Origin of the sequence: Paenibacillus sp. FSL M7-0656 (assembly GCF_038003225.1) — a bacterium.
Classification (GTDB): Bacteria; Bacillota; Bacilli; order Paenibacillales; family Paenibacillaceae; genus Paenibacillus; species Paenibacillus amylolyticus.
The window spans coordinates 3056584-3517956 of record NZ_JBBOOT010000001.1; the positions used below are offsets into that span (position 1 = coordinate 3056584).

The following is a 461373-nucleotide window of genomic DNA, read 5'->3' on the forward strand; positions in this document are numbered from 1 at the left end:
AAAGATATTCTAAGAGAGCACCGCAGCACACTCGTTCAACGCAAACAAAAGCTCGAAACCATCATCCATCAATTGGATGAGTATGTAGATGGGACGGATATCTCTCATCTTCATCTGTTTGACGACTCTTCCATTCTGTCCATTCAAGAACAATATGAATCCGAGGCGAGGTTTGTATATGGAGACACCGAGAAATATCAGGAATTCGAAGCCAATGTGAACCAACTGTCTGCGGAAGAGCAAGAACAAGCTTACCAGCAGTTCTCGGTCAACATGGAGCAGGTATTTCGGGAGTTGGCGAAACATCAGGATCGGTCCCCTGCTTCTCGTGAGGTGCAATCGTTAGTGCGTGAATGGAAGAGTTGCTTGGAACAATTTATGAGCTGTGATGCTGAGATTCTGAGATGTATCGCGGAGACCTATACGACGGATCGTCGCTATGCGGGTTATTTTGATCAGTTTGGTGATGAGGACTTTTTGAGGTTTTTGTATCAAGCGATTATGGTTTATGTGGAGAGTAAAGAAGTATAGTCTCTTCGAATCGCCTCATGCTACCCTTCGCCCCGCTCCACATAGACATCGGCATGTCGATAATCAGTTTCTCAATTCGTGGATCAACCTCACAAAGTGCCCGCAAACCTTCGGGCTGTGTGATATACAGATAGTCTCCCGCGAGCATTCTTACTTCTGCCCCACGTTCTGTTGCCAACTTCAAATGCGGGGCAAGCAGCTTCACCCCAGACTGCATAATAAAGGACGTCATAATATAAATCCCGGATGCATGCTGCATCCGGGCAATCAGTTCGTCTGCCAAGTTATCTGTAATGAGTTTAACGTTAAGCTTCGTCGACATCGATCAAATACACTCTCTCCTGAAATCCACCGCGCGCCTCGGCTTTGTCCGCCCGTAGCTTATCCAACTGCGCCGCATTCGCTCCATGCACCTCCGCCAGCGCTCGGATCACTTCGAGCATGTCGGCCAGTTCTTCCTGATCGCTTCCTGCACTCATGTACTCATCCGATTCTTCTTGCAACTTCGTTCTTACTTCTTGCTTCATGGCTGGAAAATTGATGAGTACCTTGAAAGATACTTTCATACAATGAACCTACACGCATTCTGGACCTGAAGGAGTAATGAGCAGCTTATAAATTTACAAAGTCTAAAGATCATCTCTGAATTGACACTTATAGAGGAATCTACACATTAAAATGATGGAATGAATACAGCGGCCTTAATTGGCCGCTGTATTCATTCCATCCATCTTTACTGCTCTATAGTAAGTCTCATTATCTTTTACTGCAATATAATCGTCTGTCTCTACATTTTTTACTTTAAATAATTTTGTCCCTTTTTTATACTTGTTGGAGAACAGATTCGGTAATTTATTACTTTCATTTGTAGAGTATTTTTTAATTGTTCCAATTTCGATTTCCACATCAGTTGTAGTAACAGTTTCAGTTGTCACCTTGTAAATCCCATTCTCCCAAGTTACGACATCAAATGCCCAACTTTGAAGTTCATTATGACCTGAGTTTGAGCATGCCACAAGTAACAACATTGAAGTCAGAATGAATACAAAAGTCCTTCTCATAAAAAAACCTCCCACTACAAAATGTTGTTATCTCATAATCCGGAAAATTCGAACAGCAAGAATTTAAAGCGCAAACATGTACATAATATTACCAATAATGTTTTTTTATTGTACACACTAAGCTGTGTAATTCATCATGAAATTCTGTAAATTATCATCTATGTCAGAAGTATGGTCGTAGGAAAGTTAAAAAAACTTGGAAGAAGCGCCTGCGAAGCGGCAGTAGCCCGTAACCAGATGTCAAATACTTTACCTAAATCCATCTAAAAAACGTTCTGTCTTTGATTACGGTAAGCTCTACATGTAAAAAGTATTTGCTGAATTCATCAGAATACTTTGATTATGCTGAAATGCGATAGAATAAATAAAGATCTGCAACTTCAGGAACAAAATTATAGATTTCATCCTTAGAAACTTTAAATTAGAAATTCGTTAATCAGGTTATATTTTTGCCTTTCCGGCAATCCGTACAAGTTTAATCGCTCTTCATTTGTATTAAAGTAAGCTAACCTGTTCGTTGGTTTACTGGAACAGATTAAATATCACGCTCTAAAGTCCACTTTCTTAAACAGTGAACCGGAGATTTTATCTTCAGAGAGCGATTTGTGCTTTTATCTCATCACTTTAGCTCTGACATTATATTAACTAGGTAACAATCTAATCTGCAATGACACAATGTTCTTGTCCCTTGATATAAGTCGGGAGGCGTCCAAGTTCTCGTTTGACGCCCAGAAAATCCTGATGCAATTTCTCGCGGCGTGGCACCCGCTTGCGGCTTAACTCCTGAAGCAGATTCACCACTCGGGTATCCAAATGAATGCCATCCAGCAGGCTAAGCTTCACATCTGCATTGCGGTAATTATCTATCAGGTCGATGATAACACAGTGTGACTTTCCTTCGGCTGCATAGATCGTTTCCACATGTTCCTCTTGAAGTTGAACGTTCATGAGCTGTTCTTCATCATACTTCGTGCCGATCCAGCGAATCTACGAATAATCCGTGTCGTCGAATACCCCATAATATTGAAATGGCGCCAGCCGGGGTCGCCGTAACGCCCAGCAAGAACTTAGGCTGAAAATGCTCAATCACCGGCATATACGTCTTCGCCGCCGCATGATGGAACTCATCCACCACGCCGGCAAGGTTGTCTCGTGGTAGAAGCTCTGCATGAATTCTGTCCAAAGCCATCTGGAACGTATACGGCTCCGCTTCCGCATTCATCGCCAGATTCCATTCATACCCCGTCTTGAGCGCCGTGAACGAAAAGTTAGACGAGCCGACAATCAGCAGTCCTTCCCCGTTGTCATGATCGAACAGATACGCTTTCGGGTGAAAAGAAGTGCCCATACTTCGCCACAGCCGTGTCTCGATTCGTGGATCAACCTTACACAGCGCCCGCAATCCTTCTGGCTGTGTTATGTACAGATAATCTCCTGCGAGCATTCGCACCTCGGCTCCACGTTCTGGCCCGTTTCAAATGCGGAGCAAGCAACTTTACACCAGACTGCATTATAAAGGACGTCATAATATAAATCCCGGATGCATGCTGCATCCGGGAAATGTGTTCGTCTGCCAAGTTATCTGTAATGAGTTTAACGTTAAGCTTCGTCGACATCGATCAGATACACTCTCTCCTGGAATCCACCGTGTGCCTCAGCCTTGTCCGCCCGTAGCTTATCCAATTGCGCCGCATTCGCTCCATGCACCTCCGCCAGCGCCCGGATGACCTCCAGCATATCAGCTAGTTCTTCCAAAGCTTCCTGATCACTCGCTGCACTCATGTATTCTTCAGACTCTTCACTCAGCTTCGTTCTTAATTCTTGCTTATATTCCTCCCGGTCAAGAATACGCGTCCGTAATTCCTTACCGCTGGATGTGATAATATGCGGGATCTTGTCCCGCACCAATTTGTTGTATGTAGGCATGTGGTATAACATCCTTTCTGCTGTGGAGGTTTTCCAGCTTTGCGCCAGAATCTCCCTTTTTGCCATTATACCATTTGCCATGAAGAGCGATGGGTTGATTTTGTAAAGTAGTTGGGATGGAATGATGAGATAAAAACAACCCATGACTACTCATATTCGAGTTAAAGCGGGCTCTCGATTATACGTATGTCCGATTGTTCGACTCCCGCTCTGGAGTCAGAAGGATTCTACCCCAAAAGTTTCGCAACAATAGCATTCGTATCCATCATTTCTTTATCAATCTCGACCAAGCAAGTGTCATCATCCATAGCTGGTTCATAACCGATTCTAACTTTTTCAATTGCATACTTCTTCTTAATATCAAGAATATACTCTATTAACTTCTGAGCATTTAACGTTGTCTCTGAATTTTCTCCGCTGAACAACTCCTCTTCAGGAAAATTCATAACGATATCTCCAGATTCCTCATCGAATGAAAACACAATCATCACGTCGTTATAGGTATGACCTAGGTTAAGCTGAGATAATAATATATTCCCCGTTCCCTTAGGAGAAAGAATCTCTTCAAGGCTCTCTATTTGCTGAAATTCAATATCGTTTTTACTACGGTTATCATAAAAGTGAGAACTTTTGATCCGATCCACCTGAATGTTCAAATCATTCTTAATGAATCGATCCAGATTATTTTTGTTAAAATCAATTAAAATGATTTCTAAACTTTGCACAATACAGACCCTCTTACATCAGGTAATTCTTCATATCACATTAATTCGGTATTGTAGGCGGATGTAGTTGCTTATGTTCCAAACCAAACCATTGCTCAATATGATTACATAACAATGGAATGTCTTGAATGGCTTGCTCACAGATTTCTTTATATGAATCTTGAAGCACTTCCTCAAGTTCCAAATTCACTTGATATGCCTCAGTTTGTTTAGCATGGTGCACATCCGCTGGCTCAATGACATAATTTTGATTTTTGGTTAAAGGACTTACATAGATCATCCACTCAAGGTTTCCCTTAAAGTGCTGAATACAATGCTTTAATTCCTCGTAAAGCTGATCAGCGTTATGGAATCTAAAATAAAAACCCGCAGGTTTCTCATATATCCGATTCGGATTATACATCTCTGTTCTATTCCATTCATACGAACCTAATTTGGCCAAGGTATACGCCATAAGTTCCGGCATAAGCACCTCTTTCTTGCTTTTTAGATAAATACTTTTTGACACGATACCCACCTCACTTGAGAGTACGAATCATGGGCTGTTGATTTTATGTCTCATAATACTCAAATCGAATCGGGATTCACATAACACCATTCGGATTGAATTGTAGTTTTCAAAATTTTCTCCAGATCAGATAAGGTATATATCCAGTCATCCTCGATCCATATAACCATCTGTGGCTGTCTCATAAGAAAATGATATAGAAAGATTAGAGTAACCTCTTCATTTTGATAAACTTCATCTAAAATCAGCGTGTTAAAATATACTCTCCCATCATCTCTCCATTCCAATTCTCTATATTGATATTGAACAGGTTCATCATATACATCGACTCTGATGTTATTCTTTTGCTCACTATGGCCCAACTCTTCTTGGTCTGAAAAGGTTATTCCCAAGGAGCAATGTTTCATGTTCTGTTCTGAATCTGTATCTTCAATTCCAAAAACTAAAGTTAACTTTGCATCCAGACAAGCTTCTTGTATATCCTGGATCAAACGCTCAATGGGAATATTACTATTTTCTTCTACTAAAACAAAAGCAGATGCCATTACTTCAGTACCTCCCTTAATTCTTCTAACGAGTTAACCACTTTGACACCCTTGCTCTCAATATAATCGATTTTCTCAGATGCAATTCGACCCGTATTTTCTAGTGGCGCGTCTATATATAAAATAACTTCCTTCTTCTTGTAATTGAAAAATTCTTTATTATTCATATCCACTAATCTATCTATTTGGTCTGTTTTCACTGCTCCCGCTGACTTTTTCACTTCAATAATTTGTGAGTTCGTTACAACATCCAAATCCGTAACTCTTAATTTATTTTCTGCATTTTTAATTTCCACCCCAAATCCAGTTACCCCGACATGCCGATCTACAAATTCACCAACTTTTCCTTCAACAGCTTTCCCTGTGTCTCGGCTATGTTTTGCAGCTTCTATAGCATTGGTAATATTTTTGGGATTGTGCTCTACCCAAACGATTTTGTTTCCAGCTTGGTTAGTATACTCCACTTCTAATCCTTTGTTCGTTTTGCTGACCATTGGGTTATCGTGCAATATTTTGGTTTGAAGGTGACTAGGCGTTACTTTTCTGTCTTTCGGTAATCTTAATCCCTCTTTCGGAACCTTATAACCCTTATTATACGTTCCTGTAAAAGCCAACACGAGCTTAGCAGTCTGTAAACCTCCAATAGAAACTGCTGCTTGCCATGCAGGTATGGATTCTCCAGTTACGGGATGATGACCTTCCTTAAATGCGCTGATCTGTTCATCATATATATCTCCCCCACTAGACACCGGTTGCTTAGGCCCAGCCCTCATTTCCTCATAGGTACCACCCTGTTCCCAATACTTAACAAACTCCTTTTGCCCTGGCATCCCATCCTCTGCTTCACTGGCAGGCATGTTAACTCCAAACAAAGGGTTATATACCATTCGTCGTTGTTCTTCTGTGTTACTTATATTATGGTTCATCATTGTATGGACAGCAATCTGTCCAGCAACGGCTCCCAAGCTCACCTGTTCCTGATCTGCTTGTTCGAATCTCTCAGCAATCGCGAACAGATCTTGGGATGACTTAACCATACTTTCCAGTGCTCGATCAAGTACTGAACGTGACTGCTGAAAATCATAGAAAAATCGTTCTTGTGTTGCTCCCGCCCACTGAGACTGGATGAATCCGATCCGTGCGGTCAGGTCATTACGTATACCCTCCAACTGCTGCCTACCCTGCTCGATCTGTCTGGATACATACAACAGTTGCTCTGGTGTCACTTTAATTGTACTCATATCATTCTCCGCGTTTGAAATAGGATTTTACCATGTTAGCAGAAGCTTGATGTATATACACCCTTCTAACATCCTGATTTTTCCTTTCTCACCAACAATATTTCCAACAACGTACTTCATAGGTCCTAATTTAAAGGAAATCTTCTTATTCTCTTGATTTAATAGAAAATAATTAACAAACACACCAACGGGCACGCCGTCAACAATGCCGCTGTAAAACTGATCTGTGCCGCGACTCGTCCTCCGGTAAACTCTTGCCGTGAAAAGAACATCCAGATCGAGAGGTACGTAGCGCCTAGTGGGAATGAAATTATCCCGCTAAACGTACTCGGTTCCATATACCCAATCATCATGCTTTTACCAATTAGGATTAATGTAGCCAATTCCATTATAGATAATATGAAAAACGCGATAGCAATTACTCTTTTCAAAATGTACACCTACTTTCCAGATGCAAAGCAAAGAGCATCCTTTTTAATCTCTGCATCATATATCCTTTATTTGGATGATGACATCTTGTAAGCGTAACACAGATAAATCAAACATTTAACCCAAATGATCAATTAAAAAAACATCTTACTCTGATGAATCCTTCATCAAACGTGCAGATAGATCATCCAATATCTCTTCCGTTCGTTGAATAAGACTTTCGATGTTGTTTAGTTTTAGTGGTTGATCGTGTGGACAATCCTCCAAAGATGACATATGTTGCATCGTGCCGATGAACAATGCAATATCCAATCCGAGTTCAGTGTCCGTATGCACTAAAGGCAAGATTTCATTCATGGTGAGTTCTTTGGGGGGATGAACTGAATGATACTTATGGATATAAAGCGCCTTAATCATGGAAGCTAGAGCCCAATCACATAGAATTAGGCAGGCTTTAAACTGATTGTGATTACACATGATGGCGGCAAGTTTGAGATGATACTTAGCATGTTGGTGGTAGGCCATTATTGTGGTACGTAGCATGTGGTAAGCAGGAGTATGTTTGGAACTAGGTTGTGTGGAGATATCATGGTCTTGCAAACGTGGGGTAAAATCTACTTGGTGATTACAATGTGCTACGGTTATGGACCAATTTCTTGCCATTGTCATCCCTCCAAAGAGTTAATACCAGTATTATACAATAAAATGATACATATAGTAATCAATTAGATTATTTGTATTCTTCGTTTGGTGTTTACCTTGAGGAAACTTGTCTACACTTTTGAACATAGAGAGGTGAATACCATGAACGAGGACAGAGAAGTTCTGAAGCTGGTCGGAGCCAGAATTCGCGCACTACGCAAAGAAAGAGGGTATTCACAGGAATCCCTCGGAGAAAAAGGTGGATTTCATTTTTCATACATAGGACAGATCGAACGTGGAGAAAAGAATGTTTCTTTGGTGAACTTGGCAAAGATCGCTGAGTCACTTGAAGTAAACTTAATACAGCTTTTCGCTTATGTAGACGAGGATTTTCATTTCACAGAGTCAGAAGTAGTTATACAGGAGATTTTAGAAATGTTAAGAGATGCCTCCCCTGACAGTATTCAACTAACCAAAAATGTGATACGTGAAATATTAAAGTAATCTTGAACATAAAAATAACAAAGGCAAGGCAGCTTAAAACTGCTTTGCCTTTGTTTCTACGTCATTTTATTGAGGTCACTCAGATAGCTTTCGTTTTTCTACAAGTAGGGTAGCTGCTACATCCCCAAAATTCCGCCCCAGCTTTATTCTTACGTTTAACCATTACAGCACCACAACTACATTTGATTTTAGATAATACTTTAGAGGAAGCTTGCTCCTTCTTGATCGGTTCAACTTTTACCTTTTTACTGGAAGGCACCCATTTTCCCCAACTGCGCAGCTTGCTGTCTACTAAACCACCGTGCCAGTAATCCACTTTGAATTGATCGGCTTCTTTTCTTGCTGGACCCGTAAGATCAGATGTGGTCACGATTAGAGACAAAATACAGTCATGATTCCTTTTCGCACCTACCAGCTCACGAACAGTCATTACTTGCACCTTATTATGATCGGCATAACATTTGGCTTGGACTGCTGTTTTTTCACCGCGCTTATCCGTAATAACCAAATCTACTCCTCCATCTTTACCCCCAACGCCAACTTCTTTTACGGTATAACCATTGTCTCTAAAATAGAGTGTAAGTAAACGTTCGAACTCTGCTCCGGTCATTTTATCTAATGGTAAAGTTAGAATCACTTCGTCTGATCTACACGTAGAGGAGGCACGATTAAATCCGCTACTCACAGTTTTTTTAGTAGTCTGTTTCTTCCGTGGGTTGGACTTTTTTCTTTTTTTCTTTTTAGAAGGCTGTAATAGTCCAGCAACAACTGATAATGTAACAACACCAATAACGAGCCATATTATTTCATTCATTCACTTATTCTCCTTAGAACTTATAAAAATATAACCGATTCACCTTTTAAATGGCTTTCATACTTTTAGCAATACGAAGTATAGTTTTTTCGTTTTCATCAAAAAAATCTTTTGATACTTTAACGTAGTAGTTGTATTCAATTTCATCATCAGACATCCAGGATAACTCCAGTAAAACCATCCCCTGCTCATAACCAACCCACATATCTGCCTTTACCCCGCTATCGAGTTTTAAACTTTGATATTTCATCGATTCTGATACTGAATCATCTATACCTTCGAAAACATGACTACCATATACTCGAATATCAATATCCGGGTTGCCCACATATAGCTGCTTCCCATCCCCATTATCTGATTCCTCTCCTGCTATCCAATCACCAGGATAACTAATACTGAAGCCGAATCTGCTGTTATGATATGTGATCCACTCTACGATAGTAAATGGCACGGATATATTGCTGGTTATGATAAGGGTAGTTGGAACCTAGGTACCTATAACAATGTTCAAGCTAACGCAGAAAGTCATGCAACAAATACACAGATGGGGCCGTTTAGATTTACAAGTGTATCTTATAAAAATTCAAGTGGAGTTTGGACTGTAAATGATACAGCCCCAACCGCTGGTAGCCCTTATTCGGTCAGTAAGACCAATAATGCAAATTTCCGAGTCTATGGACCTTAAACTTAATCTTTTATAAGGAGGATAATGATAATGAGAAATAAAAAGTGGTTTCTTGTCGCAGCAGCAGTTATCGTCCTAAGCGGAGCATTTTACATGAGCTCTATTTCTGCCGAAAGTCCTACCCAACTAATCCAAGATCAGCTTATTAAGGAAGGAGTGGTTATTTCTAAAATCACCACCCAAGAGAAAAATTTAAAATTGGAAACAAAATCAACTTCTACTTCTGGAGAAGCAACCATAGAGGATATTAAAGCCATCCGAAAAATCCGAAATGAAGTAAGAAGTGGTGTTAATGGAACCTCACAAATCCAAAATGTTGATCTCACGATCACAGGCAAAAATGGTCAAAATATATACAATGGTGTTTCTAATGATATTACCCGAATACCAGACTTCTCATCTAAGATTGTGGGTAAGCTCGATTCTGAATCAGTCCAGAACGCTATATATAGTGAACTGAAGGCAAACGGTGTAACTGTGAAATCGGCGAAAGTTACGGATAACGAGCTAGGTGGAAAGTTCGCCTCGATTGTGCTTACAACGGAAATCTCAGAGGTAAACAGTCTTGATCCTAAAATTGAGCAATGGATCACAGCGCTTAATGATTCTGATGGCATTGGAGTTTCTCAATATGAACTGACCATTAATGATAAAAGTAATCATTCAACGTTATTATATTTGACAACAGATCTAGTGTACCGTGATTTTTATTGGTGGCAGTCTCCTGCTCTAGGCGATGAAGTTTGGACAAAAAACAAACCAGAAAGTCAAGAATCAGCTACTAGTAAAGACAAGGTTCCAGCGACAATTGAAGAAGGCATACATGCTGGGCCCTCTGGATCAGATAACAATGGGTATGAAGGGCCTCAATTCAAATAATAATAACGGCTTTTATCTAACTCTCTTTTGAAAGACACAACACACTCTCTCTGGATTTGAGGAGTTTCTGTTGTGTCTTTTGTTATTACATATAACTCACACAATACACTTATTCGCCACCGCCACCATCTTCGCAGGCATCTCTTCCCTTAACCGCCACACGAAGCTCATCGGATCGTTACCTTCATGACTCACATAATCTGCTTCACCCAGGAAGACAAATGGAGATGTATAGCCATGCTCCTCCTTATACTCCCGCACGAACAGCACGATCCGATTACCTGTCTCACGATGCTGAATATAACGCCGCGCGGTAGCCGTATGCTCCGACACCCGGCTCTGAGTCTGCCAATGGAAGAGACGCTCATTAATTGCATAGTCCTCATACAGCGTGGAGGGTGAGAAGTCTTTGTCCGATTTGTTCAACGTAATGAAGAAAATATCAGTCTGCTCATTGGCAAAATACTTCACGCCTTCACGGAAGGCGGGTGATTGCTCAGCGTTCCAGTAGCCAAAGGCGGCAAGCACTTGGTCGATCGAGTACATACAGTGGATATCCAGTGGACAAGTGTACGGGAACGAATTACTTTTATCCACAAATCGCAGATGAGCCAGATTATATTTAAAAATATCCACAAGTTCTACTCGGAATGCTTCACAAGACAGCACACGCTGCACACCCTCTTCGATGCTGCTCAGTCCTAGCTTCTCGGGCGCAGCTCGATGGAAGGTGTAATAGAACATAATCAACATGCGCCGTTCATCGGCGGTCGCGGTTTCTTTACCTTTTTCAATATAGTCAATCAGGAACGTCAGCCAGCTTCGGGAGTTGATCGTCAACACAGATGGCAATCTGCGAATATACTCCTCGTGTTCATCTTCAATAGGTGCTGTTAATCCGGCTTCGGCCAACATGCCACGGAAATACCTTTTGCCCGTACGTCCACCATACAATTCAACCAGTGTCATCCCGTAATGCTCTACAAAATGAGCCAAGGTCAGCGGCAGTCCGGTGTCTTGCTGAAACGTTTGCAGCTTCTGGATCAGCGCTCTGCGATTGCGACTCATTTGCTTGAGATTGCGCATAATGTATTCTTTCGCTTGCTTTTCCAATTGAATGAACGTGCCGCGAGGCAGGTTCGAGAAGCCGTTCTCGACGTAGTACGAGATGGAATGTTTGGTGGCGCCGATCAGAGCACGGAATTTATCCTGGAACCTGTACTCCTGATGTGCTTGTCCGATGAAGTCGAGCACGGTCAGGCACTCTTTGCCATCTGCCATCCGTAGTCCACGTCCCAACTGTTGCAGGAATACGGTCAGACTCTCGGTAGGACGCAGGAACAGGATGGTGTTCACCTCAGGGATATCCACGCCCTCATTATACAGATCCATGACAAAGATCATGCGCAGTTCCCCGTTCACCAGTTGTCCCTTCGCAGAATGACGCTCCTGTTCGTTCGACCCGCCATGAAGGGCCATGGATAGAATGCCGGCTTCGTTAAATATTTTGGCCATATACAGCGCATGATCCACCCCTACGCAGAAACCAAGCCCCTTCACATCATCCAGATCGGTTACGTATTTGTTCAGACTTTGGATGATCTGGTTGGCACGGATTTTGTTATGAGTGTAGAGCTTCTCCAGTTCGTTCAGATCGTAGCCTTTACGCGACCACTTCACCTGAGATAGATCGACCGAATCGGTGACGCCAAAATATTGAAAAGGGCTCAGGAGCTTGCGGTCAATTGCATCGGTTAGACGGATCTCGGCGGCAATCGTATGATCGAAGTAGGCGGTAATGTCTTTGCCATCCATCCGTTCAGGCGTCGCGGTGAGTCCCAGCAAAATCTTCGGTTCGTAATGGGACAACAGCTTCTGGTATGAAGGTGCAGCCGCATGATGGAATTCATCCACAATGATGTAATCGTAATAGTCTGGGCTAGTGATCTCCGTCAGCTTCATGGAGTTAAGACTCTGAATACTAACAAACAAGTGATCCAGCGCCTCTGCTCGGTAATTCCCGACATGCAGCTCACCAAAGTTCATATCCTTCAGGATATACCGGAACGTGTCCCGACTTTGCTTCAAGATTTCTTCCCGATGGGCAACAAAAAGCAGCTTTGCTCCCGTATGGCTTGCCCGGAATCGCTTGTAGTCGAAGGCAGAGATGACCGTTTTGCCAACGCCTGTGGCGGCGACGATCAGGTTGCGGGTTCGTCCATACAACGTACGCTCGGCGTTCAGCTGTTCCAGCACTTCTTTTTGGTAATCGTAAGGCTGGATGTCGAGGTGAAAGTGGTTGGACTGATCTTTTTTACGATTCAGAGCCGCCTTCAACTGTGCCTCATGCCCTTCATCCTCAGCTACATATCGCGTGAATTCACGGTCATTCCAGTAACTCTCGAAGGTCGCTTCAATCTTGCGCAGCACATCGAGTGAATCTTTCTCCGTCACCTTGAGGTTCCACTCCATACCACTGGTCAGCGCTGGGTTGGATAGGTTAGAGGAGCCGACATAGGCTGTTGTGAACCCGGTATCGCGGTGGAAAATATACGTTTTGGCGTGCAGCCGAGTCACTTTGGTATCATAGGAAATCTGGATTTCCGTGTTAGGCAATTTGCTAAGTTCAGTAATGGCCTTGAGGTCGGTTGCTTCCATATAAGTCGTCGTGATGATCCGCATCTTGCCTCCGCCAGTCGTGAACTGTTGAAGCTGTTCCAGAAGCAGGCGAAGCCCGCTGAATTTGATAAATGACACCAGCCAATCGATCCGATCGGCGGTCACGATCTCCTTTTGCAACTCCAATAACATACTCGGCTCGGACTTGGCACCTGTGAACAAAGAGCTTTGGGAGATCGGCGTATCTGGACGAACGATTTTGGTATCCCGGACCGCACGAATGCTGTTCAGCTTGGAATACACAAGGGTCAACACTTCCCCCTGCTCATCCAGTTGCAATTCGTTGTACTCTTCTTCCCCCAGTGTGCCTTTCAGGGTAGCAATAATCTCATTACACGTTCGGATCTGTGCCAACACTGCTGTCTTATCTTCTGTCTGTTCCCGTACAATCTTGAGCGCTCGCCGGGTCACCGCCGCCAAAAGTGGACAGTAGCTTGCGAGCTTCCTCTGCATCTAGCTTCTCGGTCCCGATGTTGTACACATCCGGGTCCAGCGCCGAAATCTCATGCTTGGTGATTGTGTTGATAAGCTGTTCATATATGCCTTGTTTCATGAATGTACCTCGCGAGAGTTAGGAAGGTTGTGGATAGTTCTCTATGTATATGTAGCTGAAAGTTGCTTCTTCTATATTATCGACCAATCTGTGGAAGATTTCATTAATTGTTTGATTTCATAGAAAAAGCACCTCTACTTGTGGTCTGGTAGAAGTGCTTAATGATGTGACTTTAAATCGTGTATAGATGTGCGCAACTCATATCATCTTTTCACTGTATCACTTAGAATTATAAGTTAGTATGACAGTCTTCTCTCTTAGTTTGAAAATACGGTTACCATCTTATCTTTAATAAAGATTGATAAATAATCGCTTGTTTTTTGAGTTTGAATATCAGCACAAAGGCTAGTTATCTCCTTTTGAAGTACCAAAAGCGCGGCTGGAATAACAAAAATGTTCATTTTCTTTATATTCAGACCCTTATCATCAATTTCAATCTCGATTCTCTTTATATCGTCGTCAGCACGCAAAATATCACCTAGACAATAAACAATCTTGTCTTCTCTATCCTCCTTAACCACTTTTTCTCCTAATAACCCTAAGAGAACTTGATAATTCGGATCTCCGTCTTTAAATATATTAATTAACTCAATGATTAGGTCATTCAGAGAAATATTTCTTAATTTCTCTTCCATCCTCTCTCTTGAATCATCTAGAAACCACGATTCGAGATCCACTGGTGTATCGTCTATTATCCCGGGAACATAGGGCTTAGTGTAAAGAAATTCTTTATTCATTGTTTAACCTACCTTTTAATGTTTTGTATATTCCCCACCTATTTTTTTGGCAACTCTGTCAAATAGCATATCCCACACTGCATCTTTATTACCAGTTTTGAAATATTCTTGTGCTTTTAGATCACTTCTTAGCTCTTTTTGAATATTAGCGAATATAATTCCTATGTCTTCTGCATTTTCTTTCCAACCTTCTGCCCCTCGTTTCATACTCAAATTAGTACCATTTGGAGAAACAGCTCTTATCTCAGCCATATTAAAATCTATTGCAGTGGCTATATCCTCAAGACTGAAAGGCCCGTTAGTTGGATGGTTATGAGTAAATACCGTATCTTTAGCTACATCTTTATGGTTACTTATATTTATAGACTTTTCAGTACCAACAACCGTTTCTCCTATTAAATTACCATTCTTATCAAAAAATTGCCCGTGTTCCAAGGGTTTATTTCGAATTTGATCCTCAAACTTATTAACAGATTCTAAATAATGAGTTCTACCCGTCCTTTTATTTCCTTCCCCATGCCCCGGCTTTCCTCCACCCGACCCACCCAGATCGGTATGCTTATCATCCATCGAACGAAATGCTTTGCCAAACAATACATATGCTAGAGCCTGACCTGTCATCGCTCCACCGTAATATCCTGCTCCACTCTCATCAATCTGTTTCTTCTGCTCATCCACAAATTGCTCTATATCAGACCTCGCCGTTCCCGTACCCCAAGCGGTATCCCATGCAAACTGAATACCTCGCCCAACGTCTACAACTTTGCCCACTGTCATGGCATATGCCACACTGCTTAATGTACTGAACGGCTTATCGAAGAAAGCTTCTGCCGTCTGGCCCATTCCCGTTATTGTTTCCCCTACTGATTTATCAAGCAGCCCTACAGCGAAATTGCGCTTCAGCTCCTCTGGGATGTACAATGCCACCTCGCCTGAGCCATCCGTTGTTCTGAAGTTCTTTGCGATAAACGTAAACTCTTTCTGGATTTCGTCCAACAGCCCGAGTGTAGTCGGGAACACTTCTTTTGCCTGCATAAAATCCCAGAAGAAACGCTCTCCGGTCACACCCGACCAATCGGATTGCAACATATAGATGGATTTCTCTAGTTCCCAGACCATTCGCTCCAGTTCCTGTTTCTTCTGCTGGACCAATCGAGCTTTCTCGTCCAACACATCGGGATGTACCTGAATACGTTGCATCCTATCTTCACCGCCAACCTGACCATAGTTTATGTACCTAAATTTTAACAAGTGAGAGTGAGGATTGGAATCAAACGGAAGGATCATTTCCTCGTTAAAGATGCAGTAGGCAGGAAACATTCACTAGCCAGATATTTTGCGTGTTAGTGCACTTTGTATTTAGGCAAAATGACTGTTTTGCCGGCGTATAAAGCCGATGAAACAATTAACTGACTTCCACCCATTTGATCCGGTCAGCTATGCGGATATTTCATCATTCGTACCTTGGATTCAAAGCCTCTCTCCAAACGTCATCACCAACAAAATCCACATTAATCTCTTGAAAATAATTTCGGGTCTCTAGCTCCAAATCATTCAAGATTTGGGGCCAATCCTTCTCGTTAGTTTCCTTGGATTCAAAATCCCCAACAATGTTGAGCCATCGATGATTTAACTGCCGATACTCCTCGATCCTGGCTTTAAGTTCAGCTGTTACAGGATAACTGGTTAAGTCCAGTCTCTCGAACGTCTTTCGCATGCGGTAAAGTGTAGGTGGCATTACATCATCTTGACCTAGATTGTTTGTGAAAAAAGATGCGGGTTTTACCAGCCAGTTAGCTTCTTCACTGAAATTTAGATTCATCAAGTTATACTTATCTATAATCTGCGTCATATTTGTAAAGTTGTAATAGAGCTGGCTGGCTTGTTCTCCATCCTCCACCATCTCGTTTGTTATTTTCTCATTCTTAAGTATTTGGTCGAATAAAATATCATTATCTATAATCGCACTTTTCGTATCAACCATATCTTGTCGTACATTCATCGTTAGATACTGTTCATACATTCTTTTTTCTTTATAAAAGCTATAGGTTAGAACAAGCAATAATGCTAGGCCAATGCAGCATCCAATCATTACAAATCGTTTCATTGATATCATAGCAATTTGTTCTCCTAAGTTTTTAATAGTAAGAAGCACCTCTACGTTTGCCTGGTAGAAGTGCCTTTGAGTAGTATCATTATTTCATTACCTGCTGCTTTTTTTAACTTGATAACTCCTTTTCAATATAAGGACGGTCAAGTAAAAGAAGAAGGCTTGGAGTTAGGTATTTAGTTTGATATTCATCCAACCGATTATTAACCGCCAACAGACCATTCTCCATTCTAAGTAGTTGAGTAGAACCATCTTCTAGGAATAAAAGATTACCACTAGTATTTCCTATAAGGTTTCCTATGATTTTAAATAAATGCTCAAGTCCTTCATAAAATGTATTATCAAATAACTGAACCCTAATGCACACATTAACATCTAAGTTGTAATGATTTCTAACAAAAGCTATGTCAGAAATATCTTCAATTTCAAGAGTCAAAGAGAAAAAATTAGATCCAATTACTATTTCTTCATCGTTACTATTAAATGAAACTGATCCGTTAACAAATTCAATGGTATATCTTTCTAACAGCTTCCCTAAAGAATTAAGATCTAAATTAGATCGTAGAAATAATTCGTAATCCATGTACTGATCCTCCTCTATTCGATGAGTAGAATCCTGTTGAATTGATCTCACTAAAAATCTTCTACATATCTTTATATTCTCTGGTTTCAATAAACCTTCTGTACTCTACTCGATCCCAAAAACCGTCTTCGTTATTAATTCTTAGAATCCCATCAATTCTATAAACACATTCATTATCATTAAGAAGAAACAAAAGGTTACTTTCCGTCGAATCGATTATTTCAAAGACAAGTACAAGAATGCGGATAATTGCCTCTATACTATCCCAGTCATTATCTATTCGGAAATTTAAACTCTGATTATATTTAAAATCATTGGCAAGAAACTCTGAATCGTAACCAAATGGACTAGCTGAAGTATCAATTAAAGCAATTGAAAATCCAACTTTATTTACTGTTTCCTCAATTTTTAATCCTTTGTCTAATTGTATTACTTCATCACAAATAATATTGATCTTAGTTAATTTCTCAATCAGAGTTTCTTTTGTCAACACAACTTCTTCACATTTCAAGGAGCAGTCAGTTGCCATTTAATCTCCTCCTACTATTACATACAAACCTCTACTATAATTTGGTAGGAGTGCTGTTTGTATGAATACAATTACATTAAATATGATCTACAGATTATTAATATCAATCGGATCTTTCTCCACAAATTTTTCATACCAATTGTTTAGTGGGAAATGTGAGACTTGTATAATTTCTAGAGAGAGTGGTTTGATGGTAAAAGAGCCGCCCCTTTCAAAAAGTTTAATTAACGGTTCATAAATGTCTAGATATTGACTAATGCCCGTGTTATTCTCTGCGTACTTCGCCAACTGTAAATAGTATTCAAATATTCTTTTCACATATGAGTTTTGATTCAAATAAGCAACAGCCTCTGAACTACAATAAGCTGAAATATCTAATTCCTCTTCTTGATCTCCTAGCAGTTTCGCCACATTTGTAAATGCAGGTGGCATAGGCTTCAGCTGCTCCGCTTTATAAAACTGAGCCATTCTTCTGAGAAATTCATAGCCGAGGTTAGTATCCTTCTCAGAGACACCAGTACCTACTGAACCCCAATTTATACTATTTAATTTGGATACTGCATTTTCCAATAACATTCTGTTTCACCCCAACATTCAGCAATTAATCTCATATTCGTAGTACTTGCTAGTATCCTCATTCCATAAAAATGAACCTCTACGTTTGTCTGGTAGAATTGCTTTTATGCATTATTTATCTGTAATTCAGTTGAGAGATTTCATAAAAACTGAATACTCAATATTTTCGAGAAGTTCTCCATAATGCGTTTGGAGGAATTCAAGATATGTTACGTTGAACGTATACTTTCCGTTTTTAAAGAAAAATATCTCTTCTCCAGATGTGTGATAGAATACTCCATCTACTTTGAGTGATCCGATAACAGAAAAAGAAATTTCGTACATTGTTTTATACCATAATTCATATTGTTGATTATTCTCCAATTCAAAAGATATTGTTTGTTGATAAATAAAATCCGCTTCTTGAAACATAGTTTCATAAGAAGCTGCTGGATGATCAGCCGGGAAATTATTATCATAAACAGTTATTTTCAAACCACCGCTTAGATCAAACTCATGAATGAACAATGCATTGTGTTGTCGGTTCATATAATTCACTTCAAAATTCTTACTTTCAATTAATCTTTTCAACCATAACGGATCTTGTTTTCCATTCAATTTAAGTGAATATTCCATAAACTTCTCTCCTCTACTTTAAGGGAATACCGATATGATCTTACCGTCCTTTTTGATTGCGATAACTTCTTCTAAACCTTGGATTTCCCATTCTTTAAATTGCTTAAGCAACACAGAATCATCTCCAGACCACTTTGTTAAATTAATCACCACATTCTTGGTTTGTTGTTTAATAACAACCTTTTCTTGAACCTCACTCCAAATACCTCTAATACCTTTATTTTCAGTGGGTGCATAACAGTCAAATATACGCCCTTCAATTCTAAAATCGGGATCTCTTTTGGAATCAATTCCATCACTATCTAAAACTTTAGGGTTCTGTTCAATCCGATATCCACTTCTCGCCAATTGATCAGCAGCATCATTTTCTAGTTCTAAAGATTGTTTAGTCGCCTTATCCGCATTATTCGGAATTTTTGTTCTCGCTCCACTTGGTAAGGCTTCTGGATTAGGTGATCCACTTGGCTTTATTAGATCTCTGGGACTGTCAATTCCCTTTTGGGGCTCCTTCTTATTTCCACCCGACCCAATGTCGTCCTTCGAACGAAAAGCTTTGCCAAACAATACATACGCCAGAGCCTGCCCCGTCATCGCTCCACCGTAATATCCTGCTCCATTCTCATCAATCTGTTTCTTCTGCTCTTCTACAAATTGCTCTATATCAGACCTCGCCGTTCCCGTACCCCAAGCGGTATCCCATGCAAACTGAATACCTCGCCCAACGTCTACAACTTTGCCCACTGTCATGGCATATGCCACACTGCTTAATGTACTGAACGGGTTATCGAAGAGAGCTTCTGCCGTCTGGCCCATTCCCGTTACTGTTTCTCCTACTGATTTATCAAGCAGCCCTACAGCGAAATTTCGCTTTAGTTCTTCTGGAATGTACAGTGCAACCTCACCTGAGCCGTCTGTTGTTCTGAAGTTCATTGCTATAAACGTAAACTCTTTCTGGATTTCGTCCAACAGCCCGAGTGTAGTCGGGAACACTTCTTTCACCTGCATAAAATCCCAAAAGAATCGCTCTCCTGTCACACCAGACCAATCGGACTGCAACATATAGATCGATTTCTCCAATAGATCGGGATGTACCTCGATTCGTTGCATTTCCTTATCACCCGCCAACCTGACCGTAGTTTATGTACCTAAATTTTAACAAGTGAGAAGGAGGATTGGAATCAAACGGAAGAATCATTTCCTCAGAGGTTATCCGGTAGTTGGGCAACATCCTTGGGTAACTATTTTTGCACATTAATGCATGGATGAATGCCGTTGAGTCGACTGGGTATCTTGTACAAAAAGAACGACTTCTATCACAGATAGAAGTCGCAAAAGATAACGATACAGTAGGATTAAATCTTCTTTAAGACACTACAAATTGTACGACAATTGGAGTCCCATCATTTAATGCATCTCCACCGGGAATTGTAATTGTAGTCGTCGTAGCCGAGGATGTATCTGCTGTTTGCATAAGGCCATTAATATAAAGATTGTAGTAGTTGTAGGTGCCTGGAAATGCGGTTGCAGCTACACCAGCGTCGTTTGTAAAAGCAGTCGCAGCAATGGCAAACGTTGCCCCAGTGCCGGTCCCATCACCAATGGTTGCAACAAATCTTAAACTGTTCTGAAATGGTGTCACAAGTGGCATGTTTCTCACCTCCTACCTAACATAGTATATGTGGTAGGTTTGGGAGTAGTGAAGGCAAAGGAACCAGCAACTTCAACCAATTTTAACCATTTATGATATTGGCTGTTATTATAATTATCTCTATAGTGATAGGTGTCCCTGCAAAGATCACACCGTTTTGTGACGAAAAAAACAACCTCTCCGCACTTACACTGTATGAGTTTCCTGGTTGGACGATCCCGTTTATATAAAGATTGTTGAAACTAGTAAGTCCAACCCCGGCAAATTCGGTTATGCTGCCGCCATCGTCATTCGTGAATTCTGTGGCAGGAATTATAACCGATGCCGACAAATCCAGATCGGTATCCGGAAAATAGAAGTAACGGTTTGCCGTAGGAATGATTTCAATTCCGGGTACAACGCCAGGTGGACCTTGCTCACCTGGGGGACCCGTTGGTCCTTGGACTCCGGGAGCTCCCGCCTGACCCGGCTCACCCTGAGGACCTGCGAGACCCTGCGCTCCGGGAATTCCCGGTTGTCCCGGCTCACCCTGAGGACCTGCGGGGCCCTGCGCTCCGGGAATTCCCGGTTGTCCCGGCTCACCCTGAGGACCTGCGGGACCCTGCGCTCCAGGAAACCCTTGTTGACCTGGCCCGCCGTGAGGGCCTGCGGGGCCTTGCGCTCCGGGAACCCCTTGTTGACCCGGCCCGCCGTGAGGGCCTGCGGTACCCTGCGCTCCGGGAACCCCTTGTTGACCCGGCCCGCCGTGAGGGCCTGCGGGGCCTTGGGCACCTGCCACACCTTGCGTTCCAGGGGGATTCACAGTCTCCAATTCATGTTGTCTCAACGGAGCAAGCAGGGTAGTAAGCTCACAACATACCGGGTTGCTACCCATCTCTCTCGGTAATGAAATGACTTTTTTGTCACGGGCCATTTTCTGTGATCTTACTGGACGCTTCAGTGAGCAGCGCTTTCTCCGATAAGACCTACGGATAATATGGCATTTCTTTCGTTTTCCCAAGTGTTTTTTTCTGCATTTCGACGTAGAACGACTGGGCCTTAATTTGTTGAGGGTGGCTGTCCTCTTGTTCAGATACTTCAAAATGGTCATCTCCTTAGGCCAAGGCACACAGTATATATGCCCTATACTATGTCCTTAACACATTCGGAGAGTGTGCGAATAACTATGAGGGAAGCCCAATAAAAAAGACAAGAGTCTTGCTATAGTTGTCCTTTGTCTTGCCAGCATGGCTTCATTGTCTCCCCAGTAGGACCTCACAGATCATATTTTATGTTTAACTCAGACGATCATGGGAGCAAACTTCATCTATAGAGTTCAGCGGGTTTCGATCGAGTTCCAATTTCTTTTGCTGGACCAATCGAGCTTTCTCAATCCAGGCAACATTCATTAGCCAGATATTTTACGTGTTCGTGCACGTTTTTCAGTAGACTCTTACCTCTTCTTAAAATGCTGAACGATCTCTTCCGGTTCCTGCGTCTCCAATGTAATCTGGCCTTTCTCGAATAGGATCATGTACGGATATGATTTCAGACCAAAAATCTTCTCATAATTAAACTTATTCTCATCACGGACATTATAAAAGGTTACGTTAGTTATTGGGCCTTTTGCCCTCAAATTCTCGTTATTCACTTCATTTAATTGCGTCTGTAACTCAACAGTAAATGGTCGCTCCGAAGGTCGGTCGGTAAATACAATGAGTGATGCATCATTTCTTTGATTTTGCGTTAGATAATCAATGGCTTTTTCTCTATTGTTCTGACCACACCCTGTCACTAAAAGTATCAAAATACATAACACCCAAAGCCTCTTCATTTATATAACCACCCAAAATATGATATAATTGGTTATTAACTATTAAATTCACTTCATTAAAAATCTATTCGCTGAAAGGAAGATGCACATTGAACAAAAGGAATATCATCATCGCTATCATTATTGCTCTTATCATATTGATACTTCAACTTGTGCTTTATTTTTCTGTAACTAATAAAGAAGAATCCGCACTTCCCGATTCAAACATCCCATTTCAAACCAAAACAGTAGATGAGCTTACCATCACAATGCATAATGCAACCTATACAGATCATGAAGTGCAGTTGGGTTATGAGATTCAGGGTGGTGGACAGTCAATGCTTTGTACAGATAAAATTTCGATTTTTCACCTTTCAAATAGCAACAAAAACCTGCATAGCCAGCCTCGGCTTCACAGTTTTTATTAAGAATTTGCATGTGGATACATCTCATTTACAACTTAGGCATCCAAAAGGGGTTCTCTTCCTTCTCACACCCGGTTAACACGTAAAAAATATGTCCCTGCTCACTCTTCATTGTCACGATCCCTTTGCAGGTGTCAGTCTTCATTCCCTGTTTGGAGCCGTAGGCATCCCTTGAGTTATCGTAAGTCGATTGAATAGCTGTACCATCATAGATCAATTCCTGGATAATGGGCCCACCTTCAATGGTATACATCGTTACACGAACCTGATCCTGATGTTTTTTCTCCACATTCTTCATAAATGTGTTCCACTTATCTTCGTTCCGTATGCCTCCATGAAGCACAACCACATCCCCGCTTTGCTCCGCTTGCTCTGGATTATGGGGCTCGATAATTTCTGGAAAAGCTTGCGTAATTCCGGAAGGATTCGTTGTTGGTTCATTTGCCTGACAGGCAGTTAACAGCATTAAAGCCAACGATAGGATAAGCATACTTTTTCTCATTCCATCACCTCATCTATGAAACGGTTCAATACTATCCTTTGTTGCATGATTATGCTTAATTTGTCATTTATCTGTAACTCCCTCGTTGTCCCAAACGTTTAGAATCATAGAAATGTATAAACAGGAACGAATATTTTAGTGATTTATCATTCAGTAGGGGGTTAATTTAATGACCTTAAAAACAATGCTCGGTGTAGCACTGGCTCTATCTGTACTACTATCCACCCATTCAGCAAGTACAGCGGCTCTAACTTCAACAAATGAGTGGCAATCAACCGGACTAGCCCATGAAATGGAGCGCTCCGTCCCAATATCCACACCTGTTCTGCTCATTGCTCAAACTAAACATGAAGGTCGTTCCGCATACAACGGCAGCTTCACAATGGTTGCTTCGAATGGAACACATGCCAACATATCGATTGAAAACAACAGCAACCACACGGTATATGTGAAGATGTATGTAGATGAGGGAAGTGAACCTATGGAAACATCTATCAGCAGAAATAGTGATAAAACGATCAACCTGCTTGCATTACAAGACACGGATATTAAGTTGTACATTTATAGCAGAATAGGTCATCACTTAGATCTCTCAGTTGAAGCAGAGCAGTTTCATTGATGTTTTCTCTCACAAATACATACAAGAAAAACCCTTCACGCAAGCGATTCAGATCCACGTTCCCATGGACCGATGCATGCTTGAAGGGGTTTTATATTTCCATCACATTTATTTCTCGAATCGGAACCAGCCAAAGTCAAACTGACTGCCTGGCAGGAAGATAAAGCTTACTTTCTGCACACCTGTCACTTGCTCAAGCTCAAACACCCGTTCCTCATATCCACCCGACTGGGTGAACTCAACCAGCTGGTTGCTCTGGCCGTCCGCACCTGCAAAGCGAATATGAATCGTATTTTTATCAATTGGTGAATGACCGTAAATCACGAGCTTGGATGTGCCTTCTGCCGTAAAGTCCATGTTTTCAAACTCCAGCGACACGTTGTTCCCGATACCTTCTACTCGATCAGCTTCAATTTTGAACGTATCTCCGTAGAGATGATCACAGGATGCAGCCGCATTCTGTTCAAAGGCCCGACTCTGACGTTCGAAGGAGAAGCCTTTAATATGAATCTTCTGCTTCAGTACAAAACAGATCGACGTGATCCCGCTAAGGCGTTTGGATAAGTGGTATGTCTCTTCCTGGTATACATTCCAGATGGACTCTTTGTCATACACCACATCCGCGATCATCGTGCTTCCCTCTTCATCCGGCATACCTTCCCAGATCTGAATGAAGTAGTCCTCCGTGGACAACGTAAAGATAGGAATCGTTATGGTATCGGAGCCGTACGGTCCAAAGTCAATATTACGGAAGCCTACATGCGTCTCTCCATCCCGACTTGTCGCTACCCCGCGCTCATTGCCGTTACCAACCTCACCTTTGGTGTAATCGTACAGTCCACCCGTGATGAAGCCGTATGGATCTTTGTAGGCTGTACCGAGACCGTCCGCCTTGAACTCCAGCTGGGAGATCAGTTTCGTTTTATCCGTACCGTTGGTACTGGTTGCGCGAAGCCGGAACTCCCCGTCACCTATAGCCGATACCTTCACCGCATGTTGATGCTCACCGTTGTCGCCTGTTTCTGTTTGGACAGCTTCCACTTTGGCAATGTTGGACTCGATCCCCGCATCATTCACAACAGCCCACTCGATATCTGGGTAGGAAGTGTTCTCCGGATACAGCTTGGCGGTTACGACCAGCTCCGGGTTGGATGGATCAAGCAACTGTCCTGCAGCACTGATGATCTCGATTTTGCGCAAAGGAATCTCCTGAGCATTTCCCGTCAGCACCGGACGTTCTTCATTGTTCATGAAGACAGGTTGCACTTGTTTTTCACCATCAAGTTCTGTATCCACAACCCGCGATTCAAACTCAGCTACAGCCCCTTCCAAACCTTCGGAAGAAACTTCAATCCGCACCGTTCCAGGTTCATTTGTCGCTCCGATGATCGCCATCAGCTTGCCGCTGAATAGTCTTCTGCTCAACCCTTTGTAGGGATCATAGTCGGTGCTGTCCCCATTATCCAGACCCAGCAGTCGTCCTGCACCAGTCACCTGAACTTGCACGCGGTTGTTTGCATTGTGAACCGGATTACCCGCTTCATCTTCCACATCAATTTCTACAAAAATAAGGTCTGTGCCATTCGCTTGTAGCTGCTCCCGATCCGCTTGCAGACGAATCTTCTTCGCATCCGTATAGGATCTTTGCACATCGGTTGCAATGATCTGGCCGTTCTCATCGTAAGCGATCGCTTTCAGCTCGCCCTCTTCGTACGGCACTTTCCACCAGCCAGACAGCTGTGTTCCGTTGGCATGATCGATATCGTACGTACCAATGGTTTTACCGTTGAGTTGCAGCTCAATCTTCGGCGCGTTGCTGCACACGCGTACATCAATAATCTGACCCGGGCTGAAATCCCAATAAGGGAACAGGTGAACCATCGGACTTTTCTTATAATCCGTCCAAGCCGCTTGGTAGATATAATAAGAGTCTTTCGGGAACGTTGCCGTATCCAACTGTCCAAAATACGAATTCTTCGTATGATACGGTGTCGGTTCTCCGATATAATCGAATCCGGTCCACAGGAACTGACCCAGCGAATATGGTGTATCCCGTTCTGCCAAGATGCAGTATTCTGCCGACTTCGCGCCCCAGCTGGTCGTACTGTTACCCAAAGCCGAGCACTGCTCGTCATCATCTGCCAGAATCGGCTGTTCGAACGGGAAGTGATAAATGCCACGACTTTGCACCACCGAAGACGTTTCACTACCATAGATGATCCAGTCCGGATGTTCTTCATGATGTTTGTCGTAGTATTTTTCCGCGTAGTTGTAGCCTGCCAGCTTCACGATATCCGCGCATTTTTGTGCATTTTCCCAAGGCATGTAGTTCGAACCAATCGTCACGCCAGCATTACCTTTTGGATCAAATTCCAGCACATAATCCATCAGCATCCGAGTTACTTCCTGTCCACGCTCATCCGCATGGGTATCATAAATTTCGTTCCCGATACTCCACATGATCAGACTGGCATGGTTACGGTCGCGCTTCACCCAACTCTTCACATCCGTATGCACCCACTCCGGGAAAAATCTCGCATAATCGTATGGCGTTTTGGCACGTTCCCACATATCAAAGGCTTCAGACACAACCAGCATACCCATCTCATCCGCGAGTTCCATGAACTCTTTGGCAGGCATATTATGCGCGGTACGGATGGCGTTAACGCCCATTTCTTTGAGCAAAACAAATCTTCTACGCAATGCCGTCAGGTTAAACGCAGCTCCCAGCGCCCCAAGATCGTGATGTTCACACACGCCGTTCAGCTTCATCTTGACCCCGTTCAGGTGGAACCCTTCATTGGCATCAAGTTTGATATCCCGGAATCCAATGCGCTGTGATACCGATTCAACTGTCCGATCTTCCGAGATCAATCGCAACTCAGTCACCAGTTCATACAGATGCGGTGCATCCGGGCTCCACAGGTTTGGACTCTCCACAATGATCTGTTGGCTATCTGCCAATACGACCGCATTCTCACCCAGCGAAGCCGTAACATTCGTCTTCGTCGATGCCACCACCTGACCTTCATTCCGGATCGTATGCACCAACTCTGCGTTCTGATTCTGTTCCAGGTTCAGTTCCGTATCTACTTCCACCTGCCAGCCATTCGGATGCTGATTAATAGATACATAGATCCCATCCGTAACAATATGGTTGCGGTCTCTCGTCTTCAGCCACACATGGCGATAGATTCCGGCCCCGGAATACCATCTGCTGTTCGGGCTCTGATGGACCACTTTGACAACAATCTCATTGTCGCCTTCCATCAGTGCATTCGTGATCTCATGTTCAAAAGCAGAATAGCCATACTTCCACTCCCCAACCAGCTGCCCGTTCACATACACCGAAGAGTCCATGTATACGCCATCAAAACAAAGCAGAAGCTGCTGCTCATCCTTCGTGTAATGGAACGTCTTTCGGTACCATCCGATGCTGTCTTCATATAGTTCAAGCGTATTATATATCAGCCAATCATGGGGAAGTTCCACAGGTTCGAACACCAGACCCGCAGGTTCCGTAACGTCCAGCTTGCTTTTCGCAAATTGCCATCCATCATTAAAAAGTCTCTTCTGATTCATGTTAGTTTCTCACTTTCTTGAAGTAAATTATGATTGCGGTTACAACAGTAAATGTCGCTTTCTCCGAAAACCTTTTCGGTAATACACAAGTATGACTATAACACATAACCCGATTATACCATCAGTCTCTTTCCTGTAACTCCTTTTCATAAGATTTTTTAGCCATAATGATGAACGTTATATTCCCTCCAAGCATTGTAACTTTCGATGACAACAAACCAAAAAGGCAACCCGTCAACCGGGTCACCTTCTCTGTTCTCTCCTTTAGCACGCCACTTCTTCTCAATACACTCCTGCACTAACAACACTTAACCTCTATCCCTTGTAAAAAGGGTTCCACCCTATGCCTTTGCCCGATGGCATCGCGCCAGGCACCCCATCCGCTTCAAGCAGCGGACGGACAACTAACTTCACGGGCCACTCCTTGCTCTCGAATATCGCATGAGCGAGTGCGGCCCGGTCGGATTCGGGAAGATGCACATGTTGTAGCGCTTCCTTCCAAGCCTGCTCCGTGATCTCCCATAACTTCGTTTCGGGAATGTGATACACTTCGCTCAGTGCCTCCATGATCGCAGCCAGATTCACCTGCGTCCCCAAAGACTGCACATAGAAAATCAGCTTCTGGATCGTCTCGTTATACAAGCTGTTCGAGTAGCCTGGACGAATATGATAGGCAGGGTCTGCAATTCCATGTTTGTCCAGATAAGGCTGATGCAAACGCACGGAATCATGATCGCGGAACAAGAGACCTTTTACCTCATTATCCTTCAACACCAGACAGCAGTTCTGACCATGAATCTCAGGTACAACACCCATCTTGAACAGACGCATCACGATATCATAGAACGTCGTAGCTATACTGGTATAAAAGTCGAGAACATTCGTGCTACTCAGATCATCCCCCAGAATGTCCTTTAATAGATGGTTACCTTCCAGATTCACACCCAGTGCAGCCATTGGAATGACTTTGTAGGCTTCATTAAGCAATTCAGCGGAATACACACGAATCTGTGCTGCCAGATGGCGTGGATGATCATCGAACAGTCCCATGGATTCTGGCATAAAGCCCCACCAGTTCTGCTCTTCACACATATACACCTTGTCCTTCAACGTCTCGTCACAAGCAACGGCCTGCCTTAACATGCGTTCTCCAGCAAGACCATTCAGAAGTTTGACTACCGGAAGATAACGAGCAGCCCCCAGAGACAGCACACTAACCGGTAGCTTGAGCATTAGGGTGGATTCAGATGACGGAGCCATCGAGCGCAGAGAGGATGTGGCCTGTACGTCGCCCACTTCTATGTCCAATACGACAATGCTACCCTCTTCGATCTCTCCAGTAAAGCGGGGCAGAATCACATGTTCCAATTGCCACGGGTGAACAGGCATCGGTAGATATTCGTCCAACGTGATTCCTTTACGGGCAAACTCTGCTTCCACCACTCCGCGCTGAACATCGTCTAACATATCCAAAATGGACAATCCATCTTCACACCCTTGTTGCACGGCATCCAAACGTATAGCCACCCAGCGCAGCGAAATCGCCTTCCCGAATTCTGCTGCATACCGTGTTACATTTTCTACATTGAATCCCACCTTGGCTTTGGACGATGGGTGAAATGGACGATCCCGCAATGCCGCAACGCGCTCCCCCTTGATAAACCATTCATACGCAGAAGCCGGGACGTTAGCGGACAGATACTGGACTTGTTCCCAGCCCAAAGCATACTGCTCCACAGCAATGTCCAGACTAACCAGGAATTCCGCCACCCCAGGCTGCGCATAGGCCTTATCCGACAAAGCCCTCTGTAACACCGCACGTCCAACTTCTGCCGGAGTATCAAGGAGAACCCAGCTTCCATCTGTTTTCTCCTTGTAGATCGGTGAACCCTGAACCCACTGAGTCCCCTGTCTTACTCCAGTTTCAACCAGACACAGTACACCTTGCGTATGCAATCTATAGCGAGACGCTACATTATGATTATGCTCTTCGCTGTCATATCCCTTGTACAATCGACGGAACGGTGCAGGTGCTTCGGCAAAATCAATGAATGGGTGATCCTCCAGTGGGAGTAATTGCTCCGACAAAAATGAATTCATCAGATCCGCCATAATCCGGCGTTCAGCGGCTTGCAGACTGGAACGTTTCATCAGTGTTGACATGATTATTGTCCTCCGTTAGATAATGGAATGCCGGGTGCGGATGCCCCAGAAAATCATGATGCGAGATGGTCCAGCAATAAGCCCCAGACTTTTCAAACAAAACAATATCTCCCACGCGCAGCAGTGCTACCTCCGCATCAGAATGCATGCGATCCTTGGGCGTGCATAGCTCACCTACGATATGGACTCGACGATCTTTTACCTCTGGACGGGCAAATGAATGCTTCCAACGGTCCGTCTCCATAATCTGGAACGGGTGGTTATGCCCCCATGAAGCAGGCAGACGATTGTGGTGCGTACCTCCTCTTAACACGGCAAAATACTGATCATGAGAGGTTTTGATATCCGTAACTTCTGCTGCGTAGTACCCATGGTCTGCCACCAGTAGTCGACCCGTTTCAAAATACAGCTGACCTCCGCGTGAAGCAAGGCGCTCTCTGGCTTCACTTTGCTCCAGCAGGGAAGTGAACAAGGGCCAGTCGAATCCGGGGCTGCCATCATACGTAACACCGAACCCACCTCCTGCATTCACCACTTTCACAGGAAGATCATACTGTTGCTGCCACTGTTCCACCTTTTGCAAATACAACTCGATCATCTCGGCGTGCAGCCTTGCATCCATATTGTTGGACAAGGAGTGAAAATGGAACCCGCTTAGCCGAACCACACCCGCGCCTTCCACACGAATGAGTTCAATGGCTTCTTCCACCGCCTCTTCATCAATTCCAAAAGGACTCGGCCCACCGCCCATGACAATCTTCGTCCGAGGTAACGTACTGCTTCGCAGATTGATTCGGAGCAGAATGCGCACCTCCTGCGCTTGCTTCTGTTTTTGCTTCTGTTTTTGCTTCTGTTTTTGCTTCTGCTCTTGCATCAGTTTCTCGCCGTATGCTTGCGTATATCTCTGCTCCGGGTTCTGCTCCCATTCTTGCTTCTGCCTGCTCTCCTGCACCTGCTCCTGCTCCATCGCCCTCTCTTTCGCAATCGCAATGATGCGCCGAAGTTCCAACAGACTCTCCACATGGATGTAGCTCACGCGCTGCTCGATCGCCAGCCTCAGTTCGCTCTCCTTTTTACCCGGACCTCCAAACAGAATTTGAACCTCGCGACTTACCGCTCTAACCTTCAGCAGCTCTCCAATTGAAGCCACTTCAAAGCCCTTCACAAATGGAAGCAGCGCCTCAATGATCCGCGGATCAGGATTCGCCTTGATAGCGTAGAACAACTGTGTGTTTCCGGGCATACTGCCCAACATCTGACGTACCTGTTCCTGAATGCCCGCCAGATCATAGATATACGCACATACCGGGTCTTCCATCCCTCGTTGAAGTTCATCGATCGCCTGCCATACACTAGGTTTCATATCTGCCCACCCGCATTCCTGTAGTCATTCCGTTTTTGGGCATATGCCCGAAACGCCGTATTCCGATCATCACCAAGCACATATATATGTACTCCCCGCTCAGCCCAGAGCGACATATCCTCCACACCTCTGGTGACCGTTGCATAAGGTACTTCGCACTGCTGGGCAGTAGCATGCAATTCATCCAGTGCACGTCTCACATCCGGGTGCTCTGTCTGCCATGGCACGCCGAGGGATTGCGACAGATCCGCCGCCCCTTCCAATACAAAACTCACCTGAGGGTGAGACAGAATCTGTGTACTCTGCCGAACACCCTCCACACTTTCGATCATGGGTACAACCATCACTTGTTCGTTCGCTTTCCCAATATATCCCGTGAGCGGATATTTTCCGAATACACCGGGACGACCACTATTCAAGCTCCGCATGCCAACCGGATGATAGTAGGCGTGACGAACCGCTTCCTCCACCTGCTCCAGTTGCTCGACATGTGGAATGACGATACCTTGTGCGCCACAGTCCAGCACTTTCAGAATCTCCACTCGCTCCACCTTCGAAATTCGAACCAACGGGGTTAGGCCCACCAGTTCCGCCGCACGAACCAAATCTTCTACCGATTCCATCGATGTTGCGGCATGTTCCAGATCAATAATGACAAAATCATATTCCGCATGTCCGATCATCTCAATGATCACCGGGTGTGGTATGGATACAAAAAGGCCGTATACGGGCTGTTTGCGTGCAATTTTTTCCTTCAGCGTGTTAATCCTCATTCGACGATTCCCTTTAATTCGGGTGTTCCATTTGATTCAAGTACATCCTTTGATATCTTGAGCGGATTGCTCGCTTTGCGGAAATATAACTCTCCATCCCCATACAGACGGCGCTTGGTCATCTCTTCAATCAGTGCATCTTCGGCAAAAAGGTCAAATGCAATGAACCGCTCTGCGTATTCCGGGTGCTGCTTCTGATAATCCACAATCACACCTGCGCACAGCTGCCAGAACGCTTCCTCGGACAACCCAAACTTCTCCAAAGCCAACGCAATATCCGTCATGCAGATAAAAAAGAATGCGTCATAGGTATAGTCACGGACTTCCGACACATCTCCAGCATAAATGAAGGAGTATCGATTGAACTTGCGGTGGGTTTCTGGCTCCGGGTTCAGCTTCGGTGCCCGTTCCGGGTGCAACAATTGATCCGGTACATAGCGAACACCATCATGCAGATCCTTGATAAGGATTCGTGTCGGCAGATCATCTTCCAGTACCAAAATGATATTCTGAGCATGCGATTCCAGCGCAATCCCATGTGCATAGAGCAAATGAATAATCGGCAGGGTAACTGTGCGAACAAGGGCCTCACTCCACTTTTCCACACCATGTCGTTCTACAGCATCCTGAATAAATGGAACACCATCCGGCTGCACCAACATCAGCGCATTCAGCGGCCATGCGGTCTCGCCTTCCTTCAGATGAACCGATACATTCTCCCGCCAGATGGCACCGAGTGTGCCGTAGGCCCGTCCATACTGGGTTGCAGGCAACTGCTCATAATGGAACGACAGTCCCATGATTTCTTTCAAAATGCCAAACTGTGCCCGCTGCAACAGCTCATCTTCACGTACAAGTGTATCCAGCCAGTCGCTGATCAGCGGCGCGTTCTGGGTCGTATGCTGTGCCAGAATACGTGTGCTCGACGTGTTGGTGATGCTGAGAGCCAGCTTGATGTATGGGGCTTCCGGGTTCACCCGGTTTGACAGTGAACGGATCGACTGCTGTGCACGATAGGGCGAAGACGATGGACCGAGATATACGATGTCCCCATCCATCCGTTGACGGGTATATACCGACTCCAACTGATGCTCCCACTGCCACGGATGAACCGGAATGAATACATATCGATCACCAATGTCAGAACCTATTCCTATGCCAACCTTGCCGTCTTCCCTACCCGAGCTACGGACTGTTTCGCCTTTTTCACGAACTCCCCCATGAAGCTTCGCTTGGATTGTCTCTCCAACGCTCTCACCAACTTCGGCACTGCTCCCAAGCTGATCTACACTCGCCACATATGCGTTGGCGTTCTCGCCCATGTCCGTTCGAACTTGTTGTTGCAGGATCTGTTGAAATCGCTGCATATCCTCTGCGGTCAGATGTTGCCCTACCAATTCTTCAGAGCTATACCCTACGGATACAGCGGTCTGAGCCAAATCTTTTTTCACAGCAACCCAGACTAATGAAACCTCCGAGTTAAATTCAGGGCCATAGGCCAGATTGTCTTTCAAAGAAAATCCCAACCTCGACTTATAACTCGGGTGGTACAGATGACCGTCGGTCATGTGACTTTCGAGCGCATCATAATGCCGATCTTCATTCGGAATGTTCAAGGGCAATATAGCTTGGCACTGACTGTCCTTTGCCATCGTTTCGAGTAGTTCCTGGATAAAAGCCGTGACATTTGCCCCCTTCAACGCGTTCAGTACGATTTCCTCCAAAAACAGATCCAGATCGGTGCAGGATACGCCTTCTCTTTGGATCGAACCCTTCTTCACCTTCACCCGGCCAAATGAAAACTTCCGTTCAGCTTCACACGTGTACGCCACAGAATCGCCGGAAGATGTGAGGCCGCTGGTTCGCCATTCGCTCCCACTTACATGACTGTCCAGGATGCCTTCGAACCACATCGCCTCCAGCGTCTGCCGCATGATCCGTTCCTGTACAGCCACGTAGACTGCTTCTGTCTTGCCGCCTGCTTCAGCCCTGTATCTCACGACTCCCACGCACTTCACTCCCCATTCGTTTCATTACATTGCTCACCGGCACGTAGGCCGGGGTCTGGCTGATCCCTCTTACACAACTCACCAAGTTTTGTTTGGCCAGAAATGCATCCGTTGTCAGCAGATGTCGTACATATGCATTGCCCGTTCGTTCCAGCTCCTCCACAAGTACCTCACGTACCTGTTTCCAGAAATGCTCCTCCGGGACGTTCACATCTCGCGCCATCGCATGAATCAGAGACCCCAGATGATTGACGATAAAATAGTACGATGTCCGCGCCCAGGCTTTCTCTCGCGAATAAAATAATAAATCGGACGTAGCACGATCCTGCTCACTTATAAGTTCCTCATCCACACTGACCCCTTCCAGATCGCGGACGATAAACTCAACAGGCAACCCATCCTTTAAGGTCACAAGGGTATTCTGTAAATGAGCTTCAAAATGAATACCTTTCTCTCCCGCCGTCTGTACAATCGGTAGCAGAGAACATTTCAGATAACGTTCCAGCCAACGCTCGGCAATGTCACGTCCACCACCCAGCATCGTCATCAACCTAGAACGCATCCCGGGAAGTGGTGCTTCAACCAGACTGGATAAGACATACGTATTCTCAACATCAAACTCAATGGGCCGATAAGCTATCGTAAACAGACTGGTTAACTCTTCATCTTCAAAAGCACAAGTGGCTACACCCGTCTCATACGCAATATGTGTGTTCGGTTCAGCACCGAAGCAGTCATGCTGCCTGACGTATCTGGAGGCATCCAGTGTTCTGTGCATCTGCTCAGCACTGTTGGTGCGAATCATGTTCGTGATCTGCATATTCAGTGACAGCTTGATATTACAGTTCCATTCGGGAACATAGACCGTACGGACCGAAGAAGTTGGATAGACGATAGGCCCCGCACTACCGAGTAGGATTAATTTTTCATCTCGAAAATAGGACTGTATCTCGGTCAACCGTGATATGTATGCGTATTGCCATGGATGGACAGGCAGCAGCCCATACATTTCACTCTTTTCTTTTAAAATAGGCTCCACATGGCTCCACAGGAGGTCTTGCAAATCCATTGCCGCCTCGTCATCGACCCATTCCTGCACGTAGACATCCTGTCTCACGGCGATATAACAGAGTTGAAATGATGTCCGTAACTCCGGACTGTACTTCTGCACATCATCCTCGCTGAAGCCTTTGGAGTTCTTCGGAAACGGATGGAACGGATGACCATACAACAGTGACTGTTCAGATGTGCGATAGTCATGGATGTCGAGACCGGCTGCTTGTTCGATATACAACGTAAGGTTACCGACACTGTTATCTACCTTTTGTGCAAAATCTTTGGCATACGTCGCATCTACACGATTCGTATTCTCGCCCTTTGGATGTGCAATATCCACCTCAAGTGAACGCTTCATTTCCATCACACTTTTCTTCATTCCATGTTGATCCGAACTCGCTCCCTGTTCCCCATTTCCGCTTAGCTCAGATGTGATCCAACGAACCAGGTCGCCATAATGCACCGCTTCCCCGCCAGATTCCATGCTGAGGTATTCATGCTCCCCTATGACAGAGTAATAAGACAAGCGTCCTGTCACCTTCACCCTACTGGCTTGAAAAGCAACAGTGTACGACAGCGTATTTGGATTGATCCGAATATCGCTTTCCTTCTCTAGCGCAAGCTCACGGATGTAACAGTTCAACAGCAGCTTGCACGAATGTTCGTGGGCCTGCTGCTCAGCCTCAGACCGGAGCTTGTTTTCCATCTCGAACAATGATGCCAACCTTCTTTCGGGTTATAAGTAAGACCAGGGGAAGTGTAAGCAGTATGGCGCAGCCAAGTCCGATACAGATCTCTTTGAGCGCTCCCCATTTTGCCATCTCCATGGACGTTCCTGCCCCGGCAAGCCATTGCCAACGCATATCGTAATACAAGGTCAAGCCCATCACCGCAAACGAAGAAGCAAGACGCTCAATCGTGGTTGATAACACCGACCCTTCGTGCATATCTTCGTCCGGTAATGCTTGCAGACCAATTGCAGAGATACTCATGCCTGACAAACCAACGCCAATTCCCCGACACGCCATGAGCATCCCGATGATCCATATTGACGCTCCCATGGGCAGAACCGCAAACGATAAGATCGATATCGAAACCAGCAACGTCCCCCATGCGATAAAATGCATGGACCGACCGCGATCCAGCAAGCTGCCGCCAATCCACATGAACAGACTTGTACAGATCGACAAGGGAATGAATAACGCACCAGATAAGGCAGGCGACAGGTGGAAGACATCCTGGAACAATAGTGGCAATGCAAAGATTACGCCAAACATGACACAATCTTGAATCGTCGAGATCAATACGGTCAGCGGAAAGACGGCATTACGTCGCAGTAACTGGTACCGGATAAGTGGTTCCTTCCGACCGTTCTCGGTCTGGACAAAACGAATGAGCAACACCACACCGAGCGCAATCAGTAGCCAAGGTACCCATACTGCCACGACAGGACTTGCGTACAACTGTACTCCCAGACTAAGAGCACCTACCGCACAGATCAGCAGCATGACACTGGATGGATGCCATTTTTTCCTACGGGCAGGGATATAGGTCTGAATGACTCGACCGCACCCGATCAACGAGAATATAGCCAGTGGCACATTGAGCCAGAACAACATTTCAAGCCGTCCATACTGAATGATGAAGCCCCCCAGTGTTGGACCGGCAGCCGGAGCGAGCATAAGAAGCAAGCCCCACGCTCCTGTAATTCGTCCCCTTACCTCCGGTCCGTAGACATCAAAAAGCAGCACAAGTGATAACGGAATCATCAGCCCCGCGGCAACGCCATGCATGAAACGAACCAGCAACAGTACCTCAATAGAGTGATAAAACAACGCACCTGCCACCGAGAACAGTCCATAGATGCTGATGCCCAACATATACGTCTGCTTACGCCCCAGTCGGTCCACAATCAGGGAAGCCAGCGGCATTGTTAACGTCATAGCCAGCATGTACAAGGCAATGATCCATCCGCCTGCTGTCGTAGAGATCTGATAATATTGCACAAAATAAGGCAGCAGCAGGTTAAATGCACTGTTGGTCAGTACCAGCGAAAAAGCACCGATCAGAATCGCGAGTAATACTGCATGCCTCTTCATCAGGGAAAGCTTCAGCATGCGGCTGTTGCTAAGGCTATCGCTTCAGCTACCGATTTCTCAAAGATCGCAAGGATTGCACCCGATTCTTGCTCCGTAATATTCAGCGGCGGCAGAAAACGAACAACAGCTGAATGACGCCCGCCCAGTTCTACAATTAATCCATTCTTGAAACATTCGCGCTGAATAGACTCAGCCAGCGCACCATTAGGCAGATAATGTCCCAGACGATCCTTCCGTCCTGTTGGATCCACCACTTCAACGCCGATCATCAGTCCTCTGCCTCGCACGTCACCAATCTCTGCATACCGCTCTTTCATTGCATTCAGTTGATTCATGAACTGCTCACTGCGCAGATGTACGTTGTGTAAAACATCCTGTTCCCGAATATAACGAAGTGTCGCAAGTCCCGCTGCCATGGCGAGCTGATTGCCACGGAACGTGCCTGTATGTGCACCTGGCTGCCATTTGTCCAGCTCTTCTTTGTAGATGACAACAGACATGGGCAGACTTCCGCCAACTGCTTTGGAGCAGATGATTACATCAGGTACAATCCCGGCATGTTCAAACGAAAACATTCGACCTGTACGTCCAATGCCTGTCTGCACTTCGTCGATAATAAGCGGAATGCTTCGCTCTGCTGTGATTCGGCGCAGCTCCCTCAGCCATTCGATATCTGCAGGGATGGCTCCACCTTCACCCTGCACCGTCTCCACAATGACCCCACACGGTGCCGCAATACCGCTCTCGCAATCATCGAGCAAGTTCTCGATATACTGTGCGCTTAACCGGGCCGTCATGCCTTCACCAACACCAAATGGGCAGCGGTATTCATAAGGAAAAGGCAGGAAATGAACATCGGGCAGCAGGCTTTGCAGATGTTGTTTCTTGCTCAGGTTGCCACTCATCGACATTGTCGCTTGGGTCGAACCGTGATAACCTCCCTGAAAGGCAAGAATAGACTTGCCACCTGTTGCATGTTTGACCAGCTTAATGGCTGCTTCAACTGCATCGGCCCCCGTTGGACCACAGAACTGGATTTTGGCTTTGTCTCGCATCTCTGCCGGAAGAATGGAGAATAGTTCTTGCATATATGAAAGCTTCAGCGGTGTTGCCAGATCCAGTGTATGAAGCGGAATCTGCTGATCCAGGACATCGCGAATGGCGTTGACCACCGTGTCATGGTTATGCCCCAGCGCCAATGTTCCTGCCCCAGCCAGGCAGTCGTAGAATATGCGGCCTTCCGTATCGGTAATCTTCACCCCATGGGCCTTGTTAATGACAAGTGGGAAATGTCTCGGGTACGATCTTGCATTGGATTCCTTCTCATTTTGCATCTTCAGATATTCCGTCTGCATCTCTACTGACATAGCCCTCTAACGCTCCTTATAATCGATTCAGGCTGAACCTGCTGCCTGTGATTCTTGTTCTACATTTTGCATATGACCTGGTATTGGTTCAAAATCATGGTGAGGTCCGAATTAAATGATGGTATCCGTTATCTGTTTTCCGTTATCCGTCATATATTGTCATCTATACGTTGTTATAAGCTATATTTATTTATATTCAAGTTGCTCCTGACACAGGTATTCCAGGTATAACCGAACCACATCACGAGTTGTTCCACCATGGGGAAAGACATGGTGTGTCAGATCTGGCAAGGCGTTCACTTCCAGGATGCCTCCCAGATCTCTGGAGATCGGGGTGCGGATATCACGACAACGAACATCAACTCCTGCTACATCGATCTGAAGAGTCTTTGCCGCCTGAATAATCATCCGGGCATTTTCGGGATGAATGATTTCGGTACAATCCTTGTAGAATTCACTGATTTTTCCGGCGGCAGAATTGCGGAGATTGTATAACTCGATTTCTTTTCCCGCGGCAGGAACTTCACCCAGTGTTGTCCCTTGTGCATGTAATACCTCCAGCAGTCGTTCCGTTTCTGCATTAACCTCGGGAAACGCTTCATACTCGCCAATGTGCGTCATCTCGATTCGTTCCTGATTCAACTGCTCAATTAACGCCCGAACGGTTGAAGTTCCGTCTCCCTCGACATAGACAGGCCGATACTGGTTCACAGCCGCCACTTCTCCGTTGATGATCAGCACTCTGTAATCAATCCCGGTCACATATTGCTGTAACATAATGCTGCTGCCGTGGACACTCGCAAGCTGAATGGCTGTCTCCAGTTCTTCTTCAGTACGCACATCCAACGTCACGCCCATACTGCTGCTCGCATCCAGCGGTTTCACTACAATGGAGCCATGCCTTTCCAGAAAATCTGCTGCTTCGCTTCCCATCTCCGGGATCACGATAAATGACGGTACAGGCATGCCCTGTTCATGCAATAACATATTACATGCCTGCTTGTTCTTCGCGAGCAGTCCAGCGATTAACGGCAGACGATGAGATCTGGTTTTGTTAATGATGATCTCTTGGTCCCCTACAGACAGCTTCAGGAAATCTTCGCATCCCTCAAGAAGTGGCTCACAGGTGATGCCCATTTCTCTCGCTTTGCTTATAATGAGTCGGTTTTGCAGATTATGAATCCCTTTCGGAAACACTGAAAATCCTCCTCGATCGAATGAAGGTACTCGCTCCTATATAAGTTGAATTAAAGATTATTTATGCTGACACTACGATGACAGAACAACCTTCCAATCGCTATTATCCCCAGATTTTTTGATTCCCTTTTCTCAAAGGAAAAATCCGGGGATAAAGGCGAACGCTTCGCTTTTTCAGGTTTTTTCTGTCCTCTCCGTTGCATGTAAATGATTAATTCAACTTATATAGCTCATACTTCATCAATTTTTTTGTAATCACATATTGATAATGATTATCAATATCATATAAAATCTATTTTATGGCAATTCGAGCTATATTGTCAATAATAAACTTTTAAGGAAAAATAAGATTGAATTTAGTGTGAGTTTGAGTCGATGCAGGTATGCTTTTATCGAATAATAGGCACAACAAACCGGGCAAGCCTGGGACATGGTTTTACCAACGGCTTGCCTATTTGTCATCTGCATGATCATACAATGGAGTTGATGTGGAGTTTTGATTAACTATTGAACGAATCAAAAACGGACTTTTTGATCCTCAAGCCAGTTGTGTATAACGCTGTTCTCCATTCAGCTTCCTTCCCCTTCCATGCGGGATACAGGTTGGTGTACCGAACAGTGGATCGACCGCAATCTCACACTCCATCTGGAAGACTTTACGGACCATCTCCTGTGTAACAATATCTTCCGGTTTACCTTCTGCGTAGATCGACTTGTTGTGAACAGCCACAATGTGATGCGCATAACGACATGCCAGATTCAGATCATGAAGTACCATAACAATCGTGCGTCCTTCCCGTTCGTTCAACTCAAACAACAGATCGAGGATATCAATCTGATGTGTCATATCCAGATAGGTTGTAGGTTCATCCAATAGTAGCGTTTCGGTACCCTGCGCAAGTGTCATCGCAATCCAGGCACGCTGACGCTGTCCACCGGACAATGCATCCACAGGTCGATCCGCGAGTTCTGTCAGATGTGTGGATTCCAGTGCCAGCTTGACCATACGCTCATCCTCACGAGACCATTGCTTCAGCCATGTTTGATATGGATAACGTCCTTGCTTGACCAGTTGGTTCACTGTCAATCCTTCTGGAGCGGTCGGACCCTGCGGCAAGATGGACATGCGCCTTGAAATCTCCTTGGTCGGCAGCTTTGCAATCTCTTCGCCATCCATCAGCACCGAACCGGAGCTGGATTTCAGCAACCGGGCCATCGTACGCAGCAGCGTAGATTTGCCACAGCCGTTGCTGCCAATGAGAACGGTAATCTGTCCCTTGGGAATGGTCAGGTTCAAATTTTCAATAATGGGATCTGCTCCATAGGAGATCGTAAGCTCCTTGGCTTCCAGAATACTCACAGCTCTCTCCTCCTCAAAACTGATTTCGATTCTTGAACAACAAATACAGGAAAAATGGTGCGCCTACGCCTGCGGTGAATACCCCTGCGGGAACATCCAGCGGTAGAAAGGCAGTGCGGGCAATCAGATCTGCCGCAAATACAAGCAGAGCACCAACCAGTCCAGACACAATCAGCATACTGCCAAACATCCGTCCAACCAGCTTTCGGGCAATATGTGGAGCGATCAGGCCTACAAAACCAATGGTTCCGGCAACCGCAACGGCGATTCCCGCCAGCAGTACACTGCATAACAACAACGCTGTACGATGCCGCTGTACAGTTACACCCAGCCCTGTGGCCAGATCATCCCCGAACTCCTGTGCATTCAGGCTGCGAGCGAACCAGATCGCCAGCGGTATAACAATTACGATAACCGGTAAAATCGTTCGGACATCGGTCCACGATGCTCCGTATACACTTCCTGTCAGCCAGATATAGGCTTGACCTGCCGTGTAGAATGGACTCAGGATCAGCATAAAGGTCGTTCCAGCTCCGGTAATGGCTGACACTCCAATCCCGATCAGCACCAGACGGATCGGACTGACTCCCTTTTTCCAGGCAAGCACATAGATGATCAAAGCCGTCACAATTGCGCCAGCGATGGCGAACAATGGCAACAACTTGATACTTACCGCTCCACCTAACAGCGTAACAAAACCTACAGCTGCAACGGCCGCGCCGCCGGTGATGCCGATGACATCCGGTGAGGCCAGCGGATTACGGATAATGCCTTGCAGAAGTGCGCCTGACATACCGAGGGCTGCTCCTACGAGCAGAGATAATAACACCCGTGGCAGTCTTAAGGTCAGCACGACGAAGTCATGCTCTCCTGCATTCAGACCAAATATCGTTCTGAGCACATCCAGCGGAGAAATAAAGTCACTGCCTACACTGGTACCGACCACTCCTGCCATCAGGAACAAGAGGATACATACACCGATGACAACCAGTGATTTTCGTTCCATTTGCACTGAGACAGTGTCTTTTTTGTTGCGAAAAGTCAACACCTTCCTCATATTTTCGTCACCCCCTTGCGGGCAATATACACGAAGAAGGGTCCGCCAATCAGTGCAGTCATGACACCGAGTGGAACTTCCTGCGGCATGATCACCAACCTTGCCACCACATCCGCGGACAGCAGCAGAATCGCTCCCCCTACAATAGAGTAAGGAACGAGCCAGCGGTAATCATTGCCCACCAGTGCACGCATGATATGCGGGACAACCAGTCCGACAAGACCGATCGAACCGGCTACGGCAACCGAACCACCCGCCAGCAATACCGTAACAATTCCCATGAGCACCTTGACTAGAAGTACATTCTGTCCCATGCCTTTGGCGATATCGTCACCCGTCAACAGCAGATTGATGGCTCTGCCCATGAACAAAGAGACAATAGCTGCGGCTGTCATGTACGGCAGAACAGGATATAACATATCCAATGTCCGACCACTTACTGAACCGGCAAGCCAGAACAGTACATCCTGCAATCCGGTTCCATCCAGCACCAGAATGGCCTGTGTGAACGAGGCAAATAACGCGGAGATTGCCGTCCCCGCCAGTACAATCTTGATCGGTGTCAGGCCATCACGACCGAGGGAACCTAGCCCATATACAATTGCCGCGGCTACAGCAGCCCCTGCAAAACCAAACCACATCATGGTGGTGAGCGAAGATACGGACAATACAACAATGGCAATAACAATAAAAAAGATCGCACCAGAATTAATTCCGAACACACTCGGTGATGCCAGTGGGTTACGTGTCAATGCCTGCATCAGCCCACCCGCCACGGCCAAACTTGCTCCTACAACAGCAGCAATAACTGTACGTGGCAACCGTTCCGTCAGCAGAACCACATGTTCCACAGAACTCTCGTCATAGAATTGCAGTGCTTCCCATGCCATCTGAAACGTGATATGCGTACGTCCCAGAATCATACTGGCTAGGCAAGCAAGTAGAAGTAATATGAATAAACCAACCAGTCCATAGATCTTGGCGCTTACCTTTGTAAAAAGGGGAAACATACTCTCACTCTTTCATCTGTAAAATGATAAAAGACCTGCCAGCCCATACACTTCGTTAACGAATGTTCTGGTGCATGGCAGGTCCTGCTCCTGTTAGTTAGTTCAGGTTGAACTGCTTATATAGATCGTCCAGCATCATGTTGGCCGATGTGTATCCACCTGCCATGTTCCAGGCCACTTCATCGACCTGAACCAGTTGGTTGTTCTTGACTGCATCAAGGTTTTTCCACAGTGGACTGCTGGTCCAATCATCATAATTTTTCTGAATGGCATCTGTTTCTGTGCCTGAATTGAAGTTGAAGATCATGTCTGCATTCATATCTGGAATGTTTTCTTTGGAAGTCAATTCAACTCCCCATGTGTCTGCGTCATGTCCGGCAGGTCTGGTGAACCCAAGTTCATTCAGAATCTTACCTGCATATCCCATGTAGAAAATACGAACTTGATCGGCTCTAAAGTTCGTGATGGTTGCTTCAATTGGCAGACGATCCCCCATTTTCTCTTTGAAATCAGCTACACGGCCATCCCAATCAGACAACAATTTATCCGATTGCTCAACCCTATTCATCGCTTCCCCAACAGTTTTCACCGTTTCTTTCCAGTCAAAAAGCGTCTCCGTCACTACCGTAGGTGCGATCTGCGACAGTTGCTCATAGATCTCTTCATGTCTGATCTTCGTAGCAATAATCAAGTCGGGTTTCAACTTGTTGATCTCTTCCAGATTGGGTTGCGATTCCTGTCCTACTTGTGGAACTCCGTCCAGATCTGCTCTCAGATACTCATAGACTGGCTGCTGAACCCAGGATTCCACCACGCCTGTCGGTTTCACGCCAAGTGCAACAACGGCATCATTCGCACCCTGGAACAGTGTCACGATCTTTTGCGGGGTTCCCTTGATTGTGGTTTCGCCCATGGCATGTTTGATCACTCGGGTCTGATCTTCAGTCGCACTGGCAGTTGTATCACTTTCATTATTGCTCTCATTGCTGCTTGCAGCTTGGCTGGACGTATTCGTTGTCTCGGCACTTCCACCCGAAGCACAACCAGCAAGTAATGAAATCATCAGAATAAGTGCTGCATAAATGTATAGCTTTTTCTTTACTTTATACATGAAATCCGTCTCCCCTTTTTTATCTAATTGATATTGAATCTCATTATCAATTGTATTGTAATGGAGATGAAATCATTATACAAGCATTTTATTTGGAAAAACTTCTCACTCCCTGTCGAACTCTGTAACTTCATAAAACAACATTAAATAAAGATAAATTAACTAAACCAATACAATATATATCGATACAATACGCCTCCACACAAACCATATATGTAATTTTTTTCTTACCTACGAAATATACAAATCTCTCTTTTTACTTTTAGTTTCATCTAATACATGTCCTTTTTGCTAGTGACTCATTATTCATTCATATGCGTTTGACTGATGAATTTACTGTAAAACAATTCCTGTAATTTCTTGTTGTACTATGTTAGATTATCCATTGGAATAAAATCACATCTATAGTTAGGGGATATTAACACGTGAAGAAATCATGGGTACTATCAATCATTATGAGTTTTGTCTTGCTCGGCGGGGTGTTCGCACCTGTAGGGTCCTATGCCGCTGCTGCGGATGACTCAACCACTACATATTCGGAAGACGAATACTATGAAGAAATTGACACGTCAGAACAAGAACCGATCCCTACAGTCGAAGAAGAAGATTTCCTGGGCTACCTTGATCAGTTGGATATGGCATCGGTATATGAGGAGAGAGCCTTCAATGCTTTGGGAGGTGGATTTTACATCACATCATCCAATCGCAAGTCCGTTTTCCTGAAACTGACCAATACAGCGATTCCTAACTACACCAAATATGTATCCAAGCTGAAGATGATCAAACCGCAAAATGCGGAATTGCAAAAAATCCATGCCAACTTGATCAAAGGTAGCTATACACAGCTGGAAGGATTCCAACTCGCTAAAAAATCTGTCTCCAAAACAACGGTAAACAGCGCTGTCCTGAAACAAGCCAATGCCAAAATTGCTACCGGCAAGAAAAATATCGAGAAATTTCACAAAGAATTCTCTGCATACGCCAATAAACTTGGATTTGATTTATAAAAAACAGTAATTGCAGATATGCGTCCTACATTTCGAATAAAACAATTTGAAATTTAAGGAAAAAAAGTGTTTTCTTTTGCTGCGTTAGTTCGTATAATAGCACTATAATCAAAAGGCTATGCTGCCGAAAGGTACAACCTCGTGAACAATTGAGGTTGTGCCTTTTTTTGCGTTTAATGGCCACTTTTATCTGAATTTCATCATCTGACGAGGAGTGATTTACATGATTCTTGAAGCCGTTTACCATCGCCCCAAACTCAATTGGTCCTATGCGTATGACCGCTCGACCATGCACCTCCGACTTCGGTCCAAACGTGGGAACCTGGATGCGGTGATTGCGATTACGGGAGACAAATATGCCTGGGATCGGACGATCACACACATCCCTATGCAAATCTTTGCCCGGGATGAAATGTTCGATTATTGGGAAGCTGAGACTTCACCTCCCTATCGCCGATTACGGTATGGTTTCCAACTGATTCAAGGAGAGGAATCGGTCTGGATGACGGAGCGCGGATTCGAGCAGGCGCTGCCTGATCATCCGCTCGAATTCTTTGATTTTCCATTTATGAATCCAGTCGACATTTTTGAACCGCCTGCCTGGGTTAAGGACGCTGTGTTTTATCAGATTTTCCCTGAACGTTATGCCAATGGTGATCCATCCCTCAGTCCCAAAAATGCTGAACCCTGGGGAGGAGAACCTACACCGGTGAACTTCTTCGGCGGCGATCTCCAAGGTGTGCTGGATCATCTAGATCATATAAGTCAGCTCGGCATCAATGCCATTTATTTCTGTCCGTTGTTTGAGGCCACTACGAATCACAAATACAATACAGGCGATTACATGAAGGTTGATCCTCACTTTGGTACCAATGAACAGTTCAAAGCGTTCGTGGACGCCTGTCATCAGCGCGGCATACGCGTTGTTCTGGATGCGGTATTCAATCATTCCGGCAGAGAGTTCCCTCCTTTTGTAGATGTCATGAAGAACGGTCCCTCTTCCCCCTACGCAGATTGGTTCTATATCAAGGACTGGCCGCCGCGTGTGGAGGATGGCATACCGACTTATGACACCTTTGCCTTTGAACCGCTCATGCCGAAACTGAACACGGAACACCCTGAAGTGAAGGCATACCTATTAGAGGTAGGACGTTTCTGGATTGAGGAGATGGACATTGACGGATGGCGGCTCGATGTGGCGAATGAGGTGGATCATCAGTTCTGGCGCGAATTCCGTCAGACGGTAAAAGCCATTAAACCTGACGCCTATCTGCTCGGTGAGATCTGGCATGATTCGCTCATGTGGCTTCAGGGAGACCAGTTCGATGCCGTGATGAATTATCCGTTTACCAATTCGGTATTGGACTATACGGTGCATGGCAAGCTCGATGGACTTGGATTCGCAAATGAGATCGGCAAACTGCTTGCAGCCTATTCACAGCCTGTAACGGAAGCCGCCTTCAATCTGCTCGGAAGTCATGATACCGCCAGACTGCTGACCTTATGTGATGGAGACGAGCGCAAGATGAAACTTGCCGTTACGTTACTGCTTACGTATCCAGGTGTGCCATGTATCTATTATGGAGACGAAGTGGGACTTGATGGAGGATATGATCCGGGTTGCCGCAAGTGTATGGAGTGGGATGAGACCAAGCAGAATCGCGAGCTTCTGGAATTCTTCACCCGTACCATTGCCCTTCGTAAAGAGCACCCTGCCCTGCGCAGCACGGAACTGAAGATTGTATATGCAAAAGCCGGAGACCCTTGTCTTGCCATCGAACGATTGGATTCGCATACGGGAGAGCGCATGCTTCTTGTTCTTAATGCGGGTGATGAACCATGCACCCTTGAACTCCCCTTGGGAGATCATAGCATCTGGCGAAATCTGTTCACATCAAACACCGTGGAAGCTCGTCAAAATAAACTGACCCTCGATCTGGAAGCATACGGATTCTCCCTGATGCAACTTGAGGTTAAACAACCAGCTGAGGCCTGAGATAAATACAGCTAACAAGGGAAAATAACTTCAAAGGGCTGTCCTCCAGGTCATATTTACGACCAAGGACAGCCTCTTCTGTATCTTATACGTCATATCCTAACAAACCCAGCACACCTTATTCGCTTCATTATACGCGGGTTAAATGCCTAACGAATCAGAGAGACCTTATTTCGCCCAATACGTCGATTTTCGAGACCCGAAGCCGTATTTTTGAAGCAATAACGTTACTGAGATTCGTTAGGTTTTACTTTTCTTGATTATCCCCTCAATACGATGTTTGAGGTTCGTTAGCGATACCGATTCAAGCAAGGTGAAACTCTTCGAGGCTGCGACCTATTTCCCAGCCGAGGCGAAGGGTGTCGAAGTCATTGGTTTTCGTATTTTCTTCATTCTTGAACTTACGAGCGCTCCCTGTGTAATTACAATTTTCTGCGGAATCTTGTATGAAGGCAGCTTGTCCTGACAATATTCCCAGATGGATCGCCGCAGATCGGTGAGAGTACATTCTGTAGCCAGCCGGATAGTCACCTTCACCCTCTGACCCGTGATACCACTCTGTTCTCCCGAAACTACGGCCGCTTCAATACATTCCATCTCTTCCAGAACACCCTCGACCTCGGCAGGATACACTTTCCGTCCCCCTACGTTAATGATCTCGGAACGACGTCCCAGAATACGAATGTAACCCTGCTCCAGCACAGCTTCATCCCCAGTACGTAGCCACCCGTCCTCTGTAAAAGGTGAAGGTGCATTCAAATATCCGATCATCGCAGTTTCGGTATGGATCTGCAATTCTCCTTCCACCACCCGGTACTTGACCCCTTCATCTTGAATGGAAAACAGTAGCGAGCCTGGCTCTTTGGAGCGGGTTGGCAGAATGCCAAGTTCAGACATGCCATAGGCTTGTATCGTCCTTAGTTGTGGAAATCTCCGGTTCCAGGCTGCCAGTACGGATTCAGGCATCACTTCCGATCCGTATGACACAACTTCGAGACTCGACAGATCATACCCCTCATCATTTCTACCCAGCAGCAACAGATTCATAAATGTTGGAGAGACCGGAAGAGCCTGCACACGAAACTTCTCAATCGTTCGGCACACTTCTTCGGGAGATCGATCTGCAATGATACAGAGACAGCCCCCACTGGACAGGGATTGCAGCATTGTATTCACACCGCCGATATGATCAAACATCATAAAAGGAATCGTTCGCAAAGGCCGAACCTGCCGCCGAAAACCATGTAACAGCCGATCTGCACGATGCACAGTCGCTTTACTCACTCCGGTTGATCCGGATGAAAAGAGTACAAGTCCGCCTACGCCTTCTTGTGCCAGCGAGGATAACAACATAGGAAACTCTCCAGATAATTCACACGTTTGCCGAATGCACAACTTGCCTTCTTCAACGCCCAAACGCCACTTCACCTGTGCCAGCTGGATATATTCCTCTCGTTTGGCTTCAACCAGGTTCCGATCCATGGGGAGCACGATACACCCTTGTCCGAGCAAAGCAACCAATGCTGCCGCTGCATAGGGAGAATAATCTTCCTCCAGCGTTACAAGTTGCCCAGTCAGCTTTTCTGCTGTAATCCACTTACTCATGATGCCAACCTGTTCCAGCAGCCACCGATAGCTGTACTCCTGATCTTTCCAGATCAGCGCAGGTTGCTGTCCCTGTTCCGCGAATCGTTCAAGCAAGAATTGGTTCAACATCTTGCATCCTCCTTACCGTCAGGCGCCCATTGCTGTGCGAGATAATCAACAAGTGAATCTACGGTCTGATATGGGCTTTCAGGCATGGAAGCAGTAGCCATCTCCGCCAGTGCGGCTCCCATCCCCGTTCCCCATCGATCTTCGATTCCCTGCTCTACCACTGCAAGCAATGACACGAGTTCCAGCGAATCCAGTTGCCCACTTCGTCCGTACAGTGGAGCGTTACCACCCTCACCAAGTGGAATCGTTGTATTATGGTACGCGTTTAACTCCCGGCAACTATCCAATACGATACGGAGCAAATCCTCCCTGTGTTCTTGTCCAATCATTAACACGGCCTGACGTGGGAAGCAATCTGCCTGAGGTATGGACTGTCGAAGTGACTCATACCATTGCCATTCATCGGTGACCAACATTTTAATTACACTTGTTAGCTGTACTTTCCACTGCTCACGCTGCTTTATCCGACTGACCTGAAGCATATTATAGGCCTTCTCCCAACGTACAATGATCTCGCTGAATTCTCTCGCATATTGATCAAATGGAGAACCGAGCCATAAGGCAGACTCCTGAAGAAGATCTCGAAGAAAATATCGACTCCATCGCATATCAAACAGCAGACCCGATATTAACATTTCATTGGCCTGATCCCCTTCATTCGCCCCATGCAGTGCATCTAAGAGTCGCAGAGACACCGCATGTCCAAAATGAAAATTACGCTCTCCTTGCGTAATCGTCCGGCCTGTCAGAAATTCTTCAATCTGCGTTGTTAACGCCTGGATCAACATGTCTCGGTAACCGTCAGAGTCCAGCTTCACAGTCGCCCGAATGTCCATGGTTCCATACGTTCGGAGTTCTTCTTTGCGTTTGGCCTGCGCAAGCTCAGGTATGCTTTGGTTACCTTTCCAGAAGTCATGAAAGGCCTTTTGAGTAACCTTTCCCTTATACTTGGAGGGCACGGGATCGTAGACGTGAACATGCTCATCTTCCAGACCATATACAGCAATCCAATGGTCTACCAGATGTAGTCGGGAGCCCTGCTTCACATGTTTGCGAATGTACTCGGGATTCTGATAATCCTCACAGTAAGGCAAGTGATAACTGGTTCCTGTAGCCAAAAAAAGCCCACCTTCGCCAATATACTGCCGGATCTGCGTCTTGCCTTCCTCGAAGCTTTCCAGCTGTCGCTGACCATACATCTCCCAGATTGGCTCTACATAATCCAGTTTGTGAAAATAAGGCTTCACCAGTCCGTTATCCCCGCACGAAGGAAGGCTGTACAACCGACTTGCCGCCAGCAGTGCAAGACTTGTGATGGATCCTTGTCGATGGAGCACTTCATGAATCAGAGGAAAATTGCAGGGATAATAATAAGGAATGTCCAGCACTGGAGCGAATGAAGGAATGATCATTTTGGGCCTCCTGTTCCCGTTTTGGCTGACGTACTGCCCCAGGATTGGATTAGGTAATGCACAGACATATCATCTGTCGCTCGAAATACCCGATTGGCAATAGGTTTGCCATCCACATCGGTCTCGAAACGGCGGAAACCACGTGTAAACCGGAAGGAGAACCCACTATCACGCGGGACTCGGTAACTACCTTCATATCGACCTTTACCAGAACGGACAAGCTTCATACCCATCCCACCATATATCGTTTCCTCCGAGTCTTCGTCGGGAGCTACCTCTGCACGAATGCAGACCTCTACGTGAGTTGACAATTCAGAAACGACGGTATAGATGCGTGTAGCAGACAGTTCCCCCACAGTCAGCGTGATGGATGCACTTCCAATACCGACAGGAACCAACTCTCCACTCGCATGAACCTGAAGCACATTCGGGTCACTCGAAGTATAATTCCCATGCAGCAGACTCTGAACCAACCCACTCTCGTAGTGCATTTGTGCATTGATACACACGGTCATTCCACCCTCTAGTCCGATGACATCCCTTCCAAGCAGTTCGAGCGAGGAGGGCTTACCCACGTGGCCGAACATGTACAGTAACGGGAGGTGAACGCGTGCTCCCCAGTCACCTTCCTGATGGCAGGCACCCTGCTGTTCCAGAAATGCCAATTCCTCACACGATCCTACTCCGCGTTCAAGTAATTGATGAGCTACCCTTCTGACCTGAGAAGGCAGAAACAATCCTTCCATATCTCCAATATCCATCCACATTCGAACGTCGGGTACCTCTTCTGGCAAGCGATACATGTTTTCTTCCAACAGTCCGCTCTCCGATGTTTCGTCCAGCTGCACATCTACATAGAATGGCGACATCATGATCAGTTTTCCAAAAACATCCGGATTTCGCATCCCCATGTGCAATGTACAAAGCGCCGCGGCAGATGAACCTAACAGCCCGGTATTCTGATTGTCCGGGAACGTCCGGTAACGATGATCAATGATCGGCTTGAGCTCATGAATGATGAAATGCTCATAGGCGATGCCTGAACACCCCACACTCACGGCCTCTCTCTCCGGAGCGACGAAGTGATAGAATTCGTTGTGCGTGACTGGACGGACATGCGTAATGCCCACAATAATCAGTGATTCAATCTGCCCGGAGGAAATAAGACCGTCTGCTGTCTGGTCCATATTCCATGTTTCATTGCCTGGCCCGGATGGACCAAAAGCCCGCTGCCCCGCATGAACGTACAGAACCGGATAATGCCGAGCTGCCTGCTCATGGTAACCGGGCGGGAGGTACACATAAATGTTGCGGATATTGCCCAGCCGCGACGCCTGAATGCCTTCCAAACATTCGATGACAGAATGGGTACTCAACGATCATCAACCGCCTCTCTTCTCCCAATTCGACTGCATAATACAAATAACCCCGCCTCAGAAGAGACGGGGTTGTCCTAGAAAACACGTAAGTGTCCCGGGATACATAGCCCTTATATTGTGAATCTGCGAATAGTTTAAATCCCCGGACGTGCTTTTGTAAACATAAAAATAGAAAATAAATGCTCCCAAAAAAGTTATTGACATAAGATCCAATATTTCTTACGATAACGTTGTGATCATAACTCGAGGGCCATGCTTTTAAACCTGAGCGGTTTAGGACAACCCCGGTAACTCCCGAAGGAGATGCCGGGGTTGTTGGCGTGTCAAAAGGAGGGAAGTCTTCAATCCACTGCGTAACACTTTGCTGTATTGAAAGCGCTATTATTCAAGAGCCAGGTTGGTTGTTTATCTAAACTACTACATTCACGTGAAGGGTGGATTACTATGTTTCAAATGGCCAAACGTGTACTCCTCAGCACAACACTGACACTCAGTTTACTTGCAGGGGGCGCACTTCCCTATCTGCCTGCTTCAGCGATCTATGCCGATGCGGATACCGCGGTTACCAACAAGCAGAACTTTAGTACAGACGTCATCTATCAGATCTTTACGGACCGCTTCCTGGACGGAAATCCTTCCAACAATCCTACCGGAGCTGCCTACGATGCCACTTGTAGTAACCTGAAGTTGTATTGCGGAGGCGACTGGCAGGGTTTGATCAACAAAATCAACGATAACTATTTTAGCGATCTGGGCGTTACGGCACTGTGGATCTCCCAACCGGTCGAAAATATCTTCGCTACCATCAACTACGGCGGCGTGATCAACACAGCGTATCATGGTTACTGGGCACGTGATTTCAAGAAGACCAATCCTTATTTCGGAACGATGGCTGACTTTCAAAATCTGATTACAACCGCTCATGCCAAAGGCATCAAGATCGTCATTGACTTTGCACCGAACCATACGTCTCCTGCCATGGAAACCGATACATCCTTTGCTGAGAATGGCAAGTTGTACGATAACGGTAATCTTGTTGGCGGATACACAAATGATACAAATGGATATTTCCATCACAACGGCGGCTCCGATTTTTCCTCCCTGGAGAATGGTATCTACAAAAACCTCTATGACCTCGCTGACCAGAATCACAATAACAGTACCATTGATCAATATTTCAAAGATGCAATCAAGCTATGGCTCGATATGGGCGTGGATGGCATTCGTGTTGATGCGGTGAAACATATGCCTCTCGGCTGGCAAAAGAGCTGGATGTCTTCCATCTATGCACATAAACCTGTATTCACCTTTGGTGAATGGTTCCTGGGATCCGCTGCATCGGATGCGGATAACACGGAATTTGCCAATGAATCCGGGATGAGCCTGCTCGATTTCCGCTTTAACTCTGCCGTGCGTGACGTCTTCCGGGATAACACATCCAACATGTATGCTCTGGATTCGATGATTACAGGCACAGCGGCAGATTACAATCAGGTGAATGACCAAGTCACGTTCATCGACAACCATGATATGGATCGGTTCAAAACAAGTGCCGTCAACAACCGTCGTCTGGAACAAGCGCTGGCCTTCACCCTGACTTCACGCGGCGTACCTGCCATCTATTATGGTACCGAGCAGTATCTGACTGGAAACGGGGACCCTGATAATCGGGCCAAAATGCCTTCCTTCTCCAAAACAACCACTGCTTTCAACGTGATCAGCAAACTGGCCCCTCTGCGCAAATCCAATCCAGCAATCGCCTATGGCTCTACTCAGCAACGCTGGATCAATAATGATGTGTACGTTTATGAACGCAAATTTGGCAAAAGTGTAGCTGTTGTTGCGGTGAACCGTAATCTCTCCACACCAGCAAGCATTGCGAATCTAAGCACTTCACTGCCAACAGGCAACTACACCGATGTACTGGGCGGTGCACTGAACGGTAATAACATCACTTCCACCAATGGCAACGTCTCTTCCTTCACATTGGCAGCCGGAGCAACCGCGGTCTGGCAGTATACAACGAGCGAAACAACACCAACCATCGGGCATGTGGGTCCGGTGATGGGCAAACCGGGTAATGTCGTTACCATTAGCGGACGTGGATTCGGCTCCACCAAAGGTACCGTATACTTCGGTACAACATCTGTTACCGGTGCTGCGATCACATCCTGGGAAGATACGCAGATCAAAGTAACGATCCCAGCTGTTGCCGCAGGCAATTATGCTGTGAAAGTAGCTGCGAACGGCGTTAACAGCAATGCGTATAACAACTTTACCATTCTTACGGGTGATCAGGTCACTGTACGATTTGTCATTAACAATGCGTCCACCACACTGGGTCAGAACATCTATCTGACAGGTAACGTGGCAGAACTGGGCAACTGGAGTACGGGCACGACAGCTATTGGCCCTGCTTTCAATCAAGTTATCCATGCCTACCCAACTTGGTACTATGATGTGAGCGTGCCAGCCGGGAAACAACTGGAGTTCAAATTCTTCAAGAAAAATGGAGCGACCATCACGTGGGAAGGTGGTTCCAACCACACGTTCACCACGCCAACCAGCGGTACAGCGACTGTAAATGTAAACTGGCAATAGAATATTCAGTCCACAAGCTAAACCCGGAGTTACGCTAACGCAGCGTATGCTCCGGGTTTTGCTGTACCTAGCGAGGTTGCTTAGATTGCTTCTATCCTCTCTCTGTTGAATGTGTACATGTGGGTTCAATTCATATCAATTTGATGTATCATACATGTCATTGATAGGTTCGAATCGACTTCAATGTTGTAGCGGCCAGAATACCTGTCGCCAGCAGTAATATGCCCACGCCTTGCAGCACAGAAGTTGCCCCCCACTGATCAGCCAATACGGAGACAACCGTCAATCCCAGAATAGGCGCTGTACTGGTGATTGTTCCAACTACACCATAGACCCTTCCTTGCAGCTCGTCCGGAACGGCTGTCCTCAGCATAATCTGGGTGAGCATCGTACAGCACGCGAACATCGCACCTCCGCCCACGATTAACGGCAACGCCATGATTGGAGAGGATACATTCGCCAAAAAAATATAAATCGGCCCTAATACAATCAGACCGATAAATACCCATCTCCCTCTTCGCTTCAATCGTTTTCCCGAAGCAATCAGCAGCGCAGAGCCAATCATGTATCCGAGTGGAATACAGGTCTCAATTAATCCAAACTGCACCGGATTTGCCTCCCATACCTTGCCCGCCAACACTTGAACCAGCATCATAGCTGACATGAAAAATAAGATCAGCACCGGATTGAGCAATACGATGGATCGGATCAAAGGATTCCGATAGATGTAGCCAAACGAACTACGCCATTCCTGAGCAAACGTGGTCTGCTGACTAACGGATCGCTGTACCTCTGGAAAGCGACCTGCCATCAGCACACAGACTGCGGACAACAGAAAGGTTGCCCCTGTAATTAATATGGCAACGAATCCGCCAAATGCAGCAACAGCCACTCCCGCCGCCGCTAGTCCGCTGATTCGGGCAAGATTATCCACCATATGAATGGTTCCAGTTGCTTGTTGAATATGCTCCCTGCCCACCATACTTGCTACAGAGGCGTGGAATGCAGGGGCCTGAAACAGGCTTGAAAACATGGAGAGTGAGAGCAACAGCAGCACCACCGGAAACGGAGCATGCCAGCCGAACAAGCTAACCGCAATCAGTACCGCCATTACGCCCCGAAATACATCCGAGTACCCGCCACCGATCCAAACAGAAAACTGACAGCCATATTGCAGATCTGTACGGCCGCCATGCTCTTTGCACTGCCTGTGGTCTGTAACACCCACAGGCTAATCGCAATCCCATTGAAGCAATCCCCAAAAACCGAGATGCCGTAGCCGTACAATATCCTGCGAAAGGTAACATTACGCCAAAGTGTTGGCGGAGCTTTAGTATTATGCAATGCAGCTTGTCCATCTTGGTATCCAATGTTATCGGGCTCACTGGATGGTATCATGCCCATACATCACGTTCCTCCCTAATCATGATTTGAGCCCATACAGAACCAGGCACTTCCGCAGCAGTGCCAGTCGACAAAGACATGACATCACGGAAGTGCCTGGTTGGCGTGCCGCAGATATCGCGGCTGACTATGCTGTTATGGCACGGTATTACCCTTTCGAAGCTCCTGTCGTCAGACCCTGAACAAGGAATCGCTGTAGGAAAACGAACAGCAGTGTAATTGGAATGGCAATCAGTACCGCCCCCGCAGCAAACATCGTAAAGTTACTGTCCTGATAACGGTTGACCAGATCCCACATGCCCACCGCAAGCGTCCAGTTCTCCTTTGTCCGCAGCACCAGCCGGGCGAAGATAAAGTCCATCCACGCACCGGTGAAACTGGTCAGCGCCACATAAGTAAGCATCGGCTTGGATAAGGGCAGGATGATGCTGGTGAATACTCGCAGGTGACTCGCACCATCCATGCGCGCCGCTTCGTCTAGGCTGCGCGGGATGGTGTCAAAGAAACCTTTGACGATAAATCCGCCCAGTACCGCTCCTGATGAATAGACCAGGATGAGCGCAGCATGGGTGTCGAGCAATTTAATTTGTAGCAAAATGATATAGATTGCAATCATGCTCATGAAACTCGGGAACATCCCGAGGATCAGCATGGTGGAGAGAATCGTTTTACGTCCACGGAAGCGGAAGCGGGACAATGCATACATCCCAAGTGTCACCATCAACGTGGAAAAGATCATCGTGAAAAAGGCAATTTTCAGCGTATTCATATACCATCTGCCGTACATAAAGGACGGGTTATTGAACAGCTCACCGTAATGAGTAAGCGTGAATGCTTCCGGCCACAACCGTTCACTGAACAATGCCGCACCAGGTCTCAGAGAAGAGAGAAATATCCAGAGCACCGGGTAGATGGAGACAACGGCGATGATCAGCAACAGCACATAACTCAGGGCCAAACGGAGCGGATTATTACGTGTCTTCATTGAATCATGTCCTCCTCCTTGAATGATTTGGAGCGGCGGAAGTTCCAGATGGAGAATGAAGCGATAATGAGGAAGATGATAATGCCTACTGCTGATGCCATGTTGAATTTGTTATTGTCGAGCGTGAGTTTATAGAGCCAGGTCACCAGCAGGTCCGTTGCCCCTGCGTACTGGTAGTCTCCCCGCAATGGATTTCCGTTGGTCAGCAGAAAGATGACATTGAAGTTGTTGAAATTTCCGGCGAACTGCATGATGAGTACCGGAGTTGTGGCAAAAAGAATGAACGGCATCGTAATGATCCGGAATTTCTGAAACGCGGATGCTCCGTCCACTTCGGCAGCCTCGTAGAGATCACGAGGAATGGCTGTTAATACACCCAGAATCAGCACCATACTGACCGGAATACCGATCCACATGTTGACGACAATAACGGTAACCTTGGCCCAGAACGGATCTGTCAGCCAGGGTAATCCCTCCAGCCCAAATGCTCTCATGTACGTATTAATTGGACCAAACTGACCATTGAACAGATTACGCATGAGCAGCAAGGAGATGATCTGCGGGATGGCATAAGGCAGAATAAACATGGTCCGCCACAGCTTTTTCAAGCGTATGCCCCGCTGTTCAATCAACAGTGCCACAAGTACGCCGCCAAAATAGGTGGTGACTGTAGCCAAAATGGCCCAGATGACCGTCCAAGTGAGTACACCGTAGAATGTCTGGCTCCAGGATTTCAATTGAATCAGATCACTGAACGTCTTGAAGCCCACCCAGTCCACGAGTTTGGCTGGCGGAATATGATCCGGGGCCGAATAGTTGGTAAACGCGATCGTGATCGTAAACAGGATGGGCATAACGGTGAAGAAAAGAATACCTAGTGCCGGGATGGACAGGAACAGATACGGAAAGTTTTTGTCCATCATGTTCCGAAGCGATGCCGCTGCACCCAGGGTCTGCTTGCCTTCTTCCCTCGCGAGTCCCGTGACGTACGCATCCCGGATATTCAGGATGTAGATCAGAATAAACACAAAAAACACCAGCAGTACGATAATGCCATCAAGCAGCAAAAAGATGGAATGGTCTCCCCTTTGAAGTACGGTGGACCCATTCACTTTGACAAAACGCTGTGTATTTTCCCCCAGTGTCCATATGCCCCATACAGCCTGTGACAGGCGAGGAAGCAGGTACGCAAGCCCCGCTCCCTCCAGTAACAGTAGACAAATTCCCTTAATCCATTGTCGATTGTACAGCTGTCCAAGACCTTGCAGTATTATGGAACATATGGCCGCTGTCATCCGGTGCTGTCTTTCCCTGTTCGGTCCAACAGGCACCGGGACATGCTGCTGTTGCATTCGCTCTCTCCTCCCTGCCTATTGCTAACCTGTATACATTGAACAAAAGTGTACTTACACTGACCACTCCGATGACAGAACAAGCTTCCGATCGGTGATAAAGGCGAGCCTATGCTTCCGAAGTAGCTTTCTTTCAGAAAGCTTTTAGTTTCACTTCTTCAGCTTTCTTCTGTCCTCTACGTTTTGGTGTAAATATGAAGTTCAATTATGCAGCTCTTATGCATATCTTCGCACTTGTCGTTCGTCCTTATTGGACGGTGGCAAGGCTTTCCTGGATCTGTTTCACGGCATTGTCCAGCGATGCCTTCACGTCCTTATCGGTATCCCAGATATCCGTAATGGCCGACGTGATCGGTCCCCATACGCTGTCCATGGCAGGAAGCGAAGGCATCGGTGTTGAGTTGTTGAACTGTTCCAAAAACGCCTTATTGATTGGATCCTCCTGCAACTTCGGATCAGCAGCTACGTTTTTGTTCGCAGGAAGTGTACCGTTCAGGTCAAAGTTCTCCATCTGAGCTTCTTCATTGGAAAGGAACGCTGCCAAGAGCTTCGACGCATTCGGGTATTGTGTAAATGCATTCACATAATAGGCTTTAACACCTGAGAAGGAGGTCATCGGTTTACCATCGATTGCAGGAAGCGGAGCAACGCCAAAATCAATACCTGCATTGCGATAATCGGCAATGGTCCACGGACCGTTAATGTCCATAGCCAGCTTGCCGCTGGAGAATAATCCTTTTTTGATATCATAGTTCACGTCACCCATCTTGAGCGGCAGCACTTCCGACTTCAGCGTCTGCAAAAACTGTCCACCCTTCTGGGCTCCTTCGTTATTCAGACCGAGATCTGCGCTATCCATCCCGTTGTCTCCAAAAATATAACCGCCCTGTGAAGCCAGGAACGCATAGTTATAGTAAAATTGCTGCAATTCCCACATCAGCGCATACTGATTGGACTTCACATTATTGAACGTCTTGGCGAAACTGATAATCTCATCAAAGTTTTTCGGAGCTTCTGGATAGAGTGCCTTGTTATAGAAAAGGGCGTAGGTCTCCACGCTGTACGGATAGCCGTACAGGATATCCTTGAACGTCACTGCCTTCAGCGCGTTGTCGCTGGTGTTCCCTACGGTCTCCGCTTCGAATATGTCATTGGGCAGAATAAGTCCCGCCTCTGAAGCGCTACCAATCTTATCATGCGGGAAAACAACCACATCTGCCGCCAGACCCGCCGGGCCATCCGTCGTCAGCTTGGTTACCTGATCGGTTGGAGGTAATTCCTCCATTTTGACCGTTACCCCATATTTTTCTTCGAATTTTTTGGCTCTTTGTTCAATAAAGCTACTTTGATTTTTGTCCTCCCAGATGACCAGGGTTGCACCTTCTTCAGGCTGAAGGTTCTCGGATGTCAGCTCTACAACTTCCTCCGGATTCTCACCTGCCGTAGTTGGAGATGTGCTTCCGCCTCCCGTAGAGCACGCAGCCAATGTAAAAGCCATCATGACGGACAATGTTGCCCCTTGCCATTTTCTCATGTAAAATGTCCCCTTCCCTCTGCTTGGTCCAATAAAGTTCGCGCTTTTCACCCTTTTGTCTGCGTATGTTGTCAGGTTTTGCATCCCATATTCCATTTTGTACAAACGTTTGCTCAAATGGGAGACAAGATGACCTATCCGTTCAATGTGTAGGGGTAAACAAGTCAAGAAGTATGTAAATCCACTGATGTAAGCGCTACAATAACAATCACATCATACAATAACGTTCTTTATTTGCACAAACGTTTGCACAAGCCATATTTGCTCAATTTTAACCAATTCCCTTCTTCTACCTACAGTAATTTCCTGTTTCCTTGTTCTGACTCTTTCTTCCTTAATTTCACTTCGCGTGCATCCCTTACTCGGCAGTTAGCAATTGATTTCTCGTATCCTTTGGATTACCATAGGAGAATATTTATACGATTGTTCAGAAGGGATTTTTTCACATGATTACGATCAAGGATATTGCCAAATTGGCGGGTGTTTCCCCTTCTACAGTGTCACGGGTGATTTCCAACCATCCCAGAATCAGCACCAAGACGTCTCTCAAAGTGAAGCAAATCATGAAAGAACTGAACTACCATCCCAACATCATCGCGAAGAGCCTGGTTTCCAAAACAACACATACCCTTGGGATTATGCTTCCGCGTCCTGCAGAAGAGTTGTTTCAGAATTACTTTTTCGGGGAACTGCTGCGAGGTATTATTACACATGCCACCCGTATGAATTATGAATTGCTGCTAACAACCGAAACATCATCAGACAATGAACTGCATGCGATATCCCGCCTTGTGCATGGCCGTAGAGTTGATGGTATTCTGTTGCTTGGGTCCAAACGAGATGATCCCATCATTTCATTTTTGGAAGCGGAAAAGTTTCCTTTTGTGTTAATCGGTCGCAGTGAAGCTCATCCAAATGCCCCCATGGTGGATAACGATAATGTGCAGACTGCTTATGATGCGACGCATCATCTGATCGCCCAGGGACATACTCGAATCGGATTTGTCAGCGGTCCTCCGGACATTACGTTATCGCATGATCGCATGTTAGGATACCAAAAAGCGCTTGCCCAAGCCGGGCTGGATGCGGATAGTGATTGGATTGTGGAAGGTGAATTTCTGCAGGAAAGTGGATTCAGAGCGATGTCGCTGTTCATGTCCTTGCCGGACAGACCCACCGCAATTGTTGTCATCGATGACAACGTGGCCTTTGGGGTATTGAGAGCTCTTGCCGAGCTTCATTATCTGGTGCCTGAAGATATCAGTGTGGTCAGTTTTAACAATATTGCATTATCGGAAATGGCTTCTCCACCCTTAAGCTCTATCGACATCGGGACTTATCAGCTTGGTTATACAGCCGTTCAGGTATTGTTAAAAATTCTTAGTGGGGAACCACAGCTTCATAATCCGGTCATTATCCCCCATCGTCTGATCGTGCGTGAATCCTCACTCTTTTCCAAACCAAGGCCACCCTCAGATTGATTCATTTCGGGTTTCCGTGTAGCAATGCAAACGTTTGTCCTACACGGAATATGATGCTGTTATCCACCGTACGTAGGTGCATAGGTGCAAAAAAAGAAGCCGCATATACTCATGCGGCTTCCTTAATTCACACACTATTTCCGTACTCCATGCTTGGCTGTGCTTGAATGGATTAATACGAACTCCAGCCAGCATCTGCTGTAACGACAGTTCCGTTCACGAAGCTGGACTCGTCAGATCCAAGGAACAAAGCCACTTTGGCAATCTCTTCGCTTGTCCCGATGCGTGGGTTGATTGCCATCCCAAGCTGTTGCCGCCCTGCACCGAAATGACTAATACCTGTCATGGATGTGCTGATATTGGTTGCCACAGCGCCTGGAGCGATCGCATTACAGCGAATGCCTTGCTCAGCATACATATACCCTGTATTTTTGGTGAAGCCCACGACCGCATGTTTGGACGCCGTATAAGCTGCTCCCGCACGTCCACCGTGCAATCCACCTGCCGAAGCAATGTTCACGATGACACCTTTTTGTTTTTCCAGGAAAATCGGCAATACTTTACGTGTTGTCCGCATCACACTGGTTGTGTTCACAGCAAACAATCTCTCCCACTTCTCATCCGTTATATCAGCTGCAGGCTCCATGCCATCCATAATGCCCGCATTGTTAATTAGAATATCTACTGTACCGTATGTGCTCACCGTCGTATCGATCAGATTTTGCACATCTTCTTCTTTGGCTACATTGGCCAGAACGACAATCGCTTCTCCGCCCTGGGCTTTAATATCATTCACTACCGCTTGTGCGGATTCTTCGTTAATATCCGATACAACGACTTTCGCGCCTTCTTGAGCATACAACGTGGCAATTGCTTTCCCCATACCTGAACCAGCACCTGTAACAACTGCAACTTTATCTTGAAGTTTCATTCCATGTATCCTCCTTTGTGTATTCGTTTACAATAAGTTAACAAACAAATGTTCATTAACTCCTATCCTTAGTATAATAAGTCATAGCGTTTCACTTCAATCAGTAAAAGCTTGTCCAGTTGTACGTTAAACAACACTTATAAGCCCGAATGTACTTTAAAGTGAACGATATAAATTGAACTAAACATTTACACGAAACGGAGAGGACAGAAATAACCTGAAGAAGCGTAAGCGTTCGCCTAAAAGCTTTCTGGAAGAAAGCTTCATCGGAAGCATATGCTATCACCGGATTTACCATTTATAATAGGAATCAAAAAATCTGGGGATAACAGCGATCGGAAGGTTTTTCTGTCATCGGAGTGGCCAGTGTAAATATGCTTTAGTTCAACTTATATAGCGAGGAGGAAAATAGATGTCTGAAACTCTGAATTCGATGGACCGAAGAATTAAGAAATCAAAAGTTGCACTGAAGGATGCACTCATCCATTTGATGCAAAAACATCCCTTTAAAGAAATATCGATTACGGATATTGTGCAGCGAGCCGACCTGAATCGGGGAACTTTCTACAGGCATTATCAGTACAAAGAAGACCTGTTCAACGAAATTATCGATGATGTGATTCAGGATCTGGTAACTTCTTTCCGTAAACCCTATCAGGATGAGGAAAAGTTCGAAGTCAATCTGATGCCCTCTTCGGCGATCACTATATTTGAGCATGTACACCAACACGCACAATTCTACACACTGGTTGTGAAATCTGAGGCTTCCTCCAACTTCCAGCGCATGATCTGTGATGTCCTTCGGGATCTGGCCTTACAGGATCTGAACCACATTTTCCCTCCGCACATCAACCATGAAATATTGGCAAGCTACCAATCTCATGCGATATTTGGCATGATCATGGAGTGGATCAGACAGGATTTCAAGCATAGCCCCACCTACATGGCCGAGGAGTTGTTCAAGATCATCCATTACAAGCCGGATAACACTTTAAGGCGTCCCCTTGTATAGAAGTCTCCTTCTTAGCCGTTGATCCATATTGCCAAAATAAAAAGAACGGTTGAATCGGCAGGTTACCCTGCGTTCAACCGTAATTTGCGGATGTATCTTCCATATATGTATTTCTCATATCCTAGTGAGTAAATTCAGCAAAGAAGCTGGTGCTCCTCAGGCTCTGGTCCGTCTAGACTGTGTGAATGTAGCAAAATGCTAATATGAATCTCTTGTAAAGTTGGTATATAAAGATTCTAGTCTCCCGTCTACCAAGTGATTACTTTGCCGCTAATCCATCCGTACTTCCCACTACTTGTCCATACTTCGTACCACGTACGACCATCCGATGGATCATAAACGGAACCGCCCCAGTGTTCCAATTGATCTCCTTTGTCCACAACGGCAACAGCAGATCCGTTGATCGAAGGTATATCTCGCATATTTGCATGGGCCACCGATACGGTCACGAACTGCGCTTTAGATGTGGAATACGCATTTCCTTCGTAATAACGACCATCCGATTGCTTCACCACTTTACTGCTCACCCATCCGATGCTTCCATCCGAAATACTTACCTGATACCAGGTACGACCGTCCGAGGGGTCAAAATTTTTGCGGTGCAAATATACAGCTTCATCGTCTTGGTATAGGATACCTACTGATCTTGCATGGATACTAGGTGCAACGCGCAGATTTATTTCTGAAGACGTTGGCTTCAGATAATCAATACTTTGTTCTGCTGACGTCTCAGACACAGCGTAGCTTGCTTCTTCCTTAAGCTTCTCTACTGCTATTTCCTGAGCCGTGTCTTCTTGAACCTTGTTAACTTCCGTTTGAGCTTCACTCTTCGAGTCAACCGCTAGCTCTACCTGCTCTCCGCCTTGAACTACATCTGACTGTATAACTGGTTTGGTTGTCTCCTGTAATTCTTGGCTCTTCCCTTCTTCCTTAATGGTAATCTCAATCCCGCCACAACCGCTCAATACAATAGACGCTCCCAGCAGTATGGCAAACACCTTCTGACCCTTCATCGTATCCCTCTATTTCTGTATATAGTTAGTCCAACTCCCCGGCTACAAGCCTCTTTAATTTTAATTCAATTGGCTATAATTGTATATGGAGATTCCATCAATTGTTGGATTAAAAGACTAAGCAACTCCCCATCAGCAATAAGCAGATCAGAATGATTCTGTTCGTCGAAATTCGGTACCCGCGAGCAATGCCATGAATTATACAAAGCTGACATCAAAAAAAGACTCCCGAGGGAGTCTTTTCCGGCAGATTATGTCCTTGGCCTTAATCTGCTCACTACAGCCCCAGCTTTTGCCCTTTCTCCAACCGCTGAATCTGTTGCTCGCCGGTATCCGCAAGTTCACGGAACTGGTTAATCGTCTCACGCATTCTTGGCAGAGCTTCCTGCTTATAAAGACTAATCGAATCGAGCGCCGACAGCACATCGGTAAACGCCTGTTTCATCGTATCCACGGAGATGCTGGCTTCATACGCCTGCTTTTGGATGGCAATTCCCTGATCCTTGAGCATCTTGGATGTTCCGGCGATCAGATCATTGGTTGTCTGGTTCAGCAACTCAATTTTCTGCAATACAATCTTCTGATTATACAAAGCACTTGCTACAGTAACGGCAATTTTCAATGCCGAGATCGTTACATTCTTCGCACGGTCTACGCCTCGGATCAGTTCCTTGTTGTTGCGAATCACCACTTCAATCGCCATGATACCCTGCTGGTTCACGACTAACATCTGCTGTAGATCCATCACCCGCTGACGGAGTGGGAACAACACTTCTTCAGTAATAAACCGGACTTTTTCAGGGTCTTCATTCCGAACCTTGGCAGCTTCGATCTGCGCATCGATGGACTCATCCATAAGCACGCCAAGCTGAATCTCCTTTTGCAGTCGTTTGGTGAGTTCCCGCAGGTTCTGCTGTTCAATCTCCAGCGTTGTATTATCGTTACGCAGGGTAGATCTGCCTTTATCCAAAGAGGTTACGATGTCAGCGATGACTGCGTCAGCCTTCTGGTATTTCAGGAAATAGGCGCGAAGCGGATTGAACAATTTCCCAAGGAAACCGGTCTTGGCAAAGTCGACCACGCTTGGGTCGAGATCCTTCAGTTGCATATGCAGCTCGGTCAAACCTTTGGCGACCTGACCGCCCTCGTCTCCCGTCTTGGACAGATGTCCAACAGAGACTTGAAGCAAGGCGTTTTTCTCAGAAGAGGATCTCATTGTGTTCATGCCAAAGCCGTCAATGGATTGCAGAATTTCTTTACGCTTCTCCAGGGATTCGAGATCCAGTGTCATGATCATCTCTACGTTGGCATTTGCCACTTGTTGAAGCTCCGCGACCTCGGCGGGCACGGGTTTCACCTCTTCCTCAATCACCTTCTGAATTTCCTTCTGGCTCGGTATTTCCATTGAAAATGACATCTACAGTTCCCCCTTTAAATACGTGCTGTAAAATGATTGATATTCCACGCGAGTGACTCCGATTGCAGTACCATCCTCCGATCGCTGTTATCCCCAGATTTCTTCATTTTCCTCATTAATCGGTTGAAATCTGGTGATAAAGGCGACCGCTACGCTTCTTCAGATCGGTTCTGCACTCTACGTCTTCGTGTTATAAATTTACATCTGTACGTTAAACAGGTTTCCAATCTTGTACACGACATCGTCAGTATCGGCATTGATGCTTGCGGCTTCGTTAATGCTGGAGATGCTCTCCAAAGCCTTGATGTCCGCGTTGTACCCAATCGTATAGATTGGTACTTTGTACGTCTCGACCAGATCACGAATATCCTTCAGGGTATGACCTTCGTTGGTCTCGCCATCACTCAGGACAAAGATCAACGGCTTCACGTTTGGATTAGCGGCCATATAATCTTCCAGCATCTTCATCGCCACCACGATCCCGTCAAAGGTCGCCGTACCGCCGCCAGCTTGCAGACTATCAACTGTTCCGACAAACATGGACTGCTGGTTCGTATCATACTTGGCAATCGGCAGATTCACGGTTACCCCGCTAGAATAAGAAACCAGGCCAATACTATTCTCAGTGCCCAGGTACTTCTGACCTTTGCGTAGGGACTCCTTCAGTCGATTAAGCGGTTCGCCGTCCATGCTTCCGGACACGTCTGTCACGAACACGGCGGCAATTGGTTTACTACCGTTTTTCTTCTCTTTCCATACTTTCTGTGCAGACAACAACGTGCCGCCATCCACGGTAGCCAGCTCGGATTTGTAATCCTGCAAACCGTTGAAGCCAAACTCTTCTGCCGATTGTTGGTACTTCGCTTGAGTTACGAATTCTGCAAACTTTTGGATGATTTCCTGTTTGTTCTGTGGCAATTGTCCCAATGCATACAGCGGGCTATCATGTCTCACACCAAATGGTGTAAAGACGTATCCACTCTTCAGATCAGCGGTATTCACATACGTCTGGTATTCGAGTACAAAGGCATCCAGTCTGCCTGACTTGGCAGCTTCCCGCATCTGAATCGTTGTTGACGCTGTAAACGGTACATTCGTCTGGAATTTTTCGAACCCTTCAATGGCCTTCTCGCCAAGCGGGTTGGCGCTGTCATACGTATTCAGTGCAGTCACCAGGAAATTCAGTCCTGTGGAGCTGGCAAATGGATCGGTATATCCCATCGCGAGTTCATTGTTGGCAATCGCTTCGGTTACGGTTTTTACATTAACGGAGCCGTACGTATCAACCAGTGCATCATATTTGGCTTTGGAGATGACAATACCCGGAACATTCCCGACCAGTCGCTCGGACACCATCTCGGTCTTCACCCCACTGGCCTCAACCATCTCGCCCCACAGTTCATTGGAAGGTGTGAATGCATCCGGCATATACTTACCGGACTTGATATAATCGGTGGCTGTTCCGGAGGCAATGTTGCGGATTTTGACCGATACCTGTTTGCCACCTACGGTAATATTAGCTTTGTTGAATTCCTCCCCTACCTCAGTTAACCAGCCATCTATCCCACTGCCAGACTTCTCTGGGGAAGAGAAAATTTCGACGTAATCATTCGTTGTATTCTCTACAGCAATCGGAAATTTCGAGATATCCGGTAGTGATTCTGCTACGTCGACCGGATCAAGATCAATCTGTCCTTTGACCGGTTCCGCCGTCGCTGGCGCAATGTCCGCGTACAGTTTTCCCAGTTCCTTACCTGCATTCTCTGTGCTCACCTGTGTGGTTGACTTGCCAAAGTTCGACGTCAGTGTAATCCCTGCATAGACCAGACCAAATACGAGTACCAGCATTACAATCGATATGAAAAAAAACTTTCCCTTCTTGGCCATACGAGCAACCCCTCACTATCTGTATAATTTGGTGTGCTTGATTAACTGATCAATCTCCTGCATACAAGGCATCTGTTCAATATCTCCGGCTTCAAAGCTGTCGAGGCGTGAAATCTCGAGTAACAACTGATCGAGCTTGAGCAAAATTTCCTCATTGGTGTGTAATGCATTTTTTACATAAGACAGATAATCGTTGTATACCTTGGTTTTTTCTTGAAAAAGTTTCTGGGGAAGTGTGGAGGATTTGGATTTCATCATGTTGGCATAGTCAGCTTCATCAAATACATTCAACCGGTTTAGCACACTGCGAATGTTCAGGTATAACAACTTCTCCACTTCCAATGTGACCGAAGCAAATTTCTTGTAGCTCAGTTCCCCGGGATCAAACCGTTGATGAAGCACATTCAGGAGGGTTTCTTTTTTCTTTTTCATCCGGCTAAGTTGGGACAGCCCCAGTGTAATATCTTCTTCGAGCACTTTGATGCGTCTATAAAAAGATAGTGCTTCCACATAATCTTCATGCGTTTCGATATGCTTCACGGGCAGGACTACCGGTTGTCTGAACAGCAAGGTGTAACTTCCATATAAGAGTGCCATTGCACTGCCAAACAGAAGGGTAACGGATAGCGCAGTTGTGAATGCACCCTCCTCGAAATTCAGCCCGATAAAGCCAGGTGAGAATGCGAGAACATTCACAGCCACAATACCGAGGATTAATCCCAACAATTTTATGTACTTGATCATGTTCAATCATCCGACCTCCTTTCATGTTATATATTGGTGCTTCATGTCGTAATTTTCCTGTTCAACTTATTCTTATTGTACATGATGTTAACGCTCTCAGGTGGATATGATTGGATATTTGAATACTCATAATATACGTGGTTTGGGCTTATCCCATTTCATATTTTCAGGGACAACGTGGAACCGATTTTGTAACCTCTGGAAATTGATCCGTTTATGTGGAACCATCGGTGGGAGAAAAAGAAAAGTTATCCGGTAATACGTGAAAATTTGGCGGGCGTGTCATTTTTTATACAGCTGTATCTATCTATTTATACTCAACTGTCACATTCGCTGATAGGTGATACGTAGTAAGGAGTGTAAGGGGGTGAAACTAAACCAATGGATTATTCATACATACATCAGATCGTTGTTGAGGTGCTAAAAGGGCGGACAGAGAAATTCGAAATCATTGTGCAACGATATGAAAAACCGATCTTTCGCTACTGTTATCACATGCTGGGACACCGCACAGAGGCTGAGGACAGTGGGCAAGAGGTATTTCTCAAAGCCTATCGCTCACTTGACAAGTTTAAACCCGACCTGTCCCTGGAAGCCTGGCTATACAAAATCGCCTATAACCAGTGCATTGATGTCATACGCAAACGAAAGCTAACAAGATACCTTCCCCTCTTCTACCGCAAAGATCAGGAGAATGCACATGTGGATCTGGCAATTGAAGCGAACTATTTCGATGAATATGTGCTGAAGGCGATGTCGAGATTATCCGCTGAGGAACGCAATCTGTTGATTCTAAGATGTGTGGAGGATAAAAGCTATGAGGAGATTAGTCAGATTCTTCATCGGAACAGTCCAAGTCTGCGGAAAAAATATGAGCGTACCGCAGCCAAATTCCGTACCTATTACGCACTGGCGAAAGGAGATGATCCCCGTGAAAACGGAGTACAACAACGATCAGGATCTGAGAGAACTTTTTCATAACACACCGAATTTCAAGACGGATCTGACGAGTAGCGTGATGCACAGGCTACAATCTGAATCCAAACCAAAGGAGAGGTTCTACGTGAAATATAAAGTGAGTTTATTGGTGCTGGCTGGCATGCTGCTGACGGTATCGTCTGGTTTTGCAGCAGTGAAGTATCATTCATTAAAGAACAGTCATGGAGAGGTCGTCTATCAGGAAAAATCAATATCAGAGGCTCCTGCTATAGCCAATTATTCAGATAAAGAACGCAAGCGGATCAGCATAGCAAATCAGGCTTATGACAAGTTGGATAAAGGAACCGCCATGCTCATTTATGTCGCATCACACAACCCTGACCATCAATTGGATATGCGTTTTACCCCTTTTATTTTCCAAAATGCAGCAGACCTGCGTAAAAAGGTTAACAACTCAGATATTAAGCTATTGGATAAAATCGAAGGGGATTACACGTTTGAATGGGCCGAAGCCTTCATGTCACCGATCACGGATGTGAAACCCCTGACCTCGGAAGAAGAGGCCGATATTGCAGAGAAACTACGCCAGAAAGCCCTGGCGTCCAATACGGACTATGCAATGATGCCGATTGAATTCGCTGACGATTTCCGCCATATCCGCAGCTTTTACAAGCAGGGGGATAAAAAAATAGCGGTGACGACTGTAAATTACGGTGTAGGACATGGAACAGCTACCTCCTACTGGGACGATCAACTTGATCTGATCAAAGAAAAGTTTACCGTGAAGGGCACTGAAATGATCTTTACAAAGGACTCTGATGGCTCTCCTTCAGGAATAAACTGGGTGGACCAGGATGCAAAAACAGGTCAGACCTATGGATATACCGTCTCCGTGTGGGAGGGCCATGTCACGGAACAAGAGCTGCTTAACCTGGTGAAGATGTATCTTAATTAATGTTCAACTTCGTTAACGGTGATGTTTCCTCCAAAAGCATATCACAACAAAAGCTTGCCCCTCATCAATCGAGGGACAAGCTTTTGATCTGTTTATATATTAATGTCGTGCGAGCTTAGCCTGAACAAATGCTGAAGCGGAACCTCCAGTTCAGGATACAACACGGATTGGATCGTTTCTTGCTCTGTGTACAGATGACGGTTCTGGTAACTGCCTTCTTCCAATGTATATACATGGACGGTCTGATTGCCAGGGTCAACAATCCAGTATTCATTCACACCGTATTTCTGATACAGATTAAACTTTTCGTTAAAATCCTTCAGCGCAGTCGAAGGAGACAGCACTTCTATGATGAGAGACGGCGCACCCTGACATCCATTTTTGGATATTTGGTGATTGGAACAAACCACCGACAGATCCGGTTGTACCACATGGTCAGGTACGTCATATTGTTCATTTTCGCTGAAATACACATCAAAGGGGGCAACAAAAACGAAACATTTACGATTCTGAAAAAATAATACGCAAGGAGAAGTGCAGCTCACCCACAATAAACTGGTGTAATGAGGTGGGTGCTGGGGACATATTAAATGCTTTGCCGTTAATTAATTCCCATGCACCCTCCCACGTTAACCAATCCTGAAAACTATAGATGCCTTTATTATCCGGTTTGGCCACACTTCCAACCTCCTATTTCACCTAATCAGTATGTTTCCTTTATTATACCATTGTGTTTGCCCATTTTCATATCATGCCTCAGTTTGTGAAAAGACGGATTTCGGTTTGCTTCGCGTTGTGCGCACATCCACCACTTTCCCGGCACAGCCGTTGTCACCCAGCGCCTGAAATGCAACCCGCACGCTGTCTTTGCCTGACGTAACCGACTCAGGGATGTCATAGGTAACGTAGAATACTTCGCCAATCTTGTTCATATGAATCCGCTGTTCACCCACCACAGTTCCATCTACAGCGATACTAAATTTTCTCTCATACGGCGTACCCTCCCGTTCAAATGAAGACCAATCCCCGCCCCAGTATGCCACGCATAGAACATTCGGTGCAGAACCATCCACCGCCAGCTGGTAGCTGAAGTAAGCTCTGCTGACACCATAGGCCTCCCGCCACATGATCAGCTTGTTGCGGCTGTCTGTATAGGAACCATTGTGATGTTCGGCACGGCAATTGCTATCCAGATGATGTCCAATCTCATCCTGCTGGCCGTCAGGCTGTACTCTGTCGATGGTGATATCATTTAACTGCTTCTCCAGTGCATCTCCCGCATCGTTAAGCGGCCAATAGACCGTATAGAACTCATGATGCACATCATAGAACGGAATGAGCTTCACGGCTTCGCCTGTGGAAGTAACATCTTTGCTAAGTTCAAATGTTAACGTGTCTGCATCTACAACCTTGATCCACTCTCGTACATCCTCTTGCTCCGTCCAGATCACAGGTACAGGTGCAGTCTTGGGATTCAGCGCTGTTTCGTCTACGATCGTATCCTCGGGAAGGCCCTCGTTTCCTAGTGCACCAGCGAGTACTATTGGGCCGTACAGGAATGCCACTTTGTGGGAATCATCCCGGGCAGTGTACTGGCGGAGTGACATCGGCAGTGTGATGGTGATGACATCGCCCGTTGTCCATGTGCGCTCGATGGAAAGATAGCCGGGTTCCATCTGTGTATACGGATGTTCCGTATCCCCGTTAACTGTTGCCGTCATTGGCTCTTGCAGCCATGAGGGCACACGTAATCTTAGATGAGCCGAGGCGTTGCCTCCGGTGATCGTCAGGGTTACCTTTTCCGAATAAGGAAAGTCGGTTTCAAGCTTCAGGGATAATCCCTGTGACGCCCAATCCAGTTGGGAAGCGATATACAGGTTGACGTACAGGTCCTGTTCATCCTCAAAATAGATGGCCTCGGCATATTTGCCCGGATTCTCCATGCCTGATCCTGTGCAGCACCACCAAGCGGTATCGTGAGTACCATAGATTTTGTAGTGGCCTTGCAGCGTTGATGCAAAATACGTTTTGTTCCCCGTATCCGGGTCCTGCGTGCCGAGGATGTGATTATAGATGGCGTTTTCATAATAGTCCATGTAGGCGCTATCGGGATTCCAGGCAAAGAGTTGTTTCGTCAGATGCATCATGTTGTGGGTACAGCAGCTCTCTCCTGTCTTGATCCCGAGACTCTCCATGCCCTTCGCTTCGTAGTGCTCCGAAATACTCGTCGCACCAAATACATAGGAACGATGATGAATGGTCGTATCCCAGAAAAATTCTGCCGCTGTCCGGTAACTCTCGCGGGAGTGATCCTGGTTGTAGATCTCGGCTGCACCGATCACTTTAGGAATCTGAGTATTGGCGTGTTTGCCTTGAAGATCGTCCTGTTTGTGCTCCAAGGGTCTCAGGATCAATTGATGGGTGAACTTGTTAGCGATCTCAAGATATAAGGCTTTGCCTGTGATTCCATACAAGTGTGCAAATACTTCATTCATGCCCCCGTGTTCACTTTGAAGCATCGTCTGCATCTGTTCTTCTGTCATCGGAAGCAAACCTTCGACCGCCCAGTCTGCAAATCGAGTAACTACATCAAGTGCCTGTCCGTTGCCAGTGAGTTTATGGGCATCAATCAGGCCGCGATAGATTTTGTGCACACTGTACCAGGGAACCCAGTATTCACCGATATTGAATCCACCGATATTCTCTGCTCGAAAAGCCATGTGGAAAGGTTCTTCGGACAAACCACCGATATATCCGCTCCCCGTGGTCTGTTGGATTCTCGCCAGTTCGGTAACCGCATAATCCAGTCTTTCTTTTAACGTGATATTCCCGGTTGCCTGATACGTCACAGCCAGGGCAGACAGATAATGTCCGAGGGAATGTCCGCTGATGGTACGTGCCTCCCAACCCGCGTAGCGCTCTTTTCGGGCAGGTAAACCATGCGCTTCGAAGCATGGAGCCAGGAATCGATCAATATCCAGCGATAACAGGTAACGCTCCCCCACCTCTTGTGATGTTTGAAACACACCATTTAACAGATCTACATGTTCCGGTCCCAGAAATCCTTTTTTCGTATCAATCATTACACTCACTCCTTCTCGGGATGTAATAGATATCCATTCATTCTTAAGGGGTAAAATCCGTGTTCTGTTCCATATGACTAATACTCATCAATCTACTGTAGAGCTTGAATATCCCCATTCTATCAAATAAAATACAATTACATCAGACTCATAATCCAAGAAAAGGTGGATAAATCCGTCCTATGCAAAAGCCACTGGAACATTACCTGTGCGGCAAGTTCATATCCGAAGGCAACTGGAGCCACATGAGACGCAGCATGCCTGTGCATGAGATCATTTTGATGCTGGAAGGTGAGATGTACATCGCGGAGGAAGAGGAACAATATGTAGTTCGTGCCAACGATCTGTTGTTTCTGCGCGCCGGTCGCACCCATTACGGCTACCAGATTAGCGACACACCCGTCAGCTTTTACTGGGTTCACTATGATGCCATTTCGGCAGAATTCAACCAGTTTAGGACACATGCCACCATTCAGGTGCCTTCCATGGCCAATCAGTTATTCAAGCAGTTGCTGCATGTGTCATCCTTCTCACCAGAAGAAGCCGACGCTGCTTTGTTACTGTTGTTCAAGGAGCTGGAGCGCAATATAGAGGCGGATTATCGCCCGCACAATGCAATTGTGGACCATATCTGCAAGTGGGTCGATATTCATCTGCATACAAACATCACAGTGAGTCAGATTGCGGAAAATTTTAATTTTAACAAAGACTATATCTCCAAAATGGTGAAACGTGAGAAAGGTACTGGACTCAAAACCTATATCCTCACAGAACGAATTCGCCGGGCGAAACAGTTGCTGCTCAACACCAATGCTAGTGTAAAAGAAATCGCCGGACAGTGCGGCTTCTCCGACTACAAGCTATTCCTGCGCATGTTCAAGCAATACGAAGGCAATACGCCAACCGAATATCGCAATCATCTGTATTCCACACAGCTCAATCGCTGATGCGCTACGATCTATAGAAATGACTGAGTTACCTATAGAAAATTTGAATGAATCGGATTGAATCCGTTATGGTAAAATGCAAGAAAACTATATTCCATACTTAACCCATAAGAGAAGAGGAATTATAAGATGACAACGGCTGCCGTTACGATTCACCCTGCCACAGAAGCAGACCATCCAGAGATTGTAGATATCCTTGTTGCAAGTTATGCCGAGTATCGGGAGACTTTTGAGCAAAATGAACGCTGGGAGGCCTACCTCAAAGATATTCGAGAGTCTGTGGTTAATCCGTACCTGACACAATTATGGATCGCGAAGATTGATGATCAGATCGTTGGTACAGTCCAATTATTCGAAACAGCGCGCAAGGCTTATCCAAACTTTGAATTGCCAATCGATTATCCGTTTATTCGGCTGTTGGGTGTTGATCCAAAATGGAGAGGTCACGGGATTGCCAGGGTATTGCTCCAGCAATGCGTAGATTCTGCCAAAGAAATGGGCAAAAATACGGTGTATTTATATACGGGCGGTCAGATGGTCAATGCCATCCGTTTATATGAGCGTTTTGGATTTACAGAGGATGAGGAGTTCAGCTCCGAGAGTGGCGGGGGCAAGGCAATATGTTACCGTTATGATTCCTAGTGTTGGCTAACAGCAACATGGGATTAGGGAACAGAAAATGAAATGTAAAAAAGACCGATCATCTTTATGACGGTCTTTTCTACGTTTATAAATGATCAATCAACATTTGAAATGATACATCGCTATTGATTTTTTAGCCGCCAATCTCTACCAAAATCTTCGCATGGCTCTTGTCGCTCATTAACAACTCAAGCCCTTCCTGAACGATGTCGTCAAGTTTGATTTTCTTAGTGATGACCTGTTTCACATCGAGCGACCCTTCAGCAATTAATGAAATCACTTCAGGGAAAATGTGGCGATATGCCAGCGTTGCCGTTAGATTCGCTTCTTTGACCAGAAGATCGAAGAAGTTCACTTGAAGCGGATTTGGAATCGCTGCGATGACAACAACTTCTCCGCCTTTTTTGACAACCGCAATGGCACTATCCATCGTTGGTTGCACACCTGCTGCTTCATAAGCTACATCAATGCCGCCCGATTGTTGCAGGATCACCTCTGTTGCATTGACTTTGGCACTGTTCAACGGAATCGCTCCCAGCTTGGCTGCCAGGTCCAGACGTTCCTCAAATACATCGACTGCATAGATTTCAGAGGCTCCTGCTGCTTTGGCAGACAGAATGGTCAATAATCCAATTGGACCTGCTCCATATACGGCTACTTTGTTCCCCACTTTCAGCTTGCTGTGACGAACCGCGTGAAAGGCTACGGCTGTAGGCTCTACAAGCGCACCTTCTTCGAAAGATACGTTATCCGGTATGGGATGAACCATATATGCTTCAACAACAACATACTCCGCAAAACCACCATCACCATTCAGTCCAACGAATCCAAATTGAGTACACTGGTTGTAACGTCCCTGGATACAGTACTCACATTTTCCGCAATGGTACAACGGCTCTACCACAACTCGATCCCCTACACTGATACCGCTTACATTACTCCCCAATTCACTTACGGTTCCTGCAAATTCATGACCCAGTGTCAATGGTGCTTTCTGTCCTGAGAGCGGATGATTCTCGCCTTCTTGAATACCCACACCATGATGATAGGCATGCAAGTCACTGCCGCAGATCCCCGCATATTCAACTTTGATTTTGACCTGACCCGCTTGAGCAACCGGAACTTCCCGTTCTTCTACACGCACGTCTTTATGGGCATACCATACTGCTGCTTTCATGAAGTTCATCCCCTTTGTATGATTGTCTATATATTATATCGCTGTTCATGTATTATTCATATTTATAGATACTAATGTTAACATTAGTTGTATTAATGCTAAACGGAGATGAAATCATGAATCTGGAACAGCTCGAATATGTCGTTGAAATTGCGAAAACGAAATCATTCTCCGCCGCCTCGGAGCATCTACATGTCACACAATCGGCGATCAGCCAATCGGTTCATCGTCTGGAGAAAGAATTGGGTATCATCCTATTCGAACGCTCGCGGCAGGGAACTCATCCCACTCCCGAAGGCAAACAATTCATTGCCAAGGCACTGGATATTTTACAGCGGATTGATGAATTAAAATCCCTGAACGCAGAAGCCTCCTCACTTAGCGGAGAGCTTCATGTGGCTACTTTTCCAAGTGTCATGCCCTATCTTGTCCAGTCTGCTGCAGATATGAAGCGTGAGCACTCACAACTTAACATTTCCATTGAAGAGAAAGGGTCCATGGAAATTATCGAAGATATTCGCAATAACAAAACCCATCTGGGCTTTATCGCGATCTATGCGAAACAATTGCGGGAATTCGATGGACTTCACTTCAGTCCCATGTACTCGGGTAAGCTGGTAGTCGGTACTCATCACCTGTCTGAACTTGCCAAGCACAGCCGTGTTTCACCTGATCAATTAAAAGAACACAAGCTGGCACTGTATCGAGATGGTTTCATCGAAGACTTCATCAAGGAATTCACCTATGATCATGGACCTCTGTCCATTCTGTTTAAAACAAATAATTCAGAAGCCATCAACATGGTGTTAAGAAACGATATTGCCGCCACGATTGGTCACGACTTTTCCTTTCACCAAAATCCCTTATGGAAAGAAGGTCTGGTGAAGATGGTAGAGATCGCTGGAATCGATCAACCGAAAATGCAGATTGGCTTCGTGCAGACGGAGTCCAAGGAGTCCGCCGTAGCTGCAGAACGATTCGCCCAACGCTTCAGACAGGCGATAGAGCTGGATCATTTAAAAGTTTAAATCTAAAAAAGTGCTCCACCCTTTGAAGGAAGTTTGGGATGAACACCAACTTCTCCAAAAGCGGAACACTTTTCTGACTATCTCTTGCGTTACTATTACTACACCTTACTCAAACTATACTTTAACTTTTCGTACGGCTTCACTCATCTCGTTCGTCTGCTGCTCCAACATTGTGGAGGTCTGCGCCACCCTGTTGAACATGGCCGACTGTTCACGCATTAAGCGATAGATTTCATCCGAATGATCCGACACCCCGGCTGAGATCTGCGAGATCGTATTGACGGAGGCTGCGGCCTCTTCCGAACCTGCCGAGATTTCCTCTGCCGCAGCGGAGACTTCCTGAATGCGACTGGTTACCAGTTGGAACGCGTCAACGACATGAGCGAAAGCTTGCTCCGCTTCTGCAGTAATTGTAACCCCTTGTCCAATCTCGGTTGCAGTAACCCCCATCTGTGAGCCAATCTGCTGTGATTCTTGTTGAATACGAAGCAGCAAGTCGGAGATCCGTTCCATGGATGTGCTTGAGGCCTCAGCAAGCTTCCGAACTTCATCCGCCACAACCGCAAAACCTTTGCCGTGTTCTCCTGCATGTGCTGCCTCTATGGATGCATTAAGCGCAAGTAGCTTCGTCTGACTCGCAAAGTCACGAACCGTGTGCAGGGCACCACCAATTTCCTGGGAGTAGTTGTTCAGCACCTGAACCATCGCTACAACTTCACTTGAGACATTTGAGATGCTCTCCATCTGTGTTTTCATCAGTGTCATGCTCTGTTTACCGGACTCCGCCGTAGAAAGCGCACTTGATGCCGCATCCGATACAACCATCGAGGATTCGGATATATCCGTTATGCCTTTTGCGATCTCTTCCATCGCATGCGCGCTATCGCTTGCACCCTGCTTCTGCGTATGTGCACCCTGCCTAATCTGTTCGACAGATTGATCAACCGTCTTGCCCATCTCAAGCATCTCTTCGGTACTGCGATTAAATTCCTTCGTTGATTCCGATAAAATATCTGTGGTTACTGCTACGCCTTCAACCATGTTACTCACAATCTTATTCAAGTTACCGGACATATGTATCATCGCTTGATATGTGGTTCCAATCTCATCTTGGCTGCGCAAACGATACGACGTCAAAATTTGGTTTGCTTCTGCAAGCTCACCCTGTGCCATTTTTTCCACACTCGCCTTCAGCGGTTGAAGTGGCCGCAGTCCTCTTACGATAAACCACGTGACAACAGCAATGCCTATAAGTGTAATTAGTAGCAACAAAGCATAGAAGGGAATACTCGATTTCATTATATCTGACTCAATGCTTCCGATGACCGATACCGCCGTATCGATCCCAATTACACCTGTTACAGCACCGTTACTATCCAGCATGGGAGCGTAAGAGGAAATATAGTCGCCGTACTCCTCATTGTTAATAATCGAAGAACTGGCTGTTTGCCCCTGTAACAGCTTCTGCACAGCCTCCTGAGGGACATCCGTAACTTCATTAATCGGTGAGGCTTTATCTGCATCCTTCATACCATCCACCATAATAAGTGGCGTACCTTTGTCATCTATTTTGACGAAATACACATACATTGCACCAATGCTTACGCGAAAGTCATCCAGTTCATCACGAATCTTCAAGAATTCGTCATTCTCCTTGGGGTCCTTGGCAAACTCGGCATAAGATGCTGTATCCAGCTGATTCACATAACTCTGAGCAATCTGGATGTTGTAACTCGAAATGGCCTCCTGCGCAGCTAGTTTCATATTGGCCACCTGTAACAGCATGCTTCCAACGGCTATAATCGTAATGACCAGTGTGACTACTGCAACAATGCGCACAACCAAACGTTTTCTAAAAAAACCAATCATCCGCTCCTCTTCCTCTCCCGTGAACCCAAGCCTTTTTGACTAGTCGATACCCAAAAAACACATGCTTGAAGCACTATGTATGGGAAAATAGTAAACGAATATGTCGAATTAGGCAAGAAAATATTGGGTTTACATAAAAACGCTATCATGGCCGTGGGAGCTTTGTTTATTGAAAAAAAAACTCCAATGCAAGCATTAGAGTATGTTCAAAGATTGATAATTATTTTTATTCTGTAACTTGAGTTACCATTCTAACTCTTCAATCAAGTTAAATATCATTTTTTTATCAAAATCATCCATTGATTTAAAAATAGCTATTTCATCTGTTTTTTTGTCCAATTTGATGAGTGTAGCTATGGCTAAATCTCCAACTTTATAATAACCTATTAACTTATCTGATGCTCCTCTTCTGGATGTAAGTTCCTCCAGCTTTTCATTTATAGCAGTTGACGCCAATTTTTCTTTGCCTATATAAGTCATTACATGATACAAAACTATTGGATTTGCTTCATTTAATAAAAGTTGCAACTCATCAATCGAACATTGTCCTTCTTCAATTTTCTTTATTAAATTCATATTTCTACCCTCCATTAAATTTTATTTCAAATGACTCGTAAGGGTCTGCCTTTCTCTTACATAATTTTCAAACAGAGCATTCGCAATATCATTTCGACCTAATTCATCAGCTATTTTTATTTCTCTCATGTATGCATTTAATTCCATTTTAACACGATTCATAGTCTGAAAATGATAACTCATTCCCGGAAAACCTTTGTTCATATCGTCTAGATAATGTGTGTATTCGTGTAAAAGTGCCCCTATTGAAGCATCCTCATTTATAATTAACTGCCCAGGTCCACCTCTTTTTGGAGAATACGCCATATCCTCGCCTCTATGAATTACTTCCACACCGTTTGATTCCAAGTGATCAATAATTTCTTTCCATTTCTCGGGATGAGATTCCCTTCCAGGGCCAAGAACTTCTTTTAATGGATCATCTATACCTTTTCTGAACATATCTTTACTATTATCTATGCGTGTCCCCGCCTCTTTTTCCTTCTCCAGATAGTCGGAAAACTTAGAGGATTCTCTCGCCTTTTTACTCTCAGCAATGTTATCCAGAACTCGAAGGCGTTGATCTTTATGTCCATTAAAACTACCTGTTAACTGCCCTGTACCAGGCGGACGATTGAATGAATTAATCTTCGCGCCGCCTCCCGACGAAGTCAGAAGATTATGCGGCTTGATCATCTTGGAGGCATAACCCCCACCAACCATTAGACCTCCCAACCCAATCATATTTGCCCAGTGTTCACTGGACCAGGCATTGGTCGGAAAGGTGGCTTCCCGTATCGTCCCATGGATACCAAACGTGAGCCAGTTGGCAGCATCATTCGGGGAGTTAAATGCTTTATCCGCCCTGTCTACATACCCCTGAACAAGACCACTTGGAATACCAAATGTCCAATAATCCAGAAAACCACCTACACTATCATAACGCTTTTGATATCGATCATCCGCAGATTGCATAAAGGCTTGTCCCAATTCGACTAAACTATCAGCAGACTTCTGAAAAGCATTACGGGTGTCGGTTGCTGGTGCCCTGCATTCATCTGGCGGTGGTGGTACACAACTCACATCATAGGATTGTACAGCTTGCTGATCAGCAAGTCTGAATTTCTCCGCATGCCCTTCAAGCTCCTTCGCAATGGATAAGGATAGTGAGACAAAGTCATCCATCACCCGCTGCGCAACCATAAAATCAACATAAAACCTTTCCTTCGTACTACCATCCCACTGTCTTTCGATTTCAAATAAATGTTGTTTCAAGATGTTATTCATCTGAAAAACCTGATTCTGAGCTGTTGTAAATTGTCTCGAGACAGATATCAACTGTTCAGGAGTTACTTTTATCGTTGTCATGTGAGACCTCGTTCTAAATATATTTCGTTGTTATACGAACATTTGTTGTTTAGAATGCTATAAGATTCATATGTACAGATGGGCTTTTATTATAAAGTGAACACAGATCATTTCGTAGAGACTGCCGGTTTATTTATCTAGTTCGTATTACCCCTAATTTGTCCCAGTTATAACAAAAACAGAGGTTCTAGTTCCAAAATAAAATCGTTTCCTTAGTGCCTACAAAAAAACACCCCGGCACAAGCGCCGAGATGTCGTGTTGTTCTACATTTGTATACTACCCATTCCATACTAAACTGTTTGTTTATTCGTCCTTCTGAATCGAATCAGGGACCAGATAATCAGCAACGCGAGCACGGCAAGACAGATGCTAATGCTGAACCGATTACCTTCATCAAACACAAACATCACTGCAATCACACTAAGACATAGTACAACAACTCCGGTTATATAAGGGAATCCCCAAACTTTGAAGGTCGGTTGAACCGGATATTTCTTCCGCAGTTTCAACTGTGATGAGGCAATACAGATCCACACAAGGATTACGACAAACCCCGGAACTGCGAGCAATACGCGGAACAGTTGATCCTGCGCGAACAGGCCAAGCAAGGAACCTCCGAGCAAAACTACTGAGCACACCAGAAGTGTGTTAACAGGGCTACCGTTGCGATTCGTCTTTGACAATGCCTTCGGAGCTTCCCCGCCCACTGCCATGGAGTGCATCATCCGGGATGCACCATAGATACCTGAATTCGCAGCAGACAGAACTGCCGTCACCAAAATAAAGTTCATTATGTGTGCTGCTCCCGGCAGTCCCGTGGATGCAAGCACCTGTACAAATGGACTGCTCTCCGGCCCGATCTCATTCCATGGGATAAGACCACAGATGATGAGAATCGGCAAGGTGAAGAACAGAATAATTCTGAGCATGAAATTGCCCACGATTTTGGGCATAACTTTTTCTGCATTTTCCGTCTCGGTCAGGGTCAGACCAATCAGCTCCGATCCCCCATAAGAGAACATGACCACAAGCAGTGCCGAGAAGATCGATGACCATCCGTTCGGGAAGAACCCGCCTGCTTGCGTATAATTTTGCAGATAAGGGGTGTTATCACTTGGGATAATGCCAAAGATCAACCCTGCACCCAGGAAGATAAAAATAATGATCATGGCAATTTTGATCCCGGCCAGCCAAAACTCAAATTCCCCGAACACACCTACACTTAACAGATTAACCAGTATAATGAACGCTGCACAAGCCAGACTCAGCATCCACAGCGGTACTTCACTGAACCAATACTGCAAAAAGCTCCCGGCGGCAATCACCTCAATGACACACACCGATAACCATAGAAAGCAGTACATCCATCCCATAACAAAGGAAACTCTGCTACCAAATGCCTCCTGCACGAAGTCTTTCATATTTTTGTTCTTGTACACCGTAGCCATCTCCGCCATCGCGGCCATAACAACCAGCAGCAATAATCCGGCAAAAATGTATGTGACAATAACGCCCGGACCCGCGAGTCCAATCGTCTCTGCACTGCCTTTGAAAATTCCCGTTCCAATGACACCACCCATAGCCATAAAACTGATGTGTCTTGGTTTAAGCTTCTTTTGTAGTGTTCCTTCTGTCTGAGCCAATTCAAGTCCTCCTGATGTAAAAAACGTCTGTAATGCTGTCTTGTTTCATAGACATAATGTCCAGTATACCCTATTGTCCATCAATCAGCCCAGAAGTTCCTTATGGCCAATTCATCCCAAACATATATGGACATAACCTATGTTTTATACCCCACAATCGCATGAAGCAATCTATGTACAATCCAGCTGATCAAACTGTACACTGCCCCATAGATGAACCAAGCGCCTATGTTACTACCCATTGTTGAAAGACTACTCGCGATATACAACAAAGGCAGCATAAAAGATATAATCAGCGCTCCCCAAAGTCTAAACCCTTTGGCAAAATAACTGCATATTCCAAGCACCGCTGCAATGATGGGACATAACACCAAGACAGCAAAAAGCGGATTCATATCATCGAACCACCAATATATCACGCACGACTCCCTCCACATTCTTCGTCATAAGGCCACGTTACTTTAATGCTGTATTATTTAGTTTATTCTACTCTTTTTCCATCTCTTAAAATGTACAATATGTTGCAAAATTAAAAAACCAGCGTCCTGTAAAAAAACAGAATACTGGTTTCTCATGTAAATCCATTTAAATTGTTCTCGTCATAAACGTGCTGTTCGGGTCCAATACATAATCCGCGAATGGTTCGCAATATTCAAATCCGAAATCTTCATACAACTTCCGTGCCGGGATAAATGAATCCATTGAACCCGTCTCCAGACTGATTCGCTTATAACCACGGTCTGTGGCAACCTCCATAATATGCGCCAAAATTTTTCTCGCTACGCCTTTTCTCAGATGAGCCGAAGCGGTACGCATCGACTTCAACTCTGCATGCTCTGGATCAAGTTCTTTGATAGCCCCGCAGCCGAGCAAGTCGTCCCCTTCCCAAGCACACCAGAAAGTAATTTCGGGCTCCTTGAGTCCGTCCAGATTCAACGCATGAATACTTTCTGGAGGCGAATCTGCTGCCATCCCTTGCAAGTGCTCCGCAATTAAAGCCTTAACTTGGACTCCACTCAAATCATCCACTTTGATCTCCATAACGTACCACTCCCGCCGACATTTTTATTGGTTTTATCACTGAATGTATATCAATCATTTTATCTTACTACCGTGTTAGGTTTTATGACAAGAGGTTACTTATATCCACTGAAATACGCTATTGTGATTCACCTATAATTTCCAGTATGATGAGGCTATCATATGCCAAAGGGGCGAGGTCTATTGCGAAATATACATAGAGTTAAACGTGGAACTAAGGTGAAGCAAGCTTAACTTAATTTAAAGGAGACCCCTATGACACTCACTACGGATAACCTGTTTTATAGCAAACGATTAAAGATGACGCCACCACGCTCTGAAGACGTGCAGACCATGCTGCAATGGAACGAAGACCCGGAGTACCTTCGGAATGTGGATACTGACCTGGCCATTCCCTATTCGGAGAAACAGTTGGAGGATGAGGGCGAAACGAAGAACAAGGAAGTTTACTTCAGACTTCGCACGCATGAAGAGGATACGCTGATTGGTTTTGTCGTCATTCATGGCATTGAATGGAACAACCGCTGCGGACAGCTTGCCATTGGCATCGGACTTGCCAAACATCGCAACAAGGGATATGGCACGGAAGCGTTGAATCTTATTTTACGATATGCGTTCAATGAGATGAATCTGGACCGAGTTGGTCTCGATGTCATCGCCTACAATGCCAAAGCAATCCGTTCCTATGAAAAGGTTGGTTTTCAGTTGGAAGGTCGTGCACGCTCAGCTGTATATCGTGATGGTAAGCGTTATGACCGCTTGATGATGGGAATCCTAAGACCAGAATGGGAAACACACAATCAGATCCATACGGAGGGTGAACAAGTATGACCAAGAATGCAGAAGTTACTGCGTTTATTGAACAGATTCAGGTCCCCTGGCAAGTACAAGTCGCTGAACAATTGCGCCAGTTAGTGCATGATACCATCCCTGACGTACAAGAACGCGTACAATACAAGAAACCTCATTTTTTGAAAAACGGAAAGTACGCTGCGGTCATCTCGCCTTCCAAACAAGCCATGTCTTTCACCATCTTCAATGCAACTGGACTCGATCTCCCCGATGGGATATTTGAAGGCCCGGAAGAACGAAAAACGATCAAACTCAAGGAAAAAGATACGCCGGACTATGAATGGTTGGCTGATTTGTTAAAGCAGGCATCTGCGGAATTGTAGACGGGTCTAGTAAAGAGGCACATACGCCGAAGTAGTAACTTAGGTAGTAATGTGTGAGTGGTAATGTGCGGTTGGAGTATATGGGGTGGGTTTGGGTTTGGGTTTGGGTTTGGGTTTGGGTTTGGGTTTGGGTTTGGGTTTGGGTTTGGGTTTGGGTTTGGGTTTGGGTTTGGGTTTGGGTTTGGGTTTGGGTTTGGGTTTGGGTTTGGGTTTGGGTTTGGGTTTGGGTTTGGGTTTGGGTTTGGGTTTGGGTTTGGGTTTGGGTTTGGGTTTGGGTTTGGGTTTGGGTTTGGGTTTGGGTTTGGGCCAAGCGCTAACGAATCGGACACACCTTATATCGCAGTTTTAAAAACATATGAAATTCTAACGAATCTCAGCATTCTTATTACAGAAACCCCTTCGATTTTCTTCGAAAAACCATGACAATTGGAGAAATAGAGTGGCTATGATTCGTTAGAATTCTATACTGCTGCAAATTCACCCAATAAGACGTGCTAGGTTCGTTAGACTGTGTGAGTACGACAAGCGGCCTCTGCACGTAGAAAAAACAACCCATTCTCACTCTGGCGGCTAAATAAATAGCATAAACGACTGGCTGTAGCAAAAATATCTCACATCCATCCTGCGCAGGGCAAAGGGGCATCCCATGAAGTTCCAAGAACTTCGGGATGCCCCTTGGTTATAGTCTGTCTACTACTGTCATTCCAACCTTAAAAGCGGTGTAATATCATAATAAGATGACTGCTTATAATTGCTTATAATGTTATATACTAGCTTCCACCATCAAGATTGCTGGTACGATACGGCGGTCATCTGACATGGCTCACATATGAACATGTAATACATACCCTCACCATATTTCTCAACCTCGCCCCAGTCCAGTTGTGCGACAGCCTTCATTCTCGTGGAACAGCGTGGACATGTTGGGTACTCCGCATCTTGAACCCATCCCGGATGGCCGCCGACCTGAGATAACGATGGCTCCATCGCCCACTCACTGGCATGGAATGCATGACGCGATGCATTCGCAATCCGAAACTGCTGGCCAACATCCGGTGCAAGTTTACCATAGTCGTCCAGGTCAATCTCGTCCATTCCCATAGGCATGACATTATGTGAACTCCATAACGGTTCCCCTGCCGCGTCCATCTCCATGTAAACCACACCGTAACTGCTGCATATCACGCAAGTCCGTATCTGAAGTTGCTGAGCATGCCAAGAAACGTCATTCAATGCTGGATGCTTAACATCCAGACTAATTAAGGTGGTTAACGCATTGCCACACCATGGACAGCAATTGGTGCTAGGGTTCAGCATCGATAGTGAACTTCCGGTTAACTCCACGTTAGGTCCTTCATTCTCTTTTACTTTATAGAGTGAATAACTTGGGGTGATGAATAATTCCCTGCGCTGCCCGTCTTTTGTAAGCTCCCAACCAGCTTCAGTGGTGTAATGCTCAGGTGCCACGTATAATTCGTTCGCCCAAGATGGAGGAGATTGTCTCCACTGCCGGAACTGCCGCACGACAACATCATCTCCGATATGGGCCAGCATGAGCAATATGTGGTTCCGATTCTCATCATCGGTATTCACCTGCTGTAAGAGATGATCACGAACCTCACCCGAGGCACTTTTATACAAAATGGCAGGATAATAGATCTCTTGTTCCAGCACCTCAGGAATTTCGGCAGTCAACGATATATCATGGTAGCAGAACAGATATACCAGAATGTCTTTGCCCGTATCTTCATCACCTGTACAAATCCGTTGCATCGCGTAATCCTTCATCTGATCTTGTTGCTCTACAGACAAAGATAGATATACCTGTTCCTCGGATTGTTCATAGGGCGTATAACGAATTAGTGGATCGCGAACCTGAGGTTTGTGCATGATTTTCAAAATTTCGACTGGGTCTGTAATACCTGCATACAAGTTCACGTCACGTCGATTCGCTTCAATGTATCTCTGACGCTCCTCGCGTTCCATCTCCTGCTTGCAAGGCATACAATAACCACCCGTTTTCAACGCTGTTGCTGGTAAAATGGTATTTGCACACCCTTCCCGTATACACGGAATTCGTTCTGTCATCCCTCCACCCCCTCTACTATCTGCTCGCTTCATCATGCCATGACAAACACGCCACAACGTGACGTGCTTGTCCCTTACTCCATATTTAAATACCTGCGTGTACCATAAAGGAAAATACGAATCAGTGATGTCCCAACTGGTCCTTGGTAAATTCGTAAAAGGCAAGCGCATCTTCACTGCTGGCAAAGCCTGCCTGAGCCATCTTTTCACTACCTCCACCTTTGCCTTGATAGGCTCCAAGATTACCTTTGAAGAAAGGTCCACAAGCCCATTCAGGCGGCTGTCCGTTCTGTGCAAGAACCACTTTGGCCTCTGAGATGCTGGCGAACAGAACAAGGCCTTCATGGTCTGCCGTCAGCTTGGTAGCAAGACTCTGCATATCCTTGAGCGATTTGTCTTCAAAGACCTGAGCAATTACCAGCCCTTGCCGAGCGGCCAGAAGTTCCTCCGCAAAATAGGCATCATTGGTTGTTTTCACTGCATTCAGCTCAGTTTGCAACTGCTTTTGCTCCAGTTCCATTTTCTCAATACGCTCCAACAATTCGTCCTTGCTGGTCTTTAATTTAACCATGATGCTATTGAGCACGTTTTGTGTGGATGTGAATTCATTCAGGGCCCTTGTTCCACATTTGAAATAAATGCGGGTACCGCCCTTCACTTTTTCAGTTTTCAACAGTTTGATGATCCCAATCTCACCTGTCGCCGACACATGCGTTCCACCGCAGGCGTTATACTCCACACCCTCGATCTCGACGATGCGAATGTCTTCCGTTACCGTAGGTTGCTTCACCAATGGTAACTGTGCAGCCTCTTCTGCTGTAACCCAAGACGTGTTGATGCGAGCGTTACGATAGATCTGACGATTCACTTCTTGTTCAATGGCGGTTAATTGATTCGCTCCCAGTTCAGCCGTAGCCACATCAATCGTGTCATACTCCGTACCGAGATGGAAACTGAGGGTCATCGCTTCAGTCAGCTTTAGAGTGATTGCCGATAACAAATGCTGACCCGTATGCTGCTGCATATGATCGAATCTGCGCTCCCAGTCAATCTCACAATGTACCTCAGTCTCTTCAGGGGTGCGTTCCAGCTTATGCCATACTTCGCCATCTTCAATGTTCACATCCAGAACAGCGATGCCACCAATTTGTCCCAGATCACAAGGTTGTCCGCCCCCATGCGGGTAAAAAGCAGTCTCCGCCAGCGTGACATATACGCCGTCTTCCTTGTCTACTCTGCCTGTAATCGTTGTATGCCACTCTCTTGTATAAGCAGAGTCATAATAGATTTTTTGCGTCATTGAATCATCCCGATCCCTTCTCGTTCAAATGGGTTTTCATAATCTCCAGATTACACTATCTGGAACCCTCAAGCCAATTTATGGCATAGAGTATCCCCTTTCTCTATCCAAAAGATTACTCTGTGAGCGAAAATAGCTATTCATCGAGAAAGGAACGTTTGCAGGAAGATGCTTCTGGTAAAGGCTTATCATTCTATGATGTTTTTAAGATAAACTTTCAAACTGTCTTGTTCGACTTTAATAAAAAAAAGAAGAGTGAATAATCACTCTTCTTTTTGAAAACCATTTTAACAAACAACTTTTCATTAAATCTTGTAGCTAATAGATCGCTATCGGCCCGTAAGGACCATCAATAATTTCAATTTTCGTTTCAAAAATATCTGTTAAAATTTCGGGGTCCATCACTTCATCTACGGTTCCAAAAGCGGCGATTTGACCATCTTTCATGGCACATATTCGATCCGAATATTTGGCGGCAAAATTGATATCATGCATAACCGTCAGAATGGTTCTTCCAAATTCATTAGCGGCATATCTCAAATGCTCCATCATCCGAACAGAACGCGCAACATCCAGATTGTTCAAAGGCTCGTCCAAAAGTACATATTCCGTCTCCTGACACAACACCATAGCTACATAGGCTCTTTGCCTTTGGCCACCAGAAAGCTCATCTAGATATCTATTTTCCAGAGCAGTTAAGTCTAGAAAATCAATATATTTAGAAATAATAGCTTCATCCTCATCCGTTAATCTTCCCTTAGAATAAGGAAAACGTCCGAATCCGGCAAGTTGTCTAACGGTAAGCCTTGTGACAAAATGATTTTCTTGTCGTAAAACCGTTATAATCTTGGCCAGATCCCTTGATTTGGATGTGGAAACATCCATATTGGCAACCTTGATCTGACCTTCGTCCAAATCCAAAAGTCTTCCGATCATCAGAAGTGTCGTCGATTTCCCCGCACCGTTGGGTCCAATTAAAGAAGTAAGACCGGCTTTGGGTATATGAATATTCAAAGGGCCTATCTCTACCTCGGCTGCATAGGTTTTTTTGACATTATTGATCTGTATCATAAAGAACCCTTCCTTAAAATCACAATTAAAAATGTTAGTCCGCCAACCAATTCTATAATAATGGAAACAACACCTTGGGCATTGAAAACATGATTCATAACAAAGTATGCACCGGTTAAGATCACAAACCCTATCGCCAGTGCCATTGGGAAAACATATCTGTGATCATAGGTTTGCGCGGCCTGATAACTCAAAATCGCAACTAAAAATCCATAGAATGTAAGTGGTCCAACCAAAGCCGTCGAAATGGCCATCAATATGGAAACCAGGACCAGTGTATAAATCACACTACTTTGATGTTTAGTTCCCAAGGAAGTCGAGACATCCTTACCCAGCGATAACACATTTAACCTCTTTGCATTAGCAAGTAGCAGGATCGCTGCAATGATGACGATAGGAATCGCAATCGGGAAATAGGCAGAATCCGCATTATTCACGGAAGCAAACATTCTTGCCTGCAAAATATCAAACTCGGACGGTGCAAGAAGTCTTCTCATAAATGAAGATACGGATCTCAGCCCGGTCCCAATGATAATACCGACTAGAAGCAGAAGTTGTAAATTTCCGTATTTTCCGGAAAGCAGCCATCCATAAAGGATTAAACACATGATGACCATTGCAGCAACTTGATATAAAAAGGAATCAACACCGCTAAAATTCACAAATACCGTAGCACCAAGGAAAAATATAGTACTCGTATGAATGGTTGAATAAATAGCATCAAAACCTAAAAGGGACGGAGTTATAATTCTGTTATTCGTAATCGATTGAAAAGCAACCGTGGATAAACTTTGGCAAATTGCAGCGATCAGCATTGAAATCAGAGCAACTACCCTTCTTGTAACAACAGGTATGAAAGAAGGCGAAGACACCGGGACCGGATTGTTATAAATCAGTAGCCCAACTGATGCAAAAACGCCCAGAATAATTAATGTTATCAGCAAAATCCAATAACGCTTTTCTTCTTTCTTGGTACGGAAGGCTCTAGCTGATCTTTTTTTAGGACGACGGCTAGAATCGATTTCGATATTTAGTGGATTTCTACTTGCTAAGTCGCTCATCTTACCCTCCTTGTTGACCGCCTTTGTCTTAACAAAATGACAATGAATACGACGGCTCCCACTGTTCCAAGGATCATCGAGACAGGTATTTCAAAAGGCATAATAATGACACGAGACAGGATATCACACACAATGATGCTGCCCATCCCTAATAAGCACACCCATGGCAAATTGCTCCTGAGATCGTCACCCCTAAACATGGAGACAATATTGGGGACAATTAACCCTAGAAAAGGCAAGTTCCCAATGACCGCAGCAACGATTCCAACTACTAGTGAAATAAGCGCAGTACCCAAAAGAATGATCCTGTCATAATTTACGCCAAGACTAGTAGCGACATCTTCCCCTAGTCCGGCTAGTGTCAGCCGATCAGCAAAAACAAATATAAGAATAGTCACCAATACAATAAGCCATAAATATTCATACCTGCCAATTTGCACAGATGAGAAGGAGCCTGCAAACCAGCTTTCGATATTTTGAGTCATTTGGAACACAAGCCCCACGAAAGTTGAAAATGCAGAAATGACAGCTCCAAGCATCATTCCAATAATCGGGACAACTAAGGACGAACGGAGCTTAACTTTCTTTAGAAACATAAAAAAAATCATCGTTCCTATAAAAGAAAAAATGATTGCACCAGTCATTCTTAGCGTTAAGCTCGGAGCAGGAAAGACCAGATAAATAAACATGATCCCCAGTCCTGACCATTCCATTGTTCCGGTTGTGGTAGGTTCCACCAAGCGATTCTGTGTAATAAGCTGCATGACCAGTCCTGCCATTGCCATGGCGGCACCGGTAAGCATTAATGCAACAGTTCTTGGGACACGAGTAATGAAGAACATCTCCATTCCATCCGCTTGTCCTCGTATGTCATAGACTCCAATAAGCAGTGATGTAATGCCTAAAATAATAGTGGCTATAATCGCAATGATAAAAGGTATGGTCCATAGCTTTTTCGGATTATGACGCTGGGGTTGAGAATTCTCAACCCCAGCTAATTTTGGTATTAAATTTTTCTGCACTGCAGCATACTCCTTTTTACTGTTTAGCTAAAGCTTTCGTAAGGTTGTTAATCAACTCCAAGAAAGTTTCGATGGATTCATTGGTGTACGTGTCGTTTGGAGCATAAACGATTTGTTTTTGAGTAATAGCAGTGGTGTTTTGCAGAGCGGGTGAATTATCAATAACGTCTTGAGCCGGAACGGCACCTTCTTCAGCAGATACAGCTGCATCCCGATCCAGTACGAAAATCCAATCTGGATTACTTTGGGCAATCGCTTCAACAGAAATATCATCACCTTGATGATCAGAAGATGATTTGTCCACTTCTAGTGCCGGAACCCAGCCAAAAATGTCATACAATGGTCCCCACACACGTCCAGTAAGAGGAGCCGAGAAACCGATGTTTCCACCAGAAACAACAACACTCATAATTTTATCTTCACCGTTATAAGCGGCCTTAGCTTCTTCAATAGCTTTATCAAAATCAGCAATCAGTTGGGCAGCTTCTTCTTGCTTCTCGAAAACTTTTCCCAAATTGGTTGTTGCATCTTTAAGTCCATTAACAAAGTTTTCTCCAGGTGATGCTGTTTCTTCAAGCTCAATATTAAGGTCGATCACTGCTGCATTAGGTACTAATTTTTTGATGTCTTCATAGTAACTAGCAAACCGTTGACCAACAATGACAAGATCAGGCTGTATTGATGCCAATAGTTCAAGGTTTGGTTCGCGGTGATTCCCAATATTTTGTACCGATTCATCCGCCACATATGGTGAATCCGCAGGCATTACATCCTTCGGCGCTGCTGCCAATTTGACGCCCCAAGTGGACAGAGTCTCAAATGTTCTGTTATCCAGAGCAACGACCTTCGTTGGATTTACAGGCACAGTTACCGTTCCATGAGCATCCGTAATTTCAACTGTTGTGGCTGTAGCTGTAGTAGCAGCATCGGAAGTTGCAGCCTCTGTATTAGCAGTATCCGTCGAAGCAGGTTCATTACTTGAACAAGCTGCCAACACCAAAGTTAAAGCTGCAACCATGATAAACATTAATTTTGAAGAAATAGACTTTCTCATTTAATTTATATCCCCCTAGATTTAGAAAATTTGGATTCCAACGCAGCGTACTGTGTTGGATAAACTCAGTATCATATACCTCCTCAGACGTAAATTTTAGAGAAAAACTTAACCCCTTTTCACTGTAGTGCTGAGTAACAAAACAACAAATGATAGTGATTATCAATATCAATAGGTTATATTATAACAAGTTAGAAGGCATTTTCAACAACCTAATTGTTTTAATTCATGGCGAAATTATGAACCAAATATTCCATTGTATGTATTTATATGCATAAAAATCGACATTTCAATACAAAAAAAGAAGCATCACTGTGTGATACTTCTTTTGTGGTAAGAACACTTTATACTTTTATATTTCTCATCGAAATGATCTGATTTTTCACCAACATTCTTATTTCATCGACTCAGATAATTCTGTGAAAATAACACCCAGCGCATACGCACCAGCATCCGGGTAGCCCAGACTACGATCACCGACGGCACCTGCACGTCCCATACGTGCCACGATGTCTTCGGTTTTCTTCGCACCTTCAACGGCGGCTGCTGCACCTTTGGCAAATGCTGTTTTGAAGTCATCGCCAGACTCCGCACTTTGAGTCCAGGAATCGGCACACGGAACGAGTGCATCAATCAAGGTTTTATCACCTACAACAGCGCCACGTCCGAAGGAACGTTCTCCTGTGGACTGAATCCCTTGCACGGCTGCATGGATCATCTCGGCGAATTCAGCAACGTTTAATTGCTGTTTATCCCCTACTGCTTTGCCAGCTGCACGGAATGCTGAACCCCAGATCGGGCCGGATGCGCCGCCACAATATTCCATGATGACCAAGGAACATGCATCGAGGAATGATCCGATGTCTTTTTTATCTTCGTTAATGATGTGATTCCATTCGCGTTTCAACTGGCGGAAGCCTTTTGCCACACTCATACCGAAATCGCCATCACCGGCATGGGAATCCAGTTCACAGAACGGTACCTCGTTCTTGATGATGATCTCACCCATTTTATCGATCAGATAGACGACATTGTCCAGTGAAAATTGATTGCCTTTGATGACCGCAGCTGATGCATCCGTCTCCACTTCGTAAGATACAGGAGCGTCTTCACCCACAACAGCTTCCAGCGCTTCGGAATACGCCACTTGTGCTGCTGGAGGACCGGATACTTTAAATGTAGGTGTATCACTTTCCTTGAACAACAGAGTTTTTAGTTCCTCATCCAGTTTCAGGATCGTAACCGATGCCCCTGCCATATCGATACTTGTCATGTAGTTGCCTACAAACGTAGTAGCGACCTTCAGACCTGCATGTCCAGCAAGCTCACGCTGAACGGAATTGTTGAGCAGATACAGTTCTTGCAGTGGCGTTGCACCAAAACCATTCACGAGCACCGCAATCTCAGCGGATGCATCCTTATCCAGCTTCATGTCTGCGAGCAATGCTTCGACCATACGTCCTGCCAATTCATCAGCCGATACGATTTTCTCCCGGCGAATCCCTGGCTCACCATGAATCCCTACGCCGAATTCCATCTCATCTTCAGCAATTTCGAATGTAGGCGTGCCTTTGGCGGGCACCGTACAGGATGTGAATCCAAAACCAATACTGCGCACGTTCTGAGCTGCTTTCTCAGCAACGGATTTCACATCTGCCAGACTGCGGCCTTCTTCGGCCGCTGCTCCGGCAATCTTGTGAACCAGTACAGTTCCGGCAACACCGCGACGTCCAACGGTATACAAACTGTCTTGTACAGCGATGTCATCCTCAACACGCACATACTGTACGTCGATGCCATCTTCTTCAGCCAGATGCGCTGCATTTTTGAAGTTCATCATGTCGCCGCTGTAGTTCTTGATGATCAGGAGTGTACCCTTGTTGCTGGCTGTTGCCTTGATCGCTTGATATACCTGGATTTGGGAAGGAGATGCGAATACATCTCCACATACCGCTGCATCCAGCATCCCTTTACCGACATAACCAGCGTGAGCCGGTTCATGTCCGCTACCGCCGCCACTGATCAGACTGACTTTATCAGCCTGAATCTCTCTGCGTTTAATGACTTTATATTTTTTCAGAAATTCAAGCTCCGGGTGTGCAAGCGCAATCCCGTTGCACATTTCCATAACAACATGTTCGGCCTGATTAATAATTTTCTTCATTATTTTACCTCCCTGCGAGCTGCTTTGTACTCACGGCCCATGCGGTCAGCCGCTGCAATGGCAGCAGCTACTTCAGGAACGGTGATTGGGAACGGCATGGCGTGAATGGATTCTTCCGGAATACAAGCGATCTCTGCCACTTTCAACAGTTCTTCCTGACTAATCGTATCTACACCGATATCCGCCAAGCTGATCGGCAGTCCCACTTCGAGACAGAAGTCCATGACTTCATGCAGCTCTTCAGTTGGTGCATTTTCAAGGACGAGCTGTGCGATTGTACCGAAGGATACTTTTTCACCGTGGAAGAAATGATGTGTGCCTTCCAGAACAGTCAAACCGTTGTGAATTGCATGTGCTGCGGCCAGTCCGCCACTTTCGAATCCAAGACCAGATAACAGAATGTTGGTCTCAACGATATTTTCCAGCGCTTGTGTCACAACGTTGCTGTCACTCGCTACTTTCGCTTTTGCACCATCAGTCAGCAACATTTCATAACACAGTTTTGCCAGTGCAAGTGCCGCATTGGTACCTACAGCAGAAGGTGTATATCCTTCGCGGGAACCCATTGGCAGACTTGCGTTTACACGGGAATAGGATTTTGCTGTTGCTCTTGCTTCGAAGTATGTAGAGAGCGCATCTCCCATACCGGATACGAGGAAACGTGTTGGTGCATTAGCAATTACCGTTGTATCAACGAGAACCACACTTGGGCTTTGTTTGAAGTAAGCATAGTCATCAAAAGAACCGTCCGGTGTGTACAATACAGCGGAGTGACTTGTCGGTGCGTCTGTTGCCGCAATCGTTGGGCAGATGATCAGTGCTTCGCCTTCTGCTACACATTTGGCCGCATCAATGGCTTTACCGCCACCAAGACCGATGGTAGAGTCACATCCTTTTTCCTTCGCGATCGCTTGCAGACGAGCAACTTCCTCACGGGAACATTCCCCTTTAAAACCGCTTTCAACAAACGTAATATTAAATTTCTCGGCTGTTGCATCCAGCTTTGCTTTGACACGCTGTACATCATCCGGATGTGCAATTAACAAAGCAGATTCTCCGAAGGATTTAACAAAGTACCCCAGGTTCAACAACTCGTCTTCGCCTTGTACATATTTAGTTGGGCTGATAAATGCTTTTCTCATAATAATATATGCCTCCTAATGATATGAATTGGTTTAGTGATTACATCAAATTTTAATTTCTTACAATTGACCTTAATATAACGCATGAGCAACAGGTTTACAGTGGACTTTGATAACAAATTATTATAATTTACAATCGTAATTTTTTGCTTTTTGGCACAATCATGGTATCTTATTGTCATGAGATGGTTGAATTTTGACCTCCCATTATACATTACCCGTCATCATTACATCTTAATATGTACAACTTGCTAACTTTTAACGGCCTAAATTATGAATCTGGTTAGCCTATGGAGGTTGCACCAATGATCAAAGAATATCTGCATATCAATAAAATTCTGGACCTTAATAAATGGAAGCGTCTACAAGATTCTCTCGCAACAGTAACCAAACTGGCGATCCTCACCGTTGATTATAAAGGCATTCCCGTAACCAGTCACAGTAGCTGTCAGGCTTTCTGCCAGAATGTCCGTAAAGACCCGGAGCTTCTCCCCTACTGTCAAAAATGTGATTCACGCGGTGGTCTGGAAGCCGTTCGATTGAATGAACCTTATGTGTATTTATGCCATTTCAATATTATAGATATCGCGATTCCGATCACGATTGATGGCAAATATATCGGCGCCGTCATGGCAGGACAAGTGAAACTCGCCGATCCGGAAAAGGGTAGCGACTTGGAGCAAATTGTCACGTCCAAAAACGTACCCATGCATGCAGCCAAGCTGGAGGAATTAAAGGATGATTACGCCCAGCTACCTGTGATGACCTATGAAGAGATTGTGAAAATCTCTAACATGTTATCCCTGCTCTGCAACTACATTGTGGAAGAAGCGCTAAACAAAAATCTGTTAGTTGAAATGTTCGAAAAAGCTTCAGGCAATCAGGAGACTCTAAACCTCTCTACCATTCTGCCGGGTTACTCCATTCGTAATATCGAGTCGATCAAAAAAGAGATGACCAATGCGATAGCGGATGCTTACCTAAAGAACAGCCCAAGTGACACGGAAAGCTCCAGCCCGGTGCTTCAGCCTGCTTTTGAATACATTCACAGTCACAAGAGTGAACAAGTTTCACTCAAACAAATGGCCGATCTATGCCACCTGAGTCCGAGTTATTTCAGCAGACTGTTTGCCAAGGAAACGGGCGAGAACTTCACCACCTATCTGGCAAAACTCAAGATAAAGTGGGCCAAGCAATTGCTGGAGGTCACCGACATGCCTGTCTCACAGATCAGTGATGAGCTGGGATTTAATGAATCGGGATATTTTATCAAAATATTCAAAAAGTTCGAGGAAATTACGCCTGCTATCTATCGCAAATACCTCCAGGAGAAAATGTAGATTCACTGATACTTTTTTCGTATCAAAGATGAGGTTAAAAGATATTTCACCTATTAATCTGCCATTGTTACAATGGAGTCCAGATGACTTAGGGAGGCGACATGAATGGAATATCGCAAATTAGGAAACAGTGGATTAACCGTCAGTGAGATTTCACTCGGCAACTGGATTACGCATGGAGCGCAAGTCGAGGATGGAATAGCAGAAGCTTGTGTGCGAACCGCATTGGATGCAGGTATTACCACATTTGATACCGCAGATGTGTACTCCAATACCAAGGCAGAATCCGTGTTAGGACAGGCTCTTAAGGATATACGAAGAGAAAGTATCGAACTATGCACCAAAGTCTGTCACCCAACCGGCACAGGTCATAATGACCGCGGACTTTCCCGGAAACACATCATGGAAGCCTGCAATGGTTCTTTGCGGCGGCTACAGACTGATTATATCGATGTCTATTACGCTCACCGTTATGACTACAATACTCCGCTGGAAGAGACTTTTCTGGCATTCTCCGATCTGGTGCGTCAGGGCAAAGTTCATTACATTGGCGTAAGTGAATGGAACGCGGATCAGATTGCGCGAGCAGCCGCTTTGGCGAAGGAACTTCATATACCCTTCATTGCAAGTCAGCCCCAATATTCAATGTTATGGCGTGTGATTGAGCAAGAAGTGGTACCTGCAAGCGACCAAGCAGGACTTGGACAGATTACATGGTCTCCTCTGGCTCAGGGTATACTATCAGGCAAATATGCGCCTAACGAAGCATTGCCCACCGGATCACGTGCAGCTGCTGAGGCAGGAGCACCCTTTTTCAATAAACTGGCTGGACAGTGGCTACGTGAAGATGTTCTTACCGCTGTGCAACAGCTTGTTCCACTCGCTAAAGAGATTGGTCTAACTCTCCCCCAACTCGCTGTGGCGTGGGTTCTACAACATTCGTATGTCAGTTCCGTTATTATCGGTGCATCCCGGCCGGAGCAGGTACTTGAAAATGTAAAAGCTTCTGGTGTGAAACTGGACTCTGCGATCATGTCTCGTATTGATGAAATACTGAATCCGTGGATTGAGCGTGATCCAGCCAAGACGGGTTAAACACATTCATCAACAATGCCCATAAAGCGGGACACTACTTCCTGATTCATATCCGTCCGCCATGCCGTATACAACGGTACGGAGGGCGGATTTTCTTGTAATGGGAGAAAGACTACACCCTTACGCTGGAACACATCCACCGAGGACGGAACAATGGAAATGCCCATGCCCGCCGCAACGAGATTCACAATCGTATACATCTGGATCGCTTCCTGCGTAATTCGAGGGTCTACGCCATGCTCCCTGCAATAATCCAGAACGAGACGATGGAACGGAGAACCCAGATGCCTTGGGAATAAAATAAAATCTTCATCCGCCAGTTCTCGAATTGAAACTTGAGTCTGAGAAGCCAACGGGTGATGATCTGGCAATACGGCAATCAACGTTTCCATCTGACAGGGGCGGAACGAGACATGACGAGTATCTTCCTGATATCGCAAAAATCCAATATGGATCTGTCCGTCTTCCAGTGCCTGCAATTGTTGGGACGAAGTCATCTCACGCAGCGTCAATTCAATCTGCGGATATGCAGCGCGAAATTTCCTAAGAACATCCACCATAATGCTCCCCGAAGCCGAATCCACAAAGGCTATGGTGATATGCCCGATGATGCCCTGATCTGCCTTTTGCGTAAGTTGAATGGATCGTTCGAGCTGGGCCATAATTAGCCTGGCCTGTTCCAGAAATACCGCACCTGCCGGGGTGAGACGAACCATTTTTCTGGTGCGCTCCAACAACTTCACGCCAAGCTCATCCTCTAAATTCTGAATCTGCTGGCTCAGCGGTGGTTGCGTCATATTTAATTTTTCCGCTGCACGGTGAAAATGAAGTTCTTCTGCCACCGTGATAAAGTATCTTAACTTCCGAATATCCATAAGCCGATTGCGCATCCTTCCGTCTACCTTGTTAATTCATCTGTTCCTGAACCCAGATTGCCGACTCAGCCAGCATCGTCATCAATTCATTAAAGTCCACAGCAATCTCCCGCAGAGGAGTTTCCCCTGCATCGTGGATCAACATCAGCACCTTGCCTGAATTTTGATCCAGTATAGCCATACTTCCTTCACCAAATCCACCAATCGGGAAAGGCTGGAGGTCAGCTGGCAGCTCGTATTCTTTCTCATATTCACGGTATACTTCCAAAAAATCCGGATAAGCCCAGCTCAGTTCTTTCACCGAATACAAGGCAGGGTCGCCGAAGTTACATGCACCGAACTCAAGTAAAAGTGCGCGATACGCTGCGGGCAGTTTTACATTATGCTTTTGCTCAAAATCCTCAATGCTCTGTTGTTTCTCAGGAGTACACCCATCTCCCATTGTTGTATCGTAGGCCTTCACCAAAAGATCACGAATCGGTTCCAATTCTATCGACGTCACTTGAACTCCCCCTTAAGATACCTTTCTCCACTGATCAGCCGTTGTGAATTCAATAGTTCTCCTTGAAGCGCAACACCTTACCCAAACAAGAGTCGAGCATTAAAATCAACTTCTTATCTCACCTGTTTACGCAACTCTTGATCCAGCCATTCCAGTGCTGCACGCAGCTTGTCCTGAGGAACTTTCTCATAACGATCACCCGTAGACAGTTCAAAGACACAGCTGTTTCCACTTGTTTTGTTCAGATATGAAGTCATTCCTATGCCATACTGTTGAGTCATTTGCACAAGAATTGGTTCAACATCGGCAGCAGCGAGCGCAAAGTGCACATGGAACATATTCGATACCGGTACCTCGGGTAAGGTATGTATCCCGTGACACGCATTCAGTAAGGAGGCGAGTTCTTGAGCCTGCTCGTAATACAACTCCATTTTGCCAATCCGTTCATTGAAATAATACTGAGAACTCAGAATATACGGATACAGGCCGATCAGATCTCCGCCGTGCCGACGTTTCCATACTTTCGATTCTTGCATCACATCCGGATCACCCGCCAATATAGCCCCCGCAATACCTCCAATGCCTTTATAAAAGGATACATACACCGTATCAAACAAACTGCAAATCTCCGCAGGCGTTTTCTGATAATAGGGAGTAATCTCAAACAGGCGTGCCCCGTCCAGATGTAGCTTAATCCCGCGTTCACGGCAATAGGCCGAGATCGCTTCCAGTTCTTCATACGCCGGTAATTGCCCACCAATCTCGCGTTGCGGAAGTTCCAACAGCAGACAGGCAATGTCCTGATCAAGCGCTTGTACATCTTCCAAACGAATCAAACGATCCTTGTCCGCAAGTAAAATTGATTCAATCTGATGCAACTCTTTCAGTCCGTCTTCCTCATGGATTTCAAGATGACACAGAGGGTGGTAAGCTACTCGTTTTACATCTTTGCGGTCACACCAGATCCGTAATGCAATCTGCTGCGCCATCGTTCCACTTGGAAAAAATACCGCCGATTCCTTGCCAAGAACGTCAGCCATCTGTTGCTGAAATTCTTCAATGAGTGGGCCGTTCCCGTAGTGGTCACTGAACAACTCCCCATCGATCTGGTCCAGTACGTTCTGAAGTACCTTCACTTGGCGACTGCCATGACCACCTACAATAAAGTCTGCCTGATTAAATGCATCACCCAACGTTAACGCAGTTTCTTTCAAGATCACTCACTCCTTTATAGTGCATGTTCATAAACGGACTTTTGAACAACCTCTTATAGGTCTGGTTCTGTAATAATCTCAACCAAAGCGCTGAGTGCACTAGATATATGTTCACCACGGGAATACACAAATCCTACTTCCAACCGACAATAGGGATCAGGCAAAGACATCACCGCGATCTCACCTCTTAATTCTGCTTTGGTAACCGAAGAGCGTGGCAGCAATGATACGCCGAGCCCGGCAGATACACCATTCAGAATCGTGTCCAGTGTTCCATATTCCATGATGTTAAGCGTGTGGATACCCTGATCGTTCAAAAAGGATTCCGCCTGAGTGCGATGAGTGCATCCGATCTCAAAAAACAACATCGGCCTGGACAATAACGTGTACATCTCATGTACTCCAGGTTCAGCGATCAACACCAATTCCTCGTCATACATCTTCATATAATTCAGCTCAGGATGATCAATTGGGCCATATATTAAGGCTCCATGCAATTCATGTTGGATGACCTTCTGGTTCAGTTCATGGGTCCCACCCGTGACAAGCGAATGTTTTACTTCCGGGTAACATGAAGTATATTCAGCCAAGAGCGGCGTCAGAAAAGTAGAAGCTGCTGTCTCTATGGCACCTAGACGAAGCATGCCAGCTGGTGGGTTACCCACTTGCGTGGCCTGCTCTGCTTCATATAATAATTCTAATATTCTATCCGCATACCCAAGCAGGTTCTCGCCTGCTGGTGTAAGCGACATCCCCCGATTGGAACGATGAAATAGCGGTACTTGCAGTTGGGTCTCCAACTGTTTAATCCGTGCTGTTACATTGGACTGCACATAATTAAGTGAGAGCGCAGCTTTACTGATACTACCTTCGCGGGCAACCGCCTGAAATATTTTCAAATCACCTGCATCCATACTCTGATCACCTGCTCGTCGTTATATCGGCATTCTGCATCATCCGATTCATGCAAAGTGCTTATCTATTATTTTTAATGATACTGACAATCATTTTTGTTCATTTTACGTGAATCTGCTCCGTCTGTACAATGAGGCTCAGTAGTGAAATCTAGCTACACAGACAGGAGGAATATTGAACATGAAAGCTATTGTCCATTCGGCCCAGAGCGGCCTTGCAGGTCTTCAATATACAGAGTCAATCTCTCGGGCACCAGAAGCCGGGGAAGTGCAGATTCAATTAAAATCCGCTGGTATCAATCATCGGGATCTATTCATCATGGCAGGACGCGGAACCCAGGACACCCCGCTCATTCCCGGTTCCGATGGAGCAGGTATTATCGTAGCGATTGGCGAAAGCGTAAGAGGGTTCGCGATAGGAGATGAAGTCATTATCCATCCTACGCTCGGTTGGGAACATGCATCTGAAGTGCCGACCGTACCCGATATTGTTGGTGGCCCTACGGATGGAACACTGGCTCAATATATAACGTTGCCTGCTGAAAATGCCCTGCCTAAGCCAGCCCACCTATCCTGGGAGGAAGCAGGTGTGCTGTCCCTTTCAGCCCTGACGGCCTATCGCGCCTTATTCACTCGCGGTGTATTGAAGAAAGGTGAACATGTGCTCATTCCCGGTATTGGCGGTGGTGTAGCAACCTATGCCCTGCTCATGGCGGTTGCGGCAGGTGCCAAGGTGACCGTCACCTCCAGAAGTGAAGCCAAAAGAAATGAGGCACTGCGCTTGGGTGCTACCCATGCATTGGATAGTCATGCCGATTGGAGTACGCAGAACGATCTGGAACCTGTGGACATCATCTTGGATAGCATCGGACAAGCCATGTTCCCAAAATATTTTGATATAATCAGACCAGGTGGACGTATCGTGATGTATGGTGCAAGCTCGGGGGATGATCTGACTGTACCCATTCGTTCTATCTTCTTCCCGCAGATCAGTCTGATCGGCACCTCTATGGGCAGCCGTGAGGAGTTTATCCAGATGCTACAATGGGTGGAGCAACATGACATACATCCTGTAATTGATGGCGTATATCCATTGCAAGACGTAGTAAAAGCATTCGAACGTATGGAAAAAGGCGAGCAGTTTGGTAATCTGGCTATCCTTATGGAGTGATATCTATTTTGAGATGGGCCTTCATGAATTGTTGAAAATTGATTTAGATAATGGGGTGAATCCATCTGACCCGTCTCGCTAAACGTATACTAATTGTTCTTATTACTATTATCATTGTGGCCCAAATTCCTATGTTAAAAGAAACCTTAGCCCGAGGAGTTACTACGTTATATGTGAAGATAAAGTATCCCGAACATTCCTTTCAATTCCAAGACTTCATCTACGAGTCTCATTTCGGAAACTATATCATTTCTTATACTGATCAAGACGAACAACTCATTAGTCTGATGCTTGAGCCCAAATTTTTACCGGTGATCATTACGTATGATCCATTGAATCAGCCAATGAAAAAGACTAGTTTGTTCACGCTATGAATCATTCAGGAGGTATCGATATGGACAATCCATTACATTTGGTCGAATTAGTTCGCAAACTGATGGACTCTGAAGGAACGGAAGCCGAGTTGGATGACATGTTGACGGAGCTACAACAGCAGGTTCCACATGTGGGGATCAGTAATCTCATTTTCTGGGATGATCGAGACCTGAAGCCTGAACAGATTGTGGAAGAAGCCTTGGCTGCCCGTCCCATCATTCTCCCGCCCAAGCCATAATATTCTTCAGGAGGTGAACGGTCGGATATGTCTGACATGTCTGATTTAAATCATAATAACAACAATGGACACCCAGATTTTAACGAAATCAGCGGAGAAGAAAACATATTAGTCAGAGGAGCGGCCTTTTCTATTCTTGTTGCACATCAACAAGTTAATGGTGCAGCATCGGCGCTAGAATCGCTTCAATCCGATCCTGATTTTGGCTCTTCTGCAATGCGGGTACTGCATTCGAAACAACGAAGTAATAATCAATAAACCAAGTTTACCCTCCCCAATTTCCATAATTTCGTTATAATGGTAAGCAAGACACCATGCTATTGGAGGAGAATTATGGAAACGGAAGCTTTACGCAACGTGGAACAACTAGCTCTGAAGAAACACAAGATTTACAAACAAAGTTTAATCAGGTACCTTGCACGCTCCATGCTGGCCAGTATGTTTATCGGATTCGGCGTCATCGTGGCGTTTAAGACAGGTAACTTCTTTTATATGGAGCAGTCCCCGTTTACCTATCCGATGGCGGCAATTACGTTTGGCGCGGCCATCATTCTGATCGCCTATGGCGGGGGTGACCTGTTCACGGGCAATACGTTTTATTACACGTATGCGGCGCTGCGCAAGAAACTGCGCTGGTTCGAAGTGATCAAACTGTGGATTGCGAGTTATAGCGGTAACCTGATGGGCGCAGCTGTGTTTGCCCTGTTAATCTACCTGACCGGATTGTTCGATTCGTCTCAGGTGAATGGTTTTCTGTTAAGCGTGGTAGAACACAAAATGGAAGTTCCAACCATGCAACTCTTTTTCCGCGGAATTCTGTGTAACTGGCTTGTATGTATGGCGTTCTTTGTCCCGATGTTCATGAAGGAGAATGGAGCCAAAATGTTTGCCATGATGCTCTTTGTGTTCTGCTTCTTCATCTCGGGATACGAGCACAGCATCGCCAATATGTGTACGTTCGCGATTGCACTCGTGCTGAACCATCCGGGGACGATCTCCATTGAAGGTGTGATCCACAACCTGGTTCCCGTGACTTTGGGTAATCTCGTGGGTGGTGTGCTGCTGATGGGCTTTATGTATTATGCGGTGAACAAACCGTTTCTGGATGAAGAGACACATTAATCTCTGGCAAAAAAAGCCCTCCTTCCGGCCCGGTCCTTCGACCGTGGCGAATCGGTAAGAAGAATCCAAAACACCCCGGTAACCTTCCCATCTCAGGGAAAAGGTCGCCGGGGTGTTTCTCTATGGGCAGGCTCATGGATAAGTCGCCTGCCCTCCACACGCATAGCCATGTGATACACAACCACATGGCTCCATGCAGTGGGTCGGCAAGCAGGCCGCAATCAGGTTGCCCTGTGTTGCCCGCTTGCCAACCCCATCCGTGGCTTAGAAGTACTCCCGCCACGGAGTATATTCAATATCGTTGTCGCCGCGCGTGACCACGATCATATTCTCGATTTTGCCCGTGTCCTTATTGGTACGGTAAATCATCGTACGTGTCTCGCCTTCTTCCGGCACGGAGAACAGGAATTTGTCCGCGACGAAGGAAGAACCAAGTCCAGTGGCATGTTCTGTAAAGGCAGAGCCCGTCTTGCTTGTGAGCAGCAGACCAATCCCGTAGGCTGTAGCCGTTTGTGCTGCTTTGCCAAAGAGATGCTCGCCTTGACTGGTCGTGTGCGTTTGCTCCGAATACCTATACTTTTCCGTATCCTTGCTATAGTCCACCACATTGCCCTGTTTATCCAGACTGATGGTGGTCGTTTCGCCCTTGTCGCTTTTCACCTGATACGTACCTACGATGGAATCCTCGGTAATTTTCACCGTCTTGCCCGTATTGGGGTCAGTCTGATAGATTACATCTTCATACTGAAGCCGAATGATGTTCATGCTGGCCTGAATCTGTTGCGCCAGTTCTTCGTCACCCATCTCTTTGGCTTTCTTCAGCATTTCCTCATAGTTCTGGTATTTCTCGGCATCCTTCTCATCCCATTCATCCATGTTCTTTGGTGGACCTGGCGTTTTATCCAGATCATCGCCTTTATTTTTGCCCATGGTTGATAGCGCCCGCGCTGCGGTCAGCGCCGTCATGATTGCCTGGCTCACCGCCTCTTCATCTGTCGTGCGGAAACGCTCGGCAATCTTCTTAAGCTCCGACTGAATGGATAGAACCAGTTCCAGAACAGATTTCATCGTGCCTTGAGCCGTTGAATAATCGTTATAAAAACGCTCACGCTCCATGCCATCCCAGTTGCTGCGCATGACACTCATCTTACCGTCCAATGTGGACATGAATCCCGATAATTGCTGATGTGCCTGAGCGAACTGCCCACTGACCGTCTCCAGTTGTTCCGGTGTCACCTTGATCTGTGTCATCCTGCACACTCCTCTTCGTGGTCATTATATCCCGTGGTTAACCAATGTGTTGCCCGAACAGAACTCTCCCAGATCTCGACCAACTTGTCATGATCCTGTTCCCGATATGCAGCGACTAACATGTCCAACGTATGCTCCTTTTCTATTAAAAGTAAAGGTTATGTAAAAGCCCGATCCTGGGATCGGACTTGTTTAATACATCAAATTTGAAATAACTCTACGTTTATTTTACCATGTCCATCATTCAAACTGTACCCATAATTTCCAATCTTGAGTCAACGTTCTACCCCCGTTTTTGGCTTCCAAAGGAAGGTTGCTGCCGATTGGGAAGGCAGTATATATCGAAACGAATCTCCGCTCATGACTACATCAAAGGAAACTTCTGCCTCACCCGTGTTAGTTGCAACCAGCACCATCGTTCCATCCGGATTGCGGAAGGTTACGTTCTCGATCTTGCCCTGTTCTTGCGTGGAATCAACTCTCACAGCTCCCGGACGTACATAACGGCTGATGTGGCCTAACACATAATACTCGACATTTCTAGTGATTTCATCACTGTCCGGGTCAATCGTCACAACCCCACGACAGTTCTCACATCCACCGTTCGTGGGTCCACCTTGCGGATCGAGTGCGATGTTCCAGAGCAGCACATTTTTTGCCCAGTTGCGAGGTGCACCAATGATGAGATTGGACATCTGCCAGCTCAGATTCTCGCCAAAATCAGGACTCCACTCCCCACCACTACATTCGGTAAAATAAATATTCTTGTCCGGGAAGCGCTCATGCACTTCCGACATGGCAGATGGATCACCTGCATAACAGTGGAAAGCAGATCCATCGATATAAGCAGCAGCCTGCTCATCACCAAGCACCTTGTTGGTATATTCAACCGCCTGATCCCAGTTATGATCATACGCAATGATTCGCGTGTCCAGTCCCGCATCCTGTAGAGCCGGGCCGAGATAATCCTGAATGAACATCGCTTGTTCTTCAGCTCCCATACTCATACTCGGATATTTGTCCGAGGTGAACTCCGGTTCATTTTGCAACGTGATCCCGTAGATGGGAATGCCCTTTGTCTGATAAGCTTTGATATATTTCACAAAATATCTCGCGTACGCTTCATACACCTGGGGATCGTTGTAATCCAGATACCAGCCGTTAGTGGTCTTTTCTCCATATTTCATCCAAGCTGGGGCCGTCCACGGTGTGCCAAATACTTTAAGATCCGATTTAAGACTAGCTACACGCTCCAGCATATTCACAACTTTCTGATCCTTTTCGATCGAAAAGGATTCCATGTCATAGTCCTTGCCAGACTCGATATCATCATAGGTATAACTCGAAGCCACACCTGTTTCATCTACCGAATAATCGGAGGCACCAATCGTATGACGCACCATATCCATGTTCAGCCCTTCTGTTGTAAACAGTTCCTTCAGCAGTTGCTCTTGTTGTTCCTCTGGGAGCTCGTTGATCAGATGTGCCGATGAACCCGTCATCGCTGCGCCAAAACCATCCATGGTCTGATACGTCTTGTCCGGGTCAATCTGTATGGTGAACGCCGACGAAGAAATGTCTGGCTCCTGCGTTGAAGAAACTGAAGAACTTGTGTCTGCATCATGGTGATCGGTAATTGGAATGGGCTTCTGTCGTGCAAGCAGATTTTGCTGATCTCCCGTGGTTAACCAAACTTCGGCCGTTCTCTGTTTGTCCACAACCGGTGGCGGAGCGGGTTGTTCACTTCGGTTGAAGATAAGCCAGATTCCTATACCGACAAAACAAACAGCAGCGATCAACAGGATCATCCATCGTTTGGGATATTCTCGCCAACCTATGTTTATCATGCTTCACTCTCCTTCCATTGTGGAAAAAGCCGCGGCCACTAGGCCACGACTCATTTTCCTAATCTATATGAAGTAGAACAAACTGCATTTAACGAAATAACTTCACTGGGAGAACAACCTTCCAATCTCCCTTATTGAACTTTTATTTACCGGACTTGCTTCCGATATTCACACTGCCTGTCAGACGGATATCATCCGATGCACTGCCAACATACACTTGGACTTTACCCTTAGGCATTACCCATTCATGGGATGTTTCATCCCAGTAGGACAATGCGCTGCGATCCAGTTGAATGTTGACCCGTTGTTGCTTGCCTGCTTTCAGATCTACCTTCGCCCAGCCAGCAAGTTGTTTCTCCGGGGTCTCGACTTTGGTTGGCAGATTGCCAACATAGACCTGTACAACTTCTGCACCGGAAACTTTACCGGTATTACGCAGATTCAGGGATACTTCTACGGTTTCCTTATCACCTTTGCCAGTGTTTTTCACATGCAGATTACGATAATTAAAATCGGTATACGACAGTCCGTGTCCAAAGGCAAACGCCGGTGTCATGCCTTCTTTGTCATATCCTTTATACCCTACAAAGATACCCTCGGAATAGTTGCCCACCCCGTTAATACCCGGGAATTGTTCCGCAGTGGATACCGGGGTCTGGGAATCATCTGATGGGAACGTCACCGGCAACTTACCGGATGGATTCACATCACCAAACAGCACACGTGCCACTGCATTACCTTGTTCCTGACCTGCATACCAAGCCTGAACGATGGATGGCACTTCTTTTTGCCAGGAATCCATTTCAACAGCGCGACCACTCATTTGCACCACGATCGTTTTTGGATTGGCTGCTGCTACCTTGCGGATCAGCTGCTCCTGGTTATTCGGCAGTTCCAGATCGGAACGGTCTACATAACCTTCACTGTCATACGTACGAGTTACCACGACGGCAACATCGGATTTTTTCGCCAGATCAACTGCTTTTTGCATTTTGATATCCACAGCGTCTTCTGGAGCTTCCCAGCCAAAACGAACCTGTGCACCCATATCATGATTAGTCTGTACCGGGAAGTCCGTACGATACTCAATTCGAATATTGTGGGACTCACCTTCTTTGAATGTGATTTCTTTCTTCGTTGTACTCAATGTTTCACCTTGATTGTCTACGAGTAACTTATCATCCACATACAGTTTCGCAGAACCTAGACTGGTCAGGGACAGTTTATATTCACCCGTTTGAGGTGCTGTGATCGCCCCTGTCCAACGAGCAGACATTTTGGCATTGAATTTCGTAGGTGTCACTGGAAGCTTGGAAGATTGCGCGTTAAAACCTTCATAGTTGTAGAATCCAAGATTCATGTTGACCTGATTATCTGTACGGACCAAAGAAGGATTACCCTCCATATCTTTATTCGTCCAGTATTCAGCACGCAGACCGTATTCCGCACGATCTGTACCATAGTCTCTTTCACTTTCCTGAGCATCCGCTGGTGATAAAAGAGTAGAAGGTACGGCGGATGGTCCATTAAATGCATCTCCTGCGGAGATAGGATCGGTTCCGGCAGCATATTTTACATCCACACCGTTACCGGCACGGTTACGAATGCCTTGAAGTGGACTTACAGTATACGTCGGATTAACCAGACTGCTACCTCCACCAGCAGCAGATGCGTTATCTGCATCCGGACCGATGACAGCGATGGATTTCACGTTTTTCTTGGACAGCGGCAGCACATTATCGTTGTTTTGCAAAAGAACCATGCTCTCTTCTGCAATTTCACGTGCCTGTTTGCCGTCTTTCTTAGCATTGATTTGTGTATTCGTTACAGGGTTATCGAACAGCCCTTTATCGAACATTTGAAGCAAAATGCGTCTAACCTTCTCATCAACGGTTTGCTCGCTGACTTCGCCATTGTTCACGGCTTCCAGCAATTTGTCTCCCCATTTGCCGTAAGGCTCTCCCGGTGTCTCCAGATCCAGACCCGCATTGGCGGACTTGGCTGTGCTGAAGTTTGCACCGTAGTCACTCATGACAAACCCTTCGAAGCCAAACTGATCCCGAAGGACATTGGTCAGCATCTCCTTGTTCTCACAAGCATATGTACCGTTCACCTGGTTAAATGAACACATTGCTGAACCAAGATCCGCTTTTTCGACCATCGCCTGGAACGGACGTGCATAGACTTCCTGAATGGCACGTTCGCTGGCTGTTGCATTGGTCGTGAAACGTTCCGTCTCCTGGTTGTTCAGGATATAGTGTTTCGCTGTAGCGATAACTGGATTACTTTGAATCCCGTTCACATACGCTGCACCCATGCCGGAAGCAAGTAGCGGATCTTCCCCGAGAGATTCGAAGTTCCGGGAACCCCATGGTGTACGTGCAATATCCAGCCCAGGTCCGAGCACTACATTATGTGTTGTATCATGTGCTTCCTGACCGATCAGATCGCCATATTTCTTGGCCAGATTGGTATCCCAGGAAGCGGCAAGCGCGATGGGTGCAGGCAATGCCGTGGACTTTTTGTCCTGCACATCCGGGTTAGCCACACGTACTCCTGCGGGTCCATCTGCCATCTGTAATGCCGGAATGCCGATGCGCTCCAATCCATCATTATAGAAACCATAATAGTTATTTACTTTACCGGTTACGAATCCAACTTTCTCCTCCAGCGTCATCTCCTTGAGCAGCAGCTCGGTGCGTTCTTCCGCTGATAGAGATGTGTTCATCCAAGGCCGATCAGCCCCGGATTCCGCCTCCGCGGCGAAGGCGTGCAGAGGCATAGCCGCAACCGCCACGATGATTAATAACATAAACCATCGTTTGAGGAAAATCAGATTGAGTCTTCTGTTCATGTTGTAAGTTCTCCTTCTCTCTTGATCATTTTTCTTGTGCACATATTGAATACATGTATACAAGGGAATGCAAACTGGCTTGATCCCAGTCTTTCAAGCATTCAGGTCGTCCTGCACATGGCTTCTGAAACTGCAGCCTGCAAGCAAGTCAGCAGATTTCGCTTCCTAACGATAGCCGACATGATCATGAATTACATCCCCTTAAATTTGGTAAATGACCGATTAGAACAAGCCTAGTTCTTTGGAATCACCATGTTAACAATTCAGATAACAAAACAAGAAAACGAATTATTTACATTTCCGTAACTACTTTCGAACAAATTCTTTACTTTTAAAAACAGTCGGTTCGACCCACTCCCGATCAACCAATTAATGCAATTAATTATCAGATTAAGGAATATATCGACACACTCTGGGTCCTAAGTCTATTTGTAAACGGAACCAATCCGGTCCATTGAAATATCCAAAAATATAAAAGCAGCTGAGGTCCCTTTTAACAGGTTCTTCAGCTGCCTTTATGTTGGAATTGCTCCATATTGTTCACTTTCCATCCATGATTCTTGTTCTACACTCGTTATATTGAGATTCGAAGTTACATTGAAATCGGAGTAGCAAATAAAAAACCGCCCCAAGAGGGGCGGCTCACTTCTGTTCAATCACTTCTAGTTCTGTAACTGTGCAAGAATCTGCGGGTCCTTGATCCTTTTATCTTCGGCGAGCAACATCACCTTGGACAGAATCTCAGCTGTTCTCGGATCTTCATCGAGGAATGGCAGGAAGATTCGACCCCGATGCTGACTGTGCACCGGAACAATATGAAGTGCACCTGTGGCTTGTTTGAACACATTACCACTTCCCAGATGAACAGCATACTCACCTAATTCACCATCAATTCGTGCGTAATTCCCGTCCAAACGTACATTGTCGATCTTCAGCAGACGCAACGATTCGTTCACAATGACGTGGCGCATCTCGATTGTTGTCAGGCTAGCTTCCGGATCTACGCCTCCCACATGTGCAACGCTGACCACCAGATCGATATCACGCATAACTTCGGAGAAGAACGTCAGCGGCACATCTTGCAGCGCTACAGATTTGTAGCTCTTGCGATCGTAGAACTGCACCGTCTCCAAGGTAGGTGCTTCGGTATCTGCTGGTGAGAACCAATCTGCCATGGCATAGAGATTCGCGATCAGATTATGCTCATAACTTACCTTCTGCAGACCTTCCTCATAACTGACAGTCCATTGGCGTCCTTTCAGCAGAGCTACTGCTTTTTTCGGTTGAATCTGATACCCGGCGTATCGGCGAGACACCGTACCATTAGCCAATTCGTCCTCGTTAGGAAGATAAAGCTCACGGAATACCTGCTTGAACGGCTGACGCTCCTGACGGGTGAACAGATCCCGCTGGAATTCACTCCAGCTTCCGCTCTGATACAGATGAAGCGGATGAGCAATCAACAGTTGATCCTGTTCCGATAGTGCCTGGATCGTACCCTCCGGTCCTGGAGCAACCAAACCACTGGACGATACATCGAATCTCCCAGTCTTGTCACCTGACTGGAAGACAAGTGTTCTTACCAGCGGTTGTATAACCGGATTTTGCATCAGACTGGCAATTTCCTCACCTGTAAATGACGTTCCAGCAGTCATCGAACGTTCCAGCTCCTGCCGTGCCCGGCGATACTGATCCACCAGATCCGATTTCAGCTCTTTCAGTTCAGCGATATATCCATCTTTTTTGAACCGGGCAGGTACAGATTTGAGTGTCTTCCCTTTGCTAACGATAACCATCTCGGGTTGGCCTTCCTCATCAATGACCAATTGTGCTGTCGTGTCAGCATCCAATGCATGAGGTTCAAAGAAGGATTTCATCTCATCCAACTTACGTGCTTCCATGTCCCACATCAGCCGCGTAACATCGGCATAACCTGCATTACGAGCAAGATTGCCCAGTGCAATCTGTGATGCCACACCTTCACTGGCACGGCGTTGCGCACCGAATTGTTTGCTCTGCATCAGGAACTTCTGAATGAAGTCGTATCGCTCACGCAGATCCTGTTCGCGATTTACAGCGAATGGAATCAAACTGTAGGTTAACAAATGATCCTTGTTTCGCTTGTCTGACACGGACTCACGCATATCGTCAAGTCGAAGCTTGCCTAGTGCAGCATCTGCGAACAATTGGGATCTGCGGTGGTTAGATCCCCCGGAAATGTACTTGGCACAATCGTATAACAGATTGAACCGTTCCTCCCCGACAGCAGCATAGGCTTCTTCAAACCAAGCGATATCAAACGCACCTTCATTAAAGTCCTGTGGTGAGATTGGAGAATAGTGGGCCACGATGGTTTCTTTCTCCGCAGTAAAGCGTTCATTAATATGAGCATGGAAGTACCAAGCTGCACTGCGTAGACCTTCCCATCCCAGATGTTTCGCTACAATCTCCATCCACTGCGGGGCGTACATGGCTGCTTCCAGCAATTTTTTCTCATTCACCGGATACTTCTGGAGCAATTCCCCAAGACGCTTCTCATCTTCTCCATCCCGTGGATGACAATTCTGAATTAGATAGCTAAACGTCTCTTTACGTGTTGTGTTGTCTCCATAACTATAGATATATCCACGGACAAATGTATCCTGATCCATCGCAGAGACCAGATGTACCCAGTGTTCCATGCCTTCAATTCGATCCAGTTTCATGGCAAGTGTGCTTACTTCTGTAGAGAGTTCTCCCCGGGTCAGCTCAATCTCCAGAATGCGATCGACCACCGCATCTCGCAATTGAACAAGCTTCGGATCACTCGCAATCATTTCTGTACGAGTGGATGTTAAGTCCCGAATAAACAACAGACGATTCCCACCGACCAGCACCTGTCGATATATCTCTTGATCATCAATCAGGTTCAACTGGTACGCACGCAGGAAATCTTCAAGTGACAGTAAAGACAGCGGTTGACTACTCTCTACAAGACTGGTGAACTGGTAAGCTGTCTGGAAGAAACGTTTGAAGCTGTTATCGTCATGGATTTTGCCACGAACTACATAATTCCAAGGTCCAGTCAGAATATGAAGCATGCCTGACTCTTTTTCGAGTCGATCAGCAGGCATACTTGCGATGATGGAGGCCCAGGTTTTCTCAGCTATTTCAAACGTGTCGATCGGATCGCTATCTTGAAATGCCGCCGATATCAGTGCCACTACCTGATCCTTATACGTTAACGAATCCAGCATCTGCTGCAGCTTTTCGATGTCATCCAGAGGATAGATCCGTTCGGCAAACGACTTGCGCCAGCCTTCCAATAACGGAATCTTCTGCAATTCGTCATAGTCATACTGCTCACGGAAATAACTGTAATGGTCGCTCAAATTGCCATTGAACTCCCCGAGCTGTATAGCCATGTATAGCTGCATCAATTCCACACTGCTGAACCCGGCATGTTGAATATAGTTCTCCCATACGTCATGAAGTGGGAACTGTTCCATCTGCTTCATTTCATTCCGCTCTCCATATGGAACCTTGGAGCGAAGACTCGCTCCGACTAACAATGTGTCTTTATAGCCAGCGTAGTATTCCACTTGATACTCATAATCCCTGTGTTCATGCACTAATTCACTAAGTCCCTCCAGAAATGGTCTGGTCTTATCCAGAGAGAGTGTAAAGATATCCTTCGGATTATGGCCCTTGAGATCACGCTTCTCATCCAGCAATGGCTCACGTCGCTTCGGATCAAATAAACCAAATCCATTAGAGGCTGTGTAACGACTGCCCTGATCGGTCAGCTTATCTAACAGTTTCTGTTCCTTGGCAGTGGGTGTCTCAATCAGCTGCGCCAATGGCTGCAATTGCTCCTGCTGATCTATCCGCTCTGGATCTGCCGCAATCTCGGTCAATAATTCTAGCGCACCCAAGCGCTGCAGTTCACTCTTGGCCTGCAAAAGTCGCTTCAGCGAGACCTCCAATTGGTCCACGGGTTGCAGTAACAATACATGAATGACCTTCTGACGAAGTGAGCCTGTTTTGAGCTTCATCAACGACTCCATCTGTTTCATCTCATCAACCGTCAACGTGAGCAGCTTCGCTTTGGCGAGTGCACTCTCCCGATTACTGATGCTTTTATCAGACAAACTCTCAAACACAAACTGTCTTTGCACCTCATTATCGGGATGCTGAACAAACTGGGACAACAGTTCTCCGCGCAGTTCCGGGCTTAAACGGTCCTTGATTGCGATGACCTCCCCGATCCATTCCGGGTCCATATCATAAGCGGCCAAATATAACATTTTCTTGACTACATCATCCGTATCAATCCGGTAGTGAACATACTCAAGTACACCCGATGGTCCACCTGACCCTCCTTTTGGAATGGCAGCCAGCATCTGTTTGAACCGATCAAAGTCCTGACGCCGCAAGCCCTTATCTCCAAGAGCAGGCAATGGCCACACGTAGACGCTACGCTGATTCTCTCCATTCTCGAAACTCCAGTTGTACATATACATCGCATCATAGTTGGTCACAATCCAGTGCATCAACTCGGTATCCTGCGCCTCCAGATAACGACGTGCAATGTCCAAACGAAGCTCCCTGTTCTGGCTGTTAGCCAGTACATATTGAGCAACAATCTTCTGATATAACTGACCTTGATCCATAATCTCGATTATCTTGCTCTTCAATTCATTCTCTTCAATGACCGCTGTCGCCCACAGACTGATAAAGAGTTTGTTGGCGTTAGCTTCCTGCTGCCAGGCCTCGCGTACTTCTGGTTGCACAAGCGCCTGATAGGCCTGTTCAATCAACTGTGCCGCAACACGTTGGTTGGCTGCTTCTATACCGATCCCCGTCCATACGGCAAGCGCTCTTACCACGGAACTGAAACGAATCAGGTTGTTGTCGATAATGATTTTTAATATGTAAATATAGGCTTCCAGTGTCCCTTCATCCATCCGCTCCACAATGCTTTGGCGCAGCCCTTCTTGCAACCTTGCTGCAACGAGCAGCTCACCCACCATCTGATAGGCATCCGCCTGATCGCTCATGAATATACCTTTGATCATTTCATGGGTTAACAGCGCCGTCTGATTGTCACCATAGATAATATCATGCAGCGCCTGCTTCATATCTCCGCCCTGATGATCCAGTTCATAAGCGATACAATCCGCCAGGACCCAACGGATCTCATGCAAATAATCCAGCTTGTACTCACGAAGTGACACATATTCTTCCAGCGAGAAATTTTTCATTTCCATACGGAACAATCCCATCAGTTTACGGATGACTTGTTCTACATGCTGCTCCGGATCGGATGTGCGGAAAGGGCGGCGTTCATAGTTGTTACTGTATGGGAAACGAGTCGCACGCTCTGCGATATAACGGAATCGTGCAACCAATGACTCGCTCGCCAGATGCTGGAGCACATCCAGTAGTGGCTCGAATAATGGTTTCTGCGTTTCTGCAGCCAACCTTCCAAGCAACTTATCAGTATTCAAAAACATCTTTTCGTCTCCACGTAAATACGTAGACCCGGCGATCTCCACAACATAGCCTGCCAGCTCAAGCTGTACCCCTGTTAACGACTTGGCTCTTTCCTGCAATCCATCCATATACACCTGTACTTGCTCTTCCTGATTCATCCTGTTCTCCTCCTTCATCGTTCTCTACCACAGACGCCCGGCTAGCATTGTAAAACGAATAAACACCACGTTATCTCCGTCTTTTACAACAAGCGACTCATCCAGCTCCTGCAATTCTTCATCGTTGAGAAATACTTTATATAACCCATCCTCATAGGCGGTTATAGCTGTCTCCATCGCAACATTCAGATCAGGAACACCCTCATTGTATACTGCGCCAAACCCGACTTTCCCCACCGCTCCTTGCGCGTCAATATCATCCGGCATCAGGTAGGCGAACAATTCTGCCTGTTGTTTCTTGTCCTGAAGTGCTTTTACTTGTACAGCCACCATGTTCTCAATGAGCTGCCTTAACGTATGAGTTGTTTCCGGAAGTTCGGCAGCTTGCTTGGCAAGTACCGGCTTGCGCTTGCCCAGACTTTTTACCGTTATCCATACATTCACTGCATTACCTCCCTTGTCCTGCTCTATTTGAAGAAGCTTCCATAAGCCCCGATATCTATACCACGATGCGGAATATCCTAAACTCGAAATGACTATCTGTCTCTAAAATAAAATAAAAATACGTACATATGTACCCCTAATAAACATCATAACTAAAATTCAATCCATATTCATGAGCCAATCCTCATGTTTACGTGGAACCACGGAACTATGGCCTACTTGCGTACATATACGCAAAAAAAGCCGCACAGTCTCATATAAATATGGACTGCGCAGCCGCTAAGCTAACATCAGAACAGTTTATGTCGCCGGTAACCTGTAATTTTATGAATCATCTTACCAAGCGCAAAGGTCGAATGGTTACAGCTGCTGTCTTGAACCCAGGCATCCGGCAGAACGGATCTAGCTCAGGTCTGGTGGCCCGATTCACATTCTGAATGCCGCCCCAATGCATCGGCACGAACAAGGTATCCTCCCGAATCGAATCTTTGATGCGCGAACGAACCGTGAAGCTTCCGTACGTCGATTGAATCTCTACCCACTCTCCATCGTGAATGCGATAACGGGCAGCGGTAGCCGGGTGAAGTTCAACAAAGTTCTCCAATTCACGAGCTGCCAATGCCGGACTGCGATGTGTCTGCACCCCTGTAAGATAATGAGGCAGCACACGCCCATTGGTGAGAATTAAGGGGAACTCCGAAGATATATCATTCCAGCCCGGGCTGGATTCAAATGTAAATGCCGCTTTGCCGTCCGGGTGAGCGAATCGTTCACCGAACAGCAGTCCTTCTCCCTGATCTTCGAGGGCAGAACACGGCCAGTATACCCCTTTCTCGTTACGCAAACGCTCATAGGTAATGCCATAGTAATCAGCCACTCCGCCACGACTCGCCACCCGAAGCTCATTAAAGATATCCTCAGCAGTGTCATATTCAAAATAAGAAGCTTTACCCAATTGCGCGGCAATCCGGCATAATATATCCCAATCATCGAGCGTTTCTCCCGGCGCAGGCCGCCCCTGTTCACGAAGCAGAACACGCCCCTCCAGATTGGTCAATGTACCTTCATTCTCCATATAAGATGTAACCGGCAGAACCAGATCAGCCATTCGCGCTGTCTCGGACAGAAACATGTCTGCCACGATCAGAAAGTCCAGCTTGCGCAGACCTTCTTCCACCAAACGCACATTGGGGTTGGATACGACCGGGTTGGAGCCCATTACAAGCAACGCCCGAATCTCCTGATCATGGACCTTCTCCATCATCTCGTAGGCGGATACCCCTTTGCCTGGCAAACTTGCAGCGTCCACACCCCAGACGGATGCCACATAGGCACGATCGGCTTCATTTTCAATGGATCGATAGCCCGGCAGCTGGTCAGCCTTCTGCCCATGCTCCCGTCCGCCCTGCCCATTGCCTTGACCTGTGATGGCACCATATCCGCAGCCTTCTCTACCAATTTTTCCAGTTGCCAGCACCAGGTTCAAAAAGTGTCTCACTGCCATATGTCCATCCGTCTGCTGCTCCACACCACGTGCTGTCATGATCATGCCTGTCTCTGCCTCACCGTATGCCATCGCCGCCTGACGAATCAGCGCCAGATCAACCCCGCACGCTTGTGCCGCCTGTTCGAGTTGCAGATCAGCCAACCCTTGTATCAATTGCTCGTAACCATGCGTTCGTTTGTCTATAAAATGAAGGTTCACCAATCCGGCATCCATAATCACTTTCAACATGCTATCTGCCAACAGAGCATCCATGCCAGGCTTCACCTGTAAATGAAGGTCGGCAACGGCAGCGGTTGCCGTCTTGCGTGGATCAATAACGATAATGAACGCCCCGTTCTCCTTGGCCTGATTGAAGTAGGGCAACAGGGTAGGTTGGCATTCTGCAATATTGGTGCCTGCGAGTACAATACAGCCCGCCTTGGGAATATCAGACAGTCGGAACGTCAACCCACGATCCATCCCGAACACTTTACTTCCAGCTGAAGCCGCAGCTGACATACAGAACCGTCCATTATAGTCGATATATTTTGTCCCCAATGCAACTCTGGCGAACTTGCCGAGCAGATAGGCTGTTTCATTTGTCAGAGATCCGCCCCCGTATACTCCGACCGTATCTGCTCCGTATAAATCCCTCAAGTTCTGAAACCGCTCTACGATGGTCTGAATGGCCTCCTTCCAGGAACAGGGTTCAAGCTCGCCATTACGACGAATGAATGGATGCATTAATCGTTGACCACTGAGTGCATGTTGATGAGCATTCATACCCTTCACACACAACCTGCCCTGAGAGGCTTCATTCGGGACACCCTGAACCGTATACTCACCACGACGCTGGCCTGCAACAGGTGCAGCCAGTTCTTCAACAGTCATCTTGCACTGCACACTGCAATACGGACACTGGGTCTCCTTTACATACAGCTTGGAGGCTGCTGGTTCTGAACTCACGGATAATCCCATCTTTCCATCCCCGCCTTTCATCTATATATCAGCTTGAAGTGTAGCTGCAAGTTCCTTCTGTAACTGGTCATCCAGCAGCGTTTCCCGAATCGACATGAATCCCAATCGTTCCGTCCATGCCCATAACGGCTCATCATACCAAGCGGTTTGGCGATACCATTGAAGACAGGCTGATGCGAGTGTGGCCGCTTGCACCTCTGTTTCAGCCACCCCAATCAAACCACCTTGTTTGACCGGATGCTCTGCATGACCGCCTGCGTAGATCTCCCATCCAGCTGGTGAAGCCAGCAAGCCAATATCCTGCACCAGTGCGCTCACCAACGAACCGGGCCCTGGTGCAACTCCCATATTCACCGGCGACGGCATCGCTGCGCCGATCCAATTCGTACGAAGCTGTGCTGCCAAGCTACCCGCATCCCTCGCATAGGATGAAAGCGGGATCTGATCATCCCAGCGCACCTGAACCTCTGAGTGACCTTCGATCTCTCGAACAACCATCGTTCCACCGGATACCTGTAAGTAATAATGAATTACGGGGCGACATACCGCGCAGCCATGTTCCGAACCCCAACCCAGCTTCTGCAAGATCAAAGATATGTCTGGTAGCCCTGTCTCCAGAACATTGATGTCAGCCAGTATTCCCTTTAACTCTGCATGCCCAAGATCCGTACAACTGCAAACAGGCATTGGAGCAGGTTTATCTGGTGTGGCTACCACGCCAGTACCCCCGTTATTTTTCAGGTTATGCGTATGTTTCAACAGAGCAGCCACCATCGGGCGACAGCCACCGCATGAACCTGACGCCTTGGTCTGCTCCTTCACCTGATCTGCCGTCTCGAGACCCTGTTCCTGAATAGCTTTCATAATGGCAGCCTTGGTCACATTGTTGCAGGCACATACGGTCTCCTGAGCCGGTAATGCCGCAGCAGCAATCTCAGCCGGGTCCGGAGCCCCTTCACGCGGAGCCAATTCCGCCACATCTGCGCCTCGTTGCACAAGTCCAAGCAATGCCGTTCCTTCGGTTGTATCTCCAAATAAAATGGCTCCGCGCACTTTGCCAGCCTGCATCAGTACTTTTTTATATGTGCCTTGAATGCCATCCAGATGTTGAATTGCGGTCTGCATGCCTTCCCCACTGATCTCGCCTGCCGAGAAAACATCAACCCCCGATACCTTCAGCTGTGAGTATGGAATTGATCCTTTGTATTCAGGCGTTTCCTGTCCACAGAGTGTACGTGCGAGCACCTTCCCCTGTTCGTATAAGGGGGCCACCAGACCATAACTAATTCCCCGATGTTCAGCACATTCCCCAACTGCGTAAATACCCGGTACACTGGTGCGCATATAGTCATCTACCATAATTGCCCGATTGGTGGCGATTCCACTTCGTCTGGCCAGGTCCACATTTGGCCGAATTCCTACAGCGACAATGACAACCTGAGCTTCAAGCTTGGAACCATCTGTGAAGAGCAGCCCCTGCGCCTGCGATCGTCCGGTGATTTTTTGCGTATTTCTGGCCAAAAGAAAGGACATACCCTGCCCTTCAAGTTCCTCCTGAAGCATCGTGGCAGCCTTCTGATCCAACTGCCGATTCATAATGTAAGGTGCGTTATGGACCACCACAGCTTCCATGCCCAGATGCAGTAACCCGCGCGCAGCCTCTAGCCCAAGCAATCCGCCACCAATGACGGCGGCCTTGCGATAGGTTTTGGAATAATCAGACATGCGCGTACAATCGTCAATCGTTCGGAAGGACATGACCCGCTCTTTATCAATTCCCGGAATCGGTGGGATAAAAGGTGAAGACCCTGTCGCCAGAATCAGGACATCATAGGTTTCTTTTAGTCCGGATTCCGTCTCTATATATTTTCCACGGGTATCAATGCGGTGTACCGTTTCACCTGTACATAGCCGTATATGATGCTCGGCATACCAAGTCCAATCATTGATAATGATATCCTGTAACGAATGCTCACCCTGCAATACTTTTGATAACATGATCCGATTGTAGTTGGGACGGGGTTCATTGCCGTAGATTACAATCTCATACGTATCAGGCTCCAGTGCTATAATCTCTTCGACACACTTCACTCCAGCCATGCCATTCCCGATAATCACCAGTTTGCTTCTACTCATGGGCTGCCCCCCTATCTCTCTCTCACCTGAAAATAAACAGAAAAATCCCTTCTCCATGATTCGGAAAAGGGCACCGTTGCCTCCGGAATCCACACGCCTTTGTGTGGATTCATATTAGATTCAGATTAAGGGAATCTCAATCTAATGTCAACTAAATTAACATTAAAAGTGCGAATAACGATTAAAAAATGAATTATTAAAAATATCATGTAATTTTTATTGACATACACATTTTCTCTTGATTATAATTTGAATCAAAATCACAGTGCTGTGATCAACTCAGATGCGGGAACACAATGACGTGTACCGCCTGTCGGCAACGGGGCCGCAAATCGTTCAGATCTGGACGAATTGCGGCCTTTTTCTGCCTTAACAAGCACATAGACAAATCACGAAGATCTCAATTGGATGAGGAGCGATGATGGATGATGGAGAGCAAAAGTTTTTGGAAAAGCGGGCATAAGCCCACCCTCTTCGGGGCGTTTATGTATTTTGACATCAGTTTTATGATATGGGGGATGCTTGGTCCACTCGCAGTTGTCATAGCGTTGGATTATCCGATGACTCCGCTGGAAAAGGCCAATCTGGTCGCATTGCCTATTCTCGGCGGCTCCATCCTGCGCCTTGTGCTTGGCTTCATGTCTGATTATATTGGTCCGAAACTGACCGCACAGATCGGGATGCTCGTCACCTTAGTTCCTTTATTACTCGGCTGGTTATGGGTTGACTCCTTAAGCCAACTGTACGTGGTGGCACTCTTGCTTGGTGTCGCAGGCGCCTCCTTTGCTGCTGCGCTACCTCTGGCAGGCCAATGGTATGGCAAGGAGCATCAGGGTCTGGCCATGGGTATTGCCGGGGCGGGTAACAGCGGAACCGTACTCGCGACGTTGTTTGCTAATCGCTTGGCTACGCATTTTGGCAGCTGGGAAGTTGTGTTCGGACTTGCTATTATACCGATCGTTATTGTATTCATCCTCTTTTCAATCTTTGCCAAGAATAGCCCTAACCGGCCTGAACCCAAGAAATTGTCCCAATATGGAAGTCTGCTTAAACAAAAAGATGCTTGGGTATTCTGTGCCTTCTATTGTGTGACCTTTGGTGGCTTCGTTGGATTATGTAACTATCTCACCATCTTCTTCAACACCCAGTATGGGCTCTCTCCAGTTCGTGCCGCTGACATTACCACCTTCTGTGTAATCGCAGGCAGTTTCTTCCGGCCTGTAGGGGGTTATCTGGCGGACAAAATTGGTGGAACCCGCATGCTAACATTCCTGTACACAGGGGCTTGTGTCATGTTAATCGGAGTATCCTTCATGCCACCGCTTCCTGTTGTAGTAGTCATGTTGTTCCTCGGTATGATGTGTCTGGGAGCCGGAAATGGCTCCGTGTTCCAACTGGTTCCCCAACGTTTCGGCAATGAGATTGGCCTGATGACAGGTATTGTGGGTGCCGCTGGCGGATTGGGGGGGTATGCACTGCCGCTGATTCTCGGTCAACTGTATAGCAGCTATCAATCCTATACACCAGGTTTTGTCATTCTTAGCCTGATTGCAGCAGCTTCCCTGTTCCTGGTTCTCTTCATGCAATCCCGCTGGCGTGTGAGCTGGTTGAGCCGAGGTAACAAAGGCATGGCGGAATCGACATCCCTTTCTTCCTGAGCAACCACTCGGCCGTTAACCAATGGTACGGTGTATGTGGATGATCCCGAAGTCGAAGTAAGCAAAGAACAGCGCAGCCCGATGGGGCTACGCTGTTTTTTCTGCTTAAAGCTGCTTTTTTGCTTAAGATGAATACTTTTGAAGAACAATAACCGCATTATGACCGCCAAAACCAAAGGAATTAGACATCCCAATCCGCAACTCTGCTTTTCTTGCCTCGTTTGGCACATAATCCAGATCACATTCGGGGTCCCTCTGCTCCTGATTGATGGTTGGAGGAATGATGCCATGCCGCAGACTTTGAATAAGTGAGATCGCCTCCGCACCGCCTGCTGCACCAAGCATATGTCCCGTCATGGACTTATTCGCTGTGACCGGAATATCATAGGCACCTGTCCCGAAAAGTTGTTTAATGGCTCTCGTCTCAGACAGATCACCTGCCTCCGTACTGGTGGCATGGGCGTTAATTACATCAATGTCCTCAGGTCCAATCTGAGCTTCTTTCAGTGATGCTTTCATCGCCAGATATGCACCCCGTCCTTCCGGGTGGGTAGCTACCATATGATACGCATCTGAACTGGCACCATATCCAATCACTTCGGCAAGAATATTCGCCCCTCTTGCTAGAGCATGAGACAGTGATTCCACAACCAGAATTCCAGCACCCTCCGCCATGACAAAACCGTCTCTCCCTGCATCAAATGGACGGCTGGCTGCTTGGAACGCTTCATTTCGTGTAGACAACGCTGTCGCATTACCGAAGCTTGCCAGTGACACTTCCGTTACAGCCGCTTCTGTTCCTCCAGCAATAATGACATCGGCTCCGCCATGACGAATTAACCGGAAAGCCTCTCCAATGGCTGTATTGCCAATGGAACAAGCTGTTACTGGCGACAATGTCGGTCCCCAGCAACCAAACCTCATACTGACCATAGCTGCCGCCATATTGGAGATCATCATAGGTACCAGTGTTGGGCTGACTCTCGCAGGTCCCCGTTCTGACAGGATCTTGCCTTGTTCCATCAATGTCTGGATGCCACCTATGCCTGAACCAATATATACACCTACCCGTTCACGGTCCAGTTCATCCATCACAAGACCCGATTGTGATACAGCCTGATCCGTAGCAGCAACAGCAAATTGAACGAATCGATCCATACGCCTTGCTTCCTTGCGTCCAAAACGCTCTTCACCATCAAAATCACGGACCACTCCTGCGATTCTGGTTTTGTACGAAGCTGTATCAAAATGTACTATAGGTGATACACCTGATCTACCCTCAATCAATCCGTTCCAGAATGTATCTACATCATTTCCCAGAGGAGAGATAACTCCCATACCTGTAATCACGACTCGTTCCATGTCCATCCTCCTTCAGCGCTGTTGTCTACCTTACTCTTACGCTCTGCCACTAATAGTGCACTTTTGAATATCCTATTACAAGTTGTCAATTATAATAGTATAATGACTACCATGATAACGAGGATTGAAGGTGATGGATTGAACTACGATGTCAGGTTACAGGCATTGTCCACTTTTCTGAAAACACAGCGTTCCAAAATTTCCCCCGAATCGGTCGGTTTACCCACTGGAAGTCGGAGAAGAACGCCTGGGCTGAGGAGAGAAGAGGTTTCCCAACTGGCAGGAGTGAGTACAACATGGTATACCTGGCTTGAACAAGGTCGGGATATTCAGGTATCCCATTCCGTGTTGGATAACATTGCTTCGGCACTGAGGCTTACTACAGATGAACGAAAATATCTGTTTTCGCTCGCCATGGAGCATCATACGGAGCTACCCACACTGGAAGAAGAACCGGTTCAACTTCACCCTTCCTTGCAGAAAATTTTGCAAGAACTTCACCACTGTCCTACCGTGATCTCGGATCGGCGTTGTTACATTGTCGGCTGGAATGATGCAGCCCGGCATGTTTTTATTGATTTTGAACAGATTGCCCCCGAACAGCGGAATATGATCAGTCTGTTATTTGATCGAAAGGAGTTTCGCAGGCTCGCGGTGAACTGGGAGGATTTTGTTAGCGGATTTCTGGCAATTTTTCGTGCTTACTATGGCCAGTATGTTGATGATGAATGGTATAATTTATTTTTGGATGACATGATGAACAGACATCCCGATTTTCATACCCTTTGGAAACAAAGCAGCGTCAGTAGTGCCCCGGACGTATTAATCGAGTTCAGGCATTCCAAAGCAGGCAAAATGTTGTTTGATCTGACTTCGTTGCAGGTTCAGGGTAGTTCCGATCTGCGTTGCAGTGTCTACACCCCTGCGCCAGAGAGCGCTACCGAGCGCAAATTGATGCGCCTGATCGAGCGTGAAGCTGATCCACATCTTGGCAAGCATTAAATCGGAGTCTCTCACCTTCTCGGAGTCATGTTAGAGCCTTGACATCCTCATGTTGCATGTTTTAAATATCAGGTATATTAAGTAATCCATGGATCTTAGTCCTTCTACAAGAAGGGGGTTCAGAAAGGAATATCATGACGAAAGTGCTTATCATAGAGGACGACAACATGTTAGGCGATACATTATCCTTGTATTTGCAAGGTGAAGGGTATGATGTTATCCGTGTCGATAACGCAAGAGATGGTCTTCTACAGCTTCAAGCGCGGCCTGATATCCTGCTTCTTGACTTGATGCTCCCTGATTCAGGTAATAAGAATCCTAGTTCTCTCATGCGCCAACATACGGCAATCCCCATCATTGTCATCTCTTCCTTAACCGAGGTTTCTGAGCGTATTCGATCATTAACAGACGGGGCTGATGACTATGTATGTAAGCCTTTCAGCATGCAGGAGCTGAAGGCACGTATTGAGGCCGTATTGCGTCGTTACTCTATATTGAACAGCTCTGTTGTCACTGAACAGGAATCCGGAATATCTCTCGATCTGGCCCGAAGAACTGTTTTGTTGAATAACCAGCGCGTGGAGATGACGTTTTCCGAATTTGAGATCATGAAGCTGTTTATCCTCAATCCTGGCAAAGTCTACAGTCGGTATGCCCTGATCGAAGCCATTCGTGGTATTGATGCGTACATTAATGATCGCACCATCGATGTGCACATTACCAAGCTTCGCAAAAAAATTGAGGACAATCCAAAAAACCCCCAATACATTCAAACCATCTGGGGGGTCGGATATAAGTTCACACCTTAAAACAACACAGCTTCATTCCGATCACCATGGCAGGGACTTGGTAATTTTATCAATTTCCTGTTGTACCTTCTCCAATACCAAACGCAGTTCCTCTTCTTTGAACACCGGACGGAACAAGAGCGATTCCAATTGGAGAACTGCACACATCAGGTCCACTGCATGCAGATTCGCAGCTACGCCTCGAAGAGAATGAACACTACGAATGACATCAGCAATCTGTTGTTGCTGATGTTGAATCGCCAGTTTTTTCTGAAACGAGCCATACTCCATTCTGAATTTCGTGAGCGCATATTGCAGAATATGCGGCTTGCCGTCCATCTGTCTGATCGCCTTATCTGCATCAATTCCATTGATCTCCCTTATGCCTTTTAGATCAATCCATATTTCCAAAATGTCTGCGAGCTGTTGTTCATGTATGGGCTTAGTCAGGATGGCATTCATACCTGCTTCAAGATATAATTCATGGTCCCTTTTTAAACCATTCGCTGTAATCGCAATAATAGGTGTACGATCATATTTCCTCATCTTGCGAATGTGCCTTGCTGCATCAATTCCGTTCATAGCTGGCATATAGAGATCCATCAGAATCAGTTCCCATGTTTGTTCGTCCAATTTCTTCAAAACCTCTGTGCCACTGTCTGCCAGCGTCACCTTGAATCCGTTATGTTCCAGCATGGCCCTAATGGCCAGTTGATTGATTTCATGATCTTCAGCGATCAGAATGTGCCCTTTGGATTTAAGCAAGTAGGATTCATCACCTTCTATCATCCGGTTTTTCTCCAATGGCCCTTCACCCTGAAGTGCAAGTAATACTTCGAACAATCCCAGACGTGTAATCGGTTTGATCATCAAGAGATCGGGGCGAAAGGATCTCTCCTCACTCCACAGGGCATTTTCACTAAAAGCATGGGTATAACCCACCATTTGAAATTTGGTTTGATTCATTCGCTTCATGAAACTATCCCATGACGATCCGTTGACGGTCTCCTCTGCATCCATATCCAACATGATCAACATCGAACTTGTCCCATCTACATGATGGACATACCAATCACTTTCCATCATATGGTTCAAGGAAGTATACAGCGTCGAATTCATCCCGAATGAATAGAGCAGTTGCTTCAGATTTGCGCCCATCCGTTCATCATCTTCAATGATAACCACATCATTCGCACCATATAGGAGAGGGTGTGTCTGCAGGGAGAAACTCTCTTCTTCTTCCGAATCTGCAAGTTCAAATATCAAGTCGAATGAAAACAGACTGTACTCTCCCAAAACACTATCCACCCGCAAGCTTCCTCCCAAAGCGGTGACCAGAAGGTAACAGATGACCAGCCCAAGACCAGAGCCACCATATGTTCGATACGTCGAGGGTTCCGCTTGAGTAAACGGGACAAAGAGCCGTTCCAATTGTTCGGGTGACATTCCGATTCCCGTGTCCTGTACCTCAAAACGGACATGAACTCGCTCCGCCTCCAATGAAAGAACCTCTGCCTGCAACGTTACATATCCATGCTCCGTAAATTTAATCGCATTACTGAGCAGATTCAATAACACCTGTTCAAGTCGGAACGGATCACCAATCACCGTTAATGGCAGATCGGGATCGGTTGTAAAAATCACTTCGATATCTTTGTGCCCGATGGCCACACCGATCTGATCTGCCACACGTTTGATCACATCCTCTGGTGAAAAAGAGACCTTCTCCAACATCAGCTTGCCTGCCTCAATTTTCGAAAAATCAAGAATATCATTTACGAGGGAAAGCAAGGTTTGGGAGGACGCATTGATTTTACTCAAATAATCCTTTTGTTGTGGAGATAGATCTGTCCGTTGAAGCAACAACGAAAAGTTGATAATACCGCTCAGTGGGGTACGAATCTCGTGGCTCATGAATGCGAGAAACTCACTCTTTGCCTGGCTTGCTTTGTCAGCCTTAACACGTCTATAGTGATCCGAAATGTCATGAATAACTGCCTTAATTTTCTCACTCGAGTTTAATACTTTAACAGGGGATAGGTGAACCCGAACATGCTGCTCATGACCTTCTCCAACAATAAAACTCAGTTCCGTATCCTGTGCTATTTTGTGATGTAAGGCTTTTTGGAAAACGAACAACCAGGTCTCCAGCTGCTCAATGAACAACAATTCTTCAAGCTGACGCCCAATCACTTCCTGCCTGCCGAGACCGAGAACATCCAGAAATTTCTGATTCACTGACACAATACATCTGTTGTTATCCAAACCGACAAACCAGTCTGCCGACACTCGCTCAAGTGTTCGATATCGCTCTTCACTTTCTTGAATCCTTCGTTTAACCGCTCTGTGCTCCGTAATATCAAGTCCATATCCCACGACATATTTCACCACACCCTCTTCTCGCAGAGGGCGAACGTTCACCAGCGAATAGTAACCTCCATGCTCAATCTCGTAAAAAAAAGATTCCCCTTCCCATGCCCGGTTAAACTGCTTTCGCAGAAATTCTACCTTTTCCTGAGGTAAAATATCCAATGTGCCCAGTTTGTAATCTTGCTTCAGACTACTCATATCCAAGCCCAGTCGGGAGAGCATCTCTCCCTCAAGCACAAGATACTCGAATTTTCCGTTGTGTTTTCGGATTTTAAAAGTAAAACCCGGCTGCATACGAAGCATCTCTAGCATTTCCTGATCCCTCTGAATGACCAATCTCCTATATCGATGATTTTGGTTCAGATAATACAGGAATAATATAACGGAGAGCAGGCAGATACATTGAAAAAAGAGAATCTGCCCCATCATTAGCAGAGAAGGGGAATTGGTCTTTAGTGCAGAAAACTCATACACAGTAATCAACAGCAACGCTCCGGACAACCACTTCTGTATAAATCCCCTGATATACTTAAAGATCAGACATATGGCTACAACAAATAATAACTCTGTCAACGCATACTGCCAGTTCTCCAACAAGGGATTACGCCCCATATTAATCCGAAACATCCACATGAATGCAAAAGTAACGAAAGCAGAGCCACTCCCACCAAAATAAGCAGCAAGCAGATACACAATGGCCCGGAAATTCAACAATGTACCATCCTCAAGCACAATAGAGAAATAATAGAGCGCCGTGCCCAACATGCTCAGCGTAATACCAATAATGATCCGAGTCGTGATGGATGTTGAACGGGTAGCATTTGTATGGTTCAGATAGTGATGAATTAGGAAAACAAAGATCAAAATTAGCGTGAAATTTAATACAAGATCGCGTAGCAAATGGTCACCGTCCACATTACGACTTCAGGATTTCATGCATTCAATGAATGTTGTCAGATTCATGGTCGCAGTTCCTCAGTACACAAATCATAGTATGCCGTGCTCCCTTATTCAATTGACGATATTGACCATTTTTTTGAAAATAATTACTACTTTCAGCTAACATCCCCTTATCACCAAACAACGTTTTTTTTCATGAAAATTCATCATTAAATATGCTGATATAAAAAAGAGAATCATCCAAATGAACCGATGTAATCGTAACTTGGGCTTCCCACACTTCCTGATCAGCCTTCATCAGTTTGGCTACGCCGGACCAGGTCTGATTTCCTCTCCAGTGGGTATCCATTAACAATCGGGCAGGCTGACCTATGGTGCTCTCCCGTGAGAATCCTGTTTTGGTTACATAAACGGAATTCACATCCAGAATCACACCCTCCTCATCTGTAATCATGACCGCATCCGTTAGCAGTAAGAAGGCTTTGAGTTCCAGTTGCATGGTTGTCCACTCCCTCTAATGAAACATGATGTGATGCTGTCCCTGTATGATACTCTCTTCTACGATCCCGTTTAATACTTAAACTGTCTAATCAGACGCTGCAGCTCTTCAGCCAGGGTAGACAAGCCACGAGCCGAGGAAGAAATCTGCTCCATCGCTGCCAGTTGCTCCTCTGAGGAAGCGGCCACTTCTTCGGAAGTTGCGGCGTTGCCTGACGCAATGCCTGCCAACTCATTGGATACAGCAGATACTTCCTGCACACCTGCTGTGATCTCTTGCGATGTGGCAGCAATCTCTTCAATCTGAGGTGTCGTTTCCCGCATGCTATCCAGAATACGTTCAAACTTCCGAATCGCTTCTGTAGAGATGTCCATGCCCTCTCCAACCTCTGAAGTCACCTTCTCCATCATGCGAACGGAAGCAGCCATATCTTCCTGTACCGCCGTAGTCAGCACGGTGATTTCATTGACGGACTGCCCGGATTGCTCTGCCAACTTGCGAACCTCTGCTGCTACAACGGCGAATCCATTGCCATGTGTACCTGCACGAGCAGCTTCAATGGATGCGTTCAGCGCGAGCAGGTTTGTCTGTTTGGCTATATTTCCGATTAACTCCGTGATCGCTGAAATTTGGTGTGATCGTTCATATAACGCCTGAATCAATTGGTTTGTCTGTTCTACTGTCTCTTGAATCGATTGCATCTGACTCACCGTCTGCTTGACGGTGTTGCCGCCTTCTTCTGCTTGTACGGTTGTATGTTTCGCCAAATCAGCGACATGTATGGAACGTTCGGCGATTCTTGTAATACCAATCGTAATTTCATTCATGGCCTGATGGTTATGTTCAATACCTTCGGTCTGTTTCTCCGCACCACTCGCAATTTCTTGAATGGCTCGCGCTACCTGCTCACTGGCTGCACTGGTTGATTCCGCACTCTGAGTCATTTCATCCGATGAGATGACTACCTGACTGGCGCTGTTCTCCACATTTTGAATCAACACACGCAGATTGTGCTGCATTTTGCCAAAAGCCTCACTCAGTTCACCTATTTCATCATGGCTTGTACTTATTATGGTCTGGGTTAGATCCCCTTCGCTCACCTGAATCGCCTGATCCTTCAACTGACGGATCGGTTTAACAATCGATCGCATCACCAGCCAGATGATCAAAATTCCGATGACAAGACAAGAAACGATGACCATAATCGTTCGATTCAGAATAGGTGCAGCGGCATCCTCAACTTCAGAGGAGAACATGGTGCCAGCGACCTTCCATCCCGTGGATGCATTCGTGGCGTAATACATGACCTTATCAACCTGATCAAAGGTATAGTTGAAATTACCGGATTCATTCGTATACACTTGTGTCCAAAAATCTTCTGTTGCATCTGTTCCAGGTTGCATCGTCGGATGATAGATATACTTTTCGCTGGCATCCAGCAGAATCAGATGTCCCTTTTCTCCAACTTTAATTCCGCTAACTAATTGACTAATGTCCGCCAGATTGAGATCCAGTTGGACCACACCAGATTGGTCTTCCAGTGCCTTCGCAATCGTAATGGTAATCTCTTTTGTCTCGGCAGAAATATAAGGGTCTGTAACAATGACCTGCTGTGGAGTACCCATCGCTTCTGTGTACCATGGTCTTGTTCGCGGATCGTAATCTTCAGGCATCTCCGCATCAGAGGACATCAGATACACACCTGCCTCTGTGCCTACACCTATGGTGATGATATCTTTGTTCTGTGCGGCATACCCCTTCAATTCGTTCACAACCCGAACCTCGGCATCTTCTTGACGCAATTGCTCCGCGAGTGTACTCGCATAATATTCAATGTGGTTCCGCTTGGCATTGACTGAAAGATCTATCGTTGCACTGGCAAGGTTCACATTTTCCATCGCACTATGTAAAATTTGCTTCTCCACTTCATCTTTTGCACTGTTATACGATAAAACTCCAATACTTAACGAAGGTATGGCCAGGAAAGCAATAAAGGACACCACCAGCTTGGTCTTAAAGTTCTTATGCATCTTGTTGAACCAGGTCGATTTGCTATTTTTTCGGGACAAATTTCTCTACCTCTTCCAGATAAATTTTAGTTTTACTTGATCTACTTATAAGTTGAACTAGTGATTATTTACACTTGCCACTCCGATGACAGAACAACCGCCAATTGCTGAATGATTCATACAACTTATATAGCTCTTGTATAGCTCTCATAGATTGTAAACCATCTTTTCAAAAAACTAGGTCTCACTTCTTGTGAAAAACACTCTTTACACTACAAAACTCGAACAAATCTCTTAATTTATAATCCAAAAGAACTATTTTCAAACAAATTATACGAAAAAACTATTAAATAAAGTGTTCCGGGGATATGACCAAATTGTTAACTTTCTAAATACTTGTTAATAAGCGAGCGGACGACAAAAAAAAAGATCCAAGCGTTATCGCTCAGATCTAAAGGTTATTTACATTGGACCAACGTATTCTCTATTTAAATGCCGGGATCGCGATATCTGCATATTTCTCTTCGAAGAAGGCTTTGACCTCTGGACCCGCCATGCGTTTAGCCAGCTTCTGGATCGCTTCGGAGTCCTTATTATCCTCACGGGCAACCATGGTGATTGCAAAATGGGAATCATCCTTCTCGGTTAACAATGCATCCTTCTTCGGTGTAAGACCGAGCGGACTGGCATATGCCGGTGTCATGGCTACCAGATCAGCATCATCCACCATGCGAGCCAGCATCAACAAGTCCACTTCCTCAAACTTGAAGTTCTTTGTATTCTCGGTGATGTCTGCCTGGGTGGCGTTAAAACCTGCGCCCTCTTTCAGCTTAATCAACCCGTTCTGCTCCAGCATTACAAGAGAGCGACCAATGTTGGAAGGATCGTTTGCAATTGCAATCGTTGCACCTTCTGGCAATTCCTCAATCGTTTTGTATTTTTTGGAGTAGCCGCCATAGATGGCATTATAGATAGGCTGTACAGCCACCAGATTGGCATTGTTCGCCTCATTATACTGGGTCATGTAAGGCACGTGTTGGAAGAAGTTTGCATCCACTTCCTTGTTCGCGAGTGCCGTATTTGGTTGAACGTTATCTGACAGCACAACAACTTCCAGGTTGACGCCATCTTCCTTCAAAAGCGGTTTAACAATATCCAGTACGTCTGTCATCGGTGGAATCAACGTGGCTACTTTCAGCGTAACTTCTTGTGCAGCTTGTGTATCTTCTTTTGTTCCTTCAGCCGCAGGTGTTTCTTCTTTTTTGCCACAAGCAGCTACAACCAGCATTACTGCAAGCAACATAAGCATCATTTTCACTTTCATTTCATGTCTACCCCTCATCGTATAATCTGTATTGGTTATTCTTAATAATGCAATGCACGGTCCAACCGTTCAGGATCTGCGATCCAGCCAGTGGGACAGTCTGCTACCTGTGAATTGGATCATCTGTACCAGGATAATCATAATGATGATCGTAAATACCATAATCTCCGTTTCGAAGCGCTGATAACCGTAGCGAATGGCAAAATCACCAACACCGCCGCCACCTACAATACCCATCACCGTCGAGTAGGAGATGAAGCTAATCGTAGCTGTTGTGAGTCCCAGTACAAGACCAGATCGTGCCTCCACGTACAAAAACTTCACCACAAGTTGCATCGTCGATGCCCCCATGGAAGAAGCAGCTTCAACCACTCCCCTCGGTACATCCAGCAACGCTTGTTCCACCAGTCTGGCGTAGTAGGCAATGGCAATAACTGAGAGTGGCACGGTTGCCGCCAGCGTACCTATGGACGTTCCCACAACAATCCGTGTGAATGGAATCATGAATACAACCAGCAGTAAGAACGGAAACGAACGAACGATGTTAACGACACTGCCGAGTACAAAGGACAGCGTTTGATTCTGATACCGTTGTCCTCTCCGGAATAAGTACAGCAGTGTACCCAGAGGTAACCCAATCAGAACAGCTGCCGCAATGGAGATACCCACCATAACAAAAGTCTCTCCGATCGCCTGCCATATCTCATGCTGATATTTCAGCACAGACTCAGGTAACCTCATGACTTGTCCTCCTTTTCTGCCTGACGGAACAGAGACGAACCTGTCATCCCGTATTCGTCACCCGCAAGCAAGGAGGTCAACAGATCAGGCTGCGGAGCAGGGATACTGCTCACTTCCGCTTTAGACAACGTACGAACGAGTCGCCCATCCTTCATGACGGATATCCTGTGACATAGTCTGCGAGCCACTTCCATCTCATGCGTTACTACAACAATGGTCACGCCCAGCGTTTCATTGATATGTCGCAGCACATCCAGAATACCGTTCGTGGTCTGTGGATCAAGCGAAGAGGTCGGTTCATCACAGAGCAGCACATCCGGACGACTGGCCAGCGCTCGTGCAATCGCCACACGCTGCTTCTGTCCTCCGCTAAGCTGAGCAGGATATTGCCCCGTCTTGTCTTCCAGTCCAACAAACCGCAGCACCTCAAGTCCACGTTCAACTCGCTGCGCACGGGGCATACCCGCAAGCTCCAATGGCATGCAGACATTGCCACTCACCGTTCGGTTACTGACAAGATTGAAGTGTTGAAAGATCATGCCAATGGATCTTCGTGCCTGACGCAGACTCTGTTCATTCATCTGGGTCAGGTGCTGCCCATTCACAACAACCTCACCATCATCCGGCTTTTCCAACCCGTTGAGCATCCGCAGAAGTGTGGATTTGCCTGCACCACTCGATCCAATGATGCCATGTATTTCTCCTTGTCCCACTTCGAGGGACACCGAGCTTAATGCTTCGAATCCCTGATCTGCACGGGAACCGCGCTCGTTATAACGTTTGCTTACACCATATAATGAGATCATGGAGAGTCCTCCCGTGAATGATCATGCATGGTTCTTCAAGAACACATGAAGAAAGCCCGCACAGCCGATAACCGGAGCGCGAGCAAGCCTGTTCATTTATAATAAATCAACATCCCTTACGAGACAAGCTTTTAAGGTGAGATTGCCTCCTGCAGGCGGCTGGCTTCATATACACGAAAACGTCCGTTGGACGAACCCACATACACTTCATTACCGATCCGGTTAATCATTCCATTCTTCGCATCCCGGTCCCGGTGCTCCGGGTTTCCCATCACAACGTCATGTACACGACCTAACAGTGCTCCATTCTTTTTGTTCATTACGAGCAAATTCTCGTCCATGGGCAACAGCAACTGATCATCAATGACCAGATAACTTCCCTGATTCGTCGGATGCCTTAGTGTTGCAATCGTATCTTTGGTATCCCAGCGCGTCTCCCCCGTTTTATAATCCACAGCCGCCGGGTAGCCATTCTTAATCACATACAACTGATCCTCTTCCACCAGTCCTCGTTCAATCTTGCCCTTGTGCGTCCAGCGTGTTATGCCTGTCTTGGCATCATACAGGGTGGTTGTAAAATCTTCATATTCTCCGTAATGATTGCCATTCTTGTTCTCACGGATCAACAACATGCCATCATTCAGCTCCTCAAATCTCTGTCCTACCCGAGCAGGGAATTGGGCAAGCTTTTTCCCCGTGTTCAGATCAAGCAGAAGCCACTGATTATCTAGTGATAGCCATCTTTCAGCATTCGTGGTTGCAAAGGGATCAAGACGTTCAATTCCACCAGTATATGGATCATTCCAAAATTGTTCTATGGTGGATCGTTTGCCCTTTAAGCTCCATACGGTTCGCCCTGATTGCGGATCGGCTGCAACCAGCTTATTCTTTTCCCAATACAACACATAGGGGTCATCTGCACTCTTGTTCAATAATTCATAACCTGTAGCCAGTTTTCGCGTCCACAATGTTTTTCCGTTTGCACTGTCCAGAACCGTTAACCAACTGTTGCTTGAGCTCTCAACAACCGGGTTATCCACAACCACAACGTTCTTAGCAGCGGTGATGCCATTTAGTCTAAAATTTTGCTTAGGAGTGTACGTCCACATGACCTTTCCGTTCTTCAAGTTCAGATGACGAATACGATCCACGTATTTTTTCTTATCAGGGTCATAATCGGTGTAGATTGTAACGTATTTGCGCTCTGCATCCACCTCTGCCTGCTGTCTTCCAAAACCCCCGTTAATCCCCCATAATTGCTGGCCGGAATGTCGGTCAAGGGCATATATGGAACCTTCGTAGTAACCTCCGCTAAATCCACCGTCATCGCCTTTCATCAGGAGCACGTCATCCGTGGCTGCTTGTAAAAAAGTGTAGTTAATATCCCCCTGGTTGGTCCATACCGGTTTCCAAGGGATTGTCGTTGGCAGTGTTGTGCCATAGATTTTTGTTGTGAACCCATATTCATCCGCCCGACTGATGTTCCAATCGGAAACGACAGCATTTCGATTATCCTGTGGTAGATTCCAGCGTGTCCTGACCACCTTGCCATTCTTGTTGAATGTGACCAGAAATTGTGCATCTTCCCGCTCATATCTCCAGGTCTGCCCAATACTCATTGCATAACCAGTATCATTCAAATTGCTTGAACTCTCTTTCCAATCCGGTTCGCCTAACCACCCAGCCACTTGTTTGGAGGTGATTGCATTGTTCAGCTTCATATCTGTCAGATGGCGTATAACCGAAGTTGGCAGCGATGCCTCCTGAATGAACCAGCCATCAGCCACATTCATCCGCTGTTCTATAGCCTGTGCCTTGATCCAGAAGAGTCCTGGCCGATACGTGAAAGATTCTTTATTCCAGACTCGTGGGGCAATGGAGACCCCATACCAGCCTTTCCACTTTGCAACAATAACAGCCTTATCTGTTAGCGCTTTCTCACTAGACCAAGTTGTAGAACTATCTGGAACCAGATACAACTTGCTGCCTGATTGGAGTGTGAAGCTTTGGGGAGCTGTTTCCGTCATACTTCTGCTCTCCTTCAGTGCATACCAACTTGGCAGCCAAAAGTTTCCATAATCGGTTGACTTAAGCTGCACCCACTCACCTCGAACCGAGGCCAACGTATACTTTTCGTTTTTTGTTGTATAGTATTCAATCCCCAGCTTGTCAGCAGCCACACTGCCGTCCCTTCTGTTTTTGAACAGAGGGATGTCATTAATAAGCGTAACGGTGTCTCCTTGTTTGTAAGCTAACTTTGCAGTTAAGACTTGGGAACTTGCCCCCAATGCTTGTGGCGTTGTAGCCAAAGCTTGTCCTTCAAGGGCGACCATTTTGGAATCCAGCAGCATCCAGCCCGTCAACAGCACAGCTGATAATCCAGTCATGGTAATCCATTTGTACCCCGTTCTCTGCCAGTCAGGACCCGTCTTCACTCTCGTTCATCCCCATTCATTAGAAGTTATTTCCAATAGAGACGCAGTAAAAAGGAAAAAGTTACCGTTTACCTCAATATATTTCTATCTATCTGCCCGTATTACCTTACATCCACCATCGTAGCATGATAAGGAAAGGTAATCCCGATGTAATAAGCCGCTGTTAAGGTGAGCATATAATAAAATACAAACCACAGATCAGCTCGCGAATAGCCAATCTGAATGTAATACGTGCGGCTCGCGCCATCTGTGAACCCTTTCGCTTCCATCGCTACCGCCATTCGCTGTGCACGGCGAATACTCTGTGCCAGCAGCGGAATAGCGTAACGCTTGAGTGTACGATACACATTCCAGCGAGAGCCACGTTGCTGTGTTCCACGAATACGAATCGCGTAACGGAGCGTCTGGAATTCATCCAGCAAAATGGGGATCATGCGCATCGCGGCCAGAAAGCTATAGGCGTATTTCGCCGGAAGCTTCCACTGCTGCATCAGAGAATAAAACAGTCTGACAGGCTTGGTCGTAAGACCAAAGAGTAACCCAGCCGCGGCCATAGTCAACGAGCGAAAACCCAAGTGTAGACCGCGATAGAAACTCTCTTCGGTTATGTGGATCAGTCCCCACTTATACCATGTGGTCTCGCCCTTACCAAACATCATCATACCTGTAGACGTCGAGATAAACACCAGAATGAATGGTGATGCGTACAGTATCAATCTGTACCACGGATGACCTGTCCAGCACAGTAATAACATCATCGCCATCGCAACGTTGGTCATTACATTCAGATTGTGAATGAGGATAACGATGACAAACATCATCGTCAGAATGATCATCTTTAATCCCGGATTGACGTTATGAAGCCAGGTTTCACGGTGAGGAAACGACAGTTGCATCAGATAACCTCCCCTCATCTACCATCCAGATTCGGGTGCAATATCTTTTTACGATTTCACGATCATGGGTAACCATAACAATGGCTGTTCCCTCTCTCCGCAATTGCTCCAGCTGTGCTAACATGGCAAACGTATTGCGGGCATCCTGTCCAAAAGTAGGTTCATCCAACAGCAGTATTCGCTGCTCTCTCACCAGTGCAGAGGCAACGCTCAAGCGTCGTTTCTGCCCCATCGATAATTGGTAGGGATGGCGCTCGGAGAGGGCTATTAGCCCAAATTGATTCAACATATGATCAGTCCTGACAAGTCTTTCTTCCGTTGTCAGCCTGCCCCCCAGCAATGAGAATTCCACTTCTTCCGCGACCGTGTTGGTCACAAATTGAAACTCCGGGTTCTGAAATACAAACGCAATTCGATCTGCAAGCTGCTCCGTTTTGCCAGAAGGCTGACCGTCCACCTCATAATGACCTGTTGTTTTCAGGATACTCATCAGAGATAACAACAATGAACTCTTGCCAGCTCCATTAGCTCCGACAATACCAATCCAATCCCCATGCCATACTTTGGCCTGTTCTACCTGAATGAAGGGTGTTTTCCCACGCCATCCGGTGAACTGTTGCAAGTCCAGTGCAGGCAGATAGCCGGGTGATACAGGTGATAAGGATGAGACGTGAGAGATGAGGGATATACCCGGTGTATCGGATAAGCCAGACGATTGCTGTGCTTCCAAACTTGAGATGCCGTGGTCCACACACACTTGAAGCTCTCCAGAAGTACTTCCCTCTTCTTCCTTAGTTGCCTGCTCGTGCTCATCCCACACACCCGGATACCAGATTCCATAAGCCTTCAGCTTGCCCCGTTCATCTGTAAATACCTGCTGTGCTGGCCCATCCGCCACAATCTTTCCTTCAGGTGATAATACAATGATGCGGTCGACCATATCCACAATCTTGTTTATTTTGTGTTCAACGATGATGATCGTTTTGTCACTGGCGATCCGTTTGACGGTATCCCATACCTGGGAAGTCCCCTCATCATCCAGAAGTGCAGTGGGTTCATCCAAAAACAATACCTCCGGGTCCATGGCAAGCATCGAAGCAATCGCAAGACGCTGCTTCATCCCCTGAGACATGGACTGGATCAATACACGATTCTGTTCAAAGGATAACCCCACTTGTTTCAGATAATATTCAATCAGAGCAGGCATCTCTTCACGCGGAATATTTCGGTTTTCCAGAACAAATGCGATCTCTTCATCCGTAAAGGACATACAGAACTGGGTATCCGGATCTTGAAAGACCACTCCTGCTTGGGCGGGAACCTGAATATCATCACATTTCATCGGAATCTCAACCGAACGGGGTATCAGACCGCTCAGAATTTGCAATAACGTCGATTTACCGGAGCCACTTGGGCCAAGCAACAGCACTTTCTCCCCTTGACGCACAGAAAGAGACAAGCCTTGAAATATCAAGGCTTCCTCTCCCGGGAACTTGCATCTTAGATTTGTCACACTTACCGCTTGCGAATTTTCCTCTCCGCTCATCTAATCCAGCGCCTCATAATCTTGTTTGGATACCGGTCTAAGTGAGCGCGTTACACCAGTCAGTTCCAATGCTTTGGCGAGATAATAAGCGAACACTCCAGCAATCAAGATGCTTCCAATGAAGCGGAATCCGATAAATAACGTGTAGTTCCAGGCCGAGAGTGAATCAATATACCCGTACTGGTAATCCAGCAAAAGCGAAGCCGCTGCGGCTCCTATGGCTGCAAGACAGGTGACAAACAGATTGGTTTTGCGATACAAAAATGCGGCGAAGAATATCTCGGCTCCCAATCCTTGCAACAGACCGTATACAAGTGTGGACATGCCCCATTCACTACCCAGAAAAGCACTTACCGTTGATGCCGCAACTTCGGCAAGAATAGCCACGCCTGGTTTACGAATGATAACAAAAGCAAACGTGCCCGCCATAAACCACATGCCGTAGATCATCTGCTCCGCATGAACGCCAAATGGTTTCATCAAGTCATATGTAGGTCCCCATATCTTGTAAATCACCCCAAACACTACTGCGATCACGATGGTTACCAGAATATCCGTTAGTTTCAATCGCTTGTTGCCTGCTTTTGTTGCCATTTTCTCTACGTCCTTCCTTTGTTCCCTGTGGGGGTTATCAAAATAAACGAAAAAGCCTCCCCGGTTCCGGGCAGGCCTTACGTACAGTGTACAATCCTCACAATGATGTATTGGATGGATGTCGAAAATACGGAATATCAACCAGCCCCCCTCCGTCATGGCAGATACACCACCACAGTTCAAAGAGGTCTGTTGTTCATCCACGTTCATTCCCACAATTCACCCTTACATATCGCAAATCCATGTTCTCTACGCTGGCATTACCCAGATCAGATGTACGGTCAGCGGCACAAGGCCGCTCTCTCAGCCCAACTTCATTGAGCTCCCGGTTCACTTATTTCATTGCTTCTAATGTACATCAGATGGGTATTTGTGGCAATCCCTAGAAAAATCATCATGCTTCATTTGGGGTAACAGGGGAAAGAATCTGATGGTTCACTTTCCATAATATGAAACATTTAGGTTATGTAGTCCGTCTTAAACATTAGAAGGGAGATTGATAGTGATGAAAGATTACAATTCTGTTTGGCAGCTTAAAACATGGAAAATGGTCCTTGCCGCTTCGATACTCACCGCAGGCACGGCACCTGCCTTACTCTCATCCACTGTGGCGGAAGCCGCAACAACTAAACCTAAACCGACAGCTTATATTAACAATGTTCAAGCTCAATATGATGTTGTCATACGGCAGGGTATTACGTACGTGGCATTGACGGAGCTTCAATTCCTCGGCAACTATACGTTTGGTTACAATAACAAAACAAAAGAGATCAGCATTAGCACAGGCAGCGATAAGTATGTCCTTACACCTAACAGCAAAACAATGAAGAAAAACGGTCAGAATGCGACATTATCCTCAGCGCCGATTCTGGTGAATGGTAAAGCGATGCTTCCGCTCCGTGCCATCGGTGAAGCTTTTGGTGCCAAGGTGCAGTGGAACCAGAAGGCCAAGGAAGCCTACATTTACACTACCGATGCTACGATTGTAAAAGAATATAACAGTTCCGATCTGACTGTGGCGCGTGAAGCCGCACTGCATCTGCCACGCTTCTCTGAACTGGGACAAGCACGTCTGGACATTCGCAACCCTTTGGGTCCAGTGGATTCATCCATTGAATACATTTTTGAACAAGACAAAAAAGATCGTTTCTTCGTTGTTGAGGATAACGATCTGATCAGTTATTATATCCTTAAAAATGGAAGTGCACTGCTACAATGGCAGGCTAACATCAGCAAAAATGCCGGAACCATCGGTGACCTGTTCTTTATTAAAAACAAAGCCGTTGCTGAAGCAGGGACTCGTCCTTCCGTAACAGGTCAAACACTCGTATCATTTAAGTACTCTCGCATGCTTGAAGAAACCTCTTACGAAATCATGAACAAATTGGACTCTATTGATACCGGTTCTGTTGTCCCCGAGAAAGGCAAAGTCATCGTTGAAGTTCCGGGAGAGCAATAATTTGAGCATCCTCTATAAAACATTGCTCAGCAGAACTATACTATGACATCTGCATTACAAAGAGCGTCCCACAAAGTCATTGTAACAATGACCTTGGAACGCTCTTTTTGGCGTTATATTTTAACTTCAAATTACAAGCAGAGCTTAAACTTTTACCAACTCCAGCGATTCAATCTTCTGTCTAATATTGCGTGTTCCCAGACTGGCTCGTTTTCCCTGAAGCAAACCCCTTGAACAACGTTGGTACTTTGGAATAACGGGTATTCGTAATTTTCCCTTGTGATGTGCTGCTGTCTGTACGCATAATCGAATCTTTTACATTGGAAATGTTGGAGTTATCCAGCGTCATGTTAACTGCAAAGGAAGTTCCACCATTTTGGCGAACCAGTTTGCCAATATCATCTGCACGGAAATTTTTGATGTTAATTGTTCCAGCTGCATTCATCTGGAACACTTTATCATAAGCCTTATACGCTGCCCCACCGGTAATGTTAACCGTTCCGGCAGACTTCAATGTCAGTGCATCCTCGCCCACGTCCTGCCAGACCACATTCGATATATTACAGTTGCCATAACAGTGAACACCATCAGCAGCTGGTGATCCAATGTTTACGTTTTTGAGCGTGGCCCCTGCCTCCAGACGGAAGACTGGCTTCTGATTTTCTGCTTGAGATCCGTCGCCCAGTGTGGAAGGATTGGCTACAAATGTTTTACCTTGGCCGTCATAGGTCGTGCCCTTTGGAACCACAATGGTTGAATTTACAACCGTAGGCGCAGCCGCAGCCGGAACTGCACCAAATATAGAAGCAACCAAACCAGCGGACAGTAACAACGTCAACATTTTTTTCATAACTTTATTCCTCCCTTATTCTCTCGTTTTTTGGTAGTGTACAGCCTGGGCTTGTACTGGAAGATCTTCAGAGGTGCACCTCTGTCCGATCTACAACCTAATCTTACCAAATAAGGGAGGTAACTAGAATAATCATTAGATCAGATATATCATGACATCGTACAATCCCTGTCATATCGGCATTTTTTGCATGCTAGGTCTCTCAAGCAATATGCTCATATCAACCTCTGGTATGCTCATTTGTAACGTATATACCCCTCACTTAATCCCCGATAACAAAGAAAGACCACTGCATTTGTCTCCAAATGTGTGATCTTGAATGGCTTCTGGCTTGCTGATATAAGATATCAGGCTCCAAATCTCTGACGATAACCGCACTTTCTACACAACTCTTCTACAGCTTCGCGTTTGGAGAAGCCATATACCAGATTGTTCGCTCGCTCACCCTCAATAATCTCCGAGAATGACTTCTCGTGCACATTACCAAGGTTAATCACACCCTCGCCATCGAGACAGCATGGAACCACCGTTCCATCTACAAGCACAGCTGCCTGACCGCGAAGTGCATGGCAAAAGCCTTTACCGTCATCTTCAGGTGCATCCAGACTTGGCCACTGGAACTCATGGTCCTGATTCAGGTATACATTCGGGGCAATTTTGACCCCGCTGCCTGGAACTACTTTTTCCTCAATGCGGAAGTCCAGATTAAACTCACGTTCCAATACTTCAAGGGTCTCCCGATTTCGATTCATCTGAGCATTTGTGAAGTTATCCTGTGTCAGATTCCACAACCGGAATGAAATGATGACATTGTGCTTAACGGCCTCGTGTACAAAGGACAAAATATGACGCAGATACCCGTCACGATCTGTTGAACCTTCATGCCCATCGAAGCTGTGCAGGGAGAAATTCATCTGCCGCAGCGCCGGTTTGCCAAGCAATTTATGCTGAGTCTTGGGCAGCAGTGTACCATTCGTTGTAATGTTCACCTTGAGTCCCTTCTCATGTGCGGAATCGAGCAACAGATCTATTTTGGGATGCAACAAGGGTTCACCTTTGACATGTAAGTAAATATGATTGGTGTGTGGTTTAACTTGATCCAGTATATTGTTGAAGACTTCAGGGTCAATGAATCCTTTGGCACGCTGTGTCTGCGGACAGAAGCTGCATGCCAGATTGCAGATACTCGTGATCTCAATATATACTTTTTTGAACGTTTTCAACTCGGGTCCCCATTCTGCCTAGGAGGGAGAACAATCCCACCTGCATTTGTGATCCGGCCAATATGCGCCACCACTATTATATCGGGTTAGGGAGCCCAGGTAAATTGTTCAGTTGTTCGGGTATGACTCCAAGTTCATCTCAAGAATTCTATCATGCTGCCTCTTTACAGTTCATGTTCGATTGATATATGCTGAACACACAACTGCATATCTTGAACTTTTGCACTAGGGGAGCCTTGCGGCTGAGACGAATATGACTATTCGGACCCTTTGAACCTGATCTGGATCATACCAGCGGAGGGAAGTGGAGCGGCCTTTTAGTAAGCGGAATTTTTTCATGTATGTGAAGATAAATTGCGGATTTAACTTACAGACCCACTCATTTCTCCGGAAATGGGTGGGTCTTTTTTGTTCCTTTTGCAGAGTATAGGATGCCGTTGTTATTGCAGTAGTCTGACATCAAGGGGGTGAGGATCAGATGGATAACCATGTAACCATTCACAACGTAAGCTTTGCTTTTCCCGAAAAAAAGGGTTCCCCTGTGCTCTCCAATGTGTCGCTTCAGGTTCAACAAGGAGAATTTGTCTCGCTCATCGGCTCCAGCGGATCAGGTAAAAGCACGCTCTTCAAGCTGCTCGCAGGCTTGCATGAACCAACCGTTGGCACCATCGATATAGCTGATGTCCCGCAAGGACAACGGCTCGGACGAGTCGCCTATATGCCGCAGAAAGATCTGCTGTTATCCTGGCGTACCGTCATGGAGAACTGCATGCTACCTGCCGAGCTTGCACCAGGCCGACAGGATAAGGACAAACTACGAGCCGATATCATCGCAGGATTGGCAAGGTTCGGCTTGTCCGGTTATGAACATTCCTATCCGGATGAGTTATCCGGCGGCATGCGGCAGCGGGTGGCATTGCTTCGTACCTTGCTTACAGGCGGGCAGCTCATGTTGCTGGATGAACCCTTCGGTGCACTCGACGCATTAACCAAACGAGAAATGCATCGCTGGTTGCTGGAGCTGTGGGAGAGCTTTGGCCAAACCGTGATGTTCATTACACATGACATCGAAGAAGCCCTGCTGTTAAGTGACCGTATCATTCTGTTAACTCCAGGAGGGCAAGGTCAGCAGTTGCAGGAGATGACGGTTCCTTTACCACGCCCAAGGCATTCGGACATGATCTACGAACCGGCTCTCGTGCAGATGAGGCAACAACTGGAGGAACAATTGCATGCACGATAGAGCTGAGGTTAGCGTCTGGACGTGGTGTTTAAAGTGGCTCTCGAGGTCGTTTTCCCAATATGGTCTGTTCATTATGCTCATGTTCTTATTACTGGCGATCTGGGAAGTGATTGTGCGTATGGGATGGGTGCCCTCCTTCATCATTCCTGCACCCACGGCCATCGTAAGCTCACTGGTTGAGCATCGCCGTCTGCTGTTGACCATCCATCTGCCTGCTACCTTTATGGAGGTTGTTGTTGGTTTTGTCTTGTCCATAGTGACTGGAATTACGCTGGCAACAGGCATGCATATGAACCGATCGATTGAAAGGGCATTGTATCCCTTCATCGTGATCAGTCAGACCATACCGTTGATTGCCTTGTCCCCCGTATTTATCCTGTGGTTTGGTTACACGTTGTGGAGCAAAGTCGCCGTGGTATTTTTAATCGCATTCTTCCCCATTGTGGTCAGTACCTACGATGGACTCCGCCAAGGCGATCCAGAGCAGCGTGAACTGTTGCTCACCATGGGCGCCAGCAAGTGGGATATTTTTTGCAAACTCCAGGTTCCGCTGGCACTTCCCTCTTTTTTCTCGGGGCTAAAGATGTCTGTGGTGTACTGCGTGGTTGGGGCAACGATTGGCGAATGGCTCGGTGGTAGCAAAGGTCTAGGGTACTTCAGCCGTCGTATGTCCAGCAACATGAACACGGATGCGATGTTTGCCGCCATTTTGCTGTTATCCCTGCTTGGGATCGTTTTGTTTGTACTGATTACCTGGCTGGAGAAACGGTTTAGCATACGGCGTCATCGTCATGGAGGCAAAAGAAAGGTTGGATAATACTTAGACAGAAATTAGATGTAAATACAGTAGTTACAATCTTCAAAACAAAACATATCTTATGCACAATTTCAGCAACATCTTCAATCAGTTCATTGTCACATTATCGTTAACATGCTGTTGCCCATTTTCTACAAATCAAAACGATGAAATGAGGAACTTCATTTATGAATAACAAAGGTATATACTCCCTGCTTCCCATCATACTCATTAGCCTTTTGCTGATCGTTAGCGGATGCAGCACCACAGACAATAGCCAAAATACGCCAACAACAGATTCGGCAACCAATACACAGCAAACAGATCCGTCTGCAACCGAACCTGCATCAGACGCCAAAGATAAACTGTCTATCATGCTCGACTGGTACCCGAATGCAGTACACTCCTTCATCTATGTGGCTCAGGAAAAAGGATACTTTGCAGACCAAGGTCTGGATCTCGATATTCAGATGCCTGCGGATACCAATGATTCGCTCAAACTTGTTGCTGCCGGAAAAATTGATCTGGCCCTAAGTTACCAGCCCCAAATCTTGCTCGCGCGTGGCGAGAACATTCCTGTACGTTCCATTGCTGCTGTTGTTCGGCACCCGCTTGTGCATCTGTTGACCGAAGCGAATGGCAACGTAAGTTCACCCAAAGATCTTGAAGAAAAGACTGTTGGTTATTCCTCCATTCCTCTGTACGAAGCGATGGTACGCACGATGATCAGTAAGGATGGCGGCAATCCCGACAACATAAATCTGGTCGACGTTGGGTTCGATCTGATTCCTTCGCTGGCTTCCGGACAAGCGGATGCGATTATGGGTGGTTTTATTAACCATGAACAATTGATTTTGGAGAAAGAAGGACATGCCATGAAATCGATTAACCCCGTCGATTATGGTGTGCCTGATTATTATGAATTGGTCCTGACTGCAAGTGAAGCTGGCATTGAAGCAAAAAAAGACCAACTTACCCGGTTCGTCAAAGCGGTCCAGGAAGGACAGAAATATGTGACTGAGCATCCAGAAGAAGCCTTGAGTATTCTGCTCGCTCATGAGAATGAAACATCACCGCTTGACCCGGAGATCGAAACCAAAAGCCTGGCAATTCTGCTACCACTCATGAATGAAGAAGGCCAACCATTTGGTCGGCAGGAAATGGAATCGTGGGAAAATGTACGTACATGGCTCGTTGAACAGGATTTGATTCCTGAATCGGTGAAAGCCGAGGATACTTTTATTACTCTGCAAGGAGAGTAAATAAAGGAGAGCAACGCGAATAAAGGAAAAGTGATTGAACATAAAGGGAATGAAAGCAATGTGATTAAAAGCAAAGTTAGCAAAACGTAGGATCGAATGCATGAAGTTTTGCGAAATGGAATTGGCCTGAAGCAAGCATCGGAGGATCAGAATTTATAACAATCCTAAGTGGCTTGATGTGCATCTGGGCAGATTGATATGCGTTTGGGTGGCTTGTTGATATGTATTTGGTAATGTAATTAGCGCTTATCTTCAAGCCTACTGGGAGCTGAAACGCTCCTTAACTTGATCGAAACAGAGCATGCTACGACCGCTAACGAATCTGAGGCGTCCTATTCAGGGATTTGGAGCGGTTGCAGAAATCTAAAGAACCTGAAACATGTTATATCAGAATAAATAGCTGTTTGCAGCGTTTTGGTCAGGAGATTCTGGGAATAACGTGTCTGATGTTCCTTACATTTCAAAAGGAGGACCTGACAGCCAAATAAGACGTCCTGTGTTCTTTAGAAACATCGTCTGACCAGTCGTGCCCCGATCGATCGTGCCCCAATCAGTTGGGTATCGACCAGCCTGGACTTCAAGACACTGGTTGGATGCTAACATCCATCACAGTATTGCTTGCCTGAGTTTGGAGAAATACCCTGGGTTCACTTTCTGTATTTTGTATCGTTTCGTTTTTTACTGTTTCGCTAGATATCGATCAGAATGATTCAATTTGTCTATATCCAGTTCCAAAAATCCATTTTAGTGAGTTATGAAATTGATTTAGATTTTACGTTTCTGCTTTTCCCGCATTAATGCATCTGGCTGTTGTTAGACTCTGCGCCCCAACTCAACAAGGGAACTCATATCCAATTATTCTGTTGAGTGACTCCAGATATCGGACTTCCGCCGATCGGGTTACTTCAAAACAAGGAGGAAATTATATGTCTTATCTGGAACGTGTTCGTACGCAAAATCCGCTGGTACACAATATCACTAACCTTGTCGTGGCTCCCTTCACAGCCAATGGTCTGCTTGCACTCGGTGCGTCCCCTTTTATGGCCTATGCTCATGAAGAGGTCGCTGATGTCGCCAAGATGTCAGGAGCCGTGGTACTCAACATCGGTACACTCGATGACAAAGTCGTTCAGGCAATCCGTCTGGCAGGCCAATCGGCTAATGCGCATCACGTGCCTGTGGTGCTTGATCCGGTTGGAGCTGGCGCAACCACCTATCGCACGGAAACCGTGCAGATGCTCATTCGTGAACTTCGTCTCACGGTACTGCGCGGCAATGTGGCAGAGGTCGCTAATGTCATCGGTGAGAGTTGGAGTATTAAAGGTGTGGACGCAGGATCAGGTGAGGGCGACCGAATCGGCATTGCGGAGCGGGCAGCGCATAAACTTGGCTGTGTCGTGGTCATTACCGGAAAAGAAGATATTATTACTGATGGACAATCCACATTCCTCACGAGTAATGGTCATGCCCTGCTCACTCAGGTCACAGGTGCTGGCTGTCTGCTCAGTTCAGTGATTGGCGCTTTTACAGCCATAGCGGAATCAGGAGCCGATCTTCTAGGCAGTGTTGTTGAAGCGCTAGCGTTTTATGGTGTAGCAGCTGAACTGGCGGCAGAGCGGACAGCTCATCAGGGGCCGGGTAGCTTCCAGATTGAATTGTTGAATCAACTGGCACAAGTAACACCAGACCTCTTGGCAGAACGCGCACAGATCCGTCAGATCCGTGGAGGTGCAGTATGAGTATTGCTCAAGCGCTAACCATTGCAGGCTCCGATAACGGGGGCGGCGCAGGCATTCAGGCCGATCTGAAAACATTCCAAGAACTTGGTGTATACGGCATGACCGTTATCACCGCTATTGCTGCCCAAAATACAACTGGTGTGCAGGGCGTTTTTCCCATCCCTTACGATGGCATTGCCCAGCAATTGGACTCGACCGGCGAAGACTTTCAACCAACCGCAACGAAGACCGGCATGTTATATAGTGCCGAGATTATTCGTCTAGTCGCTGAGAAATGGCAGCAATACCGTTGGGCTAATCTGGTCATCGACCCTGTGATGGTAGCCAAAGGTGGCGCCCCCCTTCTCCAGCAGGAAGCTGTAAAGGCGTTGGTTACGGATCTGTTGCCCCATGCCCTGATCACAACACCCAATATCCCGGAAGCGGAACTGCTTACCGGGATGTCTATCACCAATCTGAGCCAGCGGGAAGAAGCCGCAAGACGGATTGTACAGATGGGCTCAACGTATGCTTTGGTCAAAGGTGGTCATGATGAAGGAAGTGGCATGATCGTGGATGTGCTCTACGATGGGCAGTCTTTTCATTATCTGGAGAATGTTCGTGTGGTAACCCGTCATACACACGGAACGGGGTGCACATACTCTGCTGCCATCACCGCAGAGTTAGCCAAGGGTTCACCTGTTCTGGCTGCCGTTACGACCGCGCGAGCATTCATTCAGGCAGCCATCGAAGATGAGCTGGGGATTGGGGCCGGACATGGGCCGACAAATCATTTTGCGTATCAGCGCAGACAGCGGGGTGAGCAGTGATGCGCCCTTGGGATGCAGAAGCGGTACGACGCGCGATGCAGGTATATTTAGTGATGGGCAGCGTCAATACAAAGCAAGACCCTGTGGAAGTGCTGCGCCAGGCCATTGCTGGCGGCATTACGCTGTTCCAGTTCCGTGAAAAGGGAACTGGCGCCCTGGTCGGCGAAGCTTGCATCACGCTTGCAATGCGGCTTCGCGAGGTGTGCAGCCAGCACGGGGTCCCGTTCATCGTGAACGATGATGTGGAGCTGGCTGTAGCGGTGGAGGCCGACGGCATGCATGTCGGCCAGGATGATGCGGACGCGGCGCTAGTACGCGCCCGCATTGGAGATGGGCGGATGCTTGGCGTATCCGCCCACTCTGTGGATGAGGCGCGCCGTGCGTTGCAGGCGGGCGCCGACTACCTTGGCGTCGGGCCCATGTACCCGACGCGCTCCAAAGCGGATGCCCATGCTGTGCTGGGCCCCGCAGGGGTGGCGGAACTGCGCGCCGCAGGCATCGCAGTTCCGATTGTGGGTATCGGCGGCATTACGCCCGATACCACGGCCGCCGTGATGGCGGCTGGAGCCGACGGCGTAGCCGTCATCTCCGCCATCGCGGGCGCGGCCGACGTGCGCGCAGCGGCTGCGCAGTTCGCTGCGGCAGTTCGCGGGATGCAGGCGTAGCCCTGCTCTCCCTGCACTGCCAGCCCCGTGGGCTGCACCGCATACATGGTGCAACCCACAACTGCTCACGCTCCTCTCCATAACAGAGGAGCCTCAAAACACCCCCGCGGCGCGGCAGCAACCCATGTCTTCGACATAGAAGCACAGCCGCTCCCCTACAGTGACTGAATGTTATAATAATTCAGTCATATCCAGTCACATCCTGTCATCAATCCATGATCAAGATGCAGCTTCCATGCTCGCATCTTGTTTTTTCATTTTCAACGGTTGACTCTCACGTAACGTGACACTGTACAATCGGTGTTGTAAGGAGGTTTCACACATGGCCATGAAGGTAAAAGAAGTTGCCGAACTTGCCTCGATCAGTGTGCGCACACTGCATCACTATGATGAGATCGGATTGTTAACACCGGACGAAGTAACTTCTGCCGGATATCGATTATATTCAGATGCCAACCTGGAACGGTTGCAGCAAATATTGTTTTTCAAGGAACTCGACTTCTCTCTGAAGGAGATCAAAAACATTATAACCAACCCCTCCTTCAATCCGGAAGAAGCACTTAAAATGCATCGACTTATACTGCTGGAGAAGCGCCAACGCTTGGACCAGATGATTGCTACCATTGATAGAACGGTTTTACACGTGAGAGGAGAAATTAAAATGACAGCCAAAGAACAATTCGAAGGATTTGATTTTAGCCAGAATCCGTATGAACAAGAAGCGCGGGAACGTTGGGGAGACCATGCCGTCGATCACGCAAATCAGAAGCTGCACAGTAAATCAACCACAGATCAGAAGGCTCTATCCAATCAAATGAACGAAATCTACAAGCGTCTAGCCGCACTTCGTCACACAGAACCAGCATCTGCCGAGGCACAGGCCGGTATTCAAGAATGGTACACCTGGCTGAATCAGATGGGAAGCTACTCGCCTGAAGCCTTCAGAGGACTTGGTCAGATGTACGTGGACGATGATCGCTTCACGCGTAATATTGATCAGTTTGGCGATGGTTTGGCAGTATTTATGAGAGATGCTATGGCTGTATTTGCTGACCAAAACAAATAATATAACCCTGTATTCAACCACATACAGTTTTATTTAATTCTCATTGTCGTCAGATGTGTACTGTAAACGATAGTCTTGAACTTAGAGCTCTGTCCTCTAGTGATAAAAGTAATCCCTCGTCATCAGCTTTATTCACAGTAAATGACCCTTCGGATAACTGAACCTACCTTTTGGGGTGAACATATCTTTCTTGTAATTAACCTTATGAACATGCTGGATATTTACTAGGGTTATGTGGTAAGTAATTTAAATCGATCCGAATTGTTGCAAAAGTTATGAGCAATATCCCCCTACCTGGTGTATACACAAAAGGGACGTACACCCTCAGGCGTATCGTCCCTATGTATGTAAGTATCTCAGCCGCAATGTGAACAAGCCTAACTGCTGCTCACTCTGAGTACTTTATAAATATCTTTTAAAGTAGATGCTCTTTACTACGTTTTTCTTCTGCTCCCAGTCCTTCGATATAACCTTTTCACAAGTGCTTAGGATGATGAGCATTAAGTTTCTTCTGTCAAACGTTCTTCATTTTACTGCCAAGCGTCCACCGTCTATCCGATTAAGCTCTTGGTGCGTGATCCGATGAAGATGCATCCGTAGCTAGACTGGTTCTCGCCATCCGGCCAGGAATCTGCCATGCAGACACAATCGCAAGCACGATGAATAACAAATCAATCGGTTGACTGAAGTACTCCTGGAAGGTTTCCACAAACGCACTGATCATCTCGCTATCAAACACAAGTTCCATCACGCCGACATCACCAAACAGTTCAGAAGTAAAATAAACCACCGTCAGATATTTCCCCAACAAAATGCCGACAAGTGCAAACAGTACGGCAATAATCTTATGTACCGTCGCAATTTGTTTATTGGAGAACAACACAACTGCGTAACCTGTGAGCGCTCCAATCAGAATCGCAATTAATCCCACCTCATAATCGGTCATTGCAGCAATAGCTGCCCATACGATGCCTCCCAGAATGGCTGCAATTAAGCCACCAATGATCGGCATACCGATTTTAACTCCTTGTTTCTCTTCCACGTTGTCTTTCCCTCCTGAGTCATGCATATGCTTCTTTTCCAGAATTCACCTTTCCTATGAAACCACAAAAAGACTTATTATTCAACATTTTTCTACTTTTGGTGCCATGTATTTACATAATAGAAAAGATATATTAAGCATCCATTTCCTTATTCGCTCGAATATCATTTTAGTTTTGTCCACAAACCTCTCATAATCATTCCCTTGGTACATAAAAAAACACCCCTCCAACAGCATAATAGCCGTAGAAGGGATGTTGTCCATATCTGTATCATAGATATAACCAATGTAACCGAGAAAACTACATTGAAAAGCTCTCTCTATCTTACCTTTGCACTTCCTTGGAAGGCTGAATGACAGCTGCAATCTGTGCCAAAATGGCATCCACCGATGCCGGATCATGCACATCATACTCATCAATGTTCAGACGCAGCACAGGGCAAGCTGTAAACTGATCAATCCACACGGAATAGCGCTCGTGCATGTGTTCCCAGTACGAACGGTCCGTCTGAATCTCCATCTCGCGTCCGCGTTCCGTAATACGGTTTAAAATCGAAGGCAGACTGCCTTCCAGATAGATCAGCACGTCTGGATGTGGGAAATACGGTGTCATTACCATCGCTTCAAATAAACTGCTGTATGTCTCGAAATCTGTAGCAGACATGGTTCCTTGATCTGCATGCATTTGTGCAAAAATGCCCGTATCTTCATAGATAGAACGATCCTGTACGAATCCGCCACCCAGTTCAAAAATCTTTTTCTGTTCCTTGAATCGCTCTGCCAGGAAATAAATCTGCAGATGGAAGCTCCAACGCTCAAAGTCATGATAGAACTTCTCCAAATATGGATTATGATCAACTTGCTCTAGAGAGGTCTTGAAGTTCAAACGCTGCGCAAGTGCAGCCGTTAACGTGGATTTGCCCACCCCAACCGTACCTGCTACCGTAATTAATGCATTCGTTGGAATGCCATAGTTATTCATATGATATACTCCTTTACCTGATTAACAATTTGCCTGAAGTGTTCAGGATGTTCCACAAAGTCGAGTTGCTCTGCATTGACCTTAATGATTACTGGCGGATTTGAGCTATTTGCCAGATAGTCCATGCCTGTTTTGTAATCGGCGATCAGTTGTTCCATATATGCCGGGTCCATATCCTGCTCAAATGAGCGTCCACGCTTGTTAATGCGGTACATCAACGTATCGAGTTCAGCTTCAATATAGAGCACCAGGTTGGGCTTTGGCAGATCATCTGTTAACAGATGATAGATTTGACGATATTTATCCCGTTTCGTTCCCTTTAAGGTACGATCGGCAAAAATCATGTTTTTATAGATATGATAGTCTGAAATGACTGGGGTATTCTGCTCTACATAATGAGCGCCCGTGTCTTCCAGCTGTTTAAACCGATTACACAGAAAAAACATTTCCAATTGGAAACTCCACTCGTCGATATCCTGATAAAAGGAAGCCAGAAATGGATTCTCTTCTACGATTTCTTTAACTAACGGAAGATTCAATTCATGGGAAAGCATCGTTGCCAGCGTTGTTTTCCCCGCTCCGATCGGACCTTCCACGGCAATAAACGGGGCTGATTTCATCGTGTTCACTGTTCCTCCTCGTACTTATGCGTGTTTCCGTTTTCTATATAGACCTCACCTATTGTATCACAGCTTTAAGGATTGGAACGCCAGTATTTTATGTATATAACAAGTCAAATCAGAACTAATGAATTACATAAAATGATTTACATTAAAATAAAAAAGACACACTCGATATCATCAAGTGTGTCTTCCTGTTGCTTGGCGGCGTCCTACTCTCCCAGGACCCTGCGGTCCAAGTACCATCGGCGCTAGAGGGCTTAACGGTCGTGTTCGGGATGGGTACGTGTGGAACCCCTCCGCCATCGCCACCAAACGCATAGCTTAGCTTACATTCAGAGATCGTTCTCTGAAAACTAGATTCGAAACGAAACATGCGAATTACAACTTGCTATTGGATAAGCCCTCGACCGATTAGTACTGGTCAGCTCCATGCATTGCTGCACTTCCACCCCCAGCCTATCTACCTCGTCGTCTTCAAGGGGTCTTACATACTGGGAAATCTCATCTTGAGGGGGGCTTCACGCTTAGATGCTTTCAGCGTTTATCCCGTCCGTACATAGCTACCCAGCGGTGCTCCTGGCGGAACAACTGGTACACCAGCGGTACGTCCATCCCGGTCCTCTCGTACTAAGGACAGCTCCTCTCAAATTTCCTACGCCCACGACAGATAGGGACCGAACTGTCTCACGACGTTCTGAACCCAGCTCGCGTACCGCTTTAATGGGCGAACAGCCCAACCCTTGGGACCTACTTCAGCCCCAGGATGCGATGAGCCGACATCGAGGTGCCAAACCTCCCCGTCGATGTGGACTCTTGGGGGAGATAAGCCTGTTATCCCCAGGGTAGCTTTTATCCGTTGAGCGATGGCCCTTCCATGCGGTACCACCGGATCACTAAGCCCGACTTTCGTCCCTGCTCGACTTGTAGGTCTCGCAGTCAAGCTCCCTTATGCCTTTGCACTCTTCGAATGATTTCCAACCATTCTGAGGGAACCTTTGGGCGCCTCCGTTACTCTTTAGGAGGCGACCGCCCCAGTCAAACTGCCCACCTGACACTGTCCCCGCACCGGATTACGGTACCAGGTTAGAACCTAGATACGATCAGGGTGGTATCCCAACGTTGCCTCCACACAAGCTGGCGCTCATGCTTCAAAGGCTCCCACCTATCCTGTACAGATCGTACCCAAATTCAATATCAAGCTGCAGTAAAGCTCCATGGGGTCTTTCCGTCTTGTCGCGGGTAACCTGCATCTTCACAGGTATTAAAATTTCACCGGATCTCTCGTTGAGACAGCGCCCAAGTCGTTACGCCATTCGTGCGGGTCAGAATTTACCTGACAAGGAATTTCGCTACCTTAGGACCGTTATAGTTACGGCCGCCGTTTACTGGGGCTTCGGTTCACAGCTTCGGATTGCTCCTAACCACTCCCCTTAACCTTCCAGCACCGGGCAGGCGTCAGCCCGTATACTTCGCCTTACGGCTTCGCACAGACCTGTGTTTTTGCTAAACAGTCGCTTGGGCCTTTTCACTGCGGCCCCCTCGTGCTATTCACACTACCGGGGCACCCCTTCTCCCGAAGTTACGGGGTCATTTTGCCGAGTTCCTTAACGAGAGTTCTTCCGCGCGCCTTAGAATACTCTTCTCGCCTACCTGTGTCGGTTTGCGGTACGGGCACCATCACCTGGCTAGAGGCTTTTCTTGGCAGTGTGAGATCATGACCTTCGCTACTATAATTTTCGCTCCCCATCACAGCTCAGCCTTACAATGTGCGGATTTGCCTACACATCAGCCTTACTGCTTAGACGGACATCCATCAGTCCGCGTCACTACCCTACTGCGTCCCCCCATTGCTCATAACGGCTTACGGTGGTACAGGAATTTCGACCTGTTGTCCTTCGACTACGCCTTTCGGCCTCGCCTTAGGTCCCGACTTACCCTGAGCGGACGAGCCTTCCTCAGGAACCCTTAGGCTTTCGGCGGATCAGATTCTCACTGATCTTTTCGTTACTCATACCGGCATTCTCACTTGTATAATGTCCAGCGCTCCTTACGGTACACCTTCAACCCTTATACAACGCTCCCCTACCCCTGATGCAAAGCATCAAGCCATAGCTTCGGTGGTGTGTTTAGCCCCGTTACATTTTCGGCGCAGAGTCACTCGACCAGTGAGCTATTACGCACTCTTTCAATGATGGCTGCTTCTAAGCCAACATCCTGGTTGTCTGTGCAACTCCACATCCTTTCCCACTTAACACACACTTGGGGACCTTAGCTGATGGTCTGGGCTGTTTCCCTTTTGACAATGGATCTTAGCACTCACTGTCTGACTCCCGGAAGTAAGTCTATGGCATTCGGAGTTTGACTGAGCTTGGTAACCCTTGCGGGCCCCGCACCCAATCAGTGCTCTACCTCCACGACTCTGTTTTCCGAGGCTAGCCCTAAAGCTATTTCGGGGAGAACCAGCTATCTCCGAGTTCGATTGGAATTTCTCCGCTACCCCCACCTCATCCCCGCATTTTTCAACATGCGTGGGTTCGGGCCTCCAGTGCGTGTTACCGCACCTTCACCCTGGACAGGGGTAGATCACCCGGTTTCGGGTCTACGTCCACGTACTAATTCGCCCTATTCAGACTCGCTTTCGCTACGGCTCCGGCTCTTCACCTTAACCTTGCACGGGAACGTAACTCGCCGGTTCATTCTACAAAAGGCACGCCATCACCCCTAAAACGGGCTCTGACTTTTTGTAAGCACACGGTTTCAGGTTCTATTTCACTCCCCTTCCGGGGTGCTTTTCACCTTTCCCTCACGGTACTGCTTCACTATCGGTCGCTAGGAAGTATTTAGCCTTGGCAGATGGTCCTGCCGGATTCATACGGGGTTTCACGTGCCCCGCACTACTCGGGATCCGTCTCGGAGGGAACAGACTTTCAACTACAGGGCTTTTACCTTCTTTGGCGGGCCTTTCCAGACCTCTTCGCTTAACCGGTTCCTTTGTAACTCCATGTGAGACGTCCCACAACCCCAAAGAGCAAGCTCTCTGGTTTGGGCTTCTCCGCGTTCGCTCGCCGCTACTGACGGAATCACTATTGTTTTCTCTTCCTCAGGGTACTTAGATGTTTCAGTTCCCCTGGTATGCCTCTGCATAACCTATGTATTCAGTTATGAGTAACTGGAAATTACCCCAGCTGGGTTTCCCCATTCGGACACCCCCGGATCAAAGCTTGCTTACAGCTCCCCGAGGCAGTTTCGTTGTTCGCCACGTCCTTCATCGGCTCCTAGCGCCTAGGCATCCTCCGTGTGCTCTTAGTAGCTTAACCATTTTGTTCCGGTTTCGGTCGCTCGCTTCCCTTGTTTTGCTTGCGCAAAGCCAAAAGTCGCTCTCACCCGATACCCTCACAAAAGCAATTTAACTACCTTTATACACTTGACTTGTTTGCACAAGTTCAGCTTAAAGGAATGTTCTAATTCGCGTTTGTTTCGTTTCGATATCTAGTTTTCAAAGAACAAGCTCCATGCAAAAGCAAGCTGTTTTGAGAGTTTGAGCTCTCAAAACCGAACAACGAGTGAGTGTTTTGCAGCTAAGCTGCATATTTGAATGTTTCCGTTGCAGGAAACGATTCTCCATAGAAAGGAGGTGATCCAGCCGCACCTTCCGATACGGCTACCTTGTTACGACTTCACCCCAATCATCTATCCCACCTTCGGCGGCTGGCTCCTTGCGGTTACCCCACCGACTTCGGGTGTTATAAACTCTCGTGGTGTGACGGGCGGTGTGTACAAGACCCGGGAACGTATTCACCGCGGCATGCTGATCCGCGATTACTAGCAATTCCGACTTCATGCAGGCGAGTTGCAGCCTGCAATCCGAACTGAGACCGGCTTTGTTGGGATTGGCTCCATCTCGCGATTTCGCAGCCCGTTGTACCGGCCATTGTAGTACGTGTGTAGCCCAGGTCATAAGGGGCATGATGATTTGACGTCATCCCCACCTTCCTCCGGTTTGTCACCGGCAGTCTATCTAGAGTGCCCACCCGAAGTGCTGGCAACTAAATATAAGGGTTGCGCTCGTTGCGGGACTTAACCCAACATCTCACGACACGAGCTGACGACAACCATGCACCACCTGTCTTGAATGTTCCGAAGAAAAGGTACATCTCTGCACCGGTCATTCAGATGTCAAGACCTGGTAAGGTTCTTCGCGTTGCTTCGAATTAAACCACATACTCCACTGCTTGTGCGGGTCCCCGTCAATTCCTTTGAGTTTCAGTCTTGCGACCGTACTCCCCAGGCGGAGTGCTTAATGTGTTAACTTCGGCACCAAGGGTATCGAAACCCCTAACACCTAGCACTCATCGTTTACGGCGTGGACTACCAGGGTATCTAATCCTGTTTGCTCCCCACGCTTTCGCGCCTCAGCGTCAGTTACAGCCCAGAGAGTCGCCTTCGCCACTGGTGTTCCTCCACATATCTACGCATTTCACCGCTACACGTGGAATTCCACTCTCCTCTTCTGCACTCAAGTCACCCAGTTTCCAGTGCGATCCGGGGTTGAGCCCCGGGATTAAACACCAGACTTAAATGACCGCCTGCGCGCGCTTTACGCCCAATAATTCCGGACAACGCTTGCCCCCTACGTATTACCGCGGCTGCTGGCACGTAGTTAGCCGGGGCTTTCTTCTCAGGTACCGTCACCTTGAGAGCAGTTACTCTCCCAAGCGTTCTTCCCTGGCAACAGAGCTTTACGATCCGAAAACCTTCATCACTCACGCGGCATTGCTCCGTCAGGCTTTCGCCCATTGCGGAAGATTCCCTACTGCTGCCTCCCGTAGGAGTCTGGGCCGTGTCTCAGTCCCAGTGTGGCCGATCACCCTCTCAGGTCGGCTACGCATCGTCGCCTTGGTGAGCCGTTACCTCACCAACTAGCTAATGCGCCGCAGGCCCATCCCCAAGTGACAGATTGCTCCGTCTTTCCAGTTCTCTTCAGGCGAAGAAAACAATTATTCGGTATTAGCTACCGTTTCCGGTAGTTGTCCCAAACTTGAGGGCAGGTTGCCTACGTGTTACTCACCCGTCCGCCGCTAAGTATCAAGGAAGCAAGCTTCCTATCAACTCCGCTCGACTTGCATGTATTAGGCATGCCGCCAGCGTTCGTCCTGAGCCAGGATCAAACTCTCCAATAAAGTATTGAAAAGAGCGATAAGCTCATTTTGAATCTGACGAGATTAAAAATCTCATTTGTGCTCCAGTCGATTCAAGCCAAGGCTTGTTTCAACTTTCGCGTTCATTCTGCAAGCAGAATGTTTACTCACTCGTTGTTCAGTTTTCAAAGATCAAACTTGTTTCGTTACCGAATGTTGTTCTCTTCAGCAACTCTTATATAATATCATGTCCGAACCAACTTTGCAAGCTCTTTTTTTTAAGTTTCTTTCGAAGCTTATTTCATTTGCTTGCCGCACCGTGTAAACCGTGTTTTCTTGGCCGGATTAATAATATATCACGTATAGATATTAATTACAATACTTAATTTAATAAAATTCATTTACTACAAATAAACTACTCTTACTGTGTTGCTCTCCTCTATCCCAGTGTAAAGTTTATTATAGCTTAAATGACATTTTTTCCATTCATACATCGCAATACATGTCTAATTGATTTTAAACTTATTAGCCTACATCTCCTCTCTTATATTTTAGCTTCATTAATATGCTCAATTTAGGTTGTCCTTTTATCAAGGTCATGCAAGATTTACTGGGGGCACTGTAAGTTACCACGAGTATAAGTAGAGGTATTATAAAAGATAAACAAAAAAAGTGATGCACGCATATAACTATACGTGAACCACTTTCTTGTGTGTTATTACATTATATATAGAAGGAAACTCTTAATGTTGTGCCTGTGCTGATGCTGGAGGCGTCATCGTCATTTGTCCATTACCTGCTTTTTGCATACCAACTCGCAGCAACGTATTTCCCCACGTAATAATCGAGATCAATAGAAGATGAACCATGTATCCCCCAACTGCTTCTCCACTATAGATCAAACGCATAAATCCCTGTACCCCATTGGAAGCGGGCAGAAAGTTTCCGATATAACGGTAGAATGGCGCCAGCATCTCGGCTGGAATGATATTTCCTGCTGTCATCAACTGGAGCGGAACCATCGCTACATTAAATAGAGGACCTGCATTGCCAAACAGGGCAAAGCTCATTTGTGTAAAACAGATACAAGCCAGACTCACCAGCACATGATACAGATACAAAGCGCCGAAGGAGCTCGCAACATCTGTGAACTGAAGAGCTACTGTATCCACAATTAGGGGAACAATCAAAGCTATACACAATAACAGCAATTGCCGTCCCCAGAAGATTTCCCATTTGGAATGGGTACGCTTCATGATATTCGACGTAATATTAAACTGAATATTCATAGTCATCGAAGCAATATAGGTGATAAACCCCAAAATCATGGGCAGCATCGATGTTGCAAAATCACTCACGCTGTTCGTTTTATTAATTTCAGCCTTCACAGGCCCTTCATTCATCTTCGCCATCGCTTGTCCAATAGCTGCACTCAGTTCATCGCTATTTATACTATCGTTATTGAGTGTCACTTGAACCTTGGATTCCAGAATCCCTTGACCCATTTGTGCAGTCATTCCGGTCGCAGCATGTTCCACAATGGATTTGGCTACATCGGCATTTCCCTGATTGATATAAAAGGGTAAGCTCGCCTCTGTGCCTCCTGCAATCTGGTCAGTGAATCCTTCCGGAATAACAATAACCATCGCATAGTTACCTGCATTCATCTGTTGCTCAGCTTCCTCGGCAGAACCCAGTACATTGACATGGAAAGGCGCGAGCGTTTCAATCTGCTTCTGCACCTCTTTTCCCTGTGTCCCGTCTTCGTTCACCAGAGCAACTTGAAGTTGATCCACTCTCTCCGTGGCTTGATGATAACCCGTCATCCAGATCACAACAAATAACAGCGGAACAATCAATGCAAAAACCAATCCTATTTTTGTCTGTGGCACTTTAAGAAAATCTTTGAAGCTTCTCATTCGTTCACGACTCCCATTAGTTAAAATTAAAATAATTGCACTACATATATATGCACATGCACATAATTGCTCAAAAAAATTTATTTCATCTTTTCATAGATACGATTCATCACATTCATGAATGCTTCAAGCTCTTCAGGAGAACATTCGGCGAGTGCCTCTTGCTCTTGCTGTTTTGCCTTTGGTGTCAGAACGTTATTCATTTCCAGTCCTTCCGCCGTCAAACAAAGCAAAACCGCTCTGCGATCCTGTGGATCTTCTTCTCTTGTCACCAGACCTTTGCGAATCAACTTGTCTATAATTTTGCCTACCGTTGTCTGGTCCCGCACTGTTAATTCAGCCAGTTTTTTCTGTGATATATGACTTCCAGCCTTGCTCAATTCATTCAAGACTGCAAATTGTTCCGGAGTAATATCCTGTTCACTCAGATTTCTGGTTGTTGTTTTTTTGTATGCCAGATACGTCCGTGACAGAATCAGTCCAAGTGGATTTTCATCCATATTAACAGGCATGCTGTTGCTCCTTTCTCTATATAGTAGCACTACCATCTAATTTGCGTAAGCTCTATATTATTACCATATTTACATTACTGTCAATTTAATTTTTTATCTTTTCAAGCAAAAAGAGACCCACCCGTTAGTCAGGCAGCTCTCTCCTCTGGCATCGTCAAGCCATACTTACTCGGGCTTGCCACTTGAAGTTTCGGTATCGTCCTTCTTCTTTGTGCCTTTACTTTTATAAGGCTTCGGTGCACTTTTCGCCCGGTTAGCAGCGGCTTGCCAACGGTTCCAGCCTTTTTTACCTGTACCACGGCCGGTGCCGCCTTTTCCTTTTGCATTGCTCATGTTATCACTCCAATAATCCTGTATATGCTTAAAAATGACCGTCCTCGGTAACTTATTATGCAACCCAGCCCATCTAATTCACTTCCAGCATTTCTTATTATACCAAAAATCCACGTCTTTACGTCCATTTCCATAAATCATTGTATTGTTATTCTGTTATGAAAGCGGTATAGTGGACATAATTGAAAGAGGAAGCTGCGTCTTCTTCGGGATTGTTACTGGTAAGCAGGCGATACCCAAACCAAGGCTATTAAGCCTTAGTTTGGGTTTTTTGTTTTTATTACGACCAATTGAGGTGAAACACATATATGATCATCCGTCAGATTTTTAACAACAATGTCATCCGGGCTGAGAACCAGGTTGGTCACGAATTTGTTGTCATTGGCAACGGTCTTGGCTTCAAAAAGAAAAACGGACAGCCCGTGGATGAGGATAAAATCGAAAAAACCTTTGTGCTGAAATCGGATAAAATACCACAAAAATTAATCGATCTGATTGGGGAAACATCGGTCGAATATTTGAAGTTAGCGGACGAAATTGTGGGCCATGCCAAAAAGGAAATGGGCGATATTTTTAGTGATAATATCTATATATCATTGATCGATCATATTCAGTTTGCTATTACCCGGTACCGTAAATCCGTCGGGCTGAAGAATTCTCTTTTGTGGCAGATCAAGAAGTTTTACAAGAAGGAGTTTGGGGTTGGTATGAACGCTGTGGAGCTGATTCAGGAACAATTCGGTATCCAAATGGATGAACATGAGGCCAGCTTTATTGCGATGCATTTTGTAAACGCTCGTCAAGATGCTCAGGGCATGAAACAAACCGTTGAAATTACCGAAGTTATTGATGATATCTTCAACATTGTGACCAACCACTACCAGATTGCTCTGGACGAAAATTCATTTAATTATTCACGGTTTATTACCCATCTTCAATATTTTGTGCAGCGAATGTTGAGTAATGAACAGGAGCAATTTGCTTCAGGAGATAACTTTCTGTATGAGCAGGTGAAGGACAAATATAGCAAGGCATTTGAATGCACACAGCGGATCAATCAGTACCTTGAAGACAAGTTTGAAAGTGCTATGTCCATTGATGAAAAGGTGTATTTGACGATCCATATTCAACGTGTCACTTCCCGTAACGAGCTGCTGGACGCGGAATAAAAAAAGCTTGCAAACGATTTCGGCGTCATATATAGTAGGTCTCACAACTTAACGACAAGGATTGTTACTGCTCAAGCAGGCGATACCTAAATGATTGGCAACAGGTCATCTTTCCGATGATCATAGCCATTCGTTTAGGTATTTTTTTGTTTTCAGGCAATCTTAACAACAAAGGAGAATGAACATGGATCATAAAAAAATGGGGGATGACATCGTTCGTCTCGTCGGCGGAGAAGCCAATATCAATGGTCTTGTCCACTGTGCGACCCGGCTGAGATTCGACCTGAAAGATTCCAAAAAAGCCGAACGCGAAACGCTTGAAAAGCATGACGGCATTATTACCGTTGTCGAAAGCGGCGGCCAGTTCCAGGTGGTCATCGGTAGTAACGTGGCTCATGTATATGCGGAGATTATGAAAAACCGGGATTTCGGAGGAGATTCCTCCTCATCGGCTGAGTCTACAGGGGAAAAAACCTCGCTATTATCCAAAGTTTTTGAAATTATATCCGGAAGTTTCTCGCCGTTAATCCCGGCTATGGCAGGATCAGGTATGTTAAAAGCTTTGCTGACTGTCCTGACCATGCTCGGATGGATGTCGGATACAAGTGACACATACTTGATTTTATCCGCTGCCGGCAACGCTGTATTTTATTTTTTGCCCATCTTCCTTGGGATCACACTGGGTATGAAGCTGAAAGCCAATCCTTATGTAGCTGGCGTAATTGGTGCCGCTCTGATGGAACCGAGTTTCACCGGGCTGATGGATAAGGGTTCAGATGTATCATTCCTGGGTATCCCGGTTGTCATGATGAATTATTCAGCCAGCGTATTCCCAATCTTCATATCCATTAGTATCTACGCTGTTCTCGATAAGTTACTCAAGAAAATCATTTTGAAAGACCTGCAATTGTTCCTTGTACCAATGATTGCTTTGATGATTATGGTTCCTCTGTCCGCAATGGCCTTTGGACCATTCGGTACCACGGTAGGTGACTGGATCTCCTCGGGCGTAACTTGGCTCATTGGTGTCAGCGGTATATTATCAGGGGTTGTACTGGGTGGATTCATGACCTTCATGGTTGTGTTCGGACTCCACTGGGGCTTCACTCCAATCACGATACAGAATATCGGGGTTGGCGGCGATCCGATTGAAGCCATGGCTGCTGCAGCTGTATTTGCACAAATCGGTGTAGCTTTCGGTATTTTCCTGAAAGCCAAAAAGAACAAAACGCTGCGCACTCTCGCTGGCTCAACCAGCCTTACCGGTTTGCTTGCAGGAGTAACTGAACCAATCGTATACGGTCTGATCCTGCGTTATAAACGTGTGATTCCTATCGTGGTTATCGCAGGTGCGATCGGCGGTGCCATCAATGGTCACTTTGGTGTTAAAATGACTGCTTATGTGTTCCACAATATATTTGCCATTCCTGTCTATACACCAACGGTTGTCTACGTGATTGCGATTGCCTGCTCCTTTACGGTAGCCGCTGTATTAACCGTAATGTTTGGTTACGAAAGCAAAACCAAAGATACAGATTCCGTTAAAAACGAATCCGTCTCCAGCACATCGGCTGAAAGTACGCCGGTAGAGCTTCCTGTCGTACCTGAGACCAAAACAACGGAGATCAAGAAAGAACAAATTTATAGCCCGCTCACAGGTAAAGCCGTAGCACTGAGTACCATTAACGACCCAGCCTTTTCAACTGGTGCTATGGGCAAAGGTTTGGCGATTGTCCCTGAGATTGGTGAAGTTGTCGCTCCGGTAGACGGTGTTGTCACTTCCCTCTTCCCGACTGGACATGCCATTGGACTAACCACCAACGCAGGAACGGAAATCCTGATTCATGTTGGCATCAACACAGTAGCGCTGAAGGGAAAACACTTCTCTCCGGTTGTTCAGGAAGGTGATATCGTCAGACAGGGCGATCTGTTGATCCAGTTTGACATCGATAAGATCAAGGAAGCCGGATATGAAACCGTAACACCTGTCATTGTCACTCTAACGCAACAAGAAGTGGATGTGTTCGAAACAACTCAGGAACAGGTACAGAAAAATGATGTCCTGCTGACTCTCGTAGTCTGACCCAACTTATATTATACGAATTCAATTTAGGAGGAACTAACTATGAAACATACTCAACTGAAACCATTTCCTAAAGATTTTTTCTGGGGAGGTTCAACCTCTGCCTATCAGATTGAGGGAGCCTGGAATGAAGATGGTAAAGGCCCTTCTGTCATCGACATGGGGAATCATGTGGAAGGCGTAACCGACTTCAAGGTAACCAGTGATCACTATCATATGTACAAAGAAGATGTGGCGTTGCTCGCCGAAATGGGCTTTAAAGCCTACCGTTTCTCCATCGCATGGACACGCATCTATCCGCAAGGAGCGGGTGAGGTGAATCCGAAGGGACTCGCCTTTTACGATTCTCTCATTAATGAGTTAATTAAATACGGTATTGAACCCATTGTGACGATGTATCACTTCGATCTTCCTTATGCGCTTGAAGAAAAAGGCGGCTGGTCCAACCGAGCAACGATTGATGCTTTTGAACAATATGCCAAGACCCTATATGAGAACTACGGAGATCGGGTTAAATATTGGCTGACCATCAACGAACAAAATATGCTAATCCTGCATCCTGGCTCTCTGGGTACACTGGATACAACACTTGTTGATCCGCAAAAAACACTGTATCAGCAAAATCACCACATGCTGGTTGCTCAAGCTAAAGCTATGGTCCTGTGTCATGAAATGCTGCCTGAAGCCAAGATTGGCCCAGCTCCCAATATCGGTGTAATTTACCCGGCGAGTTCCAAACCAGAAGACACACTCGCGGCTGATAACTATGCTGCCATTCGTAACTGGCTCTATCTCGATATGGCGGTATATGGACGTTATAACCATATTGCCTGGAGTTATCTCGAAGAGAAAGGATATACGCCTGTCATTGAAGACGGAGATATGGACATCCTGGCTCAAGGAAACCCTGACTTTATTGCGTTTAACTATTATACTTCCCAAACGGTTGGTGAAAGCCTGAACGATGGTAATGACTTCTCCCATACAGGAGACCAGCATGAAATCGTAGGTGAACCGGGCGCATATAGAGGATCTGTGAATCCCAATTTGCAAAAAACGGAGTTTGGTTGGGAAATTGATCCCGTGGGCTTCCGCTCTACCCTGCGCCAGATCTACTCCCGTTATCACCTGCCATTGATTGTTACGGAAAATGGTCTGGGTGCCTTTGATAAACTGGAGGAAGGCGACGTGGTTAACGATCCATATCGTATTGAATTCTTCAATAAACATATCGAACAGATTCAACTGGCGATTACGGACGGCGTGGATGTATTTGGCTTCTGCCCTTGGTCTGCGATCGATCTGGTCAGCACACATCAAGGGTCGAGCAAACGTTATGGATTCATCTATGTGGATCGTGAGGAATTCGATATCAAGGAATTGAGACGTATCCGCAAACAGAGTTTCCACTGGTATCAAAAACTGATTGAAACGAATGGAGAAATTCGTTAATACACGCACTAATAAAAAAGTCGACTGCACATGAAACATGTGTAGTCGACTTTTTTGGTGTTGATGCATTGATATGGAAGCTTTATTTTCCAATTATAAAATTACATTTCAGCCTTCGGTTGTTTTACCGCTTTGGCCCCTCTGAGTACTCGCAGGGATAACAGGAAACAGATCGCCAAAACCGCTGCTGCTGAAACATAAGGATAGTTAATATTCACATCGAATAATGCTCCAGCTACAATTGGACCTGCGATATTCCCCAAACTGGTATACGCCGAGTTCAGTCCGGCCACAAAGCCTTGTTGTTCTTGTGCCAGTTTGGACATCTGTGTACTGATCGCCGGACGTAAAATATCCATACCCAGAAAGACGATAAACGTTACGACAAGAATCATCCAGTACGTACTTACAAACAAGGTCAACAGTACAAATACGGCTACAAATAACAGACAGACTGAAATGACCATCTTTTCACCAAACCGGTTGAGCAACCAACCGATCAGGGATACTTGCACAACCGCACCTGCGATGGAACCAAATGTAATGATAAATGCAATGTCTTTGGTCGTGAAGCCAAACTTGTGATCCACAAACAGTGAAAATACCGTCTCATAGTTCGCCAGACCAAATGCCATAACAAATACAATAATCAAGCTGAAAAAGTATGGTTCACGGTACGAATTCAGCAATTGGGATACCATACCCGGAGCTTTGACCTTCGTTAAACCAGGGATAGGTTTACTTTGTTCTCCTGTGCTTCGCGTGGATTCCGGCAAAATAATCAATGTAATGATGGATGCCAGCAAACCGGCAACCCCAGCGGCGTAGAACGGAATTCGAATGCCAAAGTCCGCAATGTATCCACCAATTCCCGGACCGATGATAAATCCAGTTGTAATGGCTGCATTAATCAAGCCCATACCTTTACCGCGTTCTTCCTCTGTTGTAATATCTGCGGTATAAGCCATAACCGCCGGGAAGATCATCGCCGCACCAATACCGCCTAACATGCGGGCTGCGAAGAGCAAGACTGGTGCATTGACCGCACCAAACATAAACTCCGATACGGCAAAGATCAGCATGCCGCCAACGATAATTTTTTTACGTCCCCATGTATCCGACCAACGACCCGCAAGCGGGGAGAACAGAAACTGGGTGAAGGAAAATGCCGCTACCAGCAATCCAACCGTGAATCCGGTGATATGCAGTAGATCCATATACGCAGGCATGATCGGCACAACTAGGCCAATACCCGTAAAAACAAGAAAAATATTAAACATTAACAGTAGCAGTGCGCCCCTGTTCCGTGTTAGTAATGCCATGATTCCATCCTCCGTAGTTGTCAAAATGTTGCTTAAGCTTTATCTTTTGCAATCCCGTGCAAGAATACACTAGCGGCCTGGCGGTATAACGCAAGAGCCTGATCAGGCTCCATCCCCCGTGACATCTGACTAAGGCCAATAATGGTACTTTCCAATATGAGCGCGAGATTATCTACATTGTCTGCTTTGAACTCACCGCTCTCAATGCCTTGCTCTATCATTTGTTTATTAAATTGAATATGCCGCTCAAACATTAAGGAGATCCGCTCCTCAATATCATTTTCTTTCTTTTCCCCTGTGAAGAACTCATCAGCTGCCTTCGTCAGCGGGTGATTCATATCATCCATGACGAGTTGTTCCGCCAAACCATAAATTTTCTCCGTGGAGGTGCGATAGAGATGTTCTTTGGCCGCCCAACTCTCTTCCCACTCCCGGTCCCACTCATCGATTAGATAGAGGAACAGACCTTCCTTACTTTTAAAATGGTAATATATATTGCCTTTGCTGCTGCCCGTCGCAGCTACAATATCCTCAATGGACGTTGCTTTATAACCTTTTTGTACAAAAAGGGCTTTGGAAGCATCCGCAAGTTTCTTCTTGGTCTGCTCAGTCTGTAGTTGTTTTTTATTCATATTCATTCCATTTCACTCCGTCCCATCCATACTGAACATTCGTTCTGTATTTTAACAGATGCACCCAATATAAGCAATGAAAAAGGAGAATTGGCACGCATGCCCACTCTCCCTCAACAATCATTTCACTTTTTTACCTTTACCATGCAATATTTTCAGTTGACCATTCTCATAACCCAACTGATACTCGACCCGATATTGCGATAGTATATATTCCCCATCTTTGCGTTCATTTGCTGTAATCATTGCCTTCACTTCCATCTCGTCATCGCCTTTATTGACTGAGGATACCTCACTGATGGTCACCTCACTTGTATTCAGATATCCTTCTCTGAACTTGGCATATGTTGTAGCACTCTGCCACTCGCTTCCGAGCAGTGCATAAGCGGTGACATAATCACTCAGATTAAGACTTGCATAAAAGTCCGTTACAATTCCTTCTGCTTGCAATGTCTTAGTGGCTGAACCCAAGTGAGTATCTCCAGCCGTCCGCACCGACGTTGTGCCAGAAGGATTTTTGGACCATGCCTGAACCTGCTTGAGCACACTAGTCATAGGAATACTGAATCCTATTCCCCCCTCCTGTTCCACGACCGCCGAATTAATGCCGATCACTTCACCAGTCTCCGCACTAATGAGTGGTCCACCACTGTTGCCATGGGTTATTGGTGCCGAGATCTGATAGAGGTTACTATAGATGTAAGGCGCTATTTCAAAGCTACGCCCCAACCCACTGATGATTCCGGTTGTTACGGTGTTCTCTAGCCCAAGTGGACTACCCAATGCCAGAATCTCGTCTCCGGTCTCAGCTTTGGATTTGGCGATGATTAACGGCTTAACTTTTTTCAAATCAGGAACTCTGACTACAGCTACGTCTGTTTCATCACCAATACCAATAACCGTCCCCTTATATTCCTCATGGTTCAAGGTCCGAATAGTTACTTCATTCGCCCCCTCCACTACATGGGCATTGGTCACGACATCTCCCTGATCATTGTAGAGAAAACCGGAGCCCAATCCGCTGCTACTCTCGATCGTTACAACTTTCTTCTGGCTTTCTTCTATAATCTGTTTGCGTGTCTTCTTCACAGGTTGCTTGGAGGCAGTCGTGGCTGCCGCATTTTCCGTTTCCTTCGCGGCAACAACTGCCAGTCTGGGCCCATCCTGCAACTGATCTGCTGAATGCTGGTGTATCCAGAACACGCCCCCTGCTCCAGCACCAATGATAATAGCACTGGATATGATCATACTCCATGTTCGTTTGGTCATTCCAACCTGTCCTCCTATTCGAGATACCACGTTGCATTCACAACAGAGATTTCCGCTTCCTCGTACACACCATAATAATAGGTTTCAAAAAAACCTTCTTCCCCCACATCCAGCCAGCTTGGATACACATCTGCATAAGTTTGGCCCAGATATATACCGTCTATATTATAAATATCAATCAACACTGTAATGGAAGAGATCGGACGAGTTGCATTATTGATCAATGAACCGCTAATATAAAGATCCCCGTACATATCAAGCGTCGCATCAACGTTCACGACACTTACTGCCGCCGTTCGATTCATCAGATCTTCTTCTGCAGCCTGTTGCTCCGCCAGTTGAATCCGATCCGCTTCCGCTTTTTCAAATGCCTTTTTTTCACTGAGCACCCGTTCACGATACGAAGTCAGTTTTTCATTTTCCGGCGCATAGGATAATCCCTGGTCGACCGTTTGTAACGCAATTGTGAAATTCTTTTGCTTTACTTGCTGTTCCGCCTCTTTATAACTTATGCTTGCGAGCTTGTCGACAATTTGCTTCTCTACTGTCTCAGCTTCCTTGCCTTTCAAGTCTGATATGGTGTCCAACTTCTCGGCTAGTGCCTCAATTGTTGTCAAACTGTCGATTTCCTTTTTCACCTTCAATACGGCCAGCGTTACCTTTCTGTTGTTGAATGCGGCACGAACTTTGGCAAAAACAGGTTCTTCCCGCTCCATCAACGCTTTGGCTACAGCCTGAATGGTCTTGTCTCCTGCGGACAGCTTTCCTGTCTTCAGACTTGTGGACGCCTCATCCAACTGATTCATCAAGTTGAACGCCTTCGCCGTAATTTGCCGATCCTGTATAAGTGCATCATAGTTCGGTCGTTTCGTTAGAGCGCTGTCCAGCAGTTGGAGAGCCTCTTTATATTTTCCCTCTAGTGCAACCTGTTCCGCCTGTTGGTGCAGTGATTTAACCTCTGCATTTATACCTGTTTCCTGCTTGTAATAATACGTTAGCAAAGCTCCTACAACTACTGCCAGAAGTATGGGAATAATCCAGCTAAATGCAAGGCCTTGACCCGTATTTCCCTGTTTGGAAGCTGGTTGCTGCTGACGGGACAACGAATCAATTGCTTTTTGCGTTCCTTTATCCAAGTCAATGGCTGTTTCTGCCCAGATCTGTTCCTCTGTAGAGCTTGTTTCTTTCAATTTGGTTATACACTTTCTGCACGTGTTATCCGCCGGACTGTTTTTGGTCCCACATACATGACAATACACCCTGATCCCTCCACTTAAGAACATATGTATACTTCGCTTTCCCGGGGTTCGCCTATCGCATCAATTGCTAAAAAACACCAACATGAATCGATAATTATCATATAGCAAAAAGGAATATTACACCATATGTTCTGTAGATATCATGTTTAAACGAGTCATACTGGATGCAAAAAAACCTTCCTATTAATCTAGGAAGGCTCTAGTTATTTTCATTTTATTACTCCGAAGGAAAAGCGCTGAGATCCATATAGGAAACTTCCCACAGGTGATCATCCAGATCCTGAAAACTCCATCCGTACATAAATCCGTGATCCTGTGGTTCGTTGGATGGCTTCCCTCCTGCATCGAGGGCAGCTTGTACAATCACATCTACCTGCTCACGGCTATCTACAGACAGGGCAACAATGACTTCGGTTGTATCGGCGGCATTGGAGATTTTTTTTGAAATGAAGGATTGGAAACGTTCCTCCACCAGAAGCATGGCATAAATATTATCCCCGATGATCATACAAGTAGCAGACTCGTCCGTAAAATTGGCGTCAAACTCAAATCCCACCTTAGTAAAAAACTCAACGGATTTCTTCAAATCTTGAACAGGTAAATTGACAAAAATCTGCTTAGCACGAATAGCCACCATCGATCACCTCGAACTCATAGAATACATTCCACCTCAAAATAACACCTCGCGTATACGCTGTCAATTGAATATAATGAAGACATTCCAACTTGTGAGGTGACACGGATGTTGCTCCGTATTGTTCGAAGTAATTAGTCGTCGGGCTGGGTCAAAACGCGTACCAGCTATCAAGGTACACGTCTGTCCATTTGATCCTATTCGACCATATACACTAGAACAATTTGGCACAACTCTCTTGTCCTGTTCAAACAAACTCACTTTGGAGGAATATCAAAATGAAAAACAAAATAGATTACGCTGACTTTTATGAGCGAGTAGGCCGGACGAATGGATGGAACTTCAGCTCCATGAACGTTGTCTCGGAGAACATCGGATGGAACTTCTATGAGGAAGTTGTTCGTCATACACGTTCGTCCGATCTGTTGCTGGATATCGGAACGGGTGGTGGAGAAGCTGTACTGTCCATTGCCAAAGAAGCCTTGTTATTGGTGGGAATTGATCTCGCTCAAGGAATGATTGAGACCGCACAGCATAATCTGCAGGCTATGGGCGGTCATTCCAATGTACGCTTTCTTCATATGGACGCAGAAAAACTGGATTTTCCAGGTTGCTTCTTTAATGTGGCATCTTCCAGACACTCTGGGTTCTCTGCTTCAGAAGTATTTAGGGTTCTTGCTCAGGGTGGGATATTTCTAACCCAGCAGGTCAGCGAACATGATAAATCCAACCTTTCAGAAGCTTTTGGCCGTGGACAGAGCCTTGGCATTCAACCTGGCACATTGATGGAACGATATAAGCATGAACTTCAAATAGCAGGTTTCCATGACATTCAGGTCCGTGAATATAATGTGGTGGAGCATTACGCTACACCCGAAGATTTGATGTTTCTCCTAACCCATGCACCCATCATTCCTGATTTCGGAAAGGTAGACACTGACTTCGAGCGATTCCAGCAGTTTGTGAAAGAAAATCACGATGAGAAGGGCATTCATACCAACTCGGCACGCTTCATGATTACTGCTCGGAAATAAATGATTCCATATTGAATAAAATGAAATAAAAAAGACCCGGTCACATGTGAGAACTATAACATGGTTACCGGGTCTTTTTATGATGTTTGCGAGGCTATATATTAAATCGGATTTACTGCGTAATCTCCAACTTTTCCAAAAAAGGCTTTAATTTATCTACGACATAGTGGCTTCCGCCCCGGCCGTTCACCTCTTCAATTACAGCGGATAACAGGAAGGTCGGAGAGTCGGTATCAAACACTACGAAAAATCCGTTTTCCTGTCCCTTCTCTCCCTTTTTTGCTTTCAGTTCCGCTGTTCCTGTCTTGCCCGCGAGTCCTCCAGGAATTGAATTCAAGGTATGGGCGGTGCCTCCCTGCCGGGAAACAACTTCTCCCAAAGCATCCTTAACCGTATTTGCGGCTTCCGGAGTAATGATTACCTCAGGCTCAGTGCTTTCTTTTCCCTCGATCAGAACAGGTTTCACCAGCTTCCCTTCATTAATAAAAGGTGTAAATGACGACGCCAGATGTATCGGGGACATTAACATCTCCCCTTGCCCGTAGGACGTATCAGCGAGTAATACCTCGGAAGACAGATCCAGATGTGCTTCGTTGGCATATTGGCTTGGCTTCAGATACAGTTCATCCAGTCCAAAGTTATCGCCAAAACCAAACTTCTGGATCCCATCAATAAACTTGGTGCTGCCCATCTCGATCGCTTCCATCGCAAAGTAAATATTGTCCGAATACACCAAAGCATCGACCATGTTAACCGGGGATAAACTCTTCACACGCTTAACATAATAACCGCCCCAGCTATCGTCTTTGCGCCATTGCAAGCCAGAGATATCATGGGTTTTGTCTGCTGTGGTCACCTTCTCCACCAGTCCCGCTGCGGCTGTAATCGCTTTGAAGGTTGATCCTGGTGCATACCGGGTAGTGACTCTGTTGATAAAAGGAAGCTTCTCATTCGCCGAATAAGCATCCCACTCTGCCTGAGTAAGTCCTGTAACCATCTTGTTCGGGTTATAGGAAGGCGCACTGACCAACGCTAACAGGTTGCCGTCCGTCGGATTCATCAGAACCATTGCACCGGCGTCTCCACCACTGGATAAAGTCTGATACAATTTCTTTTGCTGTTTGGAGCTAATCGTCAGCTGTACATTCTGTCCATCTACAGCATCCTTGCGAATAAGCTCAGAACGAGAGTTACCGGATTCATCGGTGATTTCAATCAGACCACCACGTTCACCACGCAGCTGCTTCTCCATGGACTGCTCCAAACCCGCTTTACCAATCCAATCTTCTGCGCGATAATACCCTTCCGTATCCTTATCCAGATCTTCCTTGGTGGCTTTGCGCACGTAACCAATCAGGTGCGCAGCTGCCTCACCGAGTGGATAATAGCGGATTTCCTTGCTTTGCATCGTAACCCCGCTTAAAGATTCTGGTACGTCAAACTCCTCCGTTGAACCAATCGGGACAAAATACTCCGGCTTCACCCATGTCTGCGCAAGCGCCTTGTGAATGGCATCTTCCGAAACCTGATAATGGCTCGCGATTCGGGCAATCATCTGGTCCGGGTTATCACCAAGTTTCTCAGGTACAATGCCCCATTCATTCATCGTGCCCTTGGTAGCGAGCGGCAAACCATCACGATCCACAATGTCTCCACGATCCGGGAACAGTGTCCTCACTCGTACCTTACTGCCCTTAACCATGTCATTCAGGATCAGCGAAGGCTGCCAGTTAATTTTCCAGTTTTTTCCCCCGTCCTCAAGCTCGTGCCGGACCAGTTTCAATGTATGCGTCTCACTGACTTCACCCAAAAAAGTTGTCAGTTGCAGGTTGTAATCCACCTCATACATATCCGGGTTTTGTTTCTCTGCATCGGTCTTACTGCCATCGGAAGTCGTTTCGGCAACATCCACAGGTTTAACCTCCGCCTTGACGGTGGATACTTCCATACCCGAATAGATCGCATTGTATTTCTCAACAAATTGTTCCTTGTTCATGCCCGACTCTTGCAGCGAAGCAGGTGTCATCAAGGTGTACAACTGGTCAAATTCTTTTTTTTGCAGATGCTCTATGTATTGATTCACGGTAGTCTGGGGCTTAGCCTCTGCTTCTTTGTTATTCTGCATGTATAGATACATTCCGATTCCACCTGCAAACAAGATGGGCAGCAGTCCGTACATTAATTTACGTTTTGATTTCATGGTTACATCACCTCTAATATACACTATAGATTTCCAGAGCCATTTAAACAATGAAACAAATCTGACGAATTTATCATTAAAAATAGCCGAAAGCTCACATAATATGTTTAAATAAGGAGAGTGAGATTACATACTAAAGCTTTTTTGCTATGCAAAAGGCTGAAAAGGAGCCCGATGATGGAAATCAGCTATTTTTTACTCCCCAAAGCCGAAGTGGCCTATATCAAGTCTACCGCTTCCATGAAAGATGCTATTGAGCAATTGGAATCGCAACACTACACCGCCGTTCCCGTGATTGACCAGGATGGAAAATATGTTGCTACCCTGTCCGAAGGCGATTTGTTATGGAAAATGCGAAATACACCCGGATTGACTTTTGATACGATGGATCAGGTTCAAGTCCATGAGATTAACAATCGGGTATATAATGAATGTGTATTCATTGAGGCTGAAATGGAGGATATGCTGACACTTGCAGCAGACCAAAATTTTGTGCCCGTGGTGGATGTCGATCGTGTCTTCCTCGGTATTATCCGTCGTAAGGATATTATTGAATACTATACGCGTAACATTTCGGATTAAATGAAGTCAAACATCCTGTAATAAACGAATATTCAACTCGAAAGGGTACTCCTGTGGTCATGTTTTGGCCAAACCGGGGTACCCTTTTTGTTTCATGGTCTGGTCGGAATCACTCTAGTTACGCTTAGCCCGCTCTTCAATGTAATAACTCAACACGTCCCTCGGGCTTCCCTGAAATGCACGCTCTCTGCCGAACTCATACGCCTGATGCAAATACGAATACGCCTCGTCATGTTGTTCAAGTCTCATGCAGATCATGCCGAGATCGATCAACGGACTTGTACTTCTATCCGAACTCCGCGTACTTAACGATATCTCAGCCCACGGCTTCGCCAGTCCATACTGCTTCAGATCGATATGTGCATTCGCATGACAGGATGCGATCCAGCTTGCAATCTCCCATTCCATCTTCGGCTCGGGCAACATGCTCCAAGCCTGATCATAATAGATAAGTGCTTGTTCATGCTGCTGCGTCTCATCCAGCATATTACCGGCTTCTACCGTTTCTACAATTTGTCGCTCCAGTTCGGCATGTTCCGGTGTCAGATCTTTCATTGCACCGTCTCCTCCTCCAGGACGAAATACCACTCCAGAAAAGCATTGAAATCAGCCCACTGTGGCTCACTCTCGCCATTCAGAAACCGTTCAATCGATTCGCCCAGTTCCACCAGCACCACTTCTCCCGTCTGACGGTTGTAGAAAAATCCACCCTCACCTTCAAAACTGTCCAGTGGAATATATGCCTCGGGAAGTCCAAGTGTAAGCTGTGCTACATTCATGTCTTCCATATATACGGTGTTCTCCATAAACCAGCAGATCTGATACAACTCCTGATGCCTGCTGTAGAAAGTTGGTCCATCCTCTGCATGTAAATAAAATTGTGCAAAATCCGATTGAAGATCAATCTCCAGCTTTTGCAATGCTTCTTCATATGCTGCTGGAATATCTTCATGCCACCAGCCTTGCTCCTGGCAATGATCAATCACTTTATGGGATAACATCGCAGACCTCCTAATCCAATTTTGTTCATAATACATGTTCAAAAAAAGCGGTTTTCAGTACCAAGAAGATGGGATGAAGGCAGAAATGGAGTAGCGGAACGTAGGGAAAATACGTGAGCAACGGACATTTCGGCTGAATGCCATATTCGATGCTGATGATGCCTCCAGGCATCCTTCGTAATCAAAAACGGACTTTTTGAACAACCTCTTATAGTGATTTTACAGGTATCCAGACTTGGGGAGGTGTGCCATCACCTTTGTACACTTCAAGTTCTGGAATCCCTGCATGCTGATATGAAGTGGAAGGAAACCACTCTGTCATAATATAGTGCCACAACCGTTGTATCGCTTCCGGCTCTAGTTCATCAGCTTCAAATACGACCCAATGGGACTCAGGAAGTTCGATGGACACCAAACCTTCAGGCACTTCACCTGAGTAAGAGGTAGCAATCCAATACTCCATTTGATTGTCATGCAGCTCTCGCTGATCTACACAGATGCCCACCAGACCGGGAATAGCTCCGTTGTTGAACCCGTTTAAACGTTCCTCAATGCCGTCTGCCAAAGCATCCTGCCACATCTTTGGGATTTCTCTTAAATTCTCTCCATCCACACAAGAGAACGTTCGTTTGATTCCCACAAAGGTAAGAGACTGCTGTTCGATCACATGTTCATTCACATTCATTAGATGGACTCCTCTCCGAGAGCGATACGGGGCACGGTTCTCCATGACCCATTCATGAAGACATTGTCCCATACATGATATATACCTCCGATATGTCCTACAGTTACTGTATCAAAAGAGTAAGTAGATTGGAAATAGTGCCAGTACTCCTGCAAATAAAAAAAAGCCCGCAGGGACTGCGAACCTTATTTCTCAAAAAAGGAATCACTCATAGCTTCACTCAAGAAAACACTTCCCGGCTATGGAATATACGATATGTGGCAAGTATAGTCGAAACAGTCATGAAAGCCATCACAACTATATATAAGGTTAAATAAGACATATTCAGCCCGAATAAGGAATAGTTTATTGGTGTTTGATAAAGCCCTGTTACCCGTATCATGGTACTTATCGAAAATTTTTCGACCCATTTTAATGACCCGGAATTCAAATTTAATACGTCAAAGGCCAAGTATGGCAGACCTACTATCACGGTATTCACAATTATAGCTATAAAGGATGTAGAACTGAGGACGGATACCAGTAAAACAATAGATGCAAAGACCAAGCTACCTGCTATATGAGTAAACAATTGAACTAAATAATATTGAAAAGCAGTAAACGTATATGGTGAGAACTCATAATCAAAGCTGTAAACATACATGCCCACGCTCTGTATGGAAGTATCCGCCCCAGCCAGATTACCAAACCTTAACCAATATAAAACCAAGTTTACCCCAGTAAATAAAACGGCACACATCACAACGTACAATATGGAAGCAATGCATTTTGCTGATACAAGCTTGCTTTTGCCTCTTTTGCTGCTACGCAGTAATGATGCTGTACCTAGTACATATTCTTCGGTAAATACCGGAGCCAACCCTAGCAGAATCATAATCATCATAAAAACTACACCGAATTGATCAATGTATTCCAGTAGGTAACCCCAAGGTTTATTATAATAAATTTCGGATACATTCACTGTTCGCTCCATGATGTTGCCACGATCATCATATCGTGTGCTGTTCTTAATCGTCTCTGGAGAAAAAAACACAATATCGTACAATGCACCATATTGGTATCTACCTTTGGTACTATCCCAAATGGAATCATATTGATTATGTGCGACTTTTACCTTCTCTGTTGTAATAGGACCTTCATAAGGTTTGTAAAAGGCGGAACCATCCATTATCCCAGGATGCCTCCAAAATGAATATACGACTAGAAAAACAATTAAAATAGACAATGCTATGCCAATACTTTTACGCGTTATAATTTTATAAAACTCGAATTGAGTTAAACGAATCAAGACTTCGTCTCCTCTCCAAAATAGTGCATATATACATCTTCAAGCCGAGGTGATTCTCGTACGGCTTGCGGGACAGGCTGTTCTTTGGCAAGTATTCTGGCTACGATTCCATCAGACTCATAAGACAAACCACTTACTTTGAAATGAGAGGTAAGATCAGCAAGTTGCTGCGGATTTAATTTCGCTTTCCATACGTTATTTTTCATCCGGTTCATAATCTCTTCCGGAGTATTATGGGCAATGAGTTGCCCTTCATTCAACAAAATCATCTCCTTACATGAAAACTCCAAATCAGAAATGATATGCGTAGATAACATTACAATACGATCTCTTCCCAGCTCGCCGATAATGTTACGAAATCGAATGCGCTCTTTGGGGTCCAATCCAGCTGTAGGTTCGTCAAGAATCAAAATTTGTGGATCATTCAACAAAGCTTGGGCAATTCCCAATCGCTGCTTCATTCCTTCGGAGAATGTGCGGATTTTATGTTGTGCTTGATTTTCAAGGCCCACCGTCACTAGCGTTTCCTGCACACGTGCTGAAGCTTGACTAATACCGATCCCTTTCAAAGAGCACATATACTTGAGAAATTTATAAGCACTGAATCGGTTATAAAATCCAAATCGCTGGGGCATGTAGCCCAACAAACTTCGATAACGGTCTCCCATGTTTTGGATAGACTGCCCGTTCAACAAAATTTGTCCAGACGTGGGCTTGGAAATGTCTACAATCATGCGAAGCAATGTTGTCTTCCCTGCTCCATTCGGCCCAAGGAGACCGTAAACACCACCACTGGATAGTTCTAGTGAGACTTCTTTTACAGCCAACTTGTTCCTGTATTTCTTGGATACGTTATCCATGGTCAGTATCAAAGGAGTAACCTCTTTCTGTCTGTGATGTATATTTCCTTGCCATCTCATAGATCTGACTGATTAATAGTAAAACTCCGCATAGAGCCATCGCTATAAGTACTGTGGGCTGGATCGATTGAAGTAGAGTCTTCAATTCGGGATTACTTAGTACAAGCCAAACCAGCGCGAACCATACAATTAAAAAGATACTGACGGCTGTCCCACCTCTGACACGCATCGCAAGCCATAGACTTGTACCTGCTGCTATCATAAGCTGTGTATACGAGAGGCCGATAGCACTCCATGATATGGAAACATCTTTTTCGCTTGATATAAGTAAATTAAGCAAAACAACAAACGCCATATTCCCAATAAGTACTACGATTAGACGGGTAAGCATCAGTTGCTGTGCCGTGATTTTGCAGGTCAGTTCGATTTCCATTAATCCTTGATCTCGACCTTTAAAAACTTCTAGCAAACCAAGTACAAATGGAACAGGAACTATAAAGAGCACACTCATGTACGGGTCTGTCGTACTGTGAGTACCTAGCCAATAGCCGAACAACAAGAGCATTGAACAAACTAACCAGTAAGATTTGTGGAAGACAGCAACCTCACCATAAACTAACTGGAACAATTCCTTGACTGAATTCCCAGATGATTTTTGTTTCAGGTGAGCATTCATGTGATCTGGCATATATGTATCCAGTATTCTAATTGTCTTGTCAATCTCCATCTCGGATGGAAATTCGACCGGATACTCATCCAGATATGAAGCAATTTCGTTGTACTCTTCTATTTCCAACTCTGTTACAGGATTCAGTTCATCTCCGTTTCCTCTGCTTTTCATCCCGTTCACCTCCCACAATAATCTCCTTTAATTTCGTTATCCCCAATCGAATGCGCGACTTCACGGTCGATTCGTTGGTTCCCGTAAGTTCAGCAACTTCCCTGATCTTCAATCCATTGTAATAGTTTAGAATGACTGCATCTCGCTGGTGATCAGGCAAACTTAATACTGCGCGCCTGACTTGCTCATTCTGAAATCGCTTATGAAAAATATTCCAAACATTCTGTTGTTCACTGGCAGGGAACGCATCCTCAGTTAATTCACTCTCTCTTTGTTGCTGCTTGAACTCCCGCCCACGATAATAATCTCTACAATGGTTCACTGCAATCTTCAGTAGCCAGTGACTGAATTTACCTGTGTTCTGATACTTGTCCAAGGAATTCATCATTTTTACAAATACCTCTTGTGTTAGATCATAAGCAGTATGGTACTCTCCGGTTTTCCGGTAAACATAAGCAAATATCGACTGATAGTGCCGCTTCACCAGTACTTCCATGGCAGCACGGCTACCTTCGCGAATCTCTTGAATAAGCTCTTCATCATTCAACGCTCCCTCACCCCCTCTATAAACAATTAACGAAATTTGGATAGTAAAAGATCAAAAGCATAGAAGTATATTTTTCTGAATATAACAAAATTTCAAAAAAGAAGTATTAATACATTGGCTCTGATCCAAATTTACTCAGGCGTGCGAACTACTGGCTTCATCCTTCATTTCCTTATTCTGGTGCAACTTTATTGTTACTCGTTCGTCTAACTACTGACCAACAACGAAGGAGATGACTATGCGAATAACTTGCAGCCCCGGTTTTCCTGGAAGCATGATTGGATCGATTGATCTTCAGCCATCGAAGTATTACACCCCACCTTCCAGTAACAGTAAGATCACAGAATATGTTGACCCCGAACTCGTTACCATTCCCTATGTAGAAGATCCGGAATTCGGATCACACTTTGACAACATGAAGGTTATGAACGGAACTTATAAAGATGAAATGCATGTGAGCTATGATGTCGAATTTACGATTGATGTAGATAAAAAAGGTTATATTACGCAATTTGAGCATACGTTCCAGCTGGAACGTTATCTGGATCTGGTTCGCACAAAGTCCTATAAAGTGATCAAGACAAACTGGTGCGGACAAGTATTTCACGTGATGACGTACAGTTACCTGGAGGAAGTCATTCATCCGAAAAATGTCCTTTTTAAATGTAACCTCGCAGAAGACGTTTTTGTGGTAGCTGAACTTGTCTCCAATCGCTCAGATGAAAGTGCAACTGAGCACGGTATCAGGGATCTTCATTTCCGTGCATTAATCTCGGCACGAGATGATCTGTACCCATTAGATTATATGTGTGAGCCTGATTTCGACCTGAGTATCGACTAAAAAGTAGATACATATGTAGAAAGAGCATAAGCTGTCCCCAATCAGCGGGGTGGCCTGTGCTCTTTTTTCAACAAATGAACCACCAACTCCCTAATTTAAACATCCTCCTTCACATGCTCGGCCTTATGCTCTCATGCCTGGCTCTAAGCAAAACCAGCTGTAATGTCGATGAATATACCATAATGCTGAACATGCATATGTTCTTCGTACGTTCAGATATGAGAGGGGTTGGAAACATGGTTTACCGGAAAAATAAAATACATTCACTGTTCACTCTGCCCTTGGCAGGTTTGCTGTTTCTGTTATGGGGTGCTCAAGCGGCACATGCGGAACAGGTCGACAGTTTGTTACCTGAGCGAAGTCAGCAGGAGATTGTCCAAAAGTGGAATCAGTGGATGAATGGCAATGATACATCTCCCCTGTATACAAAGACACCTTCGACAAGTGCTCCCTACTCTGCTGGTGTGGTAAGTGACGCCTATCTGGAACAAGGGCTGAATGCAGCCAACTTTTATCGTTTTATCACGGGGCTACAGGGCGATCTTGTCCTTGATCCGGCATTGAATCGTCAAGCCCAGCATGGGGCTGTTGTGGTCTCCACGGGTGGATACCTGTCCCATTCTCCAAAACAGACAGGAGATATGCCAAAGGATTTCTTTGACACCGGTTCAAAGTCTGCCAGCAGCTCCAATCTGTACGTTACCAGCAGTGCAAAGAATAACGTCCTGACAAAAAGCATACAGGCCTACATGAATGATTCAGACGCCTCCAATATTGATCGATTGGGTCACAGGCGTTGGATTTTGAGTCCACAACTGCAACGAATCGGATTTGGACTCGCCACTCGTAGTGAAGCAGGCAAGACATATGATCAGTACTATAGTGCCATGCAGGTATTTGATAAAAGCAGAACGGGGGGAACTTCGTTCAACTACAGCCTGTTCCCGAATCAGGGCGCATTTCCAATCGAAGCTTTTGGCAGCACACAGGCCTGGTCTGTTCAACTGAATACAGATGTATTTACGAAACCATCACTATCTGAGGTACAGGTCGAGATGACTCGGACTTCCGATCAACGTACATGGACCTTTAATGCAAAGAATCAGAACAGTGGCTTTCCAACCGGTTATTACAACGTGGACCCTGCGGATAAACAATGGTTTAATCAAGCCTATTTCAATGTAGAGACAGGTGGATATGGATATGGTTACGCCATCATATTCCGTCCCGACGATGTGCAATTGTTAAAAAACGGCGATACGTTCAACATTCGAATTACAGGTCTGCAAAAGAAAAACGGTACAGCAGCGGAAATCTCATACTCTACACGTTTCTTCCATGTGGACGGTGTTCAAGATACAACGCTTACCCGTATAACGCCAGGACAACCAAACCTGAAAGTCCGAGCAGGAGAACAGATTGATCTGCCTTCAATCACTGCCGTGAATGATAACGGAACATCCTATGTTCCACAGTCTAACGTTTCCTTCACCACGACGTCAGATCGCATTGTCATCAAGGATGGAAAAATCATTGGACTTCAGGCTGGTAAAGCCGAAATTCGGATTCGTTTTGAAGGGAAAGAAGTGGTTGTCTCTGTTACGGTAACGGGAATTCCCCAATTAACTGATGTCCGTACACATTGGGCGAAAGATGCCATTCAATGGGCCGTTCAACAGGAGATGGTCAGTGGATACGAGGATGGAACGTTCAAACCCAACAATCAGGTGAGTGAAGCCGAATTCCTCTCTATGTTGTTCAAGCTGTATGCGAATTCCCATGTCATTCAGAGCATAGATGCTGCAGAGGGACAAGCTACTAAAGGAAACATCTGGAGTGATCGTTACTACACCTATGCTTCCGCGTTGAATCTGAAACTGGATGCCAGCAAACAGAATCCGAAGCTGCGCAATCATGCCTTGAACCGAACAGAAGTAGCCTTAATCGTGGCGGGGCTTGGCGGTAAAAATTATACCCAGGACGACGATGCCATCCGGTATCTGCTGAACATGGGATACTCTTCAGGCAAAACCGCAGCTACGGTGCAAGGTTATGCGGGACAAGAATCCTTGACCCGGGCAGAGGCCGTTGTTTTTCTCCAGAACTTGAAGGAAAAAGGCTTCGAACTATGGAGCAGACCAAAGAATGCCACTGAAGCTACCGAGAATGAAAAGAACGGCGGACTACCGGATCAGACCATGAAAGCAGTATATTCTTCCGATCACACACTGGTCCTTCAAGGTACGTTCCCGGCGTATGCCAACCAGACGATGCCGATCAAAATCCATGGTCCTTCGCCTGCTGTAGAGCACATCCAGACACAGCAGGTTACAACAGATGCCTATGGCAATTTTAAACTAACGGTAAGTAACCTTGATGCGAAGGAACTTAACCTCTATGTGGACGTGCGCGAAGATTATTCCTACTGGATCAGTGTAGAGGCGGGGCGAACTGCGATAAGTGATTATACCGAGTAACATGTAAAAAACCAGCTTAGGAATTCTACATTGAATTCCCAGCTGGTTTTTTTCTCGAAACATATTATTTCTGGTGTGAACATGACATATTTTTATGGAATTGGAGAAGCGTCGGCTGCACTAGAAATTAAATCGGATGACCGAATTGCTCTGCCTTTTCTGTCATTATCCTCGCTAACCTCGCTCTTAGTCCGCTCATCCACTCCGGCTCATATGACCACTGCTCTGCAACAGATCGAAGCATACGCACATAACCGTACAAGTTGGCAAAACGGCGACAAGCGGGGAACATACTCTCCAGATCATAACGTTCTCCTGCCTCGGACCAGTACCCGTTCAGGAACAATTGTTTCTTCTGCTCCCATTGTTCAGGCTCGATCTCCTCACGTAAACTATCCAGACTCTGTTCCACGTCCATTGCGTACCAATGATACATCGAATCATCAAAATCAATGGCATAACAAGACTGGCTACCTTCGTCATAGAAAACATTGTCCAGTTCAAAATCGTAGTGAATGAGACCGAAATTTTGCTGGGTCATCGGTAAAGTCGCAAAATACGTTCGAAGAAACTCCACCTCATTCAAAGCAGCCGTTTCACCAGGAAAACCCTTCAGGATCTCCTGCATCCAATCCAAAACATCCGTATAGGTCCAGCGTTTCTCCTTTTGCTCAGGCATGAATGTACGTGATAAATGATGCAGCTCACCCAACGCCTGACCATAGCTGTACAGGATGGAGTCATTCAAATCAATGCTTCCTAACTGCGATCCAGGTACTCGCTTGAATACGGAAGCATAGTACACTCCCCATGGGGTGTGAGCCTCTACAAGTTCTGTTCCTGAATTGGCAGGTACAGCCTCCATGGCTCCATACTGATTCGTTCGAAGATAACGGAGGAACTCCAGTTCAGCGCTGAGATTGATTTGATTTTTCTCCTCTACCGGAGCAAATCGAAGTAATCTCACTTCCCCCTGATCTCTGAACGGATACACGGCATTGGAGGATATGCGATAATACTGAAACATATCCAGCGACTCAGGATCATAGTTCCAATTCTTTAAAATCATCTCGGCAAGATCATTATGTTGAAATAAATATTTTAATTTTAACATGGGCAGTTCTCCTTTTTGATCGTTTTATGTGCATTGCTTGTAGGCAACGAATGTCTATTTTTGCGCGCAAAAAGCCGCAGGCTATGCCTGCGGCTTTTAAAAATTCTGAGTGTATGAGAAATTTGCACAAGCAAATAAACCTCGCATACGCCAGAAAAAATGAGCAGTTACATCCCTATATATCGACAGATCTCAGACCGGACTGGGAAACTGGATGTTTCCACCCTGCATCTGAATGGTCTGCCGGAATTATTCAGTTTATGCTTACCTTCATTGTAGTAATGGAACATACCATCTTAGACCGTCGTTTCATGACGCTCACTCCCTTCAAAAAACCAGTTGTTACCATAATAGCCGATAAGCCAAATGTAAGCAATTACAAAATGACGATAATCCCATCATTTTTTACTGGACAACCATCACCCGTTCCACCGTCTCGGTGTTGTCCTTATACCACACCATCACGATGTTTTCTTTTTGAAGATCAGACACCTGAATGGACGAATTCGCACGTGGGCTGGAATTGCCCGAACCCGGCGTCCCCATGCCTTCAGTGATAGTAACATCATCACTTAAATTCAATCTCATCTCCATTCCGGTATCCTTCCATTCCATGCTTGGGGATGAGTTGTCCTGCACCTTAAGTAACGCCAGCGTAACTGTGTTTCCATTCACGGAGATGACTCTACCAGTAATGTCGGCATTCATCATCCCCTGCGTCATGCCAGGACTGCCTGTTCGATCATTCATGCCCGCGGTGCCTCTTCCACCTCTCGGTGTTCCTCCATTCATGCCCAGTCCGCCACCATTCGGCATACCGCCACCGTTCATGCCTTGTGCAGAACCGGTCTTGGTAATATTCTGAGCGGTTATCACATCGCAGGCCGTAAGCATAACCGAGCACCCTAGCAAAAGGAGTATTGTAACCGATGTGAAATATTTATTTTTTCGCATATGATCACCTTTTTCTCAGGGAATATTTCTCCAAGGTACCTTTACGATGGAATATGAAGTCATACGTATCTTTGAAACCCATATAGGACAGCACAACCAACAACGGATATACAGGGTAGATGTATCTGGACTTAATCTCCCACAGAATATAAAATCCGATGAATCCGAGAATGACCAGGATTAAGGAGACTTCATCATACCGTTTATGACGAATTCCACCGACCAACCGGATGAAAATAAAACAGTACATCAAGAAATTCATCACATATACAATCCAGAGCAAACCTGTCCGATAAGCCGAATCCCCTTGCAACAGTTCTGTTATCGCATTGGTGTAACTGTAGGAGCCTGCGATTCCACCTCCCCTTCCTCTTCCGGCACCCAAGGAACTTTCATTGCCGATTCCGTATCGGTCCATTTGGTACGTTCCTTCGGTCCAGGTCCATATAATCTTTTTGTAATACATCTGCACCAAGTCACTTGCACTTGCTTCAGACAGCTTGTTGCTGATCTCTTGTTTGAACAATGTTGCGCTCTCAGCCTTATTGTAGTTGGCCTGCCTCTGATAGATCTGATAACTCTCCATATTGTCCCAGAAGCCAAAACGCTCCAGATTAATGCCCATATTCAGCCACATATAGACCGGTGCAGCATTCTCTCCGACAGATTCGCTCACAACACCGGAGGATTGAAGAACCGCATTCTGAGTCCAGGTTGGTACATTAAACAACATACCCAGCACACCGATGGAAATGATGACTTTCTTCATTCCAATGCTCCGTAAATTTAGCAGGATATATATGATGGCAGCGATCAGCACGATCACGCCAATGCTTCGGAAGTAATTGCCCATCGCGAGAAAAACGGCGGCAATGACGATGGTTTTCCAAGACTTTTCACGTACAAAACGAAGAACAAAGTATAGGCACGATGTCAGAAATGCAGTAGCAATCACATCGTTATAGATCAGGTTGTTCAGGAATAAGGAAGGCAGGTACGTGGCTGCAAAGATCAACACACCGTAATCACGTTCCGTGGATCTGTCGTTCACTTGTTTGTAGATAAGATAAATCATGAACGTTGTTAACGTTGAAAACAAAATATTAAATAGTTTGATGACCAGATAGTTGTCCGGGAACAGGTACAGCAATGTCTTCAGATACAACACGATCGAATAGTTAAACGGGAACATGTGCAGATAACCACCCGTTTCAAACGAAGAGTAGTCTTGGTCATACAGCATGTTCATAGCAAGTGAAAGAACGGTCTGTGAATCATCGGTGGGCACTCTCGGAAATACAAAAATGATGATGATCTGAATGACGAGAGAACATAACAGCACAATCGGAATGACAACCTTCGGGCTGTATTTGTCCAGCTTCAGACATAGAGCATATAACCCGACACCTGAACCAAGAAGCAAAAGAATGACCGGGAGAAAAATACTCCACTGCTGCATGCCCAAAATGGGATTGTCCCCATACAAGGCATAGTTGTACTGTGCCCGTACCAACAAGGACGAAGCAATAAACACCGCAACAAACACGAGCAAAATGAGATAAAACGACTTATGCAGCACCTTAGACATGCAAAAACTCCTTTTCGATTACAGGATTCCGTGAGTATTATAATGGCTCTGGCTGAAAAATCGCTGAAAAGGAGTAACGCTTGCGATCGGTGCGGATCAGTATGTGTATACAAACAGAAAAAAAACCGTCCCTTCGATAAGGTAACGGTCTATATGTCCAATTTTTTAAAAGTATAGGGCCTTAGCTAAATGTTGAAGATCACTTCTCGTCCTTAATAAACTCAATGATATCCTGGATGTCACAATCCAAAGCCTCACATATTCGATTCAGCGTATCGAACTTCACACCATCGGTTTCTTCATTATATAACTTGGCAATCCCATTTCTATGTAATCCGGTTAGTCGGGATAAATCAGCAATATTAATTCTTTTCTCACCCATAATACGAGATAAATGAACCTTGATCATACGAATTCCCCTCCAAACTAAAATGCACACTGTGATGTTGACAAAGGATGCCTTATTCTGTCCAATACACACAAATAGACCGCCCCCCTCGCAAAAGGATGCGGTCTATTGTTGATCATCTTTCTAAGCGAAGCCCACCGCCCTTAAAAGCGGCTATTGCTCGGAGGAGTCGTGTTACCAGCGCGGCTCTCTTTGCATTTTACGTCTCATCTGCTCTTATTATACCCTACTCAAATCTCCGGCGTCACTTGTAAACCACGCTAGATACGATACATTTCTTTATACTCATCCACATATAAAACTTCAATACAATTCGACCAATTCAGAATCGAACCGACAAAATCCTGAATGTCCAGACCCGGCATCTCATACGTCTCCGCTGTGTTCACTGAACCTGTTGCGTCCTCAATCAAGGTTACCTTAAACCCTTCGTATTCTGCAGTAATTGCCGTAAACAGACAACAATATTCCATGTTGAATCCAACAATAAATACATGTTCTACCTGATGCTCATGTAGCCAAGTTCTTAGCTCCGGATTGCTGAAGGCACTTGGTTTGCTTTTCTCCATAACAGGATACTGACCCGTACCCATTATAATTTCCAGGTTCGCAGCATTTTTATAGAACAGTGAAGAAGCCTCCTGATCGTAATCTACATGTTTCATGTATATGATTGGCTCATGTTGCTGTTCAAAATCAGCGATAACCGCTTCAATCTTGCCCAACTGAACTGTGAAATCCTTTAATGATGTAATACCATACTGCACATCCAACACGATTAGTGCTTTGTTCATCTGTACTTCCCCTTCAGTAGACTAACAGGTTTTTACCATTTACTACTTCTTCTGCTTCTTCTCCCGAGCTTTTTCCACATTTTCTTTCACGCGATACTCCACAATCCGGCGAATGAGATCCTCGGGCAATGGCTGATCCAGCGGAAACTGGACAGACCCCTTTCCCCCTTTATACTTGGAGAGTTCCTCCTGGAAAGCTTGAATTCCCCTGGGAGCAGGGTAAAACCCAATATGATGCTGGTAAGCGGCAAAATGAACCAAATTCCCATGCTGTGCATACGTAGGCATCTTGTAACTGATCTTCTCTTCGGCGTTCGGAGCCGCTTCACGAATAATCTGTCTTATTGCCTGTAATCTCACCTGTACATCAGGTGCAAACTCCGAAATATATTCATCTACCAGCACCGAATAATGGTTACTCTCAGCCATCTTGGACTCCTTCCACCACGGATACATCAATGGATTCGTGGTACGGGCATATTTGCTTATATTGTACTTCAAATGGACAAGCGGAACAGCTATTTTCCTGCAACTTGGAATGTTAAATTTGATTTTTAAGTGAACTAAGCCTTATAATACGTTTAAACAATTAAACATTATAACGGAGTGAGCCATGAACGAGTCGATGGGTAACCAAAAAGTTATTGATATTTTCGAGAATCTAAGTCCTTATCTTCAAGGTTTGGGAGACCCCGTTCGCCAGCGAATCATATCGCTGCTCATTGATCAAGAGAGCATGAACGTATCTCAGATTGCAGAGCATGTCCCCATGTCACGCCCTACGGTCTCTCATCACTTGAAAATATTGCGTCAATCCGGGCTGTTATCGGTTCAGAAAAAAGGTACGGAGATGTATTACAAGCTGGAGTTCAACGATGCGATCGAATTACTCAAACAGCTCGTTCATCTCGTAGAAGTGGAATGTCAGAGCTAGCGCATATCGCGCTGGTGAACTGCATTCCTTTTCTTCACCCTTATTGGTTTAATAGTTTAAACATATAAGTAAATGAACATATCAACGGAGGTATATCGAATGAATAGAAAAAGAGTTCTTATCGCTGGAGGTTATGGTGCTGTAGGTGCACAGCTTGCCCGCATTTTGCATGACAGGCATCCTGATCTGGAATTGGTACTGGGAGGCCGTTCTGCGGGTAAAGCAGCACCTTTTCCATCCAATCGTGTCCAAACGGTTGTTGTTGATACCCATGCAGACGATCCACTGATTCACGCAGGAGAGAATATATCGCTAATCATTAATGCAGTGAACGATCTGGATGATCGGCTACTGGTATCGGCAGTGCGGAGAAAAATTCCACTTATCGATATAACACGCTGGACTGAGGTGTTCAATCAAGCGATCCGTACAATAGAGCAGGAAGAGCTTCATGCTCCGGTAGTGCTGTCCTCTGGATGGATGGCAGGAACGGCGTCACTCTTTGCCATGATACTTTCTAACTCTCTGCAACATGTCGAAGTAAACATTCATGCCCTATGGTCGCTGCGGGATAAGGCCGGCCCTGACTCGGCAGCCTTCATGGACCGGATGAGTATTCCTTTTCAGATAACCGAATCCAATACACATCGACTCGTCTATCCCATGACAGATCCGATCAAAGTTCATTTCCCGAACGGGTATACGACTCCATGTTACAGATTGGATACACCCGATCACGTCACATTACCTCATACCAGCCATATCGATTCCGCCAGTTTCCGTATCTCATTCGATAGTAAGGTATCTACATATGCTCTCGCCGGATTGGTCAAAACCGGAGTATGGAAGATGATCAGTGGTGAACGTTTCCAGCCATTCCGGCGGAAATTGCTCTATAATTCGGGAACCGGGAGTGCACATCATCTGGTCATTCAATTGAAAGGGCTGGATGCGAAAGGAAACGACGTTAAACGAACGATAACAGTCTCTGACCCACTCGGTCAGACCCACATGACTGCACTCGGCGCTGCGGTGCAAGCCGAGAAGATACTGATGATGCCAATGGACAAACCTATGGCTCCAGGCATCTATTATCCTGAGCATCTGTTTGATAATCGAATGAACATGGATGCGGTTACTCATTTTTTCACACAATACGGCGTTCAAGTAACCCACTCCTGATCCAGACATAACAAAAACCAGCTAATGTTTGTCAAGCATTTCTGGTTGGATGAGTTCTCTTTTCGTGGTATACTTTTTCCGACCAACACGAATAACCTCCACGGGTATGGAGGTTTTGGTTAAATATGGATTACACTTGGTAGGGCTGGCCTTTCTGCAAGATGGCGAAAATGTGATGTAACAGCTTGTTTGCGCAGGCGATCACGGCCACCTTGTAGGGCTTGCCCTCGTTTCTTTTTTTCTCGTAGTACGAACGGATTCTTGCATTCGCATTCTTTCGCATTCCACATTGCACCGCTAAATATAGTGAACGTCTGAGCCTTTTAGAGCCTCGTTTCGTAATTCGTGTACTTGTCGCTGTGAACTTTCCTGAACTGAAAATCCCTGGGTCAAGGCCCGCAAACGCTACAAGTTGCTTCGCATCACTAAACTGTTTCACATCACCTAGTTCAGCTACAATGGCTGCGGCCAGTTTCGTTCCAATTCCCGGGATACTTCTCACCAGTTCGACTTCAGGCAGATTTTCTGCGAGTTCCTCCATTTGTTTTTCGAGTTCCTCCAGTTGCCGAATCATCGTCAACAATAAAGAGACCATTCCGAGCAGTGCCTTGCTTTGAGCGGGGCTACGCCGAATTTCTCTCCATTCATCCTGTACTTCCTCCAGTTTTCTCGCTTTTTCATTGGCCCATCGCTTGGAATGGGATCGTCCCGAATTACCCTGAATGACTTCATTCCAATTCGTCACACTTCCCTCCAAACAATGAGACAGCACCGTCAATGATGTTGTTGAAAACACATTGTAAAATATCTGCTCATACGCCGGAAAAACTTGCTCCAGCAAGGCTCTGCTGTTCAGCTTCGCCTGCACAAAGATTCCCGTGACAAACTCATGCTGCCGAGTCAAATGCTGTAGCTCTGTAAACGTCTCATCCCAATTTCGATGCGGCTTCACGTCGCCGCGATAGTACATCTCTGCCAGATGCCAAGCATCTGCAGCATCTGTTTTAACTTTGCGTAACTGCGTTCCCTTCGCTCGCTTGGATTGCAAGGGATTCACAATGTAGTAGGTGTAGCCACTCCGATTCAGATAGGACACCAAGGCACGATGGTAATGCCCAGTCGCCTCCAAAACAACCACTGGAGCAACACCCGTTTCGGCTTGAAGGGCCCCTAACACCTCCGTAAATTGTTCGAATCCACTCGCAACATGCTCAATGACGATAGCTTTACCAACGGGCTCATTTCGTTTTTGAAACGCCTGTATCACACTTGAACCTTTAGCGACATCTACACCAACAACAGGTTCCATGTCCTCACTCCTTATCTTTCGTTTCGCCGGTCCTTTCCACGATGGTTCCAAACCCATAGCTTCGCTTGTTATACGGGGTCAGCTGCCCCTACCAGCCCAAACATGGTCTTTTGGAAGGTCGTGGGAGAACTGTTTTTGTTACGAGGTCCTAGCCCCTAAAACCGCCACGTTCTCCCGGCTTCCCCCATCGTAAAACGACCACAAAAAAAGGCCAACCAGTAATTACTGGCTAACCTGATAATACGAAAATCCGCGAAGCCGCTCACTGCAAACAGTGGGACCATCGCGGATTTTACGAATTATAATGGAGGGATCTATCGTATCAAGTACAAACTTGGGTCTGGAATTATAGTGTCATAGCCCGACCATTGCGCATCAGGTAATCTTCTTTTGTTTTGTAATCCGGCATGATGCTGCCGATCCGTCGCCAGAAAGAGCGATCATGATTCATGTGGTGAATATGGCAAAGTTCATGAATGATGACATAATCGATCACTTCCAATGGCGCCATCGCCAGGCGATAATTGAACGTAAGTTTTTTGTCCCAGCTGCAACTGCCCCACTTGGTGGGAGAATCTACGACTTCTACTGACTTCGGCTTCACCTTCAACTCCTGCTGATAGCGACCGATGCGCTCCCCAATCATACGTTTACACTCGGCAAAATAAAACTTCTTCAGATTCGCTCGCAGCTCTTCTTCTGTCAGACCCTCTACAGGGATTAAGTCATGCAATGCATGCTCCTTGCCAAAAAGCAGAAACTTCCCCTTGCCCTCATCTTCGTATTCCTTGGCTTGAGGACCTTCGAGCGCCCGCTGCATCAGTGCGGATTTCTTCAAAATTACATCCCCGTGCTGCTCTACAAGTTGCCGGATCATGTCTTCACTGGTACCATTGGGTGCTTTGATTGTTACCATATAAGGCAAGTCCATCGTGATGGACACTTTCTTGCGTTTACCGTATTGGATATGACAGTTAATGCTGTGATTATTTAATTCTATAGTTAACATAACGCGCTCCGCTTCTGAAGTTATTCATTCAACCAAATTAAATTGTATACCATCTCCGGCTATAATGCATACTGTTCGGCGATATATATGTTTGTGTTGTATTTTTATACAGAATTATGTATTATTATTTAATTATAAAATCGGAGGTTGGATATGACACATACCATAGATTCAGAACATAAAACCATTGAAGAACTATCGCTTAGCCACTGGCAACCCTTGTCCACCTTATTATATGACGGCTGGGTACTGCGTTTTGCCAAAGGATATACCAAACGTGCCAACTCCGTTCAACCTATCTACGACTCCACTCTGGATGTGCATAAAAAGATTGAGGAATGTGAGCGCATCTATGCCTCCAATCAGTTAAGTACCATATTCAAAATCACGCCGTTTATTCAGCCGGATCATCTCGACCAGCTTTTGCAAGAAAAAGGGTATGGCGTTGTCGATCTGACCCGTATCCAGACTCGGAGTCTGGAAGAGATCAAAGAGCCTGTGCACCAAACTGTACAGATCGACGAACAGTTGACCACAGCGTGGCTGGATCATTTTTGCAGGTTAAATCAGGTGAATGATCTGCAACGGGAAACGACGGAATTAATGTTGGACAATATCCGAACAAAGGTAGGTTTCATCTCGCTGTTGATCGACGGGCAAGTCGTCGCTTGTGGGTTTGGTGTCATCGAACGTGGCTATATCGGGTTGTATGATATCATTACAGACGCTAACTTCCGGAATCGGGGACTTGCTGAACAGATGATCTTGCATCTCCTGCATTGGGCAAAAAGGAATGGCGCTACGTCTAGTTATCTGCAAGTCGTTGCGAATAATGCACCTGCCTTGAAGCTTTACGCCAAGCTGGGTTATTCAGAGATTTATAGCTATTGGTACAGAGTCAAAGAATAGAGTGTTTGCTAATCAAGCTTAGCTTGTGGATTCTTTTATCATATTCAGTCTGACAAACAGATTAATTCAAAACAACATCTTGAAAGCAAAACTGCCCTCCTCCTATGAAGGAAAGGCAGTTTTTAATTTTTCTTAGTGATTGTCCAAAACTCTTCACACCGTTTATCAGCTACTCCGTACTCTTTCTACAAAGGCAGTTTCACCAGCACCTCATATTTCACGCCAGCCTGTATATTCTTGATGATGTCGCCTGCAATCCGTTGACCGTCAACATGTACCTCAATTGTCCGGACAGTTGCATCCTTCTTCATGTTTACATTCAGCTCAGCCCCGCGGAACAACCGCGTAACTGATGCCTCGTTCCAATCTTCTGGTAACTGCGGCCGCACTTGAAGTCCTTGTGCATGACCTTGCAGTCCAAACAATCCGTCGATCAGGCAGCGATACACCCAAGGTACTGTGCCGGTGTTGAACAGATGACTGGAGCGCCCAGCTGTACGTGGGAATTGCCGATAAGCTCCGCGATAATAATTCGGGATAAATACAGGTAGCTGACCTCGCTGGAGAATATCCTCGCCATCGGGGCCAGGAATCATTTTACGCAACAGACGATACGCCTTCTCCTTCTCGCCCACCAGGTACAACGCATAAATATAGAACGCCGCCGCGTGATTGTACACGGCACCATTCTCTGCACTTCCCGGATGTTTCTGCGTAACACGGCCTACATCCTCCCGCATCGCTGTGAAAGACGGCGCGAGCTTCTCGACACCATATGGCGTCTCCAATTGCTCCTCTACCGCACGGATTAACTTCTCCTGTTTATCTTGATCCGCAGCACCGCTCATAAGTGCCCAGCTCTGAGGATTGATATAGATGCGCCCTTCCACGTCTTTGCTTACACCAAACACTACGTTATCATCCGTAATTCCGCGGGCATACCAGTCCCCATCCCACAGATACTCATTGGCTACAGCATTGGTCTGAGTGGCTTCCTGACGGAATTCCGCTGCAACCTCGCCATGCCCTGCCTGTTCACCAATATCTGCCCACACATTGAACGCATATGCCGACGCAATGGTTAACCAGCCGGATACGCCTTTGCCTTTGTACCCCACCATGTTCATCGGATCACACCAGTCACCCTGATTGATATAGTTCAACCCACGCGCATCACGCTCATGGATCAACCAGCGCATTGCAAGATTCATATGCTCCAGTACGGAAACCTTTTGTTCACTGTCTGTAAAAGCAACCTGTTCCTCCAAAATGCTATAGTCATTCGTTTCATCCAAATAGGTCTTCATACAGACCGGAAGCCAGATGCAGTGATCAGTATGAGGAACCTGGTTAATATATTTCAGTTCTGCGTCCGGGTGCAAAATAATGCCGTCTGGCATCGCGCCGCTTATATGCTGCTGAGACAAAGCGGTCAAGAACGCAGCTCGTGCAATCTGCGGCTGAATATAACTCATGCCCATGTTGTCTTGCAAATAATTCCGCGTCTGCGGATCGGTTGTCAGACGGTTGGTTTTGCCATGATAGTACATCTGGCGAGGCAACCAATGATTCACGACATTATCTAACCAGCTGTCCGGTGTCTCAATCTGGATGTTCCCTTGCCCTTCCGCAATATAACCAGCATACTCCTGCTCGGCTGCGGTGAAACCATCCTGTCCTTCCTCATTCTGCTTCACAAAATAATGCTGACGAATGCCCTCAATCTCTGTCTCATCATGAGCCGGACCAAAGATGAATCGATACGCCTGCTCCGCTCCTGCTTCCAGTTCGACTCTATATTGCAATACAGCTACAGGTGTCTCGTACCGTGCATCTCCACCAGCCAGTGTCTCCGACTGCAGGGCCGAAGGATTATGTAGCCCACCTTCGCCTTCAAAAGTCTCATGATTTACTTCCCAGCCAGTCGGTTGGTGATCTGCAAGCAGATAGGTTTTGTCACTATAGTTTTTGATTTTGCTATAATCCTGATATTTCTGATACGGCGTAATCGCCGAGCAGATAATGCCCTGCAAATCTTCCACATATGAACCGGATTGGTTCATCCAGGACATATAACCGACCGTATAATACGGGTAGATACTCAGCTTGCGTTTTCTCGAAGACAGATTGGTTACCTTCACACGCCATAGCTCCATGACATCTTCCTTCGGCAGACGCAGGGACATCTCGATGCAAATGTCGTCCTGAATCACTTTCCAATGAATATCGTGTTTACCGACAGCGAACGTATAGCTATCCGCCTGCTTGCGAACCGGTTCATACGGGGCTGAGAAAATTTCGCCACTTATTTCATCTTTAATGTAGACAAACCGTCCCGGATGGTGGGCATAGTATGGCTGCTCCGGTTGCATAAACGTCTTGGCTTCCAGGTTGGGCGCATACGAGTATTTAGCAGGTTCGGGCTGCATGAATTGGGCCACCGCGTACCCCCGGCAATTCACATGAATCATCATCTTTTCATTCCAAAGGAATCCGGATGCCTTCGGTAAACTTGTCGGGCTTGTTAGTTCAACATATTGATTATCTTCCGTTGCTTTAATCATCACTGAACCTCACTTTCAGATTATGGAGTTAAAAGACAGAAAACGTTTTAGGTAACTTGTATACAACTTTGTCCATTATAACACGGGAACGCTTACAAAGAACTGAAAACTAAAAAAGAGCTGAGAAACTCAGCTCCGATTACGTTCCAATTGTTTCTCGATGCCCAACCTGTCGATCTGTATCCAATACTCTGCAATTCGTTCGTTTTCCACTCGGTATACCGCACTGGCAATTTCAATAACCGGGAGTTTGGTTGGGCTGTATCCGTCCACTTCGCCAACATGGGTACCGGTTTGTCTCCAGCGCACATAGACTTTATCGCCTTGCGTCAGCAACTCCAGAATTTCGAGTGAAAACTCCCCGTATGCTTCAATCATCTCTCGCACATGATCCGTATAATCGGAAGGTGTTCGGGTGACCGTGACCTCAGCTTCGGATATTACTTGATGAGCCAGTACTTGTTCCGCCATCACGCTGCTTGCATAATCAGGATTCCGGCCTGATCGGACTTCTTCAAAAAAGGTTCTGACAATCTGTTCTGCTGTCATACGCCAATCCAGCCTCCTCAATTATTCTTCTGTTATATATATAAATATGTAGTAACTCTTGTATTTTAACATGGTCCCCCCGCTATGGAATTACAACTGTTCTATTGTTCTACAGGACTTAAAACCTACCCTCTCACCTTGACAATGCGTCAATATGACCATAAACTAGCAAAGGATATTAGGAAATTAATAGGAGGTTTGGCTGTTAAGAGGTTCGTGTATGGGTTTTAACCAATTTTGATAGTCTTTCGGTGTGTAGAAACGTAGCATTAGAGCAACTCAGAAAAACAAGAAAGCGGTGTATCATGAAACGTCTATTTTTCATTATGTTTGCACTCACCCTGTTACTGGCTGGATGCCAGAGTACTGAACAGGAGAGTAGTCCGTCCGAAAATAACCCTACAGAAGTAGTAGAAGGTTCTACCATTTTAAGTTTGAAGCAGAAATACGGCTCTGAATCGGAACAAGCGATCATGCCGATGTACAACGTAGCTCAGGATGAAGAATTTACGTTCAAGTTTAAAGCAGATTTAGGAAAATCTAATTGGTCCCTGAGAGATACCATATCCGTACATACCGATATTAAAGCACTCAAAGCAAGTGAAGTACCTTTATTATCAGATATTCATGACAATAGTATTTCTATTAGACCTCTTGGATGGGGCGTTTTAAGTTCAGATTCCATGATGAACAAGGATCAAAGTTCTTGGGGCGGTGCCCCCATTTATTACATTCGTCTGAATTATGATCCAGATGCTGAGAAGCTAACACTACTCGATCAGCCCATCATTATTCCGTTTACAGTAAAATCGGAGTTACCCGTACCTAACCTAAGATACGAAATTGACAAAGATAGACGGTTCAAGTTGGTCTGGGACAAGGTTGAAGGTGCCACAGAATATAAAATTTATAAACGTTCTGACCTAACCAACTTCGATACAAATGTACCTCTAACTGGCGCAGAGGACGCGTTCAGTAATAGTCTGCCTTTAGATATTGCGGTAACGACAGAGACGTCTTTCAATGATTTTTTGAGAGACGGAAAAGGCGGGCTAGGCACTTATAATGAAATGATAACTACCACTCAGAACCATGGTATACGAGGAGAATATTACGTCACTGCAATCGGCGGAGGCAAAGAATCCAATTTTAGCAGAGGTGTCCCTACAGCTCCGCTTGCTTCCCAGTTGCCAACATCTCTGAAAGAACAATTGTATAGGGAGAAATTAAAGAATATAGATGTACTTCCTCAGAAAGCAACAGTTGAGTACAATGACGGCTCTCTAGCTCGTGAAACCATTGTCTATGATACCAAAAGCGTAGAAATTTCAGAGTTCAATGAAACGAATATTCCTTTTCACGTTAAAGGAACAGCTTTGAAAAGTTACGTGCGCGTAGAAAATGTGACCCAAGCAGACCTGGACAGACTTGCTCAGCAAACCGTAGCCGATTCCAGCAACGGACTGGTGGAACCAAAGAATGACACACCTTACGTTCCTGCACCTGATGTGCCAACGATCATTAACAATCATGATGCACCTGAGTCTGCAACGGAAACAGAGGAAGCACCGGCTTCGGAAACTTCAACTACAGAGTCTACAACCGATACTGGAACGTCAGAAGATGCAACTGATCCTCTATCTACTGAGGCTTCCGATGATACTTCTGATAATTCTTCAGATATGGCTTCTGAAGAAACTTCCAATGAAACACCTGCTCCAGCTCCCGAAGCTGAAGAAGACAACCTGGTAGATGAACAGAAATCGAATACACAGCAAAATGTAGAACAAGGTAATGAGGAAACCGTGCCTCAGCCTGCTACAGGCGATGCAATGATCAATGCAGATTCCGCATTGGAAGAAGTTTTAGCCAAGAACATGATTGCGGCACAAGATAAAATTTCGTTAAAAGCTTTCCCCGAAGCTCAAAATTTCACGACACTCTCAGATGTTGTTTTGAAAGTGATGTACCAGAATCCATTGATTCTTGGTGTGGAAGGTTTCGAATACAACTATGGTACACTTACCCTTTCCATTTATTACAATGAATCGGCTAGTGGTATCCAGAAGAAGCAAGATGAGATTATTGCCAAAGCAAACGAAGTGGTGGCTTCCATTATCAAGAATGGTATGAACGAAGACGAGAAACGGAAAGCCATCTACGATTATCTGAACGATAACGCAAAGTATGATGATGCAGCGCTGGAAAATGCGGAGCAAAACAACTTCAAAAATGTCGATCCACAGTTTAATGACTCGTTTACCACATACGGTATTCTGGTCAAAGGAGTTGGGGTATGTGCCAGCTATGCTTCCGTTTACAAATTGCTCTCCGATCTCTCGGGATTGGAAAGCATCGTTGTAACGGGCGCTTCCAGCGGCGTTCCACATGCATGGAACAAGGTCAAAATCGGGAACGAATGGTTCCATGTCGATGCCACCAACAACCTGACGAACTCCGGCATCCCGTATTTCCTGTACAATGCCAATGATGAGACTGCTGCAAGTCAGAAAACGATAGCGGATCAAGATTATTGGCTTGATTCCGAGCTCACGATGTTTAATGGCGAGAGCGATGCCAATGATTATTATGTGCAGAATGATCTCGAAGTCGCGTCCATTAATGAGTACAAAACCAAGGCTGAGAGTGAACTCAAAAAAGGAGAGAACCGGGTCATTCTCCGTTTCGCCTCACCTGTTGACTCTGATGAGCTGATGACAGCTGCCGGCGAAGCCCTCGCTGCAGTGGATGAAGCCCTTCTGAATACAGCACAATTAGCCACGCTAGGCAGTTATGCCATTCTGGACCCGAAACCAGAGCAGAAGTAATTTTATTTTCATAAAAAATAACATAACAATAAAACACTCCATTCACCTTCATCGGGAATGGAGTGTTTTGCTTAAATTTCCTATGAGTACTGACCTAGGATTTATAGGCCTTTTATATCCAACGTTTACGGACTAACCGTACCGCCATTTGCATTCAGTGTCTCTCCGCTCACATAGCTGGATTCCTGGCTTGCCAGGAACACAAATGCCGGAGCCATCTCGGCAGGTTGTCCTGCTCTACCAAGCGGTGTATTGGAGCCAAAATCGGCCAGCTTCTCGACTGGTTGTCCACCCACGACCTGAAGTGGTGTCCATACCGGGCCTGGTGCAACAACGTTGACACGAATTCCTTTGCTACCCACCTGTTGCGCCAGCGCTTTGCTGAACGTGTTAATGGATGCCTTCGTTGTCGCATAATCCAGCAGGATTGGCGAAGGTTTGTATGCCTGAATCGATGATGTGTTGATAATGGAGCTGCCCGGCTTCATGTGTTTCACAGCTGCTTTGCAGAGCCAGAACATGGAATAGACATTTGTTTTGAACGTTGCATCGAACTGCTCGGTGGTCAGATCCGCAATCTGCTCCACAAACTGCTGTTTACCTGCCACGTTAGCAAGGATATCAATCCCGCCAAGCTCTTTTACCGCAGATTCAATGAGTTCTTCACAGTATTTCTCATCCTTCAGGTCACCTGGCATCGTAATTGCTTTGCGACCGGCTTCCTCAATCAGCTTCACAACTTCCTGCGCATCTGCTTCCTCTTCCGGCAGATAGGCAAGAACGACATCCGCGCCTTCACGAGCAAACGCAATCGCTGCCGCCCGGCCTATTCCGCTGTCGGCTCCGGTCACAACCGCTTTACGTCCTGTTAAACGTCCGCTGCCTTTATAACTTTTCTCACCCGCATCGGGAACAGGGGTCATCTCACGCTGGAGCCCCGGCTCATCCTGTTGCTGTTTCCACTCCGGTGTCGCCTTTGGATATTGGGTCGTTGGATCTTGCATGGTGTGCTGATCTTGATTAGCCATGTTCAATTTCCTCCTTGGTTATTTACACGATACCCATCGTATAAACGTATTTTTTATTTGTTGTGAATTTAATTTGCGTAAAAGTTGCACTCTTTCCTTTGTAACCGAGATGGGTGGAATTTAAACTAAGCCCGCCAGAATTCCATGACAGTCGTCTAACATTGAATCTCCAGTGACAGGAGGTTGTATAATGAATCATGAGGTGATCTCGTTGAATGCAAACAAAGAACCCTATTCCATCGGTGAAGCAGCCAAACTGATCGGCTCCACGGTGAAAACGATCCGTTATTACGATGAGATTGAACTGTTACAACCCTCCAGTCATACGGAAGGTGGGCATCGACTCTATACAACGCAAGACCTGTGGCAACTCGAACTCATTACAACACTTCGTTATCTGAATTTCAGCATACCGGATATTCGAAAGCTCATGTCCGGTGAACTGGCGGTAGCACAGGCACTGGATCTGCAGATTGAAGCGTTGGAAACCCAGATCGGCACGATGAATTCCATGCTCTCCGTTTTGCAGCAAGCGAGGCAGCATGAAGAAGAAACTTCACTGCGCTCGGAGCAGTCTCTTACCTACATCTCCAGTCTGGTAGAATCGCTAACGGCCAATGCGAGCAGGCGAAAACAATCTGTTGCTGCCAAGGTGGATGAATCCCATCTGCTGGACAGCATTCCGCAGGAGTGGAGAGTGTCGTTTCTGCACTTTTTTGATAAATACATGATGAAAGATACCAAACTGACGGCTCAGCAAACACTGGCCTGGAAGGAAATTCAGGAACTGATCAATGATCCGGCCTATTGGGCTGATCTAGCTCGGCTGGAGGTTCCATTCTTCATTATGGTGAATCAACCACAAGTCGAAGCGGACGTCTGGGTGAAAAAAATGGAGGCTATTCGCATTCGCACTACCGAAGCGCTGGACAAGCGTTGGGCAATCGATAGCCCTGCTGTGCAAAGCATGGTGTGGGACTTTGTGTTGATGTATGCAAGTGTCGAGCATGCCGAAACACCTGAAGTATTTTTTAGTAAACAGGCCCGATATATGCTGGACTCTGTGACCGATCGCATTCTGCGTTTTAACAAGCTGTGCAAGGTGATGAATCCCGAATGGAGCCAGATTGTAGATGGCATTAACCTGTTGCAGGAGGGCATGCGGTTACGATTAAAACAAATGGAAGAAGACTGAACTCCAGTCTCCTTCCATTTATACGTTTAGCCTTTTTTCAACGAATAGGATTCATGTTCTCCCACTTCCGTGTCCAAATGAAGCGATTGCCCTTTCAAGTAGTGGTTGAAAAAATCAATCGTTGTATCGTTAACCAACTGTTGTGTCCCCCTCGCATCTACACCCTGCGTCCATTCGAGCAGTGGAGAGATCAGGTAGAGGTCGGAGAAACTCAGATGTTTGGTGTTGGTCAGCTCCATCCAGAAGTTCCCTCCTGCGGTTACCGGCTCATAGCGCTCGTACACTTCCTCGTAATATTTCTCGGCTTCCGGACGGGTCGTGCCCATCGCAGCAATTTCCTCGTCACTCATCACACTTGTACCTGCAACGGTTGAGTCTGCACTCATCATCAGGAACGGCTTGCCCACGCCTTCCGCAGGGATACGTTTCTCGCCAAACAATACACCGTCCATATTCATGCCTGCTTTCACACGTGGATCATCCATTAACATCTGTACTGTCGTTGCTCCGCCAAATGAATGCCCAAACATGCCGATATTGTCCAGATCCATACGTCCGGTAAAGCGTCCGCTCGGATCTTCCGCACCCAACTTCTCTACCTCATCCAGCACAAACTGTGCATCCTTCACCCATGTCTCATTTAACTTGTCCATGTAACTGAATTGTAGCTGCTCAAAACCTTCTTTCCCTTCCGATTCAAACTGCGCCACACGTCCATCCGGGAATACGGACACCAGACTGCTATACGTGTGATTAATGCCCACAACGATGTATCCTTGACTCACTAGCTGCTCGACCTGGAACGTATTCTGATTTTCATACCCATGCAGACCATGAGAGAAGAGAACAACCGGATACTTGGCTTCGGCCTCAGACAACTGAGCTTCCTGTATCGCATGTGTTTTGACCTGACTCAGACTGGAAAATAAAAGCTTTGGCAGTTTCAGCACTTCATTGAAGGCTGTCGCATAGATATCCGGCTTATTAACATAAGGAGCTGTTGCGCCCTCTGCGTCTGAATTCGTTGGGTACCAGATCTGTACCATCAGCTCCCGTTGATCACCGGCAGAACTCGTCAGCAACTCCTCACGGCTGTTATCTGTCCAATCGTAGGATACCGTTCCGATTCCATAGGGACCTGCTGGCTTGGCAAACGAAAACACCGGGAACAGCAGTGGCAAGCCAATGCTCACAATAGCGTATACCACCACCAAGAGAGACGTTGCGATGATTCGAACACGTCCGAATTTCCCCGCTACAGGTGATGTCGAAGATGGCGCCTCGGAACATTTACTATTCAGCGAAGTTGCACCTGACTTTTGCTGGCGTCTTGCCTGTGTAACTAACACAACCAGTGGAACCAACGTGAGCAGATACGCCGGAATCATCGGCCAACGAAGTCCTTCGACCACACTATGGACGATCAACAGCACACCCGATATGACGAATCCACCCCATACCATTTTCCGAAAATGTTGACTCTGTCTCCCGATCCCGATTACCCCCACGAACATAAGCAAGTTAAAAATAAGATAAATCCATTCTACTGTCCTCATATGCTTAAAGCCTCCCTTTCTACCTCCAATCTTAAAACCTCCAGTTACAGGAGATTCAAGCATGAATTTTGCGGATAAAAAAATGCACTCCCTGAATGACGCTGAATCACCCGCAGGTTCTCCATTGTATTCAAGGAATGCACGTATGAAATTACGATATAAGTTGATTTTTGAATATTAGACTAGCGATCTTCGCCGCCATCTATCTGTTGTCTTTTGCCAATGCCAAATGCGAAATATCCTGCCACCACGATTGCCATAAACGTAGCTCCAACAACCAGAGGCAAGCGCGTATCCGGGTTAAATGCCATACCGATAATGACGAGGATCAGATACACAATAATAATGTAATTGCTGATCGGGAACCATTTGGACTTGAAGTTATGATCCGCCATCTCGTTGCCCCAACGCCTTCTGAATCGGAACTGGCTGAACGCCAGCGCGAACCATGGAACCATGCCCGGAAGAACACTTGCACTGTAGATGTACAGGAACAGCTTGGAGTCCGGCATCAGGTAGTTCAGCACAACCCCAATCAGCAGCAAGGAGATTGTAATGACGATACTGTTGCGGGGAACCCCACCTTTGGACAGCTTTTTGAAAAAGGCAGGTGCCTGCCCATTCTCAGCCAGCGTGTATAACATCCGTCCCGCACTGTAGATCCCGCTGTTACATCCCGACATGGCCGCCGTGAGCACCACAAAGTTAATGATCCCCGCTGCAGCAACAATACCAACTTTGGCAAAGGTGAGCACAAACGGGCTGCCCGTCTCGCCTACTTCGTTCCAAGGGTACAAGGTTACGATAACAAATATGGCACCAACGTAGAAAATAAGAATACGCCACACGATATTTTTGATCGCTTTACGCAAAGTGTGTTTCGGATTCTCCGCTTCGCCTGCTGTAATACCGACCATCTCCACCCCTTGATACGCAGCCGTTACGATACACAATGCGAAGAGGAAACCTTTGATGCCTCCAGGGAAGAAGCCACCATGACTGAACAGATTCGACAGTCCGATTGGCTCTCCCCCGTTCCCCAAGCCGAAGAAGATGAGCCCGGTTCCGATCACGATCATCGCCACAATAGCCGTCACCTTGATCATCGCAAACCAGAATTCAAATTCCCCATAGAACTTCACCGCCGCCAGATTTGCCGCCGCAATGATGAGCACCCCAGCAAGTGCAGGCAGCCACTGTGGAATATCCGGGAACCAATACCCGACATAGATACCAATCGCCGTAACTTCCGCCATACCAACCGTAACCCATAGGAACCAGTAGCTCCAGGCGGTCAGAAATCCGGCAAGCGGACTAATATATTTGTGAGCAAATGTTGCAAACGAACCCGTGACCGGCTCCTGAATCAACATTTCCCCCATAATGCGCATGACAAAAAAGATAACGATACCAGCCAATAAATAAGCCAGCAGCACGGATGGACCTGCCCATTTGATCGTACTTGCCGATCCCATGAACAAACCAACGCCGATTGTACCTCCGAGTGCAATCAGCTCTACATGGCGGGGCTTTAGCCCTCTAGATAGTTGCTTTGATTCCAAACGATTCTCCCCTTTTCTTGTGTACAGCTTCCTGATGTAATCTTTAATTTTCACATTCACATTAACGCAATGCAGAATTACTCCACCAAATTGTACGAGATGTGCCGCAGAAATACAACAAGGAATGTGAGGAAGTTTAGCTAAACAGGGCTTTTACATGAAAAAGGTGCCTCTTCCTCATGCCCTCACCTGACATGATTAGGATAACCCTTGATGATTTATTGCAATCAGATTAATCCTGATTTTTATCCCTACTGGAATAGGGATCTGAAAACTCATAAAAAAAGAGCTACCAGAAAAATATCTTTGGCAGCTCTACATCCATTTTTGTAATCATCCGGAAGGCAAATGAACCATCACCGTTGTCCCCACGCCCACCTGGCTTCTCATTTCAACAGTTCCGTGATGGAGCATCACGATTTTTTTGACGATGGCGAGGCCCAGACCGTTACCACTAATGCTACGATCGCGTGACAGGTCTGTTTTATAAAACCGTTCGAAAACATAATCCAGTTGCTCCGGCGCTATTCCAATGCCCGAATCGGTTATCGTGAAAAAGATTCCATCCACAGACTGGTTCGTGCGTATTTCGATACGTCCGCCCACGGGAGTAAACTTAATGCTGTTGCCTAGTAAATTCATCCACACTTGGTTAAGCTGATCCTGATCTGCCCTGATTTTGATACCGTCCGCCAATTCTAAGTGAATTCGAATGCCTTTGGCTGACCATTGAGGCTCGCAAGTCACCACCACTTGCCTGATTTGCTCATCAAGATTATAGGTGGTTGTCTCGAACGGATGATGATCGGAATCCAGAGACGCAAGCTCCAGCAGATTATCACTTAGTCTGGATAGTCGTCCACTCTCTGTAATAATGATATCGAGGTAATAGTTACGATCGGCCTCAGCGACCAGGCTGCTGTTTTTCAAAGCCATGGCAAAACCGGAAATAGAGGTCAGCGGCGTTTGAATCTCGTGAGATACATTGGAAACAAAATCCTGTCTCATCTGTTCCAGCTGTTTAAGCTCACTCGCCATTTCATTAAAACTCTGCGTCAATGCTCCCATTTCGTCCACGCGCTTTGTTTGGATTTCCACATTAAAATCACCCTTCGCCAGTCGTTTGGTTGCCCGCGTCAACACCTGAATCGGCTTCACCAAATACCTTGCAGCAATAAGGATACAAAAACTTCCGATCAACAGTGCAAGCAATAACACCAGTAAAATCATCCGATTAATGATATTTTCGTTCTGCGGAGAATACTGCATAAACATGGCTTGTGGTTCCCCTTTGTATGGAAAAGGAAGACCTATGAACGTCTGCTCCACTTCTCCGGGAGAACGATAGACCTGACCCTGCAACACCTTTTGAACCACTTCTGGTGCAATTTCAACGGTCTCTGTATGGTCTAAGTCATAAAAGGTTACGTTACCCGAAACGTCATATAGATGAATGGGATAGGTGGACACCTTCACCATACTTTTGATGAAAGCATCCCTGTCCTCAGGTTGCGTTTGCTCATATAGACGGATCAGTTCCTCCCCTACAGAAATCATGTCATTCTGACCGATATGATTTACTTCTTTTTTGAAGAGGAAGACCCCCATGAAAAAAGAGGTCAGCAAGCTGAAAACAATGACGACCAGAAACGTGCAAATAATACGAACATATAAGGTTTTGATCATGTGATGACTAACCGGTAGCCCAAACTGCGAGCCGTTTCAATCTGAAAATGGTGTGCATCACCAGCGAATTTTTCCCTTAGTCGCTTGATATGAACATCAACTGTCCGGTCATCCCCTTCATAATCACTCCCCCAGATCTTGATGATTAACTGTTCCCGGGTAAAAATCTGCCCAGGCTGGTTTGCCAGCATGAACAGCAACTCGAACTCTTTTAGAGGCAAATTGATTGTTTCCTCTCCACGAATCACTTGAAAGCTACGTCGATTCAGCATAATGCCCCCTAGTTGAATGGTCTGGGAGGAGGCAATCAGGTAACGTTTCAGCAATGCTTTTACTCTCATCACAAGTTCCAGCGGATCAAAGGGCTTCGTTAAATAATCATCTGTTCCCAACTGAAATCCCTTTACTTTCTGGGCCGATTCCCCTTTTACCGTGACCATTAGCAATGGCATATTCAGATCCATACGCCGGATCTCCTTGCATAATTCCCAACCATCCAATCGCGGCATCATAATATCAAGGATTACCAGATCGATTTGGGATTTCCCCACAATCTCCAGTGCTTCCGCTCCGTCCTTAGCTACCACAATCTCGAATCCTTCATTACGTAAAAACAAGGTGATCAGCTCACGAATATGCACATCGTCATCCACAACTAGGATTTTGGTCATATCAAATGTATGCCTCCGATATCTATCTTTTTTCTTCCACTTAAGAGGAGGCCTTCAACCAAAATGCCAGCCCAGCAGGTTCCAATGATAGAAAAATAAACTCAAGATCACTGCTGCTACCGTTACAAATGTATAGCGCACACGCTTCAGTAACGTCCAATATTGGTTTTTCCATACCAGAACGCCCATGATGAATATTGCCGCAGTCAACCCTACAAGGATAACCGGCATCAACAGATAGAGACGTAAAGATAGTGGAATATGGCTAAGCCGATCAATCAGATTCATGTTCAACACCAGAAGTGTTGCGCCCAAGGTTAATAATCCCCATATAGACGTAATAGCTGACAGTCGAACTGCCCATTTCTGTGCTTTTGGCATCACTCTGATTTCGCGTCTGCGATAAACAAATCCATGCAATACAGTGATGAACAGAACAACCGAAATGCCGAGCAAGAGGAGCCAGAACTTCGATTGGTTCATTAACGGTGCAGGTTCCAGCGGCATTGGGTTTAATATATCCAGAAACAGATACGTGACCTTGCCCTCTGCATCGGTGCGGAACCCCATCTGATGTGTCCCTCCGACCTCCTGGAATAAATTCACGCCAATCGGAGTATACACTTGCTGATCTGCACCACTTCCAATAAACAGTCGGTTATCCGAAAACTCAACATTGATTTGAGTCAGAAAACTGAAAAACTTATCGATCTTCGTGTGATTGCGACGGGTAAATTGATAAGAGCCTGCATATTTTTCCAGAGACTCCCCTAATTCGATAGAAGTTTCATTAGGCTGCTTAGTTGCATGTACAGGATAGTATCGGTCAAAAAAGGCTTGCGCCAACCCTTCTGCTGCCGTTCCGCCTTCCCCTCCACTATAGGAAACAAAGATGCCCACTTTTTTGTCCGGTACAAGATAAAGGGCTGTATTAAACAGCTCATCGGCCCCTCCATGAGAGATCACACGCAGTCCATTCATATTCAACTCGTAAAAGCCCAGATCCATGGCGGGTAAACGTTCATCAAACTGGAATGCCGGAGAATGCATGAGCTTGGCTGTTTCCGGCTTGAGTATTTGTTTATCTTCATATCGCCCGTCTTGAAGATGGGCGATCATGAAATGAGCCATATCGTTTGCCGACACGCTCCCTGATCCCGCAGGACGGAATCCGCCCTCATACGTTGGCCGTTTGGTTACAAACTCGCCGTTAGCTCGGGCGTATCCAAGGGCGGCATAAGGTTCCAGAGACGCTGGAACAGGCTCCTCTACCGTAGCATAATTCATGCCCAGCGGATCAAATATATTTTTCTGTATATAGTCATTATAGGCAACACCACTGACCTCTTCGACGATAAGTCCCGCGAGTGAGGCGCCATAATTGGAATACGACAGCATCTCGCCTGGTGGCTTAACCCTTGCAGGCATATGTTTTGCCATCGTTTCAGCAATAGAGACGGGAAGTTTCCCCGGATCGGTAGTGATCTGGTAACCTACACCGCCCTCCTCGAATCCTGCGGTATGGGTCATGAGATGGCGCAACGTAATCGGTTCCTCATAGGTTTTCGGTATTTTCACCGTTTTCAGATAAGTGTTGACGTCTGTATCAAGATCAAGCTTGCCCGCCTCAACCAATTGCATCACGGCGGTCCATGTGAACAGCTTTGTTGTTGAAGCAATTCGAAATAAGCTGGTTTGGGGATCCACGGGTTTATTTTCTTCGATGTTCGAATGTCCGTACCCTTTGGAGAGCAGGATCTTCCCATCCTTCACAATCGAAATGACTGCGCCTGGAATCTGTAAAGATCGCATTTGCACATCCATCATCCCATCCATGAATGCCGTTAACTGATCTGAATCATCCAGATTCGCTACGACTCCTTGCTCCAATTTGCCCGAATTTAATCCCGGATTGGATACTGCTGCCGATAGTGGCATGGTCCCTAATCCAGTTGCCCCTAATATCATGCCTAACAATAACACCAGTAAAATCATTTTCCCAAAAATCTTTCTTATCAACGATGACATGACTTGCCCCCACCACTCCGCATATTTTTTAATACCTGTTCCTTACGCTTTCTTTCGAGAGCATATCAAGCACGTATGAACGGAGCGTGAACCTTTTTTTCATATTTTGCCAAATCAAATGACCTTTAGTAAGATAGGAACAGATTGAATAGGAAAAGGAGACTTTGCATGCCTGACTTTTTACTGGTTTTATTTTTGTTTAACCTGTCTCTCTTTCTGCTTCACGAAATGGATGCCATCAGGCGGTCCGAGTGGAAATTGTTTATGGTGTTAAAAGATATGGAAGATGATAAAGCCTATAGGTATTTCACTTGGATTCACCTGCCAATGTATACCATCATCCTCTCTCTTCTTTTTAGCTCATATCAGACCATTACATTTTGGGTGCTGGATATCTTTTTCATCATACATACCGTATTACACTTCTTTTTCGAAAAACATCCTCGAAATGAATTTAAAAACGGGTTCTCCAGATCATTGATCTACCCTATGGGAATAATCGCTTTAATTCATTTGATATTCCTAATCATCTAATCTGATCCACTATTTACATCTGTAATTTATTGGTATATAGTATAGTCGTTAGGAATGTCAGCGCTAACATAAACTGAATAAGGAGGGGCTCCAATCCGTTTCGAAAAGGTTTTTGGTTTACATTGAGTTAAACTATAAAAACACTTTATTTTGAGAGGATGGGCATTCTATGAAAAGACGCATTAGCACATTTTTTGCACTTATTCTAGGTATCTCCCTTCTGTTTAGCCTGACCGCTTCCGCTAATCCCGCCATCGTAAGTTATGGAAGTACCTATTCCCATGCGCTCTCGGCCGGGCAAGGATACGCCTATATTCTTCCTAACGCTAAAACGACTGGTACCAGCGTGAAAATTACGACAAATGCAGCCAATACCCTTCAACTGCGCTACTACTGGAACTACAATAATACGACACTCGACCTCGGTACAGTTATCGTAAGCAACAATACTTACAATGGCGGGTCAGCCTACTACAATCCGGGTACGCTGATCACTGTCGTAGAACGTGTTCCAGGATCGACGACGGCATACCCTAACGTAGCCTACACAATTTCTTTCAATTAGATTAGTCCTATATCACCGATCAATCTAACCTACGACCGCTGATTGCGGTCTTTTTTATATTCAACAACTAGACTCTCTTATTTATGGAAGTGGCACCCCTTAAATAAAAGGGTAATAATAGATTGATAGTCTATTCTATATTTTCTTAAATGGAGATAATAAAGTGGATTACGCCAAATCAAAATATGCCATCGTAGACGAGACCCCGAATCCAGCAGCTTCAAGGCATTGGAAGAGGTCATGTTACAGCGTGAAGGTAATCTAATCATGAAATAGAGTACTGTAGAATAACAGTGAATATGGAGGTGTACCCATGCAGCAGCATCATGCAGAACGAGTTGAATTATTTGTTTCCAATACCCAGATCATCAAGAAGTCGTTCAAATGGCAACACGCGATGATGCAACGTCTGGTTGCCCTGCTCTATGCAACGGAGAATAAAACAGCGGATGGGGAAGCTATTGGTCAAAGCCATGAGTTGATTAAGCAAAACACAAAACTTTTCTCTGCATTCAGAGGTAATTCGGCCATTAGCATTGCTGCCATGCTCTCCCTTACAACGGATGCAGAGACAAGACTGGCAGACACCTTGCATGTCTATGACTTGATGAAAGAGATTAAATTTCGCAACTCCGATTATCTGGTTATTGCCGCCTATCAGATCGCTAATCAGACATCACCTGACCAGTTTCAACCTACGGTGGAGCGGGCTAAATTATTTTATGACGGCATGAAATCAGAGCATCGTTTCCTCACTGGACAGGATGACTACATTTTCGCTGCCATGTTAGCCCTTTCCGATCTCGAGGTGGTTACTGGTGTGGCACGTATGGAACAACTCTACGGGGAATTAAAACCAGAGTTCTCTTCCAGAAACAGTGTGCAGGCGTTAACACAGGTCCTGGTTCTTGGAGATGATCCCCCGGATGCAGGTGCTCGTGTGATTGCTTTAAATGAAGCTTTTCGCAAAAGGAATCTCCGAATGGATAAAACGTATACGTTACCCTCTCTCGGAATACTTTCTCTACTGCCTTCGGACAGAGAGTCATTAGTGGATGAAGTCGCGGAAACAAATGACTGGTTACGGACTCAAAAAGGCTTCGGTGCCTGGTCAATCGACAAACAGGAGTTGCTCCTGTTCTCGTCTGCTCTGGTAGCCATTCAACATGTGGAGAATCTGCGGAACGGTGTGCTTACGACAGCAATCTCAACCAGTATCACAAATATTATCATCGCTCAACAAGCGGCCATGGCCGCAACTGCCGCAGCATCGGCTGCTGCCGCTTCATCATCATCGAATTAATGAGTGACCCTGTTACCTTCAATATAAGATGAAAAAGACCCTCCCGAGTTCAAGTTTACTCGGAAGGGTCTTAAAGCATTCAAACCTACACCTAATAATGTTCATCATTCGCTAGGATATAATCCCCGTATCCCGGAATTCTTCCACGAAACTATCCAGCCAATCCGAACCATAGTCCAGCGCACCCATATCACTCTCAATAAAAGCAACATCTAGTCCCATCACCCAGAATCGGCGAGCAACAATAAAGAGATCAACCGCCTGCTCATCTTCGGCAGAGAAACTTCTGACTGAACGATATCCTGCCATGAGCGCATCCCATAATGCTGCTTTTCGCTCATCAGACTGCCTTTTTCGAACTTTCACTTGAGCTAAATCATAGGCACGCCAGCCTTTGGCTGCCCACTCGAAGTCATAATGGATGAACTGATGTTCCTGTTGAAACACATTGTTATTTCCATGCATATCGCCATGGCACAGACCAAAGTCCAGCTCTTGTCTGGAAGTGGCAACGATGCGTTCTTTTAACGTTGTGGCAAACGTATGGAGAAATGCTGCTGCTTCATTGTTCTCACCGATATAGTGGATAATTCGCTCAAGGGGTTCGTCAATAAGTAACTTCAGATCCAGCTCATATCGTGGCAGCTCCATGTTCACCTGATCCATAGCCTCATGCAATTCAGCGGCAGATTGACCAAAAACGTAACAAGACTCCTCATCCTCCAGGTTGTTCTCCGTACCCTCAATATACCGAAACATTACAGCAACCCGCTTGCCTTCCGCAGCCTCCAACACCGTATATCCCGTATGATCTTTCTTCTCGATGTATTCTCCAATGTCGGTATGTTCCGCAGAACCTAGAACGTTCTTCAGTTGAGACAATAATGAAAGCTCATACTGAACATCTGCCTCCGTGATTTCAGTGCGGTAGATACGGAGAATGTACATGCCACTGGACGTGCGAACCCGGTAAGTATCATTCAATCCTCTAAGCCAAAACAAACATTCTTCCCATGTTCCAATGTCATAGTGATTCCTCAATGCAGACTCCAGGTACCTGGGGTTAAGCACTGAACGTAAAGCAGTCGGTTGAATGGACATATGGTTGCTCCTTCGGTTTAATATGATTATTTCTCATCTAATAGACGATGTAATCCTTTCACCTATCAACCTATAACATAGTATATTTTTCGTTTATTTTCCAGAATATATATTTTGATAAGCAAATACTCTCTAGACTCTTATAGCTCCATCTCTCTCATCAGCAGGTTAGATAGGGCTATTTACATTGACTCGCTTTCCAGGTTTCAGCAGGTTATTACACTCTGGGTCGGTGCCAGCACTCGACAATGCAGCACATTCACGAAAGGCAAAATGTTTGCACCCCCTGCATTTCTGAACATCCAGATGCAATAATGCATAATTGATGGCTTCACCCGTGTGCTCAAACATATGATCCGGACCAATCCGTTCAATCAAACCTGTTCTCTTCAACATCTCCAACGGTTGCGCCTGAATGCCTGAAAGTAAAATCCTGCCCCCGGATCTCTCCATATGTTTGACAACACGGGCCAGATTGGATTCACCTGTTGTATCCATAAAAGGCACCTTACCCATTCGCAACAGCAGAGTGCCTGGTCGACGATGAATCGAATCCATGACCGACTTCTCGAACGTATCCGCTGCGCCGAAAAAAAGTGGCCCTTCAATTGTGTATAGGCTTATTTGCGGGCAGTCATGTCCTTCCCGAACCATGTGGGCCATGACTTTCTCATGTTTATGATCGGGATCGGGTAGTACTTTGGCAACCTTCAACATCTCACTCATCCGTTTAACAAATAAAAGGACCGCCAGAATCAACCCAACCTCTACAGCCGTTGTTAAACTTGTAAATACGGTCAGCAAAAAGGTAATCAGCAGAACGAGTGAATCACTCGTTTTGGTTTTCATGACATGTATGAAGGATCTCCGTTCACTCATATTCCAGGCAACCAGCATGAGAACAGGAGCCATACTGGCAAGAGGAATGTGGGATGCATATGGCGCAAAGAGAACAAGTACCAGCAAAACCACCACACCGTGAATCACGCCAGACCATGGCGATACTGCGCCGGATTTGATATTTGTTGCTGTACGTGCAATCGCTCCTGTTGCAGGAATACCACCAAACAACGGCGTCACCATATTAGCAATCCCCTGCCCAATCAACTCTCGATTGCTGTTATGCCGACTTCCGGTCATGCCATCGGCAACAACTGCGGATAGCAGCGATTCAATTCCACCCAGCATGGCGATGACAAAAGCGGGTTGCAGCAAGTTCACAATACGCTCCCAAGTGATCTCTGGCACATGAAACTGAGGCAAAGAGTTAGGTATGGCGCCAAAGGACGAGCCAATTGTAGCCACCTGCCCTTCAAAAAAGAACGCCGCGACTACCGTCGAAAGAACCAGCCCCACCAGTGATGCAGGCACCTTTGGTGCAAACTTGGGCACAAGCAGAAGAACAGCCAGACAGATTCCAGCTGTAAGCACACTGTATATATTAATCGTAGAGATATGCATCCCGATTTCTTTCATATTGGACCAGAAATCCTCGTGTTTCTCGATGCCTCGAAGTCCCAGAAAGTTCGTAATTTGTCCGCTAAAAATAATGACGGCGATCCCTGCCGTAAAACCGATAGTCACCGGCTTTGGAATAAACTTAATTAATGCCCCGAGCTTGAATACGCCCATTAGTACAAGCATCAAACCGGCCATCATTCCGGCGATCAGCAGATTCTCATATCCATACTGCATCACAATGGCAAATAGGATCGGAATGAATGCCCCCGTTGGCCCGCCAATCTGGAACTTGGACCCACCCAGCAAGGAAATGAGAATCCCTGCGATTACTGTGGTATATAATCCATACTCCGGTTTGACCCCGGAAGCGATGGCAAACGCCATACCGAGTGGAATCGCAATGATACCTACAATCAGTCCTGATAACAGATCCTTGCGAAAAGCGGCAGTATTGTACCCTGCATATCTCCCCATCCATTTCATGTACCAAAACCTTCTTTTCTTCATATATTTGAATATTTGAATATATTTAAAAGACTACTCCCCTGCATACGTCCTGTCAATCGGATTACGCACAATCCCAGCAGGAACCTAACACAAAAAAACAAGAACCTCCGGAGCTTACACCCAGTTGCTCTTGTTTATTGTGTCAGGACTCTTTACGAATATCTTCCAGCATGGAAATGGCATCAACCAGATGATTGTCAAAAATCTGTTTGGTGACTGCCAGCAGGTCCTTAATCAGCGGATCACGCAGCGAATAGGTGACGGTTGTCCCTTCTTTGATTCCGTGGACAACGTTTTTGCTGCGCAATACAGCCAGTTGCTGTGAAACGGCAGAGCCTTCCGATCCCAGAATGCTTTGCAGTTCATTCACGTTCTTGGCTCCTTCACTCAGCAGCTCCAGAATCTGAATCCGCATCGGGTGTGCCAATGCTTTGAAAAAATCCGCTTTAAACTGTTGTATGCTCTGATTCATACGCTATGCCCCTTCAATCGAACTTTTGAAGATGCAAATATCATAACATAGAACGGGTACCATGCTTTACTCTAACCATAACGGTTTGATGGAAAAATCAAGATTGACCTTGAAGTACACTTCAACCTTTATACTTTACTTATAGTCTCCACAGACCGTATATCTGAACTCCATCAGGAAGGGTGATTCCTCAATGAACTTGTATATCCATAATCACAAACGCTCGTTGACGAGCTTTCTATTCGAGAAATATATCGGAACGTTAGATACCAAGAAAATTTTTTCAACACGCGAGCTTACCCGCAAACACCTGGATCATATGGGCTTGGAAAACATTAAACCTTATATCTTGGGTAAAACAAAACTGTCATCTTCCATTAAAGAGCGCTCCCATGAAGACATGCAGGTGTTCACCTTAAACGATCAGCATTCCCGTGAACAGAGGGTCATTCTCTACATTCATGGCGGGGCGCATACACACCAGCCGCTGTCTTTACACTGGAAATTCATGGACCGCATGGCTCAGGCTCTGAATGCCAAAGTTGTTGCTCCCATCTATCCAAAGGTTCCGCATTTTAATTATCAGCACACGTATCCGAAACTGCTCAATCTATACCGGGATCTGCTTGCCTCCGTGGACGACCCAGCACAACTCACCATTATGGGGGATTCCGCAGGCGGGAACATATCCCTAGCCTTGACCCATTATCTGAAGATGCATGATCTCCCGCAGCCCAAAGATATCATCTTGTTATCACCTTGTGTGGAGATGGTGCTGGACAATCCGGTCATATTTGATTACGAGACACGCGACCCTATGCTCGCTGTGGAAGGGTATGATGTCATCCGGCGGATCTGGGCAGCTGACAAACCGTTGAACGATCCGTTAATCAGTCCAATCTACGGAGATTTCGCCGGTCTGGGCAAAATCAGCATCTTTATCGGGACTCACGAGGGTTTGTTTCCTGATAATATGAAGCTCGACAAACTGCTGACGGATCAAAGAATCGATCATCAAACGTACGTTTACCCCAAAATGAACCATGTCTTTGTCCTCTATCCGATTCCGGAGGCCAGGGATGCGCAGCGTAAAATAATTAACATCATAAAAAGCTCAGCACATGAAGCTGGACAATAGACTGTAATGCCTCCCCATAGCCCTTTCGCAAAAAGAACGAAAAAAGCTCAATCCCTGGACTACCGCCACCGGATTGAGCTTTCTTGCTGTTATTCTGTCATCTAAATATTATTTATATGAACCATATTCAAACCAGTCAAAATCCGCTACCTGATCGGAAGAAGTACCGTTGCTGCTGCTAAACATTCCGATACAACAGCCAACAAAGCCGCCGGCTACTTCGGTGCTCAGGCTGCTTGTATCCACCTGTTCCGCCACCAGATGATACTGACTTCCATCCGTGCTGTAATAGAAGTTTAGTTGCTGACCTGTCGCAGCCAGTTTGATATACACTCGCGATACATCACCCTCCAGCGCGATTTGCGCAATGTGGGTATCCTGACCATCTATAACGGTCACCACACGTAGCACCTGCTGTTTATCCGCCAGAGCACGCTCAATCCGTACGTGATACAGATCGTTCTGAATGACGACAAGACCAGCCGTTTCATTGGCATTCCCGGGCACAAATTCCATCGCTGTAGCTGCGACATAATCCATATGCCTTTGACGCAGACAAACAAAGCTGGAATTTTCTTTTTCCTTCAATGTTTGCGGTTTCAGCTTCAGTCGCAAGTATCCTTTTCGTTCGGTTAATGAATAGAGATCCTCCTGAGGATTGCGCAGGAACATCCATTGCAAGCCCAGTTTATCACTGTCAAAATGGTCAAAACGCAGTTGCGGCTCTACCGGAACAGGCTTCAAATCCAACGTGCCCTGCTCCTCCAGGATTCCGCGGCCCTCATTGACAACAGGCCATCCGTCCTCCCAAACGACAGAAGCAAGGAACGTCTCCCGCCCCAGATTGCTATAGCTCCCTCCATATGGACGCGAAGCAAGCATGACCATGAACCATTGACCGTTCGCAGCCTGCACCAAGTCGGCATGTCCTACATTAACAACAGGGTAACGTTTACCCAAATGGCGATGTGTAATGATTGGATTATTCGGATTCCCGACGTATCCTTCGGTCAAACTTTTGCTACGAGCAATGGTCACGGCATGGTTTGGCCCTGTGCCTCCCTCTGCAATCAATAAATAGTAATACTCATCGATCTTATACAGATGCGGGCCTTCCGGCCAGATGACATCCACCATCGCCCCGCGCCACAGAACGTAACTGTCTCCCACCAGCTTCATACTGCCCAGATCCAACTCCCGTAGCCACACTTCCCAGTTCCCATTGTAACGAACTCCCTCGGAGCAAGGACGTGTACCAAGGTAATACGCTTTGCCATCATCGAAGAAAATTGTAGGGTCTATGCCTTCTGCGCCTTCAATAAAATAAGGATCAGACCATGGCCCAGCCGGGTCGGTAGCGGTTACAACAAAATTGCCGCCATGTGATACATTAGTTGTAATCATATAGAAGGTGCCTTCATGATACCGAAGCGTTGGAGCGAATATCCCCTGTGAATGGCCTGCTCCCTGAAGATTTAATTGCGAAGGGCGGTCCAGCACATTTCCAATCTGTTTCCAATTCACTAGATCACGGCTCTGAAAGATCGGAACGCCAGGAAAATAGGCAAATGTTGATGTCACCAGATAAAAATCTTCACCCACCCGGCATACGGACGGATCTGGATAAAACCCGGGCATAATCGGATTGTTAAACGTGCATTGTTCGCTTTGAGTTGCATTATTCATTCTTTTACCCCTCCAATGGTTAGTCCAGTCACAAAGTATTTTTGCAAGAACGGATACAGTAAAACAATCGGCATTGCCGTCACAACCGTGATTGCTGCCCGAATGGATACAGGCGTCACCATGTTGGTTACATTTTTGAATGAATCCACGTTGACGGTCCCCCCCTGTGAGGTCGCAGAGGATAACAATTTCATCAGCTCATACTGCAAGGTGGTCAAATTCCGATTTCCCGCCGTGTACAACATAGAGTCAAACCAGGAGTTCCACTGACCTACAGCAATAAACAGTGCAACCGTAGCCAGAACCGGCTTGGATAGGGGAAGCACGATACGCATGAAAATCCGAAAATCTCCGGCTCCATCCATCTTCGCGGATTCAATCAATCCCTCCGATAGTCCCTGAATGTAGGTACGAATGACGATCATGTTGAACACCCCGATCAACCCGGGAATAATGTATACCCAGAAGCTGTTCAGCAGCCCCACTTGTTTGATCAGCATGTATCCCGGAATTAAGCCGCCGCTGAAATACATCGTCATGACAAACAGCGTTGTGACCAATTTGTTAAACATATACTCCTTGCGGCTCAGCACATAGGCCAGCATGGCTGTACAGAACAGCTGTACAACCGTTCCCACCACGGTTCTGGCGACCGAAACAAATGCGGCTTGTGTCAGATTCGGGTTTTGGAATACGGAAACGTAATTTTGCAGCGTCCATTCCCTCGGCCAGAGATAGATCCCCCCGCGGATCGTATCCAGCCCGTTATTGAAAGATACGGCAATGGTGTTTAAAAAAGGATATAACGTAACAACCATGACAAGCAACATAAATATGCCATTGGTGATAGAAAAAATAGAGTCTCCCAAGCTTCGGTTTCTACTAAATCGTTTCACAGCTCTGCCCCCTTATCATATCAATCGCTCTTCACCAAGAGACTTGGCAATCCCGTTGGCGATAAATATGAGCACCAGACTGACCACACTTTTGAAAATGCCTGCTGCGGTGGCAAGTGAGTAGTTGCCGAGATTAATCCCGTATTTCAAAACAAAAATGTCGATCGTCTCGGATACATCCTGCACAAGTCCGTTCCCCAGCAAGTATTGAATCTCAAAACCCGCGTTCAGTACGTTACCAACGTTGATGATAAGCAGGATAATAATCGTTGGTTTGATGCTTGGAAGCGTGACATTGAACATTTTACGAAACCGTCCAGCTCCGTCGATGGAAGCTGCCTCGTACAAGCTCGGATTAATCGACGCCATGGCCGCCAGATAAATAATCGTGCCCCAGCCAATTTCCTTCCACATGCTGGACAGACCTACAATCCCCCAGAAGTACTTTGGTTCGGCAAAAAAATTGATCGGTGCATCAATCAGGCCCAATTTCGTCAATAGCACATTCACTATTCCTGTTTCCGTTGACAATACATTCGCAACAATACCTGTTACGATGATCCATGACAGGAAATGCGGAAGGTAGGAAACCGTCTGTACCACGCGTTTGAACAATACCATTCGCAGTTCATTCAATAAGAGCGCCAGACCAATCGAGCCGACAAATCCCAGAAACAGACTGATCAGGCTCATCGCCAGCGTATTGCGAATGACACGTAAAAATGTAGGGTCCGTGAATAACGTTCGAAAATGATCCACCCCAACCCAATCCTGCTCCATAAAACCAATGCCCGGTCTATAATTCTGAAACGCCATCAACCAGCCCCATAATGGTCCATACGCAAAAATAGCGATAAACGCAATAAACGGAAATGACATCCACATTAATTGTCGCTGACTTTTCATTCTGGACAGGTTGTACCCGATCCAGCTTGTTCCCGCTGGGATATGGCTGGTTTTTAACGAAGGCTGCAACTCCTTTTTGGCCATGTTTTTCTCTCCTTGCTTACGAGTTTATCTATATCACCCAGTCTGGGTGAATCGATTCCATTCCTATCCAATCTCCCAATCTAGCGTGTAAGAAAGGCTACGGGGTTCCCCATAGCCTTTCTGTGTGACAGGCCTTTATCCCCACAGTTCCATACGTCTGCGGACTTCTTCCGTCAGCGCATCTTCATACGCTTTAATATCTGCACTTTCCTTGAGCGTGGCTTGATATTCTTCCCAAGCCTTATCAAATTCGGCTGGTGAAGTCATAATCACTTTTGGCAGCCATTTGCGTTTTACATCGTCCATTTTCTGTCTGGCGATGGTCTCCGGTTTATTCGGTTCAAAATTATAGGTATAGATTGGGAACCACGGTTCATTTTCCTCCGCAGGCTCCAGGAAGTCGGTAAACTTCGTATATCCGTAAGCCTTCAGCACTTTTTTGTCGATGTCATTCAAAGTGGCAAGGTACTCCTCCGGCTGCTCCTTAGGGTCAAGGGCATTCTTCCCGTCAGCGGTCATGCCTTCATGATGCGGGAAATAGACCAACGGGCTTCCCGTGTTCGCCAGCACCCAGTCCGGATCTTTGGAATTTGCACGTTGCTCTTCATTCCTGGAGAACACACCTTTGTCATCGACTTGGTAATCCACGCCTTCCTGTCCCCAAGTTCTCAATACTTCCATCTCAGGGTCCAACAAATCATTAATATATTGAAGTGCTCCCTCGATATCCTCGCAGCTCTTTGTAATGGCCAAGCCACCATTCACGTTAAGGATTGGATTGTTCTGATAGCGCCCTTTAACATCCTCGGAGAGTGTAATGGACAACGGTACATAGGTTTTGTCATACAATTTTTGTTTCACGAGTGATGCCTCGGCGTCAAGGAACTGCCATCCTTGGTCCACCATGCCCAGCACACGTCCGGTTGAAATTTTGGAAATATATTGATCATAGTTTGCTGTAAAGGTTTCGTTATCGACCAAACCTTGATGATATACCTCATTGATCTTCTTGAAATATGCCTTCGCTTCCGGAATGGTATTATAGTTTTTGGCCGTCAGCGTTTCTTTATCAACGATGGCTGCGCCTTCGTTAGGATAACCAGCCATGAAGAGCGGAGGGTTCTCCAGTGCGAAATAACGCCAGTCATAGGAGATAATTTCAAATCCAATTGTTGGCTGACCATCAACGGTCGGGTGAGCTGCTTTATATCGTTCAATCAAGTCGAAGTATTGGTCAAGCGTTTTGATTGTCGGATAATTATCCCACTCCAGTACGGCCTTCTGAATCCAGAATGCTTCTCCGTCATGGGATACTTTCATCGACTTTTCTTGTATATTGCCGAATTGAGGAATGAAGTAGATATGTCCATCCGTCGTATTTTTCATCTTCTTCCAGTCTTCGCCCAGGTAATTTTTGATGTTTGGATATTTATCGATGTAATCCTCAAGAGGTACTAACGCTCCTGCTGCTACCAGTTGCTGAGTACCATCACTCCCATCGATAAAATCGGGATATTCGCCGCCTGCAATGAGTACACCAATCCGCTCTTTGGCTGTTTGGCCCGTAAGCCAGTCCATCGTGACTCTGGCGCCTGTTTTCTCCTCAATAGCCTTTAACACCCGATTATCGTCAGGCGCAATTTTTCCCGGTACGGCAAAAAATGCGGAAAATTGTTTCAATTCCCTTCCATCTGCTGTCTTTTCCCCTTTCGAGGACGATCCCGGTGTACATCCAGTGAGTGCGATGACCAGTATTAAAGCGAGCAGAGCACTATACTTGATTCTTTTTCTAACATCCTTTTTCATCATGACCCCTCCATCGATTATATTGACAGAAGCTTTTTGGAAAGCGCTTTCCAAAGGCTGACTTAAAATTATCATGCTTCCATGCCCCTCTCAACGGGATAAACTATAGATGGAATCCCACTAATTCCAGCATCTGCGAAAAAAAATATCCCGCCGCTCCGTCAAGGAGTGCAGGATGTTAATCAAGAGAGTACGTAGCATGGGCACTTTTACGATATTGTGCAGGAGTCTCCCCCATGAGTTTCTCGAACCGGCTAATAAAGTAATCGGAATCCCGATATCCCACCATTGTTGCGATTTCGTATACTCTTTGATCTGTTCTGCGCAACAGCCGGGCGGCTTCCTCAATACGCAATTGATTCAAATAATCACTGAAGCTGATCGAGAAATGCTTTTTGAAAATCTGACCCAGATATGCACTATTCATGTAAAACTGCTCCCCGAGCAATTTCAGGCTGATATTTTCTCTGTAATGCTCGTGAATGAAGGCCTCAATTTTGGCTAATACGCCCATCGCATTTGACTTTTGCTGCTCCTTCAGTTTCTCTGCGCATATGAGCGAGAATTCGCATAAATGTTCAATGTTTTCCTCCATGGATAACATCGCGTAGTTCACCTTCAGAAAAGTCGATTCCATCAACCCCGAATCTGGAGTAACCGTATCGTTATTCACGAGATCCAGCAATGTGTATGCCAAATAATGCAAGTGGATGCGGACAATACCAGGCTCGATTCGCTCATCCAGAAAAAATTGAAAAATGGCCTTTGCATGACTGTATAACTCATCCGTCTGCTGTTCCTCAATAGACTTGACTAGCCCATCAAATAATTGTTTTTCGAACTGTCCCGGCCGATTAACAAATAAGGTCGTATCCATAAGTTCGAAATAATAAATGGGCCTGCAAGTGGTGAAGAAACGTAAGCTTTTCATTATGCCGCAGGATTGATAAGACTCGTGCAGCGCCTCCAACTCATGTACTTCCTTCCCGACATAACAAGCAATAGCCGCCTCTTGACCATGGCTCAGATCGGCATGTAATCGGGTCAAATATTGCTCCAAGGTCACTGCCTCACGGTTCACCATCAGGTCCGTAACCATAAGCAGAACCGCATTTTTATCACCTGTGAAGGGCTTCAAAATTTGTCCTGGCAAGGGCTTGCCCACCCATGCCTCAACCCGAGCGCACCAATCCGTTCCCTGTTCTGGACCGGCTTCCGCCTCAATCAGGATGCAACGCAGTATGCCGACATCTTGATAGTGGGCCTGCAGACTCGTAACAGCATCCTCCTCAGCCACCCCAAGCAAGATTGACTGCATATGCTGAGCCATAATAATTCGATCTTTTTTTTGCTGATATCGCTTCTCTTCCGTCCGCGCATTAAATGCGACCCTGAACTCCTCAAGCACCTGAACCAGTTCGGTCTTCACAATAGGCTTGAGAATGTAGTCATCCACCTGGTATTTAATCGCCTGCTTGGCATATCCGAACTCATAGAATCCACTTAGAAGAATCAGCTTGATGTCACCGTTATATTGCTCGTACAAGGTTTTGGCAAGCTGCATTCCGTCCATTTCCGGCATCTTAATGTCGGAAATCACCAGATCGGGCTGCATAGCGCGTATGCACTCCAATGCCTGCATGCCATTGGAAGCCTGACCGCAAATCTGAAACCCGTAAGACTCCCAATCAATTAACAATAGAAGTCCTTGGCGAATAAATGGCTCATCGTCCACAATCAGCACGTTGATCATATCCTCGCTCCTTATTCTTGAGATGCCTGCATAAGAGGAATTTGAATGCCAATCGTTGTTCCCTTCCCCTTTTCACTGAATATGTGCACCTGAACGAAATCATCAAAATACATCCGCAGCCGAATATATGCATTCATCATACCAATGCTGCTAAGCTCGCTCATCCGATCCATACTCGGGTCTTGCATCATTTTGCGGAGCGAGGCCAGCTTGTCCTGATCCATACCGACTCCGGTATCTCGAATGGAAATGTACAGCTCATTACTTCGAATTTCGAATAATACCTCCACGACCCCATCATTCGACGTCCCCTCAATACCATGGATACAAGCATTCTCCACAAAGGTGAGAACGGTTAGCTTGGGTATCATCATGGCAGCAATGGATTCGTCTGTGATCCGGATTGCAAATTGCAACTTTTCACCAAAGCGATACTGCTGGATACTCAGATAACTCTCCACAAAATTGATTTCCTCTGCAATTGTAATCAGATCATCGCCCCAATTGATCGTCTGACGTAACAGCAGTGCCAGTTTATGAATGACATCGGAGGTTTCAAGCTCGTCCTTGATCAAACTCCGCATACGGATCGTTTCAAGCGTGTTGAACATGAAATGGGGATTCACCTGACTCTGAAGGGCTTTCAGCTCCGCCTGCTTTTTGGAGAGCTCAAGGGCTTGCCGATCCACCTGGCCCTTAAACACAATCTCAATCAGGTTCTTGATCTTGATGACCATCATGTTATAACTATGGGTCAGGCTTCCGATCTCGTCTTTGCCCACAGGTCCCGATATCACCTCAAATTTCTCATGCTTCACTTGATCCAGGTGCTTTGCTATCCGATCAACTCTGATGACCAGTGATCTGGATATCAACCAGATTAGCAGTGTCGGCACCAACAGATTAAGAATGATCAGCAAAGTCAAATTAAGCTTGGAATTAACAATCTCCGACAGAACGTCCAATTTCTCCGTGCTGACGACAATCTGCCAATCCTCGGATACGACGGGGATTGATTGCATGGATTGAACAGGGTCAATTGGACTGTTTGCAATCAGATTAAATGGCTTGCGCATCTGATTCATTTTTGAATCGTTCGAGAAAATGACCCTGCCATCCGAAACGACATACACCTTCCCATTGGCTCCCTCATTTTTAAGCGATTTGTTGATGAGAGCGTAGTCCAGATCAACCTTTAACACCTTTTCAACCTGCTGCTCCCCAAAGTAATCCAGCTTACGAATAATGCTTACTTTGCGTCCTCCCTGACTTTGCGACATCTCCGCCTGCTGTTTGTCAAAATACGAATAGATCATGATATGGTCGCTTGTGTTCATCAGCGCTTGATACCAATCACTTTTCTTCACCTCATCATCCAGCTTAATGAAGTTTCCTCCATTGACGAAGGTATCATTGCCAACATAAAACGTAATTTGATTCACCTGCTGGTAGCTGTAGTAGTACCTGACCAGATTGTTGTTGCTAAGCATATCATAGTAGGCAGAGTAATAGTCTTCCTGATCGTGATACTTGAACTCCATGAACCGGTTCAGCGTTCCATCGGTATAGAGAAAATTGGACACATACAAGCTATTGTCTATACTGTTCCGCAGGTTGAACTTGATCCTTTGCTGCATTTCATTGAATCGGCTATGCTCCTTCTCTTCAATGTTACCTTTGATGCTTTGGTAAAACACGGTATTTGTGACCAGGACCGGGACCAGCACACAAAAAATGAACAATATGTACAACTTGGTTTTGAGACTCCAATCATCCAGAAACTGAATACGCTTACAGTATTTCTTTCGGCTCATGTTATGTCTTTGTCTCCTCTAACCATGTCATATATCAACATTATTATAACGAGTACAGGATGGGTTGGATACTGCAATCCAGGATTTCCGGGAAGCCTTTAATCAACCTCCCGTTCAACTGGCCCAACAAGACAGACACTAACACCCCACATATTTTCGTATGAACCCGATCTGATCTTAAGTCGAAACGGGTATCTCGTTATAATTTCAAGAGCATTTCGTACTGGCCCACATGATATACAAAACCTGATTTGACCAGGAGGAAATCTTGCATCGGTTTCAGATGAGACTCCACATTGAGGACACTGATTCTAGGCGATTCTGTGCGTTGGACCATCTCTGTCAGGATGCTGCTTGCAATACCTTTGCCCCGGTAATTTTGGTTCACTGCAAGCTGGGGAATATCACCTGTTTTTTGATCTATAATGCCATAACCAACAATGCTGTGATCCTGACGTGCTACCACATAGATAAAAGCCTCCGGTACAGCGTAGATGGAATCAATTGAATTTTGCCAGGAGGGCTCCACATCCCAAAATTCCTTGAACTGCTCCACATCGATTCTCTCCACACATTCCACCGTGCAGGTTGATTGCGGTATGAATTGATCTTTTTGCAACTGGAAACATGAAAATTCCCTTTGAATTTTGAAGTTTTGTTTACTGTACAGCTGAACTGCAGATTCGTTGGATTGGATGACTTCCAGCAAATATTGCTCTACATTTTTTTCTTTTAACAGCTTTTGAATATTCAAGAGCAGATTGCTTGTAATGCCTTGCCGTCTGCAATCTTTTACAACGCCTGTCCCAAGATCATATGCAGTTGTCTTTCCATTCCAACTTCGAAGTCCATTGATAACAAATCCAACCATTCTCTCATCTTTAAAGGCTCCCATAGATATTTCGGGGTGATAACCCCTTCGTTGGAGCATCTGTTGAAACTTCCAAAAAGGCAAATCCATTTTAACCTGGTAGTCGGAGAATGCATCCACAAACGCCTCGTGAAGTGTCTCCATGCTTATCTTGTCCAACATTTTATAACTGTACATTAGGGCATTCTCTCCTTTAAAAAGATGAAAACAATAATATATTAGGGCTCATGATCCCTATCCTTATTTAGATATTCTACTAAATAGTGTTAACACTATAAAGTAATATCCGTACGATAAAATCTGCTTTCTTCAGAGTTTTCAGACACGTCCTAATAACTAAAATAGACCGCTCCCTGGTTAAGGAATACGGTCTATCGAGTCATTATTCTATGGGGATACCGATTTTGTTAAACCAATTTTGGTGATCACCGTATCATACGGCTCCAATTCCACGGTCTGTTTTCCATGCTCTGTATTGATCGTCGTGGACTGAACCTGATTGCTATTATTGATCACAACCAATATGTTGCTCTCAGGGTAGTACGCGCACTCGGTATACAAGTTATCCGTGATGTACTTTGTTTCATGGAATTCATTGCCCGCATATCGAATCAAATTCAGAAGTAGTCTTGTATTTTCCCAGCTGAATTCGAAGGAAGGCAGGTAGATCCCTTTTCCTTTTCCAAAAGCATGTGTGGACAGTGTGATCTGACCATCCGTTTCACTCACTACAGCTGCTGATCCATCAGTAAGATAAATGTTATCTTTCGGAAGTATGCTGGCCCCCTCAGGCACCAAACCATACTCATCATTAATCTCATACGACCATTTTCCATGAACAACCCTTGCACCTGTATCCTCATCCACCCCAAGCACATGAGCCATTCTGAAAAAGCTGTCGTACCCGTCCATTGCCGAAGGCTGGTTAATGCCAATAAAGGTACCACCCTCATACACCCATTGGGTCAATAAGTCCACAGACTTGTGGTCACTCCAATGCGCTCCACCGCTCCATGCTGAACCTGCAGAGCCGGCATTGATGACGACATCTACATCCTTCAATGCCCCCTGTCGAATATCATCAAAATCAATAAACTGCACGTCAACAGGCAACCCGGCTAATGCCTCATTCACATGGATCAGATCATGCATATGTGTTTCATGAAAATGACCGGACAAGGTCCACGATCTTAACTTGCCCCAGCTATGCAGCACAGCTACCTTTGTCTTGATCTGATAAGGCTTTCCAGCCTGATGTAGCTCTTTCATTTCCCTGAATTCATGGGCAATCTTCTCGATATAATCCACAAAGTCCGGGTAAGGCTCAACCAGATGCAAATATCCACCCAGTCCAATCCTGTCAATCGACTCACGCAGCAGCGCACGCCGGATATTAATCCAGTATTTCTTCGTATCCAGGGTAGGGTCTCCGCCCTCCTTGAAGGTAGGAAGCCCGCCTAAGCCAACTGGGAACAAGTAGGGATGCAAGCGAATCTCATGGGTATCAGCCTTAACGCCGGAGCACATTCTTGCCTCGTAACCGGAGAACACACATTTGATCATGCCGTCGAATCCAAACTCCTCAAAGCGGTCATTGTACGGCTCCATGCCTACCCAGCTGTCATCATAGAAGACATACGCCAGCTTGTCATGATTGTGTACAATATCAATTAACTTTTTACCGAATTCAATGACAAAATCATTGATAAATGCCATCCAGTCCAGTTTGCGCTGATCCGCAGGCATATGAGTGACCTGATATTTACCGCCATTTACAAAGTCCTCGGCGGAGAGTGAATATCCATATTTTTGAGCAAACAGATCCAGCGCTCTCGAACTTACCGTGAAATCGTATGAACCCCAATCCGAGAACAGATGGCGATTCCGCTCATCACTGCCCCAGATCCAGGCGAAGTTATAAAATAGGGACGTAAAACGTACAACGGTTGTTTCCGGGTGTTCTTGGCACCACTTTTCCATCCAATCCAGCAAATAGGTTTGGGTGTCTGTATAGATCGGGTCAATCTGCATCAGATGCTCTTTGTCCCAATTATTCGTCGTGTGATTGTACATGGAAATCTCTTCCCATATCCGATAAACCATGAAACTCACCGTGTATTTATGCCAAGGAGCAACGCCGGTAATGACAACATTGCCAGATTCCCTTTCATAATTCCACTGTCCTCTAGGAACTTCTTCCCCAGTCGTTCGGTCGTACACCTGCCAATACTTAAACGCTTCTTTCGAATCATTCACCCTGAATTGTTCAGCGAAGAAGTCCTCCATCAGATAGATGGATACATAATCTTGCACAGCAACCTTCGGATTCGTAATGAGAAAACATTGCTGCAACTTATCCAGATTACGGGATGCCCACTCATTATGATCCCGAATAATGCAAATGGTTGAATAGATGCCGTATCCGGCATTGATAATCTCATCGGACAACTTTGTACCGTCACTGTCACGGATCACATCGGCACCCCAGCGGTCGGCAAGTTCAAGCGTCAGTGCTTCATAACCGGATTCTCCCGGTAGTGTAAAGGAGCCTTTGGTTAATTTGGACAATTGGGTTCCCTCCCTATCTCAACATATCGGACAGAAAAGCCAGTGCCAGGCCCTGACCCCAGCCCTGAATCCAGTCTTTTGGAATATTGCGATAGCCAGCCCGATCCTTCATCACCGCGGTACCTCCAGATACACCAAGCACGCGTCCATCTTCGCTAATGTTGTTCAGGATACCTTCAAGTGCCTTTTGCACGTATTTGGTATGCAGTGGATTACCGTTATTGATCATCGCTGCTGCAATACCTGCGGAAGCCGATACCTCTTCATACGATTCTTCGTCATCCAGAACCGTACGCCACAAGCCGTTCTCGGTCTGTACCAGCTTGAGAGCCGCCAATTGATCACGAAGGGCACACTCTACATCCATACATTGCGGATACAAGTACCAGTCGTTGAGCTGAGGTTTCACCTGAGACATCGTATAGGCTCCCCAAGCATTCGCTCTGCCCCAGTAAAATCCGGACATGTGGTCCTTATTAATATTGTTATAACCGTGATACCACAGACTGCTGGTCGGATCTTGCAGGTATTTGATATGCCAGTAATACTGATTCAGCGCATCCTGAATCATGGCTTCATCTTTTAATTTGCTACCTACGCGGAGCAGGAAAAATGCCGCCATAAACAAGGTATCCGCCCAAGCCTGTTCGGGGAAATCATTGGAAACCGATACCGTATGCTGAAGCACATTGTCTCCAAAGCGAAGTGCATGATTCTGGAGATAATCGACTTTACTGAGGACAATGTCCCAATATTTCTGATCCCCGGTTTCTTCATATAAAGTGATGAGCACATGGCCCATGGCACATGTATTTACCGTCCAACTTGGCAACCCCAGCTCGATATATTCGTCTGCCCATTTCACCAGCCTGTCCAGAATCTCTTGGTTGCCTGTCGTTTGATAGGCTCTGGATACACCATAATAAGCCACTCCACCGGGCCAATCCCATGTCAGATCCATATCCAGTGTTTTCTTGGTAACGTTCTCGATTACATGTAGAATTTGATCCCTGTCATATTTCACTTGAAGCATTGTTATTCCCCTCTCCCTGCGCACACGCTCCCAAGTGCGCCCTGAGAGGTGTCCGTCCATTGTTGTAAACGCTTTACTTATTCCATTGTACGCAGTAAAATAGTCTCAATCTAAGCATATTCATAACAAAACTGCGCAATTTCAATCATTTATACATAGGAGTCCTCGAAAATGCCCAAACCGAAGAAACCTGTCATTGAATATCGTCACTACAGCCTGCCCATTGATTTCCCTGTCCTGTTACTCAGTGGGGACCGCTGGAGAATATCCGATATCAAGAGTGAGCATCTTCATTTCCATAACCACATGGAGATTGGCATCTGTTATTCAGATGGAGGCATCATGGAGATTAAGGGAGAATCTGTGCCTTTTCGAGCAGGCGACATCTCGTTCATTCCCCGATATCTTCCACATACCACATACAGTTCACCTAATAACGCCAGCCTGTGGGCTTATATCTTTTTTTCACCGGAAGAACTCTTCCGTCATTCGCTCAAAACAGCACAAACTCACATTGAACCGAATCTATGGGCGATTCAGGGAACCAATTGCATTCTGAATAAGGAACAGCATCCCAAAATTCATATGCTCGCAACTTCAATCGTTGAAGAAATGAAGCAGCAGTCCCCCTACTATCGGGAGAGCGCGTACGGCTTGTTGATGTCTCTATATATCGAACTGCTTCGAATTCATGCGAGCAGCGAACGCTTGTCATCTCAGGATCACGAACGGGAAAGAGACCTCCAAGGTGACTTGGTCATCTCACCCGTGCTGGAGTTTATCACCAAAAACTATATGATGCCTGTGACCATAGATTACCTCGCTGATCTGTGTCATCTGAGTACAACGCATTTTCGCCGCAAGTTCCATGAAATTATGGGAACCACGCCGCTTGATTTTCTGAACAGTACCCGGATTGAAGAGGCATGCAAACGATTAAAAAGCACCGAGGCCTCCATTCTGTCCATCTCTGAGCAGGTCGGCTTCCGATCCATCTCCAGCTTTAACCGTTGCTTCGCCAAACTGATGGGCGAATCGCCTAAAGCCTGGCGCAAAGGCGCTCATACAGAAGCACAGTCTGCAAAAGCCTCAATATTGGAATTCACGGGGTGGGTATGAATTCACGTTTGTATATTGAGATAACCCTGCTCATAAAAAAGATACAAAAAATCCCGAAAGTCATGATGACTCTCGGGATTTTCCAGTTCAAATCAACAACTTCATGTTTACAGCAAATCCAGTTCCACAAGTAATCTGCGGACAAGAGTTGCCATCTCGGCACGAGTTACCGGAGCTTTTGGCTCAAGTGTCGTTGCCGATTTGCCTTGAATCAGACCCAGCTTCACCGCTTGTGCGGCACTGTCTTTGGCCCAATCAGACAACGTTGATGCATCAGTATAGCTGTCAAGACTACTAGCTGTACTACTCGCAGCTGGTGCAGTATGTCCTGCCATCTCGTATGCACGGATCAGCATGACCATCACTTGCTCACGTGTCATGGCATCCTGCGGACCGAAACGATTACCACTGTAGCCCGTCATGAGGCCATAGGCAGTTGCCGTTTGCACCACATCGTTGTACCAATCTGCTGCCTTAACGTCTGCGAATGGTGAACTTACGCCTGTGTCTGGTTTCAGGCCAAAGGCCCTCACCATCAGTGCAGCAAGCTCTGCCCGAGTCATACTACGCGAAGGCTCATAACGAGCAGACGACACGCCATTCACAACCAGACGTGATGCCAGATCATGAACTGCTTCGCTTGCCCAGTGGCCCTTCATGTCGCTAAACGCAGTGTCATATCGAATCGGCAAGTATACGCTGTTGGTCAGACTGCTTGCGATGGCAACCATCCGGCCTTCCCGCACTTCGAAGCGAGTAGGCACATGCCGCAAGCTGCCGTCAGACTCAAGAACGACCACGGTCGATACGGAGCGCTCGTCCTCTCCTTCCGGCAGGTACAGTTCTTTGGTTGTCATTTTCAAAAGTTTACCAATCTCGATTGACTTGGTACCGTCACTTGCCGTCATGTTGAAGGCAACCGGGGTTCCTCTTGGAATCGTACGTCCCTCACTGGCAAGCTTCGCAGCAAGCCGTTCGTATGCCTGATCCGGTTTACCTACATTTAAGCTTACTTTGATATCCTCGGCCTTTTGCGTCGGGAAAGCTGCTTCAAGTGCGTTCAGATCGATGGCATTCCAATCCAAACGGTAGCTGCCCCAATCGCTTTCCAGATCCATCGAAATGTCTTTGGCAGCGAGTTGTTTAATCAGATCCGCATCCAGTTCGAAGCGTAGTTGCTCCAGTTGGCCTGCAACGTGCAAACGAATTCGCTGACCTTGCTTGACTGCATCAAGCAGCGCTTCTCGCACAGGATGAGCAACCACAGTTGGGCCACTTACGCCTGGCGTAACATCGACCAGCAACAATCCATCCTTCTGCACTGCATCCAGTTCCAGAGGTACCTTCATGTCTTTACCTCCAACGGCACTATCGATGGCTACGCCACCCACCGTCAACGGACCAACAGGCACATTGGATGCCGGTGGTTTACTGCCACCCGAGCTTGGCGCGCTTGGCTCCACGCTTGAAGAGATCCGCTCATTCACCTTCACCGCAGCAGAGGATGCTGTCGTGAGTTTTGGCTCACTCGTTGTTCGTTTGGCGATAACAACCCACTCGCCTGGTTTTGCTTTGATGACTTTATCGGAAGGCAGCGTGTTCCATCCACTGATATCCTGTTCAAATGTTGGCAGCATCACTTGCAATTGTTCCGTGAAAATCCGGTATGCCAGTTCACTGCCAACCATGTTGCCTTTGTGTCCGGCAGCACTGATCGAGACACGTGTCTCTCCCTTTTTGCCCGTTCCGATTGTGGATGCTTTAATCGTATCCATGTAATCCGGTGGTGCAGCTCCCGTCTTCGGTGCAACAACGGATACAATATCCGTTGTGCTGAGTTCCGTACCTTGCCATGTATAATCGGCCTGGATTAGAGCAGCTCCAACACGTTTTCCGTCGAGAAGGCCATCATCTTGAACGGCTGCGTTCGCTTCACCCATAACCACACTGTAGGTGATGCTGTCGTTGTCTGCGAGTTCACGAGTTCCATCCGTATACTCCACATAAGTCTGAACCGTAGCTTGTTCTCCACCAGCAACAAGTTCTTCCGGCATAACCAGTTTCAGTCTGCGCGGCAGCTTGAAGTCGTCGTTCAGCACCTCAACAACGGCAGAGTTCACATTGCCTGCCGCGTCCTCGGTTTTAATTCGGAGACGGGTCTTCATGCGGTTTGCATCAATCGGCACCTCATATTTAAAGACTCCGTTCTCGTCCGGTTTGAACTGTGCCAATTCTTGATCACTATCGGCATCCGTTACCGTCACTTGGGCGTCGGTCATCGTTGTACCCTGTACGAGCGCAACGCCTCCCTGTGCCCGTTCACCTTGTGAAGGCGAATCCAGATAGATCATCGGAGCCGTCGTATCAATCGTCACATACAGCATTGTAACTGACGTATCCCCCGTGTTAGTATTACGAGCTTTGAGCTGGACTGCGTATACACCATCTACCTCAAAGTTGAACTTCAGCTTGTCTGTTGTTACAAGGTTAGTAGTGCCAATCGAACCATCGTCCGTCGAAGCCTCTACAACCACGTTTGGCTGATTCGAAGCCACGTTCACGGTTACCTGATTCGAACTTGTAATAACCTCGTATTTATTGTTGACCACTTGTTTGTTATCGAGCGAAAGCACTGGCCCTGTAGGGGCAGGAAGCAGCTTCGACCCGCTATACGTCGTTGTGGATAAACGAAGATTCGCTTGCTCATCGGAAGCCGGTTGGCGTGCGACCGTAACGCCGATGCGATACGATTTGCCCGGCTCCAGTCCGGAATGGCGTACCTCTTTATCCTCCATGGCAATGGTGCCGTCTGCATTGCGCTGCACTTTGCCGTCCGCACCCAGCTTAGGCGTTCCTAGTGCATTCCATCCACCTACGGTGACATGATACTTGCCATCCTTGAGCGTGGTTTTCAATTCGGATTCACTGTATCCTTCTTCGCCGAACGGATCATACAGATGTCCTTGCTCATCCGATGCGGTCAGGATGTAAGTGAACTCCTCCGCTTCTTCTTCGGCTGTTTTGGTGATTGCTGGAAAAGCGACCTCAAACTGCCCGTTACCGATGCTTCTCGTTTCCACTACCGGCACGGCGTTGGGAGCAAACGGATCTACGAGCGTGTACCCTTCTTGTGAAGACAAGACAGAGAATGCCATATCCGTTTTCAGTTCCGTACGCAGATAATATGTCCCTTGTTGCAGCAAACCACGAAGGTCTACTCCGCCGAGGTACGCAATCTGTTTCACGTCAAAGGTCATCTCGCCTGATGCACGACCGTCAGCACCAATATCGGCACTTTCGATCTCGATGCCTTTGGCAATCATGATCCCTGGATCAATGGATTCGTCCGGTGTAGGTGTGGCCTGCAAACGGTCCGAAGACAGATACAGATCAACCGTATCTCCAGGCGAAGCGTTATCCACGGTCCAGGTTGCTGTGAATTGGTCCGCATCCTGTGTATCTATCGCAAGTTCCGTCGAAGACAGTTCCGGAAGTACCGGAATGTTCATCAGCTTGGACTTGACCGATTGACTGGACGTCAGCGTCCAACTTCCCGTTTTTGCGTCTTCCTGTGGAATAGCGACATAGATCCGACGAATATCGGTGCCCTGAAGCTCTTCTTTTTTGGTCACTGTTGTACCATCGCTCTTCAGATCACCCTCTTTAGGTGCTTTGATAATCTGTTCAAACGCCGTTGCGTTCCGATCCGTTGCTTCTCCGTACACGATATCATACGTGCTTCCGTCGTCACGTTTCAGCGTCAGAGTAGGTCTGGTTGTTGTGAAATACTCCAATTCAAGGAGCGCATCCCCTGTCACTCCACTCATCGGGATCACATGTGTTTTCCCTCCATTGGACGTGCGAATGCCGCCAATGCCGAGATTTTGCGAACTATCCTCGATCATATCGATACCGTCCCCAACGGCGGTATATCTAATCTCGTAACGCTCAGGCTCCTCATTTTCCCATGATGTCGCAAGCGTCTCTATACCTGTTCCGATCTGTAACAGGCGCGGTCCCTGCTCCGGATCATTAATTGCCAGATGTGCGAGCGCCTCGTTATCCAAAGCCGATCCATCGGTCATGAATGAGATGCCGCCGCCCCAGTAATATTTGATGCCCAGGGTGAGGAATAACAAGGAGATTCCTGCCCACAGTTCATCGTTATTAACGCCTGCACGGGTTCCAAATCCCAAACCGCCGACAACCGGCACTGAACTTGGAATTTGTATTTTGGAGCTGACCATGCCTTCAAAATCGACTCGGCCCTTCTCCAGGTTCTCGCCGATAAACAGGCTGGCACTGCCCACAATGATATCCCAACCACCAACATCAATCTGTGCCCGCGCACGAATAAACATTGGACTGGCCCATTGGGTTTGAACCAGTGCTTCGGTCAGCATCGGAATGACTTTGCTGCCTTCACCGAAGCCGAGTTTGCCCACCACTTTGAATCCGGTAGCTTTGAGTGTCAGGTCTACACTTCCTGAGAAAACAGCTGGCTTCTGTCCCAGCTCCATATCGATGCCTGCCTCCAGCGTCAGTGGCAAGCGCTCGGTACCACCCGCAATCGTCATCGCAAGTTCACGGATTGCGCCGCGAATACTTGAGATTTTGGTAGCTGGATTGATCATGATGCCCGGATCAGGAAGGTCCGATCCAAAAGCAATGACGTCTGGAATAATCCGTCCGTCGGGAACGCGTTTAAAGGCAAGTTCCGCACTAATGGAGAACAAGTTTTCCAGTTTCGCCTCAAAGTTAACGCCGTACGAATTCATGACGCCGTACTTGTTCGGGTCTTTATAGTGCGTAACATTGATACCACCTTTTACGCTATCCTCAGAGTCCGGTTTGAACAAACCAATTCTATTATCCAGTTCAAACGCCAGTGAGGAATCAATACCTACAAAGCCCGATTGGTTGAACATAACGTTGCTTACTTCCCCGTTTACAATAAACATCTTCATTGCACCACCGAAGGACACCCCATCCTGCCGCAGTACAAAGTCATTGAGTTTCAACCCAAAGCCATTCAGCGAGAAGGTAGGTGTTGAAAACAATGTGTGTTTATTAAAGTACACATAGGAGACAAGCAGATTGCGATATGGATTGAGCGCATCGCCCAGCATACCGTTAGCCCAAGTCAGGGTTCCGTTCAGGGTAGGGTCTTCCGGATTGCGTCCTTCCTCCCATGCCTGCTCTTCATCCGTCAGCTTTGATTCCGTTCCGAGTGACTTATCGAATCCGTTGTAGAAATCAACGGTCCATTCGCCGGAATGGAATACGAACCCGCTGTTCGCCACACTTAGGGTACCGTCGCCACCCACAAAGAGGGTTTGCAAGAACGGCGTGTCCGTATTGGCTCTCAAATCTTTGGCGAGCGGGAAGTTCCCTGTTGAAATGGTGAGGTCTTTCCCGCTGTAAGCTACACTCTTGTTGAGAATCGCAGGTTCTGTATCCGATTGAACCGTGTACTGGGCGTTTGCCCCCGTACCGGACTGCACGATCTTACCGCGCACTTCCAGAACAACCTCCTGCTCGGTATCATCATCAAGTCCTTTTTTGAACGTTTCGAATGCCGCTTCATTTTCGAACGTCTGGACCGCATATACCGGCGAAGCCGATGCATCGATGGCTCCAGCTACATCCAGAGCAGGGTCCAGTTTGCGTGATGCTGCTACCATTTCCTGCTTGGCAGCAGTTAGTCTCGCCCGATCCTGATCCAACTTCGTTTTAAACTGCGCGTCCGTCAGGTTACCGTACGTCCATGGCAGCACGCTGGCAAACGTCGCTTTCTCACCAGCACCTGCATTTAGGTCCAGTTTGGTTTTATATACAGCGAGAATGCCGGCTTTGCGAATCCGGTTCTCTTCGTTCTCGGTTATAGAAAAGGTCTGGTCTGTCTTGAAGCTCAGCGCTTCAGCCATCTCGGGAATTGACTTGTCCCGATAGTCCACTTGCACAGCATATTCACCAAGTGGCAAGATCGCGTCGTTCAGCACTTCAAGCGTTGTGCCGTCCGCCTTCACCTTTTCCCCGCCACGATATACCAGCTTCAAATCTCCCGCGAACCCGTTTCCAAGCGGCTGGGATGTTACAGATCGGGTCACCGGCACTTTGTAACGATCCCCGTTCTTCACATTCTCCAGATACATGTCAAAGTTGGCAGCGGTAGACGTTGCTTCATTGCCGACATTGTAGGCAGCGATATTGGACACGTTCAGCGTGATGTACTTCTCGTCCGTGCTGTACGCTTCCTCGGGTGACATGGCGTAGATCAACGTCTCTCTTAATTCACCAACCGGTGGCAGGAAAATAAAACCTGCTCTCGACGATTCATAGATTGCACGAATCTCCGATTCCGGAAGCCCCTCACTCTCTTGAGCAGCCGTCTCCAGCTTTTTCTCTGTCTCCGGGCTGCTCACCGTTACCATATACTGGCGCGTTGAAGGCCAGGCTTTGCCTGTACCCTTCACTCGCCATTTGGCTGCGACGACCTCGCCCGGTTTATACGGAATAAATTCAATGCCCTGTGCAGCTTGTTCCGGCGGAACATCCTTGCGGAAGGTAAGCTTCTGGCTTGTTGCATTGAGTTCCTTCCCATTCTCATCCACAAAGCTCAGACCTTTCTCCAGTGTCAGAGTCACATCGATCTGGCTATGGTTCGTGTTGAACATCTCCAGGTTCTCGATCTCCGTGTTCACTTCGAACACGCCGTCATTAACGTAACCCGTCTCTTCCTCATTGGTCTCCAGCTTCTGCGTTGGATCCAGGAAACGAACATCGAATACCTTCTCCGGGGATACAATCTCGCCCAAACCGTACACCAGTTCATACGAGTGCTGGGCGCCAGCCTGAACCGTATCAGGCTCCCAATAGAAAGCCACGGCCGTATCGGCTGTACCGTAATCATTTGTATCCTGCGTAAAATCAAGATTCTCGTCCGGTTCATATTCCCATTTCGTTCCAGCAAGATTGGCCCAATGGCCTACCACCATTTCATCAACAATGTTAATACCGCCCTCGAACAAGTTGTTGAATCCATAGGCAACGACATTTGTCGCCAGCGGGTTGCTCAGATCAAGCTTGTCCCGCATCACCCAGTAAGGTGGCAGCTTATGCAGATTGTACGCCTGCTCGTCCACGTTTTTGTCATAACCGAGCTTCTCTGGTTCGTGAACCAGTTTGCGCTCCACCGTAAGTGGAACGGAATAATTCTGCCCGATCTGGAAGGCTGGGCCATCATTGCCACCAACCGACGTGTCCAGCAACACACGTGACCCGATCTCTACCTTGGCATTTGTCGTATTTTCCACTACATATTGAACACGCGCATTGCCGCCTTGATCCTTGTCTTCCTTCAACAGCAAAGTGATCACTTGGCTAATGCGAATGCCTTGAACGGTCCATACGGTCACAAGACTTTGGGTGCCGTCATTACCCGTAACGACCTTCGGAGGTGTAACCTCCGAGGTCCAGTTCGGTGCCATTTTGTACGGATTACCAAAGATCAGATCCGTTCCGTTAATACGGAATGTTGTGAACGACGTCTCCGGGTTATCTCCACCAAAGATCATATCCACACCGTTATCCTTTTTGCGGATTGGCTGGCCATCTTCTGTACGAATACTGAAGCGCCCACTTGCATTGTCCACTGTTACCTTGATAAACCCGTTCTTAATGGATGTCGTCCCCGCTGAGGAAACGGCCGCTACCGCGATGTGAATTGGCAAGACGCTGATCAGCATGACCATGGCCATCAACGTTGCGATTATCCGAATGATTTTGTTCCGTCGCATGGGTGAACCCCTTCCGTTTCTCTAATTGGCCCGATTAATAAGCAGCGTGGAGTATACGCGTTCGCGCTCCTGATTTTGCACAATGATGGTGTACCATCCTGCTTTGGGCAGTGTAACCTTGAAGTCTTTGCTGATCAGTTCCGTATAGGTCACTCGGGTGGCGATGTATTTCATCTGTCCTTCGCGCACCAGACCCGGGAAATAATAAATGTCGTACGTGCCGAGTTCGTTCTCCAGCTTGGTTCCGCCAGCGGTCTCGATCGTACGGAAGTTGTTCACATTGAACGTGACCGTACCTGTATTCACGATTGCTGTTTCGGATTCGGTATCCGACAACGGAATGCCATTGGCCGTAACAAACATGCCATCTGTCGAACGAACAAACACCGTTTGGAGCGCGTAGCCTGCATTACCGAGCTGGTCCTTCGCGGTGTAACGAATGGTGTGTTTACCCGTCACCGTCAGGTTCAGAGGTTTCTCCACGTATTGTCCGCCTTCCAGAACATATTCCGCAGCCGTCACCTGAATCTGCTCCGCAGATGTGAGATTGTCACTCACTGTGTATCCACCCAGATCGGTGACCAGATCGAAGCCTGGTTTGTTTTGCAGAACCGTGGTGGAAGCTTTGTTCAGACGGATCGTTGGTGCCGTGTTATCCAGACCCGCAATCGTAAAGTTGACCTGTTTCTTGTTACCAAGTACGTCTGAAAGTAAAATCGAATGCTCGCCATTGCTGGCGTAGTCGGCGCTAAAGTTTGCTACCGGGGTTGCCCCCGCATAGATCGTATTGCCTTCCACTACAGATGATGGCATCACAAGACCTACACGCACTTTGCCTTTGGAGTATGCTTGATCGCCGATCTGCACCAGCTTGCTGTCATCGATGGTCTGTCCGTCATTGTCTACTCGAACCATCGTAATCTCTTCTACAGCCGGGATCGATCCAACGAGTGTTGTAATCGCATCGGACTCCAGCTTTGCATTGTTCCCTGCGGCATCTGCCAATGAGAAGCGTGCTTTACTGCCCGAAGTCATGACCAATGAAGATTGGTTCGTCCCCGAGCTATTGGACACCACCTGGTAATCCTGAACTTGTCCCTGTTTCGGCAGCACTTGCGCCACAATCAGATTAGACACGATCACATTACTTGTTGTCGGTGCTACGAAATGAGTAAATTCTCCGTTTGCATTGTATCCATCACCCGCGCTATCCACGACAGCAGTACCACTACCGTAACGAATCAACGCTTTGAGATCGGGATGATTGTAGTGCATGACAATATCTGCTTCCGGCGGCGTGGTATCAATGTTGCTCACCGTTGCTGTCACACTGCCTGTAAAGCCAACCGCATCTTCGTACTCAAACGTGAATTCTCCGTTCTCGCGGAACGTTTTGGACGACGTTGGCAGATTCGTGATGCGGATCGGTTCACTCGATTGCAGACTTACTTTAACTGTGCTATTCGTTGCCGCAATCGTGGAATACTTCGCATTCACCATTGGCGGAGTATCATCGAAGTTGGAGACCACGATGAACACGGTTGCTGTATTGCTGCCATCCTTCACGGTGAAGGAGTAGCTTCCGTTGCGGTATATTTTGAACCGTTTATTCGCCTCCAGCGTTTCCGGCATTTCCGGGTTGCTGTTTGTTGGCTTCACGGTTTTGCCATCAACGAGGTCGAACAGGATCTCTTGTCCTTCGTTCTGCCCACCATCCTGCAACTTCTCGCCTCCGCGAACCGGCATGATCTGCTCCAATGAAGCAAGCCCATATGCAGGGGCATCCTGAAGCTCAATCTCAGGTGTTACGATATCGCTGATGTTGTCGTAGTAACCTTTGAATTTGACACGAACCTGTGACTTGAGTTGTCCCGAATCATTCGTATCAACAGGAACGCCGACATAGTTCGTATACGGCAGCCAAGTGCTCCAATTGTCTCCGCCGTTGGTGGAAACGGAATAGAAGTACCCTTCCTGTGCTGGCACATCAACCGTCAGTTCCATAATGGCGGTGTACCCGTCATCTCCTGGACCTTCTGTCCGAATCAAACGCGCGCTACCAACAGGTGGTTCACTGCTCAGATAAAACACGGAGAACAGACCACTTGTGTGGTAAAGCTTACTGTTACCCAGGCTATCGCTGGCCTGGACGTACAGACGGTAATTACCGTTGTCCTTTTGGTTGTCTACCTGCAATGTGATCAAACGATCCGCAGGGGACACGCTCCAGCCCTTGCCTTCCGGATCTGGTTCCTTCTCGTCTTGCCCGTCAACCACTTTGATCCATTGGTAACGAATGTTCTTGGCTGCTACGCCGTTAAAGTCCACCAACGTGTCAGACACATCAATCTGTACCGTCTGCTCTGGCATCGGATACAGATAACCCTGCGAACCGAATTTCGTGACAGGTGGCAGATGGTCGAATTTGTACTCCTGATAATAGTAGTAAAAACGTCCGGTATCCTGCTGCTTGATGCGCACATGGGCGTACCAGGTCCCGTTCAACGTTTTGTCGGCAGGGAAGCTGTAGCGCTCGGCGGGTACTTCCCCAAGCTTTGTTTCCTTCGGTGCATTCTCAAAAGCAACCCATTTGCTGTTGCCCACAGGACGTTCAGAGCTTTCACTGTATTGATATTCAATCGTATCGATCGGAACACCGGCTACGGTGAAGTCGGGTCCGTCATTAATCGCATAGGTACCCGGATAGGCTTTGAACTTGGTTGAGATAACAAGCACATCGACCGCTTTGGGATCGGCGGTGGCTGAATGGCCCGCCACATCCTCGGCTTTGGCATGCAGCTCGTATTGTCCGCCTTTGGAGATCGCCGGATCATTCAATGTTGATATCTCAGCCTCACCTTGTGCGTTCAGCTCGGCATCCTGCCACCCGGAAGCGACAGGGCTCTTGCCCGCTGCCACGAACTGGTATTGCACCTTGTTATTTTTAATAGAAGAAGTCGGATCAGCGGCCTTAACCGTAATCTTCACATTGTCGGAGTTATTGTCCACGATGTTTGCAACTTCGACGGTTGGATCGTCATTATCAATTTTCAACAGGCCGACATGGTACGACCAATTGGAATCATCCTGTTTGAAATCGGCCAAAGGCCACTGCATCGTATTGCCGTAATCGGACAGATTCGGCAATATACTTGAGCGATAATATTCCTCTAACTCAGCAGGTGTTGCATCTGGATGTTGGGCAAGGTAAGCTGCACGTTCGTTGCTGCCTTTGTCGTATTGCATCCGCTGACGTGCCGAGTCCCAACTCATATCCGCAGTCCATGTATGCAAGTACCAGTTCCCGTTCAAATCTTTGCCGTCATCAGGTAGTTCTACTGTCACGCCATTCTGTCCGGTAGACAATACAACATCCTGGAAACCAGATGTATACAGTTCATCGGAAGGCTGCTTCTGTGTCAGGGAATACCGTTTCACAGCGGCAAAGTTGTCGTTTTGCCCAGCGAAGGGATCATTCGGACTCTGGTTCAGCACATAATACACGAGCCCTGAACCACTGCCTGGACGGAACAATCCTTTGCTCGTCTGGCCGTTTAAGTCGGGATCGAACGCATTAATCGTGAATGATCCATTTCCCACGTATTGCCCTTCGGGAATGACTTCTCCGTCCTGATTCTCATAAACAAAATTAACTTCAGGTGCCGTGTTGTCCACAGACAATCCAGCCCAATCAATCTTTTTGACCGGCTCAGTAAGCACGTTACCAGCGTAGTCCGTCAGAGCCTTCCCGTCGCCAGGATTACTGGCATGCTCCAAGGCAGCCGTCTCCAGCAATGACGTTTCGATGCTCTTGCCATCTGGAACCGTCATACGGAACGTCCATATATTTGTGTTCTGGCCGCCAACATATGCTGCGGTCAAGCCGTTGGCAAACTTGAGTCGTGTATCCTCGGTCGGAGTAAACGCGCTGATCACCTGTTCGTTAAGGTACACGGTAAAATCAACAACGTCGCCCTTGTTCAGCACAAGTCCCGTAAGTACTTCAGGCTGTACGCCGTTGCGAGATGCTGAGTACTGCGGTACTCGCGCGTCGATAATGGTACGGAACGTACCACTCGGATTCGCGTTATCGGCAAAAGGAACTGTTCCAATGCCGTTAAAAGCTGCAACAGGATTACCCGCGCCATCGATAAAGCCCGCTACATTCATCCGTTCCAGCAATGTTGGACGGTCCTCCTCGGAGGGCGCGATCAGGCGCTTCGGATCAATAGGAATGTTGCCTGTGCTATCATTTAACGCAGCTTGATACCGGAGGTTAAAAGTGGAGCGTGCATGAATGTTCCGATCCAGTCCACCCTGCGAAAAGTCACTGTATCCGCTATCTGCGCTTGTTAGATAATAAACGGAAGGATCGAAGCCGTCTCCACCCGGATTATTGAACAGTTCGGTACGCATGAAGCTGAATTTGCCATCAATTCGGTCAGAGGCAAGCTCTGCAAAATCAGGAAACACCGGCTCGCTGAAGTTCAGCGCCAGGTTGAGGTTGCTCCCTTGCTTTAGGAACAACTCATTCTTTTGTACTGCCGGATCGGCATTGAATCGAACTGCACCGGTATGGGTCAGTGTATTGCCGTTGTATGTAGGGGGTGTGATATCCGCGAAATAGAGTTCAATGTCGTCGATGTTCTCTATCGTAAACCCCGTAATCGAAATTTGAATGGTATCATTAGCGCCAAATGAAATCCATGACGAATTTGCGGAGGCCCCTGATTGCATTGCACCCTGCCTATATTTGGAACCTCCATTAACGGAAACATCCAAACTAGCTGCCATTGTCCAGGATCCTGTAAGACGTTTGATTTTCAATAGCATTTTGGCATCACCGCTTTCAGCCAGGCGCTTCAAGACGGGATTGGATTGAACGTTAATCGTTCCGCTGAATCTTGTATCCATTGCAAAACCCTTTTCAAAAGTCATGTAACTCGGTCCCAATGATTTTACATTCTTCAAATCCGTGGATACGCCCTGTGCCTTGCCAGCAAATATTCCAAAGCTGTTCGCTTCGTCCTTCTTCACGTTGTTATTCCAGGAAGACATGTCTTCCCGATTGATGATTTTGCCGCCGCCATTCGGAATAAGAATATCCGTGTACTCCGCAGCTGCGGAAACGGTCGGCAGGTGTGGCCAGCTCACAGACGTCAACGTCAGCAAGGCAGTAAGCAGGCAGATTGATAACTTTTTGAACATGCGAGATTCCCCTTTTTCCCCGTTATGTATTCGACTTCTTCATCAGCTTGCGAATATCTTCGATCGTTACACAGATATGAATGCCAGTCATTGTCCGAAACGAACCGGAGATTAATCCGATCACGCGACCCTCTTCATTTAACAAAGGACCACCCGACATGCCCGCAGACACCTGCGCGGAAGTCAGCAAGCGAATGACATCGTTCACCTCGGCGGTTGGTGCATTCACGATGCCCTCCGTAATGATCTTGCCATCCTTTAGCGGGTATCCGATTGCAAACGATCGTTGCCCATATCTTGCAGACTGCTTGTCCCCTGAGAGGGTAAGGACCGGACGTTTTTTACTATTCTGCACAGACAGCATAGCCACATCGGTATCCATGTCAGCGCTCAGAACCGTTATCTTTTCAATGGAACCATCTTCAAATACAGCTTCGAAAGAAACCCCGTCCTTCACAACATGGGCTGCTGTAAGTGCTCTACCATTACCGATGAGAAAACCGGTACCTACCGTTTTGAGCGTTCCGTCCTTGCGATACGCTTTCAAGTAAAAGACAGATTGCGCCGCGGACTGATACACTTTTTCAGCTCCCGATACGGCCACTTGTCCGGTTCCAGCGGCTTTGGCAACGGATACACCTGTATATCCATTCAGACATGCCACAGCAATCAGTACAGCCAGCAAGCCAATCATCTGACGCCGCAAACGCCATGATGTGATGCTCCTCTTCATTTCTCTCAACTCCATCAGCCCATAGTCGCGCAAAGATAGGTCTTTCGATGCTTTTTCTGCGTCCGTTCGACATATCTTGCTTCCGCATTATAATGGATCACAATAAACAAGCAATAAACAGAAAAAAAATTGTCGAAATGTGATTGCGCCCCCCAGAGATATTCGCTACAATGCCGATAGAATACAAGAGATTTTGTCCGAAGCTACCAAAGGATTGAACAATCTCTAAAGGAGCAGCATTTCGTGTTATTAAAAATTTCAGGCGTTGTCCTGACTGTTTTACTCGCTATTACAGTACTGCTGCTGTCAACGATCAGAGAACCACAATCTGCTGCGCTTCATGCCCGTCAAGGTGTTCTGGATCTCTCGGCCTGGGACCCTGAACAAGACGAGCGGATCAAGCTGGACGGGGAGTGGGAATTTTACTGGGAGCGATTGCTTCCTGACGAATCTGCAACATCGAATCAGGCTGGTCCAACGAAAGCACCCGACACTTATGCAACCGTTCCCGGCTCCTGGAATCGACTTAAAGTGGATGGTGAACGACTGCCAACCCACGGCTTCGCCACGTATCGACTGGTGCTGCGTAATGCACCTGTTGAAGGAACACTGGCGATCAAAAAAATGAACATCCGTTTTGCTAGCGAAATCTACATCAATGGCAACAAGCTGCTGGAAGACGGGCATGCCGTGGCAAAATCCGCAGGTTACCGACCAGGCAACTCCCCCCAGATTGGCTTTTTCCCCTATCATGGCGGTGACATTGAGATTTTGATCCGGGTGGCTAATTACGATTACACGGACTCTGGCATTCCGGGTCCACTCTTTTTTGGCGAACAAGCAGCCATGCTGAAAAAACATCAATTCAACACAGCTATCGAATTTGGCACGCTTGCTGTCCTGGGTACCATTTCGATCATATTCCTCATCAGTTACCTGGGGTCTGCACTCTACCGAAACAGGGACGACTCCCTGCTGCTGATTGGTCTAATCTGTCTGCTGTATGCACTCTATAACGGCATGATCAGCGAACGTGTGTTATCGATGGCGGGCACGGAAATCTCCTTTAGCACGCTCTATAAATTAAAAGATTTCTGCTCTGTGGCATGTCTGGGTCTGTTAACCTTTTACTTCTACCGATTCAAAACAGGCATCCTGTCCGGTTTGCTCACGGCGGTGATCCTGATCATCTTCGGAGCTTACTTATGTATGGTCACGCTCCTGCCTATTTCCATCTACGGGCTGGCTGCGCCTTACGTCGTCGTTATGTACACGTTGATGTTGCTCTGGTTGCTGTATCAATGTGCAAAACAGTTCCTAACCAGTGAGAAAGGCGAACGGCTGTCTACTTTTCTGTGGTACGCAGCTCTCTTAAGCATCATGCTGTATTGTCTGGACATTAATCTCTTCTCGATCTCGCTCAAGGAAAATATGAATATCGGGCAGGCTTCCATTGTCCTGTTCAGCATCCTGATGCTGTTTCTAGCGGTGCTTCGGTTCTTCGAGGCCTATCGTACGGTCCGCACCCTCAAAGATCAGTTGCTCTTGCTGGACAAGGTGAAGGACGACTTCCTGTCCAATACTTCGCATGAGCTCAAAACACCGCTGAATGCGATTGTTAACATCAGTGAAAGCCTGCTTAAAGGCGCAGAAGGTCCCCTTACTGATGAGCAAGCGCACAATCTGGCGATCGTAACGGGAAGTGGCAGACGATTAACCTATCTGGTCGATGAATTGCTGGATTATTCGAAAATGAAACATGGCGACATCCCGCTCCACCGCTCTTCGACCGATCTCTACTCGTTTGTCGAATCGGTCATGCGTATGCACTCCTTCCTGCTTGGTACAAAAAAGGTCGAGCTTATCAACCGCATCCCGGCGCATTTCCCGCCGATCTATGCAGACGGCAACCGACTGATTCAGATTTTGCATAATCTGATCGGCAATGCCGTTAAGTTCACGGAACGTGGCACGGTAAGTATCAAAGCTGCAATTGTGCAAGGCAAAGCGGAAATACGCATTATCGATACCGGCCGTGGTATCGGTACGGACAAGCTGGAACATATCTTCCTGCCGTTCGAGCAGGAAGCAGATACGGGGCCAGTCGTTGCTGGAGGCACCGGTCTAGGACTGAGCATTACACGCAAGCTGGTCGAGATGCACGGCGGAACCATTCATGCGGAATCGGCACCTGGCATGGGTGCCACGTTCATCCTGACCTTTCCGCTGGCAGAGAAAAAAGGAGAGAAACGTTCCAACGTCATGCCACTTACCATCGCTCCTACAGGTCCTGGTAATCGGCTACTCCGGTTCGAAGAACCAACGATTGTACAAGGGAATAAAGACGAATGGATCATCGTTGTGGATGACGACTCGGCTAATTTGCAGACAATAGTGAATCTCTTGAAGCTGGAAGGATACAGTTACGCGGTAACTGCACGTTCCCCTTCCGTACTGGAACTGCTCGACCAGCTTCCCGCCGTACATCTCGTCATTGCTGATATCATGATGCCCGACATGTCGGGTTACGAATTACTGGAACGAATCAGGGAGCGCTTCTCTCCTTCCGAGTTGCCTGTACTCATGCTGACGGCGAGTAATAAAGCTAATCAATTGAAGCTGGCCTTGGAGAAAGGCGCCAATGATTTTGTATCCAAGCCGTTCGAATCGGAGGAACTGCTGGCACGGATCGGCGGTTTGACTCGGATGAAAACATCCGTGCAAGCTGCGCGAGATGCGGAAATATCTTTTTTGCGGTCTCAGATGAACCCACACTTTCTGTATAACGCCCTGAACGCCATTGCCGAATTGTGTGTGGATGCGCCGAATCGGGCAGAACAATTGATTTTGCAATTATCGAGTTACTTACGGCGGAGTGTGCACTTTAAACATCTGGACTCAAAAACTAGCCTGATGAACGAACTGGAGATGATCGAGGCATATGTAGCGATTGAGCAAGCCCGCTTTGGCTCAAGGTTGGAGGTCATTATCGATGTGGATGCGGATGTGAACCGGAATATGGACATTCCACCGCTCACGTTACAGCCCCTGATCGAAAACGCGATTCGGCATGGGCTGATGTCCAGCATTCGCGGTGGTCGGGTCATGTTGTCTATCCGCAATCTGAATGATACGGAAACACGGTTCACCATCGAGGACAACGGAATCGGCATAACCAAGCAACGGATGGACGAAATTCGGCAATCCACGGACGGCAGTAACGGCGTTGGACTATGGAATATTTCCAGCCGGTTGAACCTGCTGTATGGCAGACACCTTCAGATGGAAAGTCTGGACGGCGAGGGAACGCGGATTACATTTGATCTTCCAAATCAACGTCTAAGCACAGATGGGAACGGAGGTTATGAAACATGAAGATGAAAGTCATCATCGTGGACGATGAGGATTTGTCGCTGAAGCGACTGAATCGCATTTTGACAGAAAGCGGAGAAGTCAAGGTATCTCGTGCGTTTCATGACCCGGAGGAAGCCTGTGAATATGCGGCAGAGAATAGCTTCGATGCGGCATTTCTGGACATTACGATGCCTCGCATCTCGGGTATGCAACTCATTGGTGAACTGCGTAAACATCATCCTTCGCTTCCAATCGTGCTGGTGACCGGTTATGAGGAATATGCGGTGCAGGCCTTTGACAAAGAGGTCATCGATTACGTCATCAAGCCGGTCACGGCTGAGCGACTGAACCGCAGCATCAAACGGTTGCAGGAAAAGCTTCACAAGTCCGTGACAACACCTGAACCAGCGGTGCCTGGACCCAAACTGAACGTTCGTCTGTTCGGTGAATTCACCGTGTTTGGCGGTGCCGGAGCAGACAGTCCCATCAAGCTTAGAACGCCCAAAACCGAAGAGTTACTTGCATTCTTGCTGTATACCAAATCAACCACCCGCGATGCCTTGGCCGATACGTTGTGGAAGGACCTCAGTCCGCAGAAAGCCTGGACCAACATCAATTCCACACTGTACTACGTGCGACGTGCCATCGGTGATAACAGTGACGTGCCGATCATTCTCAAGGACAGAAACGGTATCCGTATCGACCGGGAAGCGATTAACTGTGATCTGTACGAGTTCGAGACTTTGTTCCGGCAGATGCGTCAGGCCTCGGCACATCGCCCCGAGCTCTTCGAGCGGATGGATACGTTGTATACGGGTGAACTTCTGAAAGGAAGGCATTATGAGTGGGCTTTTGCGTGGTCCAGACAGCTGGAACTGGATTTCATCATGACGATGGAAACTGCGGCCCACTATCACGCGAAGGCAGGCGAGCCGTTACGGGCGCTGTATTATTTTGAACGTATCCTCCAGATTGATTCGATTCGGGAAGATATTCATCGCGAGATCATCCTGTTGTATCTGTCGCTTGGACGAAGAACCGAAGCGCAGCGACAGTATCTGGTGTTGGAGGAATTGCTCAAAGAGGAGCTTGGCTCCAGTCCGGCAGCGGATATCAAACAACTGTTGCGACAGTCATGAAACAGCAAAAAAGCCCATGCCTTGGCGATAACGAACTGCTCCCATCGTAGTCTTCTGCGGTCTACTATGACAGGGAGCAGTTCAGTGTTGCTTTTGGCTTGGGCTTTTTTTCAACATAGATGGACGTTCATTCGTCCTTGCAGGATGATTTTACATCATCAATGTCTAGAATCAATTACTCATTTATAAGTTTTTCTGTATTAAGGGTAAACCCTTCTATCACGACATCTTCGTCCACTTCAATCATGATGCAACGTCTGCCTTGATAATTCACCTGTTTCACATATCTCAGGTCTTGCGGGCTAACCGAAATTGTAGCAACCTTGGTCTCAATCTTAATGGACTTGGACGTAAACTTCGGCATAACACTGGTCGCCTTCATCTCATAGTTCTTGTTGTCAACGATCGTTTCGAAGGCACGTTCTACTTTCTCCGTTGTCAGATCCTCTATACCACTTGCGGTCAGTACACGTTCCAGATCTTTATAGTCCAGCTTTGGAGGTTCTTCCTCATGGGACTCTTCGTTAATCTCGATGACTCGGTTGATCTCCTCGTATACATGTGCAATAGTGGCTGAATCTAGCTGTTCACCGGCCACTTCCTTGACGATATCTTCGAAGATCGCCCGTTCTTCCAGTGCGGTAACGGATCTTTCTCCATTCAATACATTTTCAACAAAATGCGGATCCGGGAAATTAGATTTCCCTGTACAATACAGTACACGATTCACATCGGAGTAGTTGTCCGTCACGCTAGGGTACAAGAATCCTTGCTCTGGCGTGCTTAATTTGATAATCGGATCTACAATGATGTTGTATTTGAATTCTCTCTCCACGTAATCAAACAAGAGTGTCTTCCGCTGTTTCTCCGTGGAATTTACGCTGCACAGAATGAACGGATGGGCGAACACCTCATTCTTCTCACTCTCTTCCGTAGCTTCGTTTCTAGCCTTGGTCGGCAAGTAATACTGTCCACGCACGAACGTAGCTACCATGTCCCGCTCAAACTTCGTATCCACCAACATTCGATCCACGAGCAGCAACATCAGATCCTGCCATTCATCCGGGTCACCTGTTACCAGCGCCTGGTGAAGCAATACCTGTGCTGGATCCTCCGCCGCTTCCTGGAACTTCAATTCAAACAACTTCTGATCCAAATCACCTGTCAGCAATTTTTTGAAATTGCCCATGTACAGCTCCTGCTTCTCTCTGTCCACCAGTTCGAACGGGTGACGCTCCCAGTGATAGACCTCATTGGTTTCCTTCGTAATATACACGTTGAGAATATCGTAAATATTCAGTAGATCGTGATCGAGTTTAAACTGCTTGCGTATATGCGCGACTTCTTTTTTATTCATATTGTATTTGGCAACTCCTTAGATATGTTTCTGGCTTTATTAGTATAAAGGATCGACAGAAAATTTGTTGACTAAGTTGTAGCTTGACGGTTACTAGATTTCAGTTACCCAAGTACGTGATATTCACAACAACACAAAAAGGGAGACACTCTCTACGTTCATACGAGCACCTCCTGCATGTGTTACATCTCCTGATGTTCTAGTCTATTACAGCGATTCCCATTAACATCTTACATATTTACGTTTGAACCCCGTCCGCCCTGCATCCACTGCCTTTTGGATATTATCAGAGGCATTCAGCAGCTTGCTCTTGGGCTTGTCCTTGTTCACTTCGACAGGTCCCACAGCCTTGGCTATCTCCACTGCCTGATCGTGCAACGGTTGATAGGATGTTGCAACGGTATACAGGAAATTGTTCATCGAATATTTCGTTCGTTCCGGAGATTCGTGAATCGTCTTTTTCACCTGTTCCAGCATCTCCATCAGTTTATTCTCCGAAAACTCAGCATCCTTTCGACTGCCGAGCAACCAACAGTAACAGCTCCATCCCGCTGACATTCTCAGTTCATCCCCACTAGCAATCCACGCATCGGAAACCTCTTGCGCAATGTCTGTCTCGGCTAACGTCACAGCAACGATAAAGTCAGAAATCATGTAAAAATAAGCAGCATCGATCCAACGATCAAAATCTGCTTCCGTCATCGCTTGGGGATCGGCAATCACGCCAGCAAAGTACATCGCATCATAATTCCCCGTTGCATATAGTTCCTCCGCCAAAGGCTGATCCTTTTTGATCCGCTTCGCCATTGGTTTCATCGCTCCGGTTGCCACGCCAAATAGCGGTTCATGCGCACCGTTAGAGATATAGATTTTTTTCGTTCGTTCTTTGCCCAGCGCTTCAAGCTCCTGCATTACTTCATCTCGATTCATTTCACAACACTCCCAATCCTATAAATTATATACCTAATCAAATCAAACAGACACTTATGTTTAACGAAAAACCGATGGAAAATCGCACATTATCCAATTGGAACCCTTCTGGCATATGCATAATTGTTACGGCGGGATTACTACCTTACGTATGAGGGGTTCCCCACTGGAGTATTTTTCCTAAAAAAACTGAATACTATTCAAATTTCCCTGTTGCTCTGACAACCTGTTCGAGCATTATAACCGATCATAACTTCTATACCATTGTTTCGCACAGATCCCTGAAAAGATAGATATAACTTCTTCGCAGACAGACATTTTTCCTTTCTTATGCTTCTACCGGCAACTTCTGAATACCTGCCCAGAGCCTGATTGGAAGAGGGAATTCCCCCAGCACAAGCAGAGCAACATATGTCCATGTCCAAGCAACGTTAAGCTATGGCAGGATACGTCACTCATCGTTTATGTTCAGTTTAGTGTTGTTAACAAAACCGAGATGAGGAAGGATGCGAGAGCATGAGCAACAATCAAGTATTAGGCTTTGCCCCTGCCCTGGGCTGGAATTCGTGGAATACCTTTACGTGGGATATTAACGAACAATTAATTCGGGATGTCGCTGATGTGTTTGTATCGGAAGGTTATCTGGCCGCTGGTTACGAGTATATTGTCATTGATGATTGCTGGAGCCTGAAGGAACGGGATGCGAGCGGTAATCTGGTGGCTGACCCGGATAAATTCCCGAGTGGAATGAGAGCGCTTTCTGATTATATCCATAGCAAAGGACTAAAATTCGGCATGTATTCATGCGTAGGTACGCATACATGTGCCGGGTATCCAGGCAGCTTCGAGCATGAATTCCAGGATGCTGCCCTTTTTGCCGAATGGGGCGTTGATTATTTGAAGTATGATTACTGCTTCAAGCCGCGCCATATCTCAGGAGAGCTGCTGTACAAACGGATGAGTCTTGCGCTCAAAAACTGCGGACGCGATATCCTGTTCTCCGCCTGCAACTGGGGAGCCGACGACGTATACGATTGGATTCGGGAATCGGGCGCTCATATGTACCGCTCCACCGGCGATATCCGTGACAATTGGGATTCAGTGAAGGAACTTGCCCTGTCTCAATTGGGCAAACAAAGCTACACCGGCTCCTTCTGCCATAACGACATGGATATGCTGATTGTAGGTATGTACGGTGGAAGCAACAATGATTATATTGGCAGCATCGGCGGATGCAACGACATCGAATATAAAACCCACTTCTCTCTCTGGTCCATGATGGGTTCCCCATTAATGATCGGATGTGACGTGCGCAAGGCTAAGCAGATTACAAAGGATATTCTCCTGAATCCTGACCTGATCGCTATCAATCAGGATGTAGAAGCGCGCGGAGCTTACCGCATTAAACCAGAACCGCAATGGTTTCACACGGACGATGTATTTATGCTGGTGAAGGTACTCACAGATGGAGATCTAGCTATTGGTTTCTTCAACCTGAGCGACAGTCAGCGGGAATTGTCTTTGCAATTTTGGGATATGGGTCTGCCTTACGCTGCCGGTTATGCCCTGTCCCTGTATGACTGCTGGGAACATCAAGAGCTTGGCGTATTCCGTGAACGCTTCGCTCCCGTTGTCGCAGCACATGATTGTTTAGTTGTGCGTGCCAAACTGGTGAATTAGATGGCTCAACATCGCCTGTGCACCTCCTGTCAGGTCCCGCTCTCTTCAGACGATGTGGGCATCTACCTCAAATTGATCTCGCGCTCTGCTCAGCAATTTCTGTGCATTGATTGTATAGGAGTGAAGCTGAACTGTGGACGTGAGCCTATTGAGAAGCTGATCCGTTATTTCCGAGAGTCCGGGAACTGCGCCCTGTTCCGTTAACGTTATGCCTTGGTCCGGTGCAGCGTCATGTACGCTGTTGGCGTGTGTGAAGTTGCTTTCTTGAATACTTTGGAAAAATATAACGGATCATTGTAGCCGACAGAATAAGCTACCGATTGAATCGGCAGGCCCGACGTTTTCAACAGTTCACAGGCGCGCTCGATTCGGCAGGATGTAATATACTCCAAAACAGACTTGCCGGTTGCTGCCTTAAACAGACGAAACAAATAACTGCGCTCCAGATTAACTGCCTTTACGATCTCGGTAACGGTCAATGTTGGTTTCCAGTAGTTCTGCTCAATGTACTTTCTCGCCAGCCAGACATAATCCTTGGCGTCCACCTGCGGCTCCTTCGGATAATGCTCCATATAGTAGGAGAGCAGCAGACGCAAACGTGCATCCGCCCGCAGTAATTCATAAGATGATGCACCCGCGTTCCAGGCAAGGTGGAAAAAAGGCTGCAATGTCTCCGGCGAGACCGTCACCACGGGTTGTACCTCTGAGAGCTGTGTCAGCCCCAGCAACCGCCCGGCATCCTCACCGCTAAACTCCACCCAGACGTACTCCCATGGATCTTGCGGGTCTGGATAATAGTAAATCTCCTTTTGCGGAAATATGATAAAGCTTTCCCCCGTAACGAGCCGAAAAACGCGGCCGCCCGTCTCCAGCGTCCCTTGGCCGCGGATAATATAGTGCAGCGCATAAACGTCACGCACGCCTGGCCCCCATTGGTGAGGGTTAGCTGGCTTGTGACCACCGCTGATAAAATACAAATTACTGGCTCTACTGCTCTCATGCCAAATCGGATTCAACCTTGATTCCCCCTTTCTAATGCCACGTTGATCAAATGTTCGGTAACGCTTACATGCTAAATCCAGAGAGGAGAATGTTGTATGCTTAGAATGGTTACGGTAGAACATGGACAAGTGCAAGGACTGCCCGCGGCGGACCCGCGGATTACCAGCTTCAAGGGAATTCCTTTTGCCGCCCCTCCTGTAGGTGAGAACCGCTGGCGCGCTCCGCAACCGCAGTCGAACTGGGAAGGTGTACTGCAAGCTTTTGATTTTGCCCCCATCTCCATGCAAGCCCCAACAGTCATCGATGATAACAATATCTATACCCGCGAATGGGCCGTTGATCCCGACCTGCCCATGGACGAGGATTGTCTGTATCTGAATGTCTGGACACCCGCCAAGCGTACGGACGAGAAGTTGCCTGTTTTTGTCTGGTATTTTGGCGGGGGCCTGCAAGTCGGCCATACGGCCGAAATGGAATTTGATGGCGAGCGAATCGCTCGTAGAGGTATTGTCGTTGTGACGATTAATTATCGACTGAATGCCTTTGGCTTCCTGTGCCATCCTGAGATTAGTGCCGAATCCCCACATGCACCCGCCAACTTTGGTCATCTTGATCAACAAGCAGGTACCCAGTGGGTCAAACGCAACATTGCCGCCTTTGGCGGTGATCCAGAACAGATCACCATCGGCGGACAGTCGGCAGGCGGAGGAAGTGTACTCAGCCAGATGACCTCTCCTCAAAATAAAGGCTTGTTCCAGCGAGCCGTCATCATGAGCGGTATAGCTACCGAGTTGTACCCGAAGGTCCGCGTGCCTTCTGTCCGCTCCACACTAAGGGATGCAGAGCAAGCAGGGGTTGAATTTTTCGGCTTCCTGGGCGTATCTTCCCTGGCTGAGGCGAGACAACTGGATGCTGAATATCTCCGTGACAAAGCACTCGAATACAAAAGCTTCTGGGGAACCGTCATCGACGAACAATTCTGCGCAGGCGATCCATTTACTCGTTTTGTTCAGCAGGAGCGCGAGGCGATCCCCGTAATGCTGGGGCATACGTCTTCCGAATTTTGGACTCGTCCCGCCGCAGCCAATCTGGAAGAACTGAAGCAGATGGCTGTGGAGCTATTTGGCGAGGATGCTCCTGCCTTTTTGCAACTATGTGAGGCTGATTCCGGCCAAATCGAACATGCTCTGCAACAAGCATCGGTCCGCATGATCCAACATGCCATTCTGCTCGCCATCCGGGCGAACAGCGGTCATCCGTCTGAAACGCCTCTCTACTATTATAACTTCGACGCCGAGATTCCGGGCTGGGACCAGCCAGGCACTTTTCACTCCGTTGATCTGTGGTTTTTCTTCGAAACACTCGCCAAATGCTGGCGGCCTTTCACAGGCAAGCATTATGATCTGGCTCGCCAGATGTGTAATTATTTATCCAACTTTATTGCTACAGGTGATCCGAACGGCTCGGACTCCACCGGAAAGCTAATGCCTCATTGGACTCCTTGTACTACGGAACAGCCGTATCTAATAGAATTTGGCGATCAGGCTCAATTACAGAAGGCTGAGCCCGGACCGATGCTCGCGTTTTTAATTGAACAATATTTCAAGAAACAGAATGCACCTGTTGTTTAAAACATGAGGTTTGCCCTCTCGCGATATATGTAAGAGCCATGCTGTCGCATGGCTCTTTTTGTATAGTGTGAATGGTAGAGCGATGTTCTTTCGCCTATGCCTATTTAACGCATCATTTCAATAGATCCGTTATATATGAGTCTGTGTTGGTTTATTGATGATGACAGGTAGCTTAATCTGTAGTGAAAAGATATCCTTTTCCTGCGACACCGTCAACGTCCCGTTATGCTGCTGGATCATTTTCTGACAACTAACGAGTCCAATTTCGTTGCTATCTTTCTTTTTGCCAACACGTTTAATCTTATTCTCCACCTCAACAATAACCCATTGTTGCCTCAAAGAAATCTGGATATGAACGGGATACCCTGGATCGGCGTATTTTCGAATATTTGAAAATATATTATCCATTACGCGACGCATGGCGACCAGATTGATTTCCAGCAAAAACTCCTCATGATGTGCATCTGTCTGAACCTGCACGTCTATATCGTCCAAAACCACTAATTGCTCATCTATGAGTTGATCGATAAGCGCTCTGCCCTCATACACTTCAAATTCTACTTCCTCTTCTTCAGCGGCCGAGGATACCGTAAAATATTCGAATAGTTTGTCTGACAAAACTTTGATCTGATAAGCCTTCTCCCGGCTATTATGAATATACTGCAATAGATCCTCATGTGTCTTATATTTGTTGAGCTCTATGATATCCATATATCCTAATAGAATCGTGAGTGGTGTTCGCAAATCATGGGAAATCGCCGTGATCAATTCACGGTTGGCCATCCTGACCCTCTCCTCGCTGTCCAGCCGCTCCACAAATGATTTTCTCATCTCATCAATACTCTGGGCCAGAGATGACAGTTCATCCTTTCCCGATATCGTAATCGAATAATCCAAATTTCCACCTTCGAGTATTTTGATCTCTTGTTCAAGCACGCCAATATAAGATGTTTTCTTATTAATCATCAGTAGAAAGGAAACAATGAACACAATGGCCGCTATGAAAACACCAATAATCAGAATGAGGTTGTAATATTGATACTCATAAAAGCTAACCAAGTATATCTGGGCATCATGATCCGCAAAATGGATGGTGGTGATGGGTATTTTCGATGGCACGAATTGAGTTAACAACTCTTCATTAATGGCAGGATCAATCTCCGTGTTGGAGGAAAATATCAATTTGTCTTTTGCAAAAATATACAGATTTAAGTAGCGCTCATGTCTTATCCAAGCAGACAATTGCTCATGATCACGGGTTGACACGTTCTGGTTATCCACAAATGCTTCGAATCGATCAAGCGCATCTTGCTGCCTGTTCTCTACAAAAGTGGATTTGCTTAAATAACTATCCAATACAGTCTCGCCAACAACTTGTAAAATAACGAGTGCACTTATGGAAATGACCAAAGAAATGACAACCGCCAGAACCAGTTTAATCTTCAGCTTTTTTCCGATTAATAATCTATTCAATTTTGTACCCCTTCCCCCAAACGGTCTTCACATATTTAGGGTTCTGCGGGTCATCCTCCAGTTTGCCTCTCAAATTACGAATATGAACCATCACCGTGTTATTACACGTATAAAAATAGGGTTGCCCCCAAACACTCTCATATATATTTTCTGCCGAGAATACCTTTCGTCGCTTCTTAGCCAACAGCAGCAAGATCTGGTATTCAATTTCAGTTAGAGCAATCTCCTTCTCCCCAACAAACACGGCTTTTGAATCCTGATGGACGGTAAGATCCTTAACGATAATTTGGTCCTTTTCTTCGGTCTTCTCCTTGCCACGATATACATAATACCTCCGCAGTAAAGCCTTCACCCTCGAAACGAGTTCTGTATAGGAAAAGGGTTTGGACAAAAAGTCATCACTGCCTGAGGAAAAGGCCAATTGTTTGTCAGAATCCTGCGTTTTCGCCGTGAGAAACAGGATCGGTGCGCTTGTTTTTTCACGAATCTCCAGACACGCCTTCAGCCCTGATTTATTGGGCATCATCATATCTAAAATAATGAGATCCGTCTCTTCGTTCACTTTATCAATCGCATCTTGACCATCTATCGCTTCAATCACTTCATAATTCTCACTCTCTAACAAAATCCTTACAATTTCACGAATTTCACTGTTATCATCAGCAATTAGAATTTTCTTGCTCATCTGATCCCTCCGTCTAATTTCAGTATAATATGCGCTATTAGCGACTACCAGCAAATACAATCGACTTAAGAATTCTTCAGAAGTTATGTAGGTATCTCTTAATAATTTCGTCTTATACTGTAAATATGTAGAAGTTATTACACAAAGGGGTCGTCAGGAATGCCACAAACTTCGAAAAAAGTAATGATTAACATATTGTTGGGTCTGTTCATCATGTTGTCCATTGGTCTACTGGTGTATTATTCTCCTGCCATTATTAAAATCATGTCTTCCATGGACAATTTCAGAGCGTATATTCATTCAACAGGCCATTGGGGTCCGGTGATGTTTATTTTATTCCAGATTCTTCAGATCGTGGTTGCACCTATTCCAGGAGAAGTGGTACAGATTGCAGGCGGTTATATCTATGGGGTTACACTTGGGTCCTTGTATACTACAATAGGCTTGATTATAGGCTCAGCGATTGCTTTTTATTTTACTCGTTTTATCGGTCGCGCTTATATTTCACGGCTAATGCAAAAGAAAAATAATAAGTGGATGTCGTTAATTCATGATGAGAAGAAGTTCTCCGCTTTTTTATTCATCTTTTTCGTAATTCCCGGCTTGCCCAAAGACATGCTTGTATTTGTCGCCGCACTTACATCGATTAGTTCGTTTAGATTCTTCACGATCCTTATCGTCGGTCGTCTGCCGTGGATCATCGCATCTACCGTCGTAGGGTCCACAATTCATATGCAACAATACACAATCGCCATTATTATTTCTGTTATCGCTGTAATCGGGTTTGTACTCGGTTATATCTATAGGGAGAAATTGGTGGGATTGTTCTCCCGGTCAGACAGTACCAAAGCCAAAGCCAAACCCAAGGCTATACCCAGTTATAGTACGAATAGGGAGTCTCGTAAAATAAAAAGAGATACAACATGAACAAAGCCAATCTATTGATATGAAAACCGGAGGTATATCATCTTATGCAAATACTTAAAACCAATCGATTAATCCTGAGAAATTTCACCGTAACGGACGCAGCCGGACTGTTGGAATACACAGCAAATCCCAGAGTGAATTGTTTTATGGATCAACGAATTTCAACGTTGGAAGACGCTACGGCAGAGGTCGCAAAAAGAAGCAGTGACGATTCCCACATCGCAGTCTGTCTGAAAGACAGTAACGAGTTGATCGGTGAGCTGTTTGGTATGAGGGAAGATCGGGATTCCGATACGGATAAAGATTCGAATTCAGATACGTATAGTATAGGTTGGAATTTTAATGGCAGATTTGAAGGGAAAGGGTACGCCAGTGAGAGCGCCAATGCTTTCATCGAAAATCTCTTTATGGAACAGGGAATAAGAAGATTGTACGCTTATGTCGAGGATGATAACTTCCGTTCTCAGAAACTGTGTGAGAAGCTGGGCATGCGTCGGGAAGGTCTTTTTTTGGAGTTCATTTCATTTGTCAAAAATGAGGACGGCACACCGAAATACGAGAATACGTATCAATATGCTTTGTTGAAAAAGGAATGGCTGGAACAGCGTGAATCGCAGAAATAAAGAATGACAGCCCCATCATTAGTTTAAAAAAGTTATAGAAATGAGAACGTACCTATACGTATACGTACGTTCCACAACAAATACGGCGGCTTCTCCCTGGATAGATTCCAGAGGAAAAGTCGCCGTTTCATTATCGTGCATAACACTATTGATCGAGCAATGTATTTATAAGGTCACAATACATTCAGCTTGAATTCTAGACGGTGCTGCCCCAATATTGCTTTGCAATCTTCTGCCCTTGATCAATCTTCGCCCATTGCTGAGCCTCGCTTAATTCGTTACCTCCATCACAAGATGCAAAGCCGCATTGGTGAGACAACAGCAGCCGATCCTTATCGATGATTTTGGAAGCTTCGTCCAGCAAACGGACAACACGTGCTTCATCATCGAGTGTACTCGTTTTGGATGACAACAGACCCAGTACAATTTCCGTTTCAGGTCTGTCCTTGAACACTTCCAGAGCTTCAATTGAACCCGCACGATCATCATCCCACTCCAGGAAGAAACGGTCATACTTCAATTGCTTCAGGAACAGATTCGCAATTTTGGCATACGACCCACCACCCATGTTGCGGGAATCATAATTGCCGCGGCAGTTATGTGTCCACATTTTCAAGCCAAGGCTATGACCAAAGTCAATCACGGTATTATTAATATCAATGAATTCGGTAGCAAGTCCCTTTACTTCATCTTGATTAATATTTTCCCCTGTAAAAGGAGAGTTCGGGTTGTCGTCTGCAAACAGTTCCCACAAGCAATCATCGAATTGCAGAATTTTACCGCCCACTGCAGCGAATTCCTCCACGAATTCCTTATACGCGATCACAAGACCCTCTTTGAGCTCCTGTATGTTTTGATATACAGCATCCGTACCACCAATGTTATCTGACCAGGAAAGCTCACCGAAAATATGGGAAGGAGACGGTACGCAAAGTTTCGTTTGTTGCTCGCCAGCCGTGTCTTGCAGTTGTTGGAACAGTTGAATGAAATGATGGTTCTTTCCACTCAATTTATCAGTGATGCGCAGTCCAATATCTTTGCGTGTTTCATATTTCGAAGTTCCGTCCACATCTCTGAAAAAATAGCCGTGATCCGCGATGTAACGCTTCACTCCGCCAAATCCCCATACAAAGTCCAGATGCCACATCGATTTGGAGAATTCGCCATCGGTAACCACGGTCAAGTTATGTTCGATTTCCTTAGCGACAACTTGTTTGATTGCCTCCGTCTCACACTTCTCATATCCTTCGTAGTTTTCATAGAACGGATATTGGATATCATCATTATGTTCAATTTGCGTTTTATATTTCAGCAGCTCATCCGGCCGCAATAAACTTCCTACGATCTGGAACTTATCAGTCATGTAAAAACCCCCTCGTTGTATACAATGATCATATCACGCTGAGAGCAGTTAGAAGGGATACTAAAAAACCATAACTGGTTATAGTTAAAAGCTATATCCACTTATTAGACAGATTTCAGTGAAACCGTCACCGACACAGTGTACCTCTATCCGTGAACGTTATTCAATTTCACACCGTACGACGACGCAGTTCATAAAAATATTGTACCGCTGGATGCTTTAATTTGACCTGCTCCGACATATTTAGAATTCTCTTTTTGCCAACTCGTCTGTCCATTAAAGCCAGAATATTAAACAAGATATCCTTGCTCTCCAGATTATCCTCTATAGAAGTGGATAAATACGTCGTAGCTGCAACGGTAAAATTCGATTTACTAAGTGCGGTCTGAGCCAACAACAGCTCTTTGGCATGTACGGAGATTTTTCTACTTCTTGCCATGACTTGAAGACGATCCTCGGGAATGGGTCCTTTGGAATCTTTTCGGATAGCTTCAATCTCTTCATCGCTCACAGGAATCATGATTTCCGGGTCGCTCTTGACCTCCTGCTCTGACTGATACCATCGAATTGGGGTTGTAGTATCACTCATGTTGAGTACATTCTTTTTATCTACAGTAATATAACAATTGCCTGATTTATCAGGTGAATAGCTATAGCTGGTGGCACGGTACTCCACCCTTCCAACTAACGCAGGACTAAGAAAACTCTCCAGTTGTTGCTTCAATTTACTCCAGGACATAGATCCTCCTATTATCAAAAGCCTACCGCATGAATTACGGCGATCATTTCAAATATTTATCAATCCGTCTCCAGTATCAACATTCATCTAAATTATAACATAGCAAACCAAATGGATGATGGAAGAAACCAGTTATTGGTTTTAAAATTCCCTATGTGATAAAATTGCAGAAAATTATCTACTTACTATTAAATCGTCATAGCCTACCATTGGAACATACGTTGTTATTCACAAAGGAGAGGAAGAGTGTAATGGCTACGAAGAAAGCAACCTTACCTGCTCATATGGAAAAACTCGTTAAAGATAATGATATCGCTACCGTAAAAGAGGTTTTCGAGCAATGCGAATGGGATGCCCGTGGGGGTTACAGCAAAGGTACAGCCCTCAGCTTTCGGCATATTTCGGATGAATTGGTCCGCTGGCTGGTAGCGCAAGGAGCAGACATTAATGCACGCGACAACTATCAACGCACGCCTTTACATGCCCATGCCTCACACTGGTCAGGAAATGTACCCCTGTTCCTTGAATTAGGTGCGGATCTGGACGCTGTGGATTACCAAAATGAAACACCGTTACATGCAGCGGTCAATGGGTATCGAACCAAAGTGGTTCAAGAGTTGGTAAACCAGGGCGCTACGATTAACGTAGAAAATAAACAGGGAAATACGCCATTAGCTAAGGGGTTAGCCAATTGCAGGAATAGCGATATAGTCAGTCTGGCAGAGATTGCCGCAATTCTGCTGGATGCCGGAGCATCGGTCACCCCCGATATGAAAGAATCGGTGAAGCGGATCGGTAAGGATTTTGAATTCGTCCGTGAGAAGTTCAATAAGGACAAGGTCGATGAAGTTTCAGACGCGCTGATCAAACTGTACCAGTTATTTGATGTCGAGCCGGTAGCGAATCGGATCATGCACGATGGGACTACTCCCATTCAGGTAAAGGCAACCACCTGGACCAAACAGCACCAAGAGCTGTGGGAATATCTCATTCCAGCCCAAGGCCACGCTCAAACGGTGCAGGGAGAGGTCATCCGCATCACAGGACGTGTATCCCATGAAGTATTGGATAATGGCGGTGGAAACTGGGATGCGGAGTATCGCAAGATGCTGGATGCACTGATTCATTACCTTGGCACTGCAGCGCCACTCGCCCCCGCACTGCTCCAAGAGGCAACAGACTTGGTCAGCAGACTTCACAATGGATACGATTTTGATGCGCCTGCCAGATTATCCGAGTTGGCGGTATTATGGGTGCTTGCCAATCCTCAGCCGGTCGCTATGGAGAAACCTGCGTATACGCGTTAAACAGCAAAGCAAAAAAGAAGCGGAAAAGTTACCGCTTCTTTTTTCTATTAAATCTATCTAAATTATACTCCGTATCCATGATTAACGCCTTACTCTACTCCGCCTGTTCATTTCTTTCAAACTCATTGAGCAATTCGCGTACTTTAGAAGTGGTCTTGGCGTTCATCAAGCTGTTTCTCAGCTCACTAGCACCGCGGAAGCCACGAACATAGATTTTGAAAAAACGAGCCAGCGGGCTGAACGAACGCGGTTCAAGCTCGGAATATTGATCATGGAGATCCAAATGTAGCCTTAGCAGATCAAGCAATTCCGTGCTGCTGTGTTCCTTTGGCTCCTTCTCAAAAGCAAACGGATTCTGGAAAATACCACGTCCAATCATAATACCATCCACACCATATTGCTCCACGAGCTTGAGGCCTGTTTCACGGTCAGGAATATCCCCATTAATCGTCAGCAGTGTATTAGGCGCTATCTCATCGCGAAGCTTCTTAATCTCCGGAATCAGTTCCCAGTGAGCGTCTACTTTGCTCATTTCTTCTCTTGTCCGCAAGTGAATGGACAGATTCACGATGTCCTGTTGCAAAATATGGGTTAACCAGTCACGCCATTCGTCTACCTCAGTAAATCCAAGACGCGTTTTTACACTGACCGGCAGCCCCCCGGCTTTCGCCGCCTGAATAATCTCCGCCGCAAGGCCTGGTCGGCAGATCAAGCCGCTTCCTTTTCCATTCTCGGCTACATTCGCTACCGGACAACCCATATTGATATCGATGCCTTTAAAGCCTTCTTTCGCCATACCGATACTCATCTCACGAAAGAATTCCGGTTTATCTCCCCAAATATGAGCCACAATCGGCTGTTCATCCGCTGTAAACGTCAAACGCCCGCGCACACTATGGTGCCCCTCAGGGTGACAATAACTCTCTGTGTTCGCAAATTCGGTAAAAAACACATCCGGTCTGCCCGCCTCACCTACGACATGCCGAAACACAACATCCGTCACATCTTCCATGGGTGCCAGTATAAAAAATGGTCGTGGCAGTTCACGCCAAAAGTTTTCCTTTGTCATCTCAAAAGCTCCTCTATACCTTCCAGGACAGTCTATGTCCTCATTAATAGTTAAAATAGTAAAACTCGTAACTCATGCATCTGCTTGCTATCATTTACATGATCATTCGCAGTTTCGTTACGATTCACATTATGGTGTCCTAGCTTCTTCTTCACTTATACCATGCAAATGAACTTCCTTCAAACAGCAGTATCTGTTATTACTTCCATTAGATCTTCAGATTAATGGAAGTTCGATGATCTCAAAATTGCCCTTTCCCGATTTTATCACGTCTTTATTAGATTTTCAGCCCGATTGCACTTGCCGAACTGGAAAAGCTCCTCTAAAATGAAGCTCGACAGGCTTTTAACCTGCAAATCGAGATTTTAAGGAGGCCTGAATGATATATGGAAATTTCACTGGATATGATCAAAGACAAAGTCGAATGCTTGCAGGCTTATGACTTCCGTGAACTCGAACGAGCGATCGAAGAGCGAATCGGAATGAACAAAGCATTAATGCTGCGCGTGAAGCAAGTTCAACATCAAGTCACGTTTGACCCTTTTCGCAACAAGATGTTATATAGTGCAATCGTGCATTTTAACGTAGATTAATAGACCAAGATTTTTAATAGTGAAAATCAGTTCATTGACGCAATTGTATTTAAGCATATCCTATAAAGCATGCAAAAAAAGAAGACGCGAATTTGCTCGCGTCTCTTTCCATATCAAACTCCACTTTCTCTTGTTAAAACTCCTGCTTAACCAACAACAACTTATAAGCAGAATTTCACCTGTAATCATACTTTACATAGTTAAATACGGGATCGTACCACTTTACAAACAGTCATTTTTGAGGATTAAGGGGGTAATACCATGCAAGAATTAATATTTATGAAGAATTATAAAAACAATGAAGTGCTGCGCAAGAGTTTTTTCGAGCTTGCTGTCAACACGTTTGAGATCAATTTTGAAGATTGGTATCAACAAGGATACTGGGGCGAGCGTTACATTCCTTATTCATATGTCGATGGAGACCAGGTTATTGCCAACGTTTCTGTTAACATCCTTGAGCTCATCATTCACGGTGAGAAGAAAAAAGCGATTCAAATCGGCACGGTGATGACACATCCTGATTATCGGGGGAAAGGACTCTCTACACGTTTAATGAACAAAGTTTTAGAGGAATACGAGAACAAGTACGATTACATGTACCTTTTTGCCAATGAATCTGTGCTTGATTTTTACCCCAAGTTTGGGTTTAAGCCTGTGGAAGAACATCTTTTTTCAATGAATTATACGGCAAAAAAATCACCCGAGCCTGCGAACATCCGAAAACTAAATGTAACTAACGCGGAGGATTTACGTCTTATTCAAAAATTGGCATCGGAAAGATTGCCTGTTTCTCGCCATTTCGCAACCCATCATGCTCAAGGAATACTCATGTTTTATTGCCTGAATGTCTTTAGTGATGATATTTATTACTTGGAAAACGAAAACGTCATTGTTATTTATCAGAAAGAAGACAATCATATTGAGCTCTTCGACGTTGTTAGCTTAAACGAAATGAATATGAAAGATATTTTGGATAAGATTGCAGATGAAGATACGGAGAAAGTAACCTTTCATTTCACTCCAGATGCAACAGATGATATCGTTCTAAAAAGTTCGATCACCAATGAAGGTTTATTTGTAAGAACCCATGGTGAACATCTCTACCCTCTGCACGTTAAACATCCGATTACATCTATTGCTTGATGATTTATTTAATAAGACCTACCACCAGACCATACTTAAAAAAGATCAAAAAGGAGCAGGATTCCCTGCTCCTTCGTTATGTGAAACTTCTTTCTCTCATCAAACGTAAATTCACAAGGTATAATGAAATCAGATGACCGTTCAGCATGATCTTATGACCATCATAATGAAGGAGGGGACATTCGTGGCGTTTATCCCGCTAAACTGCCCCAATTGCAACGGAAGAATTGAATACAAGAAGGATGAGGTTTTAAAGTGTCCCTATTGTGAAACAGAACTTTTATTGAAGCAAAATCATGTCTATTACGTAGACCAGACTATTAATCATTACCATGGAACGCCCCCTAAAGTACCACCGAAGCAGACTGCCTCCGTAAAGGTAATGCTGATACTGATGTTAGTCCTAACTGGCGCGATCGGTACATATTTTTATTATAGCAACAGCTCCACCTATCCAAAAACAGAAGCCAATCTGCCTGTACGAAAGATGCCTGAAAGCGAGGTTCTGCTCTCATTTTTGCGAGATATCTTTGATAAAGGGTCCGCTTTGCCAACAGAGGAGGAATTGGCTCGTATTCGCTATTTAACTGTAGAGCATTCGGAGAATGATCAGTGGAAGTTTACATATAGCCTCTCCGATCCCTTCAGCGATGAACAGGCCGAGAAGATCACTTATATTACTCAGGACAAGAAACTGAATAGCCAGCGGATTGATCAGCGAGATTTTGAAGCTTTTAAGGGACTGACGGCATTGGACCTGACGAATACCTATGAAATATCCCAGACGGACCAAACCACTCTGGCCCATATGCCCGGATTAAAAAGTTATGCTGGCGCTTTTAACGAATCCTTTAGTACATTTTCGGGCTACTTTGGCGACAAGTCTAAAATTACGGAGCTTTCCACTCAGCTTCGCAGCAATCAGGAGTTGGCCCTACTACTGGAATTCCCCAATCTGAACTCTTTATCCATTACCTATGTGGATGAATCTGTAACAGATTTTCACTTGTTAAACCAATTGCCAATCAAGTCCCTGTCGCTCACCTTTGTCGATGAACTCGGATGGTTGTCGTCCATGACCGGGTTATCATCCTTGTCTATACAGTACAGTGAAACCACAGACCTGCAGCCGCTGTATGCCTTGACCCAGCTTCAGGAGCTTCAGTTGTCCTATTTAACGAATGTAAAGTCCATCGACTTTGTGCAAAATATGCCTGCTCTACAAACGTTAGATATTGAAAATGTAAACTTCTCCAGTCTGGAGCGCTTGACCGGCAAAAACTCTATTACCACACTACGCCTGGCTTCTCTAAGTGAGCTTGGCTCGGTAAAGGCCATAAACAGTCTGCCCTCTTTGCGGGAATTAACGTTGTCCGGCTACTACGAGAATGCAGAAGCGCTGACACTGCCTAAAGTAGAGCGAGTGGAAATTCCAAGCTCCTTTCTCCCCGGGCTAAAGGCCCCGGTTACAACCAGTCTGACGCTCCGTGGCGGAAGTGGGGAATTGAACTTGGCTGCGCTGGGGAAATTCCCGAAACTGGAGCAACTCTCGCTCTGGGAGATCGATGAAATAACCCGTCTTGCCGCCCTGGACGGCTTGTCCCGCCTAGAGACTCTGAAAATTTACGACTCGTCACTGTTCAAGGAAAGCGATGCCTTATTTCGTTTGAAGCAGGTGAAATCTTTGGTTTGCTCCGAGTGCAGGCTGAACTTTGAACAAAAGGCGGCCGCGAAGAACAGCGTACTTGAACATTTGACCTTAAACCAGTCATATTTTAGCATGAACAATACCTCTGTTACTGAAATTGATCAAATGATGCCTTACTTTGCCAACATGTCCGCTCTACGTTCCTTCACCATGCAGGATAGCAATTTGGATTCTTTAGAATTCATGAGTAACTGGCCGGCCATAGAGGAACTTCATCTCGAGAACAATGCCATTTCCAATATCGAGACCCTAAGCCAGCTGCCTAATCTGCAAAAGGTATATCTATCCGGTAATTCCGTGCAAAACAAGTCCGTGCTTGGTGCGGGTGTGCACGTATATTAGCCAGTATACAGATCAATGGAGATTCTTAAACTCCTGTGATTAATGAACTTAAGAGAGGCGAAAGTCTCTCTTTTAGTTTTTCACCTAATGAATCTCAATGATTAGTCATTACATGATACGAAAAGCCGACTGCACTGAATTTCAGGGCAATCGGCTTGTGATCTAACTTGTCATGTTTCTGTTGAAATTCATTTATAGTTCAGTCCACTTTGCGTATATGATACGTGTAAGGTTTCGTTTATAGCCAATTGCTCGAAATCATAAGGAACGATCCAACCGTAGATGATATTTCCGGGATTGGATGGAAGTTCAGATGCGTCAGATGCATGAGCCACATCGCCCTCTACTTTATCAGGCGTGATTTGATCGTTGTAATCCAAAGTCAGCTTATACGTATTGCGCTTGTAGTACACCCTTAGAACCGTCGTTCGGCAATATTGCAAATTAGAAATGATCTAACAAAAATGTTTTTCCAAGCATCGACATAGCACGATAGCAGACCCAACAAAAAAATAGGGATTCGTCACCCCTCTCTACTATTCAAGTTACTACCCACAAAACATATTTATATCATTCAATGCTGAATCAGCATGCCCTCTAACAAATGAACTTTCATCTTTTAATGCATCATGGATAAGTGGAAGAATCAATTCCTTATTAACTGCTCCATGTATTCTTGCTATATGACCAAAGCAAAGAATTGCTATTCCTCTTATATTTTCATTTTTATGCTGAGTGTATCGAACCATCAGTTCTTGTACAAACTCTCCATCATCCGCATTTAATGCAAGGGATAGCAAGCCTTTTACGATTGTATCAGGGTTATCGGAATTGATTAGGTTTATAATCTCTTGATTCTTCTCTATGTTGTTGCTGTAATGTTCTACTCTTTCGTGAACAATATCATCTAGTTCCTTTTCGAAGGAGTCGATTTCCAGCCATATTTGTTGGGCAGATTCATTATTTGCGGTTCTAAGTTTTTCAAATGCATTAACTAATCTTTTCTTTGTTTGTACTTCTTTATCCGTTTGTTTTGAGATTGTTCGTCTATCTCTATACATGGTGTAGTGTTTTTTGAAGTTCTCACGAGCCTCAGTAAGTGAATAGTCTTGATTGGGTCCGCCCCAAACTTCATCTGCATGCGGATCATCTTCCCAATTACATAAACAACAAATTTCCCAACCCTGTCTTTCCTCCAGTGTGGGATAGCCACAACAGGGACAATTAAAGCTTAATACATTCAATATTCTTTTGTGTGTTCTCTACACTAAAATCACATCTTCCTGAAGTTTGGAAAGTAAATACTGCTCAATTTTTAATATGAATCGCCTATCACCGTAATTACCCATATAAAATAGAACCCTTCCGTCGTGTTGAAAGGGTTCTGAAACCGTAACATTTAGTTTAATCTTTTCTCACTAACATGGCTACACTCCCCACATGTGCGTGTGGACACTTAAAACAAGTTACAGGATTAGCATTTGCTCAATCAGGGGCAACTGACAGCAACTGTCCTTATTTTCTCACCGGTAATATCAGTTCACTGCTGAACAATTTTGCTGATGTCTCGATAAAACTAATGTGAGACATATCACCAATACCAGAAACTAGGGGTTCATAAACGCCTAAAAACTAACATATTATGTATAAAAATACCTACTGATACAGTGAGCCGGCCACTAACTAACATTTGAACACCTTTATCCTTCTGAACCGCTCAAAAATTCATTATACAGAATAGTCTGCATTTCCTAAGAATATTGTAACTCCCTTATAGCTCAACATTGGCCGGGTAGATCTACACTTGCCCCATCAATTTCACTTCCTCTTAGCTGGTCTCCATTTGAAACCACAGTTCATACAGCCGTTAACAATTTCACTTCTCCCAACGAACCCGACTAATATACTTACTGGTAGCGCTAGAAACAAGGAGATTGCTCCTAATCCCATGAATAATATCATAAAGCTTTCTAAAGCATAGCTCACTCTATACAAATTGATAAGGTAGTTCGATACAATAGTCAGTATGCCAAAAAGAATCATAATACTAAGAGTTGTGAACAAGTTTGCGAAGCTGTAACCTCTTTTATTGGCTACCACTTGTTGTGACTTGCACTTACGACAAATAACTGCATTTACGCTCTTTGTACTGCTTGCTTGGGGACTAGTCGTCCTAGATTGACCGCTAACAGCCCTGTTAGTTTGTACGGATGATCTATTAGGCTGATTGTATGTAGTTCTATTATCACGTTGCACTTCGTTTGATTCCCTCCTCAATGAATGTTTGTAGGCATGTAGAACTATTCGACAAAACCTTCCAAAACCCTTTATCTTTCGAGCGTACTTTTTAAATCCATAGAACGGCCATAGATAGAAATGAGTTGGTGACGATGAACATTCAAAGAGAATTTATAATACATCCAAACTTGGGAACATTCTACAATCAGTAATACGCATAGGTAGCGATTGAAAGCCTACTTGAAACAAAAAAAGACACGGAAGAAAAACTCCGTGCCTTTAGAAAACAAATATCTTATTTTACCGAACTTGACGACATCCACGATGAACAAGTCTTGAAGCAGGTACTTCAAAGACTGATTCAAAAAATTGAAGGTAATAAAGTTCAATTAAAGCCATGCATTACAACATTTCCCGTCCTCAGTGACTAGTGGTTTATACTATTCCAATAAAACTCTATTTAATATAATTCTCAAAAGAAATCTGATATTCAGAGTATTTTGAAGGATTGCTTTTTTCGAATATTTTCAGAATAGCGGGTTCCCGGAAATCAATAGCATCTACGGAAAAATAGATAGTCTTCATATCTCCTTTCACATTATTATCAATCTTATATGCTTCAATTACTGTTCCGTCCTGTATCAATTCGGTAGCTAGCATACTAGCCGTTCCTCTCAGCACATAAGCAGTAAATGAAATAGAATCATCGTTGATCAAGCTCATAACTTCATCAATAGATGCCGTCTTATCGTACTGTATATATTGATTATATGAATGTGCTGTCACCAATCTGTACGGTGTGTTGATAAAAACATCCATGTATTCAAACGTACTATCCTTGCTGGTCGAGGATAATAAGGGTAATTCAAAACTCTCACGAAACTCCTTATTAGTTTTTTTTCCGTAATTGATCGCCTCAATGATTTTATCATCTGTTAAATAATAGATATATCCGGTATCATCTGATTTTGTTTCGAGTTTCTTGTCAACCATTCCGTTTGCTGCATTTGATCCATATGTATTCTCTTCTTCTATGACATGTTCACTTGCTGATAATTCTAGTGAATCTGAGTTACTACTTGCACTTCCCTTTTCAACCAAATCATATTTAGTTAATACATACAGCGCAACACTTACTCCTAAAGAAACAAATAATACAAAGAATAGAATTTTAGCCTTCATTAAATGTACGCCACCCTCTAGTTTAGCTTATCGTCAAAATGTACAATGCAATTACCCTACCATATTAATTTTTCGCAACAGTCGGAGCGAATTGGTGAATTTCGATTTTCTATATAGCCCCCCCCCTTCAACTAATTGGATTTGAGTATATAATACCATTATCAGGTAAAAATTTGTAATTATATTATCGAATTATGTCAAAAAGTAGCGTGTTCCCCCTTGCTCAAATAAAATTCCACGAGTTACGTTGTCATTAAAACATTTTTCATACGACTCTGACCATTCGATAATTAGTTGGTATACTCGACACATTCTTAGAGGAGCTCTTACAGAACACAATAAAAAGCCCAGATTAGGCTAGGCTTTCAAGACAAAGGTTGTTATATTTCATTTATTTTTTTGAGCAGTCGGTCACTGTAATTCAAGCCGTAAGGAGGGCGGTGGCAGTAAACTTATAATGAATGTTTACAGAGCCGTCTGCCTGTAATTCAATCTTATCAATAAACCTATGTACCATCTCAGGAGTCAGTTCTTCCAACTTCATAAACCGCTTGAGTTCTTTCTTCAGTCGAACGACACTTTCCCCTGTACTATTATTTCCTTGTAGAGACTGGAAGCCTTTTAACTTGTCTTGTAGGCTGAACAGTTCAGCATTGCCACTCTATGTTGCTTCCTTATATTCGATCTCATTAATCGTACCGCTTGCCAACAGTCTGATTAACCCTGTCTTTTGTTCCTTCAGCTTTTCAATGCACCTTTGTAACGAATGTATTTGCTTCTCTGCCTTCTTTCTTGCTTGTAAGGTCTTTACCTCTAACCGTCCCATGACTTCCGCCACCCATTCACTATAAGATGTATTGGCGTTACATTCCATACTGTAAGTTGTCTTGTTGTTCTATAATTCGGTCAATCTCAGCATCAATCAAAAGCATAAGCAGATTAATAAATGACTCGTTCCCATTGAAAGTTCGTTCAACATTGATTATTATCATCTCCCTTACTCTCATTGGTCGCTCCATGTAAAGGAAAAGGTGCCAGAGGGTTTTATTCTTTTACTACTATAATAAAAAAGACATTCCCCTTTGCTAAAGGTGAATGCCCTTTGATACTTATAATGCTGTCTATGTAGTTAGTTCGTAACGGCATTAACCGTTGGCTTTTTTCTTAACTACTTCTCTATGCCCCCCATAACTCATAAGTGTAAAGATAATTCCTACCACGGCAAAGAGAATATGACCAGAATCAATACCCAACCCTGAAATGAAAGCAATCAAGGATGAAAAGATTAGGAACACCATCGCTGTTCTAGGCATTGTAAATGTAAAGGGGAAAGCTAAAGTTTGAAAGACCAATATTATCTTAGCAATAACATTAAGGACTTCACCATCATAAGAAACTACGTTCGCTGTTAGTGCCATAAACCACATAAAAACAAGATATAATGCAAGTAATAACCCTGTTGCTATTCTCATTTAACAAATCCCTTCCTTACAGCTACAATTAGGATAATAATACCAAAAAAATTATAACATATATAATAACATTTGAGATTATTGTTGATTGCGAATCGCGTTATAAAATCAAAATAACTGGTAAATCACATACATCACAAAAGTTAAGAAACTTGACAGAGCAATCAAAGACAACCGAATTATCGCTGTTCTTTAGTTGGTATGTTGCTTTTAATTGAACTTTAATAATCCATCTATATCATTATCTTTTTCCTGATCTCTAAATTTCCAACCACTTCTAATTATAATCTTTTCTACAAACGTAATTGATTCATATTCATATATATGTTTTTTATTCACTCCCCATTTAGTAAAGATGTTGTTTTCTCACCTCTTATTGTGGCAGTTAATAACTCCAAATTATAGCATATAAAATATTATTTACATCTTAATCTAACCAGTACTCAAAACTAAATTTCTGCTTGAAAAATTTAACTAACCAAACCAAACAAAAAGGGCCCTCGCCCCTCTTATTATTTCCGCCAATACATCTCAACTATTAGTCTTTCCTGACCAACAGTGAGTAACACTCCGCATGACTAGTGTGCTGTAACAAAATCAAAACAAAAAAAACGGCATCTCAGCCGTTTGTGTTTAAAGTGTTGATGCAGACAGCGGCGGCGGTTTTCATACGATGAAAAGACACATGCACAATATGCCTGTTGATGCGGCTCATTTCTAGCAATATTAGATGTGATTTTACCTGAAAGCCTTTAACATTAAAAATAATTGATTATGAAAATGTACTTCATTCGTATATATTTTTGTAAATAAACCAATGCACTTGTCTATGATTTCCCCAGTGAACTTTTGGGACATGATGGCTTTATTCGAATAGATCCTTACTGTCTTCCAGTCATGAATAATTTGGTCCAATAACGGGTCAAGCGTATGTTTTGCATTGATATGATCAATGTTGTACTTATAGAGAGTATTTAACCTGTATTTCTCAGAACATTTTCTATAAATAGTACTGCTCAGTGTTTCTATAATCGTTTCATTTTTTATAATGAGCTCGTAATTTTCTGCCAACAACAGTATATTATTCAAACTTTCCGTTATTTCATTTTGATACCTGCACATATTTTCTACGAATGTATTGATGGTTGTGTGTGCTAAATTCTTATTGTTCAAGATTTCATGATTACCGGGGGGCACTAGCGCATATTCCCAAAAGTAGTCTGGCATCTTTACGTGTTCCGAAGTCATACATGACCATTTAAATTCTGAAAATGGCAGAGAATATTGTCTGTATTCTGTAATATCATCAACCGTATATATTTCCTCGTTCTTAAGATTGAAGCCATAGACAAAAACAGGGTGCAGTCCATGTTTTTTGTTATAGTAAAAGTCTCTCCCGCGTTGATAAAATAAATCAATAAATATGGAAATGGGATGACCACTTGAAATAGAGTTTATGATCTCATCTTGTAACGTATCTAGTTTAGGGGATTTTTTACGAATAGAGATCCCCATTTCCTCAAGGATCTGATCTCCCTCCTCAAGATCCAACACCTCTAACTTGAAATATCCTCTTGTTTGTATTTTTTGTTTATCAAATCTATAAATACTAATAACATTATTCAAAATCGGCAACTCATCTTTTTTAAAATATCTGGCAAGCGTTAACAACAAATTGTAGCCGCAATTAAAATAAGGAAAATTATGATGAGGATACATTTTTGTCATGCCGTCGAAGGGCTGAAAGGTGTCCAGGGAAATAATTTCTTCCATAAAATATTTCTCCTATACTAAAATTATTGTTGATATTACGGCTATATTACCTCTTAACAAGGTTCATCATACGGTATTGCCGCGTTCCAGCCTTCATCTCTTCATATTTCTTCGAGCCGGGCAATGCGATGAATTCATTGATATCTCCAATATTCGTGCTCGCTTTGGCGTTGCTCGCAATCCCTTGTGTGCCAGTACGCTGCTTCACACTCTCATCACATGATAGAAGAACATTCGAAGTCACATCCTGATTGCGGATTACAGACAGGCCTGCTTCCTCTAACAGCCTGATGTTCTGCGCTACCTGATCTCCCAGCATCAGCTCCGTATACAGAAATACGCCGCCAACTCTCATTATCCGGTACACTTCTTCATAGAATCGTGATCGGTTCGGATAGGCATGTGCGGATTCTATATTTAACACCACATCGAAGCTCTCGTCTGCAAACGGTATATTCTCCGCATCGCCGACGAGATACAAAGATTCACCCCCTCGGGATTTGGCATTGCAATAGGCAATATTCGCCGGGCAGATGTCGAGACCGACAATAGACAGCGGCTTGAAATATTTAGACAGAGCTGCTATGTTCCCTCCCCTGCCGCATCCGATGTCGATCACCTGCCGCTCCCGAATCACCGTCCTGCCCACTGTCTCAAGCAGCAGCTTGACCGAGTTTCTATTCCATGCATCGTCGGGCTCGATCACCGCATATTGCTCATTCCCGTGCGGGACGTAACCATAATTTAAGAAGGTGGCGAATCGGCCTATACCGGACAGCGCAAGGGAGTGCGAAATCTCGCTATAATCTCGAATTTCAGCCTCTTTCCGGTTCCATTCGGAAGGGTGAACAAACTGCTCACGCCGATCGAGCATCGATACATAACGGTCATCGTTCGTATATACCGCATCGCAGCTACAGCATTGTAGCAATGCCTCCGACTGGACCAGCACGCCCTTGCAGCTGGAGCATACCAACCTTGCAGGTAGATGTTGTAGCATGACTATCACCCAGCCGACGTATGCATTTGATTCAACGCGTACACATTATAGTAATTTGGGATATTCAAATCTTCGTAGTAATCGATCACGGCATAGAAACCGTTGGTTTGAAAGATGTTCTCGAGCCTGCTGATCTGCTCTCCGTCCAGTCCGTGTACCTCCATTACAATTTGCCTGATTTTGCCCCAATCTTCCGGTTCGATTCCTTCCAGCACCTCGAACTCACTTTTTTCCACGTCGATTTTGAGAAGATCAATTTGGTTCAGATCATAAAAACGGATCATTTCGGAGATCGTAGTTAGCTTGCAACGATAGAGTTGTTCGTTCAGAAGCTTCGGCGACATAAGATGATCGACAAAGCGGTTTAGCATTCGCCGGTCAGCGAAATTATCTTCGTAATGGTTGATTAACCCGTATCGGAGATCTTGATCGTGGTTCTCCCTGTATTTGATCTGGACAGAGTCCGTGGACATCGTAGGAAAATAGGCAAACTCCGCTTCCTTGATCTCATTGGAAAGCCCGACGTTAACCGTCGTTACGCGAGGCAGCGAGCTCGTATTCATCTTCAAGAGTTTAAACGTCGGAGGCAGTGGCTCAAAGGCATACACCCTGCAGTCGCTCTTGCTGCTGACATATAGGCTAAACATGCCGATATTAGCCCCGACGTCCAGGACCGTGCCATGATCCGGAAGCGTAATACCGTGCTTGAAATACATCTCCTTGTGGAAAATCTCGTTGTAGAGAAACTCGGTCTCTCCTTCGTTGTTTTGATAGATTTCAATCCCGTTGTGCAGCCGTTTCTTTGTAATGGCGTCTGTCTGCAATGGATGACGCTCATGCTCCGTCTTGCTCATTCAATTCACCTTCTCAACAATTTGTTTGTAGGGCATTTCTCTAACTGCTGGCGCTTTCATAGCGTTTGACGGCCAGCTTCCAGAACAGCCTGACCACTAGAAGCGATATAACGGGAGCTACAAAAATCCATATCCCAAGGAACAAGTCCAATCGATCAATCAAATAAACCGACGGCATGTTGGTGATGAACAAGATCGGCACAACATACAGCCCAATTCTCCGCAGCCATTTGGGGTATATGTACATCGGCATATTGTTTAAATCCCAACATTTGTCGAGTATTTCGAAGATCGAACCGGATTTCACCGTCCAGAAGGCAAGGATTTGCGGAAGTAGAAGTACCGAATAGGTCACGATTGTGCTACTCAAGATCACGCCGATATATCCGGCCACGTGGATCAAGCTTGGCTCGATGTCAAGACGCTGCCAAGCCAGTACGATCATCGTGATCCCGGCGATCAGGTTCGGGATCGGAAACGCGAAGTTAACGTGCCGGAATGAAATCATGAACTGCAGCGAAAGCGGCTTCGTCATATACAAGTCCAGCGTCCCGTTGCGGATATGGCCGGCGAATCTATAAAAGTTATCCATAAACAGTCCTGTATAGATTGCGATCATAATCGTATAGGTCCCCGTGAAGATCAACATCTGGTCAGGAGAAATGCCATTGATTTCGATCCCGAGCTGGAAAACGAACAAGATATAGATCAGCTTGGAAAACAGAAATACGGTCTCCATGATCAAACCGGAGTAGAAATTCGCTTTGTATTCCATGTAACCGACCAAGCTGTTCTTTGCGAAAATAAAGAACATACGTACATGCTTCCGAAACTCCGTCAAGCTGATACTCACAGATCTAACCTCCAACGGCTACATATTTCCTCATCCCGGAATCCCACGACAACTTCGAAATCATCATAAGCACAATTACCCAGACCGCTTGTAAGAGGAGTCCGCGCACGATTTCATGAATCGCCATGCTCCCATTGATGATGTTAACCGGGAAGAATACGACATATTGAAACGGTAAATAGCTGGAGATTCTGGCAAACGTATCTCCGAAAATATTAAGCGGAAAGATGGCACCACTTAGCAGATAGACGCCTTGATTGAACGCGATATAAACGCCCCAAACCTCGGTAATGATGAACGCGAGAGCACTAATCGAATAAAAAAGCAGGAAGTTGATGAGCAGTCCGAACAGAATGCTGACCAGGAACATAACGATCTGCACCCCTCTAAGCTGAAACCCCCAAATCTGAGTAAAAACGATCATCAGTATGACGAATAAGACAAGGACGACCCCGATCTGAACCGTTTTCCCACCGAAAAAATTGCATATCCGATAGCTGAAATAATGAATGGGCTGAGCGATAAATTTGCTCAGTCCACCCGTCTTGATATCATTCGCGATTTCCCCTTCGAAGCCGGCAGAAACCAGCTTGGAGACGACGCCGGACAACACGGAATAAATGATGATCTGTGAATAAGTATAGCCATTAATAATCTCTTGCGGCGAACTGCGAAACACAGCCGTCCAGAGGAAGCATTGGACGAGAATGATGAAGCCGCCGCTGATGATACTCATAAAGAAATCGGTCCGATACTCCATCGCATTCTGAAGCGCAAGGATGTACGTCCTTTTATACTTCTGTAAGGCTTTCATGTCTGACCCCATCTTTCTGATACAAGCTTTCGATGCCTCGCTCGACAGGTATATCTTCAACTGTGAAATCAAGGATCGGGAACCGGTCCAGCATCATCTTGGAAAGCCGCTGGAGGTCATGCTTATCGATCTCCATGACGGCATTCATACCGTCATGTTGCATGATAGCGCCATACTCGCTTAGCGCTTGCCTCGGCACTTCGTCCGTAAATTGCAGTTTGATGATCTTTTTTGCATGAAACAGCTCGTTCACACGCCGAAGATCGCCGTCGTATACGATCTTCCCTTGATTGATGATGATTGTTCGTTTGCATAAATCCTCAATATCCGCCATGTAGTGGCTTGTCAGAATAACCGTTGCTTTCGTCTGCTGGTTATAACACTTCAGGAACTCCCGAATGCGCTTCTGCGAAATCAGATCGAGTCCGATTGTAGGCTCATCCAGAAAAATTACCTTAGGCCGGTGGATGAGCGACGCAATTAGCTCCATCTTCATCCGTTCCCCCAGCGAAAGCCTACGTACCTGAATATTGAGCAGATCTTTAACATCAAGCATCTCCGTAAGCTCATCCAGGACAAGGTTGTAGGGCTTATCCTCGACCTCATAAATGCATTTGTTCAGGTACAACGATTCGTTCGCCGGTAAATCCCACCACAACTGCGATTTCTGCCCCATCACGATCGAGAACTGCATCTTGAATTCTTTTTTTCGCTCCCAAGGGACATAGCCTAATACCGTCGCTTGCCCGCTTGTCGGATACAAGATGCCGGACAGCATCTTAAGCGTAGTTGTTTTGCCGGAACCGTTCGGGCCTAAGAACCCGACCATCTCGCCTTGCTCGATTACAAGTGATATCTCGCTAACCGCTTCTTTGATCAGTGATTTCCGCTTCACTAAATTTTTTAGCGATTTTTTGAACCCCAATTCTTTTTCGTAGTAATTGAAGCTTTTGGATAAGCGTTCCACTTGGATAATACTCACTGGTTCACCTCATTTATGCTCATGTAGAATAGTTAAACACCGTGCAAATGCAAGACACTGCACTTGGAACATGCCGGTGTCAGTCGTTCATCCATCATTTCCCTTATCCTTCTGTAGGTCATGCCGTGCCATAATTCCTGTACGGACGCTTCATTTAATTTGCCGATCTCGAACTCTTTGAAAAATTTGCACGCAACAATCGTTCCATCGGGCGTAATATCCATCCGGTTCGAGAGAGCCAGGCACTTCTTGTTCATCGTGCCTTTACTCTTCACCTCTTTGCCGAGCACGAAATCTTCGATCTGGTCATAATCCAGATTCGGCTGGTAGCGTAAACGCATTTTCCAGACCCGATTATTCACCCGGTCCAACTCGCTCATCAAAGCAGGGATACGCTCCGGATCGAGCTTGTAGTTAAAGGCGTGCCAGCTTCGTTCGCCCTTGTGCTCGCTCGCCGCAAGGAAGTCGAACTTCTGGTCAAAGTAATCGTCCATTCCCTGCGTGCACTCGTCCGAGATGTACCACGGGAAACAGACCATGACCATATCTACACCGACGCCCTCCAGAAAGTCCAACAGATCGTACAGCTTGTCGGTCATAGCATCGTTAACGACGGTATGGATCGTAATTTTGCCCTTGAATCGGTTTTCCTTGCGCAGCTCGACTAGCATCCGAATAGCATCTATCGCCTTGTTGAATACCCCTTTGCCGCGAAGCGCATCATTCTCTTCTTCGAATCCATCAAGTGCAATGAGCAGCTCCAGGTTGTCGGAGATTCTCAGCAAGGCGTCCAGCTTTCGCTCGATCAGCATCGCGTTCGTGCAGATCGTCGTCTCGCGAGGATGGGCTTCAAGCAAATCGGCCAAACGGTCGAAATGGCTGTATACGAGCGGCTCGCCGCCCCAGATATAGAGTCTCGACTTGGCTGGTTCCGTCTCGAGGATCAGCTTCTCCAGCAGCCCGTAGTCGAGCTGTTCCCGCTGCTGCTCCGGTGTCATAAAGTGATGATAGCCGGTGTCGTTCCATTGATAGCAATGCTTGCAGCGCAAGTTGCATTGGTTCGTCAGTTTAATCCCGACCGACTCTGGCAACGGTGTCGCGTAACCCGCTATTTTCTCCATGTTCCGCTTGGTTTCCACCGTATTCTTGATAGTACGTTTCAATATTTGCAAATCCTTTGGGGAACGTTTAATCTCTGATTTCGGATTCATATCAACACCACCCTTCTTAAACCTATTAGGTCATTCACATGAATCAATAGATATAATACCTTGAACAAGCCGTACAAATCGGAAGCATATTTTTTTTCATATACGCGCGATAATCTTTGTACTTGTCACTACTCCAGATATCCAGCAAACTCTCTTCGTTCACGTTGCCAAAGGTCAGATCATAGAAGGCATGGCAGGGAGAAACGTCGCCCCTTGCCGTAATCTCCGCATAAACCCATGGAAGGGAGCACCGATTCCGTTTATCAGCCATCTGATGGAATTGCCCCGAGAAATAGTTGCTCAAATTTTGTTCATCTATCGTCTTCGGATAGGTGATCACATGGATGCTGTTTTTCAAGCAATACGCTTTAACATTATTGAGCTTTCTCGTCAATTCCGGAATATCGATCTGGCTGAACGAACTGGTGTCACGCCACACCATCCCCTTGGCATAAGGAGCTTCATGAACGTCGAATTTGTCACTAAGAACCTTCACATATTGGGCATACTGCTCTTCCGTTGCATAGAGTTGCACTTCCATGCTGATATGGTCCAACATTGACAAGTCGATATGCTTAAAGAAAAATTCCTCAACGTACATATAGTTCAAGGGCGTAATGATAAAGGATACACCCATTTTCGGAAATTGCTTGCCCTTGCTTTCCCGAAGCTCATAAAGCTTCTCGATCCCCTTGATTACTTTCTTGAATACGCCTTTGCCTCTCTGCTTATCGTTTATTTCCTCAGGGCCGTCGAGCGACATCCAGATCTTATTTGGAGCAGTCTCGACAAGCATCTCGGCATGCTGCTCAAGCAATGTGCCGTTCGTGGGGAAGTCCGCTTTACTTCCATAGTGATTGATCATGGCGAGAATGTCGCTCAGCCAAGGGTACATCAGCGGCTCGCCGCCGAAGAAATCGTAATACGGCTTGCCCGGGCTGCACTCGACGATGATCTTTTTAATGAGATCCGGATCCAGATGCGCTAACGTTTTTTTGCTTTTGTAGGGACCTTCGAGTCCCCACTCATAGCACATCTTGCATCGTAAATTACACTCCTCCAACAGCTGCATGACGATCCATCTCGGATAGCTTGTCTTTGTCTTATCTTGGGCGACACTCAATTTGTTTACGCTCATCGCATAACCCCTTCTGCCATTGAAATCTTACCCCTTCGTTAACGCGACTCTCGCACAATAATGATCCACATAATTCGTCCGTTCTCCGGGTCTGTTCATGATCGCTTGATGCATCTCCCTAAGGACCTCTACGGAAAAATCCATCTCCCGCCACTTCTCGTAGCGTATTCCGAACCCCAGTGATTCCCACAATTCCAAATTGCTAAGCTCGTGACTTCCGAACGGCTCCAGCAGAATAAGAGGGGTTTCGGATGCAAGCGAGTCGATTAATGTGCCCGCTCCCGGCTTGGCCACGATAGCCATCGCCTCCGAAGCGATATCGAATAACCAATGATGATCAACCTCAGCGGCGTATGACTTCGTGTCTTCTCCCGTTATTTCGATGTATGGCGGAAACTCGTGCAGGCCGTTCGCACTCTTCACCCATGCACACCATTCCGGATCATTCATCCAATATCGGTGATCGGGATCGGGCTTCGCTTCCTTCCAATCGTAAGCTACGATATCAAGCCCATAGTTATGGGAGGCAAGCTCTGGAATTGTACTTTGATAAGTGCCCATCCCCCAGCCGCCGCCATGAACAACAAGCCGCCGCTTCCTTGAGTCGAAGGGCAGTGCCGTACGATGAAGAACCGGGATTTCGTATCGAATTTCCATCTTGTCGGTGTCATAGAGACAAGCATTGTAATAATACTCGTCATAGCTAGGATGAAACTTCTTCAAGCTCTTCCAAGACGGGGCCAGATCTGAATCGACGTAGAGCAGGTCTACATGAATTTGATTCGGCAGCATCTTCTCCCTATACAAATCCAGAATATAGATCCAGTGTCCGGATAACGATATGAATTCGTACCGCTCTTCCGCTTTCCACGCCTCCAGCAATAGCTCGACCTGGGCATAATCAATGCTGCCCCGGATATCCATCGGCATTCGGGCCGATAAATTGGCAAGTGCGAAATTATTGTGGTAAGCCTTTCTGCTGTCTACAATATGATCCATCTTGTCTTGCTCCAAATAGCTTTCGAACACGAGCACTTCCGTCGCGATATCCCTTTTCTCGAAATCACTTGCAGCTAACAGGCCGGGAATATAGAAACCCAGACCGAAACCCGAGCATAGAATCGTCACTTTCCGCTCACCCATAAAATTTCTTCCTCCATTCATGGCTTCAAGCGCTTCGGACTGCATCAGCGGGCGATCTTGAAGGATAACGACGACAGCACCTCATTAACCTTAGTGGTCAATCGTTCGTTATCCCATTCCCCTTCGATCAACGAATAATATAATCTGCCTTTCACCTGCTTATTCCGGATCCCCTTGCACTCGCTGACGACTTTGTTAATAAAGAGCGTATTCGCGCTTAAAGGTAAAATACCGAATCCTCGATCAGGCTTATATAGAACACCCTCGCGGTCCAGCGATTCAAGCAATTGATCGAATGATACATCGCATGCAAACTGTAAAGTCGCATGTGTCATGCTCCCGGCCGTGTCGTGCTTCTTCAGGTAGCGGTCAACGTAATGCTTGATCAGACTCATCGATCTTCTTGCATTCACCTCAACAATCGGAACGATGCGGCCGTCTGTCAACAGCATAGAATCGACGCATACGTCGCCGTGATAACCCGACCGATAAAGCTCGCGAGCCGCCCGTTTCATTACATCAAAATACTTCGCTTCCTGCAGCATATGAAGCAACCTATCGTCTGCTGTATAGGAGCCTTGGTAAGCGAAATTGTGATTGACCAACTGCTGCACTGAGATATGTCGGTAAGTGCCGTCCGGATCGATGTGGAATTGGCAAGAAAAATCCAATTCCTTGCGGAGGAACGGCTCAATAATAAACCGAACCGTTTTTCCCTTGCTGCACTGATCGGCGACATAGGATGTGACTCGCCGCAAAATCGCTTCCGACTCGATCAGCAAATTGCCTTTCCCCGATACCCCAAACTCATCTTTGATCAGGAAGGGTCCTTGATTCAGCAAAGTCAAGCCGCTTGCCAGCAGCTTTTCGGGAGAATAGACCGTCTGGCTGTCACACCGAAGATCAAGGCGACGGTTCAATTCGGTTGAATACAGCTTCGAATTGACAGTCTGAACCGTTTCGATAGCTGGAAAATCCTGTTCCAGCCCGTAACGCGTTGCAGTACGATCCGCCCCCGGAATGACGGCAAAGGGCGACAACCGGGCGCCGTCCAGCAAGTAGAGATCCATGTCACCCATTCGATCGGCTGATGTGAGCAGGTCGAATATATTGGCGGTTCTGCCTACGCTTCCTACATCAGGACTCTCGAGATCGGTTGAATTGGAAAGAAATTTAAATCCGATCTCATGCAAATACTCTTTATGGCAAACGTTCATTCGATAGCGAGTAATGAGCTTATCCTGCGCCTCGCAAAATGGGAAGAGCAGCTCATCCATGGCCATCACGATATTCTCCATTTCAGGATCGTGAAACGACGGCAGTTTGGCTAGATTAGGGTCGCGCCAGAAGCGTTCCGCGTCAAATGTCCCGATAATGAGCTCGAACTTGCGTCTATCGTTCATACAGGCGCTGTTTTCTGCAGCTCCGAGATATAATTGCAGAAGGTCGTGACCGACTCCATAAGATTGAAGTCGAATTGTTCAAAATCGATTTCAATACCGAAACGCTCTTCCACCTGTAGTACAAAAGTAATTAGCTGTAAAGAGTCCAATCCCCCGTCTTCCATGATGTTCGAATGCTCGTTCAAACTGTTTGCCAGTTGGGCGTCTTCCTTGATTTCGCATATCATCGCTATGATCTGTTCTTGCATAGGTACCTCCCGTTTAATGGATATATTGACCCTGGTAATAATGGATCGTTCTAGCGAGTGCATCATGCAAACTGATCGCCGGTTCCCAGTCCATAATCGTCCTTGAAATGGTAATATCCGGCTTCCTTCTCCTTGGATCGTCTTCCGGCAGCGGGAGAAACTCTAACTGCGCGTTGGACTTCATTAGCTCCTTCAATATTTGGGCGACTTCAAGTATGGTGACTTCCTCCGGATTCCCCAAATTGACTGGCTGTTCATACGTGGTGCTCAGCAGTCTCACAATCCCTTCCAGCAAATCGTCGATATACTGAAAGCTTCTCGTCTGTCTGCCGTCGCCATAAATCGTAAGGTTTTGCTTGGACATGATTTCATTAATGAAATTGGTAATGACGCGTCCGTCATTTAAATCCATCTTCGGGCCGAATGTATTGAAGATCCGAATGACCCTTACCGGTATACCGTATTTCCTGTTCATCCAGTAGGTGATCGCCTCTGCATACCGCTTCGCTTCGTTGTAGCAGCTTCTTGCTCCAACCGAATTCACGTTGCCATAGTAGGTCTCCGGCTGAGGGTGAACAGTTGGGTTACCGTAGATCTCGCTTGTTGAAGCCAAGAAGAAAGCAGCCTGCTTTTCTTTGGCCAGATACAGCAGATGCATCGTCCCTTCGCTGTTGACCCTCATCGTTTCGATCGGATAGGACAAATATTTAGGCGGACTGGCAGGACTTGCAAAATGCATCACCCAATCGACAGGGCCTTCAATTGCGAGCGGATAAATGACGTCATGCTCGATAAACTTGAAATTGGGCGACCGTAAGAGATTGTCTATATTGACAGTAGACCCGGTCAGAAAATTATCGACGCCGATAACGGTATGGCCTTCCCGCAGCAGCCTCTCGGCAAGGTTGGAACCGATGAAGCCTGCGACTCCTGTTAATACAATGAATATTATGATCCCCACCCTTACTTAAGGTTTGTGAAGCCACTATTAATTCAATCGAACAGGTATGGTTCTATGCATGAATCACAAGATGTCGGGTCAAATAACAGGAGAGATTCTTGAGGTGAGTGGATTCGCTGTGGTTGTGCCGGAAAAAGCGCTTGAAGCAATGCGGATCGTTGAAAGACAAGAAAGCAATAGGCTGTCAGCAAACGGATCTTTAAGACAAGAGCAACGGTTTGGCTTAATCAATACGCTGTATCGCAACGATTATAATCCCGGCATCACTCCCTCCATAAATATGCCCGGATCACCACCGGCTTCGGGCTAAGGCTTCTATTCAGGTACAAGAAGAGATATCCACAACTGACATCATCTGCTCCCTCAACATTACTGAATGCCTACCTTCTTCAGCCATCGTTCAAGGAATATGGATTCTTCATTTTCTATATTCGTAATCAGCGTTTGTAAGCTTTCGGAAATACTCGTATCCCTAGTCAAATTATATTTAATCGCTACATTCACAAGTATCCTTGCCTGAAGTTCTATGGCTGTGAATTCATCTATATGCTCTTGATTTAATTCAATTAAATGCCGATTATGGTACAAGTACTTGAGTCTTAGCGTCATCATCTTCTTATGATCATAAAGTAAATGAAAGGGTCTTATATCAAGCATAGCCTTATGTTCCGATGTTTCTTTCACATAATTAAATAGAGTTGTGTATATTTGCATGCCGAAGTCAAGATTATCCTTGTCACCCCCGTAGTTGAACATCTCCCAATACTCCGGCGTTTGCTTAGTGAAATAATTTCTTATAGAATTCAATAGGGTATCTGCACTGAATTTATCCTGATTTTGATCATTGAATGTATACAGATAAACCATTTCTCTAAGGTAATCATGATTGGTTGTTAGATGATTTGTGTCGAACGCAAGATTGAAATCATTAAATGATATCTCAGCCTGACTATACACCCCGTTCTTAAAAAAATCGGAAACATACAACATCTCTCTATCCAAATCATAGCCATAAACAAATATGTCATGATGCAATTGAAGTTTATTGTAGCGATCGCTTAGGGGCACGTAGAAATAATTGATCATGGTGTGGACATAGTTATTAGCATTAATATTTTCTACAATAAAATGAATAACAGAGTCCCATTTAGTTGTTACAGTATCTCTATGTATCTTTTGAGTAGTAATCCATTTGCACGCATCCGAAGGCCGTAGCTCATAAGTCACAGGAAAATAAAAATCTCCCCAATGATGTTTATAATCTTTGTTAATAAACAATTGGATATAATTGCTAAATATCCATGGGTGTGCGCACTCGTAATGGGTAAGTATGGACAAGAGATGAGCATGTTGCGTATAGGTTGTAATCATCGGATAACTGACCGGCAATATTTTTCTGCCTAACGTTTGAGTTGAATTCTTCAACCTTTCGTTCACCCCTGGTTAAATGGCTTAAGGATTTCGAATCAGTATATCTCATTTAGCAATAAGCGCTTCGTACTTGCCCTGTCCAGTTTTCCTGTTTTTGTTTTTGGAATGTTATCGATAATCCTCCATTGTCTAGGCACTTTATACGTTGACAAATGCAAGTTGCAATGTCGTGTCAGTGCATCTATATCAATCAGGCATTCATTAAAAACTTTCAGAAATGCGATAGGCACTTCGCCTAACAGATCATCGTGTACACCAACAACCATGACCTCCTCCACTTCTTTCAAGCCGTACAAAAATTCCTCGATTTCTTCCGGATAGATATTGATACCGCCGGATATAATGATATTCTTCTTTCGGCCTGTGAGTATAAGACACCCTGATTCATTCCAATATCCCAAATCTCCTGTCTTTAACCAACCCTCAACAATGGTAGCGTTCGTTAACTCCGGGTTTTTGTAATAACCGAGCATCACATTCGGGCCCTTTACCCAAATTTCTCCGATAGCAGCTCCTTCTATCTCATTCTCTTCTTCGTCAACAAGACGAATAGAAACGTCATCTATGGGTGATCCACAGGATAAGTAGCGCTCTCCCCGTTCCATCATGCTTACCCGCGGAGAAGCTTCGGTCAATCCATAGGTTTGAATAATGTCCGCATGAGGAAATACAGTCTGAAGATGGTCTACTAATTTCGCGGGAGTCGCCGCACCGCTAATTACAATAAATTCAATGGAGTCAAAGGCACTCCAGTTCTTTGTCTGATGGAAATCGGAAACAAAGTGCATCAATTGCGTAGGCACCGCTGAGAATGCCGTGACCGCCTTATTCTGAAACAGTTTAAACGCGGTGCGCGGCAGAAAGGGCAAGCTGATAAGTTTAATTCGGGTTCCATATAACATACAAGAAATTAATTGCGTGACAATCGTAGAACTGAAATGAACGGGCATCGTTACAAGAAACGAATCTTGTTCTGTATACCCCACCTTTCCGCCATGTGCCAACGCATTCGTTAATACATTCCAATGGGATAACATAACGATTTTAGATTTTCCGGTTGTGCCCGATGTAGGAAGGAGAATCGCACATTGATTGGGATCGGACTGATTGGTTAACGAGATCGATTCGAACGAAGGCATTGGTTCTTGCGATAAATCCTGAGCGGTAACCCAAGGTATGTCGCAATTTAAATGCGCTGGCTGTGCAGATTTGCTGATAACCAATTTGGCGTCACTAGCAATTAAAATATTTTCAATTTCAGTATTGGACGCCGAATAAGGAACCGGTACTAACACATAACCGCAGAATTGAATGCCCAGCGCCGCAAAAATGAACAAGGGCTCATTATTTGTGTATAATGCAAGATGGCTTCCGGACTCAAGCTCAAAATTCTTGTGGATATATAGAGCAATCAAGTAAGCTTCTGTCATCACCTCTGCGTAAGTCCATTGCTGCTTTAGATCTTCAAGGATAATATGATCTTGGCGATCAGAGGCCTCCAGAAATAGACGCTGAATGATAGTCATCATAGCGTTCTCACAGTCAAATAATTAAGGATTAATCCAGCCGTGGAGAACTTCTCAAATAACAGATCTTCATCAGGGATCGAGATGTTAAACTTCGATTCCATTAAAACAATAAGCTTGATGAAGCCTACTGAATCGATCCCTTGGTCCAACAAACGGGTATCGTGGCCTTCCGGATACTCGATGTCCAGCTCAGCAAAAATTTCATCTCTCAAGATAGATTCTATTGATTTAGACATCATATTCCCCCGTTAGATAATCTTTAGAAAGGCTGATTAAAGAGGATAGTATACGTGATGAGAAAGTGAAAGTGATTTTGAAGAAGAATAAGTTCATAACGATGAACAAGGTGAATTTGCATTGAAAGAGTTGTTTGCATAGTTGTATGCAGAGATTCTGCAATTCATGCTGGAGGCGGAGTATGACACGATGCAGGACATAAAAAGCTTGACGCGAAGAGTACAACGACGGAAATAATTGAGGGTTCCTTCGTCAACATCGCAAAGCCTAAAGAAAAAAGCATTTTCCCAAGCAATGAAGCGTTGCTGAAAATGCTCTACAAAACTAGGATGAATGTCACTCGTAAATGGATAGTGCGTGTACAAAACCGGGATTAAGCACACCATCAACTCTCCATTTTCTTCCTTGACGGGATTGAACTATACTGCGTAAAGATTTGCTTGGAGAGCGTTTACAATAGTAGATTTACAGCACCAATCGCTCGATATATTAAATATAATTACATATCTGCCAATTGTCAACAGTTTCGAAAAGCCCGTTGATGCCAAGGAGATGTTCAACGCATGCTGTTGGGCTGTCAAGAACGAACGTCAATTATTTAAGGAGAACGGCTCGACTTCAAACTGGAATCGCTCATGAACACGATACAGAATCACGTGTATCAGCGTCCAAAGCTGAGTTAATGAAGTTTGCCTCGCTTTGACGTCCAATCGAAATCAGTTATAACTCTAGCACATGGGTAAACATGGTTTCCAGTAACCTCTTTCATCCGTTCGGAAAGAAAGAGGTTACTGGTACGAAAGTATGGCTGTTGGCCAGCGGCGAGCCACATGAAGATGATATTTTCACGAACCCCCTACAAGGCTTCTCTACCCACATTTGGCTACAAGCGTGATGATAAGAAGCTTCTACTTGATGAGATCTATGCCCCTATAGTTCAAGAAATTTCACCTCTATCTGTATTAGGTTTAGGGTGTGTACAAAATCAGTAATTACTTCATTATTACAGGTACAAAAAAAGACACGGAAGAACAACTCCGTGCCTATATAAAGCAATTATCCCGCTTCACCGAACTTCAAATTGAAGTTATTCAAGACGGTTCAATCAAAGCCATACATTATATATTTCCTGTCCTCAATCCATAAGGAAGTTGGAACAACGAGAGGCGTAGGAATTAATCCTGCCCCTTCCATTTTAACATCGCCACCGATTCCACATGCACCGTATGCGGGAACATATCCACCGGCGTTACCTCCACGGTGCGATAGCCGCCATCTTCCAACACACGAAGATCACGTGCCAGCGTACTCGGATTACAACTCACGTAAACCACGCGTTCCGGCTTCATCTCCAGGATGGTATCGAGCAAACGCGGGTCGCAGCCTTTTCGTGGTGGGTCGACAACGATGACGTCAGCTTCGATGCCTTGTTCTTTCCAGCGCGGGATGACATCCTCAGAGGCACCAACTTCGAACTTGACGTTGCGCATCTCGTTCAATAGAGCATTGCTCCGCGCATCCTCGATCGCTTCAGGCACGATCTCTACCCCATACACCTGATCCGCATGTTGCGCGAGAAAAAGAGAAATCGTTCCGATGCCGCAATAGGCATCAATTACCGTCTCTTTGCCGCTCAGTCCAGCGTACTCTACCGTTTTGCCATACAGTACTTCCGTTTGCACCGGATTCACCTGATAGAACGAACGCGCAGAGATCGCAAACTGCACATCACCGATATAATCATAAATTACATCACGGCCCCACAGGACGCGGGTCTCATCGCCAAAGATGACGTTGGTCTGTTTCTTGTTCACGTTCTGGCAGATGCTTGCCACATGCGGAATCGCTTCACGGATACTGCCAATCCATTCGTCTTTGTACGGAATGTCTCGACCATTCGTGACCAGTACGAGCATCATCTCGCCAGTACGGAATGCCTTCTTCACAACCACATGGCGCAATAAGCCGCGACCTGTCTCTTCGTTGTAGGCGCTAATTCCAAAATGACTGCCGATCTCTTTAACCTTTGCGACCACTTCGTCATTGTGCTCATGCTGAATGAGGCAACTCTCCATATCGATGATGCGATGGCTTCCTTTGGCGTAAAAACCACCTACCAGACCACCCTCGGTCACACCAATGGGCACCTGTGCCTTGTTCCGATATCGCCACGGCTCGTCCATACCCATCGTAGGAAGGACGCGAATACCCTGTTCCGTATTTTTTGCATCCTCCATCATCACGTTCAATTTGCCAATCCGTTGCAAATTATCAATCACCAACTGGCGTTTCCACGCAAGCTGTCCGGCATAACTCATATGCTGGATCTGGCAGCCGCCGCACTGATCGTAGATCGGGCAAGGCGCGGACACTCGATCCGGGCTTGCTTTCACGATTTCCAGCAGTTTGGCATAGCCATACTGCTTCTTGGTTTTCATCACGCGCACACGCACGGTTTCACCTGGAAGCGCACCCTGCACAAAGAGCGTGTATCCATTCGCACGACCTACACCCTCACCGTCATGGTTCATGCCAATGATGTCGATGACGGTCTCTTCATTTTTGCTAACGGGCAGTCCTTCGATTGGTGCAGATTCACGCGTTCTCCCCTTTGGACGAACGGCAGAAAGAGATGCGCCTTGTGGCCGCACCTCTTTTCCCTGCTGACGTGTAGATGGACGAGATGATTGACTTGGCTGACGGGACGCTGAAGCGTTCCCTTGCCCCTGAGAGGCAGCCGAATTCCGGCGGTTTTTTCCACGACCGCTGCGGTTCGTATTAGACAACGTACATTCACTTCTTTCTTCTTATATGGTATCACATCAAAAAATAACGTTCCGAATTTCTAATGAATTTCAGAAACGTTATATCATCTTCGGATGGTGTTTTCCGACCTTTTTCGGTCATTTTCTCCAAAATAACGACACTGAGATTCGTTAGATTCGCAGCTTCGGCTATTTAGCCACATTAAGGCTTTCTGAGTTCGTTAGCCGCCAGCCGGCACTCGACCAAACTGTTACATTCAGTACGGTGTACTACATCGCAGTACCATCGAACTAGACCAGCACTTTTAACCTTCACTGTTCAATGTTCATTGTTTCACGTTCACTCAATCACCACAATGTGCCCTGTATCCGCTCAACGTATGGTGACCACATGAGATTATACGCGATCCCACCGTACACAGCAACTGGAAATTGCACTTCCATCTCACCTTACGGCAGAGCTGTATCCAACTCTCCTCACCACTTGTGCGATGCTTTACAAAAACCACTGCGGCATTAACGCTTTCCGCAAGCAACCACATTCTCCGCTAAGTGCCAAGTTTAACGATACAACATCAGATGATGACGCAAATTCGTAAACGTAGCAGGTAGCGTGCCGCCCAACTCTCCATCGAGGTTCAGTTGCACATAACCTGGCGACGTAACTTCCATATGACTCGTCTGGAAATGAACCACTTTCTTGTCGTTCAGATGCTCCCCACGCAACGCGAGCGTTACGAGGCGAATCATATCAGCCAGATTACATTTGCGGACACCGATCACATCGAACAGACCATCATCAATGGTTGCTCCTGGAGCCAACTTCTCAAAACCCCCGACCGAATTGGTATTGGCGATGAGGAATAACATGAATTCATCATGGATCTCTTCCTGACCGTCGGCACGAATAATCAGCTCCTGTGGAGACAGACTCGCCATTTTCTCAATACCCTTCATATAATAGGCCAGTTGCCCAATCATCGTTTTCAGACGACTCGGCACTTCATAGGTCAGTTCAGTTAATGAGCCGCCACCGGCAATGTTGATAAAATATTTATCATTCGCTTTGCCCAGATCGAGCGGACGAAGTTGCTGGTTAATGACCAGATCCACATAATCCTCCCACTGTCTCGGAATGCCGAGTGCACGTGCAAAATCATTCGTTGTTCCCAAAGGGAACACACCCAGCGGAGGACGATTCTCCCGCTCAGCCATACCATTGATAACTTCATACAACGTGCCATCGCCACCAGCAGCAATAATCATGTCATATCCGCGTTCAATTGCCAGTTCAGCTTCCCGGGTTGCGTCACCTTCACCCGTTGTTGCGTGACATGAAGCTTCAATACCACCTTGATCCAAACGCTGCAAAATATCAGCCAGACGTTTCTTCATTTCTTCCCGGCCTGAGGTCGGATTATATATTAAGCGAGCTTTTTTCATCTCATACGCCACCTATTCCACATTATCCATGAGTCTAAACGACCTCATATTCTTACGTTGCATCAGTCCACAAAAGGGCATATTTTTTACACAATAATGAACTTGCGTTCATTCTGCTCTAATCTTTCGACTTACCTATATCTATGCATCAGGAATTCCGTCTCATTCCAAAGCCTTTAACTCCTATCATATCATCAAATGTAAAGATGTCCTAGCCTGTAATCCATAAGTATATTTTAACATATCCGTACCCACTAATCTGCCTATTACCCAATAAACCTCACGCACCGATCCTGAATCTTCTCCACTACCTTTTATGTAAAATAGTCTCATTAATCAACCATTCTGCCCGCTTGGACAGGAATTAGTCTTCGATTTCGATGATATTTATATGATTATGACATAGATATGCTACAAATTTACAAATCTTAAGATGAAAAGATAAATAACATAAACCTTTTTCCAATATAGTTTTAGTGCACCCTCAACTTAGCACCACATCATACCCTTGAAGGAGAAGTGTAAATGAAAAAAATCGTGTTAATGCTCCTGGTCTTTCTTATGGCATGTATTCCTTGGGTCACCGTTGTTGAAGCGGCAGAAATCAATCATGATCAGGTTGTCGGATTCCAGGAAGTCTCACCAGTCACCGTAATGCAACAAGCAGCCAAGCGTTTTCAGCCATTTTTGAAGGTCTATCATGGTTGTGTGCCTTTTCCCGCAGTGGATCAACAGGGCAATACCAGCGCTGGCTTGAATACGTCCGGGTCATCGAATGGGAACTGTAGCTCAAATACAGGGCAGATCTACTCCCGCTCCGCATGGCACAATGGGGTGTGGGCTATCATGTATTCGTGGTATTTCCCCAAAGACTCCCCTTCCTCTGGACTCGGCCATCGTCATGATTGGGAAGGAATCGTCGTGTGGGTCGATAATCCGGCAGCTGCCAATTCCAAAATCCTCTCTATCGCATATTCCGGTCACGGCCAGTTTACAAAAGTTACACCGAGCAATAACAATACACAAGGTAACCATCCGTTGATTTCCTATAATAGTACCTGGCCGCTGAACCATGAGCTCGGGGTCACCAACGCTGTTGGGGGAACACAACCATTAATCGGATGGGACGATCTGACTTCTGCCGCACGAAATGCACTCAACACGACAAACTTCGGTAGCGCCAACGTGCCTTTCAACGATAACAATTTTACCAACAATTTAAATAAGGCCTGGTTCAGATAAAAAAAATCCCCTTCAAGTGGCAGCTCACTTGAGGGGGATTTCGTTATGAAGTTATCGTAGTATCCCGGATACCTGTATCACTTTTTCAACCAACCTCAAAATCCGATTTTTCTGCCTGCACGCAGCTGTTTATACCAGAAATAGACGGTGCAGCCTACACAATAACCCAGCAGTGCCGCGCTTGCAGCCGCGAGAAGCATGACGGAGAATACATAACCTGCGCCTACCCAACCAAGCGAGAACGAGATGAGTGCCAAAGACAGGAAGAGCACGGCCAGAATATTGTTGAATCGCTGTAGCTCCACCGCCTGCGCCTCTGTACCTTTACCAGTCAGCACGACTTTGCCAATCTGTACGAACAGATTAAATTTGCCACCGGAAGCCAGCCCCACCACCTGAATGATCCACAGCAAGCCCAGAACTACAATTGGATTGAACACAAACGAGAGCAAAACAAACAATACAATACCAACCTGATTTGCTTTCACATAGCGCATAGGTACTTCCCGCATCTGTATATCTCCTTATCCCCATTTTATTAGTTGGTTTTATTGTAGTCGGTATTGGGTTAATGAGCAACACTTCATTTAAGGGGAGTAAAATCTCTTTTCAGCACATCCCAATGGGGAGTCGGGGTGCCTGTTGTCTTTTTCCAATCGGTAAATGCATTATTTAACGCCTCAATCTCTCCAAAAGAACCCGCGACCAGCTTATGAACCGGAAGCATGCTATAGATCTTCAACAGAAGGTACAACATCCGTTGATGCTTGCGGATCATTTTAGCCTGAATCTCCGGTATAATCGTTATGCCCATAGCCTCAAGTACGCTAAAGCCTTCATCCATCGCCCCAATCATATGTTGGATTTGCTTTCTATTCCCGTCCAACTTGATCAACTCACGCTCCTCATTAAAACTCACCGCATTAAGCATCAGAATGGGGATGATATGGCTTTTCAGCCAGGCATCAATATCGCTCAGAACATTTAACTTGTATTTCACATGTTGGAAAGCTTGGTCCAGCAAAGGTTTAAAGCCTATCTCTCCGTCCAGACTGCCGATTACCATTTGTCCGCTGCCTCCACCGACCGATAACATGCGGTCCTTTTCCCGCTTCCCTGCACTCACATGAAATCCAAACGCGACCTGTTTTGCTACCCTGCTGTTTTCCTCCAAAAAGTTTTGCATGCTTCGTGCATCTGCGTTGTTTCCCACAATCACAATATTGCTGCTCTGATTGTCTGCCAGAATAGGTAACACTGAAGGAAAATCGTTATACTTCATGACAACAAAAATCAGATCATATTGGTCATCCACTTCCAACGTTCTGGCTACCCGAACCTGATCAACTGTCGTTTTGAATTGAAAAAAATGCCGGATGACGAGTCCATCCTTCTCCAGCTCCTCTGCCCGCTTCCCTCTGGCCAGAATGGTGACTTCATTGCCGCCGCGCACCAGAACATGCGCCAGTTGACTGCCCAAAACCCCCGCACCATACACTAATATCTTCATTGGTTATCCCTCAATTTCATAGTTTATAAATAATCGTTGTTTTATCAACATTTGTTGATAAAATAAGAGTAACAAAGCACCTACTGTGCTTCAATCGTTAAAATATCCGTTTTTGTTGAATAATCAACGAATGATTCCTTATTGTTGAAAACCATCATAGGAGGGGCCATGGACAGACGAGTACTCAAGACACGAAAGGCAATAATTGAAGCTTTTGTGGGGTTACTGGAGGAACAGGATTTTGAGCAAATTACGATAAACGATATTGCTGATCGGGCTAATGTAAACCGAGGAACCATCTATTTGCATTACGCTGACAAGTTCGACCTGTTGGATCAATGCATTGAGACCTATTTGCAGCGGTTGTTGGATGCCTGTATGATCGAAAGCTCTACTACAACACCCGTTACGGCCAAGGATGCGCTGCTCAGAACTTTCCGTTATCTGGAACAGCATGCCTCTACCTATACTACACTTCTAACCAAAAAAGGTATTCCGGCATTCCGTAGTAAGTTGATGACATTGTTGGTCCAGGGAGTACAGGATCAAATGGATGCTTGTGGAATCCAGGAAGGTATGAAAAAAGAGATTACCATACAGTTTCTTGCTTCCGCTGCAGTCGGTATCCTGGAGTGGTGGATTATGAATTCCATGCCTTATCCGGCCGAGGAGATCGTTGACCAATTAATAAGTTTACTGGAGCTACATCTGCAATTGCACGCACCCATTAATGGATAGCCCAATCTCTTTCAAGTGATCTACAACAAACAAAAACCACGTCCTTCGACGTGGTTTGATTGTTTATGAAGCTATGGAGTTCAAATCAATTGATGCGACATCACTGCGAGCGATGTGATCACACACCTAGGCCAAAGCGATCACTTCAAGAAGAAGCTTTAACTTCATTACATCTCTCCAGCAAAATCTGGATCTGGCGCTCCAGCCACTGCCCAAGCAATGGATGTGGCAACAGTGTCTCACCGCTGTACACATAATTCAGTTCTTGCAACCGACCCGGGATAACGTTCCTCGTGAAATAACCGGCACTCAAAAACAGCGGCGTCACAATGACTCGGTTCCCCCGCTCTTCGCTCCAGTACTTCACTTTGTCGTACACACTCTCCGGATTCAGCAATGCATAATCCGTATGGGCTACATCACTAACTTCCTGCACACGCTCTGCAAGGGAAGAAATTCCGGCTTCCCAACGCTCGCGAAAACCATCATGAATACTACCATGGCCAACCAGCAGAATCGTTTCTTCCTCCGGTTGCTGCGACAGTACTCGGACTTTGTCCCACACCATCACGGCAATATCCGGATCGTTATCCACCGGATAACCGAAGTGAACCCGAGCCTTCACTTCGAACGGTTCCAGATCCGTTTCGCGATCAGGTGTTTCCTTTGCACCAATGGCATATTCAATTTCATCCACGTGTGTACTCCCGGACGAAACAAATAGAGGTACGACCAGAATATCGGTTACGCCTTGTGCTTCCAGTCGGTCGATACCGTCCTGGATCAGGCGTCCTTCCACAAGTTCAAGAAAACCGGCTTCAACCGGTAATGGAACAGGCAGATTCAACCGGGAGATCGCGTCATCGACGGATTCCACCCAGGTCTGCTCCTGTGAACCGTGACTGATGATGAGTACACCCGGCTTCTTCATGTTAGCGTCCCAGGCGTTCCAGCGTCATTTTATAACCATCATTGCCGTAATTCAGGCAGCGTTTCACACGTGAAATTGTAGCTGTACTCGCACCTGTCTCCGCTTCAATCTGGTTATACGTATTGCCTTTACCCAACATACGAGCCACTTCCAGCCGCTGGGACATGGATTGGATCTCGTTAACTGTGCAGAGGTCATCAAAGAAAACATAACACTCTTCAATATCTTTTAGCGTCAAAATAGCCTCGAATAGTTGTTCAATGCTTTTATCATTTAGCTTTTTCAGCTGCATTTCATCATCATCCCCTAGCGGTTACTGTGTACCTACATTGTACTCACCCTGAGTTGGTATTTCAAGCGTTACCGATTTCACGCACTACAGAATAAAAATACATGTTACCGCTTACAAAAGGTACTATTGTCCTCCCCTCGCGTACATCGGGCGAAATTTCCGCGCTTTTTCCCAGTTTTCACCTGTATATATCCGATTACTTATGTAGGATTTCAATCCTCCTAAATGTTACAATTTTGTGTCTAAACTGCATTTTACTCTTCGTGAACCTGCCATCTTACATGCGCCCAAATCCGCAAATATCCCGTTTTCCGGGATACCCGCCTACGCCGTCTCTCCGCGAATGACATACAGTATAACAAAAGGGAGTTCCACAAGGGTCTATGATGTACATCTGTCATGCAACTCATGGAACGCAATTCCGAAATCCAACATAGAAGGAACGTGATCGTTCATGCCACAGCATTATTATCACCGCCAGCCAGCACCAAGGCAGCGTCCGTCTTCTCATGCTCATCGGCAGGCGCATACTTCTGCCTATATGCCGCCCGGTGTGGTTCCACGGTCTTTAAATGAAACTCAGATTCAACCGATGTATCCTGGCGTAGAACCACACTACCCGGGCTTTGGTGAAGTCGAAGCTTCTGCAGTCGTACCCTATGGGCAGGGTGTGGCTGGCGGAAACTTTTATGGAGGTGCAGCTCAGGTTCTTCCCCCAGCTCCGGTACCGGCGCCTGCTACTGGCAGTTCCGGCTTTTCATTAGCCAACATCGGTGAGTTAAAAGGAATGATCGACCGCTTCGGCGGTATTGATGGAATCATGAGTGGAATAGGCAAAATGCAAAAGGTCGTCGGTGGGATCCAGCAGATGGCTCCGATGATGAAACTCGTTATGGGCATTCTGCCTTTTGGAAAAGGAAAAACGGATAGCAGCGCGGCCGATGCAGACTATGAAGAATATAAGCCGTCCCGCAAACGCAAAAACAAACGTCGGAACAAAACAACGAATGCTACACGTCGCCGCAATCCAACTCCAGTCCGTCGCAAATCCAATTCCACAAAGCGCCGTCCCAAAAGTCGCAAAGGTTAAAAAAAATTCAGGCACCCCCTTACAGAAGGCGGGTGCCTTAACACCGTTCATCCGTATACAAATAAATTTCAGGAACTTACGTTCTTATTTCTGTAATTTGAGGTATACTGGATAGTAACTAAAGGAGGCGGACCATGGAACTTATCAAAGACAAATACACTCCCGCATTAATCGATCGGACCGGCGAACAGATGCGTCAATTCTACCCTAAGCTGGATACACAGCAATTTCATGAATTGGTTTTCGCCGAAGGCTGGGAACAGTTGGAATTCAAAGCGCGCATTCGCAGAATCACACTGGCTTTGACCCAGGTACTGCCGGACAATTATGAGGAAGCATTACATATTATCGAACAAGCCGCCCCTACGATGAGAGGCGTTGAATATCTGTTTGTACCGGATTTTATCGAAGTGAACGGACTTGACCCAGAGGATTACGAGTTATCCATGAAGTATCTGACCCTCTTCACACCTTATTCCAGCTCGGAGTTCGCGGTACGCCCGTTTATTGAACTTTATCCAATCCAAACGATGAAACATATGATGGCGTGGGCAGAGAGCAACAACGAGCATATCCGCAGACTTGCCAGTGAGGGCAGCCGGCCACGTTTGCCATGGGGTGCGAAACTCCAGAACTTTATCACTGATCCAACACCTGTACTTCCGATTCTGCATGCATTGAAACAGGACGAGTCCCTCTATGTTCGCAAAAGTGTCGCCAATCATCTGAATGACATCTCCAAGGACCACCCTGAACTGGTTATGGATCTGGCCACGACCTGGTACGGACAACATGCACACACAGACTGGATTGTCCGGCATGCCAGCAGGTCATTACTGAAGAAAGGACATAGCACAGCACTAAGTCTTTTTGGTTATAACGAGCAGGATTCGATTCACATTGAGCAGCTTCAGCTTGTCCAGGATACGATTAGCATTGGCGAGGATCTCCATTTTTCGTTCGATGTCGTTAATGAGAGCGGCGAGTCCCAGATGCTGCGAATTGAATATGAGATGGGTTATATGAAGGCAAACGGCAAGCAGGCCCCCAAACGGTTCAAATGCTCCGATAAAATGTACCCGACAGGCAGAACCAAGGTAGCCACCAAACAATCCTTCAAAGTCATCACAACGAGAAAATATTATGTCGGTCTGCATACGCTTACCATTCTTGTGAATGGCAAAGAAGCAGCTACAACTTCTTTTGTTCTTGAAATGGAGTAAAAGGAAGTCATCATAAGTTATACACAGCTTGTTGAAGCGGAATAGTTATTCACATGTGGATACATTTTTTCAAAACTTCTAATAGAAGAATCAGAAAGGCCACCTGGCAAACATCATCTCCCGACATTTATTACTGCCCGAGATCATGGCCCAGTGGCCTTCTTCATATGTAGTTCAAACTGCAATTCCCCTTACCCACCCTCACCGCTATCCAAAGACCTGCATATGGTCGTAACAATTAGAAAGATACACGATACATCCATGCTGCGCATTCTTGTAACAATATTGGGCTAAATGATGATATGGGTTAGACATGGCCCAGCGTCTACCAGGTTTCCAACTTCCCGTTGGTGGGTTATGCTCGCTTCATTTGGATAGGGTTACCGACGCAGTTTTATTCCTCGATTAAGTCTATGGTCCAGTTCTTCTCCTGAATTTTAAAATCCAGTTCCCGGTAGGATTTCGAAAGGCTATCCACTTTATGTTGAATATCTGCTATGTTCACGGTTCGCTCATACTTCACTTCAGAACGACTGTACCGATCCTGGCGAATGGACGCATGCTGCAAAACTTCGTTAAACGATGCTCTTTCTTGCATGATTCCATCCCGCTCTGCAAGGGCATCTGCAAGCGTAACTCCAGCTGTGAAGTCAGTCTGTGCATTGGTCTTATTAATTTTCTTAACCAATACCGTCAGGCTCCGGATCGTATTCTCCAGGTCAATCATAAGCAACTGTGGGTCCTCTGCTGGCTGTTCACCTTCCTGAACTTTAACTACGCGTTCCAGACGTTGCTTGAGCTGAGCTATCTTCTTCTGCTCATCTGCACGCAGTACAAGAGCCTCTGCCAATCTCATCGTATCCCATCCTTCCACAATGATATGTATGGATAATTCATCCAGAATCTATTCACATATCGTTATATTTTACCTGTGGATACACGTTATTACAAGTTTATGTTACTAACATCTGATTACACTCGTTCTCACTTAAACCAGCCCCGTTTTACAAACCAGGCCACCATGCTTCCACCAAGCACAAACATCAACAGCAACACAGCCCCATACCCAAACTTCCATTGAAGCTCAGGCATATAGGCAAAGTTCATGCCATAAATACCCGCGATCAGTGTGAGCGGCATAAATACAGTCGTAATCACCGTGAGTGTCTTCATGATCTGATTCATCCGGTTGGAGTTCAGGGAAATATAACTATCGCGCAGGTCAGCGGTCATCTCCCGATCGGCTTCAATCATATCCGTCAGCTTCAATAAATGGTCATAGATATCGGTAAAATAAGCCGTATGTTCACCTGTTCGTTGTACATGCTGGGAATTGACCACCCGATAGAGCAGATCCCGCATCGGTACTACCGTTCGTCTGAGCTTCAGCAATCGAGTCCGCAGATCAAACACCTGGTTCATCAAGTCTTCAACTGACTCCTGTCCACCCCGGTTCTCCAGTTCGGCCAGTTCATCCTCAATCGCAAATAGAGACGGAAAATAATGATCGACCAGCTTGTCCATCACCGTATAGGCTGCTGCCACCGGACCTCGCGCCCAAATGGTTCGTTCATGAGCATGGTGCAACAAGCGTTCCCACGCTTCATCCACTTCCTCCAATACGCCATGATGAAAAGACACTAGGAAGTTTGATCCGAGAAACAAGTCAACCTCCTCGGCTTCCAGTGTGGACGGGTTCAGTGCGTGCAGCACAAGAAACTGCAGATTATCATAATAATCGAGCTTGGGCCGCTGCAACACATGCAGACAGTCCTCAATAGCTAAAGGGTGAAAATGAAAATATGTATCCAGCAAACGGCTTTCCTCTTCCGTTGGCTGGTTAAAATCGGCCCATACCCAGGCGTAATCGTTCAGATCCAGCTGTGTAAGTGGTACGTTAACGGAGACTTGATGTTCTCGTGTAATGGCGAGTGTACGAATCATAAATTAGACCACGTCCTTGTCCTGTATCTTTACGTTATTGTACACAGGTATCTTCTAACTCGACAACAAAAAAAGCCAACCCTGTTGGCTTCTCTCATTTCCCTATCCACAGTTCCCTGTATCCACAGGAATATCTTCTTTTGGTTTATCATTCCACGGATGGCTATCCACATATCCAGCCTGTCCACACGTTCATGCACAGGCGTCTCTTGATTTTGGTTGTATAATTGTCCACATATCCCGATATTCACACAGTTATGAACAGATTGTCTGGTAACCCCGAATTCGTTCGGGATAACTTCTCTTTTTAGAAAATAATCCAGTAGAGCAATCCTGCCAGTCCCGCAGTAATCGGAATCGTAATGAACCACGTAATAATGATACGTCCAGCAAGTCCCCATTTCACAGCAGAGAAACGTTTCGCGGAACCCACACCCAGAATTGCTGATGTGATCGCGTGCGTTGTACTAACTGGAAGGTGAAGCAACGTTGCTGTGAAAATAACGGAAGCAGCTGAAATATCCGCGGCAAAACCATTAATCGGTTCAATTTTAAAGATTTTGGTACCCATCGTTTTGATGATTTTCCAACCACCGATGGACGTACCCAGAGCCATCGCTGTTGCCGCTGAAATTTTAACCCACAGCGGAACATCCAGATTATCCTGTACACCTGCTGCAACCAGAGCAAAGGTAATAATTCCCATCGCTTTCTGTGCATCATTCGTACCATGCGTGAATGCTTGCAGTGCTGCCGTGAAAATCTGTACCGTACGGAAACCTTTGTTCACGTTATGCGGACTGCGTTTGGCGAAAATATATTTGAGAATCGTCATGACCACATAACCGATGGCAAATGCGATCAGAGGTGATAACAACAAACCTCCGACGATATCAATGAATCCGCTCCATTTCACTTTATCAGATCCTGCGCCAACGAGTACGGCACCTGCAAGGGCTCCAATAAGTGCATGTGAGGAAGAAGACGGAATACCGAACCACCATGTAACCAGGTTCCAGATAATCGCTGATATCAAGGTGACTATGACGACCTCTATCCCGTTATCCAGCGTGGTGGGGTCGGTCACACTCCCCCCAATCGTCTTCGCAACACCTGTGAACATCATCGCACCGACAAAGTTCATCACCGCTGCCATAAGAATAGCTCGACGCGGCGTCAGTGCTCGGGTTGAGACCGAAGTCGCAATGGCATTGGCCGTGTCGTGAAAACCGTTGATGAAGTCAAACGCCAGTGCAAGGAAGACGACTATACCCAATACCCAAATCGTTGTTTCCATTATTCTCTGGCTCCTTAAGAATTACGCATAATGATGGATTCAAGCACGTTCGCCACGTCTTCACAAGCATCCGTTGTTGTCTCAAGACGTTCGTAAATTTCCTTACGCTTGATCAGTTCAATCGGATCAGACACGGTAGCGAAGAGATGTTTGATACACATGCGCAGCACTTCGTCGCCTTGGTTTTCCAGATCATTCAAACGAATGGTATACTCACGGATCGCGAGCAATTTTTTCTGGGACAGCAGATGGATCGCCTTCTGAATTTCGTAAGCCGATTGGCGCAAAATTTCAGCAAACTGTATGACGAACTCATCATCTGGATCTGTCAGTTGGTACATATAGAAACGGGAAGCCGTTGCTTCGAGTCCGTCCAATACGTCATCAAGTGTTGTTGTCAGCTCCATAATATCATCGCGTTCGATCGGTGTGATAAATGTTTTGTTGAGTTCTGTAATGATCGTATGCACGTAATCATCACATTTCGACTCGTACTTCTTCATTTCATTAGCAAAAAGAGTCACATCCTGAAGGTTGGAAACATGCTGGGAGAAATAATCTGCCGCTTGAACAACCGTATCTGCCATATTCTCCAGTGTCTCAAAAAATATATCCTTCTTCTTCTTAAGCTTCATAGCTCTATCCCCTTTACGAGAAAAATTGCCGACAACCGATGAAACATGAAATGACAACCTTTGATATCTTATCATATTTGTTTCATGGTTTGTACAAAAGGTGTGATCCTTTTTTATATTCTTATCACATTAATCTGAAATGAATCTTAATTATTTGGAATAATGGTAAATTCAAGTCAAGATTTTACACTGCGTTTACAATTCGACATCAAAATTCAAAATCGACACGATTCTACTTTTCACGCTAAGGACAAATATAATGCCTTTTCGACAACAAAATGAATACATGTTTCATTGTTTTCTTTCATTACATCCTTTTATTGCTGCGCAGCCAGCTTCACATGACTGGAAAATTCCGGTTGATTGGGAACAATGCTGATAAAGGTTTTACCCGGTACAAGAGCAACTTCACTGCCACCTTGAACAAACCGTATAATATCCCCCTGCTTCTTCACCCACTGCCCACGAATCATCTTGCCCTTCTGAAAAAGCATGGCTTCCCCGTCCTGTTCCAAATTAACGGACAACCGACCTACATTATCGAGCACCTTGTGATCTGCACCTGCCACAATGATGTTCGCTGCACCAAGTTGAGTCCCATTATCCAGATCCTGATCTGCCTTGCCATTCACCATTCTCATATATCGTCCGCTAACTTCATCATAATCATACGTCACCCGGTAACTATCCAATAAATAATGGATATCAAATTGCTTCACTGCCTCTCCTGCGGATGTCGCGCCTTCTTCGTTATAATTGTATACCGGCGACTTGAAATCATGGCTGTAACCCTTGATGTCTGACCCTTCTCTCAGCTTGTCCGCTGAAGTATACAGATTATGTGGGGCTTTACGATCCGAGGAACGCCAGAAGTAGGGTCCACCATTCGAGATTTCATCCATATGCTGTTTCTGCTGCCTTTGCAAAATGGAATACGCCTCAGGGCTGCCTCCGGCGTGAACAAGTACCCCATCATAACTCTCGCCGAGCTCAATTAGATATGGACGTATACTGCGAACGGGTCCAACCGTCTCAGCACCGCCTCCACTCTGGAAGATGGCTATGAAACGGGTAATGCCTCCCTCAGCGAGAACTTCAAGAATGATATCGGCTGAACTTAGACCCGATTGGGGCCGAGCTGCGGGTGCATTATTAATCATTACGGCGAGTGGTCGACGCGTAATCGCTTCATCTACAGGCAGACCCGTCAGAGGTGCTGTATAGAGAGACGTGTTGGTTTCCTCCACGTGTTCTTCTTGTACAGGTGCAGGTGTCGGTTCTGGCTGAACTGGCATCTGCGCCACCTCCTGGTTTTGGCAGGCAACAAGACTTAATGAGAGAATAAACAGAGATGCAACCGATGCTGCTTTGTTCCATTTAAAAAGCTTCAATATAGGACCTCCTGAACGATATGGCCTGGTTCTAAGTTGTGATATATGTCTCATGTGGGCAACCATTTCACGTATTTCTTTCCATTTAATCACACCCCATCCGATTTGTCTGCGCCTAGAAGGCCTTGATACAGCTTGAAATTCACATTTGAAACAGCATATAGCTAGAAAAATATGTCCTAAATGTGAACTTCTCAAACCTTACTTAAAATTTGAACTAGATTGTGATTTTAATCACAAACAAAACGACTTTTGAACTATACAATAAAGACATCAAAGGTGATCACTTAGAAAAACAAAACAACACACACTAGATTCCATGAAGGAGTGGTTCATATGTTCAGCACAAACCAATGGCTTAGAGAAAACAAAGTAGCAATGTGGATTTTGACAGTACTTCGGGTGTATATCGGTTATGATTGGATGACTCACGGATGGAGCAAATTGACTGGCGGATTCGAAGCTGGCGGGTTCCTTGCAGGGGCATTGGAAAAAACAACGGGTGATCATCCTGCAGTTCAAGCATGGTGGGGAACGTTCCTTGAGAAATTCGCAGTACCAAACGCAGGACTGTTCGACTTCGTTATCCCATTGGGTGAATTCCTTGTAGGTTTGGGTCTCATCCTCGGTTGCTTCACTACACTAGCAGCACTGATGGCTATGGTCATGAACTTCGCGTTCCTCTTCTCGGGAACAGTAAGCACGAATGCTCAACTGGTTGTAATGGAAATCTTCCTTGTCGTTGCTGGTGCAAATGCAGGTAAAATCGGTCTGGATCACTGGGTACTGCCTTACCTTCGCGGATTGTTCACTCGTAACAACAAAGGAAATCTTCCTAAAGACACACCAACGATTAGCCCTACTCAAAAAACAGCTTAAGCAATCATTCATAGAATTCTCGGCCCTGCTCCCAATCCCCCTGGAGAGCAGGGCTTTTTACTTTTCAAAATCAGCCTGAATGCCTGACTGACTTGCCCATCCACAGAAAATCGTATTATGATGAAATAAAGTTGAACTTCAAAGGAGTACACGATATGCCGACCCAGCGACGTCTCGAGACCGATGCGGACTTCCAGGAAGCCATGAATATGAAGTATAAGGTTCGAGTTTTTAAAGATAATCACCAGATTGACTCCGGTGGCATCATTATCCGTTTTGACAGCAACACCGTAGTAGTACAATCCAGTGTCAGTGAGCTCGCTTATCATTCGCGTACAGACTGTGAATTGTTCGAAATCCGCAAATAAAGATCTATTGCATGAATAAGTCCTCATATTGAAAAAAGGTTACTGTAGCCCTTCAAGGGTGTACAGTAACCTTCTTTTGTTTATATATTGTAATTGTATGCATTAATACACGTTATGTTATCCGTACCAAACTGGCTTCAAGCACCATAATCAGGCTGTTGTCTGTTCCAAGTTACACGCCGTCTCCAAACTGCCAGCAGTTCAAACTGAGCGTTCCGTAAGGGTAAGACTGGAATAGACGCTTCGCTGATCGGGACATATCCGCTGTACCCATGGCGTAGAACAAAGGTGCAATGTGTTCTGTACCATACGACGGAACCGCCGTACGTGCATGAGGGGCTTTTTTCTCATATTGAAACAGTTCTCTTGTGTTCCACTGCTGCAAGCGCTCCCCGATCCAGTTATCAAATTCCACCGCCCACTCTTGCGGTTCATCCGTATTGCCCAGCAATCGCAAATTGTGAACCGTTCCACCGCTGCCAATGATTAACACATCATCATGACGTAGCTGTTCCAGCATTCGGCCAATATCATACTGTTCCTGCGGCGTACGGAGCGAGTCTACAGATACAGCAATCACAGGAATGTTAGCCTTGGGATACATATGGAGCAACGGTACCCATACGCCATGATCCAGCCCTCGGCCTCGAATCGGCTGATGTGCCAGATTGCTACGGGTGAACAAAGCACATATCTCGTTCGCTAAATCCGGCTGCCCAGATGCAGGGTATTCCATCGTATACATCGTAGAAGGAAATCCGTAAAAATCATGCAAGGTCTGATGTGTATTATCCATCGTCACGGACGGTTCAGGACAATCCCAATGCGCCGTAAATACGACAATGGCTTTCGGAGCCGGCAGCCTGTCTCCAAGCTGGTTCAAGAAGTGAGTGTAGTCATTGCTCTCCACCGCCAGAGCGGGAGAACCATGCGCAATGAAAAGTGCGGGTAATGTCATTGCTGCCAACCTCCAGACACGGATAGAATGCTTACTCCTCTATTTTACCCTTAAGAAGGCGCTTTTCCAAGCTGACATCCCCAAACAGTTGTAATCCTGCCACTTATATCATCCAGTGTTGCCAATCCTGCTCGATCTTCTGACGTTCACCCAGCCACTCTCTGGTACGCGTAATCAGCTGTTCCCGCTCTTTACCTGAAGAGAAGGTGTGATCACCCTGGAAGATGATCTCCTTGTCGCAACGGCCTTCCTGGCGCATCCAGAATACCTTTTGATACAGGAATGCGTAGTCTACAGGAATAATCTCATCTGACGTGCCATGCACGACGAGTACATCTCCGCTAAACTTAACTGCTTCCTGGAATGGCTGTTGTTCAGCAAGAGACTCGAAGAACGTCGGTGTGAATTTGTATCCCAGATAATCAGCCGCACCCAGTTTCACGCCTTCATCGTATACTTCCCGTCCCGTAATCTTCACGATATCATTGAATGGATAACCCACGGAGGACCACATAACCAGGTTTTTGACACGTTTGTCACGTACAGCAGTTAGTAATGCAACGGCACCACCCAGACTATGACCAATCAGCGTAACACGCGTAGGATCTACATCACTGCAATTCACCGCGTAATCCAGCACCGAACGGGTCTGCAGCACCATGGACTCCAGTCCCTCCGCTCCGTACTCCCCACTGCTCTCTCCGCAACCGATATAATCGAAACGCAAGACCAGATAACCGTCTTCAGCCAGCTCCCGTGCAGTCTTTACAAACAAACGATCCACGCCGATCCGGCTACCAACGAAGCCGTGGCAGATGACCGCCAGAGGGACCCGTTGCTGACTCTTCTCCTCCTTGATATCTTTCACGACCGGATAATGAATCGTGGCTGTTAATTCTTCCTGTCCATGACGGATACTGATCTGACGTTCCATACCGATTTCCCCTTTCCACCCTTAGCCTGTTAACTTCCATTTATTAAATATATATAATCCGATAAGTTTAGTTTGTATTAAGATGTTATTCATATACTATCATCCCGTAACCTTCAAGTCAACGTAAGTAAGAACCCTTTCTACGTCGACTACCAATCTACATTTTATCGGATAATAAGCGCAAAAAAATGAGCCACGCTGATGACAGCTGGCCCGGATATCATTTGGAATTCAAACCAAGTGTTGCAGGTTCGTTATTCGTAGCTTCTACGGAACATCTCGTGGGTCTCCACCCGTCCATTCCACTCATGCTCATGACCCGAATCAGTATTGTCCCAGAAACTTCTTCCCTTCAAATTTCCATCTGTCAGTTCTTCTGCATACTCCGTATCCTCCAGATTTTCCTCAAAGGATACAACCTCGTCCACGACTCCACGGGAGTTGCTGTTCAGTAGCAGCTTCCGGGTCAATTCTGTTTGTTTATCCATAACAAGCACACTCCAATCTTGGATTTCTGTTGGAAATGCTACTATTGTGATGGAATCGGCTGCTCTTTATGCATACTTCACACAATCGTTAGATCTGGGAGGCGTGAGGGTATTTTTTTACATGAACGGGGGAAAATAAACGAACAAACATAGGCAGCATATGCCTCGGAATCCTTCTGCCGAAAGGAATGAATTCATGGAACATCTACTGGAATGGATTCAACATCACGGTAAACTGGTGCTGTTATGCACCTGTGTTATACTGGCCTGTGTATGGATATGGGTCCACCATGAGCAGCTTTTTTATAAGGAATGACTTTGCGAAACGAGAGCCCTTCCCGTATACTAAAATACCGTCAGGGTCTTCAGTCAATTGGAAGATCAGAACGTGTGTAGACAGGGGGAGCAATCATTGGGGATTTCCTATAAGAAGCTTAAAGAAATACAGAATCGGCAAATAACTGAGATGAGTCGAATGACACCTGAACATGTGAAATTGTATGACGAGATCAGCACAATTGCGCGTCATGCGCCAGCGGACGAGAGAACACAGGAAGAGTGGATACTCTCCGCCGGAAAAGCAATCATACAGGCTCAGCGGGATAACAAACCAGCTCGCGAGTTATACGGACCTGATCTGGAACAAGACATCCATGCACAGCTTGGGATTACAAATACAGCACCGGAGAAGTCGGCTGCCGTTGAGGTGGGTAAATCCAGCCCAACCCGTGATAATAGTTCAACAGCTTCATCGAAAAAGAATGCCAACGCTGTAGAACCACAGCCAACTGAGAATCCAGAGCCTGTGAAACGGACACCAAAGTGGTATGCCATGATCGCTTGGGCGGCTTTGTCTTTTGTCATGTTGATTCAAGGATGTGTGGGATTGTTCGTGGGTTGGACTGGCGGAGATACGGAGCCGTTCCAACACATCAGTCTGTTCTCTCTGATCGTTGCGGCAGTTGGCGGTATTGCATTGGTGGAGATGCTTCGCCGCCTTGCTGAGCGACCGGACGATGAAGGAGCGGACAAGAACACCGTACCTAAGGTTAACCTTAAGGGAATCATCATTTACATCGTCATCGTGGTCCTTGTGCTGTTTGTAGGGTATCCACTACGTGATAAACTTCCGGTATTTGCACTGGCTCCGTGGGTGAGTGCCGTGATCGGAGTTGTGGGACTTGCAACGGTAAGACCTTTATTTGGACAAAAGAAAACAGTATAACACGTATATAAGCGATTAAGGGGCCTCACGAATTCGTGAGGTCTTTTTCCATTTGGAGCTGGTTCCGATGTTTGATTCCTTTGCCCGGTGTCTCTCCAAACTCCCGCTTGAACATCCGGATAAAATAGTTCACTTCCATCCCTATGGTCTCTGCCGCCTCTCGTACACTTGCTCCTGGATGCTTGTCCATCCAGTCCGAAGCCTTCTGCAAACGTAATCGTTGCATATATTGATGTCCTGTCACGCCATAATGATGATGAAATAATCGATTGAGATGCTGAACCGAATAGCCCACTGCGTCAGCGACATGCTTCAATAACAGATCGTCCTGATAGTGCGTATGCATCAATGCTACTGCTCGGATGAGTGCATCCTTGCTCGGATCGGGCTCCCGATTAGAGTGTTTTACAGTGCCATCCTGTGCCCTAGATGTTCCAATACCTCCTATGCCGACATCAGATGAAATTTTCAATTGTGCTATATCTAAAATAAGCTGGTAGATAAGGGCTGATGTGTTCCACATCTCCGTTGCTCCTCGATCCAGCCCATGCCAGAGATTGGTCATCCGTGACCAGATGATTTCAAAACCAGAGATATGGCACGGCTCGTTCTGAAGCAAACCCGTGGATTGTAGTACCGATCCAGCCGATGTACCGCCAATACCGATATAACCCAGTTCCCCTTTGGATTTGGAATGAGGCACATACTCATGCGCAACTTCGGGTTCCACGATGAATAACTGCCCTGCTCCTATCGTCCATGTCCCTTTTCCCGTTACCTTGAACTGCCCTTCACCACCGCGTGACAAAAACAACTGATATACCGGAAATCCATCCGGTCTATGCAGAACTTTCTCTTCCTGTGTCCCCACACAATACAGGTACAGCGGCAACCGGGAATCCGGCAGGCCCGTCAAACGAAATGCAAGCATTCCATCATTCCTTTCGGATCATAGGCTTCTAGCTTATTCCTTCTATTATCCATCCGTTTGTCCTGTTCCAGCAATGGTCTAAGGAACCTTTTTGGCGACAAGATTTTCAAAATGGAAGTTGCCGCGATAACGTTAAACGTTATCTACGAGGGAATGATAAAGACTCCCTTTCCGTATGGAAAGGGAGTTAATGGATTCGAATTCCTAAAATTCAATTACCCAGTATGCGTTTCAACCGCATTTGTCTATCTTAAAATCATGAACCCTGCGTAGTGGATAGCTCGTTTGTAGCAGATGCTTGAGTGCCATTACCACCTGAAGTTCCCGCGCCCTTATTGTCAGTTCCCTGACCATTGCCAGAAGAAGCTGGCGGAATATCAAATGTTCTTTCTGCACTGACAGATGTATATTTCGTCGATTCACTCACCACTGAGACTACCAAAACTTTGTATTTACCCGCTCCAAAAGCCATATTATTTGAATCATTGGCGGAATTTCCAATATCCACTATTGCTGTCCCTGAAGAAGTACCACCCGTATCAACAGTTTTTAAAGCTCTCCCAGCAGTTCCTGAACCGCTTCCTTCTTTAACAATGTACACATCGTAACGAGTAATCCCTAATTCATTTGGCTTATCGAAACTTACATTGATTAAATTATCAGTTACTTTTGCTTCTAAAGCAGTTACCGTTTGCACTGGTGTTACTGTCTGTTTCTTCGCATTAATAGTGAATGTAGATGAAGCCAAACTTGATTCACGATTATTGTCGTTTGATTCAGATAAAATATACACCGTGTATGATTTGCCTGCTTCAATTTTTTGACCATTGATATCAGACAGTACACCCGGAAGTATGGCATTTCCACCAGATGTTTCCACGTATTTTATTGTAGTGGAATTGTTTTCTTTCGCTATATTCTTCGCTACATTGAGCCCAAATGCGCTTCCTGTCGGAGCAACCATAACAACATAACGTCCAATGCCTGCTTTGGAAGCTGGTTCCGTATATCTCAAAGTCACATCCGTTACATCACCAGCTGCTTGCTCTTCTTTCTTAACTTCAACGTTAGTAATTGTAACTACTCCTACTGCAATAGTTACGGACAATTTAACATCTGCATAGGCCGTTGACAGCACATTGGATGAATTACCTGTATTACTTACCGCAAGTACAAATATGCGATAGTTCTCATCATTGCGAATAGTTGTACTATCTGTTGCCTTGGTATCGTCTAAAGTCACCGTGTAATCTCCGCTTCCTCCAGCTTTATTTACCACCTTAAAGTTGGAGTTCCGATTAGCTTCCGACAAATCAAATCCACTCAAGTTGGAAGTTTTGACTACAAATACACGGTAATGGTACACGTTCGTCTCATTCGACGATCGATTAAATGTCACACGCAAATCACGTCCATCTCCGTTATCCGCGATGTCCTTCGCAGTCACACTGGTGGGAGCGGTAACAGCCGTGTTCGCAGTCAGTGTGATCTGAGAAGAATATGAAGACAACGCATTTTGACTTGAGTTTCCGCTATTGCTTACTGACATAACGAATACACGATAGGAAACGTTATTGGAAATAAGGGAACCGCTTGTATCATATGCATTCGGAAGCGTAACTGACAAGTTACCACCCGTTTTGTTCACCTGCGTATAGTAGTTCGACGCATTAGCTGCACTTAGTGTGAAGTTGCCCGCATTACCGGAGCGAACAACGTATACTCGATATCCAGAGATTCTGGACTCATCCGCGGCCTTGTTGAACGAAACCCGTAGATCACGCCCATCACCGTTGTCACCAATATCCGCAACAGCCAGGTTGCTAATGACTCCTGCGTTACCGGTCGTTGTCAGTCTCAGGGCTGTGGAGGAAGCTGACAGCGCATTGGTGTATCCATTTTGCTGATTGCCCACCGCCATCACAAAGATGCGATAATCTTGCAGATTCGTTACATTATAACCACTTGTGTCCTTCATGGATGAAGGTAATGTCGTTGTAATGTTGTTGCCTGTTTTATTCACCGTATAGTACAGACTGGAGGACAGGTTACTCGCCGTTGTCAGATTAAAGCTGCTGGCAACCGAGTTACGCACCACAAAGACGCGATAATTCGCCACCTTGGACTCATCTGATGAACGGTTGAAACTCACCTGAATGTCACGACCATCTCCATAATCCGAGTTATCCTTCACCTGCGTAATTACTGGAGACGTTGCTGTGTTCACGGACAACGTAAGTGAAGATGATGCTGCGGACAGCTTGCTGTCTGTTGTTGTATTAGTGCTTACCGACAAGATGTAGACCACATACGCTGTGCCACTTTTAATCATTTCGCCAGACGTATCCCGTGTCGAAGAAGTCAGCTGGCTTTTCACTGCGGTACTGTTTCCTTTGTATATGATCGTGGAGTTTGCACTGGACACTTTATTCGCTGCAGCCAGATTGAACGCAGAAGAGTCCTTCGCTTTGACTACAAAAGCACGATAATACGTAATGTTCGATGTTGTGCTCGGCTGCGTGAAGTTAATCTCCAGATCGCGGCCATCGCCATAGTCACTAATATCTGCGGCACGCAGACTTGCAACCGCCTGTACTGTGGATTTCACATTATTGAGCTTCAATGCTTGGGAAGACCAGTTCAGTGCATTTTTATAATTATTGCTGCTGTTACCAACAGTCAGTACGTACAGACGATACGTTTCATTACTATTGAGCAAATCCCCGTTCACGTCACGTGTCTGCGCGTTAAGTGTCAGTTTCGGGTTGCTGCCATTTGGTGTAACAGATGTATAGTTCGCAGAAGGTACGGCAGTTGCTGAGGACTCCGTGAAGCTATTCACATCGCGAGTTTTTACCAGCATAATCCGGTAAGCAGATACCGCCTTCTCTGAAGTTGGACGTGTGAAGCTCACGGTCAAGTCACGACCATCTCCGTTACTTCCGGATACCGAACCATAGATGTTCCATGCAGCATATTGTGTCTCATCTACTGGAGGTGTTGCTGTTGTCTTGATATCTACACGCTGATTGCGTGAGTTCCAGAATACTTTTTCTCCAAAAGCTTCACTGACAAAACGAATTGGAACCATCGTGTTGCCCTTAATCGTGTTTGCAGGTACATCCAGCGATATCGCTTCCCCGTTGATGTATGCCGTTTTGGAACCAAGTTTCAAAGTAACTTCCTGATCATCGCGAGTTGCAACAATCGTTTTGGTTCTGTTCGTGTATTGTACCTTCGCATCCAATCCTTCAAAAATCGACCGAAGCGGAACGAGTACGCGTCCACCTTTCATGACAGGTGCCTGAGCAGATGATAACTCTGCATCATTGATGTATATGCTGATTCTCGCGGCTGCATCCATAACCGACGTTGGAAGTGCGGACATCAGCATGGCCGATACAGCCAGCGCTGACATTACCTTCTTCACTTGTTTTCCTCCCGCTTTCCTCATATCCCATATCCCCATTCTCACATTTAGTTAACATCGAAATAGATTCGCTGTTCTTTTCATTAATTCCTGTATTTTCCTATGCACAACTAAGACGTTCAGATCGGCTCAAAAGTTTCCAGTTGTACAAAAAATATTTTCTCAGAAATCTCCCTCTATCTTCCACCCTCCAAAAGTTAAAAATAACAGAAGAATTTGTCACTATTCCGCAACCACATCCTTCCCCAATTGGGTTAAGGTATAGTGACTAGTGAACAACGCCTATCATTTTCTCAACTACGGGAGGTTCATATCTATGACACCATCGTTCCAATCTGCCAAACGTAAAGGCATGCGCACCTTCATTACAGCCACCGCCATCCTCATGCTGCTCCAAACGGCTGTCGCTCCATTATCCGGAGTCGTTGCTGCCGCTTCTTCCAGTACAGATACCAAAGTCACAACTGCCAGTTCAACAACGATATATAAAACATTTCAGTCCATGCTCTACAAAAAGAACGGCTTGCCTGCCGCGGATACTTATCTCGAATCTCATATCAAAAAAGTAACAAAGCATCACGCCACCCTGATGGTGCTTCAATTGGAGAATGCTCGCCTGAAGGCGCTAAGTACCATGACAGACCGCCTGCTCGTTCCTAACGTTCAGGACAAGATGATCAAGGCTTACAAGTTGAATGATAGCTTCACCAAACTCATGGAGCGTACCCAGGACTCCGATCTGCGTGCACTGTTAAAAGAAGCCCGTGACAGCGGCTACCGCCTCGTCATGCTCGAAGGCTCCCTCTATCCCATAATGAATTATGCGGCATTCGTGAAATATACCTCTGTAATTAAAGAGGACATCTCTAGCTACATCAGTATCATGACAAAGGAAACAAAAAACTTGCCTGCGGATGACGGTGCTCTGGTCATTGGCTATCAGGAAATTCTCCTTCGAGCACTGAGCCAGGAAAGATTCCTGGAGCTGCATCCAAAATCAAATCGGGCCAAGCAGGTGCAGAATCTGTTAAACAGTTATACCCTGTATACCTTTTATGGACTGAACAATACACCGCTGTTTGATTATGACACGAACAAAATGGTTGCGAACGCCCAAAGAGGCTACAACGGCGTCTTGCAGCGTCTTGCATCCGTCGATAGTGAATTCCTCACCAAGCTGGATGCCTTTATGGACGTGGTTAAGGAATCTAAGTATGAAAAAACGACTGCTGTCGAGAAATGGCTGGAGCAGAATGTGCCGGTCAGCGACTACGCGAATTATTGAGTTAATCCGCTTCCATGGTTAATATCCTGTTCGAATTCAGGCTAAATCCCAACAGATAACCACAACAAAAACCGCCACAGGATTCGCTCCTGTGGCGGTTTTCTTCATGCTTTTATCATCAAAACTAACTCAACCGGTCAGCTCCCTGCACTATTGAATCGGTTTGACCATATGATTATACTCATGTCCTGCGATGACAATCACATCGTCTTTGACATATCCCTGCCGTTCGTACAGCATTAGCGCACGGCCGTTGTCCCGTTCTACAATCAAGGATACCTGCGAGTGACCCAGATCTCTGCCCTGCTGCTCAAAAGCAGCCATCAGTGCCCGGCCGATGCCCTGCCCCTGATAAGCTTCACTTACCGAGAGAGTATCCAGATAATACTCCCCCGGACGGGTCTCTTTGACCAATGCATACTTCTCATCCCGGCTTCGTCCAGGTCGATCCAGAATCGGCTGGTCCAGACGATCTGCTTCTCCGCCATCATAGGCTACCAGAATCCCCGCAATCAGCCCATCCCGCTCCATCACTGTCACATGACGATAGCTAATCCGGTTGTTTTCCTGTACATAGAACTCCTGCAAAATCTGCATCGCCTTCTCATGATCCGCCTCACCCGCAAGCGTGTATGCAATGTCTCCTATCGCCTGATACAGCAAAGGAATAACCTGATCAGCATCTTCTATGCGTGCAGGTCTGATCAGAGGAGATGTTTCGTGGTGATCTGACGGCATACTGGTATGTTTCATCAGATTAACATGTTGAACAGATTTAGATTTTTGTTCAGTTCGGTATAGGCGATACCTTTGCGGTTCATGCGTTCAATGAGCGGGTGGTAATCTTCCTTGTACATCAGCTCGATGCCCACCAAGGCAGGGCCATTTTCCTTATCATGCTTTTTCGTATATTCAAACCGGGTGATATCATCATTTTTCCCTAGAACTTCCTCCAGGAATTCACGTAAAGCTCCTGCACGCTGCGGGAAATTAACCATGAAATAATACTTCAGACCTTCATAGATCAGGGAACGTTCCTTGATCTCCTGCATCCGGTCGATATCGTTGTTCCCGCCACTAATAACACAGACCACCGTCTTGCCCACGATTTGCTCACGATACTGCTCCAGCGCCGCAACAGCCAAGGAACCGGCAGGCTCGACAACGATCGCATTTTCATTATAGAGTTCCAGAATAGTTGTGCAGGCTTTGCCTTCTGGCACTTTCACAATGTCATCAAGTATACTGTTGCAGATATCAAAGGTGAGATCGCCAACCCGTTTCACCGCTGCACCATCCACGAATTTATCAATATCATCCAACGTCACAACCTGTTTGCGGAACATCGCCTCACTCATGGAAGCTGCCCCAAGTGGCTCAACTCCAATGATGCGTGTCTCTGGACTCACGGTCTTCATGTAGGTTCCCACGCCGGCTGCCAACCCTCCGCCACCAATTGTCACGAACACATAGTCGGCATTCTCATCGAGACTTTCCATGATTTCCATCGCTACCGTACCATTACCTGCAATAATCTTCGGTTGATCAAAAGGATGGATAAACGTCATGCCCTGTTCGTCACATGCACGCATCGCTTCAGCATAAGCGTCATCATACGTATCCCCGATCAGCACCACTTCAACGTTGTTTCCACCAAAGCGACGCACCTGCTTCACCTTCTGGTTCGGTGTTGTACTCGGCATGAAGATTTTGCCGTTAATTCCGAGCGCATTACAGCTAAAAGCGACACCCTGAGCATGGTTGCCCGCACTCGCACAGACAATACCCTTCTCCATCTCGGCTGGTGTCAGACTGCGAATCATATTATAGGCGCCTCGAATTTTGAACGAACGTACCACTTGAAGGTCTTCCCTTTTCAGATACACATTACAGTTATATTTGGCCGACAATACAGCATCCCGCTGTAACGGCGTTCTTACAATGACCTCACGCAACACATGATGTGCGCGTACGATATCTTCCATGCCAACACTGGCACGACCGGGACTTGTGGTTCCCGTTGGTTCTTGTTCAACTGGTTTCATGTTGTCTCCACACTCCGCTTTTATGGTCTATATAAGTTGAACTAAAGTTTATTTTTACACTGACACTACGATGACAGAATAACCCTCCAATCGCTGTTATCCCCAGATTTTTTCGATTCCCTTTTCCCAAGGGAAAAATCCGGTGATAGCGTATGCTTCCGATGTAGCTTTCTTTCAGAAAGCTTTTAGGCGAACGCTTCGCTTTTTCAGGTTCTTTCTGTCCTCTCCGTTATCGTGTAAATCATTAATTCAACTTATCTAGCAATGTCGCGCACTGCTTTTCTTTGTATTGTATCACTTTTGCTCTGTTCTTGCGCCTGAGCTCACGTCATTTATCATTCGTACAATTTCATCAATAATGACCTGAGGGTCTGTATACATAACCATATGTCCCGATTGATCGGCCCCAATCCATCTCGCATTGGACAGCTGGCTCACCGTCTGACGATGCGCCGTAATGAGGGCAGGTCTTATTTTCCCCTCTCCCTTGCCCGGTTTCGTACCCGAGATCACGCTAACTTCCAGATCACCCAGAGCCGGAGGATGTTCCAGCAGCGCTGCCATGTCATCCAGAAACGTTTTGCCTTCCGCAAGCATCGTGCTGGCTGCCCGTACAGTGAAATCCTCCTTGAGGTGATCCGCTGCCACATCGTCAGGCTGAACACTTCCAGCTTTGCTACCAAGCATCTTATATAAGCCAGTTCGCGCCATGATTGGAATAATGAAACCATTGATGGCAAAGCTCTTTTTAGTAAGCTTGGAAAAATACATTTCGCAATGCTCGTCTGATGGATCCACCAGAATAATGCCACGTAATCGAGATAGAAGTGCAGCTGCCGCAGCCCGTACAATCGGACCGCCCCAGCTATGTCCAACCAGAATGAATGGGCCCGGGCCCAGAGCTGTCAGCAGTTCTCCAAGATCCCCTGCAATGCGTTCAAGGCTGCGGGGAGCCGAGTCGACATCACTTCGTCCCGCCCCTGCCCTGTCATACACAACTGCACGTGCATGCTCAGCAATGGCTGGTGCAACCAGTCCCCAGTTTGATCTGGAGGCGCCCATACCGGACTCAAATACAACCGTCAGCTCTCCTGTTCCCCTGGACATATAATGTAGTTTGCGACCATCACGGGTCCGAACAAACGCACTTGAACCAAACGTATGTGAGCTAGGGTTAGGATTCATATTCCCCTCCTGATTACGTGCATAATCATCTATCACCGAATCTAATTGAAAATGATTATCAATTACTTCATTATAGAATAATCCATGCTTTACGACAACCATGTTGCTTCAGCAAGTTACAGCATTCCTGTCACCTCTGTCACGTTGCAAGGATCATCCTCCATACACCGTTCCTTTCCCACCTCCTTTTTCCTTATGCAAAAAGAAAACCCGATCCATGATCGGATCGGGTAACTGTCCCAGCCACTGTGTCGCTGGACCTCACATACACCTTCTTGTTGCTTCGTGCGCAGTTCCTGCACGTATCGCATAATCGTAATCGCTTAATCCAAGGATGGACGAATACTCGGTTTAAGAGCACAGCCCCTTATCCCCGAATACCATGATTCTTGTTGTTCAGCTGCTCCAGAAGTTCATTCATCGCTTCTTCCGTCATGGCCCCACCGCTAAACGCAACCAGTGCTCGTAGCGGCATATATTTCATCATCGCATCCATCATATCTGCATGATCCCCGGCATCATCACCGCCGAACCCACTGGCTTCCTGGAATTGTTGCAAAGCCTGGTCCAGCAGCTGTTTATGGGCCGGATCACGCTGGATATCCCCCAATGTACTATTACGCGTATAGGTTGGAAGGAATGTCGCTGTAGACTCTACGTTCACACGTGTGTGCACATGAATGTCCCGTGAGGAGCTGCCTACCTGAATCTCGAACTCTCCGGTCTCCACATGCCAGTCCTTCATATCTACGTTGTAATAGGCGAATGAACGTTTGTTTAGTGTGAAGCTCGCCACTTTGGACTCTCCAGGTTCAAGGGCCACCTTCGCAAATCCTTTCAATTCTCTTACAGGACGAATAACTGTGCTCTCTACATCGCTAACATACAACTGTACAATCTCCTTGCCCGCTCTGTCACCGGTATTGGTGACCCTTACTTGCACATTCACCTCATCCTGATCGGTCAATTCTGTGCGGTCTACCTTCAGGTCAGCATATTCAAATGTCGTATAACTTAGTCCATAACCGAACGGAAACAGTGGCTCCAACTCTTTTTTATCATAATAGCGGTAACCAACAAAGATGCCTTCCCGGTAATCAACTCGATCCCCTTCACCCGGGAAATTCAGATAAGATGGATTATGGCTGAGTTTGGCAGGGAATGTCTCTGCCAGTTTACCGGACGGATTCACCTCCCCATACAACAGATCAGCTATCGCTCCACCAACGGCCTGTCCACCAAGATAAGCTTCAAGCACCGCTTGCACCTGCGGCAACCAAGGCATCTCCACTGGAGATCCGTTGCTCAGCACCACAACCACACGTGATTGTACTTTTGCAATCTCTTCAATCAGACGAATATGATTGTCAGGCAGACGCAAATGGGCACGATCATACCCTTCGGATTCATAACGATCCGGCAATCCAACGAACACTACAGCGGTATCCGCCGACTGCGCTGCCTGAACAGCCTCATGCATCAATGTCTCATCCACATCATCCGCTTCAATCCGATAACCTGGGGCATACGAAAAGGTTACACTTTCGCCAGCCACCTGTGTCATCTCTTCCACAATATCATCCACTTTGGTCGGATTAATGTGGGAACTTCCCCCGCCCTGGAAGCGAGGTTTACGCGCAAATGCCCCGATTATCGCCACATCGCCTTCACGCCCAAGCGGCAGGATACCTTCTTCATTTTTCAGCAGCACCATACTCTCGGCTGCCACCTTACGCGCAAGTTGGTGATGCTCATCCTTGTTATATGTAGCCCCATCTTGCTTTTGATCAACGGCATTAAAGATCAGCGTAAGCAGACGCTCCACCGCCCGATCCAGCTTGTCCAGCGGCAGTTGTCCGCTTTCTACGGCATCGATCACTTTACGCTCACCGATTCCACCACTTGTTGGCATCTCCAGTTCCAGTCCTGCTGCAAGGGCATCTGCACGTTCATTAACCGCACCCCAGTCTGATACCACAAGACCTTCGTGACCCCATTCGTCTTTCAGAATATCCGTAAGCAACCATTCATTCTCACCTGCATACGTACCGTTCACCTTATTGTAAGAACACATCACCGTCCACGGCTGTCCATCCTTCACTGCACCTTCGAAGCTCGCCAGATAAATCTCACGCAGCGTCCGTTCATCCACCACCGCATCAATCGACATACGCCGTTCTTCCTGATTATTAACTGCAAAGTGTTTGAGAGACGTACCCACACCTTGGCTCTGTACACCCTGAATATGACCGGTAGCCATCTGCGTAGATAACAACGGATCTTCGGAAAAGTATTCAAAATTACGTCCACCCAATGGGGAACGTTTAATATTTACACCCGGTCCAAGTAATACCGCTACATCCTCGGCCTGACATTCCTCACCCAAAGCCACCCCGACCTGACGCGCCAACTCCTTGTCCCATGAACTAGCCAATCCTGCCGCAGACGGGAAACAGGTTGCAGGCACACTCGACGTTAGTCCAAGATGATCCGCACTCCCATCCTGCTTGCGTAGTCCGTGAGGTCCGTCCGTCACCATGATGGATGGAATGCCCAGACGCTCCACCCCTTTCAGATGCCAAAAGTCCAGTCCCGAGCACATGCCCGCTTTTTCTTCCAGTGTCATCCGCTGTACCAGTTCCTTGATGTTACGTTCCACATTAACCCCTCCAGTTCGTGATGTTGATACATAGCTATATCACTAAGCATACAAGGTTATCTACCACACATTCAAATGTTTACCCGGTTCGTAACGGTTACATAACACCAGTCAATCATTTCTTCTTCCTGACGATGATCAAAATAAAAAGGAAAAACAGCCCGATCTTCACGATCAGGCTGTCTCTATACGTTTCATAACCGTCTATCCACCCAATTTACGCCTGAGTCTTAAACCAAGCTACCGCGGCTTCTGCCTCGGTACGAGTCAACTGATGACCCTGACGCTCCCAATGCGTGTTTACATCGGCACCTGCACCGCTGAGCAGCGAAGCAAGTTCCTCGGTTTCACGTCTTGGTACAATCGGATCGTTCTCGCCCGCACCAATGAACACAGGCAGACCTTTCAGATCCGGCAGTTCGAGTCCGCGCAACGGTACCATCGGGTGGTGCAGAATTGCACCTTTGAATACATCTGCTTGATGGAAGATCAAGCTTGCCGCAATGTTGGCACCGTTAGAGTAACCCAGTGCATACACGTTGGACCGATCAAAACCATATTCCACCGCAGCTGCATCGACAAAAGATCCCAGCTCTGCCGTACGAGCAATCAGATCTTCTTCATCAAAAATGCCTTCGGCCAGGCGGCGGAAGAAACGGGGCATCCCGTTCTCCGATACATTACCCCGCACCCCAAGTATGCCAGCTCCTGGTGCGATCATCTCCGCCAGACCGATCAGATCATTCTCGGTTCCGCCTGTGCCATGAAGCAACAGGATTGTTGGCGCATCCGGCTGAGCACCTGCTTTATAGATATGTTTCATTGTATTAGTTGTGGTCATGATTTGGACTCTCCTTTCCATTCACGTACTTCAATTCGTGGCAACAATTGTTCAATCTGCTCACGTTGTGGTTCATACCATTCAGGCAACATCAGTTTCTCACCCATGCTCTCTGCTGGTTCATCCCGTGCAAATCCCGGAGGATCCGTAGCCAGTTCGAACAGTATACCACCCGGCTCCCGGAAATACACAGCGTTGAAGTATTGACGGTCAATGACTGGCGTTGGATGATATCCGGATTGTTCAAGATCCTGCTGAATTTGTTCATGTTCCACGTAATCTTTGGCACGCCATGCAATATGGTGAACCGTTCCGGCTCCGCCAATCCCGCGTTGGATACCTGTGGACTGAATATCAATGATCTGACCAATATCGCCGCTTGCCTGAAGACGAAGGAGTCCGTTCTCTTCACCGACTTGCTCCAGACCCAGTTTGCTCACCAAGACGTCCATGGTTTTCTCAGGAACGTGGCTGAACAATACGGCTCCGCCAAATCCTTTGATGGCATGCTCCGGTGTCACACCGTTGAAACTCCAGTTGCTTGGCTGACCGCCTTCACGCTCAACCAGTTCAAGCAACAGACCGCCTTTGTCGAAGAAACGAATGTACTGCTCACCAAATCTGGTTTTATTTTCATATGGAATATCGAAGGAAGCAAGACGTTCTTTCCAGAAAGGCAGGCTTCCTACAGGAACCGCATATACGGTAACTCCAGTCTGACCTGACCCAATGACACCTCTTCTAGAATTTTGCTGTGGGAAAAAGGTAATGATTGTGCCCGGTGCACCCTGCTCATTCCCGTAATACAAGTGATACACGTCCGGTGCATCAAAGTTTATTGTTTTTTTCACCAGTCTGAGCGCCAACACAGCTGCATAAAAATCAACGTTTTTCTGCGCATCGTCAACAAAAGCTGTAATATGATGAATTCCTGAAGTTCTGAACATAATCTCCACTCCCTTGGTTTATTTACACAGACACTACGATGACAGAATAACCTTCCAATCGCTGTTATCCCCAGATTTTTTTGATTTCTTTTCCTAAGGGAAAATCCGGGGATAAAGGCGAACGCTTCGCTTTTTCAGGTTTTTTCTGTCCTCTTCGTTACGTGTAAGTTATTAGTTCGACTTATTTTGCTTCTTTTATTTATTGGTTTCTGTTATTTATCTTTAAGTTAAGATTCTTTAAATTTATATTAATCCATTGGACCACATTATGCAAGCTTTTATTTTAAAATTAAGATTTAATGCAAAAAGCAGGCCCCGATCGCTCCGGGAACCTGCTTAGCATTTATAACGATTGATTAGGTTGTTTCGTATTCCTGTATCACTTTTGTATTACTGCTTCTTAAACCAGTTTCATTCTTTTTGGTGGATTCACCAAATCTTTATGCTCGTATTCATCCTTGATGTCTCCGACAATCTCTTCAAGGATATCCTCCATCGTAACCATACCTACCGTAGCACCTGCCTCGTTTTTCACGGTTGCAATGTGTACACGGCTTTGCTGCATCTGGATCAGTACATCCTTGATTGGAGAACGCTCGGAGAAACTCGGTGTATTGTGAACAAATGTCTCCATATTGAAATCTCTGCCCGCAGCTACACTCGTCAGCATTTCTTTCGTGTTAATGAAGCCAACAAAATGAGCCTGATCCCCATTTGCAATAACAGGGTATCTCGTGTATTCGTGTCGATTCAGCGTTTCAATGATCTGATCAATCGGCATTTCCTTATTCAAAGTAACAATTTTATCTCGTGGAATCATGATCTCCTGAAGCAGACGCTCATCAAAAGCAAAAATGTTTTTGAGATAGTCCAGCTCCGTCTGGTTGATCTCGCCACTCTCGTAGCTCTGTGCCATAATCAGCTTCAGCTCTTCTTCGGAGTGAACGGTATCATGCCCGGCAGGTTTTACACCAAATATGCCAAGCAACAGACGAGCAGCTCCATTTAGCGCGTAGATGAATGGATTCATGATTTTACCGAACCAATACAGTGGTGGTGCCAGCAACAGCGTCATTCTCTCTGCAAACTGAATCGCCAGGGTTTTCGGTGCCAATTCACCAATAACCACGTGTAGGAACGTAATGATCGCCAGAGCAATACCATAGGAAAGCACGGTAGACAATGCCGCTGGTACTTCCATTCGCTCAAAGAGCGGATGCAGCATTTTCTCAACAGTAGGTTCACCCAAGGCTCCCAATACCAGCGCCGTGATGGTGATCCCCAATTGACATGCTGACAGATAATAATCCAGGTTGTGCGCCACTTTTTTGGCCAGTACTGCCTTTTTGTTGCCTTCCGAGATCAATTGATCGATTCGGGACATCCGTACTTTAAGAATTGCAAATTCGGCTCCAACGAAAAAGGCTGTCAGACCTATAAATACGGCTACTAAAAATAAATTCAAGGCTATTATTCCGTCCAATGATTTCCCTCGGGTTGAGGGATTCACCTCCATTAAATTTTAAAATAAGGTTTGCACGAGTGACGTTCCGGTGACGGCTCGTTCTTCCGATCGCCATTGCCTCCAAATTTTCCTGATTGTTGTTTTCAAAGGTTTAAAATTGGTTTGCAAACGCGAACGCTACGCTTCTTCAGAATCGATTCCGTCCCCTACACTGTTACGTTGCCAAAACGTTTTAAATTCTGAGGGCAGTAGCCAAATAGGCAGTCAAACCCTAGATTACAGTCAGATCGAACCAACCAAGATCACGCCAGATCGCTAGTAGCTTCCTCAACCTGTGCGCCGCTCACTCGTTCCAGAAGAACTTGTTTGATGTGATAATTTTCGGTATCCACAACGGTCCAGACATAATCACCGTGTTCTACCGTGTCTCCTTTTTCCACACCTACACCCTTCTGGTACTGAATCCATCCGGCAACGGTGTCCATCTCTTCATTTCCTTCAAAGCTAAGTCCGAACTGCCGCTCCACTTCATCCAAAAGTACCCGACCATTAATAAGATACTGATTCTCTCCGGTCTCCTGAATATCGGCCACCTCATCGGCATCGAATTCATCGCGAATCTCACCGACAAGTTCCTCCAGAATATCCTCCATTGTAATGATACCCGAGGTACCGCCGTATTCATCCACGACCACGGCCATGTGTACACGTTCCTGCTGCATTTTAATCATCGCATCCTGGATACTTGTAACTTCGGAAACAAATGGGATCTCACGAACGAACTCGCTTAGTTGATACGATCTTGCGGCAACCATGTCAGGCAAAATCTTTTTCACATTCACAACGCCGATAATGCGGTCCTTGTCCCCATCCTCGATGACAGGGTAACGTGAGTAGTTATGTTCATCCAATATAGGAATAATATCGTCATAGGTCATATCCTGATCTAATGTCACCAGTTCCGTACGTGGTACCATGATGTCTTTGGCATCACGTTCGTCGAACACAAATACATTTTCCAGATACGAAAGCTTGGTCTTGTTGTTCTCGTCACCTTCGTAACTCTGGTTCATGATGATTTTGATCTCATCCTCCGAGTAGGCTTGATCATGTTTGGCAGGCTTCACACCGAATCCTCGCAGAAGAACACGTGATGTTCCATTAAGCGCCCAGATGAACGGATACATGATTTTACCAAACCAGTATAGCGACGGGGCGAGCATTAATGTCAGTTTTTCTGAAAATTGAATCGCCAACGTTTTCGGTGCCATCTCACCAACAACCACGTGCAAGAACGTGACGAGGATAAAGGCGATCGCATAGGAAGCAATCGACGAGATTGAAGCAGGTACATCTAAATAATTGAATACCGGATATAACAATCTCTCAACCGTCGGTTTTCCGAGCGCTCCCAGTCCCAGTGCAGTGACCGTAATACCGAGCTGACAGGCTGACAGATAATAATCCAGGTCCGAGACAACTTTTTTAGCCAATACGGCCTTTTTATTGCCCTCCGCGACCAGTTGATCCACTCTTGATGTACGAATTTTGACTACAGCGAACTCCGATGCTACGAAAAATGCAGTCAATGCAATCAAGATAATAAGTAAAGCGATATTCAATATGGTAATTATGTCCAATGATTTCCCCGGTTCTCAGGGATTCACCTCCAGAGATAGTTACAGCGTGATCCGTTAACTGTGTTAACCATTCATCAACTGTTAGTCTTTCAACACGACGTCTGCCTTATATAAAATTGATTTCAATGATATCTTTTGTATAAGTCTTACGTTTGACCTTGTAAAATTACAAAACAGGAATTCAAGATGAAGTCAATGACTTGCAGAAACTTCTTCATTCAAATCGGGTTACCCCTCATGCTGTCAATTGTTCCTCGCTTAACTCCACCTAGATTCGCCATTTGGACAATTTACAATATCGCCTACCCAATAGATATCCACCTCCCCTCGTACTCATTCCTGTTTCCGAAAAGTATACCATGTTTCCCGCTCAACCATCCAGTTGCACGTTATGGTTTGCCACAAGCTTACAGTATAATGTTCACAAATTAGTCTGTATGTATGTTACATACTTTATATAATATGATTGATATTACCTCATAATGTGATAATCTTCACATGTTTAGTATAGTCCAATTTATAAAAATACTACCCCTTACTTTAGGGCATTAAACATGCGTGATTTCCCTGATTTAATCCCGTTTTGAATCTTCCCCATATTCTTTCCCGTATAAAACAAGTCCGGCCGTATGCACAAGATACATCTATATACGTAGCAAAGAGCCCGCAAGATACAAATACCTTTCCGGTATACATCTTTACGGGCTCTTATATTCATTCTATACGAGTGCTTTGGCAGCAATATCCGTTCGCTGATGTTTACCATCAAAATGGATACGCTCCGCCTGTTGATAAGCTTTGTTTCTGGCTTCGGCAATATCCGCACCAAGGCCAACTACACCCAGGATCCGTCCACCATTCGTAACCCAGTCTCCTGCTTCACTACGTGCTGTACCTGCGTGGAATACCACGGCATCTTGCACTTGATCCAGTCCTTCAATGACTACACCTTTGGCATAAGGACCCGGATAACCTCCTGAAGCAAGCACCACACATACTGCGGCTTCATCACTCCATTCAATCTCAATATCAGCCAGCTTGCCATGAACGGTTGCCCAGAAGATATCGAACAAGTCGCTCTTCAGACGTGGCAATACAACCTGTGTTTCCGGATCACCAAAACGTGCGTTGAACTCAATCGTTTTGGGTTTGCCATCCGGCGAGATCATCAGTCCGGCAAATAATACCCCCTGGAACGGACGTCCTTCGGACACCATTGCTTTGGCAGTTGGTTTGATGATCGTCTCCACGGCTTCCTCAATAATAGAAGCAGGGATATGTGGTAATGGTGAGTATGTACCCATACCGCCTGTGTTTGGCCCCTGATCATTGTCGAATACAGGTTTGTGATCCTGTGCCGCCGCCATCGGGCGAACCGTCTCCCCATCAACAAAAGCCAGAATGGACATTTCCTGCCCTGCGAGGAATTCCTCGATAATTACTTTGGCTCCTGCTTCACCAAATACTTTGTCCACCATGATACTGCGAAGTGCCTGATCAGCCTCTTCACGCGAATAAGCTACGGTCACACCTTTGCCCGCTGCCAGTCCATCTGCCTTGATGACAACCGGAATTGCTTGCTCATTCAGGTATGCTTGAGCTTGTTCGTAGTTGTCGAATTTTTCATAGGCTGCGGTTGGAATGTTGTATTTGTGCAGCAGGTCCTTCATGAACGTTTTACTTCCTTCGATCTCTGCTGCATTACGACGGGGTCCGAATACCGGAATACCTGTCGAATCAAATGCATCCACAATTCCATCCGCAAGCGGATCATCCGGACCAATAACCACCAGACCTACTTTAAGCTCTACAGCCAGAGCCGTTAGTTTATCGAATTCATTTACCGCAATGGCATGACACTCAGCGAGCTGAGCAATACCTGCATTTCCCGGTGCACAGTGAATCTTGTCTACCTTTGGACTCTTTGCCAGCGCCCAGATGATTGCATGTTCCCGGCCACCGCCGCCTACTACCAGAATATCCATTCGTTCTGTTCCCCTCCGTGCATAACTGAATTTGTTACGCTAATGCGTGTTGAAAAACCTAAAAAAGAGGGGGTGTACCATAAGTCATAAGTATGACTGGCGACACCCCTTATTTAAACCTTTTTCGTTCTAGTGTTTGAAGTGACGAACTCCTGTGAAGACCATGGCAATTCCGTATTCATTCGCTACTTTGATGGATTCTTCATCTTTGATCGAACCACCCGGTTGAATTACCGCTGTAATTCCGGCTTTTGCTGCCAGTTCCAGCGTATCACCCATTGGGAAGAACGCATCAGATGCCAGAATAGCACCTTTTGCTTGCTCGCCCGCTTGTTCAATCGCAATTTTGGCTGCACCCACACGATTCATTTGTCCAGCGCCCACACCCACCGTCATGTCATTCGCAGCAAGTACAATCGCGTTGGATTTCACGTGTTTAACTACTTTCCAGCCAAACAACAGCTGTTTCAGTTCTTCTTCCGATGGCGCACGATCGGTTACAACATTCAACTCGCTTGCTTCGATGGAGTGTACATCGGACTGTTGCACGATCATGCCACCGTCGATAGACGTTACCACGAATTGGCTCTCCCGTTTACGAGCAGCATTCAGTTCGCCTGTTTTGAGCAAACGAATGTTTTTCTTTTTCGTCAGGATATCGAGAGCCTCTTGTGTAAAATCAGGAGCAAGTACGATTTCCAGGAAAATCTCGCTCAACTTGCCTGCTGTATCGCTGTCGATAATACGGTTTGCTGCCACAATGCCACCAAATATAGATGTTGGATCTGCAGCATATGCTTTGCCGTAAGCTTCATAGATACTTGCGCCAATACCTACGCCACATGGGTTCATATGTTTAACCGCGACAACGGCTGGTTCTTCAAACTCTTTGACAATCTGCAATGCTGCGTTCGCATCGTTGATGTTATTATAAGACAACTCTTTGCCGTGCAATTGCTCGGCTGTTGTCAACGTATCTTGAGCAGCCAGCGGTTTGCGGTAGAATGCCGCCTGCTGGTGTGGATTTTCGCCGTAACGCAAATCTTGGAGTTTTTCGTAAGTAACCGTTAGACGCTCTGGCAGTGGATCGCCATTTACGTTGGACAGGTAGTCGGAGATGAGTGCATCGTAAGCCGCCGTATGACGGAACACTTTTGCCGCAAGCCGTTTGCGAGTTTCGAGAGTGGTATCTCCATCGTTGCGCACTTCCTCCAGCACTTGGCTGTAATCAGATGCGTCTACAACGACACTGACAAAGGCATGGTTTTTGGCTGCCGAGCGAAGCATCGTTGGACCGCCAATATCGATGTTCTCGATGGCATCTTCGTATGCTACGTCCGGTTTCGCAATAGTCTCTTGGAATGGATACAGGTTCACGACAACCAGATCGATGTAGCCGAGACCGAGTTCTTCCATCTGGCGTGTGTGCTCTTCGTTATCACGCACAGCCAACAACCCACTATGAACTGCCGGATGCAATGTTTTGACACGTCCGTCCATGATCTCCGGAAATCCGGTCACATCCGAAATTCCGATGACAGGTACGCCTTCCTTCGACAACAGGCTGCTTGTACCTCCTGTCGAAATAATCTCCACACCCATTTGCGACAGCTCGCGGCAAAAGTCCACGATGCCCGTTTTATCCGATACGCTAACCAGCGCTCTTTTGATACTCACAATATGCTCCTCCTTTAATGTCCCATGGCTTCGCGTTTCCTGACGAAACACAGCCGATTTATTTCCCGAGAAATATCACAAAATGCGTACCAATATTCGACTTCTGTTATACAGTTGATAAATAGATTTTCACACTAAAACACTACGAGTCCAGAATAATCTTTCGATCGCTGTTATTCCTAGATTTTTTTGAACAATTTCTCAATGGTAAAAATCCAGTAATAAAGGCGAGCGCTTCGCTTCTACAGCTTATTTCTGTCCTCTCCGTTAATGTGTGAAAAAGTTTAAAACTATATCAAACCGGTTTGTTAACAGTCACGTGACGTCCGTCTAACTGAACCAGACCTTGCGCGAACCAGGAAACAACTTCAGGGTATAACTGCTGTTCAGCCGCATGAATGGAACGGCTGATTGACTCAGGCGTATCCTCTGGCAAAATGGGAACCGGATGCTGGGCAATAATCGGTCCGGTATCCATGCCTCCGTCCACAAAGTGCACGGTCACACCCGTAACTTTCACACCGTATTCCAATGCCTGTCCAATCGCATCCTTACCTGCAAATGCCGGTAGCAAGGACGGATGAATGTTAATCAACCGCCCTGCGTAACGATCCACCACAACGGAAGTCAGCAATCTCATATATCCGGCAAGAACGACCAGGTCGATCTTTTTGGATTCGAGCACTTCCACGATCTCTGACTCATAGGCTTCACGGGAAGCATAATTTTTCGGAGTAAACAGATGACATTCCACGCCTGCGTCCTGTGCCCGCTGCACAACACGTGCAGATGGTTTATCACACACGAGCAGATCAACGGATGCATTCAGCCCACCATTCCGTACTGCATCGATCAATGACTGAAAGTTAGTCCCTTCACCCGAGGCAAATACAGCTATGCGGTAGTTCGCCATTAAACATCCGCTCCCGTGAAGGTTACTCGCGCATCTCCTTCAGTAACACGGCCAATGATGTACGCTTCTTCACCAGATGTTTTCAGTTGTTGCAACGCTTCCGATGCATCTGCTTCATTAACGACCAGTACAAGCCCGACACCCATGTTAAATGTGGTGAACATGTCACGGTTCGAGACAGCACCCTTTTCCTGTAACAGGTTGAAGATTGGCAGGATCGGCCAAGAGCCGTAGTCAATATCCACATTCACGTTGCTAGGCAACATACGTGGGATATTCTCAATAAAGCCACCACCTGTAATGTGTGCCATGCCTTTTACTTTTACCTTTTCCAGCAGGGACAACAGAGGTTTAACATAGATCTTTGTAGGTTCCAGCAGAGAATCGCCCAGCTTACCGCCCAGTTCCGCTACTTCATCATGCAGATCAAGTCCCGCATCTTCCAACAAAAGTCTGCGTACCAGCGAGAATCCGTTACTATGCACACCGCTGGAAGCAAGTCCAATCACTGTGTCGCCAGGGGCGATGGTTGTACCATTGATGATCTTCGCTTTGTCCACGATCCCCACCGTGAATCCGGCAATATCGTATTCGCCTTCACTGTACATGCCCGGCATCTCCGCCGTCTCGCCACCGATCAACGCACAACCAGATTGATGACACCCTTCAGCGATACCCGCGACAATAGCTTCAATTTTCTCAGGAATGACTTTGTCACATGCCAGATAGTCAAGGAAGAAGAGTGGTTCTGCACCCTGTACCACAATGTCGTTCACACACATCGCTACCGCGTCGATTCCGATGGTATCGTGACGGTCCATGGCAAATGCAATTTTCAGCTTGGTGCCTACGCCATCCGTACCAGATACAAGCACTGGCTCATCGTATTTATCTTTGTTCAAACCGAACAGGGCACCGAATCCACCCAGATCTGTCATCACTTCCGGACGGAAGGTACGCTTCACGTGTTTTTTCATCCGTTCAACCGCTTCATTACCTGCCGCGATATCAACGCCGGCCTTTTTATATGCTTCGGACAAGTGGAATCATCTCCTTTTTTTTCGCCCCACCTAAATCCTCCCGCCCGGGAGGACCCCATAGGACCTTGGCAGGCCCTCTGGACACCCGCCAAAAAAGCGGTGCAGAGGTGGCTGGTGTGATCTTGCTATGGTTGGTTCGTGCGTGATCTCGCGGGATTGTTCGCCGATTCCGTTGGCTGCAAGCCATCGGTCGGCGAACCCCGCTCAGCTACGCTGCGGGCAAGCCCGCTGGGCAGCTGCTTCGCTCGGCTGCCTGGCCCCTGTTGCTCCGCAAAGCGGGGCTTGAGGGCGCGGGCTTGGCCCGGGGCAGCTGCTTCGCTCGGCTGCCTGGCCCCTGTTGCTCCGCAAAGCGGGGCTTAAGGGCGCGGGCTTGGCCCGGGGGCAGCTGCTTCGCCTGGCTGCCTAGCCCCTGTTGCTCCGCAAAGCGGGGCTTAAGGGCGCGGGCTTGGCCCGGGGCAGCTGCTTCGCCTGGCTGCCTGGCCCCTGTTGCTCCGCAAGGCGGGGCTTAAGGGCGCGGGCTTGGCCCGGGGCAGCTGCTTCGCTCGGCTGCCTGGCCCCTGTTGCTCCGCAAAGCGGGGCTTGAGGGCTAACAGCTGCAGCCGAATTTTTCCTCGCCGCCAAAATCGAGGCGGGTTGGGTAATCATGATCAAAACATGCGAGACATAGTCCGCCCTTCGGATCATCCTGATTATCTCCCTGAATCGATGCAATCAGTCCATCGGGACTGAGGAACTCCAGGGAGTCCGCATTAATTTCACGGCAAATTTCTTCCACCGACAACTGTGAAGCAATTAATTCACGGCTGTCAGGCGTATCAATACCGTAGAAACACGGGTTTTTGAAAGGTGGTGATGTAATCCGTACATGTACTTCCGTTGCTCCTGCATCACGCAGCATGTTCACGATCCGTCGGGAAGTTGTTCCCCGTACGATGGAGTCGTCAATCATAACCACACGTTTGCCTTCCACAACACGACGCACAGCGCTCAGCTTCATCTTCACGCCCTGCTCCCGCAATTCCTGGCTTGGCTGGATAAACGTACGTCCGGTGTATTTGTTCTTGATCATACCCATCTCATACGGAATACCTGTCTGTTCAGCGTATCCAATGGCCGCCGAGATGCTGGAATCTGGTACCCCCGTAACCAAGTCCGCATCCACAAACGACTCAATCGCCATCCGGCTTCCCATCCGTTTACGGGCCGCATGCTGGTTCGTACCATTCATATCACTATCCGGACGAGCAAAATAAATATATTCCATCGCGCATAATGCCTTGCGGTGTTTGTGATGATCAAAGCGATCCTCATGTAGACCATCTGCATCCAGCACAAGTAGTTCACCCGGTTCAATGTCACGGATTAATTCTGCGCCAATTGTTTCCAGTGCACACGTCTCAGATGCAAACAGATATGCATCTCCCAGCTTACCCATCGTCAGCGGACGAAGTCCGTGCGGATCGGAAGCCACGAGCAGTTTGTCATTGGTCATGATCAGAAATGCATAACCACCCACAATGCGCTGGAACGCCTCTTTTGCCGCTTCCACAAGCCCTTTGGAGGATCGTGCAATTAGATGCGCAATGACCTCGGTATCACTTGTTGTTTGGAAAATGGACCCGCTCTGCTCCAGCTCGCGCCGGATAGTTGGTGCATTCACAATGTTCCCGTTGGTCGCTACCGCCAAATCGCCATCACGGTATTTAAATACCAATGGCTGTGCGTTTGTCAGTTTACTGTCACCACTCGTTGAATAACGGACATGTCCAATGGAAATATCCCCGGTCAGCGTCTGCATCAGGTCTTTGGTGAATACTTCCTTCACCAGACCCATGCCGCGATGATAGTTAAACTGGCTGCCATCACTCACACACATGCCTGCACTTTCTTCGCCCCGATGTTGCAGCGCATGCAGTCCATAATAGGAGAGCGAAGCCGCATCAGGGTGTCTGAACACCCCGAACACACCGCATTCTTCTTTCAATTTGTCGAGTCCTTCCTTGCCGGAACCTTCATTATAATAATCGCCTGTCCACAACGGTCCTGTCGTCAGTTCATGAGACATGGAATCGCATCCTCCCAGACCTGAGCCAAACCTCCTACAGGTTCGCTCACGGCTGATGTTCCGTTCAATTCAATCGTCAGGTTACTTCCTTCTACACGTCCAATCACAGCTACAGGTACACCACGCTCACGTACAAATGCTTCAAGTTTACCCGCTTGCTCTGGCGTAGCCGACAACAAGATACGGGATTGGCTCTCACTGAACAGAGCGTGATCTCCACGCAATGTCGTCTCCAGGTTCACCTGTGCTCCTACGTTACCGCTGATGCAAGACTCTGCGAGTGCAACAGCCAAGCCACCTTCAGACAAGTCATGTGCAGAGCGAACGAGTCCGGATTGGATTGCTTCCAGCACCGTGCTGAGCAGCGCTTTTTCCGTTTGCAAGTTCAGTTCTGGTGGACGACCTTCCGTCTGACCATGAACCGCGTATTGCAGCTCGCTGCCACCCAGTTCAGCTTTTGTTTCACCGAGGAGGATGATAACATCACCTTCGGATTTGAATGCTTGCGTCGTGATATGATCCGTGTCATGAACGAGACCTACCATACCGACAACTGGCGTTGGATAGATGGAGCCTTTGGCGTTTTCGTTATACAGACTTACGTTACCACCGATGACCGGTGTATCCAGCACACGACAAGCTTCCGCCATACCGTCTACCGCTTTTTCCATTTGCCAGAAAATATCCGGTTTCTCCGGATTACCGAAGTTCAGGTTGTCCGTAATCGCCAGCGGCTCAGCACCGGAACATACAATGTTACGCGCTGCTTCACTTACGGCAATCCGTCCGCCAACTTCAGGATCAAGGTACACATAACGTCCATTACAGTCCGTTGTCATTGCGAGACCTTTGCGTGTGCCACGAATCGTAACTACAGCCGCATCCGAACCCGGGCGAACGGCAGTGCTTGTACGCACCATGTAGTCATATTGATCATAAATCCATTTTTTACTTGCTACTGTTGGTGATGCCAGCACTTGTTTCAGTGCTCCGCCGAGATCCGACACTTCGTCATAACGAAGCGTGTCGATGGAAGCACTTTGCTCGTAGTAGGCAGGTACAGAAGAAGGTTTGTCATACACTGGACATTCGTCAACCAAAGCCGTTACCGGCATATCTCCGACCACTTCGCCGTGGTGGATCAATTTCAGACGACCATCATCCGTTACTTTACCAACTTTGGCACAGATTACGCCCCAACGTTCAAAGATTTCCATCGCCTGCGCCTCATCCTTCGGCTCAACAACGAACAACATCCGTTCCTGGGACTCTGACAACATCATCTCGTAAGGCGTCATGCCTTCTTCACGCTGTGGCACCTGATCCAGATACAGTTCCAGACCGTTACCCGCTTTACTTGCCATCTCTGCACTCGAACATGTCAGACCCGCAGCACCCATATCCTGAATTCCGAGCACGATGCCCGTGTCGATCAATTCCAGACAGGATTCCATCACCAGTTTCTCCATAAATGGATCACCAACCTGAACAGCTGTCCGTTGTGACTCGGATTCTTCCGTCAATTCAACCGATGCAAAGGTTGCTCCATGAATACCATCCCGCCCTGTTGGTGGCCCAACATAATACACGGGGTTTCCTACACCTTTAGCTACGCCGCGCTGAATCTTGTCATGATCAATCAGACCCACACACATCGCGTTAACCAGCGGATTGCCTTCATAGCTCTCATCAAACATCACTTCGCCACCAACGGTAGGAATACCGATACAGTTACCGTATCCAGCAATACCCGCTACCACATGTTCGAACAAATATTTAACGCGATCACTCTCCAGCTTACCGAAACGAAGGGAGTTCAGTATGGCTACCGGTCTTGCACCCATGGAGAAAATATCACGGATAATACCGCCCACACCTGTTGCCGCACCTTGATAAGGCTCAACTGCGGAAGGATGGTTATGGCTTTCAATTTTGAATACAACGGCCTGATTATCACCGATATCCACGATACCGGCACCTTCACCAGGTCCCATCAGGACACGTGGTCCAGTCGTTGGGAAACGGCGCAGCAATGGCTTGGAGTTTTTATAAGCACAGTGCTCGGACCACATTACACTGAACACACCAATTTCCGTGTAGTTTGGCTTGCGCCCCATGAACTCACAGATCAGCTCATACTCGCTGTCAGATACGCCCATTTGTGCGTAAAGTTTATGTTCTGCGACCTGTTCTGCTGTTGGTTCCTTAGCGGATAGCTGCTGCGTCATGCCGATCCCTCCATGCTTTCAAAATAGATGTAAACATACGTTTGCCGTCTTCCGAACCAAACAGTGAATCCACTGCACGCTCTGGATGCGGCATCATGCCGACCACGTTTCCAGCCTCGTTACAGACTCCTGCAATATCACCCAGGGAACCGTTCGGGTTGGTACCATACGTAAATACGATCTGGTTGTTCGCTTGCAGACTCGCCAGCGTCTCCTCATCGCAATAATAGTTGCCTTCACCGTGAGCAATCGGGATGATAATCTCTTCGCCGGGTGCATAGTCACGTGTAAATGGTGTATCTGCGTTTGCCACTTTCAATACCGTATCGTGACAACGGAATTTCAGGGAAGTGTTACGGATCAATGCACCTGGAAGCAATCCCGCTTCCGTCAGGATCTGGAATCCGTTGCAAATACCCAAAATATATTTACCTTGTTCAGCAGCTTTCGCTACCTCGTTCATTACCGGTGCAAAGCGGGAAATCGCTCCGCAACGCAAGTAGTCACCATAAGAGAAACCACCCGGAACTAAAATACAATCATAAGCCGAAAGATCTGTAGCCGTGTGCCATACATAATCAACCTCTTGTCCGATCGCATCTTCCACTGCCTTGTAACAGTCGATGTCGCAGTTGGAGCCAGGGAACACAAGAACTGCAAATTTCATGAGATTAACCCTCCAATTCGTAGCGGTAATCTTCAACAACGGTGTTGGCCAGCAACTTTTCACACATGACTTTCAATCGTTTCTCCGCTTCCGCACGATCTGTTGTATCCAGGTTCAGTTCCATGACTTTACCGATCCGTACACTTTCCACTTCGTTGAATCCCATTGAATGCAGTGCTCCTTGAACAGCTACGCCTTGCGGGTCGAGTACGCTTTGCTTAATAGTGACATATACGGTTGCTTTGATCATGATCCTTGTGTTCCTCCTCAGTAATGAACGGGATAAATGCTTTATGCTTTTAAAAATGGGGTGTGGTGCTTGCTCCGGGGCGGATTGTTCTTTCCGGTCGCTTGTTGTCCCCAGGTTTTTTGGATTGTTTTGGCCCGCTCTGCGGTCAAAACCCGGGGACAAAGGCGAACGCTATCGCTCCTTTAAGAACAATTCCGCCCCTCCGCTAGTCCATGCGACGTTTTTTAAAGGCCTAAACCTTTTACGTTGCACGGTGTTTAATGGTCTAGCCTGACCATTCCTTCAAAACAGTGAATGGTGAATGGTCTTTAAGTTACTTTAGTAATTAGTGAATTTAATTCTCTTAATTTTTCAGGCTTCCCCTACCTGTGGGAAGCCACCGCTCTTAATTGCCTCACCCACCAGTTTGTCACTGGCGGAGGGAAAGATTTGAGCTAGAGAAACGAAGTGCTCGCCTTTGCAACCGGAATGTTTCCTTTTGAAAAAAGGATTCCAATCAAAACATTCCGGGGGTAACAGCGATCGAAAGCCAAACTTTCCCGTAGCTCGCTCAAACGTTAAACTTTATTATTTCGTTAAACGGTTATAAATATCGACGTATCTTGCGGTTGTTGCTTCAACTACCTCTTGCGGGAGTGGATCGGGTTTGCTGTTCTTGTCCCAATCGGTTCCGGCGAGATAGGTGCGCACTGGCTCTTTATCCATGCTGTCGATCTCGATGTCGAGTTCATAATTCTCTTTGGCCCAGAAGCGTGAAGCATCTGGGGTGAAGATTTCGTCAATCAGGATGACCTTACCATCCACGATGCCAAACTCGAATTTGCAGTCTGCGAGGATGATGCCACGCTGATCACAGTAATCACGGGCGAATTCGTACAGGCGCAAGCTTTTTTCCTGAAGCTCAACTGCGAGTGCGTCTCCCACCAGTTCTTTCATGCGATCCATTGGGATGTCCTCATCGTGACCAACATCGTTTTTGGCTGCCGGTGTGAAAATAGGAACTTCGAGCTTGGCGTTTTTGCGAAGTCCATCAGGCAGTTTAATGCCATTCACTTCACCACTCGTCTCGTATTGTCTCCATCCCCCACCCGTGATGTATCCACGCACGACACATTCAATATCAATGCGTTCTGCTTTGCGGGTTACCATGATGCGGTCTTTGAGCAATTCAGGGTCTGTGATGAGATCACCCAGTTGATTCACATCGGTATGAACGACGTGATTCTCCATCATGTCACCCGTCAGTTCGAACCAAAAGCTGCTGAGTTTATTCAGTACGTTTCCTTTCTCGGGAACCGCCGGGTCCAGCACGTAATCAAATGCCGATATACGGTCCGTAACCACGATCAGAAAATGTTCACCCAGATCGTACAATTCACGTACTTTTCCTTTATATAACAGAGGTGCTTTAACGAGATCTGCCGCAGTGGACAGTGCCATGGGCTCACCTTCTTTCAGGAGATGTAAAGTATACGTCCAATTCCCCTCTTCACGCGGGGCCACTCCGAATGCAGAACAACCTTCCGATCGCTGTTATCCCCAGATTTTTTGATTCCACTTTTGCAAAGTGAAAATCCGGGGATAAAGGCGAGCGCTTTGCTTCTTCAGGTTTTTTCTGCCTTCTCCGTTCCAGCGTGAACACATAATCAACCTATACTTTTAGAGAGTAGAATAATTCAAAACCTTAATATATTAGTCGTTCAAGCCGAGCTTTTTGAAGATGGTGTCAACGTGCTTCAGGTGCCATGATGGGTTGAATGCATCTGCGATTTCTTCTTCGTTCAGCACTTCCGTGATTTCCGGTGTGGATTTCACGATATCCTGGAACTGGCGTTGTTCTTCCCATGCTTGCATCGCACGTGGTTGAACGGTATCGTATGCTTGCTCGCGGCTGAAACCTTTGTCGATCAGCTTTGTCATGATGCGACCGGAGAATGGTACCCCGTAGGTGCGCTCCATGTTGCGTTTCATGTTTTCAGGGAATACCGTCAGGTTCTTCACGATGTTACCAAAACGGTTCAGCATGTAGTTCAGCAGCATCGTTGCATCCGGTAGAATGATACGTTCTACAGAAGAATGTGAGATGTCGCGCTCATGCCAGAGCGTTACGTTCTCGTATGCGGATACCATATGTCCGCGAATGACGCGGGACAGACCGGAGATGTTTTCACTACCGATCGGGTTACGTTTGTGTGGCATCGCAGAAGATCCTTTTTGACCTTTAGCAAAAGCTTCTTCCACTTCACGGAACTCACTCTTCTGTAGCGCACGTACCTCTGTAGCAAACTTGTCCAGGGACGTTGCGATCAACGCCAGTGTAGCCATATATTCTGCGTGACGGTCACGTTGCAATGTTTGAGTCGAGATCGGCGCAGGTTTCGTGCCCAGCTTCTCGCAGACAAACTCTTCAACAAACGGATCGATGTTCGCGTATGTTCCAACTGCGCCTGAGATTTTGCCGTATTGTACATTGTCTGCTGCATGGCGGAAACGCTCCAGGTTCCGTTTCATCTCTTCATGCCACAATGCCATTTTCAGTCCAAATGTAGTTGGTTCCGCATGCACACCGTGCGTACGTCCCATCATTGGTGTGTGCTGATAAGCCAATGCTTTTTCACGAAGAATTTCAATGAAATTCACGATATCCTTTTCCAGAATCTCATTCGCTTGACGCAATACATAACCTAGAGCCGTATCTACGACATCCGTGGAAGTCAGTCCGTAGTGCACCCATTTCCGCTCCGCACCCAGACTTTCAGATACCGTACGTGTAAATGCGATAACGTCATGACGTGTTTCTTTTTCAATCTCATAGATGCGATCGATGTCAAAAGATGCGTTCTGACGAAGCAATGCTGCTTCTTCCTTAGGGATAACACCCAGTTCGGCCCACGCCTCACATGCACAAATTTCAACTTCCAGCCACGATTGGAATTTGTTCTCTTCGGTCCAGATGGCTCTCATTTCGGGTCTGCTATAACGTTCAATCATGAATTTGTATTCCTCCAGAGATTAGTTTGTTCAATCCATTGCAATCCTTCTTCAACATCCTGACAGAGCAGATTCACATGCCCCATCTTACGTCCTGTTTTTGCTTCGGTTTTACCATATATGTGAAGCTTGGGAATCACACCGAGCTCTATCGCTTCTACATCAGGTTGCCCTGTTCTGGCGATAATGCCTTCCAGATGTTCTCCAAGCACATTGACCATAACAACCGGACTCAATAACGAAGTGTCCCCAAGTGGTAACCCGCAGATGGCACGGATATGTTGTTCGAACTGAGAAGTCGCACAAGCTTCCATCGTATAGTGACCAGAATTATGCGGTCTTGGTGCCAGCTCATTGACGTACAGTCTTCCATCCGCCGCTACAAACAGTTCCACAGCCAGCAGTCCAACAGCCTTCATCGATTCTGCCACCGCTGCTGCCAGCTTTTGCGCTTCAATCTGGATATCTGCGGCAACTCTAGCCGGTACAATTGAAGCATGCAAAATGTTGTTCACATGAATGTTCTCCGCTGGCGGGAACGTTTTGATCTCCCCATTTGTACTACGCGCTACAACGACCGATATTTCGCATTCAAACTTGATGAATTGTTCCAACACCAGTTCCGCACCAGTAGCCGCAAGTTCTTCGTATGCCGTAACAGCCTGACTTGCTTCCCGGATGACCCGTTGACCTTTGCCATCGTAGCCTCCAGTCACCGTCTTCAGTACACACGGCACTCCAAGTTCGCTAACAGCAGCAAGCATTGTATCCGCACTTGTGATCTCACGATAAGGCGCGACTCTTACTCCAGCAGCTTCGATCGCACGTTTTTCACGCAACCGATGTTGTGTGGTGTACAGTAACGCACTTCCTTGTGGAACGTAAGACTCACGCTCGAGCAGCCCAGCGACTTCTGCATCCACATTTTCGAATTCATACGTAATGACATCGCATTGCCGAGCCAGTTCAAGTGCAGCTTTGGCATCGTCATAACCAGCTTCAATCTGACGAGCAACTTGACCACAAGGTGCATCCGCAGCGGGATCAAGAGTAACGAATCGATACCCCATTGCCGTTCCTGCGAGCGTCATCATCCGTCCGAGCTGTCCGCCTCCAAGAATGCCGATGGTTGTTTTCCCGGGCAGCAGGACTTTTTTTAGCTCTCCTGTTATACCGGATTGGTTCCCTGCTCTATTCATAGTTCTTCACTACTTTCGAGTACTTCTTGTTTGATGCGCTCTCGGCGAGCTTCAGAGCGACGTTGGACATCCGGGTCAAAAGCACCGATCATTTGAGCTGCCAGCAATCCTGCATTGGTTGCCCCTGCCTTGCCAATCGCCACAGTTGCGACGGGAATACCACCAGGCATCTGAACAATGGACAACAAGGAATCGAGACCGTTCAATGCTTTGGATTGAACCGGTACGCCAATGACTGGAAGCATCGTTTTGGCGGCAACCATACCGGGTAGATGTGCTGCCCCGCCTGCCCCTGCAATGATCACCTTAAATCCTCGATCAATCGCCTGCTCTGCGTATTCAAACATCAGATCCGGTGTACGATGGGCAGAGACCACCTTTTTCTCATACCCAATCTCCAGTTCGTCCAGCACCTCGCACGCATGTTTCATCGTTTCCCAATCCGACTTGCTGCCCATAATTACAGCGACTTGCAGTGACATGAATACATCCAACTCCCGTCTGCGCTTTTTTGATTACATCTGACTATTAAGGAACTCTTATTACGTGTGAAATGAAAAAATCCGCTACCCGCGAAAACATCACATTTTCTCCGGACACCGGACTCCAAGAAATACGTATCCCTCATTTGGGCATGCCAAAAGGGGGCTTGCTGTCCGCATCTGGTTTCATGCGACTCTCAGCCGTATCTCCTCGTAGTCCGGAAATTTACGGTTCCCGGGTAGATACTTCCGGGCCCTATTCCCGGCGTTATACGAGCAAATATCTATCAAACTATCTTCGTTCATTTTAGTAATCTCTTATTACACATTTCGTTCCTACTCGACCTTATTCTTACCTGATCGACACATCTAACATTCTAACAATCCCCTACAGCTAATGTCAACTTAAAGACGAACATTTAACATATTGACAAATATAATGTTCGGGAATTGCTTCTTCAAATTCGCTTAACCATCCATTTCATCCCATAAAAGAAAGCCGGCTCCTCTTCAATCTCTCGAAGACAACCGGCTTCCTGCTTTTCAGTGCGTACACACTTCATCCATTATTTTACGATCAGTACTGGAACCTGCGCATGCTGAACCACATTGTGACTGACACTACCCAGGACAAATTCCCGAATACCACCCAGTCCGCGGCTACCAATAATAATGATATCAGAATCATTTTCTTTGGCAAAATCAAGCAACACTTCCGCTGCCGCTCCTTGAATCAGATCCACATTGGCCGTTACACCCGCAGCCTGAATTCGTTCTTTCGCTTCATCTGTTGTCTGTACCGCCAGATTGTAATAGTCATTATTAAGTGAAGGTGGCAATGGAGCCAGTCCCTCACCAATAAATACACGTGGGAAATCAAAAGCATGAATGACATCCAGTACTGCATTTGGGGACACTTTAGCTAGCTCAATCGCACGATCAAGTGCTTTATTTGAAGCTTTGGAACCATCATAAGCCACTAATATTTTAGAAAATAACATGTGAATCCCGTCCCTTCCTTTATATGTAGAGCACGCGAAGCAAGCTTCGGTCTGACATGTAATAAACTAACAGAACCATATAACTCCTTAAACGTTCCGGAACCACAATGAACCATTTATACGAATGAATGATACACCTTTCACTTCAGCGTAAGTCTTGTTCGAATGGTTACGCATGTGTTCCATGTGTTCATTGAATAAAGTAACCATAGATTACCGCATTTAAGAACAACAACAACGGAATGCCAATGGTGAAGCTGGGATGTTTAGTCTTATGCCTTTTCCGATACATCGCGATCCAGACTCCCAAAGCACCGCCTATAAATGCTAATAAGAATAACGTCCGTTCGGGTGTACGGTCACGACGCTGTTGTGCACGCCTCTTATCATCCGACATCACCAGATAACCAACTACATTAATAAATAAAAACCACAATATAAGTCCGGTTTGCATATAATTCTAGCGATCCCCCTGTCCCGGGACATCTCCCTGTCTCCATTATAGTCCTCATCAGAGACATGTTCAACGCACCGGATAGGGAACCGCAATTTTGTGTAATAACGCTAACCTCGCTCTAACCTAGGACTCCTGCTTTGGAATACCGTTCAGGCTTGGTGCTCTTTTGGCTGCTTTGTCCGGGCGCACAGCGATACTCTCTTCCCGAATACTGTCTTTGTTTTGCTGGTTATGGATCTTCTCTGGTTTGTTATGCGGCATGTAGGTATCACCTCCTTGGCTTACGTTGCCTGAAAACGGAGGATCTTATACGACTTCAACTACCCTCAAGCGTGTTACTCTCCCTTTTTCTCCATAGCCGCCTTCAGCAGATCTCCAAGGTTAGACCCAATGGACTCCTGCTTCGCATATTGTTTCACCAGCTTTTGCTGATCGCGTTTGTTCACATGCTGTTTATCCTTATCCAACGTTTCTGTAATACCACAAGGTAGACATTGTACGTATAACCCCGCCTTACCTTCTTTGATTTCCATCTTTTTGTGGCACTGCGCACAACGACGATTGGAGAGTCTCTTTTCTGCCGAACGACGATACCCGCAGTCCTCGGTAGGACATACAAGAAACTTGCCGCGCTTGCCTTTCTTCTCCAACAACCGTGCGTTACAGTCCGGGCAATGGCTATTGGACACATTATGCGGCTTGTACTCTGCTTTGCTGCCTTTTACGGTGGACACCAACTCTTTCGCCATGGAACGGATACCATCCAGGAACGGCCCCGGTTTCCCTTGCCCACGAGCGATGCGTTCCAGTTCAGCTTCCCAGCGGGCAGTCAGATCCGGTGAACGAAGCTGCGGGGCAGCCAGTTCAATCAACTGTTTTCCTTTACCGGTTGGATGCATGCTGTTGCCTTGACGATCTATTGTATCGGAACTGACCAGCTTCTCGATAATATCCGCACGTGTAGCTGGAGTGCCGAGTCCATGCTTTTCCATCTGGGAAAGCAAAGCAGCTTCGGTATACCGTTTGGGCGGCATCGTCCGTCCACTTTTAATATGGCAACGCTGAACCGTCACGGACTGCCCTTGCTGCACATCTGGCAAAAGCGCACGCTCATGGTCTGCTGCATCATCAGTACGGTCATCGTCATCATCGCTGTAATCGCCGCCGTATACTTCACGCCATCCACTTTCTTTCACCGTTGTACCTTTAACATGGAAGGAGTCATTCCCCACCTGAACCGTGATCGCAACCGAATCGTACTTCGCTGCCGGATAGAATAGGCTGATAAAACGACATACGATCAGATCGTACAGTTTGCGTTCCTCTGGGTTCAATTGATTCAAAAGCACCGTCTGCTCCGTTGGGATAATCGCATGGTGATCCGTAACTTTACTGTCATCCACAATACGTTTGGTGATATTCAGATTTTTGCGCAGCAAAGGACGTGCCAAAGACGCATAAGGTCCAATAGCTACACTATCCAGCCGTTCTTTCAACGTAGCTGTCATATCCGAAGTGAGGTATCGACTGTCCGTACGCGGATACGTCACAAGCTTGTGCTGTTCATACAGACGTTGCAGGACATTTGATGTTTGCTTTGCAGAGAAACCATACTTCCGGTTGGCATCCCGTTGTAGTTCCGTCAGATCATATGCCAGTGGATGCGGCTCAACCTTCTCGCTTTTCTTCACTTGGGCAATCGTGCCCTTGCGCCCATCTACCCGTTTCTTCAATTCTTGTGTTTCTTGAGGGTCGAAAATTCGTGAATCTCCTCCAGCTGCCCGCCACACAGCCTGAAAACCTCCCATGTCTGCCGTTAACGTCTCATACTCCTGCGAGCGGAAACCGTTAATTTCATTTTCCCTGTCCATAATCATGCCCAAGGTCGGAGTTTGTACACGTCCAGCAGACAACTGGGCATTGAAACGAACGGTTAATGCACGGGTCACGTTAAGTCCGATCATCCAGTCAGCCTCCGCCCGGCAACGTGCAGATTCATAGAGGCGGTCGAACTGACTGCCTGGCTTCAGCGAAGCAAATCCGTCTTTGATCGCCTTATCTGTCTGGGATGAAATCCACAGGCGTTTAAAAGTTTTTTTCCACCCCGCCATCTGCATGATCCATCGAGCCAGCAATTCTCCCTCACGTGCTGCATCGGTCGCAATGACCAGTTCGCCTACATCCTGACGTTTCATCAACTGCTGCACGGCTTTATATTGATGGTTGGTCTCTTTAAGTACTTTCAATTTCGTACGATCTGGCAGAATGGGTAGGTCCTCCAGATTCCATGTTGCATACTTTTTGTCGTAATCCTCGGGTTCAGCTAATCCAACCAAATGTCCAAGCGCCCAGGTAACGATATATTTCGGGCCTTCCATATAACTTTTATGTTTATCACGCGCACCCATGACTCTGGCTATTTCGCGTGCTACAGATGGTTTTTCTGCGAGTACCAATGTCTTCACTTCATATCTCTTCCTCTCTGGTAGAACGTTATGTCTCTTTTATCCCTATCTTTTCATTATATCATTTCACACTAAAGGTATGCTCTGTCATCTCTACTTCCTAACTACTCGCCTCCTGTAACCTCATGTTTAAACAATATGTCGTATTCATGTCACTTTTAATTACATTAATTCGTTTGATAGTTTTCCTGAGTACACGGAATCAGAAGCATCAGTAAGTATTAACACTGTAAAGTATTGATGTATACGCTTTTTTGGATAAATATAAACCTTGTAAGATTACCTGACATAACTATACAATGTGGCAAAAGCATAGAAACAGAATCGCTACACACATCAATGAGACACAGGAAGGGAGCGTGGATGCATGACTTATCATGGATCTGTATTGAAAAAAAGTGGGGCTTTGTTACTGGCAGGTGCTGTTGTTGCCACAACATGGGGAGGAACGGTACCTTCGGCATCAGCCGCAACGGCAACGCCTACGAGTAAAACAACAGTAGCAGCTGTATCCAAAGGAAAAGCGCCAGCAACTCCGGTAGCATTTGTTCAGGCTATGGAAGAAGCGGCTACACTTGCAGGTGTTCCTTTTACCATGGACAAGCTCTCCGGCACAACCGTACAACGTAAAGATGCTGCGGTCGCCTTGCAACAATGGCTCAAGCTGGATTCGACTACCGTATCATTCAAAGATGTCCCGGATGAAGCCACTTTCGCAGGTGCTGTTGGTGCATTGAATACGGCAGGGCTAATGAAAGGTTATACCGATTCCCTCTTCCTTCCAAACGCTGTACTTACCGAGAATGACCTCTCCATACTGAAAGACCGCATTTATAACTACATAAAACCGTTTGTCCTGGAGGAAGCAACCATCATGGATCTCCAGACTGCAATGACGCAAGGAAAACTGACATCAAAAGAGCTGGTTCAGAAATATCTGGACCGCATTGAAAAATACGATGATCAAAGTGTAAGCATCAACGCCGTATTAACGCTGAACCCGGATGCACTCCAAATTGCGGAGCAATTGGATGAAGAACGTGCAGCCCAAGGTGCCCGCGGGCCTCTGCATGGCGTTCCGGTTTTGGTAAAAGACAATTTCGATACCAATGACATGCCGACAACCGCAGGCTGTATCTGTCTGAAAGATTCCATTCCTGCTCACGATGCTGAACAAGTGAAGAAACTCAAAGCAGCTGGCGCCATTATTTTGGGCAAAACAAACCTGCATGAATTCGCATTTGGCATCACGACATCCAGCTCATTAGGTGGACAAACACTTAATCCTTACGCCCTGGACCACTATCCAGGTGGCTCAAGTGGTGGAACAGGTGCTGCCATTGCATCTAACTTTGCAGCTGCCGGCATGGGTACAGACACTGGCGGTTCGATCCGAATCCCATCCAGCTTCAACAGCCTTGTAGGTATCCGTCCAACCATCGGACTGTCCAGCCGTGAAGGCATTATCCCATTGGCTTTGACACAGGATGTAGGTGGACCTATGGCTCGTACGGTTAGTGATGCTGCAATCATGTTGGATGCTACAGCCGGCTATGATAAAAAGGATGTCTCTACAGCTTACGCGGTTGGAAAAATCCCTTCCAGCTATACAGACTTCTTGGATGTAAACGGACTGAAAGGTGCACGCATCGGTGTGGCCACAGAACTCATCCCAAGTACCAAAGCTGAAGAAAAAGCCGTTGCTGATGTGATCAACAGCGCTGTGGAAGAACTGAAGACACTGGGCGCTACCGCAGTTCCCATCTCCATCCCGAACTTGACTGAGATCAACAAATACCCAAGCCTTAGCGGATATGAATTCAAGTTCCAACTGAATGACTATCTGGACTCATTGGGTGCAGACGCTCCATATCACAGTCTGTCCGAGATCATCGCTTCCGGAGAGTTCGACAAATCTCAGGAGCAATCCATGAAGACTCGGGATGCACGCCAAACGTTGGAGACTACCGAATACAAGGACATCGTCCTGAAACGTACCCAAGTTACACGTGAGTCCCTGCTAAAAGTTATGGCAGATAATAATCTAGATGCCATCATCTATCCTACGTCCACACAAGCCGCTGGTGTTATTGGCGAAGGACAAAACTCCGGTGGTAACAACCGTCTGAGTCCATTCTCCGGCTTCCCGGCCATCACTGTACCTGCCGGTTTCACAACTGATGGTTTGCCAGTAGGTATGGAATTCCTGGGTCGCGCCTTTGATGAAGGAACCTTGATCAAGCTGGCTTACAGCTACGAACAAGGTACACATCACCGCCAAGCGCCTAAGCTCACGCCGTAAAATATTTATGGGATTAAATAATTCTCGTTAACACAAAAAATAGATGCAATTATATCACTTTTTTGAAACGAGTTAACCCACTAAAGAGACCACCCTCTTCATGACTGCATGAAGTTTGGGTGGTCTCTTTTAATTTCTCTATTTATTTTTATGTTGCATACAGTCGATGTTATTCATTACTGAACTCTGTCCGGCACGCCCCATTTCAGCACCAAACCTGCGTATGTCAGACCACCGCCAAAGCCAAAGAGAGCTAAGCTCTGTCCTTCTTTCAACTTCCCTTCATCCACTGCAAGCTGTAAAGCAAGCGGAATGGAAGCAGCAGATGTGTTCCCACGATACTCGACACTGGTTAAAGTACGTTCCAAAGGAACCGGACCACGTTCGCAAACAGCTTCAATCATTCTCATGTTGGCACTATGCGGGACAAACCAGTCAATCTGGTCAGGGCTTAATTCAGCTTTCGTTATAAGTTTACCCAATTGCTCTGGAATCGTCCGTACAGCCCACTTATAAATCTCTCGCCCATTCTGAACTAAACAACCTTCGCCCTGTAAAGGCACACCATTCATCTCCGAAGACAGACCACTCTTATAGAGATGTACACCGCCTTCTCCATGTGTACCTGATATGGCTGCCATAAAGTCACCTTCAGCACCCGATGATCTCTCCACCAAGAAGGCCCCCGCTCCATCACCAAACAGTACACAAGTCGTGCGGTCTGTGTAATCCGTAATTTTGGATAATGTCTCTGCTCCAATTACCAGTACTTTGCGGTACATTCCACTGGTCACCAGACTGTCGGCTAGCTGTAATCCGTAGGTAAAACCTGCGCATGCAGCATTTAAATCCAGTACACCCGTGTGTGGGATCTTAAGATTAGCCTGTACTCTGGATGCCGTACTTGGGAAAGCATATTCAGGTGTACTTGTAGCCACAAGGATCATATCCACATCTTCTACACTTACATCATAACGATGTATCATATCTTCTACAGCCTTCGTAGCCAAGTCAGATACAAACTGATCTTCAGCTGCAATTCGCCGTTCTCTCATACCAGTACGCTGTACAATCCATTCGTCACTTGTCTCGACCAATTTCTCCAGATCAGCATTCGTTAATATTCGATCCGGTACATACGTCCCCATTGCCGTGATGGTTGCCTTTGATTGATGATTCATACCGGTAGTCACCTCACTTGTTTTTTACCATTATAGCACTAAGTCTTAGTACTTGGTACTAATTTTATAAAATATTTATTATGATTCTTTCGTTAGTTGTTTATTTTAAAGTGATCTCTTCATTCTATTACCCAGAGTAATACAAACGATGGCATGCATTTTTGATGAAGAATTGTGGATATTCCCTGACTAACATGAAGAATGCCTTAATTATATGCGTTTTTTATAGACAGCTCATTCAAACAGGAGGAAAATAAACAAATTGCCCTACATTACTAAAGAATAGAGTTGATCTATATCCATGAAAAAAGAATTAAATATCCTTGCCATTTCCGGAAGTCTGCGCAATCAGTCCTCCAATACGTTACTAATGCACGCCATGATTAAACTGGCTCACACTAACCTTAAGTTTGAAGTATATGATGGATTAAATGATCTGCCACATTTTAACCCTGACCTCGATGTCGAGGAGGGTCCAGTGTCCGTACAGAACTTGAGAGCCCAACTTAAGCATTCGGACGGTGTCCTTATCTGCACGCCAGAGTATGGAAACGGCGTTCCTGGGGTCTTAAAAAACGCACTAGATTGGGTTGTATCTTCTGGAGAATGGCTCAATAAACCCACCATTGTCATTGCTGCTTCCCCAAGCCCCATGGGAGGTGACAAAGCCCATGCTTCCTTATTGCTCACACTAAACATGATTAATGCACAAGTTCTACAGGAGGGCTGTTTAACCATTCCTCATATTACATTGAAAATGAACAAACAAGGCGTCATCATTGATTCGGAAACCCAGCATGCATTGCAGAACTCCCTTACAATCCTTGGGGAGGCTTGCAACCAAATGAAAGTATAGACAGATGTTGTACTTAAATCGATGATAGAGAAGAAATGATCCTTTTAAAGTTATTTAACATTCTCATAAATATTGAAATAGTAAACAGCCTTGGTTATTTACCAGGGCTGTTAAGATTTATATAAGTATTTAGGATTAAAATAAAAAAGACACACTCGATATCATCAAGTGTGTCTTTAGATTGCTTGGCGGCGTCCTACTCTCCCAGGACCCTGCGGTCCAAGTACCATCGGCGCTAGAGGGCTTAACGGTCGTGTTCGGGATGGGTACGTGTGGAACCCCTCCGCCATCGCCACCAAACGCATAGCTTAGCTTACATTTCAGAGATCGTTCTCTGAAAACTAGATTCGAAACGAAACATGCGAATTATCACTTGCTATTGGATAAGCCCTCGACCGATTAGTACTGGTCAGCTCCATGCATTGCTGCACTTCCACCCCCAGCCTATCTACCTCGTCGTCTTCAAGGGGTCTTACATACTGGGAAATCTCATCTTGAGGGGGGCTTCACGCTTAGATGCTTTCAGCGTTTATCCCGTCCGTACATAGCTACCCAGCGGTGCTCCTGGCGGAACAACTGGTACACCAGCGGTACGTCCATCCCGGTCCTCTCGTACTAAGGACAGCTCCTCTCAAATTTCCTACGCCCACGACAGATAGGGACCGAACTGTCTCACGACGTTCTGAACCCAGCTCGCGTACCGCTTTAATGGGCGAACAGCCCAACCCTTGGGACCTACTTCAGCCCCAGGATGCGATGAGCCGACATCGAGGTGCCAAACCTCCCCGTCGATGTGGACTCTTGGGGGAGATAAGCCTGTTATCCCCAGGGTAGCTTTTATCCGTTGAGCGATGGCCCTTCCATGCGGTACCACCGGATCACTAAGCCCGACTTTCGTCCCTGCTCGACTTGTAGGTCTCGCAGTCAAGCTCCCTTATGCCTTTGCACTCTTCGAATGATTTCCAACCATTCTGAGGGAACCTTTGGGCGCCTCCGTTACTCTTTAGGAGGCGACCGCCCCAGTCAAACTGCCCACCTGACACTGTCCCCGCACCGGATTACGGTACCAGGTTAGAACCTAGATACGATCAGGGTGGTATCCCAACGTTGCCTCCACGCAAGCTGGCGCTCACGTTTCAAAGGCTCCCACCTATCCTGTACAGATCGTACCCAAATTCAATATCAAGCTGCAGTAAAGCTCCATGGGGTCTTTCCGTCTTGTCGCGGGTAACCTGCATCTTCACAGGTATTAAAATTTCACCGGATCTCTCGTTGAGACAGCGCCCAAGTCGTTACGCCATTCGTGCGGGTCAGAATTTACCTGACAAGGAATTTCGCTACCTTAGGACCGTTATAGTTACGGCCGCCGTTTACTGGGGCTTCGGTTCACAGCTTCGGATTGCTCCTAACCACTCCCCTTAACCTTCCAGCACCGGGCAGGCGTCAGCCCGTATACTTCGCCTTACGGCTTCGCACAGACCTGTGTTTTTGCTAAACAGTCGCTTGGGCCTTTTCACTGCGGCCCCCTCGTGCTATTCACACTACCGGGGCACCCCTTCTCCCGAAGTTACGGGGTCATTTTGCCGAGTTCCTTAACGAGAGTTCTTCCGCGCGCCTTAGAATACTCTTCTCGCCTACCTGTGTCGGTTTGCGGTACGGGCACCATCACCTGGCTAGAGGCTTTTCTTGGCAGTGTGAGATCATGACCTTCGCTACTATAATTTTCGCTCCCCATCACAGCTCAGCCTTACAATGTGCGGATTTGCCTACACATCAGCCTTACTGCTTAGACGGACATCCATCAGTCCGCGTCACTACCCTACTGCGTCCCCCCATTGCTCATAACGGCTTACGGTGGTACAGGAATTTCGACCTGTTGTCCTTCGACTACGCCTTTCGGCCTCGCCTTAGGTCCCGACTTACCCTGAGCGGACGAGCCTTCCTCAGGAACCCTTAGGCTTTCGGCGGATCAGATTCTCACTGATCTTTTCGTTACTCATACCGGCATTCTCACTTGTATAATGTCCAGCGCTCCTTACGGTACACCTTCAACCCTTATACAACGCTCCCCTACCCCTGATGCAAAGCATCAAGCCATAGCTTCGGTGGTGTGTTTAGCCCCGTTACATTTTCGGCGCAGAGTCACTCGACCAGTGAGCTATTACGCACTCTTTCAATGATGGCTGCTTCTAAGCCAACATCCTGGTTGTCTGTGCAACTCCACATCCTTTCCCACTTAACACACACTTGGGGACCTTAGCTGATGGTCTGGGCTGTTTCCCTTTTGACAATGGATCTTAGCACTCACTGTCTGACTCCCGGAAGTAAGTCTATGGCATTCGGAGTTTGACTGAGCTTGGTAACCCTTGCGGGCCCCGCACCCAATCAGTGCTCTACCTCCACGACTCTGTTTTCCGAGGCTAGCCCTAAAGCTATTTCGGGGAGAACCAGCTATCTCCGAGTTCGATTGGAATTTCTCCGCTACCCCCACCTCATCCCCGCATTTTTCAACATGCGTGGGTTCGGGCCTCCAGTGCGTGTTACCGCACCTTCACCCTGGACAGGGGTAGATCACCCGGTTTCGGGTCTACGTCCACGTACTAACTCGCCCTATTCAGACTCGCTTTCGCTGCGGCTCCGGCTCTTCACCTTAACCTTGCACGGGAACGTAACTCGCCGGTTCATTCTACAAAAGGCACGCCATCACCCCTAAAACGGGCTCTGACTTTTTGTAAGCACACGGTTTCAGGTTCTATTTCACTCCCCTTCCGGGGTGCTTTTCACCTTTCCCTCACGGTACTGCTTCACTATCGGTCGCTAGGAAGTATTTAGCCTTGGCAGATGGTCCTGCCGGATTCATACGGGGTTTCACGTGCCCCGCACTACTCGGGATCCGTCTCGGAGGGAACAGACTTTCAACTACAGGGCTTTTACCTTCTTTGGCGGGCCTTTCCAGACCTCTTCGCTTAACCGGTTCCTTTGTAACTCCATGTGAGACGTCCCACAACCCCAAAGAGCAAGCTCTCTGGTTTGGGCTTCTCCGCGTTCGCTCGCCGCTACTGACGGAATCACTATTGTTTTCTCTTCCTCAGGGTACTTAGATGTTTCAGTTCCCCTGGTATGCCTCTGCATAACCTATGTATTCAGTTATGAGTAACTGGAAATTACCCCAGCTGGGTTTCCCCATTCGGACACCCCCGGATCAAAGCTTGCTTACAGCTCCCCGAGGCAGTTTCGTTGTTCGCCACGTCCTTCATCGGCTCCTAGCGCCTAGGCATCCTCCGTGTGCTCTTAGTAGCTTAACCATTTTGTTCCGGTTTCGGTCGCTCGCTTCCCTTGTTTTGCTTGCGCAAAGCCAAAAGTCGCTCTCACCCGATACCCTCACAAAAGCAATTTAACTACCTTTATACACTTGACTTGTTTGCACAAGTTCAGCTTAAAGGAATGTTCTAATTCGCGTTTGTTTCGTTTCGATATCTAGTTTTCAAAGAACAAGCTCCATGCAAAAGCAAGCTGTTTTGAGAGTTTGAGCTCTCAAAACCGAACAACGAGTGAGTGTTTTGCAGCTAAGCTGCATATTTGAATGTTTCCGTTGCAGGAAACGATTCTCCATAGAAAGGAGGTGATCCAGCCGCACCTTCCGATACGGCTACCTTGTTACGACTTCACCCCAATCATCTATCCCACCTTCGGCGGCTGGCTCCTTGCGGTTACCCCACCGACTTCGGGTGTTATAAACTCTCGTGGTGTGACGGGCGGTGTGTACAAGACCCGGGAACGTATTCACCGCGGCATGCTGATCCGCGATTACTAGCAATTCCGACTTCATGCAGGCGAGTTGCAGCCTGCAATCCGAACTGAGACCGGCTTTGTTGGGATTGGCTCCATCTCGCGATTTCGCAGCCCGTTGTACCGGCCATTGTAGTACGTGTGTAGCCCAGGTCATAAGGGGCATGATGATTTGACGTCATCCCCACCTTCCTCCGGTTTGTCACCGGCAGTCTATCTAGAGTGCCCACCCGAAGTGCTGGCAACTAAATATAAGGGTTGCGCTCGTTGCGGGACTTAACCCAACATCTCACGACACGAGCTGACGACAACCATGCACCACCTGTCTCCTCTGTCCCGAAGGAAAGATACATCTCTGCATCGATCAGAGGGATGTCAAGACCTGGTAAGGTTCTTCGCGTTGCTTCGAATTAAACCACATACTCCACTGCTTGTGCGGGTCCCCGTCAATTCCTTTGAGTTTCAGTCTTGCGACCGTACTCCCCAGGCGGAGTGCTTAATGTGTTAACTTCGGCACCAAGGGTATCGAAACCCCTAACACCTAGCACTCATCGTTTACGGCGTGGACTACCAGGGTATCTAATCCTGTTTGCTCCCCACGCTTTCGCGCCTCAGCGTCAGTTACAGCCCAGAGAGTCGCCTTCGCCACTGGTGTTCCTCCACATATCTACGCATTTCACCGCTACACGTGGAATTCCACTCTCCTCTTCTGCACTCAAGTCACCCAGTTTCCAGTGCGATCCGGGGTTGAGCCCCGGGATTAAACACCAGACTTAAATGACCGCCTGCGCGCGCTTTACGCCCAATAATTCCGGACAACGCTTGCCCCCTACGTATTACCGCGGCTGCTGGCACGTAGTTAGCCGGGGCTTTCTTCTCAGGTACCGTCACCTTGAGAGCAGTTACTCTCCCAAGCGTTCTTCCCTGGCAACAGAGCTTTACGATCCGAAAACCTTCATCACTCACGCGGCATTGCTCCGTCAGGCTTTCGCCCATTGCGGAAGATTCCCTACTGCTGCCTCCCGTAGGAGTCTGGGCCGTGTCTCAGTCCCAGTGTGGCCGATCACCCTCTCAGGTCGGCTACGCATCGTCGCCTTGGTGAGCCGTTACCTCACCAACTAGCTAATGCGCCGCAGGCCCATCCCCAAGTGACAGATTGCTCCGTCTTTCCAGTTTCCTTCAGGCGAAGAAAACAATTATTCGGTATTAGCTACCGTTTCCGGTAGTTGTCCCAAACTTGAGGGCAGGTTGCCTACGTGTTACTCACCCGTCCGCCGCTAAGTATCAAGAAAGCAAGCTTCCTATCAACTCCGCTCGACTTGCATGTATTAGGCATGCCGCCAGCGTTCGTCCTGAGCCAGGATCAAACTCTCCAATAAAGTATTGAAAAGAGCGATAAGCTCATTTTGAATCTGACGAGATTAAAAATCTCATTTGTGCTCCAGTCGATCCAAGCCAAGGCTTGTCTCAAACTTTTGCGTTCATTCTGCAAGCAGAATGTTTACTCACTCGTTGTTCAGTTTTCAAAGATCAAACTCGTTTTGTTACCGAATGTTGTTCTCTTCAGCAACTCTTATATAATATCATGTCCGAACCAACTTTGCAAGCTCTTTTTTTAAGTTTCTTTCGAAGCTTATTTCAATCGCTTGCCGCACCGTGTATCTCGTGTTTTTTTGGCCGGAAATAGAATATACCATGTACAGTTATGGAACGCAAGTCTTTTTTCGATAAACATTAAATTCTTATAAAATGAGCACCCTGTAGTCCTTTTAACAAGTATCTCCTTATAGCCGGCTAAATGATACATCTGCGCACTAACTTTAATGATCGGAGTAATTAAAAAAGGTTTTTCATATAATTCCTAATCCAATTATAGAGAAATCAAGTTGTATACAGTACAGACTCATCGCGTTATAGAACCTATTAACCGATAATTTCATTGGATAAACAACCAACAAATCATAAATCATTATACTCATTCCTTCTATATAGAAGGAAAACATTTTTGAAATTCATTTTGCTCAAGAAAAGAATACAAAAAAAGCGAAAGCTCCGGGTCTAATCCCGTGGCTTCCGCTTCTTTCATATATAAGGTATCAAACTTATCTCCGTATTCTTCATTAAACCTAATGTACGCTTACTCCCCGCCAATAAATACGTATCGGCAAACTACAATGAGCGCCAAAATCCACATAAGCCAGTGAATTTTCACTTTACGCTCTGTAACCAAGTTACTGAACACCGCCAGAATCACATAAGATACGATACCTGCGGAGATTCCGTTTGCGATTCCACCTGTGAAAGGCATCAATACAATGGTAAGGAATGCAGGGAAAGCTTGCAGGAAATCATCCCACTCAATGCTGCGCACTTGACTCATCATAAGTACACCCACGATGATCAATGCCGGAGCCGTCGCAGCGGATGGAACAACCAGCGCAAGCGGTGCGATAAACAGGGCCAAAATGAACAACAAACCTGTCGTTACCGAAGTCAGTCCTGTACGTCCACCTGCCTCAACACCTGAAGCACTTTCAACGTATGCAGTAATGGTACTTGTACCTAGTGCAGCACCTGCGCTGACACCAACTGCATCGACGAGCATCGCTTTACCGATCGTTTTCTCGCCTTTTTTCTTATCCTTCATAATCCCCATACGTGTTGCAGTACCTACCATCGTACCAAACGTGTCGAACAATTCAACGAAGGTAAAGATGAAGATGATCTCGAACAATCCGAGACTGATGGCACCTTTCAAATCCAGCTGTCCAACCGCCAGATCACTGAAGTTAGGCAACCAGCTTGCGCCTGAAAGACCACTCAGATTCGTAACTCCCATCGGAATACCAATCAGCGTTGTTGCTACGATCCCGATCAGCAGAGCGCCTTTGACGCGCATAACCATCAGAATAGCAATAAGGAGCAAACCAATCAGGGCCAGCAACGCATCGTGATGTGTTACAAAGTTGCCCAATGACAAGTTAAAACTGCTACCCGGAATCGGCTGACTCAGATCTGCGTCTGGTGCAACATTAACTGTTACAGCCACGAGATTAGCAAGTTTGAAACCAATAATGGTAATAAAGAGACCGATACCCACCGTAATGGCCATTTTGATTGACTGCGGAACTGCAACAAGCAGCATTTGACGAATCTTCGTCACGGTCAAAATAATGAACACAATACCGGAAAGGAATACCGCTCCGAGAGCTGCTTGCCAAGTAATCGCTCCATTCGAACTTAGAACGACAGTCATGAAGTACGCATTCAGCCCCATACCTGGTGCAAGTGCGATCGGAATATTCACGAACAATCCCATAATAATAGTCATTAATCCGGCGCCGACGGCTGTTGCAAAGAATACTGCATTATCCGACATCCCCGCACCGGCTTGTCCCAAGAACAACGTATTTACAAAAAGAATGTAAGCCATTGTCATAAACGTAGTGAGACCCGCAACAATCTCCGTTCTAACGTTTGTTCCGTTTTCTTTTAATTTAAAGAAACGATCCATAATTACTAACTCCCCCTTAGAGATGTTGAAGCCATATTGAAAAACGACAAATGACCCTGATGAAGATTCTTCACCCAGGGTTCAGCTGACAAGGAGTGGCATGATGCCTTTACTAAGAACAAAAAAAATTCTAATGTGCGTGATGTCCCCGCAATCATGTAGAATTCATGTGCTTAGCCTTCTCCTCTTCGTAGCCAGATCATTAGGGTGATCTCGTAGAGACTCCCGGGCCAATCCCCAGGATTATACGAATAAGTATGCGCTATTTGTTTGTTTCCCATCACTATTTTAGGAGGGCAGTATGTTTTTGTCAATGAGAAAAACGAATATTAATATCACGATTTTAGAATATCGTTCGTATTATTTAACAGATTGAACCAGTTCAGCGGTTTACAACCCAATTGAATACGCTTTTTTCGGTGTAATCTCAATGGGATATGTCCATTCTTTCAGACTGAAAGTTCAGCAGGATAACATAAAAAGCTAGCCTGATCAAAGAGCAGAAGCGCTCTAATCAGGCTAGCTTATATTTCTGATGCGTTTTAGCAATCAGGTGAATGATGATCTAGGAATAACGATGTCTCGTATTCCGAAGGCTTATACTCATTAGGTATATGGAGCAATTTGCGACATGTTCCGGGGCTATTTTTTACCAGATCAGTCCTATGTTAATTATATCTCTGTCTGCGGAGCATCTTGTACCTCTTGTTGTTCCTGATTTGCGTTCGTTGTTGAGTCAGAGGATAATTCCTGGTTTCTGGTCTGATCGGAAGAAGCATCCGTTGCCTCTAAGTTCACAAATGGAAAGTCCCCCGAACCGGAAGCCAGATCTTGCATTCCTGAACCGCATCCTGCAAGCATCACCATCAGAAACGCACTCCCAATGCCCATCTTCCATTTGCTCATATAGTCGGTTTTACGCATACATTCAATTCTCCTTTCAGTAGCCATATAGCTCTTAGTATGTACTTATTGTACAGGCCCGACCTGAAAGGATCATGAAGTCAACTTTAAAATGGGATTAATTTTGAAAGTTTATTACTTGTAAAAAAAGTAGCCCTACAAAAATTTGATCACAATATTCTTCTTAATAAAAAAACGCCCTTTTATTTGCGAAATACCGCAGATAAAAGAGCATTTTTTATAATCTATCGTTAAGAGTCTATACCCTATTCCCACTCGATTGTTGCAGGTGGTTTGGAAGTTACGTCATAGACGATACGGTTTACGTTATCAACTTCGTTAACGATCCGTACGGAGATTTTCTCCAGCACATCCCAAGGGATACGTGCCCAGTCCGCAGTCATACCGTCGATGGATGTTACAGCACGGATACCTACAGTGTAGGAATACGTACGTGCATCACCCATAACGCCGACACTCTTCATGTTAGGCAGGGCTGTGAAGTACTGCCAGATTTCGCGGTCGAGACCGGCTTTGGCAATCTCTTCACGCAGGATGTAGTCTGAATCACGAACGATGGTAAGTTTCTCTTCGGTAACCTCACCAAGCACACGGATCGCAAGACCCGGACCAGGGAATGGCTGACGGTGTACAATTTCGTCCGGCAAGCCACACTCGGTACCGACTTTACGTACTTCATCCTTGAACAACGTGCTCAGTGGCTCGATCAGTTTGAAGTTCATGTCCTCAGGCAGACCGCCCACGTTGTGGTGGGATTTGATGGTCTGTGCAGTCGCTGTACCACTTTCTACGATGTCCGTATACAGTGTACCTTGTGCCAGGAATGCAAAATCATCGAACTGCTTGGACTCTTCATCAAATACGTAAATAAACTCGTTACCGATGATTTTACGTTTTTGTTCTGGATCATCCACGCCAGCCAGTTTGGACATGAAGCGCTCTTGTGCATCAATTTTGACAACTTTCATGTCGAATTTGCCGACAAACGTCTCCATTACACTTTCTGCTTCACCTTTACGCAACAGACCGTGGTCGATAAACATACATGTCAGTTGATCACCAATGGCTTTGTGAAGCAATGCAGCTACAACGGAAGAATCTACACCGCCGCTCAGTGCACACAGTACTTTACTGTCGCCCACTTTTTCACGAATGTCTCTGATGGTGTCATCAATGAATGTCTCCATCGTCCAGTTGCCTTCGCAACCACAGATTTCGAACAGGAAGTTACGAATCATGTCGTTACCGCGAACAGAGTGACGTACCTCCGGATGGAACTGAACAGCATACAATTTACGCTCATCGTCACTCATGGCAGCGATTGGCGCACTTTCCGTACCTGCATCCAATTTGAAACCTGGAGGAAGTGTAACCACGTGGTCACCGTGACTCATCCATACCGTATGTTCGCCTTCAATGCCTTTTGCCAATGTAGATCCAGCGGCAAACTCAAGGTCTGCTTTACCGTACTCTCGCTTCTCGGAACGTTCTACTTTACCTTCGAGCTGTTGGGCCATAAGCTGCATTCCGTAGCAGATACCGAAGATTGGCAAGCCTAGGTCATAGACACCTGGGTCCACGTGTGGAGCATTCTCAGCGTATACGCTGGACGGCCCACCTGAAAATACGATTCCTTTTGGTGCCATTTCTGCGATCTTTTCCGCCGGTGTGTTATACGGCAAAAGCTCGCTGTATACGCCAAGATCCCGGATTCTTCTGGCGATTAACTGATTGTATTGACCCCCGAAGTCAAGGACAACTACAATTTCATTCTGTTTATTCATAACCGTGCCTCCCTCAATTCAATGAAACTAATTATACGCAACGACAAAACATACCGTCAAGGAAAGGCGAAACTCCTTTTTTCGACATCTCAAAACAGGATTACCAAATGCCTCTAAATATGAAATTTCGAACAGAAAAGCTTGGCAACAAGATGCTGGTTCAAGTGTATGATCGTGGAAAGACGCCTCGTTCGCAGCGCAGCGCGAAAGGCGTCTTATGTATGGCATGCAGCGATGAACCAAACGCTTCATTTAGATAACAATGCGCCAGCAATGGAGATCTTCATCTGCCCACAAGTGGCCAAGCTCTATTGGAAAGCGATAGCGACTGTATGGCAGCTGCTTCGAACTTTGGTGTAACGTTGTAACATCCTTGTGTTACAACGCCTGCAACCGCCGGGCCAAACGCAGTGCCCGGCGCAGGAAGTTCAGACTGTCCGCGCGCAGCGGACGGTCTGGACCGTACAGCAGCCGTTCCCAGTCGGCTGCAAACCGCGCGATGTCCGCGCCGTCCGCGCCTGCGGCTAAAGCCGGTGACGCTGCATATTCACGCAGCGTCATACCCGGCGGCCGCGGGCCGTACCGGCGCGCGAGCGCGGCCCAGACCGGAGCGGCGGCACGCAGCAGCCGCTCTCGGTCTGGAAAGCTGCTGCGTGGCCACGCCAGCAGCAGCCCTAACCGCAGCGCGGGGCGTAGCCGCCGCATGCGGACCAGAGCAGCGGCGCCCAGCAGGGCCGCAGCCACAAGGGCTGCCGCGAGCCACGGCTCCGCGGCAATGGCCCGTGCGCGGGCGAGCAGCCATGCGCCCGCATTAGCCAATCCGCCGCTCATATACGGCGGAGTCTCCGCAACAGGCTGCGGCCCGGCGAGCGCTGCGACACTTTCGCCCGCGCCTTGCGCCATGGTGAAGCCCGGCGTGGCCTCAAACGGCATCCAGCCTGCACCCGGAAAATATACCTCTACCCAGGAATGTGCATCTCCCTGTGAAATCACATACTGACTGGGCACATCCGGGTCAGCAACTCCGGGGCCAAAACCTTTAACCCAGCGTGCGGGGATGCCCTCTGCACGTAGCAACACAATCATAGCTGTAGAGAAATGATTGCAATACCCCTGCCGGGTGACGAATAGAAAATCATCCACAAAATCCGTTCCTCGCGGTGGCATACGGGTATCCAACGTATACTCGGCATGAGCAGCCAGATAAGTCTTGACGGCTTGCACAGCGTCATACCGGGTCTCACTGCCTTGAATGATTTCCTTGGCAAGCGTCTGCACTCTACCAGGGAGTGATGCAGGCAATTGCAGATAGTCCCTCCGAATGGCTGCCGGATCTTTCCCTTTATTCGTTTCCTCAAGCAGACGTAACTGTTCAGGTGTTGCGACAGGAACCATGACGTCTGCCGAATAATGTTTAACCATCTTATCGTTTCCGGAGCCTGCGAGCCACAATGTTGCCGAATCGCGATTAGACAGCAAAGAAAACATGTTTTCCTGATTATCCTTGTTCTTATCCTGGAACGATACGTTGACCGGGATGCCCCCGGTAAAGAGTGGATTTGGTCCTTTCCACTCTCGCTGCATCGTGACGGTTTGGCGAATGCGACTCCAATAGGTTGGATTCTCCCAACCATCAGCACGCAACATTCCGGATGGACTGGCCGTTTCGAAGCTTTGACCCGGATCACTCCAAGTACTACCGTTATAATATGAACGGGTCTCCCCTCGCCAATACGTCACTTTTGGACTCTTTGCTATAAAAAAGATGGAGTTCCCCTGCACCAACGGTGCTCCCATAGGCGCGTCCGCTGTGCTATATCCCGTGACTGCCGTTGCAGCAGGGATACTACTGTGCTGTGTATAACCTGCCCAGCGAGCTAGGCGTTCACCCATCTGCTCCAAAGATATGCGTTCCGGTTGAGGAATGGAAGCAAACTGGCCAGGTAACGCGGAGAGAAGCACCATACCTGCGGAAACAACGATAGTTACTGCACTCCAACGGCCATAGGGGCTACCACGATAACTCGGAGTCGTGACTCCTCCATTGAGACGTAATAGCTGGAGCAGAGCCTGAATAAGAAAAGTCCATAGGACAGACCGTATTACAGAAGCATACACATCCAGCCCCGCAAAGGATTCAAGCAAAAGCAAATAAAGCAGCGTTGCACTGCCAAACAGCATAACGCTTCGACGTAACAATACGAGGGATTGCACAGAAGCCATGAGCATGCTCCAGCCGCACATCATGAACAAACCTCTCGTTTCTGTACTAATCGAGTGAAATCGCCAGTTATTTATAAACGTGTCCATATCCGCTGAAAGTATTCCCGGGTATGCAACCGCCCAACGGACAGGATCACTTCCTCCGTACATCAGACATAAAGCAGCGAGTGCAATGAATAATCGGATCAGCACTCCGGTGATCCATCCTGTACGAATTAACCCCGCGAGCAACAATGCTCCTGTTAATCCCGCCATTACGGACAAGAACCGCTCACTGCCCTGCTGATCTGATGATGTAACAGGATATATCCACTCCAGAGACAGTATAAGTAAAATGGCCGAAATAACAATTTTGTACAGGACAGGTACGCTAACAAATCCCTCATCCTTTAAGTCCGTCACAGAATTCTGGTTCACAGCTTTATATACGGAATGGGCCGATTCCATTCTCGTACGGTCCGTTGACTCTAAGTTGGCCACAGTGGAATTGGGTTGCTGGTTACCATTACGCTCCCACATCCGTTACCTCCACCTTTCCCAATGAAGATAACGCAACGTCTGTAACCGCGTGGATCGGCACCCCGCTGTGACGAAGCCGCTCCAAACTTAAGCTGTCATATCCCAATCCATTCATCAATCTATCCGTTGATCCTAATTGGTTTTGGTCCTGGTTTGCCTCAGTCAATTGCACCTCTACACGATAACCCGACCCGATTGCAGTTATGATCCAGTCGGCCAGAACCTGATCCATCTTACCTGTGAGAACAACAATTCGCGACCCGCTCGTTAGTCCATCCAGCATCTCCGTTCGAAGCGAAACAGAGCCTGATTGTGCTTTGGATATTCGTGCCCCCGCTAACTTGTCCAGTCCATGATTCTCATCATCTGCATGGAACGGCCCATGTTTCCATTGATCTTGTGCATCATAGTTCTTATCGCCGCCTTCCATCCACAGATGATAAGGAATGTCATCCCGTTCAGCGGTATGAATCCAGCGGGCAGCTGCACGAACCACTCGTTCAAAAGCAGGTGCATCCATGTTCTCCTGTTGTTTTACGTCATAACCTGACGCGCCTTCATACACAAGGATGCCGAGCGAAGCCAGATCCGTGGTATCAGGCAGAAAGGCTTGAAGTTTTCCCGTTTTGGCTGTACTTTTCCAATGAACTCGTCCCAGTGGGTCACCCTGCTGATATTCACGGAACTCAGGGCTACGGTTCCCCTGGCTATTTCTTCGCTCTGACAGAGTGCCTTCAATCATCGCTGCGAATTCTACCGAATCACCCTTCCCCCAAGCTGTTGCTTGAGGAACAACAATCAAGGGGGTACCTCCCGAGGTCTCTGCGGAGAGGGTATTCCAGCCAAACATATCACCCCAGTACAATCTGCCCGTATCCCATCTGTAGACTCCTCTGCGTAACCCGGAACATTCATATTGATAGGAAAATTGTCGCCGTGTTCCCGGGAAAATCAATTTGCGATGAACACCTGCAGGTGTGTTCTCACACAGAACGATCCATAACAATGGAATACGGCAATTGAATTCCAGTTCGACTAGAACCCGTACCTGCTCGCCTGCCTCAATCCGGTTCGTGTGTATTTTCCGACGGATGTGAATACGCCGTGGTCCGAACCAATGGAGAAGCAGACCTCCTGTGAACATCAAGAAAGCTATAACGGATAGAAACAACGCCGCTTTGCCCCCATGCCACTGATACAAGGAAGCAAAAGCCACCACCAAGACAGCACTCACAATCCGTTGTCCCAGCGCAGTCATTGCCTCCGTCCCCTTCCCTGTGATGCCATCTGTACAGGTACCGGGACCGATGACAATGCTTCTTCAATGACCTGTACTTGCCCCCAAACCTCCGCTCTGTTCTGGGCCTTCAATTGAATACGGTGGGAAAGGACAGGCACCGCTACCTCTTTCACATCATCCGGAATGACATAACTGCGCCCTTGAAGATAGGCAAATGACTGCGCCGCAGCCATCCAGGCCAGTGTTCCACGCGGACTGATGCCCAGTCTGACCGCCGGAAGGCTGCGAGAGGCTACAGCAACAGCCACCAGATACTGTTTAACGACCGGATCAACATGTACCTGTTTGACTTCACGCTGCATGGCTACGACCTCTTCAGCAAGCAGGACAGGGCGAAGTTCATCAATCGCTTCTCTACCTTGCATGCGGGTTAACAATTCCAATTCCTGTTCCGGATCGGGATACCCCAGTCCAATTCTCATGATAAATCGATCCAGCTGCGCTTCAGGCAGACGGTACGTACCTTCGAACTGTAACGGGTTCTGTGTCGCCAGCAGAAAGAACGGGCGTGGCAAGGCATAGGTTGTGCCATCAACCGTAATACGTCGTTCCTCCATTGCCTCCAGCAGGGCAGACTGAGTGCGTGGTGAAGCGCGATTTATTTCATCAGCCAGGACAACGTTGGACATGACGGGTCCGGGCCGAAACTTGAATTCAGCTGTATGTGGATGATAGATTGAAGTGCCCGTAACATCTGCCGGCATGACATCGGACGTGAATTGAATCCGGCCCATGGAGCAGTCCAGTGCAGAAGCAACGGCACGAACCAGCATCGTTTTCCCGGTACCCGGCACATCTTCCAGAAGTACATGACCTCCACTGAGCATTGCGGTAAGGACATAACGAATCTCTGTTTTTTTGCCAATAATCACACTCTCAACACGCTTCATGACCCTGTTTAACAATTCAACAGCATGTTCATGTTCCATTCGGATATAAGACATTTCTCTGATCTCCTTCCGTTCATCAGCATTCCTGAACCATAGTAATCTATGATTCAGTGTTGCCCGGAAGTAGAGAGAATAGTCCTGCAAGAATGACTTTCTTCAGATCATTTTATACTTAAATATGTTGTTCATTGCCGAAATGGATCTGGAAGTGCCCGCCTTTACCGTCCACTCTGCTTCATTACTGGTTAAGGAATTCACCCTCAACCCCATCTGCTCCAGTAGCTCACGTAACGGAACCCAGATGGTTCCACCTTGACTCTGTACTGCTCCCGTTTCAATTGCCCCGGTTGTAGTCAGTGTTCCACTCACACTGTCTGCATGAATCGTTCTTTCCTTCCATACTGCTATGGCCGTCCTTGTTTCAGAGTCCCAGCGAGTGCTGCCCCCGAATTTTTTCATGAAAGTACGCAATGGCACCATGATTCGCTGCCCCTCCATGCGGAACTCGCCCGGTTGCAAGGTAGCTGCAGCCAAGCCCACCTCTACCTTCAGCTTCTTGCTTGGAAGCCATAACGTCGCGTTCGCTTCTACATGCTCTGCGATCCAGGCCTTTCCTGGCGCCTTGCGGGCCTTATACTTACCATCTGGATGTACACGGAATTGAACTGGTTGATCCGTACTCTTTATGGTGTCAAAACGATATCCATGATCACGATAATATTTGATAATACCCGGAAGTGCTTTTACCGTTTCAGCATGTGCACCACCGTCATGCATCAGGACAATGACCGAACGTGCTCCCGCAGGTACTTTGGTCGAATTGCTGAGGATCTCTTTGGCCGGAACACCTCTACGCTTGGAATCCCCACTGTCGACGTTCCAGTCCATGACGGTGTATCCACCCAGTTGGAGCAAATCAAAATAACTCTGGTCAAAATGCCCGTAAGTACCGCCTGGTGCTCGCACCAGATTCGGACGGAACCCGGTAATACGCTCCAGCACTTCCTCTGTCTGCTTGATCTGTTTCCAGAACACTTTAAAATCACTGTACAGCTGTTCGTATTGATGATTAAACGTATGATTGCCCAAAGCATGTCCATCCTCCACAAGCCCCCGGATTAACTCGGGATAACGTTCTGCCTGCTCACCCAGTACAAAAAATGTAGCCAAAACCTTCTCCTTACGCAAAATATCCAATACTTCACGGGTATGGTTCCCCGGTCCATCGTCAAAACTCAGATAAACTACCTTGTCTTGAGTATTCTTATCTTCCGGGATTGGATCACCTGAGCCGGAAGCAGCAGATGCATAAGCCGTGCCTGCATATACAGCAAATGCACATAACAATATCGCAATCCGCATGAGAATGACATGCCATTGTCCAGATAAAAACATATGTATGGTTGTTGCAGAGTTTCCCCCATTTTCCTTGATTCTCAATTCCGGTCTCTGTACCATTTACGAATCGACCTCCACCGTCTCTAGTAATTTGCTGATAGACTTCAGCAGATTTGTTAGAATTATATGGAGGCTACATTGAAAAAAGACGTGATTTTGTTTAATATTTTTTCACAATTTGCTATGTAGCCTGATTGATTCTTCGCTTCAGATTAGGTAGCATAATGAACAGGCAGAACACATTAAAACACCTTGGAGAGTATTCATGCTCCCACCCGTATTCAGGAGAGTGAAATCTATTGGAATTGCTTGAGAAGATCCAACATCTGTTTGGGTCCTACGGATACAGCGTATTGTTTTTTGGCTTGTTGCTTGAATTCATCGCACTTCCCTTTCCTGGTGAAACAACGATGGCTTACGCAGGGTTTCTCTCCTACAAGGGGCATCTGGACTTCGGAATCCTCACCATACTGGCTTTTTTGGGAACAACGATTGGCATGACCATCACTTATTTTATTGGAGCCAAAGCAGGACTGCCCTTTATAACACGATACGGAAAATGGTTTCTGATGAAGCAGGACAAGCTCGATAAAACGCAAAAGTGGTTTGCCAAGTATGGTAATGCTTTAATCTTCATCGGTTATTTCATTCCGGGAGTAAGACATTTCACCGGGTATTTCGCGGGTATAGCCGCTGTTCCCTTTCGCAAATTCGCTCTCTACGCCTATTCAGGCGCACTGTTCTGGGTTGTACTGTTTCTGGGCATTGGCAAAATATTTGGCCCTCAGTGGAACGCCGTATTCCATCTGGCTCATCAATATGCAGCATATATCGTGGGAGGAATCGGCCTATTGCTCATCGTAGCCGTGTTCTATCGTTACCGCAAAGCATGGGCAGCAAGATCCACCGTATCCAAGCCAACCCCAGTTCGACAAAGACAAAAGTAAAAATAATAAGAATAAGCAAGGAGTTGCGTAACCGCGCGGCTCTTTTTTTTGTTTGAAATAAAACACCTCCGCTACTGTGATTCACCTCAAACTTCCTTTTGTATACCACTCATATGCAACCATTCTCTTTTTATGTGATAATCCCGATTCATTCAGGTCATACTAACTTGCAATTATAGGATGTATAGGGGGCAATGGGATGAGTACATCGGTGCAAGACCGTAAAGATCATAAGGAAATTTCTCCAAATCTGAACGACAATACGGAATATTGCAAGCAAATGATGGGGAATAGTACCGACTTGATGATCCGTCCCCTGCAATGTTTACATAAGTGGCCTGCCGTCATGCTGTACATCGACGGACTGGTGGATGTTCAGATTCTGAATCACTCCATCATGGAATCTTTATTGCAAAGACATGATCTACCCGACTTTTCATCAGATGATGAACATCTGAGTTACCTTCAGAATGATATTCTGACCGCCAGTGATGTCATGCTGGTCGAGGATATGCATGAGATCCTGAATGCGATGCTTGCTGGATCAGCCGTCTTGCTGATTGAAGGTTCAGTTCGAGGATTGAAGATTGGCGCTGCAGGCTGGGAAGATCGCTCCGTTGGAGAGCCCATCTCCCAAACCGTTGTTCGTGGGCCGATGGAGGGCTTTAATGAGAATCTGCGTACAAATACCTCCTTAATCCGCAAACGAATCCGTGACCCTCATCTCTGGATTGAAGAGAGAGAGATTGGCCGGGTTACCAAGACCCGAGTTGCCGTGCTCTATCTGGAGAATATCGTGGATCAGGAGATCGTGATGGAGCTCCGGCAAAGGCTGGATAAGATAGATATAGACAGCATTCTGGAGAGTGGATATATCGAAGAACTGGTGCAAGACAAAACGATGACGGTTTTCCCGACCGTCTATAACAGTGAAAGACCAGATACCGTATCTGCTGCCCTGCTGGAGGGACGGGTTGCGATCATTGTGGACGGAACACCCTTTGTATTACTTGTGCCTGCCTTGTTTGTACACTTTTTTCAGTCTCCAGAAGACTACTATCAGCGAGCAGATATCAGTACATTGATCCGGATGATTCGCTATCTGTCCTTTTTCATCGCCCTGCTATCCCCATCATTCTATATTGCCATTTCAACGTTCCATCAGGAGATGTTGCCCACCAATTTGCTTATCAGTTTGGCAGCCCAGCGGGAAGGTGTCCCTTTTCCCGCTTTCATTGAAGCCCTGTTGATGGAGTTAACCTATGAGATCTTACGAGAAGCAGGTATTCGGATACCCAAAACGGTCGGCCAGGCTGTGTCCATTGTCGGTACGCTTGTTATTGGTCAAGCTGCAGTAGATGCAGGGGTTGTATCGGCTGCGATGGTCATTATCGTATCCATTACTGCGATATCCAGCTACGTCGTCCCGGAGAATGGTCTGTCCATCTCGGTACGAATCTTGCGCTTTGTACTAATGATGATGGCGGCAGCCTTCGGTTTCTACGGCATTCTGATTGTATTACTCATTACGGTAACCCACCTCTGCAGCTTGCGTTCTTTCGGTGTGCCCTACATGTCTCCTTTTGCACCTTATATTCAAAAAGATATGAAAGACACCATCTTTCGTGTGCCGTGGTCACGCATGAAGACCCGCCCGTTATCCACAGGATCATCGAATGTCACAAGACAAACACCTAGGAAAACCAAGCGTTGACTCAGTCAGGAGACCCAAATATGAATAAAAGCTTACGTTTATTGATGTGCTTTGCAGTCATGCTTCCTTTGCTTACAGGATGCTGGGATCGCCAAGAAATGAATGAACTCGGCATCATGCTCGGTCTAGGTGTTGACAAGGATGGTGATCAGATTCGGGTTAGCGCACAAGTTGTGGTTCCAAATGAAATATCAGCCAAGTCATCTGGTTCCAAGGGAACGTCTGTAACTCAATACCAGGCCACCGCCAAATCCCTGCTGGAAGCCATACAACAGCTCACCGAAACCAGCCCTAGAAAAATCTTCATGTCTCATATCCGAATTCTTGTGTTTGGAGAAAAGTTCGCCCGCGAAGAGGGTATCTATGATGTCATGGAAGCTCTACTGCGTGAACCAACCGTTCGTCCCGACTATTATGTGATGGTCGCGCGAAATACGAAAGCATCGGAAGTGCTTGATTTGCTGACACCTCTGGATAACATTCCGGCAGAGAAGCTGTTTAGTTCCCTTGACGTTTCCTCCAAAACCTGGGCTCCAACAACGACGGTAACGGGAGACCAACTTATCGATTACATGTTATCCCCAGGAATTCAGCCTGTTATTACAGGGGTTCAAATTCTTGGGGATCTCAACAAAAAAAGCAGCACTGAAAATATATCTACGATACGCACCTCTGCCAGACTGAACACAACGGGTTTAGGTGTCTTCAAAAAGGATAAGTTGATCGGCTGGTTATCGGAAGCAGAATCGAAGGGATACAATTACATCCGAGGCAATGTCAAATCTACCGTAGGACACATTGACTGTCCGAAGAGCAAAGGCGTCGTAACGGTAAAAATACTTCGAGCATCCACGGATCGTAAAGGTAAAGTTGTAGGAGGAGAACCTCAAGTCAAGATTAAGGTTAATACCGTAAACTCAATCGGTTCAGTAGATTGCGACATGCAGATTGGCTCCATGACAGCCATTCGCGAGTTGGAACAACTATCCCAAGAACGACTTAAGGAACTCATGCAAAGCACCGTCAATTCTGTCCGCCGTAAATATCATGTGGACATCTTCGGATTCGGCCAGGAGATCTATCAAGTCGACCCCAAATTTTTCAATAAAATTGAGAACGATTGGGACAAGTATTTCGACAATCTGGAGATCAAATACGAAGCCAATATACAAATTAGACGTGTAGGTGCACTGGACAACTCATTCAAAAATCAAATAAAGGATTGAGATCATGCTACTCTCCATCACTGTTGTTGTGGTTGGATGCCTAATTGGGTGGGTCGATCTTCCCAAGCTCGTTCGAGGCAAACAATGGAAAGAAACAGCTGTATACAGCGGGATGTTACTTTCAGCCACCGTATTCAGCGTCATCGCGGTGAATCTATGGGAATTCCCGAGTCCGCTTTATATCATCATTTGGATCTATGAACCTGTGAATCAATTCCTGGCTTACCTTACCGGAACTTAGCTAAAAGGAGTGATAGAGATGCTTGAAAAAGGGCGACTGGGTACCCGAGCACTGGCTACCCTGACATTTATGATGGTTGTTGGGGATATGATGATGATCTATCCTTCCGTCATCACGTCATATGCCAAGCAAAATGCCTGGATCTGCGCCCTGATTGGTGTTCCGATCGGCATGCTTCTGATGGCCATGTTCCTCAAGCTCGGTAAAGCTTATCCAGACAAGAACCTGATTGCAATATCCCGAAGCATCCTGGGATTCTGGCCTGGCACGCTGGTCGGATGCTTTTACTTGTACTTTTTTGTCATTGGTGCCTCCACCCATACCCGGGAGGTCGGTGATTTCATGACGACCCAGCTTTTCCAATACACGCCGATTCGTGTCATCATTCTGCTGTTTGTGATCGCTGTCTCCTGGGGAGTTTACAACGGGATTGAGACTATGGGCCGAAGCAGCGAGTTATTAATGCCTGTTGGAGTTGTGTTCATTCTTGTACTCTGTTTCTGTTTAGTACCCAAAATTGACACGAGCAACATAAAACCGTTCATGGACACGGATGTGGTATCCATCGCTCAAGGGATTCTCGTTAGTGTCATCTATCCTGTCGGCGAAACCATCCCCATCTTGATGCTTTTGCCCTATACCTCCAGTCAAGAGCATCGCAATCGGGATTTAATTATGGCCGCTGGGCTGGGCAACCTGTTATTGGCCTCTCTGGTAACCATCGCCATACTCGTTCTGGGGGCCTTTCTGACGCAACATAACATCTATGCCTCCTTCATTCTGATGCAAAAAATTAGTATTGGAGATTTTTTCCAACGAATCGAGGCACTTATGGCGTCAGTCTGGCTGATCTCTACTTATTTCAAAGCTATGGTATATCTGTATGCATTTACGATCGGCATTGCAGAATTATTTAAGTTAAAACGCTATGTTTTTTTGATTTTGCCTTCATCTATGCTTGTCTTTGCTTTTGCTAATCTGGTTGCACCAGGCGTTACCTTCATTATTATCACCGTCGTTCCTTACTGGGTCGATTGGGATACAACCGTTGGTATTCTATTACCGGGTATTCTCCTGCTGATTCATGTAATCAAAGCTCGTGTCAACCATATCAAGCTTCGTAGTTAATGGAACCGGATCAAGAGGAAGGGCTCGTGGATGTGGGGTATGACATAGCTTGACTGGAAATACGGACACGCCTTGTCATCTGGAATTTTATTTACAAAAGGAGTGCATGCTGCATGTTGATCCAGGAAAAGCTCACCATACGACAGTTCGCGGTTCTTACCTTTACTACCATAATCGGAGATATGATTCTGTTATATCCTACAATGGTCGCCTATTCAGCTAAACAGGATGCCTGGATCTGTTCCCTGTTATCGCTACCTATTGGATTATTTATTTTGTGGCTTATGTACAAGCTTCATCGGACCTACCCCAACATGTCCTTAATTGAGATCTGTCCCAAAGTACTCGGCAAATGGCTGGGATCCGTCTTGTCTGCAGCCTACCTGTTTTACTTTCTCATGGGAGCCTCTATATGCATTCGAGAAGTAGGGGATTTCATGACAACTCAGATTTATCTAAACACGCCGATTCGCGCGATCATTATCCTTTTTGTTGTAACACTCACCTGGGGGATGCTGAAGGGACTGGGTACGATCGGCAGAAGCTCCGAATTACTGGCACCGATTGTCGTTTTCAGCTTGCTTTTCCTGATCATATTTCTGCTTCCTCAAGCCGAGGTATCCCGATTGAAGCCTTTTTTCAATACTCCCGTTTTCTCGATGATAGATGGAAGCTTTCGTGCTGCAGCCGCTTCATTCGGAGAACTGATCATTCTTTCCATGATTATGCCATATGTCACGCACAGCTCCCATTTGAGAAGAGACATGATGTTCTCCGCATTACTCGGAAGTGCCCTGTTGACTTCGCTTGTTCTGATCGCCCTGCTTGTTCTTGGATCGACGCTGACACAACACAATGTATACATATCGTATGTTCTTGCCCAGAAGATTAATGTAGGTAACTTTTTCCAACGAATAGAGGCGCTCACAGCGATCGCCTGGCTGTTGTCGACCTATTTCAAAAGTTTGTTGTATGTCTTCGGGTTTGTGGTCGGAACCGCACAGCTATTTCGCCTGAAAGACTATAAACCGCTCACCTTGCCTTCCATGATGTTGTTTTTTGCAATGTCCATCCTGATCTCCCCGAATATTGTCTTCTATACCACTACAATCATGTACGCATGGTTTGACTGGGACGTGACCGTAAGCATAGTCCTCCCGATATTCCTGTTACTGGTTCACCAAGCGAGAGCTTTGTTCAAGAAGCGGCGCACCAAGAATACTCCTTTGAACAAATAAACAGGCTGCATTATGGAGAACCCTCCACAGATGCAGCCTGTCATTGTATAGATATATCTTATAACGTTTTTATCGTATCGAGCGCAGCCTCGATATGTCCTTTGACCCGAACCTTGGACCAGTCCTTGATCAATTTCCCCTCTTCATCAATCAGAAAAGTGGAGCGAACCATGCCCATGTACTCTTTGCCATACATTTTCTTCAGTTGCCATACCCCGTATTGCTCGGCTACAACGTGCTCTTCATCCGATAACAAAGTGAACGGCAGTCCATATTTGGCGATAAACTTGTCATGTTGTTTCATCGGATCGGTGCTGATTCCAAGAATGACTGTGTTCAGCCCTTCAAATTCAGCATGTCGATCCCGGAAATCACAAGCTTGTTGCGTACAGGACGAGGTCATATCCTTGGGGTAAAAATAAAGCAGTACCCGCTGTCCGCGGTAATCCGAAAGCTTTACTGATTCTCCCGTACTGGACGGAAGCTCAAAATCCGGTGCCAATTCGCCTACATTTAACATCATGTCAGTTCCTCCCTAATCTCCCCCATGAAATGCTATAGGGCGTTATTATGAACCTGCTCCGCGATACCGCTTCACGCCAAAATTCCACAACAGCAAGCCCATCGAGCCAAACACCAATCCCATCACAGGTGTAAGCAACGCCATGCGATGCATCTCGGACCTCTCCAGGAACAACGCTGCGGGATAGATCCCCACGAAGGCAAACGGAATGATCCAGGTTAACAGCACCTGAATGGCACGGTTATAGATCGTTACCGGGTAGCGTCCATATCCTTGAATGTTATACATCAACGGCAGGATACCTGTCGGCGCGTCCGAATAAAAGGATAGTGAAGTCAATGTAGTGTAGATGCCGGCATAGATCATGACTGAGCTGAGTGCCAAAATAATCAAGGCAGGGATATGCCACCACTCCAGCATCAGACCCATCTCTGCGCCACTGAAGATCATGATGATCAAGCCGATAAACGAGCCCACGAGTGCAGGCGGATCTACATTTTCAAGCAATATCTGGAACAGGTTATGTGCAGGACGAGTCAGGATCCGATCCATCTCACCTTTGACGATGTACCGCTCACTGAATCCCCACAGGTTGATAAAACAACTGAAGATGCCATAGGGCACCATAAAATATCCATAAACAAAGAGCACTTCACTCTCACTCCAGCCGCCCAGGTTATCCGTATGGCGAAAGACCACAAAGATAAAGATCAGGTTAGTTGCCTGGAACAGCAGATCCGATAGGATCTCCACCCAGAAATCAGCACGGTACGTGAGTCGTGTTTTCATGTAATTTTTCAAATATTCCCAGATCAGACCCATATAGTACATATCTGTTATCCCCCTTGCACGAACAGACGCTTGCGCGCCTTACGCCAGATCAATACCATCGGAAGCAGCAGTACGGCAAACCAGAACACCTGAATACCGAGTACACTCCAGATGGCGGTACCTTCCACTCTTCCAGTGAATACGGAACCGGGCAGATACGTAATGGCCTGAAAAGGCAATACTTTCATCACCGCGGACATCCAGCCTGGATACAGGCTGATCGGGATGATTAGACCGGAGAACAAATCAACCACGACGCGTTTCATACGCATCATGCCTTCATTGTTTTCCACAAAGAATGCCGCCAGTCCCGTTATCACATTAATCTGGGAATTAATGAGGAAACTGAAGAACAGCATGACTAGAAAGCCAATCCACGCCGATGGCGCCGTAGGCAATTCAACCGGGAACAGCAGAATGGCAATGAGCATTCCCGGAATCATGAGCAGCAGGAAGCGGAAAATACCTTCCCCAAGACCCTGCATCATTTTGACCATAACGTAATTGATCGGCCTGATGAATTGAATCGCAATGGAGCCATCCCGTATATCTGCGGCAATCTCCCGGTCCAGGTTGTTAAAGTAAAAGGCACGTGCCATCCAGGATACAGCGATGTAAGTGGTCATCTGCGCTGCCGTGAAGCCGCCGAGTTCACCACTGCTACCGTAAATGGCTTGCCAGGTAAAGTAATACACGCCGATATTCAGCGTATATATCAAAATGCCGGAGTAATAATTCACCCGGTATGCCAGCATCGTTAGAAAACGGATGCGCATAAAATCAATAAATGCACTATTCATCTCAGGATACACCCACCGCTTCTTTCCCTGCTCCCACAATCTCGGGACGCTCGGCGGAACCGGATTGGTAAATACTGCGCACAATCTCATCCGTGTTGATCTCAATAATCTGAATATCGGTAATATCTGCTTGTCCAACGACACGTCCGAGTACATCCGAAACATTCAGTTCAAGTGGAATCCATACGGATGCGGACAATTCATTCTCAACCGTCCAACGTACAGGCAACGCAGCAGTCCATTCCTGCATCTGACTGATGTAGTGAGCTGAACCAAACTTGAAGCGGATCTCCCGCTCCTTACCCCACTGGGACTTGAGATGATCCAGACCTCCATCATAAATGATGTTGCCTGCATCAAGCATGATCACCCGGGAACACAGTGCCTCAATGTCCTGCAAATCGTGGGTTGTGAGCAGTATGGTCGTTCCATGCTCCTTGTTCATGTCTTTCAAGAAATCCCGAATTTCCGACTTCACCACAATATCCAAACCAATAGTTGGTTCGTCCAGGAAAACAATACTTGGATTATGCAACAAGGCTGCCACTAACTCGCAGCGCATGCGCTGACCAAGACTGAGCTTCCGTACCGGACGGCTTAGCAGGTCCTGAAGCTGCAACCGCTCAACCAGTTCATCCAGCCGTTTGCGGAAATCGACCTCTCCGACACGATATACTTTGCGCAATAAATGGAAGGATTCGATAACGCCAATATCCCACCACAATTGACTGCGCTGACCAAAAACAACACCAATATTCTGTACAAACTTCTCCCGTTCCTGATACGGAACATATCCACCAACCGATATTTGCCCTGAAGTAGGCACCAAAATGCCGGTCAACATCTTGATCGTTGTTGATTTACCGGCACCGTTCTCCCCAATATATCCGCATATTTCACCCTGCGGAATCTGAAACGAAATATCATTTACAGCCAATACCTCTTGGTATTGACGTGCAAACAGGTCCTGGAACGCGCCCTTCAGCCCACCTCGGCTTTTCTGGACGCTAAACGACTTGCGCAAATCTTTGACATCAATCGCCAGCATGATTATACCTCACTTGGATTTTGTTGAAATTGCTTGTAGCCCAAAAAGAAATTATAATGGTATCAGTCAAAATTCAGCAAGCTTTAAAATAGTCTGGAGCCGCGTCCTGCCCTTATGTTGGGAAAAGACGTGTTCGGAAAGCTCCGACTAGTTCTTACTTGAATACTCGAACTCGTTTTTTTATTTCATCTCAAATACAAAGGAGAGCTAGCATGACCAGAAAGACGAAGAGAACCATATGGATTTCTCTTGCCGCCTTCGTGTTAATTATTGGAGGAGCAGCGGCATATTATTTCGGTTCTATTCTCAATCAGTTGGACGGTTTGGCAAAGGACGGCGACGATTCACCATTTGCAGGCATCGAAAATGTGGAGAAAGTAAATACGCCTGACCCACCAAAATGGGAAGGCTCAGAAACGGTAAATATTCTCGTTATGGGTGTCGATGCACGTGGATTGAAAAAAGGTGAAGTTCCTCGCTCCGACAGCATGATGGTTGTATCGCTCGACCCACTGACCAAAAAAATCAATCTGTTCTCCATTCTGCGCGACACTTACGTCAATATTGACGGATATGGCAAGGAGCGGATCAACACCGCTATCACCCATGGCCCTAATGCAGCGATGCAAGCTGCCGGCGACCTGCTCGGCATTCCTGTACAGTATTATGTGTATACGGATTTCCAGGGATTCATCAAATTGGTGGATGCCGTTGGCGGTGTTGATTTTGATGTGGAGAAAGACATGCACTATACAAGTAAAGCAGACAATAACGAATACGATATTGATCTCAAAAAAGGATATCAGCACCTAGATGGCGAGACAGCGCTCATGTACGTTCGTTTCCGTCATGATGCCATGTCGGATTTCGCTCGGTCCGAACGTCAGCGTGAGTTGCTGAAAGCTGTAACAGCGAAAATGCAGTCAACAACTACCATTGCCAAACTGCCTGCCATTCTGGAACAGGTTAATCCTTACGTAGATACAAATCTCACGCTTTCCGATATGTGGAAGCTGGGTGGACTCGGATACCAGAGCAGCATGAACGGCAGTGAGCAGATTCCGCCAATGAACCTGCTGAAAGAAGAACGTACAGCAGGCGGTGCGCAAGTATTGACGGTTACCAATGAAGAGAAATTGAAGCAGCATATTCAGGATATTATTCACCCGCCTGCTACAACGGATGATAGTACAACCAGCACCGAAGATAAAACAGCCAGTGGTGACGATCAGAAGTCAGAGCAACCGGCTCAGTAATCTACACATGCAGAGGGCAGCCATTCGCTGCCCTCTCGTTGTGCCCGGCTATACTATTATGAGAAAATCATCATATCTTTCTGTGGTTTGTTTCTTTATCATATTTTGCATTACGAAAGGAAGTTATCTTATGAATACATCACGTTCCCGTTCCGAACTTCTATACGCAGAAGCACTTGAACATATTGTAGGAGGTGTTAACAGCCCTTCACGCTCGTTCAAAGCCGTTGGTGGCGGTGCACCTGTATTTATGAAAAAAGCCCAAGGGGCCCACTTCTGGGATGTCGATGACAACCGTTATATTGATTATCTGGCCGCTTACGGTCCTATTGTTACAGGACATGCCCACCCGCATATTACACAGGCCATTACGGAAGCAGCGGCAAATGGCGTGCTGTACGGTACCCCGACTGAACTTGAGATCAAGCTCGCCAAAATGTTGAAGGAAGCTATCCCTTCCATGGATAAAGTTCGTTTTGTAAACTCCGGTACGGAGGCGGTCATGACTACGATTCGGGTCGCTCGTGCCTACACCAAACGCAACAAGATCGTAAAATTCGCCGGATGTTACCATGGTCATTCCGATCTGGTGCTTGTAGCTGCCGGTTCAGGCCCGTCCACGCTCGGAATTCCCGACAGTGCGGGAGTTCCAGCCAGTATTGCACAAGAAGTCATTACTGTGCCCTACAATGATCTGGAAGCCCTGAAGGATGCTTTGGAACGCTGGGGTGATGATGTCGCCGCAGTCATGGTTGAACCGATCGTTGGTAACTTCGGTATGGTTATGCCGGAACCTGGCTTCCTGGAAGGTCTCTGTGCCATGACACGATCTAACGGCTCCCTGGTTATCTATGACGAAGTCATTACGGCTTTCCGTTTCCATTACGGTTCTACACAGACATATGCCGGACTCGATAACCATGCGGAGATTGAACCGGATCTGACGGCTCTTGGTAAAATTATTGGTGGCGGCCTGCCAATCGGTGCTTACGGCGGACGCAAACACGTTATGGAGCAGGTTGCTCCGCTTGGCCCGGCTTATCAGGCGGGAACGATGGCTGGTAACCCTGCATCCATCTCGGCTGGTATCGCATGTCTGGAGGTCCTGCAAGGCGCGGGTGTATATGAAGAGATGGAACGTCTTGCCATCGACCTGACAGCGGGTCTGCAAGCTTCTGCTGACCGTCATGGGATTGCACTGACGATCAACCGGATTCGCGGTGCGTTCTCCACTCATTTCTGTAACCATCCGGTTACGAATTATGATCATGCTCAAGACACGGATGGAGAGCTGTTTGCTTCCTTCTTCCGTCACATGCTGAACCGTGGCATTAATCTGGCTCCATCCAAATATGAGGCCTGGTTCCTGACCACGGCTCATACAGACGAGGATGTTCAGGCTACATTGGAAGCCGCAGAAGCTTCCTTCAAGGCGATGGCTCAGGAATAAATTAGATTATTTCCATCTACCATGTAGCGTACAAGCTGCATCGTTGATAGATAGCAACTCAAGGAAAAGGCGTCCAACAAGTGATCAACTTGTGTGGACGCCTTTTGTTATATACAGACAGTGGTGAGTGGCCAATACGACTAGATAGATGCTGAGTGTAACAACTATATGCGTTTTATTGTAATGGCCTTGCTGTTATAGCTTTGTCTTTATCTCTGCCTGATCTGAAGTTTCAAAATTTCCTCACGGATCTTCTGCATCCCTTCCTCAATTCGCTGCTTCGGCACATTGGAGATGTTCAAGCGCAGCATCTGATCCTGATGCACCTGATATGTTCCCTCCGGATAATACCGTTCAGTCGTATCAACGATGACTCCGCGCTTTTGAAGCCGGGATAGCAGAACACGAAGCGGCATATCACCCGCCAAAGGTAATATGGTATGCTCCCCTCCTGTTCGAGGAGCCTCCATAAATGGAGCAAAGTCTGGATATGTGTCCAGTTGCTCATGCACCGTGTTCATCCGGGCAGCATAGCGGTTACGAATCACTTTCCTGTGATGAGCAAACATTCCGCTGTGGACATAGATCTCCAGAGCAGCTTGAGACAGAACAGAAGTGTCGATATCGAGCATTTTTTTGTAAGCCCCAAAAGATTGAATTAGTGGTGAGGGCAGAACAGCTACACCAATGCGCAGACCTGGAAACAAAATTTTGGAGTAACTCTTCAGATAGATGACCCGGCCTTCGGTATCATAGGACCATAGCGGGTCCTGTTTCGTATTGTCCTCCAGATCGGCCAGATAATCGTCCTCCACCAGATAGACATCGTACCGCTGTGCAAGCCGGACCAGTCTCTTCTTGTCAGCAACAGTCAACGATGTACCAATCGGATTGTGAAAGCGTGGCATGACATAGAAAAACTTGATATCTCCTTCAGCAAACTGACGTTCAAGCGATGCCCAGTCCAGCCCATCCAGGGCACGTCTCACACCAGCAATCGGCACATTTAATCCACTCAGTAGCGAGGGCATATTATGATAGGTCGGTAGTTCAAGCAGTACTTTTCTCTTTCCATTGGGAAAAGGCATCAATGCAAGTACAGCTAGTGCCTGTTGCACACCTGACGTGATAAAGAACTGCTCTGTTCTCGCAAACACCTGATAATCCGCAAACTGCTTCTGCAACAGCAGAATAAGCGAAGGTAATCCCTGATCCGTGCCATACATAAATAACTCTGCTTGCTTCTTCTCCATCGCCTGATCCACACAATGACGAAAGTCTGCATAAGGGAACACCCTTGGATCGGGTGCAGCTGAAGCAAAGTCCAACGCTCCCTGCCAGTCCATGTCCTGAGCACCTGTCCCGTTCTGTACGGCATAATAACCGGATTGAGGTATGGCATACACCAAATGCCGCTGTTCCAGCCACTCATATGCACGAATAGCCGTGCTTACACTGCAATGATATTGTTCTGCTACAACTCGAACGGCTGGCAGTCGAATGCCCTTATCTGCCCACTGGCGACGATCCTGCTGCATCTGTTCCTGAATCCATTGCTTTAACGCTTCGGCAATCACTTCGTATTTTCTCAATGCACCCATCCCTCTCCAACAACTGTACCGATACAGTTTAACCTTTTATCTATTGTAGCACGATGCACCTGGCAGTATATTGAATAAGGCCAGCACATGCCTCGAACCTGACATAATTCAGGATAATGAAAGATAAAGAACTATGACTACTGTATTGGAGGAGCATTCATGAACACAACACGCACTCGGGGATACGCCTATATCGCAGCTGTATTGTACGCAGCTATTATCGGTCTATCTTTTTTATTTGTTAAAATGACCGTCACTGTTGCACATCCCATTGATGTGCTTGCCCACCGATTCGCGCTGTCGCTGATCGTTGTCATCATTCCTGTCATTTTTGGCTGGATCAAAATCCGACTGAGCCTTCGTGATCTGTGGCGCATCATTCCACTGGGGCTTTTATCTCCCGTCTTATTTTTTGCCTTTCAAGCCTTTGGACTTGTCTCTTCCAACTCATCGGAAGCCGGAATTATTCAGGCCATGGCCCCTGTATTCACACTCGTTCTCGCTTCAGTTTTCCTGAAGGAACGTACATCAACGATGCAGAAGCTATTCCTGCTTCTATCTGTTGCTGGAGTGGTCTTTATTTTCATGATGCAAGGAAGCGGCGTATCTATGAGTAACCTGAAGGGTATTGCATTATTGCTACTATCCACAGTCTGTTTTGCAGGGTATGGTGTGCTTGCAAGACCATTAACCCAGAAGTATAAACCAATGGAATTAACCTGGGTCACACTGATGGTTGGCTGTATTGTATTTAACGCCGCTTCCCTGATCCGACATGCGTCCAGCGGTTCCATGATGGACTATATCAAACCACTTGGAGATACATCCTATCTGGGTGCACTCGCTTATCTGGCAATTCTCTCCACCATGATCTCCACCCTGCTCGCGAGCTATGCCCTGACCCATCTGGAGGCTTCGCAAATGAGTGTATTCAGCAATCTGTCCACGCTCATCTCCATCGTAGGAGGTGCATGGATATTGCATGAACCAGTGGGTAGCCATCACTATATTGGTGCATTGTTGATTATCGCCGGTGTGCTTGGCACCAATATGAGCGGTCGCAAACATAGGTTGATCAGTGGAATAAAAGCATGATTCCCCATACTTGAGACAGCGCGGAAGTTGGTTCGCCGGTTCAACGAGTTATACGCTCCCATCCTCCCCAACCCCCGCATTTTGACTGGAGAGCGGCTCGGGAAACGATCCTAGAGGTAAGAGAAGCCATGGGTATTCGTTATTTCGACTGACGGTATGAAGCGCTCCAATCACGTTAACACTGCTGAGGACAGTCTATTGGGAAAAGGAGACCCCTCAGCATGAAACGAACACAGCCTTCTTTTTTACAAGCTATGATGTTGATCATGTTGTCCGTTGGCTTGATCAGCCATGTTCTGATTATTCCTGCCCTTTTGGCTGCGGCTAAAAGGGATTCTTGGATTTCCGTCCTGCTATCAGCCGGTCCATTTTTGATATTTGCGCTAATGCTCGCTTATGTCTCTCGTTTCCTCCAGCATCAAACTCTGCATGAATGGTTAACATCCCGTCTCGGCAAGCCCATTGGCATGTTATTTCGAGTTGGGAACAGTCTCTTTTTTCTGAGCGCAATCTATTTCACCCTGCACGAAACCACGACTTGGGCCAAAACAAATTACCTGACAGAAACGCCAATATTGGTAACTAGTATTGCTCTGATGACTCTCTGTGCCTATGGGGCATATAAAGGCATCCGCTCACTGGCATTTACGGCAGGATTGATCCTTCCACTGGTGGTACTCCTGGGCTTCTATGTTGCAATTGTGAACACTCAATACAAGGATTACAGTCGTCTCCTGCCTGTGTTAGAACATGGCTGGCATCCAGTGCTGAATGGCATGATTTACAGTCTTGCAGGCATGTTTGAACTGCTGTTCATCTGGTATATCCAGCCTCATCTCACCAAACGTATACGTGTATGGCAGTATCTGATGCTCGCACTCGTTCTTGTGGGACTTACAGTCGGCCCACTCATCGGGGCGATTGTGGAATTTGATCCTTTTGAAGCTACCAAAATGCGATATCCCGCCTTTGAAGAATGGCGAATCGCCTCCTTGGGCAAATACATCGCCCAGACCGACTTCTTTTCCATCTACCAGTGGCTCGCAGGCTCGTTCACCCGGATTAGTCTCGCCATGTATATTGTAGTAGAAATATGGAATATTAAGAGCTCTACCAGAAGGCTTATCAGTTGTATCTCGTTAGGTGTCTTCTTTATTCTAACCATGTTGTATCCTCTGGATGATATGACCTTCGAAAAGCTTCTGGTCGAATACATATTTCCGTTCAATCTCGTATATCTGAGCGGACTTGCGATTATCGCGACGACGGTTGCCTTTATCCATTCACGCCATCAGAGGAGGAAACATCATGGAGCATCAAGCGATTGACACCACGTCCCATGAAACACTGCTTGCCTCTTTGAAAGAGCAGTTCAATCCATGTGCAGATGTCGTTATTCAGACCTTTCCTGTTAAAGACCAATCTGATCAGCCCGTAATTCTGCTTTATTGCGACGGTCTCGTCGACGGTAAACAAATTAACCAATTTATTATTCCACGTCTGGAACAGCACTCCCTGATCATTGAGGAATCACATCCTAAAGAACTGGGATTAACATTGAATCCGTTGGATGACCTCACAGATACTAACAAGCTTAATATGTTGATATTTAGTGGACAACTACTGATCATTTTTGGTAATGGTGTGCAGTCCTGCAGTGTGGATATTGCTGATATCCCGGGACGCAGTCCAGAAGAATCAGCCATTGAAACATCAGTTAAAGGCCCGCGCGATGGATTCACCGAAGAACTCACTACCAACGTGGCCCTTATACGCAAACGAATGAAAACATCTTCGATGTGTTATGAGAAATATGTCAAAGGCGGTCGTACCCAGACGGCCATTGGACTTCTATATGTAAAAGATATTATCAATCCAGACATTCTGAAAGAAGCTCGGCACAATCTGGATCAGATTGAGATTGACGGCATCCTGGGCACCTCAATCATGGAACGAGCTGTCATGGGAGGGATTCGGAGTATCTTTCCACTTACAGATAATACCGAGCGTCCTGATTTTGTCGTTGATTCCCTGTTAAACGGTCGTTTTGCCGTTTTGATCGAAGGTTCTCCTGTAGCGGTCATCGCACCAACTACACTTTTCAATCAGTTGAAATCTCCGGAGGACGAAAGTACACCCTTTTTCATCGTTACTTTCGAACGAATTTTGCGTATATCCGGACTGCTGATTGCCTGTTTCTTCCCAGCCTTCTATATCGGCCTGACCAGTTTCAATGTGGAACAGATTCCCCTGCCTCTTCTGGCAACAATTGCTGGCACTCGAATGGGCCTGCCCATGCCGGTGACACTGGAAGCGTTCCTGATGATTTTTATGTTCGAGCTATTCAACGAAGCTGGGCGTAGGTTGCCACGTGCGTTGGGGCAAACGGTCAGCGTTGTTGGCGGGCTTATTATTGGGGATGCTGCCATTAGAGCCGGGATTACGTCCCCTACCATTATTGTCACGGTAGCGATCTCGGTCATCTCTAGCTATATTCTCGTGAACACTGTGCTAAGCGGGGCTACTGCCCATATCCGGATCGGGATGTTACTCATCTCTTCCATTCTTGGATTATTCGGTTTCATGATCGGACTATTGGCCCTGTTGGTGCATCTCGTATCCTTGGAATGTTATGGCGTATCCTATCTGTCACCTGTATCTCCCTACATTCCCGGAGACTTCACTCAGGCCGTATCCATGCCACCTTCCATGAAAAGAACCAAGCGCCCAGAAGCACTTCATACACAAGATTCTACTCGCCGGAGGAAACGCCCGTGAAACGATGGGCATCCATAAGTGGCCTTCTTATAAGCTGCATGATCCTGTTAACGGGGTGCTGGGATTCCAAAGAGGTGCAAAGTATAAACTTCATTACGGCGATAGGAATTGACTATGTAGACAACCAGTATATTGCTTATGCCCAACTGATTGACTTCTCCAGTATTGCAAAACTGGAAACACCAACTTCCCGGGAGACAAGGGATATCTGGACTGGACGGGGCGAGGGTACAACACTGAACATGGCTATTAACGACTTGTATGAAACGTCACAGCAGCTAACGCTCTGGACTCATGTTAAAGCTATTGTTCTATCCAAAAGAGCCTTGGATGGTCGACTGGAGGATATCTTTAATACACTTCTTCATTCAGGCCAATTGAGATATACACCCTGGATCTACGCTACAGAGCATAACATTCCGGATATACTCTCTCCCTCTGCATTGTTGAACCAATCCGCCCAGACCATTGAATTATTTGAGCCCATGAGACTATACAAACAGCATTCCGCCTACGAACCTATCCGGCTCCATCAGCTACTTGATGGATTACGGGAACCCGCTTCTGTCGTTCTTTTACCCTCGGTGTCAACGAGGAACGAGACTTGGTTCAACGGCGATAAAACGCCCCCCCTTGTTAGAATGGATGGATTTTATGTGATATCCAAAGGCACAAGTCAGGGTAGAGTTGCAGGAGCAGACGCAGATGGTACACGATACGTAAATTATGAGCGTGTACATCAGTACCCACTATATGTATATGCGAATGGTGGGAAAATTCCTGACTTAACTTTGATGCTTCATCATCCCAAGACGAGAATCACGGCGAGGAAGCAAGGTGATGGCGTAACATTTGATCTGGCGACTACGGTTAAAAGTGCCATCATTGAGGACCATGGAGCCCCGCGTACGCCTCATGCCATGGAACAAGAAGCGGAGAAACAGATCGAATCCCAAATCCGAGATACGTTTGAAAAAACCAAGGAACGCAAGATCGATTCATACGGTCTTGTGGAACACTTATATCGCCACAACCTTCCCTTATGGAAACAGGAAGTCTACAACCGGGCGGACCCACTCCAACGTTTTAAGCTTGGAAAAGTGGAGGTACACGTGGATATCCTGAATGCGAGCACGTATAAATACAGTGAATAAATGAAGAAATAGAAGCCCCGTACCTGCATTGAATGCAAGGTTACGGGGCTTCTTACCATCTCCAGCCATGCTGTCGATTGGGGAAGTTATCCTAATGGATACGCCATGACACTCATCAAAGCCAATTCAGGCTGGGTCGTGTCCAAACGACTGTACTGGACGATAACAGGGATATTGCTCGAAACCGTAATCGCATAAGGCACGCCCGGTGGAATAGACTGCTCCCCGGATCGTAGCGATGCAGTGCGAATGTGCTTCGTCCTTCTCGCTGGCACTTCGGCGACCATACCTTCGAGTGGTTCTCTGTCTTCAAAGTAAATCGTGATGTGCAGCTCCGCATCCGTGGCACTGGTGTTCAGTACACAGATGCTCTCATGACTCTCCAATGTGCCCCGGCTCTCCGGCGGAATGTAACCATCCGGAATAACCCAGTAGGTGTGACCTGTAGCTAATGAAACATTCTTACGGGCAGATGTGCCTGATTCTGTCTGGTCAGGTGTCATTGATATACCTCCTCCTTTTTTTTGCGAGTGCAATATAGGTTAAAAATGCGTGGGCTCGCGGGGCAGCCGCTTCGGCGGACGGATCGGGCTACAGGCCGCTGTTGGCTCGGGATTTCTATTCAATTCCCCCTCAGCAGGGGAAATCCCGCTCCAAAGGCGGACGCTTCGCTCCCTCTACCCGATTCCGCCCTCCTCCGCTGCTACGCTCGCCTATTTTTTAAAAGTTTATTGCCTTCGCTATTCGCTGGGCAACTTTTGCTGGCTCGTTACTTCGTTTAACTCGCTACAGCTTTTAAACCCTGAATAGCTCGCAGGACAGCCGCTTTGGCGGGCGGATCGGGCTGTGGGCCGCTGTTGGCTCGGGATTTCTATTCAATTCCCCCTCAGCAGGGGAAATCCCGCTCCAAAGGCGGACGCTTCGCTCCCTCTACCCGATTCCGCCCTCCTCCGCTGCTACGCTCGCTGTTTTTTAAAAGTTTATTGCCTTCGCTATTCGCTGGGCAACTTTTGCTGGCTCGTTACTTCGTTTAACTCGCTACGCTTAAATACAGACGCACAGGACTTAAAATCCTGCGGTAAATTATCTACTAGAACAGTAAAAACAAGTCCTCTACAACTGCTACGATTACTCACCTACCGCAGATACATCTGCAACGGTTGCAATTGCAACTCACGGATGGCTTCTGCTACCTGCTGGGCAAGGCGGCGGGCGCCTCGTTCCTGAAAATGCGTGTTATCCTCCACGCCTGAGGGGAAGTTCACATACTCGCCTGGCAGTACCCACATAAAGTCGTCCTTAGTGCCTTCAACGCCCGCCTCCTCGAACAGAAGACGGCTGCGCTCAGCCAGATCGATCAGCGGAACATCTTCCTCTTCCGCCAGCTCACGCACGGCGATGATATAATCGCCGTGCGTATCGGTCAATGTGCCATCATCCGCAAAATAGCGCCGATGCACCGGGGTTATGAGCACTGGACGAGCCTTGGCTTCGCGTGCAGCGTCGATATACTTTTTCAAATATTCCTTGTATGTTGTGAATGGGTCCGTCCCACGTTCAGGGTCCGGCTTCTCATCGTTATGTCCAAATTGAATAAACAGAAAATCTTCAGGCTTGATTCGCTCCAGAATGGCGCTCAATCTGCCTTCATTAATAAAGCTGCGGGAACTGCGGCCTGACTGGGCGTGATTATCCACTGCAACATCATGTTTGAACTGTGCAGGCAACAGCTGGCCCCAACCACAATATGGATATCCACTTTCCGGCTGATCCGTTACAGTTGAATCCCCGGCAAGGAATACGGTCATGGTCTGATTCGCAAGAGTAACCTCCAAAGCATTAATTCTAGGTGCAGGACCGGAAAATGACAGACGAAGTCTGCCGCCGCGAACAACAACCGAGAATCTAACCTCTGCGTATTGTCCGGGAAGTGTGCGAATGGTTGGCAGTACAAGCCTGCCTTCACCAGCTTTCACGCGTGTCACTGTCTCAGCCAATTCATCCCCTGCAACAAGTAATACTTGGTAGGTTCCGTCGGGAACATCCACGATGAACGATGCTTTGAGCGGAATACAGAAGCCTGAATGCAATCGGGCAGACATGGTTGTCTGCCCCGGATTGTTATGATGTTGTTTCGTGGGATCCGACACATCGTCATCACGAATGCGTTGTTTCTCATATACCAGAGATCCTGCCTCGAATCCGTACCCTCCGCGTTCCTCATATGCGGTTGTTGCAGTTACTTTCAGATAATCCCCTGTCTCATCTGCTCTTCCCGAGTCCGGTCCAAAGTTAAACTTCCAGCTGGTCACGGACACTGCCTGGCCCTCTGCCGCTGCCTCCATGGCAGCGGCCTGACTACCCTGAGCTTTATTCAAAAGCGATAACCTCCTTGGTTAACTTTCGTAAACGTTCATTCGGGCGAAGATACGAAGATACAGTAATCTGGCTTATCCTTTCAATCCGCTGGTGCTCATCCCTTGAACAATTTGTTTTTGGAAGATGAAGAACACAGCTACAACCGGAACCAGACTGACGATGGACATGGCGAACATTGCGCCCCAGTTGGAAGCAGATTCGCTATCGAGGAACATTTTCAGCGCCATCGACACGGTGTATTTATCAGGCGAGTTCAGGTACAATACCGGACCGAGCAGATCCTCCCATCTCCAGTAGAAGGAGAAGATGGCTGCAGTCGCCAGAGAAGACTTGATCAGCGGCATAATAATCTGGATATACAGTCTGAATTTGTTACATCCATCGATGGTTGCAGCCTCATCCAGCTCCTTCGGAATCGTTCGAATGAACTGTACCATCAGGAAGATGAAAAACGGCATTCCGAAGAATGTAGGTACAACGATTGGCAAGATAGTATTCAGCCAGCCGAGCTTCGTGAAAATGATGTACTGAGGAACCAATACCACGTCATGTGGCAACATCAGTGTTAACATCATCAAGGAAAACCAGAACGTGCGTCCCTTGAAATTCAGTCTGGCAAAACCAAAAGCGATCAGCGATGACGATATCACAGCACCGATGGTAGATATCACTACGATTACAAGTGAGTTCGTGATGTAATCCATGAACGGTCTTCCCGCTGTGCCTTTCCAGCCATCTACATAGTTGCTCCAGATCCACTCCGCAGGAAACAGGGTATCCGCTGTGACGAATATCGTACGGCTTTCCTTGAATGAACTGAAGAGCATCCAAAGTACGGGATACAACATTAGGAGGGCAAGAGCTGCAACGAACAGGTGATAAATGGGCCATTTCACATTTCTCCAAACCATCGTTACTTCCCTCCTTCAGATTCGTAGAACACCCAGTACTTGGATGTCAGGAACACAGCTACCGTGAGTATACCGATCATGATCAGCATGATCCAAGCCATGGCCGAAGCATAACCCATGTTGTTAAACATAAATGCCTGACGGAACAGATATAGAGAGTACAGCATCGTACCGTCCATTGGACCGCCTTCGCCTTTGGAGATAATATAGGCAGGTACAAACGTCATGAATGCTCCAATCGTCTGCATAATCATATTGAACAGGACGATCGGGCTAAGCAGTGGCAAAGTGATGCTGAAAAATTTCCGTATAGGGTTCGCGCCATCCACACCTGCTGCCTCGTACATCTCAGTAGGGATATTTTTGAGACCAGCCAGGAAGATCAGCATGGACGAACCAAACTGCCACACAGACAGTGAGATGAGCATAACCAGGGACGCATTCGGGTCACCAAACCAGCTTATAGGCCCGATCCCGATTGCCGTTAGAGCACTGTTGATAACACCCTCATTACTGAAGAGGTTACGCCACATAATGGATACGGCCACACTACCACCGATTATGGATGGCAGGTAATACAGCGTCCGGTACGTTCCAATCATACGAGAGCCAGTGTTTAGGACCATCGCTACGAAGAGGGCAAAGATCAACCTTAACGGTACCCCAATGAATACATACAGAAACGTCACTTTGACCGAGTTCCAATATTTCGGGTCATCAAAAAACATTTTGGTGTAGTTATCAAGCCCAATCCACCGCGGAGAAGTGAACAAGTTATAACTCGTGAACGACATATATAAGGACACAAACATGGGGATGAGTGTGAAGCCCAGGAAACCAATAATAAACGGGCTTATGAACGCATATCCAGTTAAGTTTCTACGTAACGACGAATACTGCCTCAATGGAACGAACCTCCTTCATGGATCAGCTTGCTCCCTCATCCTGGCTTCGGTCATCTGGACGGGGAAAGGCCCTCGCATTTGCGAGTAGCCCCATTCCCGACCATCCCTGAAGTGGGACGAGCAAGCCATCATTCAACTGTTATTTATTGTTCGCAAGTACAGATTCGGCGTTCTTGCGGAATGTCTCTGCTGCTTGTTCAGGTGTAATTTTGCCAAAGTTCAATTCTTCAACCACATCTGCCAGGGAAGAGATTACTTCAGGTGAACCAACCGGTGGCGGAGAACTCATTGGTGAAGCCTTAGGCTCCATGGCTGCTACGAATTCAAAGACTTGTTTCGTTGCGTCACTCAGCTCAGGTGCGATAGCTTCTTTGATTGCTCCTGAAATTGGCACACCGCGCTCACCTTTGATCAGTTTGTTGGCTTCCACGTCATTCACCCAGAAATCAATGAATTTAGCCGCTTCTTCCTTCACTTTGGAGTTGGACGTCACACCCCAGTACATACTTGGCTGCATATATAGTCCTTTTTCCATATCTGGTCCTGGCATTGGGGCGATTTCGAGTTGACGGTTCGCTACCTGTTGTAAGGCTACGAACTGGTTGGACCATTGCCACACGCCAATTCCTTTTTCCTTCACGAGATCTGATTCCTCAATAATGCCTTTGGTTTGGTTGGCTACATCCGGCGTAGGTGCTGCACCTTGCTCGATCATGCGGCGCATAAGTCCGAAGAACTCCACAAACAATTGATCATCATCATAACCAAGACCTGTTCCTTCCGCATTGTAAAGCGACAATCCTTTGGTACGCAGGAAGTAGTGGAAGAAAATATCCGGAGCTATCCCTCCATCCAAATACAGACCTTTATCTGCGGTTTGTTTACCCAGTGCTTCGTACGATTCCCAAGTCATATTGTCAGGGATTGCATCCACGCCTGCTTTTTTAAGCAATGCCGGATCATATTGGAAGCCCAGAACGTTAACACCGGCAGGTACACCGTATTGTTTACCGTTAATTACACCTGTGCTGATAACATTCTCGGACACATCGTCCACTTTGATCTGGTTGCCAAGATAAGGCGCTAGATCCTCAAGCTGACCATTCTGTGCATATTGGCTGATGTAGGAAATATCCATCTGAACGATGTCAGGCAACTGATTTGCCGCTGCTTGTGGTGCGAGCTTTTTCCAGTAGTCATCAAATGAAGCATATTCCACGTCGATTTTGACATTCGGGTTTTTCGATTTGTACAGGTCGATGACCTTCTGTGTATATTCATGCCTTGCATCCGAGCCCCACCAAGCGATCCGCAGGGTAACTGAGTCATCTCCAGATGCTCCTTCAGTTCCTCCACCTGAGCTACATGCCGCTGTAAACACGAGCAAAGCAGCCATCATCAGGAATATTGCCTTTTTCACCATGCCAATCTCCCCTTTTATGTTGATATGGTTGTATGAAAGAGTTATCTTCTCGTTTCTGATAACGCTTTCACAAACTTGTTAATGTCATTTTCGCAAATGTACGACCATAGTTGAATACACAAAACCGTCTTGTTGGTTCAAAAAACAGAGGAGGACAACAGTCCCCTCTCGGCGCTGTTCGTCCTCCCCAGACATGAATCACATGATTGGCAGTCCATTGTTATATGCCGATTCTGCGGAATTCCGTAGGTGTCATACCAGTCCACTTTTTGAACACCTGACTGAAATATTGTGAATTCCCACCAAATCCGAACAATTCAGCAAGCTCGAATACTTTCACATCTCCGCCTCTGCGAATATGGTCACATGCGCGTTCAATGCGCAGGCGATTCACGTAGTTGGAGAAATTCTCTCCTGTGACTTTTTTGAAAATCTTGCCCAGGTAATCTGGATTCATATAGAGCATCTGATGAGCTACTCCATTGAGCGAGAGATCTGCCTCTCCAAAATGACGATCCACGATATCCATCATCTTCTCCACGGCTGAAGACTGGCGGCTGATATGGTTTTTGTAATAACCGGAAGTTAATCGGGCTGTACTGCTTGCAACAAAAGACTTCAAACCAGATAACGTATCGATATGCGGCAGTTCTGCCATACGCTGGGTGAATTCCGTTGCCTCCTCAGGTGGACAGACATGCACCATCGCCGAGTAGAGCTGCACTACATAAGAGCGAGTCACCTCGATTTCCAGCTGCTGACGTGATAATAGATCAAACAGACGCTCCACCTCTACCGCTGTTTCCTCGGTATTGCCCGATTTGATCAACTGACACAGTTGCTCGGCATCCTGTTCTACATGCAATCCGTCGCATTCTCCGGCCAGTACCAGATCATTCTTCGTAATCAGCTTGCCTTCACCGATAAAGAAGCGATGGTTCAGATACTGCAACGCCTCACGAAACAACCGCCGCGACTGAATCATTCGATCTGCTTCACTCAGCGCAGCGGTCACTTCCAATTTATATAGTCTGGTGAATGCTGCCCGAACCTCTTCAATACTTTCTTTCAGTCCAGCCGGATCAGCTGAATCCGCGAGCAGAATGAGGAGTTTGCCTTCAATGGTTGTGCTTAACAGGACATGTGGGAGCAGGTCACTGGCAATGTTTTTGATCGCAAATAAGTGGCTGTAATCATGTTCATCTACAATTCGGAACAGCAGTAACCGAACTGCGTTCTCTTCAAGCTCCAGATCAAACAGCTCCTGATAATACTCCAGATCAACCGGCCCATAGGTGCGGTTGGTCATGAACTCCAGCAGAAATTGCTCCTTCACATGCGGAAGGACTCGTTGCAATCGCTGTTTCATCTCACCGGCAACATGCTCCTTCACCTGGGCATCCTGATGTTCCTGCAACAGTTCAGTTAACGCATCATGGATCTGATTCTCGTTGCAGGGCTTGAGCAAATAATGCTTCACACCATATTGCATCGCTCTGCGGGCATATTCGAACTCCTTGTAGCCGGATAACATAATAAAACGTACTCCCGGGTATGCTTCAGATGCCTTCTCTATGAGTCCGAGACCATCCAGACCTGGCATGGAAATATCCGTAATAATAATATCGGGTCGCGACTGCCCAATTTTGTCCAATGCTTCAATCCCGTTCCTCGCCGTATCCACCAATTCCGTTCCTGCCGCGGCCCAATCGACCACTTGGGAAATCCCCTCCAGAATGACACGTTCATCATCTACGAGCATCACTTTGTACATCGTCATCGTCCTCTCTGATCCAAGGTATGCTGATCGATACTACAGTTCCTGATCCGGGCTTGCTACTCATCACCATTCCACCTTCATCACCGAAGGTCAGTCTGATTCGTTCCTGGATGTTAGATAACCCAATGCCCTGTCCTCTTGTCTGAATACGTCCTTCGTGTAGCTGTTCCAGGAATTCCGGTGTCATCCCCGGACCGTCGTCCTCAACTTCAATAATCACCTTATCTCCATCTGCTCTCGCCCGGATCCGAATCCGGCAAGGGTCAATGCTTGGTTCGAGTGCATAATGTATCGCGTTCTCCACCAACGGCTGTAATGTTAACTTCGGTATCCGTGCCGTTCCTACCTCCGGGGCAATTTCCATGTCGAAATCCAGTCTTTCCTCAAAACGCGTGCGCTGAATCGTCACGTAACTGCGGACAATGTCCAGCTCTCTTTCCAGCGTAATCCACTTCTCGGACATGTTCACAGAGCTACGCAGCAGAAATCCGAGGGCCTCAACCATTTCCGAGATCTGTCGTTGCTTCTGTACTTTAGCCAGCCAGTTAATCGATTCCAACGTGTTGTATAGAAAATGTGGATTAATCTGCGCCTGAAGCGCTTTCAACTCCGTCTCACGAATCACCAGTTGCTTCGCATAATTCTCATCAATCAATTCACGTATCCGTTGAAGCATCATCTTGAATGTGCGATGCAACAGCCCAACCTCATTCTGTGGAGATATCGGAACATTGCCGAGAGCAGCCTCCTCCAGCTTATCCAAATCGCCTTTTTCGATATTACGCATCTTTTTGATCAACTGTGCAATCGGATGGGTAATACTGCGAGAGAATCTCGCTCCAATGATAAGCGCCGCCAGAAAAATCATGATGAAGATCACCGTGACCAACTGTTTGACAAACTGGATCTTTTTAAACATCTGGTCAAACGGGGTTGTGTACAAATAGGTCCAATCCGTATAGGAAGAATGAGCACGAGCTACAAAGTGTCTCCCCTGTTCCAACATGGCAATTCCATAGGGCTGGGTGCGCTTCAGTTCAGACTCAATCTCGGCTTCACTAACCGACGATTCTGTTGGATAGATCACTTCTTTTCCATCCGTAATGAGTAATTGGGAGTCCTCAGCCGGTTCTTGCATCTGGTCCTGTACAATTCGGTCCAGCCGGACGCGGATGATCAGTGTGCCAAGGTCCTCCAATGTAAATGCTCCGCCAATAAAGGATTTCACCTGTCGAACCGACAAGAGTCGGGACTGTTTATCCCCACTGGTATGCCATGCATTGGAGCCCGAGTATTGCTGTCCCAGTGCAACCAGTTCCTTTTGCTTCGACTCCGAAATTCCCTCCCGATTGCCTGCGGCCATAACGTTATTATCATTATCGATAAATAGCATGGAATAGACGTATTTTTCGGAACCGGCATATGCGACTAACCTGTTAGTAATTTTTTTACGCAATCCATTTTTCTCGTAACCCGTTTCGGCCTTTTTCAGTTGGAGCAGATATTGCTGAAGCGGCTCGTCCGACATCACCTTGAAGGAGAGATTAGAAATTTCACGAAGTTGATTCTCAATACCTACCGAAGACATATTGAGGACCTGCGAGGATTTCTCATAGATCTGGCGGTCATAGATGCTGAACACATATCGGAGTACGGACGCATAAAACGTAAAGCTGATCAACATCAAAAGTCCGATGAGAAGAATCGTTTTGTGATGAATCGGCAGTGTTGTGAAAGCGTTCTTAATTTTGTTCATCCTAAGCGCTCCTTTGGCTTGCGAGGGGTGCCTGTCATACTATGCATTAGTGGTTTTATTGTAAGTTATTTTCATATTTACACATCCATTGGTCATCTGACAAGATATATTTATGCAACATTTTAGGTCATTAGAGAAGGTATACATCTGTGTCAGCAACGTAAAAAGAACACAAAACAGCCAGAATACCTTGAACAAATCAAGGTATTCTGGCTGTTGAATAACATCATGTTAAAACATGAAATACAATTTACGGATTAACAAAAACAGTTTTCAGCTTCGCTACATATTGCACATCAAAGCCAAGATCTTCAGCCACCATGGCAAGTGGTACATATGTTTTGGACTCTTTGCCTACCTTATTCAGGAATGCAGGTGTATCCACAGTAACCGATGCTCCATTTACCTTCACAGCATTGGCACCAATCTTCACCGCAACTTTCCGGTCTCCATATGTAATGGTTGCGGTTGAAGTTTTGTTATCCCACACCGTAGTAGCACCGACCGCATTCACGATGTCTTGAATCGCCACAAAGTTTTTGCCGTTACGGATAATCGGTTTGTACGGAGTATTTAATGTTTTGCCACTCACAATAATGTTCATCGGCTCACCTGTCGCAGGTGTAGTCAGCTTCGTGTAGTCGCCCCAGATCGTTTTGGCAAATACTTCGGCAATGGCCGCATATCCAAATTGGTTCGGGTGGAAATCACGATCTTTGATCATATGTGTCATCGTGCCTTCACCACCAACAAACTCCTTGGCCACGTGTGCGACTTTGACATCGGTACCCTGAGCAGTGAATTGTGCTGCAATGCCATCAATGGTCTGTGTGAAACCTTGGGATGCCTCCATCAGTTTAGCATAGAGTGCCTTGCCTGCTACTTCTGGCATCGGTTGATACTGATCGGCGATGACAATTGTAGCTGTCGGATTAATTTCATGGATATCATTAATCGTTGCACTTACATTGGCTGTATATGTTGCGAGTAATTCTTTTACCTTCGCTTGCAGATCCTGATCACTCAGTTTGTCTGCTGTACCGAGAAGCTCAGATACATCATTTCCCCCAATGGTAATTGCAACCAGATTGGCCTGTGCTACACTCTCACGGATTGCAGCAGTATTGGCTCCGATCTGTCCCGCTCTTGGATCAGGAAGACTTGGTTGAATGGCTTCAGAAGTCAGCGTTTTGCCATCCTTAATTGCAGTAGTAAAGTTTTTCAGACCACTGGTTTTCAATCCGGCAATCCCGTAGTTGTCCACCTGTGTACGTCCATGCAGCAAACCTTGCTCCTGGAGACGTTCTACATAACCATAAGGCAATTCTTTTGTGTTGGGCTCATAACCTACCGTTATGGAATCTCCCAATGTGACGATGCGGAACTCCTTAGTTACGGCTACTGCATCTTTCTTCGCTGTCAGCGAAGTCTCGTTTGTACCCGCTGGCAATACACCGGTTTTGGTGTCAGCCGCGTGTGCAGGCAATGCAGATGATGTAAAGAGCAGCATTCCTGCCAACATGCTTACCGTTAAACCGGCAGCTGTATTTTCCCATATACGTTTACGCTTCATTCAGGTAACACTCCTTCTCGCAAATCTATAATAATTTACACTAATATACGTGTTCAAAAAGGGCGGTTTTCAGTACCGAGAAGATGGGATGAAGCTAGAAATGGAGTAGCGGAGCGTAGGAAAACTACGTGAGCAACCAAAATGTTTCCTTCGGAAACATACTTCGTAAGCCTCCCGCTTATTTCGGCTGAATTCCATATTCGATGCTGATGATGCCGTTAGGCATCCTTCGTAATCAAAAGCGGACTTTTTGAACAACCTCACTAATATATAGTACATTGGTCATTCCAATGACATAGGTTGGTGTTACTCTATTCTATCATTTTAAAGTAGGCGTTGTCCTCTCCACTGAGAGCACACATGAAATAACAGACTCCCTGAAGGGGAGTCTGTTACTGGTTAAGCTCAGCTATGACGTTCAGTGATTAGTTAAGATTGCGGCTTATTTGAGTCTTCAGCAATCAAATGACCCTTGTCGCTCTCCGGTTTGTTCCCGGTAGCTCGCTCCAGATATCGATCATAACGATCATCCACTTCACGTGCCATCTTCCGGTACTTTAACGTTTCCTCAACAATTGGATCACGTTCTGTCTGGATTCGCACTTCATATTTGGGAGGAATCAGCTGGCGTTCCCGCTGATTGGTGTCGCCGGACTCTTCCATGTCCCCTTCCGTCAGCATATCACTGAGCCGTCGTTCCAGTTCTTTGGATTCATCCATTGTTTTCGCTCCTTATAATGAATTTCATTCCAAGCCGGTTGCTTTCGCTTCCTTCAGCACATCCGTCAGTGCATCATGGATTTTGCCATTGCTGGCAACGACATGATTCACAGACAGTTGGTAAGGCGTTCCGATGGTATCGGTCACCTTGCCACCTGATTCTTCAACCAACAGTGCACCTGCGGCAATATCCCACGGTTTCAATCCAACTTCGGTGTAGGCGCTGAGGCGTCCTGCGGCAACATATGCCAGATGGAGGGCGGCAGATCCGCCTGCACGCAAGTTACGAACTTGCGGAGCAAGCGCCTGCACAGCCGCCATATTCAGTGGCAACGCAAAGGTTGTGTCTGCCGGGAATCCAACCGCAATCAGGCTCTGAGCCAGTTCTTGTTCACCAGATACAAGCATCCGGTTTCCGTGAACATATGCTCCTTTCCCTTTTTCCGCAACAAACATTTCATCACGGGAAGGGTCGTAGATCACGCCGACAATGACTTCACCATTGTGAGCCAATGCGATGGACACCGAATAAAACGGAAATCCGTGTACAAAGTTCGTCGTTCCATCCACAGGATCAACAATCCACAGGAACTCTTCTTCCTCAGCCTCTTTCAGTGCTTTTGCCGAAGCTTCCGGTCCCGGTTCGACGCCCTCTTCACCCAGAATGGCATGGTGGGGAAAATGCGTGAGAATCAGGCGGCGGATCATCTGCTCCGCTCCTTTATCCACTTCGGTCACCAGATCTTGGGGTGAATATTTGGTGCCAAGTTCAGCTACCGTCCCAAGACGGCTTTTGATCCATTCGCCAGCTTTGGAAGCTGCATTAATGGCAACGGCAGTATAGCTTTTGCTTGTCACGACATAAGGTGTCTTTTCCTTCTCATTCAAAGCGTTCACTCTACTTTCTATATCAATCTACGAAAAGTTGAAATACTTGTTAAAAGTATACGCCCCACAGGTCGTAAAGTTTCTCGTTGCCCAGGCCCCTTTTGGCACTACGGATGAATGATGACGGTAGACTCGTCCACCCACTCCACACCCTCTTCGTGATAGAATGCCAGCTTCTGCATCAGTTGCACAAGAGCCTCATCCTTGCGTTTGGCCTCAATCATCACGTCAAGTCTTGGGGTGTCTGCTGCGATATGACGCAAGAAATCGAGCACAGGCTCTACCTCCACACCATCGGCATGACCTCGCAGATCCTTCTCGCTCTTCGGACTGGAGACATGGATTTTGGGTGGCAATGGCTGATCAGCCGGTGAATCTGCCTGGGCAAGCGGTGACTGCCAGGTCTTTAGAATATCAGGCCACAGATCCCATGCCTGTTCTCCTTCGTTGTTCACCCAATGGTGATGGATATCCAGTACCATGGGCAATCCCAAGCGCTGGCACACGGCAAGTGTCTCAGGCGCATTGAACGTTTTGTCATCATTTTCGAGTGTGAGCCGCTCCTGAATGTCCCGATCCAGCTTCAAAAAGTTTTCTTCAAAACGAAGCGCCGCCGAAGGCTTGTCCCCGTATGCACCACCAATATGTATATTGTTCTTGGCAGTGGCATTCAGCCCCATGGCATCCAGCATCCGAACATGATGACGAAGGTCGCGAATCGAGTTGCGCAGAACTTGCTCGCGGGGGGTACTAAGTACGGTAAAATGATCCGGATGAAAGGACACACGCATATGATTTTCCTTCACAAAATCACCAATAGCCGCAAAGTCCTGCTTCAGCGCCGGGAACGGGTCCCAGTCATTCAGGTCTTCGTGTGTTGCCAGTGGAATCAATTTGGAAGAGAAGCGATATACATGAATATGGCTACCCTTGTTGTGCCTGAGCAAACGTAATGTATTGTGCAGGTTCTCGGCTGCAATCCGTTCGAGCTTGCGGATCGCCGCTTCCCTGTCATCGATTTTGTTAAAACTCGACATGGTCATGGTCCGGGAAGGCGAGGCGTTCTCTATAAGCACGGACATTGCCACGTAACCAAAGCGTACGAGCATGAATCTCTTCCTCTCTATTAGGGCGGAGAACCCACACGGCATATTCAGCCGTCAGGATGTACCGTCACTGTATATAACCAAGTTTTACCCTAAAAGAGTGACCATAATCGTATTCTGGCAAATCCGTCCTTCCGACCCGCACTTACAGTCAACAACTATTCCTGTGCTTGCTCTCCAAAGAACATCTCATCTGCAAGGGCAGTCTGAATGCGTGATTCTTCCTCAGTCAATTTGCGGATGAGTTGCATCTCCACCTCAGTTACCTCTTGCCCCTGGAAGTTTATCTCCGCAATGGAAACCACGATCTTGACGATGGCTACAGCCACGTTATCCGGTGTGTATGCAATCACTTTCTGGCCGGTAGGAAATACCCGGAAGCCCTGTTTGACCATTTTGCCGCGTCCGTATTCAAGCAGTTCGAACAGCTCCTGCTCATTCTTGAACTTGCATACGGAATTGAATTCAGTCTGAAATCCCATGGTTATCCCTCCTGATCTTGTGGTCGCAGGCTACGCCTGTACGCCGTTCTCGTAATTCAGTGCCTGCTTGCGGTTGTAACGCTCCAGTGCCAGCTCAATCATGCGATCCAGCAGTTCGGCATACGATACACCTGTCTCACGCCAAAGAAGTGGATACATGCTGTATGGTGTGAAACCAGGCATGGTGTTGACTTCATTGATAAGCAAGGCGCCGTCATTTTTCCGAATGAAGAAGTCGGCACGTGAAATACCGTTACCTTCAATCGCACGGAACGCCTGCAAAGCTGCCTCGCGAATGCGATCTGCGGCCTCTGGGTCCAGTGGAGCTGGAATCAGCATCTGTGATTGACCGTCAATATACTTGGCTGCATAGTCATAATACTCACCGGAGGATACGATCTCGCCTGGAACAGAAGCCATTGGCTCGTCATTGCCGAAGACACTGACCTCAACTTCGCGGGCTTCAACGAACTCCTCAATGACAACCTTCGTATCATACCGAAGTGCGAACTCAACAGCTGTCTTCAGCTCATCGCGGTTACGTGCTTTGGAGATTCCCACGCTGGAGCCCAGATTCGCCGGTTTGATAAAACAAGGATACCCGAGCTGATCTTCGATTTGTACGATCATTTCGTGTTCTGTCTGCTTCCATTGTGTCGCGTTAAAATACGTAAAGGCACATTGGTCAATGCCAGCCTGTGCAAACAGCTTTTTCATGACCACTTTGTCCATGCCGCCAGCCGAAGCCAGTACACCTGCACCTACATATGGCATATCCGCCATCTCAAACATGCCCTGAATGGTGCCATCCTCTCCAAACGTACCATGCAGCAGAGGGAACATCACGTCCAGCGCTTCTGCTCCGCCATACAAACGTCCAAACAGGGCGTTCAGCGCATCCTGCGTTCCACCCGCCGATTGCTCCAGCTTCAGATCTTCAATCTGCGCGAACGGCGCATGCATGACAGGTCCTTTTTTCCACGTCCCCTGCTTGGAGATATAAAAAGGAACCAGTTCATACTTTTCATAATCAAATGCGTTTGTTACAGCAAACGCCGTTTGCAGCGACACCTCATGCTCGCCCGATTTTCCGCCGTACACGACGCCTACTTTTAATTTATCCATACTCATGTGTACCCTCCGATTATCTGTGCCTGATGCTGTCATGCTTGCATGCTCAGCACCCTTGTTATTCTGCTTGCATTATCTGGTCTTATTTTACACGGAACTGGATGTCTGCGTCACCGCATCCCGAAAATCTTTCGTCATCAAAACTCATCTGCAATATGGAAAAGCCGGTATACCGTCCGCTCTGTCCAAGCGTAAGAATCCCGGTAATCCCAAAAGCGGTGACGGCTGCTAACCGTATGTGCGTTAACAAGCGGCATACCGCCCGCATCAAACGCGGTCACAACGGTGCTGTGTTGAAATCGTCCATCTCCATCCCAATCGTAGAGAATAACATCACCGAGCATCAGCTGCTCAGGACGCTCCACTTCTGTCGCGGTCAGCCCCCAGCTGCTGCCTGACAAATAACGCTCCAGACTGTTGGAAACCGCCCAACTGTAACTCCACATTTCGGAGCCGTTCACATACCCTTTATACCACCAGCCAGCTTCTCTTCTACCAGTATAGTGGATGGGTGCGCCCCCTGCAAAGAGACATTGGGACACGTAATTGGTACAATCCACATCAAATTCCTCAAATGCCGGATTCCCCGCATTCCACCATCGATCTGCATAGGCAACCGCCAGATCTCTGCGATATGACTGTTGCCGTGAGCTTCTTCCTTGACCCAACACTTCCCGATTCAGCAGCGGCCGATTCATCGCCTGTACAAAATCAGCTTGTTGAAACGGACGTCCTTCCCCAGCAGGGCGACGCTCCGGCACTTCTCGCTCGACCCGTCCAATGATCCATCCACCACTCTGCCGCAGAAGGGTTAACCGCTCCCGCTCAATCCGGTCCTCCCGGTGGGTGATCCCGCTCTTCTCGTAGAACAGTCTGCTGTACAATTGTACATCCACCACCGCTTCTTCCTGGCCATCCATAAGCGTGCGCACAAGCTTGGCGCTGGTCTCGCTGCGAAGAGGCACGGCGCGCCGCTTACGATACCATTCGTCCAGCCTTGCCATACGCTCTCCCCGTTCCACCACGAAGTCAGGATCGGTAACGATCCGTTCGCTGGTCTGTGGACGGTAGTCGATCTCACAGCGATTGTACTGGTTCACGTAAGTATATAAGGCACTCTTCCATTCCCGTTCCAAGCCTATGTCCCCCTTTGGCATGAGTTCTGTCTGGAATATTTCATTGCGTATATAAACTCCTACTATTCATATGAAAGGGTCTTCGGTTGTATGTACACGGCTCAGGAGGGAGATCCGAAATTCGGCAAATACAGGTACACAAGATATCTTATTCCTGCTCGCTTCACGAAAACGCCTTCATCGGTCCAAAAGCTTGCTTGATCAGGCAAAAAGACCTTTACGTACGGAGGTGAAAACGGTATACTTAAAACTAAAGTTATGATTATGAAATTACGTTTCATCTGATGAAACCAACGAACAAGAACACGGAACGATGAAGGCCTGTTCTTCACCTAAATGAACGTTTTCTTCATCTCACCGACACATCCCAAGGAGGTACATGTATGTCAGCAAAGAATCATTTCTCCGCCGCTCGCAGTCTTGAGGTTGGAGGCAAGTCTTACCGCTACTACAGTCTCGATGCTCTTCAGGAAAACGGCCACGGCGATCTTTCCAGGCTTCCTTTCTCCATTAAAGTGTTGCTTGAAGCAGCAATTCGTCAATTCGACGGACGTGCTATCACCGAAGAACACGTAAAACAACTGACCGGCTGGGCAGATGGCCGTGACAATAACAAGGAAATTCCATTCATCCCTGCACGTATCGTTCTGCAGGATTTCACCGGTGTACCGGTTGTCGTTGACCTCGCTGCAATGCGTGATACTGTGAAAAAAGCAGGCGGCGATCCAAAACAGATCAACCCGCTCGTACCGGTCGATCTCGTTATCGACCACTCCGTTATGGTTGATGCTTTTGGTACCAACGATGCACTTGATTACAATATCAAAGTTGAGTTTGAGCGTAATGAAGAGCGTTACCGCTTCTTGCGTTGGGCGCAAACGGCATTCAACAATTTCCGTGCAGTTCCACCATCCACAGGGATCGTTCACCAGGTTAACCTGGAGTATCTGGCTTCCGTGGCAGCAACAAAAACCGTGGACGGCGAAACCGTTGTATTCCCGGACTCCCTCGTAGGTACAGACTCCCACACCACCATGATCAACGGACTTGGCGTTGTTGGTTGGGGTGTTGGTGGTATTGAGGCTGAAGCAGGTATGCTGGGCCAACCGCTTTATTTTGTAACACCGGACGTTATCGGTTTCAAACTGACAGGCAGCCTGAGCGAAGGCGCAACAGCAACGGATCTGGCACTGACTGTTACCCAATTGCTTCGTAAAAAAGGCGTTGTTGGTAAATTCGTAGAGTTCTACGGACCAGGTCTTGCCAACATCGGTCTGGCTGACCGTGCAACAGTAGCCAACATGGCACCAGAATATGGCGCAACGATCGGTTTCTTCCCTGTTGATAGTGAAACGTTGAACTATCTGCGTAACACTGGCCGTCCTGACGAGCAGGTAGAATTGGTTGAAGCTTATTACAAAGCTCAAGGCATGTTCCGTACTTCAAGCACCGTTGATCCTGAATTCACAGATGTGATTGAACTGGATCTCGGCTCTGTTGTACCAAGTCTTGCAGGACCAAAACGTCCACAGGATCGCATCGAGCTGACACAAATGAAAGAAAGCTTCAACAGCATCATTCGCACACCTGTAGATAAAGGCGGCTACGGTCTGAGCGATGAGAAAATCGAACAATCCGTACCTGTGAAGCATCCGGACGGTTCCAACAGTGAACTGAAGGCAGGCGCTGTTGTGATCGCGGCGATCACGAGTTGTACGAACACTTCGAATCCAAGTGTTATGGTTGGAGCGGGACTGCTGGCGAAAAAAGCAGTTGAACGCGGCCTGACCAAACCAGGATATGTGAAAAGCAGTCTGACACCAGGTTCCCTTGTGGTTACCGAGTACCTGGAAAAAGCAGGTCTGATCACGTATCTCGACAAACTCGGATTCAACGTTGCGGGCTACGGTTGTGCAACATGTATCGGTAACTCCGGCCCACTGCCGGACGAAGTGAGCGAAGCTATTGCTGAGAACGATATGACCGTAGCAGCTGTATTGTCCGGTAACCGTAACTTCGAAGGCCGTGTACACGCACAGGTTAAAGCCAACTACCTGGCATCACCACCACTCGTTGTGGCATATGCACTTGCGGGTACCGTAAATATTGACTTTGAAACCGATCCAATCGGTTATGATACGAACAATGAGCCTGTATTCCTGAAAGACCTCTGGCCTACCTCCGAGGAAATCAAGGATACTATCGCTAGTTCCCTGAACGCTCAGATGTTCCGCAACAAGTACGAGAATGTATTTACAGCCAATGAGCGTTGGAATTCAATTTCTGTACCGGAAGGTGAACTGTACGAGTGGGATCCGAACTCCACGTACATTCAGAATCCTCCGTTCTTCCAGGAGCTTGGCGACAAGTTGAACGATATCGCAGATATCCGTTCTGCACGCGTTATGGCATTGCTTGCGGATTCCGTAACAACGGATCACATCTCGCCAGCAGGTAATATTGCACCATCCAGCCCGGCTGGACTGTACCTGAAAGAACATGGCGTAGAGCGCAAAGACTTCAACTCCTACGGTTCACGCCGTGGTAACCATGAAGTCATGATGCGTGGTACGTTTGCCAACATTCGTATTCGAAACCAGGTGGCTCCTGGTACAGAAGGCGGTATCACGAAGTACCTGCCAACGGACGAGGAAATGTCCATCTACGATGCTTCCATGAAGTATCAGGATGAAGGACAGAACCTGATCGTTATCGCAGGTAAAGAGTATGGTACAGGAAGCTCCCGTGACTGGGCGGCAAAAGGAACATTCTTGCTCGGCGTCAAAGCCGTTATCGCAGAAAGCTTCGAGCGTATTCACCGTAGTAACCTGGTCGGCATGGGCGTAATGCCATTGCAATTCCAGGAAGGTCACGGCTGGTCCAGCCTTGGTCTGAACGGACGTGAAACGTATGACATTACTGGCCTCAGCAATGATGTGAAGCCAGGACAAGAGTTGAAAGTTACCGTAACTCGTGAAGACGGTACACAGTTCGAATTCCCTGTCATCGCTCGTCTGGACAGCATGGTTGACGTGGATTACTACCATAACGGCGGTATCCTGCAAACTGTATTGCGTCAAATGATGAAAAAAGCTTAATGATATAAATCATTAATGTGATGAAGTTATACAGAAAGCTCCCTGCCACGTGCAATCAGCACGTGGCGGGGAGCTTTTTATTGCTTTGCTTTTTATACTCGGGATATGTTTAAAAATCAATCTTCAAGCCAACTTCCGAATCATCAGGTGGCTCAGCTATACGATATATACCTCTGCATTTTAATTTCTCTACGTTAATCCAGTCTACAAACTCATCTCCTCCGTAGCATCTTACAAAAACGGCATATTCCAGCTCACCCTCATAATTAATGGACTCAGTGTATTCTGTAAATGGATGTTTCCCCTCTATACTCTGCAAAAAATCTGAAAATTCAATTCTCCACTCTTCCATCTTCTCTGCATATTGATCGGGGACATAATAGTAGAATCCATCTGGCGTATAATACGAAATTTTCATTATCATCTTGCAGACCTCCTATTAGTATGTCGTGTAACGGTCTAGAGTTTTAAGATCTCTATACCTTCTTTTAGAAATGATGAGACAAGCGTATGATATTCAATTCCATATGCTAATTCCTCTTTGGTTTTATGTATAAGATAATAGGAATATTTCTGCATCAACTCATGCTCGTTTAACTCAATGGGAAGGTTAATAATCTCAACGTCTTCCGAATTAAAATGATAACGATACCCTCTTTCTGACCTTCCTACGTTTATCACTGTTTGGATGACCATTAATTCATCACGTGTGACATTATTTATTAAAGCCGATCTTCTCTGTTCCATACCAAGTATGATCTCTTCAGCCTGTTGATCAATCTTAGCTTCAGCAATTTCAGTTTCAATTTGCATAATGGCTTTCATTGTTCCTGCTAGTTGTATAGCTAATGAATACAATGTATGTCCTCCTTTTTTTGTAAGAAATAGATACTAACGCATCATCTCTACTCTACCTCATTTACGATGTTACTCGCAAAGTTCACTGATCCTATCTTAAATTCGATACCTTATGAAACACTAAAAAACTCCTCGTAAAGTGCACTCTGCACGTTACGGGGAGCTGTGGTTTCAGTATGTGTGTGTCCTCCGTTGCTTCAAGGCCAACTACCTTCTAATGCCCAATGTGATGTGAGGCTTGATCTAACAGTTGAATCGTGCCCATGATCAGAAACAAACACGACAGAGCAATTAACGAGCCTCCAACCCATCTAGACATGATCACTCGCTCCGCAATCTGTTTTTCCGAAGCATCCGTTACCTTGTGTGGATACACGAGAAATATTAGCCCTGCGCTAATGAACAGTACAGCCATTATAATCAAGTTCTTCTCCTCCTTACACGTGACTTTCCTTAGAATTTAACTTTTTCGTCGTCACGTGGGATTCTCCTCCCACCAACACCTTTTTCAGACCCATAGCCACAGTGAAAACAATATATCCAATCAAGCCGCCGAGTGTATTAAGCATCAAATCATCCACATCAAATATGCCCATACCAGTCACTAACTGTGTCACTTCATAGCCCAGACTGAGCAGCAGAGACAGCAAGATTACCTTTACTCCAGAGAATAACTTGTTGCCCGTCAACACAGGGATGAAGATGCCCAGAGGGATAAAGGCCAGTATATTGCCTACCAGATGGATTGCGGTGCCAGGACGATGTAACGACAGACTGTTCCAGTCTCGTGATATTTCCTGAAATGGTGTCAGGTTGACGGTTCGGTTATGGACCAGATCCGGTTGTTGCAAGAACGCCATCAGTCGATCCTTCACGATGCCAAAATCGACCGGGCTTCCTTTAAACAGGATCAGCTTCGTAAGTAGATATACATAGATAATGAAAACGGCAATCCAAAGGATGTAATGTTTGCTTTTCTTCTGGTTGTTGTGCTTCATGTTGTTTCGCCTCCTTTGTGTTGCCCTGTTATTTCTTTACGGTGACGATGACGCCATCCATGTTATCACCCGATATTTCAGTTTGGCCTTGCTCAGGTATGTAAACAGTTGTATCTCGGGTGGCCCGATAATAGCGGATATGATACTGCTCTTCCTCTACTTCCACAGTAATGTTCTCTTTCTCTTTAAGCATATCGAGATACTCTTCCAGCACCAGATTATTCTTATACATGACAGCACTGTGCGGCAGCCCTACATATCGAAAGTGCCATGGTTCATACTGAATACCGGTGATGCGCACTTTATCCTTTGGGTAACGTAAAATAAATCCGTATTTCCATGCATTCTTCTCCAGCCAGGCACCCTCTGGTGCTTCATTCATCGCAGCCAAGCTCGAGCCGATATCCAGGGATAACCCAAGATTGTGCTCACTGTGTCCCGCAGGAAGCGCATAGTCTGAACCCTTTTCCCGATATAACTCGTCCTGCTTCGCAAAGTCCCTGTAACCGCTGCTGACGAGAAAATATCTGACTCCCTCTTCGCCTGCTGCTTCAACCATCCTCTGAAACTCCTGCGCCACCTGTCGTGATAACATGATTTTCTGATCCAGTATCCCATATCCACGAAGCAGATCATCCTCATGTGCCACATATACAATATCGGATTTAACTCCTTCCGGGTGTACGGGGTATTGCTTATCAACCAGTAACAAATTGCCCTTATGTATCTGATCCTGAATGTTTCCGGTGACGGATACGGTATAACCTGCGGGATTTTCACGCGTATTCTGAATCTCGATGGGCAACTCATCCTTCTGCTGAATCCATCCCGGTGATTGCGTAACGATATATCCGATCAAAATGATACATATCAAAAAGCCCCACTTTTTCATGCTTGTTCCTCCTTTTACCTCATACATCAAGGATAGACAACACAAGTTAAAGAAAAAGCAGGGCAATTTTAAAGTTTTTCTTAAATTTGACGTCAATCTTATTGGAAGACGGGCAAACGAACCTCGAATAACGTCCGTACCACGTCGCTCTGAGCCGAGATCGTACCGTCATGCTGCTCCACAATATTACGAGCGATAAACAGTCCAAGGCCTGTCCCACCCTCCTGAGGGGTTCTGGCACGATCTCCGGTGTAATACATATCGAAGATATGTGGCAATTCTTCCGGACGAATATGTCCACCATAGTTAATCACCTGAATGATGATCTGTTCTGCATCCCGATATCCATTAATATCTACGTACATGCCATCCTTGCCATGCCGTGCAGCGTTAATTAGCAGATTCTCGAACACACGAGCCAGCAGCTCGCCATCACCGGAGACCGTAAGGTCAGTGTCTATTTTTAGTCGGGCGACTAGTTGGTTCTTTTCAAATACAGGATAGAGTTCTTCGTTCATCTGCTTCAGCAGTTCGCTAAGATCCAGCTGTGTCTTGTTTATAGGCAACATGCCATAATTCATACGGGTAATTTCGAACAAATCATCAATCAGCTTCTCCAGGCGCTGTGATTTGGTGAATGCAATCGACGTAAAGTGCCGTACTTGCTCCTCCGTTAACTGATCATCCTTCATGAGCAGATCCAAATATCCAAGCACAGACGTCAGCGGTGTTCGCAGGTCATGCGCCAGATTGACAACAAGCTGGTCCTTACTATTTTCAGCAAAATCCCCTCGTTCTACCGCTTCCCTTAGCTTCTCACTTGCCAAATTCACATCCTCCGCAATCGTACCTAACTCGTCCTTCGAGGAGATCTGCACACGATGCTGAAAGTCACCGTTGGCCAAATGCCTGATCCCTGTAGAAATATCCTTGAAATACGTCGCGTAGGGCTTGGTAAACCAGAAGAAAAACAGAATGGCGAGTGGGATAAATAAAATCAGGAAGAAATAGATATCCCCGATACTTCTCATAAAATGACGATATTCAGCGAGCTGATCTTCTGCACGGACACCCGAATAATAGGCTTGCATAAGCTTGTAAATCCCATAGGTAATTGCACCAGAGGCAAGCATGCTTAACCCTAGCAACATAATCATGGTTGTACGAAAACTTCTTCGTTTAGTCATTAAACGTGTACCCCACACCCCAGATGGTTTTGATAAACTTGTTCTTGTTCACATCTTCCCCCAGCTTTTTGCGCAGGGTCCGAATGTGGACCATCACGGTATTCCCACTCTCGTAATAGGCTTCTCCCCACACCTGTTCAAAAATATTTTCTGCACTGAACACCTGCTTGGGGTGGCTCGCGAGCAGATACAAAATGTCAAACTCCTTCGGTGTTAGTTCCACTGGTTTGCCGTAGAGTGTAACGCGATGTTGATCTGGCGTGATGATGAGCCCACCTTTCTCCAGAATGGACCTCTGCACAGGCGCAGACTGGCTGAATTGCAGCGAACGACGTAACTGGGAGTTAACCCGGGCAACAAGCTCCATCGGATTAAACGGTTTGGTCATATAATCGTCCGCACCCATCACAAGTCCCGTAATTTTGTCCATATCTGATGTTTTGGCACTCAGGAAAATGATCGGCAAATGATGCTGCTCCCGAATTTTACGGGTCACCTCATACCCATCCATGCCAGGCATCATAATGTCCAGAATCGCCAAATCTATCGCTTGGGTCTGAACAGCTTGAACCGCCGCCTTCCCATCAAAGGCCTTAATGGTGTGATATCCTTCTTTTTGTAAATGTAAAGCAACCAGATCAGCGATCTCAACTTCATCGTCTGCGATCAGAATCGTAATTCGCTTCATTGCTTATTCCACTCCTATGTGTGATGCTCAACAATATAACATATTTGAATCCAACAGATAAACCAATGAAAGGAATCCATACATATGAAACTGGAGCGTTTATTAGCCATCGTGGTGTTGCTAATCAATCGTGGACGGGTACAAGCCAAAGACTTGGCAGATATGTTCGAAGTATCAATCCGGACCATCTATCGGGACATCGATACATTGGGTCAAGCAGGCATCCCCGTGGTGACATATCAGGGGGCAAGCGGTGGGATTGGTCTGGCAGAGGGTTACCGTCTGGATCGAAACGTATTAACAGACAAGGACCTCGCCTCCATCGTCACTGCACTGCGCAGTGTATCCACTTCCCATGCTAATGCGGCGCGAGAGCTTCTGGTCGAAAAACTCAGCAGTATCGTACCTGAATCCAAAAATGACGATTTTCAGGCCAATACCAATCGATTCATCGTGGATTACTCAACCTGGACGCATCCCGAAGCGCTGAAAATCAAGCTTGAACTTATCGAACAGGGTATGGATCAATTACGCCCCGTAACCTTTACCTACTGCAGTGCGGAAGGTATCCATACTCACCGAACTGCCGACCCTCATACCATCGTACTCAAGAAGCATTCCTGGTATCTGTATGCTTTTTGTCACGAGCGGAATCAATTTCGCATGTTCAAGCTTGTGCGTATGCAAGATGTCACACTTGCTAATGAGCACTTCGAGCGTAAAGTCATCAACCCACAGGACAGACCCTGGCAACAGGAATGGAGCCGTCCGGACAATCAAGCTAGGTTAACCTTGAAATTCCATGCTCGCGTCCGTCATATTGCGGAAGAATGGTTTGGGATCGAGAATGTCATGCCTGATGGGACTGGGTATTACATCAGCCAGATTGCTTTTCCCGAGGATGGCTGGTTATATGGGTTCATTCTGGGCTTCGGCGCGGACGTTGAAGTATTGGAACCTCAGCATATTCGGGATGAAATCTGCCGTATCGCGGAGCAAATTGTACAAAATTATATACCTCCGACTCAAACCTGACAGACAGCTGTCCAGTTCCTACCCGTATACTTCAGATATATTCAATCTGTACATATATGAGGAGGAACTAATCATGAACGTAACTGTATGTCAAAGCTGCGGAATGCCGCTCACAACCCCTGCCCAATTCGGAACGGAAGCAGATGGAAGCACAACCCGTGAGTACTGTATTTATTGTTACAAAGAGGGCAAGTTTGAGCAGCCCGGTATGTCACTAGAAGGCATGACGGAGATGTGCACTGCCATTCTGAAGGACGAAGGCATGGATGAGGAATCCGCTCGTTCGATGCTGCGTAACCAGCTTCCTTTTTTGAAACGTTGGCGCACAAATACAACGGATCAACATGCAGAATCTCTGGCCGAAAACCCTACTGTTTCCGCTAATCCTGATCAGGTAACAACAGATCATTCGTTCTCTGCGTTCTCTGCCCAGCCCGTTCGTTATGTCACTCTCCCTGGAAAACGTATTGCCGGCGTATCCGCCCGCACAACCAACGCCATTGAAATCAGTGGCAAAGGTTGTATTCAGGGACTCTGGAACAATTATTTTGCCTCAGAGCACCTCCCTGCACCTGAAAGTGCTCGCTATGGTTGTTACACGGATTACACCGATGGGATAACCGGAGAATACACCATACTGGTAGGGCATGAGGTCAGTCCGAACGAATCGTTGCCTGAGGGATTGGACGACATTTTACTCCCTCCTGCAACTTACGCCGTATTCACTTCCAGAAAAGGGCCCATGGCAGAGGTTGTTGGCGAAGCTTGGGGAGCCGTGTGGGCATGGGATAAACAAAGCGAGCGTACGTTCACCGGGGATTTTGAATTATATGATGAACGCAGCCTGAATCCCGAAAGTGTACAAGTGGATATATACATCGCTGTTCGCCAAAGTAGATAAAACCAACACGATACCACCTCAGACAGAATCCAAGTTTCATCGCATCCATCTTCATATCAGGCAAGCTGCCGAGTACACTCGGCAGTTTTTTGTTATATCCGGAACTACATTACCCCCTAAACAACCCGACCATGGTACCAAGTTAGTTAGCATGATTTGCATCATTTAACCAGACAATATGCCTCATATGCGGGTACCATTGACTTCCTTAAAATTGGGACTATTCACATAACAACCGATTCGATCCTCCCATATCAAACCTCTCATATCAGGTCCTTTGTTCCTGAATTTGCCTAAAAACGTTTACATCTCCTTAAAACCGGGTAAAATCACTACAATCCAATTGGAATTACTCTTTAAACTCTTCTATTTCGTCTAACAAGTCACATGTACCTATATGCGCACCTGGCATGGTAACCAGTCGAAATACATAATTCAAAAAAACGCATCAAAGGAGGAACCAAGATGATCCGCATGCCTATTCAGCAAATGATCCCGTACCATCACCAATATCCGCGCAACACGGCGACCACTGCTCCTAAAAAGGAGAATGAGAACACTCAAGGTCTATCCTTTCATGAAATTCTGCAACAAAAAATGGCGAAGAAAAATGCTTCTCCTTCCCTTAGATAAAAATGGACACCGGACCGACCCTAGTCGAGTCAGGTTATCAACCGTCTTTCCGTAGCTTGGCGGAAGGGCGGTTATTGGCGTTGAGCAATAAACGACTGTACAGTTCTCAGGCATGTTTCTATAATGGTTTAAATATCTAAAAGATCCATGACATATACGAACTGTAAAAGGGGACTTAGCACATGATCACCATTGGTTGTTTTCACGCTCATTATTCTAACATCGCCTTAATTGAAGAGACGCTTGCTCCTTATGAAGTTGAATTGGTCCATTACGTCGATCCAGGTCTGGACCGTCTTAAACATGACGCTGACTTTTCCGCGGTCGTCATTCACGAGAAGGTAGCCCAGACGCTCCAATGGATCGCTGAGTGTCATGCCGATGCCATTCTGGTCACGTGTACCCTGTTTGCGACAGTATTGGAGCAGGAAGCCATACAGGTCCCTGTGCCTGTGATCGGCATAGATGATCCGTTATTGCAGGAGATGCGGCGAGTACCAGGAGATTACATAATATCATTCACCAACCCGGCAACTATTGAAGGAACGATGGCACGGTTGAATCAGGCATTACAGCAAGAGGATGAGAATGGGCAACTACACGTTGCCAAGACCTCTCAGACGGAAGCGGTGTGCATCCCTGGGACATTTGAGTTGATTATGCGTGGAGATCAGCAAGGGTATCTCGAAGCGGTACGAGAAGGCTTACAGCAGATTGCTGAGCAGTACCCGGGTAAAGCGGTAGTGGCGGCCCAACTGTCTATGGCTCCCGCTGCTGCACAGGTTACAATAGATCGCGGTATTCCAATCCATAGCCCGCTGGCATTGCTTGCGGCGTATTTGGAGAAGAATTTGGGCCTGGCTCGATAGTGTGGCTGATTTGGAGTGAAGTAACAGGTTCTATCTGAACTATGCAACTATGAACTCACTTACTTAGTAACACCACAAATTAACGAGGTGAACTAATATGCGTTTCCTCTATATTGTTTTACTGTTTATAGTAGGTTTTTCCTGTTCCGCATTTCTATACGGAGGAGCACCAAAACTCAGTGACGCTCTTTTATTCGTTATCGCAGGAATTCTGTATAAAATATGGACCACACACAGTCACAAAGCTAATTCTGATAAAGGCTGAGTACGGTTAAGAATACATACATGACATAACACTAAAAAAAGCCGTTCTTCTCTGCAATGACAGAGAGAAACGGCTTTATCTCTATTTCAGACTGCCCAGCTTGCGCTGTACCGGCGCCTAGGAGCGTGTCCGATATTCCTCGGCCTTTTCCTGCATCCCGGCAGCTACAGCCTCATTCTCGGACAATTCTTTATCCGCGGCAAAGGCACGAATGTCCTGCGTAATGCGCATACTACAGAACTTCGGTCCGCACATGGAGCAGAAATGAGCTTCTTTGGCCCCTTCTGCTGGCAGCGTCTCATCATGGTAGGATAGCGCACGTTCCGGGTCCAGTGACAGGTTGAACTGGTCACGCCAACGGAACTCGAACCGCGCTTTGGACAATGCGTCATCGCGGCGCTGAGCACGTGGATGTCCCTTCGCCAGATCGGCGGCGTGGGCCGCGATCTTGTAGGCGATGACCCCTTCCCGCACATCATCCTTGTTGGGCAGGCCCAAATGTTCTTTTGGCGTAACATAACAGAGCATCGACGTGCCGAACCAGCCAATCATGGCTGCCCCAATGGCGGATGTGATGTGATCATATCCTGGCGCAATGTCGGTCGTTAGCGGCCCAAGTGTGTAGAACGGTGCTTCTTTACAGATCTCCATCTGCAAGTCCACATTCTCCTTGATCTTATGCATCGGCACATGACCCGGGCCTTCGATCATCACCTGCACATCATGCTTCCATGCGATCTGCGTCAGTTCCCCAAGCGTGGCCAGTTCCGCCATCTGAGCTTCGTCATTCGCATCGTAGATACTGCCTGGACGAAGTCCATCTCCCAGCGAAAACGCTACATCATACCTTTTCATAATCTCGCAGATTTCTTCAAAATGGGTATACAAAAAATTCTCCTGATGATGCGCCAGACACCATGCTGCCATAATGGAACCGCCCCGAGACACAATGCCTGTCATTCGCTTGGCGGTCATGGGGATATAACGCAGCAGTACACCTGCATGAATCGTAAAGTAGTCCACGCCCTGCTCTGCCTGCTCAATGAGTGTGTCACGGTACAACTCCCAGGTCAGCGCTTCCGCTTCGCCATTCACCTTCTCCAGCGCCTGATACAGCGGCACCGTACCAATCGGCACAGGTGAATTACGGATGATCCATTCCCGGGTGGTATGAATGTTTTTGCCTGTGGACAGATCCATCACCGTATCCGATCCCCATCGTACCGCCCAAGTCATCTTCTCGACCTCTTCCTCAATGGAGGAAGATACGGCAGAGTTACCTATGTTGGCATTGATCTTCACGTGAAAATGACGACCGATCAACATCGGCTCACTCTCCGGGTGATTGATGTTGGATGGCAGAATGGCCCGTCCACTCGCCAGCTCCTGTCTCACAAATTCCGGCTCCACGCCTTCACGAATGGCGGCGAATTCCATCTCAGCCGTAATGACTCCCTGTCTCGCGTAGTGCATCTGAGTCACACAGCGTCCTGTCTGTGCTCGTAGCGGTTTTCCACGCAATCCAGGGTACTCTTCGGCTCCAGCTCTCTTTCCCCCGGGCTTCAGTCCGTTATCCTCCGGTTTAACCATACGGCCCTGATAAGCTTCAACATCGCCGCGCTCTGTGATCCAACGAGTGCGCAGGGCTGGCAGACCTGCGCGGATATCCGCATGAAATTCGGGATCGGTCATGGGGCCGCTCGTATCGTAGACACGCAGCGGTTCGTTATGCTCCACCCCTTGGGGAGTATTCGTGTCATGAAGGGCTATCTCACGTTCCGGTACAGCAATGTCCGGCCGTGAGCCCTGAATGTAGACTTTGCGGCTACCCGGAAAGGGCTGAACCCGTCCGGCCGCCCCTGTTTCTTTTTCCACCTGCTGATCGTTATGTTCCTGTTCCATCGCTTGTTGTCCCGTTTGATTTCCTGTACTCATGTTCGCTTGTCTCCTCCTCAGTGTTCGTCGCTTGTTTGGTTGGGATCGTCATTAGCTCACTTACGTACCTGTCCCAAATCATGCGCAATGCAGAGAAGAAAGAGCGATCCTACACCAGACCAGGGGAGACACTTTTCATGTACAGTTAACAACAGACGGAGGCTGCCACAGATCATCGATCTATAAGACTTCCCTCCTCATCCAAGCCCACTTCCGCAGGTTAGTGAAAAAGAAGCCCATAGAGTCCGCACTATATCGCCCGTTCCCTGTATATAAAAAAGCCGGTCCCCGAAGGAACCGACTTTTATGTCCATCACCAATAATGCACCTTTATGCAGCTCCTTAACGGAGCCCTACAAGGGTCACATCATGTGGTGGTTGTGGTCATATCGCCGATTACTTCCCTACGCTGGTATGATCCAGATCAGGTGCAAAGGGTCCGGAATCTCATGCGATTCCGTCTCAGTCCGGACAATTCGGACTCCCCCAGTAACGTTAATAAGTTGCGGCTTACATAAGCCGCTGTTCATATTCAATGAAGCTGGCCCCGTTGGGCCGTCCATTACAGAGTAGCGCAACCGGAACATAAAAACAACCTTTATATTCCAAATAATCAAACTCTATTGGAGAAAAAACTTACCTCAACATCAGGATAACATGAGCCCCATTTGCGTAGCAGCATCCTTCAACACAGGTGCGTATTCATGCAATGTCTCCTGCGAGAGTCGACTGACAGGTCCTGAGACCGAGAGCGCAGCTGCAATATTGCCTCTGCGATCCATAATCGGTACAGATACCGCGGCAGCTCCCGGCTCACGTTCCTCATAACTCGTCGCATATCCGTTATCCCGGATATCTCCCATTTGCGCCAAATACACTGCCGGATCAATAAACACCGGCCATTCAGGCCCGTTCATCAGTTCTTCACGATCCTCGTCCGTGGCAAACGCCATCAGGACTTTGCTGGAAGCGCCCACAGACAGCGGCAGTCTAACACCAACGGGGGCAACTCGGCGAATCGCCTGATCACTTTGCACAGCCTGAATCCGAATCCGTTCACTGCCATCACGCAGGTACAGACTCACGGTCTCCCCCAATCGATCTCTCAGTCGCTCCATCGCAGGCAACAGCAGAATAGCGGGATCATCACTGCGGGACATATGAGCTGACAGCTCCCAGATTCGGATGCCAAGTCGGTACTTCTCTGTTGCTGCATCGCGGATCACGAACCCTCGATCCTCCAGCGTAGCCATCAAGCGGTGGACTGTACTTTTGTGCAGGCCGATCTGGCTGGCAATTTCGGTGAGTCCCAGATCACTGCGTGTGGTAAAACATAATAATATATCCAGCGCCCGTTCCACAGCCCGGACGGTTAACTTGCGATCTTCCATGGCATAATGCCCTCCTCATGTTTCATCACATGAAACTTGGTTACATAAATTATATGAGAAACGGTCTCATCTGTAAACCAAAAAGAGCCAAAATCAAAATAGGCCAACGTGTAAATTTTTCCTTTTTATAAGACTTAATCCCCTGTAATTTACACACTAAGGTAATCTTACCCATATATCTTAAGAACTATATAACAATTGCGTAACAAATGCCCTCAATCAATTGACTTTGACTATATTGGAACATACGATAAAGATATATTACATTAAGATATCGCTCTGAAGCAGGCTCTGAAATCGACGCAATTCTCTTTACATGTCGTTGTTATCTTCAACTGAACTTCAAAGGAGGGGCATTCATGTATCAATCATCCCAGAGCGAAGCCCCGCTGCAAACAAAAGTGTCCGATCTGCCCTCTTCCCTATCACCGAGGCTGATTCGGTTCAAACATATTATCGTAGCGTTGCTGCTCTCCGTTGTATTTTTTCTACTGTTTTGTTTTATTGCACTGCATGGTTATATCGCATGGGTATTATCCAATCCAACGGTAGCGCCAGTCTTCTCCAATCCGATGCAAGCCAAGAACATGAAATATGAAGATATCACGTTCCCGGCAGCAGATGGCAGCCGGACGATGCAGGGATGGTATATACCTGCTGACAATGCTGCAAGCAAAACGATTATTTTCAGTCACGGCTATGGTGCCAATCGTGAAGAAACATGGGTACCCATGTATGACCTGGCACACTATGCCCATCAACTTGGGTTCAACGTGGTCATGTTCGATTATGGCTTCGCCTCACAGGTGAACAAAGCTGTAGCCACAGGTGGCAAAGCTGAGTCACAGCAATTGCTCGGTGCGATCCAGTTCGCCAAGCAACGTGGTGCGCAGGAACTGGTTGTCTGGGGTTTCTCGATGGGTGCCGGTACAGCGTTACAAACCGGACTGATTACGAAGGAAGTGGATGCAATGATTCTGGACAGTGCGTTCCTGCTGGAGCCAGATACGCTGTACCACAACATTCACAACCAGATCGATCTGCCACGTCAGCCTACACTGGAGATCATGAAACTGTTGTTCCCTGTTCTGAATGGTACCGGATTACAACAGATTCCATACCAGGAAGTGAAAAAGGAAGATTATCCGTTCCCGATTTTCTTCATCCATGGTACAGAGGACGAGAAGGCGCCTTATCCAATTGCGGAGCAACTCGCCGCCAACCAGACCAATCCGTACTCGGATGTATGGATTGTCCAGGATGCGCATCATGAGTTGATCTTCCGGGAGCATCCAAAGGAATATCTGCGCCGTGTCTCAACTTTCCTGAGTCATGTAACGAAAACAAGCAGTGACGATGTGCAAAACACGAATAATGGAGAATAACCAAATTTCAATCATTGAATTTTTTCCAGAGCCCTCAGGGGCTCTTTTTTTTTGCACTCATAGGACAACAAGCTCGCGGAATATACTCTTGGGACGCATGAACAGATGGTCTGAACGCATAGATCATTTGTCGGATTAGGTTACCTATATGAACTATTTATGCATTTTTGAATTTCTCTAAAGGAGGTCTCGCGTATATGAACTGGTATGGATATGGTCACCTGCTGCCTCTGCGAACATTGGAGGAAATTCGTTTTTGGAAAGAGCAGGAGAAAGAACATACACTCGTGATTCGTGCCCTGGTTCCTGATCTGGAGCCCCCATACGTCAAGCTATTGGAGGAATGGGAGGTTACCTTTGCAAACAGTGAGCGAGTAGCCAATCAGCTTTTAAAACAACTATTGCCCGCAACCCATCCACCTGCTCCCTACATGGTTCGTTGTATCGATCAACTTGTGTTGGCAGCTCGGCAGCAATCGAGAGAGTTCATCAAACAGCTGTATGTTCTTCTGGAGCAAAGTGCTGCTGTGCAAGCTGTTCCGCTTGCCAAAGTACTCATTCTGCATTTTATCCGCGAGTCGGAGTATTTTCTGGGTGTATTGGATACGCTTGGCCAACCGGGCATCTTGCGTGAGACGGATTCGGAGCCATCACTTTTTCTGGAAAATGCGCTGCATACGTCAGAGTCAGGAAGCATCCATCGCCAAGCTTCAGAAGCTCCAACTTCTCCAGAGGGAAATGTAAATGCACCTGCCGCTCCAGCTCAGATCCAATCCGCAACCGTTCAACCGTCTTCTACCGGAACAACACAAGCCACACCCAGCTCTACAGCACCTCCTGTAAAAGAAAAGCCGGTTCCCATTGGAGGACACACACTGCCGCCTCTCCCCTATGCGTACAATGCGCTGGAGCCACATATTGATGAGCTGACGATGCGTATCCATCATGACAAACACCATCAATCTTATGTGGACGGACTGAATGTAGCAGAGAAGAAGCTGGCGGAATCGCGAAAAAAGAATAACTTTGAACTCATCAAACATTGGGAACGTGAACTTGCCTTCAACGGGGCAGGCCACTACCTGCATACGATCTTCTGGACAATTATGAACCCTGCTGGCGGCGGCAAACCTTCCGGTATGCTCGCAGAGCAGATCAAGCGAGATTTCGGGAGTTATGAAGCGTTTAAGAATCAATTCACAGAAGCCGCGAACAAGGTGGAAGGCAGTGGCTGGGCGATGCTTGTCTGGAGCCCGAGAGCACATCGTTTGGAGATTTTGCAGGCGGAAAAACACCAGAACCTGTCCCAGTCCGATATCGTACCACTCCTGCCACTGGATGTGTGGGAACATGCCTACTATCTGAAACATCAGAATGAACGCAAAAAGTATATCGAGGATTGGTGGAATGTTGTCTACTGGCCCGCTGTGGCCGAGCGTTACGAAACGGCACGCAAGTTGTTGTGGCCGCCTTATTAAGCTTGGGGTTAGATGGATTAGAGAAAAAAGAGATATCTCCAGCCGAATGACTGAAAGATATCTCTTTTTGGTGTATACAAAAAAGCAAGCCTCCTGTAAAAGAGACTTGCTTGTATTTTGAGAGACTTCCTATTTCTAAATGTTCACTTAAGAAGCACAGCCCTCGCACGCCACATAGTTGTCGCCAACCTGTTTGCTAATGGAGATCAGATCGCCCAGCTTGATATCAGACTCATCTGTAAACTCCAGATCGGCTATACGTGCAACGATCAGTGCAGCAGCCTCTTCCTTGCTTGTTGCCATTTGGCTGAACTCGGATTTTTCGCCTGTTGATACAACCTCATATAAATACGTATATCTCAATGTGTCCATCCTAACACTCTCCTTCCGAAATCACATCATATCATCTCTATTAACCAATTCCAAGCCCTAGTAAAAAGTGTTAATCGTAGCGCAGCTTCATCTGCTCAGCTGTCAGGCGTACTTCTTCAGAGCCAACGCTAAGCACCCTGCTGGTCTCCGCAAGTGGATAGCGATCTCGCAGTGTCCGAACCAAAGCCGCAGTATATGCCGCAGCTGAAGGTACACCTGCCAATTCTTTCAGACTTGCCATCGTGCCAGGCTGAACATCGGGATATCCTTCACTCGCCCCGCCTGCTGCATGCTGATAGAATTGTCGCACGTCCGCTGCCAGTTGATCTCCCTGACCGTCCACGATGATAAAAGCCGTAATGATATACGCCTTTGCCTGCCTGCGCTGGGCAATACCACAGAATTTTAGGCCACCTACACTGACATCATAATCTCCCGGGCAAAAAGCACCCTGAACCTCACCAGTTTGCGCCTGATTCGACCACGGCGTTAGCGACTCGGCAATAATCGAAGCCATCTCCCGGAAATCATCATGAATATTGATGGCATGTCCGGGATTAGGCAGAATCAGCGACACATTAACTACCCCTGGGTTCAAGGGTACTGCCGCTCCACCGGAAGGCCGAACACAGACCGCTGTCCCTTGGCTTCTAATCTGTTCCATCGCTTCTACAGCCTGTGGCAACCTGCGGTCACGCAGACCCGCTACAAAGGCATCTGGGTGTCTCCATATATGTGCAACAGGTAGATGCCCTGCCCCAACCCGCCTGCACATAACTTCTTCCCAAGCAAAAGCTTCGAGTACACTACTACCTTGTCGCATGAGTGGTGTCTCCCAGATTTGCAGACGCAATGAAGCCTGTTGATCTGCCTGTAGTCCCTTTTCCGGCTGAACCGGTTGATCTGAATGGGAAGGTACACTCATCGTTCCATTACCTCCGGCTTAACGAATTCATATGTATCCAGTATATAGGAATGACAACGCATATATAAATAAGCCGGTTCCCAGGGAACACGGCTTATTTATATCATATCCTATGGCTTAGAAACTGCTGCTTCCAAAACCAAAGGAACTTACTCATCCGGCTTGTCCAGCGAGTGGACATACCTGATCTTAATCTTTTACCAAAGACAAGAACTCTGCACGTTGTGCCGGATTCTCACGGAAAGAACCACGTACAGCAGACGTTACCGTCTTGCTTCCCGGTTTCTTCACGCCGCGGGAACACATGCACAAGTGCTCGCCTTCCACGACAACCATAACTCCATGAGGTTCAACGGCCTCTGTCAGAATGTCAGCGATCTGTGAAGTAATACGTTCCTGAACTTGAAGGCGACGTGTTACTGCTTCGACCAGCCGAGCCATTTTGCTCAGACCAACGATCTTGCCACTTGGTACATAGCCAATGTGTACCTTGCCGAAGAACGGCGCCATGTGGTGCTCACACTGACTGTAGTAGACAATATCCTTGACGATAACCAGTTCTTCATGATTCTCGTCAAACGTGACACCGAGCACATCGCGCGGGTCTACTTCATATCCACCAAAAATTTCTTCATACATTCGGGTCACACGTGCAGGCGTTTCAAGCAGCCCTTCACGTGTACTATCTTCTCCGATCAATTTCAGGATCTGCTCTACATGATACTCGATCTTCTCCCGGTTGTCGGATACTTTTGAATTCAAATAATCTTTAACGCCAGCCACTGCCAAACGCCTCCTTTCGAACCACAATACTTTAAGAGGTTGTTCAAAAAGTACGCTTTTGATTACGATGGATGCCTAAAGGCATCATCAACGTCGAATATGAAATTCAGCCGAAATGTCCGTTGCTCACGTAGTTTACTACGCTCCGCTACTCCATTTCTAGCTTCATCCCATCTTCTCGGTACTGAAAACCCAACTTTTTGAACACGCACTTTAAGCAGTTATTCACTTCACTGCTATTATTTTCGGCGGCCCGAACTTTTACGCGCAGGATGCTGTTGCGGCTGAGGCATTTTCGCTCCTGGCTGCTGATTCTTCATCATCTGCTGGGCACGCTGCATTTGCTTGCCATTCAGGTTGTAGCCCATTTGCTTCGCCATTTTCTGAAGCATGTCCGGATTGCTTTGCATTTTCTCAAGTTGTTTACGCAAGTAGAACACCCCGATGAAAAATCCCCCGACCAGACCAACAATCAATGTAATAATCGGTATAACAATATCCATCTCTTAGACACCTCTGTATGCATTCTAAAAAGCCTGATAATCCGTGTCACTTCATGATGTTTGACACATATGTTGCAATCCTGACACAGACCGGATTTCCTGAAAGTATCATAGCATTTCCGCACGCCTTGAGCAAACGGATTTTCCAGTTGAACCGCACACAAGCTACGTCATGACAGCTTCAATGAAAACGGTTGTATGCTGAGCCAGATCGATTTCAACCACATCCAGAGAATAACGCGTACTTCCGCGCGCCACCCTGATTACAGGTCTGCCGGGCAATCCCCGATGTTGACGCACAATGACTCCAGTCTCTTTGGTAGACAGTCTTACCGCTGTACCATTGGGATACACGGATACACTCTTGTTGAACTCAATCAGAATGTCCCGATCCAGCTTTGTACCAGACAACGCCATCATCTCTTCACAGGCCTCATGTGGCATCAAACTGTCCTTGGATAAACCATTAATGAGATTATCATAGATATTAGCCACACTAACGATTCTCGCAAACAGATGAATGTCACTCCCCTTGATCCCTCTCGGCATGCCTGTACCATCTACATGCTCATGATGTTGCAAGGCCGTATGGGCGACCAACAGACTGAACTCCCGTTTGTTCTTAATCACTTCGAATCCACGCCATGTATGATGCAGCGAAGAATTTGCAGCAGAGCCACTGCCCGGAGGTTCCCCCACTTTGCCAATATCATGCAATAATGCCCCCACAGCAAGGTCCTTCAGTTGATTATAATTGAGTCCCATATTCAGTCCGATGACCGAAGACAACAAACATACATTCATCGCATGAACATACTGTGCATTGTCTTTGGTACGAATATCGGTGAGCTGCACAAGCATTTCACGCCCATTCAGTACATCATTCAGCAACTTCTCTATACTGAGGGCAACTTTTTTCGGACTCCAGTCTTTCCCGGATCGAATGGATTCGAGTGTGACACTCATTTCGTTAATTATTGCCCGTTTCGTGGTTTCATCCAGAATGTCTTCTGCATCCACATCTTTATACGCTTCATCCTGGATGTATAACATGGTCACGCCAATACGCTTCAGCGTATTGACCATGTATACGGTGAGCTGGACTCCGGCAGACAGCAGTACCGTGCCGTTACTGGAATATACCGTCTTGCCCAGAAGCTCCCCCGCTTCCACGCTCTCCACGTTTACATACTTCATGAACGTCCCCCGCTCTTACGATAGCTGCTCCAATGCGAGCAATTGCTCCTTGGTTTGCAGACCGCCTACATAACCCACCAGGGTACCGTCTTTACCACTGATACGGTGACAGGGAATAATAATCGGAATCGGATTCTTGCTAATGGCGTCCAGAACTGCACGAACAGCCTTGGGTCTGCCGATGATTTCCGCAACCTGTTGGTGTGATGAGGCCTCTCCATAAGATATATCGGACAGAACTTGCCATACTTGTAGCTGGAATGGTGTTCCAAGCCGATCAAGCTGCAAGTCGAACGTTTTTCTCTCCCCTGCAAAATACTCCTTTAACTGCTTTGCAGCTTCGCTGAGCTTCTCTTCGTTCTTCTCATATCGATACTCGCCAATCCAGATGCGGGCCCATTGTTGCAGATGAGCTTCGCGTACGTGAAAGGCGCCAAAATCAATGTGACACAGTCCTTCATCCGTCGCGCATAACGTAAGAGTACCAATCGGTGTCAGTACCTCATCGTAGTATACGGGCTTGCCATGAAGACCTGTAACGGCTGAAGGTTTCCACGCTGCGGCTTCCGGTTTGGCAGGCTGTGCAGACTGCTCACTACCCGGTTCAATCCCAGCTTCCATTTTCAAATCCTGTTGTAACGCACGTAAGGAATTGTTCTCGTTGTTCTGTTCCTCTGACTGCTTCTCACTCACTTGTCCAGCCTGTGGCTGTTTGGGTAAGGTCTCGGACGAACTCAGTCGCTCCTCGGCCTTCTGCAGCATGCTTAGTACGTTCCCATCTTGTTCGTTAGCGGCAGCTTCCCCAATTGCTCTCATGGCGTCTTCTCCTCCAATTCTGCTTAACGCCCAGGCTGCAGTTCCCCGCAACTCGGGGCGCGGATCACGTTTTAATACTTCTGTAAGTTTGGGTACAGCACTTTTGTCTTTGAAATTGCCCAGGGCAATAACGGCGTTGCGTTGAATCGGTTTTTTGCCCCGCCAAGCGGCGGAACTCTGACCGAAACGTTCCTTGAATTCCCGGTTACCGATGTCCAGCAGCGGCAGTAGGAGTGGCTTCACAATCTCCGGATCGGGATGAAACTCGGGATGGTGATCCCAGTTCTTGCCCCGGTTCTTCGGACAAACAATCTGACACGTATCACAACCGTACAGACGGTTGCCTATTTTCAGCATAAATTCTTCATCCACGAACCCTTTCGTCTGGGTTACAAAAGAAATACAACGCTGTGCATTCAACTGCCCCGGCCCCACCAATGCTCCTGTAGGACAGGCATCAATACATTTTGTACATTCACCGCAGTCTTCGGTCACAGGTGTGTCTGGTTGAAAAGGAATATTCGTTACCAGTTCTCCGAGAAAAATCCATGAACCAAATTTGGGTGATATAATGGCACAGTTTTTGGCACTAAAACCAATCCCCGCACGCTGGGACACCGCACGATCCACCAATGCTCCGGTGTCTACCATGCTTTCGATCATGGCTTCAGGTACGCGTTCCTTTATAAAATTGACCAACTTGTCCATCGCTGCACGCAGGACCTGATGATAATCCTGACCCCAAGCCGAACGGGCAAAAATGCCTCGATACGCACCAGGCTCCGATTTCGGCGGATTCACCATTTTGGATGGGTACGCCACGGCTATTGCAATAAGTGAAGCGGGCTCGCCATCTTTTAAGGCGGGGTGCACCCTTTTTTCAATATCCGGCTCTTCAAAACCTGAAGCATACCCTTTATCCCGCGACTGCTCCAGTAGCGACTTCAGGGAAACAAAGGGATCAGCCGAAGCAAAACCGATATCATCAATGCCCAGTCCGGGGCCAGCTGCCTTGATCTCCTGTTTTAACTTTTCCCATACGGAGGCATCCTGTGTTGCCTCGGTCTGTACGCTCGTCATTTCTCTTCCCTCTCTTCTTCCGACACTTATTCCGTAAATAGTGAACGCCCGCCTCACGGTAAGAGGACAGGCGTTAATTTCTATATATGCCTTGCATACTTGAATTCAAACGGAACGAACTCTATATGGTTTAACGCAAAATGCAGTCTGAAGTTGTTGTCCTGTAAGCATTTTACAATTTCTTCAATTCAGAAAACGGCCAGAAAATAAATTCAGCCTTGCCTACAATCTGATCGGATGTAATACTGCCAAACACTCGGCTATCCTTACTTTTGCCTTCATGACGATTATCCCCCATCACGAAGAAATGATCCGGCTCCAAGGTGATTGGGCCAAAATCTGGGTCCTGCACCTCAATATCGGTGTACGTTTCCGCTTGTTGCTCGCCGTTCACATATAGATGGTGATCCCTAACTTCAATTGTATCTCCCGGAAGTCCAACGATCCGTTTCACCAGAAAATCCTTCTTCTCCACACCTTCGCTTGGATCACGAAGTACGATCACATCTGATCGGGAAGGATTACCCAGATGGTATACGATTTTGTTGACGAAAAGGCGATCTCGCTCAACCAGTGTCGGCTGCATGGACTGTCCCTTGACCATTGACAGATTAAACACAAACAGGTTCAGCAGCATCATAATTACAAAAGCAACAACAATCGTTTTGACCCAGTCCCACAGCTCGACAACCCAGGATTTCCCCGGTTGTTCAGGCTTTGACGGTTCATTTCGTTGCTCGGAAGTCACATGTTCCATTGAATGATTATTGGAATTCAAAGGGACACCTCATTTATTAAATAGTTGAATTAAACTTGTAACATGGTAACCATACTCCCTTTCAGTCTACTCCATTTGGGAGAGTGAAACAATTGGTTATGAGCACCAATACCTTGGTTATCGTGAATACAGCCGGGATAGTCAGGGTGATTTAAATAGAATTCAGGGACTCCGAAGCATGTTCAGAAAATGAGGAAACCAGAGGAATATGACGTGAAGAACACTCATATAAATAGAAAGGCACATCCCTCACGTTCTTACACGTTTAAGAGATATGCCTAATATGAAATGAAAATCTTTTTTTTATTTCTTTTTAAACATGCAAACTAAGCTTTGGACAAAATACTAAGAGTCTGGAAAGCGCTCATAATCTGATTGGCACCGTAACCCATTGCTTCATATAGAGGCATGGCTACTTTGTTGTGCTCATCACCCGCCACCCATACTTGGCTGACTTTACGCTGCTGGAACCGCTGTTCCATAGCCTCGACAAGTGTTTTGCCGACTCCACGGCGACGATAGTCTGGATGTACCGCAATACGGTAGATACAACCCTGGTTGTGATCAATCGTACCGATCAAAGCGCCTACGAGGTCTCCCTCTTCTTCCGCAACCATGATCAGGTCTGAATCCCATGACAATTGACGGGCAAACGGGCCCATCGTGTTCTCATAACACTCTTCCGATAGTGCAACCTGGAGAAGCTCCGTCATCTGGCTTGCATCACTCAACTGAAAGGAACGAACGTGCATGTCTTAAATCTCCCTTTTCGTTAGCTTAGATGAGGTTTTTTACAAAAAGGGAATCCCTTTTTACCAAAAACCCAATGTTCATATAATGACAAAAAACGAGAAAATACCGCTTCTTCGTCAATTAAACCATACTTTTCTCCATAAAACACGCATTTTCTTTTGAAAGCGCTTAATTGTAACCGTTTACATGCGAATATTAAACTTTTCATCCATTTAAACGTCTGAAAACACATAAATAGTTGCATAAAGGGTAAAATATGTTTGTTATCTCTGGCCCATCATTAGATCAACGCCTCGGGGGACTTAATAAACAAAAATGTTGCTTAATTAGCTCGAATGCGGTTTAATATTAGTGGCAAGGGTATTATTACATATGTACCTGTTTTCAAAAAAACCTAAAATCTCAGGAGGTATTTCATTATGACTTTTCAATTACCAGCACTTCCTTACGCTAACGACGCACTGGAACCACATATCGATGCAAAAACGATGGAAATCCACCACGATCGCCATCACAATACTTATGTAACTAACTTGAACGCAGCTCTGGAAAGCGCTCCTGAACTGCAAGAAAAAAGCTTGGAAGATCTGATTGCTAACCTTGACAGCGTACCTGAAGGCATCCGCACAGCGGTTCGCAACAATGGTGGTGGACATGCTAACCACAGCCTGTTCTGGGAAATCATCGGACCTAACGGCGGCGGCGCTCCTACAGGCGATATCGCAGCAGCTATCGATAGCGAACTGGGTGGCTTTGATAAATTCAAAGAAGATTTCGCTAAAGCAGCTACAACTCGCTTCGGTTCCGGCTGGGCTTGGCTCGTAGTTGGTAAAGATGGCAAGTTGTCCATCACTAGCACACCTAACCAAGACAGCCCTCTCTTCGAAGGTCTGACTCCGGTTCTGGGTCTGGATGTATGGGAGCACGCTTACTACCTGAACTACCAAAACAAACGTCCTGACTACATCGCCGCTTTCTGGAATGTAATCAACTGGGATGAAGTGAACAAACGTTACGCTTCTGCAAAATAAGACTGTTAGCATGCAACAGTTAACATAAAAGAGAGCCTGATTCGGTCATCATGACCGTGATCAGGCTCTCTTTTCGCTATCACTATAGTTAATGGGTGTTTTGTTTCTAACGAACCCAGGACACGTTATTGCTCGATATTTCATCGTATCGCGAACCTAACGAATCTCAGAGTAGCTATTTCCCCAGATACGGGCTTTGATACGCACTTTTGGGTTGATTTGTCTATGATAACGTCACTCAGGTTCGTTAGAATTTATAATTGTGGTATATCCACATTGATAAGACCTCTGGAGTTCGTTAGCTCCCCCATTTAATCATTCACTTGATCATACGCACCAGCAAAATAACTGCTGATCAGCTTCAGGAAGATATTCGGGAATGCCATCTTATCCATATCTTCCGGACCGATCCAGCGGTAGGTCAAGCCATCGCCTTTACCTGTCAGTGTCGGAGTGCTCAGCGCTAGGTCACTAACATCAGATGATGACATCAACATCTCTCCATCGTTAAGCGATGTTGAGATGTTCTGCGCATTAGGCGTGCCTGGCTCCGATGAATGCGTCGTGTCTGACTCAGGTGACACAGTTGACGATGAGGCTGTGCCCTCCCTTGTTGCCGCCTGTGCATCGTAGGCGGCTCTGGCTTCCGCTGCGATCAGCGGAAGCTCACTGCTCTGGTCCTGCTCGGTACACTTGTACACCTGTAGGCTCCAGACAATGTGGCTGAACACATGCTCCGCATGGGTAGCCAGCCCTTCCGGGCGGGCAGCGAAGCCTTCCGCCCACAGACTGCCGGCCAGCAATGCCATGGCCGGCTCATCCGCCAGCGGCGCCGCCTTCTTGCTTGCTGCGGCAGGCGCCGCGAGCACATGCGGCAGCTCCCACATGCGGGCCAATAGGCCCGTGTCTGGGCGCTGGCGCACAAGCACTTGGCCGCGATGAGCACCGCGGCCCTCCACAATCGCGACCAGCCGTTGCTCAGGGCGCGGCGGCTTCGCCTTGGTCTTGACCGGCAGTGTAAGCTCTCTTCCGGCGATGCGGCCGGAACATTGCTCCATGACCGGGCAAGTCAGGCAGTGCGGCGCTTTGGGTGTGCATACCAGCGCACCAAGCTCCATCAGCGCCTGATTGAAATCACGCGCCCGCCCTTCCGGAATGAGCTCTCCTGCGAGCTCTTCCATCAACACCCGGGTGCTGCCCTTCATAATGTCCTCATCGATGAGGAAGTATCGGGACAGTACCCGCATGACATTGCCATCTACCGCAGGCTGCGGCTGGTTGAAGGCAATGCTGAGAATGGCCCCGGCCGTGTAGGGGCCAACCCCTTTTAATGCAAAGACAGCCGGCTTGTCCTGCGGCATCTCGCCTCCGTGCAGCTCCATGACTTGTCTCGCAGCTGCCTGAAGATTACGTGCACGGGAGTAATAACCGAGTCCCTCCCAATTTTTCAAGACGTCTTCTTCTGGTGCCTCCGCCAACTCCTGCACGGTCGGGAAATTCCCGATAAAACGATTGAAATACGGAATTACCGTATCGACCCGAGTCTGCTGAAGCATAATCTCCGATACCCATGTGAAATAAGGATTGTTGTGGCGACGCCACGGCAAATCCCGTCGGTTGACCATATACCAGTCCAGCAAATTCACGCTGAAATGTTGTTTCTGTTCCTGTAAACCCATATTTCCGTCCTCTCCTATTGCCAAGCTAACTACTTTTCCATCTGCTCCACGATCGCAAAGGCCGCTGCCAATTCCGTCTGATGCGTAATACTCAAATGAATGTCATATTGCTTATCATATGGCAGCTGCAGACGTTCCCAGGCTTGACTGGACAGCGAGGCCACGGGACGTCCTGTCCCATCAGGCAGCACCTCAATGTCAGTGAAGCCCATGACACCACCAATACCGCAGCCAAATGCCTTAGACACCGCTTCTTTCGCTGCAAATCGACCGGATACAAACTCCGTCATCCGCTTCCCTCGACGAACCGCGATCTCCCGCTCTGCTGGCGTTAAAATTCGTTTTATGAAAGCTTCCGCATGGCGACCGGACAGCAGCTTCCGCATACGTCCAATCTCCAGCACATCATTGCCTATGCCATATATCATCAATGCTTCACCCGCTTAATCTTTTATACTGTAAGAGGTTATTCAAAAAGTCCCATCTTCTCGGTACTGAAAACCGCTCTTTTTGAACCTTCATTGTAAAAGATCTCCATTCAATCACATGATCCGTAACTCTCCGAACACGTATTCTATTGTAGCAGGAGGGGCGATCAGAAGCGAGTACCTATCCGCATTACCATATATGCTAAAATATGAATCAGGAATCGTCTAAAATTCTTAGGAGGTCTGAATAATGCCCATAACTTTTGAATTGCCCACTGACGTAGATGCGATCATTCGCGGGGACTTTTTCCCTGCACAACAACCCGCTCAAGGTGTTATCGTTCTGTCTCACGGATACAAAGGCTTCAAAGACTGGGGCATGTTCCCCTATGCAGCTTCACAGCTAAGCCAGACGCATCATGTGCTGACCTTTAATTTCTCTCACAACGGTATCGGCGAATATCTGGAGCAATTCTCTGAACTTGAAAAGTTCGCAGTGAATACCTACAGCCGGGAGCTTGCCGATCTGGCCCTGGTATTGGAACATGTGGCTACACAACCTGAACTCACTGGACTTCCTGTATACCTGGTTGGTCATAGCCGCGGTGCGGGCGTAAGTCTCGTCTATGCACTGGATCATCCCGAGCAGGTGGCAGGTGTCATCTCCTGGAATGGCGTAACCAATCTGGATCTCTTCACAGCGGAGCAAAAAGAAGAAATGCGTACGCATGGCCGTAGCCATGTCGTTAACGGACGAACAGGCCAGCAGATGCCACTGGACGTGGCTATTCTGGAAGACCTGGACAAGCATAGCAAACGTTACGTTATCCTTGACCGCTTGGCTTCTTCAACTTTGCGAGTCGCACTCATTCAGGGAACAGAAGATCCCCAGCGTCTGCGGGACGGTTCTGCCGCACTGGTTCAAACCCGCCCTGATATCCCATGGCACCAGGTGCCTGAAGGGAATCACACCTTTAATACGGTACATCCATTTAAAGAAACCACTCCGCAACTGGAGCAAGCCATCACCCAAACCCTGCAACAGATCAAAGACTGGAATAGTTAACTCATCTTTAATATAGTAATCACCTGGATTTTTGCGGTTTCTTGCTCCACATAACAAAAGAGTCACTGCGTGAGCAGTGACTCTTTTGCATTCCCTAAGAGGGACGTTATTTCAATGTTGGTGTTAACAGCCTATATCAATCATGCTCATTCATCCGTATTAGATACCAGGAATGGCATTGCGTTTGTGATGTGTACGCGTATAGAACGCTTCAAGGCGCTCTTGTGCAGCCGGATCGATCTGTTTGCCTTCGAGATAGTCGCTGTTCGCTTCATACGAAATTCCCAGCTCATCTTCGTCCGTCTGACCTTCCCATAGCCCTGCTGATGGTGCTTTGTCCAAAACAGCCTGTGGAACGTTCAGATATGCTGCCAACTGGCGTACCTGACGTTTGTTCAGGGTGCTCAGTGGTGTGATATCCACAGCACCGTCGCCCCATTTGGTATAGAAGCCTGTAATGGCTTCAGAAGCGTGATCCGTACCTACAACGAGCAAGTTCTCTTCAAACGAAAGCGCATATTGCATAACCATACGAGTTCTCGCTTTGACATTACCTTTGCCTTGGTGAGTCATATGACGTGGGCTACCCAAGGATTTGAAACCTTGCTCCACCTCCAGCGCAATCTCGTTAACTGCATCTTCGATATTGGTTTCCACGACATGCTTCAGATCGTATGCTTTGGCTACAGCGTAGCTGTGATCGATATCGGATTGTTCACCATAAGGTTGGAACACACCAAGCGTTTTGTACTCTTGGTTGTTCTCTTGCGTAAGCTCGTCCGTCGCTTTTTTGCAAAGCGCCGTAGCCACTGCGCTGTCAATACCGCCGCTGATTGCAATCAGCAAACCTTTGGCACCCGCATTTTTTACATACGTCTTCAGAAAATCAACACGCTTGCGTACTTCCTCTTCCTCATTAATGCTTGGTTTAACCTTCAATTCAGCGATGATCTGTTGTTGCAAACTCATCGTTCACACACCCCGTTTCTAAATGAATGAAATTTGATGTCCAGCTTGAAAGGTCCGAATGGTTCAATAACCTTATCTATCCAAAATGAAACGCCCCGGCATCGGTGATCCGAAGGGCGGGGCGTTCTATTGGAGCGAATTAACGGCAGTAACGGTCAAATGCACTTTTGAGATCAGCCGCAATATCCTCTGCAGAACGGTCTTCCACTTGATGACGCTCGATAAAGTGAACGAGTTCTCCGTCTTTCATCAGAGCGATGGACGGTGAAGATGGAGGATACGGTGCAAAGAATTCACGTGCTTTTGCAGTTGCTTCTTTGTCCTGACCAGCAAATACAGTGTACAGGTGATCAGGTGTAATATCGTGCTGCAGTGCTTGGGACACACCTGGGCGACATTGACCTGCGGCACATCCGCATACAGAGTTAATGACAACCAGCGCTGTTCCTTTTGCATCCGGAAGACTTGCTTCCACTTCTTCAGGAGTACGCAACTCCTGGATTCCTAGACGAGTTAAATCATCCCGCATCGGTTGAACCATATCTTTCATGTATTGATCAAATGACATCGACATTCGGTTTCACTCCTTATAAATGGTTGTTCTATGATCTCGATAGAATTAAAGGCCAATTACTCTCCAAAACAACGTTACATTCATATCGAACATTATGGATGTAATGATGTGCTATTCCTATTATACATCCATAAGCAATGAAAGCAAGATTCAGAAACCGCCTGCGGAAAGGCTTCTTCCATAATATTATGTCTCAATGTCTGGCAATATATGCTGAATGACTAACGTTCAAATGCCACTTTGAAGGTCGTGCCCTGGCCTTCCTCCGATTCCACAGTAATGGTTCCGTTATGTCGTTCCACAATACTCAGGCACATGGACAATCCAAGTCCGGTTCCCTTGGCTTTTGTCGTATAGAAAGGTTCAAACAGCTTTTCCTTCTTCACTCTGGGTAGACCAGGTCCTGTGTCACGTACACACAGTTCCACCTTATCATCCACTATCCGTGTCTCCAGTGTAAGCACACCCTTCTCATTCATGGCTTCCATCCCGTTACGGGCCAGGTTCAACACCACCTGTTTGATTTCCTTAGAATTGAGATGCAGCTTTGGCACATTATGGGCCAACATGAGTTCTATACTCTGACCACGCAGGTTCGCATCCGCCCATAACAACGGACTGAGTTCATGGATGATATCGTGCAGCTGGGATTCTTCTTTCTCGGCAATACGATTCTGAGCCAAAGACAAGAAATCATTAATGATACTATTGGCCCGGTCCAGCTCTTCCAGAACGATCCGGTAATAGTGATCGAGGGAATCAGGACTCTTTTCCTGCATGAGTTGAAGAAAGCCACGTACAACCGCCATTGGATTACGCACCTCATGCGTAATGCTTGCAGCCATCTGCCCCACCAGACTGAGACGATCCACATTATCCAGTTCACTTCGCAACATCTCAAGCTCCGTGATATCCTGGATGATCAGCATGGCTCCTGTAACTTCTCTCGCAGACTCTGTTGAAAAGGCATAAATCGGTACGGTTCGGGATTGAAATACGTGTGCACCGTAACGAACGGTCAACCCACTAATCTCACCATGAACGACGGCTCTGCGAATGCTTTTATCCATCTTGTCCGCCTGACCTTGTTCAACAAATTGACTGGCAGGCTGTCCAATGAGATCAGGCGTGGAAGTACAAGGTAGCTGCTCCCTTGCCGTTTGCTCCATCATCTCATTGACAAACATCACTGTGCCTTGTTTATCTACGGTGGCAATGGAGAGAGGCACTGCGTTCAGAATCTGATGAAGTTTCTCCGTTTCGGCTATGTATCGCTGGTGGACTTCCGAGAGATGTTGCTCCAGCCCGCGATAGTGCTTCATCCGTTCCAGCCATAGCAGACTCAGACTGCCCGCAACAATGGCTCCAGCGGTATATCCAAGTGCTGTAAGTATCATGTAGGTCGCAGAGTATGTGGATTCATTCTGGAGGGATGCGATCCATAACAGACTCGTTACAACCAGTTCCATTGTAATCAGGATGATGAGGATCGCCATTTTGCGTGAAGGTGTATTATGCTTGAATCGTTTGGCAGACAACCATACAATAGGATAGAGAAGAATGCCCGTATGAAGGAGAAATCCGTACAGATCATAGGGATGCGCAAAAAGAAAATAGAAGAGAATATGTAGAATGGACAGCGTTACGCCTATAGCGGACTTACAATACAAAATAACAAGTATCACAGGTACGATGCTTAATGATATGGGTACGGCCACCGGGCTTGCATAGAGCGCAAACAGCAGACACAATAACATGCTCAGGGCACTTGTCACAGCAAAACTGGTATGAACAGTTCCGGCATGTTCCATTCTGGCAATAGCCCGCTTGGAGAGTACCAGGCGGAATAAGGGAATCAGAAATACCGCCGACCCTGCCAGCAGTACTTGTAAAAGCATGTCCTTTAACGCAACCACAATGCCATCTCCTCCTCTGCCTGCACATTCCCTCATGTATTTCTGATTAAAACATAGGCGACAGTATATTACAATATATCCCTTAAGACTGCGCAATAGAACTGCTCATAACTCCATTATATTTCAGAAAAAGCCAGGAGTAGACACATTTTTCGTAAAACAGACAAAATCAATGAAAAAAGAGGGTAATAACATATGTATGATGTCATTGTAATTGGTGGTGGATCTGCGGGCCTGATGGCTTGCGTTGCTGCTGCCGAGCATGGAGCCTCCGTGCTTCTGCTGGATAAAGGAGATCAACTGGGTCGTAAACTCGGCATCTCTGGCGGAGGTCGATGCAATGTAACCAATGCCAAGGAAACGGATGAACTCATCCGACATATTCCGGGTAATGGACGCTTTTTATATAGTTCGTTTCAAAATTTGGACAACCAGGGAATCATGCGTTTCTTCGAGAATCTCGGAATTGCCCTGAAAGAAGAAGACAACGGCAGAATGTTCCCTGTAACCGATAAAGCGAAAACAGTTGTGGATGCGCTGGTTGGCAAGATTGTCTCCCTCGGCGTTGAGATTCGCACCAAAGAACCGGTCAAGGAAATTATTCAGAATGGTCAGCAGATACAAGGTGTTAAATTGATATCCGGTAAAACCATTCTTGGGCGCTCTGTCATCATCGCTACCGGCGGCAAGTCCGTACCCCAAACGGGATCTACCGGAGATGGTTATCCTTGGGCTGAGGCTGCGGGTCACACGATAACGGAGTTATATCCGACCGAAGTGCCCATTGTGTCTGGAGAGAGTTGGATTCAGTCTAAAGAACTGCAAGGTTTGTCTTTAAGGGATATCGCTCTATCCGTAGTAGATGCCAAAGGAAAAACAGTCATCTCTCATCGCGGGGATATGATCTTCACGCATTTTGGCGTGTCAGGACCGGTTGCACTGCGCTGCAGCCAATTTATCCGCAAGGTTCAGATGAAGTCTGGAAACCCACAGGTCATTATGAGCATTGATCTGTTCCCGGAACTGTCCTTAGGTGCATTAGAAGCACAGGTGCAACAAGTATTGGAACAAGAGTCCCGCAAAGCTGTCAAAAATATTTTAAAAACATGGGTTCCTGAACGTATGATTCCCTTAATGATGAAACGGGCAGAGATCAGCGATGACCTCACGTTCCACCATTTCCCCAAAGGTATGTTAAGCAACTTGTGTGGGCTAATGAAAGCTTTTACCTTTCGTGCAGACGGAACAAGATCGCTCAAAGAAGCCTTTGTTACTGGGGGAGGAATCCACTTAAAGGAGATATACCCAAAAACAATGGAATCCAAGCTGCTGCCTGGACTATTCTTTTGCGGTGAAGTTTTGGATATTCACGGCTACACCGGAGGGTATAATATCACTGCTGCTTTCTCCACGGGATATACGGCTGGCATGCATGCGGCTGAATATAAACACGTTACATCATAATAGGTATTACACCTTTTAACCCGATAATGAATTAGCTCAGATGCCAAAAACCCCGATATCCACTATTGTGGACGATCGGGGTTTTTGGGCATTGTTCCATTTTAGAAAAATTGGCTCGAACTGCTCTTAGCTTGTGATGCTTCTATGCTTTCACACTGCCTGAGAATCCATCAGCCGAATCATCGTATGTTGGGTCATCGCTATAGTTATGTCTGCCTTGCTCCGTCTGGCTTCCCTGGTTTTGGCTCGCATAACCCTCATTCCAGTCTTCATTCACGAGATGAGCCGGAATCGATATATTCTGAAACTGATCCAGCTCTTCCGTTTGTGAGGCAAATACGGCACTTCCTCCATGAGATTGTACAATCTCTACGGCAGACTGAGGATCTTGGCGATCTGTGGGGATGTACAGTTCCAGCGGGCCGGACTGATACGGCTTATATCCCAATTCCTCCAAGGTTGCCCTGGCGGCATTCAACGCTGAACCGTCTGAAAAATGCACCTGTAGTTCGCTATTATCCATCATCGTCTCTTCCTCCTTGCTACAGCTAATCTCTCATCATCCATAGATGAGATTATTCTTCTATAGCATGGTCAGTTATAGCGCACGATATGCTCTGACTTAGAAAGGAATTCCTTTAGGCCCGGGTCAGCCGAACCCATCCGGCAATAGATAAGACGCAGAGTCCAAAAGCCACCGCACCTGCAGCTGTTAAAATACCGACGATCCAGCCGATCCAGGCCAATCCCAGCGTGAATCCCATAAGAATACCAATAGGGATGAACAACATCCGAACCATCATTGAACCTGCAAGATGCAGCGCCTCCGAGTCATACGTTATGAGCTGAACATAGTCGGACGTGGCAAAAACATCCCAGGAACGATAAAACATCACCGTTAACATGATAATCAATAATGCACACACGATGATATTGACCGGAAAAGGCGGTAAGGCAACTGCTGCAATGGACAGTCCTCCAAGCTGCAGATACAATTTCATCGTGGCCGAGTTCCGGAAAAATGCCTTGAATGCAATCTCTGCTGTCCGATTCGCGCTGGAACGATTGCGTAACAGTTTACGCGGTTTGCGGAAGATGATGGACCGTGTTCGTGGGGCTTTCGGCTTGCTCACCGCCCGGCTTAACATTATAGCTGTAAGCTGCAGCCTGCTCCGCAGATCCTCCCGCACATCCCCTTCAAACGTTCCCTTCATCAATAGCCTCATCTGTCCAACTGTAATTAGAAGAAGCATGATAATTACGATTCCAAAACTGATTTTCCACGTCTGTCCATGCATCCATGATGTCGCATGAATGGTCATGTAACCTATGCCAATGACGAGAGGGATCATCTGAATCCAGCGTCGCCATCCAGTATGTCGAACCTTCGTCATATGTAGTGTTATGGCTTGGAATGAAGCTACCGCACCAAACCAGACAGCCATAAGTGCAATCTGGAGATTCGACATCTCATAGACACGGGACCACAGGGGTGCGGTCAGCGCTGTAATCAGGATCATTTTGCCCAGATGTTGCAGACAGGACCGGTAGAGCCCTTGCCTCATTAGCGTTCGCATCCACAACGGCCTTGATTTCAGAAACAATACATCCGCTTCCTCCACAAATATCAACACACCACCGGTAAGCATAACGACGTCAATCAACCCGGTCAGTGCGGGCAACGGTAATCCTGTCGCCCATGCAGGCAGCGGTTTGGTCCACAGACTCGTGTACCATCCAATCAGGTAGAGCACACCCGGAACAAGCAGGTATACCCAAACTGTCCAATCCACGACGAGTCTGAGATTTTTCATCTGTTCCTTGAAATGCTCTTTGCGTCTTCGTCTGTATAAACGAAGTGGGGTATAACGCTGGGAAGTTTCCATTCTCTCTCACCCTCTCTCTATCTAAGACGTCAGTACATCAAAACAGTCAAACAAAGAGGCTTCCGGCAATCCTGCCACTTCACGGATCTCATCCAATGTTCCCTCGGCAGCAGATCTGCCCGAAGCAATCAGAATAAACCGGTCGCAGATTCGTTCAGCGGTATCCAGTACATGCGTAGACATAAGCACACCCGCGCCGCGGCGACGTTCATCATCAAGTAATTTTAGAAAATCCTTGGTTGCACGAGGGTCCAATCCGATGAACGGCTCGTCCACAATATAGATATCCGGTGAAGACAGAAATCCGATCATCAACATCATTTTCTGCCGCATGCCCTTTGAGAAACTGGCTGGAAGATCATTCCGAACGTGGTCCATACCGAAACGAATCAACAGTTCCTCCGCTCTTGCAACAAAAGCTTCTTCCTCCATTTCATACGCCGCTGCCGCCAGATCAAGATGTTCCCATAGGGTCATATATTCATAAAAAACCGGTTGCTCCGGGATATAGGCATAACGACCATCTCCCCCAATCGTCACTTCATAGTTCGCATGTTCCAGCAGACCAAGAAGCGTTTTGATTGTGGTACTTTTGCCCGCACCATTGGGTCCGATAATACCTACCAGTTCTCCTCGTGCCACATTCATTCGAATATTGCGTATGGTTGATTGTCCCGGCTCGTATCCTGCCTCTGTAATATGTACGTCCAATATGGACTCCTGTACTTCCGTACTGTTATATTCCGTTCCCATATCATTCACTCCCTGTTCTGATCAGGCGTTTATTTCATTCTTTATGTTTTATTGTAATCGAGTTGCGGGTTGTATGTTTGATCATTTTGAGCATTTCTATATAGATGGGTAGGCTTCGTTACCAAAAGCTGGTGATTGTGCTCTTACAACCGCAGATTCAAGCAGATCAGAATCTTTAACTCCAATCTGCTCTCCAGGACTGTAACGCTTAATCATAGCGACGTTGATCGCAATAACCTCTTGAATACTCAAATACCGGGTCATGATCATCTGTCCTTGAGACCTTTCAAGGTTTGATCATATTCACCCATCACATCAGCCAATGTATCCATAAAATCACTACTGATTCCGTTAGGCAAATTAACTTTTGCAGACTTTTTAATAATAATCTCCCCATTGGACTGATTTACTTCGATTTGAACCATATCGCCTTGCTCAAGACCAATTTGTTTGAAGGCATCCGTCATTTTTAATCCAAGACTATTACCGAATTTAGTTACTTTTCGTTCCATCTCACTCACCCTATTCATTCATTAATCCCCACTAGTTGTACCATTCAACTGTTATAACAATAACACTGAAACTTTTGTCTATTTGCATATTATTTCAAATTTTATATAAAAAAGAAGCAGGGGTTCCGGAGCCCCTGCTTCTTCATATTACAATGAAAATCTCATATTACCGATTTGTCTCCACCACAAGAGTAGTTTCATTCTCTGCATCTGCATCCACGTTCAGATCCAGTGCGCCGCGGCTTTCGCTCGCGTAGTTGCTGCTGTCGGTACGCTCGCTGTCTTTCACGCTGTTGTTGCGTTCAGATTGAGTCCATGTCGCACTCTCTCCTTCGGCTTTGGCGTTCAGCCCCAGATCCAGTGCTCCGCGGCTTTCGCTCGCATAGCTGCTGCTGTCGGTACGCTCACGGTCATTCACACTGTTGTTTCGTTCAGATTGAGCCATCGTTGCACTCTCTCCTTCGGCATTCACGTTCAGACCGAGATCCAGTGCGCCACGGCTTTCGCTCGCAGTGCTACTGTTCGTGTTACGCTCGCCGTCTTTCACGCTGTTAGTGCGTTCAGATTGAGCCATCGTTGCACTCTCTCCTTCTGCTTTTGCGTTAAGACCTAGATCCAGTGCTCCACGGCTTTCGCTCGCAATGCTACTGTTTACGTTACGCTCACGGTCATTCACGCTATTGTTGCGTTCGGATTGAGTCCATGTCGCACTATCTCCTTCTGCTTTCGCGTTCAGACCCAGATCTAGTACACCGCGGCTTTCGCTCGCATAGCTGCTGTTCGTGTTACGCTCTCTGTCTTTCACGCTGTTGCTGCGTTCAGATTGAGTCCATGTCGCACTCTCTCCTTCTGCTTTTGCGTTCAGACCAAGACCCAGTGCTCCACGGCTTTCACTCGCGTAGCTGTTGTTTACGTTACGCTCACGGTCATTCACGCTGTTGCTGCGTTCAGATTGAGTCATCGTTGCACTCTCTCCTTCGACTTTTGCATTCAGACCGAGATCCAGTGCGCCACGGCTTTCACTCGCATAGCTGCTGTTCGTGTTACGCTCGCTGTCTTTCACGCTGTTATTGCGTTCAGATTGAGTCCATGTTGCACTCTCACCTTCGGCATTCACGTTCAGACTGAGATCCAGCGCTCCACGACTTTCACTCGCATAGCTGCTGTTTACGTTCCGATCATCGCCGCCTCGTGAATAGTCGCTCATCGTTGTACCTTCTCCCGACACATTGGCATTCAGGCCAAGGCCCAGCGTGCCAGAACTGTTACGCTCAGCAGTGTGATTGGAAGAACGATCATTGTATCGGTTTATGCTCTCTGAGGATAAGCCGGCATTAAGGCCAAGATCCAAATTCAATGCTCCAGTTGCACTGGATGAACCTCCGTAGCTACCATGGTTTCCGTAACCTGTGTCACGGTGTCCTGACAGAAGAGATCCCAGTTCCAGGCGCAAACCTGCATTTAGATCCAGATTGCCACTGCTGTTATTGCTATAGCTATCTGCGTAAGTTGCCTGCGAAGCTCCCAGCAATCCAGCTACCAACGTACCCGACAATACCGACAATTTTACCCAACGATTCACTTTTTTCATGATTATATACACTCCTTCTCAATTTTGGTTGAATTAACGCCATTGTTGCCTAAGAGAAAGAGGTATATTGCGGCGGCCGCCCCGGCGGTGCCTGTGACCATTGACTGAACCCATCGAGCCGTTCCATTCGGAAGGCAAAATCGTAATCTGGCGTAACCAGACCCGTTGTTGCTCCCGGAAGTGCAGCGGCTGGAGCGGTTGCTCCACCTCCAGTTACACCGGACGAACCGGAGCTTGTCCCTGCGGAAGCATTAGCTGCTCCGGGAGAAGTTACTGCAACAGACCAACTGGTTGGTCGTTCTGTGCGAGGCTGCAATGGAGATGTTGCATCATCATCATCTTGTTTCAGATCGGCTTCCTGGTTACTCTGCACTTGTTCAGTGACAGCTGGGTCAGCAGATGTCTCATCTACGAGGAATAACTCGTTACCTGGCAAACCTGCATTAACATCCGAATCCTGCGTCAGATCGGTTCCTTCCACAGATAATGCCTGCGGGACAGCAGGTTGTTCTGGACGTACTTCTAGTTCCGTGGTGACCTCCACCACTTTGCCCGTAACCTGTACTGCGTCCTGTCCTTCCTCGTTGTTCTGTGGTGAAACAGGATCTGCGAGTGCACTCGTATTGGAAGTTTCAACATTCGGTGTTTTGACGAGCGTCGGCTTTTCCGGAGTGATTACAGGCGGTTCCGGCTTCACACTTGGAATCTCCACCTTTTCCTGATCAGGATTGAGCTCAGCGGATACGTCTACAACTGGAACTTCTGCTTCCACAGATGGCAGCTGGACATTTCCCTTACTCAGATCCACACGGGATGAAGAGATATTGACCGAAGTAACTTCAGGTACATCCACCTTCACGGAAGGTAATTCAACCTTGCCCTGCCGAAGATCTGTTTTCACAGCAGACGTCTCTGCCTTGATCACCTCGGGTACCTCTGCGGTAACGCCAGGCAAGGAAGCTGTACCTTCGTTGAGGTTCACCTGACTGCTTGATACATCGGCTTTGATCACCGGTGTATCCGCCTGTACAGACGGCAGTTCGACGGTTCCCTTCTTCGCATCAATCCCAATCTCTGATGTTCCGGCCGATCCAAGCGGTGTATCTACTTTCAGCTCAGATACACTCAGCTTACCTGTCGATTCATTCCCTTTGATCGACGGAACTTCAACATCCAGTAGTGGTGTGGATACCGATACCGACGGAGTCAAATTCAACCCGCCATCCGAATCACGTGAAAACAAATTTAGCGACAATCCACTGGACGGTTTTTCAGAAGATACCTGAGCCTCGTCTGCGTATACATGTGACGATCCAAACCCCAGCATCAAAGTCCCGGCAAGTATTGCCAGTGGTATGCTTCCAAGACGCATAATCGATTTTGGTAACTTTACATTCAAGTTGCTTCACCCCCTTTCCGCTAATGCGTTGGTGGGACAAGGCATATGAGTTTTCCCCTAGGAATAATTAGAATACAGGGATTTCTGCCTGTTCCTCATTAAACGTGAAGGCGTTTACTCAAACGCTTTATAATCAAAAACTTAAAATTTGAAGTAAATTCAAACCTTCATTTCAACTGTTCTAACCTGAGCAGATCCGGCCCGTTTTCAGTCGCCTGCAATCATGGTCTTGGCTTCAATGGAGCCAGTCAGATCGGCTTTTTCCCCGCTACGTTTCATCAAATAAATCAAACCAAGCAGGGTCAGCAAAATGCCTGAACAGACAAAAGCCGGCACTACACCAAATGAAGTGACCATGAATCCGCCTACCACCGGGCCCATAATGTTACTGGCTGTCATCACGCTGCCTACCGTTCCAAATACCCTGCCTGTCATCGCCTCAGGTGTTTGTTCCTGCAACAGGATCTGAAAGGGGACAATCGCAAACCCAATTCCGACACCTGCCAGGGCAAAGAGGGATACTAACAACAGATTGGCACCTAGCCCGGCGTGCGGCCAAATCCCAACAATAACTCCGGCTCCGCCGATAACCAGACCCATGAGTGTGGTACCCAGACCCATTTTCAAAACATGCCCTGCATGCTTCCACTTCCGTACACTCATCGCTGCAATTAATGTACCTGCGCCACTTGCTGCCACGCACCATCCCAGCAGATCAGTTGAAATTCCGGGAAGTTGTCTGAATAACACCACAGTCTGTGAATCGGCAAATTGCAGAAAAAGTATGGCTGAAGCAAGCAAAATCAGAGACGTTCCTACATGAGGGAGAGATGCAAGCATGCGGATACCCTCCAGTGTTTCTTTCCAAAAAGAGCCTTTTGAGCGGTTGCGAACATCCCCAGCTGGCTCTTCCTCTACTTCTGTTACGTTATGAATTGCGGTTTGGATCACCCGAGTTCCAGGAATCCACAATAAAATGATGCCGGAGATCAGAAAAGACGCTGAATCGAGAACAAAACACCAGGTAATGCCAAAAGCGGCTACCAAAAGTCCGCCAAGCGCCGGACCAATAATTTTGGACATCTGTTCGATCACCGAGCTGATGGATACAGCTTGGGCAAGCTGTTCCCGAGGTACAATTTCCTTCAGCTTTCCGTTTTTGGCCGGAGAGAACATGACATCGAACAAGGATTTGAGGACAAGCAGTATGTAGACGTGCCAGATCTGATCAGCAAAAATTAACGCACCCACGATGATAACCCGTGCACCATCGGCGACAATCATCAGCCATTTTCGGTTCAGGCGATCTGCAAGTGTGCCTGCGAATGGCCCTGTCAACAGAATGGGTAGTGCTGCGGAAAGTGTGACAAATGTAATCTCCCAAGGCGTTGCATTCCAGCGGATACCCACGAGGGTCAGAATTGCGAGCAGATGCAGCCAATCACCCAGATTGGAAATAGCCTGTGCCACCATCAATGTTACAAAAGATCGGTTATTCTTCAGCGGTCGTTGTCCTTCAAACGTTAAATCACTTGTCATCCTTCTTCTCCTCCATTATATTCCAATTCATAGTATGAACTCATTATATAGAGCAGCCCTTAACTCGACCTCCTGCCAGAGGCGGAGAAAAAGCGACATCTGAAGGATGATTTTTCAGCATGATGAATGATCAAATTTTAAATGCTAAAAATGCAAATCTTGTGACATATCGCATGTTTTTCGTAGAAATAGAAGTTTACAATTAAACCATGGCGACAACCTGAATCGTCAAACATAACTAACCAACTCATATAAGTTGAAATTATCTTTTACATGAACAGCATAACGGAGAGGACCCCTCTTCATCATTTCAACTTATAAAACTAATCTGAAAAGGCGGGATCAGCATGCTGGAATTACAAGAAATCGGAACCGAACGTTCACTTCATCTGTACCGCACCTTGGCCCAGACATTCAAGAGCGTGAATGAACACGCTGTATCCGGAAGCAAAGTGCATGGCTTCAACCCCACCGCATACGGGGTGCTCGAAGTGTTATATATGAAAGGAGCTCAGCCGATTCAACAGGTTGGCGCACAACTTCTGCTGCAAAGTGGTAATGTGACCTATGTGATCGATAAGCTGGAGCAAAAAGGATTGTTACACCGCAAACATTGTCCGCAAGACAGACGTATCATCTTTGTGGAACTGACCGAAGAAGGACAGCGCACCATGGATGACATCTATCCAGGCTATGCGTTGAAGATTGATCGGGCGGTAAGTGGACTAAGTGAGGAAGACAAGGAATTGCTGTCCGAACTCTTGGGAAGGCTTGCACATTCCGCAGACCGTTTATCAGCGAGCAACTAGAGCGTATCTTTAAACCTGTCGAAAGCGGGAGCGCTAACGAACCTTTGACGTCTTATTCAGGGGTTTGAAGCGCTTGCAGCATTTTAAGGAATCTGACACACGCTATCTTTGAATAAACAGCCGTTTACAACGTGTTTTTCAGGTGATTTCGGGAAATAAGTTGTCTCATGTTCCTTACAATTGAGAAAGAGGAGCAGAAGGTCAAATAAGACGTCCTCCGTTCCTTAGAAATTCGTCTGGACGATTCACCAGGATCAGCCAGCCTGTACTTCAAAATGCTTTAGACCCGGACATCCCCCAACGTATCGCTTGCCTGAGTTTGAAGATACACTCTAGTCCACGCACATGTGCCAACAAAAATAACCGGATTTGCCTGACATCGGCGAATCCGGTTTTTCGTATACATCCACTTTTACTTTGAGCCTTGTGGCTGCGGGGGAGCATCTGCATCTTCGGGTACAATTAAACGTTTGCGTAGAGCAAGCGTCGTTACCCACGAGACCAGTGCAATGACAAACATAATGACAAACAGGGAATGCAGGCTTCCTTCCAGCACGTTACGCAGTAGCGCCCATTTGTCATCAGATAGCGCTGCATCCGTATGTGGTGCGAGCAGTTCATTCAGATCATTCTCCGAAATTCCAGCCTCCGCCAGATTCTGTTCACTGGATAACGTGGAGATCCGATAGTTCAACCACGTGCCAAAAGCCGCTGCACCAATCGTCTGTCCCAACGTACGCATGAATGTGTGCAGTGCCGTAGAGGAGCCACGCTCCTTATACCCTACTGAAGACTGCGCAATAATGGTGAAGATCGTAAACGCAAACCCGAAACCGAGACCATATATAAAGGTCAGTATAAATAGCACAGCCTGCGGGGATGTCCCGCCCACCAGAAAGAGTCCACCCGATCCAATCGCAATACCGGTTAACCCAATCAATGCAGTCATACGTGATCCAATTTTCATCAACAGGCGGCCTGCCATCACACTACCAATGAGCCAACCCACCGACATCGGCGCGAGCAACAGCCCGGATTCCGTCGCATTACCTCCCCGAACCCCCTGCACCCAGAGCGGCAAATAACTGGTCAGGCCGATCATCAAAGTACTGGTCAGGAGTCCGGCGATATTCGCCACACGGATGTCCCGAATTCGGAACAAATGTAGTGGAACCATGGGGGCCTGAGCTCTTTTTTCCACCACAAAAAATAATATAATAAACAGAGCGGCGACCACACTCAGCACAACAATCAACGGAGAACTCCAGGCATAATACTGCCCACCCGCCGACAGGACAAATAACAATGCAGTAATGCCCACCGTGAAGGTCAGCGCACCGACATAGTCAATTTTGGCTGTACGCGGCGAGATATCTTCCTTCAGATAACGAAATACAAACCACATCGCAAGCAAACCAAATGGCACATTAAAACCAAAGATCCACTGCCAGCCCAGATTATCTACAAAATAACCGCCAAGCAGCGGTCCCGCCAGAGATGAAATGCCCCACACGGAGCTAATCCAGCCCTGGATTTTGCCACGTTCTTCAATGGCATAAATGTCCCCAATAATCGTAAATGTAACAGGAACTACCGCACCCGCACCAATCCCTTGAATAGCACGGAAAATAATCAATTGCTCCATGTTCTGCGACAGACAGCACAAGAGTGAACCCAGTAAAAATAAGGCACAGCCAATCAGAAATACAGGCTTTCGTCCATACAGGTCACTGATTTTACCGAAAATGGGCGTACTCACAGCCATCGTCAACAGGTATGCGGTGAAAATCCAGCTCAGCAGCTGTACACTCCCCAGCTCACTGACAATGGTCGGCCCTGCCGGACCAATTACGGTGCCTTCAATCGCTGACAGAAATGTCGCGAGCAACAGCCCTGTCAAGATGAAACTGCGCTTCAAACCTCCGGTTGCATTCACACAAACCCTTCTCTCTTCATTCTCTATATAATTGGTACGTTAATTTACACCTCTACTACGAACCAGAACAAGCTTCCAATCGCTGTTATCCCCAGATTTTTTCTTCTCCTCTCTAAAGGAGAAATCCGTTGATAGCGTATGCTTCCGATGTAGCTTTCTTTCAGAAAGCTTTAAAGGCGATCGCTTCGCTTCTCCAGCTTTGTTCTGTTTCTTCGTTTACGTGTAAATTTAAAAGCAATTATATATTGTCTCTTTTATTTACCTTTCTTACGAAGAAACTCATCATACAACATGGAATACATCACCATATCCTTGTATCCAGTGGACGTATGTTGCACCTGTCGCAGCAATCCTTCCCGCGTGAAACCGCGGTTTGTCAGGAACTCGCCGGAAGCCAGATTACGTGGATCAACCAGCGCTTCAATTCGATTAAGACCCATGGTCTCATATCCAAAGGGCAGCAATGCGGAGAAAGCCTCCGTCATATAACCATGGCGCCAATAATTACGTCCCAGCTCATAACCGATCTCACCCCGGAATGCGCCTTCAAGCTGCCATGTGTTAAAGCCACAGCTACCGATGAGCTTGCCTGTTTCTTTAAGTTCGATCCCCCAGCGGATCGCATCCTCTTCTCCTGCCATTTGGTTGAGCAGTCCAATCATGTCCGCCGCTTCGCTTGTCCCAATCATGGGTGCAAGATTCATGTAACGGGTCACCTCGCGATCTGACCAACATGCGAACATCTGGGCCGCATCCCGGCGACGCATTTTACGCAGACGAAGCCGCGCAGTCTCCATTTCGGGAATTCTTCCTTTGCATTTATACATATAAAGACACCCCGATCCGATCTATCTCCGCAGACCATAATATTCACTAGTCATCTAATCATAACCTGCGCCGAATGGCAACTGTTCAGTCATGCACATACGTCAAAAAACCGGGCCAATTTCGCTCCCGGTCTTGTTGTACGTATGGATCCATTCAAGTTTGAGTGAATTACGGAATCATGGCTTGTCCAAATAAATTTTAAGCTTTGGACGTTTTCTTGCCCTTCCCCAGTAATTCATCGCTAACCCGGCCAAACACAGCCGTGATTTCCTTGAATTCTTCGATGCCAGTCCCGGTCAGGCTCCATTGGTCCCCGTGGGCGGTCAGGAAGTTCTCCTGTGTCAGGTGTTCAAGCTCCTGCTTGATCTCCCGCTCTCCAACGCGATATCCCCGTTCTTCCAATAGGGGTAGTGCCTCGCTAACGTTCAAATCCTGATTTTGCGCGAAATGTAGTAGATGAATCCGTACAAAAAGATTCTGTACCTCTGCATGCATAAGCCAAGCTCCTTCCCGGGTTATAGCCCTCCGTGGTTGCTAAGTAATTACCCCACGTAAGAAGCTGAGAAACAGGAGGATTCTTCAGGTATTCCCTTCCCTTTCCGAAATCCTCCGCTTGACTAACCGCATCCTCTGCACTATCTTGAAAATAAGTACCATTTTGCTCGGGAGGGTGATTTACCATGTTTCAAGCTGTTTCCTATGAAGGAACACGAAGTGAGCAGCACACCGCCGTCCTGGGACAGTTAAGTGCTCTGATCCGCGATGAACCTAGTGCGATTGCCAATCTGGCGAACGCTGCTGCGCTGCTCAATGTATTTATGACCGACACCAATTGGGTCGGCTTCTATCTGTATGATGGAAAAGAACTGGTCCTCGGGCCATTCCAAGGACTGCCTGCCTGTATCCGAATTCCATTGGGACGTGGTGTATGCGGCACATCTGCTGCCGAAAAACGTACCATGGTCGTTGATGATGTTCATGCCTTCCCAGGCCACATTGCCTGCGATGCAGCATCGAACAGTGAGATTGTCGTACCGATTATCAAAAACGGCGAGCTGTACGGGGTGCTGGATATCGACAGCCCGATCAAAAACCGTTTTGACGACGAAGACCGCGTCTTCCTGGAGAAAGCCGTAAGCCTGCTCACAGAGCAGTTGGAAGCAACCATACCCCTTTAGGAAATGATGAATAAGGTGATCGGAGTCTCATCACACACGATGATGAAGAACCAGTAATAACAAAGAGCGCAGTCCTCTCAGAGGTCTGCGCTCTTTGTTATCCATTATGATTCACACCCATGTTCTTGCTCGCCCATGTTACTTTATGCATCTAGGATAATTCATGTTCCGCTTTAATCATCATCCCATCCCGCAGGAATTCAGCCAGCCTCGGGTGGTAACCATCATACATCTGACGGAAATTTTTATGCTCTACATACAGATTGGCCAAATCCCGATAGATCTCAGCGGTGGGTGTATAATAACCTTTGATCCATTCAAGATGCCTGCCAATAATCTGTTGTACTTTTGCACTACCGGGCTCCAATCCGTCCTCAATGGCCTGTTGCAAGTCCAGATGAACTTGATCAATTTTCGCCTGGGAATCCAGATAATCTTCTTTTGACTTCAACTCCTGATTTTCAGGTAATGTGGATGAATTGGAAGATTGGATGTCGGACCTCTGAGCACCGTCTGTCTGCACATGGTTCATATTATTAGTGACTACAGCTTCAGAACCCGATTCATTCAGCAACTGGTGACGCCCCTTATTTACAAAACCGATATAAAGATCATGTTCATCAATTTCCTGTTCACCTTGCAAATGAGAGATCGTTTTGTCCAGTGTCTGAATCAATCCATGCAGACGCAATGCCTTCTCCAGAATATCAATGCGATGCTGCTTCATGATGCGTATGACATCCTGAGGATTATCCCGGAGCATCGGGGCAATCTCATTCTCCTTCATACCTACTTCCTTACAGAAAAGGATTTGCTGGAGTCTCAGCAATTCCTGCTTTTCATAATAGATGTCCTCATCTATATCCCCAAAAGCCGGATTCAGAAGACCTGTCTCCGCATACTGGCTCAGTTCGTTCAGACTTACGCCTGACATTCCCGATACGTCAACCATGGAATATGCCATTTGAATACACCTCCTGCCTGTCCTGCAACTCCAGAGTTCAGGCTTAATTCATACTGCATTGTATTTGAATAATGAGAGAATATAAGACTTTCGGCAATGCTGTACCGCTTCATTCCGCTCGTGCTCTGGATGGGTACATCATGCTTCGGTGATATGAGCGGCGTTTGGTCAGTTATGTTGCGGTATGTTAACTATGTTATACCCGTCTCATCAGATGTGAACCCGCAGTCGGCGAAGAATCCGCATGTATTTTTTGAAAACTTTTTCCATGATCTTCATATAAAAAAACCTGTGCCATTATTCTGGCACAGGCGTGTGTGGTTATGTTTTCATTGGCATACGGTATATTGAGTAAAATAATGGAAGAGAATCACCCTTTGTTAAACATAACAAATTTCAATTCCGTCATTTCCTCTACAGCATATTTTACACCTTCACGTCCGATACCACTCTGTTTCACCCCACCATAGGGCATATGATCCACTCGGAACGTCGGAATATCATTAATCATAACTCCGCCTGCTTCAATCTGATCGACAGCATGGAGGGCGGTATGGATATCGTTTGTAAATACGCCTGCCTGAAGCCCGTATATCGAATCGTTAACATGTTCAATACCCTCTTCAACGGAATCTACCGTATTGATCACAACGATGGGTGCAAACACTTCCTGACAGGATACCTTGGCATCACGCGGAACGTTAATCAATACCGTTGGACGAAGAATGCCTCCTTCAGCTTGACCGCCTGCTGCCACCTCAGCCCCTGCCTGTTTGGCTTCTTCAATCCAGTCGAGTGTACGCTGTACATCCTTGGAGGTAATCAGCGCAGAGACCACCGTATCCGGGCTCAGTGGGTCTCCGACCACCACTTGTTTAGCCGCTTCAGCAAAACGCCGGATGAATTCTTCCGAGATGTCACGATGTACGTAGATTCGCTGTAGCGAGATACATACCTGTCCCTGATACGTGAAAGCTCCCGTCACACATCGAGGAACCACTTTGTCCAGGTCTGCGTCCTTATCCACAATGACCGCTGCATTCGACCCAAGCTCCAGTGTCACGCGTTTGAGTCCTGCTTTGCTACGAATGCTCGTGCCTACCGCTGGACTGCCTGTAAACGTAATGTGAGCAACACGGGGGTGCTCCACAAGCACATCACCAATGGTTTTGCCATCACCGCTCACCACGTTCAGTGCACCATCCGGCAATCCGGCTTCCTGAAGCAGATTAGCGATGTAATAGGAAGACAGAGGCGTCTGCTCCGCAGGTTTGAGAACAATCGTATTGCCTGCTGCCAGCGCTGGACCTACCTTGTGGGCTACCAGATTCATTGGAAAATTAAACGGTGTAATCGCACCGATGACACCTAGAGGTTGCCGCATCGTGTAACCGATACGTCCTTCTCCACCTTTGGCTGCACCCATCGGAACCGTCTCTCCGGTCAGTCGCTTGGCTTCCTCAGCGGCAAAACGATACGTTTCCACCGTCCGGTCAACCTCGGCCAGCGCTGCGGTAATCGGCTTCGCCGCTTCAAGCGCTATTATTCGCGCTGCTTCTTCCTTGCGTTCTTCGAGCATGGAGGACAACTTGTACAGAATATCTGCACGCTGATGTGCAGGCATCTGGCGCATTGCCTTCCCAGCCTGAACGGCAGCTGCAATAGCAGCCTCCGCTTCCTCGGCTGAAGCCGACGAGACTTCTGCGAGCGTTTCCCCGGAGTATGGTGCTTGAAGTGTTTTATAATCTACGGATTCGGTGGGTTTGCCACCGATAAACAGATGTTGTTTTTTCATATGCTGCATCCTCCATCCTTTTAGAACCTATTGAACTAGAGAAAAGAATATTACACTGCCACTTCGATGACAGAACAACCCACCAATCGCTGTCTCATGTAAAAGTTCAGTTTAATTTATATAATCTATTTATACACTATTTCCGTGCCATCAACCCACTACGGTATTCGGCAATCATAGCTTGTAACGTACCTGATGAGCCATTGTGGCGATCTTGAGCTATTGCATTATAAAGGATTTCACAACCTATTTAACCGTCAGGACGGGGCATTCTGCATGTTTTAACACGCCATGACTGACACTGCCCACGATCATCTCTGCGAGCATGCCTTTCCCGCCTGTACCCATCACAATCATTCCACAATCTCGTTCACGCGCCACACGGCAGATCTCATTAACGGGATCACCTGCAATCAGTAGTGTTTCATATGCAATGTCACGCCCGGACAACTGATTAGTCACAGGTTCTATAATATGTTGCCCTTCTTCGGCAATCCGAGCTTCCAGATCAACACCCAATGCAGGTTCATTGATAGAGATAGCCGGATTCACATGCACGATCAACAGACTTGCGGGATGTTTCATATCTTCAGCCAGGATCAGTGCTTGCTCCAAAGCCTTATGCGCATGATCCGAACCATCAACAGCAACTAATATACGTTTCAACATTGCAATTCCTCCTGTGAATTAATGAGATGTAATGGCGGAATCGATATCCCGCAGATGATGACGGCGCACCAGCAGTACCACGACTCCAACCAGAACCATTAATGCACCAAAATAAAACGGCGTTTCCGGCAGGAACCACTCGGACAATTTACCCGCAAGCCATGGAGCAAGTGCACCACCCAGGAAACGAACGAAGCTGTATGCAGCAGAAGCAACAGAACGCTCTACAGGTGCAGCTTCCATAACAGCCGTTGTAATTAACGTGTTGTTAATCCCAAGGAAAACCCCCGCTACAATGACTGCCACAATAACGGTAGTTGGTGAACCCATCACCGTACCTACTGCCATAACAACCAGATCAATCGCGAACAATGTAAGCATGACACTCATGGACGGAACCGATCCGAATCGGCGTTGTAATCTTGGTGCCACGAATACCGACGTAATCGCCAGCATCAGTCCCCAGCCAAAGAATACATAACCCAAGCCGTGCTCATCCAGATTCATGACATATGGTGAATAAGCCATCAAGGTAAAGAAACCAAAGTTATACAGGAAGGCGGTAATCGCCAATGTTTTCAGTGAAGGATAACTTAATGCTTTAAACGGATCGGACAAAGAACTGCGTGTTTTCGGTTTGGCCATCTTGGGCAACATAAATGTAATGCTGATAAAGGCAATCGCCATCAGAACAGCCACGCCATAAAACGGGCCACGCCAAGAGATGGAACCTAGCTCACCACCAAGCAGCGGACCAACCGCAATCCCGAGACCAAGTGCTGCTTCGTACAAAATAATCGCTTTGGCTGTCCCCGACGTGGACAGTCCCACAATGGCAGATAACGCCGTTGCGATGAACAAGGCATTCCCTAGTCCCCAACCGCCACGGTAACCGACCAGTGCACCTACCGTGTCTGAGGTACCGCCGAGGAATGAGAAGATAATAATCAACAATATACCGCTGAGCAGCGTCCACTTCACACCAATCCGGCTGGATACGACACCCGTAATCAGCATCGCTACCCCGGTTACAGCGTTATAACTGGTAAATAGCAGTGACACCTGGCTTTTCGAAGCATGCAGCTGATCTGCAATCGCGGGCAGGATCGGGTCAACCAGACCCAGACCCATAAAGGATATGATACACGCAAAGGCAACCGCCCATACCGCTCGTGGTTGGGATAACAGGCCCCCACGTGATGACGGCAATTCGTCCGGTAATGATGGCTCTCTTTTCATACGTAATTCCTCCTGTGAATAATTTATGTGGTTAAGCTTTATATTTGAAAACGACCTTGAAAATAATGAAAATATTCTATACATTTTCAGAATTAGAGGTAACAAAACGGCACAAATGACACCGAAACATCCGGTGTTTGTACAGGATCGCCACAGGTACTATGGTGCTCACTCCATGTAGCGATTATGTGTATACAGTTTTGTTTATTAAATATTAGATGCTTTCGGTTAGCCGTCTTCATCACCCTGCGGATCATGTGCCTGTAACTTCTGAATACCGCTCCGAACGCGTTCACGCAGCTCTTCCAGTTCAGTCTGTACGGCATGTATGCTCTGAAGTTTCTGCTCAATCAGTTGCAACTGCCCATCCAGCGTTGTTTCCATCGCGGTAAGCTTCTCGATCCGTTCTCTTACTTCGGTCGTCTGCTGGTAGTCAAAACGTTGTTCGTTCAAGGCATCTGCTGTTGCCACATAGGTATGTAACTCCTGAAGGGAGAATCCAAGTACCTCTTTGGCGCGAACCACCTTCTTCAGATAATCGATATCCTCCCGAGTGTACAACCGCGTCCCGCCATCTGTCCGCTGAGGTGAAGGCATGACACCAATCTCTTCATAATACCGAATGGTTCGCTTGGTCAAACCGCATTCCTTGGCTACGTCGTCGATTTTATATAAACTCATTTCCCTCACCTCTTTCTTCTTTTTTATATGTCTATAATGTTATGTACATAATTATATATAATATTAACGTTAACGTCAACGTTAGATTTTAAAGTCTTACCGAGTTGAACATCGACTTCCATTCTATATCTTCAACAAAAAAAGACCCGCTTCACACGCAGGTCTTCCTCTCTACACTATTCATTCAAATTACCTTAAATATTCTGCTCATTCTGTTGCTGTTGAGCACGCTGCATTTGCTTCAACCGGCCTTCAACTCTGGTAAACAATCTGAACGTATAAAATCCTGTAGCAACCAGACTCAGCACCAAAGCTCGTACATCTGTAAGCCAGAAACCGATAATGCCGAATATCGTGATAATCACACCAAATTGCATCATTAGATTGGCGCTGTAACTTTGCGCTTCATCCCACAAATCGGGATTACTCATTGCACGCGGGGTCCGATAACCATATATTCCGTTAATCATTTTCGGTGGTTTTTTGAACACCATGAACCCCAGAATGAAATAACACACTCCGATGATGATCCCTACTACTGCTCCTGCCAAAACGTTCTCCCCTTCACTGTTGTCTTCCATAGACCTGCTCACACTGACACTCCGATGACAGAATAACCTTCCGATGTAGCTTCGCTTCTTCAGGTTATCTCTGTCCTCTCCGTTCTCGTGTAAATGTCTAGTTAGACTTATCTACATAAAAATATAAAAACGGCTCTACGTATATACGAAGAGCCGCCTGGATCGTTTCGTAAACTTAGATATTCTTCACACGAAGTACACGCATGGCGTTCAGGACAGCTAGCACCGTGACACCGACATCCGAGAATACCGCTTCCCACATGGTAGCTATGCCAAACACACCGAGTAACAGGAAGATCGCTTTAACTCCCAGAGCAAACGCGATATTTTGCCACACAATCATTCGTGTACGCTTAGCAATGCGGATTGCACTCGCTAGTTTCGACGGTTCATCGGTCATGATGACCACATCTGCCGCTTCAATCGCGGCATCTGAACCAAGTCCACCCATGGCCACACCCACATCGGCGCGTGCCAGCACAGGTGTATCGTTGATACCGTCACCGACAAACACCATTTTTTCCTTCGGAGATTTGGCAGCTTCCAGTTGTTCCAGTCGCTCGACTTTATCCTGTGGCAACAATTCAGCGTAGACCTCATCCACACCCAGCTCACGTCCTACCGCTTCACCTACGGCTTTGGCATCACCTGTCAGCATGACCGTTTTGCGGATGCCGAGTTTCTTCAGCGCCTGAATAGCCGCGGCTGCGTCATCCTTAACTTCATCGGCAATGATCAGATGACCAACATACGTGCCAGCTTCAGCCACGTGGACTATCGTTCCAGCCGTCTCTGGTGTGGTATAGGATATACCCGCCTGCTTCATTAATTTGGCGTTGCCTGCCAGCACTTCCCGACCATCGACGCTCACCTTAATCCCATGTCCGGCAACTTCGTCATAACCTTCAACACCTTGCGTGGGAATGGCTTTGGCCCAAGCTACGCGAATGGATTCAGCAATCGGATGATTGGAATTGGCTTCGGCAATGGCTGCAAGCTCCATCAGTTCTTCTTCCGTGCGTCCACCTTCGGGACGAATGGCTGTTACTTTGAATACACCTTTGGTTAGTGTACCCGTTTTATCAAAAACAACAACTTTTACATCGTTCAACGCTTCAAGGTAGTTACTGCCTTTGACAAGAATCCCGTTACGTGAAGCTGCTCCGATACCACCAAAGAAACCAAGTGGAATAGAGACCACGAGCGCACAAGGGCATGAGATAACCAGGAAGACCAATGCACGATAGATCCAGTCAGCAAATGTTGCACCACTAAGTATCAACGGCGGAACAAATGCAATCACGGCTGCAAGGATAACAACAACCGGTGTGTAATAACGAGCAAATTTACTAATAAAATGTTCTGTTTTCGCTTTCCGACTGCTCGCGTTCTGCACCAGGTCCAAAATCTTGGATACCGTTGATTCACCAAACGTTTTGGTTACTTCAATCGTCAACATACCATTCTTGTTCACAAATCCACTCAGTACATCACTTCCAGGCTCCAGCTCACGAGGTACGGATTCACCTGTCAGAGCAGAAGTGTCCACCATGGAACGCCCAGCTCTAACGATACCATCCAGTGGTACTCGCTCTCCTGCTTTCACGACAATACGATCACCAATCCGTACGTCTTCCGGAGATACACGACGGGTCTCGTCACCCGAACCCGTCAGGATATTCGCGTAGTCCGGGCGAATGTCCATGAGTGACTGAATCGACTTACGTGACCGATTAACCGCCATGCCCTGAAACAGCTCCCCGAGCTGATAAAAGAGCATGACCGCTACCCCTTCCGGATACTCTCCAATGGCAAAAGCACCCAAGGTAGCGACGGACATCAGGAAGTATTCATCGAATACCTGACCGCGGATGATGTTTTTGGACGCCTGGAGCACGATATCTCCCCCGGCAATCAGATAAGCGAGCGCATATAGAGTAAACTGTGCCCAGCCCTCCAGCGGCGACCAGATTGCGGCTGCGAGCAACACAGAACCTGTAGCAAGACGAGCAAGTAACACTTTTGTCTGTCCTGCACCATGTTCATGTGTGTGGCCTGCATGGGCATCATCATGGGTATGGCTGTGATCATGTCCAGCATGACCTCCGTGCTCATGCACATGACCATGTGTGTGTCCCTCTGAATCTGAGTGATCATGAGTATGCGAGTGTTTGCCATGTGAATGTGAATGTGAATGTCCATGATTATGTCCGGCATGGTCATGACTGTGGTTATGCGCACCACCTGCACTCCCTGTATGGGTGTGCACATGTCCGTTCACGTGTTTTCCTTTTTCCGAAATGCGAATATGCGGCTCCAGCCGAAGCACTTTGCGCTTTGCTTCTTCCACTACCTGTTCATCCATATCGGAAGTGGTGTGTAGCGATAATGTTTTGGTAACAAAATTGACAGAGCATTCGTTAATGCCCTTAATTTTTTTGACGCCATTCTCAATCTTCAATGCGCAGTTCGCACAATCCAGTCCATCAAGCAGCAGTTCCCTTTTCACCTGTTCCTGTCCGGTTCCCATGTGAATTCTCCCCTTTGCAGTACAAAAACGATGTTATATTTCAATTGTATTCAATATATGAGCACTCATTCATATGTTTGGTTACCCCTATTATATGCACGCCTAAACATGAGTGTCAACAATCGTTGTTGATTTTTCATACAGATTATGCTAATAGTAATCATTTCGCTTTAGGCGGGTTTTGGATATAATAGAGCTATAGTTGTTAACATAGGCGGTGATAGGAAATGGAACAACCGGTTAAAGCACCAAGCGAATGTGATGCAGCCTGCTCAGGTACTGAAGCCGACGTGCAGACGATTCGCACTTCACTCATAGATCGGGAGACGTCTTCCGAGATGGCAGATTGGTTCAAGGCATTCAGCGACCCCACACGTCTACGTATTATTGATGCGCTGTTACAGAAGGAATTATGTGTTCATGACCTGACGGTTCTGCTCGACATGGGACAGTCGGCCATTTCACACCAGCTGCGTTCACTCCGCAACATGCGGATCGTCAAGCGGCGCAAGGAAGGCAAGACCGTGTACTACTCTCTGGATGATGCTCATATTGAGCAGATTTTCCTGCAAACGCTCCAACATATTAAACACAGCTAGGCAGCAGCCAAGCTTGTTTATGCAGAAGAACCCCCGCCTCTCGGCTGTATGCCGATGGACGGGGGTTCTTCTTGGTAAGGGTACCGTTTTATACAGGATACAAAGTGACTAAATCTTCTGGTTAACTATCTCTTGGAGCTTGCCACTTCGGTTATAAAAGATTGTTCTTGTTCGGGTCGTACAGGCCCGATCTATCCTTAAACCAGTTAAAGATATGTGATACACATACTTTCAGCACCGCGTATCCTGGAACAGCGAGCAGAATGCCCACGACTCCAAACAGATTACCCGAAGTCAGAATGACAAAGATAATCGTGATGGGATGAATCTTCAGCGTTTTGCCCATGATCTGCGGTGAGATGAATTTACCCTCGATTAACTGCACGATTGTCCATACAGCAACCATCTTCAGCAGCATCACCGGCGAAGTAACCAGGGCCACGATCAACGCAGGTGTAATTGCAATTGCTGGTCCCAGATACGGAACAACACTTGTAAACGATGCGATAATGGCAAGAATCAATGCATAATCCAGACCAATGACCATATAACCGATGTAGAGCAGAATACCGATGCAGAAGCTGACGATAATCTGTCCACGAATGAATGAACTGATCTGGTGATTGATGTCTTCCAGCACATGCATTGCGCCCGTACGACTCTTGATTGGCAGGAAAGACAGAATTTTCGCTGGCAGCTTCTTGCCGTCTTTCAGCAGATAGAACAGAATAAATGGAACCGTTACGATAGACAGCACGGTCTCAGTGAAAGCTCCGAGGAATCCGCCCAATTTGGTCCAGGTCGAGTTCAGAATTTCAGTAGCCTTTTGGGAGATTGTTCCCCACCAGTCCTGCGAATTCAGATTCACCGTTTCCTGGAACTGACCGAACAATTTACTGCCCGTAAGCTCCTCAAACTGCTGTTTTACCGTCTCACTGTAGGTTGGGAAATTTTCAATCAGCCCCACAATCTGGTTACGCACAACCGGAATGACCGCCAATACTACGACTGTCAGAATGCCTCCAATCGCAAGATACAGGATCAGAATGGACCAGCCGCGCTTGATTTTCCACCTTTCCATCACATCCACAATCGGATTCAGCAGATAATAGAGTATGCCTGACAGAATAATAGGTAACACAATTGTTTTGATGAGTACTGCGAGCGGATGAAGAACAAAGGATACTTTGGTCAGAACCATCACGTTCAGTCCCACCAACAGCAGAATCAGCAGAAATAGGACAAATTTGTTGTTAAGAAAAAATCGCTTGAACCGCTCCGGCCAAACGCGGGGTTGCTCAGGTTGCTCCATAGGCGTGTCGTCCTCTCTTATGACCCTTAATCAAAACTAAACTATAAAGCTAAATAAATGCCCACACACGAAAAAAATACCTTGTACAAGCCAACATATGTATAACACTCTGGATTTATACGTATGGTGCTGATTAACCGTTTCAAATTAAACCGGTAAAGTCATTTTACCCCAAAATGAGTCTTCTGCCCCACACGAATCATTTGCAAATTCTCCCTATTCAAAAACGGCTCGCCTCACTGGGAGACGAACCGTAAATTTGTAACTATACCCTACCATTAATCCAGCTTTTACGCTGAAAAATGAAGATTAAGCTTTTCCCGCCAATTGTGCGATTAACTCATAGGAGTGCAGCCGTGCCTTATGATCATAGATCATCGACGTAATAATCAGCTCATCTGCCTGCGTCTGCCGAATGAAAGACTCCAACTGTCCACGTACGGTTTCTGGTGAACCATTAACAGCTGCCTTCAGCGTCTGCTCCACACCTGCTTTCTCACGATCCGTCCATTTGCCTTCCATCTCTGCCGGAGGCTGTACCAATCCCGTTGTGCCACGAATAATGTTCAGGAACTGCTGTTGCATCGTTGTACCCAGCCATGCGGCTTCCTCGTCTGTATCTGCAACAACAGCGTTAACACCAACAATCACATGTGGCTCCTTCAAGCTTTCAGATGGTTGGAAGTTGTTTCGATACGTCTCTAATGCAATCCGGGTGTAATCGGGCGAGAAGTGGCTGGCAAAAGCAAACGGCAATCCCAGCTGACCTGCCAGACGTGCACTGAAATCACTGGACCCCAAGAGGTAAATTGGAATATTTAATCCTTCTCCAGGAACTGCGCGAACAGGCGCATGATAAGATGTCGCCGAAGCATCAAAGTATGCTCTGAGTTCTGCCAAAAGCTCAGGGAAATCTTCCCCACTGTTCAGATCTTTACGTAGTGCAAGCGATGTACGGCGGTCACTACCTGGTGCGCGACCCAGTCCCAGGTCAATTCTGCCAGGATAAAGGGATTCCAGAGTACCAAACTGCTCAGCGATGACAAGCGGTGCATGGTTAGGCAACATGATGCCTCCTGAACCCAGACGAATCGTTTTGGTTCCACCAGCCAGATATCCAATAACAACCGAAGTTGCGGAAGAAGCAATACCCGGCATGTTGTGATGTTCAGCTACCCAGTAACGGTGATATCCCCAACGCTCTGCATGCTGTGCCAGATCGAGACTGTTGCGCAAAGCATCAGCAGGTGTTGCACCCACAACGACGGGAGCCAGATCCAGGATGGAAAGCTTAACGTCATTAATATGTTCTTTATGGGATGAAGCCGTATTTTCTGTAGTCATTATCGTTTAATCTCCTCGATGATTATATTTTTGTATATCCAGATATATAGATTAATTAAATCACAACTGGATATGGTGATGTGTTCATAAACTAGCCGTTTACATCCGGACGGAATCCCTGCCTGCATATGCATCCTAGCTTCCGTTCCGGCATCCGGCTTATAACTCGTTCTGTACGTACTCGGCAAACTGACGTATCGTCTCCTCGTTGCGCCGATAATACGTCCATTGTCCTCTGCGCTCGGAGAGTAGCAACCCTGCCTTGAGCATAGTCAGCAGATAACTGGATATAACCGACTGAGCCAGTCCAGCCTTCAGTTGAATCGTGCCAACACAGATTCCGTTCTTGCCACCATCCGGATGCTGAGATAGTTCCAGCGGTGGGAAGTGTTGCTCCGGGTTTTTGAGCCACAACAGGATTTGTCTACGTGTCTCGTTCGATAATGCTTTAAATATAAGTATAGGTTCCATGGGTACGATTATACCCCCTTTCATCCATTTTGCAAACACATGAACAAACAAACCGACTCATGATCGAGTCGGTCTGGTATCATATGGAATCCGTATCTGGATTCAACATCCATATTAGAAATTGGTTGTAATCGTCTGTTTAACCTGATCCAACATGGCTTGATATGCGGGTGCATCCAGATATCCAATACTACCGAAGAGCAGATGATCTACGGCTTCAATACCTACAAAATCGAAGATGCCTACGTCTGAAGTTAATTTCAGTCCAGCAGTCATGCCAATCTGATCATAAATTTCACTTGGTGTACCATGTGTGTTGATGATGAGTCCTTTTTTGCCTGTCAGCAATTTCTCAATTCCCACTTCACCTGCTGCATATGCAAAACCATAGGCGAATACACGGTCAACATATCCTTTCATAATGGCAGGAAGACCTGTCCACCAGATCGGATAGATGAATGTGATAACTTCTGCATCCGTAACAAACTGTTGCTCTGTTGCGATATCCTGTGGTGTCTGTCCTGCACGCATGGAAGCTGTGTCAGCTTCAGTCAGTACGGGTTGGAATCCAAGTTTGTACAAGTCACGAACGACTACTTCATGGCCTTGAGCTTTGAGAGCTTCTACAGCAGTATTGAGGATTGCGTTATTCAAGCTGTCTGTGTGCGGGTGAGCATATACGATAAGATGTTTCATGGTGTGAATCCCTCCAGGTTTGGTTTGAGTTAGGTTGCGAAAATGGGGTTACATTGATACGCTCCCGCATACATAGATATCTATGTATATGGGCAAAAAAAATATTTGGTCTCCTCTGCCTCCACCCCAGTCAAATCTGGAAGGGTTGCAGACAGAAGAGTTCATTCATTATAACTTTCGGACAATAATGGATAGCAAGCTCTCCAATTGCTCCGACTGTTCATCGGACAAGCTACTATAGATGATGTCATTAATCTGCTCTGATACCTGATGGAAGATCGGTTCGAGTCGCTTCCCCTGTTCGGTTAGGCGAATCATCGTCACTCGGCTATCTTCGGCACTCTTGCTGCGTTCAACATAGCCAAGCTTCTCCAGCTTGTTGACCAGTACCGTTACCGTTGGTTGCGTGCGTTGAACACGTTCAGCCAACATCTTGATCGACAGCGTCTCTTCCCGGTACAAGAACATCAATACATCTCCATGAGAAGGAACAATCCCTGTTACCTCATGCTGTTCCAATTCGTGTACAATCCGTTTGTTGACATGGTCTCTGATTCTTGCAATCAGTGCAATTGCGTTGTATTTAGGCATGACCTCATTATACATAGACATCTATGTATTTTCAAGTTCTTTTTATAAAAAAGAAAAACAGCCCTTTCCATCCTGCTAACATGTGGAAAATATCGGGCTGTTTCGATTCTACTTTGATCCTGATCTATAATGTTAGATCTTAGCTAATCGTTTTTTGAATTCATGTTGGATTCATGCTGAATTCAGTTAATCCATTGCGTGATTTTCTCAACGGATTGT

Annotated in this window: 385 protein-coding genes, 6 rRNA genes, 2 pseudogenes and 4 riboswitches (2 of these 397 cut by a window edge); of the genes and pseudogenes, 99 read left to right on the forward strand and 294 right to left on the reverse strand. The window is 46.5% G+C overall.

Features of this window, described 5'->3' with window-relative positions:
* A protein-coding gene (locus tag MHI01_RS13550) for a MerR family transcriptional regulator (protein WP_340983353.1) crosses the window boundary here: on the forward strand, nucleotides 1-531 show its 3' portion. 237 nt of this gene lie to the left of the window's left edge; 531 of the gene's 768 nt are visible here — the last part of the coding sequence; the start codon falls outside the window, past its left edge; the stop codon is at nucleotides 529-531.
* On the opposite strand, the gene MHI01_RS13555 is transcribed toward MHI01_RS13550, so the two are convergent.
* The 12 genes and pseudogenes from MHI01_RS13555 to MHI01_RS13610 form a co-directional block, all read right to left on the reverse strand.
* On the reverse strand, nucleotides 500-853 hold the full coding sequence (locus MHI01_RS13555; protein ID WP_340983354.1) for a hypothetical protein: 354 nt from the start codon (nucleotides 851-853) through the stop codon (nucleotides 500-502). The two genes, MHI01_RS13550 and MHI01_RS13555, sit on opposite strands and share 32 nt — an antisense overlap.
* A pseudogene (locus MHI01_RS13560) lies at nucleotides 837-1058 on the reverse strand (nucleoside triphosphate pyrophosphohydrolase); the annotation flags it as partial. The pseudogene MHI01_RS13560 and the gene MHI01_RS13555, both read right to left, overlap by 17 nt.
* Before the next feature lie 174 nt (nucleotides 1059-1232).
* Complete coding sequence (locus MHI01_RS13565) at nucleotides 1233-1592, reverse strand: hypothetical protein (RefSeq protein ID WP_017690437.1); 360 nt, start codon at nucleotides 1590-1592, stop codon at nucleotides 1233-1235.
* A 657-nt stretch (nucleotides 1593-2249) separates the two neighbouring features.
* Entirely contained in the window at nucleotides 2250-2540 is a 291-nt protein-coding gene (locus MHI01_RS13570) for a hypothetical protein (protein WP_340983355.1), read from the reverse strand.
* Nucleotides 2541-2553: 13 nt separating this feature from the next.
* On the reverse strand, nucleotides 2554-3036 hold the full coding sequence (locus MHI01_RS13575) for a DEAD/DEAH box helicase family protein (RefSeq protein WP_340983357.1): 483 nt from the start codon (nucleotides 3034-3036) through the stop codon (nucleotides 2554-2556).
* A 155-nt stretch (nucleotides 3037-3191) separates the two neighbouring features.
* Nucleotides 3192-3518: a nucleoside triphosphate pyrophosphohydrolase gene (locus MHI01_RS13580; RefSeq protein WP_340983358.1), complete on the reverse strand. Its 327-nt coding sequence runs from the start codon at nucleotides 3516-3518 to the stop codon at nucleotides 3192-3194.
* A 227-nt stretch (nucleotides 3519-3745) separates the two neighbouring features.
* Nucleotides 3746-4243 carry a hypothetical protein gene (locus MHI01_RS13585; protein ID WP_340983360.1) on the reverse strand — a complete coding sequence of 166 codons (498 nt, stop codon included), beginning with the start codon at nucleotides 4241-4243 and terminating at the stop codon, nucleotides 3746-3748.
* Nucleotides 4244-4283: 40 nt separating this feature from the next.
* A complete protein-coding gene (locus MHI01_RS13590) occupies nucleotides 4284-4751 on the reverse strand; it encodes a hypothetical protein (RefSeq protein WP_315370776.1) in 468 nt (155 codons plus the stop codon).
* A 59-nt stretch (nucleotides 4752-4810) separates the two neighbouring features.
* Complete coding sequence (locus MHI01_RS13595; RefSeq protein ID WP_340983362.1) at nucleotides 4811-5296, reverse strand: hypothetical protein; 486 nt, start codon at nucleotides 5294-5296, stop codon at nucleotides 4811-4813.
* Nucleotides 5296-6537: a WXG100 family type VII secretion target gene (locus tag MHI01_RS13600; protein WP_340983363.1), complete on the reverse strand. Its 1242-nt coding sequence runs from the start codon at nucleotides 6535-6537 to the stop codon at nucleotides 5296-5298. The genes MHI01_RS13595 and MHI01_RS13600 overlap by 1 nt, the downstream gene beginning before the upstream one ends.
* A gap of 158 nt (nucleotides 6538-6695) precedes the next feature.
* On the reverse strand, nucleotides 6696-6926 hold the full coding sequence (locus MHI01_RS13605; protein ID WP_340983364.1) for a hypothetical protein: 231 nt from the start codon (nucleotides 6924-6926) through the stop codon (nucleotides 6696-6698).
* A 187-nt stretch (nucleotides 6927-7113) separates the two neighbouring features.
* Complete coding sequence (locus MHI01_RS13610) at nucleotides 7114-7629, reverse strand: HEPN domain-containing protein (RefSeq protein ID WP_181586772.1); 516 nt, start codon at nucleotides 7627-7629, stop codon at nucleotides 7114-7116.
* 141 nt (nucleotides 7630-7770) lie between these two features.
* Between MHI01_RS13610 and MHI01_RS13615 the strand changes: the two genes are divergently transcribed.
* Nucleotides 7771-8112 (forward strand): helix-turn-helix domain-containing protein, encoded by a 342-nt coding sequence (locus tag MHI01_RS13615; protein WP_076253421.1) that lies wholly within the window; start codon nucleotides 7771-7773, stop codon nucleotides 8110-8112.
* A 79-nt stretch (nucleotides 8113-8191) separates the two neighbouring features.
* On the opposite strand, the gene MHI01_RS13620 is transcribed toward MHI01_RS13615, so the two are convergent.
* Both MHI01_RS13620 and MHI01_RS13625 read right to left on the reverse strand, forming a co-directional pair.
* Complete coding sequence (locus tag MHI01_RS13620; protein WP_076253422.1) at nucleotides 8192-8926, reverse strand: restriction endonuclease; 735 nt, start codon at nucleotides 8924-8926, stop codon at nucleotides 8192-8194.
* 46 nt (nucleotides 8927-8972) lie between these two features.
* Nucleotides 8973-9377 (reverse strand): hypothetical protein, encoded by a 405-nt coding sequence (locus tag MHI01_RS13625; protein ID WP_340983365.1) that lies wholly within the window; start codon nucleotides 9375-9377, stop codon nucleotides 8973-8975.
* A 264-nt stretch (nucleotides 9378-9641) separates the two neighbouring features.
* Here MHI01_RS13625 and MHI01_RS13630 point away from each other — a divergent pair, with 264 nt between their 5' ends.
* The gene (locus MHI01_RS13630) at nucleotides 9642-10490 is read left to right on the forward strand and encodes a hypothetical protein (RefSeq protein ID WP_340983366.1); all 849 of its coding nucleotides are present in this window, start codon (nucleotides 9642-9644) and stop codon (nucleotides 10488-10490) included.
* A gap of 96 nt (nucleotides 10491-10586) precedes the next feature.
* Here MHI01_RS13630 and MHI01_RS13635 read toward each other — a convergent pair.
* The 12 genes and pseudogenes from MHI01_RS13635 to MHI01_RS13690 all read right to left on the reverse strand — a co-directional run bounded on the left by MHI01_RS13635 (nucleotide 10587) and on the right by MHI01_RS13690 (nucleotide 22333).
* Nucleotides 10587-13722: pseudogene (locus MHI01_RS13635) on the reverse strand (DUF3427 domain-containing protein).
* Nucleotides 13723-13979: 257 nt separating this feature from the next.
* Entirely contained in the window at nucleotides 13980-14459 is a 480-nt protein-coding gene (locus tag MHI01_RS13640) for a hypothetical protein (protein WP_127547379.1), read from the reverse strand.
* Between the two features lie 15 nt (nucleotides 14460-14474).
* Complete coding sequence (locus MHI01_RS13645) at nucleotides 14475-15659, reverse strand: WXG100 family type VII secretion target (RefSeq protein WP_218034857.1); 1185 nt, start codon at nucleotides 15657-15659, stop codon at nucleotides 14475-14477.
* A gap of 253 nt (nucleotides 15660-15912) precedes the next feature.
* Nucleotides 15913-16575 carry a hypothetical protein gene (locus tag MHI01_RS13650; RefSeq protein WP_340983367.1) on the reverse strand — a complete coding sequence of 221 codons (663 nt, stop codon included), beginning with the start codon at nucleotides 16573-16575 and terminating at the stop codon, nucleotides 15913-15915.
* Nucleotides 16576-16678: 103 nt separating this feature from the next.
* On the reverse strand, nucleotides 16679-17152 hold the full coding sequence (locus MHI01_RS13655; RefSeq protein WP_127547385.1) for a hypothetical protein: 474 nt from the start codon (nucleotides 17150-17152) through the stop codon (nucleotides 16679-16681).
* Between the two features lie 61 nt (nucleotides 17153-17213).
* The gene (locus MHI01_RS13660) at nucleotides 17214-17681 is read right to left on the reverse strand and encodes a SitI3 family protein (protein WP_282319287.1); all 468 of its coding nucleotides are present in this window, start codon (nucleotides 17679-17681) and stop codon (nucleotides 17214-17216) included.
* Nucleotides 17682-17768: 87 nt separating this feature from the next.
* Nucleotides 17769-18257: a hypothetical protein gene (locus MHI01_RS13665; protein WP_282319288.1), complete on the reverse strand. Its 489-nt coding sequence runs from the start codon at nucleotides 18255-18257 to the stop codon at nucleotides 17769-17771.
* Nucleotides 18258-18383: 126 nt separating this feature from the next.
* Nucleotides 18384-18872, reverse strand: a complete 489-nt coding sequence (locus tag MHI01_RS13670) for a hypothetical protein (protein ID WP_282319289.1) — start codon at nucleotides 18870-18872, stop codon at nucleotides 18384-18386.
* Between the two features lie 18 nt (nucleotides 18873-18890).
* A complete protein-coding gene (locus MHI01_RS13675) occupies nucleotides 18891-19979 on the reverse strand; it encodes a CdiA C-terminal domain-containing protein (RefSeq protein WP_340983368.1) in 1089 nt (362 codons plus the stop codon).
* A 256-nt stretch (nucleotides 19980-20235) separates the two neighbouring features.
* Complete coding sequence (locus MHI01_RS13680; protein ID WP_036606220.1) at nucleotides 20236-20520, reverse strand: DUF4183 domain-containing protein; 285 nt, start codon at nucleotides 20518-20520, stop codon at nucleotides 20236-20238.
* A gap of 82 nt (nucleotides 20521-20602) precedes the next feature.
* The gene (locus tag MHI01_RS13685) at nucleotides 20603-21433 is read right to left on the reverse strand and encodes a DUF4183 domain-containing protein (RefSeq protein ID WP_340983370.1); all 831 of its coding nucleotides are present in this window, start codon (nucleotides 21431-21433) and stop codon (nucleotides 20603-20605) included.
* 519 nt (nucleotides 21434-21952) lie between these two features.
* Complete coding sequence (locus MHI01_RS13690) at nucleotides 21953-22333, reverse strand: hypothetical protein (RefSeq protein WP_127550394.1); 381 nt, start codon at nucleotides 22331-22333, stop codon at nucleotides 21953-21955.
* Nucleotides 22334-22422: 89 nt separating this feature from the next.
* On the opposite strand from MHI01_RS13690, the gene MHI01_RS13695 reads away from it, so the two are divergent.
* The gene (locus MHI01_RS13695) at nucleotides 22423-22740 is read left to right on the forward strand and encodes a hypothetical protein (RefSeq protein WP_340983371.1); all 318 of its coding nucleotides are present in this window, start codon (nucleotides 22423-22425) and stop codon (nucleotides 22738-22740) included.
* Nucleotides 22741-22765: 25 nt separating this feature from the next.
* Here the strand turns inward: MHI01_RS13695 and MHI01_RS13700 are convergent, their stop codons facing one another.
* The gene (locus tag MHI01_RS13700) at nucleotides 22766-23239 is read right to left on the reverse strand and encodes a DUF4362 domain-containing protein (protein WP_340983372.1); all 474 of its coding nucleotides are present in this window, start codon (nucleotides 23237-23239) and stop codon (nucleotides 22766-22768) included.
* 169 nt (nucleotides 23240-23408) lie between these two features.
* Here MHI01_RS13700 and MHI01_RS13705 point away from each other — a divergent pair, with 169 nt between their 5' ends.
* Nucleotides 23409-23858 (forward strand): hypothetical protein, encoded by a 450-nt coding sequence (locus MHI01_RS13705; RefSeq protein ID WP_340983373.1) that lies wholly within the window; start codon nucleotides 23409-23411, stop codon nucleotides 23856-23858.
* Between the two features lie 108 nt (nucleotides 23859-23966).
* On the opposite strand, the gene MHI01_RS13710 is transcribed toward MHI01_RS13705, so the two are convergent.
* The 13 genes from MHI01_RS13710 to MHI01_RS13770 form a co-directional block, all read right to left on the reverse strand.
* Nucleotides 23967-27440 carry a glycoside hydrolase family 2 TIM barrel-domain containing protein gene (locus MHI01_RS13710; protein WP_340983374.1) on the reverse strand — a complete coding sequence of 1158 codons (3474 nt, stop codon included), beginning with the start codon at nucleotides 27438-27440 and terminating at the stop codon, nucleotides 23967-23969.
* 315 nt (nucleotides 27441-27755) lie between these two features.
* Complete coding sequence (locus MHI01_RS13715; protein ID WP_340983375.1) at nucleotides 27756-29603, reverse strand: IucA/IucC family protein; 1848 nt, start codon at nucleotides 29601-29603, stop codon at nucleotides 27756-27758.
* A complete protein-coding gene (locus tag MHI01_RS13720) occupies nucleotides 29563-30966 on the reverse strand; it encodes a type III PLP-dependent enzyme (RefSeq protein ID WP_340983376.1) in 1404 nt (467 codons plus the stop codon). The genes MHI01_RS13715 and MHI01_RS13720 overlap by 41 nt, the downstream gene beginning before the upstream one ends.
* Nucleotides 30963-31739 (reverse strand): HpcH/HpaI aldolase family protein, encoded by a 777-nt coding sequence (locus tag MHI01_RS13725; protein ID WP_340983377.1) that lies wholly within the window; start codon nucleotides 31737-31739, stop codon nucleotides 30963-30965. The genes MHI01_RS13720 and MHI01_RS13725 overlap by 4 nt, the downstream gene beginning before the upstream one ends.
* Nucleotides 31736-33748, reverse strand: coding sequence for an IucA/IucC family protein (locus MHI01_RS13730; protein ID WP_340983378.1), 2013 nt, complete (start codon nucleotides 33746-33748; stop codon nucleotides 31736-31738). The genes MHI01_RS13725 and MHI01_RS13730 overlap by 4 nt, the downstream gene beginning before the upstream one ends.
* Nucleotides 33723-35510 carry an IucA/IucC family protein gene (locus MHI01_RS13735; RefSeq protein WP_340983379.1) on the reverse strand — a complete coding sequence of 596 codons (1788 nt, stop codon included), beginning with the start codon at nucleotides 35508-35510 and terminating at the stop codon, nucleotides 33723-33725. The genes MHI01_RS13730 and MHI01_RS13735 overlap by 26 nt, the downstream gene beginning before the upstream one ends.
* Nucleotides 35488-36921, reverse strand: coding sequence for an MFS transporter (locus tag MHI01_RS13740; RefSeq protein WP_340983380.1), 1434 nt, complete (start codon nucleotides 36919-36921; stop codon nucleotides 35488-35490). The genes MHI01_RS13735 and MHI01_RS13740 overlap by 23 nt, the downstream gene beginning before the upstream one ends.
* The gene (locus tag MHI01_RS13745) at nucleotides 36915-38270 is read right to left on the reverse strand and encodes a diaminobutyrate--2-oxoglutarate transaminase (RefSeq protein ID WP_340983381.1); all 1356 of its coding nucleotides are present in this window, start codon (nucleotides 38268-38270) and stop codon (nucleotides 36915-36917) included. Before MHI01_RS13745 ends, MHI01_RS13740 begins: the two co-directional genes overlap by 7 nt.
* Nucleotides 38271-38456: 186 nt before the next feature.
* Nucleotides 38457-39467, reverse strand: a complete 1011-nt coding sequence (locus MHI01_RS13750) for a hypothetical protein (RefSeq protein WP_340983382.1) — start codon at nucleotides 39465-39467, stop codon at nucleotides 38457-38459.
* Between the two features lie 538 nt (nucleotides 39468-40005).
* Entirely contained in the window at nucleotides 40006-40827 is an 822-nt protein-coding gene (locus tag MHI01_RS13755) for an ABC transporter ATP-binding protein (protein WP_340983383.1), read from the reverse strand.
* A 13-nt stretch (nucleotides 40828-40840) separates the two neighbouring features.
* Nucleotides 40841-41884 (reverse strand): FecCD family ABC transporter permease, encoded by a 1044-nt coding sequence (locus tag MHI01_RS13760; RefSeq protein WP_340983384.1) that lies wholly within the window; start codon nucleotides 41882-41884, stop codon nucleotides 40841-40843.
* On the reverse strand, nucleotides 41881-42894 hold the full coding sequence (locus tag MHI01_RS13765; RefSeq protein WP_076253444.1) for a FecCD family ABC transporter permease: 1014 nt from the start codon (nucleotides 42892-42894) through the stop codon (nucleotides 41881-41883). Before MHI01_RS13765 ends, MHI01_RS13760 begins: the two co-directional genes overlap by 4 nt.
* Nucleotides 42895-42991: 97 nt before the next feature.
* Nucleotides 42992-44005: an ABC transporter substrate-binding protein gene (locus MHI01_RS13770; protein WP_076253445.1), complete on the reverse strand. Its 1014-nt coding sequence runs from the start codon at nucleotides 44003-44005 to the stop codon at nucleotides 42992-42994.
* 425 nt (nucleotides 44006-44430) lie between these two features.
* Between MHI01_RS13770 and MHI01_RS13775 the strand changes: the two genes are divergently transcribed.
* Together MHI01_RS13775 and MHI01_RS13780 are read left to right on the forward strand one after the other, a co-directional pair.
* Nucleotides 44431-45012: a hypothetical protein gene (locus MHI01_RS13775; RefSeq protein ID WP_047841757.1), complete on the forward strand. Its 582-nt coding sequence runs from the start codon at nucleotides 44431-44433 to the stop codon at nucleotides 45010-45012.
* 223 nt (nucleotides 45013-45235) lie between these two features.
* A complete protein-coding gene (locus MHI01_RS13780; protein ID WP_340983385.1) occupies nucleotides 45236-47008 on the forward strand; it encodes an alpha-glycosidase in 1773 nt (590 codons plus the stop codon).
* Between the two features lie 336 nt (nucleotides 47009-47344).
* Here the strand turns inward: MHI01_RS13780 and MHI01_RS13785 are convergent, their stop codons facing one another.
* From MHI01_RS13785 to MHI01_RS13795, 3 genes are read right to left on the reverse strand one after another with little or no spacing between them, the layout of a single operon-like run.
* Nucleotides 47345-48724, reverse strand: a complete 1380-nt coding sequence (locus MHI01_RS13785) for an ANL family adenylate-forming protein (protein ID WP_340983386.1) — start codon at nucleotides 48722-48724, stop codon at nucleotides 47345-47347.
* Nucleotides 48718-50136 (reverse strand): hypothetical protein, encoded by a 1419-nt coding sequence (locus MHI01_RS13790; protein ID WP_340983387.1) that lies wholly within the window; start codon nucleotides 50134-50136, stop codon nucleotides 48718-48720. The genes MHI01_RS13785 and MHI01_RS13790 overlap by 7 nt, the downstream gene beginning before the upstream one ends.
* Nucleotides 50133-51512: an alpha/beta hydrolase-fold protein gene (locus MHI01_RS13795; RefSeq protein ID WP_340983388.1), complete on the reverse strand. Its 1380-nt coding sequence runs from the start codon at nucleotides 51510-51512 to the stop codon at nucleotides 50133-50135. Before MHI01_RS13795 ends, MHI01_RS13790 begins: the two co-directional genes overlap by 4 nt.
* Before the next feature lie 447 nt (nucleotides 51513-51959).
* On the opposite strand from MHI01_RS13795, the gene MHI01_RS13800 reads away from it, so the two are divergent.
* Entirely contained in the window at nucleotides 51960-54116 is a 2157-nt protein-coding gene (locus tag MHI01_RS13800; RefSeq protein WP_340983389.1) for an alpha-amylase family glycosyl hydrolase, read from the forward strand.
* Between the two features lie 157 nt (nucleotides 54117-54273).
* Here the strand turns inward: MHI01_RS13800 and MHI01_RS13805 are convergent, their stop codons facing one another.
* The 5 genes from MHI01_RS13805 to MHI01_RS13825 form a co-directional block, all read right to left on the reverse strand.
* Nucleotides 54274-55227 (reverse strand): MFS transporter, encoded by a 954-nt coding sequence (locus MHI01_RS13805; protein WP_340983390.1) that lies wholly within the window; start codon nucleotides 55225-55227, stop codon nucleotides 54274-54276.
* Nucleotides 55227-55520, reverse strand: coding sequence for a hypothetical protein (locus tag MHI01_RS13810; protein WP_340983391.1), 294 nt, complete (start codon nucleotides 55518-55520; stop codon nucleotides 55227-55229). The genes MHI01_RS13805 and MHI01_RS13810 overlap by 1 nt, the downstream gene beginning before the upstream one ends.
* Before the next feature lie 148 nt (nucleotides 55521-55668).
* The gene (locus tag MHI01_RS13815; protein ID WP_340983392.1) at nucleotides 55669-56505 is read right to left on the reverse strand and encodes a sugar ABC transporter permease; all 837 of its coding nucleotides are present in this window, start codon (nucleotides 56503-56505) and stop codon (nucleotides 55669-55671) included.
* Nucleotides 56502-57857, reverse strand: coding sequence for a sugar ABC transporter permease (locus MHI01_RS13820; RefSeq protein ID WP_340983393.1), 1356 nt, complete (start codon nucleotides 57855-57857; stop codon nucleotides 56502-56504). Before MHI01_RS13820 ends, MHI01_RS13815 begins: the two co-directional genes overlap by 4 nt.
* 247 nt (nucleotides 57858-58104) lie before the next feature.
* Nucleotides 58105-59391 (reverse strand): sugar ABC transporter substrate-binding protein, encoded by a 1287-nt coding sequence (locus MHI01_RS13825; RefSeq protein WP_340983394.1) that lies wholly within the window; start codon nucleotides 59389-59391, stop codon nucleotides 58105-58107.
* Nucleotides 59392-59837: 446 nt separating this feature from the next.
* Here MHI01_RS13825 and MHI01_RS13830 point away from each other — a divergent pair, with 446 nt between their 5' ends.
* A complete protein-coding gene (locus MHI01_RS13830; RefSeq protein WP_340983395.1) occupies nucleotides 59838-60872 on the forward strand; it encodes a LacI family DNA-binding transcriptional regulator in 1035 nt (344 codons plus the stop codon).
* 172 nt (nucleotides 60873-61044) lie between these two features.
* Here the strand turns inward: MHI01_RS13830 and MHI01_RS13835 are convergent, their stop codons facing one another.
* Complete coding sequence (locus MHI01_RS13835) at nucleotides 61045-61803, reverse strand: SDR family oxidoreductase (RefSeq protein ID WP_036672609.1); 759 nt, start codon at nucleotides 61801-61803, stop codon at nucleotides 61045-61047.
* Between the two features lie 412 nt (nucleotides 61804-62215).
* Here MHI01_RS13835 and MHI01_RS13840 point away from each other — a divergent pair, with 412 nt between their 5' ends.
* Nucleotides 62216-62815 (forward strand): TetR/AcrR family transcriptional regulator, encoded by a 600-nt coding sequence (locus MHI01_RS13840; RefSeq protein ID WP_340983396.1) that lies wholly within the window; start codon nucleotides 62216-62218, stop codon nucleotides 62813-62815.
* 248 nt (nucleotides 62816-63063) lie between these two features.
* On the opposite strand, the gene MHI01_RS13845 is transcribed toward MHI01_RS13840, so the two are convergent.
* The 4 genes from MHI01_RS13845 to MHI01_RS13860 all read right to left on the reverse strand — a co-directional run bounded on the left by MHI01_RS13845 (nucleotide 63064) and on the right by MHI01_RS13860 (nucleotide 67876).
* A complete protein-coding gene (locus MHI01_RS13845) occupies nucleotides 63064-63828 on the reverse strand; it encodes an SH3 domain-containing protein (protein ID WP_315372920.1) in 765 nt (254 codons plus the stop codon).
* A 277-nt stretch (nucleotides 63829-64105) separates the two neighbouring features.
* Nucleotides 64106-65245: a toxic anion resistance protein gene (locus MHI01_RS13850; RefSeq protein ID WP_017690481.1), complete on the reverse strand. Its 1140-nt coding sequence runs from the start codon at nucleotides 65243-65245 to the stop codon at nucleotides 64106-64108.
* Between the two features lie 198 nt (nucleotides 65246-65443).
* Nucleotides 65444-67132, reverse strand: coding sequence for a vWA domain-containing protein (locus tag MHI01_RS13855; RefSeq protein ID WP_340983397.1), 1689 nt, complete (start codon nucleotides 67130-67132; stop codon nucleotides 65444-65446).
* Nucleotides 67133-67147: 15 nt separating this feature from the next.
* Nucleotides 67148-67876, reverse strand: coding sequence for a hypothetical protein (locus MHI01_RS13860; RefSeq protein WP_340983399.1), 729 nt, complete (start codon nucleotides 67874-67876; stop codon nucleotides 67148-67150).
* A 381-nt stretch (nucleotides 67877-68257) separates the two neighbouring features.
* Between MHI01_RS13860 and MHI01_RS13865 the strand changes: the two genes are divergently transcribed.
* Together MHI01_RS13865 and MHI01_RS13870 are read left to right on the forward strand one after the other, a co-directional pair.
* Nucleotides 68258-68857 (forward strand): RNA polymerase sigma factor, encoded by a 600-nt coding sequence (locus MHI01_RS13865; RefSeq protein WP_339299402.1) that lies wholly within the window; start codon nucleotides 68258-68260, stop codon nucleotides 68855-68857.
* Nucleotides 68808-69770, forward strand: coding sequence for a DUF4367 domain-containing protein (locus tag MHI01_RS13870; RefSeq protein ID WP_340983400.1), 963 nt, complete (start codon nucleotides 68808-68810; stop codon nucleotides 69768-69770). Before MHI01_RS13865 ends, MHI01_RS13870 begins: the two co-directional genes overlap by 50 nt.
* Before the next feature lie 92 nt (nucleotides 69771-69862).
* Here the strand turns inward: MHI01_RS13870 and MHI01_RS13875 are convergent, their stop codons facing one another.
* The 3 genes from MHI01_RS13875 to MHI01_RS13885 all read right to left on the reverse strand — a co-directional run bounded on the left by MHI01_RS13875 (nucleotide 69863) and on the right by MHI01_RS13885 (nucleotide 72853).
* The gene (locus tag MHI01_RS13875; protein ID WP_340983401.1) at nucleotides 69863-70243 is read right to left on the reverse strand and encodes a Uma2 family endonuclease; all 381 of its coding nucleotides are present in this window, start codon (nucleotides 70241-70243) and stop codon (nucleotides 69863-69865) included.
* A gap of 28 nt (nucleotides 70244-70271) precedes the next feature.
* Nucleotides 70272-70448, reverse strand: a complete 177-nt coding sequence (locus tag MHI01_RS13880; protein ID WP_340983402.1) for a hypothetical protein — start codon at nucleotides 70446-70448, stop codon at nucleotides 70272-70274.
* Nucleotides 70449-70519: 71 nt separating this feature from the next.
* Nucleotides 70520-72853 carry a beta-L-arabinofuranosidase domain-containing protein gene (locus tag MHI01_RS13885; protein WP_340983403.1) on the reverse strand — a complete coding sequence of 778 codons (2334 nt, stop codon included), beginning with the start codon at nucleotides 72851-72853 and terminating at the stop codon, nucleotides 70520-70522.
* A gap of 182 nt (nucleotides 72854-73035) precedes the next feature.
* Between MHI01_RS13885 and MHI01_RS13890 the strand changes: the two genes are divergently transcribed.
* On the forward strand, nucleotides 73036-73800 hold the full coding sequence (locus tag MHI01_RS13890) for a helix-turn-helix transcriptional regulator (protein WP_156946146.1): 765 nt from the start codon (nucleotides 73036-73038) through the stop codon (nucleotides 73798-73800).
* A gap of 129 nt (nucleotides 73801-73929) precedes the next feature.
* Entirely contained in the window at nucleotides 73930-74442 is a 513-nt protein-coding gene (locus tag MHI01_RS13895; protein ID WP_091034581.1) for a GNAT family N-acetyltransferase, read from the forward strand.
* Nucleotides 74443-74575: 133 nt separating this feature from the next.
* On the opposite strand, the gene MHI01_RS13900 is transcribed toward MHI01_RS13895, so the two are convergent.
* Nucleotides 74576-75619, reverse strand: coding sequence for a 2,3-butanediol dehydrogenase (locus tag MHI01_RS13900; protein ID WP_340983404.1), 1044 nt, complete (start codon nucleotides 75617-75619; stop codon nucleotides 74576-74578).
* Nucleotides 75620-75735: 116 nt separating this feature from the next.
* On the opposite strand from MHI01_RS13900, the gene MHI01_RS13905 reads away from it, so the two are divergent.
* Complete coding sequence (locus MHI01_RS13905; RefSeq protein ID WP_340983405.1) at nucleotides 75736-76647, forward strand: LysR family transcriptional regulator; 912 nt, start codon at nucleotides 75736-75738, stop codon at nucleotides 76645-76647.
* A gap of 114 nt (nucleotides 76648-76761) precedes the next feature.
* Here MHI01_RS13905 and MHI01_RS13910 read toward each other — a convergent pair whose 3' ends face one another.
* The 6 genes from MHI01_RS13910 to MHI01_RS13935 all read right to left on the reverse strand — a co-directional run bounded on the left by MHI01_RS13910 (nucleotide 76762) and on the right by MHI01_RS13935 (nucleotide 83124).
* Nucleotides 76762-78516 carry a methyl-accepting chemotaxis protein gene (locus tag MHI01_RS13910; RefSeq protein ID WP_340389179.1) on the reverse strand — a complete coding sequence of 585 codons (1755 nt, stop codon included), beginning with the start codon at nucleotides 78514-78516 and terminating at the stop codon, nucleotides 76762-76764.
* Between the two features lie 243 nt (nucleotides 78517-78759).
* Nucleotides 78760-79092 carry a hypothetical protein gene (locus MHI01_RS13915; RefSeq protein ID WP_051446963.1) on the reverse strand — a complete coding sequence of 111 codons (333 nt, stop codon included), beginning with the start codon at nucleotides 79090-79092 and terminating at the stop codon, nucleotides 78760-78762.
* A 21-nt stretch (nucleotides 79093-79113) separates the two neighbouring features.
* Nucleotides 79114-80439 carry a WXG100 family type VII secretion target gene (locus MHI01_RS13920; protein ID WP_340983406.1) on the reverse strand — a complete coding sequence of 442 codons (1326 nt, stop codon included), beginning with the start codon at nucleotides 80437-80439 and terminating at the stop codon, nucleotides 79114-79116.
* 291 nt (nucleotides 80440-80730) lie between these two features.
* Entirely contained in the window at nucleotides 80731-82083 is a 1353-nt protein-coding gene (locus tag MHI01_RS13925; RefSeq protein ID WP_340983407.1) for an amino acid permease, read from the reverse strand.
* Between the two features lie 137 nt (nucleotides 82084-82220).
* Nucleotides 82221-82502: a hypothetical protein gene (locus tag MHI01_RS13930; RefSeq protein WP_127550457.1), complete on the reverse strand. Its 282-nt coding sequence runs from the start codon at nucleotides 82500-82502 to the stop codon at nucleotides 82221-82223.
* A 166-nt stretch (nucleotides 82503-82668) separates the two neighbouring features.
* Nucleotides 82669-83124 carry a GNAT family N-acetyltransferase gene (locus MHI01_RS13935; protein ID WP_282319330.1) on the reverse strand — a complete coding sequence of 152 codons (456 nt, stop codon included), beginning with the start codon at nucleotides 83122-83124 and terminating at the stop codon, nucleotides 82669-82671.
* 255 nt (nucleotides 83125-83379) lie between these two features.
* On the opposite strand from MHI01_RS13935, the gene MHI01_RS13940 reads away from it, so the two are divergent.
* Together MHI01_RS13940 and MHI01_RS13945 are read left to right on the forward strand one after the other, a co-directional pair.
* Complete coding sequence (locus tag MHI01_RS13940; protein WP_179086603.1) at nucleotides 83380-83955, forward strand: GNAT family N-acetyltransferase; 576 nt, start codon at nucleotides 83380-83382, stop codon at nucleotides 83953-83955.
* Nucleotides 83952-84299 (forward strand): DUF1801 domain-containing protein, encoded by a 348-nt coding sequence (locus tag MHI01_RS13945; RefSeq protein ID WP_340983408.1) that lies wholly within the window; start codon nucleotides 83952-83954, stop codon nucleotides 84297-84299. The genes MHI01_RS13940 and MHI01_RS13945 overlap by 4 nt, the downstream gene beginning before the upstream one ends.
* Before the next feature lie 783 nt (nucleotides 84300-85082).
* Here MHI01_RS13945 and MHI01_RS13950 read toward each other — a convergent pair.
* The 8 genes from MHI01_RS13950 to MHI01_RS13985 all read right to left on the reverse strand — a co-directional run bounded on the left by MHI01_RS13950 (nucleotide 85083) and on the right by MHI01_RS13985 (nucleotide 95201).
* Nucleotides 85083-86387, reverse strand: coding sequence for a DUF1963 domain-containing protein (locus MHI01_RS13950; protein ID WP_339285638.1), 1305 nt, complete (start codon nucleotides 86385-86387; stop codon nucleotides 85083-85085).
* Between the two features lie 121 nt (nucleotides 86388-86508).
* Entirely contained in the window at nucleotides 86509-87687 is a 1179-nt protein-coding gene (locus MHI01_RS13955) for an alanyl-tRNA editing protein (RefSeq protein WP_340983410.1), read from the reverse strand.
* A gap of 318 nt (nucleotides 87688-88005) precedes the next feature.
* The gene (locus tag MHI01_RS13960) at nucleotides 88006-88758 is read right to left on the reverse strand and encodes an iron ABC transporter ATP-binding protein (RefSeq protein ID WP_101314621.1); all 753 of its coding nucleotides are present in this window, start codon (nucleotides 88756-88758) and stop codon (nucleotides 88006-88008) included.
* Nucleotides 88755-89819: an iron chelate uptake ABC transporter family permease subunit gene (locus MHI01_RS13965; RefSeq protein ID WP_127550469.1), complete on the reverse strand. Its 1065-nt coding sequence runs from the start codon at nucleotides 89817-89819 to the stop codon at nucleotides 88755-88757. The genes MHI01_RS13960 and MHI01_RS13965 overlap by 4 nt, the downstream gene beginning before the upstream one ends.
* Nucleotides 89816-90826, reverse strand: a complete 1011-nt coding sequence (locus MHI01_RS13970; protein ID WP_445744926.1) for an ABC transporter permease — start codon at nucleotides 90824-90826, stop codon at nucleotides 89816-89818. Before MHI01_RS13970 ends, MHI01_RS13965 begins: the two co-directional genes overlap by 4 nt.
* Nucleotides 90827-90857: 31 nt before the next feature.
* Entirely contained in the window at nucleotides 90858-91895 is a 1038-nt protein-coding gene (locus MHI01_RS13975; RefSeq protein ID WP_340983412.1) for a siderophore ABC transporter substrate-binding protein, read from the reverse strand.
* Between the two features lie 394 nt (nucleotides 91896-92289).
* Nucleotides 92290-94059, reverse strand: coding sequence for a dihydroxyacetone kinase subunit DhaK (dhaK, locus tag MHI01_RS13980; protein ID WP_340983413.1), 1770 nt, complete (start codon nucleotides 94057-94059; stop codon nucleotides 92290-92292).
* Nucleotides 94059-95201, reverse strand: coding sequence for a glycerol dehydrogenase (locus MHI01_RS13985; protein ID WP_017690500.1), 1143 nt, complete (start codon nucleotides 95199-95201; stop codon nucleotides 94059-94061). Before MHI01_RS13985 ends, dhaK begins: the two co-directional genes overlap by 1 nt.
* A 305-nt stretch (nucleotides 95202-95506) precedes the next feature.
* Here MHI01_RS13985 and MHI01_RS13990 point away from each other — a divergent pair, with 305 nt between their 5' ends.
* Together MHI01_RS13990 and MHI01_RS13995 are read left to right on the forward strand one after the other, a co-directional pair.
* Nucleotides 95507-96541 (forward strand): PocR ligand-binding domain-containing protein, encoded by a 1035-nt coding sequence (locus tag MHI01_RS13990; RefSeq protein ID WP_340983414.1) that lies wholly within the window; start codon nucleotides 95507-95509, stop codon nucleotides 96539-96541.
* A gap of 105 nt (nucleotides 96542-96646) precedes the next feature.
* Nucleotides 96647-97636 (forward strand): aldo/keto reductase family protein, encoded by a 990-nt coding sequence (locus MHI01_RS13995; RefSeq protein WP_340983415.1) that lies wholly within the window; start codon nucleotides 96647-96649, stop codon nucleotides 97634-97636.
* Here MHI01_RS13995 and MHI01_RS14000 read toward each other — a convergent pair.
* The 4 genes from MHI01_RS14000 to MHI01_RS14015 form a co-directional block, all read right to left on the reverse strand.
* On the reverse strand, nucleotides 97633-98511 hold the full coding sequence (locus MHI01_RS14000; RefSeq protein WP_340983416.1) for a LysR substrate-binding domain-containing protein: 879 nt from the start codon (nucleotides 98509-98511) through the stop codon (nucleotides 97633-97635). The genes MHI01_RS13995 and MHI01_RS14000 overlap by 4 nt on opposite strands.
* 31 nt (nucleotides 98512-98542) lie before the next feature.
* Complete coding sequence (locus MHI01_RS14005) at nucleotides 98543-99013, reverse strand: SMI1/KNR4 family protein (RefSeq protein WP_127550479.1); 471 nt, start codon at nucleotides 99011-99013, stop codon at nucleotides 98543-98545.
* Between the two features lie 113 nt (nucleotides 99014-99126).
* Nucleotides 99127-100227 (reverse strand): threonine aldolase family protein, encoded by a 1101-nt coding sequence (locus MHI01_RS14010; RefSeq protein ID WP_340983417.1) that lies wholly within the window; start codon nucleotides 100225-100227, stop codon nucleotides 99127-99129.
* A gap of 53 nt (nucleotides 100228-100280) precedes the next feature.
* A complete protein-coding gene (locus tag MHI01_RS14015) occupies nucleotides 100281-101141 on the reverse strand; it encodes a LysR family transcriptional regulator (protein WP_076329786.1) in 861 nt (286 codons plus the stop codon).
* A 181-nt stretch (nucleotides 101142-101322) separates the two neighbouring features.
* Here MHI01_RS14015 and MHI01_RS14020 point away from each other — a divergent pair, with 181 nt between their 5' ends.
* The 4 genes from MHI01_RS14020 to MHI01_RS14035 all read left to right on the forward strand — a co-directional run bounded on the left by MHI01_RS14020 (nucleotide 101323) and on the right by MHI01_RS14035 (nucleotide 104047).
* Entirely contained in the window at nucleotides 101323-102312 is a 990-nt protein-coding gene (locus tag MHI01_RS14020; protein ID WP_340983418.1) for a quinone oxidoreductase family protein, read from the forward strand.
* Nucleotides 102313-102706: 394 nt separating this feature from the next.
* Nucleotides 102707-102925, forward strand: coding sequence for a bacteriocin immunity protein (locus tag MHI01_RS14025; RefSeq protein WP_340983419.1), 219 nt, complete (start codon nucleotides 102707-102709; stop codon nucleotides 102923-102925).
* A 27-nt stretch (nucleotides 102926-102952) separates the two neighbouring features.
* On the forward strand, nucleotides 102953-103183 hold the full coding sequence (locus MHI01_RS14030) for a hypothetical protein (protein ID WP_340983420.1): 231 nt from the start codon (nucleotides 102953-102955) through the stop codon (nucleotides 103181-103183).
* Between the two features lie 75 nt (nucleotides 103184-103258).
* A complete protein-coding gene (locus tag MHI01_RS14035; RefSeq protein ID WP_036606169.1) occupies nucleotides 103259-104047 on the forward strand; it encodes a formate/nitrite transporter family protein in 789 nt (262 codons plus the stop codon).
* A gap of 264 nt (nucleotides 104048-104311) precedes the next feature.
* Here MHI01_RS14035 and MHI01_RS14040 read toward each other — a convergent pair whose 3' ends face one another.
* From MHI01_RS14040 to nirB, 8 genes are all read right to left on the reverse strand, one after another.
* Nucleotides 104312-105298 (reverse strand): WXG100 family type VII secretion target, encoded by a 987-nt coding sequence (locus MHI01_RS14040; RefSeq protein ID WP_036606168.1) that lies wholly within the window; start codon nucleotides 105296-105298, stop codon nucleotides 104312-104314.
* A complete protein-coding gene (locus MHI01_RS14045) occupies nucleotides 105295-105426 on the reverse strand; it encodes a hypothetical protein (protein WP_340983421.1) in 132 nt (43 codons plus the stop codon). The genes MHI01_RS14040 and MHI01_RS14045 overlap by 4 nt, the downstream gene beginning before the upstream one ends.
* Before the next feature lie 147 nt (nucleotides 105427-105573).
* Nucleotides 105574-107145 carry a glycoside hydrolase family 30 protein gene (locus MHI01_RS14050; RefSeq protein ID WP_340983422.1) on the reverse strand — a complete coding sequence of 524 codons (1572 nt, stop codon included), beginning with the start codon at nucleotides 107143-107145 and terminating at the stop codon, nucleotides 105574-105576.
* A 142-nt stretch (nucleotides 107146-107287) separates the two neighbouring features.
* Complete coding sequence (locus MHI01_RS14055; protein WP_340983423.1) at nucleotides 107288-109999, reverse strand: glycoside hydrolase family 3 C-terminal domain-containing protein; 2712 nt, start codon at nucleotides 109997-109999, stop codon at nucleotides 107288-107290.
* Nucleotides 110000-110661: 662 nt separating this feature from the next.
* Nucleotides 110662-115632 (reverse strand): DUF4132 domain-containing protein, encoded by a 4971-nt coding sequence (locus MHI01_RS14060; protein WP_340983424.1) that lies wholly within the window; start codon nucleotides 115630-115632, stop codon nucleotides 110662-110664.
* Nucleotides 115633-115656: 24 nt separating this feature from the next.
* Entirely contained in the window at nucleotides 115657-116076 is a 420-nt protein-coding gene (locus MHI01_RS14065) for a hypothetical protein (protein ID WP_253505778.1), read from the reverse strand.
* A gap of 331 nt (nucleotides 116077-116407) precedes the next feature.
* Entirely contained in the window at nucleotides 116408-118540 is a 2133-nt protein-coding gene (gene nasC / locus MHI01_RS14070) for an assimilatory nitrate reductase catalytic subunit NasC (RefSeq protein ID WP_340983426.1), read from the reverse strand.
* 21 nt (nucleotides 118541-118561) lie between these two features.
* Nucleotides 118562-120676 carry a nitrite reductase large subunit NirB gene (gene nirB, locus MHI01_RS14075; protein ID WP_340983427.1) on the reverse strand — a complete coding sequence of 705 codons (2115 nt, stop codon included), beginning with the start codon at nucleotides 120674-120676 and terminating at the stop codon, nucleotides 118562-118564.
* Between the two features lie 428 nt (nucleotides 120677-121104).
* On the opposite strand from nirB, the gene MHI01_RS14080 reads away from it, so the two are divergent.
* On the forward strand, nucleotides 121105-122334 hold the full coding sequence (locus tag MHI01_RS14080) for a nitrate/nitrite transporter (RefSeq protein WP_076253512.1): 1230 nt from the start codon (nucleotides 121105-121107) through the stop codon (nucleotides 122332-122334).
* Nucleotides 122335-122457: 123 nt separating this feature from the next.
* Here MHI01_RS14080 and fabF read toward each other — a convergent pair whose 3' ends face one another.
* On the reverse strand, nucleotides 122458-123696 hold the full coding sequence (gene fabF / locus MHI01_RS14085) for a beta-ketoacyl-ACP synthase II (protein ID WP_076253482.1): 1239 nt from the start codon (nucleotides 123694-123696) through the stop codon (nucleotides 122458-122460).
* A gap of 138 nt (nucleotides 123697-123834) precedes the next feature.
* On the opposite strand from fabF, the gene MHI01_RS14090 reads away from it, so the two are divergent.
* Together MHI01_RS14090 and MHI01_RS14095 are read left to right on the forward strand one after the other, a co-directional pair.
* Nucleotides 123835-124698 carry a helix-turn-helix transcriptional regulator gene (locus tag MHI01_RS14090; protein ID WP_036672651.1) on the forward strand — a complete coding sequence of 288 codons (864 nt, stop codon included), beginning with the start codon at nucleotides 123835-123837 and terminating at the stop codon, nucleotides 124696-124698.
* A gap of 134 nt (nucleotides 124699-124832) precedes the next feature.
* A complete protein-coding gene (locus MHI01_RS14095) occupies nucleotides 124833-125507 on the forward strand; it encodes a response regulator transcription factor (RefSeq protein ID WP_076253483.1) in 675 nt (224 codons plus the stop codon).
* A 21-nt stretch (nucleotides 125508-125528) separates the two neighbouring features.
* On the opposite strand, the gene MHI01_RS14100 is transcribed toward MHI01_RS14095, so the two are convergent.
* The 10 genes from MHI01_RS14100 to MHI01_RS14145 all read right to left on the reverse strand — a co-directional run bounded on the left by MHI01_RS14100 (nucleotide 125529) and on the right by MHI01_RS14145 (nucleotide 139606).
* Complete coding sequence (locus MHI01_RS14100; RefSeq protein WP_339285603.1) at nucleotides 125529-128771, reverse strand: hybrid sensor histidine kinase/response regulator; 3243 nt, start codon at nucleotides 128769-128771, stop codon at nucleotides 125529-125531.
* A gap of 178 nt (nucleotides 128772-128949) precedes the next feature.
* A complete protein-coding gene (locus MHI01_RS14105; protein ID WP_036672654.1) occupies nucleotides 128950-129255 on the reverse strand; it encodes a PAS domain-containing protein in 306 nt (101 codons plus the stop codon).
* Between the two features lie 71 nt (nucleotides 129256-129326).
* Nucleotides 129327-131324: a methyl-accepting chemotaxis protein gene (locus MHI01_RS14110; RefSeq protein WP_405158575.1), complete on the reverse strand. Its 1998-nt coding sequence runs from the start codon at nucleotides 131322-131324 to the stop codon at nucleotides 129327-129329.
* 424 nt (nucleotides 131325-131748) lie between these two features.
* Nucleotides 131749-132606, reverse strand: a complete 858-nt coding sequence (locus MHI01_RS14115; RefSeq protein ID WP_339285600.1) for a MetQ/NlpA family ABC transporter substrate-binding protein — start codon at nucleotides 132604-132606, stop codon at nucleotides 131749-131751.
* A 51-nt stretch (nucleotides 132607-132657) separates the two neighbouring features.
* The gene (locus tag MHI01_RS14120) at nucleotides 132658-133329 is read right to left on the reverse strand and encodes a methionine ABC transporter permease (RefSeq protein WP_339285599.1); all 672 of its coding nucleotides are present in this window, start codon (nucleotides 133327-133329) and stop codon (nucleotides 132658-132660) included.
* The gene (locus tag MHI01_RS14125) at nucleotides 133326-134135 is read right to left on the reverse strand and encodes a methionine ABC transporter ATP-binding protein (protein WP_339285597.1); all 810 of its coding nucleotides are present in this window, start codon (nucleotides 134133-134135) and stop codon (nucleotides 133326-133328) included. The genes MHI01_RS14120 and MHI01_RS14125 overlap by 4 nt, the downstream gene beginning before the upstream one ends.
* 131 nt (nucleotides 134136-134266) lie before the next feature.
* A complete protein-coding gene (locus tag MHI01_RS14130) occupies nucleotides 134267-136570 on the reverse strand; it encodes an outer membrane protein assembly factor BamB family protein (RefSeq protein ID WP_339285595.1) in 2304 nt (767 codons plus the stop codon).
* Nucleotides 136571-136671: 101 nt separating this feature from the next.
* Nucleotides 136672-137466 (reverse strand): energy-coupling factor transporter transmembrane component T family protein, encoded by a 795-nt coding sequence (locus tag MHI01_RS14135; protein WP_315371101.1) that lies wholly within the window; start codon nucleotides 137464-137466, stop codon nucleotides 136672-136674.
* Nucleotides 137441-139012: an ABC transporter ATP-binding protein gene (locus MHI01_RS14140; RefSeq protein ID WP_339285593.1), complete on the reverse strand. Its 1572-nt coding sequence runs from the start codon at nucleotides 139010-139012 to the stop codon at nucleotides 137441-137443. The genes MHI01_RS14135 and MHI01_RS14140 overlap by 26 nt, the downstream gene beginning before the upstream one ends.
* Nucleotides 139013-139606 (reverse strand): ECF transporter S component, encoded by a 594-nt coding sequence (locus tag MHI01_RS14145; RefSeq protein WP_315371099.1) that lies wholly within the window; start codon nucleotides 139604-139606, stop codon nucleotides 139013-139015.
* A 505-nt stretch (nucleotides 139607-140111) separates the two neighbouring features.
* Here MHI01_RS14145 and MHI01_RS14150 point away from each other — a divergent pair.
* Nucleotides 140112-141065: a copper amine oxidase N-terminal domain-containing protein gene (locus MHI01_RS14150; protein ID WP_315371098.1), complete on the forward strand. Its 954-nt coding sequence runs from the start codon at nucleotides 140112-140114 to the stop codon at nucleotides 141063-141065.
* Between the two features lie 181 nt (nucleotides 141066-141246).
* On the opposite strand, the gene MHI01_RS14155 is transcribed toward MHI01_RS14150, so the two are convergent.
* The gene (locus MHI01_RS14155) at nucleotides 141247-141915 is read right to left on the reverse strand and encodes a pectate lyase (protein WP_036606151.1); all 669 of its coding nucleotides are present in this window, start codon (nucleotides 141913-141915) and stop codon (nucleotides 141247-141249) included.
* Nucleotides 141916-142262: 347 nt separating this feature from the next.
* A complete protein-coding gene (locus MHI01_RS14160; RefSeq protein ID WP_036606150.1) occupies nucleotides 142263-143138 on the reverse strand; it encodes a radical SAM/SPASM domain-containing protein in 876 nt (291 codons plus the stop codon).
* A 217-nt stretch (nucleotides 143139-143355) separates the two neighbouring features.
* Nucleotides 143356-143458, forward strand: a riboswitch (TPP riboswitch).
* Between the two features lie 158 nt (nucleotides 143459-143616).
* Between MHI01_RS14160 and MHI01_RS14165 the strand changes: the two genes are divergently transcribed.
* The 7 genes from MHI01_RS14165 (at nucleotide 143617) to MHI01_RS14195 (ending at nucleotide 150718) form a co-directional block, all read left to right on the forward strand.
* The gene (locus MHI01_RS14165) at nucleotides 143617-144381 is read left to right on the forward strand and encodes an ABC transporter ATP-binding protein (protein ID WP_076253489.1); all 765 of its coding nucleotides are present in this window, start codon (nucleotides 143617-143619) and stop codon (nucleotides 144379-144381) included.
* A complete protein-coding gene (locus MHI01_RS14170; RefSeq protein WP_076253490.1) occupies nucleotides 144371-145198 on the forward strand; it encodes an ABC transporter permease in 828 nt (275 codons plus the stop codon). Before MHI01_RS14165 ends, MHI01_RS14170 begins: the two co-directional genes overlap by 11 nt.
* A gap of 167 nt (nucleotides 145199-145365) precedes the next feature.
* The gene (locus MHI01_RS14175) at nucleotides 145366-146439 is read left to right on the forward strand and encodes an ABC transporter substrate-binding protein (RefSeq protein ID WP_076253491.1); all 1074 of its coding nucleotides are present in this window, start codon (nucleotides 145366-145368) and stop codon (nucleotides 146437-146439) included.
* A gap of 926 nt (nucleotides 146440-147365) precedes the next feature.
* The gene (thiM, locus tag MHI01_RS14180; RefSeq protein WP_036672665.1) at nucleotides 147366-148178 is read left to right on the forward strand and encodes a hydroxyethylthiazole kinase; all 813 of its coding nucleotides are present in this window, start codon (nucleotides 147366-147368) and stop codon (nucleotides 148176-148178) included.
* Nucleotides 148175-148987 (forward strand): bifunctional hydroxymethylpyrimidine kinase/phosphomethylpyrimidine kinase, encoded by an 813-nt coding sequence (gene thiD / locus MHI01_RS14185; protein WP_076253492.1) that lies wholly within the window; start codon nucleotides 148175-148177, stop codon nucleotides 148985-148987. The genes thiM and thiD overlap by 4 nt, the downstream gene beginning before the upstream one ends.
* Nucleotides 148987-149652 carry a thiamine phosphate synthase gene (gene thiE, locus MHI01_RS14190; RefSeq protein ID WP_315372077.1) on the forward strand — a complete coding sequence of 222 codons (666 nt, stop codon included), beginning with the start codon at nucleotides 148987-148989 and terminating at the stop codon, nucleotides 149650-149652. Before thiD ends, thiE begins: the two co-directional genes overlap by 1 nt.
* Nucleotides 149653-149974: 322 nt before the next feature.
* Entirely contained in the window at nucleotides 149975-150718 is a 744-nt protein-coding gene (locus tag MHI01_RS14195) for a MerR family transcriptional regulator (RefSeq protein ID WP_315372078.1), read from the forward strand.
* Between the two features lie 559 nt (nucleotides 150719-151277).
* Here the strand turns inward: MHI01_RS14195 and MHI01_RS14200 are convergent.
* The 9 genes from MHI01_RS14200 to MHI01_RS14240 form a co-directional block, all read right to left on the reverse strand.
* Complete coding sequence (locus MHI01_RS14200) at nucleotides 151278-151760, reverse strand: hypothetical protein (RefSeq protein ID WP_053061447.1); 483 nt, start codon at nucleotides 151758-151760, stop codon at nucleotides 151278-151280.
* 325 nt (nucleotides 151761-152085) lie between these two features.
* Nucleotides 152086-152742: a deoxynucleoside kinase gene (locus MHI01_RS14205; RefSeq protein ID WP_036672670.1), complete on the reverse strand. Its 657-nt coding sequence runs from the start codon at nucleotides 152740-152742 to the stop codon at nucleotides 152086-152088.
* Complete coding sequence (locus MHI01_RS14210) at nucleotides 152739-153362, reverse strand: deoxynucleoside kinase (protein WP_017690540.1); 624 nt, start codon at nucleotides 153360-153362, stop codon at nucleotides 152739-152741. The genes MHI01_RS14205 and MHI01_RS14210 overlap by 4 nt, the downstream gene beginning before the upstream one ends.
* 199 nt (nucleotides 153363-153561) lie before the next feature.
* Nucleotides 153562-153678 (reverse strand): 5S ribosomal RNA (rrf, locus tag MHI01_RS14215).
* A 78-nt stretch (nucleotides 153679-153756) separates the two neighbouring features.
* Nucleotides 153757-156682: ribosomal RNA gene (locus MHI01_RS14220) — 23S ribosomal RNA — on the reverse strand.
* A gap of 310 nt (nucleotides 156683-156992) precedes the next feature.
* Nucleotides 156993-158545: ribosomal RNA gene (locus tag MHI01_RS14225) — 16S ribosomal RNA — on the reverse strand.
* The 16S, 23S and 5S rRNA genes sit together here, the layout of an rRNA operon.
* Nucleotides 158546-159246: 701 nt before the next feature.
* Complete coding sequence (locus tag MHI01_RS14230) at nucleotides 159247-160422, reverse strand: YhgE/Pip domain-containing protein (RefSeq protein WP_340983428.1); 1176 nt, start codon at nucleotides 160420-160422, stop codon at nucleotides 159247-159249.
* Nucleotides 160423-160502: 80 nt separating this feature from the next.
* The gene (locus tag MHI01_RS14235; RefSeq protein ID WP_036605963.1) at nucleotides 160503-160934 is read right to left on the reverse strand and encodes a MarR family winged helix-turn-helix transcriptional regulator; all 432 of its coding nucleotides are present in this window, start codon (nucleotides 160932-160934) and stop codon (nucleotides 160503-160505) included.
* A gap of 165 nt (nucleotides 160935-161099) precedes the next feature.
* Nucleotides 161100-161267 carry a DUF3934 family protein gene (locus MHI01_RS14240; protein WP_074093608.1) on the reverse strand — a complete coding sequence of 56 codons (168 nt, stop codon included), beginning with the start codon at nucleotides 161265-161267 and terminating at the stop codon, nucleotides 161100-161102.
* Nucleotides 161268-161575: 308 nt separating this feature from the next.
* On the opposite strand from MHI01_RS14240, the gene licT reads away from it, so the two are divergent.
* The 3 genes from licT (at nucleotide 161576) to MHI01_RS14255 (ending at nucleotide 165971) form a co-directional block, all read left to right on the forward strand.
* Nucleotides 161576-162436, forward strand: coding sequence for a BglG family transcription antiterminator LicT (gene licT, locus MHI01_RS14245; RefSeq protein WP_339189717.1), 861 nt, complete (start codon nucleotides 161576-161578; stop codon nucleotides 162434-162436).
* A gap of 184 nt (nucleotides 162437-162620) precedes the next feature.
* Nucleotides 162621-164519, forward strand: coding sequence for a beta-glucoside-specific PTS transporter subunit IIABC (locus MHI01_RS14250; protein ID WP_062327253.1), 1899 nt, complete (start codon nucleotides 162621-162623; stop codon nucleotides 164517-164519).
* 42 nt (nucleotides 164520-164561) lie between these two features.
* Nucleotides 164562-165971 (forward strand): glycoside hydrolase family 1 protein, encoded by a 1410-nt coding sequence (locus tag MHI01_RS14255; RefSeq protein WP_074093605.1) that lies wholly within the window; start codon nucleotides 164562-164564, stop codon nucleotides 165969-165971.
* 101 nt (nucleotides 165972-166072) lie between these two features.
* On the opposite strand, the gene MHI01_RS14260 is transcribed toward MHI01_RS14255, so the two are convergent.
* From MHI01_RS14260 to MHI01_RS14280, 5 genes are all read right to left on the reverse strand, one after another.
* On the reverse strand, nucleotides 166073-167293 hold the full coding sequence (locus MHI01_RS14260; protein WP_036668281.1) for an MFS transporter: 1221 nt from the start codon (nucleotides 167291-167293) through the stop codon (nucleotides 166073-166075).
* Between the two features lie 32 nt (nucleotides 167294-167325).
* The gene (locus MHI01_RS14265; RefSeq protein WP_036606079.1) at nucleotides 167326-167925 is read right to left on the reverse strand and encodes a TetR/AcrR family transcriptional regulator; all 600 of its coding nucleotides are present in this window, start codon (nucleotides 167923-167925) and stop codon (nucleotides 167326-167328) included.
* A gap of 120 nt (nucleotides 167926-168045) precedes the next feature.
* Nucleotides 168046-169194, reverse strand: coding sequence for a S1C family serine protease (locus MHI01_RS14270; protein WP_340389118.1), 1149 nt, complete (start codon nucleotides 169192-169194; stop codon nucleotides 168046-168048).
* Nucleotides 169195-169208: 14 nt separating this feature from the next.
* Nucleotides 169209-170384 (reverse strand): FxLYD domain-containing protein, encoded by a 1176-nt coding sequence (locus tag MHI01_RS14275; protein ID WP_340983430.1) that lies wholly within the window; start codon nucleotides 170382-170384, stop codon nucleotides 169209-169211.
* 286 nt (nucleotides 170385-170670) lie between these two features.
* Nucleotides 170671-171087 (reverse strand): VOC family protein, encoded by a 417-nt coding sequence (locus MHI01_RS14280; RefSeq protein ID WP_036606080.1) that lies wholly within the window; start codon nucleotides 171085-171087, stop codon nucleotides 170671-170673.
* A 278-nt stretch (nucleotides 171088-171365) separates the two neighbouring features.
* Here MHI01_RS14280 and MHI01_RS14285 point away from each other — a divergent pair, with 278 nt between their 5' ends.
* On the forward strand, nucleotides 171366-172121 hold the full coding sequence (locus MHI01_RS14285; RefSeq protein ID WP_340983432.1) for a class I SAM-dependent methyltransferase: 756 nt from the start codon (nucleotides 171366-171368) through the stop codon (nucleotides 172119-172121).
* Nucleotides 172122-172233: 112 nt separating this feature from the next.
* Here the strand turns inward: MHI01_RS14285 and pbp4 are convergent, their stop codons facing one another.
* Nucleotides 172234-174321: a penicillin-binding protein PBP4(5) gene (gene pbp4 / locus MHI01_RS14290; RefSeq protein WP_340983433.1), complete on the reverse strand. Its 2088-nt coding sequence runs from the start codon at nucleotides 174319-174321 to the stop codon at nucleotides 172234-172236.
* Nucleotides 174322-174498: 177 nt separating this feature from the next.
* Between pbp4 and MHI01_RS14295 the strand changes: the two genes are divergently transcribed.
* Entirely contained in the window at nucleotides 174499-174903 is a 405-nt protein-coding gene (locus MHI01_RS14295; protein WP_036605969.1) for a CBS domain-containing protein, read from the forward strand.
* Between the two features lie 114 nt (nucleotides 174904-175017).
* Here the strand turns inward: MHI01_RS14295 and MHI01_RS14300 are convergent, their stop codons facing one another.
* The 7 genes from MHI01_RS14300 to MHI01_RS14330 form a co-directional block, all read right to left on the reverse strand.
* Nucleotides 175018-175458, reverse strand: a complete 441-nt coding sequence (locus tag MHI01_RS14300) for a hypothetical protein (RefSeq protein ID WP_340983434.1) — start codon at nucleotides 175456-175458, stop codon at nucleotides 175018-175020.
* Complete coding sequence (locus tag MHI01_RS14305; protein ID WP_340983435.1) at nucleotides 175455-175904, reverse strand: hypothetical protein; 450 nt, start codon at nucleotides 175902-175904, stop codon at nucleotides 175455-175457. The genes MHI01_RS14300 and MHI01_RS14305 overlap by 4 nt, the downstream gene beginning before the upstream one ends.
* A 208-nt stretch (nucleotides 175905-176112) precedes the next feature.
* Nucleotides 176113-176589 (reverse strand): GyrI-like domain-containing protein, encoded by a 477-nt coding sequence (locus tag MHI01_RS14310; RefSeq protein ID WP_076329498.1) that lies wholly within the window; start codon nucleotides 176587-176589, stop codon nucleotides 176113-176115.
* Between the two features lie 220 nt (nucleotides 176590-176809).
* Nucleotides 176810-177877, reverse strand: a complete 1068-nt coding sequence (locus MHI01_RS14315) for a hypothetical protein (protein WP_340983436.1) — start codon at nucleotides 177875-177877, stop codon at nucleotides 176810-176812.
* Complete coding sequence (locus tag MHI01_RS14320) at nucleotides 177874-178749, reverse strand: ABC transporter ATP-binding protein (RefSeq protein WP_340983437.1); 876 nt, start codon at nucleotides 178747-178749, stop codon at nucleotides 177874-177876. The genes MHI01_RS14315 and MHI01_RS14320 overlap by 4 nt, the downstream gene beginning before the upstream one ends.
* Nucleotides 178730-179578, reverse strand: a complete 849-nt coding sequence (locus MHI01_RS14325; RefSeq protein WP_036668293.1) for a hypothetical protein — start codon at nucleotides 179576-179578, stop codon at nucleotides 178730-178732. The genes MHI01_RS14320 and MHI01_RS14325 overlap by 20 nt, the downstream gene beginning before the upstream one ends.
* Nucleotides 179553-180125: an RNA polymerase sigma factor gene (locus MHI01_RS14330; protein WP_036668294.1), complete on the reverse strand. Its 573-nt coding sequence runs from the start codon at nucleotides 180123-180125 to the stop codon at nucleotides 179553-179555. The genes MHI01_RS14325 and MHI01_RS14330 overlap by 26 nt, the downstream gene beginning before the upstream one ends.
* A 238-nt stretch (nucleotides 180126-180363) precedes the next feature.
* On the opposite strand from MHI01_RS14330, the gene MHI01_RS14335 reads away from it, so the two are divergent.
* Nucleotides 180364-180966, forward strand: a complete 603-nt coding sequence (locus tag MHI01_RS14335) for a hypothetical protein (protein ID WP_282319367.1) — start codon at nucleotides 180364-180366, stop codon at nucleotides 180964-180966.
* Between the two features lie 236 nt (nucleotides 180967-181202).
* The gene (locus tag MHI01_RS14340) at nucleotides 181203-183443 is read left to right on the forward strand and encodes an S-layer homology domain-containing protein (protein WP_340983438.1); all 2241 of its coding nucleotides are present in this window, start codon (nucleotides 181203-181205) and stop codon (nucleotides 183441-183443) included.
* Nucleotides 183444-183570: 127 nt separating this feature from the next.
* Here MHI01_RS14340 and MHI01_RS14345 read toward each other — a convergent pair whose 3' ends face one another.
* The 6 genes from MHI01_RS14345 to MHI01_RS14370 form a co-directional block, all read right to left on the reverse strand.
* Nucleotides 183571-184557, reverse strand: a complete 987-nt coding sequence (locus tag MHI01_RS14345) for a phosphotransferase enzyme family protein (RefSeq protein WP_340983439.1) — start codon at nucleotides 184555-184557, stop codon at nucleotides 183571-183573.
* A gap of 405 nt (nucleotides 184558-184962) precedes the next feature.
* A complete protein-coding gene (locus MHI01_RS14350; RefSeq protein ID WP_340983440.1) occupies nucleotides 184963-185451 on the reverse strand; it encodes a hypothetical protein in 489 nt (162 codons plus the stop codon).
* A gap of 64 nt (nucleotides 185452-185515) precedes the next feature.
* A complete protein-coding gene (locus tag MHI01_RS14355) occupies nucleotides 185516-187099 on the reverse strand; it encodes a glycosyltransferase family 39 protein (protein ID WP_340983441.1) in 1584 nt (527 codons plus the stop codon).
* 199 nt (nucleotides 187100-187298) lie between these two features.
* Nucleotides 187299-187508 (reverse strand): helix-turn-helix domain-containing protein, encoded by a 210-nt coding sequence (locus MHI01_RS14360; RefSeq protein ID WP_036605982.1) that lies wholly within the window; start codon nucleotides 187506-187508, stop codon nucleotides 187299-187301.
* A 260-nt stretch (nucleotides 187509-187768) separates the two neighbouring features.
* The gene (locus MHI01_RS14365; RefSeq protein ID WP_036668303.1) at nucleotides 187769-188302 is read right to left on the reverse strand and encodes a cysteine hydrolase family protein; all 534 of its coding nucleotides are present in this window, start codon (nucleotides 188300-188302) and stop codon (nucleotides 187769-187771) included.
* Between the two features lie 42 nt (nucleotides 188303-188344).
* Nucleotides 188345-188731 (reverse strand): iron chaperone, encoded by a 387-nt coding sequence (locus MHI01_RS14370; RefSeq protein WP_036668305.1) that lies wholly within the window; start codon nucleotides 188729-188731, stop codon nucleotides 188345-188347.
* A gap of 184 nt (nucleotides 188732-188915) precedes the next feature.
* Here MHI01_RS14370 and MHI01_RS14375 point away from each other — a divergent pair, with 184 nt between their 5' ends.
* Together MHI01_RS14375 and MHI01_RS14380 are read left to right on the forward strand one after the other, a co-directional pair.
* Complete coding sequence (locus MHI01_RS14375; RefSeq protein WP_017690570.1) at nucleotides 188916-189236, forward strand: ArsR/SmtB family transcription factor; 321 nt, start codon at nucleotides 188916-188918, stop codon at nucleotides 189234-189236.
* Between the two features lie 99 nt (nucleotides 189237-189335).
* On the forward strand, nucleotides 189336-190418 hold the full coding sequence (locus MHI01_RS14380; protein ID WP_340983442.1) for a saccharopine dehydrogenase: 1083 nt from the start codon (nucleotides 189336-189338) through the stop codon (nucleotides 190416-190418).
* Between the two features lie 130 nt (nucleotides 190419-190548).
* Here MHI01_RS14380 and MHI01_RS14385 read toward each other — a convergent pair whose 3' ends face one another.
* Together MHI01_RS14385 and MHI01_RS14390 are read right to left on the reverse strand one after the other, a co-directional pair.
* Entirely contained in the window at nucleotides 190549-191727 is a 1179-nt protein-coding gene (locus MHI01_RS14385) for an IS110 family transposase (protein WP_340983445.1), read from the reverse strand.
* 346 nt (nucleotides 191728-192073) lie between these two features.
* On the reverse strand, nucleotides 192074-192736 hold the full coding sequence (locus MHI01_RS14390; RefSeq protein ID WP_036668307.1) for a M48 family metallopeptidase: 663 nt from the start codon (nucleotides 192734-192736) through the stop codon (nucleotides 192074-192076).
* Nucleotides 192737-192889: 153 nt separating this feature from the next.
* Here MHI01_RS14390 and MHI01_RS14395 point away from each other — a divergent pair, with 153 nt between their 5' ends.
* Nucleotides 192890-193645, forward strand: a complete 756-nt coding sequence (locus MHI01_RS14395; protein ID WP_340983446.1) for a GNAT family N-acetyltransferase — start codon at nucleotides 192890-192892, stop codon at nucleotides 193643-193645.
* 185 nt (nucleotides 193646-193830) lie between these two features.
* Here the strand turns inward: MHI01_RS14395 and MHI01_RS14400 are convergent, their stop codons facing one another.
* Nucleotides 193831-196209: a GH36-type glycosyl hydrolase domain-containing protein gene (locus MHI01_RS14400; protein ID WP_340983447.1), complete on the reverse strand. Its 2379-nt coding sequence runs from the start codon at nucleotides 196207-196209 to the stop codon at nucleotides 193831-193833.
* 129 nt (nucleotides 196210-196338) lie between these two features.
* Nucleotides 196339-196758 (reverse strand): ester cyclase, encoded by a 420-nt coding sequence (locus MHI01_RS14405; protein ID WP_339285552.1) that lies wholly within the window; start codon nucleotides 196756-196758, stop codon nucleotides 196339-196341.
* A gap of 305 nt (nucleotides 196759-197063) precedes the next feature.
* On the opposite strand from MHI01_RS14405, the gene MHI01_RS14410 reads away from it, so the two are divergent.
* Nucleotides 197064-199586, forward strand: coding sequence for a transglutaminase domain-containing protein (locus tag MHI01_RS14410; protein WP_339285550.1), 2523 nt, complete (start codon nucleotides 197064-197066; stop codon nucleotides 199584-199586).
* A gap of 125 nt (nucleotides 199587-199711) precedes the next feature.
* Here the strand turns inward: MHI01_RS14410 and MHI01_RS14415 are convergent, their stop codons facing one another.
* Entirely contained in the window at nucleotides 199712-200614 is a 903-nt protein-coding gene (locus MHI01_RS14415; RefSeq protein ID WP_017690578.1) for an SDR family oxidoreductase, read from the reverse strand.
* 190 nt (nucleotides 200615-200804) lie between these two features.
* Between MHI01_RS14415 and MHI01_RS14420 the strand changes: the two genes are divergently transcribed.
* Entirely contained in the window at nucleotides 200805-201809 is a 1005-nt protein-coding gene (locus tag MHI01_RS14420) for a MerR family transcriptional regulator (protein WP_339285548.1), read from the forward strand.
* A gap of 26 nt (nucleotides 201810-201835) precedes the next feature.
* On the opposite strand, the gene MHI01_RS14425 is transcribed toward MHI01_RS14420, so the two are convergent.
* From MHI01_RS14425 to MHI01_RS14445, 5 genes are all read right to left on the reverse strand, one after another.
* A complete protein-coding gene (locus tag MHI01_RS14425; protein ID WP_339285547.1) occupies nucleotides 201836-203365 on the reverse strand; it encodes an alpha/beta hydrolase family protein in 1530 nt (509 codons plus the stop codon).
* A 182-nt stretch (nucleotides 203366-203547) separates the two neighbouring features.
* Nucleotides 203548-204927 carry an amino acid permease gene (locus tag MHI01_RS14430; RefSeq protein WP_339285546.1) on the reverse strand — a complete coding sequence of 460 codons (1380 nt, stop codon included), beginning with the start codon at nucleotides 204925-204927 and terminating at the stop codon, nucleotides 203548-203550.
* A gap of 333 nt (nucleotides 204928-205260) precedes the next feature.
* Nucleotides 205261-206613, reverse strand: a complete 1353-nt coding sequence (locus MHI01_RS14435; protein WP_339285544.1) for a sensor histidine kinase — start codon at nucleotides 206611-206613, stop codon at nucleotides 205261-205263.
* The gene (locus MHI01_RS14440; protein ID WP_339285543.1) at nucleotides 206610-207284 is read right to left on the reverse strand and encodes a response regulator transcription factor; all 675 of its coding nucleotides are present in this window, start codon (nucleotides 207282-207284) and stop codon (nucleotides 206610-206612) included. The genes MHI01_RS14435 and MHI01_RS14440 overlap by 4 nt, the downstream gene beginning before the upstream one ends.
* Before the next feature lie 54 nt (nucleotides 207285-207338).
* Complete coding sequence (locus tag MHI01_RS14445) at nucleotides 207339-209312, reverse strand: serine hydrolase domain-containing protein (RefSeq protein ID WP_339285542.1); 1974 nt, start codon at nucleotides 209310-209312, stop codon at nucleotides 207339-207341.
* Between the two features lie 168 nt (nucleotides 209313-209480).
* On the opposite strand from MHI01_RS14445, the gene MHI01_RS14450 reads away from it, so the two are divergent.
* From MHI01_RS14450 to MHI01_RS14460, 3 genes are all read left to right on the forward strand, one after another.
* On the forward strand, nucleotides 209481-209846 hold the full coding sequence (locus tag MHI01_RS14450; RefSeq protein WP_017690584.1) for a DUF6713 family protein: 366 nt from the start codon (nucleotides 209481-209483) through the stop codon (nucleotides 209844-209846).
* A 169-nt stretch (nucleotides 209847-210015) separates the two neighbouring features.
* Nucleotides 210016-210411, forward strand: a complete 396-nt coding sequence (locus MHI01_RS14455; protein ID WP_036606000.1) for a hypothetical protein — start codon at nucleotides 210016-210018, stop codon at nucleotides 210409-210411.
* Nucleotides 210412-210724: 313 nt separating this feature from the next.
* Nucleotides 210725-211714: a DUF4003 family protein gene (locus MHI01_RS14460; protein WP_339285541.1), complete on the forward strand. Its 990-nt coding sequence runs from the start codon at nucleotides 210725-210727 to the stop codon at nucleotides 211712-211714.
* A 111-nt stretch (nucleotides 211715-211825) separates the two neighbouring features.
* Here MHI01_RS14460 and MHI01_RS14465 read toward each other — a convergent pair whose 3' ends face one another.
* From MHI01_RS14465 to MHI01_RS14475, 3 genes are all read right to left on the reverse strand, one after another.
* Entirely contained in the window at nucleotides 211826-212815 is a 990-nt protein-coding gene (locus MHI01_RS14465; RefSeq protein ID WP_340983448.1) for a phosphotransferase, read from the reverse strand.
* Between the two features lie 168 nt (nucleotides 212816-212983).
* On the reverse strand, nucleotides 212984-214759 hold the full coding sequence (locus tag MHI01_RS14470) for a SulP family inorganic anion transporter (protein ID WP_340983449.1): 1776 nt from the start codon (nucleotides 214757-214759) through the stop codon (nucleotides 212984-212986).
* A gap of 166 nt (nucleotides 214760-214925) precedes the next feature.
* Nucleotides 214926-215255, reverse strand: coding sequence for an ArsR/SmtB family transcription factor (locus MHI01_RS14475; RefSeq protein ID WP_017690603.1), 330 nt, complete (start codon nucleotides 215253-215255; stop codon nucleotides 214926-214928).
* Between the two features lie 193 nt (nucleotides 215256-215448).
* Between MHI01_RS14475 and MHI01_RS14480 the strand changes: the two genes are divergently transcribed.
* The gene (locus tag MHI01_RS14480; RefSeq protein ID WP_340983450.1) at nucleotides 215449-216393 is read left to right on the forward strand and encodes an alpha/beta hydrolase; all 945 of its coding nucleotides are present in this window, start codon (nucleotides 215449-215451) and stop codon (nucleotides 216391-216393) included.
* 108 nt (nucleotides 216394-216501) lie between these two features.
* Here the strand turns inward: MHI01_RS14480 and MHI01_RS14485 are convergent, their stop codons facing one another.
* The 9 genes from MHI01_RS14485 to MHI01_RS14525 all read right to left on the reverse strand — a co-directional run bounded on the left by MHI01_RS14485 (nucleotide 216502) and on the right by MHI01_RS14525 (nucleotide 229810).
* Entirely contained in the window at nucleotides 216502-218079 is a 1578-nt protein-coding gene (locus tag MHI01_RS14485; RefSeq protein WP_340983452.1) for a glycoside hydrolase family 43 protein, read from the reverse strand.
* Nucleotides 218076-218975, reverse strand: coding sequence for a carbohydrate ABC transporter permease (locus MHI01_RS14490; protein ID WP_036668326.1), 900 nt, complete (start codon nucleotides 218973-218975; stop codon nucleotides 218076-218078). Before MHI01_RS14490 ends, MHI01_RS14485 begins: the two co-directional genes overlap by 4 nt.
* Nucleotides 218976-218990: 15 nt before the next feature.
* Nucleotides 218991-219965 (reverse strand): ABC transporter permease, encoded by a 975-nt coding sequence (locus MHI01_RS14495; protein WP_036606005.1) that lies wholly within the window; start codon nucleotides 219963-219965, stop codon nucleotides 218991-218993.
* A 135-nt stretch (nucleotides 219966-220100) separates the two neighbouring features.
* The gene (locus tag MHI01_RS14500; RefSeq protein WP_036606006.1) at nucleotides 220101-221771 is read right to left on the reverse strand and encodes an extracellular solute-binding protein; all 1671 of its coding nucleotides are present in this window, start codon (nucleotides 221769-221771) and stop codon (nucleotides 220101-220103) included.
* 178 nt (nucleotides 221772-221949) lie between these two features.
* Nucleotides 221950-223524: a response regulator gene (locus tag MHI01_RS14505; RefSeq protein ID WP_340983453.1), complete on the reverse strand. Its 1575-nt coding sequence runs from the start codon at nucleotides 223522-223524 to the stop codon at nucleotides 221950-221952.
* Between the two features lie 11 nt (nucleotides 223525-223535).
* The gene (locus MHI01_RS14510) at nucleotides 223536-225338 is read right to left on the reverse strand and encodes a cache domain-containing sensor histidine kinase (protein WP_340983454.1); all 1803 of its coding nucleotides are present in this window, start codon (nucleotides 225336-225338) and stop codon (nucleotides 223536-223538) included.
* Between the two features lie 199 nt (nucleotides 225339-225537).
* A complete protein-coding gene (locus tag MHI01_RS14515; protein WP_340983455.1) occupies nucleotides 225538-226386 on the reverse strand; it encodes a GNAT family N-acetyltransferase in 849 nt (282 codons plus the stop codon).
* 210 nt (nucleotides 226387-226596) lie between these two features.
* On the reverse strand, nucleotides 226597-228777 hold the full coding sequence (gnpA, locus tag MHI01_RS14520) for a 1,3-beta-galactosyl-N-acetylhexosamine phosphorylase (protein WP_340983456.1): 2181 nt from the start codon (nucleotides 228775-228777) through the stop codon (nucleotides 226597-226599).
* Between the two features lie 13 nt (nucleotides 228778-228790).
* Nucleotides 228791-229810 (reverse strand): glycoside hydrolase family 88/105 protein, encoded by a 1020-nt coding sequence (locus MHI01_RS14525; RefSeq protein WP_036606011.1) that lies wholly within the window; start codon nucleotides 229808-229810, stop codon nucleotides 228791-228793.
* A 171-nt stretch (nucleotides 229811-229981) separates the two neighbouring features.
* On the opposite strand from MHI01_RS14525, the gene MHI01_RS14530 reads away from it, so the two are divergent.
* Complete coding sequence (locus MHI01_RS14530; RefSeq protein WP_101314773.1) at nucleotides 229982-230929, forward strand: AraC family transcriptional regulator; 948 nt, start codon at nucleotides 229982-229984, stop codon at nucleotides 230927-230929.
* A 107-nt stretch (nucleotides 230930-231036) separates the two neighbouring features.
* On the opposite strand, the gene MHI01_RS14535 is transcribed toward MHI01_RS14530, so the two are convergent.
* Genes MHI01_RS14535 through MHI01_RS14545 form a run of 3 tightly spaced genes read right to left on the reverse strand, consistent with a single transcriptional unit; the run spans nucleotide 231037 to nucleotide 244669 of the window.
* On the reverse strand, nucleotides 231037-238728 hold the full coding sequence (locus MHI01_RS14535; protein ID WP_340983457.1) for an S-layer homology domain-containing protein: 7692 nt from the start codon (nucleotides 238726-238728) through the stop codon (nucleotides 231037-231039).
* 21 nt (nucleotides 238729-238749) lie between these two features.
* Complete coding sequence (locus MHI01_RS14540; protein WP_340983458.1) at nucleotides 238750-243936, reverse strand: hypothetical protein; 5187 nt, start codon at nucleotides 243934-243936, stop codon at nucleotides 238750-238752.
* Between the two features lie 22 nt (nucleotides 243937-243958).
* A complete protein-coding gene (locus MHI01_RS14545; protein WP_340983459.1) occupies nucleotides 243959-244669 on the reverse strand; it encodes a S1 family peptidase in 711 nt (236 codons plus the stop codon).
* Between the two features lie 243 nt (nucleotides 244670-244912).
* On the opposite strand from MHI01_RS14545, the gene MHI01_RS14550 reads away from it, so the two are divergent.
* Nucleotides 244913-248044, forward strand: coding sequence for an ATP-binding protein (locus MHI01_RS14550; protein WP_340983460.1), 3132 nt, complete (start codon nucleotides 244913-244915; stop codon nucleotides 248042-248044).
* Complete coding sequence (locus MHI01_RS14555) at nucleotides 248041-249162, forward strand: response regulator (RefSeq protein WP_053061355.1); 1122 nt, start codon at nucleotides 248041-248043, stop codon at nucleotides 249160-249162. The genes MHI01_RS14550 and MHI01_RS14555 overlap by 4 nt, the downstream gene beginning before the upstream one ends.
* Before the next feature lie 175 nt (nucleotides 249163-249337).
* Here the strand turns inward: MHI01_RS14555 and MHI01_RS14560 are convergent, their stop codons facing one another.
* Nucleotides 249338-250519, reverse strand: a complete 1182-nt coding sequence (locus tag MHI01_RS14560) for a DUF4317 domain-containing protein (protein WP_036668338.1) — start codon at nucleotides 250517-250519, stop codon at nucleotides 249338-249340.
* Nucleotides 250520-250741: 222 nt separating this feature from the next.
* A complete protein-coding gene (locus MHI01_RS14565) occupies nucleotides 250742-251449 on the reverse strand; it encodes a DNA alkylation repair protein (protein WP_340983462.1) in 708 nt (235 codons plus the stop codon).
* 516 nt (nucleotides 251450-251965) lie between these two features.
* On the opposite strand from MHI01_RS14565, the gene MHI01_RS14570 reads away from it, so the two are divergent.
* Both MHI01_RS14570 and MHI01_RS14575 read left to right on the forward strand, forming a co-directional pair.
* Complete coding sequence (locus MHI01_RS14570) at nucleotides 251966-253129, forward strand: glycoside hydrolase family 27 protein (protein ID WP_340983464.1); 1164 nt, start codon at nucleotides 251966-251968, stop codon at nucleotides 253127-253129.
* The gene (locus MHI01_RS14575) at nucleotides 253130-253333 is read left to right on the forward strand and encodes a hypothetical protein (protein WP_074093540.1); all 204 of its coding nucleotides are present in this window, start codon (nucleotides 253130-253132) and stop codon (nucleotides 253331-253333) included.
* 2 nt (nucleotides 253334-253335) lie between these two features.
* Here MHI01_RS14575 and MHI01_RS14580 read toward each other — a convergent pair whose 3' ends face one another.
* Entirely contained in the window at nucleotides 253336-254145 is an 810-nt protein-coding gene (locus MHI01_RS14580; RefSeq protein WP_340983465.1) for a helix-turn-helix domain-containing protein, read from the reverse strand.
* An 81-nt stretch (nucleotides 254146-254226) separates the two neighbouring features.
* Here MHI01_RS14580 and MHI01_RS14585 point away from each other — a divergent pair, with 81 nt between their 5' ends.
* Nucleotides 254227-255762: a carboxylesterase/lipase family protein gene (locus MHI01_RS14585; protein WP_076320006.1), complete on the forward strand. Its 1536-nt coding sequence runs from the start codon at nucleotides 254227-254229 to the stop codon at nucleotides 255760-255762.
* A gap of 129 nt (nucleotides 255763-255891) precedes the next feature.
* Here the strand turns inward: MHI01_RS14585 and MHI01_RS14590 are convergent, their stop codons facing one another.
* Both MHI01_RS14590 and MHI01_RS14595 read right to left on the reverse strand, forming a co-directional pair.
* Complete coding sequence (locus MHI01_RS14590; protein WP_076320007.1) at nucleotides 255892-257235, reverse strand: HAMP domain-containing sensor histidine kinase; 1344 nt, start codon at nucleotides 257233-257235, stop codon at nucleotides 255892-255894.
* Nucleotides 257228-257920, reverse strand: a complete 693-nt coding sequence (locus tag MHI01_RS14595) for a response regulator transcription factor (RefSeq protein WP_036668346.1) — start codon at nucleotides 257918-257920, stop codon at nucleotides 257228-257230. The genes MHI01_RS14590 and MHI01_RS14595 overlap by 8 nt, the downstream gene beginning before the upstream one ends.
* Before the next feature lie 159 nt (nucleotides 257921-258079).
* Between MHI01_RS14595 and MHI01_RS14600 the strand changes: the two genes are divergently transcribed.
* Together MHI01_RS14600 and MHI01_RS14605 are read left to right on the forward strand one after the other, a co-directional pair.
* Complete coding sequence (locus tag MHI01_RS14600; protein ID WP_076320008.1) at nucleotides 258080-258847, forward strand: TVP38/TMEM64 family protein; 768 nt, start codon at nucleotides 258080-258082, stop codon at nucleotides 258845-258847.
* Nucleotides 258848-258891: 44 nt separating this feature from the next.
* A complete protein-coding gene (locus MHI01_RS14605) occupies nucleotides 258892-259470 on the forward strand; it encodes a GNAT family N-acetyltransferase (RefSeq protein WP_076320009.1) in 579 nt (192 codons plus the stop codon).
* Between the two features lie 196 nt (nucleotides 259471-259666).
* Here the strand turns inward: MHI01_RS14605 and MHI01_RS14610 are convergent, their stop codons facing one another.
* Both MHI01_RS14610 and MHI01_RS14615 read right to left on the reverse strand, forming a co-directional pair.
* A complete protein-coding gene (locus MHI01_RS14610; protein ID WP_076320010.1) occupies nucleotides 259667-260833 on the reverse strand; it encodes a cobalamin-independent methionine synthase II family protein in 1167 nt (388 codons plus the stop codon).
* Between the two features lie 169 nt (nucleotides 260834-261002).
* Complete coding sequence (locus MHI01_RS14615; protein WP_076320011.1) at nucleotides 261003-261572, reverse strand: SF0329 family protein; 570 nt, start codon at nucleotides 261570-261572, stop codon at nucleotides 261003-261005.
* Between the two features lie 251 nt (nucleotides 261573-261823).
* On the opposite strand from MHI01_RS14615, the gene MHI01_RS14620 reads away from it, so the two are divergent.
* Nucleotides 261824-262879 (forward strand): ankyrin repeat domain-containing protein, encoded by a 1056-nt coding sequence (locus tag MHI01_RS14620; RefSeq protein WP_076320012.1) that lies wholly within the window; start codon nucleotides 261824-261826, stop codon nucleotides 262877-262879.
* A 94-nt stretch (nucleotides 262880-262973) separates the two neighbouring features.
* On the opposite strand, the gene MHI01_RS14625 is transcribed toward MHI01_RS14620, so the two are convergent.
* Nucleotides 262974-263948, reverse strand: a complete 975-nt coding sequence (locus tag MHI01_RS14625; protein ID WP_076320013.1) for a tRNA dihydrouridine synthase — start codon at nucleotides 263946-263948, stop codon at nucleotides 262974-262976.
* Nucleotides 263949-264334: 386 nt separating this feature from the next.
* On the opposite strand from MHI01_RS14625, the gene MHI01_RS14630 reads away from it, so the two are divergent.
* From MHI01_RS14630 to MHI01_RS14640, 3 genes are all read left to right on the forward strand, one after another.
* A complete protein-coding gene (locus tag MHI01_RS14630; protein ID WP_076215046.1) occupies nucleotides 264335-264541 on the forward strand; it encodes a DUF2536 family protein in 207 nt (68 codons plus the stop codon).
* Between the two features lie 261 nt (nucleotides 264542-264802).
* Complete coding sequence (locus tag MHI01_RS14635) at nucleotides 264803-265684, forward strand: GNAT family N-acetyltransferase (RefSeq protein WP_076320014.1); 882 nt, start codon at nucleotides 264803-264805, stop codon at nucleotides 265682-265684.
* A gap of 382 nt (nucleotides 265685-266066) precedes the next feature.
* Entirely contained in the window at nucleotides 266067-267734 is a 1668-nt protein-coding gene (locus MHI01_RS14640; protein ID WP_340983466.1) for a leucine-rich repeat domain-containing protein, read from the forward strand.
* Between the two features lie 188 nt (nucleotides 267735-267922).
* Here MHI01_RS14640 and MHI01_RS14645 read toward each other — a convergent pair whose 3' ends face one another.
* From MHI01_RS14645 to MHI01_RS14725, 18 genes are all read right to left on the reverse strand, one after another.
* On the reverse strand, nucleotides 267923-268147 hold the full coding sequence (locus MHI01_RS14645; protein WP_076320016.1) for a hypothetical protein: 225 nt from the start codon (nucleotides 268145-268147) through the stop codon (nucleotides 267923-267925).
* Nucleotides 268148-268282: 135 nt separating this feature from the next.
* Entirely contained in the window at nucleotides 268283-268978 is a 696-nt protein-coding gene (locus MHI01_RS14650; protein ID WP_076320017.1) for a CPCC family cysteine-rich protein, read from the reverse strand.
* 1450 nt (nucleotides 268979-270428) lie between these two features.
* Nucleotides 270429-271154 carry a hypothetical protein gene (locus MHI01_RS14655; protein ID WP_076320019.1) on the reverse strand — a complete coding sequence of 242 codons (726 nt, stop codon included), beginning with the start codon at nucleotides 271152-271154 and terminating at the stop codon, nucleotides 270429-270431.
* A gap of 421 nt (nucleotides 271155-271575) precedes the next feature.
* Entirely contained in the window at nucleotides 271576-271800 is a 225-nt protein-coding gene (locus MHI01_RS30980) for a DUF4368 domain-containing protein (protein ID WP_083669943.1), read from the reverse strand.
* 15 nt (nucleotides 271801-271815) lie between these two features.
* Nucleotides 271816-271980, reverse strand: coding sequence for a hypothetical protein (locus tag MHI01_RS14660; protein WP_164783193.1), 165 nt, complete (start codon nucleotides 271978-271980; stop codon nucleotides 271816-271818).
* Nucleotides 271981-272299: 319 nt separating this feature from the next.
* Nucleotides 272300-272626 carry a hypothetical protein gene (locus MHI01_RS14665; protein ID WP_076320020.1) on the reverse strand — a complete coding sequence of 109 codons (327 nt, stop codon included), beginning with the start codon at nucleotides 272624-272626 and terminating at the stop codon, nucleotides 272300-272302.
* Between the two features lie 738 nt (nucleotides 272627-273364).
* Nucleotides 273365-274399 carry a hypothetical protein gene (locus MHI01_RS14670; RefSeq protein ID WP_076320021.1) on the reverse strand — a complete coding sequence of 345 codons (1035 nt, stop codon included), beginning with the start codon at nucleotides 274397-274399 and terminating at the stop codon, nucleotides 273365-273367.
* Nucleotides 274400-274445: 46 nt separating this feature from the next.
* The gene (locus tag MHI01_RS14675; protein WP_340983468.1) at nucleotides 274446-275399 is read right to left on the reverse strand and encodes a class I SAM-dependent methyltransferase; all 954 of its coding nucleotides are present in this window, start codon (nucleotides 275397-275399) and stop codon (nucleotides 274446-274448) included.
* Nucleotides 275400-275404: 5 nt separating this feature from the next.
* Complete coding sequence (locus MHI01_RS14680) at nucleotides 275405-276253, reverse strand: FkbM family methyltransferase (RefSeq protein WP_340983469.1); 849 nt, start codon at nucleotides 276251-276253, stop codon at nucleotides 275405-275407.
* Nucleotides 276254-276293: 40 nt separating this feature from the next.
* Nucleotides 276294-277106: an ABC transporter permease gene (locus tag MHI01_RS14685; RefSeq protein WP_127546849.1), complete on the reverse strand. Its 813-nt coding sequence runs from the start codon at nucleotides 277104-277106 to the stop codon at nucleotides 276294-276296.
* A 4-nt stretch (nucleotides 277107-277110) separates the two neighbouring features.
* A complete protein-coding gene (locus MHI01_RS14690) occupies nucleotides 277111-277920 on the reverse strand; it encodes an ABC transporter permease (RefSeq protein ID WP_017690646.1) in 810 nt (269 codons plus the stop codon).
* A complete protein-coding gene (locus tag MHI01_RS14695; protein ID WP_340983470.1) occupies nucleotides 277898-278902 on the reverse strand; it encodes an ABC transporter ATP-binding protein in 1005 nt (334 codons plus the stop codon). Before MHI01_RS14695 ends, MHI01_RS14690 begins: the two co-directional genes overlap by 23 nt.
* A gap of 32 nt (nucleotides 278903-278934) precedes the next feature.
* Nucleotides 278935-280113, reverse strand: coding sequence for a radical SAM/SPASM domain-containing protein (locus MHI01_RS14700; RefSeq protein ID WP_076320024.1), 1179 nt, complete (start codon nucleotides 280111-280113; stop codon nucleotides 278935-278937).
* Nucleotides 280114-280156: 43 nt separating this feature from the next.
* On the reverse strand, nucleotides 280157-281251 hold the full coding sequence (locus MHI01_RS14705) for a radical SAM protein (protein ID WP_340983471.1): 1095 nt from the start codon (nucleotides 281249-281251) through the stop codon (nucleotides 280157-280159).
* Between the two features lie 27 nt (nucleotides 281252-281278).
* The gene (locus MHI01_RS14710; RefSeq protein WP_340983472.1) at nucleotides 281279-282394 is read right to left on the reverse strand and encodes a UDP-glucuronosyltransferase; all 1116 of its coding nucleotides are present in this window, start codon (nucleotides 282392-282394) and stop codon (nucleotides 281279-281281) included.
* A 44-nt stretch (nucleotides 282395-282438) separates the two neighbouring features.
* Nucleotides 282439-283797, reverse strand: coding sequence for a hypothetical protein (locus MHI01_RS14715; protein WP_127546851.1), 1359 nt, complete (start codon nucleotides 283795-283797; stop codon nucleotides 282439-282441).
* The gene (locus MHI01_RS14720) at nucleotides 283794-284045 is read right to left on the reverse strand and encodes an acyl carrier protein (protein WP_036668367.1); all 252 of its coding nucleotides are present in this window, start codon (nucleotides 284043-284045) and stop codon (nucleotides 283794-283796) included. The genes MHI01_RS14715 and MHI01_RS14720 overlap by 4 nt, the downstream gene beginning before the upstream one ends.
* A 13-nt stretch (nucleotides 284046-284058) precedes the next feature.
* Nucleotides 284059-285006: an NAD-dependent epimerase/dehydratase family protein gene (locus MHI01_RS14725; protein ID WP_244898284.1), complete on the reverse strand. Its 948-nt coding sequence runs from the start codon at nucleotides 285004-285006 to the stop codon at nucleotides 284059-284061.
* A 70-nt stretch (nucleotides 285007-285076) separates the two neighbouring features.
* Here MHI01_RS14725 and MHI01_RS14730 point away from each other — a divergent pair, with 70 nt between their 5' ends.
* The gene (locus MHI01_RS14730; protein WP_164783194.1) at nucleotides 285077-285316 is read left to right on the forward strand and encodes a hypothetical protein; all 240 of its coding nucleotides are present in this window, start codon (nucleotides 285077-285079) and stop codon (nucleotides 285314-285316) included.
* A gap of 59 nt (nucleotides 285317-285375) precedes the next feature.
* Here the strand turns inward: MHI01_RS14730 and MHI01_RS14735 are convergent, their stop codons facing one another.
* From MHI01_RS14735 to MHI01_RS14755, 5 genes are all read right to left on the reverse strand, one after another.
* Nucleotides 285376-286431: a hypothetical protein gene (locus tag MHI01_RS14735; protein ID WP_340983473.1), complete on the reverse strand. Its 1056-nt coding sequence runs from the start codon at nucleotides 286429-286431 to the stop codon at nucleotides 285376-285378.
* Nucleotides 286432-286472: 41 nt separating this feature from the next.
* Nucleotides 286473-287963 carry a class I adenylate-forming enzyme family protein gene (locus tag MHI01_RS14740; protein ID WP_340983474.1) on the reverse strand — a complete coding sequence of 497 codons (1491 nt, stop codon included), beginning with the start codon at nucleotides 287961-287963 and terminating at the stop codon, nucleotides 286473-286475.
* Entirely contained in the window at nucleotides 287963-288202 is a 240-nt protein-coding gene (locus MHI01_RS14745) for a phosphopantetheine-binding protein (protein ID WP_051446949.1), read from the reverse strand. Before MHI01_RS14745 ends, MHI01_RS14740 begins: the two co-directional genes overlap by 1 nt.
* Before the next feature lie 1176 nt (nucleotides 288203-289378).
* Complete coding sequence (rlmD, locus tag MHI01_RS14750; protein WP_340983475.1) at nucleotides 289379-290989, reverse strand: 23S rRNA (uracil(1939)-C(5))-methyltransferase RlmD; 1611 nt, start codon at nucleotides 290987-290989, stop codon at nucleotides 289379-289381.
* A 540-nt stretch (nucleotides 290990-291529) separates the two neighbouring features.
* Nucleotides 291530-292411: a diacylglycerol kinase gene (locus MHI01_RS14755; RefSeq protein ID WP_017690659.1), complete on the reverse strand. Its 882-nt coding sequence runs from the start codon at nucleotides 292409-292411 to the stop codon at nucleotides 291530-291532.
* Nucleotides 292412-292936: 525 nt separating this feature from the next.
* On the opposite strand from MHI01_RS14755, the gene MHI01_RS14760 reads away from it, so the two are divergent.
* Complete coding sequence (locus tag MHI01_RS14760; RefSeq protein WP_036606046.1) at nucleotides 292937-293653, forward strand: NPP1 family protein; 717 nt, start codon at nucleotides 292937-292939, stop codon at nucleotides 293651-293653.
* Nucleotides 293654-293748: 95 nt separating this feature from the next.
* Here the strand turns inward: MHI01_RS14760 and MHI01_RS14765 are convergent, their stop codons facing one another.
* Entirely contained in the window at nucleotides 293749-294165 is a 417-nt protein-coding gene (locus MHI01_RS14765; RefSeq protein WP_036606047.1) for a DUF4395 domain-containing protein, read from the reverse strand.
* A 71-nt stretch (nucleotides 294166-294236) separates the two neighbouring features.
* The gene (locus tag MHI01_RS14770; RefSeq protein ID WP_076320031.1) at nucleotides 294237-295163 is read right to left on the reverse strand and encodes a ketopantoate reductase family protein; all 927 of its coding nucleotides are present in this window, start codon (nucleotides 295161-295163) and stop codon (nucleotides 294237-294239) included.
* Between the two features lie 168 nt (nucleotides 295164-295331).
* Here MHI01_RS14770 and MHI01_RS14775 point away from each other — a divergent pair, with 168 nt between their 5' ends.
* Nucleotides 295332-295901, forward strand: coding sequence for a TetR/AcrR family transcriptional regulator (locus MHI01_RS14775; RefSeq protein ID WP_076253824.1), 570 nt, complete (start codon nucleotides 295332-295334; stop codon nucleotides 295899-295901).
* Nucleotides 295902-296046: 145 nt separating this feature from the next.
* Here the strand turns inward: MHI01_RS14775 and MHI01_RS14780 are convergent, their stop codons facing one another.
* Nucleotides 296047-296832 carry a sirohydrochlorin chelatase gene (locus MHI01_RS14780; RefSeq protein ID WP_340983476.1) on the reverse strand — a complete coding sequence of 262 codons (786 nt, stop codon included), beginning with the start codon at nucleotides 296830-296832 and terminating at the stop codon, nucleotides 296047-296049.
* A gap of 1 nt (nucleotide 296833) precedes the next feature.
* Nucleotides 296834-297124 (reverse strand): YerC/YecD family TrpR-related protein, encoded by a 291-nt coding sequence (locus MHI01_RS14785; RefSeq protein ID WP_017690665.1) that lies wholly within the window; start codon nucleotides 297122-297124, stop codon nucleotides 296834-296836.
* Between the two features lie 454 nt (nucleotides 297125-297578).
* On the opposite strand from MHI01_RS14785, the gene MHI01_RS14790 reads away from it, so the two are divergent.
* Together MHI01_RS14790 and MHI01_RS14795 are read left to right on the forward strand one after the other, a co-directional pair.
* Nucleotides 297579-298214, forward strand: a complete 636-nt coding sequence (locus MHI01_RS14790; RefSeq protein WP_083669946.1) for a hypothetical protein — start codon at nucleotides 297579-297581, stop codon at nucleotides 298212-298214.
* Between the two features lie 134 nt (nucleotides 298215-298348).
* Nucleotides 298349-299437, forward strand: coding sequence for a DNA alkylation repair protein (locus MHI01_RS14795; protein ID WP_076320033.1), 1089 nt, complete (start codon nucleotides 298349-298351; stop codon nucleotides 299435-299437).
* Nucleotides 299438-299831: 394 nt separating this feature from the next.
* Here the strand turns inward: MHI01_RS14795 and MHI01_RS14800 are convergent, their stop codons facing one another.
* From MHI01_RS14800 to MHI01_RS14820, 5 genes are all read right to left on the reverse strand, one after another.
* A complete protein-coding gene (locus tag MHI01_RS14800) occupies nucleotides 299832-300293 on the reverse strand; it encodes a DIP1984 family protein (protein ID WP_076320034.1) in 462 nt (153 codons plus the stop codon).
* A 128-nt stretch (nucleotides 300294-300421) separates the two neighbouring features.
* Nucleotides 300422-301381, reverse strand: a complete 960-nt coding sequence (gene corA, locus MHI01_RS14805; RefSeq protein ID WP_036668386.1) for a magnesium/cobalt transporter CorA — start codon at nucleotides 301379-301381, stop codon at nucleotides 300422-300424.
* 307 nt (nucleotides 301382-301688) lie between these two features.
* Nucleotides 301689-302678: an inorganic phosphate transporter gene (locus tag MHI01_RS14810; RefSeq protein ID WP_036606054.1), complete on the reverse strand. Its 990-nt coding sequence runs from the start codon at nucleotides 302676-302678 to the stop codon at nucleotides 301689-301691.
* 14 nt (nucleotides 302679-302692) lie between these two features.
* The gene (locus MHI01_RS14815) at nucleotides 302693-303313 is read right to left on the reverse strand and encodes a DUF47 domain-containing protein (RefSeq protein WP_017690670.1); all 621 of its coding nucleotides are present in this window, start codon (nucleotides 303311-303313) and stop codon (nucleotides 302693-302695) included.
* A gap of 317 nt (nucleotides 303314-303630) precedes the next feature.
* Nucleotides 303631-304704, reverse strand: coding sequence for a DUF3048 domain-containing protein (locus tag MHI01_RS14820; protein WP_282319434.1), 1074 nt, complete (start codon nucleotides 304702-304704; stop codon nucleotides 303631-303633).
* A gap of 336 nt (nucleotides 304705-305040) precedes the next feature.
* On the opposite strand from MHI01_RS14820, the gene MHI01_RS14825 reads away from it, so the two are divergent.
* Both MHI01_RS14825 and MHI01_RS14830 read left to right on the forward strand, forming a co-directional pair.
* The gene (locus MHI01_RS14825) at nucleotides 305041-305583 is read left to right on the forward strand and encodes a DoxX family protein (protein WP_017690672.1); all 543 of its coding nucleotides are present in this window, start codon (nucleotides 305041-305043) and stop codon (nucleotides 305581-305583) included.
* A gap of 155 nt (nucleotides 305584-305738) precedes the next feature.
* Nucleotides 305739-305951: a hypothetical protein gene (locus MHI01_RS14830; RefSeq protein ID WP_017690673.1), complete on the forward strand. Its 213-nt coding sequence runs from the start codon at nucleotides 305739-305741 to the stop codon at nucleotides 305949-305951.
* A gap of 172 nt (nucleotides 305952-306123) precedes the next feature.
* Here MHI01_RS14830 and MHI01_RS14835 read toward each other — a convergent pair whose 3' ends face one another.
* The 3 genes from MHI01_RS14835 to MHI01_RS14845 all read right to left on the reverse strand — a co-directional run bounded on the left by MHI01_RS14835 (nucleotide 306124) and on the right by MHI01_RS14845 (nucleotide 308331).
* A complete protein-coding gene (locus MHI01_RS14835) occupies nucleotides 306124-306909 on the reverse strand; it encodes a DODA-type extradiol aromatic ring-opening family dioxygenase (RefSeq protein ID WP_340983478.1) in 786 nt (261 codons plus the stop codon).
* A gap of 103 nt (nucleotides 306910-307012) precedes the next feature.
* A complete protein-coding gene (locus MHI01_RS14840) occupies nucleotides 307013-307843 on the reverse strand; it encodes an alpha/beta hydrolase (RefSeq protein WP_036606057.1) in 831 nt (276 codons plus the stop codon).
* A 254-nt stretch (nucleotides 307844-308097) separates the two neighbouring features.
* Nucleotides 308098-308331: a hypothetical protein gene (locus MHI01_RS14845; protein WP_036606058.1), complete on the reverse strand. Its 234-nt coding sequence runs from the start codon at nucleotides 308329-308331 to the stop codon at nucleotides 308098-308100.
* Nucleotides 308332-308743: 412 nt separating this feature from the next.
* On the opposite strand from MHI01_RS14845, the gene MHI01_RS14850 reads away from it, so the two are divergent.
* Entirely contained in the window at nucleotides 308744-309556 is an 813-nt protein-coding gene (locus tag MHI01_RS14850) for a DUF1129 family protein (RefSeq protein ID WP_340983479.1), read from the forward strand.
* Nucleotides 309557-309581: 25 nt separating this feature from the next.
* Here the strand turns inward: MHI01_RS14850 and MHI01_RS14855 are convergent, their stop codons facing one another.
* On the reverse strand, nucleotides 309582-310487 hold the full coding sequence (locus tag MHI01_RS14855) for an AraC family transcriptional regulator (RefSeq protein ID WP_282319437.1): 906 nt from the start codon (nucleotides 310485-310487) through the stop codon (nucleotides 309582-309584).
* Nucleotides 310488-310743: 256 nt separating this feature from the next.
* Nucleotides 310744-313917: a copper amine oxidase N-terminal domain-containing protein gene (locus MHI01_RS14860; RefSeq protein WP_340983480.1), complete on the reverse strand. Its 3174-nt coding sequence runs from the start codon at nucleotides 313915-313917 to the stop codon at nucleotides 310744-310746.
* A 316-nt stretch (nucleotides 313918-314233) separates the two neighbouring features.
* On the opposite strand from MHI01_RS14860, the gene MHI01_RS14865 reads away from it, so the two are divergent.
* Nucleotides 314234-315202 carry a hypothetical protein gene (locus tag MHI01_RS14865; RefSeq protein WP_340983481.1) on the forward strand — a complete coding sequence of 323 codons (969 nt, stop codon included), beginning with the start codon at nucleotides 314234-314236 and terminating at the stop codon, nucleotides 315200-315202.
* A gap of 150 nt (nucleotides 315203-315352) precedes the next feature.
* Here MHI01_RS14865 and MHI01_RS14870 read toward each other — a convergent pair whose 3' ends face one another.
* The 24 genes from MHI01_RS14870 to MHI01_RS14985 all read right to left on the reverse strand — a co-directional run bounded on the left by MHI01_RS14870 (nucleotide 315353) and on the right by MHI01_RS14985 (nucleotide 345404).
* The gene (locus tag MHI01_RS14870; RefSeq protein WP_340983482.1) at nucleotides 315353-315955 is read right to left on the reverse strand and encodes a GNAT family N-acetyltransferase; all 603 of its coding nucleotides are present in this window, start codon (nucleotides 315953-315955) and stop codon (nucleotides 315353-315355) included.
* The gene (gene ilvA / locus MHI01_RS14875; RefSeq protein WP_036606060.1) at nucleotides 315955-317247 is read right to left on the reverse strand and encodes a threonine ammonia-lyase IlvA; all 1293 of its coding nucleotides are present in this window, start codon (nucleotides 317245-317247) and stop codon (nucleotides 315955-315957) included. The genes MHI01_RS14870 and ilvA overlap by 1 nt, the downstream gene beginning before the upstream one ends.
* Before the next feature lie 294 nt (nucleotides 317248-317541).
* Nucleotides 317542-318432 (reverse strand): alpha/beta fold hydrolase, encoded by an 891-nt coding sequence (locus MHI01_RS14880; RefSeq protein ID WP_340983483.1) that lies wholly within the window; start codon nucleotides 318430-318432, stop codon nucleotides 317542-317544.
* 367 nt (nucleotides 318433-318799) lie between these two features.
* Entirely contained in the window at nucleotides 318800-321091 is a 2292-nt protein-coding gene (locus MHI01_RS14885) for a beta-glucosidase family protein (protein WP_340983484.1), read from the reverse strand.
* Nucleotides 321092-321308: 217 nt separating this feature from the next.
* Nucleotides 321309-321914 carry an alpha/beta hydrolase gene (locus tag MHI01_RS14890; RefSeq protein WP_127546893.1) on the reverse strand — a complete coding sequence of 202 codons (606 nt, stop codon included), beginning with the start codon at nucleotides 321912-321914 and terminating at the stop codon, nucleotides 321309-321311.
* Nucleotides 321915-321928: 14 nt separating this feature from the next.
* On the reverse strand, nucleotides 321929-322879 hold the full coding sequence (locus tag MHI01_RS14895; protein ID WP_036668391.1) for a ring-cleaving dioxygenase: 951 nt from the start codon (nucleotides 322877-322879) through the stop codon (nucleotides 321929-321931).
* 400 nt (nucleotides 322880-323279) lie between these two features.
* The gene (locus MHI01_RS14900; RefSeq protein ID WP_036606063.1) at nucleotides 323280-324362 is read right to left on the reverse strand and encodes a hemolysin family protein; all 1083 of its coding nucleotides are present in this window, start codon (nucleotides 324360-324362) and stop codon (nucleotides 323280-323282) included.
* Between the two features lie 284 nt (nucleotides 324363-324646).
* Nucleotides 324647-325984, reverse strand: coding sequence for a hemolysin family protein (locus tag MHI01_RS14905; RefSeq protein ID WP_036606064.1), 1338 nt, complete (start codon nucleotides 325982-325984; stop codon nucleotides 324647-324649).
* Nucleotides 325985-326703: 719 nt separating this feature from the next.
* Nucleotides 326704-327969: a phosphoribosylamine--glycine ligase gene (gene purD, locus MHI01_RS14910; protein ID WP_340983485.1), complete on the reverse strand. Its 1266-nt coding sequence runs from the start codon at nucleotides 327967-327969 to the stop codon at nucleotides 326704-326706.
* 129 nt (nucleotides 327970-328098) lie between these two features.
* Nucleotides 328099-329646 (reverse strand): bifunctional phosphoribosylaminoimidazolecarboxamide formyltransferase/IMP cyclohydrolase, encoded by a 1548-nt coding sequence (gene purH / locus MHI01_RS14915; RefSeq protein ID WP_036606066.1) that lies wholly within the window; start codon nucleotides 329644-329646, stop codon nucleotides 328099-328101.
* A 295-nt stretch (nucleotides 329647-329941) separates the two neighbouring features.
* Nucleotides 329942-330559, reverse strand: coding sequence for a phosphoribosylglycinamide formyltransferase (gene purN, locus MHI01_RS14920; protein WP_340983486.1), 618 nt, complete (start codon nucleotides 330557-330559; stop codon nucleotides 329942-329944).
* Nucleotides 330559-331599 (reverse strand): phosphoribosylformylglycinamidine cyclo-ligase, encoded by a 1041-nt coding sequence (gene purM, locus MHI01_RS14925; RefSeq protein ID WP_100526313.1) that lies wholly within the window; start codon nucleotides 331597-331599, stop codon nucleotides 330559-330561. The genes purN and purM overlap by 1 nt, the downstream gene beginning before the upstream one ends.
* A gap of 586 nt (nucleotides 331600-332185) precedes the next feature.
* Nucleotides 332186-333664 (reverse strand): amidophosphoribosyltransferase, encoded by a 1479-nt coding sequence (purF, locus tag MHI01_RS14930; RefSeq protein WP_036606069.1) that lies wholly within the window; start codon nucleotides 333662-333664, stop codon nucleotides 332186-332188.
* Complete coding sequence (gene purL, locus MHI01_RS14935; RefSeq protein ID WP_340983487.1) at nucleotides 333649-335892, reverse strand: phosphoribosylformylglycinamidine synthase subunit PurL; 2244 nt, start codon at nucleotides 335890-335892, stop codon at nucleotides 333649-333651. Before purL ends, purF begins: the two co-directional genes overlap by 16 nt.
* The gene (purQ, locus tag MHI01_RS14940) at nucleotides 335870-336559 is read right to left on the reverse strand and encodes a phosphoribosylformylglycinamidine synthase subunit PurQ (RefSeq protein WP_036606071.1); all 690 of its coding nucleotides are present in this window, start codon (nucleotides 336557-336559) and stop codon (nucleotides 335870-335872) included. The genes purL and purQ overlap by 23 nt, the downstream gene beginning before the upstream one ends.
* 4 nt (nucleotides 336560-336563) lie before the next feature.
* Complete coding sequence (gene purS / locus MHI01_RS14945; protein ID WP_017690695.1) at nucleotides 336564-336809, reverse strand: phosphoribosylformylglycinamidine synthase subunit PurS; 246 nt, start codon at nucleotides 336807-336809, stop codon at nucleotides 336564-336566.
* Nucleotides 336810-337376: 567 nt separating this feature from the next.
* Nucleotides 337377-338249 (reverse strand): phosphoribosylaminoimidazolesuccinocarboxamide synthase, encoded by an 873-nt coding sequence (locus MHI01_RS14950; protein WP_076253839.1) that lies wholly within the window; start codon nucleotides 338247-338249, stop codon nucleotides 337377-337379.
* A 252-nt stretch (nucleotides 338250-338501) separates the two neighbouring features.
* Complete coding sequence (gene purB, locus MHI01_RS14955; protein ID WP_036668399.1) at nucleotides 338502-339800, reverse strand: adenylosuccinate lyase; 1299 nt, start codon at nucleotides 339798-339800, stop codon at nucleotides 338502-338504.
* A complete protein-coding gene (gene purK, locus MHI01_RS14960) occupies nucleotides 339797-340999 on the reverse strand; it encodes a 5-(carboxyamino)imidazole ribonucleotide synthase (RefSeq protein ID WP_340983489.1) in 1203 nt (400 codons plus the stop codon). The genes purB and purK overlap by 4 nt, the downstream gene beginning before the upstream one ends.
* A complete protein-coding gene (gene purE / locus MHI01_RS14965; RefSeq protein ID WP_017690699.1) occupies nucleotides 340996-341481 on the reverse strand; it encodes a 5-(carboxyamino)imidazole ribonucleotide mutase in 486 nt (161 codons plus the stop codon). The genes purK and purE overlap by 4 nt, the downstream gene beginning before the upstream one ends.
* Before the next feature lie 194 nt (nucleotides 341482-341675).
* Nucleotides 341676-341777, reverse strand: a riboswitch (purine riboswitch).
* Nucleotides 341778-342047: 270 nt separating this feature from the next.
* Entirely contained in the window at nucleotides 342048-342482 is a 435-nt protein-coding gene (locus MHI01_RS14970) for a universal stress protein (RefSeq protein WP_047840488.1), read from the reverse strand.
* Between the two features lie 190 nt (nucleotides 342483-342672).
* A complete protein-coding gene (locus MHI01_RS14975) occupies nucleotides 342673-342936 on the reverse strand; it encodes a DUF1294 domain-containing protein (RefSeq protein WP_017690702.1) in 264 nt (87 codons plus the stop codon).
* 126 nt (nucleotides 342937-343062) lie between these two features.
* Nucleotides 343063-343200, reverse strand: coding sequence for a hypothetical protein (locus tag MHI01_RS14980; RefSeq protein ID WP_017690703.1), 138 nt, complete (start codon nucleotides 343198-343200; stop codon nucleotides 343063-343065).
* 74 nt (nucleotides 343201-343274) lie between these two features.
* Nucleotides 343275-345404, reverse strand: coding sequence for a DNA topoisomerase III (locus tag MHI01_RS14985; protein ID WP_340983490.1), 2130 nt, complete (start codon nucleotides 345402-345404; stop codon nucleotides 343275-343277).
* A 367-nt stretch (nucleotides 345405-345771) separates the two neighbouring features.
* Here MHI01_RS14985 and MHI01_RS14990 point away from each other — a divergent pair, with 367 nt between their 5' ends.
* Nucleotides 345772-347706, forward strand: coding sequence for an amidase family protein (locus MHI01_RS14990; RefSeq protein WP_340983491.1), 1935 nt, complete (start codon nucleotides 345772-345774; stop codon nucleotides 347704-347706).
* A gap of 176 nt (nucleotides 347707-347882) precedes the next feature.
* Here MHI01_RS14990 and MHI01_RS14995 read toward each other — a convergent pair whose 3' ends face one another.
* On the reverse strand, nucleotides 347883-348887 hold the full coding sequence (locus tag MHI01_RS14995; protein WP_340983492.1) for a ketoacyl-ACP synthase III: 1005 nt from the start codon (nucleotides 348885-348887) through the stop codon (nucleotides 347883-347885).
* A gap of 301 nt (nucleotides 348888-349188) precedes the next feature.
* Here MHI01_RS14995 and MHI01_RS15000 point away from each other — a divergent pair, with 301 nt between their 5' ends.
* A complete protein-coding gene (locus MHI01_RS15000; protein ID WP_036668406.1) occupies nucleotides 349189-349743 on the forward strand; it encodes an NADPH-dependent FMN reductase in 555 nt (184 codons plus the stop codon).
* Between the two features lie 183 nt (nucleotides 349744-349926).
* Here MHI01_RS15000 and rrf (MHI01_RS15005) read toward each other — a convergent pair.
* The 6 genes from rrf (MHI01_RS15005) to guaA form a co-directional block, all read right to left on the reverse strand.
* A 5S ribosomal RNA gene (gene rrf / locus MHI01_RS15005) occupies nucleotides 349927-350043 on the reverse strand.
* Nucleotides 350044-350122: 79 nt separating this feature from the next.
* Nucleotides 350123-353048, reverse strand: a 23S ribosomal RNA gene (locus MHI01_RS15010).
* 310 nt (nucleotides 353049-353358) lie between these two features.
* Nucleotides 353359-354911: ribosomal RNA gene (locus MHI01_RS15015) — 16S ribosomal RNA — on the reverse strand.
* A gap of 758 nt (nucleotides 354912-355669) precedes the next feature.
* Nucleotides 355670-357046: an NCS2 family permease gene (locus MHI01_RS15020; RefSeq protein ID WP_047841443.1), complete on the reverse strand. Its 1377-nt coding sequence runs from the start codon at nucleotides 357044-357046 to the stop codon at nucleotides 355670-355672.
* A 171-nt stretch (nucleotides 357047-357217) separates the two neighbouring features.
* Nucleotides 357218-357317, reverse strand: a riboswitch (purine riboswitch).
* 401 nt (nucleotides 357318-357718) lie between these two features.
* Entirely contained in the window at nucleotides 357719-357970 is a 252-nt protein-coding gene (locus MHI01_RS15025; protein ID WP_315939616.1) for a hypothetical protein, read from the reverse strand.
* A 245-nt stretch (nucleotides 357971-358215) separates the two neighbouring features.
* Nucleotides 358216-359754, reverse strand: a complete 1539-nt coding sequence (guaA, locus tag MHI01_RS15030; protein ID WP_076329825.1) for a glutamine-hydrolyzing GMP synthase — start codon at nucleotides 359752-359754, stop codon at nucleotides 358216-358218.
* A 174-nt stretch (nucleotides 359755-359928) separates the two neighbouring features.
* On the opposite strand from guaA, the gene MHI01_RS15035 reads away from it, so the two are divergent.
* On the forward strand, nucleotides 359929-360114 hold the full coding sequence (locus MHI01_RS15035) for a hypothetical protein (protein ID WP_338707739.1): 186 nt from the start codon (nucleotides 359929-359931) through the stop codon (nucleotides 360112-360114).
* 18 nt (nucleotides 360115-360132) lie between these two features.
* Here the strand turns inward: MHI01_RS15035 and MHI01_RS15040 are convergent, their stop codons facing one another.
* The 4 genes from MHI01_RS15040 to MHI01_RS15055 all read right to left on the reverse strand — a co-directional run bounded on the left by MHI01_RS15040 (nucleotide 360133) and on the right by MHI01_RS15055 (nucleotide 366144).
* Nucleotides 360133-362496 (reverse strand): transglutaminase-like domain-containing protein, encoded by a 2364-nt coding sequence (locus MHI01_RS15040; protein WP_340983495.1) that lies wholly within the window; start codon nucleotides 362494-362496, stop codon nucleotides 360133-360135.
* On the reverse strand, nucleotides 362483-363754 hold the full coding sequence (locus tag MHI01_RS15045) for a DUF58 domain-containing protein (protein WP_340983496.1): 1272 nt from the start codon (nucleotides 363752-363754) through the stop codon (nucleotides 362483-362485). Before MHI01_RS15045 ends, MHI01_RS15040 begins: the two co-directional genes overlap by 14 nt.
* Nucleotides 363751-364740 (reverse strand): AAA family ATPase, encoded by a 990-nt coding sequence (locus MHI01_RS15050; RefSeq protein WP_076320367.1) that lies wholly within the window; start codon nucleotides 364738-364740, stop codon nucleotides 363751-363753. The genes MHI01_RS15045 and MHI01_RS15050 overlap by 4 nt, the downstream gene beginning before the upstream one ends.
* Nucleotides 364741-364842: 102 nt before the next feature.
* Nucleotides 364843-366144, reverse strand: a complete 1302-nt coding sequence (locus tag MHI01_RS15055; protein WP_036668204.1) for a polysaccharide deacetylase — start codon at nucleotides 366142-366144, stop codon at nucleotides 364843-364845.
* Between the two features lie 239 nt (nucleotides 366145-366383).
* Between MHI01_RS15055 and MHI01_RS15060 the strand changes: the two genes are divergently transcribed.
* The 6 genes from MHI01_RS15060 (at nucleotide 366384) to MHI01_RS15085 (ending at nucleotide 372578) form a co-directional block, all read left to right on the forward strand.
* A complete protein-coding gene (locus MHI01_RS15060) occupies nucleotides 366384-367031 on the forward strand; it encodes a DedA family protein (protein ID WP_340983497.1) in 648 nt (215 codons plus the stop codon).
* 199 nt (nucleotides 367032-367230) lie between these two features.
* Complete coding sequence (locus MHI01_RS15065; protein WP_340983498.1) at nucleotides 367231-368745, forward strand: spore germination protein; 1515 nt, start codon at nucleotides 367231-367233, stop codon at nucleotides 368743-368745.
* Nucleotides 368746-368765: 20 nt separating this feature from the next.
* Nucleotides 368766-369971 (forward strand): Ger(x)C family spore germination protein, encoded by a 1206-nt coding sequence (locus MHI01_RS15070; protein WP_340983499.1) that lies wholly within the window; start codon nucleotides 368766-368768, stop codon nucleotides 369969-369971.
* Between the two features lie 4 nt (nucleotides 369972-369975).
* Nucleotides 369976-370212, forward strand: a complete 237-nt coding sequence (locus MHI01_RS15075) for a hypothetical protein (RefSeq protein WP_340983500.1) — start codon at nucleotides 369976-369978, stop codon at nucleotides 370210-370212.
* An 18-nt stretch (nucleotides 370213-370230) separates the two neighbouring features.
* The gene (locus tag MHI01_RS15080) at nucleotides 370231-371340 is read left to right on the forward strand and encodes a GerAB/ArcD/ProY family transporter (RefSeq protein ID WP_340983501.1); all 1110 of its coding nucleotides are present in this window, start codon (nucleotides 370231-370233) and stop codon (nucleotides 371338-371340) included.
* Between the two features lie 113 nt (nucleotides 371341-371453).
* Complete coding sequence (locus MHI01_RS15085) at nucleotides 371454-372578, forward strand: GerAB/ArcD/ProY family transporter (RefSeq protein ID WP_340983502.1); 1125 nt, start codon at nucleotides 371454-371456, stop codon at nucleotides 372576-372578.
* A 58-nt stretch (nucleotides 372579-372636) separates the two neighbouring features.
* Here MHI01_RS15085 and bcp read toward each other — a convergent pair whose 3' ends face one another.
* From bcp to MHI01_RS15105, 4 genes are read right to left on the reverse strand one after another with little or no spacing between them, the layout of a single operon-like run.
* A complete protein-coding gene (bcp, locus tag MHI01_RS15090; RefSeq protein WP_340983503.1) occupies nucleotides 372637-373101 on the reverse strand; it encodes a thioredoxin-dependent thiol peroxidase in 465 nt (154 codons plus the stop codon).
* Between the two features lie 45 nt (nucleotides 373102-373146).
* On the reverse strand, nucleotides 373147-373932 hold the full coding sequence (locus MHI01_RS15095) for an ABC transporter permease (protein WP_036614076.1): 786 nt from the start codon (nucleotides 373930-373932) through the stop codon (nucleotides 373147-373149).
* A gap of 5 nt (nucleotides 373933-373937) precedes the next feature.
* On the reverse strand, nucleotides 373938-374732 hold the full coding sequence (locus MHI01_RS15100) for an ABC transporter permease (RefSeq protein ID WP_036614077.1): 795 nt from the start codon (nucleotides 374730-374732) through the stop codon (nucleotides 373938-373940).
* Between the two features lies 1 nt (nucleotide 374733).
* A complete protein-coding gene (locus MHI01_RS15105; protein ID WP_340983504.1) occupies nucleotides 374734-375780 on the reverse strand; it encodes an ABC transporter ATP-binding protein in 1047 nt (348 codons plus the stop codon).
* Nucleotides 375781-375992: 212 nt separating this feature from the next.
* Here MHI01_RS15105 and MHI01_RS15110 point away from each other — a divergent pair, with 212 nt between their 5' ends.
* Both MHI01_RS15110 and MHI01_RS15115 read left to right on the forward strand, forming a co-directional pair.
* Nucleotides 375993-377036 (forward strand): LCP family protein, encoded by a 1044-nt coding sequence (locus tag MHI01_RS15110; RefSeq protein WP_282319469.1) that lies wholly within the window; start codon nucleotides 375993-375995, stop codon nucleotides 377034-377036.
* 130 nt (nucleotides 377037-377166) lie between these two features.
* Complete coding sequence (locus MHI01_RS15115) at nucleotides 377167-378486, forward strand: glutamate-1-semialdehyde 2,1-aminomutase (RefSeq protein WP_340983505.1); 1320 nt, start codon at nucleotides 377167-377169, stop codon at nucleotides 378484-378486.
* 209 nt (nucleotides 378487-378695) lie between these two features.
* On the opposite strand, the gene MHI01_RS15120 is transcribed toward MHI01_RS15115, so the two are convergent.
* Nucleotides 378696-380087, reverse strand: a complete 1392-nt coding sequence (locus MHI01_RS15120) for an aminotransferase-like domain-containing protein (RefSeq protein WP_340983506.1) — start codon at nucleotides 380085-380087, stop codon at nucleotides 378696-378698.
* 159 nt (nucleotides 380088-380246) lie between these two features.
* On the opposite strand from MHI01_RS15120, the gene MHI01_RS15125 reads away from it, so the two are divergent.
* The 4 genes from MHI01_RS15125 (at nucleotide 380247) to MHI01_RS15140 (ending at nucleotide 385114) form a co-directional block, all read left to right on the forward strand.
* Nucleotides 380247-381182, forward strand: a complete 936-nt coding sequence (locus MHI01_RS15125) for a DMT family transporter (RefSeq protein ID WP_340983507.1) — start codon at nucleotides 380247-380249, stop codon at nucleotides 381180-381182.
* A 221-nt stretch (nucleotides 381183-381403) separates the two neighbouring features.
* Nucleotides 381404-382510, forward strand: coding sequence for a GerAB/ArcD/ProY family transporter (locus MHI01_RS15130; protein ID WP_340983508.1), 1107 nt, complete (start codon nucleotides 381404-381406; stop codon nucleotides 382508-382510).
* The gene (locus MHI01_RS15135; protein WP_340983509.1) at nucleotides 382491-383960 is read left to right on the forward strand and encodes a spore germination protein; all 1470 of its coding nucleotides are present in this window, start codon (nucleotides 382491-382493) and stop codon (nucleotides 383958-383960) included. The genes MHI01_RS15130 and MHI01_RS15135 overlap by 20 nt, the downstream gene beginning before the upstream one ends.
* Nucleotides 383957-385114, forward strand: a complete 1158-nt coding sequence (locus tag MHI01_RS15140) for a Ger(x)C family spore germination protein (protein ID WP_340983510.1) — start codon at nucleotides 383957-383959, stop codon at nucleotides 385112-385114. The genes MHI01_RS15135 and MHI01_RS15140 overlap by 4 nt, the downstream gene beginning before the upstream one ends.
* 86 nt (nucleotides 385115-385200) lie before the next feature.
* Here the strand turns inward: MHI01_RS15140 and MHI01_RS15145 are convergent, their stop codons facing one another.
* The 14 genes from MHI01_RS15145 to MHI01_RS15210 form a co-directional block, all read right to left on the reverse strand.
* On the reverse strand, nucleotides 385201-385617 hold the full coding sequence (locus MHI01_RS15145; RefSeq protein WP_340983511.1) for a sensory rhodopsin transducer: 417 nt from the start codon (nucleotides 385615-385617) through the stop codon (nucleotides 385201-385203).
* A gap of 633 nt (nucleotides 385618-386250) precedes the next feature.
* Nucleotides 386251-387459, reverse strand: coding sequence for a rhamnogalacturonan acetylesterase (locus MHI01_RS15150; protein ID WP_445744927.1), 1209 nt, complete (start codon nucleotides 387457-387459; stop codon nucleotides 386251-386253).
* Nucleotides 387460-387564: 105 nt separating this feature from the next.
* Nucleotides 387565-388404, reverse strand: coding sequence for a carbohydrate ABC transporter permease (locus tag MHI01_RS15155; protein WP_017690747.1), 840 nt, complete (start codon nucleotides 388402-388404; stop codon nucleotides 387565-387567).
* Between the two features lie 2 nt (nucleotides 388405-388406).
* Nucleotides 388407-389309, reverse strand: coding sequence for a carbohydrate ABC transporter permease (locus MHI01_RS15160; RefSeq protein ID WP_047841423.1), 903 nt, complete (start codon nucleotides 389307-389309; stop codon nucleotides 388407-388409).
* Nucleotides 389310-389448: 139 nt separating this feature from the next.
* Nucleotides 389449-390732, reverse strand: a complete 1284-nt coding sequence (locus MHI01_RS15165; protein WP_076254936.1) for an ABC transporter substrate-binding protein — start codon at nucleotides 390730-390732, stop codon at nucleotides 389449-389451.
* 220 nt (nucleotides 390733-390952) lie between these two features.
* Nucleotides 390953-392506 (reverse strand): response regulator transcription factor, encoded by a 1554-nt coding sequence (locus tag MHI01_RS15170; RefSeq protein WP_036614096.1) that lies wholly within the window; start codon nucleotides 392504-392506, stop codon nucleotides 390953-390955.
* Nucleotides 392481-394268: a sensor histidine kinase gene (locus MHI01_RS15175; RefSeq protein ID WP_339189917.1), complete on the reverse strand. Its 1788-nt coding sequence runs from the start codon at nucleotides 394266-394268 to the stop codon at nucleotides 392481-392483. Before MHI01_RS15175 ends, MHI01_RS15170 begins: the two co-directional genes overlap by 26 nt.
* A gap of 250 nt (nucleotides 394269-394518) precedes the next feature.
* On the reverse strand, nucleotides 394519-395841 hold the full coding sequence (locus MHI01_RS15180; protein WP_340983513.1) for a stalk domain-containing protein: 1323 nt from the start codon (nucleotides 395839-395841) through the stop codon (nucleotides 394519-394521).
* A gap of 429 nt (nucleotides 395842-396270) precedes the next feature.
* Nucleotides 396271-396561 carry a hypothetical protein gene (locus MHI01_RS15185; protein ID WP_101315103.1) on the reverse strand — a complete coding sequence of 97 codons (291 nt, stop codon included), beginning with the start codon at nucleotides 396559-396561 and terminating at the stop codon, nucleotides 396271-396273.
* Nucleotides 396562-396585: 24 nt separating this feature from the next.
* Entirely contained in the window at nucleotides 396586-397449 is an 864-nt protein-coding gene (locus MHI01_RS15190; RefSeq protein ID WP_197997992.1) for an inositol monophosphatase family protein, read from the reverse strand.
* Between the two features lie 107 nt (nucleotides 397450-397556).
* Complete coding sequence (uvsE, locus tag MHI01_RS15195) at nucleotides 397557-398558, reverse strand: UV DNA damage repair endonuclease UvsE (RefSeq protein ID WP_036614105.1); 1002 nt, start codon at nucleotides 398556-398558, stop codon at nucleotides 397557-397559.
* A 155-nt stretch (nucleotides 398559-398713) separates the two neighbouring features.
* Complete coding sequence (locus MHI01_RS15200) at nucleotides 398714-399037, reverse strand: hypothetical protein (protein ID WP_036614107.1); 324 nt, start codon at nucleotides 399035-399037, stop codon at nucleotides 398714-398716.
* 30 nt (nucleotides 399038-399067) lie between these two features.
* Nucleotides 399068-400168 carry a D-alanine--D-alanine ligase gene (locus tag MHI01_RS15205; protein ID WP_340983514.1) on the reverse strand — a complete coding sequence of 367 codons (1101 nt, stop codon included), beginning with the start codon at nucleotides 400166-400168 and terminating at the stop codon, nucleotides 399068-399070.
* 137 nt (nucleotides 400169-400305) lie between these two features.
* A complete protein-coding gene (locus MHI01_RS15210; RefSeq protein ID WP_445744900.1) occupies nucleotides 400306-401304 on the reverse strand; it encodes an amidase domain-containing protein in 999 nt (332 codons plus the stop codon).
* A 383-nt stretch (nucleotides 401305-401687) separates the two neighbouring features.
* Between MHI01_RS15210 and acnA the strand changes: the two genes are divergently transcribed.
* Nucleotides 401688-404402: an aconitate hydratase AcnA gene (gene acnA, locus MHI01_RS15215; protein ID WP_036614112.1), complete on the forward strand. Its 2715-nt coding sequence runs from the start codon at nucleotides 401688-401690 to the stop codon at nucleotides 404400-404402.
* A gap of 109 nt (nucleotides 404403-404511) precedes the next feature.
* Here the strand turns inward: acnA and MHI01_RS15220 are convergent, their stop codons facing one another.
* The 7 genes from MHI01_RS15220 to MHI01_RS15250 form a co-directional block, all read right to left on the reverse strand.
* Nucleotides 404512-404826: a hypothetical protein gene (locus MHI01_RS15220; RefSeq protein ID WP_253505537.1), complete on the reverse strand. Its 315-nt coding sequence runs from the start codon at nucleotides 404824-404826 to the stop codon at nucleotides 404512-404514.
* Between the two features lie 35 nt (nucleotides 404827-404861).
* Complete coding sequence (locus MHI01_RS15225) at nucleotides 404862-405260, reverse strand: hypothetical protein (RefSeq protein WP_253505535.1); 399 nt, start codon at nucleotides 405258-405260, stop codon at nucleotides 404862-404864.
* A gap of 214 nt (nucleotides 405261-405474) precedes the next feature.
* A complete protein-coding gene (locus MHI01_RS15230) occupies nucleotides 405475-405684 on the reverse strand; it encodes a hypothetical protein (protein WP_036614116.1) in 210 nt (69 codons plus the stop codon).
* 13 nt (nucleotides 405685-405697) lie between these two features.
* Nucleotides 405698-406258 (reverse strand): VanZ family protein, encoded by a 561-nt coding sequence (locus MHI01_RS15235; RefSeq protein ID WP_253505533.1) that lies wholly within the window; start codon nucleotides 406256-406258, stop codon nucleotides 405698-405700.
* Between the two features lie 28 nt (nucleotides 406259-406286).
* Entirely contained in the window at nucleotides 406287-407150 is an 864-nt protein-coding gene (locus tag MHI01_RS15240; RefSeq protein WP_253505531.1) for a M15 family metallopeptidase, read from the reverse strand.
* Nucleotides 407151-407248: 98 nt separating this feature from the next.
* Complete coding sequence (locus tag MHI01_RS15245; protein WP_253505529.1) at nucleotides 407249-408337, reverse strand: HAMP domain-containing sensor histidine kinase; 1089 nt, start codon at nucleotides 408335-408337, stop codon at nucleotides 407249-407251.
* Nucleotides 408330-409025 (reverse strand): response regulator transcription factor, encoded by a 696-nt coding sequence (locus MHI01_RS15250; protein ID WP_036614121.1) that lies wholly within the window; start codon nucleotides 409023-409025, stop codon nucleotides 408330-408332. Before MHI01_RS15250 ends, MHI01_RS15245 begins: the two co-directional genes overlap by 8 nt.
* Nucleotides 409026-409109: 84 nt before the next feature.
* On the opposite strand from MHI01_RS15250, the gene MHI01_RS15255 reads away from it, so the two are divergent.
* The 4 genes from MHI01_RS15255 (at nucleotide 409110) to MHI01_RS15270 (ending at nucleotide 412463) form a co-directional block, all read left to right on the forward strand.
* The gene (locus MHI01_RS15255) at nucleotides 409110-410060 is read left to right on the forward strand and encodes a helix-turn-helix transcriptional regulator (RefSeq protein ID WP_253505527.1); all 951 of its coding nucleotides are present in this window, start codon (nucleotides 409110-409112) and stop codon (nucleotides 410058-410060) included.
* 73 nt (nucleotides 410061-410133) lie between these two features.
* Complete coding sequence (locus MHI01_RS15260) at nucleotides 410134-410961, forward strand: zinc ribbon domain-containing protein (protein WP_253505526.1); 828 nt, start codon at nucleotides 410134-410136, stop codon at nucleotides 410959-410961.
* Between the two features lie 465 nt (nucleotides 410962-411426).
* Nucleotides 411427-411594, forward strand: a complete 168-nt coding sequence (locus MHI01_RS15265) for a hypothetical protein (protein WP_017690769.1) — start codon at nucleotides 411427-411429, stop codon at nucleotides 411592-411594.
* A 182-nt stretch (nucleotides 411595-411776) separates the two neighbouring features.
* Nucleotides 411777-412463, forward strand: coding sequence for a hypothetical protein (locus MHI01_RS15270; protein ID WP_253505524.1), 687 nt, complete (start codon nucleotides 411777-411779; stop codon nucleotides 412461-412463).
* A gap of 382 nt (nucleotides 412464-412845) precedes the next feature.
* Here the strand turns inward: MHI01_RS15270 and thiC are convergent, their stop codons facing one another.
* Together thiC and MHI01_RS15280 are read right to left on the reverse strand one after the other, a co-directional pair.
* Entirely contained in the window at nucleotides 412846-414630 is a 1785-nt protein-coding gene (gene thiC / locus MHI01_RS15275; protein ID WP_340984864.1) for a phosphomethylpyrimidine synthase ThiC, read from the reverse strand.
* Nucleotides 414631-415047: 417 nt separating this feature from the next.
* Nucleotides 415048-415161, reverse strand: a riboswitch (TPP riboswitch).
* Between the two features lie 149 nt (nucleotides 415162-415310).
* Nucleotides 415311-416054 (reverse strand): IclR family transcriptional regulator, encoded by a 744-nt coding sequence (locus MHI01_RS15280; RefSeq protein WP_017690772.1) that lies wholly within the window; start codon nucleotides 416052-416054, stop codon nucleotides 415311-415313.
* Nucleotides 416055-416413: 359 nt separating this feature from the next.
* Here MHI01_RS15280 and MHI01_RS15285 point away from each other — a divergent pair, with 359 nt between their 5' ends.
* Both MHI01_RS15285 and MHI01_RS15290 read left to right on the forward strand, forming a co-directional pair.
* On the forward strand, nucleotides 416414-417439 hold the full coding sequence (locus tag MHI01_RS15285; protein WP_036614129.1) for an alpha/beta hydrolase: 1026 nt from the start codon (nucleotides 416414-416416) through the stop codon (nucleotides 417437-417439).
* A 197-nt stretch (nucleotides 417440-417636) separates the two neighbouring features.
* The gene (locus MHI01_RS15290) at nucleotides 417637-418917 is read left to right on the forward strand and encodes a Fe-Mn family superoxide dismutase (RefSeq protein WP_076254738.1); all 1281 of its coding nucleotides are present in this window, start codon (nucleotides 417637-417639) and stop codon (nucleotides 418915-418917) included.
* A 147-nt stretch (nucleotides 418918-419064) separates the two neighbouring features.
* Here MHI01_RS15290 and MHI01_RS15295 read toward each other — a convergent pair whose 3' ends face one another.
* From MHI01_RS15295 to MHI01_RS15330, 8 genes are all read right to left on the reverse strand, one after another.
* On the reverse strand, nucleotides 419065-419289 hold the full coding sequence (locus MHI01_RS15295) for a hypothetical protein (RefSeq protein WP_036614132.1): 225 nt from the start codon (nucleotides 419287-419289) through the stop codon (nucleotides 419065-419067).
* 70 nt (nucleotides 419290-419359) lie between these two features.
* Nucleotides 419360-420214: a lipoate--protein ligase family protein gene (locus MHI01_RS15300; protein ID WP_340983515.1), complete on the reverse strand. Its 855-nt coding sequence runs from the start codon at nucleotides 420212-420214 to the stop codon at nucleotides 419360-419362.
* Between the two features lie 189 nt (nucleotides 420215-420403).
* On the reverse strand, nucleotides 420404-420997 hold the full coding sequence (folE, locus tag MHI01_RS15305; protein ID WP_036668229.1) for a GTP cyclohydrolase I FolE: 594 nt from the start codon (nucleotides 420995-420997) through the stop codon (nucleotides 420404-420406).
* A gap of 239 nt (nucleotides 420998-421236) precedes the next feature.
* Entirely contained in the window at nucleotides 421237-421500 is a 264-nt protein-coding gene (locus tag MHI01_RS15310) for a YneF family protein (RefSeq protein WP_017690778.1), read from the reverse strand.
* Between the two features lie 165 nt (nucleotides 421501-421665).
* The gene (locus tag MHI01_RS15315) at nucleotides 421666-422697 is read right to left on the reverse strand and encodes an HD-GYP domain-containing protein (RefSeq protein ID WP_047841405.1); all 1032 of its coding nucleotides are present in this window, start codon (nucleotides 422695-422697) and stop codon (nucleotides 421666-421668) included.
* Nucleotides 422698-422712: 15 nt separating this feature from the next.
* A complete protein-coding gene (gene queG / locus MHI01_RS15320) occupies nucleotides 422713-424593 on the reverse strand; it encodes a tRNA epoxyqueuosine(34) reductase QueG (RefSeq protein ID WP_340983516.1) in 1881 nt (626 codons plus the stop codon).
* A gap of 172 nt (nucleotides 424594-424765) precedes the next feature.
* Nucleotides 424766-425350, reverse strand: a complete 585-nt coding sequence (gene lepB, locus MHI01_RS15325) for a signal peptidase I (protein WP_036614252.1) — start codon at nucleotides 425348-425350, stop codon at nucleotides 424766-424768.
* Nucleotides 425351-425697: 347 nt separating this feature from the next.
* Nucleotides 425698-426123: a GNAT family N-acetyltransferase gene (locus MHI01_RS15330; protein WP_017690782.1), complete on the reverse strand. Its 426-nt coding sequence runs from the start codon at nucleotides 426121-426123 to the stop codon at nucleotides 425698-425700.
* A 420-nt stretch (nucleotides 426124-426543) separates the two neighbouring features.
* Between MHI01_RS15330 and MHI01_RS15335 the strand changes: the two genes are divergently transcribed.
* The gene (locus MHI01_RS15335; RefSeq protein WP_036614138.1) at nucleotides 426544-427155 is read left to right on the forward strand and encodes a superoxide dismutase; all 612 of its coding nucleotides are present in this window, start codon (nucleotides 426544-426546) and stop codon (nucleotides 427153-427155) included.
* Between the two features lie 311 nt (nucleotides 427156-427466).
* Here the strand turns inward: MHI01_RS15335 and mutY are convergent, their stop codons facing one another.
* Both mutY and acpS read right to left on the reverse strand, forming a co-directional pair.
* On the reverse strand, nucleotides 427467-428834 hold the full coding sequence (gene mutY / locus MHI01_RS15340) for an A/G-specific adenine glycosylase (RefSeq protein WP_340983517.1): 1368 nt from the start codon (nucleotides 428832-428834) through the stop codon (nucleotides 427467-427469).
* Between the two features lie 29 nt (nucleotides 428835-428863).
* Nucleotides 428864-429262: a holo-ACP synthase gene (acpS, locus tag MHI01_RS15345; protein WP_036614140.1), complete on the reverse strand. Its 399-nt coding sequence runs from the start codon at nucleotides 429260-429262 to the stop codon at nucleotides 428864-428866.
* A 250-nt stretch (nucleotides 429263-429512) separates the two neighbouring features.
* On the opposite strand from acpS, the gene MHI01_RS15350 reads away from it, so the two are divergent.
* Nucleotides 429513-430328: an alpha/beta hydrolase family protein gene (locus tag MHI01_RS15350; RefSeq protein WP_339285368.1), complete on the forward strand. Its 816-nt coding sequence runs from the start codon at nucleotides 429513-429515 to the stop codon at nucleotides 430326-430328.
* 159 nt (nucleotides 430329-430487) lie between these two features.
* Here MHI01_RS15350 and nadE read toward each other — a convergent pair whose 3' ends face one another.
* From nadE to MHI01_RS15365, 3 genes are all read right to left on the reverse strand, one after another.
* Nucleotides 430488-431297: an ammonia-dependent NAD(+) synthetase gene (nadE, locus tag MHI01_RS15355; RefSeq protein WP_017690787.1), complete on the reverse strand. Its 810-nt coding sequence runs from the start codon at nucleotides 431295-431297 to the stop codon at nucleotides 430488-430490.
* 139 nt (nucleotides 431298-431436) lie between these two features.
* Nucleotides 431437-431871, reverse strand: coding sequence for a BrxA/BrxB family bacilliredoxin (locus MHI01_RS15360; protein ID WP_017690788.1), 435 nt, complete (start codon nucleotides 431869-431871; stop codon nucleotides 431437-431439).
* A gap of 221 nt (nucleotides 431872-432092) precedes the next feature.
* Nucleotides 432093-433769, reverse strand: a complete 1677-nt coding sequence (locus MHI01_RS15365) for a two-component system sensor histidine kinase NtrB (RefSeq protein ID WP_340983518.1) — start codon at nucleotides 433767-433769, stop codon at nucleotides 432093-432095.
* A gap of 213 nt (nucleotides 433770-433982) precedes the next feature.
* Between MHI01_RS15365 and MHI01_RS15370 the strand changes: the two genes are divergently transcribed.
* Nucleotides 433983-435251 carry a BaiN/RdsA family NAD(P)/FAD-dependent oxidoreductase gene (locus MHI01_RS15370; protein WP_036668236.1) on the forward strand — a complete coding sequence of 423 codons (1269 nt, stop codon included), beginning with the start codon at nucleotides 433983-433985 and terminating at the stop codon, nucleotides 435249-435251.
* Between the two features lie 142 nt (nucleotides 435252-435393).
* Here MHI01_RS15370 and MHI01_RS15375 read toward each other — a convergent pair whose 3' ends face one another.
* The 8 genes from MHI01_RS15375 to MHI01_RS15410 all read right to left on the reverse strand — a co-directional run bounded on the left by MHI01_RS15375 (nucleotide 435394) and on the right by MHI01_RS15410 (nucleotide 442931).
* Nucleotides 435394-435777, reverse strand: a complete 384-nt coding sequence (locus MHI01_RS15375) for a hypothetical protein (RefSeq protein WP_340983519.1) — start codon at nucleotides 435775-435777, stop codon at nucleotides 435394-435396.
* A gap of 112 nt (nucleotides 435778-435889) precedes the next feature.
* Nucleotides 435890-437137, reverse strand: coding sequence for an ABC transporter permease (locus MHI01_RS15380; RefSeq protein ID WP_340983521.1), 1248 nt, complete (start codon nucleotides 437135-437137; stop codon nucleotides 435890-435892).
* 21 nt (nucleotides 437138-437158) lie between these two features.
* On the reverse strand, nucleotides 437159-437890 hold the full coding sequence (locus tag MHI01_RS15385; RefSeq protein ID WP_127550853.1) for an ABC transporter ATP-binding protein: 732 nt from the start codon (nucleotides 437888-437890) through the stop codon (nucleotides 437159-437161).
* A 96-nt stretch (nucleotides 437891-437986) separates the two neighbouring features.
* Entirely contained in the window at nucleotides 437987-438160 is a 174-nt protein-coding gene (locus MHI01_RS15390; protein ID WP_340983522.1) for a hypothetical protein, read from the reverse strand.
* Nucleotides 438157-438420 carry an AbrB/MazE/SpoVT family DNA-binding domain-containing protein gene (locus MHI01_RS15395; RefSeq protein WP_315373177.1) on the reverse strand — a complete coding sequence of 88 codons (264 nt, stop codon included), beginning with the start codon at nucleotides 438418-438420 and terminating at the stop codon, nucleotides 438157-438159. Before MHI01_RS15395 ends, MHI01_RS15390 begins: the two co-directional genes overlap by 4 nt.
* Before the next feature lie 148 nt (nucleotides 438421-438568).
* Nucleotides 438569-439993: a hypothetical protein gene (locus MHI01_RS15400; protein WP_340983523.1), complete on the reverse strand. Its 1425-nt coding sequence runs from the start codon at nucleotides 439991-439993 to the stop codon at nucleotides 438569-438571.
* 49 nt (nucleotides 439994-440042) lie between these two features.
* The gene (locus tag MHI01_RS15405) at nucleotides 440043-441392 is read right to left on the reverse strand and encodes a hypothetical protein (RefSeq protein ID WP_127550847.1); all 1350 of its coding nucleotides are present in this window, start codon (nucleotides 441390-441392) and stop codon (nucleotides 440043-440045) included.
* A gap of 207 nt (nucleotides 441393-441599) precedes the next feature.
* The gene (locus MHI01_RS15410) at nucleotides 441600-442931 is read right to left on the reverse strand and encodes an MFS transporter (RefSeq protein WP_340031809.1); all 1332 of its coding nucleotides are present in this window, start codon (nucleotides 442929-442931) and stop codon (nucleotides 441600-441602) included.
* Between the two features lie 347 nt (nucleotides 442932-443278).
* On the opposite strand from MHI01_RS15410, the gene MHI01_RS15415 reads away from it, so the two are divergent.
* The gene (locus MHI01_RS15415; protein ID WP_338590645.1) at nucleotides 443279-443740 is read left to right on the forward strand and encodes a MarR family winged helix-turn-helix transcriptional regulator; all 462 of its coding nucleotides are present in this window, start codon (nucleotides 443279-443281) and stop codon (nucleotides 443738-443740) included.
* 412 nt (nucleotides 443741-444152) lie between these two features.
* On the opposite strand, the gene MHI01_RS15420 is transcribed toward MHI01_RS15415, so the two are convergent.
* From MHI01_RS15420 to MHI01_RS15430, 3 genes are all read right to left on the reverse strand, one after another.
* On the reverse strand, nucleotides 444153-445658 hold the full coding sequence (locus MHI01_RS15420) for an MDR family MFS transporter (RefSeq protein WP_340032986.1): 1506 nt from the start codon (nucleotides 445656-445658) through the stop codon (nucleotides 444153-444155).
* 272 nt (nucleotides 445659-445930) lie between these two features.
* Nucleotides 445931-446503 (reverse strand): GNAT family N-acetyltransferase, encoded by a 573-nt coding sequence (locus MHI01_RS15425; RefSeq protein ID WP_340031808.1) that lies wholly within the window; start codon nucleotides 446501-446503, stop codon nucleotides 445931-445933.
* A 199-nt stretch (nucleotides 446504-446702) separates the two neighbouring features.
* On the reverse strand, nucleotides 446703-446999 hold the full coding sequence (locus MHI01_RS15430) for a hypothetical protein (protein ID WP_076254765.1): 297 nt from the start codon (nucleotides 446997-446999) through the stop codon (nucleotides 446703-446705).
* Nucleotides 447000-447184: 185 nt separating this feature from the next.
* Between MHI01_RS15430 and MHI01_RS15435 the strand changes: the two genes are divergently transcribed.
* Nucleotides 447185-447682, forward strand: coding sequence for a GAF domain-containing protein (locus tag MHI01_RS15435; RefSeq protein ID WP_076320214.1), 498 nt, complete (start codon nucleotides 447185-447187; stop codon nucleotides 447680-447682).
* Nucleotides 447683-447833: 151 nt separating this feature from the next.
* On the opposite strand, the gene MHI01_RS15440 is transcribed toward MHI01_RS15435, so the two are convergent.
* The 7 genes from MHI01_RS15440 to MHI01_RS15470 form a co-directional block, all read right to left on the reverse strand.
* Nucleotides 447834-448646: a MerR family transcriptional regulator gene (locus MHI01_RS15440; protein WP_340983524.1), complete on the reverse strand. Its 813-nt coding sequence runs from the start codon at nucleotides 448644-448646 to the stop codon at nucleotides 447834-447836.
* Between the two features lie 370 nt (nucleotides 448647-449016).
* Nucleotides 449017-450441 (reverse strand): aldehyde dehydrogenase family protein, encoded by a 1425-nt coding sequence (locus MHI01_RS15445; protein WP_340983525.1) that lies wholly within the window; start codon nucleotides 450439-450441, stop codon nucleotides 449017-449019.
* Nucleotides 450442-450687: 246 nt separating this feature from the next.
* Nucleotides 450688-451110, reverse strand: coding sequence for a universal stress protein (locus tag MHI01_RS15450; RefSeq protein ID WP_340388864.1), 423 nt, complete (start codon nucleotides 451108-451110; stop codon nucleotides 450688-450690).
* Nucleotides 451111-451128: 18 nt separating this feature from the next.
* Nucleotides 451129-452349, reverse strand: coding sequence for an MFS transporter (locus tag MHI01_RS15455; RefSeq protein ID WP_127551738.1), 1221 nt, complete (start codon nucleotides 452347-452349; stop codon nucleotides 451129-451131).
* Between the two features lie 228 nt (nucleotides 452350-452577).
* Entirely contained in the window at nucleotides 452578-453030 is a 453-nt protein-coding gene (locus MHI01_RS15460) for a helix-turn-helix domain-containing protein (protein WP_101315043.1), read from the reverse strand.
* 194 nt (nucleotides 453031-453224) lie between these two features.
* Nucleotides 453225-453623: an SdpI family protein gene (locus MHI01_RS15465; RefSeq protein ID WP_282319501.1), complete on the reverse strand. Its 399-nt coding sequence runs from the start codon at nucleotides 453621-453623 to the stop codon at nucleotides 453225-453227.
* 163 nt (nucleotides 453624-453786) lie between these two features.
* Nucleotides 453787-456141, reverse strand: coding sequence for a heavy metal translocating P-type ATPase (locus tag MHI01_RS15470; RefSeq protein ID WP_340983526.1), 2355 nt, complete (start codon nucleotides 456139-456141; stop codon nucleotides 453787-453789).
* Between the two features lie 227 nt (nucleotides 456142-456368).
* On the opposite strand from MHI01_RS15470, the gene MHI01_RS15475 reads away from it, so the two are divergent.
* Nucleotides 456369-456740, forward strand: a complete 372-nt coding sequence (locus MHI01_RS15475; RefSeq protein ID WP_036614212.1) for an ArsR/SmtB family transcription factor — start codon at nucleotides 456369-456371, stop codon at nucleotides 456738-456740.
* Nucleotides 456741-456891: 151 nt separating this feature from the next.
* On the opposite strand, the gene MHI01_RS15480 is transcribed toward MHI01_RS15475, so the two are convergent.
* The 6 genes from MHI01_RS15480 to MHI01_RS15505 form a co-directional block, all read right to left on the reverse strand.
* The gene (locus tag MHI01_RS15480) at nucleotides 456892-458052 is read right to left on the reverse strand and encodes an AI-2E family transporter (protein ID WP_036614215.1); all 1161 of its coding nucleotides are present in this window, start codon (nucleotides 458050-458052) and stop codon (nucleotides 456892-456894) included.
* 309 nt (nucleotides 458053-458361) lie between these two features.
* On the reverse strand, nucleotides 458362-459396 hold the full coding sequence (locus MHI01_RS15485) for an LLM class flavin-dependent oxidoreductase (protein ID WP_017690813.1): 1035 nt from the start codon (nucleotides 459394-459396) through the stop codon (nucleotides 458362-458364).
* Between the two features lie 159 nt (nucleotides 459397-459555).
* Nucleotides 459556-459867, reverse strand: a complete 312-nt coding sequence (locus MHI01_RS15490; protein ID WP_017690814.1) for an ArsR/SmtB family transcription factor — start codon at nucleotides 459865-459867, stop codon at nucleotides 459556-459558.
* Between the two features lie 114 nt (nucleotides 459868-459981).
* Nucleotides 459982-460563, reverse strand: a complete 582-nt coding sequence (locus MHI01_RS15495) for an NAD(P)H-dependent oxidoreductase (protein WP_340027701.1) — start codon at nucleotides 460561-460563, stop codon at nucleotides 459982-459984.
* A gap of 168 nt (nucleotides 460564-460731) precedes the next feature.
* On the reverse strand, nucleotides 460732-461169 hold the full coding sequence (locus MHI01_RS15500) for a MarR family winged helix-turn-helix transcriptional regulator (RefSeq protein ID WP_340983528.1): 438 nt from the start codon (nucleotides 461167-461169) through the stop codon (nucleotides 460732-460734).
* Between the two features lie 167 nt (nucleotides 461170-461336).
* A protein-coding gene (locus MHI01_RS15505; protein ID WP_036614223.1) for an NAD(P)H-dependent oxidoreductase crosses the window boundary here: on the reverse strand, nucleotides 461337-461373 show its final stretch. The gene runs 641 nt beyond the window's last position; 37 of the gene's 678 nt are visible here — the last part of the coding sequence; the start codon falls outside the window, past its right edge; it ends in the stop codon at nucleotides 461337-461339.

Bases quoted from the DNA above. Each gene is read 5' to 3' on its own strand.
- MHI01_RS13555 (WP_340983354.1), bottom strand. From the start codon at position 853: ATGTCGACGAAGCTTAACGTTAAACTCATTACAGATAACTTGGCAGAC.
- MHI01_RS13565 (WP_017690437.1), bottom strand. From the start codon at position 1,592: ATGAGAAGGACTTTTGTATTCATTCTGACTTCAATGTTGTTACTTGTG.
- MHI01_RS13570 (WP_340983355.1), bottom strand. From the start codon at position 2,540: ATGAACGTTCAACTTCAAGAGGAACATGTGGAAACGATCTATGCAGCC.
- MHI01_RS13575 (WP_340983357.1), bottom strand. From the start codon at position 3,036: ATGCTCGCAGGAGATTATCTGTACATAACACAGCCAGAAGGATTGCGG.
- MHI01_RS13580 (WP_340983358.1), bottom strand. From the start codon at position 3,518: ATGCCTACATACAACAAATTGGTGCGGGACAAGATCCCGCATATTATC.
- MHI01_RS13595 (WP_340983362.1), bottom strand. From the start codon at position 5,296: ATGGCATCTGCTTTTGTTTTAGTAGAAGAAAATAGTAATATTCCCATT.
- MHI01_RS13600 (WP_340983363.1), bottom strand. From the start codon at position 6,537: ATGAGTACAATTAAAGTGACACCAGAGCAACTGTTGTATGTATCCAGA.
- MHI01_RS13605 (WP_340983364.1), bottom strand. From the start codon at position 6,926: ATGGAATTGGCTACATTAATCCTAATTGGTAAAAGCATGATGATTGGG.
- MHI01_RS13610 (WP_181586772.1), bottom strand. From the start codon at position 7,629: ATGGCAAGAAATTGGTCCATAACCGTAGCACATTGTAATCACCAAGTA.
- MHI01_RS13615 (WP_076253421.1), top strand. From the start codon at position 7,771: ATGAACGAGGACAGAGAAGTTCTGAAGCTGGTCGGAGCCAGAATTCGC.
- MHI01_RS13620 (WP_076253422.1), bottom strand. From the start codon at position 8,926: ATGAATGAAATAATATGGCTCGTTATTGGTGTTGTTACATTATCAGTT.
- MHI01_RS13630 (WP_340983366.1), top strand. From the start codon at position 9,642: ATGAGAAATAAAAAGTGGTTTCTTGTCGCAGCAGCAGTTATCGTCCTA.
- MHI01_RS13640 (WP_127547379.1), bottom strand. From the start codon at position 14,459: ATGAATAAAGAATTTCTTTACACTAAGCCCTATGTTCCCGGGATAATA.
- MHI01_RS13645 (WP_218034857.1), bottom strand. From the start codon at position 15,659: ATGCAACGTATTCAGGTACATCCCGATGTGTTGGACGAGAAAGCTCGA.
- MHI01_RS13650 (WP_340983367.1), bottom strand. From the start codon at position 16,575: ATGATATCAATGAAACGATTTGTAATGATTGGATGCTGCATTGGCCTA.
- MHI01_RS13655 (WP_127547385.1), bottom strand. From the start codon at position 17,152: ATGGATTACGAATTATTTCTACGATCTAATTTAGATCTTAATTCTTTA.
- MHI01_RS13660 (WP_282319287.1), bottom strand. From the start codon at position 17,681: ATGGCAACTGACTGCTCCTTGAAATGTGAAGAAGTTGTGTTGACAAAA.
- MHI01_RS13665 (WP_282319288.1), bottom strand. From the start codon at position 18,257: ATGTTATTGGAAAATGCAGTATCCAAATTAAATAGTATAAATTGGGGT.
- MHI01_RS13670 (WP_282319289.1), bottom strand. From the start codon at position 18,872: ATGGAATATTCACTTAAATTGAATGGAAAACAAGATCCGTTATGGTTG.
- MHI01_RS13675 (WP_340983368.1), bottom strand. From the start codon at position 19,979: ATGCAACGAATCGAGGTACATCCCGATCTATTGGAGAAATCGATCTAT.
- MHI01_RS13680 (WP_036606220.1), bottom strand. From the start codon at position 20,520: ATGCCACTTGTGACACCATTTCAGAACAGTTTAAGATTTGTTGCAACC.
- MHI01_RS13685 (WP_340983370.1), bottom strand. From the start codon at position 21,433: ATGGCCCGTGACAAAAAAGTCATTTCATTACCGAGAGAGATGGGTAGC.
- MHI01_RS13690 (WP_127550394.1), bottom strand. From the start codon at position 22,333: ATGAAGAGGCTTTGGGTGTTATGTATTTTGATACTTTTAGTGACAGGG.
- MHI01_RS13700 (WP_340983372.1), bottom strand. From the start codon at position 23,239: ATGAGAAAAAGTATGCTTATCCTATCGTTGGCTTTAATGCTGTTAACT.
- MHI01_RS13705 (WP_340983373.1), top strand. From the start codon at position 23,409: ATGACCTTAAAAACAATGCTCGGTGTAGCACTGGCTCTATCTGTACTA.
- MHI01_RS13710 (WP_340983374.1), bottom strand. From the start codon at position 27,440: ATGAATCAGAAGAGACTTTTTAATGATGGATGGCAATTTGCGAAAAGC.
- MHI01_RS13715 (WP_340983375.1), bottom strand. From the start codon at position 29,603: ATGTCAACACTGATGAAACGTTCCAGTCTGCAAGCCGCTGAACGCCGG.
- MHI01_RS13720 (WP_340983376.1), bottom strand. From the start codon at position 30,966: ATGAAACCTAGTGTATGGCAGGCGATCGATGAACTTCAACGAGGGATG.
- MHI01_RS13725 (WP_340983377.1), bottom strand. From the start codon at position 31,739: ATGAGGATTAACACGCTGAAGGAAAAAATTGCACGCAAACAGCCCGTA.
- MHI01_RS13735 (WP_340983379.1), bottom strand. From the start codon at position 35,510: ATGGAAAACAAGCTCCGGTCTGAGGCTGAGCAGCAGGCCCACGAACAT.
- MHI01_RS13740 (WP_340983380.1), bottom strand. From the start codon at position 36,921: ATGCTGAAGCTTTCCCTGATGAAGAGGCATGCAGTATTACTCGCGATT.
- MHI01_RS13745 (WP_340983381.1), bottom strand. From the start codon at position 38,270: ATGTCAGTAGAGATGCAGACGGAATATCTGAAGATGCAAAATGAGAAG.
- MHI01_RS13760 (WP_340983384.1), bottom strand. From the start codon at position 41,884: ATGAGGAAGGTGTTGACTTTTCGCAACAAAAAAGACACTGTCTCAGTG.
- MHI01_RS13765 (WP_076253444.1), bottom strand. From the start codon at position 42,894: ATGTTTCCCCTTTTTACAAAGGTAAGCGCCAAGATCTATGGACTGGTT.
- MHI01_RS13770 (WP_076253445.1), bottom strand. From the start codon at position 44,005: ATGTATAAAGTAAAGAAAAAGCTATACATTTATGCAGCACTTATTCTG.
- MHI01_RS13780 (WP_340983385.1), top strand. From the start codon at position 45,236: ATGATTCTTGAAGCCGTTTACCATCGCCCCAAACTCAATTGGTCCTAT.
- MHI01_RS13785 (WP_340983386.1), bottom strand. From the start codon at position 48,724: ATGTTGAACCAATTCTTGCTTGAACGATTCGCGGAACAGGGACAGCAA.
- MHI01_RS13790 (WP_340983387.1), bottom strand. From the start codon at position 50,136: ATGATCATTCCTTCATTCGCTCCAGTGCTGGACATTCCTTATTATTAT.
- MHI01_RS13800 (WP_340983389.1), top strand. From the start codon at position 51,960: ATGTTTCAAATGGCCAAACGTGTACTCCTCAGCACAACACTGACACTC.
- MHI01_RS13805 (WP_340983390.1), bottom strand. From the start codon at position 55,227: ATGGCGGTACTGATTGCGGTTAGCTTGTTCGGCTGGCATGCTCCGTTT.
- MHI01_RS13810 (WP_340983391.1), bottom strand. From the start codon at position 55,520: ATGGGCATGATACCATCCAGTGAGCCCGATAACATTGGATACCAAGAT.
- MHI01_RS13815 (WP_340983392.1), bottom strand. From the start codon at position 56,505: ATGAAGACACGTAATAATCCGCTCCGTTTGGCCCTGAGTTATGTGCTG.
- MHI01_RS13820 (WP_340983393.1), bottom strand. From the start codon at position 57,857: ATGCAACAGCAGCATGTCCCGGTGCCTGTTGGACCGAACAGGGAAAGA.
- MHI01_RS13825 (WP_340983394.1), bottom strand. From the start codon at position 59,391: ATGAGAAAATGGCAAGGGGCAACATTGTCCGTCATGATGGCTTTTACA.
- MHI01_RS13830 (WP_340983395.1), top strand. From the start codon at position 59,838: ATGATTACGATCAAGGATATTGCCAAATTGGCGGGTGTTTCCCCTTCT.
- MHI01_RS13835 (WP_036672609.1), bottom strand. From the start codon at position 61,803: ATGAAACTTCAAGATAAAGTTGCAGTTGTTACAGGTGCTGGTTCAGGT.
- MHI01_RS13840 (WP_340983396.1), top strand. From the start codon at position 62,216: ATGTCTGAAACTCTGAATTCGATGGACCGAAGAATTAAGAAATCAAAA.
- MHI01_RS13845 (WP_315372920.1), bottom strand. From the start codon at position 63,828: ATGAAGGGTCAGAAGGTGTTTGCCATACTGCTGGGAGCGTCTATTGTA.
- MHI01_RS13850 (WP_017690481.1), bottom strand. From the start codon at position 65,245: ATGTCATTTTCAATGGAAATACCGAGCCAGAAGGAAATTCAGAAGGTG.
- MHI01_RS13855 (WP_340983397.1), bottom strand. From the start codon at position 67,132: ATGGCCAAGAAGGGAAAGTTTTTTTTCATATCGATTGTAATGCTGGTA.
- MHI01_RS13860 (WP_340983399.1), bottom strand. From the start codon at position 67,876: ATGATCAAGTACATAAAATTGTTGGGATTAATCCTCGGTATTGTGGCT.
- MHI01_RS13865 (WP_339299402.1), top strand. From the start codon at position 68,258: ATGGATTATTCATACATACATCAGATCGTTGTTGAGGTGCTAAAAGGG.
- MHI01_RS13885 (WP_340983403.1), bottom strand. From the start codon at position 72,853: ATGATTGATACGAAAAAAGGATTTCTGGGACCGGAACATGTAGATCTG.
- MHI01_RS13890 (WP_156946146.1), top strand. From the start codon at position 73,036: ATGCAAAAGCCACTGGAACATTACCTGTGCGGCAAGTTCATATCCGAA.
- MHI01_RS13895 (WP_091034581.1), top strand. From the start codon at position 73,930: ATGACAACGGCTGCCGTTACGATTCACCCTGCCACAGAAGCAGACCAT.
- MHI01_RS13900 (WP_340983404.1), bottom strand. From the start codon at position 75,619: ATGAAAGCAGCAGTATGGTATGCCCATAAAGACGTGCGTGTAGAAGAA.
- MHI01_RS13905 (WP_340983405.1), top strand. From the start codon at position 75,736: ATGAATCTGGAACAGCTCGAATATGTCGTTGAAATTGCGAAAACGAAA.
- MHI01_RS13910 (WP_340389179.1), bottom strand. From the start codon at position 78,516: ATGATTGGTTTTTTTAGAAAACGTTTGGTTGTGCGCATTGTTGCAGTA.
- MHI01_RS13915 (WP_051446963.1), bottom strand. From the start codon at position 79,092: ATGAATTTAATAAAGAAAATTGAAGAAGGACAATGTTCGATTGATGAG.
- MHI01_RS13920 (WP_340983406.1), bottom strand. From the start codon at position 80,439: ATGACAACGATAAAAGTAACTCCTGAACAGTTGATATCTGTCTCGAGA.
- MHI01_RS13935 (WP_282319330.1), bottom strand. From the start codon at position 83,124: ATGGAGATCAAAGTGGATGATTTGAGTGGAGTCCAAGTTAAGGCTTTA.
- MHI01_RS13940 (WP_179086603.1), top strand. From the start codon at position 83,380: ATGACACTCACTACGGATAACCTGTTTTATAGCAAACGATTAAAGATG.
- MHI01_RS13945 (WP_340983408.1), top strand. From the start codon at position 83,952: ATGACCAAGAATGCAGAAGTTACTGCGTTTATTGAACAGATTCAGGTC.
- MHI01_RS13950 (WP_339285638.1), bottom strand. From the start codon at position 86,387: ATGACAGAACGAATTCCGTGTATACGGGAAGGGTGTGCAAATACCATT.
- MHI01_RS13955 (WP_340983410.1), bottom strand. From the start codon at position 87,687: ATGACGCAAAAAATCTATTATGACTCTGCTTATACAAGAGAGTGGCAT.
- MHI01_RS13960 (WP_101314621.1), bottom strand. From the start codon at position 88,758: ATGATACAGATCAATAATGTCAAAAAAACCTATGCAGCCGAGGTAGAG.
- MHI01_RS13965 (WP_127550469.1), bottom strand. From the start codon at position 89,819: ATGAGCGACTTAGCAAGTAGAAATCCACTAAATATCGAAATCGATTCT.
- MHI01_RS13975 (WP_340983412.1), bottom strand. From the start codon at position 91,895: ATGAGAAAGTCTATTTCTTCAAAATTAATGTTTATCATGGTTGCAGCT.
- dhaK (WP_340983413.1), bottom strand. From the start codon at position 94,059: ATGAAGAAAATTATTAATCAGGCCGAACATGTTGTTATGGAAATGTGC.
- MHI01_RS13985 (WP_017690500.1), bottom strand. From the start codon at position 95,201: ATGAGAAAAGCATTTATCAGCCCAACTAAATATGTACAAGGCGAAGAC.
- MHI01_RS13990 (WP_340983414.1), top strand. From the start codon at position 95,507: ATGATCAAAGAATATCTGCATATCAATAAAATTCTGGACCTTAATAAA.
- MHI01_RS13995 (WP_340983415.1), top strand. From the start codon at position 96,647: ATGGAATATCGCAAATTAGGAAACAGTGGATTAACCGTCAGTGAGATT.
- MHI01_RS14000 (WP_340983416.1), bottom strand. From the start codon at position 98,511: ATGGATATTCGGAAGTTAAGATACTTTATCACGGTGGCAGAAGAACTT.
- MHI01_RS14015 (WP_076329786.1), bottom strand. From the start codon at position 101,141: ATGGATGCAGGTGATTTGAAAATATTTCAGGCGGTTGCCCGCGAAGGT.
- MHI01_RS14020 (WP_340983418.1), top strand. From the start codon at position 101,323: ATGAAAGCTATTGTCCATTCGGCCCAGAGCGGCCTTGCAGGTCTTCAA.
- MHI01_RS14025 (WP_340983419.1), top strand. From the start codon at position 102,707: ATGGACAATCCATTACATTTGGTCGAATTAGTTCGCAAACTGATGGAC.
- MHI01_RS14030 (WP_340983420.1), top strand. From the start codon at position 102,953: ATGTCTGACATGTCTGATTTAAATCATAATAACAACAATGGACACCCA.
- MHI01_RS14035 (WP_036606169.1), top strand. From the start codon at position 103,259: ATGGAAACGGAAGCTTTACGCAACGTGGAACAACTAGCTCTGAAGAAA.
- MHI01_RS14040 (WP_036606168.1), bottom strand. From the start codon at position 105,298: ATGACACAGATCAAGGTGACACCGGAACAACTGGAGACGGTCAGTGGG.
- MHI01_RS14050 (WP_340983422.1), bottom strand. From the start codon at position 107,145: ATGATAAACATAGGTTGGCGAGAATATCCCAAACGATGGATGATCCTG.
- MHI01_RS14055 (WP_340983423.1), bottom strand. From the start codon at position 109,999: ATGAACAGAAGACTCAATCTGATTTTCCTCAAACGATGGTTTATGTTA.
- MHI01_RS14060 (WP_340983424.1), bottom strand. From the start codon at position 115,632: ATGAATCAGGAAGAGCAAGTACAGGTGTATATGGATGGATTGCAGGAA.
- nasC (WP_340983426.1), bottom strand. From the start codon at position 118,540: ATGGGATTATCCGTGAGTTCAGAACCAGCAGCCTCCAAGCTGTATGTA.
- nirB (WP_340983427.1), bottom strand. From the start codon at position 120,676: ATGAGTAGAAGCAAACTGGTGATTATCGGGAATGGCATGGCTGGAGTG.
- MHI01_RS14080 (WP_076253512.1), top strand. From the start codon at position 121,105: ATGGAGAGCAAAAGTTTTTGGAAAAGCGGGCATAAGCCCACCCTCTTC.
- fabF (WP_076253482.1), bottom strand. From the start codon at position 123,696: ATGGAACGAGTCGTGATTACAGGTATGGGAGTTATCTCTCCTCTGGGA.
- MHI01_RS14095 (WP_076253483.1), top strand. From the start codon at position 124,833: ATGACGAAAGTGCTTATCATAGAGGACGACAACATGTTAGGCGATACA.
- MHI01_RS14105 (WP_036672654.1), bottom strand. From the start codon at position 129,255: ATGCAACTGGAACTCAAAGCCTTCTTACTGCTAACGGATGCGGTCATG.
- MHI01_RS14115 (WP_339285600.1), bottom strand. From the start codon at position 132,606: ATGAGGGGTAGACATGAAATGAAAGTGAAAATGATGCTTATGTTGCTT.
- MHI01_RS14120 (WP_339285599.1), bottom strand. From the start codon at position 133,329: ATGAGGTTACCTGAGTCTGTGCTGAAATATCAGCATGAGATATGGCAG.
- MHI01_RS14125 (WP_339285597.1), bottom strand. From the start codon at position 134,135: ATGATCTCATTATATGGTGTAAGCAAACGTTATAACGAGCGCGGTTCC.
- MHI01_RS14135 (WP_315371101.1), bottom strand. From the start codon at position 137,466: ATGCAACTGTCGTTTCCTCACCGTGAAACCTGGCTTCATAACGTCAAT.
- MHI01_RS14140 (WP_339285593.1), bottom strand. From the start codon at position 139,012: ATGAGCGGAGAGGAAAATTCGCAAGCGGTAAGTGTGACAAATCTAAGA.
- MHI01_RS14145 (WP_315371099.1), bottom strand. From the start codon at position 139,606: ATGGCAACAAAAGCAGGCAACAAGCGATTGAAACTAACGGATATTCTG.
- MHI01_RS14150 (WP_315371098.1), top strand. From the start codon at position 140,112: ATGAAAGATTACAATTCTGTTTGGCAGCTTAAAACATGGAAAATGGTC.
- MHI01_RS14155 (WP_036606151.1), bottom strand. From the start codon at position 141,915: ATGAAAAAAATGTTGACGTTGTTACTGTCCGCTGGTTTGGTTGCTTCT.
- MHI01_RS14165 (WP_076253489.1), top strand. From the start codon at position 143,617: ATGGATAACCATGTAACCATTCACAACGTAAGCTTTGCTTTTCCCGAA.
- MHI01_RS14170 (WP_076253490.1), top strand. From the start codon at position 144,371: ATGCACGATAGAGCTGAGGTTAGCGTCTGGACGTGGTGTTTAAAGTGG.
- MHI01_RS14175 (WP_076253491.1), top strand. From the start codon at position 145,366: ATGAATAACAAAGGTATATACTCCCTGCTTCCCATCATACTCATTAGC.
- thiM (WP_036672665.1), top strand. From the start codon at position 147,366: ATGTCTTATCTGGAACGTGTTCGTACGCAAAATCCGCTGGTACACAAT.
- thiD (WP_076253492.1), top strand. From the start codon at position 148,175: ATGAGTATTGCTCAAGCGCTAACCATTGCAGGCTCCGATAACGGGGGC.
- thiE (WP_315372077.1), top strand. From the start codon at position 148,987: ATGCGCCCTTGGGATGCAGAAGCGGTACGACGCGCGATGCAGGTATAT.
- MHI01_RS14195 (WP_315372078.1), top strand. From the start codon at position 149,975: ATGGCCATGAAGGTAAAAGAAGTTGCCGAACTTGCCTCGATCAGTGTG.
- MHI01_RS14205 (WP_036672670.1), bottom strand. From the start codon at position 152,742: ATGAATAACTATGGCATTCCAACGAATGCATTAATTACGGTAGCAGGT.
- MHI01_RS14210 (WP_017690540.1), bottom strand. From the start codon at position 153,362: ATGAAATCAGCCCCGTTTATTGCCGTGGAAGGTCCGATCGGAGCGGGG.
- MHI01_RS14230 (WP_340983428.1), bottom strand. From the start codon at position 160,422: ATGAGAAGCTTCAAAGATTTTCTTAAAGTGCCACAGACAAAAATAGGA.
- MHI01_RS14235 (WP_036605963.1), bottom strand. From the start codon at position 160,934: ATGCCTGTTAATATGGATGAAAATCCACTTGGACTGATTCTGTCACGG.
- MHI01_RS14240 (WP_074093608.1), bottom strand. From the start codon at position 161,267: ATGAGCAATGCAAAAGGAAAAGGCGGCACCGGCCGTGGTACAGGTAAA.
- licT (WP_339189717.1), top strand. From the start codon at position 161,576: ATGATCATCCGTCAGATTTTTAACAACAATGTCATCCGGGCTGAGAAC.
- MHI01_RS14250 (WP_062327253.1), top strand. From the start codon at position 162,621: ATGGATCATAAAAAAATGGGGGATGACATCGTTCGTCTCGTCGGCGGA.
- MHI01_RS14255 (WP_074093605.1), top strand. From the start codon at position 164,562: ATGAAACATACTCAACTGAAACCATTTCCTAAAGATTTTTTCTGGGGA.
- MHI01_RS14260 (WP_036668281.1), bottom strand. From the start codon at position 167,293: ATGGCATTACTAACACGGAACAGGGGCGCACTGCTACTGTTAATGTTT.
- MHI01_RS14265 (WP_036606079.1), bottom strand. From the start codon at position 167,925: ATGAATAAAAAACAACTACAGACTGAGCAGACCAAGAAGAAACTTGCG.
- MHI01_RS14270 (WP_340389118.1), bottom strand. From the start codon at position 169,194: ATGACCAAACGAACATGGAGTATGATCATATCCAGTGCTATTATCATT.
- MHI01_RS14285 (WP_340983432.1), top strand. From the start codon at position 171,366: ATGAAAAACAAAATAGATTACGCTGACTTTTATGAGCGAGTAGGCCGG.
- pbp4 (WP_340983433.1), bottom strand. From the start codon at position 174,321: ATGAAATCAAAACGTAAATTAATGTACGGACTGCTGCCCATCTTGTTT.
- MHI01_RS14295 (WP_036605969.1), top strand. From the start codon at position 174,499: ATGGAAATCAGCTATTTTTTACTCCCCAAAGCCGAAGTGGCCTATATC.
- MHI01_RS14300 (WP_340983434.1), bottom strand. From the start codon at position 175,458: ATGAAAGATCTGACACCGGAACATGCCGAACTGGAGCGACAAATTGTA.
- MHI01_RS14305 (WP_340983435.1), bottom strand. From the start codon at position 175,904: ATGTTATCCCATAAAGTGATTGATCATTGCCAGGAGCAAGGCTGGTGG.
- MHI01_RS14310 (WP_076329498.1), bottom strand. From the start codon at position 176,589: ATGAATGTGAATGAACATGTGATCGAACAGCAGTCTCTTACCTTTGTG.
- MHI01_RS14325 (WP_036668293.1), bottom strand. From the start codon at position 179,578: ATGAAAAGCAGAGGAAACGGAGATGAACTGAATCCTGTAACAGAGTTG.
- MHI01_RS14335 (WP_282319367.1), top strand. From the start codon at position 180,364: ATGCGAATAACTTGCAGCCCCGGTTTTCCTGGAAGCATGATTGGATCG.
- MHI01_RS14340 (WP_340983438.1), top strand. From the start codon at position 181,203: ATGGTTTACCGGAAAAATAAAATACATTCACTGTTCACTCTGCCCTTG.
- MHI01_RS14345 (WP_340983439.1), bottom strand. From the start codon at position 184,557: ATGTTAAAATTAAAATATTTATTTCAACATAATGATCTTGCCGAGATG.
- MHI01_RS14350 (WP_340983440.1), bottom strand. From the start codon at position 185,451: ATGCTTACGGCCTGCGATGTGATAACCGCTCAGAATATTACCAAGACC.
- MHI01_RS14355 (WP_340983441.1), bottom strand. From the start codon at position 187,099: ATGTCTAAGGTGCTGCATAAGTCGTTTTATCTCATTTTGCTCGTGTTT.
- MHI01_RS14360 (WP_036605982.1), bottom strand. From the start codon at position 187,508: ATGATCAAGGTTCATTTATCTCGTATTATGGGTGAGAAAAGAATTAAT.
- MHI01_RS14365 (WP_036668303.1), bottom strand. From the start codon at position 188,302: ATGAACAAAGCACTAATCGTGTTGGATGTGCAGTATGGTATTACATCA.
- MHI01_RS14370 (WP_036668305.1), bottom strand. From the start codon at position 188,731: ATGGCTGAGAGTAACCATTATTCGGTGCTGGTAGATGAATATATTTCG.
- MHI01_RS14375 (WP_017690570.1), top strand. From the start codon at position 188,916: ATGAACGAGTCGATGGGTAACCAAAAAGTTATTGATATTTTCGAGAAT.
- MHI01_RS14380 (WP_340983442.1), top strand. From the start codon at position 189,336: ATGAATAGAAAAAGAGTTCTTATCGCTGGAGGTTATGGTGCTGTAGGT.
- MHI01_RS14385 (WP_340983445.1), bottom strand. From the start codon at position 191,727: ATGGAACCTGTTGTTGGTGTAGATGTCGCTAAAGGTTCAAGTGTGATA.
- MHI01_RS14390 (WP_036668307.1), bottom strand. From the start codon at position 192,736: ATGTTAACTATAGAATTAAATAATCACAGCATTAACTGTCATATCCAA.
- MHI01_RS14395 (WP_340983446.1), top strand. From the start codon at position 192,890: ATGACACATACCATAGATTCAGAACATAAAACCATTGAAGAACTATCG.
- MHI01_RS14400 (WP_340983447.1), bottom strand. From the start codon at position 196,209: ATGATTAAAGCAACGGAAGATAATCAATATGTTGAACTAACAAGCCCG.
- MHI01_RS14405 (WP_339285552.1), bottom strand. From the start codon at position 196,758: ATGACAGCAGAACAGATTGTCAGAACCTTTTTTGAAGAAGTCCGATCA.
- MHI01_RS14410 (WP_339285550.1), top strand. From the start codon at position 197,064: ATGAAACGTCTATTTTTCATTATGTTTGCACTCACCCTGTTACTGGCT.
- MHI01_RS14415 (WP_017690578.1), bottom strand. From the start codon at position 200,614: ATGGCTAATCAAGATCAGCACACCATGCAAGATCCAACGACCCAATAT.
- MHI01_RS14420 (WP_339285548.1), top strand. From the start codon at position 200,805: ATGAATCATGAGGTGATCTCGTTGAATGCAAACAAAGAACCCTATTCC.
- MHI01_RS14425 (WP_339285547.1), bottom strand. From the start codon at position 203,365: ATGAGGACAGTAGAATGGATTTATCTTATTTTTAACTTGCTTATGTTC.
- MHI01_RS14435 (WP_339285544.1), bottom strand. From the start codon at position 206,613: ATGATCAAAACCTTATATGTTCGTATTATTTGCACGTTTCTGGTCGTC.
- MHI01_RS14440 (WP_339285543.1), bottom strand. From the start codon at position 207,284: ATGACCAAAATCCTAGTTGTGGATGACGATGTGCATATTCGTGAGCTG.
- MHI01_RS14445 (WP_339285542.1), bottom strand. From the start codon at position 209,312: ATGTCATCGTTGATAAGAAAGATTTTTGGGAAAATGATTTTACTGGTG.
- MHI01_RS14450 (WP_017690584.1), top strand. From the start codon at position 209,481: ATGCCTGACTTTTTACTGGTTTTATTTTTGTTTAACCTGTCTCTCTTT.
- MHI01_RS14455 (WP_036606000.1), top strand. From the start codon at position 210,016: ATGAAAAGACGCATTAGCACATTTTTTGCACTTATTCTAGGTATCTCC.
- MHI01_RS14460 (WP_339285541.1), top strand. From the start codon at position 210,725: ATGCAGCAGCATCATGCAGAACGAGTTGAATTATTTGTTTCCAATACC.
- MHI01_RS14465 (WP_340983448.1), bottom strand. From the start codon at position 212,815: ATGTCCATTCAACCGACTGCTTTACGTTCAGTGCTTAACCCCAGGTAC.
- MHI01_RS14470 (WP_340983449.1), bottom strand. From the start codon at position 214,759: ATGAAATGGATGGGGAGATATGCAGGGTACAATACTGCCGCTTTTCGC.
- MHI01_RS14475 (WP_017690603.1), bottom strand. From the start codon at position 215,255: ATGAATCAGAGCATACAACAGTTTAAAGCGGATTTTTTCAAAGCATTG.
- MHI01_RS14480 (WP_340983450.1), top strand. From the start codon at position 215,449: ATGAACTTGTATATCCATAATCACAAACGCTCGTTGACGAGCTTTCTA.
- MHI01_RS14485 (WP_340983452.1), bottom strand. From the start codon at position 218,079: ATGAATAATGCAACTCAAAGCGAACAATGCACGTTTAACAATCCGATT.
- MHI01_RS14495 (WP_036606005.1), bottom strand. From the start codon at position 219,965: ATGGCCAAAAAGGAGTTGCAGCCTTCGTTAAAAACCAGCCATATCCCA.
- MHI01_RS14500 (WP_036606006.1), bottom strand. From the start codon at position 221,771: ATGAAAAAGGATGTTAGAAAAAGAATCAAGTATAGTGCTCTGCTCGCT.
- MHI01_RS14505 (WP_340983453.1), bottom strand. From the start codon at position 223,524: ATGATCAACGTGCTGATTGTGGACGATGAGCCATTTATTCGCCAAGGA.
- MHI01_RS14510 (WP_340983454.1), bottom strand. From the start codon at position 225,338: ATGAGCCGAAAGAAATACTGTAAGCGTATTCAGTTTCTGGATGATTGG.
- MHI01_RS14515 (WP_340983455.1), bottom strand. From the start codon at position 226,386: ATGTACAGTTATAAAATGTTGGACAAGATAAGCATGGAGACACTTCAC.
- MHI01_RS14525 (WP_036606011.1), bottom strand. From the start codon at position 229,810: ATGCTTCAAGTGAAATATGACAGGGATCAAATTCTACATGTAATCGAG.
- MHI01_RS14530 (WP_101314773.1), top strand. From the start codon at position 229,982: ATGCCCAAACCGAAGAAACCTGTCATTGAATATCGTCACTACAGCCTG.
- MHI01_RS14535 (WP_340983457.1), bottom strand. From the start codon at position 238,728: ATGCGACGGAACAAAATCATTCGGATAATCGCAACGTTGATGGCCATG.
- MHI01_RS14540 (WP_340983458.1), bottom strand. From the start codon at position 243,936: ATGTTCAAAAAGTTATCAATCTGCCTGCTTACTGCCTTGCTGACGTTG.
- MHI01_RS14545 (WP_340983459.1), bottom strand. From the start codon at position 244,669: ATGAAGAGGAGCATCACATCATGGCGTTTGCGGCGTCAGATGATTGGC.
- MHI01_RS14555 (WP_053061355.1), top strand. From the start codon at position 248,041: ATGAAGATGAAAGTCATCATCGTGGACGATGAGGATTTGTCGCTGAAG.
- MHI01_RS14560 (WP_036668338.1), bottom strand. From the start codon at position 250,519: ATGAATAAAAAAGAAGTCGCGCATATACGCAAGCAGTTTAAACTCGAT.
- MHI01_RS14565 (WP_340983462.1), bottom strand. From the start codon at position 251,449: ATGAATCGAGATGAAGTAATGCAGGAGCTTGAAGCGCTGGGCAAAGAA.
- MHI01_RS14570 (WP_340983464.1), top strand. From the start codon at position 251,966: ATGAGCAACAATCAAGTATTAGGCTTTGCCCCTGCCCTGGGCTGGAAT.
- MHI01_RS14575 (WP_074093540.1), top strand. From the start codon at position 253,130: ATGGCTCAACATCGCCTGTGCACCTCCTGTCAGGTCCCGCTCTCTTCA.
- MHI01_RS14585 (WP_076320006.1), top strand. From the start codon at position 254,227: ATGCTTAGAATGGTTACGGTAGAACATGGACAAGTGCAAGGACTGCCC.
- MHI01_RS14595 (WP_036668346.1), bottom strand. From the start codon at position 257,920: ATGAGCAAGAAAATTCTAATTGCTGATGATAACAGTGAAATTCGTGAA.
- MHI01_RS14600 (WP_076320008.1), top strand. From the start codon at position 258,080: ATGCCACAAACTTCGAAAAAAGTAATGATTAACATATTGTTGGGTCTG.
- MHI01_RS14605 (WP_076320009.1), top strand. From the start codon at position 258,892: ATGCAAATACTTAAAACCAATCGATTAATCCTGAGAAATTTCACCGTA.
- MHI01_RS14610 (WP_076320010.1), bottom strand. From the start codon at position 260,833: ATGACTGATAAGTTCCAGATCGTAGGAAGTTTATTGCGGCCGGATGAG.
- MHI01_RS14615 (WP_076320011.1), bottom strand. From the start codon at position 261,572: ATGTCCTGGAGTAAATTGAAGCAACAACTGGAGAGTTTTCTTAGTCCT.
- MHI01_RS14620 (WP_076320012.1), top strand. From the start codon at position 261,824: ATGGCTACGAAGAAAGCAACCTTACCTGCTCATATGGAAAAACTCGTT.
- MHI01_RS14625 (WP_076320013.1), bottom strand. From the start codon at position 263,948: ATGACAAAGGAAAACTTTTGGCGTGAACTGCCACGACCATTTTTTATA.
- MHI01_RS14630 (WP_076215046.1), top strand. From the start codon at position 264,335: ATGGAAATTTCACTGGATATGATCAAAGACAAAGTCGAATGCTTGCAG.
- MHI01_RS14635 (WP_076320014.1), top strand. From the start codon at position 264,803: ATGCAAGAATTAATATTTATGAAGAATTATAAAAACAATGAAGTGCTG.
- MHI01_RS14640 (WP_340983466.1), top strand. From the start codon at position 266,067: ATGCTGATACTGATGTTAGTCCTAACTGGCGCGATCGGTACATATTTT.
- MHI01_RS14655 (WP_076320019.1), bottom strand. From the start codon at position 271,154: ATGAAGGCTAAAATTCTATTCTTTGTATTATTTGTTTCTTTAGGAGTA.
- MHI01_RS14660 (WP_164783193.1), bottom strand. From the start codon at position 271,980: ATGGGACGGTTAGAGGTAAAGACCTTACAAGCAAGAAAGAAGGCAGAG.
- MHI01_RS14665 (WP_076320020.1), bottom strand. From the start codon at position 272,626: ATGAGAATAGCAACAGGGTTATTACTTGCATTATATCTTGTTTTTATG.
- MHI01_RS14670 (WP_076320021.1), bottom strand. From the start codon at position 274,399: ATGGAAGAAATTATTTCCCTGGACACCTTTCAGCCCTTCGACGGCATG.
- MHI01_RS14675 (WP_340983468.1), bottom strand. From the start codon at position 275,399: ATGCTACAACATCTACCTGCAAGGTTGGTATGCTCCAGCTGCAAGGGC.
- MHI01_RS14680 (WP_340983469.1), bottom strand. From the start codon at position 276,253: ATGAGCAAGACGGAGCATGAGCGTCATCCATTGCAGACAGACGCCATT.
- MHI01_RS14690 (WP_017690646.1), bottom strand. From the start codon at position 277,920: ATGAAAGCCTTACAGAAGTATAAAAGGACGTACATCCTTGCGCTTCAG.
- MHI01_RS14700 (WP_076320024.1), bottom strand. From the start codon at position 280,113: ATGAATCCGAAATCAGAGATTAAACGTTCCCCAAAGGATTTGCAAATA.
- MHI01_RS14705 (WP_340983471.1), bottom strand. From the start codon at position 281,251: ATGAGCGTAAACAAATTGAGTGTCGCCCAAGATAAGACAAAGACAAGC.
- MHI01_RS14710 (WP_340983472.1), bottom strand. From the start codon at position 282,394: ATGGGTGAGCGGAAAGTGACGATTCTATGCTCGGGTTTCGGTCTGGGT.
- MHI01_RS14715 (WP_127546851.1), bottom strand. From the start codon at position 283,797: ATGAACGATAGACGCAAGTTCGAGCTCATTATCGGGACATTTGACGCG.
- MHI01_RS14720 (WP_036668367.1), bottom strand. From the start codon at position 284,045: ATGCAAGAACAGATCATAGCGATGATATGCGAAATCAAGGAAGACGCC.
- MHI01_RS14730 (WP_164783194.1), top strand. From the start codon at position 285,077: ATGTCGGGTCAAATAACAGGAGAGATTCTTGAGGTGAGTGGATTCGCT.
- MHI01_RS14740 (WP_340983474.1), bottom strand. From the start codon at position 287,963: ATGACTATCATTCAGCGTCTATTTCTGGAGGCCTCTGATCGCCAAGAT.
- MHI01_RS14745 (WP_051446949.1), bottom strand. From the start codon at position 288,202: ATGTCTAAATCAATAGAATCTATCTTGAGAGATGAAATTTTTGCTGAG.
- MHI01_RS14755 (WP_017690659.1), bottom strand. From the start codon at position 292,411: ATGAAAAAAGCTCGCTTAATATATAATCCGACCTCAGGCCGGGAAGAA.
- MHI01_RS14760 (WP_036606046.1), top strand. From the start codon at position 292,937: ATGAAAAAAATCGTGTTAATGCTCCTGGTCTTTCTTATGGCATGTATT.
- MHI01_RS14765 (WP_036606047.1), bottom strand. From the start codon at position 294,165: ATGCGGGAAGTACCTATGCGCTATGTGAAAGCAAATCAGGTTGGTATT.
- MHI01_RS14770 (WP_076320031.1), bottom strand. From the start codon at position 295,163: ATGAAGATATTAGTGTATGGTGCGGGGGTTTTGGGCAGTCAACTGGCG.
- MHI01_RS14775 (WP_076253824.1), top strand. From the start codon at position 295,332: ATGGACAGACGAGTACTCAAGACACGAAAGGCAATAATTGAAGCTTTT.
- MHI01_RS14780 (WP_340983476.1), bottom strand. From the start codon at position 296,832: ATGAAGAAGCCGGGTGTACTCATCATCAGTCACGGTTCACAGGAGCAG.
- MHI01_RS14785 (WP_017690665.1), bottom strand. From the start codon at position 297,124: ATGCAGCTGAAAAAGCTAAATGATAAAAGCATTGAACAACTATTCGAG.
- MHI01_RS14790 (WP_083669946.1), top strand. From the start codon at position 297,579: ATGCCACAGCATTATTATCACCGCCAGCCAGCACCAAGGCAGCGTCCG.
- MHI01_RS14795 (WP_076320033.1), top strand. From the start codon at position 298,349: ATGGAACTTATCAAAGACAAATACACTCCCGCATTAATCGATCGGACC.
- MHI01_RS14800 (WP_076320034.1), bottom strand. From the start codon at position 300,293: ATGAGATTGGCAGAGGCTCTTGTACTGCGTGCAGATGAGCAGAAGAAG.
- corA (WP_036668386.1), bottom strand. From the start codon at position 301,381: ATGATTCGTACACTCGCCATTACACGAGAACATCAAGTCTCCGTTAAC.
- MHI01_RS14810 (WP_036606054.1), bottom strand. From the start codon at position 302,678: ATGGAAACAACGATTTGGGTATTGGGTATAGTCGTCTTCCTTGCACTG.
- MHI01_RS14815 (WP_017690670.1), bottom strand. From the start codon at position 303,313: ATGAAGCTTAAGAAGAAGAAGGATATATTTTTTGAGACACTGGAGAAT.
- MHI01_RS14825 (WP_017690672.1), top strand. From the start codon at position 305,041: ATGTTCAGCACAAACCAATGGCTTAGAGAAAACAAAGTAGCAATGTGG.
- MHI01_RS14830 (WP_017690673.1), top strand. From the start codon at position 305,739: ATGCCGACCCAGCGACGTCTCGAGACCGATGCGGACTTCCAGGAAGCC.
- MHI01_RS14835 (WP_340983478.1), bottom strand. From the start codon at position 306,909: ATGACATTACCCGCACTTTTCATTGCGCATGGTTCTCCCGCTCTGGCG.
- MHI01_RS14840 (WP_036606057.1), bottom strand. From the start codon at position 307,843: ATGGAACGTCAGATCAGTATCCGTCATGGACAGGAAGAATTAACAGCC.
- MHI01_RS14845 (WP_036606058.1), bottom strand. From the start codon at position 308,331: ATGGATAAACAAACAGAATTGACCCGGAAGCTGCTACTGAACAGCAAC.
- MHI01_RS14855 (WP_282319437.1), bottom strand. From the start codon at position 310,487: ATGCTTGCATTTCGTTTGACGGGCCTGCCGGATTCCCGGTTGCCGCTG.
- MHI01_RS14865 (WP_340983481.1), top strand. From the start codon at position 314,234: ATGACACCATCGTTCCAATCTGCCAAACGTAAAGGCATGCGCACCTTC.
- MHI01_RS14870 (WP_340983482.1), bottom strand. From the start codon at position 315,955: ATGAAACATACCAGTATGCCGTCAGATCACCACGAAACATCTCCTCTG.
- ilvA (WP_036606060.1), bottom strand. From the start codon at position 317,247: ATGAAACCAGTTGAACAAGAACCAACGGGAACCACAAGTCCCGGTCGT.
- MHI01_RS14880 (WP_340983483.1), bottom strand. From the start codon at position 318,432: ATGAATCCTAACCCTAGCTCACATACGTTTGGTTCAAGTGCGTTTGTT.
- MHI01_RS14890 (WP_127546893.1), bottom strand. From the start codon at position 321,914: ATGAAACATATCTATAAAGCAGGTGCTCAGCCGGATGCGCCAACAATC.
- MHI01_RS14895 (WP_036668391.1), bottom strand. From the start codon at position 322,879: ATGTTCAGAACTTCAGGAATTCATCATATTACAGCTTTTGTTGACGAT.
- purD (WP_340983485.1), bottom strand. From the start codon at position 327,969: ATGGATATTCTGGTAGTAGGCGGCGGTGGCCGGGAACATGCAATCATC.
- purN (WP_340983486.1), bottom strand. From the start codon at position 330,559: ATGGCGAACTACCGCATAGCTGTATTTGCCTCGGGTGAAGGGACTAAC.
- purF (WP_036606069.1), bottom strand. From the start codon at position 333,664: ATGTCTCATGAACTGACGACAGGACCGTTGTGGACAGGCGATTATTAT.
- purL (WP_340983487.1), bottom strand. From the start codon at position 335,892: ATGACGCAGCAGCTATCCGCTAAGGAACCAACAGCAGAACAGGTCGCA.
- purQ (WP_036606071.1), bottom strand. From the start codon at position 336,559: ATGAAATTTGCAGTTCTTGTGTTCCCTGGCTCCAACTGCGACATCGAC.
- purS (WP_017690695.1), bottom strand. From the start codon at position 336,809: ATGATCAAAGCAACCGTATATGTCACTATTAAGCAAAGCGTACTCGAC.
- MHI01_RS14950 (WP_076253839.1), bottom strand. From the start codon at position 338,249: ATGGCACTGTCCACTGCGGCAGATCTCGTTAAAGCACCTCTGTTATAT.
- purB (WP_036668399.1), bottom strand. From the start codon at position 339,800: ATGATTGAACGTTATAGCAGACCCGAAATGAGAGCCATCTGGACCGAA.
- purK (WP_340983489.1), bottom strand. From the start codon at position 340,999: ATGAATAGAGCAGGGAACCAATCCGGTATAACAGGAGAGCTAAAAAAA.
- purE (WP_017690699.1), bottom strand. From the start codon at position 341,481: ATGTCACTGCAAGTCGCTGTAATTATGGGCAGCAAGTCGGATTGGGAA.
- MHI01_RS14970 (WP_047840488.1), bottom strand. From the start codon at position 342,482: ATGTTATTTTCTAAAATATTAGTGGCTTATGATGGTTCCAAAGCTTCA.
- MHI01_RS14975 (WP_017690702.1), bottom strand. From the start codon at position 342,936: ATGCAAACCGGACTTATATTGTGGTTTTTATTTATTAATGTAGTTGGT.
- MHI01_RS14980 (WP_017690703.1), bottom strand. From the start codon at position 343,200: ATGCCGCATAACAAACCAGAGAAGATCCATAACCAGCAAAACAAAGAC.
- MHI01_RS14990 (WP_340983491.1), top strand. From the start codon at position 345,772: ATGACTTATCATGGATCTGTATTGAAAAAAAGTGGGGCTTTGTTACTG.
- MHI01_RS14995 (WP_340983492.1), bottom strand. From the start codon at position 348,887: ATGAATCATCAATCAAAGGCAACCATCACGGCAATGGGGACGTATGTA.
- MHI01_RS15000 (WP_036668406.1), top strand. From the start codon at position 349,189: ATGAAAAAAGAATTAAATATCCTTGCCATTTCCGGAAGTCTGCGCAAT.
- MHI01_RS15020 (WP_047841443.1), bottom strand. From the start codon at position 357,046: ATGGATCGTTTCTTTAAATTAAAAGAAAACGGAACAAACGTTAGAACG.
- MHI01_RS15025 (WP_315939616.1), bottom strand. From the start codon at position 357,970: ATGCGTAAAACCGACTATATGAGCAAATGGAAGATGGGCATTGGGAGT.
- guaA (WP_076329825.1), bottom strand. From the start codon at position 359,754: ATGAATAAACAGAATGAAATTGTAGTTGTCCTTGACTTCGGGGGTCAA.
- MHI01_RS15040 (WP_340983495.1), bottom strand. From the start codon at position 362,496: ATGTGGGAGCGTAATGGTAACCAGCAACCCAATTCCACTGTGGCCAAC.
- MHI01_RS15045 (WP_340983496.1), bottom strand. From the start codon at position 363,754: ATGACTGCGCTGGGACAACGGATTGTGAGTGCTGTCTTGGTGGTGGCT.
- MHI01_RS15050 (WP_076320367.1), bottom strand. From the start codon at position 364,740: ATGTCTTATATCCGAATGGAACATGAACATGCTGTTGAATTGTTAAAC.
- MHI01_RS15055 (WP_036668204.1), bottom strand. From the start codon at position 366,144: ATGGTACAGAGACCGGAATTGAGAATCAAGGAAAATGGGGGAAACTCT.
- MHI01_RS15065 (WP_340983498.1), top strand. From the start codon at position 367,231: ATGAGTACATCGGTGCAAGACCGTAAAGATCATAAGGAAATTTCTCCA.
- MHI01_RS15070 (WP_340983499.1), top strand. From the start codon at position 368,766: ATGAATAAAAGCTTACGTTTATTGATGTGCTTTGCAGTCATGCTTCCT.
- MHI01_RS15075 (WP_340983500.1), top strand. From the start codon at position 369,976: ATGCTACTCTCCATCACTGTTGTTGTGGTTGGATGCCTAATTGGGTGG.
- MHI01_RS15080 (WP_340983501.1), top strand. From the start codon at position 370,231: ATGCTTGAAAAAGGGCGACTGGGTACCCGAGCACTGGCTACCCTGACA.
- MHI01_RS15085 (WP_340983502.1), top strand. From the start codon at position 371,454: ATGTTGATCCAGGAAAAGCTCACCATACGACAGTTCGCGGTTCTTACC.
- bcp (WP_340983503.1), bottom strand. From the start codon at position 373,101: ATGATGTTAAATGTAGGCGAATTGGCACCGGATTTTGAGCTTCCGTCC.
- MHI01_RS15095 (WP_036614076.1), bottom strand. From the start codon at position 373,932: ATGTACTATATGGGTCTGATCTGGGAATATTTGAAAAATTACATGAAA.
- MHI01_RS15100 (WP_036614077.1), bottom strand. From the start codon at position 374,732: ATGAATAGTGCATTTATTGATTTTATGCGCATCCGTTTTCTAACGATG.
- MHI01_RS15105 (WP_340983504.1), bottom strand. From the start codon at position 375,780: ATGCTGGCGATTGATGTCAAAGATTTGCGCAAGTCGTTTAGCGTCCAG.
- MHI01_RS15110 (WP_282319469.1), top strand. From the start codon at position 375,993: ATGACCAGAAAGACGAAGAGAACCATATGGATTTCTCTTGCCGCCTTC.
- MHI01_RS15115 (WP_340983505.1), top strand. From the start codon at position 377,167: ATGAATACATCACGTTCCCGTTCCGAACTTCTATACGCAGAAGCACTT.
- MHI01_RS15120 (WP_340983506.1), bottom strand. From the start codon at position 380,087: ATGGGTGCATTGAGAAAATACGAAGTGATTGCCGAAGCGTTAAAGCAA.
- MHI01_RS15125 (WP_340983507.1), top strand. From the start codon at position 380,247: ATGAACACAACACGCACTCGGGGATACGCCTATATCGCAGCTGTATTG.
- MHI01_RS15130 (WP_340983508.1), top strand. From the start codon at position 381,404: ATGAAACGAACACAGCCTTCTTTTTTACAAGCTATGATGTTGATCATG.
- MHI01_RS15135 (WP_340983509.1), top strand. From the start codon at position 382,491: ATGGAGCATCAAGCGATTGACACCACGTCCCATGAAACACTGCTTGCC.
- MHI01_RS15145 (WP_340983511.1), bottom strand. From the start codon at position 385,617: ATGACACCTGACCAGACAGAATCAGGCACATCTGCCCGTAAGAATGTT.
- MHI01_RS15150 (WP_445744927.1), bottom strand. From the start codon at position 387,459: ATGGAGGCAGCGGCAGAGGGCCAGGCAGTGTCCGTGACCAGCTGGAAG.
- MHI01_RS15155 (WP_017690747.1), bottom strand. From the start codon at position 388,404: ATGGTTTGGAGAAATGTGAAATGGCCCATTTATCACCTGTTCGTTGCA.
- MHI01_RS15165 (WP_076254936.1), bottom strand. From the start codon at position 390,732: ATGGTGAAAAAGGCAATATTCCTGATGATGGCTGCTTTGCTCGTGTTT.
- MHI01_RS15170 (WP_036614096.1), bottom strand. From the start codon at position 392,506: ATGTACAAAGTGATGCTCGTAGATGATGAACGTGTCATTCTGGAGGGG.
- MHI01_RS15175 (WP_339189917.1), bottom strand. From the start codon at position 394,268: ATGAACAAAATTAAGAACGCTTTCACAACACTGCCGATTCATCACAAA.
- MHI01_RS15180 (WP_340983513.1), bottom strand. From the start codon at position 395,841: ATGAAGCGTAAACGTATATGGGAAAATACAGCTGCCGGTTTAACGGTA.
- MHI01_RS15185 (WP_101315103.1), bottom strand. From the start codon at position 396,561: ATGGATGAATCCAAAGAACTGGAACGACGGCTCAGTGATATGCTGACG.
- uvsE (WP_036614105.1), bottom strand. From the start codon at position 398,558: ATGCTCGTACGCTTTGGTTACGTGGCAATGTCCGTGCTTATAGAGAAC.
- MHI01_RS15200 (WP_036614107.1), bottom strand. From the start codon at position 399,037: ATGGGATTTCAGACTGAATTCAATTCCGTATGCAAGTTCAAGAATGAG.
- MHI01_RS15205 (WP_340983514.1), bottom strand. From the start codon at position 400,168: ATGAGTATGGATAAATTAAAAGTAGGCGTCGTGTACGGCGGAAAATCG.
- acnA (WP_036614112.1), top strand. From the start codon at position 401,688: ATGTCAGCAAAGAATCATTTCTCCGCCGCTCGCAGTCTTGAGGTTGGA.
- MHI01_RS15220 (WP_253505537.1), bottom strand. From the start codon at position 404,826: ATGATAATGAAAATTTCGTATTATACGCCAGATGGATTCTACTATTAT.
- MHI01_RS15235 (WP_253505533.1), bottom strand. From the start codon at position 406,258: ATGAAGCACAACAACCAGAAGAAAAGCAAACATTACATCCTTTGGATT.
- MHI01_RS15240 (WP_253505531.1), bottom strand. From the start codon at position 407,150: ATGAAAAAGTGGGGCTTTTTGATATGTATCATTTTGATCGGATATATC.
- MHI01_RS15245 (WP_253505529.1), bottom strand. From the start codon at position 408,337: ATGACTAAACGAAGAAGTTTTCGTACAACCATGATTATGTTGCTAGGG.
- MHI01_RS15250 (WP_036614121.1), bottom strand. From the start codon at position 409,025: ATGAAGCGAATTACGATTCTGATCGCAGACGATGAAGTTGAGATCGCT.
- MHI01_RS15255 (WP_253505527.1), top strand. From the start codon at position 409,110: ATGAAACTGGAGCGTTTATTAGCCATCGTGGTGTTGCTAATCAATCGT.
- MHI01_RS15260 (WP_253505526.1), top strand. From the start codon at position 410,134: ATGAACGTAACTGTATGTCAAAGCTGCGGAATGCCGCTCACAACCCCT.
- MHI01_RS15265 (WP_017690769.1), top strand. From the start codon at position 411,427: ATGATCCGCATGCCTATTCAGCAAATGATCCCGTACCATCACCAATAT.
- MHI01_RS15270 (WP_253505524.1), top strand. From the start codon at position 411,777: ATGATCACCATTGGTTGTTTTCACGCTCATTATTCTAACATCGCCTTA.
- thiC (WP_340984864.1), bottom strand. From the start codon at position 414,630: ATGGAACAGGAACATAACGATCAGCAGGTGGAAAAAGAAACAGGGGCG.
- MHI01_RS15280 (WP_017690772.1), bottom strand. From the start codon at position 416,054: ATGGAAGATCGCAAGTTAACCGTCCGGGCTGTGGAACGGGCGCTGGAT.
- MHI01_RS15285 (WP_036614129.1), top strand. From the start codon at position 416,414: ATGTATCAATCATCCCAGAGCGAAGCCCCGCTGCAAACAAAAGTGTCC.
- MHI01_RS15290 (WP_076254738.1), top strand. From the start codon at position 417,637: ATGAACTGGTATGGATATGGTCACCTGCTGCCTCTGCGAACATTGGAG.
- MHI01_RS15295 (WP_036614132.1), bottom strand. From the start codon at position 419,289: ATGGACACATTGAGATATACGTATTTATATGAGGTTGTATCAACAGGC.
- MHI01_RS15300 (WP_340983515.1), bottom strand. From the start codon at position 420,214: ATGAGTGTACCTTCCCATTCAGATCAACCGGTTCAGCCGGAAAAGGGA.
- MHI01_RS15310 (WP_017690778.1), bottom strand. From the start codon at position 421,500: ATGGATATTGTTATACCGATTATTACATTGATTGTTGGTCTGGTCGGG.
- MHI01_RS15315 (WP_047841405.1), bottom strand. From the start codon at position 422,697: ATGAAGTATGTAAACGTGGAGAGCGTGGAAGCGGGGGAGCTTCTGGGC.
- queG (WP_340983516.1), bottom strand. From the start codon at position 424,593: ATGACGAGCGTACAGACCGAGGCAACACAGGATGCCTCCGTATGGGAA.
- lepB (WP_036614252.1), bottom strand. From the start codon at position 425,350: ATGGAACATGTGACTTCCGAGCAACGAAATGAACCGTCAAAGCCTGAA.
- MHI01_RS15330 (WP_017690782.1), bottom strand. From the start codon at position 426,123: ATGCACGTTCGTTCCTTTCAGTTGAGTGATGCAAGCCAGATGACGGAG.
- MHI01_RS15335 (WP_036614138.1), top strand. From the start codon at position 426,544: ATGACTTTTCAATTACCAGCACTTCCTTACGCTAACGACGCACTGGAA.
- mutY (WP_340983517.1), bottom strand. From the start codon at position 428,834: ATGGGTTTACAGGAACAGAAACAACATTTCAGCGTGAATTTGCTGGAC.
- acpS (WP_036614140.1), bottom strand. From the start codon at position 429,262: ATGATATATGGCATAGGCAATGATGTGCTGGAGATTGGACGTATGCGG.
- MHI01_RS15350 (WP_339285368.1), top strand. From the start codon at position 429,513: ATGCCCATAACTTTTGAATTGCCCACTGACGTAGATGCGATCATTCGC.
- nadE (WP_017690787.1), bottom strand. From the start codon at position 431,297: ATGAGTTTGCAACAACAGATCATCGCTGAATTGAAGGTTAAACCAAGC.
- MHI01_RS15360 (WP_017690788.1), bottom strand. From the start codon at position 431,871: ATGTCGATGTCATTTGATCAATACATGAAAGATATGGTTCAACCGATG.
- MHI01_RS15365 (WP_340983518.1), bottom strand. From the start codon at position 433,769: ATGCTTTTACAAGTACTGCTGGCAGGGTCGGCGGTATTTCTGATTCCC.
- MHI01_RS15370 (WP_036668236.1), top strand. From the start codon at position 433,983: ATGTATGATGTCATTGTAATTGGTGGTGGATCTGCGGGCCTGATGGCT.
- MHI01_RS15375 (WP_340983519.1), bottom strand. From the start codon at position 435,777: ATGATGGATAATAGCGAACTACAGGTGCATTTTTCAGACGGTTCAGCG.
- MHI01_RS15380 (WP_340983521.1), bottom strand. From the start codon at position 437,137: ATGGAAACTTCCCAGCGTTATACCCCACTTCGTTTATACAGACGAAGA.
- MHI01_RS15385 (WP_127550853.1), bottom strand. From the start codon at position 437,890: ATGGGAACGGAATATAACAGTACGGAAGTACAGGAGTCCATATTGGAC.
- MHI01_RS15390 (WP_340983522.1), bottom strand. From the start codon at position 438,160: ATGATCATGACCCGGTATTTGAGTATTCAAGAGGTTATTGCGATCAAC.
- MHI01_RS15395 (WP_315373177.1), bottom strand. From the start codon at position 438,420: ATGAATAGGGTGAGTGAGATGGAACGAAAAGTAACTAAATTCGGTAAT.
- MHI01_RS15400 (WP_340983523.1), bottom strand. From the start codon at position 439,993: ATGAAAAAAGTGAATCGTTGGGTAAAATTGTCGGTATTGTCGGGTACG.
- MHI01_RS15410 (WP_340031809.1), bottom strand. From the start codon at position 442,931: ATGACAAGTGATTTAACGTTTGAAGGACAACGACCGCTGAAGAATAAC.
- MHI01_RS15415 (WP_338590645.1), top strand. From the start codon at position 443,279: ATGCTGGAATTACAAGAAATCGGAACCGAACGTTCACTTCATCTGTAC.
- MHI01_RS15425 (WP_340031808.1), bottom strand. From the start codon at position 446,503: ATGTATAAATGCAAAGGAAGAATTCCCGAAATGGAGACTGCGCGGCTT.
- MHI01_RS15430 (WP_076254765.1), bottom strand. From the start codon at position 446,999: ATGCATGCAGAGGTACAGAATCTTTTTGTACGGATTCATCTACTACAT.
- MHI01_RS15435 (WP_076320214.1), top strand. From the start codon at position 447,185: ATGTTTCAAGCTGTTTCCTATGAAGGAACACGAAGTGAGCAGCACACC.
- MHI01_RS15440 (WP_340983524.1), bottom strand. From the start codon at position 448,646: ATGGCATATTCCATGGTTGACGTATCGGGAATGTCAGGCGTAAGTCTG.
- MHI01_RS15445 (WP_340983525.1), bottom strand. From the start codon at position 450,441: ATGAAAAAACAACATCTGTTTATCGGTGGCAAACCCACCGAATCCGTA.
- MHI01_RS15450 (WP_340388864.1), bottom strand. From the start codon at position 451,110: ATGTTGAAACGTATATTAGTTGCTGTTGATGGTTCGGATCATGCGCAT.
- MHI01_RS15455 (WP_127551738.1), bottom strand. From the start codon at position 452,349: ATGAAAAGAGAGCCATCATTACCGGACGAATTGCCGTCATCACGTGGG.
- MHI01_RS15460 (WP_101315043.1), bottom strand. From the start codon at position 453,030: ATGAGTTTATATAAAATCGACGACGTAGCCAAGGAATGCGGTTTGACC.
- MHI01_RS15470 (WP_340983526.1), bottom strand. From the start codon at position 456,141: ATGGGAACCGGACAGGAACAGGTGAAAAGGGAACTGCTGCTTGATGGA.
- MHI01_RS15475 (WP_036614212.1), top strand. From the start codon at position 456,369: ATGGAACAACCGGTTAAAGCACCAAGCGAATGTGATGCAGCCTGCTCA.
- MHI01_RS15480 (WP_036614215.1), bottom strand. From the start codon at position 458,052: ATGGAGCAACCTGAGCAACCCCGCGTTTGGCCGGAGCGGTTCAAGCGA.
- MHI01_RS15485 (WP_017690813.1), bottom strand. From the start codon at position 459,396: ATGACTACAGAAAATACGGCTTCATCCCATAAAGAACATATTAATGAC.
- MHI01_RS15490 (WP_017690814.1), bottom strand. From the start codon at position 459,867: ATGGAACCTATACTTATATTTAAAGCATTATCGAACGAGACACGTAGA.
- MHI01_RS15495 (WP_340027701.1), bottom strand. From the start codon at position 460,563: ATGAAACATCTTATCGTATATGCTCACCCGCACACAGACAGCTTGAAT.
- MHI01_RS15500 (WP_340983528.1), bottom strand. From the start codon at position 461,169: ATGTATAATGAGGTCATGCCTAAATACAACGCAATTGCACTGATTGCA.